This is a genomic window from Hymenobacter sp. UYCo722 (genome assembly GCF_040547115.1).
Lineage (GTDB): Bacteria > Bacteroidota > Bacteroidia > Cytophagales > Hymenobacteraceae > Hymenobacter.
The window spans coordinates 458490-906160 of sequence record NZ_JBEPPC010000002.1 but is presented as its reverse complement, the minus strand read 5'-3'; the positions used below and the strand labels follow the sequence as shown (position 1 = coordinate 906160).

General features: G+C 62.0%; 376 protein-coding genes, 4 tRNA genes, 2 pseudogenes and 1 riboswitch (1 of these 383 only partly in view). Of the genes and pseudogenes, 195 read left to right on the top strand and 187 right to left on the bottom strand.

What is annotated here, in order from left to right; genetic code table 11:
* Positions 1-334: 334 nt before the first annotated feature.
* The 4 genes from ABIB44_RS09600 to ABIB44_RS09585 all read right to left on the bottom strand — a co-directional run bounded on the left by ABIB44_RS09600 (position 335) and on the right by ABIB44_RS09585 (position 5090).
* Entirely contained in the window at positions 335-1531 is a 1197-nt protein-coding gene (locus ABIB44_RS09600) for a serine hydrolase (protein WP_354584425.1), read from the bottom strand.
* 218 nt (positions 1532-1749) lie between these two features.
* Positions 1750-3018, bottom strand: coding sequence for a hypothetical protein (locus tag ABIB44_RS09595; RefSeq protein WP_354584424.1), 1269 nt, complete (start codon positions 3016-3018; stop codon positions 1750-1752).
* Between the two features lie 143 nt (positions 3019-3161).
* Positions 3162-4505, bottom strand: a complete 1344-nt coding sequence (locus tag ABIB44_RS09590; RefSeq protein WP_354584423.1) for an APC family permease — start codon at positions 4503-4505, stop codon at positions 3162-3164.
* A 51-nt stretch (positions 4506-4556) separates the two neighbouring features.
* Positions 4557-5090, bottom strand: a complete 534-nt coding sequence (locus ABIB44_RS09585; RefSeq protein ID WP_354584422.1) for a DUF2480 family protein — start codon at positions 5088-5090, stop codon at positions 4557-4559.
* A 77-nt stretch (positions 5091-5167) separates the two neighbouring features.
* Here ABIB44_RS09585 and ABIB44_RS20520 point away from each other — a divergent pair, with 77 nt between their 5' ends.
* Positions 5168-5338, top strand: a complete 171-nt coding sequence (locus tag ABIB44_RS20520; RefSeq protein WP_502916488.1) for a DUF8622 domain-containing protein — start codon at positions 5168-5170, stop codon at positions 5336-5338.
* 9 nt (positions 5339-5347) lie between these two features.
* Here ABIB44_RS20520 and tsaB read toward each other — a convergent pair whose 3' ends face one another.
* From tsaB to rpmH, 6 genes are all read right to left on the bottom strand, one after another.
* On the bottom strand, positions 5348-6052 hold the full coding sequence (gene tsaB / locus ABIB44_RS09580) for a tRNA (adenosine(37)-N6)-threonylcarbamoyltransferase complex dimerization subunit type 1 TsaB (protein ID WP_354584421.1): 705 nt from the start codon (positions 6050-6052) through the stop codon (positions 5348-5350).
* A gap of 55 nt (positions 6053-6107) precedes the next feature.
* Complete coding sequence (locus ABIB44_RS09575; RefSeq protein ID WP_354584420.1) at positions 6108-6449, bottom strand: hypothetical protein; 342 nt, start codon at positions 6447-6449, stop codon at positions 6108-6110.
* 85 nt (positions 6450-6534) lie between these two features.
* Positions 6535-6864, bottom strand: coding sequence for a DUF6678 family protein (locus ABIB44_RS09570; RefSeq protein ID WP_354584419.1), 330 nt, complete (start codon positions 6862-6864; stop codon positions 6535-6537).
* A gap of 66 nt (positions 6865-6930) precedes the next feature.
* Entirely contained in the window at positions 6931-8625 is a 1695-nt protein-coding gene (locus tag ABIB44_RS09565; protein WP_354584418.1) for a S41 family peptidase, read from the bottom strand.
* A gap of 30 nt (positions 8626-8655) precedes the next feature.
* Positions 8656-9108 (bottom strand): ribonuclease P protein component, encoded by a 453-nt coding sequence (locus tag ABIB44_RS09560; protein ID WP_354584417.1) that lies wholly within the window; start codon positions 9106-9108, stop codon positions 8656-8658.
* Between the two features lie 136 nt (positions 9109-9244).
* The gene (rpmH, locus tag ABIB44_RS09555) at positions 9245-9403 is read right to left on the bottom strand and encodes a 50S ribosomal protein L34 (RefSeq protein WP_035563087.1); all 159 of its coding nucleotides are present in this window, start codon (positions 9401-9403) and stop codon (positions 9245-9247) included.
* Positions 9404-9533: 130 nt separating this feature from the next.
* Between rpmH and ABIB44_RS09550 the strand changes: the two genes are divergently transcribed.
* A complete protein-coding gene (locus ABIB44_RS09550; protein WP_354584416.1) occupies positions 9534-11267 on the top strand; it encodes a M61 family metallopeptidase in 1734 nt (577 codons plus the stop codon).
* 105 nt (positions 11268-11372) lie between these two features.
* On the opposite strand, the gene ABIB44_RS09545 is transcribed toward ABIB44_RS09550, so the two are convergent.
* The 3 genes from ABIB44_RS09545 to ABIB44_RS09535 all read right to left on the bottom strand — a co-directional run bounded on the left by ABIB44_RS09545 (position 11373) and on the right by ABIB44_RS09535 (position 12816).
* Complete coding sequence (locus tag ABIB44_RS09545) at positions 11373-11627, bottom strand: hypothetical protein (protein ID WP_354584415.1); 255 nt, start codon at positions 11625-11627, stop codon at positions 11373-11375.
* A gap of 69 nt (positions 11628-11696) precedes the next feature.
* A complete protein-coding gene (locus ABIB44_RS09540) occupies positions 11697-12632 on the bottom strand; it encodes a PfkB family carbohydrate kinase (RefSeq protein WP_354584414.1) in 936 nt (311 codons plus the stop codon).
* Positions 12633-12742: 110 nt separating this feature from the next.
* Positions 12743-12816, bottom strand: a tRNA-His gene (locus tag ABIB44_RS09535).
* A 224-nt stretch (positions 12817-13040) separates the two neighbouring features.
* On the opposite strand from ABIB44_RS09535, the gene ABIB44_RS09530 reads away from it, so the two are divergent.
* Positions 13041-14450 carry a DEAD/DEAH box helicase gene (locus ABIB44_RS09530; RefSeq protein ID WP_354584413.1) on the top strand — a complete coding sequence of 470 codons (1410 nt, stop codon included), beginning with the start codon at positions 13041-13043 and terminating at the stop codon, positions 14448-14450.
* Between the two features lie 84 nt (positions 14451-14534).
* Here the strand turns inward: ABIB44_RS09530 and ABIB44_RS09525 are convergent, their stop codons facing one another.
* Positions 14535-14987: a hypothetical protein gene (locus ABIB44_RS09525; RefSeq protein ID WP_354584412.1), complete on the bottom strand. Its 453-nt coding sequence runs from the start codon at positions 14985-14987 to the stop codon at positions 14535-14537.
* 175 nt (positions 14988-15162) lie between these two features.
* The gene (gene upp, locus ABIB44_RS09520; RefSeq protein ID WP_354584411.1) at positions 15163-15873 is read right to left on the bottom strand and encodes a uracil phosphoribosyltransferase; all 711 of its coding nucleotides are present in this window, start codon (positions 15871-15873) and stop codon (positions 15163-15165) included.
* Between the two features lie 268 nt (positions 15874-16141).
* Between upp and ABIB44_RS09515 the strand changes: the two genes are divergently transcribed.
* The 8 genes from ABIB44_RS09515 (at position 16142) to ABIB44_RS09480 (ending at position 24600) form a co-directional block, all read left to right on the top strand.
* Positions 16142-18154: a capsule assembly Wzi family protein gene (locus ABIB44_RS09515; protein ID WP_354584410.1), complete on the top strand. Its 2013-nt coding sequence runs from the start codon at positions 16142-16144 to the stop codon at positions 18152-18154.
* A gap of 3 nt (positions 18155-18157) precedes the next feature.
* Positions 18158-18508, top strand: a complete 351-nt coding sequence (locus ABIB44_RS09510) for a hypothetical protein (RefSeq protein WP_354584409.1) — start codon at positions 18158-18160, stop codon at positions 18506-18508.
* A gap of 20 nt (positions 18509-18528) precedes the next feature.
* On the top strand, positions 18529-20373 hold the full coding sequence (locus ABIB44_RS09505) for an ABC transporter ATP-binding protein (RefSeq protein ID WP_354584408.1): 1845 nt from the start codon (positions 18529-18531) through the stop codon (positions 20371-20373).
* 68 nt (positions 20374-20441) lie between these two features.
* Positions 20442-20675 carry a hypothetical protein gene (locus ABIB44_RS09500; RefSeq protein WP_354584407.1) on the top strand — a complete coding sequence of 78 codons (234 nt, stop codon included), beginning with the start codon at positions 20442-20444 and terminating at the stop codon, positions 20673-20675.
* An 88-nt stretch (positions 20676-20763) separates the two neighbouring features.
* A complete protein-coding gene (locus ABIB44_RS09495) occupies positions 20764-21252 on the top strand; it encodes a hypothetical protein (RefSeq protein ID WP_354584406.1) in 489 nt (162 codons plus the stop codon).
* A gap of 62 nt (positions 21253-21314) precedes the next feature.
* Positions 21315-21905 carry a D-sedoheptulose 7-phosphate isomerase gene (gene lpcA, locus ABIB44_RS09490; RefSeq protein ID WP_354584405.1) on the top strand — a complete coding sequence of 197 codons (591 nt, stop codon included), beginning with the start codon at positions 21315-21317 and terminating at the stop codon, positions 21903-21905.
* Between the two features lie 81 nt (positions 21906-21986).
* Entirely contained in the window at positions 21987-23522 is a 1536-nt protein-coding gene (locus ABIB44_RS09485; RefSeq protein ID WP_354584404.1) for a YifB family Mg chelatase-like AAA ATPase, read from the top strand.
* A 7-nt stretch (positions 23523-23529) separates the two neighbouring features.
* Entirely contained in the window at positions 23530-24600 is a 1071-nt protein-coding gene (locus ABIB44_RS09480; protein ID WP_354584403.1) for a quinone-dependent dihydroorotate dehydrogenase, read from the top strand.
* On the opposite strand, the gene ABIB44_RS09475 is transcribed toward ABIB44_RS09480, so the two are convergent.
* Both ABIB44_RS09475 and ABIB44_RS09470 read right to left on the bottom strand, forming a co-directional pair.
* Entirely contained in the window at positions 24506-25192 is a 687-nt protein-coding gene (locus tag ABIB44_RS09475) for a hypothetical protein (RefSeq protein WP_354584402.1), read from the bottom strand. The two genes, ABIB44_RS09480 and ABIB44_RS09475, sit on opposite strands and share 95 nt — an antisense overlap.
* 148 nt (positions 25193-25340) lie before the next feature.
* Positions 25341-26471, bottom strand: coding sequence for an acyloxyacyl hydrolase (locus ABIB44_RS09470; protein WP_354584401.1), 1131 nt, complete (start codon positions 26469-26471; stop codon positions 25341-25343).
* 197 nt (positions 26472-26668) lie between these two features.
* On the opposite strand from ABIB44_RS09470, the gene ABIB44_RS09465 reads away from it, so the two are divergent.
* The 4 genes from ABIB44_RS09465 (at position 26669) to ABIB44_RS09450 (ending at position 29733) form a co-directional block, all read left to right on the top strand.
* Entirely contained in the window at positions 26669-27442 is a 774-nt protein-coding gene (locus ABIB44_RS09465; protein WP_354584400.1) for a porin family protein, read from the top strand.
* Between the two features lie 154 nt (positions 27443-27596).
* Positions 27597-28199 carry a porin family protein gene (locus tag ABIB44_RS09460; protein WP_354584399.1) on the top strand — a complete coding sequence of 201 codons (603 nt, stop codon included), beginning with the start codon at positions 27597-27599 and terminating at the stop codon, positions 28197-28199.
* A gap of 169 nt (positions 28200-28368) precedes the next feature.
* A complete protein-coding gene (locus tag ABIB44_RS09455; protein WP_354584398.1) occupies positions 28369-28965 on the top strand; it encodes an outer membrane beta-barrel protein in 597 nt (198 codons plus the stop codon).
* 150 nt (positions 28966-29115) lie between these two features.
* The gene (locus tag ABIB44_RS09450; protein WP_354584397.1) at positions 29116-29733 is read left to right on the top strand and encodes a porin family protein; all 618 of its coding nucleotides are present in this window, start codon (positions 29116-29118) and stop codon (positions 29731-29733) included.
* Between the two features lie 238 nt (positions 29734-29971).
* Here ABIB44_RS09450 and ABIB44_RS09445 read toward each other — a convergent pair whose 3' ends face one another.
* Entirely contained in the window at positions 29972-31336 is a 1365-nt protein-coding gene (locus ABIB44_RS09445; RefSeq protein ID WP_354584396.1) for a dipeptidase, read from the bottom strand.
* A 101-nt stretch (positions 31337-31437) separates the two neighbouring features.
* Between ABIB44_RS09445 and ABIB44_RS09440 the strand changes: the two genes are divergently transcribed.
* On the top strand, positions 31438-32229 hold the full coding sequence (locus tag ABIB44_RS09440) for a TonB family protein (protein ID WP_354584395.1): 792 nt from the start codon (positions 31438-31440) through the stop codon (positions 32227-32229).
* A gap of 19 nt (positions 32230-32248) precedes the next feature.
* Here the strand turns inward: ABIB44_RS09440 and ABIB44_RS09435 are convergent, their stop codons facing one another.
* Positions 32249-32815 (bottom strand): hypothetical protein, encoded by a 567-nt coding sequence (locus tag ABIB44_RS09435; RefSeq protein ID WP_354584394.1) that lies wholly within the window; start codon positions 32813-32815, stop codon positions 32249-32251.
* A gap of 232 nt (positions 32816-33047) precedes the next feature.
* Between ABIB44_RS09435 and ABIB44_RS09430 the strand changes: the two genes are divergently transcribed.
* Positions 33048-33881 carry an alpha/beta fold hydrolase gene (locus ABIB44_RS09430; RefSeq protein WP_354584393.1) on the top strand — a complete coding sequence of 278 codons (834 nt, stop codon included), beginning with the start codon at positions 33048-33050 and terminating at the stop codon, positions 33879-33881.
* Positions 33882-34338: 457 nt separating this feature from the next.
* Positions 34339-35265 carry an alpha/beta fold hydrolase gene (locus ABIB44_RS09425; protein WP_354584392.1) on the top strand — a complete coding sequence of 309 codons (927 nt, stop codon included), beginning with the start codon at positions 34339-34341 and terminating at the stop codon, positions 35263-35265.
* On the opposite strand, the gene ABIB44_RS09420 is transcribed toward ABIB44_RS09425, so the two are convergent.
* A complete protein-coding gene (locus tag ABIB44_RS09420) occupies positions 35249-38131 on the bottom strand; it encodes a TolB family protein (RefSeq protein WP_354584391.1) in 2883 nt (960 codons plus the stop codon). The genes ABIB44_RS09425 and ABIB44_RS09420 overlap by 17 nt on opposite strands.
* A gap of 241 nt (positions 38132-38372) precedes the next feature.
* Between ABIB44_RS09420 and ABIB44_RS09415 the strand changes: the two genes are divergently transcribed.
* Positions 38373-38780: a hypothetical protein gene (locus ABIB44_RS09415; protein WP_354584390.1), complete on the top strand. Its 408-nt coding sequence runs from the start codon at positions 38373-38375 to the stop codon at positions 38778-38780.
* A gap of 25 nt (positions 38781-38805) precedes the next feature.
* Complete coding sequence (locus ABIB44_RS09410) at positions 38806-39207, top strand: hypothetical protein (protein WP_354584389.1); 402 nt, start codon at positions 38806-38808, stop codon at positions 39205-39207.
* A 64-nt stretch (positions 39208-39271) separates the two neighbouring features.
* Here the strand turns inward: ABIB44_RS09410 and ABIB44_RS09405 are convergent, their stop codons facing one another.
* From ABIB44_RS09405 to ABIB44_RS09395, 3 genes are all read right to left on the bottom strand, one after another.
* Positions 39272-40276, bottom strand: a complete 1005-nt coding sequence (locus ABIB44_RS09405) for a fatty acid desaturase (protein WP_354584388.1) — start codon at positions 40274-40276, stop codon at positions 39272-39274.
* A 91-nt stretch (positions 40277-40367) separates the two neighbouring features.
* The gene (locus ABIB44_RS09400; protein ID WP_354584387.1) at positions 40368-42875 is read right to left on the bottom strand and encodes a TonB-dependent receptor plug domain-containing protein; all 2508 of its coding nucleotides are present in this window, start codon (positions 42873-42875) and stop codon (positions 40368-40370) included.
* A 99-nt stretch (positions 42876-42974) separates the two neighbouring features.
* Positions 42975-43340, bottom strand: a complete 366-nt coding sequence (locus tag ABIB44_RS09395) for a hypothetical protein (protein ID WP_354584386.1) — start codon at positions 43338-43340, stop codon at positions 42975-42977.
* Positions 43341-43692: 352 nt separating this feature from the next.
* Here ABIB44_RS09395 and msrA point away from each other — a divergent pair, with 352 nt between their 5' ends.
* The 4 genes from msrA (at position 43693) to ABIB44_RS09375 (ending at position 50693) form a co-directional block, all read left to right on the top strand.
* Positions 43693-44367, top strand: coding sequence for a peptide-methionine (S)-S-oxide reductase MsrA (gene msrA / locus ABIB44_RS09390; protein ID WP_354584385.1), 675 nt, complete (start codon positions 43693-43695; stop codon positions 44365-44367).
* Between the two features lie 165 nt (positions 44368-44532).
* Entirely contained in the window at positions 44533-48387 is a 3855-nt protein-coding gene (locus ABIB44_RS09385; protein WP_354584384.1) for a PAS domain-containing protein, read from the top strand.
* Between the two features lie 168 nt (positions 48388-48555).
* On the top strand, positions 48556-49719 hold the full coding sequence (locus tag ABIB44_RS09380) for a methionine aminotransferase (protein ID WP_354584383.1): 1164 nt from the start codon (positions 48556-48558) through the stop codon (positions 49717-49719).
* A gap of 191 nt (positions 49720-49910) precedes the next feature.
* Entirely contained in the window at positions 49911-50693 is a 783-nt protein-coding gene (locus ABIB44_RS09375; protein ID WP_354584382.1) for an amidohydrolase, read from the top strand.
* A gap of 15 nt (positions 50694-50708) precedes the next feature.
* On the opposite strand, the gene ABIB44_RS09370 is transcribed toward ABIB44_RS09375, so the two are convergent.
* Positions 50709-53006, bottom strand: coding sequence for a T9SS type A sorting domain-containing protein (locus ABIB44_RS09370; protein ID WP_354584381.1), 2298 nt, complete (start codon positions 53004-53006; stop codon positions 50709-50711).
* Between the two features lie 102 nt (positions 53007-53108).
* On the opposite strand from ABIB44_RS09370, the gene ABIB44_RS09365 reads away from it, so the two are divergent.
* Positions 53109-54413, top strand: coding sequence for a UDP-N-acetylmuramoyl-tripeptide--D-alanyl-D-alanine ligase (locus ABIB44_RS09365; RefSeq protein ID WP_354584380.1), 1305 nt, complete (start codon positions 53109-53111; stop codon positions 54411-54413).
* Between the two features lie 94 nt (positions 54414-54507).
* Here the strand turns inward: ABIB44_RS09365 and rfbC are convergent, their stop codons facing one another.
* On the bottom strand, positions 54508-55053 hold the full coding sequence (gene rfbC / locus ABIB44_RS09360; protein ID WP_354584379.1) for a dTDP-4-dehydrorhamnose 3,5-epimerase: 546 nt from the start codon (positions 55051-55053) through the stop codon (positions 54508-54510).
* A gap of 196 nt (positions 55054-55249) precedes the next feature.
* The gene (locus tag ABIB44_RS09355; RefSeq protein ID WP_354584378.1) at positions 55250-56365 is read right to left on the bottom strand and encodes a glycosyltransferase family 4 protein; all 1116 of its coding nucleotides are present in this window, start codon (positions 56363-56365) and stop codon (positions 55250-55252) included.
* A gap of 171 nt (positions 56366-56536) precedes the next feature.
* Between ABIB44_RS09355 and ABIB44_RS09350 the strand changes: the two genes are divergently transcribed.
* The 4 genes from ABIB44_RS09350 to ABIB44_RS09335 all read left to right on the top strand — a co-directional run bounded on the left by ABIB44_RS09350 (position 56537) and on the right by ABIB44_RS09335 (position 62562).
* The gene (locus ABIB44_RS09350; protein ID WP_354584377.1) at positions 56537-56830 is read left to right on the top strand and encodes a c-type cytochrome; all 294 of its coding nucleotides are present in this window, start codon (positions 56537-56539) and stop codon (positions 56828-56830) included.
* A gap of 174 nt (positions 56831-57004) precedes the next feature.
* Entirely contained in the window at positions 57005-59782 is a 2778-nt protein-coding gene (locus tag ABIB44_RS09345; RefSeq protein ID WP_354584376.1) for a M16 family metallopeptidase, read from the top strand.
* A 233-nt stretch (positions 59783-60015) separates the two neighbouring features.
* Positions 60016-61347, top strand: a complete 1332-nt coding sequence (hflX, locus tag ABIB44_RS09340) for a GTPase HflX (RefSeq protein ID WP_354584375.1) — start codon at positions 60016-60018, stop codon at positions 61345-61347.
* Between the two features lie 117 nt (positions 61348-61464).
* Positions 61465-62562: a hypothetical protein gene (locus tag ABIB44_RS09335; protein ID WP_354584374.1), complete on the top strand. Its 1098-nt coding sequence runs from the start codon at positions 61465-61467 to the stop codon at positions 62560-62562.
* Positions 62563-62626: 64 nt separating this feature from the next.
* On the opposite strand, the gene ppk1 is transcribed toward ABIB44_RS09335, so the two are convergent.
* The 5 genes from ppk1 to mutS all read right to left on the bottom strand — a co-directional run bounded on the left by ppk1 (position 62627) and on the right by mutS (position 68388).
* Positions 62627-64690 carry a polyphosphate kinase 1 gene (gene ppk1, locus ABIB44_RS09330; RefSeq protein WP_354584373.1) on the bottom strand — a complete coding sequence of 688 codons (2064 nt, stop codon included), beginning with the start codon at positions 64688-64690 and terminating at the stop codon, positions 62627-62629.
* A 167-nt stretch (positions 64691-64857) separates the two neighbouring features.
* Positions 64858-64940: transfer RNA gene (locus ABIB44_RS09325), tRNA-Leu, on the bottom strand.
* Complete coding sequence (locus ABIB44_RS09320; RefSeq protein ID WP_354584372.1) at positions 64941-65438, bottom strand: HNH endonuclease; 498 nt, start codon at positions 65436-65438, stop codon at positions 64941-64943.
* 58 nt (positions 65439-65496) lie between these two features.
* Positions 65497-65572, bottom strand: a tRNA-Gly gene (locus ABIB44_RS09315).
* Between the two features lie 131 nt (positions 65573-65703).
* Entirely contained in the window at positions 65704-68388 is a 2685-nt protein-coding gene (mutS, locus tag ABIB44_RS09310; protein ID WP_354584435.1) for a DNA mismatch repair protein MutS, read from the bottom strand.
* Between the two features lie 250 nt (positions 68389-68638).
* Here mutS and ABIB44_RS09305 point away from each other — a divergent pair, with 250 nt between their 5' ends.
* Together ABIB44_RS09305 and ABIB44_RS09300 are read left to right on the top strand one after the other, a co-directional pair.
* On the top strand, positions 68639-69172 hold the full coding sequence (locus tag ABIB44_RS09305; RefSeq protein ID WP_354584371.1) for an RNA methyltransferase: 534 nt from the start codon (positions 68639-68641) through the stop codon (positions 69170-69172).
* A 47-nt stretch (positions 69173-69219) separates the two neighbouring features.
* Positions 69220-69633 (top strand): hypothetical protein, encoded by a 414-nt coding sequence (locus ABIB44_RS09300; protein WP_354584370.1) that lies wholly within the window; start codon positions 69220-69222, stop codon positions 69631-69633.
* A gap of 86 nt (positions 69634-69719) precedes the next feature.
* Here ABIB44_RS09300 and ABIB44_RS09295 read toward each other — a convergent pair whose 3' ends face one another.
* Together ABIB44_RS09295 and ABIB44_RS09290 are read right to left on the bottom strand one after the other, a co-directional pair.
* The gene (locus tag ABIB44_RS09295; RefSeq protein WP_354584369.1) at positions 69720-70487 is read right to left on the bottom strand and encodes a TerC family protein; all 768 of its coding nucleotides are present in this window, start codon (positions 70485-70487) and stop codon (positions 69720-69722) included.
* Between the two features lie 138 nt (positions 70488-70625).
* A complete protein-coding gene (locus tag ABIB44_RS09290) occupies positions 70626-71117 on the bottom strand; it encodes a YajQ family cyclic di-GMP-binding protein (protein ID WP_354584368.1) in 492 nt (163 codons plus the stop codon).
* A 103-nt stretch (positions 71118-71220) separates the two neighbouring features.
* Here ABIB44_RS09290 and ABIB44_RS09285 point away from each other — a divergent pair, with 103 nt between their 5' ends.
* Entirely contained in the window at positions 71221-71679 is a 459-nt protein-coding gene (locus tag ABIB44_RS09285; protein ID WP_354584367.1) for a GNAT family N-acetyltransferase, read from the top strand.
* Here the strand turns inward: ABIB44_RS09285 and ABIB44_RS09280 are convergent.
* The gene (locus ABIB44_RS09280) at positions 71676-71981 is read right to left on the bottom strand and encodes an Mpo1-like protein (protein ID WP_354584366.1); all 306 of its coding nucleotides are present in this window, start codon (positions 71979-71981) and stop codon (positions 71676-71678) included. The two genes, ABIB44_RS09285 and ABIB44_RS09280, sit on opposite strands and share 4 nt — an antisense overlap.
* Before the next feature lie 114 nt (positions 71982-72095).
* On the opposite strand from ABIB44_RS09280, the gene ABIB44_RS09275 reads away from it, so the two are divergent.
* Complete coding sequence (locus ABIB44_RS09275; protein ID WP_354584365.1) at positions 72096-72584, top strand: PaaI family thioesterase; 489 nt, start codon at positions 72096-72098, stop codon at positions 72582-72584.
* Positions 72585-72625: 41 nt separating this feature from the next.
* On the opposite strand, the gene ABIB44_RS09270 is transcribed toward ABIB44_RS09275, so the two are convergent.
* Positions 72626-73489, bottom strand: coding sequence for a carboxypeptidase-like regulatory domain-containing protein (locus ABIB44_RS09270; protein ID WP_354584364.1), 864 nt, complete (start codon positions 73487-73489; stop codon positions 72626-72628).
* 344 nt (positions 73490-73833) lie between these two features.
* Here ABIB44_RS09270 and ABIB44_RS09265 point away from each other — a divergent pair, with 344 nt between their 5' ends.
* Complete coding sequence (locus ABIB44_RS09265) at positions 73834-74331, top strand: hypothetical protein (RefSeq protein ID WP_354584363.1); 498 nt, start codon at positions 73834-73836, stop codon at positions 74329-74331.
* A 137-nt stretch (positions 74332-74468) separates the two neighbouring features.
* Here the strand turns inward: ABIB44_RS09265 and ABIB44_RS09260 are convergent, their stop codons facing one another.
* Together ABIB44_RS09260 and ABIB44_RS09255 are read right to left on the bottom strand one after the other, a co-directional pair.
* Positions 74469-75467, bottom strand: a complete 999-nt coding sequence (locus ABIB44_RS09260; RefSeq protein WP_354584362.1) for an NYN domain-containing protein — start codon at positions 75465-75467, stop codon at positions 74469-74471.
* Positions 75468-75851: 384 nt separating this feature from the next.
* Positions 75852-76595 (bottom strand): metal-dependent hydrolase, encoded by a 744-nt coding sequence (locus ABIB44_RS09255; RefSeq protein ID WP_354584361.1) that lies wholly within the window; start codon positions 76593-76595, stop codon positions 75852-75854.
* A 301-nt stretch (positions 76596-76896) separates the two neighbouring features.
* On the opposite strand from ABIB44_RS09255, the gene mfd reads away from it, so the two are divergent.
* The 3 genes from mfd (at position 76897) to ABIB44_RS09240 (ending at position 81635) form a co-directional block, all read left to right on the top strand.
* Positions 76897-80310, top strand: coding sequence for a transcription-repair coupling factor (gene mfd / locus ABIB44_RS09250; protein ID WP_354584360.1), 3414 nt, complete (start codon positions 76897-76899; stop codon positions 80308-80310).
* Positions 80311-80485: 175 nt separating this feature from the next.
* Positions 80486-81175, top strand: coding sequence for a DUF6624 domain-containing protein (locus ABIB44_RS09245; RefSeq protein WP_354584359.1), 690 nt, complete (start codon positions 80486-80488; stop codon positions 81173-81175).
* Between the two features lie 10 nt (positions 81176-81185).
* Positions 81186-81635, top strand: coding sequence for a GNAT family N-acetyltransferase (locus ABIB44_RS09240; protein ID WP_354584358.1), 450 nt, complete (start codon positions 81186-81188; stop codon positions 81633-81635).
* 103 nt (positions 81636-81738) lie between these two features.
* Here ABIB44_RS09240 and ABIB44_RS09235 read toward each other — a convergent pair whose 3' ends face one another.
* On the bottom strand, positions 81739-82443 hold the full coding sequence (locus ABIB44_RS09235) for a DsbA family oxidoreductase (protein WP_354584357.1): 705 nt from the start codon (positions 82441-82443) through the stop codon (positions 81739-81741).
* A 152-nt stretch (positions 82444-82595) separates the two neighbouring features.
* Here ABIB44_RS09235 and ABIB44_RS09230 point away from each other — a divergent pair, with 152 nt between their 5' ends.
* A complete protein-coding gene (locus tag ABIB44_RS09230) occupies positions 82596-83594 on the top strand; it encodes an aldo/keto reductase (protein ID WP_354584356.1) in 999 nt (332 codons plus the stop codon).
* Positions 83595-83721: 127 nt separating this feature from the next.
* Positions 83722-84207 (top strand): YdeI/OmpD-associated family protein, encoded by a 486-nt coding sequence (locus ABIB44_RS09225; RefSeq protein ID WP_354584355.1) that lies wholly within the window; start codon positions 83722-83724, stop codon positions 84205-84207.
* A gap of 9 nt (positions 84208-84216) precedes the next feature.
* On the opposite strand, the gene ABIB44_RS09220 is transcribed toward ABIB44_RS09225, so the two are convergent.
* From ABIB44_RS09220 to ABIB44_RS09210, 3 genes are all read right to left on the bottom strand, one after another.
* Complete coding sequence (locus tag ABIB44_RS09220) at positions 84217-84708, bottom strand: T9SS type A sorting domain-containing protein (protein ID WP_354584354.1); 492 nt, start codon at positions 84706-84708, stop codon at positions 84217-84219.
* Positions 84709-84768: 60 nt separating this feature from the next.
* Entirely contained in the window at positions 84769-85992 is a 1224-nt protein-coding gene (locus ABIB44_RS09215; RefSeq protein WP_354584353.1) for a hypothetical protein, read from the bottom strand.
* Between the two features lie 240 nt (positions 85993-86232).
* The gene (locus ABIB44_RS09210) at positions 86233-86670 is read right to left on the bottom strand and encodes a DUF2141 domain-containing protein (protein ID WP_354584352.1); all 438 of its coding nucleotides are present in this window, start codon (positions 86668-86670) and stop codon (positions 86233-86235) included.
* Between the two features lie 159 nt (positions 86671-86829).
* Here ABIB44_RS09210 and ABIB44_RS09205 point away from each other — a divergent pair, with 159 nt between their 5' ends.
* Complete coding sequence (locus tag ABIB44_RS09205; protein WP_354584351.1) at positions 86830-88164, top strand: NAD(P)/FAD-dependent oxidoreductase; 1335 nt, start codon at positions 86830-86832, stop codon at positions 88162-88164.
* Positions 88165-88295: 131 nt separating this feature from the next.
* Here the strand turns inward: ABIB44_RS09205 and ABIB44_RS09200 are convergent, their stop codons facing one another.
* From ABIB44_RS09200 to ABIB44_RS09190, 3 genes are all read right to left on the bottom strand, one after another.
* The gene (locus ABIB44_RS09200) at positions 88296-88571 is read right to left on the bottom strand and encodes a DUF7957 family protein (RefSeq protein WP_354584350.1); all 276 of its coding nucleotides are present in this window, start codon (positions 88569-88571) and stop codon (positions 88296-88298) included.
* Positions 88572-88578: 7 nt separating this feature from the next.
* Entirely contained in the window at positions 88579-89226 is a 648-nt protein-coding gene (gene plsY, locus ABIB44_RS09195) for a glycerol-3-phosphate 1-O-acyltransferase PlsY (protein ID WP_354584349.1), read from the bottom strand.
* A gap of 204 nt (positions 89227-89430) precedes the next feature.
* Entirely contained in the window at positions 89431-94971 is a 5541-nt protein-coding gene (locus tag ABIB44_RS09190; RefSeq protein ID WP_354584348.1) for a hypothetical protein, read from the bottom strand.
* 312 nt (positions 94972-95283) lie between these two features.
* On the opposite strand from ABIB44_RS09190, the gene ABIB44_RS09185 reads away from it, so the two are divergent.
* Both ABIB44_RS09185 and ABIB44_RS09180 read left to right on the top strand, forming a co-directional pair.
* Positions 95284-96312 (top strand): Gfo/Idh/MocA family oxidoreductase, encoded by a 1029-nt coding sequence (locus ABIB44_RS09185; RefSeq protein ID WP_354584347.1) that lies wholly within the window; start codon positions 95284-95286, stop codon positions 96310-96312.
* Positions 96313-96666: 354 nt separating this feature from the next.
* Positions 96667-103266: an FG-GAP-like repeat-containing protein gene (locus ABIB44_RS09180; RefSeq protein WP_354584346.1), complete on the top strand. Its 6600-nt coding sequence runs from the start codon at positions 96667-96669 to the stop codon at positions 103264-103266.
* Between the two features lie 118 nt (positions 103267-103384).
* Here ABIB44_RS09180 and ABIB44_RS09175 read toward each other — a convergent pair whose 3' ends face one another.
* The 8 genes from ABIB44_RS09175 to ABIB44_RS09140 form a co-directional block, all read right to left on the bottom strand.
* On the bottom strand, positions 103385-104239 hold the full coding sequence (locus ABIB44_RS09175) for a fumarylacetoacetate hydrolase family protein (protein ID WP_354584345.1): 855 nt from the start codon (positions 104237-104239) through the stop codon (positions 103385-103387).
* Between the two features lie 24 nt (positions 104240-104263).
* Positions 104264-105961, bottom strand: coding sequence for a sodium:solute symporter family transporter (locus ABIB44_RS09170; RefSeq protein WP_354584344.1), 1698 nt, complete (start codon positions 105959-105961; stop codon positions 104264-104266).
* A 21-nt stretch (positions 105962-105982) separates the two neighbouring features.
* Positions 105983-106249 carry a hypothetical protein gene (locus ABIB44_RS09165; RefSeq protein ID WP_354584343.1) on the bottom strand — a complete coding sequence of 89 codons (267 nt, stop codon included), beginning with the start codon at positions 106247-106249 and terminating at the stop codon, positions 105983-105985.
* Positions 106250-106330: 81 nt separating this feature from the next.
* Positions 106331-106984, bottom strand: coding sequence for a pyridoxal-phosphate dependent enzyme (locus ABIB44_RS09160; RefSeq protein ID WP_502916487.1), 654 nt, complete (start codon positions 106982-106984; stop codon positions 106331-106333).
* A gap of 277 nt (positions 106985-107261) precedes the next feature.
* Positions 107262-108380 (bottom strand): 3-isopropylmalate dehydrogenase, encoded by a 1119-nt coding sequence (leuB, locus tag ABIB44_RS09155; RefSeq protein WP_354584342.1) that lies wholly within the window; start codon positions 108378-108380, stop codon positions 107262-107264.
* Between the two features lie 16 nt (positions 108381-108396).
* Complete coding sequence (gene leuD / locus ABIB44_RS09150) at positions 108397-108993, bottom strand: 3-isopropylmalate dehydratase small subunit (RefSeq protein ID WP_354584341.1); 597 nt, start codon at positions 108991-108993, stop codon at positions 108397-108399.
* 152 nt (positions 108994-109145) lie between these two features.
* Positions 109146-110540 carry a 3-isopropylmalate dehydratase large subunit gene (gene leuC / locus ABIB44_RS09145; protein WP_354584340.1) on the bottom strand — a complete coding sequence of 465 codons (1395 nt, stop codon included), beginning with the start codon at positions 110538-110540 and terminating at the stop codon, positions 109146-109148.
* A 150-nt stretch (positions 110541-110690) separates the two neighbouring features.
* A complete protein-coding gene (locus ABIB44_RS09140) occupies positions 110691-111857 on the bottom strand; it encodes a 2-isopropylmalate synthase (RefSeq protein ID WP_354584339.1) in 1167 nt (388 codons plus the stop codon).
* Between the two features lie 165 nt (positions 111858-112022).
* On the opposite strand from ABIB44_RS09140, the gene ABIB44_RS09135 reads away from it, so the two are divergent.
* The 3 genes from ABIB44_RS09135 to ABIB44_RS09125 all read left to right on the top strand — a co-directional run bounded on the left by ABIB44_RS09135 (position 112023) and on the right by ABIB44_RS09125 (position 117580).
* Positions 112023-113567 (top strand): hypothetical protein, encoded by a 1545-nt coding sequence (locus ABIB44_RS09135; protein ID WP_354584338.1) that lies wholly within the window; start codon positions 112023-112025, stop codon positions 113565-113567.
* Between the two features lie 68 nt (positions 113568-113635).
* Positions 113636-114172: a DUF4833 domain-containing protein gene (locus ABIB44_RS09130; protein ID WP_354584337.1), complete on the top strand. Its 537-nt coding sequence runs from the start codon at positions 113636-113638 to the stop codon at positions 114170-114172.
* An 81-nt stretch (positions 114173-114253) separates the two neighbouring features.
* On the top strand, positions 114254-117580 hold the full coding sequence (locus tag ABIB44_RS09125; protein ID WP_354584336.1) for a cyclic nucleotide-binding domain-containing protein: 3327 nt from the start codon (positions 114254-114256) through the stop codon (positions 117578-117580).
* A gap of 77 nt (positions 117581-117657) precedes the next feature.
* On the opposite strand, the gene ABIB44_RS09120 is transcribed toward ABIB44_RS09125, so the two are convergent.
* From ABIB44_RS09120 to moeB, 10 genes are all read right to left on the bottom strand, one after another.
* On the bottom strand, positions 117658-118704 hold the full coding sequence (locus tag ABIB44_RS09120) for an adenylate/guanylate cyclase domain-containing protein (protein ID WP_354584335.1): 1047 nt from the start codon (positions 118702-118704) through the stop codon (positions 117658-117660).
* 82 nt (positions 118705-118786) lie between these two features.
* The gene (locus ABIB44_RS09115; RefSeq protein ID WP_354584334.1) at positions 118787-119164 is read right to left on the bottom strand and encodes a response regulator; all 378 of its coding nucleotides are present in this window, start codon (positions 119162-119164) and stop codon (positions 118787-118789) included.
* Between the two features lie 51 nt (positions 119165-119215).
* Positions 119216-121387: a sensor histidine kinase gene (locus tag ABIB44_RS09110; protein ID WP_354584333.1), complete on the bottom strand. Its 2172-nt coding sequence runs from the start codon at positions 121385-121387 to the stop codon at positions 119216-119218.
* A 14-nt stretch (positions 121388-121401) separates the two neighbouring features.
* Positions 121402-122838: a sensor histidine kinase gene (locus tag ABIB44_RS09105; protein ID WP_354584332.1), complete on the bottom strand. Its 1437-nt coding sequence runs from the start codon at positions 122836-122838 to the stop codon at positions 121402-121404.
* 137 nt (positions 122839-122975) lie between these two features.
* Positions 122976-125114 carry an ATP-binding protein gene (locus tag ABIB44_RS09100; protein WP_354584331.1) on the bottom strand — a complete coding sequence of 713 codons (2139 nt, stop codon included), beginning with the start codon at positions 125112-125114 and terminating at the stop codon, positions 122976-122978.
* A 97-nt stretch (positions 125115-125211) separates the two neighbouring features.
* On the bottom strand, positions 125212-127203 hold the full coding sequence (locus ABIB44_RS09095; protein WP_354584330.1) for a tetratricopeptide repeat-containing sensor histidine kinase: 1992 nt from the start codon (positions 127201-127203) through the stop codon (positions 125212-125214).
* A gap of 367 nt (positions 127204-127570) precedes the next feature.
* Positions 127571-128956 (bottom strand): ATP-binding protein, encoded by a 1386-nt coding sequence (locus ABIB44_RS09090; protein WP_354584329.1) that lies wholly within the window; start codon positions 128954-128956, stop codon positions 127571-127573.
* A gap of 174 nt (positions 128957-129130) precedes the next feature.
* On the bottom strand, positions 129131-131335 hold the full coding sequence (locus ABIB44_RS09085; protein ID WP_354584328.1) for a sensor histidine kinase: 2205 nt from the start codon (positions 131333-131335) through the stop codon (positions 129131-129133).
* On the bottom strand, positions 131335-133638 hold the full coding sequence (locus ABIB44_RS09080; RefSeq protein WP_354584326.1) for a sensor histidine kinase: 2304 nt from the start codon (positions 133636-133638) through the stop codon (positions 131335-131337). Before ABIB44_RS09080 ends, ABIB44_RS09085 begins: the two co-directional genes overlap by 1 nt.
* A gap of 220 nt (positions 133639-133858) precedes the next feature.
* On the bottom strand, positions 133859-134962 hold the full coding sequence (gene moeB / locus ABIB44_RS09075; protein WP_354584324.1) for a molybdopterin-synthase adenylyltransferase MoeB: 1104 nt from the start codon (positions 134960-134962) through the stop codon (positions 133859-133861).
* A 514-nt stretch (positions 134963-135476) separates the two neighbouring features.
* On the opposite strand from moeB, the gene ABIB44_RS09070 reads away from it, so the two are divergent.
* From ABIB44_RS09070 to ABIB44_RS09045, 6 genes are all read left to right on the top strand, one after another.
* Positions 135477-136532: an acetamidase/formamidase family protein gene (locus ABIB44_RS09070; RefSeq protein WP_354584323.1), complete on the top strand. Its 1056-nt coding sequence runs from the start codon at positions 135477-135479 to the stop codon at positions 136530-136532.
* Positions 136533-136714: 182 nt separating this feature from the next.
* Positions 136715-137785, top strand: coding sequence for a tetratricopeptide repeat protein (locus ABIB44_RS09065; protein ID WP_354584322.1), 1071 nt, complete (start codon positions 136715-136717; stop codon positions 137783-137785).
* 124 nt (positions 137786-137909) lie between these two features.
* Entirely contained in the window at positions 137910-139958 is a 2049-nt protein-coding gene (locus ABIB44_RS09060) for an OmpA family protein (RefSeq protein ID WP_354584321.1), read from the top strand.
* Between the two features lie 279 nt (positions 139959-140237).
* A complete protein-coding gene (locus ABIB44_RS09055; protein WP_354584320.1) occupies positions 140238-143930 on the top strand; it encodes a hybrid sensor histidine kinase/response regulator in 3693 nt (1230 codons plus the stop codon).
* 55 nt (positions 143931-143985) lie between these two features.
* Positions 143986-144729: a LytR/AlgR family response regulator transcription factor gene (locus ABIB44_RS09050; protein WP_354584319.1), complete on the top strand. Its 744-nt coding sequence runs from the start codon at positions 143986-143988 to the stop codon at positions 144727-144729.
* A 58-nt stretch (positions 144730-144787) separates the two neighbouring features.
* Positions 144788-145414, top strand: coding sequence for a PKD domain-containing protein (locus ABIB44_RS09045; protein ID WP_354584318.1), 627 nt, complete (start codon positions 144788-144790; stop codon positions 145412-145414).
* Between the two features lie 58 nt (positions 145415-145472).
* Here the strand turns inward: ABIB44_RS09045 and ABIB44_RS09040 are convergent, their stop codons facing one another.
* A complete protein-coding gene (locus tag ABIB44_RS09040; protein ID WP_354584317.1) occupies positions 145473-146957 on the bottom strand; it encodes a hypothetical protein in 1485 nt (494 codons plus the stop codon).
* 345 nt (positions 146958-147302) lie between these two features.
* Here ABIB44_RS09040 and ABIB44_RS09035 point away from each other — a divergent pair, with 345 nt between their 5' ends.
* The 5 genes from ABIB44_RS09035 to ABIB44_RS09015 all read left to right on the top strand — a co-directional run bounded on the left by ABIB44_RS09035 (position 147303) and on the right by ABIB44_RS09015 (position 152119).
* Positions 147303-147716, top strand: coding sequence for a hypothetical protein (locus ABIB44_RS09035; RefSeq protein WP_354584316.1), 414 nt, complete (start codon positions 147303-147305; stop codon positions 147714-147716).
* Positions 147717-147787: 71 nt separating this feature from the next.
* The gene (locus ABIB44_RS09030) at positions 147788-149533 is read left to right on the top strand and encodes an ABC transporter substrate-binding protein (protein ID WP_354584315.1); all 1746 of its coding nucleotides are present in this window, start codon (positions 147788-147790) and stop codon (positions 149531-149533) included.
* Between the two features lie 3 nt (positions 149534-149536).
* A complete protein-coding gene (locus ABIB44_RS09025) occupies positions 149537-150583 on the top strand; it encodes an ABC transporter permease (RefSeq protein WP_354584314.1) in 1047 nt (348 codons plus the stop codon).
* Entirely contained in the window at positions 150571-151551 is a 981-nt protein-coding gene (locus ABIB44_RS09020) for an ABC transporter permease (protein WP_354584313.1), read from the top strand. The genes ABIB44_RS09025 and ABIB44_RS09020 overlap by 13 nt, the downstream gene beginning before the upstream one ends.
* Positions 151552-151945: 394 nt before the next feature.
* On the top strand, positions 151946-152119 hold the full coding sequence (locus tag ABIB44_RS09015; protein ID WP_354584312.1) for a hypothetical protein: 174 nt from the start codon (positions 151946-151948) through the stop codon (positions 152117-152119).
* 221 nt (positions 152120-152340) lie between these two features.
* On the opposite strand, the gene ABIB44_RS09010 is transcribed toward ABIB44_RS09015, so the two are convergent.
* The 7 genes from ABIB44_RS09010 to ABIB44_RS08980 form a co-directional block, all read right to left on the bottom strand.
* Complete coding sequence (locus tag ABIB44_RS09010) at positions 152341-153249, bottom strand: SDR family oxidoreductase (RefSeq protein ID WP_354584311.1); 909 nt, start codon at positions 153247-153249, stop codon at positions 152341-152343.
* A gap of 96 nt (positions 153250-153345) precedes the next feature.
* Positions 153346-154008 carry a peptidylprolyl isomerase gene (locus tag ABIB44_RS09005; protein WP_354584310.1) on the bottom strand — a complete coding sequence of 221 codons (663 nt, stop codon included), beginning with the start codon at positions 154006-154008 and terminating at the stop codon, positions 153346-153348.
* A gap of 64 nt (positions 154009-154072) precedes the next feature.
* Entirely contained in the window at positions 154073-155002 is a 930-nt protein-coding gene (hemC, locus tag ABIB44_RS09000) for a hydroxymethylbilane synthase (RefSeq protein WP_354584309.1), read from the bottom strand.
* A 153-nt stretch (positions 155003-155155) separates the two neighbouring features.
* A complete protein-coding gene (locus ABIB44_RS08995; protein WP_354584308.1) occupies positions 155156-156286 on the bottom strand; it encodes a DNA polymerase III subunit in 1131 nt (376 codons plus the stop codon).
* On the bottom strand, positions 156286-156717 hold the full coding sequence (locus tag ABIB44_RS08990; protein ID WP_354584307.1) for a hypothetical protein: 432 nt from the start codon (positions 156715-156717) through the stop codon (positions 156286-156288). Before ABIB44_RS08990 ends, ABIB44_RS08995 begins: the two co-directional genes overlap by 1 nt.
* Before the next feature lie 7 nt (positions 156718-156724).
* Entirely contained in the window at positions 156725-157942 is a 1218-nt protein-coding gene (locus ABIB44_RS08985) for a GlmU family protein (RefSeq protein WP_354584306.1), read from the bottom strand.
* A gap of 172 nt (positions 157943-158114) precedes the next feature.
* Positions 158115-158384, bottom strand: coding sequence for a type B 50S ribosomal protein L31 (locus tag ABIB44_RS08980; RefSeq protein ID WP_196294405.1), 270 nt, complete (start codon positions 158382-158384; stop codon positions 158115-158117).
* A gap of 230 nt (positions 158385-158614) precedes the next feature.
* On the opposite strand from ABIB44_RS08980, the gene ABIB44_RS08975 reads away from it, so the two are divergent.
* From ABIB44_RS08975 to ABIB44_RS08920, 12 genes are all read left to right on the top strand, one after another.
* Positions 158615-159037, top strand: coding sequence for a hypothetical protein (locus ABIB44_RS08975; RefSeq protein ID WP_354584305.1), 423 nt, complete (start codon positions 158615-158617; stop codon positions 159035-159037).
* Positions 159038-159193: 156 nt separating this feature from the next.
* The gene (gene rdgB, locus ABIB44_RS08970) at positions 159194-159781 is read left to right on the top strand and encodes an RdgB/HAM1 family non-canonical purine NTP pyrophosphatase (RefSeq protein WP_354584304.1); all 588 of its coding nucleotides are present in this window, start codon (positions 159194-159196) and stop codon (positions 159779-159781) included.
* Between the two features lie 89 nt (positions 159782-159870).
* Positions 159871-160515 carry a uridine kinase family protein gene (locus tag ABIB44_RS08965; protein ID WP_354584303.1) on the top strand — a complete coding sequence of 215 codons (645 nt, stop codon included), beginning with the start codon at positions 159871-159873 and terminating at the stop codon, positions 160513-160515.
* Positions 160516-160689: 174 nt separating this feature from the next.
* Positions 160690-161085 (top strand): hypothetical protein, encoded by a 396-nt coding sequence (locus ABIB44_RS08960; RefSeq protein ID WP_354584302.1) that lies wholly within the window; start codon positions 160690-160692, stop codon positions 161083-161085.
* Positions 161086-161183: 98 nt separating this feature from the next.
* Positions 161184-161645 (top strand): DUF4268 domain-containing protein, encoded by a 462-nt coding sequence (locus ABIB44_RS08955; protein WP_354584301.1) that lies wholly within the window; start codon positions 161184-161186, stop codon positions 161643-161645.
* A 63-nt stretch (positions 161646-161708) separates the two neighbouring features.
* The gene (locus ABIB44_RS08950; RefSeq protein ID WP_354584300.1) at positions 161709-162062 is read left to right on the top strand and encodes a hypothetical protein; all 354 of its coding nucleotides are present in this window, start codon (positions 161709-161711) and stop codon (positions 162060-162062) included.
* Positions 162063-162197: 135 nt separating this feature from the next.
* A complete protein-coding gene (gene secDF, locus ABIB44_RS08945; RefSeq protein ID WP_354584299.1) occupies positions 162198-165191 on the top strand; it encodes a protein translocase subunit SecDF in 2994 nt (997 codons plus the stop codon).
* 272 nt (positions 165192-165463) lie between these two features.
* Positions 165464-166075 carry an RNA polymerase sigma factor gene (locus tag ABIB44_RS08940; RefSeq protein WP_354584298.1) on the top strand — a complete coding sequence of 204 codons (612 nt, stop codon included), beginning with the start codon at positions 165464-165466 and terminating at the stop codon, positions 166073-166075.
* On the top strand, positions 166065-167627 hold the full coding sequence (locus ABIB44_RS08935; RefSeq protein WP_354584297.1) for an outer membrane beta-barrel protein: 1563 nt from the start codon (positions 166065-166067) through the stop codon (positions 167625-167627). The genes ABIB44_RS08940 and ABIB44_RS08935 overlap by 11 nt, the downstream gene beginning before the upstream one ends.
* A 91-nt stretch (positions 167628-167718) precedes the next feature.
* Positions 167719-168117, top strand: coding sequence for a hypothetical protein (locus tag ABIB44_RS08930; RefSeq protein WP_354584296.1), 399 nt, complete (start codon positions 167719-167721; stop codon positions 168115-168117).
* Between the two features lie 43 nt (positions 168118-168160).
* Positions 168161-168745 (top strand): YceI family protein, encoded by a 585-nt coding sequence (locus ABIB44_RS08925; RefSeq protein WP_354584295.1) that lies wholly within the window; start codon positions 168161-168163, stop codon positions 168743-168745.
* Between the two features lie 41 nt (positions 168746-168786).
* Positions 168787-169695 (top strand): DUF5777 family beta-barrel protein, encoded by a 909-nt coding sequence (locus ABIB44_RS08920; RefSeq protein WP_354584294.1) that lies wholly within the window; start codon positions 168787-168789, stop codon positions 169693-169695.
* 242 nt (positions 169696-169937) lie between these two features.
* Here ABIB44_RS08920 and ABIB44_RS08915 read toward each other — a convergent pair whose 3' ends face one another.
* From ABIB44_RS08915 to ABIB44_RS08905, 3 genes are all read right to left on the bottom strand, one after another.
* A complete protein-coding gene (locus tag ABIB44_RS08915) occupies positions 169938-170540 on the bottom strand; it encodes a NifU family protein (protein ID WP_354584293.1) in 603 nt (200 codons plus the stop codon).
* Between the two features lie 181 nt (positions 170541-170721).
* Positions 170722-171801: a chorismate synthase gene (aroC, locus tag ABIB44_RS08910; RefSeq protein WP_354584292.1), complete on the bottom strand. Its 1080-nt coding sequence runs from the start codon at positions 171799-171801 to the stop codon at positions 170722-170724.
* Positions 171802-171905: 104 nt separating this feature from the next.
* The gene (locus tag ABIB44_RS08905; protein ID WP_354584291.1) at positions 171906-173417 is read right to left on the bottom strand and encodes a hypothetical protein; all 1512 of its coding nucleotides are present in this window, start codon (positions 173415-173417) and stop codon (positions 171906-171908) included.
* Positions 173418-173683: 266 nt separating this feature from the next.
* On the opposite strand from ABIB44_RS08905, the gene ABIB44_RS08900 reads away from it, so the two are divergent.
* From ABIB44_RS08900 to ABIB44_RS08880, 5 genes are all read left to right on the top strand, one after another.
* Entirely contained in the window at positions 173684-174445 is a 762-nt protein-coding gene (locus ABIB44_RS08900) for a ferritin-like domain-containing protein (protein ID WP_354584290.1), read from the top strand.
* A 34-nt stretch (positions 174446-174479) separates the two neighbouring features.
* On the top strand, positions 174480-175337 hold the full coding sequence (locus ABIB44_RS08895) for a ferritin-like domain-containing protein (RefSeq protein ID WP_354584289.1): 858 nt from the start codon (positions 174480-174482) through the stop codon (positions 175335-175337).
* A gap of 175 nt (positions 175338-175512) precedes the next feature.
* The gene (locus ABIB44_RS08890) at positions 175513-176241 is read left to right on the top strand and encodes a ferritin-like domain-containing protein (protein WP_354584288.1); all 729 of its coding nucleotides are present in this window, start codon (positions 175513-175515) and stop codon (positions 176239-176241) included.
* Positions 176238-177119: a ferritin-like domain-containing protein gene (locus tag ABIB44_RS08885; protein ID WP_354584287.1), complete on the top strand. Its 882-nt coding sequence runs from the start codon at positions 176238-176240 to the stop codon at positions 177117-177119. Before ABIB44_RS08890 ends, ABIB44_RS08885 begins: the two co-directional genes overlap by 4 nt.
* 217 nt (positions 177120-177336) lie before the next feature.
* A complete protein-coding gene (locus ABIB44_RS08880; RefSeq protein ID WP_502916486.1) occupies positions 177337-177525 on the top strand; it encodes a hypothetical protein in 189 nt (62 codons plus the stop codon).
* 70 nt (positions 177526-177595) lie between these two features.
* On the opposite strand, the gene queG is transcribed toward ABIB44_RS08880, so the two are convergent.
* The 5 genes from queG to ABIB44_RS08855 form a co-directional block, all read right to left on the bottom strand.
* Positions 177596-178528 (bottom strand): tRNA epoxyqueuosine(34) reductase QueG, encoded by a 933-nt coding sequence (gene queG / locus ABIB44_RS08875; protein WP_354584285.1) that lies wholly within the window; start codon positions 178526-178528, stop codon positions 177596-177598.
* Positions 178529-178671: 143 nt separating this feature from the next.
* The gene (ruvB, locus tag ABIB44_RS08870; RefSeq protein WP_354584284.1) at positions 178672-179727 is read right to left on the bottom strand and encodes a Holliday junction branch migration DNA helicase RuvB; all 1056 of its coding nucleotides are present in this window, start codon (positions 179725-179727) and stop codon (positions 178672-178674) included.
* A 224-nt stretch (positions 179728-179951) separates the two neighbouring features.
* A complete protein-coding gene (locus ABIB44_RS08865) occupies positions 179952-180299 on the bottom strand; it encodes an HIRAN domain-containing protein (protein ID WP_354584283.1) in 348 nt (115 codons plus the stop codon).
* A gap of 55 nt (positions 180300-180354) precedes the next feature.
* On the bottom strand, positions 180355-180996 hold the full coding sequence (locus ABIB44_RS08860; RefSeq protein WP_354584282.1) for a hypothetical protein: 642 nt from the start codon (positions 180994-180996) through the stop codon (positions 180355-180357).
* Positions 180997-181066: 70 nt separating this feature from the next.
* Positions 181067-182302 (bottom strand): acyl-CoA dehydrogenase family protein, encoded by a 1236-nt coding sequence (locus ABIB44_RS08855; protein ID WP_354584281.1) that lies wholly within the window; start codon positions 182300-182302, stop codon positions 181067-181069.
* A 204-nt stretch (positions 182303-182506) separates the two neighbouring features.
* Between ABIB44_RS08855 and prfA the strand changes: the two genes are divergently transcribed.
* Positions 182507-183580 (top strand): peptide chain release factor 1, encoded by a 1074-nt coding sequence (gene prfA, locus ABIB44_RS08850; RefSeq protein WP_354584280.1) that lies wholly within the window; start codon positions 182507-182509, stop codon positions 183578-183580.
* A gap of 103 nt (positions 183581-183683) precedes the next feature.
* On the top strand, positions 183684-185252 hold the full coding sequence (locus ABIB44_RS08845) for a hypothetical protein (protein ID WP_354584279.1): 1569 nt from the start codon (positions 183684-183686) through the stop codon (positions 185250-185252).
* A gap of 78 nt (positions 185253-185330) precedes the next feature.
* On the opposite strand, the gene ABIB44_RS08840 is transcribed toward ABIB44_RS08845, so the two are convergent.
* Entirely contained in the window at positions 185331-185876 is a 546-nt protein-coding gene (locus ABIB44_RS08840; RefSeq protein WP_354584278.1) for a hypothetical protein, read from the bottom strand.
* A 31-nt stretch (positions 185877-185907) separates the two neighbouring features.
* Positions 185908-187452, bottom strand: coding sequence for a 2,3-bisphosphoglycerate-independent phosphoglycerate mutase (gpmI, locus tag ABIB44_RS08835; protein ID WP_354584277.1), 1545 nt, complete (start codon positions 187450-187452; stop codon positions 185908-185910).
* 161 nt (positions 187453-187613) lie between these two features.
* On the opposite strand from gpmI, the gene ABIB44_RS08830 reads away from it, so the two are divergent.
* The gene (locus ABIB44_RS08830; protein ID WP_354584276.1) at positions 187614-188015 is read left to right on the top strand and encodes a DUF4783 domain-containing protein; all 402 of its coding nucleotides are present in this window, start codon (positions 187614-187616) and stop codon (positions 188013-188015) included.
* Positions 188016-188121: 106 nt separating this feature from the next.
* Here ABIB44_RS08830 and ABIB44_RS08825 read toward each other — a convergent pair whose 3' ends face one another.
* From ABIB44_RS08825 to glyA, 3 genes are all read right to left on the bottom strand, one after another.
* A complete protein-coding gene (locus ABIB44_RS08825) occupies positions 188122-190050 on the bottom strand; it encodes a sensor histidine kinase (protein ID WP_354584275.1) in 1929 nt (642 codons plus the stop codon).
* 356 nt (positions 190051-190406) lie between these two features.
* Positions 190407-191294: a twin-arginine translocase subunit TatC gene (gene tatC / locus ABIB44_RS08820; RefSeq protein WP_354584274.1), complete on the bottom strand. Its 888-nt coding sequence runs from the start codon at positions 191292-191294 to the stop codon at positions 190407-190409.
* A 185-nt stretch (positions 191295-191479) separates the two neighbouring features.
* Positions 191480-192772, bottom strand: a complete 1293-nt coding sequence (gene glyA, locus ABIB44_RS08815; protein WP_354584273.1) for a serine hydroxymethyltransferase — start codon at positions 192770-192772, stop codon at positions 191480-191482.
* Between the two features lie 221 nt (positions 192773-192993).
* Here glyA and ABIB44_RS08810 point away from each other — a divergent pair, with 221 nt between their 5' ends.
* Positions 192994-193515: an RNA polymerase sigma factor gene (locus ABIB44_RS08810; RefSeq protein ID WP_354584272.1), complete on the top strand. Its 522-nt coding sequence runs from the start codon at positions 192994-192996 to the stop codon at positions 193513-193515.
* 208 nt (positions 193516-193723) lie between these two features.
* Complete coding sequence (locus ABIB44_RS08805; RefSeq protein WP_354584271.1) at positions 193724-194518, top strand: hypothetical protein; 795 nt, start codon at positions 193724-193726, stop codon at positions 194516-194518.
* A gap of 269 nt (positions 194519-194787) precedes the next feature.
* Here the strand turns inward: ABIB44_RS08805 and ABIB44_RS08800 are convergent, their stop codons facing one another.
* A complete protein-coding gene (locus ABIB44_RS08800; protein WP_354584270.1) occupies positions 194788-195060 on the bottom strand; it encodes a hypothetical protein in 273 nt (90 codons plus the stop codon).
* A 150-nt stretch (positions 195061-195210) separates the two neighbouring features.
* Here ABIB44_RS08800 and ABIB44_RS08795 point away from each other — a divergent pair, with 150 nt between their 5' ends.
* The 3 genes from ABIB44_RS08795 to ABIB44_RS08785 all read left to right on the top strand — a co-directional run bounded on the left by ABIB44_RS08795 (position 195211) and on the right by ABIB44_RS08785 (position 199375).
* Complete coding sequence (locus ABIB44_RS08795) at positions 195211-195798, top strand: thioredoxin family protein (protein WP_354584269.1); 588 nt, start codon at positions 195211-195213, stop codon at positions 195796-195798.
* Positions 195799-196324: 526 nt separating this feature from the next.
* Positions 196325-196897, top strand: a complete 573-nt coding sequence (locus tag ABIB44_RS08790) for an AraC family transcriptional regulator (protein WP_354584268.1) — start codon at positions 196325-196327, stop codon at positions 196895-196897.
* Positions 196898-197041: 144 nt separating this feature from the next.
* Positions 197042-199375 carry a B12-binding domain-containing radical SAM protein gene (locus ABIB44_RS08785; RefSeq protein WP_354584267.1) on the top strand — a complete coding sequence of 778 codons (2334 nt, stop codon included), beginning with the start codon at positions 197042-197044 and terminating at the stop codon, positions 199373-199375.
* Between the two features lie 9 nt (positions 199376-199384).
* On the opposite strand, the gene ABIB44_RS08780 is transcribed toward ABIB44_RS08785, so the two are convergent.
* The 3 genes from ABIB44_RS08780 to ABIB44_RS08770 are packed head-to-tail and all read right to left on the bottom strand — an operon-like array spanning position 199385 to position 201280.
* A complete protein-coding gene (locus ABIB44_RS08780; protein WP_354584266.1) occupies positions 199385-200422 on the bottom strand; it encodes a dienelactone hydrolase family protein in 1038 nt (345 codons plus the stop codon).
* Positions 200423-200438: 16 nt separating this feature from the next.
* Complete coding sequence (locus tag ABIB44_RS08775; RefSeq protein ID WP_354584265.1) at positions 200439-200984, bottom strand: GNAT family N-acetyltransferase; 546 nt, start codon at positions 200982-200984, stop codon at positions 200439-200441.
* 29 nt (positions 200985-201013) lie between these two features.
* A complete protein-coding gene (locus tag ABIB44_RS08770) occupies positions 201014-201280 on the bottom strand; it encodes a hypothetical protein (RefSeq protein ID WP_354584264.1) in 267 nt (88 codons plus the stop codon).
* A gap of 99 nt (positions 201281-201379) precedes the next feature.
* Between ABIB44_RS08770 and ABIB44_RS08765 the strand changes: the two genes are divergently transcribed.
* The 3 genes from ABIB44_RS08765 to ABIB44_RS08755 all read left to right on the top strand — a co-directional run bounded on the left by ABIB44_RS08765 (position 201380) and on the right by ABIB44_RS08755 (position 202664).
* Positions 201380-201452, top strand: a tRNA-Gly gene (locus ABIB44_RS08765).
* 308 nt (positions 201453-201760) lie between these two features.
* The gene (locus ABIB44_RS08760; RefSeq protein WP_354584263.1) at positions 201761-202000 is read left to right on the top strand and encodes a helix-turn-helix domain-containing protein; all 240 of its coding nucleotides are present in this window, start codon (positions 201761-201763) and stop codon (positions 201998-202000) included.
* Positions 201966-202664, top strand: a complete 699-nt coding sequence (locus tag ABIB44_RS08755; RefSeq protein ID WP_354584262.1) for a hypothetical protein — start codon at positions 201966-201968, stop codon at positions 202662-202664. The genes ABIB44_RS08760 and ABIB44_RS08755 overlap by 35 nt, the downstream gene beginning before the upstream one ends.
* A 58-nt stretch (positions 202665-202722) precedes the next feature.
* Here ABIB44_RS08755 and ABIB44_RS08750 read toward each other — a convergent pair whose 3' ends face one another.
* The 8 genes from ABIB44_RS08750 to ABIB44_RS08715 all read right to left on the bottom strand — a co-directional run bounded on the left by ABIB44_RS08750 (position 202723) and on the right by ABIB44_RS08715 (position 211062).
* A complete protein-coding gene (locus ABIB44_RS08750; RefSeq protein WP_354584261.1) occupies positions 202723-204648 on the bottom strand; it encodes an N-6 DNA methylase in 1926 nt (641 codons plus the stop codon).
* A gap of 428 nt (positions 204649-205076) precedes the next feature.
* Positions 205077-205718 (bottom strand): hypothetical protein, encoded by a 642-nt coding sequence (locus ABIB44_RS08745; RefSeq protein ID WP_354584260.1) that lies wholly within the window; start codon positions 205716-205718, stop codon positions 205077-205079.
* 295 nt (positions 205719-206013) lie between these two features.
* Positions 206014-207171: an AAA family ATPase gene (locus ABIB44_RS08740; RefSeq protein ID WP_354584259.1), complete on the bottom strand. Its 1158-nt coding sequence runs from the start codon at positions 207169-207171 to the stop codon at positions 206014-206016.
* The gene (locus ABIB44_RS08735; RefSeq protein ID WP_354584258.1) at positions 207168-207551 is read right to left on the bottom strand and encodes a hypothetical protein; all 384 of its coding nucleotides are present in this window, start codon (positions 207549-207551) and stop codon (positions 207168-207170) included. Before ABIB44_RS08735 ends, ABIB44_RS08740 begins: the two co-directional genes overlap by 4 nt.
* On the bottom strand, positions 207551-207865 hold the full coding sequence (locus ABIB44_RS08730) for a helix-turn-helix domain-containing protein (RefSeq protein ID WP_354584257.1): 315 nt from the start codon (positions 207863-207865) through the stop codon (positions 207551-207553). Before ABIB44_RS08730 ends, ABIB44_RS08735 begins: the two co-directional genes overlap by 1 nt.
* Before the next feature lie 151 nt (positions 207866-208016).
* Entirely contained in the window at positions 208017-208952 is a 936-nt protein-coding gene (locus tag ABIB44_RS08725; RefSeq protein WP_354584256.1) for a hypothetical protein, read from the bottom strand.
* Complete coding sequence (locus ABIB44_RS08720; RefSeq protein WP_354584255.1) at positions 208949-210262, bottom strand: site-specific integrase; 1314 nt, start codon at positions 210260-210262, stop codon at positions 208949-208951. Before ABIB44_RS08720 ends, ABIB44_RS08725 begins: the two co-directional genes overlap by 4 nt.
* Positions 210263-210579: 317 nt before the next feature.
* Positions 210580-211062, bottom strand: coding sequence for a DUF305 domain-containing protein (locus ABIB44_RS08715; protein ID WP_354584254.1), 483 nt, complete (start codon positions 211060-211062; stop codon positions 210580-210582).
* Between the two features lie 178 nt (positions 211063-211240).
* On the opposite strand from ABIB44_RS08715, the gene ABIB44_RS08710 reads away from it, so the two are divergent.
* The 12 genes from ABIB44_RS08710 (at position 211241) to ABIB44_RS08655 (ending at position 223621) form a co-directional block, all read left to right on the top strand.
* On the top strand, positions 211241-212653 hold the full coding sequence (locus ABIB44_RS08710) for a chloride channel protein (RefSeq protein ID WP_354584253.1): 1413 nt from the start codon (positions 211241-211243) through the stop codon (positions 212651-212653).
* A 46-nt stretch (positions 212654-212699) separates the two neighbouring features.
* Positions 212700-213941, top strand: a complete 1242-nt coding sequence (locus tag ABIB44_RS08705) for a cation:proton antiporter (RefSeq protein ID WP_354584252.1) — start codon at positions 212700-212702, stop codon at positions 213939-213941.
* A 43-nt stretch (positions 213942-213984) separates the two neighbouring features.
* Positions 213985-214407 (top strand): hypothetical protein, encoded by a 423-nt coding sequence (locus tag ABIB44_RS08700; protein WP_354584251.1) that lies wholly within the window; start codon positions 213985-213987, stop codon positions 214405-214407.
* 42 nt (positions 214408-214449) lie between these two features.
* Entirely contained in the window at positions 214450-215358 is a 909-nt protein-coding gene (locus tag ABIB44_RS08695) for a mechanosensitive ion channel family protein (RefSeq protein ID WP_354584250.1), read from the top strand.
* Positions 215359-215404: 46 nt separating this feature from the next.
* Positions 215405-216811, top strand: a complete 1407-nt coding sequence (locus ABIB44_RS08690) for a DUF389 domain-containing protein (RefSeq protein ID WP_354584249.1) — start codon at positions 215405-215407, stop codon at positions 216809-216811.
* Between the two features lie 144 nt (positions 216812-216955).
* Positions 216956-217297: a hypothetical protein gene (locus tag ABIB44_RS08685; protein WP_354584248.1), complete on the top strand. Its 342-nt coding sequence runs from the start codon at positions 216956-216958 to the stop codon at positions 217295-217297.
* 101 nt (positions 217298-217398) lie between these two features.
* Positions 217399-218397, top strand: coding sequence for an endonuclease/exonuclease/phosphatase family protein (locus ABIB44_RS08680; RefSeq protein ID WP_354584247.1), 999 nt, complete (start codon positions 217399-217401; stop codon positions 218395-218397).
* 55 nt (positions 218398-218452) lie between these two features.
* Positions 218453-218734 (top strand): hypothetical protein, encoded by a 282-nt coding sequence (locus ABIB44_RS08675; RefSeq protein ID WP_354584246.1) that lies wholly within the window; start codon positions 218453-218455, stop codon positions 218732-218734.
* 69 nt (positions 218735-218803) lie between these two features.
* On the top strand, positions 218804-219781 hold the full coding sequence (locus ABIB44_RS08670; protein ID WP_354584245.1) for a mechanosensitive ion channel family protein: 978 nt from the start codon (positions 218804-218806) through the stop codon (positions 219779-219781).
* Positions 219782-219884: 103 nt separating this feature from the next.
* On the top strand, positions 219885-220775 hold the full coding sequence (locus tag ABIB44_RS08665; protein WP_354584244.1) for a mechanosensitive ion channel family protein: 891 nt from the start codon (positions 219885-219887) through the stop codon (positions 220773-220775).
* A 103-nt stretch (positions 220776-220878) separates the two neighbouring features.
* Positions 220879-222666 (top strand): glycoside hydrolase family 15 protein, encoded by a 1788-nt coding sequence (locus ABIB44_RS08660; protein WP_354584243.1) that lies wholly within the window; start codon positions 220879-220881, stop codon positions 222664-222666.
* Positions 222667-223024: 358 nt separating this feature from the next.
* On the top strand, positions 223025-223621 hold the full coding sequence (locus ABIB44_RS08655) for a carboxymuconolactone decarboxylase family protein (protein WP_354584242.1): 597 nt from the start codon (positions 223025-223027) through the stop codon (positions 223619-223621).
* 133 nt (positions 223622-223754) lie between these two features.
* Here ABIB44_RS08655 and ABIB44_RS08650 read toward each other — a convergent pair whose 3' ends face one another.
* The 11 genes from ABIB44_RS08650 to ABIB44_RS08600 all read right to left on the bottom strand — a co-directional run bounded on the left by ABIB44_RS08650 (position 223755) and on the right by ABIB44_RS08600 (position 237442).
* Complete coding sequence (locus ABIB44_RS08650; protein ID WP_354584241.1) at positions 223755-225935, bottom strand: bifunctional alpha,alpha-trehalose-phosphate synthase (UDP-forming)/trehalose-phosphatase; 2181 nt, start codon at positions 225933-225935, stop codon at positions 223755-223757.
* Positions 225936-226004: 69 nt separating this feature from the next.
* The gene (locus ABIB44_RS08645; protein ID WP_354584240.1) at positions 226005-226307 is read right to left on the bottom strand and encodes a DUF202 domain-containing protein; all 303 of its coding nucleotides are present in this window, start codon (positions 226305-226307) and stop codon (positions 226005-226007) included.
* A gap of 89 nt (positions 226308-226396) precedes the next feature.
* The gene (locus tag ABIB44_RS08640; protein ID WP_354584239.1) at positions 226397-227815 is read right to left on the bottom strand and encodes an efflux transporter outer membrane subunit; all 1419 of its coding nucleotides are present in this window, start codon (positions 227813-227815) and stop codon (positions 226397-226399) included.
* A 180-nt stretch (positions 227816-227995) separates the two neighbouring features.
* Positions 227996-231151 carry an efflux RND transporter permease subunit gene (locus tag ABIB44_RS08635; protein WP_354584238.1) on the bottom strand — a complete coding sequence of 1052 codons (3156 nt, stop codon included), beginning with the start codon at positions 231149-231151 and terminating at the stop codon, positions 227996-227998.
* Positions 231152-231321: 170 nt separating this feature from the next.
* The gene (locus ABIB44_RS08630) at positions 231322-232479 is read right to left on the bottom strand and encodes an efflux RND transporter periplasmic adaptor subunit (protein ID WP_354584237.1); all 1158 of its coding nucleotides are present in this window, start codon (positions 232477-232479) and stop codon (positions 231322-231324) included.
* 84 nt (positions 232480-232563) lie between these two features.
* Positions 232564-232860: a hypothetical protein gene (locus ABIB44_RS08625; protein WP_354584236.1), complete on the bottom strand. Its 297-nt coding sequence runs from the start codon at positions 232858-232860 to the stop codon at positions 232564-232566.
* A gap of 47 nt (positions 232861-232907) precedes the next feature.
* Positions 232908-233273 carry a four-helix bundle copper-binding protein gene (locus tag ABIB44_RS08620; protein WP_354584235.1) on the bottom strand — a complete coding sequence of 122 codons (366 nt, stop codon included), beginning with the start codon at positions 233271-233273 and terminating at the stop codon, positions 232908-232910.
* A 33-nt stretch (positions 233274-233306) separates the two neighbouring features.
* Positions 233307-233537, bottom strand: a complete 231-nt coding sequence (locus ABIB44_RS08615) for a hypothetical protein (RefSeq protein WP_354584234.1) — start codon at positions 233535-233537, stop codon at positions 233307-233309.
* 222 nt (positions 233538-233759) lie between these two features.
* Complete coding sequence (locus ABIB44_RS08610) at positions 233760-235136, bottom strand: sensor histidine kinase (protein ID WP_354584233.1); 1377 nt, start codon at positions 235134-235136, stop codon at positions 233760-233762.
* Between the two features lie 142 nt (positions 235137-235278).
* The gene (locus tag ABIB44_RS08605; RefSeq protein WP_354584232.1) at positions 235279-235959 is read right to left on the bottom strand and encodes a response regulator transcription factor; all 681 of its coding nucleotides are present in this window, start codon (positions 235957-235959) and stop codon (positions 235279-235281) included.
* Between the two features lie 142 nt (positions 235960-236101).
* A complete protein-coding gene (locus ABIB44_RS08600) occupies positions 236102-237442 on the bottom strand; it encodes a DUF2254 domain-containing protein (protein ID WP_354584231.1) in 1341 nt (446 codons plus the stop codon).
* Positions 237443-237738: 296 nt separating this feature from the next.
* Between ABIB44_RS08600 and thrA the strand changes: the two genes are divergently transcribed.
* The 6 genes from thrA (at position 237739) to ABIB44_RS08570 (ending at position 246116) form a co-directional block, all read left to right on the top strand.
* Entirely contained in the window at positions 237739-240183 is a 2445-nt protein-coding gene (thrA, locus tag ABIB44_RS08595; protein ID WP_354584230.1) for a bifunctional aspartate kinase/homoserine dehydrogenase I, read from the top strand.
* A 104-nt stretch (positions 240184-240287) separates the two neighbouring features.
* The gene (locus ABIB44_RS08590; protein WP_354584229.1) at positions 240288-241220 is read left to right on the top strand and encodes a homoserine kinase; all 933 of its coding nucleotides are present in this window, start codon (positions 240288-240290) and stop codon (positions 241218-241220) included.
* A 156-nt stretch (positions 241221-241376) separates the two neighbouring features.
* Positions 241377-242672 (top strand): threonine synthase, encoded by a 1296-nt coding sequence (gene thrC, locus ABIB44_RS08585; protein WP_354584228.1) that lies wholly within the window; start codon positions 241377-241379, stop codon positions 242670-242672.
* Between the two features lie 168 nt (positions 242673-242840).
* Positions 242841-243530 carry a c-type heme family protein gene (locus tag ABIB44_RS08580; RefSeq protein WP_354584227.1) on the top strand — a complete coding sequence of 230 codons (690 nt, stop codon included), beginning with the start codon at positions 242841-242843 and terminating at the stop codon, positions 243528-243530.
* A 45-nt stretch (positions 243531-243575) separates the two neighbouring features.
* Positions 243576-244769, top strand: a complete 1194-nt coding sequence (locus tag ABIB44_RS08575; RefSeq protein WP_354584226.1) for a toxin-antitoxin system YwqK family antitoxin — start codon at positions 243576-243578, stop codon at positions 244767-244769.
* A gap of 39 nt (positions 244770-244808) precedes the next feature.
* Complete coding sequence (locus tag ABIB44_RS08570) at positions 244809-246116, top strand: NAD(P)/FAD-dependent oxidoreductase (RefSeq protein ID WP_354584225.1); 1308 nt, start codon at positions 244809-244811, stop codon at positions 246114-246116.
* Positions 246117-246212: 96 nt separating this feature from the next.
* On the opposite strand, the gene ABIB44_RS08565 is transcribed toward ABIB44_RS08570, so the two are convergent.
* From ABIB44_RS08565 to ABIB44_RS08540, 6 genes are all read right to left on the bottom strand, one after another.
* A complete protein-coding gene (locus ABIB44_RS08565; protein WP_354584224.1) occupies positions 246213-247619 on the bottom strand; it encodes an MFS transporter in 1407 nt (468 codons plus the stop codon).
* Between the two features lie 95 nt (positions 247620-247714).
* Complete coding sequence (locus ABIB44_RS08560; protein WP_354584223.1) at positions 247715-249538, bottom strand: alpha-amylase family glycosyl hydrolase; 1824 nt, start codon at positions 249536-249538, stop codon at positions 247715-247717.
* Between the two features lie 112 nt (positions 249539-249650).
* Positions 249651-250358 carry an SDR family oxidoreductase gene (locus ABIB44_RS08555; protein WP_354584222.1) on the bottom strand — a complete coding sequence of 236 codons (708 nt, stop codon included), beginning with the start codon at positions 250356-250358 and terminating at the stop codon, positions 249651-249653.
* A gap of 14 nt (positions 250359-250372) precedes the next feature.
* Positions 250373-250738, bottom strand: a complete 366-nt coding sequence (locus ABIB44_RS08550; RefSeq protein ID WP_354584433.1) for a GxxExxY protein — start codon at positions 250736-250738, stop codon at positions 250373-250375.
* Between the two features lie 116 nt (positions 250739-250854).
* Positions 250855-252744 carry an alpha-amylase family glycosyl hydrolase gene (locus ABIB44_RS08545; protein ID WP_354584221.1) on the bottom strand — a complete coding sequence of 630 codons (1890 nt, stop codon included), beginning with the start codon at positions 252742-252744 and terminating at the stop codon, positions 250855-250857.
* A 171-nt stretch (positions 252745-252915) separates the two neighbouring features.
* Positions 252916-254358 (bottom strand): hydrolase, encoded by a 1443-nt coding sequence (locus ABIB44_RS08540; RefSeq protein WP_354584220.1) that lies wholly within the window; start codon positions 254356-254358, stop codon positions 252916-252918.
* Positions 254359-254899: 541 nt separating this feature from the next.
* Between ABIB44_RS08540 and glgP the strand changes: the two genes are divergently transcribed.
* From glgP to ABIB44_RS08525, 3 genes are all read left to right on the top strand, one after another.
* On the top strand, positions 254900-256552 hold the full coding sequence (gene glgP / locus ABIB44_RS08535; RefSeq protein ID WP_354584219.1) for an alpha-glucan family phosphorylase: 1653 nt from the start codon (positions 254900-254902) through the stop codon (positions 256550-256552).
* A gap of 180 nt (positions 256553-256732) precedes the next feature.
* Positions 256733-257401: an SOS response-associated peptidase gene (locus tag ABIB44_RS08530; protein WP_354584218.1), complete on the top strand. Its 669-nt coding sequence runs from the start codon at positions 256733-256735 to the stop codon at positions 257399-257401.
* A 44-nt stretch (positions 257402-257445) separates the two neighbouring features.
* Complete coding sequence (locus ABIB44_RS08525) at positions 257446-257853, top strand: hypothetical protein (RefSeq protein WP_354584217.1); 408 nt, start codon at positions 257446-257448, stop codon at positions 257851-257853.
* 21 nt (positions 257854-257874) lie between these two features.
* On the opposite strand, the gene ABIB44_RS08520 is transcribed toward ABIB44_RS08525, so the two are convergent.
* The 3 genes from ABIB44_RS08520 to ABIB44_RS08510 form a co-directional block, all read right to left on the bottom strand.
* Entirely contained in the window at positions 257875-259404 is a 1530-nt protein-coding gene (locus ABIB44_RS08520; protein WP_354584216.1) for an alpha/beta hydrolase, read from the bottom strand.
* 256 nt (positions 259405-259660) lie between these two features.
* The gene (locus tag ABIB44_RS08515; RefSeq protein ID WP_354584215.1) at positions 259661-259855 is read right to left on the bottom strand and encodes a hypothetical protein; all 195 of its coding nucleotides are present in this window, start codon (positions 259853-259855) and stop codon (positions 259661-259663) included.
* Between the two features lie 41 nt (positions 259856-259896).
* Positions 259897-260346 carry a septal ring lytic transglycosylase RlpA family protein gene (locus ABIB44_RS08510; protein ID WP_354584214.1) on the bottom strand — a complete coding sequence of 150 codons (450 nt, stop codon included), beginning with the start codon at positions 260344-260346 and terminating at the stop codon, positions 259897-259899.
* A gap of 63 nt (positions 260347-260409) precedes the next feature.
* Between ABIB44_RS08510 and ABIB44_RS08505 the strand changes: the two genes are divergently transcribed.
* Entirely contained in the window at positions 260410-260640 is a 231-nt protein-coding gene (locus ABIB44_RS08505) for a hypothetical protein (protein WP_354584213.1), read from the top strand.
* Positions 260641-260721: 81 nt separating this feature from the next.
* Here ABIB44_RS08505 and ABIB44_RS08500 read toward each other — a convergent pair whose 3' ends face one another.
* Positions 260722-261564 (bottom strand): glycoside hydrolase family 25 protein, encoded by an 843-nt coding sequence (locus tag ABIB44_RS08500; protein ID WP_354584212.1) that lies wholly within the window; start codon positions 261562-261564, stop codon positions 260722-260724.
* Between the two features lie 139 nt (positions 261565-261703).
* On the opposite strand from ABIB44_RS08500, the gene ABIB44_RS08495 reads away from it, so the two are divergent.
* Both ABIB44_RS08495 and ABIB44_RS08490 read left to right on the top strand, forming a co-directional pair.
* A complete protein-coding gene (locus ABIB44_RS08495; RefSeq protein WP_354584211.1) occupies positions 261704-261979 on the top strand; it encodes a VF530 family protein in 276 nt (91 codons plus the stop codon).
* 5 nt (positions 261980-261984) lie between these two features.
* Entirely contained in the window at positions 261985-262308 is a 324-nt protein-coding gene (locus ABIB44_RS08490; RefSeq protein ID WP_354584210.1) for a hypothetical protein, read from the top strand.
* 212 nt (positions 262309-262520) lie between these two features.
* On the opposite strand, the gene ABIB44_RS08485 is transcribed toward ABIB44_RS08490, so the two are convergent.
* From ABIB44_RS08485 to ABIB44_RS08475, 3 genes are all read right to left on the bottom strand, one after another.
* Positions 262521-262907: an Hsp20/alpha crystallin family protein gene (locus tag ABIB44_RS08485; RefSeq protein WP_354584209.1), complete on the bottom strand. Its 387-nt coding sequence runs from the start codon at positions 262905-262907 to the stop codon at positions 262521-262523.
* A 189-nt stretch (positions 262908-263096) separates the two neighbouring features.
* Positions 263097-264926: a BamA/OMP85 family outer membrane protein gene (locus ABIB44_RS08480; RefSeq protein ID WP_354584208.1), complete on the bottom strand. Its 1830-nt coding sequence runs from the start codon at positions 264924-264926 to the stop codon at positions 263097-263099.
* A gap of 106 nt (positions 264927-265032) precedes the next feature.
* Positions 265033-267549 carry a T9SS type A sorting domain-containing protein gene (locus ABIB44_RS08475; protein WP_354584207.1) on the bottom strand — a complete coding sequence of 839 codons (2517 nt, stop codon included), beginning with the start codon at positions 267547-267549 and terminating at the stop codon, positions 265033-265035.
* Positions 267550-267845: 296 nt separating this feature from the next.
* Here ABIB44_RS08475 and hemW point away from each other — a divergent pair, with 296 nt between their 5' ends.
* The 4 genes from hemW (at position 267846) to ABIB44_RS08455 (ending at position 271038) form a co-directional block, all read left to right on the top strand.
* Positions 267846-268994: a radical SAM family heme chaperone HemW gene (gene hemW, locus ABIB44_RS08470; RefSeq protein WP_354584206.1), complete on the top strand. Its 1149-nt coding sequence runs from the start codon at positions 267846-267848 to the stop codon at positions 268992-268994.
* On the top strand, positions 268991-269422 hold the full coding sequence (locus ABIB44_RS08465; RefSeq protein WP_354584205.1) for a hypothetical protein: 432 nt from the start codon (positions 268991-268993) through the stop codon (positions 269420-269422). The genes hemW and ABIB44_RS08465 overlap by 4 nt, the downstream gene beginning before the upstream one ends.
* A gap of 8 nt (positions 269423-269430) precedes the next feature.
* Complete coding sequence (locus ABIB44_RS08460) at positions 269431-270096, top strand: alpha/beta hydrolase (RefSeq protein WP_354584204.1); 666 nt, start codon at positions 269431-269433, stop codon at positions 270094-270096.
* A 141-nt stretch (positions 270097-270237) separates the two neighbouring features.
* Positions 270238-271038, top strand: a complete 801-nt coding sequence (locus tag ABIB44_RS08455) for a cyclase family protein (RefSeq protein WP_354584203.1) — start codon at positions 270238-270240, stop codon at positions 271036-271038.
* Positions 271039-271140: 102 nt separating this feature from the next.
* On the opposite strand, the gene rpmA is transcribed toward ABIB44_RS08455, so the two are convergent.
* Both rpmA and rplU read right to left on the bottom strand, forming a co-directional pair.
* Complete coding sequence (rpmA, locus tag ABIB44_RS08450; RefSeq protein WP_354584202.1) at positions 271141-271416, bottom strand: 50S ribosomal protein L27; 276 nt, start codon at positions 271414-271416, stop codon at positions 271141-271143.
* A gap of 101 nt (positions 271417-271517) precedes the next feature.
* Positions 271518-271823 carry a 50S ribosomal protein L21 gene (rplU, locus tag ABIB44_RS08445; protein ID WP_354584201.1) on the bottom strand — a complete coding sequence of 102 codons (306 nt, stop codon included), beginning with the start codon at positions 271821-271823 and terminating at the stop codon, positions 271518-271520.
* A 508-nt stretch (positions 271824-272331) separates the two neighbouring features.
* Between rplU and ABIB44_RS08440 the strand changes: the two genes are divergently transcribed.
* From ABIB44_RS08440 to ABIB44_RS08420, 5 genes are all read left to right on the top strand, one after another.
* Positions 272332-273291: a ribonucleoside-diphosphate reductase small subunit gene (locus ABIB44_RS08440; RefSeq protein WP_354584200.1), complete on the top strand. Its 960-nt coding sequence runs from the start codon at positions 272332-272334 to the stop codon at positions 273289-273291.
* 547 nt (positions 273292-273838) lie between these two features.
* Entirely contained in the window at positions 273839-276220 is a 2382-nt protein-coding gene (locus ABIB44_RS08435) for a ribonucleoside-diphosphate reductase subunit alpha (protein WP_354584199.1), read from the top strand.
* 70 nt (positions 276221-276290) lie between these two features.
* Entirely contained in the window at positions 276291-277124 is an 834-nt protein-coding gene (locus ABIB44_RS08430; protein ID WP_354584198.1) for a DUF3800 domain-containing protein, read from the top strand.
* A 683-nt stretch (positions 277125-277807) separates the two neighbouring features.
* On the top strand, positions 277808-278116 hold the full coding sequence (locus tag ABIB44_RS08425) for a DUF6883 domain-containing protein (RefSeq protein ID WP_354584197.1): 309 nt from the start codon (positions 277808-277810) through the stop codon (positions 278114-278116).
* A 25-nt stretch (positions 278117-278141) separates the two neighbouring features.
* Positions 278142-278363 carry a DUF4926 domain-containing protein gene (locus ABIB44_RS08420; protein ID WP_354584196.1) on the top strand — a complete coding sequence of 74 codons (222 nt, stop codon included), beginning with the start codon at positions 278142-278144 and terminating at the stop codon, positions 278361-278363.
* A 325-nt stretch (positions 278364-278688) separates the two neighbouring features.
* On the opposite strand, the gene ABIB44_RS08415 is transcribed toward ABIB44_RS08420, so the two are convergent.
* Entirely contained in the window at positions 278689-279348 is a 660-nt protein-coding gene (locus ABIB44_RS08415; protein WP_354584195.1) for a hypothetical protein, read from the bottom strand.
* Positions 279349-279486: 138 nt separating this feature from the next.
* On the opposite strand from ABIB44_RS08415, the gene ABIB44_RS08410 reads away from it, so the two are divergent.
* The 6 genes from ABIB44_RS08410 to ABIB44_RS08385 all read left to right on the top strand — a co-directional run bounded on the left by ABIB44_RS08410 (position 279487) and on the right by ABIB44_RS08385 (position 286505).
* On the top strand, positions 279487-280407 hold the full coding sequence (locus tag ABIB44_RS08410) for a bestrophin family protein (RefSeq protein ID WP_354584194.1): 921 nt from the start codon (positions 279487-279489) through the stop codon (positions 280405-280407).
* Positions 280408-280466: 59 nt separating this feature from the next.
* Positions 280467-280898 carry a dUTP diphosphatase gene (gene dut, locus ABIB44_RS08405; RefSeq protein ID WP_354584193.1) on the top strand — a complete coding sequence of 144 codons (432 nt, stop codon included), beginning with the start codon at positions 280467-280469 and terminating at the stop codon, positions 280896-280898.
* A 154-nt stretch (positions 280899-281052) separates the two neighbouring features.
* The gene (locus ABIB44_RS08400; RefSeq protein WP_354584192.1) at positions 281053-282063 is read left to right on the top strand and encodes a sugar phosphate nucleotidyltransferase; all 1011 of its coding nucleotides are present in this window, start codon (positions 281053-281055) and stop codon (positions 282061-282063) included.
* A 172-nt stretch (positions 282064-282235) separates the two neighbouring features.
* Positions 282236-284074 (top strand): tetratricopeptide repeat protein, encoded by a 1839-nt coding sequence (locus ABIB44_RS08395; protein WP_354584191.1) that lies wholly within the window; start codon positions 282236-282238, stop codon positions 284072-284074.
* Positions 284067-284858: a lipoprotein insertase outer membrane protein LolB1 gene (gene lolB1, locus ABIB44_RS08390; protein WP_354584190.1), complete on the top strand. Its 792-nt coding sequence runs from the start codon at positions 284067-284069 to the stop codon at positions 284856-284858. The genes ABIB44_RS08395 and lolB1 overlap by 8 nt, the downstream gene beginning before the upstream one ends.
* A gap of 84 nt (positions 284859-284942) precedes the next feature.
* Positions 284943-286505, top strand: a complete 1563-nt coding sequence (locus tag ABIB44_RS08385; RefSeq protein WP_354584189.1) for a murein hydrolase activator EnvC family protein — start codon at positions 284943-284945, stop codon at positions 286503-286505.
* A gap of 225 nt (positions 286506-286730) precedes the next feature.
* Here ABIB44_RS08385 and ABIB44_RS08380 read toward each other — a convergent pair whose 3' ends face one another.
* On the bottom strand, positions 286731-287666 hold the full coding sequence (locus ABIB44_RS08380; RefSeq protein ID WP_354584188.1) for a LytTR family transcriptional regulator DNA-binding domain-containing protein: 936 nt from the start codon (positions 287664-287666) through the stop codon (positions 286731-286733).
* Between the two features lie 262 nt (positions 287667-287928).
* Between ABIB44_RS08380 and ABIB44_RS08375 the strand changes: the two genes are divergently transcribed.
* Genes ABIB44_RS08375 through gatA form a run of 3 tightly spaced genes read left to right on the top strand, consistent with a single transcriptional unit; the run spans position 287929 to position 290272 of the window.
* On the top strand, positions 287929-288324 hold the full coding sequence (locus ABIB44_RS08375; RefSeq protein WP_354584187.1) for a Sec-independent protein translocase subunit TatA/TatB: 396 nt from the start codon (positions 287929-287931) through the stop codon (positions 288322-288324).
* 25 nt (positions 288325-288349) lie between these two features.
* Entirely contained in the window at positions 288350-288808 is a 459-nt protein-coding gene (locus ABIB44_RS08370) for a Sec-independent protein translocase subunit TatA/TatB (protein WP_354584186.1), read from the top strand.
* Positions 288809-288844: 36 nt separating this feature from the next.
* The gene (gene gatA / locus ABIB44_RS08365) at positions 288845-290272 is read left to right on the top strand and encodes an Asp-tRNA(Asn)/Glu-tRNA(Gln) amidotransferase subunit GatA (protein ID WP_354584185.1); all 1428 of its coding nucleotides are present in this window, start codon (positions 288845-288847) and stop codon (positions 290270-290272) included.
* An 87-nt stretch (positions 290273-290359) separates the two neighbouring features.
* On the opposite strand, the gene ABIB44_RS08360 is transcribed toward gatA, so the two are convergent.
* On the bottom strand, positions 290360-291871 hold the full coding sequence (locus ABIB44_RS08360; protein ID WP_354584184.1) for an oligosaccharide flippase family protein: 1512 nt from the start codon (positions 291869-291871) through the stop codon (positions 290360-290362).
* 107 nt (positions 291872-291978) lie between these two features.
* Positions 291979-292770 carry an enoyl-CoA hydratase/isomerase family protein gene (locus ABIB44_RS08355; protein WP_354584183.1) on the bottom strand — a complete coding sequence of 264 codons (792 nt, stop codon included), beginning with the start codon at positions 292768-292770 and terminating at the stop codon, positions 291979-291981.
* A gap of 234 nt (positions 292771-293004) precedes the next feature.
* Here ABIB44_RS08355 and mscL point away from each other — a divergent pair, with 234 nt between their 5' ends.
* The gene (mscL, locus tag ABIB44_RS08350; RefSeq protein ID WP_354584182.1) at positions 293005-293379 is read left to right on the top strand and encodes a large conductance mechanosensitive channel protein MscL; all 375 of its coding nucleotides are present in this window, start codon (positions 293005-293007) and stop codon (positions 293377-293379) included.
* Between the two features lie 237 nt (positions 293380-293616).
* Positions 293617-294066, top strand: coding sequence for a hypothetical protein (locus tag ABIB44_RS08345; RefSeq protein WP_354584181.1), 450 nt, complete (start codon positions 293617-293619; stop codon positions 294064-294066).
* Positions 294067-294208: 142 nt separating this feature from the next.
* On the opposite strand, the gene infB is transcribed toward ABIB44_RS08345, so the two are convergent.
* From infB to ABIB44_RS08330, 3 genes and pseudogenes are all read right to left on the bottom strand, one after another.
* On the bottom strand, positions 294209-297295 hold the full coding sequence (gene infB, locus ABIB44_RS08340; RefSeq protein WP_354584180.1) for a translation initiation factor IF-2: 3087 nt from the start codon (positions 297293-297295) through the stop codon (positions 294209-294211).
* Between the two features lie 346 nt (positions 297296-297641).
* Positions 297642-298874, bottom strand: a pseudogene (nusA, locus tag ABIB44_RS08335) (transcription termination factor NusA); the annotation flags it as partial.
* A 119-nt stretch (positions 298875-298993) separates the two neighbouring features.
* Entirely contained in the window at positions 298994-299479 is a 486-nt protein-coding gene (locus tag ABIB44_RS08330) for an LSm family protein (protein WP_354584179.1), read from the bottom strand.
* Between the two features lie 320 nt (positions 299480-299799).
* Between ABIB44_RS08330 and ABIB44_RS08325 the strand changes: the two genes are divergently transcribed.
* The 3 genes from ABIB44_RS08325 (at position 299800) to ABIB44_RS08315 (ending at position 302093) form a co-directional block, all read left to right on the top strand.
* Entirely contained in the window at positions 299800-300354 is a 555-nt protein-coding gene (locus ABIB44_RS08325) for a DUF2911 domain-containing protein (protein ID WP_502916485.1), read from the top strand.
* Between the two features lie 86 nt (positions 300355-300440).
* Positions 300441-301478, top strand: coding sequence for a selenide, water dikinase SelD (selD, locus tag ABIB44_RS08320; protein WP_354584178.1), 1038 nt, complete (start codon positions 300441-300443; stop codon positions 301476-301478).
* Between the two features lie 21 nt (positions 301479-301499).
* Positions 301500-302093: a PH domain-containing protein gene (locus ABIB44_RS08315; RefSeq protein ID WP_354584177.1), complete on the top strand. Its 594-nt coding sequence runs from the start codon at positions 301500-301502 to the stop codon at positions 302091-302093.
* A 177-nt stretch (positions 302094-302270) separates the two neighbouring features.
* Here ABIB44_RS08315 and ABIB44_RS08310 read toward each other — a convergent pair whose 3' ends face one another.
* Complete coding sequence (locus ABIB44_RS08310; protein ID WP_354584176.1) at positions 302271-303680, bottom strand: hypothetical protein; 1410 nt, start codon at positions 303678-303680, stop codon at positions 302271-302273.
* A gap of 188 nt (positions 303681-303868) precedes the next feature.
* On the opposite strand from ABIB44_RS08310, the gene ABIB44_RS08305 reads away from it, so the two are divergent.
* The 17 genes from ABIB44_RS08305 (at position 303869) to ABIB44_RS08225 (ending at position 322948) form a co-directional block, all read left to right on the top strand.
* Positions 303869-304294 carry a ribosome-binding factor A gene (locus ABIB44_RS08305; RefSeq protein ID WP_354584175.1) on the top strand — a complete coding sequence of 142 codons (426 nt, stop codon included), beginning with the start codon at positions 303869-303871 and terminating at the stop codon, positions 304292-304294.
* Between the two features lie 110 nt (positions 304295-304404).
* Entirely contained in the window at positions 304405-305214 is an 810-nt protein-coding gene (locus tag ABIB44_RS08300; protein WP_354584174.1) for a class I SAM-dependent methyltransferase, read from the top strand.
* Positions 305215-305393: 179 nt separating this feature from the next.
* On the top strand, positions 305394-306626 hold the full coding sequence (locus ABIB44_RS08295; protein ID WP_354584173.1) for an FtsX-like permease family protein: 1233 nt from the start codon (positions 305394-305396) through the stop codon (positions 306624-306626).
* A 194-nt stretch (positions 306627-306820) separates the two neighbouring features.
* Positions 306821-309799 (top strand): DEAD/DEAH box helicase, encoded by a 2979-nt coding sequence (locus ABIB44_RS08290; RefSeq protein WP_354584172.1) that lies wholly within the window; start codon positions 306821-306823, stop codon positions 309797-309799.
* A gap of 367 nt (positions 309800-310166) precedes the next feature.
* Entirely contained in the window at positions 310167-310739 is a 573-nt protein-coding gene (locus ABIB44_RS08285; RefSeq protein ID WP_354584171.1) for a CsgE family curli-type amyloid fiber assembly protein, read from the top strand.
* Positions 310740-310781: 42 nt separating this feature from the next.
* Complete coding sequence (locus ABIB44_RS08280; RefSeq protein ID WP_354584170.1) at positions 310782-311192, top strand: curli production assembly/transport component CsgF; 411 nt, start codon at positions 310782-310784, stop codon at positions 311190-311192.
* Positions 311193-311239: 47 nt separating this feature from the next.
* The gene (locus ABIB44_RS08275; RefSeq protein ID WP_354584169.1) at positions 311240-312706 is read left to right on the top strand and encodes a CsgG/HfaB family protein; all 1467 of its coding nucleotides are present in this window, start codon (positions 311240-311242) and stop codon (positions 312704-312706) included.
* Positions 312707-312913: 207 nt separating this feature from the next.
* Entirely contained in the window at positions 312914-313609 is a 696-nt protein-coding gene (locus ABIB44_RS08270; protein ID WP_354584168.1) for a hypothetical protein, read from the top strand.
* A 145-nt stretch (positions 313610-313754) separates the two neighbouring features.
* On the top strand, positions 313755-314372 hold the full coding sequence (locus ABIB44_RS08265) for a hypothetical protein (protein ID WP_354584167.1): 618 nt from the start codon (positions 313755-313757) through the stop codon (positions 314370-314372).
* Positions 314373-314421: 49 nt separating this feature from the next.
* Complete coding sequence (csgH, locus tag ABIB44_RS08260; RefSeq protein WP_354584166.1) at positions 314422-314805, top strand: curli-like amyloid fiber formation chaperone CsgH; 384 nt, start codon at positions 314422-314424, stop codon at positions 314803-314805.
* Between the two features lie 71 nt (positions 314806-314876).
* Positions 314877-316391 carry a carboxypeptidase-like regulatory domain-containing protein gene (locus ABIB44_RS08255; RefSeq protein ID WP_354584165.1) on the top strand — a complete coding sequence of 505 codons (1515 nt, stop codon included), beginning with the start codon at positions 314877-314879 and terminating at the stop codon, positions 316389-316391.
* A 39-nt stretch (positions 316392-316430) separates the two neighbouring features.
* Complete coding sequence (locus tag ABIB44_RS08250) at positions 316431-316871, top strand: SRPBCC family protein (RefSeq protein ID WP_354584164.1); 441 nt, start codon at positions 316431-316433, stop codon at positions 316869-316871.
* Positions 316872-316911: 40 nt separating this feature from the next.
* Positions 316912-318111, top strand: coding sequence for a class I SAM-dependent rRNA methyltransferase (locus tag ABIB44_RS08245; RefSeq protein ID WP_354584163.1), 1200 nt, complete (start codon positions 316912-316914; stop codon positions 318109-318111).
* Between the two features lie 119 nt (positions 318112-318230).
* Positions 318231-319739 (top strand): 1-hydroxycarotenoid 3,4-desaturase CrtD, encoded by a 1509-nt coding sequence (gene crtD, locus ABIB44_RS08240; protein ID WP_354584162.1) that lies wholly within the window; start codon positions 318231-318233, stop codon positions 319737-319739.
* An 83-nt stretch (positions 319740-319822) separates the two neighbouring features.
* Positions 319823-320503: a carotenoid biosynthesis protein gene (locus ABIB44_RS08235; protein ID WP_354584161.1), complete on the top strand. Its 681-nt coding sequence runs from the start codon at positions 319823-319825 to the stop codon at positions 320501-320503.
* A gap of 122 nt (positions 320504-320625) precedes the next feature.
* Positions 320626-321198, top strand: a complete 573-nt coding sequence (locus ABIB44_RS08230; RefSeq protein ID WP_354584160.1) for a hypothetical protein — start codon at positions 320626-320628, stop codon at positions 321196-321198.
* Positions 321199-321238: 40 nt separating this feature from the next.
* Complete coding sequence (locus ABIB44_RS08225) at positions 321239-322948, top strand: M28 family metallopeptidase (protein ID WP_354584159.1); 1710 nt, start codon at positions 321239-321241, stop codon at positions 322946-322948.
* Positions 322949-323069: 121 nt separating this feature from the next.
* Here the strand turns inward: ABIB44_RS08225 and ABIB44_RS08220 are convergent, their stop codons facing one another.
* Positions 323070-324539 (bottom strand): Rossmann-fold NAD(P)-binding domain-containing protein, encoded by a 1470-nt coding sequence (locus ABIB44_RS08220; RefSeq protein WP_354584158.1) that lies wholly within the window; start codon positions 324537-324539, stop codon positions 323070-323072.
* A 37-nt stretch (positions 324540-324576) separates the two neighbouring features.
* A complete protein-coding gene (locus ABIB44_RS08215; protein ID WP_354584157.1) occupies positions 324577-325005 on the bottom strand; it encodes a hypothetical protein in 429 nt (142 codons plus the stop codon).
* Positions 325006-325251: 246 nt separating this feature from the next.
* Here ABIB44_RS08215 and ABIB44_RS08210 point away from each other — a divergent pair, with 246 nt between their 5' ends.
* Positions 325252-326376 carry a flavin monoamine oxidase family protein gene (locus ABIB44_RS08210; RefSeq protein WP_354584156.1) on the top strand — a complete coding sequence of 375 codons (1125 nt, stop codon included), beginning with the start codon at positions 325252-325254 and terminating at the stop codon, positions 326374-326376.
* Between the two features lie 295 nt (positions 326377-326671).
* On the opposite strand, the gene ABIB44_RS08205 is transcribed toward ABIB44_RS08210, so the two are convergent.
* The 3 genes from ABIB44_RS08205 to ABIB44_RS08195 all read right to left on the bottom strand — a co-directional run bounded on the left by ABIB44_RS08205 (position 326672) and on the right by ABIB44_RS08195 (position 330031).
* Entirely contained in the window at positions 326672-328825 is a 2154-nt protein-coding gene (locus tag ABIB44_RS08205; protein WP_354584155.1) for an ATP-binding protein, read from the bottom strand.
* Between the two features lie 185 nt (positions 328826-329010).
* The gene (locus ABIB44_RS08200) at positions 329011-329556 is read right to left on the bottom strand and encodes a hypothetical protein (protein WP_354584154.1); all 546 of its coding nucleotides are present in this window, start codon (positions 329554-329556) and stop codon (positions 329011-329013) included.
* A 61-nt stretch (positions 329557-329617) separates the two neighbouring features.
* Positions 329618-330031 carry a VOC family protein gene (locus ABIB44_RS08195; RefSeq protein WP_354584153.1) on the bottom strand — a complete coding sequence of 138 codons (414 nt, stop codon included), beginning with the start codon at positions 330029-330031 and terminating at the stop codon, positions 329618-329620.
* 344 nt (positions 330032-330375) lie between these two features.
* On the opposite strand from ABIB44_RS08195, the gene ABIB44_RS08190 reads away from it, so the two are divergent.
* The 5 genes from ABIB44_RS08190 to ABIB44_RS08170 all read left to right on the top strand — a co-directional run bounded on the left by ABIB44_RS08190 (position 330376) and on the right by ABIB44_RS08170 (position 335591).
* Positions 330376-332424 carry a M13 family metallopeptidase gene (locus ABIB44_RS08190; RefSeq protein ID WP_354584152.1) on the top strand — a complete coding sequence of 683 codons (2049 nt, stop codon included), beginning with the start codon at positions 330376-330378 and terminating at the stop codon, positions 332422-332424.
* A gap of 223 nt (positions 332425-332647) precedes the next feature.
* Positions 332648-333514, top strand: a complete 867-nt coding sequence (nadC, locus tag ABIB44_RS08185) for a carboxylating nicotinate-nucleotide diphosphorylase (protein WP_354584151.1) — start codon at positions 332648-332650, stop codon at positions 333512-333514.
* A gap of 110 nt (positions 333515-333624) precedes the next feature.
* On the top strand, positions 333625-334257 hold the full coding sequence (locus ABIB44_RS08180) for a hypothetical protein (protein WP_354584150.1): 633 nt from the start codon (positions 333625-333627) through the stop codon (positions 334255-334257).
* A gap of 27 nt (positions 334258-334284) precedes the next feature.
* The gene (locus ABIB44_RS08175) at positions 334285-334656 is read left to right on the top strand and encodes a hypothetical protein (protein ID WP_354584149.1); all 372 of its coding nucleotides are present in this window, start codon (positions 334285-334287) and stop codon (positions 334654-334656) included.
* 185 nt (positions 334657-334841) lie between these two features.
* Positions 334842-335591, top strand: coding sequence for a ZIP family metal transporter (locus ABIB44_RS08170; protein ID WP_354584148.1), 750 nt, complete (start codon positions 334842-334844; stop codon positions 335589-335591).
* A gap of 349 nt (positions 335592-335940) precedes the next feature.
* Here ABIB44_RS08170 and ABIB44_RS08165 read toward each other — a convergent pair whose 3' ends face one another.
* From ABIB44_RS08165 to ABIB44_RS08155, 3 genes are all read right to left on the bottom strand, one after another.
* A complete protein-coding gene (locus ABIB44_RS08165; protein ID WP_354584147.1) occupies positions 335941-337218 on the bottom strand; it encodes a tetratricopeptide repeat protein in 1278 nt (425 codons plus the stop codon).
* A 659-nt stretch (positions 337219-337877) separates the two neighbouring features.
* Positions 337878-338195 (bottom strand): chaperone modulator CbpM, encoded by a 318-nt coding sequence (locus tag ABIB44_RS08160; protein ID WP_354584146.1) that lies wholly within the window; start codon positions 338193-338195, stop codon positions 337878-337880.
* 24 nt (positions 338196-338219) lie between these two features.
* Positions 338220-339149, bottom strand: coding sequence for a DnaJ C-terminal domain-containing protein (locus tag ABIB44_RS08155; protein WP_354584145.1), 930 nt, complete (start codon positions 339147-339149; stop codon positions 338220-338222).
* 297 nt (positions 339150-339446) lie between these two features.
* Here ABIB44_RS08155 and ABIB44_RS08150 point away from each other — a divergent pair, with 297 nt between their 5' ends.
* Positions 339447-339947 carry a DUF6799 domain-containing protein gene (locus ABIB44_RS08150; RefSeq protein ID WP_354584144.1) on the top strand — a complete coding sequence of 167 codons (501 nt, stop codon included), beginning with the start codon at positions 339447-339449 and terminating at the stop codon, positions 339945-339947.
* A 120-nt stretch (positions 339948-340067) separates the two neighbouring features.
* Positions 340068-341423: a lysophospholipid acyltransferase family protein gene (locus ABIB44_RS08145; RefSeq protein WP_354584143.1), complete on the top strand. Its 1356-nt coding sequence runs from the start codon at positions 340068-340070 to the stop codon at positions 341421-341423.
* 475 nt (positions 341424-341898) lie between these two features.
* Here ABIB44_RS08145 and chrA read toward each other — a convergent pair whose 3' ends face one another.
* Positions 341899-343212 carry a chromate efflux transporter gene (gene chrA / locus ABIB44_RS08140; protein ID WP_354584142.1) on the bottom strand — a complete coding sequence of 438 codons (1314 nt, stop codon included), beginning with the start codon at positions 343210-343212 and terminating at the stop codon, positions 341899-341901.
* Between the two features lie 136 nt (positions 343213-343348).
* Positions 343349-344323 carry an isopenicillin N synthase family dioxygenase gene (locus ABIB44_RS08135; RefSeq protein ID WP_354584141.1) on the bottom strand — a complete coding sequence of 325 codons (975 nt, stop codon included), beginning with the start codon at positions 344321-344323 and terminating at the stop codon, positions 343349-343351.
* Positions 344324-344477: 154 nt separating this feature from the next.
* Between ABIB44_RS08135 and ABIB44_RS08130 the strand changes: the two genes are divergently transcribed.
* The 4 genes from ABIB44_RS08130 to ABIB44_RS08115 all read left to right on the top strand — a co-directional run bounded on the left by ABIB44_RS08130 (position 344478) and on the right by ABIB44_RS08115 (position 348750).
* Positions 344478-345320 (top strand): hypothetical protein, encoded by an 843-nt coding sequence (locus ABIB44_RS08130; RefSeq protein ID WP_354584140.1) that lies wholly within the window; start codon positions 344478-344480, stop codon positions 345318-345320.
* A gap of 115 nt (positions 345321-345435) precedes the next feature.
* Entirely contained in the window at positions 345436-346740 is a 1305-nt protein-coding gene (locus ABIB44_RS08125; protein ID WP_354584139.1) for an AAA family ATPase, read from the top strand.
* A 430-nt stretch (positions 346741-347170) separates the two neighbouring features.
* A complete protein-coding gene (locus ABIB44_RS08120) occupies positions 347171-347581 on the top strand; it encodes a hypothetical protein (protein WP_354584138.1) in 411 nt (136 codons plus the stop codon).
* 119 nt (positions 347582-347700) lie between these two features.
* Positions 347701-348750 carry a 5-methylcytosine restriction system specificity protein McrC gene (locus ABIB44_RS08115; protein WP_354584137.1) on the top strand — a complete coding sequence of 350 codons (1050 nt, stop codon included), beginning with the start codon at positions 347701-347703 and terminating at the stop codon, positions 348748-348750.
* A 149-nt stretch (positions 348751-348899) separates the two neighbouring features.
* Here ABIB44_RS08115 and ABIB44_RS08110 read toward each other — a convergent pair whose 3' ends face one another.
* Positions 348900-349151, bottom strand: a complete 252-nt coding sequence (locus tag ABIB44_RS08110) for a hypothetical protein (protein ID WP_354584136.1) — start codon at positions 349149-349151, stop codon at positions 348900-348902.
* A gap of 168 nt (positions 349152-349319) precedes the next feature.
* On the opposite strand from ABIB44_RS08110, the gene ABIB44_RS08105 reads away from it, so the two are divergent.
* The 3 genes and pseudogenes from ABIB44_RS08105 to ABIB44_RS20515 form a co-directional block, all read left to right on the top strand.
* A complete protein-coding gene (locus ABIB44_RS08105) occupies positions 349320-349898 on the top strand; it encodes an RNA polymerase sigma factor (RefSeq protein ID WP_354584135.1) in 579 nt (192 codons plus the stop codon).
* A gap of 83 nt (positions 349899-349981) precedes the next feature.
* Positions 349982-351157, top strand: coding sequence for a trypsin-like peptidase domain-containing protein (locus ABIB44_RS08100; RefSeq protein WP_354584134.1), 1176 nt, complete (start codon positions 349982-349984; stop codon positions 351155-351157).
* A 438-nt stretch (positions 351158-351595) separates the two neighbouring features.
* Positions 351596-351757: pseudogene (locus tag ABIB44_RS20515) on the top strand (YkvA family protein); the annotation flags it as partial.
* 456 nt (positions 351758-352213) lie between these two features.
* On the opposite strand, the gene ABIB44_RS08090 reads toward ABIB44_RS20515, so the two are convergent.
* From ABIB44_RS08090 to ABIB44_RS08070, 5 genes are all read right to left on the bottom strand, one after another.
* The gene (locus ABIB44_RS08090) at positions 352214-352480 is read right to left on the bottom strand and encodes an acyl carrier protein (protein ID WP_354584133.1); all 267 of its coding nucleotides are present in this window, start codon (positions 352478-352480) and stop codon (positions 352214-352216) included.
* A gap of 117 nt (positions 352481-352597) precedes the next feature.
* The gene (locus tag ABIB44_RS08085) at positions 352598-356038 is read right to left on the bottom strand and encodes an efflux RND transporter permease subunit (RefSeq protein WP_354584132.1); all 3441 of its coding nucleotides are present in this window, start codon (positions 356036-356038) and stop codon (positions 352598-352600) included.
* Positions 356039-356169: 131 nt separating this feature from the next.
* The gene (locus ABIB44_RS08080) at positions 356170-357306 is read right to left on the bottom strand and encodes an efflux RND transporter periplasmic adaptor subunit (protein ID WP_354584131.1); all 1137 of its coding nucleotides are present in this window, start codon (positions 357304-357306) and stop codon (positions 356170-356172) included.
* 171 nt (positions 357307-357477) lie between these two features.
* Positions 357478-359142 carry a TolC family protein gene (locus ABIB44_RS08075; protein ID WP_354584130.1) on the bottom strand — a complete coding sequence of 555 codons (1665 nt, stop codon included), beginning with the start codon at positions 359140-359142 and terminating at the stop codon, positions 357478-357480.
* 34 nt (positions 359143-359176) lie between these two features.
* Positions 359177-359791 carry a TetR/AcrR family transcriptional regulator gene (locus ABIB44_RS08070; RefSeq protein WP_354584129.1) on the bottom strand — a complete coding sequence of 205 codons (615 nt, stop codon included), beginning with the start codon at positions 359789-359791 and terminating at the stop codon, positions 359177-359179.
* A gap of 327 nt (positions 359792-360118) precedes the next feature.
* Between ABIB44_RS08070 and ispF the strand changes: the two genes are divergently transcribed.
* The 6 genes from ispF (at position 360119) to ABIB44_RS08040 (ending at position 368057) form a co-directional block, all read left to right on the top strand.
* Positions 360119-360598, top strand: coding sequence for a 2-C-methyl-D-erythritol 2,4-cyclodiphosphate synthase (gene ispF, locus ABIB44_RS08065; protein ID WP_354584128.1), 480 nt, complete (start codon positions 360119-360121; stop codon positions 360596-360598).
* Between the two features lie 103 nt (positions 360599-360701).
* Positions 360702-362369, top strand: a complete 1668-nt coding sequence (locus tag ABIB44_RS08060; protein WP_354584127.1) for a M28 family peptidase — start codon at positions 360702-360704, stop codon at positions 362367-362369.
* A gap of 158 nt (positions 362370-362527) precedes the next feature.
* Positions 362528-364204 carry a M28 family peptidase gene (locus ABIB44_RS08055; protein WP_354584126.1) on the top strand — a complete coding sequence of 559 codons (1677 nt, stop codon included), beginning with the start codon at positions 362528-362530 and terminating at the stop codon, positions 364202-364204.
* Positions 364205-364210: 6 nt separating this feature from the next.
* Entirely contained in the window at positions 364211-365599 is a 1389-nt protein-coding gene (locus ABIB44_RS08050) for a LutB/LldF family L-lactate oxidation iron-sulfur protein (RefSeq protein WP_354584125.1), read from the top strand.
* A gap of 58 nt (positions 365600-365657) precedes the next feature.
* Positions 365658-366713, top strand: coding sequence for a hypothetical protein (locus tag ABIB44_RS08045; RefSeq protein ID WP_354584124.1), 1056 nt, complete (start codon positions 365658-365660; stop codon positions 366711-366713).
* Between the two features lie 219 nt (positions 366714-366932).
* Entirely contained in the window at positions 366933-368057 is a 1125-nt protein-coding gene (locus ABIB44_RS08040) for a redoxin domain-containing protein (RefSeq protein ID WP_354584123.1), read from the top strand.
* A gap of 5 nt (positions 368058-368062) precedes the next feature.
* Here ABIB44_RS08040 and sdaAA read toward each other — a convergent pair whose 3' ends face one another.
* From sdaAA to ABIB44_RS08020, 4 genes are all read right to left on the bottom strand, one after another.
* Complete coding sequence (sdaAA, locus tag ABIB44_RS08035; protein WP_354584122.1) at positions 368063-368971, bottom strand: L-serine ammonia-lyase, iron-sulfur-dependent, subunit alpha; 909 nt, start codon at positions 368969-368971, stop codon at positions 368063-368065.
* Positions 368972-369077: 106 nt separating this feature from the next.
* Positions 369078-370955, bottom strand: a complete 1878-nt coding sequence (locus ABIB44_RS08030) for a M48 family metallopeptidase (RefSeq protein ID WP_354584121.1) — start codon at positions 370953-370955, stop codon at positions 369078-369080.
* Positions 370956-371038: 83 nt separating this feature from the next.
* Positions 371039-371497: a peptide-methionine (R)-S-oxide reductase MsrB gene (msrB, locus tag ABIB44_RS08025; protein WP_354584120.1), complete on the bottom strand. Its 459-nt coding sequence runs from the start codon at positions 371495-371497 to the stop codon at positions 371039-371041.
* Between the two features lie 102 nt (positions 371498-371599).
* Positions 371600-372139: an RBBP9/YdeN family alpha/beta hydrolase gene (locus ABIB44_RS08020; RefSeq protein WP_354584119.1), complete on the bottom strand. Its 540-nt coding sequence runs from the start codon at positions 372137-372139 to the stop codon at positions 371600-371602.
* 36 nt (positions 372140-372175) lie between these two features.
* On the opposite strand from ABIB44_RS08020, the gene ABIB44_RS08015 reads away from it, so the two are divergent.
* Positions 372176-373702, top strand: coding sequence for an NAD(P)H-hydrate dehydratase (locus ABIB44_RS08015; RefSeq protein ID WP_354584118.1), 1527 nt, complete (start codon positions 372176-372178; stop codon positions 373700-373702).
* Positions 373703-373742: 40 nt separating this feature from the next.
* Here ABIB44_RS08015 and ABIB44_RS08010 read toward each other — a convergent pair whose 3' ends face one another.
* The 3 genes from ABIB44_RS08010 to ABIB44_RS08000 all read right to left on the bottom strand — a co-directional run bounded on the left by ABIB44_RS08010 (position 373743) and on the right by ABIB44_RS08000 (position 377211).
* Entirely contained in the window at positions 373743-374627 is an 885-nt protein-coding gene (locus ABIB44_RS08010; RefSeq protein ID WP_354584117.1) for a UbiA prenyltransferase family protein, read from the bottom strand.
* 147 nt (positions 374628-374774) lie between these two features.
* Complete coding sequence (locus tag ABIB44_RS08005) at positions 374775-375332, bottom strand: inorganic diphosphatase (RefSeq protein WP_354584116.1); 558 nt, start codon at positions 375330-375332, stop codon at positions 374775-374777.
* 73 nt (positions 375333-375405) lie between these two features.
* Complete coding sequence (locus ABIB44_RS08000; protein WP_354584115.1) at positions 375406-377211, bottom strand: alkaline phosphatase family protein; 1806 nt, start codon at positions 377209-377211, stop codon at positions 375406-375408.
* A gap of 173 nt (positions 377212-377384) precedes the next feature.
* Here ABIB44_RS08000 and ABIB44_RS07995 point away from each other — a divergent pair, with 173 nt between their 5' ends.
* Together ABIB44_RS07995 and ABIB44_RS07990 are read left to right on the top strand one after the other, a co-directional pair.
* Entirely contained in the window at positions 377385-378077 is a 693-nt protein-coding gene (locus ABIB44_RS07995; RefSeq protein WP_354584114.1) for an HAD family hydrolase, read from the top strand.
* A gap of 71 nt (positions 378078-378148) precedes the next feature.
* Positions 378149-380611 carry a S9 family peptidase gene (locus ABIB44_RS07990; protein WP_354584113.1) on the top strand — a complete coding sequence of 821 codons (2463 nt, stop codon included), beginning with the start codon at positions 378149-378151 and terminating at the stop codon, positions 380609-380611.
* Between the two features lie 106 nt (positions 380612-380717).
* Here the strand turns inward: ABIB44_RS07990 and ABIB44_RS07985 are convergent, their stop codons facing one another.
* From ABIB44_RS07985 to ABIB44_RS07950, 8 genes are all read right to left on the bottom strand, one after another.
* Complete coding sequence (locus ABIB44_RS07985; protein WP_354584112.1) at positions 380718-381473, bottom strand: hypothetical protein; 756 nt, start codon at positions 381471-381473, stop codon at positions 380718-380720.
* Positions 381474-381489: 16 nt separating this feature from the next.
* A complete protein-coding gene (locus ABIB44_RS07980; RefSeq protein WP_354584111.1) occupies positions 381490-383721 on the bottom strand; it encodes a prolyl oligopeptidase family serine peptidase in 2232 nt (743 codons plus the stop codon).
* A 149-nt stretch (positions 383722-383870) separates the two neighbouring features.
* Entirely contained in the window at positions 383871-384947 is a 1077-nt protein-coding gene (locus ABIB44_RS07975; protein WP_354584110.1) for a hypothetical protein, read from the bottom strand.
* Positions 384948-385218: 271 nt separating this feature from the next.
* Entirely contained in the window at positions 385219-385557 is a 339-nt protein-coding gene (locus ABIB44_RS07970) for a hypothetical protein (RefSeq protein WP_354584109.1), read from the bottom strand.
* Between the two features lie 334 nt (positions 385558-385891).
* The gene (locus ABIB44_RS07965; RefSeq protein WP_354584108.1) at positions 385892-387733 is read right to left on the bottom strand and encodes a serine hydrolase; all 1842 of its coding nucleotides are present in this window, start codon (positions 387731-387733) and stop codon (positions 385892-385894) included.
* A 57-nt stretch (positions 387734-387790) separates the two neighbouring features.
* Positions 387791-388870: a helix-turn-helix domain-containing protein gene (locus ABIB44_RS07960; RefSeq protein WP_354584107.1), complete on the bottom strand. Its 1080-nt coding sequence runs from the start codon at positions 388868-388870 to the stop codon at positions 387791-387793.
* Positions 388871-389186: 316 nt separating this feature from the next.
* Positions 389187-390434: an alpha/beta hydrolase-fold protein gene (locus ABIB44_RS07955; protein ID WP_354584106.1), complete on the bottom strand. Its 1248-nt coding sequence runs from the start codon at positions 390432-390434 to the stop codon at positions 389187-389189.
* 558 nt (positions 390435-390992) lie between these two features.
* Positions 390993-391994 carry a sugar phosphate nucleotidyltransferase gene (locus tag ABIB44_RS07950; protein ID WP_354584105.1) on the bottom strand — a complete coding sequence of 334 codons (1002 nt, stop codon included), beginning with the start codon at positions 391992-391994 and terminating at the stop codon, positions 390993-390995.
* A gap of 222 nt (positions 391995-392216) precedes the next feature.
* On the opposite strand from ABIB44_RS07950, the gene ABIB44_RS07945 reads away from it, so the two are divergent.
* From ABIB44_RS07945 to ABIB44_RS07930, 4 genes are all read left to right on the top strand, one after another.
* On the top strand, positions 392217-392798 hold the full coding sequence (locus tag ABIB44_RS07945; RefSeq protein ID WP_354584104.1) for a LemA family protein: 582 nt from the start codon (positions 392217-392219) through the stop codon (positions 392796-392798).
* 138 nt (positions 392799-392936) lie between these two features.
* The gene (locus tag ABIB44_RS07940) at positions 392937-393395 is read left to right on the top strand and encodes a TPM domain-containing protein (protein WP_354584103.1); all 459 of its coding nucleotides are present in this window, start codon (positions 392937-392939) and stop codon (positions 393393-393395) included.
* Entirely contained in the window at positions 393392-394240 is an 849-nt protein-coding gene (locus ABIB44_RS07935; protein WP_354584102.1) for a TPM domain-containing protein, read from the top strand. Before ABIB44_RS07940 ends, ABIB44_RS07935 begins: the two co-directional genes overlap by 4 nt.
* 170 nt (positions 394241-394410) lie before the next feature.
* The gene (locus tag ABIB44_RS07930) at positions 394411-394590 is read left to right on the top strand and encodes a hypothetical protein (RefSeq protein WP_354584101.1); all 180 of its coding nucleotides are present in this window, start codon (positions 394411-394413) and stop codon (positions 394588-394590) included.
* A gap of 75 nt (positions 394591-394665) precedes the next feature.
* On the opposite strand, the gene ABIB44_RS07925 is transcribed toward ABIB44_RS07930, so the two are convergent.
* The 5 genes from ABIB44_RS07925 to ABIB44_RS07905 all read right to left on the bottom strand — a co-directional run bounded on the left by ABIB44_RS07925 (position 394666) and on the right by ABIB44_RS07905 (position 399203).
* Positions 394666-395334, bottom strand: coding sequence for a sterol desaturase family protein (locus tag ABIB44_RS07925; RefSeq protein WP_354584100.1), 669 nt, complete (start codon positions 395332-395334; stop codon positions 394666-394668).
* 36 nt (positions 395335-395370) lie between these two features.
* Entirely contained in the window at positions 395371-395970 is a 600-nt protein-coding gene (locus ABIB44_RS07920) for a shikimate kinase (RefSeq protein WP_354584099.1), read from the bottom strand.
* Positions 395971-396079: 109 nt separating this feature from the next.
* The gene (locus ABIB44_RS07915) at positions 396080-397138 is read right to left on the bottom strand and encodes an ABC transporter permease (protein WP_354584098.1); all 1059 of its coding nucleotides are present in this window, start codon (positions 397136-397138) and stop codon (positions 396080-396082) included.
* A 157-nt stretch (positions 397139-397295) separates the two neighbouring features.
* A complete protein-coding gene (locus ABIB44_RS07910) occupies positions 397296-398453 on the bottom strand; it encodes a BT_3928 family protein (RefSeq protein ID WP_354584097.1) in 1158 nt (385 codons plus the stop codon).
* Positions 398454-398666: 213 nt separating this feature from the next.
* Positions 398667-399203: a DUF1599 domain-containing protein gene (locus ABIB44_RS07905; protein WP_354584096.1), complete on the bottom strand. Its 537-nt coding sequence runs from the start codon at positions 399201-399203 to the stop codon at positions 398667-398669.
* A 137-nt stretch (positions 399204-399340) separates the two neighbouring features.
* Between ABIB44_RS07905 and folP the strand changes: the two genes are divergently transcribed.
* The 3 genes from folP to ABIB44_RS07890 all read left to right on the top strand — a co-directional run bounded on the left by folP (position 399341) and on the right by ABIB44_RS07890 (position 405096).
* Positions 399341-400225: a dihydropteroate synthase gene (folP, locus tag ABIB44_RS07900; RefSeq protein WP_354584095.1), complete on the top strand. Its 885-nt coding sequence runs from the start codon at positions 399341-399343 to the stop codon at positions 400223-400225.
* Between the two features lie 173 nt (positions 400226-400398).
* The gene (gene cdaA / locus ABIB44_RS07895) at positions 400399-401229 is read left to right on the top strand and encodes a diadenylate cyclase CdaA (protein WP_354584094.1); all 831 of its coding nucleotides are present in this window, start codon (positions 400399-400401) and stop codon (positions 401227-401229) included.
* A 495-nt stretch (positions 401230-401724) separates the two neighbouring features.
* On the top strand, positions 401725-405096 hold the full coding sequence (locus tag ABIB44_RS07890) for an HYR domain-containing protein (protein WP_354584093.1): 3372 nt from the start codon (positions 401725-401727) through the stop codon (positions 405094-405096).
* 85 nt (positions 405097-405181) lie between these two features.
* On the opposite strand, the gene kbl is transcribed toward ABIB44_RS07890, so the two are convergent.
* Complete coding sequence (kbl, locus tag ABIB44_RS07885; protein ID WP_354584092.1) at positions 405182-406381, bottom strand: glycine C-acetyltransferase; 1200 nt, start codon at positions 406379-406381, stop codon at positions 405182-405184.
* A 175-nt stretch (positions 406382-406556) separates the two neighbouring features.
* Between kbl and ABIB44_RS07880 the strand changes: the two genes are divergently transcribed.
* Positions 406557-406919 carry a hypothetical protein gene (locus ABIB44_RS07880; RefSeq protein WP_354584091.1) on the top strand — a complete coding sequence of 121 codons (363 nt, stop codon included), beginning with the start codon at positions 406557-406559 and terminating at the stop codon, positions 406917-406919.
* Between the two features lie 75 nt (positions 406920-406994).
* Here ABIB44_RS07880 and ABIB44_RS07875 read toward each other — a convergent pair whose 3' ends face one another.
* Together ABIB44_RS07875 and ABIB44_RS07870 are read right to left on the bottom strand one after the other, a co-directional pair.
* Positions 406995-408083 carry a patatin-like phospholipase family protein gene (locus tag ABIB44_RS07875; RefSeq protein ID WP_354584090.1) on the bottom strand — a complete coding sequence of 363 codons (1089 nt, stop codon included), beginning with the start codon at positions 408081-408083 and terminating at the stop codon, positions 406995-406997.
* A gap of 42 nt (positions 408084-408125) precedes the next feature.
* A complete protein-coding gene (locus ABIB44_RS07870; RefSeq protein WP_354584089.1) occupies positions 408126-408548 on the bottom strand; it encodes a BLUF domain-containing protein in 423 nt (140 codons plus the stop codon).
* Positions 408549-408687: 139 nt separating this feature from the next.
* Here ABIB44_RS07870 and ABIB44_RS07865 point away from each other — a divergent pair, with 139 nt between their 5' ends.
* Positions 408688-409680 carry an NAD-dependent epimerase/dehydratase family protein gene (locus ABIB44_RS07865; RefSeq protein ID WP_354584088.1) on the top strand — a complete coding sequence of 331 codons (993 nt, stop codon included), beginning with the start codon at positions 408688-408690 and terminating at the stop codon, positions 409678-409680.
* 78 nt (positions 409681-409758) lie between these two features.
* On the opposite strand, the gene ABIB44_RS07860 is transcribed toward ABIB44_RS07865, so the two are convergent.
* The 3 genes from ABIB44_RS07860 to ABIB44_RS07850 form a co-directional block, all read right to left on the bottom strand.
* The gene (locus ABIB44_RS07860; protein ID WP_354584087.1) at positions 409759-409911 is read right to left on the bottom strand and encodes a hypothetical protein; all 153 of its coding nucleotides are present in this window, start codon (positions 409909-409911) and stop codon (positions 409759-409761) included.
* A gap of 27 nt (positions 409912-409938) precedes the next feature.
* On the bottom strand, positions 409939-410487 hold the full coding sequence (locus ABIB44_RS07855; RefSeq protein ID WP_354584086.1) for a hypothetical protein: 549 nt from the start codon (positions 410485-410487) through the stop codon (positions 409939-409941).
* A gap of 127 nt (positions 410488-410614) precedes the next feature.
* Positions 410615-411193 carry a DUF3575 domain-containing protein gene (locus ABIB44_RS07850; RefSeq protein WP_354584085.1) on the bottom strand — a complete coding sequence of 193 codons (579 nt, stop codon included), beginning with the start codon at positions 411191-411193 and terminating at the stop codon, positions 410615-410617.
* Between the two features lie 223 nt (positions 411194-411416).
* On the opposite strand from ABIB44_RS07850, the gene ABIB44_RS07845 reads away from it, so the two are divergent.
* Together ABIB44_RS07845 and ABIB44_RS07840 are read left to right on the top strand one after the other, a co-directional pair.
* Positions 411417-413426: an ATP-binding protein gene (locus ABIB44_RS07845; protein ID WP_354584084.1), complete on the top strand. Its 2010-nt coding sequence runs from the start codon at positions 411417-411419 to the stop codon at positions 413424-413426.
* A gap of 170 nt (positions 413427-413596) precedes the next feature.
* Positions 413597-414223 carry a response regulator gene (locus ABIB44_RS07840; RefSeq protein ID WP_354584083.1) on the top strand — a complete coding sequence of 209 codons (627 nt, stop codon included), beginning with the start codon at positions 413597-413599 and terminating at the stop codon, positions 414221-414223.
* 5 nt (positions 414224-414228) lie between these two features.
* Here the strand turns inward: ABIB44_RS07840 and ABIB44_RS07835 are convergent, their stop codons facing one another.
* The 3 genes from ABIB44_RS07835 to ABIB44_RS07825 all read right to left on the bottom strand — a co-directional run bounded on the left by ABIB44_RS07835 (position 414229) and on the right by ABIB44_RS07825 (position 416968).
* On the bottom strand, positions 414229-414903 hold the full coding sequence (locus tag ABIB44_RS07835; protein ID WP_354584082.1) for a hypothetical protein: 675 nt from the start codon (positions 414901-414903) through the stop codon (positions 414229-414231).
* 157 nt (positions 414904-415060) lie between these two features.
* Positions 415061-415879, bottom strand: coding sequence for a TerC family protein (locus ABIB44_RS07830; RefSeq protein WP_354584081.1), 819 nt, complete (start codon positions 415877-415879; stop codon positions 415061-415063).
* A gap of 150 nt (positions 415880-416029) precedes the next feature.
* On the bottom strand, positions 416030-416968 hold the full coding sequence (locus ABIB44_RS07825) for an alpha/beta fold hydrolase (protein ID WP_354584080.1): 939 nt from the start codon (positions 416966-416968) through the stop codon (positions 416030-416032).
* 101 nt (positions 416969-417069) lie between these two features.
* Here ABIB44_RS07825 and ABIB44_RS07820 point away from each other — a divergent pair, with 101 nt between their 5' ends.
* On the top strand, positions 417070-417810 hold the full coding sequence (locus ABIB44_RS07820; RefSeq protein ID WP_354584079.1) for a DUF3891 family protein: 741 nt from the start codon (positions 417070-417072) through the stop codon (positions 417808-417810).
* Positions 417811-417880: 70 nt separating this feature from the next.
* On the opposite strand, the gene ABIB44_RS07815 is transcribed toward ABIB44_RS07820, so the two are convergent.
* Positions 417881-418693, bottom strand: coding sequence for a DUF6503 family protein (locus ABIB44_RS07815; RefSeq protein ID WP_354584078.1), 813 nt, complete (start codon positions 418691-418693; stop codon positions 417881-417883).
* Between the two features lie 170 nt (positions 418694-418863).
* Here ABIB44_RS07815 and ABIB44_RS07810 point away from each other — a divergent pair, with 170 nt between their 5' ends.
* On the top strand, positions 418864-419835 hold the full coding sequence (locus ABIB44_RS07810) for a YihY/virulence factor BrkB family protein (protein WP_354584077.1): 972 nt from the start codon (positions 418864-418866) through the stop codon (positions 419833-419835).
* 56 nt (positions 419836-419891) lie between these two features.
* Complete coding sequence (locus ABIB44_RS07805) at positions 419892-420674, top strand: hypothetical protein (protein ID WP_354584076.1); 783 nt, start codon at positions 419892-419894, stop codon at positions 420672-420674.
* 92 nt (positions 420675-420766) lie between these two features.
* Here the strand turns inward: ABIB44_RS07805 and ABIB44_RS07800 are convergent, their stop codons facing one another.
* The 5 genes from ABIB44_RS07800 to ABIB44_RS07780 all read right to left on the bottom strand — a co-directional run bounded on the left by ABIB44_RS07800 (position 420767) and on the right by ABIB44_RS07780 (position 429375).
* Positions 420767-421837 (bottom strand): YncE family protein, encoded by a 1071-nt coding sequence (locus ABIB44_RS07800; RefSeq protein ID WP_354584075.1) that lies wholly within the window; start codon positions 421835-421837, stop codon positions 420767-420769.
* Positions 421838-421903: 66 nt separating this feature from the next.
* Positions 421904-423967, bottom strand: a complete 2064-nt coding sequence (locus ABIB44_RS07795; RefSeq protein WP_354584074.1) for a TonB-dependent receptor — start codon at positions 423965-423967, stop codon at positions 421904-421906.
* A 162-nt stretch (positions 423968-424129) separates the two neighbouring features.
* Positions 424130-424343, bottom strand: a riboswitch (cobalamin riboswitch).
* Between the two features lie 67 nt (positions 424344-424410).
* Positions 424411-425277 (bottom strand): transporter, encoded by an 867-nt coding sequence (locus ABIB44_RS07790; protein WP_354584073.1) that lies wholly within the window; start codon positions 425275-425277, stop codon positions 424411-424413.
* A gap of 105 nt (positions 425278-425382) precedes the next feature.
* Positions 425383-427845 carry a TonB-dependent receptor gene (locus ABIB44_RS07785; RefSeq protein WP_354584072.1) on the bottom strand — a complete coding sequence of 821 codons (2463 nt, stop codon included), beginning with the start codon at positions 427843-427845 and terminating at the stop codon, positions 425383-425385.
* Between the two features lie 171 nt (positions 427846-428016).
* On the bottom strand, positions 428017-429375 hold the full coding sequence (locus ABIB44_RS07780) for an Nramp family divalent metal transporter (protein ID WP_354584071.1): 1359 nt from the start codon (positions 429373-429375) through the stop codon (positions 428017-428019).
* 219 nt (positions 429376-429594) lie between these two features.
* Here ABIB44_RS07780 and ABIB44_RS07775 point away from each other — a divergent pair, with 219 nt between their 5' ends.
* A complete protein-coding gene (locus ABIB44_RS07775) occupies positions 429595-430581 on the top strand; it encodes a cation diffusion facilitator family transporter (protein WP_354584070.1) in 987 nt (328 codons plus the stop codon).
* 58 nt (positions 430582-430639) lie between these two features.
* Here ABIB44_RS07775 and ABIB44_RS07770 read toward each other — a convergent pair whose 3' ends face one another.
* A complete protein-coding gene (locus ABIB44_RS07770; protein WP_354584069.1) occupies positions 430640-432040 on the bottom strand; it encodes a PQQ-dependent sugar dehydrogenase in 1401 nt (466 codons plus the stop codon).
* Positions 432041-432181: 141 nt separating this feature from the next.
* On the opposite strand from ABIB44_RS07770, the gene ABIB44_RS07765 reads away from it, so the two are divergent.
* Positions 432182-432634 carry a GNAT family N-acetyltransferase gene (locus tag ABIB44_RS07765; protein ID WP_354584068.1) on the top strand — a complete coding sequence of 151 codons (453 nt, stop codon included), beginning with the start codon at positions 432182-432184 and terminating at the stop codon, positions 432632-432634.
* 127 nt (positions 432635-432761) lie between these two features.
* Here ABIB44_RS07765 and ABIB44_RS07760 read toward each other — a convergent pair whose 3' ends face one another.
* A complete protein-coding gene (locus ABIB44_RS07760) occupies positions 432762-433550 on the bottom strand; it encodes an alpha/beta hydrolase (RefSeq protein WP_354584067.1) in 789 nt (262 codons plus the stop codon).
* Positions 433551-433734: 184 nt separating this feature from the next.
* On the opposite strand from ABIB44_RS07760, the gene ABIB44_RS07755 reads away from it, so the two are divergent.
* From ABIB44_RS07755 to ABIB44_RS07740, 4 genes are all read left to right on the top strand, one after another.
* Entirely contained in the window at positions 433735-433980 is a 246-nt protein-coding gene (locus tag ABIB44_RS07755; protein ID WP_354584066.1) for a hypothetical protein, read from the top strand.
* A gap of 305 nt (positions 433981-434285) precedes the next feature.
* On the top strand, positions 434286-434741 hold the full coding sequence (locus tag ABIB44_RS07750; RefSeq protein ID WP_354584065.1) for a macro domain-containing protein: 456 nt from the start codon (positions 434286-434288) through the stop codon (positions 434739-434741).
* 112 nt (positions 434742-434853) lie between these two features.
* Entirely contained in the window at positions 434854-435297 is a 444-nt protein-coding gene (locus tag ABIB44_RS07745) for a hypothetical protein (RefSeq protein WP_354584064.1), read from the top strand.
* 99 nt (positions 435298-435396) lie between these two features.
* Positions 435397-435816 (top strand): hypothetical protein, encoded by a 420-nt coding sequence (locus tag ABIB44_RS07740; protein ID WP_354584063.1) that lies wholly within the window; start codon positions 435397-435399, stop codon positions 435814-435816.
* A gap of 204 nt (positions 435817-436020) precedes the next feature.
* On the opposite strand, the gene ABIB44_RS07735 is transcribed toward ABIB44_RS07740, so the two are convergent.
* Together ABIB44_RS07735 and ABIB44_RS07730 are read right to left on the bottom strand one after the other, a co-directional pair.
* Positions 436021-436629: a DNA-3-methyladenine glycosylase gene (locus ABIB44_RS07735; protein ID WP_354584062.1), complete on the bottom strand. Its 609-nt coding sequence runs from the start codon at positions 436627-436629 to the stop codon at positions 436021-436023.
* A gap of 90 nt (positions 436630-436719) precedes the next feature.
* Positions 436720-438699 (bottom strand): carboxypeptidase-like regulatory domain-containing protein, encoded by a 1980-nt coding sequence (locus ABIB44_RS07730; RefSeq protein WP_354584061.1) that lies wholly within the window; start codon positions 438697-438699, stop codon positions 436720-436722.
* Positions 438700-439577: 878 nt separating this feature from the next.
* On the opposite strand from ABIB44_RS07730, the gene ABIB44_RS07725 reads away from it, so the two are divergent.
* On the top strand, positions 439578-440231 hold the full coding sequence (locus tag ABIB44_RS07725) for a LuxR C-terminal-related transcriptional regulator (RefSeq protein WP_354584060.1): 654 nt from the start codon (positions 439578-439580) through the stop codon (positions 440229-440231).
* Positions 440232-440414: 183 nt separating this feature from the next.
* Positions 440415-443453: a sensor histidine kinase gene (locus tag ABIB44_RS07720; protein ID WP_354584059.1), complete on the top strand. Its 3039-nt coding sequence runs from the start codon at positions 440415-440417 to the stop codon at positions 443451-443453.
* Between the two features lie 710 nt (positions 443454-444163).
* On the opposite strand, the gene ABIB44_RS07715 is transcribed toward ABIB44_RS07720, so the two are convergent.
* From ABIB44_RS07715 to ABIB44_RS07705, 3 genes are all read right to left on the bottom strand, one after another.
* Positions 444164-444406: a transposase gene (locus ABIB44_RS07715; RefSeq protein ID WP_354584431.1), complete on the bottom strand. Its 243-nt coding sequence runs from the start codon at positions 444404-444406 to the stop codon at positions 444164-444166.
* A gap of 111 nt (positions 444407-444517) precedes the next feature.
* Positions 444518-445015, bottom strand: a complete 498-nt coding sequence (locus tag ABIB44_RS07710) for a hypothetical protein (RefSeq protein WP_354584058.1) — start codon at positions 445013-445015, stop codon at positions 444518-444520.
* A 209-nt stretch (positions 445016-445224) separates the two neighbouring features.
* Positions 445225-446226 carry a helix-turn-helix domain-containing protein gene (locus ABIB44_RS07705; RefSeq protein ID WP_354584057.1) on the bottom strand — a complete coding sequence of 334 codons (1002 nt, stop codon included), beginning with the start codon at positions 446224-446226 and terminating at the stop codon, positions 445225-445227.
* A gap of 291 nt (positions 446227-446517) precedes the next feature.
* Between ABIB44_RS07705 and ABIB44_RS07700 the strand changes: the two genes are divergently transcribed.
* Positions 446518-447671, top strand: the 5' portion of a protein-coding gene (locus ABIB44_RS07700; protein WP_354584056.1) for a T9SS type A sorting domain-containing protein. The gene runs 622 nt beyond the window's last position; 1154 of the gene's 1776 nt are visible here — the first part of the coding sequence; it begins with the start codon at positions 446518-446520; the stop codon falls past the right edge of the window.

Sequence of the window (447671 nt, the reverse complement as noted above, 5' to 3'; positions counted from 1 at the left end):
CTATCGAAGCGGGGTGCAAAGGTAAGGTGCTTTTTTCAACTTTCCCAAGCCCGCTCGAAAGTTAATTTTGGAGGACTTTGGGAAGCTGGCTCGGGGCACCATCCTAGGAGAGCGGCCGGGCAGTGCCTTGCTTTTTCAATTTCCTGCTGGAGCAGTCGCCCTGGCAGAACCCGTCGTCCGGTTGACGTTTTGGGACTGCAAAAGTAGCGGGACTTTCTCGGGTTACAAGGGGTAGCGGGAAGATTAGGGCTTGGTTGGGGTCGGGTGGGGGACTTTTGGGGAAATGGGCTTTTAGGAATCAGGGACTTAGCGGAAGGGGAAATTTTGAAGAAATTCAGCGAATTGGTTCGGGGGCGAAGAATTCGGTGAGGTTGGGGCGGTGTTGGCGGGGGCGCTGGGCTTCGTATTGCTGGATTTGGCGGCCTAATTGTACTAAGAAGGGCTGGCCGATGGTGTCGTATTCGTAGGTTCCGTCGTTGATGATGCCGTTTTTATTGACGTAGAGGACGGCGCTGAGCATGAATTCGGACTGGTGGAGGGAGTCGGCGAAGTACGCGACATCGGCGAGAAAGCCGTGAGACATGCCGACGATGTTGTAGATGCGGAGGGTGGATTGTTGGGGGGTATCGGGGTTGCGGCCGTAGTAGAGGTATTTTTTGTAGGCGTCGAAGTAGCGGGCGGGGGTGTAGAGTTGGAAGCCGGACTCGTGGGGAGTGGCGTGGAGGCAGCGACGGAGGAAGGCGTAGTCTGTCTGAGTGAGGCGGAGACGCTGGAGGGCGGGAACGGATTCGGGGAAGAGGATGCTTTGGAGGATGGCGGTGATGTCAGGCAGCGGGAGGTGGTTGGCGGTGGTAAAATCGTAGGGGGTGGGGATGATGCGGCCGCCGGCCTGGTGGGCGCGGCCTTTGAGGACGCGGCCGAGGGGGCTGCGGTAGGTAACGGGGTTGTATTGAGCGGGCTGTTTATATAGCGTGTCGCCTTGGGTGGTGTGGAAGCTGATGGGGTTGGTGTGGCGGTTGGCAGTGGTGTCGCAGGGGGCGAAGCGGCGGGTGATGCGGGCGTTAGGATAGCCGAGCTCTTGGAGGCGCTGGTTGAGAGAGCGCTGGCCAAGGAATTCGTAGAGGCGGTTGTAGGCGACGTTGTCGCTTACGAGGAGCATTCGTTTGATGTAGTTGCCGACGGTGGCGGTGCGGTCGGAGTCAGCGGGGGCGGCGAAGGGGACGGAGTTTTGGCAGCGGTAGGCGGTGCCGGTGGCCATGATGGTGCGGCGGGTGAGGGCGGGGTTGTGGAGGTCGTTGAGCTTTTCGAGGGAGAGGGCAACTACCGGGAGTTTAACCAGACTGGCGGGGTTGAAGTATTGCTGGGGGTTGAGGTGGTAGGTATGGGGGGTGAAGGTTGGGCGGTTTTGGGCGTCGCGGTTGATTTGGGTGTAGATGATTTGAAGCTCGTATTGGGGGTTGCTGGCGACTCGCTTTAATAGGGGATTAGCGCTTAATAGAGAGTCCAGGAGGGGGGAGTCTGCAGGCGTCAACCTCACCCCCCGGCCCCTGCCGGGCACGGCCCCTCTCCCGTGTAAAGGGGGAGCCAGACGAATTCCTTTGGCGGCTAGGGTTATTGTCAATAAAAAGGTCACTCCTATTATATAGTATAAGAAGGGGCGTGATTTCAGGAGCGTTTTCATAGGACATCGAAATAAAAAGGGCCGTGATGTTGCCACCACGGCCCTGTGGGGCTGGTTTTACACGAGGGTTAGTCGGCCAGGGGGACCAAGCGCTTGGCGAGGAGGAGGTTGGAGTCGGTTTGACGCCAGTTGTAGCCGGTGCCGAAGGGTAGGGCTTTCGGTTTGCGCAGGGTATCGCGGTAGGCGGCGGTGAGCTCGGGCTGGTATTGCTTGGCGAAGAGGTTGATGGGGCGGCGGTAGGTGCCGTAATAATCGAACTGCCAAGCGCCTTTCTGGAAGTACTTCATGGCGATGCCGGAATCGTCCTGCAAAATGTAGCGGCTGCGGCGGAGGACGGTGCGGCGGACCTGGTTGAAGTAGGATTTGTGCATGAGGTAGGTGGCCGACTTCACGTAGGTGGTGAGGGGGCCGAGGTGGCGCACGAATTCGAGGGGAGCTTTTTTGGCGTTGAGCTTCCAGTCGCTGAGGTCGGCGGAGAAGTAGTAGACGGTTTTGGGTTGGCCGTCGGGGCCGCGCAGCTTCATTTCGACGCCGGGAATAGCTTTAGGGTCGGGGGTTTGGGTGGTGTCGGCGGGAGCATCCTGAAGTTTGCCGGCGGCATCGAGCTGGACGGGGCGGATGGCGATGATTTGGTTGCCGGTGCGGGCAGCGAAGAGCATCATGAGCGGCAGGGCGCCATCGAGCTCGACGGATTTGAGGTCCACAGCCATGTCGTTGGTGCGGAAAAAGCTAAAATTGAGTACCGACCAGAGGGAAGCTTTGACGGCGGGAAATAATTTGGGGTTCTCGAGCGAAGTGCGGGCGGGAACGCTGCCGACGGGCTCCAACCCCATCAGGACGTAGGTTTGGCTGGTGGGGAACATCGTGAAGACGTTCAGAAAATCGGGGCCGCTGAAGGGGTAGAAGATGGTGGGGCTGTTGGCGTGCACGGAATCGAGCTCGGTGGCGGCCCATTTGGTCATGCGCGAGGTGTGGGTGGCGCGGTATTTATCCCAGCTTTTGTCCTGGTCTTGGGCGAAGGCTTGCCAGGCGGGCGTGGCGGCCAGGGAGGTGAGGTCGCTGTGTTGGCTGGGCTGCTGGCCGCCGAGGAACAGGGCCACGTCCTGGGCGTAAGCGGTGTCGGGGGCGGTGAGGCGGTTGGGGCGCGGGGGGGCAGCGGCAGTTTTGACCGGTGCGGGCGATGCTGATTTGGTGGAATCGAGGGCATCGGCCGTGGTGGCCATGGTTTCTTCCTTAGTGGAAGTCGCAGTTTCCGTTTTGGTGTTCGACTCGGAGCAAGCGGAAAGCAAGAGCAAGGCGGCGGGCAGAAGCCGAAGCGCGGCGGTGCGAAGGGACATTATATATAGGAGTGATTTAGGGCGCAAGTTACAGAGGCTCGTTCTGATGGGTCACCTCACCCCCCGACCCCTGCCGGGCACGGCCCCTCTCCCGCGGAAAGAGGGAGCCTTACCGAGGCGGAGCGTAGGTACATCAAAGCCTTTTAGTAGCTGCTACCGCTGGGGGATTCTGCGGGAACAGGGCGACTGGTGCGCACCGTTATGAAGTAAACCAGCGCACCGACGGCAAGCGTAGCCAATCCATAGAGCGACTCAATGGGTTTATCGCGCAGGATGAAGGCCAGCGTCCAGCCGCTCAGTCCCAAAAAAATGAGGGGCGTGATGGGGTAGCCCCAGGCGCGGTAAGGACGCGGCAAATCGGGCTGACGAAAGCGGAGCACGAACAGGCCCAACACGGTGAGGAAGGTAAACAGGTTCAATACAAAGCCGGCGTAGACCAGCACGCCTTGGAAAGAGGGCTTCAGGATAAAGGCCAGGGTGATGGCAGTTTGCAGCAAAAGGGCCCGTACGGGGATGCCGGCGCGGCTTTTGGGGGCGAGGAAGTGCAGGGCGGGGATGTCCTCCCCCATCGTCTGGACGATGCGGGGGCCGGCGAAAATCATCGAACTGATGGTGGAAACCAAGAGTCCGGCGATGACGCCACCCATGAGCCGGCCGCCGAGGGGGCCAAAAAGGGAGGTGGCCGCCACGAAACCGACTTCCAACTGGCCCTTTAAACCAGCTATTGGGGTGGAGCGGAGGAATACGTAATTAAGCCCTACATATAATAGGAGGACGATGGCGGTACCGACCAGCAGGATGCGCGAGAGGTTGTGCTTGGGGTTTTCGATTTCGCCGGTGACGTACACGGCGGCGTTCCAGCCGGAGTAGGCGTAGCTCACATACACGAGGCTTACGGCAAAGGCGGGGCTGAGCAGGGCCTGCCAGCCGGCAGCATCGGGCACGAAACTGATGGGCTGCCCCACCCCTACCACCATGCCCGCGCCGATGAATAGAACCAGTACGACTACTTTGAGGGCGGTGATGATAATTTGGAGACGGCTACCGACGCGGGTGCTACTGCCGTGCACCAGCGTGAGAGCCAGCACCACGGCCACCGAAAGCCACTGCGGATGCAGGCCGGGCCACACGCTCTTGGCGTATTGGCCGAGGGCCAGCGCGGCCAGCGCCGTGGGGGCCGCAAAGCCTATCGTGGCCGACACCCAACCCGAGAGGAAGCCCAGCGCGGGGTGGTAAATCTGGCTCAGGTAATGGTATTCGCCGCCCGAACGGGGCATGGCTGCCGCCAGCTCGGCGTAGCTAACGGCCCCACAGAGGGCAATGAGGCCACCCACCAGCCAAAGCATCAGCAGCGCGAAGCCGCTTTCGATGCCCATCACTTGGAAGCCCAGGCTGGTGAAAACGCCCGTGCCCACCATGTTGGCGATGACGATGGCCGCGCCGGTGAGGAAAGTGATTTTATAAGGTGTGCGGGTAAGCTCGGGCATGGTGCAAAGATGCGAACGAGTTGCCCGTCGGTTCCTGTCATGCTGCGCCGGTTATTCCACTACGCTGGCAGCTTTAGGCTTTTTGTAGAGCGGCACGGTGCTACACGGCTCGCCGTACATAATGCTGCTAGTCACGGGGAGCAGCTTTTGCATGATGGCCACGTAGGCGAAAGTGGGCACGGGCACGTTGCCGCAGCCTTTCACTACCACTTTGGCGTCGCGGTATTCTTCGGTATCAATCGCGGCGATGGCTTCTTCGAACAGCGACTGTTCCAGGGCATCGAGGTTGCCGAAGACGTAGCGGTGGGCGTGGTTCTGGAGCTTGGTGGCGAGCAGCATGTAGGCCCAGGTGGGCACAATGGCATCGGCGGAGCAGATGATGGCGACGTTTTGGCCGTCGTAGGGCGTCCAGTCGTTGGTTTTCACGAACTCGCGGAAGTCTTTTTCGCGCAGCATGAGCCCGTGGAAGAGGTTGTCCTTGATGTCGTACACCACCCGCTCGCCGGGGTGAATGAGCTCTTCCAGGTTGAGGGTGACGAGGCCGGAGTTGGCGACGCGGTTGACGAAGAGGGGTTCCGTTTCCATAAGAATTATTAGCAGAATGAGTTAGAACAGTGCTTCGCGGGGAACAGTTACAGCAGCAGTAAAGCTAGCCAGCAACCATGAAAAATAAGCTTTGCGCGCATTGCCAGCAGGAGGCTACCACGCTATATCGAATTCAAACAGCGGCCGGCGGCAAGGGCTGGTTTTTTGTCTGCGAGAGCTGTTGCATTAAAGCGAAACCCCGGCCGGGCTACCGCTACGGCGGCACCTGGCAAGGCTACCGGCACTAGGCCAAAGGCTCACAACGACTGTTTTTTCGGCGTGGTGGTGTACACTTCTTTCAGGTAAAACGGCTCGTAGTACGCCACGTCCTGAAATTCCTGCCGGTGGAATGCAGCTACGCCTAGTTGCCCCACTGAAATAGCCGAGGGCTCAATTTCCACCAGGAAACCAGCGTTAGAATGCTCACCTAGCACCGCCTGAAACTTCACCGCACCATTGCCAAAGAACAATATGGAATGCCGGGCCAATTGTTCGGCCAGCGTCTCGGCGTCGAGGATGAAGGGCGTGGGAGCCAACACTTCCTGCCCCTCAGGGGCATAGATGGCGGCGTATACTTCCTGCCGCCGGGCATCCAGCATGGGACAAAAAAGGAAGTTTTCGGGCCGGGCAGTACCGGCCGCTACCTGCGCCGCCAGCGCTTTGAGCGTGCTCACGGCCACCAGCGGAATATCCAGCGCAAAGCACAGGCCCTTGGCAGCGGCCGCCCCGATGCGCAGACCGGTGTAGGAACCGGGTCCGTCGCTCACGGCCACGGCGGCGAGGTCGGCCAACTGGTGGCCGGTGTTGGCGAGCAGCTGCTCGATGAGCACGGTGAGGTGGGTGGAGTGCGACTTATCCAGCCGCAGCTCGGATTGGCCGACCAGGGAGCCGTCGGCGAGGCGGTGCAGGGCCACCGAACAGACGGGGGACGAGGTTTCGAGAGAGAGGAGGAGCGTTTGCATAACGCAGGCAAATTTACGGCGGCTGGATTTGGCCGGGCCTGCTCGTTATGCCTTGCTACTTGCTTGCATCGAGCAATCCGAGAATGCGGTCAAGCTTTGTGTCCAAGCCCCCAAGGTTAGTACCCAAGCCACTGACATTAGCATCTACAACATCAAGACGCACATTTGTTGATTCCTGTAGTGCACCCATGCCTTGTTTCAGGTCCCCAACGTCCTGTTTCAATTCCCCAATACCCTGCTTCACTTCAACCATCTCGCGTAAAATGAATTGTAGGGTATCGCTATGTTGGCTCAAGACTCCATAAATCTGCTTGAGCTGCGCCGTGTGGCGGTCGGCCACGGCCAGCGTCTGAGAAACAAGCGGTTCGAGTTGGTCGAGGCGTTGGTCGGAAGTCATGGGATGAGTCGGATGAGAACGAATTGATTACGCACTTCGATACGCACAGTCAATTGGGTAGGTGAAGTTAGGGCTATGCAGGATATTATTCGAATTCGACAAACTGTACTCTTACCTTTTCTTCGACAATGGAATAGGGAATTGCCTCTAATTGAAGTAATGAGACAATACCACTCAAATGGTCGTGCCGTTTTGGTTTGATAAGCCTTCCTGTGTGTTCCATTACAATAGGGTTAATTTCAAGCCATTCGACCTCTCTAAATGGCCAAGGCCCTTGGACCTCAATGTAACCGCTTACTGGAATACAGATGCCCGTACTTCCCCAAGCTTCTGGTAATGCATCATGCTTAAGTTTGATTCTTGCATTACACCCAAGGCTATTCATTAAAGCGGCGACTTTCTCGATAGCAATCATAATTCAACACTCACAAAAAAGCAGGCACCTTTCAGCGCCTGCTTCTCTACTTAACGCGATTCAAAACTACTTCGTCCCCGCCGACTTTCGCGCACTCGCCGCCTGCCCGCTCGGCTTCAGCAGCGCGGCGTAGCGGTTCGGGTCGTTCAGCACGGCCACGGCGGCGATGATGTTGGGGTCGTCATCGAAGCCGGCTTCGGTTCGGCCCTTCTCGAAGTAGTAGCGCGACACGATTTCCTGCTCCAGCAACTCCTTGATTTCGGGCTTGAAGCGTTGCAGGTCGTTGGCCTTGTTCACGGTCACCTTCTTGCGGATGGCTTCGAGTTCCAGCTTCACGTCGTCGTAGTGCTTTTCCTCTTTTACCTTCTTGCTGAGGTCGGTGAGGGCCTTTTCGGCGTCGGTGCTGTAGCTGATGTTCTTGCCTTGCAGGTAAGCCACGAACTTCTGGTAGTCCACATCCGTGAGCTTAAACTGGCGGGCGGGCACGATGGTGGGGTGCTCGGCGCGGTAGCGGGTAGCGTAGTCGAAGAGGTAGCTCTTCTGGAGCAGGATGCGGGTGATGTCGGCGATTTCGCGGTCGTTCACCTCCACGTCGGGGGCTACGCCGCCGCCGTCGTACACAGTGCGGCCAGCAGTGGTTTTGAAGGCCGTGCGCAGCGAATCGGGGAATTTGCCCAGCGTGCCATCTTCGCTGCGGTGGGCGTAGTCGATTTCCTGGATGCAGCGGCCGCTCGGGATGTAGTATTTGGCAGTCGTCACCTTCAGCTGCGAGTTGTAGCTCAGGGGCCGGGTGGCCTGCACGAGGCCCTTGCCGAAGGTGCGCTCGCCCACCACCACGGCACGGTCATAGTCCTGCAGCACGCCCGACACGATTTCGGAGGCCGACGCCGAGCGGCTGCTCGTGATGATGGCCACCGGAATCTGGGTATCGAGCGGCACGTCGAGGGCCTTGTAGGTTTTGTTCCACTCCGTCACCTTGCCCTTAGTGCTCACCACGTCGAGGCCCTTGTCGATGAAAAGGTTGGAGATATTGACAGCCTCATTCAGCAAACCGCCGGGGTTGTCGCGAATGTCGAATACAATTTTTTTCGCGCCCTGTTCCTTGAGCTTGGTCACGGCGGCGCGCACTTCCTTGCCCGCATCCACCGTGAAACTGCCGAGCTGGAAATAGCCCACGTCGCCGGAAATCATGCCGGTGTAGGGCACGTTATCCACCTGAATTTTATCGCGGGTGATGTCGATTTGCACCGGCTTGTCCTGACCGTAGCGCGTCACGAGGAGCTTCACCACCGAATTGGCCTGCCCCTTGAGGAGCTTACTGATGTCGGCGTTCGACTTTTTCTCAACAATGACGCCGTTGATATCGAGGATTTCATCGCCGGGGAGCAGGCCGGCTTTTTGGGCCGGATAGCCTTCGTAGGCGCTTTGCACTACGGTTTTGCCGTTGCGCTTCACCACCGAGGCCCCGATGCCGCCGTACTGCCCGGTCGTCATGGTGCGGAAGTCCTCGATGTCGTCCTCCGGAATGTAGTTGGTGTAAGGGTCGAGCGAGCGCAGCATGGCGTCAATACCCGTTTTCACCAGCTTAGCGGGCGTTATCTCGTCGACGTAATAGGTGTTGACCTCCTTAAAGAGCGTAGCAAAAACGTCGAGGTTCTTGGCGATTTCGAAGTACCGCTCGTTGTCGGAAGCGGCGCGGAACGATACCAAACCCAGCGTGCTCAGGGCCAGCGTGGCGAGTAGCTTTTTGCGGATAGTCATACGGAATACGGGTAGCGGGTTATCACGAATCTACGGGACCGGCGGCGAAGCAGGGGCTGCTTCAGGAGTCGTGCCCAGCAAACGATGGAAAGCGGAAATTAATTTTCTTTCCACCAAAGTCAGCGGGCTTTTTTCCTTTCCCGTGAAGATAATACCCAGCAGAGCGATTTCGTGCCCATTGGGTTGCTCCGTGAGCCGATATTTATTGAGCCGGTACGCCTCGCGGATGAGCCGCTTGAGGCGGTTGCGGTCGACGGCCCGTTTAAAGGTGCGCTTGCTCACGCTAATGAGCACCTGCGGCGGGGCCGAGGTAGGCGCAGCCGCCTTTATCCACACAATGCGCAGCGGGTAAACGCCAAAAGAGGAACTCTGCTTGCTAAAAAGCTCCTCGATGAGCTTCTTGCGGCACAGGTGTTCCTCTTTCGGGAAGGTATATTTTCTCTTCCCCGTGGGCGGGGAATCGTCAGCGGTTAGCTCGTTCACGATACGTACTTGTCGGCTGCCGCTTCAGCAGCAAAAATCCCTTTGGAAAGGGCTAAAATAGCGAAGCCGCATTGCAGCGACAGAAATAAATCTGTCTCAGCAATGCGGCAATCGGCTAGCTATTGGCTAGCGAATACTAGCGCTTGTGCTTGCCTTCGTCGGATACGGTGAGGCGCTTGCGGCCTTTGGCACGACGACGGGCCAGCACGTTGCGGCCATTAGCGGATTCCATGCGGAGACGGAAGCCGTGCTTGTTCACGCGCTTGCGCTTCGAAGGTTGATAGGTGCGTTTCATCTTATGTGTAGTTTCAAGTTGGGCCGGCAAAGGTACGGGCTTTGTCTGGAAAAGGCAAGGCTCTCAGCCACATTTACGCGGGGGCCGTTAGCGGGCAGTAGCTTTAGTCCCGTTTAACCCCGTTTTGGCGATGATTCACTACCGCGTTTCCTACGAGAACCCCCTCACGTTCTACTTGCAAATCGAGCTCACACTGGAGGTAGCCGCCGATGCTACCGCCCCGCTAGAGTTGCAGCTACCCGCTTGGCGCCCCGGCCGCTACGAGCTGCAAAACTTTGCCCAAAAGCTGCAACGCGTGGTGGTTGAGGATGTTGCCACCAGCCACCCCCTCCCCTACCGCAAGCTCACTAAGGACCGGTGGGAGGTGCCCAACGCGGCCGGCCGCACCATCCGGGTGCGCTACAACTTCTACGCCCACCAGATGGACGCGGGCGGCTCTTGGCTCGATGAGACGCAGCTGTACCTGAACCCGGTGCAGGCGCTGATGTACGCCGAAGGCCGGCAACTGGAGGAATGCGAGCTAACGCTGAATATTCCCGAAGGCTGGCAGGTGGCGTGCGGCTTACCGCAAACCGCGCCGAATGTGCTTTCCGCGCAGAATTTTGACCAACTGGCCGACTCGCCGCTGATTGCCAGCCCCGCACTCACGCACCAGCAATACGAGGCGGGTGGGCTGCCTTTCCACGTCTGGGTGCAGGGCGAGGCGCTGGTAAACTGGCCGAAGCTGCTGGCCGATTTCAAGGCGTTTTCGGAGGAGCAGCTGACATTATTTGGCGGCTTTCCAGTGGCGGATTACCACTTTCTGAACCAGTTTCTGCCCTACAAGCACTACCACGGCGTGGAGCATAACAACTCGACGGTGATTACGCTGGGGCCGGCCGAGCTGATTATGAGCGAGGGCTTGTACAAGGAATTGCTGGGCGTGAGCTGCCACGAGCTGTTTCATACCTGGAACATCAAGAGCATCCGGCCGGCCGAGATGCAGCCCTACGACTACAGCCGCGAGAACTACTTCCGCACCTGCTTCATTGCCGAGGGCATCACGACGTACTACGGCGAGTACCTGCTGGCCCGCAGCCGCGTTCGGACGCCCGCGCAGTACTTTGAGGAGCTAAATACCGTACTCCGTAAGCATTATGACGATGCCGGCAGCGACAATCTTTCACTGGCCGATGCCAGCATGGACCTCTGGCTGGACGGCTACAAGCCCGGCGTACCCGACCGCAAGGTGTCGGTGTACCACAAAGGCGCGCTGGTGGCCATGCTGCTGGACCTCACCATCCGGCAGCTCTCCGGCCATGCGCGTAGCCTCGACGACGTGATGCGGCGGCTGTACGAGGAATTCGGCAAAACCGGCATCGGCTACACCGAGGACGACTATGCGCGCCTCGTGAATGAAGTGGCTGGGCGCGACATGCACGCCTATTTCGACAAGTTCATCTACGGCACCGCGCCGCTGCTGGAACCACTCGACCGCGTGCTGCACACCGTCGGCTGCCAACTGCTGGTGGGCGAAAACGCCTCGGCTTCGGAAGGCCACTTTGGCTTCCGCACGGTGGTGAAGAACGAACGGACGGAAGTAACGACCATCTGGCCCAACTCGCCCGCCGCCGCCGCCCTGACCGTGGACGATGAAATCGTGGCCGTGAATGGCCGCCGCGTCGATATGAACCTGCAGAGCCTGCTCAGCAGCGGCGCGCCGACCTATGAAGTGAGCGTGTTCCGCCAGAACCGGCTGCTGACGGTGATGTTGGCCGCCACGCCGGGCGTGCGCTTCGGGCAGCATTATGCGATTGATAAGCTGGAAACGGCCGATGCGGCCCAGCAGCGTGGGTTCCAGCAATGGCTGGGGTGGGCGTTTTGAATCGCTCTTTTAACGGAGGAACGCGAAGTACCGCGGTTATACAGCAACAGAGAGGCCCCGCTGAACGAATCCGGCGGGGCCTCTCTGTTGCTGTAGCGTTAGCTGCTAATGGTCTTTGCTATTGTCGGCACCCTTTTTCATCGGACCTTTGTTCACCGACATCGGCTTGTTGTTCTGCGGGTTGTTGCGGATGTTGTCGACGCCGTGGCCGGCGCTATTGCCATCGGTGGTGTTGCCGTGAGCGGAAACGTCCATCGTATTAGGGCTTTGTACCTGGGTGCTTTTGCGCTTCGAGTTAGCGACCGGATTCACGGACGTTTTCTCGTTTTGCAAGTCGGTGTCTTTCTTGGCGAGTCCCATGACGGTTTGATTTTGAGTGAGAGATGAGTAATTGTACCCATCCGCCGCCAAAAGGTTGCCTGTAAAAAACTACGCCGGCACGCTGGCTACGGCCGGCGTCACCTTCACCAACTCGGCAAACTGGGCTTCGCGGGCTTCCACTTCTTCGGTCGAGAGGTTCAGCAGGCGCTCGGTGCCGAATTTCTCGACGCAGAACGACGCCATGGCCGAGCCATGAATGACGGCGCGCTTCATGTTTTCGAAGCTGATGTCGTCCGTGGCAGCCAAGTGGCCGATAAAGCCGCCCGCGAAGGTATCGCCGGCACCGGTCGGGTCGAACACCTCTTCCAGCGGCAGGGCCGGGGCGTAGAAAATCTTGTTCTTATGGAAGAGCAGTGCGCCGTGCTCACCCTTTTTGATGATGAGGAATTTCGGCCCCATGGCCATAATTTTCTTGGCGGCCTTCACCAGCGAGTACTCACCGCTCAGCTGGCGGGCTTCCTCGTCGTTGATGCTGAGCACGTCGACCATTTCAATGGTAGCGATGAGCTCTTCGAGAGCGATGTCCATCCAGAAGTTCATCGTGTCCATTACAATCAGCTTGGGCCGATTCACGAGGCGCTGAATGACGAGGCGCTGCACCTGCGGGGCTAGGTTACCCAGCATCAGATACTTACAATCCTGGTAGGCATCAGGAATGATGGGGTCGAAGCTGCCTAGCACGTTAAGTTCGGTTGTAATGGTCTCGCGCGAGTTCAGGTCCTGCGAGTACTTGCCCGACCAGAAGAACGACTTCTCACCCTGCTTAATTTGCAGGCCTTCCACGTCCACACCGTGTTCTTCGAGCAGCAAAATGTCGGCTTGCGGGAAGTCGTCGCCCACCACGGCCACCAGTTTCACGGGCTTCAGCGAGTACGAAGCCGAGAGGCTGATGTAGGTGGCAGCGCCGCCGATGATTTTATCGGTTTTGCCGAAAGGCGTTTCCAGAGCGTCGAATGCGACGCTGCCGATGACGAGCAAGCTCATGTAGGTAAAATGTAGTGAATAAAAACGTTCAGATTAAAGCCGAATTAAAACGGATTCAAAGCAAGCAACAAAAAAGTCCCCGGATAATTCTCCGGGGACTTCATTTTGTGGGTAAATAATGGGGCTCGAACCCACGACCTCCGGAATCACAATCCGGCGCTCTAACCAGCTGAGCTATATCTACCAGGTTGGTTTTGGTGGTGCAAAGATAGAAAAAGAAGCGGGAAGTGGCAAAAAAAGTTCGGGCCTTCTGTCATCCTGAGCGCCGCAAGGGACCTTATCACCGCTGAACGGCTTGCCGCACCAGTGGTTAAAGGCCGGCGTGATAAGCTCCTTCGCGAGGCTCAGGATGACAGATACGCCATTCAAAAAATGATAAACGCGCACAAAAAGCCCGACCTTTGCCGGATGGAACCCAATACTGCCCCATCGTTCAACGATTTTAAGCTCAACAAACAATTCCTGACGGCCGTGGCCGATGCGGGCTTCACCGTGCCCACGCCGGTACAGATTCAGACCATCCCGCTACTCATGGCCGGGCACGACGTGCTGGGCATCGCCCAGACTGGTACCGGCAAAACTGCCGCCTTCGGCCTGCCGCTGCTCATGAAGGTGAAATATGCCCAGGGCACCAACCCGCGGGCCCTGGTGCTGGCCCCCACGCGAGAGCTGGCCATTCAGATTGAGAAGCACCTGAAGGCGCTGGCGGTGAATACGGACCTGCGTATTTTCGCCATTTACGGGGGCTTAGGGCCGAAAACCCAGATTGAAACCATCTCCGGCGGCCTCGATGTGCTGATTGCTACGCCGGGCCGGCTGCTCGAAATCTACCTGAAGGGCGCAGTGCGGTTGACCGACCTGAAAACGCTGGTAATGGACGAGGCCGACAAAATGATGGACATGGGCTTCATGCCCCAGATTCGGCGGATTCTGGAAATCATTCCGCGCAAGCGGCAGAATGCGCTGTTCTCGGCCACCATGCCGGAGCGAGTGACCACGCTGAGCGAGGAATTTCTGGAATTCCCGGTGCGGGTGGAAGTGAGCCCGCCGGCCAAAACAGCCTCCACGGTATCGCAGGTGATGTACGAGGCGCCTAACCTGCTCACCAAAATCAACCTGCTGCACTTCCTGCTGCACCGCGATATTGAGACCATGACGCGGGTGCTGCTCTTCTGCCGCACCAAGCAGCACGCCGACCAGGTGGCCCACTTCCTGGAGCGCAAAGCCCCGGCCGGCGAGGTGCGCGTGATTCACGGCAACAAAGGCCAGAATGCGCGCATGAACAGCATGGACTCTTTTAAAGCCGGCGAAGTGCGCTACATGGTGGCTACCGATGTGGCCGCGCGGGGCATCGACGTGCCGCAGGTGACGCACGTTATCAACTTCGACGTGCCGATTGTGCACGACGACTACGTGCACCGCATCGGGCGCACGGGCCGGGCGCTGCACACGGGTGCGGCCATCACCTTCGCCAACGAAGCGGAGATGGTGCATGTGGCCGAAATCGAGCTGCTCATCAACCAGAAAATTGAGTTGCTGCCGCTGCCCGAGGAAGTGGTGGTAGAAGAAACGCCGTTTGAGGAGCAGCAGAAAATGGGCCGCGAGCTCGACGACCGCCGCAAGAAGCTGGACCCCACCTTCAAAGGTGCTTTCCACGAGAAGAAGGAATGGATTAAGCCCGGCGTGACGATTGACAAGCGCACCGGCAAAGCATTCAAGGAAGGCCAGAAGAAGAGCACGAAGGGCTCGAAGGCTTTTGTAGGTAAAAAGGGCGGCTCGAACCCCGGCGTGAAGGCGCTGAAGCGGCGCGGGCGGTAGTTTTTAGTGGTTAATGATTAATGGTCAATGGTTAACGTTACTCTAAATGAGCAGCATTAACCATTGACCATTAATCATTAACCACTATTTGCCGTGGTGTATCAGGTGCCCGAAGCGGATGCTGGCAAACGTGAGCGCGCAGCCCCAGAACAGCGCGCTCCAGAGCATGTGCAGCAGGATGCGCGACCGCGGCACGCCCAGCAGCGTAGCGATAACGGTGCCACCGATGGGCGAGAGCAGAATGGGTGTGAGAAAGGCGATGCCACCCATCCCAAACTTGCGAAACACCTTAATAATGTTGCGTGATTTTTTGGAGAAAATGGGTTCGCGGCGCAGGCGGCGCTGCTTTTGGCGGTGTTGCATCCAAGCCCCGCCCACACCGGTAAAGATGAATACGCTGGTCATCATGCCGCCCACGGTGAGGGCCAGCGTGGTCCAGAAATGCAGGCCCATGGAGGCCCCGGCCAGCGGCCCGCCCAGAAATTTCACCGTGCTCAGCAGGAATACGGAGGCATATTTAACGGCAAGGTGGTGCACGATGGAAAGGGAAACGAGGGAAAGGCGGCAGCCGGATTAAAAATGGCCAGCGCTGTGGGCAATGATACCCGATTTCGGGGGCTTGGGTTCCCGGCACTAGCCCAGCCGCCGGCCGCAGGCCGCGAATAGCGGCCGCACGTCGGCGAGTGTGACTCGGAAAAAGTTGGGACGGCGGCTACAGCTTGCTGCCGTAGGAAAGGTCGCCGGCATCGCCGAGACCGGGGATGATGTAGGCTTGCTCGTTCAGCTTCTCATCAACAGCCGCGACCCAGAGCGTGGCTTCGGGGATTTCGCGAGCCACGTAGGCCAGGCCTTCGGGCGAGGCAATAACGGCCGCGATGTGCACCTGGCGCGGCGTACCGAAGCGCAGCATGGCGCGATAGGTTTGCACGAGGCTTTTGCCGGTGGCCAGCATGGGGTCGGCCAGAATGAGCACCCGCTCGTCGAGGCTCGGGGCCGAAAGGTAGTCGACCTGCACCTGCACCTGGGCCGTGCCCTCGATGCGGTAGGCGGCCACGAAGGCGCTGGGCGACTGGTCGAAATAATTGAGAAAACCTTGATGAAAGGGTAACCCGGCGCGCAGCACGGTGGCCAGAATGGGGAAGTCGTGCAGCAGCTTGCCGGTGGTTTCGGCCAGCGGCGTTTGGATGGTTTTGTCGGTGTAGCTGAGGTGGGCGCTGATGCGGTAGGCGATGATTTCGCCCAGACGCTGGAGGTTGCGGCGGAAGCGCAGGCTGTCTTTCTGCACGTCTTTGTCGCGCAGCTCGGCCAGGAAATGGTTGGCAATGCTGGGCTCGGCGCACACGACGTGGATGTTGGCCAGGGATTCGGCAGCATCGGGAGTGGCGGCGGCCGAAGCGGCGGGGGAAGAAAGCGGCGTGGCCATACGAACAGAATTTTGGTGAAGAGAGCCGGGCAACAGGCCCAGCCGGCACCCCGAAGTTGGCACAAAAACGGGCGGCAGGCAAGAAAGCAGGCCGGAATTCGTCCTCGCCATCCCGGTTCGGCGGCGAATTTCGGTAGGGGCCAGCGCATGGCAACGTCCCCCCTTTTCCACCCGCCAACGGCTTGCTGCGTAGGTTTGTTAAAAAATGGTGACGCCTGGCTTTCATTATGGTAGCAAGGCGTCCGTTTTATTCGAATTATCTGATTTTATGCATAAATCTCTGCTACTAACGGCCATTACGGCGCTGCTGACCGGCACGGCAGCGGCCCAAACGCCGGCGACCACTCCTACCAACCCGCCCACGCCCGCCGCCGCTACCGAAAAGTCGCCCTGGCTGATTTTCGACCAGCCGCTGGATACGGTAGCCAATCCGCGCAGCAAGCGTCAGCCCCGGGAGAAAGCGATGCGCGGTGATGCTGCGCCCCGCGCCCCGCGCTCCGCCGCCCCGCGTACCGCCCGGGTTTCGCACAGCGGTTTTGAAGCCACGCAGGGCGCGACCTACGTACCGCTCGACCAGGATATTTACCGGTTGATTGACCGCTACGCCATCAAGTTCGGTTCTGATTCGCTACGCGACCCGCACACCAGCGTGCGGCCCTACACCCGCGCCGGGGTGGCCCATCTCGGCGAGCGGATGCTGAGCCCGGACAGCGCCCAGGCCTACCGTGCCGGCAGCCTTTCGCGGGCCGACCGCTTTAACGCCCAATACCTGCTGAAAGACAACTGGGCTAACTCGGCCCAGGGTACCGATTTGAACCAGAGCGTCCGGCCGTTCCTCAATTATTTCTACCGCGACCAAACCGATTTTTACCACGTCGACAACCCCGACTTTACCCTGCGCGTGAACCCGGTGGCGCTGCTGGCCATCGGCAAAGACAACCAAAATACCGACGGGACGCGCTACGTGAACACCCGCGGCGTACAGATTGAGGGCACCATTGACCAGCGCCTGGGCTTTTATGCGTTTTTGGCCGACAACCAGCAGGGCGTGCCCCAGTACGTGCGCAACCGCGTGGAGCGCGATTCCATTGTGCCCCACGAAGGCTACTTCAAGCCTTACAAAGTGCCGCAGTACAGACAGGGAAGCCAATATGACTTCTTCTCGGCACGGGGCTACGTGACCTACGCGGCCACCAAGCACATCAACGTGCAGCTGGGGCACGACCGGAATTTCATCGGCAACGGCTACCGCTCGCTGATTTTGTCGGACTACAGCGCGCCGTACTTTTTCCTAAAGCTGAACACCCGCATTTGGAAGTTCAACTACCAGAACCTGTTCGCCGAGCTGGCCGCCCAGAGTCGCGAACGCGACCAAGTGTACCCCAAGAAATACCTGGCGCTGCACCATTTGAGCCTGGACGTGACCGATAATTTCAATATTGGCGTGTTTGAGTCGGTGGTGGCGGGCTCGGCCAACAACCGCTTCGAGCTGCAATACCTGAACCCGATTATCTTCTACCGGGCCGTCGAGCAGAACGTGGGCTCGCCCGATAACGCCATGCTGGGCCTCGATTTCAAGTGGAACATTCTGCACACCGCCCAGCTCTACGGGCAGGTGGTGCTGGATGAGTTTAAGCTGAGCGAAATCCGCGCGGGCAACGGCTGGTGGAGCAACAAGCAGGCCGTGCAGGTGGGGGCCAAGTACATCGATGTGGCCGGCATCCGCAACCTCGATTTGCAGGCCGAAGTCAACTACATCCGGCCCTATACCTACCAGCACGTTTCGTACTACACGGCCTACACCAACTACCAGCAGCCCCTCGCCCACCCCATGGGGGCCAACCTGACCGAGGTACTGGGCGTGCTCAGCTACCAGCCGCTGCCTCGCCTGCACCTGGTGGCCAAGGCCATTTACACCGAGCAGGGGCTGGATTTTGGCTACGATGCTTCCGGCAATGTCATCACCACCGGCCCGCTCAGCAACGATGCGCCCGGCACGGGCTTCACCACCGGCCGCATTGCCAACTACGGCGGCAACCCGCTGGTGCCCTACAACTCGCACCCCATGGACTTCGGCAATCGCACCGGCCAAGGCAACAAGAGCCGCCTGCTGCACACCGATTTCACGGCCACTTACCAGCCGCGCCTGAACCTGTTTCTGGATGCCAAGCTCATTGCCCGGCACCAGACCTACGCCCTCACCCCGGCGGCCAACGTGAACGAGGTGTACGCCTCGCTGGCCGTGCGCTGGAACATTGCCCAGCGGTTACATGAGTTTTAAATCATGCCCGATACGATGCTCTTGTACCGTCCTACCAACCAGCAGGAACTAGATTTAATAGCTGCCAGTGACTGGCGCAGCTTCCCGCCGCGCCTACCCGAACAGCCCATTTTTTACCCGGTGCTGAACAAAGAATACGCGGTGCAAATCAGCCGCGACTGGAATGTGCCCTACTATGGCGTGGGCTACGTGGTGCAGTTTGCGGTTGACACCGACTACCTCGCGCAATTTACCGTGGAGAATGTAGGCGACCCCCTGCACAACGAGCTTTGGGTACCCGCCGAACAGCTGGTTGAATTCAACCAGCACATCGATGGGCCGAATGAAGTAATTGCCGGGTTCCGGCGTTCTTAACGGCGGTCGCCCCCTTGTTTATGAAAACGTATTTAAGAATCCTCAGCTACGCCCGGCCCTACGCCGATTTCGTGCCGCTGTACCTGCTGTACACCGTGCTAGGCATCTTTTTCAGCATTGGCAATTTTGCGCTCATCATTCCCCTGCTGAACGTCTTGTTCGACAAGACCGGGCAAATGCAGGCCAAGGCCCCCACCGTGCTGCCGCCCTTCGCGGTATCGCTCGATTATGTGACCCAGGCTTTCAGCTACTACTTCTCCCAGATGATTACCGACCACGGCAAGCTGGGCGCGCTGCTCTTTGCGTGCATCGTGCTGGTGGCCTCGGTGTTTTTCAGCAACGTGTTTCGGTACCTGAGCCTGCGGCTGGTGGCGCGGGTGCGGGCCCGCGTTATTCGCAACATGCGGCGCGAGCTGTACCACCGCATCATCGGCCTGCAGCTGGGCTACTTTGCCAACGAGCGCAAGGGCGACCTCATGTCGCGCTTCACCAACGACGTGCAGGAAGTGGAAGCGTCGGTGGTGAACACGCTTCAGGCCGTAGTGCGCGAGCCGCTCACCATTGTGGGCTATTTCGCGGTGTTGTTTTATATGTCGGTGCCGCTCACGCTGTTCACGCTGGTGCTGCTACCGCTGTCGGGCGGCATTATTGCGACGCTGGCTAAGCGGCTGCGGCGGCAGGCCAAGCTGAGCCAGAGCACGCTGGGCTCCATGCTTTCGGTGATTGAAGAAACGCTGGGCGGCATTCGCGTCATCAAAGCGTTCAACGCGCAGGACTACATCAAGGGCAAGTTTGAGGAGCAGAATAACCAGTATGCCCGCACCGCCCGGCGCATCGACAACACGCGGGATTTGGCCTCGCCGTTTTCGGAATTTGCCGGCGTGTCGGTGGTAGCCGGGCTGCTGTATTTTGGTGGCTCCCTTATTTTGAGTGGACAGTCGACCCTGGAAGGGGCCTCGTTTATTACGTACATCGTGCTGTTTTCGCAGGTGCTTACGCCCGCCAAAGCGCTGTCCAACTCCTTCGGCAACATCCAGCGCGGGCTGGTGGCCGGCGAGCGGGTGCTGAGCATCATCGACACCGAGCCGGTCATCCGCGACCGGCCCGATGCCACGGTGCTGCCGCCCTTCGAGCGCGAAATTGAGTTCCACGACCTGAGCTTTAGCTACGACGAAACGCCGGTGCTCTACGACATCAACCTGACCATCAAAAAAGGCCAGACCGTGGCGCTGGTGGGCGGCAGCGGCGGCGGCAAAAGTACCCTGGCCGACCTGCTGCCCCGCTTCTACGACCCCAGCGCCGGCCAGATTCTCATCGATGGCCACGACCTGCGCACCTGCTCGCTGCACTCGGTGCGCGACCAGATGGGCATCGTGACCCAGGAGAGTATCCTGTTTAACGACACTATTTTCAACAACATTCGCTTCAACACCGCCGCCACCGAGGCCGAGGTGATGGAGGCCGCCCGCATCGCCAACGCCCACGAGTTCATCGTGGCCAGCCCCGAGGGCTACCAAACCGTCATCGGCGACCGGGGCAGCCGCCTGTCGGGTGGGCAGCGCCAGCGCCTGAGCATTGCCCGCGCCATCCTGCGCAACCCGCCCATCCTCATTCTCGACGAAGCCACCTCGGCCCTCGACACCGAAAGCGAGAAGCTGGTGCAGGAAGCCTTGCAGCGCCTGATGCAGAACCGCACCTCGCTCGTCATCGCCCACCGCCTGAGCACCGTGCAGCACGCCGACGAGATTGTGGTACTCCAGCACGGCCGCATCGTGGAGCGCGGTACCCACAACGAGCTGCTACGCCGCGAGGGCGGCGTGTACCAGCGCCTGAGCTCGATGCAGACCAACGCCGCGCTGGTGTAGTTGTCGCGCCCGGCAGAGCGGCGTTACGATGCCACCAACGGGCTTTATCCTTTTTTTGATTTGACTTTATGTTTGGTAAGAACCCCTTTCGCACCTTTCTCTACATCCTCGTTTCGATGGTACTGGTGAAGCTGTGCTACAATCTGGGCTATGGGGCCGCCAGCAAAAAGCTGAGCCCCGCGCAACAGAAAACGCGCCGCTCGCAGGCCTATGGCCTGCCGGGCATGAGCCCCGAAGATGCCGACACGACCAACGTTGCCGACACGGCCGAAGTGAGGTCGATGCCCACGCCAGGCCAATAGCTCCTGCAAATAAGCGCTATTTTGCGACCACATTCCCGTCGCTGTCGTTTCTAGCAGCAACTGCTGTTTTCACCTTACTTCCCCCTTTATGCTAGCCCTTAAACGCATTGTCACCGTCGCCGTCATGATTTACCTGCTGCTGGCGCTGCTGTTCATCCTTGTTCCCGCCGTGCGCACGTCGGTTGCGGATATGGGCGCGGGCCTGTCGGTACCGGAGAAGGAGCGGCAGTTTTTCTACGTCATGTTCGTGGTTGGAGCCGTGCTAATGGCTTTGCACCTGCTCACCGAAAACCTCGACAGCGTGCTGCTGCGTCGCACCGTGAACCAGCACGAAGGTAAAATCAATGAGCTGAAAGCCAAGCTCTACGACCAGCAGCAACGCACCAGCATTTCGTCTCCGGCCACTGGCCCGCGCACCATCGATGGCCGCAACCTCGATGCGCCCATGGTGCGCGAGCAGCCCACCGCCTACCCCGCCGAAAACCGCCCCGCCGACCCGCTGCCCCAGCCCACCTTCCCGCAGCCTGACCCCAGCCTGAGCAACACCCCGCCGGCCGACCGGCCGCCCTTGGCCTAAATCGCTCACTTATTGAGAGCTAGTCGGTCTGACTACTCAATACTTGATACTCAATACCAGCAGTGCCTGACGCTTCCCTCCCCGACCTCATCCGCGCCGAGCTCACCGAAGCCCGCGCCGTGCTCGACCGCTTCCTGGCCGACCCGGCCCACGTGGCCAGCATCGCCGCCGCCGCCGAGCTCATCGCCGCCAGCCTGCAAGCCGGCGGCAAAGTTCTCACCTGCGGCAACGGCGGCAGCCTCTGCGACGCCCAGCACTTCGCCGAGGAGCTCTCGGGCCGCTACCGCCAAAACCGCCGCGCTCTGGCCGCCATCGCCCTCACCGATGCCTCGCACATGACCTGCGTGGCCAATGATTTCGGCTTCGAATTCGTGTTTAGCCGCTTCGTGGAGGCCTTGGGCCGGCCCGGCGATGTGCTGCTCGCCATTAGCACCAGCGGCAACTCGCCCAACATCCTGCGCGCCGCCGAGGCCGCCCGCGAGCTGGGCATGACCGTGGTTTCCCTCACCGGCAAGGACGGCGGCCAGCTCGCGGGACTGAGCGACGTGGAGATTCGGGCACCGCACAGCGGTTACGCTGATAGGATTCAGGAAATCCACATCAAGGCCATTCACATCCTGATTATGCTGATTGAGAAGCTGGTGATTGGCTGAGAAAAATTTCACGCAGGGTTTCGCGGTGGTAAATCTTCCTAGCTTTACCGCCAATCTATTCTGCTTCAATCTGCCGCTACCATGCTTACCAAAACCTTCGGCTCGGCCGTGCAGGGCGTGAATGCCTACACCATTATTATTGAAGTGGTGGTTTCGGCGGGAACGGGATTCAACGTGGTGGGCTTGCCGGACAATGCCATTAAGGAGAGCCAGCAACGGATTGAGGCGGCGCTGAAGTTTCGCGGGTACCGCATGCCGCGCACCAAAACCGTGGTGAACATGGCTCCGGCTGACATTCGCAAGGAGGGCGCGGCCTACGACTTGCCCATTGCGCTGGGCATCCTACACGCCTCGCAGCAATTGCAAACGGAGCGCCTGCCGGAATACGTAATTATGGGCGAAATGGCGCTCGATGGCGAGCTGCGGCCCATTCGCGGCGTGCTGCCCATTGCCATTCAGGCCCGCAAGGAAGGCTTCAAAGGCATCATCCTGCCCAAGGAGAATGCTGAGGAAGCCGCCATCGTCAATAACCTCGACGTGATTGCCGTGAGCAGCATGCAGGAGGCCATCGACTTCTTCGAGGGCCGGCTGGAAATCGTGCCTACCACCGTGGACACCCGCGACCTGTTTCAGCACGCGGTGAACAAATACACGGCCGACTTTGCCGACGTGCAGGGCCAGGAAAACATCAAGCGGGCGCTGGAAATCGCGGCCGCCGGCGGCCACAACGTCATCATGATTGGGCCACCCGGCGCGGGCAAAACCATGCTGGCCAAGCGCCTGCCCAGCATTTTGCCACCCCTGAGCATGCAGGAGGCGCTGGAAACCACCAAAATCCACTCGGTGGCCGGCAAGCTGGCCGGCGGCGGCCTGCTGAGCACGCGGCCGTTCCGAAGTCCGCACCACACCATTTCGGACGTGGCGCTGGTGGGCGGCGGCAGCAACCCGCAGCCCGGCGAAATCTCGCTTTCGCACAACGGCGTACTTTTTCTGGACGAGCTGCCCGAGTTCAAGCGCACGGTGCTGGAGGTGATGCGCCAGCCGCTGGAAGAGCGCCGCGTGACCATTGCACGGGCCAAGCTCAGCATCGAGTTTCCGGCGAATTTTATGTTGATTGCCAGCATGAACCCCTGTCCGTGTGGCTACTACAACCACCCCGAGAAGGAATGCGTGTGCGGACCCGGCGTGGTGCAGAAGTATTTGAACAAAGTATCCGGCCCGCTACTTGACCGTATTGATTTGCACGTCGAAGTGACGCCCGTGACGTTTGACCAGATGACGGAATCGCGCAAATCGGAAACCAGCGCCGAAATTCAGGTGCGGGTGGACAATGCCCGCCAAGTGCAGGAAAAGCGGTTTACGGATTACACCGACATTCATTCCAACGCCATGATGCCCCCGCAGATGGTGAAGGACATCTGCCAAATCAGCGAAGACGGCCGCCAGCTGTTGAAAACGGCCATGGAGCGCCTCGGCCTGAGCGCCCGCGCCTACGACCGCATTTTGAAAGTAGCCCGCACCATCGCCGACCTGGCCGGCACCGACGCCATTGAGATTAACCATCTGGCCGAAGCCATTCAGTACCGCAGCCTCGATAGGGAGGGTTGGGCGGGGTAACCCTTTTATGTATAATTCCCTCGTCAAACCCCTCCTCTTCAACCTCGACGCCGAGCGCGCCCACCACCTCGTGTTCGACAATCTGCGCCGGGCGGCCCTACTACCGGGTACCAAGGCGCTGCTGCGGGCGCTGTATGATTTCCAGGACCCCAGCCTGGAGCGCGAGGTTTTCGGGCTGAAATTCCCGAACCCCGTGGGCCTGGCGGCGGGCTTCGACAAGAACGCGGCCCTGACCGATGAGATGGCCACGCTGGGCTTCGGCTTCGTGGAGATTGGAACGGTGACGCCCCGGCCGCAGCCCGGCAACCCTACGCCACGCCTATTCCGGCTGCCGCAGGACGAGGCGCTGGTGAACCGCATGGGCTTCAACAACGACGGGGCGGCCGTGGTGGCGGCCCGGCTGGCCCGGCGGCGCAATCGCCAGCTCATCATCGGCGGCAACATTGGCAAGAACAAGGACACGCCCAACGAGCGCGCCGCCGCCGACTACGTGGCCAGCTTCGAGGCGCTGGCCGAGGTCGTGGATTACTTTGTGGTGAACGTAAGCTCGCCCAACACGCCCAACCTGCGCCAGTTGCAGGAGAAAAAACCGCTTATTGAGCTGCTCCAACGGGTGCAGGCCCGCAACCTGGCTCGCGCCACCCCGCGCCCGCTACTCCTCAAAATCGCACCCGACCTAACGGATTTGCAGCTCGATGACATCCTGGAAATAGCCCGCGAAACCCAGCTCAATGGCCTGGTGGCGACAAACACCACCATCAGCCGCGACAACCTGAGTTCCGAGCCCAGCTACGTGGCCAGCCTGGGTGCGGGCGGCCTGAGTGGCAAACCGCTGCGGGCGCGGGCAACCGAAGTCATCCGCTACATACACCGGAAGTCCGACGGCGGGCTACCCATCATCGGCTCGGGCGGCATTCACTCGGCCGCCGATGCGCGGGAAAAGCTGGACGCGGGGGCCTCCCTTATTCAGCTCTACACCGGCTTTATTTACGAAGGGCCGGCGCTGGTGAGCCGGATAAATCGGAGCCTCGTGCGAGGGGAGCGCGCTGGCTGCGCACCCGCCGGTGCCACCACATGATGAGCGGCACGCCGATAAGCGTGGGCCACAGAAAATTGACAGGAAAGGGAATGAAGTGCAGGCTGGTGACTGAAAATGCCGATACGGCCGCGATGTAGGAGGCCAAAAAGCCCGAGATGTGATTCAGCAGCCACTGGTTTTTGGTCCAGTGGCCGGCGTTGGCGTAGCCGCGCAGCTGGCGAAGGGCTGTCATCGCGCCCAGCGCGCCGAATACGCCGACCGGAATATTACGGGCAAAAAACGCATACCCCACCGTGCCCGCAAACACGGCCAGCCCTACGCCCGCTACGGCCCAGTCAAAGCCCTCCACGCGGGCATCCCAGGCCAGCTGCTTCAGAAACAGCGAGCGGTAGCCGAAGCCGGCCATGTACAGGCTGAACACGGCCGTGAGCAGCAGAAACGTGCTGTGGATGTGCTGCGAGCCCACGATGGCCGTGCTGCCCGCCACCACCATCGCCCAGAAAAACACCAGACCCCAGCGCCGGTGCGCCACGCCGCCCTTGCGCACGGCCAGCGCCACGGGAGCCACGAAAAAACCAGTAAAGCCGGCCGCGATGTGCAGCCCACGGTTGAGGGCGAAGAAGGTTTCCATGCGGGCGGGCGCGGCTATTGTTGAACCACGGCCGAAAGATGAAAACCAGGGCGGCCCGCGCCAAAAAATACTTCCCGAAACACTGGTTGAAGCCCCTGAAACAGCGCCAGCTGCCGAAGAACCGGCGTGTACTCAGCCAGCACTGCCGCTACAGCTTCGCCCCTATTTTGAACTCAATCACGTCGGCTGCGCCACGGTGAACTTTCAAATCGACCGCCCCGAAGAGTAGGTTGGTGAAGTGGTATTTTAGGCCCAAACGCTCGTAGTAGGGCGTGCTCGATTTGTAGGGCGCGTACACGTAGAAGCCCAGGTGCGAGTCGAAAGCCAGGCGGCCGAACAGCAGCTCGTGACCCACGAAGATGCCGGCCTTTTTCACGTCGGGCCGGGGGCCGCCAGCGCGGCTGGTGTCGTTCAGAGTGGCTTGCAGGCTGCGGTCGTTGAAGCCTTCGAGGCCCAGCAGCAGGTTCGATTTGCGGTTGACCCGCCGGCCCACGGCCAGCGTCAGCGAGTGCACGAGGTACTTCTGCTTGTCGCCCTCGGTGCGCTGCTTAAAGCCCAGGCTGGTGCTCACGTTGAAAAACGTGCGGCCGACTTCGGGCGGCGCGGGCGCATTGGCGTTGGTGCGCGGGGCGGAGCGCTGCTGGTAGTAGTTGAGGCCCAGCACTACCGAGGGCAGGTTCACGCCGAAGTTGGGCTTGGTGGTGGCCCCGTTGGAATAATGGTTCAGCCCGGCCCCCACCAGCAGGCCCAGGTGCGGCGTGAGGGCGTAGTCGTACTCGAACCGGAACTGCAGCGTGGCATTCAGGGCCGAGCTGGCGATGGTGTTTTTATGGTTGGTTTCCTGGTTGTAGGGGTTGGTAAGATAGGCCAGCCCGGCCCCCAGCCGAAAGCTGAAGTCGTGCTTCGGACCGCGCGAAAACGACTTGCTGATGTAGGGGCTGGCCGAAACGACGTAGCCCAGCACGGGGTTGTGAAAGTCGTAGTAAGTCAGCGCCAGCCCAATTTTCGGAAACTTATACCAGCCGTGCCAGGGGGCCGCGCCGGTCGTTTGGCGCTGCAAATTCACCTCGAAGCCCGTGGGGTGCGAGGCCACCAGGTGCCGGATGGCATAGGTGTGCGCCAGGATAATGCTGCCCTGGGCGTAGGCCCCCACCACAAAAGGTGCCCGCGGAGCCGGCAAAGTTGAATCGGGGGGGAGCTGCCGGGCGGCGGCAGGCCGCCCCGGCAGCCCAATCGCCAGCACGCACAGCAGCAGCAAAAACAGATAACGGACGGGCATACACGGGTACAATCAATCTCAAAAATACGGGCAAACCCCCATGATACCGCCGCGCGGTGCCCCACTTTTAGCTTCCAAAAACTATCCGCGCCGCAAATGCGCAGGCAATAGGAAATCGCAATTGCCGTTTCAGCGCTTCCTGGCACATTTGCCCACTAGCTTTGCGCCCTGATTATCCCTCCCTCCTTTCCAATTTCATGAAAAAAACCCTCCTTTCCCTCGCGTTGGCCGCTGGCACTATGGCCACCGCCAATGCTCAAACCGGCATCCGAATCGGAGTTATCGGCGGGGCCAACCTCGCCAGCTTCACGGGCCCCGACAAAACGGATACAAAATCAAAATATGGCTTCAGCGCGGGTGCGGCTTTCAATTTTGGCCTGTCGGATTTGATTTCCATTCAGCCCGAAATTCGCTACTCGCAAAAGGGCATCAAACTGGGCTACAAGGGGCTAGACAACAGTGATGCAGGTGTACTAAAAAACGACATTAACGCTTCGGGCACCTTCGGGCAAACGCTGAGCTACATTGATGTGCCGGTGCTGGTGCGCGTGAATACCGGGGGTGGCGACCGCTCGGGACTCTTTTTTGAGTTCGGCCCACAGGGCAGCTTCCTCATCGCACAACGCGGCTTTATCGACAGCGGCGACAAGGCCACGGTGGTGCTGGCCGGCCCGCAGCGCAATAATCCTAACTCGACGGCTATTACTTCGCCGGCCGTGGCCGTCGGCAGCAGCACCGACGATTTCAACAAGGTGGTTATTGGCTACGCGGTGGGCCTCGGCTATCAGCTCACTAGCGGCCTGAGCCTGGGCATCCGTTACACGGGCGATGTATCGCAGGTGTATAAAGATGGCAAGGGCACGGCGGATGCTTTCAAGCCTTACCAAACTTTTGGCAACACATTTACCAATCCAAACGTGCACAACTCGGTCTTCCAGTTCAGCGCGGGCTACCTGTTCGGCGGCAAATAAGTAGCTGCTGCGGTTTGCACAAGCCCAATTTCGTACGAAATAGGGCTTATACTTGAATGTATTTTACAATCTAATTTTCTATATATTTATTTCAACAAAATTCATATTTTGTGTTAGCTTTGCGCCGCATTTAACCCTTCTTCATCTTACAAACATGAAAAAAGTAATCCTGTCCTTGGCCATTCTAGCTGGAGTAACCAGCGCGGCTCAGGCGCAAAGCGCCCGTTTCGGCGTAAAGGCCGGCGTAGGCCTAGCATCCGTCACCGGCGAATCGGTGAGTGGCACTAATAAAAAGAGCTTAGTGGTACCCCAGGTTGGCCTTATGGCCGATTTTGGCTTCAGCGACCTGCTTTCTTTTCACCCCGAATTGCTGTATTCGCAGAAAGGTCTGCGGTACGAGAGCGGCGGAGACTTTGCGCAAGCCCGCTTGTCGTATCTCGATGTTCCCCTGCTGTTGCGCGTTAATGCCGACGGCCTGTTTTTTGAAGCAGGCCCACAGGTTGGCTTCCTGATTGGCGAGAAAGACGAATTTCGCGCAGGTGGTCAAACGATTACTTCGACCAGCACCGACGGCACCCGCAAAGTAGACGCGGGCTACATCGCAGGCGTTGGTTACCAGCTCTCATCAGGCTTAGAGCTTGGTGTACGCTACAATGGCGGTATCTCCGACATCAACGACAAAAACACCTCCAACTCAAACAAAATTCGCAACTCGGTTTTTCAGTTTCAGCTGGGTTACCTGTTCGGCGGTAAATAAGCTTTTCCGCCGCATTTTTAAAAGCCTGGCTCCTTGCACGGAAGCCAGGCTTTTTTGTGCCCAAAAGCTATGTTCAACAACTTAATGGGGGAAGCGGCAGTATATGCCCCGGCTTCGAAATTCGAGCATATTTACCGTTGACTATCAATATCTTCATCTAATCTTCATCATGAAAAAGACCTTCCTCTCGCTCAGCCTTTTAGTGGCCGCCGCCGGGGCAGCCCAGGCCCAGACGCCCGCTACCACCGTGGGCATTTCGTTGGGCTATGGCCGCAGCCGCCTGCTCGACAACAACAACTATAAGTCGACCAGCCACTCGGCTTACCAGGCCGGCCTGAACGCCGATGTGTACCTGTCCGAAGTCATCTCGTTACACCCCGAGCTGCTGTACTCGCTGCGCTACTACGACACCAACAGCGCCGCCACCGCCGGCCTGAACCGCGACGTGTCGTCCATCAACGTGCCGCTGCTGCTGCGCTACCACGCCGATGGCCTGTACTTTGAGGCCGGCCCCGAGCTGGACGTGCCCGTGAAAGCCGTGAACGAGGATGGTAACGACATCAAAGGCCAGGTGAACAGCGTGGCCCTAAACTACCTCGTGGGCCTGGGCTACCAGCTAAACCACGGGCCCTCGCTGGGCGTGCGCTACGACGGCGGAGCCAGCAACGTGTTCAAGAGCGACGCCAATACGGTGCTAGGCACGGGCCAGTACAAGACCAGCAACATCTGGGTGGTCCTGGCCTATTCGTTTGGGGGCAAGAAATAACCTGGTTAGCAGGGGCAAAAAGCCCGGCCCCCGTTGCGGAGGCCGGGCTTTTGCGTGAGCGTGATTGAACGGCTCGCAAAAAGGCGCGGAGGCAATATTTGACGCCTGTTGGTAGTTTTGGGTATTGTTATCCCTCCTTTATTTCCCCGCATGCATAAATTTATGCTCTTGTTCGGCGCACTGGCCGGACTGGCTGGTCCGGCGCAGGCCCAAACAATTCGCTACGGCCTGAAAGCGGGCGTGAGCTTGGCGCGCTTGACCAACTACAACTTTGTGGGCGTGCGAAACCAGGTTGGGGCCACGGCCGGGTTGATGGCCGATGCGGCGCTGAACGAGAAGCTGTCGCTGCACCCGGAGCTGCTATTTTCGCAAAAGGGACTGCGCGTGGACGAGTCCGGCCCGGGCGGCTTCAGCAGCAGCTTCCAGATACGTTCCAACTACCTTGACCTGCCGGTGCTGCTACGCCTGAAATTCGGCACCTTCTTCGCCGAAGCCGGCCCGCAGGCAGGCTATCTGCTCACGCTGAAAAGAACTGAAACCAACAATTTCAGCAACGTTCCGGCTACCACCAGCAACAGCACTAATGGAGCCCGCCGGCTCGATTTGGGCTTCGTGGTGGGCTTGGGCTACCAGCTACTGGGGCGCTGGGAGCTGGGCGCACGCTACAACGGCGGCATTGTGGGCGTGAATAGTGGAAGCTTCGGCACCAGCCAGCCCCGCAACTCGGTCGTCCAGTTTCAGGCGGGCTACCTGTTCGGCGGCGCATAAACCACTTTGCAAGACCTAAAAAGGCCCGATTTCCGCGATGGAAGCCGGGCCTTTTTAGCTGTGCATTAAATAGACACGCACCAGTAACCGTAGCAAAAAGGCGGTCATGCTGAGCGCAGTCGAAGCACGCTACTGCGATGGTATTATTTACTTACGCGGTAGAGATGCTTCGACTGCGCTCAGCATGACGTTCTATTCGATATGCTTACTCATGCGTGGCTATTTAACGCTCGCTGCCTTACTCAGCGGCCGCGTAGTTGCGGTAGAAATACGGAATGGTTTCGATGCCTTTCAGGAAGTTGAAGACCCCATAATGCTCGTTGGGCGAGTGGATGGCATCCGAATCGAGGCCGAAGCCGAGCAGGACGGTATCGAGGCCGAGCTCCGACTTGAACATGGCCACGATGGGAATGGAGCCGCCGCCGCGCGTGGGCACCGGGCGCTTACCGAAAGTGGTTTCCATGGCATCGGCGGCGGCTTTGTAGGCCACCGAGTCGGTGGGCGTCACCACGGGCTCGCCGCCGTGGTGCGGGCGAACCTCGACGGTGACGCCGGCCGGCGCGATGCTGGCAAAGTGCTTTTGGAACAGGGCCGTGATTTCGGCCGACGTCTGGTGGGGCACCAGGCGCATCGAGATTTTGGCGTGGGCCTGCGAGGCGATGACGGTTTTGGCCCCCTCGCCGGTGTAGCCACCCCAGATGCCGTTCACGTCGAGCGTGGGCCGGATGCTGGTGCGCTCCATGCTGGAGTAGCCTTTTTCGCCGTAGGAGTCGGGCAAGCCGATGCTCTTCTGGAACTCGTCTTCCGAGAACGGGGCTTTGGCCATTTCGGCGCGCTCGGCGGCGCTCAGCTCCTCCACATTGTCGTAGAAGCCGGGGATGGTGATGTGGCCATCTTTGTCGTGCAGGCTGGCAATCATCTCGCACAGGGCGTTGATGGGGTTTTGCACCGCCCCGCCGTAGAGGCCGGAGTGCAGGTCGCGGTTGGGGCCGGTCACCGTTACTTCGTGGTAGCTCAGGCCGCGCAGGCCCACCTCGATGCTGGGCACGTCGTTGGCCAGCATGCCGGTGTCGGAGATAAGGATGACGTCGGCCTGCAGCTTCTCCTTGTTGGCCCGCACGAAGATTTCGAGGTTGTTAGAGCCGATTTCCTCCTCGCCCTCAAACATGAACTTGATGTTGCAGGGCACGCCGCCCTGGCCGTCGCGCATCATCATTTCGAACGCCTTGACGTGCATGTACACCTGGCCTTTGTCGTCGCAGGCTCCGCGGGCGTAGATTTTCTCGTCCTTAATCACCGGCTCGAAGGGCGGCGAAGTCCACAGCTCGTAGGGGTCGGCGGGTTGCACGTCGTAGTGGCCGTACACGAGCACGGTTTTGGCCTCGGGGCCCACCACGTATTCGCCATACACGATGGGATTGCCGGCCGTGGGGCAGATTTCGACGTTTTGCACGCCGGCATCTTCGAGGCGGGCTTTGAGGTAGTCGGCGGCCCGCAGCACATCGGCGTGGAACTTAGGGTCGGCCGACACGGACGGGATGCGGAGCCAGTCCATTAGCTCATTCAGGAAGCGGGTTTGGTTGTCGGCGAGGTACTGGGCCATGCGGAGCGGGGGTTTGAAGTAGGTTGGGAATGCCCCGGTAAAAGTAGCGGCCCGCGCCGGAACAAAGGCCCGCCCGCCCGCGCGGCGGCTATCTTCGGGCGATGAAAAACCTACTTGCGGTACTGCTTCTGGTTGGCGGGCTGGCGCGGCTGGCTCCGGCGGCCGCCCAAACCAAACCCCGCCCGGCCCCCCGGCCCACGGTAGCTAAAGCACCCGAAAGAGTGTATTCCGCCGATGAGGTCACGCCCTGCTCGTTCGACGTGCTCACCGCCACCGAACTCATCCAGAGCCGCGCCGTGTACCCCGCCGACTTCCTCAAAACCGACCCGCACGGTGAAGTGCACGTCGAATTTGTGGTCGATGCCAGCGGCAAAGCCCGCGACGCCGGTATCCGGCAATATGTCGGCTACGAGCCCGCGCCGGCGGCGGCCACCACGGCCGTGCTGGCGGTTATTCCGGGCCTCCCCCGCCTGCAGCCGGCCCTGCGCGAGGGCAAGCCGGTGGCGGTACGCATGGGTCTCACCATTCGCTACCCCAACCCACCGCCGTCCAAAATGTACACCACCGGCCCCACCCGCGTGTATGCTTATGCCGAGCAAATGCCCCAGCTGCTGACCGGCGGCGGCGGGGCAGCCATCGTCATGGCCATTCAGCAGCACATGGAGTACCCAGCGGCGGCCCGGGCGGCGGGCGTGGCGGGCCGGGTGTACGTGCGGTTTGTAGTAGGGGCCGATGGCAGGGTGCGTGACGCCCAGGTGATGCAGGGCCTCGGCCACGGCTGCGACGAAGCCGCCCTGGCCGCCGTGCGCCAGCTGCCCGAGTTCCGGCCCGGCCGGCAAAACGGCTGCCCGGTGGCCGTGGCCTACACCGCGCCGCTGTTGTTCGGGATGTAGCCGGCGCGCCGGGCCGGTATTACTGCCGCGAGTCGAGCACCAGTTCGCGCACCATTACCTCGCCCAGTGCCCAGGCGGCGGGCCAGTCTTTTTCGGGGCTTTCGAAGGTGAGCAGGTAGAGCGTGTCGGTTCGGGTATTAGCCAGGGCTAGTTGGTACACGATGCGCGGCTCGGCATCGGGAGCGGCTTCGCGGTAGCGCACCGTCCAGCGGTGCCACGCGCCTTCGGCGGACGAGGCCTTGTCCAGCCGCTGCTTGCCCGGGCCAAATCCGGTGCGCAGCAGCAGTAGCTCGGCGTATTCGGCGGCGGGGTGGCGGGTGCGGGCGGTGGCTTTGCGCACCACTTGCAGCGAAAGGCCCGTGGCAAACTCCCCGCTTTCGCCAACGGCCTCCTGGGTGAGGTAGTAGGTTGGTGCCGCTTTCAGGCCCTCGGCCTGGTAGTGCCAGCCGGTGGGCAGCAGCATGGCGGCTTTGGCGGCGGGCAGCGGCTGCCAGGCCAGGCCGGCGGGCGGCGAACCGAGTCGGGCATCAAAGCGCTGGGCAGCGGCGGGCAGGGCCAGCAGCAATAGGATAAGGAGGCGCAACATGTACCCGCAACAATACGGAATTCAGCTGGGTTGCTCCGGTCAGCAATTGGGCAGGCTGCGGCCCAATGCATGGCCAGCAGCTACGTAAGGCGCGAATAGCATACCGGTGATATATTGCAGAATCTTCCTTTTAATTTTACTTTTCCATTCATCCAATACAATTCTATACTTTAATCGTAGGTAGTTGGCGCAATTGACCCGCCACCTTATCAACCTTATTCATTTTTTCTATATGAGCCCTTCCACTACTTCTATTCTGGAGCGCAGCAACGTGACTATTTCCGGGGCCAGCGGCCCGGGCACTCCGGCCCTGGTATTCCTGCACGGCCTGGGGGCCGACCAAGCCACCTGGCGGCTGCTGGCACCACATTTCGAGTCCGACTACCAGGTAATCCAGCTCGATTTAGTGGGGAGCGGCGGCTCGAAGCTGGGCGATTATAGCCGCGAGCGCCACGGCAGCCTGGCCGGCCACGCCGACGACCTGCTCGACGTGCTACGCACCCTGGCCCTCTACGACGTGGTGTTCGTGGGCCATTCCGTCGGAGCGATGATTGGCGTGCTGGCTGCCGTGCGCGAGCCTCAGCGCTTCCAGAAAATGGTCCTGATTTCGCCTTCGCCCCGCTTTATCAATGAGCAGGGCTATGCCGGCGGTTTCGAGCAGCAGGACATTAATGAGCTGCTGGCGGCCATAGATGCGGACTACCACGGCTGGTCGCGGGGCATTTCGCCGGTGATGATGGGAGCCGACGAGTCGCCGGAGCTCGTGATGGAGCTCACCAACAGCTTCGTGCGCACCAACCCCGAGATTGCCCGGCATTTTGCCCGCGTTACCTTCCTTTCCGATACCCGCGCCGAGCTGGGTTTCCTCGTCACGCCCACGCTGGTGGTGCAGTCGGCTCACGACGTGATTGCCCCGCTGGCCGTGGGCCACTACATCAACGAGCAGCTGGCCGATAGCCGCATTGAGGTGATTGCAACCAGTGGGCACTGTCCTCACCTCAGCGCTCCCCAGCAAACCCTGGCCGCCATCGACGCCTTTCTGAAGCAGGAATCGCTGCCCGGCTAGGCGCAGCTTGTCGTTCTGGCCAAGGAGAAATCCGGGCGCAGCCGGCAAAGCGCCGTCCTCCGATTTTCCCCATCGGAGTAACAACTTCTTATCTATTCCCCTTCCGCGCCCCGCTTTTCGGTCGCCCGCTTTTGCGGGCCAGGCCGGAGAGCGGGGCGCACTGGCATTTGAGAGGTTGTGCCCCAGGGCTTTGGTGAGATTTTTGATTTTTTACACGGCTGGCTGACGTCGCTTACGCCACTCCTCCTTACCTGATTTGCTAATCCCCTTATTTCCTGATTCTTCGGATAAAAATGAAATTTGAAACTTGCTTAGCACACTTCCCGCTTCGGGAATCCCTTCCGAACTCCGGACGGTAAGCCACCCGGTTGCCGGGCTTCCCGCTCATCAGCCAGCTGGTTGAAACACCTTGTTTCTCCCGTCCGGAACACCTACCTCTCTACCTCCTTCTACTCCTATGAACAACGCTGGCTCCCTCATTCTATCGCGCAGCAATGTGCACGTATCGGGCCGGGGCCGGCAGGCCGTGGTGCTGCTGCACGGCCTGGGCTGCAACCAAACTGTCTGGCTGCCGCTGCTGCCGGCTTTTGAAGCCCGTTTCCGCGTGGTGCGGCTCGATTTGGTGGGTACCGGCGGCTCGCGGCTGGGCGAATACAGCCGCGAGCGCCACGGCAGCCTGGCCGGCCACGCCACCGACCTGCTCGACGTACTACGGACGCTGGACCTCACCGGCGTGGTATTCGTGGGCCATTCCATCGGGGCGATGATTGGCGTACTGGCTGCCGTGCGCGAGCCCGCCCGGTTTGCCAGCCTCTTGCTGCTGGCCCCCTCGCCCCGCTTCCTGAACGGCCGCGACTACGCGGGCGGCTTCGAGCCTGCTGACCTGGAAGAGCTGCTCCGCGGCCTCGAAACGAACCAGAGCGAGTGGGCCCAGTCCTTTGCTCCGATGGCCATGGGCGACTCCAGCCGGCCCGACCTGATAATGGCCCTGGCCAGCAGCTTTGCCAACACCAACCCCGGCGTGCTGCGCCACCTGGCCCGGGTGGCTTTCTTCAATGATAGCCGGGAGACACTGCCACTGCTGGGCACGCCCACGCTCGTCGTGCAGCCCGCCCGCGATGTGCTGGTGCCGATGGGCGTAGGCTATTACCTGCACGAACAGCTGCCCGACAGCCAGTTGGTCATCATCGACACCAACGGGCACTTTCCGCACCTCACCGCACCCGAGGCCACGCTGGCAGCCATTGGCCGGTTTCTGGGCTGCGCGTTGGTGCTGCCCGCCGGCACGGTGGTGAGCTGGGCCGCGCTGGGCTGTCCCCCAGCCGGCAGCAATTGGGCCTCGGCCCGGCCCGATTTTTCGTTTCGGCTCACAGCCGCAGGCTGAAGGCCAGGGGCTCAATCAGCCATTGCCCCACGGCCCCCCGGTACGTCACGCGCACGCCGCCTTCGAGCGGCGTGCGCAGGCGCAGCACGTTGAACAGGGCCAGCACATCGACGCCCGCGTTGCGGTAGGTGTAGGTGGCGGCCGCCCCCCGGAAACCGGTGCCCCGGGCCAAATCGCCAAACGCGGTGGCCCGCAACCGCTGCACGTACAGCACCCGCCCCAGCTCCCAGTGCACGAAGGCCAGCGGCAGGCTGTAGTCGAGACCGAGCACGGCCAGCTGGTCGAAGCTGGTGTAGCTCTCGCCGCGCGGAATATTGATGGTAGGCGCGAACTGGTACTGGAGCTGGCTTAGCCACTGGTAGCCGGCCCGCAGCCGCAGGGCATCGTGCGGGCGCAGGCCGGGCAGGTAAAGGCTGGCCTGGGTGCCCCACTGCCGCGCTTCCAGCCCGCCGCCGAAGGGCGTGATGCGCCCGGTACCTAGCACTGCAAAGCCGCCGCGCGGGGCCACGTCGCGGGCGCTTCGCTTAAGCTGGGAAGCGTAGCTGAAGGAAGTTTGCAGGGCGTTGAGGGGCCGGTTGGGGCCGGTCTCGGTGACTTTGCGCACGGGCAGGTCGTAGCCAAACACCTGCTCGTGCAACAGGTAGGCCCCCACGTTCAGGCCCTGGAAATACTTGGAATGCGTGAGGTTGAGCGGCAGCCGCACCCCGGCCGTGAAGCGGGCGTACTGCCACTGGTCGCGCAGCAGCCGGCCCTGGTACAGCACGGCCGCATCGCGCCCGCCGTAGGTAAAATCCGCGTCGAAAACGGGGTAACGGCCCTGGTAGCTCACGGCCGCCGTACCGCTGAAGGTGCGCTCCGTCTGGTCGTAGCCCAAGCCGGCGAACAGCTGCGTGGTACTCAACACATCCTGCGAACGCAGGCCCACGGCCACGGCGTTGCCGACCGGGCTCTGCACCACTCCGTAGCTGAACAGGTTGAAAGCGTGGGCCAGCGGCACGTAGCGCCGCACGCCGTAGCGCGCAGTGGCCGAGTCGGGCCGCAGCAGCAGGCGCGGCAGCAGCCGGCCAGCTGGCTCCTGGGCGGCCAGGGTGGCAGCGTAGGGCCCGGGCGGGTCAGTCTGGGCCAACGGCACGGCCGTCCAGGCCAGGGTATCGAGGGGCATTTCGACCACCCGGGCCCCGGTGGCGCGGTAGTCATGAAAGGCCAGCGTGCCGCCACCGAGCGATACGGCCGCGTGGTAGGCCCCCAGCGGCCGCGAGGTAATGCGGTAAGTCTGGCCGGTGCGGGTGCTCACGGCGTACAGGTTGTCGGAGCCCGCTTGGGCCGAGTTGTAGAGCACGAAATCGTGCCAGGGCTGGGGGTTGGCCAGGTTTAGGTTGGCCACCGGCAGCAGGTCGCGGCTGGGTCCGACTGGGTCGAGCAGCACCAGGGTTTTGCCGGCCGGGCGCAGGGCCACGGCCACGAGGCGGCGACCGTCGGGGTGCCAGCGGGGCTGCTGGTAGAAGTCGTTGGCGGGGTTGGGCAGGGTCTGAATTTCGGCCCCGGTCTGCGCATCCAGCACCACAAGGGCATGGTGGTAAGCGGCATCGGTGCGGGCGGCCACCAGGCGGCGGCCGTCGGGCGAGAGGGCGGCGGCCGAGTAGCGCTGGCCCCGGCCCAGGCGCGTGAGCTGGCCAGTGGCCAGGTCCAGCACCTTCAGCTCGGAGGCTATTTGCTGGCCCCAGCGGGCGTCTTGCTGGTACTCGGGCCACACCACTTTGCCGGCGCTCACCGACAGCATTTCGGGGATATTGAGCTGCCCCGGTACGAATACCGTCCGCTCGCCCCCGTGCCGGCTCAGCAGCACCAACTGCGCGATGTGGCCCAGGCCCGATTTCAGGGCCAGCACCGTGCTGTCGGTCACGTACTGCGGGTACTGGTACTGGGTGAAGACCTTTTCCGACGCCTTCACCACAAACGCGCTAACCGGCGTAATGGCCGGCTGCCTCACCTGCTGCGCTCGCCAGGTCGAGTCGACTTCGGCCATGCTGCGGTCGTAGAGCTGCTCGACGGTGAGGCCCGTGGTGCGGCGGATGCCGTTGGAAAACGAGAACGGGTAGAAGGGAAACCGGTAGTAGCGGTCCAGCACGCGGCTCCACACATCGGGGCCGTGGTGGGCTTTCAGGTACGACGTCATGAAGTAGCCCAGCACGTACCAGTTGGGTACGTTGTCGCGCAGCGAGCCATTCACGGCTTTTTGATACGAATACAGCCGGCCGCCGAGCAGGTTGGCCCGCAGGCCCACATTGAAGTACGGGATGCGCCCGCGCCCGCTGCGGGTGAGGGCCGTTTCGGTGCCCACGGCGTCGCCCTCGAAAAACCACTGCGGCACGCCCACGGCGGCCACGCCCAGGGCGCCATCGCCCAGCAGCGGGCCCAGCACCCGGCCCACGCCCTGCCGGGCCTTGTCAAACTGCCCGACGTGCCGGAACTCGTGCACCGCCAGCCCATCGAGCCAGTCGACGGTGCCCAGGCCCAGGCCCTGCTCGGGGGTAATGAAAAACTCGGCGTGCCGGGGCAAAAACGTCACGAAGCCGTTGCTGACCGTGGTCTGGCTTTGCAGCACCACCGTAATTGGGCGCGGGCGCACGCCCAGCGTGGCCACGCCCGGCCCGTGCAGCTGCTCCAGCCGCGCGGCCGTGCGCTGCGCCGCCGAGTCGAGCCCGACCGTGTACAGCACCCGGAAGTTGGGCGAGCGTACCTGCTGCCAGCGCAGGGCAGGCGGGTTTTGGGAGAGCACAGGCAGGCTTTGCGCCCGGGCCGGGCCCAGGCCGGTTAGGCCTAGCAGGCCATAGAGCAGCAAACGACGCGGATGATTCCTTGACATTGAAAAGACAGTACGAAACGGGAGCTAAAGAACGGCAGCCGGCCGCTATATCCCCGGCGTGTGCGCTTTCCGCACCAGCTACATCCATAATATGAGGTGCCAAATACGACGGCTAGCCGCGTAAGCGGGCGGCCATTCCGATTTGAACGGCCACTTTTTTGGGCGCGCATGCAACGCGGCAGGCCCCCTGGCGGTCAAGGCTGTGAACCTAATTGCTTCACCTTTCCTGCTTACCTGCCTCATGCTTCGTACTACATCATCCTGCTGCCTGGCCACCCTGATGGCCGGCGCGCTCCTCGGCTGCCACAAAGGCGATACTCCCCAACCCACCTGCTACAGCGGCACGGTGGTGGCCTACTCCTGCGTGCTGGGCCCTTTGGTTGATGTGGACCCGGCCTACCCAATCGGGGCACGGGCAGTGTCGGTAGTGGGCAATAGTTTCCTCGGCAACAACGTCATCGCAGTAGCCAATTCGTCGAGCTTTCGCTTCAATGCCCAGGTAGGACAGCGGCTGTACTTCACCTATACGAAGGCTTCTACACCCTCAGGCAATCCGTGTCTGGCGGCGGATGGCACCACGACCCCCGTTCCCAACCTAGCCCTCAGCAACGTATCGACCGTTAGCTGCGACTCGGTCCGCGTCAACTAACGTCTCACCCCCAATCTTCTCCGCGATGCTACGCAAATGCTGCTTTCTGGGCTTGGCCCTGGTCGGTGCCGGCTGCTTATCGGGCTGCGATAAAAACAGCTCGGCGCAGCCCACCTGCTACTCGGGGGTGGTGCTGCGCGACCGGTGCTGGGACGGTATCCTGCTTCAGGTAGACCGGCAGTTTCCCATCGGCACCTCCATTAGTTCGCTTACCGGGCCCGACAGCCTGGGCAATACTAACGTCATTGCGGCCGTCAATTCGCTGGGGACGCTGGGCGTGCGGGGCCAGCGCATTTCTTTCACCTTCACCAACGACCCCGCACAGCAAGCGCCGCTCCGTGCCTGCACCCACGACCAGATACCGCTTCCCATTCCGCATCTGGTACTGGCCAATATTTCGGCGACGCCGTGCGCGCAGCCTTGGTAGTAACCCGCACCACCACAAAAAAGGCGGCCCTGTGAGGCCGCCTTTTTTGTGGTGGTGCCGGGAGTTACGCCGACAGCATTTCCTTATCGGGCACACTCATATCCTTGAGCGTGGCTGCACCGCGCTCCTTGCGCATGATGCGCGAGTAAAGGCTGATTTCCTGGTCGAAGAGGAACATGAAAAACAGCTTGGTGTAGCTGCGGTGGGCCAGCAGCGGCTCGTAGAACTCGGGGGCCACGGTTTTGAGTTTGGGCAGGTTGTTCCACGGAATGCTGGGCATGTCGTGGTGCTCGTTGTGGAAGCCCACGTTGAGGTTGATGCCGTTCAGGCGGCCGTAGTAGGAATAGGTTTCCTGCGAGTCGCTCAGGGTGAGGTAGTGCTCCTGAATCCAGCGGGCTCCCAGCGGGTGCAGGCCCACCGAAAACCAGAAGCTGAGGAACAGATACAGCAGGGCCGTCCAGCCGAAGAAGTACACGATGGCCGCGTCGAAGGCTACCTGGGCCGCGATGTTGGCAAAAACATACTTGTCGACGGTCGCAATTTCGCGGCAGCGGATGGTGCGAATAAGCTGAAACACCGGGAAGAAAAACAGCCAGATGGCCTTGCCAATGCTGTAGTTCTGAATCAGCTTGGCCTCGTACCAGTCGGGCAGGTCGGCATCGAGCTCGTGCACGCCCTGAAAGACGTGGTGCTTGATGTGGAAATTCTTGAAGCTGATGGCCGTGGGGAAAATCGACGGGAAATTGGCCAGAATGCCGGTGGCCACGTTCTGCCACAGCTTGCGAAACACCAGGTTGTGAGCCGCCTCATGAATGATGACGAACAGCGTGTGCGAGAAAAACGCCCCCACCAGGTAGGCCACCGGAATAGTCCAGTACCAGGCCTGCTGGCGCAGGAAGTAGGCTATGGCCACCTGGGCCACCACGCAGCCCAGGCCAATGAGGAAGGTGGCGGGGTTGCGCGTCATCAGCTGCTTCACCTCGGGGTGGGCCTTGATGATTTGGCGGGTGCGGATGCGGTGCGGCTCGGGAGCCGTGGCCACGGTGAAAGCAGTAGGGGCTGAAACCATAAGTAGCGGGCAAACAGCGAAAGCCTGAGTGGGGTTCGCGGGTCTTCAACAAAACTACGGCATAGCCGGAGCGCTACCGCACCCCGCCAGCCTAGCGCACCAATAAACTGCCCGCACCCACGGCCGGCTGCCCGGCGGCCGACACGCCTTCTACCGCCAGCCGGAACGAGCCGGTGGCATCGGCCGTAAAAAACGTTACGTCGGCTTGCCCGGCGGCATTGGTACGCACCGCCGGGTTCCAGTAGAGGGTACTGCGCCGGGGGTCGGGGAAGTTGGTCCGGGCCGTGGCCGCGTCGTAGCGCGGCGCATAAAAGGCGCGGGCGCAAACGTAGCCGGGCACCCGCAAAGCAACGACCCCCGGCGCTCTTTCGACGCCCGGGTTGTAGCTGGGGCTGCCGCGCCGGGTATAAACGGCGATAACGCCCCCGGAGCCCCGGCTGCCAAAAAGGGCCGCTTGCCCGCCCTTCAAAATCTCAATCGTTTCAACGTCAGATGCCGGGAAGTAGGCCAGTGCATCAATCGTTACGGGCACGCCATCGAGCAGGAACAGTGGTTCAGAAGCCCCCGAAAGCGAGGTTACGCCCCGAATCTGCACCTGAATATTGGGGTCGGCCCCGGTAACGGATACGCCGGGCACCCGGCCCTGCAGCATTTGCAGGGCGGTGTTCGAGCCGTTGCGGGCCGAGGGGTAATCATCCATGCGCAGCACCGTGGCCGAGCCCGATGGGTAGAGCCGGCGCGGGTCGGCAGCTACGGCGCGGCGGGCATTCACCTGCACGTTGCCCAGCAATACGTTGTGCGTGGTATCGAACTGCAGCTTGATTTCGGCGGCGTGCTGTAGCTGGCTGCGCTGCACGGCATCGGCCAGGGCGGCGGGGGCTTGCAGGGGCAGCACCGGCAGCGGGCCCGCCGGCACCGGGGGGCCGGGGTCGAGGTTCAGCAGCAGGTTGCGCTTGCCCCGGTCGGTGCGGGCCTGCAGGGTGAGGCGGGTGGTATCGTTGCACTGGCCCAGACCCGTGAAGAGGAAGCGGCCTTCGGCATCGGTACGGGTACTGAGGTAAATTTTTTCGGGCTGGGCCTGCAGGTAGGTCACGGTGCCGCCAGCCACCGGCTTGCCGTTGGGCAGCGTCACCTGCCCCCGAATGCCAATGGCGCGCTCGAAGCCAAACTCGGGTGCCGCCGGCGGGCCCGCCAGCACCTGCTTCCACGAAAAGCGCCGCCAGCCCTGCGTCAGCAGCAGGGCATCGAGGTGCTGTGCGGTTTCCGAAGTGGGGTTCTGGAAATAATAGCCGGGGTTTTCGACGTAGCCGGCCAGGTCGGAGGTCAGCAGCAAATGCGCGGCAATGGTTTCGGCCCCGGCCTCCACGCCGCCGGCATCGGTAACGGCCAGCGACAGGGGCACGGCCACGGGTTGGCCGGCGGCATCGGCCACGGCCACGTGCACCCGCACCGGCTGGCGCGGCCCGTAGCTGGCGCGGTCGGGCGTGAGCGTCACGCGCAAGCCGGGGTCGCCGGCGGCAAAGGCCAGGCGCTCGGCCACCGGCAGGCCCTGCGCATCAAAGAGCGTGAACTGCACGATACCCGCCGGAAACTGACTGGCCGGAATGCGCGTCGTAAACATTTCGTGGCCAGCCGTGAGCTCGCCATGGGCCGAGTAGGCCACCCGCCCCCGCACCTGCCCCAGCAGCGACACCGTGCCGCTGGTACCGCCCTGGCGCTGAATCGTGACCAGAAATGCGCTGGCCAACGTCACGACGTGCAGCGTGTAGCCGGCTGGCTGCACGGTGGGCAGCGGCACCTGCAGCGCCACGCCGCCGGGCGCAACTACCGCGTGGTAGCGCTGCCCGGCAACCGGCTTAAACGAAAACGACCCCATGCCCAGGTGGCTGCTGCGCAGCGAAGCCACCGGCTTGTCCTGCTCGTCGAGCACCTGCCCCTGCACGTCGAGGCCGTTGCCCGCGTAGTCGATGGCCTTAAAGGCCACCACGTTTTCGAGGCCGGCCACCAACGCACCGCCTTCGGCGAAAAACTGCACGTCGGGCGGGCGGGCCAGCGTAGCGCTGAGCCGGCGTGCCGTGGCGGCTTTGGCGCGCAGCTGGGCCGGGCTGGCCGCGGCATCGGGCGCGGCCGCCGGCCAAATCTGGACCCGGCGACTGAAAAAGAACTCCGGGCCGGCGTTGCGCATCCAGCCGGTATAGGCCCGCAGCCGGTAGCTGTCGGGCGAGAGGGTATCGGGTAGGGCGAGGGAGCCGTGGCTCCGGCCGCCGTCGAGGCGCAGCTCGCGGCGGGCCACCACCCGGCCGCTACCGGCCAGCAGCTCTACGTGCAGCACCCGGCTCAGCGTATCGGGCCGGTGGGTATCGGCGGCCACCACGCAGGCGCTAAACCACAAGGTCTCGCCCACGGTGTACACCGATTTATCGAGGTGCAGGTAGGCTTTTTCGGGCCGGCTAAGCCGGTAAAAATCCTGCATCGCCAGCGCCGCTTTCTGGAGGGCCGGGGTGCCGGGCTGCTGCCAGGCCAGGCCCATCAGCGCCGTGAGGCCCACCAGGGCACCGCGTAGCCACGGGCGCTTCATCGAAAAGGATGATAATTTCATTGCTTGGCCGCCGGCAAGGGGTAGACTTCACTGCCCGGGCTGCCAAATATAATGGCTTCTGGCACTTGGCCCGAACGTGCTGCTACGGCCCGGTACCGCCTACATCTGCGCCAGCCAGGCACGGGCCGTATCCACGTCGTCGAAGGTGGCGATGACGACGCTGCCCTGCGTGAATTGCAGGGTGAGGTCGGTGGAGAGGCGGCTGTAGACGTCGGGCGAATACACCCAGGCGAAGTAGCGCAAGCCGGCCGCCATCATGGCCGGAAACCAGTCTTTGCCGGCCCATTCGGCTGCCTCGCTCCACATACCGGCCACGTGGCGGTTGTCGTTCAGCACTTTGTGGCAGTGCTGCTGCGAGAGTAGGCGTAGCAGGTCGTGGCCGCCCTGCTGCACACTGACCAGATTTTGGTCACCCTGCCAGTCAGCATACAGCCACTCGTTCAGGTGGTCGTAAGAAATGGCCAAGTGAGGTTCGTGCAGTAAAAGTTGGAGCGACATGGAGAAAGCTGACATGATGGGTCGGGCCAATACGCGAAATACGTACATTCAGTCGTTTATTCCTGGTCATTCAGGTTAAAATCTTCATTAATCATCGTTTTAACCAAACAAAGCCGTACTAATACGTAGTAAAACTATTAGCGAAACAGACGTGTTTCCCAGAGTGGTTGGCCGCTTCGGCGAGCAGTCGCATCCCCCCAAGGCCAGGAGCAAGTTCGTTGCGTATATCGGGGCGAAGCGGTGTAAGGCCGGGTCCCGGCCACCGTCTACCGCTGCAACGCCCGCCCGCCGGGCCTTCATTTTTGATTAATTCCCCTTTATGAAAACCCGCCTGAAATCCCTGGCCAGCCTGAGTGTCCTGGCCCTTTTATTTGCCTGCGGCACGCAGCCCACAGCCGAAGCCCAGAACCCGCCGCGCTCCACGGCGGGCTTCGCCCCGGCCAACCTCAATGGTTTGGCCATGGCCACGTTTGCCGGCGGTTGCTTCTGGGCCCAGGAGGAAGCTTTTGAACAGCTGAAAGGCGTGAAACAGGTGGTGAGCGGCTATGCCGGGGGCACCAAGGCCAACCCTACCTACGAGGAGGTAGCCGCCCAAAATACCGGCCACACCGAAACCGTGCAGATTTACTACGACCCCAAAGTGATAAGCTACCAGAAGCTGGCCGATATCTTCTTCACCGCTTCGCACGACCCTACCCAACTCAACCGCCAGGGGCCCGATACCGGCCCCGAGTACCGCTCGGCCGCCTTTTACCGCACTCCCGAGGAAAAGCAAACCCTCGAAGCCACCATTGCCCGCGTAAACGCCGCCAAGGAATACAGCGGTAAAATCGTGACTCAGGTGCTGCCACTCCAGAAATTCTGGCCTGCCGAGGGCTATCACCAGGGATACTACCGCCTGCACCCCGAAAACCCTTATATCACCAACGTATCGGCCCACAAGGTTGAGCACGTGCAGCAGGTATTTGCCAAAGACCTGAAAAACCCGCTGTAACCCTGGCAAAAGGCCCGTTCGCCGACACCTGCACTGCCCCGGCCGAAATTCGGCCGGGGCAGCTTGCATTCTACCCCTCCAGGCCGGCCGGTATTCTATCTTTGAGTACTTAAGCCGCCTGCCGCCACCTCTCCCACGTCGTGCGGGCCGGCCGTTCCCACCCGTATGCCCGCACTTTTCGCCCCCGACCTGGACTTCGAGCTGCTGTTCGGTGCGCTGCCCGCGCCGCACGCCGTGCTGGCTCCCACGGGCACCGTGCTGGGCCTGAACACGGCAGCCTGCGCGCTGCTGAATGATGACGTTCAGGCAGCGAGCCTGGCGGGGCAACCCCTGCGCGCCCTGCACGCGGCCCTGACGGCCGCCGGCCACGTGCTGGCCCCGGCCGAAAGCTGGCAGGCAGCCCTGTACGCGGCGCAGTCGGGCAGCCAGCAGGTGCTGGCACCCATGTGGCAGCCAGCGGCCGGTGGCCAGCTCACCCAGCGCTATTGGGAAGCCACCATGCAGCCCGTGGCGGCCGGCGGCATGGGCACGGCGGGGGCCATCCGGTACCTTCTGCTGCGGCTGGCCGACGTGAGTGCGAGCATCGGCAAGGCCGCGCCCAGCGCCGAGCGGCTGCAGCAGATTCTGGCCGGGGCCCCGGCCATCATTGCCACCGTAGAAGGGCCCGAGCACCGCTTCGCCTTCACCAATGCCGCCTACGATGCCATGACCGCCGGCCGGGCCCGGCTGGGCATGCCCGTGCTGGAGTGCTTTCCGGAGCTGCTCGAACAAAACCTCGTCGCGCTACTCGACCACGTATACCGTACCGGCCTGACGGTGACCGACCAGGGTACGGCCCTGCAATTGCGCGACCCGGCCACCGGCCAGCAGCGCACCTATTACCTCGACTACTCTTACCAGCCCCTGCGCGATGCCACGGGCGTGGTAACGGGCGTTATGAGCTTTGCCACCGACGTAACGGCCCAAGTGCGGGCCCGCCAGCACACCGAGGCGCAGCAAGTACGCACCAGCGTGGCCGACCTGCGCCTGCGCCGCCAGGCCGAGGTGCTGCCCATCATCACCTTCGTAACCGATGCGCTGGGCCGCACCACCTACATGAGCCCGCAGTGGTACCAGTACACGGGCCTGCCCATGGGCACGGGCTGGGCTGAAGTAGACGCGCAATGGCCCCACATTCTACACCCCGACGACCAGGTGCGGGCCGAGCGCGAGATTGCCGACAGCATCGAGTCGCCACGCTTGGGGCGGGTGGAGGTGCGCCTGCGCGGGGCCGATGGCCAGTACCGCTGGTTCATCACCGAAGCGGTACCGGAGCTGGATGCCGAGGGCCGCCTGCTGCGCCGCAATGGCTACATGCTCGACGTGCACGAGCTGCGCGAAACCCAGCGCCGCCTCGAAGTAAAGGACCGCTTGCTGAGCCAGATACTAGCCCAGGCCCCCGCCTACATTGCCGCCTTTGAAGGGCCCGAACACCGCTATACGTTCTTCAATAGCGGCTACGCCCGCGTGCTGGGCCACCGCCCGCACCTGGGTGAGGCACTGGCCCAGCTGCAGCCCGGCGCAGAAGCACAGGGCTACACGGCCCTGCTCGACGAGGTGTACCGCACCGGCAAGCCCTTCATAGGCCAGGAAATGCCGGCCCTGCTGAGTCCTGGCGATGCACCCGGCGGCGAACAGTACTTCAACTTTTCGTTCCTGCCCATGCACGATGCCGGCGGCAGCGTCAGCGGCATTCTCACGTTTGCCATTGATGTGAGTGAGCGGGTACTGGCCCGGCGGCAGGCGGCGGCGCTCGCCCGCGAAGTAGACCAGCGCGATGAGCAGTTGCGGGCCATTACGCAGGCCACGCCGGTATTCATTGCCAACTTCGACCAGCACGGGCTACTTACTTACCTCAACCCTTATTTCTACGAATACACCGGCTACGACCCGGCCAGGCCGCTGGCCGAAGCCTGGGAATGCCTGCTGCCCGAAGACCGGACCGCCGGGCAGGCCCTGGCGCTGGCCGCAGTGCGCGCCAGCGAGCCGTGGCAGGTAACGTTTCGCTGCCGCCGCCACGACGGCGAGCTGCGCTGGGTACACACTGTGGCCAAACCCTACTTCGGACCAGACGGCCAGCTGGCGGGTTTCAGCGCGGCCACTACCGAGGTGCACGAGTTGCACGAGCGCACCCAGGAGTTGGCCCGCAGCCGCGAGAACTTCGCCGCCCTGGCCGACAACATCGCCCAGCTGGCCTGGATGGCCGACCCGCGCGGCAAGGTGTTCTGGTACAACCAGCGCTGGCACGACTACACCGGCCTCACGCCCGAGCAGATGCGCGGCAATGGCTGGCAGCGGGTGCACGACCCGGCCCTGCGCGATGTGATAAATGCCCGTTACCTCGCCGCCCTGCGCTCCGAGCAGCCCTGGGAAGACACCTTCCCGCTGCGCCGGCACGACGGCGAGTTTCGCTGGTTTCTGAGCCGGGCCCGGCCCATTCGGAATGCCAGCGGCCAGGTGGTGCGCTGGTTTGGCACCAATACCGACGTCACGGCCCTGCGCCAGCTGCAACAAAAGCTGGCCAATAGCGAGCAAGAACAGCGCATTCAGGCCGAAAGCATTCCGCAGCAGGTGTGGACGGCCCGGCCCGATGGCACCGTGGACTACTACAACCACCGCACGGCCGCCTACCTGGGCGTGGCCTTGGCCGAGGGCAGCATCGCCGACATACCCAGCTTTGTGCACCCCGACGACCGCGCCCGCATTGAGGAGCGGTGGCAGGCCGCCATTGCCTCGCAGCGCTACTACGAGGCCGAGTTCCGCCTGCGCCGCTACGACGGGGAGTACCGCTGGTTTCTGGGCCAGGCGCAGGCCCGCCGCGATGCCGGCGGCCAGCTGCTGAAATGGTACGGCACCAACACCGACGTGCACCAGCTGCGCGTGCTGCAGGAGCAGGTGCTGCACAGCCAGGCCCGTTTCAAGCAGCTACTCGAAACCCTGCCCCAGCTGGCCTGGACGGCCCACCCCGACGGCCGCGTGAACTACTGCAACCAACGCTGGTACGACTACACGGGCCTGCACTTCGAGGACTTGAAAGACTGGGCCTGGGAAAGCGTCGTGCACCCCGATGACCTGCCCGAAGTACTGCGCCAGTGGCAGCATAGCCTGGCCACCGGGACCATGCTGGAGCACGAGATGCGCTGGCGGCGCCTCGATGGCGAGTACCGCTGGTTTCTGGTGCGGGCCGAGGCCCTGCGCGACGCGCAGGGGAACATCAGCACCTGGGTAGGGGCCAATACCGACGTGCACGACTTCCGGCAGGCGCGCCAGGAGCTGGAAGCGAACAACGCCCGCTTGCGCCGCACCAACGAAGACCTCGACAGCTTCGTGTACACGGCCTCGCACGACCTCAAGCAGCCCATTCATAACATGGCGGGCATTTTTACCGAGCTCACCCGCACGGCCAATTTCCACGACCCCGAGGCCGTGAAGCTCGTCGACTACTTTGAGCGGGCGCTGAATCGGATTTTCGCCACCATCGACGACCTGGGAGCCATCGTGCAGGTGCAGCGCCTCGGGCAGGAAGTGCCGCCCGGCCCCGTCGACCTGGCCCCGCTCGTGGAGGAAGTAATCGATGGCCTGCACGACCAAATCAAGCAGACCGGCGCGCTGATAGAATGCGACTTCGCCACTTACCCCGTAGTGAATTTCGTGCGAACCAACCTGCACAGCATTTTCCAGAACCTGCTCAGCAACTCGCTACGCTACGCCGCGCCGGCCCGCCCGCCGCGCATCCGGCTCAGCAGCGCCCCCGACCTCACCACCGGCCGCCCCGTGCTCACGGTGCAGGACAACGGCCTGGGCATCGACCTGAACCGCTTCGGGCCGCAGCTGTTTCAGCTGTTTCGCCGCTTCCACCCGCACGTTGAGGGCACGGGCATGGGCCTCTACCTCGTCAACCGCATTGTGCAGAACCACGGTGGCCGCATTGAAGTGAGTAGCACCGTGGATGAAGGCACCACGTTCCAGCTTTATTTGTAGGCAGTAATTCAGCGCCAAACACTGTCATCCGGAGCGTAGCGAAAGCCCTTATTACGTTTGCGCGGTTTGAGCTGCTGCAAACAGGTCAACGCAATAAGGTCCTTCGCTGCGCTCAGGCCGACAAATCCGTACACCCTTCTGCCCATCACCGCCATTCTTCTCGCCAACGTGCTCCAATCCAAGCTGCCCGACGTGGGCATTAGCATCTTCACCCAAATGACCCTGCTGGCCCAGGAAACGGGGGCCATCAACCTGGCCCAGGGCTTTCCGGACTACGACCCACCGCAGGCGCTGCTGGAAGCTTTGGCGCGGCACGCCCGCACGCCCGGCCACCACCAGTACGCGCCCATGCCGGGCCTGCCGCGCCTGCGCGAAGCCATTGCCACCCAGGTGGCCCGCCTGCAGCCCGATGCGCCCGCCCCCGACCCGGCCACCGAAATCACCGTCACGGCCGGGGCCACCGAGGCGCTGTATGGGGTGCTGGCCGCCGTGGTGCGCCCCGGCGATGAGGTGCTGGTGTTCGAGCCGGCCTACGATTTGTACGGGCCGGCCATCCGGCTGCAAGGGGGTATCCCGCGCTACGTGCGCCTGCCGGCCCCGCATTTCCGGCCCGACTGGGACGCAGTGCGCCGGGTGGTATCGCCCCGCACCCGGCTGGTACTCGTGAACACGCCCCACAACCCCAGCGGAGCCGTTTTCACGGCCGACGACTGGCACGAGCTGGCCCGCCTGCTCGACGGCACCGACGCCCTCGTGCTCAGCGACGAGGTGTATGAGCACCTGGTGTTCGATGGTGCGCCGCGCATAAGTGCCCGCCAGCATCCGGCCCTGCGCGAGCGCAGCTTCGTGCTGTCGTCGTTTGGCAAAACCTACCACGCCACCGGCTGGAAGGTGGGCTACTGCGTGGCCCCGCCCGCCCTCACGGCCGAGCTGCGCCGCGTGCACCAGTTCCTCACCTTCGCCGTGAACACGCCCACCCAGCACGCCTTCGCCGACGCCCTCGAACAGGACCCCGCCGATGCCCACGCCCGGGGCCTGACCACGTTCTACCAAGCCAAGCGCGACGAATTTCGCGCCCTGCTCGATGGCGCGGGCTACGAGTTGCTGCCCGTGCCCGGCGGCTACTTTCAGCTGGCCCGCTACGAGACTTTTTCGACGGCCGGCGACCTGGATTTTGCCCACTACCTGGCCCGCGAGAAGGGCGTGGCCGTGGTGCCGGTATCGGCGTTTTACCACGATGGGTTTGATGAAGGACTGATTCGGTTCTGCTTCGCCAAGGAAAGCGCCACGCTGCAAGCGGCGGCAGCCCGGCTGCGCAGCAATGAGCAATGAGCAATGAGCAATGAGCAATGAGCAATGAGCAATGAGCAATGAGCAATGAGCAAAAGGAACGTCATGCTGAGCGTAGCCGAAGCAGCTCTCCCGAAGTAGTAATTCTGACGATTGGATTACGTTGCGCGGGAGAGCTGCTTCGGCTGCGCTCAGCATGACGTTCCTTTGAATTGACATTTTCTCAAGCACTCATGTCCGACCTCACCGTTTCCTTCGTTCAGACCGCGCTGCACTGGCACGATGCGGCCGCCAACCGTGCCCACTTCGACCAGCTCCTGGCCGGCCTCGCCCAGCCAACCGATTTAATTGTGTTGCCCGAGATGTTCACCACCGGTTTCAGCATGGCAGCGGCCAGCCAGGCCGAAACCATGCGGGGCGATACCGTGGCCTGGCTACGCGCCACCGCTGCCCGCCACCAGGCCGTGGTCACGGGCAGCGTCATCATCGAAGAAAACGGCGGCTACTACAACCGCCTGCTCTGGGTACGGCCCGACGGCTCGCTGAGCTACTACGACAAGCGCCACCTTTTCACGCTGGCCGGCGAGCAGCACACCTACACGCCCGGCGGCACGCACCTGATGGAGGAATGGCGCGGTTGGCGCATCTGCCCGCTGGTGTGCTACGATTTGCGCTTCCCCGTCTGGAGCCGTAACCAGCCCGTTGAGCCCTACGACCTCATCCTGTACGTGGCCAACTGGCCCGCCGTGCGCCGCACCGCCTGGATGACCCTGCTCCGCGCCCGCGCCATCGAAAACGTAGCCTGCGCCCTGGGCGTGAACCGCGTGGGCCGCGACGAACCCGGCCACGAATACCGCGGCGACTCGGCCCTGCTCGATGCCCAGGGCAATTACCTGGTCGAAGCAAATTCGGAGGATGGCGTTTTCACCCACACGCTGCGGCGGGCCGATTTAGATGCTTTCCGCACCCGTTTCGCGGCGCTGAATGATGGCGACGCGTTTGAATTGCGGGGATAGGGCCTGCCCTCGCCCCTACTCTACTGCCAGGCGCTGCACGGCGGCCGTGCCATCGGCTCCCACGGCGCGCACCAGGTAAACGCCGGCCGCCAACCCACTCAACTCCAGCTCGTGCCGACGCTGCACAGCACCGGCCGGCCGCACTACGCGGCCAGCCAAATCGAGTACCGTTGTGCGGGTTGGCGCGGCGGTTTCGACGGTAACACGAGCCGTGGCGGGGTTGGGGTAGATACGGAGAGCCAGGGCGCGCACAGCTTCCGTTTTCGTGGGCGTGAGGGTGCGGTTGCGGGTGCCGTAGCTGATAACGCCACCGGCCTGGGTACCTGCGAACAGCTCGGGCGCGCCATCGCCGTTCACGTCGGCGGCGGCCAGGGCGCAGTGCGAGTAAAAATCGCGGCCCAGGCGGGTTTCCTCGTACTGGCCGGTGGCGGGGTTATAGAGCAGGTCGGTACGCTCCGAAAACTGGCGGCCCTGGCTGCGATAGTCGGAAAACAGCCGCAGCAGGCCGGTGGCGTCTGCGGTCAGCAGGTCGGGGCGGCCGTCGCCGTCGAAGTCGGCCACGGCCGGGCTTAGGTTGAGAGGTGCCGCGCCGCTGGCATCGCGTAGCTGGCCAAAGTCATTGGCCACCAGCACGAAGGCACTGTCGAGCGGCCCCTGGGCGCGGTTGCGGAAATAGCGCAGGCTTTTGCCCGGCTCGCGGATTTCGTTGGTCCCGATGAGCAGGTCGACGTAGCCATCCCCGTCCACGTCGGTGAAACAGGGCATGTCGCCGCTGGTGGAGGGCAGCACGCCGGTGCCGGCCGCCCCTCGCGGCTTGAAATACTGCGCGTTGGCGGCATTGAACGCGGCTGGCTGGCCCACCGGGGCATTGTTCAGCAGGTAGTGAAGCCGGTTGGTAGTGCCATTCCAGGCGCCGTAGGCGAGGTCGAGCGCACCGTCGCGGTTCAAATCGACGAGCACGGGCTTCAGGGCCGTCAGGTTCTGGGCCGACAGGCCGAGGTAGTCGCTGCTCATTAGCTTGAAGACGGGCCGCGCGCGGGTGCCCACGTTGCGGTAGTAGGCCAGGGCGGCGCGGTAGGCGGTGCCCACGCGGTCGGCGTAGTTGCCCACCAGCATGTCGGGCAGGCCATCGCCGTCGAGGTCACCGAAGGTGGGCGCGGCCCCTTCACTCACGTCAATCATGTCGTTTTGCAGGAAGCCCCCGGTACTGAGGCTGTAGCTGGGCGCGCCACTGGCGGCCGCGTTGGCAAACAGCTGAATCTGGCGGCTCATGTTCACCTGGTCTTCCAGGTTGTTCACCATGTTGGGGGCCACCACGAGGTCGGGGCGGCCGTCGAAGTTGGCATCGAAGGAGTAGCCCACCGGAAATACCGGTACCCGCACCGGCGCGGCCGCCGACGGAAAGCTGGCGCTGATGCCCGCCTGCGTGAGCACCGGGGCCGTAGTGGTGCCCTGGTTGAGCAGGCGCACCAGCTCGGGGCAGTTGTCGCGGCCGTCGAGCAGGTCCTGGTCGCCGTCGCCGTCGAGGTCCAGCAGCAGCAGGCCGTGGCCGCCGGTGTGCAGCGGCCGGGCCGCCGTGAAGCAGGGCTGGCCGTTGAACAGGTAGCCGGCGCAATTGCCGCACGCCTGAATACCGCCCCAGTTATCGGTCGTCAGCGTGAAGGTGAGGGCATTGCCGCAGGTGCCGGGGCTGTTGCTGAGATACTGCTCGATGAAGCTGGCGCTGGCGAAGTCGTACGTCATGATATCGAGCTTGCCGTCGCCGTTCACGTCCTGAATGGCGGGCAGGTTGTAGCCGCCAATGGTGAGGTTGGCCGAGCCGGTGAAGCTGCCGGTGAAGCGAATTTGATTGGTCGTGAGCTGGAAACTGGGCCGGCTGCCGCTCAGCACGTTGCGGAACACCCGAATGTCGCCGCCGCTGGTGAAGGTGAAGATATCGGCGCGGCCGTCGCAGTCGTAGTCGCGCAGCAGCACCCAGTTGCGCAGGTCGGCGGGGAACAGGCTTTCGTACTGCGGCGCGTACTGCCAGCGGCGGCCGTTGGCGGCGGCGGGGGCGGCCACACTCAGGAAGGTATAGCAGCGGCTGCTTTCATGGTCGAAGGCAAATAGGTCGGGCTGGCCGTCGTTATTCAGGTCGATAGTGCTGAACTGGGGCGTGTTCAGGCCGCCCATCCAGGCGTTGCGCAGAGTATCGGGACCCTGCACCACGGCCCCGGCCGGGCGGTATTCGAAGCCGAAAGCGGTGCCCGACTGGGCGCGGGCCTGGCCCGTAAACGCCAGCAGCACCAGCAGAAACAAGAGCGAACGAATCATCGGCAGGGAAGCTAGGGAGGAATGGCAGTGGGGCAGCAGCGCGCAAAATGGAAATCGCGCCCACCTTTGCAGCAAATTACATCCGGTTTGCCGTTCCAGCCCATGCCCACGCCACTCTATACTCATTACCTGGCCGCCGGTGGCCAGGTCAGCACCGATTCGCGCCAGCCCCAGCCCGGCACCCTGTTCTTCGCCCTGAACGGCCCGAGCTTTCGCGGGGCCGACTTCGCGCCGCAGGCGCTGGCCGCCGGGGCTCGCCACGCCGTGGTGGATGACGCGGTGCTGGCCGCCACCAACCCCATCGCCTACACCTACGCCCCCGACCCGCTGGCGGCCCTGCAGGCCCTGGCCCGCGAGCACCGCCGGCAGTTCCGCATTCCGGTGCTGGCCATCACGGGCTCGAACGGCAAAACCACCACCAAAGAGCTGCTCACGGCCGTGCTGGCCACCCAGTTCCGCGTGCTGGCTACCATTGGCAACCTCAACAACCACATTGGCGTGCCGCTCACGCTGCTGCGCCTGCGGGCGGGCGAGCACGATTTCGCCGTGATTGAGATGGGGGCTAACCACCGGGGCGAAATCGCCGCTTACTGCCAGTGGGCCGAGCCCACGCACGGCCTCATCACCAACATCGGCAAGGCCCACCTCGAAGGCTTTGGCGGAGCCGAAGGCGTGGCCCTGGGCAAAGGCGAGCTGTTCGACTACCTTACCCGCACCGGCGGCACAGCCTTCGTGAACACCCTGGATGCGCGCCTGCCCAGCCTGGCCGCGCAGGTGCCCGTCACCGTCAGCTACCCGCGCCTGATGGATACGTACCCGGCCACCCTGCTCTCGGCCGCGCCCGCCGTGGCCCTGCGCCTCGGCGACCAGACCGAAGTAGTGGCTCAGCTCACCGGCGACTACAACTTCCCCAACCTGGCCGCCGCCGCCGCCGTGGGCCAGTTTTTCGGGGTTTCCACGGCTAATATTGCCGCCGCGCTGGCCGGCTACAACCCGCAGAACAACCGCTCGCAGCTAGTACGCACCGCCGCCGGCAATGAGCTGGTGCTCGACGCCTACAACGCCAACCCCAGCAGCATGGCCGCCGCGCTGCACAGCTTCGCGAGCCGCCCCACGGCTGCCGGCCAGACCAAGCTGGTGCTGCTCGGCGACATGTTTGAGCTGGGCAAAGAAAGCGCCGCCGAACACCGCGCCCTAGGCCAGCTGCTGGCGGCGCTGCCGCTACCGCAGGTGTTGCTCATCGGCCCCGAAATGGCCGACGCGGCCGCGCTGGCCCCGGCGGCGCAGCACTTTGCCACCAAAGCCGCAGCCGCCGAGTGGCTGCGCGCCCACCCCGTACGCAACCGGCAGGTGCTGGTGAAAGGCAGCCGCGGTATGGCCCTGGAAACGCTGGTGGAGCTGCTGTGATTTCATTTATCAATTAACAGATAACAGCCGTTCGATGAGCCCCGAAAAGCCCCGTCGAACGGCTGTTATCTGTTAATTGATAAATGTGAAACGACTAAAACGGACTCACGAAATCGCGGAAGTTCGGCAGCTCATCGTCCTTGCCAGATACCAAGGGTTGCACCTCGGTGCCCCAGTTGATGTTTAGGTCGGCATCGTCCCAGCGCAGGCCGCCTTCGGTGGCGGGGGCGTAGTAATCCGAGCATTTGTAGAGGAAGATAGTGTTGTCTTCGAGGGCCATGAAGCCGTGGGCGAAGCCGGCCGGGATGTAGAGCAGGTTGGCGCTGGCCGCCGTGAGCTCGACCAGCTGGTGCTGGCCGTAGGTGGGCGAACCCTGGCGCAAATCCACGGCTACGTCGAGGGCGCGGCCCTGGCCCACGCGCACCAGCTTGGCCTGGGCGTGGGGCGGCCGCTGGAAATGCAGGCCGCGCAACACGCCTTTTTTCGAGTTTGACTGGTTGTCCTGCACCCACTGGGCATCGGCCCCAGCTTGGGCCATGAGGCGCGCGCTGAAGGTTTCGAAGAACACGCCCCGGTCGTCGGCAAATACGCGGGGAGTAAACTCAATCAGGCCGGCGATGGGGAATTTCTTTACTTCCATTGGGACAAAGGTAGAAGGTTGGGCAGGATGGTTTTGTGAGGTTGAGGAGGAATTAGGCGGAAAATGAGGAATGTCATGCCGAGCGCAGCGAAGCATCTTGCCCGCTGCCAGCAATCCTGACGATTGAATTAGTAATGGCACGCGAGATACCTCGGCTGCGCTCGGTATGACGGTCTTTTTCGCTCCGTTACTCCCCTTACTGCCGCTGCACTGCTGCTACGGCGGCCAGATACTTGTTCAGCACCAGCTGCTCGTCGAACTTGGTTTCGGCCAGGTAGCGGCTATTCTGGCCCATGCCGCGCAGGTCGGCATCGGGCAGGCGCAGCACTTGCAGCATTTTGGCGGCCAGGTCTTCGCCGCTGCGCACTTGGCAGAGGTAGCCGTTGCGGCCATCGACCACGGTTTCGCGGCAGCCGGGCACGTCGGTCGTCACGAGGGGTTTGCCCACGGCGGCGGCTTCGAGCAGGGTTTTGGGAGTGCCTTCGCGGTAGCTGGGCAGCACCACGCAGTCGGCGCGGTGCAGGTGGGCGGCCACGTCGTCGGAGCGGCCCAGGTATTCGATGTCGTCGGTTTTCAGCCACTCCTCGAAGGTGGCGCGGGGCACGCCCACGCCGCCGGCCTCATCGAGCCCGCCCAGCAGCTGGATACGGGTACCGGGCACGGCCTGCCGAATGATTTTGGCGGCTTCGAAGTATTCGACCACGCCTTTTTCGTAGAGCACCCGGGCCACCATCAGGAATACAAAGGGAGTTTGACGCGTGAACTCTGCCGCGGGCCGAAACCTGCTGGTATCGACGCCGGAACCGGGCAGCAGGTCGGTTATTTCGCGCTTCACCAGGCCGTTATCGAGGAACAGCTGCCGGTCGTCGCCGTTCTGAAAAAATACCTTGGCCGGGAAGCGGAAGGCCAAACGGTACAGCCCCAGCGCCACCTTGCTCACGAAGTTTTTGATGATGAACACCGTGCCCAGCCCGCTCACGTTGTTGATGCTGGGGATGCCCGCGATGCGCGCCGCGATGCTGCCGTAGATGTTGGGCTTGATGGTGTAATGCAGTACCACGTCGGGCCGCTCACGCTTGTAAATCTGGTAGAAACGGCGCGTCAGGGCGGCATCCTTGACGGGGTTGGTGCCCTTGTTTTCCATTAGGATGGGCACGAAGCGGCAGCCCAGCTCGGTTTCGAGGCGCGCCGAGTAGTCGTCGGGCGGGGCAATGGCCAGCACTTCGTGGCCGGCGCTTTGCAAAGCGCGCACGAGGCTGGCGCGGAAATTCCAGATATTCCAGCTGGTGTTGATGACGAGGGCGACGCGCACTTTTTTTAGGGTAAGAGGCTATGAGGGCAAGCGGGTACGAGGGGCAAAGGTCGAACCTACGGCTTCATCTTTGCTAGGTTACGGGCAATGGCCCTTCTCCCTTCCTACCCTCCTCCCCCCATTCCCTTCTTCTTCCGGTACTTTGTGGGCACTTTGCGTGTTATGCTGACTATGAATCTTCGATTTTCCGTTTTTTCGCTACTTGTGCTGCTGCCGCAACTGGCGTCGGCTACTCCGCCAACCCTGCCGGGGCAGCTGCTATTCCAAAAGAATTGCGTGCGCTGCCACGGAGCCAATGGCAAGCGCGGCCTCAATGGTGCCCACGACCTTACCAAGAGCAACCTCAACGAGTTTGGCCGCACCTACCTCGTCACCAATGGCATGGGCAAGATGCCCGCTTTTGGCAAGAAGCTTACCGCGGCTGAAGTGCAGCAGGTAGTCGCTTATTCACTGACGCTGAAGTAACCGGCGCGGAACATTAACCCTTGGCATTGAGCCGGCTTCTTCACTGGAGCCGGCTTTTTTGATGCGCCGCTAACCCGGCCTTCAACAATTAACCTTGCAACCAAGGCTATATACTTTTAATCTGCTTAATTCGTGTAGTATTCTGACTTCCATTTTCACTCATCTTCTTTTCCCATGCAAAAAAAGTTTTTATTCCGAATTAGACTTGCCGCGCTGGCGCTGCTGGGGCTAAGCGCCGGCCCGGCCCTGGCCCAGAGCTCGCCCGCCCTGCCCGCCGGCGTGACCCGCGTGACTTCCGTGGAAGGCATCACCGAATACCAGCTCCGGAACGGGCTGCGGGTGCTGCTCTTTCCCGACCAGTCGAAGCCCACGATGACGGTAAACATTACCTACCTGGTGGGCTCGCGGCACGAGGGCTACGGCGAAAGCGGCATGGCCCATTTGCTGGAGCACATGGTGTTTAAGGGCTCCACGAAACACCCCAACGTGCCGCAGGAGCTGACTGAACACGGGGCCCGCCCCAATGGCACCACCTGGTACGACCGCACCAACTACTTCGAAACCTTTGCTGCCACCGACGAGAACCTGAAGTGGGCGCTGGATTTGGAATCGGACCGGATGGTGAATTCCTTCATTAAGAAGGAAGACCTGGCTTCCGAGTTCAGCGTGGTACGCAACGAGTTTGAGAGCGGCGAAAACTCGCCCCAGCGCGTGCTGATGGAACGGGTGCTGAGCACGGCCTACCTGTGGCACAACTACGGCAAGTCCACCATTGGCTCGAAGGAGGACATTGAGCGCGTGCCCATCGACAACCTGAAGGCCTTCTACCAACGCTTCTACCAGCCCGACAACGCCGTGCTGCTCGTGGCCGGCAAAGTGGATGAAGCCAAAACCCTGGCCCTGGTGAACAGCTACTTCGGAGCCATTGCCAAACCCACGCGCGTGCTGCAGGCCACCTACACCACCGAGCCCGTGCAGGACGGCGAGCGCCAGGTGACCTTGCGCCGCACCGGCGACGTGCAGGGCATCGGCATGGCCTACCACACCCCCTCCGGCGCGCACCCCGACTACGCCGCCATGGACGTGCTGCTCGACGTGCTGACCAACGAGCCCTCCGGCCGCCTCTACAAAGCCTTGATTGAGAGCAAAAAAGCTTCTAGCCAATGGGGCTTCACGCCCACGCTGCACGATGCCGGCTTTGCCTACCTCTACGCCGAAGTACGGCAGGGCCGCTCCCTCGATTCGGCCCGCACCGTGATGCTGACCACCCTGGACAACGCCGCCGCGCAAGCCCCCACGGCCCAGGAGGTGGAACGCGCCAAAACCAAGTTGCTGAAGGAAGTGGAGCTGCTGTTTCAGAAGTCGGACCAGGTGGGACTGGCCATGAGCGAGTACATGGCCACCGGCGACTGGCGCTTGGTGTACCTCTACCGCGACCGGCTACGCGCCGTGACGCCCGCCGATGTGCAGCGCGTGGCGGCGGCCTACCTCAAACCCAGCAACCGCACCGTGGGCCTGTTTATGCCGGATGCCAAGCCCGACCGCGCCACCGTGCCCGCCGCGCCCGACGCGGCCCTGCAGGTGCGCGGCTATAAGGGCGAGGCGGCCGTGGCAGCCGGCGAAGCCTTCGACGCCACGCCCGCCAACATCGACGCCCGCACCAAGCGCAGCCAGGAGGGCGGCGTGAAGCTGGCCCTGCTGCCCAAGCAAACCCGCGGCAACGCGGTGAGCCTGCAAATGCGCCTGCGCTACGGCGACGAGGCCAGCCTAACCAACAAGCCCGGCCTGGCCGACCTGACCGCCGCCATGCTGGAGCGCGGCACCAAAACCCGCTCCTACTCGCAAATCCGCGACGCGTTTGACAAAGCCAAGGCGCAGGTGCGCATCTACGGTAGCGGCCAGACTGCTAATGTGACAGTGCAGGCGTCGAAGGAAAACCTGCCCGCGGTGCTGGCCGTGGTGCTCGACTGCCTGCGCAACCCCACTTTCCCGGCCGATGAGTTTGAGAAGCTGAAGCAGGAGCGCCTGGCCGGGCTGGAATCGCAGAAGCAGGACCCGCAGGGCCTGGCCTTCAACCTGGCCCAGCGCCTGACCGAGCCCTACCCTAAAGGCCACCCGTTTGAAACGCTGACCTACGACGACGAAATCGCGGCCCTCAAGGCGCTGAAGGTGGAGGACGTGCGCAATTTTTACAAGACGTTCTACGGGGCGCAAACCGCCACGCTGGCCGTGGTGGGGGCCTTCGACGAGGCGGCCCTGCGCAAGAGCGTGAAAAGCCAGTTGGGCTCCTGGAAAGCCAGCAAAGCCTACGTGCGCATTCCGCTGCGCCGCTTCGAGAATACGGCCACGATTAAAGCCCAGGCCATCCAAACCAACGACAAAGCCAACGCCATGTTTATATCGGGCCTGCGGATGCCGCTGCGCGACGACGCGCCCGACTACCCGGCCGTATATATGGCCAACTACATTCTGGGCGGCGGCTTCCTGAACTCGCGCTTGGCCACGCGCATCCGCCAAAAAGAAGGCGTGAGCTACGGCGTGGGCTCCTTCGTGAGCGCCGACGACAACGACCCGGTGGGCAACTTCACGTCCTACGCCATCTACAACCCCGAAAACTCGGCCCGGCTGGAAAAGGCCTACCGCGAAGAAATGGAGCGCCTGAGCAAAGATGGCGTGACCGCCGAGGAGCTGAAGGCCGCCAAGTCGGCCGCCCTGCAAAGCTTCCAGGTCACGCGCAGCCAGGACGAGGCCCTGGCGCGCAAATGGTCGCAGTACCTCACCAAAGCCGAAGGCCGCACCTTTACCTACGATGCCGAGCTGGAGCAGCGCATCGGTGCCCTTACGGCCGAGCAGGTGAGCGCCGCCGCCAAAAAGTACCTCGACTACAGCCAGATGACCATCGTGAAGGCCGGCGACTTTGAGAAAGCTGCCGCTGTTCAGCAGGTGAAGTAGAGCTCTTTATTGAGCAAGAAAAACGTCTGTCATCCTGAGCTTGCGAAGGACCTTATCACGCCCGAACAAGTCGCAGTTGGTCGCTGCAAACCATTCGGGCGTGGTTAGGTCCTTCGCTGCGCTCAGGATGACAGACGTTTTCTTTCCTCCGACAGAGCCCCGCCATCCCTTTTGGCCCGGTATCCGTTTACCCAATTCGTACCTTTACCGTCCGCTTACCGAATTCCCTCACTATGGCAAATACCCAATCCGGCGGCCGCAAGCCCGGCAACAGCACCCGCCACGTCGGCGCCGTCGATGGCGTAAAAGGTCGCGCCGGCCGCATTTTGCTGAAGGCCACCGACAACGGCACCTACGAAACCGCCAAAGAGCACGAAACTGCCGTCCTCATCTCCGTGCCGCCGCGCCGACAGTCCGAAGCCCAGACCACTGAATACCTCGACGAGTTGGCGTTTCTGATTGAAACGGCCGGCGCAACGGCCACCAAGCGCTTCGTGCAGCGCCTCGAAAAACCTGATATCCGCACCTACGTGGGCGAGGGCAAGCTGGCCGAAATCAAGGCCTACGTGCAGCACGAGGGCACTAGCATGGTCGTTTTTGACGATGACCTGTCGCCTTCCCAGCTGCGCAACCTGGAGGCCGAACTGCTGGTGAAAATCGTGGACCGCTCGCTGCTTATTCTCGACATTTTCGCGTTGCGGGCCAAGTCAGCAACTTCGCGCACACAGGTCGAGCTGGCGCAGTACCAGTACCTGCTGCCTCGCCTCACCGGCCTCTGGACTCACCTGGACAAGCAGCGCGGCGGCGTGGGCATGAAGGGCCCGGGCGAAACGGAAATCGAAACCGACCGCCGCATCGTGCGCGACCGCATTGCCTTTCTGAAGGAGAAGCTGGAGGACCTCGACAAGCAGAGCCACACCCAGCGCAAGGCCCGGGGCGGCACCATCCGGGTGGCGCTGGTGGGCTACACCAACGTGGGCAAAAGCACGCTGATGAACGTGCTCGGCAAAGCCGATGTGTTTGCCGAAAACAAGCTGTTTGCCACCGTGGATGCGACCACGCGCAAAGTGGTGCTCGAAAACACGCCGTTCCTGCTCTCCGACACGGTTGGGTTTATCCGCAAGCTGCCCACCAAGCTCATCGAGAGCTTCAAGAGCACGCTTGACGAGATTCGCGAAGCCGATTTGCTGCTGCACGTAGTAGATATCTCGCATCCCAATTTCGAGGAGCAGATTCAGGTGGTGAACGACACGCTGGTCGACATCGGCGCGGCCGACAAGCCCACGCTGCTGGTGTTCAACAAAATAGACCAGTACAAGCAGGACGACGCCGAACTCGACCCCTTCGGCGAAGTGCTGGATGCTGAAGATGACGGCACCGCCCCGCGCCCGCCGCTGGCGCAGCTGCAAGCCACCTACATGGCCAAGCTGCACGACCCGGTGGTATTCGTATCGGCCCAGGACCGCACCAACATGGAGGAGTTGCGCGAATTGCTGGGCAAGCGCGTGGTCGCCCTCAACCTAAAGCGCTACCCGCACCAGGCCAACACCTGGGCCAGCGAGTAAGCGCGGGCCAGCTCGGGCACATTAAAAAATTGTTGCCGGGCCACCTGCACGTGAACGTTGCATGAATATTCCCGTAACGGAAAAGGCCGGGCTTTATCAGGCCCGGCCTTTTCCGTTATGAATCAGCCGCGCTTTCTTGGTTTGGGCTGCCTGCTGCTACTGGGGTCGGGACGGGCCACCGCGCAGGATATCCCCGTGTATCCGCCACCCGCGCCGCTCGATACAACGGGCCTGGGCCGCACCGATGCCCAAACGTTTGCCAACTCGCAGGTGGTGGGTATGGGGCCGAGCAAGGGCCTGATTGTGAAATACGAGCGGATTCCGGGCAACTTCAGCCTGCGCAGCACGGCCGTGGGCGGCGGGGCCGACTACCGCACCGAGGTTAGCAAAAACGCCAACCTGATAGTGAAGGCCTACGCGCCGCTGCTCAACCATCCGCACCTGAAGCTGATTCTGGGCCTGAACTACGACCGGCAGGAATTTCAGTTCAGCACCCCAGCCGCCACCGACCAGTATGGGCTCTACAACAACATCGAAAACAAAGGGCTGACCGTGATTGGCGCGCAACTGGCCGTTATCCGGCCCGTGGACGCGGTGCACTGGTACCTCTTCCGTGTTAAAACCGAGCTCAACGGCGACTACACTTCCAACGAGCTCAACATCAGCGACTACCTGAAAGTCACCAGTGAGTTCATCTACGGCTGGAAACGCAGCGCCACCTTTGCCTGGGGCCTGGGCCTGCAGCTGGGCTACAACCTGGGCCGCCAAAGCATCTATCCGGTACTGGTGTATAACCGCACGTTCAATCCGCGCTGGGGCGTGGAGGCACTGTTTCCGGCGCGGGTACTGGTCCGGCGCAACTTATCGCCGATTTCACTGCTGTTTGCCGGCTACGAGGTGGCCAGCAACAACTACAACATCCACCTGCGCAATGCCTTCGCCTCGCCCAACAACCCCCGGGTTACGTCGCTCGAGCTGCGCCAGATTGACCTGAAACTTCGCTTTCGCTACGAGCACGAGCTACTCTCCTTTCTCTGGACGGGCGTGGAAGCCGGCTACCGCTACAACTACCAGCTCAACGCCTTCGACCGCACCAACAACACCCGCGACCGGCTCATCGACAGCCAGCTCGGCGGCACGCCCTACGCCAGCCTCGACCTGTTCATCGTGCCACCCAAAAAGCTGCTGCAAAAAGCGGAGCGCCGGCGGAAGTAGTGTAAGCGGAAACGTTGCGCGCCCGCGCCTTGTCGTTCTGGTACGCGCGGGCACACATAAGCCGCTACGGCTTTTGCTGCCGCCGCTTCACTCCTTTCAGCCACTTATAGGTTGCTTCCTGGGCTTGCAGGGGCTTTTCACCCGCGGTAGGTGGGATAAAGGCATTCTCGAAATCGCGGGCTTTCACGTTGTCGTGGCGCTGGAAATCGAGGAGTTGACGGACTTCGGCGCGCAACTCCTCATTCAGCATGGGAAAGGCGACTTCGACGCGGCGGTCGAGGTTGCGGGTCATCCAGTCGGCGGAAGAGACGTAAACTTTTTCCTCGCCACCGTGGGCGAAGACGTAAACGCGGCTGTGCTCCAGAAAGCGGTCGACGAGGCCGCGCTGACGAATATTTTCACTGATGCCGGGCTGGCCGGGCACCAGGCGGCCGATGCCGCGCACAATGAGCTCGACGCGCACGCCGGCGTGGCTGGCCGCGTAAAGCCTGGCAATCATGGCCTCATCCTCCACGGCGTTTACTTTGAGGATGATGTAGGCCTCGTTGCCTTTTTTAGCCTGTTTGATTTCGTAGTCAATGAGCGCATCGAGGCCGGGGCGCAGGCCGAAGGGCGCTACCAGCAGCTGGTGCAGCTCGGGCGCAGTGGACTGGTCGCGCAGGTAGTCGAACACCAGGGCGGCCTCGCTGGTCAGGCGCTCGTCGGCGGTGAACAGGCCGTGGTCGGTATAGAGGTCGGCGGTACTTTCGTTGAAGTTACCGGTGCTGAAGTAGGCGTATTGGCGGGTGGTTTCGTCCACTTCGCGGCGAGTTATGAGCAAAAGCTTGCTGTGGACTTTAAGCTCGGGCGGAGTAAAGACGACGTGGGCCCCGGCACGCTTCAGCTTATCGGCCCAGAAGAGGTTGGACTCTTCATCGAACCGGGCTTTTAGCTCGACTACGGCGGTGACCTGCTTGCCGTTTTTAGCGGCTTTGAGCAGGGCTTTCACCACTTCGCTCTTACTGGCGACGCGGTAGAGGGTGATGCTGATGGCGGACACGCGCGGGTCGGCGGCTGCTTCGCGCAGCAGGCGCGTCACGTAGTCGAACGACTGGTAGGGCGGGTGCAATAGGTGGTCGCGCTGGCCGATAGCGGCGAGTAGGCTGCCGGTGCGCGGCAGGCTGGGGTGCGGCAGCGCCGGCCGGGGCGGATAGTGGAAATCGGCCTCGCCGAAGTCGGGAAAGCCGAAGAAGTCGCGGAAGTTGTGGTAGCGGCTGCCCTCAACCAGGGCCTCGTCGGTGATGCCGGTTTTCTGCTTAAGGGCGCGCAGGGTCTCGGGCGGCATGGTGGGGTCGTAGAGCAGGCGGGCGGGGTAGCCGGTGGTGCGCTTGGCCAGGCTGCTGCGAATTTTCTCCATCAAATCACCCGACACTTCTTCCTCGATGTCCAGCTCGGCATCGCGCGAGAGCTTCACGGCGTTCACCACAATGTGCTGGTAGGCGGGAAAAAGCTCGGCCGCACCCACCCGAATAACGTCGTCGAGAAAGAGAACGTAACGCTCGTCGCCCTCGTCGGGCAGGCGCACGAAGCGGCCGCCGTGGCGCTTGGTGGGCAGCTCCATAATGAGCACCCGCTCGGCGTCGGCCTTCTTGCTCTTGGCTACGGGCTGGCTCAGAAAGAAGGTAAGGTAAACGGTCTGGTCCTTGAGGAAGAGGTGGTGCAAGGTATCATCGAGCACAACGGGCGAGAGCAGGTCGCGCACGTTGTCGCGGAAATACTTAGCCGTCCATTCGCGCTGCTTTTCGCTGAGCTCGGCTTCGCTGAGTAGGTGAATGTGGCGCTCATTGAGGGCCGGCAGCAACTGCTCGCGAAAAGTGGCCCCGAACTCCTGCTGCTGGCGGCCTACTTCGGCCAGCACTTCCTTCAGCACGCGCTTGGGGCTCTCGGCGAGGCGGGCGCGGGTCTTCTTTTTGAGCTTGGCGAGGCGGCGCAGGGTGGCCACGCGCACCTTGAAAAACTCGTCGAGGTTGCTGCTGAAAATAGCTAAGAACTTGAGCCGCTCCAGCAGCGGCACGGTGGGGCTCTGCGCTTCTTGCAGCACGCGGGCGTTGAAACGGAGCCAGCTCAGGTCGCGGGACAGGGTTTTCAAATCGGAGTCAGGTTGGGGTTCGGGCGTTCTACGCTGAATAGCGAACGCGGGCTGGAGATGGGGGGTTATTTTTTGCCCGGGCAGGGTGGGCATGCTGGGCCCCTAACAGTGCGAATGAGACCGCCGCAACAAAAAAATCCTGCCCGTAAGGGGCAGGATTTTTTTAGTACCAGAGACGGGACTCGAACCCGTACGTCCGTGAAGACAAGGGATTTTAAGTCCCTCGTGGCTACCATTACACCACTCTGGCTCAAGTAGTTAACTTTAGAATAGCCTGACTTTTACCTCGATAATTTTCTGTCAACGCATGACAGTTTGGACAAAGTAACTGCAAGTTTTCCAATCTATGGTCATTATTTACCCCGTTGCGATGGTGCAGTTCCAGCGGAATCGGCTGATGCTTCCATTCCGTCCGGCCACAATCCTCACAACGTCTGGCCTTCACGTTTTCTTTCAGCAGTCTTTTCCGTAAACCATGCGTGAAATTATAAGGAGAATTTTCTACCAGAATTTCGTTTAATGTGGCTTTGCGCCCGAAACTCTTGTAACGTGCCCCCACGTTCCAGCCAGCGCCCGTGAAATGGCTGGTGTCCAATCCCAGCTTGGCGATGCGGGCGTGCACGGTTTTGTAGTTACCGCCGGCCGGCACCAGCCCGATGCAGCTCAGCACCTGTCGCACCGAAAGACTGTCGACCACCGCCTGCCGGAATTCGTCGTCGGTGCTCAGGCACTTGCGGGTAGCTGCCATGCGGATGAGGTAGGGACAAACAAAAAACGCTGCCCGAAGACAGCGTTTTTTTAAATTTTGGAGCGGGAGACGAGGTTCGAACTCGCGACCTCGACCTTGGCAAGGTCGCGCTCTACCAACTGAGCTACTCTCGCAGGAGGTTCAGAACAATTTGCGTTGTGCTGAATGGTGCGACAAAGGTAAGGCGTTTTTTTAGGGAAGCAAGTAGCAGGTATGGAAATATTCATTTCAGCGGCCTTTCTGCTTCATTTTCAGGCTCAAAAAGTTAACTTTTCCCTAATGTCAGCTTCAATTCGTTCAGCTTCATCAGCGCTTCAATGGGCGTGAGGGTGTTCACATCCAGGTGCTGAAGCAACTCGCGAATGCGCTCTAGGGCCGGGTCGCTGGGCTCGAAAATACTGAGCTGGGCGCGCGGCGCGGTGGCCACGGCCGTAGTGGCGCGGGGCTTGGGCTGGGCGGGCTCGCGGGGCGGCGGCACGGCAACGCTGGCGCGGCCATTAGGCTCGATGCCTTCTAGCACATCGTCGAATTCAGTCAGCACGCTATCCTCGGCCCCGGCGCTGGCACGCTCCACTTCGAGGTGGTGCATGATTTCGTTGGCCCGCAACACTACGCTGGTGGGCATGCCGGCCAGCCGCGCCACGTGAATGCCGAAGCTGTGTTCGGAGCCGCCGGGCTGCAGCTTGCGCAGAAACAGGATGCGGCCGTCGGCCTCCTTCACGGCTACGTTGTAGTTGCGTACCCGGGGGCAGTCGTCGGCCAGTTGGTTGAGCTCGTGGTAATGGGTGGCGAACAGGGTTTTGGCCTTGGCGCGGGGGTTGTTGTGCAAGTGCTCCACAATGGCCCAGGCGATGCTGATGCCATCGTAGGTGCTGGTGCCGCGCCCAATTTCATCCATCAAGACCAGGCTTCTATCCGAGAGGTTGTTCAGAATGGAGGCCGTTTCGGTCATTTCCACCATGAAGGTGCTTTCGCCCTTGCTCAGGTTGTCGGAGGCACCCACACGGGTAAAAATCTTGTCGATGATGCCGATGGTGGCGGCATCGGCCGGCACGAACGACCCTATCTGGGCCAGCAGCACGATGAGGGCCGTTTGGCGCAGCAGGGCCGATTTGCCGGCCATGTTGGGGCCGGTTATCACCACAATCTGCTGGTCGTCCTGGTCGAGGCAGATGTCGTTGGGGATGTAGCTTTCGCCGGGCGGCAGCTGCCGCTCAATCACGGGGTGGCGGCCGGCGCGGATGTCGAGCACGGTGCCGTCGTTCACCACGGGCTGCACGTAGCGCTGCTGCCGCGCCGTGAGGGCGAAGCTGGCCAGGCAGTCGGTGACGCCAATGGCGCGGGCATTCTGCTGAATCTGGGGCACAAAATCGAGGGCGGCCAGCACAAGGTCATTGTAAATGCGCTGCTCAATTACAAAGAGCTTTTCCTCGGCGTTGAGGATTTTCTCCTCGTAGGTTTTCAGCTCCTCGGTCACGTAGCGCTCGGCATTCACCAGCGTTTGTTTGCGAATCCACTCGGCGGGCACCTTGTCTTTGTGGGCATTGGTGACTTCTAAGTAGTAGCCGAATACCCGGTTATAAGCCACCTTCAGCGACGAAATGCCGGTGTTGCGCTGCTCGCGCTGCTGCAACTGCAACAGGTAGTCCTTACCCGAAAAGGCCAGGGCCCGCAGCTCGTCCAGCTCGGCGTCAATGCCCATGTTCAACACGCCGCCCTGGTTGGTGAGGATGGGGGCGTCGGGCTTGATTTTGGCCAGGATTTCCTGGCGCAGGTTGGCGCAGGGGTTGAGCTGTTCGGCCAGCTTCACCAACGCTTTCACGCCGGAAGCGGCCAAACGCTCGCGCATGGGGGCCACGGCTTCGAGAGCGCGGGCCAGCTGCAGCAGCTCGCGGGGGTTCACGCGGCGCACGGCGACCTTGGAAATCAAACGCTCCAAATCGTTTATCTGGCGCAGGTGCTGAGTGAGGTCGCCGAGCAACTCTTCGTCGGCTACCAGCGCGGCCACGGTATCGAGGCGCCGCTGAATCTGGCTTACTTCCTTCAGGGGCAGCACTATCCACTTGCGCAGCAAGCGGGCACCCATGGGCGTCAGGGTCTGGTCGAGCACGTCGATAAGGGGCACGCCGCCGGGGTGCTGGGCGTGCACCAGCTCCAGGTTGCGCACCGTGAAGCGGTCGAGCCAGACGTACTTGTCCTCCTCCAGGCGGCCGAGGCTGGCGATGTGCTGGATGTCGGTGTGCTTGGTTTCGGCCAAGTAGTGCAGGATGCAGCCGGCCGCAATCACGCCTTCCCGCAGGTTATCCACCCCAAAGCCCTTGAGCGAGGTGGTGCGGAAGTGGCGGGTAAGGGTATCGTGGGCGTAGTCGGCCCCAAAAACCCACTCATCGAGGGCGTAGGTGCAGTGGTCGGGGCCGAAGTGCAGCTCGAACTCGCCCCGGCTTTTCTTGCAGAACAGCACCTCGGCGGGGCTGAAATTCTGCATCAGCTTGCCCAGGTAGTCGAGCGTACCCTGGGCGGCCAGGAATTCGCCGGTGCTGATATCGAGGAAGGAAATACCGGCCTCCGTTTTGCCGAAATGAATGGCGGCCAAGTAGTTATTCGAACGACGTTCGAGTACGTTGTCGTGCATGCTCACGCCGGGCGTCACCAGCTCGGTAATGCCGCGCTTCACGAGTCCCTTGGCTTCCTTGGGGTTTTCGAGCTGGTCGCAGATGGCCACGCGCTGGCCGGCGCGCACCAATTTGGGCAGGTAGTTGTCGAGCGAGTGGTGCGGAAAGCCCGCCAGGGCCACTTCGCTGCTGCTGCCCGCCCCGCGCTTGGTGAGGGTGATGTCGAGAATGCGGCTGGCCGTAACGGCATCCTCGCCAAACGTCTCGTAAAAATCGCCCACCCGAAACAGCAGCACCGCCCCCGGATGCTGCTGCTTGAGCTGGTAGTACTGCTTCATCAGCGGCGTTTCGGTCACGGCCGGGATGGGCACGGTGAAGTGGTCGGGGCCGACGGACTTGATAACGAATTCTTTTTTGGGTGCAGGCAAGGCAACGGCGCGCGACCTTTGTGGTGCGCAGATTTTTGACGTGAACGAGGAGGTGGCGGCGGCTTCCAAAGTTACCGACGGTACTTGGCGAAGCTCGCCCAACCATTCTGCCACCCTATTTTAAACCGACAAAGCGAACCGCAAAGTTCGCGCTATTTCGATGCGAAAACTCACAATGGCCGAGCTGAACCGGGCCTCGGTTGATGATTTCAAAAGTACGCCCAAAAGCCCCGTGGTTTTGGTGCTCGACAACGTGCGCAGCATGCACAACGTGGGGGCCATCTTCCGCACGGCCGATGCGTTTGCGCTGGAAAAAATATACCTCTGCGGCATTACGCCGCGCCCGCCGCACCGCGAAATCACTAAAACCGCGCTGGGCAGCGAGGAGTCGATGGCCTGGGAGTACGCGGCCGAAACCGTGACCGCCGTGGCCGCCCTCAAAGCCGCCGGCTACCAGGTGGCCGCCGTTGAACAAACTACCGGGAGCGTTTCGCTGCCCCAGTTTCGGCCCGCGCCCGGCCGGCCCCTGGCGCTGGTATTGGGCAACGAGGTATTCGGCGTCGATGATGCCGTGCTGGCCCTATGCGACGTGGCCGTCGAAATCCCGCAGTTCGGCACCAAGCACTCGCTGAACGTGGGCGTGGCCGCCGGCGTGGTGCTCTGGGACGCGCTGGTGAAGCTGGGCGTGGTGTAGCGGGGCCGGGCGCGGCAACCATTGGCCCGGCCGGCGGTTGGGCTTTCATGCTCCCCTCCCCCACTGCCGCCACCCGGCCCGATGCCGCCCTATTGGCCCTGCGCCCCCTCATCAATGCGGAAGCGACCGCTGCCGGCGATACCGTGGGGGCTTTCCTGCACGCCACGCTGCGCCCGGTCCTCAAGCTGCAAAACGAGCTGCTACTGGCCGTGGTGGCCGATTTCGTGCGCGACCACCACATCACCCTGCGCCCCACCGACCAGCACCACCAACTGACGGAATTACTCGGCCGCAACACCAAGCTGCGCTACACCGTGGTGGGCCTGATAACCGGCCAGTTCACGGCCGCTGAATACACCTTCTACCGCCAGCAACGCCCCGAACTGAACCGGCGCCTGCTGGAAATGGCCCTGCGCCGCGTGCTCGACCAGGTGGTAGCGGTGGTGGCTTTGGTGGCTTAAGCAACTATTGGCTCCATAGCCGCCCAAAGAAGAACGTCATGCTTCGGCTTCGCTCAGCATGACGTTCAGGGCTTGCTAGACACCCGTTAGTCGTACTGCGAATCGCGCAGCTGCACGGGCTTGTGCTTTTTGCGCAGGCGCAGGTTCAGCAGCTCCACAATCAGCGAAAAGGCCATGGCGAAGTAGAGGTAGCCCTTTTCAACCTCCTTGTGGGCGGCCTCCATCACCAGCATAAAGCCAATCATGATGAGGAACGAGAGGGCCAGCATCTTGATGGTGGGGTTATCATTCACGAAGTTGGCCACCACGCCGCTGAAGGCCAGCATGATGCCCATCGCGCAAATCACGGCCGCAATCATTACCAGCACGTTATCTACCAGGCCCACGGCCGTGAGGATGGAATCGAAGCTGAACACGATGTCAATAATCACGATTTGCAGGATGATGCTCATCATCGAAACGCCGGTGCCTTTCATGCCTTCCTCCTCTTCCTCGCCTTGCAGCTTGGTGTGAATTTCGGTGGTGCTCTTGTACATCAGAAACAAGCCGCCGGCCAGCAGAATCAAATCGCGGCCGGTAACACCGAAGTTGTTCACCATTTCCGGAATATTGATGGTGAACAGCGCTGTGCGCAGGCTCACAATCCAGGAAATACTCAGCAGCAGGCCGATGCGAAACAGCAGCGCCAGCAACAGGCCGATGGTGCGGCCGCGCCCCTGCTGCTCCCGGGGCAACCGGTTGACGACGATGGAGATAAAGATGATGTTATCAATTCCCAGCACGATTTCCATAAACGTGAGGGTGAGCAAGCTGACCCAGGTAGCGGGATGGGTAAAGGCCGAAAAATCGTACATAAATTAAAGGTGGAAATGGGCGAATGTGGAAAGGTAAAAATGATGCGAGCAAATAAGTATGGGGGATGAATCGCGGAAATCAATCCGGTATTACCGCCCCAATTCTCCCATTTTCACATCACCCTCATCACCACATTTTTAAGACTTCATGTTCACGAATTGCAGCGGCAGGCCGATATCGGCCTTACGAAGCACGGCAATGGCCGCCTGCAAATCGTCGATTTTCTTGGCTGTTACGCGCACCTGGTCGTCCTGCATCTGGGCTTCCACCTTCACCTTGGCATCCTTAATGGCCTTGATGATTTTGCGGCCGAACTCCTTATCGACGCCGGCGCGCACCTTAATGGTTTTCTTGATGAGCTGGCCGCTGGGCTGCTCGTCGGCCGAAAAGTCGAGGCTGGTACCATCGATGCCCTGCTTCACCACGCGGCCGAGCAGAATGTCTTCCAGCGCCTTCACGCGCATCGAATTTTCCGATGATAGCAGGATGGTACTGTCCTTTTTGTTGAGCTCGATACCGCCTTTGGTATCGCGCAGGTCGTAGCGGGTCTGAAGTTCTTTTTGGGCCGTGTTCACCGCATTTTCGAGGGTCTGCGGGTCAACTTTGCTCACGATGTCGAAGGATGCCATGGCGGGTGGGGCGTAGTTTTGAAAAGATAAACCGGCGTTGGCCGGGCCCCAAAGGTAACAACCCGCCCCGGCCCTGGTTGCGCTCCCGCTTCACGTTTCAATCATGCACACCGCTACCGCCATCCAGCCGCCCCGTACGCCCGCCGAGTGGGCTGCCTACTATGCCCTACGCTACGCCATGCTGCGCCAGCCCTGGCAGCAGCCCCCCGGCTCGGAGCGCGGGCCGGCCGACGACGAGCCCGGCACCATCCACGCGCTGCTGCTGGCCGAAACTGCCGGCGCGCCCGAGGCCCTGGCGGTGGGCATGTTGCAGCCTACCGGCCACGGACAGGGCCAGATTCGCTTCATGGCCGTTTCCCCGGCGGCCGCTGGCCAGGGCCTGGGCCGGCGCGTAGTGGCGTATCTGGAGGAACAGGCTCAGTTAGCTGGCATCCGCGAAATCGTGCTGCACTCCCGCGAAGCCGCCGTCGGATTTTACGAGAAGCTGGGCTATGCAGTAGTTGAGCCTTCGCACCTGCTGTTTGGTGAAATCCAGCATTTCCTGATGCGAAAGCAGCGCTAGAATTTTTCGCGGCCGCGCCATAGGTCGAAGTACATCCGAAAATCGCCCAGCAGCGAATACCACGGGTGCTGGAATGTGGCCGGCCGGTTGTGCTCCACAAAAAAGTGCCCCACCCAGGCGAAGCCATAGGCCGCTACCACGCCGGCCGCCAGCCAGTTCCAATTGCCGGTGCGCAGCAGCAGCGCTAGGCAGATGATGAACAACGTGGTGCCCACGAAGTGCAGCACCCGCGTGCCCCGCCGGCTGTGCTCGCGCAGATAGCGCGGATAGAATTCGACGAACGTGAGCGGCTGCGTAGACATAACAGGAACGTAAGAAGATGATAACCTGGCTTTTTACACCGAAAAGCGCTGCCTTCAGCAAATGAAGCAAATTTTCCGGCAAACTTGCCGAAGCAATTTCTTCCCGTCACCGCCATGTCCGACCAAAACCCTTCGCTTCCCGACCTCGCTACCATGGTGGCCGCCTACAACCAGATGAACCACTACGGCCGCACCAACGGCATGGAGCTAACGGTGAACACGCCCGGCCAAATCGAGTACCGCATGCGCATCCGCGACGAGCACCTTTCCTCGCCTAATACCTGCCACGGCGGGGTACTGGCCGGCCTGATGGACGCGGCCCTCGGCGCGGCCGCCCTCTCGCTGGCCTTCACCAAGATGGAGCTGGTATCTACCGTCGAGTTCAAGATGAACTACCTGCATTCCGTGCACCTGCACGACGAGCTGGTGGCGCGTGGCACGGTCGACCACGGCGGTAACTCGCTGGTAGTAAGCAGCTGCGTGGTGTACCGCGTGAAAGCTGGCCACGACGATGTGGCCGTGGCGCGCGGCCTGGGCACCTTCAACCGCTACCCGGCTTCCAAGCGCGACTTTGCGCAGCTGCTGATGGGTAAAGACGGTTAAACGGGTTCACAACTAACATTTTCAGCGATGAAAGCGGGCACTTATTCCGGAATTTCCCGAATAGTAGCATCAATACCCAAGCCGATGTTGGGGTACTTCGTCCACGGGCCATCGGGCTGTTTTCGCTTCAAATCAATCGTACTCATCGCATTTTTGGGTACTACATTCTTCGCATCATCAGGTCCGGGCGTTTGCTCCAATTTGTAGAAAGGACCACCGCCTGCGAACTGACACCCAAATTCTAGTGTGCCTTTGTCCAGCGCACGCACGAGTTCCACGGCAACCACCACATCTTCGGTTAAGTAGAGATGCTGGCGACGCAAATTCAAGTGAATCCGGTCTTTGGCCTGCTGTTTGGTGACTTTGAAGTAGATAGCGGCCGGCAGAATATTCTCTGCCGGGTAATCACGCCGCAACTTGTACACATTCAACCGGAAAGCTATGGTATCATACGTACAGTGGGTGATGCTGAAAGATACTTCATCCATAAAGGCAGGCCGCTTTATCGTGATACGCTGCCCTATCTGATTCCCTGCCTTATTCGACGCGAATTCATCAATTCTCATCGTTTTTTGAATGGTCGTATTGCCCAAAACGCGCCTTTTCAGGCCCACCGAGCTCACCTGGGCCTCGGCCAGCGGTATGGGTTGGGTCATGAGTTGCAAGGGGCCGCTGCGCACCAGCCGCCGCAGCGTGCCCACCTGCCAGGTGCGGCTGGCGTAGCCCACCAGCGAGAAACGCACCGAGTCGGCGTCGTAGCTAGCTGGCAGGTCCAGCGTGAAGCGGCCCTGCGCGTCAGCCACCGTGCCGTAGGGATGACCCAACACGCCCACGCTTACGAAGCCCAACGGGTTACTATTACCTTGGTCGATTACCTGCCCGGCCAGTGCATCGGCGGCAGCCAAGGCCTGGGCCGGAGAGCCAGCGACTACCCGAAAGCCCGCCAGGGCCAAGGCTAGCAGCAAAGCGTACTTCATCCGTGCCGCCAAACCAGCAGACTTTCCACGCATTTGCCTTTCGCACCGCGCTTGGGTAGAGGTAAGTGGAACGGTCCTAGCAGCCCGACATGTGGGCCCTTTCATCGGTGGTAGCTTTGGGCGCATAGCAGCTTTATGTAGGCTTGTAGCAATGTTTTCAAACACCTTCGCTTTGGGCAGTATTGCGTGGGTACTTTGTACAAATAAAGTGCTATTCGAAATATCAGACCCAAAATAGCGACCCATACAGGCCGTCATTTCCAATCATCTTCATGAATTCCTTTATCTCCACTAGGTTAGTGAAGTGTCGTTTTTCGCTGGTGGCAACGCTGCTTTTGTTACTCGTGCTACGGGTGCCACCTGCTGCCGCACAAAACGCCATTACTGCTACGCCCATACGTACCGCAGCCGATAGCCTGCTACAGGCAGCCCGAGAGGATACGACTTACGCCCTACAACGGCTGTTTCATGAAAGCCGGCGGCGATTTGCGATACAAGCCGTAATGCGCGGCGCGGCCCTGAGCTATTTTACTTACTTCACTTGGCATGTTTTGCAGACATCCGATAAAGCGGAGCAGAAAGTTGTGAATGTGCTGATGATGTCGGCTTCCGGCTATTTCTTTACCAAGAGTGCCATCAACCTTTACCGCTACCGTTCCGGCCGCGAGAAACGGGTACTTACAGCCTTCGAACAAGGGCACCCAATTCCGACTAAAATCCGCAAAAGTTTCAAAAAAAGCTATTTCGATACGCCAATTACCAGCCAGTAGGGATTCTTGCAGCCTTATCCCGATAGTAATTAACCGCAAAAAGCACCGATACTGCGCAGTATCGGTGCTTTTCACATCTCAGGAATTGCTGCATCAAGAGGACAGATTGCTTCGCCCTTCGTCCTCGCAACGACAACTTACAGTTCAACCGTCGAGTGCACGTCTACGGGCTCATACTCGTCCTCGCCGTCGGTCATTTGCGGGGCGGTTACTTTGCGTACGTTGCGGGCGCAGTCTTCGTCGCGGTGGTTGCGGCCCACCGTGAACTCGACCCAATCGCCTTCGCGCAGGTCGTTGAAGTCGCCTTCGGTGAGGTCGGCGTAGCTGAAGAACAGGTTGTTCGGGGGCATCACCACGAAGCCAAAGCCGTTTTTCAGGTTTTTGATGGTGCTCATGCCGAGCGTGCCCACGGGGCCGGCGGCGGTGGGGCCGGTGGGGCGGGCCAGCTTGGGCGCGGCCGCCGTGCTGGGCGCAAAAGCGGCGGGCTCCGACTGGTTTACGAACAACGCTTCCACTACTTCGTCCTGCTGGGCGAGGCCGCGGTCAATCACGTCGTGCATGGCCACCGGATAGGTCACCTGCTCCAATAGCTGCTGCGAGGCGCGCGTGACGCGGGTTTCGCCCTTGAAGTCTTCGTATTTGAAATCCCAGTTCAGCAGCATCACCCGGGTGCCCACGGTGTTGAGCTTGCGGATGAGGGGCACGTAGTCGCTGTCGCCGGCGATGAGCACCACCACGTCGAGGGTTTTGTGCAGGGATAGCTCGAGGGCTTCGAGGCTCAGCCACACGTCGATGCCTTTTTCCTGGAGGCGGCCGTCGCGGGTTTTCAGGGCCATGTAGTGCGTTTGCACGCCCAGGTTCATCAGAATGTCGTCGAGCAGGCGGTCGTGGAACAGGCGGTCCTTGTCGCGGGCTTCGGTAGCCGAGAGGCGACCTCGAAAAAAGTGAGCATCGGTGATGCGCGCTAGCCGCACGTCCACATCCTCTTCTTCGGCTACCTGGTGGCGGATGTATTCGTGGAGGCCTTCGAGGCTGATGCGCGCCTTACGCTCGTGCTGGAAATAATAATAGTCGCTAATTTTTAAGAAATAGTTGCCGTCATAAAAGACACCAACCCGAATCAAAGGGCTGTTCATCTGGTTCATGGTAATGGAATTACGTAAAGTTAGAGAAGTGTTTTGAGTGGGAGGTAGCGTGGTTATCGGGGGTAGTGAAACCGGCCTACCTCCTGGCAAAGTTGCCAGTCGGTAGCCAGAATAAAATGGCAACAGGGGCTAATGTGAGCCGGGCGCGACTGCCAGACAACGGGCAGGCACGAAACCAAAATGCTCAGAAAGTGAAATTTTAAAAGGGCCAAACTGGCGGAAACGATTGAAATCGCAGAATAACAACCCGAACCTATACCAGCACAGTCCTATTTTAACAAGATATCTGCTGCGAAGCTAGTGTTCTTAGCTGACTTATGCAATAGCGCAAGGTTGCGATATAAGCACACCTGCCCCTGTAGGCGGCTCCCGGGGCTACACCAGGTGCATAGAACCTACTACCAGCCCCAGCACCAGCAGCGCATAGCCCACACAAATGCCCACTTCCAGGATGTTGCCACTAGCCGAACCGGTACTAATAAGCGGGACCTTAAATGAGTACTCCCATATTGGCAGAAACCACCTTATGCCAGATTTGGTGAGCGTGTCGGCCACCAAATGGGAGGCATAACCGGTGCCCGCATACAGGGCCACGCCGCGCCAGCCCAGGTGCTGGTCGGCGAGGTGCCCGATGTAAGTCCAGAGGGCCGTGGCCCAGATGGTATGCGTCCAGGAGCGGTGCGAGGTGAAGGGGGCCAGCGCCACGAAGGTGCCCAACAGGCTTAGCCAAAGCTGCTCGGTGTAGAGGCCGGCCACCACCGTGCCCAGGCCCGTAAAGAGCAGCGCCAGCCGCCGGGCCGAGCCGCCCTGCATGCCCACGCCAATGAGCCCGAAGGCCAGCGCGGCCGTGTAGTAGAGGCGCTGCTCGGAGCCGGGGGCGCGCTGAAAGTAGGCGTAGGCCGCCAGCGCCAGCGCCCCGGCGGCAAAGGCCCAGCGCACGTAGTGCTGGGTGAAGCCGAGGCGCTTACTAAGGCGGCTTTCGGGGTGGTCGAGGTCGGGGGCGAGGCTGGAAAAGCCGGCCAGGGCAATGCCGGCCAACGAAAACGGGATGCCCGGCACCAGCCCGGCCACGGCCACGCCAGTGATGAGGCCGATGGCCAGATGGGAAGAGCCGCGCATTTAGTGTAGTTTCTGGGTTCTGGTTGCTGGTTGCTGGCGACGGCTGTCGTCCTGAGCTTGCGAAGGACCTTATCAGGCTAGCGTGACTTGCACTATTTAGTTACTGCTGTAGCTGTGCAGACGTGACAAGGTCCTTCGCAAGCTCAGGATGGCAGACGTCGCCAACTAATGCAACCTTTGCCCCGCGAAGCTACGGGCAGCCCCGGAAACCTTCGTCGCCTTTGCCGTGTATTTACCCCGCTGCCCGACCGGAAATCCTTCCGGCCGGGCTACTTCATTTGCCCCTCTAGCCTGATTCTTTGTGCAAGTAGCTGATTTTCTTCGCCTCTATCGTCTATCGCCCGAGCTCCAAGTGCTGGCCTCGCGGTTGCGCGAAGCCGCTAAGCCCAATCCCAATGGCCTGCGGCTGCACCTGCGCGGCCTGGTGGGCAGCCAGGATGCCGTGGTAGCCGCCGCCGTGGCCCATGCCCAGCACCCGCACGTGTTCATTATGCACGACAAGGAGGAAGCGGCGTATTTCCTGGCCGATTTGCAGCACCTGCTGCCCGAGGGGCCGGAAGTGCTGCTGTTTCCGAGCCCCTACAAGCGGCCGTACCAGTTCGATGAGACCGAAAATGCCAACGTGCTGATGCGCGCCGAGGCCCTGAACCGCATCAATACCACGCGGGCGGCCAGCACGGGCAACAGCGTATTTATCGTGACGTATCCGGAGGCGCTGACGGAGAAGGTGATTAACCGCCAAAGTCTGGTGAAGAACACCTTCAACGCGAAAACGGGCGACCGGCTGGACGTAAATTTCCTGGGTGAGCTGCTGGGCGAATACGATTTTGAGAAAACGGATTTCGTGTACGAAGCGGGGCAGTACGCTGTGCGCGGCGGCATTGTCGACGTGTTCAGCTACGCGAACGAATTACCGTTTCGCCTCGAATTATTCGGCGATGAGATTGAGAGTATTCGGACGTTTAATCCGGAAACGCAATTGTCGGTGGAGGCGCGGGCCAGCATCAGCATCATTCCCAATGTGCAGACCAAGATGCTAACCGAAACGCGGGAGGCTTTCTTTGATTTTCTGCCCCGCACGGCCTGTATCTGGGCGAAGGACGTGCGCCAGACGCTGGACGTGGTGACGGAATTATTCGAGAAAGCGGAGGCTAATTTTCAGCAGATGCTGAGCGAAAGCGGCGGCATGCAAATCGTGAGTAAGCCGGGCGATTTATTTGAATCAGGGAAAAATTTCAAGAAACTGCTTGATGAATTCGCGGTGGTGGAATTCGGCAAGCGCTTTCACTTTAAAAACGCCGATACGTTTCAGTTTTCCGCTAAGCCGCAGCCGAGTTTCAACAAGGAATTCGAGCGAATGGTGAAAAATATCAAGGAAAACCAGCACCGGAATTTTACGACGATAATTACCGCCGATACCGTGCGCCAGGCCGACCGGCTGCGGACGATATTTGACGAGCTGGACAATAACGTGCAGTTCCAGCACTTGCTGATGGCCTTGCGCGAAGGCTTTATCGATGAGCAGCTTGAGTTGGCCGTTTATACCGACCACCAATTATTCGAGCGCTACTATCGGGCGCAGGAAGCCCGGAAATTCTCGAAGAAAAAAGCGCTGACGCTACGCGAATTAAAAACGCTGCAGCCCGGCGACTACGTGACGCACCAGGACTACGGCATTGCCCGTTTCGCGGGCCTGACGCAGGTGGAAATCAACGGGCAGATTCAGGAGGCCATTCGGCTGGTTTATCGAGATGATGACCTGCTGACCGTGAGCATTCACTCGCTGCACAAAATTGCTAAGTACAGCGGCGCGGAGGGCTCGCCGCCTACCATGAGCAAGCTGGGCTCGCCGGAGTGGGAGAACAAGAAGAAGTCGGTAAAGAAGAAGGTAAAGGACATTGCGGCCGACCTGATTCGGCTGTATGCCAAGCGGAAAACCGCGCCGGGCTTTGCCTTTGCGCCCGACGATTTCATGCAGGCGGAGCTGGAGTCGAGCTTCATTTACGAGGACACGCCCGACCAGGCCAAGGCCACCGAGGACGTAAAAAACGACATGCAGCAGCCCCACCCGATGGACCGCCTCATTTGCGGCGACGTGGGCTTTGGCAAAACGGAAATAGCCATTCGGGCCGCCTTCAAGGCGGTGGCGAATGGCAAGCAGGCGGCGGTGCTCGTACCGACGACCATCCTGGCGATGCAGCACTACAAAACCTTCCGCGACCGGCTGGCCACGCTGCCCGTGACGGTGGAATACATTAACCGGTTTAAGTCGACGAAGCAGATAAAGGAAACCCTGGCGCGCGTGGCGGAGGGCAAAACCGACATTCTCATTGGCACGCACCGACTCACCAATAAGGACATCAAATTTAAAGACCTGGGCATCCTGATTATTGACGAAGAGCAGAAGTTCGGCGTTAAAACCAAGGATAAGCTGAAGGAGTTGAAGGTGAACGTGGACACGCTTACGCTTTCGGCTACGCCGATTCCGCGCACGCTGCATTTCTCGCTGATGGGTGCCCGCGATTTGAGCGTGATTGCCACGCCGCCGCCCAACCGGCAGCCGGTGAACACGGAGCTGCACGTGTATGACGAGATTCTGATTCGGGACGCGGTGGCGCGGGAGCTGAAGCGCGGCGGGCAGGTGTTTTTCGTGCACAACCGCGTGAAGGATATCGAGGAAATGGCCGGCACCATCCTGCGGCTGGTGCCGGATGCGAAAATCACTTTCGCCCATGGGCAGATGGACGGCGAGATGCTGGAAAAACGGATGATGAAATTCGTGGAGGGCGAATACGACGTGCTGGTTTCGACCAATATCATCGAGTCGGGCCTTGACATTCCCAACGCCAACACCATCATTATCAACCGCGCCCACTTGGCTGGCCTGAGCGACCTGCACCAGATGCGGGGCCGCGTGGGCCGCTCGAACCGCAAGGCGTATTGCTACCTGCTCACGCCGCCGGTGGCCCAGCTGCCGGCCGATGCCCGCAAGCGCCTGAGCACGCTGGAGGAGTTTTCGGACCTCGGCGCGGGCTTCAACGTGGCCATGCGCGACCTGGACATTCGTGGCGCGGGCAATTTGCTAGGCGGCGAGCAGTCGGGCTTTATCAACGACCTGGGCTACGAAACCTACCACCAGATTCTGGACGAGGCCGTGACGGAGCTGAAGGAAACGGAGTTCCGCGACTTGTTTATGGGCGACTCGAACCAGCGCCTGCAAATGGCCGCCGGCGCAGGCCGGGTGCAGGAGTGCAACGTGGAGACGGACCAGCAGGTGCTCATCCCCGAAAAGTACGTGAGCAACGTGTCGGAGCGGTTGCAGCTCTACGCCAAGCTCGACCGCGCCCAGAAGCCGGAGGAGTTGCGCAAGCTGCTGGCCAGCATGGTGGACCGCTTCGGGCCGCTGCCGTCCGAGGTGGAGCAGCTGGCCGACATCGTGCGGCTGCGCTGGCAGGCCTGCAAAGTGGGTTTCAGTAAAATCACGCTTAAGCGCGATACGCTGAAAGGCTACCTGCCCGCCGACGACGACCACAAGGCCTACTTCCAGGGCGAGCAGTTCGGCACCATCCTCAACTACGTGCAGACGCACCCGCGCACCGCCAAGCTGAAGGAGCACAAGGCGCAGCTGATTGTGACGTTTGAGGAGGTGCGCTCCATTCAGCAGGCCAAGCGCGTGCTGAGCGAGCTGGGCAGCGAGGAGGCGGTGGCGGCGTAGAAAAGCCTATTCGCGTCTCGTCGTTGAATAACTTGCGTTGTGCGGAAGGGATTAGCCGTTTCGGCCTGACTAAATAACATCAGCAACAATGAGACGCAAGATGTTGCGCCTCTCCCTCGTTCAGGCATTCCATTCAACGGTAAGACGCCATTATGCGTCCCTACGACGTGCTATCATGAAACTCCTCCTTTCCACACTACTTCTGGCGTTACTGCCGCAGCTGGCCGCGGCCCAAGCCCTCCTCAACCCTAGCCTGAAGCACGAATTGGACAGCATTTATGCCGTGGACCAAAAGTGGCGCAGCATGCTTTTCAATCCGCGTATTAACCGGCGGCCCGATTCGCTGGCGCGCTCCTTGGGCGTGACGCGTGAAAGCCTAAGCGACTACGTGATGCGCCGCATGATGCGAACTGATTCGGCCAACCAGGTGCGGGTGAAGGCCATTTTGAAGCAGTACGGCTACCCCGGCAAGTCGCTGGTGGGTACCCCCACGAACGAAGGCGCGTACTACGTCATCCAGCATTCGCCTGATATTAAATCCTCCCTGCCGCTCATCAAAAAAGCCGCCGAAAGGAACGAATTGTCCTTCTATCTCTACGCCCAGATGCTGGACCGCCAGCTCATGCGCGACGGCAAGGAGCAGCGCTACGGCACCCAGGCCATGAGCTACAACCCCGTGAACCCGCAAACCGGCCGCCGCGAACCGCAGCCGCCGTTTATGTGGCCCATCGAAGATGCGGCGCGGGTGAACGAGCGCCGCCGCAAGGCGGGCTTCCCCAACACCGTGGAGCAGAATGCGGCAGACCTCGGCATTAAGTACCGCGTGCTGACGCTGAAAGACGTTGAAAAAATGCCCAAAAACTAAGCCCTTACTTATGACTATTCGCTGGCACTGCCTGCCTTTCGAATCCCTGCCCAACCTGATTCTCTACGACCTGCTCCGCCTGCGCTCAGAAGTATTTGTCGTCGAACAGAACTGTGTTTTTCAGGACATTGACCGGCAGGATATGGATGCCCACCACTTGCTGGGCTACAACGAGGCCGGCGAGCTGGCGGCCTACGCCCGCCTCTTCGCCGCTGGCAAAAGCTACGAGCAGGCCAGTATTGGTCGCGTGATTGTGGCGCAGGCCTTCCGGCAGTATGGCCTGGGCCGCGAGCTGATGCGGCAGGCGCTGGTTTATTCCGAGGCCTTATTCGGCCCGCAGGCCAACAAAATCGGGGCGCAGCAGCACCTCGAACGGTTCTACAACGAGTTCGGCTACGAGCAGTGCGGGCCGATGTACCTGGAGGACGGCATTCCGCACATTCCGATGCTGCGGGCCTGAACGAAGGCTATTGGGCATGGGCTACCGCAGCAAAAAGCCCGTCATGCTGAGCTTATCGAAGCATGACGGGCTCTGACGCTGGGTCTGCGTTATGCTGAAGCGCTTACAATTCGCAGCCTTCCGGCCCGCAGGCATCGCCGTCGGCCACCATGGTTAGGGCCGGTTTGGCGGGCTTGAACTCGTCGTACACCTTTTCCAGTACCTCGGCAAACAGTTCGGGCTGTTGGGCACCGGACACGGCATACTTGTCTTCGAATACGAAGAAGGGCACCCCGCGCACGCCGATTTGCTGGGCCTGGTACTCGTCGAGGCGCACGGCTTCGGCGTAGGTGCCGGCCAGCAGGGCGGCGCGGCTTTCGGTGGCGTCGAGGCCGATTTCGGTGCCGAGCTTTACCAGCGTATCGAGGTCGCCGATGTTCTGGCCTTCGAGGTAGTAGGCGGCCATGAGGCGCTCCTTGGTGGCATCCTGCCGGCCGTGGTGCGCGCCGAGGTGGATGAGCTGATGGGCCAGGAATGTATTGGCCGGAATGGCGTTTTCGAGGTCGTAGTTCAGGCCAACTTCCTTGGCCACACCCGACATGTACTCGTTCATTCGGCGGCCTTCTTCGGGGGCCACGCCTTTTTTCTTGGCCAGCGACTCGTGCAGGCTCTCGCCGGGAATGGGCTGGAAATCGGGCGTGAGCTGGAAGCTGTGCCACACCACTTCTACCTCGTCGCGGTGGGCGAAACCGGCCAGGGCCTTTTCAAACTTACGCTTGCCAATGTAGCAGAATGGGCACACTACATCAGACCAGATTTCAACTTTCATATCGTTGTTATTTTGAAGCTACGGAAGCTGCTACAAGAAACGGCGACTGGGAAAAGTTTCGTCGGCGGTCAGGCCGCAACCTTCGCTCCCAAAGCCCGGTTAACCAGCCCGGCCCCTACGCGGCCAGGTGCTTTCACCCGACTTCAATCTCTATGGAATATCAAAAATTAGGTTCCTCCGACGTTTCCGTTTCGCGCATTACGTTTGGCAGCTGGGCGGCTGGTGGCTGGATGTGGGGCGGTACCGAGCAGAACGATGCCGTGGGGGCCATTCGCGCCAGCTACGACCTGGGCGTGACCAGCATAGACACCGCGCCGGTATATGGCATGGGCCTGAGCGAGCAAATCGTGGGCGAAGCCATTAAAAGCCTACCGCGCGACAAGGTGCAAATTCTCACCAAATTCGGCATGCGCTGGGATTTGGCTAAGGGAGACTTTGCCATGAAGACCAAGGACAACCAGGGTCGCGACCTCGACGTGTATAAGTACGCCGGCCGCGACAGCGTCATCCGGGAATGTGAGGCCAGCCTGCGCCGCCTCGGCACCGACTACATCGACCTCTACCAGCAGCACTGGCCCGACGTGACCACGCCGATTGACGAGACGATGGAGGCCGTATCCCGCCTCATCGAGCAGGGCAAAGTGCGAGCTGCCGGCGTGAGCAACTACTCGGCGGCCCAGATGCAGGAAGCCGAACAGACGCTCTACCTTGCCGCCAACCAAGTACCCTACAGCATGCTGCGCCGCGAAATCGAGGCCGACGTGGTGCCGTACTGCCTCGAAAACAACAAGGCTGTGCTGGTGTACAGCCCGCTGCAGCTGGGCCTGCTGACGGGCAAAATGAAGCCTGGCCAGGATTTCGGCGACGGAGATTTGCGCAACGGCAACCCGTTTTTCACGCCCGAAAACGTGAAGCGCGTAAACGCTGTGCTCAACAAAATCCGCCCGCTGGCTGAAACCAAAAACGCCACTCTCAGCCAGCTCGTGCTGCGCTGGACCTTGGCGCAGCCCGGCATTTCGGTGGCGCTGGTGGGGGCCCGCAACCCCGAGCAGGCCGTGCAGAATGCCCGGGCCATGAATTTTCAGCTCTCGTTTGAGGAAGTGGATTTCATCAATAAGCAACTGCGGGAGCTGGCGGCGGCGGCGGTGTAGAAGACGCAACATGCTGCGTCTCGTCGTTGAACGACTTGCGTTGAACGACGGGAATTGCGCGGTTATAACAACATCAGCACCGACGAGCCGCAAAGTATTGCGTTTCTACATTGTTCAACTGCTACTCATGCCCAACCCTATTCATTTCCGCGCCGTGCTGGAGCCGGGCGGCCCCAGTTTCATGCCCACTCAAATCCTCGTGGTGCCGGTGGCGGTGCTCGAAGCACTGGGCGGCAAGGCTACGAAGCGCGTTGTCGCCAACATTTGCGGCCACGCGCTGCGGCTGGGGCTACTGCCGCTGGAAGGCGGCGGGCGCTACCTCATGCTGAACAAGGACAGCTGCCAAGTCGTGGGCATCGCGCTGGGCCAGGAACTGGAAATTAGCATCGAAGCCGACCCTAACCCCGACCACGTAGACCTGCCCGACGAGCTGGCCGAAGCTCTCGCCGCCTGGCCCGAGGCCGAAATCGCCTTCAACAACTACAAGCCCGCCCACCGCCGTGCCATGGCCTGGCGCGTGGCCGAGGCCAAACAGCCCGAAACCCGCATCCGCCGCGCCGTGACGCTGACCGAGCGGCTGGCGCGCGGCCAGCACCCATTTCGGGCCGACTGAGCGCGCCGCTTAGCGCTTCTCGATGCGCTGCACCGTGCTACCCTGGGCGGTGCGCACTTGCAGCAGGTATAGCCCGGCTGGCAGGCCCGCCAGGGGCATTTCCTGCACACGGCCACCGGCCAGGGTTTCGGTGCGCACGACCTGGCCGGCGAGGCTGAGTACGCGCACGGCACAGGGCTCGGCGGGAGCGGCCGTGAGGTCGAGGGAAAGGTGGTTGGTGGCCGGGTTGGGGTAGGCCAGAATAGGCCGTGTGCTGAGCGCAACGCTCACTTTAACCACCGGCGAGTAGGCCACCGCCCCGTCGCGGTCGACCTGCCGCAGGCGGTAGTAGCTGGTACCGGGCAGCGGCCGCGCGTCGGTGGCGGCGTATACGGTTACCGCCGTGGAATTGCCCTGGGCGCTTACCTCGCGCACTGCCTCGTAGGACTCGCCCCCGGCGCTGCGCTCGATGACGAACACCGCACTGTTGTTTTCCGAGGCCGTGACCCAGCGTAGCTGCACCTCCCCTTTCAGTACTTCGGCAGTGAAGGCGGCCAGCTCGACGGGCAGCGGCCGGCTCGATCAGAAGGTTGTATTGGCCGTGCCCACGCTGCCGGTCTGCGAGTCGAAGCCCGAGGCATTGCCCGAATCACAGAAATCGAGCCGGCCCACCATGCCAAACGAGCCGGCATTGGCCGAGTAGCCGTTAGTGGTGAAGCTGCCGCGCAGCGGGGCGGCCGGGCCCGTGATGGTGCCGCTGCTGTTGTTCAGGAAGTTGCTGGTGCTCGACACCGTGCCCGCGTTGCTTACGGTGCCCGAGTTCACGAACTGGCCGATGACGCGGAACGTGGCCCCGCGGTTGTTGATGAGGCTGGAATTGGCGCTGATATCGCCCATGCCGTTGGTCATCGTCATCGCCCCGCTGTTGGTGATGGTGGTGGCCGAGCCCATGCCCAGGTAGGCATCGAGGGTAGCCGTGCCGGTGTTCACGAAGCTGTTGGGGCCGGTGGCAGGGAAGTTGAAGCCCTTGGTCCAGGTGCCGCTGTTGTTCAGGGCCAGCGCGCTGCCGGGGTTCAGGTTGGCCGCCCAGGTACCGCCGGTGTGGTTGATAGTGAGCTTACCCGCGTAATTCAGGTTGGCAGCGTTCCAGGTGCCGCTGTTGTTGATGATGCTGGTGCCGCTGGGCGTGAAGTAGGCCGACCACGTACCGGTGGCAAAGTTGTTGACGGTGCCGCTGGGCAGGTCATTCACCTGCGCGCTCCAGCCAGCATAGTTGTTGATGGTGACAGCGGCCGTAAAGTTGGTCCCGACATAGCCCGACCAGACGGACATGGTGTTGGCAGCACTGCCGTTATTGATAACGACCGGAGCGTTGAGCTTCACGTTTTGCGATGTGACGGTGCCCTGATTGTGCAGCACGGTGCCCGTGAAACCGCTTACGACCGTGATGTAGCCGCCGTTGCCGTTGCCCCCGTTGCCGTCGCTGATAACGCCCTCGTTGCGAATGATGGTGTTGTTGCCGCGCACCACAATGCTGCCGCCTTTGGTGATGCTGCCCAGGTTAATTACCGTCACATTATTACCCAGCACGTTGATAATGCCTTCGAAATTGACGTTGCTTTCAACGGTAATCGTTTCGCCACCGTGCATGTCGAACGTCCGGGATTTATTCGGATTATCGATGGAATAGGTGCAGGTGCTACACTGGCCCCGGGCTTGGCCCACAAAGCCGCTGCCCAGCAGCAAAAGCGTAACGCTCAGCAATGTCCGAACCGATGCAGAAAAGAAGGTAAAGCGTAGTTGCATATTATAGGTAAAAAAGAACGCGGAAAAGGTCAATTTCATGCAAAGCTACTCGGCCGTTCATTATTTATAATCACATCAAGAAACATTGATACTTTGCCAGCATCGGTTCAATTTGCACTGTGGCTGGCAGGCTCGCCCGACCAAGGTGGCGGCCAGCCCCAAAACCACGCTAAAAAGCCACCGCTGCCTGAGCAACGGTGGCTTTTTTTAATAATATATACTAACAAATATTCTTACCCTTTAATCTTTAAGTACAATACTCACCACACGCCCCGGGCCATCTACCATAAACTTGCACTCGTTGAAATCGGGAGCGGCCACGGTGGGACGGATGTTGTTGGAGAAGGCATAAGGCTCGGTTGGGATACCGAGAAAGTTCTTGTCGATTTTGTTGTTGTTGTTCAAATCCTGGGTGATGGCCACGGCCCACTCGCCCGGGGGTAGCTCGACGGGCAGCGTGAACTGGTTTTTGCCCTCGGGCTTCACCGCTTTCGAAAAAGCCCACTTGCCGCTTTTCAAAAAGCCCTCGCGCGTGTTGTAGAAAAACAGCTTCACGGTGGACGTATTGGATACCAGCGACGACACTACCACCGTAACCGACTGGGTTTCGGCGGCGGGCCGGGCAGCTCCCAGCAGACCGGCGCTGAGCAACAGGGAAGCAATGGGCAGCACTTTCATAAGCAAGCGGTTGGGTTGGTGAACGTAGGCCGCTAACGCGACTTTGACGGGCAGAGTTCGATGCGGCTCGCCTACCACTGGCCCGCCACACAACCTCACCGGCCCAAAACGGGTAAGTAAGCTCCGGGGGGTCGCCATCCGGCTTCGCATCTTTACCGCATGGAAGGGCTAACGAAAATTGATGACCTCGGCAAGCCGCGGGTGGTGATTGTGGGTGGCGGCTTTGGTGGCCTGGAGCTGGCCAAGGCCTTGGCCGATGCGCCGGTGCAGGTGGTGCTCATCGATAAGCAGAACTACCACACGTTTCAGCCCCTGCTCTACCAGGTGGCCACCGCCGGGCTCGACGAGGGCGACATTGTATCGCCGTTTCGCAAGATTCTCAGCCAACAGGAAAATTTTTACTTCCGCATGGCCGAGGTGAAGGCCGTGGATACCGAGAAGCAGGTGGTGGAAACTTCCATCGGGCTGCTGCGCTACGATTTTCTGGTGTTGGCCACCGGGGCCGAGCCCAACTACTTTGGCGATGAGGCGATGGAGAAAAACTCCATTGCCATCAAGAGCGTGGAGGAAGCCATTGAGCTGCGCAACACCGTGCTTTCCAACTTCGAGCAGGCCCTGCAGCTCGGCGACTACGAGAAAATCAACAGCCTGCTCGATTTCGTGATTGTGGGCGGCGGCCCCACCGGCGTCGAAATCGCGGGGGCCCTGAGCGAGCTGCGCACCCACGTGTTTCCGAAGGACTACCGCGAGCTCGACTTTCGGGAAATGGACATCCACCTAGTGCAAAGCGGGCCGGTGCTGCTGAAGGGCATGTCGGCTCATGCCTCGCAGAAGGCCTTGGAGTCGCTGCGCGAGTTTGGGGTGCAGGTGTGGCTGGAGGCGCGGGTGAAGTCGTACGACGGCTACACGGTCACGCTCAACACCGGGCAGCAGTTCATTTCACGCACCGTGATTTGGGCGGCGGGCGTGACGGGTGCCCCCATCGCGGGCCTGCGCCCCGACTGCCTGTTGCCCGGCAACCGCTACGCCGTGGATGAATACAGCCGCGTGCAGGGCTACGACAACGTGTTCGCCATCGGCGACATCGCGGCCATGAAATCGGCCGACTATCCCGAAGGCCACCCCATGGTGGCGCAGCCCGCCATTCAGCAGGGCCGCCTGCTGGGCGATAACATCAAGCGGTGGCTCGGCGGGCAGTTGGCCGAGCGGTTTCATTACCACGACAAAGGCTCGATGGCCACCATCGGTCGCAACCACGCCGTGGCCGACCTCAAGCTCTTCGGCAAAGAGTACCACCTCAGCGGCTTTCTGGCCTGGCTGGCCTGGGGCGTGGTGCACGTCATCTCGCTGGTGAGCTTCCGCAACCGCCTCATGGTGCTGCTGCAATGGACGTGGAGCTACATTAGCTACGACAAGGGCCTGCGCTACATCGTGGGCAAAACCAAAGCCCCGATTCTGGAGCAGGACATGGATGAGGGCAAGGCGATTGTGTGAGTAAGGTAATGTTGGATTTAGTTTGGACACTTCTAAATTCCTCTTCGCAGTGGCGCAGGGCTTTAAGCATCATACTATTATTCTACTGCTATCCCACCTTGAAGCATCATCCGTTAACGTGGCTTGGCAGGTCACTTGGTAAACGTCGCTTTTATCGTTTTTCCTGTTTCAGGGTCGACTAAGCAACTAAAGCAACTCCAAGTGGTAGCGATAAGCTGGCCATTATTTTCGGCCACGCCAACGAAGAAGTCCCCAGGATATTTGGCTTCAGCAATCCACAATCGCTCGCCTTCTAAATTATAGGCATATAAATTATTGATTGTAGTTGCATTTGGAAACGCCATCCAATCATATAGCACCAGCAGCAAACCACCGAATTGCAGCGTTTTGAGGACGTTAAATTCCATTGCACCTCTACTTCCGCTCCCACGGCATGGGCACGCGGCTTTCCGTACCGGCGCGCAGCCGGCCAATATTGGCGCTGTGGGTGTAAACCAGTAGCGCGGCCACCACGAAGCCCACGTATACCAGGAACGGCTGCGCCGGCCGGAACTGCGGCAGCAACTGCAGCAGCGCGAACGTGATGCCTGCCGTCATGCTGGCCAGGCTCACGAAGCGGAACAGCAGCAGCATCCCGATAAAGACGAGAATGCAGATGCCCACCGTGGCTGGGGCCACACCCAGCATCATACCCAGGATGGTGGCCACGCCCTTGCCGCCCCGGAACTGTGCAAACACCGGGTAGATATGGCCTACCACGGCCAGCGCACCGCAAGCCAGGCGGTAGTACAGCTCGTACTCGGGTGCGATGGCTCCCTGCGCTACCAGCCACTGCGGCAGGAAAAACGCGGCCACAAAGCCCTTCAGCGCATCCACGAACAGCACGAAGCTGCCCGCCTTCGGCCCCAGCACCCGGAAGGTGTTGGTGGCCCCGGCATTGCCCGAGCCATGCTCGCGGATATCGGCCAGGTTAAAAAAGCGGCGACCCACCCACAGGGCCGTCGGAATGGACCCAAGCAGGTAGGCGGCCAGCAGGGCCAGAACAATGTAGAGGATGGGCATTGGGAGAGTAATGGGTGGAGAAATAAAGGCGGGGAGGACTTTGGGGCAATAAAGAACGTCATGCTGAGCGAAGTCGAAGCAGCTCTCCCGCGAGCGTAACTGAATACTATGGCGGGAGAGCTGCTTCGACTTCGCTCAGCATGACGTTCGGGTTTCGTTCGGCTGGCGCTTTTCAAGCCGGAAGCAGTCGAACTACTTGGCGGCTTAGCTGTCGCCGAAGGGGTCGGAGCCGCCTTTTTTCTTCTGCTTTTCCGCGTCCTTCTTCTTTTTCTCTTCCTCCTTTTTCTGCTTCTCGGCCTCTTTGGCCAAGCGGGCGGCCTCCTTTTTATCGGGGGCGGTCGGAAAGTCGACCGGGGCTTCCGGGGTGGGCGGCTCGTTGGCCGGGGTGGCTTCCGTGGCCGGCTTGCCGGCGGCGGCTGCTTTGTCGGGCGCGGCCTTGCTGGCAGCGGCGGTGCTATCGGCCAGCGCCTTGACCGGTGCCTTGGCTACCGCTTTTTTCACAGGCGCGGGGGCGGGCTCGTCCAGCACGCCATCGCCGAAGGGGTCATTGGCCTTGGCCTTCTTCTTCTTTTTGGCGGAGGCAGCGGCTGCCTCGGGCGCGGGCGTGGCAGGGTCAGCCAAGGCCTCTTCTACAGCATCCTTCTTCTTTTTCTTCCTGTTGGCCATTTCGTCGAAAGCGGGCTGGGCGGCGGCCGGGCGGCTTGACTTCGCGGCCGCTTTGGGCTTGATGCCGAGGAAGTCCCGCTGGAAATGGTCACGGAAGTTGTCCGCGTCGGCAAAGTCGCCCAGGAAAGCTCCGTAGCTGGTCGCCGTTTCGTATTCGCCTTTGGCCTTGGCGGCAATTTCGGCATCGAAGTCCTCGTTTTGCGACTTCACCAGCAGCAGGTTGTTGGCAAACTTGAGGTAGTACCAGCTTTGCTTGTCGGCTTCGAGGTAGAGCTGCACCACGTCGCCCCCACTCTCGCGGCGGATTTCCACGTAGCCGTTTATCAGCGCGTTCAGTGGCTGCTTGCCCACGCCGGCCAGGCCAATGGGACCCACCGAGTACCAAGCCCGGCGTCTGTCGTTCCAGCGCAGGTTCACGCGGCTCAGCACGATGGTGTGAACCAGCTTGGGCGAGAGCTTCATGAGCGGGTCGGCAAAACCGCGGCGCTGCGAAGCGGCATCAACGCCCTTGTTGCCAATAAACTGGGCCAAGTTGTAGAATTCGTTGGTGGAGCCCGTCTGTGCTTCGGGGAGGTTCTTGGTGGTTTTGGCCAGCTCGTTGGCCATGATGTCGAGGGCCTTTGGGGGCAGGGTCACGTCGATGCCCAGCAGGGCCTCAACGGTGTAGCGGGCACTGTCGGGGTTGGCCGTACCAATGCCGGCCCCCACCATCCGGAAGTCCTTCACGGCATCGCCAATAAAACTCATCGGGCCGTGGAAACTCAGCGAGTTGGTCCCGTCGGTGTAGGTAAGCGACGAGCCTTCGTAAGCGTTGACATCGGCCGGGTCGTTGCGCGAGATGGTATATAGCTCTTTCTTGTTGTCGTAGTGCAGCTTACCGTCCACCTTGAACACGGTCAGGTCGGTCGAGTTCGGGATGGCCGCCGCGTAGAGCGGGTACAGCACGTTGGTCTGGTCCGAGAGAAAAATGCCGGTCACGAGCGCGGCACCGTCGCCGGCCTTCACGTCGTTCAGGTTCAGGCTGAAGTTTCGCGGGTCGATGGAGTCCTTCACGGCCACCCACTGGGCCAGGGCGCGGTTTTTGCCAAACTGCAGCTGCACCTCCCCGTTAAAGGCAAAGCCCCGGCGGCGCGAGTTCAGCTCCACGTTGCCCCGGTAGCCGATGCGCGGCGTGAGCTGAAACTTGCTGGTGTTGCTCACCACGGCCGTGGCTACGGTGGCCGGCCCCTGGGCATCCCCGTTCTCGGAGCCGATGGCCGCGCCCGTATCGTCGTGCTTGAACTTCTTGCCTTTGCCGGCCATCACGGCCGCTTGGTCGGGCCCGAAGCTGCCGAAGCGCAGGGCCACCGAGTCGTGCGCGGTTTTGAAGATGTACTCGGCGCTGCCCGCAAAGGCTTCCTTGGAGAGCACGTCGATATTGCCATTGTAGAGCTTGTGGAACTTGGCCAGCGAGTCGAGCACCACCCCCGCGTTGCGCAGGCGCTGCAGGCGGCCAGCGGCCAGAATATTTACGCGGCCCGAGTCGGGGATAATCCAGGCATCGGCGGCGGCGATGTAGGGCACGCCACCCACCTTCATCTGGTACTTGGCCAGGTCGTAGATGCCATTCGAGGCTTTAAACTTCAGGCCCAGCTGGCTGGCATTGGTGGCGTAGAAGTACGACTTGGTCGAGTCGTTGCCCGGGGCCACGCGCAAGCGCACCTCCTTCTTCTTGAAGTCCCAGTGCCCGCCACTGAGCGTGGTCCGGAATTTCGAATACGGCAAGTCGATACTGGCCTTACTGTCCTTCTCGCGCTTGAAATCGGCGTAGCCATTTTTCAGGTTGTAGTTGAATTCCACCTCGCTGGCCGACAAAGCCGGCTTGTTAGCCTCCGCCGATTTCACGTTGAGCGTGGCGTGCCGGCCCGAGTAGCTGTCGTTCTTAAAATTAAAATCGGGCGATTTAATGTATGACTGCGGCCCGTCGAGGCGGCCATCGCCGCCGGCCGAGGTCGGGGTCAGCAGGGCCGTGCCCTTGAAATTATAGGCCGTAATGGTTTTGGCCCGCGCATCGCCTTTGGCATACAGGCGAATGGGCGCGTCGGAGCCGGGCGGCGTGGTCAGGAACATCGAATCCTGCTTCACCTTCCAGTTCATGATGTAGCCCCGGGGCAGCGCCATCTTCGGGATATCGACCCCATCGGCGCGCTTGGCCGCCACGTTGCCCATGGTGCCAATGGCCACCACCGAGTCGCGGTAGAGCACGAAGCTGTCGGAATTGAACGTGCCCGACTGATAGGTTATCATGCCGTCGGCTTGCAGGCCGCGCCCGTCCATGCGCACCTTATCAAACACGCGGCCCTTGCCCTTGTAGAGCGGAAATCCTTCCCTGGGCACGTCGTAGGCAAAGCCCAGCGCCCCGTCTTCCTGGAGCGTGAGCTTGGTTTTGAGGTCGGGCACGATGCCACCGCTGCGGAAGGTGCCCTCGAAGCCGGCCGCCGACTTGCTCAACCCATTCAGCGAGTCGAGCTTAAAGGGCGGGATGTCGAACACCAGCGTCGAGTCGTAGGCCCCGCCCAGCACGTCCTGCTTGCGGAAGTACACGTTGGCTCCGCTCTTCGAGTCGAAAGCCGGGTACTGGCCCATCTTTTTGCGGCCCGACTTGTTTTTGGGGTCGTTCAAAAACAGGCGGCCGGTGCTTACCTTACCACGGTTGGTGAGGGCAAAATCAGCCTTTTTGCCGGTGGGGCGGCCCTTGCGGTCCTTGGTTTCGCTGCGAATGACGATGGAGTCAATCTTAGCCATGTCGACGTAAAAGCCTTTGTAGTCGAACTTAAAATCGCGCCCCTTGAAGCGCATGGCCGAAGCAACCACCGTACCGCCGAAGGTGATGTTGCGGTCCTGGCCGATGCGAATAATGGCACTGTCGGGCTTCACGTACACCGTGGCCGAGTCGTCGGAGAAGTTGAATCGCTGCACGCCGCGCACCGTCAGCTCGTTGGTATTCAGGTTAAGCGTCGCGTTTTTACCCGAGCCCGACAGCGACTTGATGGCAATGTGGTCGTAGTCCTTTTTGTCGCGGGCCGAGGCCACGTAGTGTGTGCCCTTGGGCAGAATGGTGACTTCGCCGGTCTGGGCATTCCAGGCCACGTAGCCGTCGCGGGCCAGGCCCGACATGGCGCTGCGCATGTTGGCCTCGCTGGTGCCCAGGTCGGTAGCCAAATTGCTCACGTTCACGGTTTTCAGATTGCCGTGGGCCTGGCTGTAGCCCACCAGCATCTGGAGCGGGTGCAGGCGGTTGATGCTTTTGAGCTGCTGGTACCGGTCGTTGGTGAAGAATTCCTTGCTCTCAAAATCGGCCGATTGCTGGTTTTTAGCCGAGAGCACCGCAAAGTCGAGCGCCGACTTGTGCAGGTCCCAGTTCAGGGCCTCGGTCCGGATTTCGAGCTGGTGGTAAGAGTCGCTGTAGGGCGTGGTTTTGTAGAGGCCTTCTTCACGGGCCAGCTTCAGCTGCTGCTGGTTTTTGAGGTATTTCAGCTGCACACCGGGATGAGTAATCGAGTCTTTCGCTCCCTCATAAATCGTGATGCCCGCCCGGCTGGCCGTGATAACCGAGTCGCCGAGCACATAAGCCCGCGACGAAGCCCGGAATTTGGGCTTGCCCTCCACGCTCACCGTCAGGTTCGAGAGCGAGCCATCCAGGGCCGCGCTCAGCACCTTGAAGCCCGCCATCGACAAGCCCCCCCGATACTGAATGTTCTGCCCCAGGTTCTTAATCTGGGCATCGTTGGTGAGCGAGATGAAGCGCGGATAGCCGGTATCGGCCTGCCCCGGCTTGCGGCGCACGCTCTTGTAGCTGAGCGCGCCCTTCACCGGCGCTTCGAGCAGATAGGGGTACGTCACCGTCACGGGCTGGGCCGTGAACTCGGGCTTGGTCATATCGAAGTCGAACGGCCCGAGGTCGGCCGTCACCAGATTGGTGCGGATGGACCACACGAACTGTCCGCCCGTGGCCACGAAGCGGTGGCTGCTGAACATGGCCGCGCCGCTCACCTTTTTAATGAACACCGAGTCGCCCCCGGTCGCCATAAATAGGTCGGCGTTTTCTACTTTCAGCACTGGCCCGCGCACGGGTGGCGGCGAGTAGGCATCGTAGGGAAGGGCCGAGGGCGTGAATGCCGCCGGCTGGTCAAAATCCGACGACTTGGCCACCGGGGCGGCCGGCGTAGCAGCGGGTTTGGCCCCGGCTTTGGCCACGGGCTTTTTGGCGGGCGCGGGCTTTTTCTTGGCGGGTGCCCCCCAGCCATCGTCGGAGGTGTCGCCCCAGCCGCCGTTGGACGGCGACGACCACAGGTCGGCCGTGTCCCAGCCGTTGCTGCTGGCTTTTTTCTTCTTGGGCGCGGGCTTGGCGGCGGCCCCGGGCTTTTTGGCCACCGCCTTGGGCGCAGCGGGCAGCGGTGCTTCTTTCGGAGCCGGCGCGGTGCTTCCAAACTCCAGGTTCGACTGCGGCACGGCCAGCGGCGTGTAGGCGAACGAAATGGTGCCGTTCACGGCGCGCAGCGTGTTGTAGCCGGTGCGGTAGAGGTAGCCGCCGTGGAAAAAGCGGTTGGTACTGGTCAGGAAACGGTCGGTTTCCATCGGGTCCTCGTTGTTGAGGCTTTGGGTCAGCACGTCGATAAACTGGTCCATCTGCCCATCGGTGAGCCGTGCCAGCGTAGTACCCGCCACGAAAACGTTGAACAGCGTTTCGAAGTGCGGACGGGCCCGGAAGTGTTTAGCCAGCATGGTTTGCGACAGCGCCACAATGTTGCGCTGCTGCGTGGTCGTGAGCCGGTTCGAGGCCCACAGCTCCTTGAAGCGGGCGGCGATAACGCGCGCGCCGGCGTTGTTGGTGCTAGCCATCATGGCTTGCACGTCGGCGATGTACTGGGCGGGGTCGGTCGAGAGCTTACCAGGCTGATAGCGCGACGCAGCCGTTGCCGTTGCCGGAGTGGTGGCCGCCGGGGTAGCCGGCGCGGGTTTGGTCTGAGCGTGCACGGTCCCGACGCTGCCGTTCAGCAGGCTCAGGAAAACGCACACCATCGTTGCAATTTGCTTCATAGAATGTCGATACACGGCAATAGGTCGGGCAGGGTAGTTAAGGATAGGCACCCGGGTTATTACCTCCCAAACGCCTAGCTCCGAGGATAGTGCCCCGGCCCACTGAAAATAAACCCGGTACAAGTTAGGCAGAATCAAAAAAGCAATTTAGCAATATGCCCGCCGCGCGGCCAATACCCTTTGATTATCAATAATTTTCCTGCTTACGTCCTTTTTGGCCACCCCCGCATTGTGCCACTTTAGTGGCGGCTGGCCCGGCGCAGCCGCTGGGGGCCGCGCCGGGCCAGACACCAACGGCCCTACCTTGCGAACATGGCTGCTATTCCCATTCGCACCGCGCTGCTGGCTTATGGCATGTCGGGCAAACTCTTTCAGGCTCCCTTTCTGGCGGCGCACCCGGGCTTCGAGCTTTACGCTGTAGTGGAGCGCACCGAGGCGCGCATGCAGCACGACTACCCCGGCATCCGGAGCTACCGCAGCGTGGCCGAGCTGCTGGCCGATGCCACCGTGGAGCTGGTGGTGGTGAACACGCCCAGCGCCACCCATTTCGAGCTGGCCAGCCAGGCCCTGCGCGCCGGCAAGCACGTGCTGATTGAGAAGCCGGTGGCTACTTCCGTGGCCCAGCTGCGGGCGCTGCTGGCCCTGGCCCGGCAGCAGGGCCGCCACCTGCTGGCCTACCAGAACCGGCGCTGGGACAGCGACTTCGACAGCATTCGGCGCGTGGTTGAGCGTGGCCAGCTGGGCCAGCTGCTCGAAGCGCACTTCCGGTTCGACCGCTACAAGCCAGCCCTCAACGTCAAGAAATTCAAGGAGGAGCCCAGGCCCGGCGCGGGCCTGCTCGCCGATTTGGGCCCGCACCTTATCGACCAGGCCATCAGCCTGTTTGGCCAGCCGCTGAACGCGCACAAAACCCTGGGTCGCAACCGCCCCAGCTCGCAGGTCGACGACTTTTTCAGCCTGCACCTGCACTACCCGCGCGGTCTGAACGTGTGGCTGACCTCGAGCCTGCTGGTAGCCGCACCCGGCCCGGCCTACGTGCTGCACGGCACCCTCGGCAGCTACCAGAAGCACCGCGCCGACCCGCAGGAAAAGCAGTTGCTGGCCGGCCTCGCGCCCACCGCGCCCAGCTACGGCCACGAGCAGCCGGGCCAGGAGGGCCACCTGACGCTGGCCCGGGCCGATGGCCAGCTAAGCACTACCCCCGATGCCGCCGCGCCGGGCAATTACATGGGCTTGTTCGAGGCCGTGCTCGCAACCATCCGGCACCAAGCACCTTATCCGATTACGGCCGAGCAGCTGCTGTGGCAGAACGAGTTGCTGGAGCTGCCAGCCAACGCCTGAGCGCGGGCAGTAAAAACCCAGTGAAGCGCTATTCCGACAAGCGGACGCTAGCCAGCGCATATCCCCGGGATTTACCGGCAAGCTTTGAGACATTTCGGCGTCGCTAGCTGCCGGCCCAGCCCACCCCATATCGAGGGCGCTATCCGGTTGCGACTCGCCGGGCGGCATCGCTACTAATGGCGGTGGGCTGAACCGGCTGGCTTTGGCAGGAAGCGCGGTACGCGTCTGCGCAATCGCCTTGGCGAGCCCCCTATTTATACCTCACAAAAACACTTGATAATCTGAAACTTATTGAGGATTTTTGCCTGGCCTATCCTGCTAACGGCCTTTTTTACACTCCTTTTTCCTTTCCATTTGCAACACAGCTCCTCCGCTCGCTTTTGCCTGTTTATTCGCTCGCTTAACCTGAGCCAACTTGCGTACCAGGCCCTGGTTTTAGCCCTCGCTACTACGCTGCTGGTGGGCCCGGCCCGGGCCCAGACGACCATCCTGAGCCGGCAACCGGGGCGCAACGCCGTGGCGGCTGGCCGCGCCGTTCCTGTCAGCATTGTTTTTTCGCAAGCCATCGCGCCCGGCACGGCGGCCGGCCTGCGCGTCTACGGCTCGGCCCTGCGCGGCCTGCGCCCCGGCACGCTCGCGGGCGGAGGCAGCAACACCCTCACGTTCAGCCCCGCGCAGGGTTTTGCGCCGGGCGAAAGCGTCAGCGTGAGCGTGCCATCCAGCCTGACCAGCACCGGGGGCGCGGCCGTGACGCGGCAGGTATACCAGTTCACGGCCGCTACCGGCGGCCCGGGCCGGGGCTTTTTTCTGGATACCGCCGTCGTGGGCAATACCACTTCCCGCGACCAGCTCCTGGCCGATATGGACAACGACGGCGACCTCGACCTGATAACGACCGGGGGCCTGTACGGCTGCCGCGTTTTTGCTAACGACGGTGCCGGCCACTTTTCCTTCCTGAGCGGCGTGGTGGCAGCGCAGGAGCCGGCTGGCGTCGCGCTGGCCGACGTGAACCAGGACGGTTTCCTCGATGCCCTGGTTGCCGACTTTGCCGGGGCCACGGTGGCCGTCTGCCTCAACGATGGCCACGGTACGCTCATTGGCATTACCGGCACGCTCACCAGCCCCATTCCCTCGCAGAACGTAGTGGTTGGTACGCAGCCCGTGGGGGTGGCCGCCGGCGACCTCGACGGCGACGGCGACCAGGATTTTGTGACGGCCAACGCCGGCGACAATACGGTTTCCATTTGGTTCAACAACGGTAGCTACCCCGCCTTTTACTCCAGCCGTGCTACCGTAGCCATGGGCAGCACGCCTTCGGACGTGGCCCTGGCCGATGTGGACAGCGACGGCGACCTTGACCTGCTGGTCACTAACTCGGGCTCCGTTGCTACGCCGGCCAGCAGCGTTAGCGTGCGGCTGAACGCGGGTAACGGCACATTTGGCCCGTTGGTAGCGGTGGCCGTCGGTCTGCGGCCGTCGGCCCTGGCCCTGGCCGACGTGGACAGCGACGGCGACCTCGACCTGCTGACGGCGAATGCCGGAGCAGCCTCGGTGAGCCTGCGCCTGAACAACGGCAGCGGCAGCTTCGCGGGCAGCACCACGCTAGCGCTGCCGGCCGGCAGCACGCCCTCGGGCCTGCGCACCGGCGATGTGGACGCCGATGGCGACCTCGACCTAGTGGTGGCGCAGGGCGTGGGCGGCCGGGTGTTCACCTACCTAAATACGGCGGGCACGTTTGCCGTGCAGCGGCGCGCGCTGCACCTGAGCCACTCCCCCAGCCCGACCGCTACTGCTACCGGAGTTACGCTGGGCGATATCGACGGCGACGGCGACCTCGACCTGGTCACCTACGACGACTTCCACACCGTGCTGCTGAGCCGCAACGAGGGGCCGCCGCCGGCCCTGGCCCCAGCGGCCGTTGCCAGCCTGCTGCCAGCCTTCGGCCCGGTGGGCACCAGCGTCATCATCGCCGGCACTGGGTTGGTCGATGTGGTGGCCGTACTCTTCAACAACACGCCAGCAACGGGGTTCACCGCCAATGCCGGCGGCACGAGCCTGACGGTAGCCGTGCCGGCGGGGGCCAGCAGTGGCCTCGTCACCGTCGTGACCGAGGATGCCGGCTCGGCGACCTCGCCGGCGCCTTTCACCGTGACAACTCCGGTAGAAGTGCTGCTGACGAGTATTAATCCGGCCCGCAACGCACCCAGTGCCGCGCGCAGTACGGCCGTCACGGCGACCTTCTCGGCCCCCATCACGGCCGCTACGGCCGGTAACCTGCGGGTGTTCGGCAGCCAGCGCGGCGGCCGGCGCACTGGTACGGTTACGGGGGGCGGCACGGCAACGCTGACGTTTACGCCGGACCAGGAATTCGCCCCCGGCGAGCTCGTGAGCGTGAGCCTGCCGGCGACAATGGCAAGCCCGGTGCTGGGCAACGTAGTGCGCCCGCAGGTGGTGCAATTCGTGGCCGCTACGGGGGGCACCGGCCGCCACGACTTTGCCCTGAACACCGCGCTGAGCGCCACCCTTGGGACCGGTACCGTGGCCAATGCCAAGGCCGGCGACTTCGACAACGACGGCGACCTCGACTTAGCGCTGCTCTACGGCACGTCCATCAGCATCCGCCTCAACAGCGGCACGGGCACCTTCGGGACCGGCCCTACACTGACGCTGCGCGGCAGTACGGCGGTGTTGGCTCTGGCCGACGTAGACGCCGACGGCGACCTCGATTTAGTCAGTGGCAGCACCGCAACCACCGTTTGGCTCAACGATGGGCACGCGGCGTTTACGGCGCTGGCCCAACCGGGCCTGGATGACGTTGCCCGGACGGGGATGGAGCTGGTTGATTTCGACGCCGACGGCCTACCCGACCTGCTTTCCATTGCTTCGAACTCGGTTAAAACCTACCGTAACCTGGGTGGCGGCAGCTTCAGCAGCACCAGCTCAACCATCAGCTACCTCGAGCGAACGGTGGCGACGGCGGGCGACGTGAACAACGACGGTCGCCCGGACGTCATCGTGGCCGGCACTAACAGCCCCCAAGGGCGGCAGGAGCTGCTGGTACTGCTCAACGACGGCCAGGGCCAGTTCACCAGCAGCCAGCAACTGCTGCTACGCGACATGCGCGACCTGGCCCTGGGCGACCTCGACGGCGACGGCGACCTGGACCTGGTCTACAATGCTTACCCGTCGTTTAGGAGCGAAATAACGATTCTGCGCAACGATGGTCGCGGCTCTTTTGGTCCGCCTTCCCCGTCCCTCTACCTCGATGGCCGCGGCCTGACGCTGGCCGACGCCGACGCCGATGGCGACCTCGACGTGCTAACTTATCATGGCCTGGGCGTGAACGATGGCGCGGGCAACTACACGCTGGTGGCCACGCCCAGCAGCCAGGCCTTCAGTGAGCGCCTGCTGGCCGTGGGCGACTTCGACGGCGACCTCGATGTGGACCTGCTCACCCGTTCGGACGCCGGCCTCGCCCAGCTTCTGCTGAACCGACCCGGCCCGCCCCCCGTCCTAAGCACCCTCACCCCCGATAACGGGCCGGTGGGCAGCCGGGTACTGCTGACGGGCCGTAACCTGACCCCGGCCACCGGCATCACCTTTAACGGGGTGGCGGCTACTGCTTTTGCCATCGTATCGCTCACCCAGCTGGCCGTGACGGTGCCAGCCGGGGCTACCAGCGGCCCGGTGGTGGTGACTTCGGTGGCCGGCACCGCCCAGGCCCCGACGCCGTTTATGGTAACGCGGCTACTGGGCGTGACGGGCCTCAACCCCGCCCGCAATGCGGCCAATGCGCCCGCCAACGGCGGCCTCGGCGTGCAGTTTGCCCGCGCGGTGAATGCCGGTACGGCCGATAGTCTGCGGGTTTTTGGGCGCTACTACCAGGGCCGCGTCGTTGGCACCGTAGCGGGCGGCGGCACGGCGGCGCTGGCTTTTACCCCAACGCAGGCCTTTGGGCCGGGCGAAACCGTGAGCGTGAGCATTCCGGCCACCATTGCCGGCACCGATGGCAGCCGGGCGGGCCGCCAAACGTACCAGTTCACGACGGCGGCGGCGGGCACGGGCACCGGCTTGCTGCTGCGCGCGCCCAACGGCCTGTCGGTGGCCGCTACTTACTCGCTGCATGGTTTTGCCGTGGGCGACCTCGATGATGACGGCACCCCCGACCTGCTGACGACCTACGGCAGCATTCGCTACAACAATACCGCCGGGGCTTTTCTCGATAGCCTGGACTCGCCGATTTTCTCGACGCTCGCGGCCAATAACGTAGCCCTGGCCGACCTCAACGGAGATGGACGGCTGGATGCGCTTTCGACCGATGGCACCGTCCAGCTCAACCTCGGCAATGCAACCTTCGACCCACAGTCCGACCTGCGCGGCTACGGGGATGACATTCACGACTTCGCGACGGGTGACCTCGACGGCGACGGCGACCTCGACCTGGTAGGCGTGAACTACGCCCGCGACAGTGTGTACGTGGACTTTAACGACGGCACCGGGCGCTTCCCCACCCGCCTGCGCGTGGCAGTTGGCGCGCAGCCCAACAGTGTAGTGCTGGGCGACGTGGACAACGACGGCGACCTCGACTTTGTGGTGGCCGGCACCGGCGGCACGGTCAGTATTGGCTTTAATGAGGGAACGGGCTGGTTTGCGCCGGTGCAGTCGCTGGCGGCGGGCGCGGGCTTGCGGCGGGCCGTGTTGGGCGACCTCGACGGCGACCACGACCTGGACCTGGCGACCAACAACGGGCGCGTGTACCGCAACGATGGCACCGGCACATTCGCCCTCTACCAGACCACATCCACCGGCAACGACCTCGCCCTGGCCGACGTGGATGCTGACGGCGACCTGGACCTGCTGGTGGCCGGCACCGGGGCCGTGCAGCTGCGCCGCAACGACGGCACCGGCCAGCTGGCCGGCACGGAAAGCATTTCCTTCGGCACCGGCAGCCAGAACACCTCCCCTATCCTGGTCGACCTCGACCACGATGGCGACCTCGACCTGCTGGTGGCCAACGCCACCGATGGGACGATAAACGTGGCGCTCAACCAACGAGTGGCGGCCCCGGCCCTGCTCAGCTTTGCGCCGGCGCTGGGGGCAGTGGGTTCGACGGTGGTACTCACGGGCACCGACCTGATTGGGACCACCAGCGTTACCTTCAATGGGGTAGCGGCCCCGATTTTTACGGTGGTGGCGGCCACGCGCCTGGAAGTTGTAGTGCCCGCCGGAGCAACCTCGGGCGTGGTGCGGGTGCAGAACCCGGTGGGCAGCAGCACCTCGGCCACGGCTTTTACGGTGGTCCAAACACTCGGCATTGCCAGCCTGAACCCCGCCCGCAACGCCACCGTGGCGCGCACGGCCCCTATTACCGTGAGCTTTGCCCAGGCCGTATCGACTAACACGGCCGCCAACCTGGTGGTGGTGGGGCAGTCGAGCGGTCGCCTGGCTGGCCGCCGCGCGGGCGCGGGCACCTCCACGCTGTCCTTCACCCCCACGCGGCCTTACGCGCCGGGCGAAATCCTCGATATCAGCGTGCCGCCCTACGTGGAGGCCAACCAGCTGCAGGTGCAGCCGCAGGTGTTTCAGCTGCGGGCGGCCGTGGGCGGTACGGGCCGGGGAGTATTCGACGCGCCCCGAATTGTGACGGACGAAGCCCGGAATAAGCCGGTGGTAGGCGATGTCGACGGCGATGGCGACCTGGATGAGATTCATCACGGCAGCCTGCACATTGAGTTGCTGCGCAACAACGGCAACGCCACTTTCGGCCCGCCCGAGCACCTGCTGGCCAGCGATGTTAACGCGTATCATGTACTGGCCCTGGGCGACGTGGATGGCGACGGCGACCTGGACCTGGCCATAGGCGACGTGCTTACCGGCACTGGCAAATCGGTGGTCTACATCCGCCTCAACGATGGCGCGGGCCATTTTGCCACGGCGCTGCCCGATGTGGCGGTAGGCGAATACGTCTTTCAACTCGCTTTCGGCGACCTTGATGCCGACGGCGACCTCGACTTAATAACGGGCAACGGCGGCCAGGCGGCTTCCACGATTAGCGTTCGCCTTAACGATGGCAGCGGCCACTTCCGCTACACCCGCGATGAACGGTTCGACTTCAGTGGCATATCGCCCAGCTTTAGCCTAGGCGACCTCGACAGCGATGGCGATTTAGATTTAGTCACCTACACAAATTTCGGCCAGGACCTGCGCTTCAACGACGGGCACGGTGGCTTTGCCACCGTTGGGCAGGCCCCGAATGCGGGCCTGCATCCCTCGGCCCAGGCCCTGGGCGACATGGATGGCGATGGCGACCTCGACTTGGTAGTGACGCTGCTTGACGGCGAGATTGAGACGTTCTTCAACAATGGCAATGGCACCTTCGCGGCCCCTATCGTGGGAGGAGTACCCAATGGAGCGGAGTACATGATGCTGGGCGACCTCGACGCCGACGGCGACCTCGACGCGGTGGTGATGGGCTACGACAGCAACTATCAGGTGGCGATGAACGACGGGAAGGGTGCGTTGCTGTATGCCTACGAAGTGTCGCTGCGCACCAATAGCACCATTCCCGCCTGCTCGCTCAACGACTTTGACGGCGACGGCGACCTCGACTTGCTATACTTCTACCGGCGGTCGAACACGCTGCGGTTGGCCCTCAACGCGTTTAGTCTGGCTACTGCGTCTGCCCGCCCTGCTACGGCCGCCGTAGCGCTTTATCCGAACCCCGCGCACGAACAGTTTCGGCTGGTGGTTCCGGCGGCCCTGCGGCCTGCCACCGCTACGGCCCTGCCGCTACGCCTCTACAATGCGCTCGGCCAGCTGGTCCGGACGCAGCCGGTTTCGCTTTCGGCCAGCGGGGAGGCGGTGGTGCACGTAGGCCAGCTGCCCGCCGGCCTCTACACGCTGCACGTTGGGCTGCAAAGCGGCCCCGTGGTGCTGCGGGTGGCCATCGAATAAACGAGCCGGCCCGGTGGCGCGGCCTTCGGGTTGGGCGGCCGGGCCGGCAATAGCCGGCCTACCTCAAGGCCGGCGTAATACCTGCGCTCTGGGCTGCTTATTGTGGGCTGCCGCCGGTTCAGCTGCCGTACGCCCGCAGTACCTGGCGGGCGCTCCCTAACTGGTCGATGCCCAGCTCCACTACGTCGCCGGGGCGCAGGTACTGCGGGGGTTTCAGGCCCATGCCCACGCCGGCGGGCGTGCCGGTCGAGAGTACGTCGCCGGGCAGCAGGGTCATAAACTGGCTCACGTAGGAAATCAGAAAGGGCAGCCCGAAAATAAGGTTGGCGGTGGTGCCATCCTGCCGGGGCTGGCCGTTCACCGTTAGCCAGAGGCGCAGGTTGGCGGGGTCGGGCACTTCGTCGGGCGTCACGAGCCAGGGGCCGAGGGGCGCGAACGTGTCGCAGCCCTTGCCCTTGTCCCAGGTGCCGCCGCGCTCCAGCTGGAAGGCGCGCTCCGACACATCGTGGTGCAGCACGTAGCCGGCCACATAGTCCAGGGCCTCGGCCTCGGTTACGTAGGCTGCACGCCGGCCGATGACCACGGCCAGCTCTACTTCCCAGTCGGTTTTCTCGGCACCGCGCGGGATGACAATGTCGTCGTTGGGGCCGGCCAGGGCGCTGGGGGCTTTCAGGAAGAACACCGGCTCGGCGGGCCGGGCCAGGCCCATTTCGGCGGCGTGGTCGGAGTAGTTGAGGCCGATGCACACGATTTTCGAGGGCCGGGCCACGGGTGGCCCCAGCCGCTCAGTACCCGGCACCGTCGGCAGCTGGCCGGCGTGGGCGCGCACAAAGGCGGCTAGCCGCGCCGGGCCGTCGGTGGCGAAGAACTGCTCGTTGTAGTCCTCGCCAAACGCGGCCACGTCGTACCGCTGCCCATCGAGCAAAATACCGGGCTTTTCGTGGCCGGCCGGGCCGTAGCGCAACAGTTTCATCAGCGAAAGCGAAAGAAGTTCAGCCTACCAGAACACCGTGTAAAGCACCGTCACCAGCGTCACCACCACGCTCGCGCCCAGCACGAAGCTGCGGTTGGGCCGGAACATGCTGCTGTCGATTTCCAGGCCGTGGGTGGTTACGCCGCGCCGGGTTTCGACCAGACTAATAAGCACCATCACGGCCACGCAGATAGCAAACACGATGGTCATGCGGTCCATGAACGGGATGACGAAGGCCCCATTGTCGGCCGGGTCCTGGCTCAGGGCCGCGAAGCCGAAGTTGGCCAGGCCCGACAGGTCGACGTAGCGCGGCAGGAACTTGAAGAACACCGACAGCACAAAGCCGCCCAGCGTGGCGAACAGGGCCGCGTTGGAAGTCGTTTTTTTCCAGAAGAAACCCAGAATGAACATGGCAAAAATGCCCGGCGAGAAGAAGCCCGTGTATTCCTGAATGAACTGGAAGCCGCCCTTTTTGTCGATGCCCAGGTTGGGGGCAATCAGCACGCCCAGCACCATGGCCACCACCACGGCAATTTTACCGGTGGCCACCAGCCGCTTTTCCGAGGCTTCGCGGTTGAAGAACTTGTGGTAGATGTCGAGGGTGAAAATGGTGGCAATGGAGTTGGCTTTGCCGGCCAGCGAGGCTACCACCGCCGCCGTGAGGGCCGCAAACGACAGCCCCTTGAGGCCCACCGGCAGGATGTTGAGCAGCACCGGGTAGGCGCGGTCAGGGTTCAGATTGGCCCCCGAGCCAAACTCGGCCGCCCCAAACACGTCCTGCTTGTAGAGCACGTAGGCCGCAATGCCGGGCAGCACCACAATCACGGGCATCAGCAGCTTGAGGAAGGCGGCGAACAGCAGGCCGCCGCGGGCCGTGGGCAGGTCGGCCCCGAGGGCGCGCTGGGTGATGTACTGGTTGCAGCCCCAGTAGTTGAGATTGGCAATCCACATGCCGCCCACGAGCACCGAGAGGCCCGGCAAATCGAGGTAGTTGGGGTTGTCGCGATTGAAAATCATGTGGAAATGGTCCGAAGCCTGGGTCGTGAGCAGGCTGAAGCCGTTGAACGCGCCGGTGGTGCCGTAGTGCTCCGATACCAGGTTCAGGGCCAGGTAGGTGGTGGCCAGGCCGCCCAGAATCAGGAAAAACACCTGAATCACGTCGGTGAAGCCAATCACCTTCATGCCGCCCAGGGTGATGACCACCGCGAAACCCGCCAGCATGTACATGCAGAAGCTCAGGTTCAGGCCCGACACGCTGCTCACGGCAATGGCCCCGAGGTAGAGAATGGCGGTCAGGTTCACCACCACGTAGAGCGCCAGCCAGAACAGGGCCATAATCAGGGCCACCGTGCCGTTGTAGCGCTGGCTCAGGAACTGCGGCATGGTGGCGATGCGGTTCTTGAGGTACACCGGAATAAAGAACACGGCCACCACGATGAGCGTGAGGGCCGCCATCCATTCGTAGGCCGCAATGGCCAGGCCCATTTTGAAGCCCGAGCCCGACATGCCCACGAACTGCTCGGCCGAGATGTTGGAGGCAATCAGCGACGAGCCGATGGCCCACCACGTGAGCGAGCCTTCAGCCAGGAAATAGTCTTTCGAGTCGCCTTCGAGGGTCCCGTCGTGCCCGGTTTTGCGCCGGTAAATCCAAACGCCGTAGCTGGCAACGATGATGAAATAGGTGAAGAAAACGATGTAGTCAATCGTTGCGAGCTTGTTCATTGAGCCAGGTTTGGGAGTTCGTTAGCGGCGCGTAGCCCAGGGCAGGTACCTGGCGAAGCGATGGGAAAGTAATGTTCCGGCAAAAAAACCGGTTCTGAAAGAAAAACCTGGGTTTTCTTTCCGTAATCGATTGTGGTAAGCTGAGCCGGCCAGGATACTTTGGCCCGGCATACCGCCTCCTTGCACCAGCAGCGCCAGGAAATCGGGTTGGCCATTCAGGTATTCAAATGAAAAACCCTCGGTGGTCACGCGGGCTTTGATGGCTTCCACATCGTGCGGCTGTTTCACTTCGAGGCCGACGAAAACACGATGCCTTCCTCGTGGTACATCTTCAGCAAGTCGAGGCAGACCTGGCCCTCGGGCACCACTTCATCGAGCAGCTCGCGGCACAGCTAATCCGTGAGCTAGCCGGGGCACTTCACCGCCGCGCCATCCACGAAGCTGTCGATGCTGGCCAGCGCCGCGTGCTGGTTGTTCCAGATAGCATCGTGCATTGGAGGGCGCGCCCAGCGGCTGCACGCCGGTGAGCTCCGTGGCTGGGCTCAGCAGGCGAAACACGCTGGCTACCCCCGGCCGCCAGCCCACCCCGCCGATGGGCAGGAAGCAGTAGTCAATCGGAACAGTAGCGGCTTTCAGAATCTCCTGCCCCGCGGTGGCCTGTCCTTCCACAATGGCCAGGCTATCGAAGGGGTGAATAAAGGTGCTGCCCCGCTCGTCGCTGAACGCCTTGGCGGCGCAGAACGAGTCATCAAAGCTGGCCCCGGTGAGGATAATTTCTACGTACTCTTTGCCGAAGAGGCGCACCTTACCCACCTTCTGGGCGGGCGTTTGGGCGGGCATGAAAATACAGCCTTTCAGGCTCAGCAGCTGGCAGGCGTAGGCCACGCCCTGCGCGTGGTTGCCGGTGCTGGCGTACACAATTTCGCGCTCCCCAGCAATGGGCGGTAGCGTGCTCATCTTGTGGTAGGCCCCGCGAATCTTGTGAAACCGCACCACCTGCAAATCCTCCCGCTTCAGCAGCACCGTGGCATCGAAGAGGCGGGAAAGGCCGTGGTTTTGCAGCAGCGGCGTTTTGTAGATGGCTTACTTGAGGTTGCGCGCCGCCCGCTCCACGTTGCGTAGCAGCACGGCGGGCGGCGCGGCGGTGGCGGAGAACATGTGGGTTCGGGAGTAATAAAGAACGTCATGCTAAGCGTAGCCGAAGCATCTCTACCGCTTCGTTGCTAACGATATTGATTACTGGCGCAGTAGCGTTGCTTCGGCTGCGCTCAGCATGACGTTCTTTTTCCTCTACTAACCGTCAAATAATCGTGCTCACGCCGATTTCCACGTTGTTCTTATTCCACTGCTTCTCGTTGGAATCGGCAATCCAGAAGGCGATGTAGTTGCCTACTTCCTCGGTGGTGTAGGGCGCATTTTGATTCAGTTCGGGCGTCAGAATCCCGTTGTTCAGGGCCTCGTCCACGGCCTCGCGCACCAAGGCGGCTTCGGCGTACAACTCCAGATGCTCCAGCAGCATGGCTACCGAGAGGATGGCGGCAATCGGATTGGCAATGCCCTTGCCCTTGGCCTGCGGATAGGAGCCGTGGATGGGCTCGAACAGCGCCACCGCCTCGCCGAGGGAGGCCGAGGATAGCAGCCCCATCGAGCCGGCAATGACCGAAGCCTCGTCGGAGATAATATCGCCGAACATGTTTTCGGTCAGGATTACATCGAACTGCGTGGGGTTGAGGATGACTTGCATGGCGGCGTTGTCCACGAGCAGGTAGTCCACCGTCACTTCGGGGTATTGGGCGGCCATGGCGCGCACCTCTTCGCGCCAGAGGCGAGAGGTTTCCAGCACGTTGGCCTTGTCGACCAGCGTGAGGTGCCGACGGCGACCGGCGGCGGCCTGAAACGCCAGGTGCGCGATGCGGCGGATTTCGTGGCGGCTGTAGACGCAGTGGTCGTAGGCACCTTCGCCATCTTCGGTGCGGCCCTTTTCGCCGAAGTAAATACCACCCGTCAGCTCGCGAAAGATGACCATATCGGTGCCCTGAATGCGCTCCTTTTTCAGGGGCGAATGGGCCAGAAGCACGTCGTAGGCCCGCACGGGACGGATGTTGGCAAACAGGCCCAGCTCTTTGCGCAGGCGCAGCAGGCCCTGCTCGGGGCGCACCTTGGCCGCAGGGTCGTGGTCGTACTTCGGGTCGCCAATGGCCCCGAGCAGTACGGCATCGGCGGCGCGGCAGGCGGCGAGGGTTTCATCGGGCAGGGGGTTGCCGGTCGCGTCGATGGCGCAGGCACCCATCAGGTAGGTCTGCAGGTTGAAGCGGTGGTCGAATCGTTCGGCCACGGCTTCGAGCACCTTCACGGCTTGCCGGCACACTTCGGGCCCGATGCCATCGCCGGGCAACACGGCTATTGTCTTGCTTACCATTGTTTTATTAATTTTTTTACCAGGTCCAGGTTCGGTTTTGTTCGTAGGCTTCGATGGCCGGCTTTTGGCTTACCAGGTAGTCGATGTCGTCATAGCCGTTAATCAGGCATTCCTTTTTGTAGGCGTCGATAGCGAAGTGGAAGCGCTCGCCGGTGGCGGGCACGTGCAGCGTTTGCTCGGGCAGGTTCACCACGAATTGAGTGTCGCCATCCTTTTCCGCCAGGGTGAACACGCGGGCCAACTCGGCATCGGTTACTTGCAGGGGCAGCAAGCCGGTGTTCAGCGCGTTGCCCCGGAAGATGTCGGCGAAGTAACTCGAAATCACCACCCGAAAACCGGCGTCGTACAGCGCCCAGGCGGCATGCTCGCGGCTCGAACCGCAGCCGAAATTCTTACCCGCCAGCAGAATCTGGCCGGCGTAGCAGGCATCGTTAAGAACAAAGCCGGGCTTCGGCGTTCCGTCGGCGTTGAAGCGCCAGTCGCAAAATAGATTTTCGCCGAAGCCCTCCCGCGTCGTCGCCTTCAGGAAACGGGCCGGGATAATCTGGTCCGTATCAATGTTTTCGAGCGGAAGCGGCACGGCGGCGGAATACAGGGTCTGGAATTTTTCCATTGGAGGGGGAAGGCGAAGGAGTGGAATGTCATGCTGAGCGCAGCCGAAGCATCTCTACCGCTTCGTTGTGTCAATCATTACTAATGAGGTAGAGATGCTTCGACTGCGCTCAGCATGACGTTCTATTTAGACGTTTCTTACGAACGGTTCAATCAATTCAAATACTGCGTGATATCCACAATTCGGCCCTGCACCGCCGTAATCGCCGCTACCAGCGGCGAGGCCAGCAGCGTGCGCGAGCCCGGCCCCTGCCGCCCCTCGAAGTTGCGGTTGGAAGTGGCCACGCAGTAAGCGCCGGCGGGGATTTTATCCTCGTTCATGGCCAGGCAGGCGCTGCAGCCGGGTTCGCGCAGCGTAAAGCCGGCGGCGGCCAGAATCTTGTCCAGGCCCTCGGTAATGGCTTGCTGCTCCACCTGCTTCGAGCCGGGCACGATGATGGCCTCCACGTGGCCGGCCTTCTGCTTGCCCTGCACGTAGGCCGCCACCGCCCGCAAATCTTCGATGCGCGAATTGGTGCAGCTGCCGATGAAAACGTAATTGATTTCCTTGCCCAGCAGCGACTCACCCCGCTGAAAACCCATGTATTGCAGCGACTTATCGAAGCTCTCCGCTTCGCTGGCCGGCACTTCGCTCGGGATGTGGCCGTTCAGCGCCATGCCCATGCCGGGGTTGGTGCCGTAGGTTATCATCGGCGGGATGGCGGCAGCATCGAAGTGGTGCTCGACGTCGAAAACCGCGTCGTCGTCGGAATACAGCATTTTCCAGTAAGCCACGGCTTGCTCCCAGGCGGCTCCTTTGGGGGCGTAGGGGCGGCCTTCCACATAAGCGAAAGTCGTTTCGTCGGGCGCAATCAGGCCGCCGCGGGCACCCATCTCAATGCTCATGTTGCAGACCGTCATGCGGCCCTCCATGCTGAGGGTGCGCACTGCGCTCCCGGCATATTCCACGAAGTAGCCGGTGGCCCCGCCCGTACCAAGCTGCGCGATTACATAGAGAATCAGGTCCTTGGCAGTCACGCCGGGCCGCAGGTCGCCGTCCACCGAAATACGCATGCGCTTGGGGCGACTGAGCAGCAGGCACTGCGTGGCCATTACCTGGGCCACCTGGCTGGTGCCGATGCCGAAGGCCACCGCGCCAAACGCGCCGTGCGTGGAGGTGTGGCTGTCGCCGCACACGATGGTGGTGCCGGGCAGCGTGAGGCCCAGCTCCGGCCCGATGACATGCACAATGCCCTGGCGGGCGTGGCCTAGGCCATAAAGCTCTACGCCGTACTTGGCGCAATTGGCAGTCAGCTTATCCACCTGCGAGCGGCCCAGCGGGTCGGCGATGGGCAGGTGCTGGTTGCGGGTGGGCACGTTGTGGTCGGCCGTGGCGAGGATGCGCGCCGGGCGGAACAGCGGCAGGTCGCGGGCGGCGAGCTCGTCGAACGCCTGCGGGCTGGTCACCTCGTGGATGAGGTGCCGGTCGATATACACGATATCCAGGCCGCCGGGCGAGGGTTGAACTACGTGCGCCTCCCAGATTTTATCGAATAAGGACTTAGGCATTTTGATTTTGGGTAACGTCATTAGAACGGTCATGCTGAGCCTGCCGAAGCATCTCTACCGCGTAAGTAATCCAATCATCACAACGAAGCGGTAGAGATGCTTCGACAGGCTCAGCATGACCGTTGGGTTGGATTTGGTCCATGTCATCAGTCAGTTAGCGGCAACGAGCTTCTCCTGCTCTACCAGCACGTGCAGGTCTTCGTCCACCACCTCGCGCTGGCGGTCGGCCAGCTCCATGAAGCGGGCGTAGGCTTTGTTCAGTTCGGGCTTTTCAAAATCGTAACCGATTTTCTGGAGGCGGTAGGCCAGGGCGGCGCGGCCGGACCGGGCCGTGAGCACGATGGATGAATCGGCCACACCGACTTCCCGGGGGTCGATGATTTCGTAGGTTTCGCGGTGCTTGATGATGCCGTCCTGGTGGATGCCGCTGGAGTGTGAGAAGGCATTTGCGCCCACAATGGCCTTGTTGGGCTGCACGGGCATCGTCATCAGGTGCGATACCAGGGCCGAGGTTTCGGCCAGCAAGCGGGTGTTGATGTTGGTGTGCAGGTTGAGGTAGGGGTGCTGGCGCAGAATCATGACGACTTCCTCCAGGGCCGTGTTGCCGGCGCGCTCGCCCACGCCGTTGATGGTGCATTCAATCTGGCGGGCCCCGCTCATCACGCCGGCGATGGAGTTGGCGGTGGCCAGGCCGAGGTCGTTGTGGCAGTGCGTGGACAGCCGCACGGTATGGATGCCGCGCACGTTTTCGTGCAGGAACTTGATTTTGGCGCCGTATTCCTGGGGCAGGCAGTAGCCGGTGGTGTCGGGAATGTTGAGGACGGTCGCGCCGGCCCGGATGGCGGCCTCGCACACCTGGGCCAGGAACAAGTTGTCGGTGCGGCCGGCGTCTTCGGCGTAGAATTCCACGTCTTCCACGAAGCTTTTGGCGAGCTTCACGGCGGCGATGGCGCGGGCCAGCACGTCGGCGCGGGTGGTGCAAAGCTTGTACTGAATATGGACATCCGAAGTACCGATGCCGGTGTGGATGCGCGGGTGGCGGGCGGGTCGCAGGGCTTCGGCGGCTACGCGGATGTCGTTTTCCACGGCCCGCGAGAGGCCGCAGACGGTGGCATTCAGGGTTTGGGCGGCGATGGCCTGCACGGCGGCAAAATCGCCGGGACTGGACACCGGGAAGCCGGCCTCGATGACGTCGACGCCGAGCTGTTCGAGCTGCTGGGCAATGAGAAGCTTCTCGTCGCGGTTTAGCTTGCAGCCCGGCACCTGTTCGCCGTCGCGGAGCGTGGTATCGAAAATTTGGATTTGCTGGGTTGCCATGCGCTAATCGTCCGGAGCGGGGGACGGTGATGATGAATAGGTTGGCAAGAACCGCCCCGCGTGCGCGCATCAAAACCACGCTTTTAGAAATTATACTATTTCCAAAAGCCGGTTTTAATTAATCAATCCTTTATTTATCAGTTACTTGCTTCATTATTCCATACAATGTCTACCAAAAGCCCGGAGCCTGTTTTTCAACTGATAAAGTCCCTGACGCGGACCGAAAAGCGCCACTTCCGACTATTTACCAACCGGCCGGGCGCAAGCGAAGACCTCAAGTTTCTGCTGCTTTTCGATGCCCTCGACGCACTGGATACCGCCGACGACGCGGCCGTGCTCGCCCAGGTGCCCAGCCTGAAGCGCGCCCAGTTGGCCAACCTCAAGGCCAACCTCTACCGGCAGCTACTGGCCAGCCTGCGCGTGTACCACGCCGGCCAGAACCCGGATATTCAGCTCCACGAACAGCTCGACTACGCCCGCGTGCTCTACAACAAGGGCTTCTACCAGCAGGCCCTGCGCATGCTGGAAAAGGTGAAGCAGGGCGCGCGCCAGACCGAAATGCCGCACATTGTGCTGCTGGCCCTCGATTTCGAGAAGCTCATCGAAAGCCAGTACATCACCCGCAGCCTGAAGGACCGCGCCGATACCCTCACCGCCGAGGCCACCGATACCGTGGCCCACCTGGCCAGCCAGCACGCGCTCAGCAACGCCTCGCTGCGCCTGTATGGGTTGTATCTGAAAGCCGGACACGCCCGCAACCGGGCCGACCATGAGCACGTGACGGCGTTTTTTCGGGAGCAGCTGCCGCCGCAAGTGCCCCGCGACGGCGGCTTTTTCGAGAAGCTCTATTTCTATCAGGCGCACGTGTGGTACCACACGCTCGACCAGGATTTCCGGGCCAGCTACCGTTACGCCCAGAAGTGGGTCGACTTGTTTGAGGCGGCCCCAGCCATGAAGGAGCTGCAAACCATGCTCTACATCAAGGGCCTGCATAATCTACTGGCCTCGCTCTACAACCTGTTGTATTACAGCAAATTCAAGCAAGTGCTGCAAACGCTGGAGGAATTCGCCGCCAACCAGACCCGGCGCAGCAGCCCCAACACGGAGATTTTGCTTTTCCAATACCTCTACACCAATCGCATCAACGCGTATTTTCTGGAAGGCCGCTTCACCGAAGGGCTGACCATTATTCCGGACCTGCTGGAGCAGCTGGAGCGCTACAAGCCGCAGCTCGATTTGCACCGCACGCTGGTGCTGTACTACAAAATCGCCAGCCTGTACTTCGGCAGCGGCGAATACACCCAGGCCATCGAATACTTGAATCTGATTATCCAGCACAAGGAGCTGAGCCTGCGCGAGGACCTGCAATGCTTCGCCCGCATCCTGAATTTGATTGCCCACTATGAGGCCGGCGACGACGCCAGCCTGGATTATCAGATTCGGTCGGTGTACCACTTTCTGGGCAAGATGGACGACCAGCAGCCCATGCAGGTCGAGATTTTCCGGTTTCTGCGCACGGTGGGCAGCATCGCGCCGCACCAGGTACGCGAGGCGTTCATCCGGCTGCGCGACAAGCTCATCGTCATCGCCGCCACGCCCTACGAGAGCCGGCCGTTCCTGTACCTGGACATCGTATCGTGGCTGGAAAGCAAGATTTCGAACGTGCCGGTGCAGGAGGTCATGCAGCGGAAATTCCGGCAGATGAAGTAGCGTGGACTCTGCGAGTACGCGCTACATGCAGGCGTACCTTTACGGGCCAATTCACTCCCCTAAAAACAATGTCGGCAACGACCCTCCTGCTGCTTTTCAATCTCCTTTTCGCCCTGCCGCCAGCCCCGAAGCCAGCCACTACCTTCCCGGTGCCGAGTGGGGTTACCAACCAGCTTTTCTACCTCCAGCGCGACCCGAATACCAACACCGTTATCTACCAGCTGAACGTTAACAACGCAGGCAAGCTAAATGAGGCTGAGCCGATTAATGTGTTCTGGCTGCGGTACGATGAGCACGGCGAGCGCAAGGATTTGAACTTCATCCAGCGCAAGTTTGCCTACGGCCTCACGGCCGAGAAGCTGGCGACCGATAAGTACGAGCTGAAATTCGCGGCCTATAGCAAGGTCCGGTTTTTTCTGCTGCGCTCGCCCACGGACAAGGCCTTTCACGTGTACACCACCATCGGCGGCAAGCAGATTCAGCTGGAGCGGGTGTTTCTGCGCATTGAGGGCGGCACGTTTTGGGTGCCGAATGTGAAGTACATCGAGTTCAAAGGGCTGAATACCGCTACCCGCGAGCCAGCAGCGGAGCGGATAATGCTGTAGCGCGAACTAGAAGTCCGCGCTACATGCCTTCGCCCTATCTTTGGCCAGAGCCGTGCCCGGTGGGGCCGGCCGCCTTTCTGCATGATTCCGGCCACCTCTCTGCAAAATCTGTTCGGCATCAAAGCCAGTGAAACCCGCACCGTGGGGCTGTTTTTGCTGCACAATTTCCTGCTCGGCATCGGCTCGGTGCTGGTGTACGTGGCGGCCAACGTGCTGCTGCTCGAGCACAACCCCGAGCACAGCCTGCCGCTGGGCTACCTCATGGGCGCGCTGGCCATGATGGCCGTGAGCAAGGTTTACACCCATTTCGAGCATCACTACCTGCTGAAAACGCTGGTCGTGCGCGTGCTGCTGGCCGTGGTGGCCCTCACCGGGGTGCTGGGCGTGCTGGTAGCGGTGGGGCATTCGGTGGCGGCGGCGGTGGCCATCATGGCGGGCTACCGGGTCATTTATCTACTGACGAACCTCGAATTCTGGGGTATCTCCGCAGTGGTGTTCGATGTGCGGCAGAGCAAGCGCCTGTTCAGCGTCATCAGCTCGGGCGACATGCCGGCCAAGGCGCTGGGCGCGGTGCTGGCCGCCCTCATCCACGGCGACGCGCAGCTGCCGGTGCTGCTGGGCGTGGCATTTATGGCCTATCTGGGGGCCTTGTTCACGCTGCGGGCCACCCTTAGCTCGCACGTGGTGGAGGCCATGGCGCGGCCGGTGCGGGCCGTGGCCCAGCCACCCAAGAAGCTGGTGCAGCAGCTGTTCGGCGGCAGCCAGCTGGTGCTGGCCATGTGCCTGAGCTTAGTGGCTATCGCGGCCGTGATTACGGGCGTGGAGTACATGTTTTTCCTGAACGTGAAGCACAAGTTTCACGAGGCGGAGGATGTGACGCAGTCGGTGGGCTGGCTGCTGGCGGCCACCTACCTGGCCGCCACGTTCTTCAAGCTGCTGGTGAGCCGGCAGGCCCTGGAGCGCTACGGTGTGCAATGGTCGCTGCGGCTGCTGCCGGTGGTGGCGCTGGTAGCGCTGGCCGTGTTTGGCGGCTACAAAGTGGCCAGCGGCTACTCGGCTACCGGGCAGCTGGCCTTCTACTGCGGGCTGTACCTGCTGCTCGAAGTGCTGCGCCGCACCGTGTTCGACCCCGTATTTCTGGTGCTGTTTCAGCCGCTGGCCCCACCGCAGCGCTTGGCGGCGCACACGCTGGCCAAGGGCTTCTACGAGCCGCTGGGCATGGCCCTCACGGGCGGGCTGTTCTTCGCCCTGCGCTCGTCGGGCCTGCTCGATAGCGGCCTGCCCTTGGTCTGGATGGGCGCGCTGCTGCTGTTGGCGCTGCTGTTTCTGCGCCGTACTTATCTGAATTATCTGGCCGAATTGAAGGAGGGCCTGGGCCGCCGCTTCGCCGAAACCGCCGAGCTGGCCCTGCCCGATGCGGCCCGCCACGTAGTGCTGGCTCACCTGCTTAGCCCCCACCCCACCGAGGTGCTGAACGCCGTGGCCTGGCTGCGCAGGCACGAACCCAAGGCGCTGGCCGAATACGTGCCGCGCCTGCTCGAACATCCCGACGAGCGCATTCGCCTAGCTCTGCTGGCCACCCCCGAAGTCCGCCCGCTACCCGTGGAAGCCCTTCAGGCGCTGGCCCTGCGCGACCCCGCGCCCACCGTGCGCGAAGCCGCCGCCCGCCAGCTGGCCGCCGCCATCCCCGACGCGCCGGCCGTGGCCGCGCTGCTGGCCGGCCCCGACCTGGCCGCCCGCCAGGGGGCCATCCGGGGCAGCCTCGAAGCCGCGCCACAGCACGCAGCTGCCCAGCACAGCCTCTATCTGCTGCTACCGAACGCGGAAAGCAACCCCGGCCCCACCGCCGACCTGGCCGCGCTGGCCCTGCTGCCGCTTTTCCCGCTCGACATTCAAAAGGAGCTGATTGAGCGCCAGCTGGCCAACCCGGAACCGGCAGTAGCACAGGCGGCCCTCCGGGCCATCGGCACGGTGGGCCACCTGGGGCTGGCCCACCATCTGCTGGCCGCTATCGCCGACAAGCACTGCTGGGCTGCGGCCGCCGACAGCCTGGTGGCCCTGGGCCCGGCCGTGGTACCCATGCTACGCGAAACGCTGTTGCACGAGGCCGAGCCCGCCCACCCGCAGCGCCTTTCCACCGTGCTCGAACGGCTGGATAATTCGGCCAGCCGCACGGTGCTGGTGGAGCTGGCCCGGCACCCGCATTTGTTTTCGCGTGGGGTGGCGCTACGGGCCCTGCGCCGCTTCCCGGCCCGCACCGCCGACCGGCCCACGTTCGAGCACTTGCTGCGCGAGGAGTTCAGCCTAGCCGCGCAGCTGCTACAAGGCGTGGTGGCCGACGGCCGGCCCGCTCTGGCCGCCACCGTCGACTACGAGCTGACGCTCCTGCACCAGCGCGTGTTCGGCCTGCTGGCCCAGCTCTACGATGCCGAGCTGGTGGCCACCGCCCAGCGCAACGTGGCCCACGCCGCCCGCGAGCGCCAGGCCAATGCCCTCGAAATCCTCGACAACCTCATTCCCAGGTCCGTTTACCAAGGCTTGCAGGCCTTGCTTGATGACTCACCCGTGGCCGACAAGGCCCGGCTGTTTGCCAGTCTCACGGCGGCTCCGGCCCCGGCCGTGCACCATGCCTTGGTCCCGATGAGCGCGGCGGCGGCGGCCGGCAGTGCCATGGCCCCGCCGCCGCACCCGCACCACTACGCACCGCTGCCCACACCCGAGCCATTGCCCGCGCTACTGCTACGCCACGGCCACACCGCCTTCACGTCCTGGACCCTCAGCACGGCTTTGCGCCACTGGCAGCCTACCGAGCCCGATGCGCTGGCCCTGCTGCGCCCTTACTTTACCTCGCCCTACCTGCTGCTGCGCGAAAGCGCCGGAGTAGCCGCCGGCGCGCTGGCCGCCCGGCAGGGGTTGCCATTATCCGCCCTCAACCTTCCCGCTATGAGCCATCCGCACGCTGCTACCGAGGCTAAAATCTCCGCCCTGGAACGGGTGGTGGTGCTCAAAAGCACTGCCTTGTTTGCCACCACGCCCGAAAACGTGCTCAGCAGCATTGTGCCCATTATGAAGGAAGTGACGTTCCGGGAGGGCGAGGAAATTTTCGCCAAGGGCGACATTGGAACCTCGCTGTTTATCGTGCACGATGGGCAGGTGGGTATTTTCAATGGTCCGCAGCAGCTGGCTACGTTCGGACCCGGCGACTTTTTCGGCGAGCTGGCCCTGCTCGATGCCGAGCCCCGCTCGGCCACGGCGGCGGCCCTGAGCGAGGTGCTGACCTTCCGCATCGACCAGGAAGATTTCTATGACGTGATGGAGGAGCGGGCCGAAGTGCTGCGCAACATTCTGCGGATGCTGTGCCAGCGCATTCGGGCCCAGAACGAGAAAATGCGGGCGCTGGCAGGATAAGTTTTTGAGGGAAAAGAACGTCATGCCGAGCGCAGCCGAGGTAGACGTTCCTTGTGCTCCAACCTTGGCCCTTTCGGCTACTCCATTACCTCGTAAATCTTCACCGGCTGGGCCTTATTCTTGAGCACGACCTCATCGACGTACCGGCACTGAAAGGATTCTTTTACCTTCAGGTACACGGCTTCGCTGATGATGACCTGGCCAGCTTTGGCGGCCGATTGCAGGCGTTGCGACATGTTCACCACGTCGCCGATAACGGTGTAGTCGAGGCGCTTGAGGGAGGCCGAGCCGATGTTGCCCGACACAACTTCGCCGGTGTTCACGCCGATGCTGACTTCGGGGCGGTAGTCGAAGCCGGCGGGTAGCGGGGTTTTGCTATCCTGCAGGGCGGTGCGGGCCGACAGGGCAGCATCGATGGCGCGGTCGAGGTGGTGCTCGCCCCGGAAAACGGCCATCACGGCATCGCCCATGAACTTATCGACGTGGCCGCCCTGGGCAATAAACTCCTTCACCACGAGGTCGAAATAGGTGTTGAGCAGGCCCACGACGTCGGTGGGCGGCATTTTTTCGGCCAGCGCCGTGAAGCCGCAAATATCGAGGAAAACGATGGTGGCCTGCACCATTTCGGAGGCCAGCAGGCGGTTTTCGAAGTCGGGCCGCGTCATGAAATTGAGCACGGTTTCGTCGACATACATCTTCAGAATGTTGTTTTCCTGGATGGCGCGGATGGTGTCGCGCAGCTGGCGCACCTGCTCGGCGGTTTTCTCGATGGTGAGCTCCAGGTCGGCGAAATCGACGGGCTTCACCACGAAATCGAAAGCGCCCCGGTTCATGGCGGTGCGCAGGTTACCGAGGTCGCCGTAGGCCGATACGATGACGGTTTTCATGTCCGGATGCTCGGCGTGGGTGTGCGAGAGCAGGGTCAGGCCGTCCATCACCGGCATGTTGATATCGGAGAGGATGACGTCGGTATCGGGGTTTTCGAGGATGCGCGTGAGGGCTTCCTGGCCATTGGCGGCAAATACGAATTCGTAGACATTCTCCCGGATTTTACGCCGAAACTTCTGCTTGATAAGCAGCTCAAGGTCGGTTTCGTCGTCGACAACCAGGATTTTGGTTTTCATAAAAGGTAGCACCAGGCAAATTAACAGGACGAAAATACGTTGAAAAAGGATGGAACGCAGGACCATGCCGCCGCGCCAACTCCTACGCCGGCAATTCCTGCAGCTTCTGGCGCAGCACGGCGAAGTCGAGTGGTTTGGTGAGGAAGTCGGTAGCACCCAGCCCCAGCGCCTGCTGGCGGCTCTGCTCGTCGCCGTAGGCCGTAATCATCATCATGGTGGTGGGGGGCATGTGGCCTTCGGCCTTCACGTGGCCCAGCAGCTCCAGCCCGCTCATGCCGGGCATGTTGATGTCGGAGAGAATGAGCAGCACCTCAGAGGGGCGGCCGCGCAGGAATTCCAGGGCTTCCTCGCCCGAAAAGGCGAAGTTGAAGCTCAGCTCGCCGCTGCGGATTTCACGGCGGAAACGCTGCTGAAACAGGTCGCGCACATCGGTTTCGTCGTCAACAACCAGAATTTGCATGGAGTGGATTTTGCAGAAGTTCGTGAGGTTCAAAGGTAGCCCGCCCCGGGCTTAGGCCGGCAGCGTGATGACAAATTCAGTGCCCTGGCCGGGCTGGCTCTCCACGGCCAGCGCGCCGCCGTGGGCTTTGGTAATGATGTCGTAGCTCAGCGAAAGGCCCAGACCCGTACCCTCGCCGGTGGGCTTGGTCGTGAAAAAAGGCTGGAAAATCTTGGCTCTGATGTCGTCCGGAATACCCATGCCGTTGTCGTGTACGCGGATTTCGACCTGATTGCCGACTTGTTTTGTGCGCACGCAGACCGTGGGCTTATACGCCACTTCGCCGGTCTGCTGGCGCTTTTGCACGGCATAAAAGGCGTTGCCGAACAGGTTGAGCAGCACCCGGCCCACGTCGGCCCCGGCGGCTTCAACCAAGGGCAGGCCGGGCGCGAAATCCGTGTTTAGCGTGGCGTTAAAGGTTTTGTCCTTGGCCCGCAGGCCCTGGTAGGCCAGGCGCAGGTACTCGTCGCAGAGCTGGTTGAGGTCGGTCGGGGCCCGCTCGCCGGTGCTCGTGCGCGAGTGCTCGAGCATGCCCTTGACGATGGCCGCCGCCCGCCGCCCGTGGTGGCTGATTTTGCCCAAGTTCTGCCGCAGGTCGCCCACCAGCTCGGCTTCCAGCCCGGCGTCCCGAATGAGTTTGGCCTGCTCTTCTTCCAATTCCTCCAGCAGCTCGGTGCTCACTTCGGAGAAGTTATTGACGAAGTTTAAGGGGTTCTGAATCTCGTGGGCGATGCCGGCCGTGAGCTCGCCCAGGCTGGCCATCTTCTCCCGCTGAATCAGCTGGGCTTGGGTAGCGCGCAGGTCGGTGAGCGAGCGTTGCAGCTCGCCCGTGCGCTCGTGTACCTGCGTTTCGAGGGTCTCGTTCTGGGCGGCCAGCAGGGCTTGTTTGTCTTGCTCCTGAGCCAGGGTTTGGGCCGAAAGCTGTTCCACCTCCCGGAGTTTGAGCAGCAGTTGCTGTGCGTCGAGGGCAAACTCGCGGGCCAGAAACAGCGAGATGCCCAGCGCTGGCGCCAGAATATATATAAATAATAAAGCGTTATTGAAGTAATACACCTTGGCCGCGCTTAACACAACCGTGGCCAGCAGGCTAAGCAGCCCGACGGCGAAGCCGGTGCCGATAATGCCGACGCCGCGCTGGCGCTCTCGCCCCGCTTTGACCGTCAGGCGCAGCAGTTCGATGATGGCCAGCCCCATAAATACGACCGCCGCGATTATAGAGGCCCCAGTGGTAAAAAGATAGAGGCTACCCCCGGCCAGGGTCAGGCCGCCGGCCCCCCACAGCCCGTAGTAGAGACGGCCGGGCCGGTAGCCAAAGAGCGCATACAGCGCTCGCACTGCCCACATATAACTTAGAAACTGCAACCCGGCCAGAGCCACCGGTGCCGTCAGGGCCTGCGCGTTTGACGAGAAATTGGTGTCGCCCCCCGCCAGGTAGGCACTCAGCCAGAAGGACAGGGCCGCCGACCCGGCGTAGAAGGCGAAATACAGGTTGGCGCGCCGGGCGGGGTTGTAGCGAAAGAACACCAGGTGCAGCAGCGTGAGCAGCCCAAAAAGGCTGGCCGGCACCATCAACCGGGTGGCATTCTGCGCGACTTCGGCGGTCTGCCGCCGAAACTGCGGCTCCGTGAACAGCCGGCAGAAGAGCGGCGGGAAGTTATCCGCCCCCAGCACCCACGCGGGGTACTGCATGGGAGCAAAGCGCACGGCCAGCACGTGCGGCGCGCGGCCCAGGCCGGGCAGGTCCAGCGACGCGAGCGTGTTGAAGTTGGGCTGTACCTGGGCGGGGTCGGGGTGCAGGCGGCCATCGCGGTGCAGCAGCTGCCCATCGAGGTACATCTCAAAGGCGGCGTTGGCGTTGGGCCGCAGCAGCAGCACCTGCCGGCTCAGGCTGTCGCCGAGGCGGAAGCGCAGCCGCAGCCAGCCCATGCCCGTGTGCAGGCGGGCGGGCAGCTCGCGCCGGGGCCGGACGGGGTTGAGGGTGTCCCAGCCGAGGTCATCGAAGCCGGGTCGGGCCCAGGCGGGGTCGTCGCCGGGGTGGTAGCGCCAGCCTTTGTTGAGCATCAGTCCCCCGGCGGGCAAGCGGTCGATGCGCAGGGCGGCCATATCGGCCGGTAAAGGCGCGGCGGCGGCAGCCCCAGAAAGCAGCCCCAGGGCCGCAAGCAGCGCCAGTAAAAAGTGTTTCATGAACATCGGCGCAATTAAGCTGGGAGGGTGATGCAAAAGGTGGTACCCTGGCCGGGCTGGCTCTCCACGGCCAGCGTACCGCCGTGGCCCTGGGCAATAATGTCGTGCGAGAGCGAGAGGCCCAGGCCGGTGCCCTCACCCACGGGCTTGGTCGTGAAGAAGGGCTGGAAAATTTTGGCCTGCACTTCGGCCGGCATGCCCGTGCCATTGTCGCCGATGCGGATTTCGACGCCGCCCGGCCCGAAGCTGGTCCGCACCGTTACCTCGGGGCGGTAGCTGGCTGGGGCGGGGTGATGGCGCTGGCGCTGCTGCACGGCGTAAAAGGCGTTGGTGAGCAGGTTGATGAGCACCCGGCTAAGGTCCTGCGGCACCACCGCCACCAAGGGCAGGGCCGGGTCGAACGCGGTGCTCAGTTCGGCGCGGAAGTCTCGGTCTTTGGCCCGCAGGCCCTGGTAGGCCAGGCGCAGGCTGTCTTCGACCAGCGCATTGAGTGGGGTGGGCACGCGCTGGCCTGTGCCGGCGCGCGCGTGCTCGAGCATGCCTTTGATGATGGCCGTGGCCCGCTGCCCGTGCTGGCTGATTTCGCGCAGGTTCTGCTTCAGCCCGGCCAGGATTTCGCCCTCCAGGCCGGTGGCGCGGGGGAGGCCGCCGGGGTGGGTACCGCCGATGTCGTCCACGAGGTCGGTGCTTACCTCGGCGAAGTTTTTCATGAAGGTGAGCGGGTTTTGCAGCTCGTGGGCGATGCCCGCCGTGAGCTCGCCCAGGAAGGCCATCTTCTCGCGCTGCACCAGCTGGGCCTGGGCCGCCTGCAGGTTGGCCAGCGACTGCTCGAGCTGGGCGGTGCGCTCCGAGAGCAGCACGTTCTGGGCCCCGACAACACCCAGCGTGTGGGTGTTGATGTTGTCGAAGACCAGCGCCACTACCAGCAAAATCAGCATCAGCCCGCCCAGAATGTCGAGGTGCCAGAACTGCGCCTTATCGGCCGGCACCAGGTTCGGAAACCCGTAGTGCCGCTGCTCCAGCCCCCAAAAAGCCAAGGCCGTAGCCAGGGCCACGCCAAAGGAAATCAGCCCTGCCCGGCGACCCAGCAGGAAGGTGCCCGTGACGCTGCACAACGACAGCCACCAGGTGGTGGGGGCGTAGTAGCCGCCCTGGTACGCCGAGTTCACCACCACCGTGAGGTAGCCCACGAACAGAAACGCATAGCCCAGCACCACGTGCGAATACCACCCGGCGCGGTAGCCAAACGGCAGCAGCACAAAGCTAACGACCCCGAACAGCAGCACGTAGAAGCCCGGCATTAGCTGGGCCCACCAGCACAGCAGCATAAAGTTGAGCGAGAACAAGCTCGTCAGCAGCACGGTGTTGATGATGATGCGCACCCGCCGCCGCAGGTCGGGGCTGCCGGCAAAGTCGGCCGGGATGAAATAGTCGGTGAAGGTGGCAAGCATGGCTACCCGGCAATGATGAAAGCAGCGAGAACGGCTAGCCACAGGGCCGCGAGCGGTAAAAAGTAGCGCATAGGCAAAGTGGGGCCACGCGGCACGTACGGCTCGCGGGTAGAATTAATTCGATTAAAAATTAGGGTTTAAACGGGCAAGCTAATCACGAATTCGGTGCCCTCACCCGCGCGGCTTTCCACGCGCAACGTACCCCCGTGGCCCTGGGTCACGATGTCATGGCTCAGGCTCAAACCCAAGCCCGTGCCCTCGCCCACGGGCTTGGTGGTGAAGAAGGGCTGGAACACCCTGGCCTGCACCTCGGCCGGCATGCCCGTACCGTTGTCGCGCACCCCGATTTCTACGGCCTGCCCGTGGGTCGCCCGCCGGGTGCTCACCACCACGCTGGGTTCATAGGGCGCAGCTTGCTCACCGGAGCCGGCGGCGGCGGCCAGTTGCTGGCGCTCGCGCACGGCGTAGAGGGCGTTGGTGCACAGGTTGAGCAGCACCCGGCCCAGGTCGGGGGCCACCACGCTCACCGGGCCCAGGTCGGGGTCAAGGTCCTGGCGCAGCGTGGCGGTGAAGTCGGGGTTGGCGGCCCGTGCGCCCTCGTAGGCCAAGCGCAGGTGCTCGGCCACCAGGGCATTGAGGTCGGTGGGCTGGCGCGGGGTAGCCCCGCTGCGCGAGTGGGCCAGCATGTCTTTGATAATGGACGAAGCCCGCTGCCCATGCTGGCTGATTTGCTGCAGATTCTGCTTTAGTCCAACCAGGATGTCCTGCCCCAGCCCCGCCCCGGAGCGCGCGCCATTAATCTCCTCGACCAGCCCGGTGCTCACGTCGGCAAAGCTTTTCATGAAGGTGAGCGGGTTTTGCAGCTCGTGGGCAATGCCCGCCGTGAGCTCGCCCAAAAAGGCCATTTTCTCAGACTGCACCAGCTGGGCCTGAGTGGCGCGCAGTTCGTCCTGCTGCTGCCGGAGCAGGGCATAAGCACTCCGCCGGCGGCAGATGTTGCGCCACAATCCCCAGCTCAGGCCGGCCACGGCCGCCAGCCCCAGCAGCGCGCCCAGCAGAAACCAGCGCTGCTGGCGGTTTTTGGCCCGCATGAGGCGTTCGTTGCGGGTAAGCAAGCTAATCTGAGCCTGTTTTCTGGCCAGTTCGCCCCGATACGTTACCACCGCCACCCGGCGCTGCTGGTCGCTGGTGTTGAGACTGTCGCGGTACGCGCCGAACAGCTGCTCGTAGCGGTAGGCGGCATCGAAGCGGCCCCGCCGAGCCGAGGCCCGGGCCAGCACCTGGCTGGCATCGCGGCTAATGCTTTTAGCCCCGCTGCGCTGTGCGGCGAGCAGGCTTGGCTGTCCGTACCAGAAGGCGCTATCGGGCTGGCCAGCGTGCAGATAAGCACGGGCCAGCAGCAGTTGGGCGCGCGTTATCTCGCCCAGTTTTTGCAGGCGCGAGGCCCGCGCCAGGCTGCGGCGGCCAACGGCCAGGGCCTGCGGCACCTGGCCCTGGCGCTCCAGCATGTCGCCGATGTTGATGTCCTCGTACAGAATACCGCCTTCATCGCGCATGCGCCGGTAGCTCGCGGCGTCCTTCTCATAGTTGCGCTGGGCTTCGGCCCACTGCCCCTGGGCGCGGTACAAGTCGCCGATGCCGGCGTAGGCGTGGCCTACGCTGGGCTGGTCGCCGGAGGCCACGGCCCAGCGCAGGCCCTCGCGCAGGTAGTGGCGGGCGCGGGCGTATTCGCCCAGATGGGTGCTCGTGGTGCCCAGCTGGGTATTGAGAAAAGCCTGCCACTTGCGGTCGTGCCCGGCATCGGCCAGGGCCAGGCCGGCGAGGTTGGTTTGCAAGGACTTGGCTAGCTGGCCCTGGTCGAGAAAAATACAGGTCAGGTTATAGAGGCTGCGGGTTTGGCCCTGGCGGTTGCCGGTTTGGGCAAAGTCCCTGTTGGCCTGTTCCGAATAGGCCTGCGCCAATCCATACTCGCTGCGGTGGCGGTGGTAGAAGCCCAGGCCGAGCCGCGCTTCGGCCATGCCGGCGGGGTAGCCCAGCTGCTGCGCCAGGGCCAGGGCGGCCCGGAACAAGCTTGCCGACTCCTCAGGCGCATTATTGCGCAGCACCAGGGCCAGGGCGCTGAGGCGTTTGACGCGGGCGGTATCGGGCCGGGCGTGGGCCTGCAACTCGGCCCGCAGCTGGTCGGCGGCCGGAAGCTGCACCGGCAAGCCGGCCGCGTTTCGCCACCCCAGCAACCACAGAATAACCGCGCCCCGGCGCCACCACAAACTTTTCAAGCGAGCAAGCACCCACTATGGGCGCGCTTAAAGATAAGCATATTGGCCGCGCTTTATCAAGATGTTTCACTATTGCGGCGGCCCCGCCGCCCCGCCACTACGCGGGCAGGCCGACCACAAACTCGGTGCCCTCGCCCGCGCGGCTTTCTACTCGCAAGGTACCGCCGTGGCCGGTCGTCACAATGTCGTAGCTCAGCGAGAGGCCCAGGCCGGTACCCTCACCCACGGGCTTGGTGGTGAAAAAGGGCTGGAAGATTTTGGCCTGCACCTCGGGCGGCATGCCCGTACCGTTGTCGCGGATGCGAACTTCGACGCCGCCCGGCACGGCCTGGGTACTCACCGTGAGTTCGGGGCGATAGGCGGGGCCGGCGGGCAGCTGGTGCTGGCGCTGCTGCAAAGCGTAAAAGGCGTTGGTGAACAGGTTGATGAATACCCGGCCCATGTCGAGCGCCACCACCGATACCGCAGGCAGCCCGGGAGCCAGCGCGGTGGTTATCTGCACCTCGCTTTCTTTATCCTTGATGCGCAGGCCCTGGTGGGCCAGGCGCAGGCTGTCGCTCACCAGCGTGTTCAGGCTCATGGTTTCGCGTTGGCCGGTGCCGGTGCGCGAGTGCTCGAGCATGCCCTTGATAATGGACGTGGCCCGCTGCCCGTGCTGGCTAATTTGCTGCAGGTTTTGCTTCAGGCCACTCAAAATCTCGGCTTCCAGGGCAGCATTGCGGGCGGGGCCCTGCCCAGTGGGGTCGTGCTGCTCCCCCCTGATTTCATCAACCAACCCGGTGCTCACCTCGGCAAAGTTTTTCACGAAGTTGAGCGGGTTTTGCAACTCGTGGGCAATGCCGGCCGTGAGCTCGCCCAAAAACGCCATCTTCTCGCGCTGCACCAGCTGCTCCTGAGTCGTTTTCAGCTCGGCCAGCGACTGCTCCAGGGCCTGGCGGGCGCGCTCTTGCTGGCGGCCGTGGCGGGCCAGCACAACCGCCAGCACCAGCAGCCCCACCAGCACCCCCACCAGCGCGAAAGTGCGGTAGCGGGCCCGTAGCGCGGCCTGGGCGGCGGCAGCCTGTTGGGCCCGCTGCTGCTCGCGGTAGTTCAGGCTTTGCAGGCGCATTACTTTTTCCTGGCCGAAGAGCGTGTCCTTCATCACCAGCATCAGGCTCTGGTACTTGAGGGCGCTGTCGGCCGGGCCGCGCCGCTTGAAATCCTGCGTGAGCAGGCTGCTGGCATTGAGCACGCCGCGCAAAAAGCCGTTGGTGCGGCCGGCCTCGCAGCCCAGCCGGGCGTAGTAAATACTCGAATCGAGCCGGCCCATCTGCTGGTAAAGTTCGGCCAGGCCCACGTAGGCAAAGTTGAGGCTGCGCAGGTGGCCCACCTTTTTCGACTCGGTGATGCTTTGGTGGTAGTAGGTGCGGGCCTGGGCCACCTCGCCGCGCCGGCGGGCAGCGTTGCCCAGGCCGTAGAGAATGTAGTTGGTGGGGGTGTGCAGGCGGCGGGCCAGCCCCAGGGCGCGCGCCTGGTAGAGCTGGGCCGAGTCGAGCTGCCCAAACACGTCGTAGGCCAAGCCAATGTTGCTGAGCTCGATAACCACCCGGCGCTCGTCGTGCAGCTGCTGCCCGATTTTCAGGGCCTGGAAGTAGTAGCTCAGCGCCTGCCGCCGGTCGCGCAGGTACACGTAAATGATGCCGATGCTGCGCAGGTTCTGGGCCGTGAGGGCCCGGTCGCGGGTGGCCCGGGCAATGCGCAGCGACTGCTGAAACAGCTCGAGCGAGCGGGCCAGGTTGCTTTCGCGCAGGGCCGCACCCAGGCGGTTCAGGGCTTCGCCCTCGCCGTGGCGGTAGCCCACGCGGCGGGCCAGCGCCAGCGCCTGCTGCGCATACACGGCGGCCGAGTCGGTGCGCTGCGTCCAGAGCTGGTCGCTCACCTGGCACAGCAGCAGCACGCGGTCGTAGTCGGTCTGGGGCAGCTTGAGGAGTTGACGCAAACTGTCGAGCACCACGTGCGACACGCCCGGAGGCGTGGGTGCCGCCGGGGCCGCCGCTGCCAGGCAAGGGGCAGCCAACAGCAGGCCCAGCCTCAGGGCCCACTGCCGCAACCAGCCTAAAAGAAAGAAAATATTCAACGAATCAAGCCTCAAGCAGGCGAATAATAAATGCGGTGCCGACGTCCCCAGCCCTACCAGCCGCTAAGATACCGCGCTGGCCCTCTGCGGCGCTACCGAAGCGTATCGAGCTAGCCCAACCGGTATTTCCGCGCATAAGTTTGGTGGGGTGGCGGACCCCGGCGCGGGCGGCCAATCCGCGCCGGTTATTCCGCCATTCCCCGCCGCTAGTACAGGCCTGAAGTCGGAGGAGGTGCATGGCCGGCATCGCCCGTATTCCGCACGGCTCAGAAGGGCAGAACGGCGCTCCCCTTTCTATCGCGGTTTCCGAGCGGACACAGCCTCCAGCGCGGGAACTGCTTTAGCTAACCGGTAGGCGGATGAGAAATTCGGTACCCTGGTCCTCGTGGCTTTCCACGGTAAGGGCACCGCCGTGGCCCTGCGTCACAATGTCGTAGCTCAGGCTCAGGCCCAGGCCAGTGCCCTCGCCCGTGGGCTTGGTGGTAAAAAACGGCTGAAAGATTTTTTGCTTCACACTTTCGGGGATGCCGCTGCCATTGTCGCGCACCCGGATTTCTACCTCGTCGCCCACGCGCCGGGTACTCACGCGCACGGTGGGCGCGTAGCCGGGCGCGCCGCGCTGCTGGCGCTGGCGCACGGCATAGAAGGCATTGCTGAGCAGGTTGAGCAGCACGCGGCCCAGGTCCTGCGCCAGCACGGGCACGGGCGGCAGGTTGGGGTCGAAATCGGGTTCCAGGGTGGCATTGAAGGTTTTATCCTTGGCGCGCAGGCCGTGGTAGGCCAGACGCAGGTACTCGTCGGCCAGCTGGTTGAGGTCGGTGAGGGTGCGCTCGCCCGAGCTCGTGCGCGAATGCTCGAGCATACCGCGCACAATGCTGGCCGCCCGGCCGCCGTGCTGGGTTATTTTCAGCAGGTTCTGCTTCAGGTCGGCCAGCAGCTCGTCTTCCAGGCCGGCATCGCGGGCAGGTCGGGCACGCTCTTCTTCGAGCTCGGTTACCAGCTCGGCGCTCACCTCGGCAAAATTGTTGACGAAGTTGAGCGGGTTCTGAATCTCGTGGGCAATACCGGCCGTGAGCTCGCCCAGGCTGGCCATTTTCTCGCTCTGCACCAGCTGGGCCTGGGTGGCGCGCAGCTCCGTGAGGGCCCCGCGCAACTCCTCGGCCTGGGTGGTGAGGGCGGCCGTACGCTCGCCCACCAGCCGCTCCAGCTCCACGTTCTGGGCCTCGATGAGGCGCTTGGCCTTTTCCTCTTCTTCGCGCAGCAGATGTTCTTTTTCGAGCTGTTTTTTCTGGCCGCGGGCAATGAACAAAAAGCAAAACAGCCACAGCATAGCGAAGTAATCGGCGTTATTGAAGCCGTCGTGGTAGGTTTTCAGCAGGCGGATGCTCACCGTGAGCAAGCCCGTGCTGAGCAGGTCGAGGAACCACAACGGAACCAGGCCCAGCAGCAGCGTGCGGGACGGCCGGTAGTAGCTCAGCAGCAGCAGCAATACCCCGAAGGTGGTTCCCACGGCCAGCCGATAGTATTCGGCCAGCACCGGCGAGCGAAGGCCCAGCAGCAGCGCCAGGACGTACGTTACCACGGCCGGCACCCAGATGTAGCGCAACAGGCGGTCCCAGCGCGGCAGGCGGCGGGGCAGGTCCAGAAACTTGCTGACGCCCCGCGCTAGGCCAAAGGCGATGGAGGCATACAGCAAAAGGTCGGTATTGCCAATACGTGGGGTCATTGCAGCAAAAGGCAGGTGGCGAAGGAGAGGCGCAAGTTAGGGCAGCGGGCCGCGGCAGAACGCCAGCAATGCCGCCGGCCGGCAGAAAGGCTACGCCGCATTTATACCTGGCTATGTAGCCATATGCCCGGGAAAGCTACTCAGAATCCTTGATTCCCGCACCGGTCCGGCGGGCTACGACACTGGCAGCGTGATGATGAACTCGGTACCGCTGCCCTCCACGCTCTCCACCGTAAGGGTGCCGCCGTGGCCTTTGGTAACAATATCGTGGCTCAAGGACAGGCCCAGGCCAGTGCCTTCACCGGCCGGCTTGGTCGTAAAAAAGGGCTCGAACACCCGCTCGCGCACGTGGGCCGGCATACCCGGGCCATTGTCGCGCACCCGGATTTCCAAGCCGGCGGGCCGGGTGCGGGTAGTCAGGCGCACGGCGGGCACGTAGTCCGGACCGGCCTGGCTGCGGTAGTGGTGCACGGCATGGAAGGCATTGGTACCCAGGTTGAGCAGCACCCGGCCCAGGTCGGCCGCCACCACGGCCAGCGGGGCCACGCGCGGGTCGAGGTCGGTAGTGAGCAGCGCCTCAAAGGCCTGCTCGCGGGTTTTAAAGCCCTCGTAAGCCAGACTCAGGTACTCCTCGGCCAGGGCGTTGAGGTCGGTGAGCGTGCGCTGGCCGTTGCCGCTGCGCGAGTGCTCGAGCATGTCTTTGATGATGGACGAGGCCCGCTGCCCATGCTGGCTGATTTGCTGCAGGTTCTGCTTCAGGCCAGCCAGAATCTCGTTTTTCAGGCCGGGGCCTACCGGGCCACTGCCGTCCATATCGTCGACGAGCTCGGTACTCACCTCGGCAAAGCTTTTCATAAAGGTGAGCGGGTTTTGCAGCTCGTGGGCAATGCCCGCCGTGAGCTCGCCCAGAAAGGCCATTTTCTCGGCCTGCACCAACTGGGCCTGGGCCTCCCGCAACCGGGCCAGCGCCTGCTCGGCGCGGTCGCGTTGGCCGGCTACTTCGGCGGTGCGGGCGGCCACCTGGGTTTCGAGGCGCTCGTTTTCGGTGGCCAGCAGGGCCTGCTTCTCGGCCTGCTGGGCCTGGGTCTGGGCCGATAGCTCCTGCACCTGGCGCAGCTTCACGAGCAGCAGTTCGCTGTTGGTGGCAAACTCGCGGGCCAGAAACAGCGAAATACCCAGCGCCGGCAGCACCGCCATGAGCGAGACCAGCGTGGCCGATAGCCGGAAGGTGATGGGCTGCTGCGTGATGATGAGCAGAGCGTAGGCGCAGGCGCACAGCAACGCCCCCGAGTAGCCGGCCGCAATCAGGCGGGCCCCGCGCTGCTGCTGGCGCAGGCCGCGCATGGTCAGGCGCAGCTGCTCGGCACTGGCCAGGGCCACGAAGGTGAAAAAGGCGAGCGAGTAAGTCGTTTTAACCGAAAATGACGTCAACTGGGTGAACTCGCTCAGCAGCAGGCACACCACCAGCGCCCCCCACAGCCCCGCATACAAGCGCCCCGGCCGGAAGCCAAACAGCTCGTACAGCGCCCGCACCGCCCACACGTAGCTCAGCAGCAAAAAGGTATCGGCCCCGATGCCCAGCACCAGCGAGGGCACCATGTCCTGCACCTGCCAGCCCCCATACAGCGCCCCAAAGCCCAGGGCGGCGGCCCCGGCGTAGTAGGCGAAGTACAGGTTGGCCCGCTGCGCCGGGTTGTAGCGCCGAAAAAACAGGTGCAGCAGGCTCAGCAGCAGAAACACGGCCCCGGCGGCGAAGTAGTCGGTGGGGGCCACGGCCCGCTCGGCATTGCGGCGCAGCAGCCCCGGCAGCCCCGTGATGCGCACCCGCAAAAAATTGATATTGTCTTTGAACCAGGCCAACGGTCCCCACGGCGCGAAGCGCACGGCCAGCACCTGCTCGCGCGGGCCGGCAAAATGCACCTCCAGCGGCGCGGCCGTGAACGGGCCGGGCCGCACTTGGGCGGGGTCGGCGCTCACGCGGCCGTAGCGGTGCAGCAGGTGGCCGTTGAGATACACCTCGCTGGCTCCGGTTTGCTGAAACAGCAGCACCAGCGCCCGGCCGCGCAGGCTGTCGGCCACCACCAGGCGCAGGCGCAGCCAGCCCACGCGCACGCCAGCGAGCTGCGGCAGCTGGCCCGGCAGCTGGTTGGGGTTGATGGGGGCCCAGCGGGCATCATCGTAGCCGGGGCCGGCATAGGCCGGGTCGTCGCCGGCCTGAAAACGCCAGCCCTTATCCAGCACCGAGCCCCCCAGCGGCACGGTACGCAGCACGGTGCCGGCCGTGTCGGGCAGCACGGCCTGGGCCGCCGCCCGGCGTGCGGGCAGCACGGCCTGGGCCAGCAACAGGCACAGCAGCAGCAAACGAAAAGGTATGCCCACTAGGCCGGAGAAAGGGTAATGATGAATTCGGTACCCTCGCCCTCGTGGGTATCGACGGCCAAGGTACCGCCGTGGCCCTTGGCAACAATATCGTGGCACAACGAAAGGCCTAAACCGGTGCCTTCGCCCACCGGCTTGGTCGTGAAAAAGGGCTGGAAGATTTTGTCGCGCACGTGGTCGGGCATCCCCGGGCCATTGTCAACCACCCGAATTTCGACCGTCCGGCCGGCCAGGCAGCGGGTACGCACCGTCACGGTGGGCTCGTAGTGCGGGGCAGCCAGGGCCGCGGGCGTGGGCAGCAGCGCCAGCTCGCGCTGGCGCTCGCGCACGGCGTACAGCGCATTGGCGCACAGGTTGAGCAGCACCCGGCCTAGGTCGGCGGACACGACGGCCACGGGGCTCAGCAGGGGGTCGAAGTCGCGCACGAGCTGGGCACTGAACTCGGGCGACAGGGTGCGCAGGGCCTGATAGGCCAGCAGCAAGTTCTCCTCGGCCAGGGCGTTGATGTCGGTGAGCGCGCGCTGGCTGGTGCCGCTGCGCGAGTGCTCGAGCATGTCTTTGATGATGGACGAGGCCCGCTGCCCGTGCTGGCTGATTTGCTGCAGATTTTGCTTCAGGCCGGCCATTATCTCGTCGCGCAGCTGGCTGCCGTTGGGGTGGGGCGCGGTGGGGCCGCTCATGTCATCAATCAGGCCGGTACTCACCTCGGCAAAGCCTTTCATGAAGGTGAGCGGGTTTTGCAGCTCGTGGGCAATGCCCGAAGTGAGCTCGCCCAGAAAGGCCATTTTTTCGGCCTGCACCAGCTGGGCCTGCGTGTCGCGCAGCTGGGCCAGCGTGCGGCGGTTGGTGCGCAGCTGCCGGTAGATGAATATGCCCAGTCCCGATACCAGCACCACCGCTAGCCCGGCCCCGAGCAGCAGCCACTGGCCCAGGTGCAGGCGCACGGCCTGCACGGCCTGCTGCTGGCGCAGGGCCCCAATCTGGGCATTTTTGGCCTGCTCTACCCGCTCACTTTCGTACTGGGCCACATGGAAAACGCTTTGGGCGGCGGTAAAATCGTCGTTGAAGCGGATGTACTCATTGGCGTAGCGCTGGGCCTGGGCCGGCTGCCCGCGCCGCGTGTAGAAACTCACCAGCTCCTTAAGATACTCCGGCTGCAAACGCTCGATATGGGCCGCAGCGGCTTTCCGGTAGGCCAGCAGCCAGTGCTGCTCGGCGCGGGCATCGTCGTGGCGCGCCACGTAGTAGCGGGCCCAGGCGGCATTCAGCTCAAACTCGCCCAGCTTGCCGGTCATGGGCACGTGCAGCGAGTCGTCGAGGTGCTGGGCGCGGGCCAGCAGGGGTGCGGCGGCCAGGGGCTGCTGCTGGTGCAGGTAGAGCGCACTTTTCTGTACCAGCCCATAGGCGCGGCTCAGCTGCTGCTCCAGCGGGTCGGGCACGCGGGCGGCCAGCACCGAATCGGCCATGGCCAGTGCCGCCACTAGATGACCGTTGCTGGCGTAGGACCGCGACAGGCTCAGGAAAGTATACTCGCGGGCCATGCCATCGATGCGCTGGAAGTCGGGCGTTCGCTGCGCCATTTTCAGGTATTGGGCGGCGCGGGCGTGGTTGCCCCACTGGGCATACACGTCGCCGGCCACCAGCAGCTCGCGCACGTACAGGCGCTGGTCGTAGTCTTTGAGCAGGTCGGCAGCCCGCAGAATGTTGTTGAGCGTGCGGTTATAGTCGCCCATGCGGCGGTAGTAGCCGCCCTGCGACACGTAGCAGGCGGCCACATTCTGCATTTGGCCGCGCACGCGGTAGTAGGCCAGCCGGTCTTCGTAGTAGCGGCGGCGGTCCTCCATGCGGTTCAGACGGTTGTAGAGGCCGGCCAGGTCAATCAGGACCCACGGAATGGGACGATTGGCGCGGTCGAAGGCGGCAATGGCGTGGTGCAGCGAGTCGAGGGCCGCGGCATCGGCCGAGCCCTGCTGCCACAGTGCCACGCCGGCCCGCAGGCTGCGGTAGGGTCGCTCGTCGAGCAGGCCCAGCTGCTGGTTCAGGGAGAGTAAGCGGTCGAGTAGCAGCAGCGCCTGGGGGCCGGTAGGCCGCAGGTCGAGCATATGCTGCAGGGTTTGCAGCCGGGCTTTGTTGGTAGGCTGCCGGGGCAGGGTGGCAGCCAGCGAATCGTAGCTCACGTCCCAGTAGGGGCGGGCGGCCTGCACCGGGCTGCCCAGGCACACCCATGCCAACAGCAGCCCAAGCAGCCACCAGGCCGGGCGGTCCGGCTGCAGAATCCGGCGTAGGGTGAGAAAGTGGGGCAAAGTGGGCAGAATGACGAAAAAATAACACTGCCGCTGGATTCGGCCAGTTGGGAAGGGCCACCTGTAAGGCAGGTGGCAGGCTCCCGCACCAAGTGTAAAGATGGGGTAATTCCCGCATATTAGCGTACAGCTATACCACATTCAGCCACTGGCCCCGCTACGGGCCGGGCAAACGTTTGGCCCACTCCAAGCGGTGCGGCGGCCCAAGGCGGCCAGCCACTTAATAATCGGCCAGCCCGTTGCGCAGCGAGTACACTTCCGCAAAGCCTTTTTCGAGCAGTAGCCGGGCGGCCTGCTGGCTGCGCACACCGCTGGCGCAATGCACCACCACCGGCAAACCGGGGGTAATTTCAGCCAGCCGCGCCGCCAGCTGCCCCAGCGGCAGCAGCTGCCCGCCAATGCTGCGCCGGGCGTGCTCGTGGGGCTCGCGCACGTCGAGTAGCACGAGCAGCCGGCCGGCCTGCTGCCATTCCTTCAACTCATCAGCGGTAATTTCGGGGGCCCGCGCCGGGGCAGCCTGTAGCGGGGCTTCGCCACAAAAAGCCGCGTAGTCGGGGACCAGGGCCGTAAGCTGCTGATTCGCCGCCACGGCCCGGAAGCGGATGGTCTGGAAGCGCATATCCAGGGCATCGACCAACAGCAGCCGGCCGCTGAGCACGTCGCCGATTTCCAGGATTATTTTCAGCGCCTCGGCGGCCTGCATGGTGCCCAGCAGGCCGGGCAGTACGCCCAGCACGCCAATCTGAGCGCAGTTGGGGGACTCGCCGGGGGCGGGCGGCACGGGGTGCAGGCAGCGGTAGGTGGGCCCGTTCTGGTAGTTGAACACCGTTACCTGCCCTTCAAACTTGAAAATGGCCCCGAACACCAGCGGCTTGCCCAGCACCACGCAGGCATCGTTCACGAGGTAGCGGGTGGCAAAGTTGTCGGAACAGTCCAGCACTAGGTCGTAGCCGGCAAACAGCGCCAGGGCGTTAGCAGCCGTCAGCAGCTCCTGGTGCACTTGTAAGTCGATGAACGGGTTTTGAGTGCGCAGCTTTTCGGCGGCCACTTCGGCCTTGGGGCGGCCCACGTCGGCGGGGCCGTAGAGCACCTGGCGGTGCAGGTTGCTTTCATCCACGGTATCAAAATCGAGCAGGCCCAGCGTGCCCACACCAGCGGCGGCCAGGTATTGCAGCACCGGGCAGCCCAAGCCCCCGCAGCCCACCACCAGCACCCGGGCGGCCTTGAGCTTGTGCTGACCGGCCAGGCCAATTTCGGGCAGCAGCAGATGGCGGCTGTAGCGGGTGGTTTCGGCGGCGGAAAGGGTTTGGGCAGGCGAGTTCATCAGGCAGCGAATAAGAAGAAGGATGTGAGCTTGAATAGTCGTGCAGAAGTAAGCGTATTAACGCTTAAACGGCATGCTTATCTGGCGGCCGCTTGTCGAAGCAGCTCTACTTAACAAATGGCCCGCCTCAGCGGCAGGCCGGCCGCGCAATTTCGCCCGGGCCGGGCATTGCTGAGCCAGACGGAATACGTCTCCCAACCGAGTGCCCCCCTATTCCGGCCACCAAGGCGCTCCAAAGACCTTGTAACTGTTCGCCATCGCGCTACTTTTGCCTAATTGCAGCGGGCACCGCTCTGGCGGCAAAGGGCACTTTAAATGCTCGCGACAGATTAACATAATAATAAAATGGGAGTTAGAAGCTCGTTTCCGCCCCGGAAACGCGCTCTTTTGTGGGGTCGGACTCCTCACTGGCAGTTAATCCCTGCCCTTCATCTGCCCCGGCCGTGGCCAGGCGCGCCAGCTGCAACCGACGGTGGCGACGGCCTAATAGCGCGCCCGGTGCGAACTTACCGGCATGAATCTCCGCTCCTCCCTATTTCTGCTGGCTGCCCCCTTGCTGGCGCTGGCTCCCTCCTTCCGCGCTCAGGCCCAGAAAGCGGCCACCCACGAGCTGCCCATTACGCCCGCCACGGCCGCGTGGGGCTATTATGATGCCGCCGCGCCACCCGTGTTGCGCATCAAATCGGGCGAAACCGTGCGGGTGCACACGCTCATCACGTCTACTCCCGAGCGGCTGGAGGGAGCCGGCCTGCCCGCCGCCGAGGTCGAGCCCAACCTGCGCGACATCGTTGCCCACGTAACCAACAAAGGCCCGGGCGGGCACATTCTCACCGGCCCCATTTTCGTGGAGGGGGCCGAGCCCGGCGACGTGCTGGAGGTCCGCATTCAAGCCGTCGACCTGGCCATTCCCTACGCCTACAATGCCTTCGGGGCCAAAAGCGGCTTTATTCCGGAAGATTTCGGCTACAGCAAAATGCGCATCATTCCGCTCGATAAAAAGCAGATGGTGGCCCACTTTCTGCCGGGCATCGACGTGCCGCTGCGACCGTTTTTTGGGAGCATGGGCGTGGCCCCGCCGGCAGCTTCGGGCCGCATCAACAGCGCGCCGCCCGGCATTCACGGCGGCAACCTTGATAATAAAGAGCTGGTGGCCGGCACCACGCTGTATTTGCCGGTGCACGCGGCGGGGGCCCTGTTTTTCGTGGGCGACGGCCACGCCGGGCAGGGCAACGGCGAAGTCGACATCACCGCGCTGGAAACCTCGCTCACCGGTACGCTGCAGTTCATCGTGCGCAAGGATATGCACCTAACCCTGCCCCGGGCCGAAACGCCCACTGCCTACATCAGCATGGGCCTGAACGAAGATTTGACCCTGGCCGCCAAAGACGCGGTGCGCGAAATGATTGCCTTTCTGGTGGCCGAAAAGCACCTCAGCCGCGATGATGCCTACATGCTGTGCAGCGTGGCCGGCGACCTCGACGTAACGCAGGTAGTGGACGGCACCCGCGGGGCGCATATGATATTGGCCAAGAGCCTGTTTGGCAAGGTGAAACAGGAGAAGGGAAAGTAGAACTGAACTAAACGGTCATGCTGAGCTTGTCGAAGCATCTCTACCGCCGCAGTAAATAATTACTTGTGCGGTAGAGATGCTTCGACAAGCTCAGCATGACCGTTCCCATCTATTAGTTGCCGCAAGCAAAAAAATCCAATACCTTAGCTGGCTGAGCGTTGCATTCAACCTTCCTTCCAGCTATGATGCAAAAATATCTGTTATTCTTGGTGTTGCTGGCCGCGCCGCTGGCGGCCCGCGCGCAGGTCGATACCGTGCGGGCCAGCACTCTGCCCGGCCCGCAGCGGGCCGAAAAGGCGTACAACAGCGGCCTGGCCAGCTTCGGCCAGCAGCGCTACCCGGCGGCGCTGGCCAGCTTCGACCAGGCTATTGCGGCCCGGCCCGACTTTGCCGCCGCCTACACCAACCGCGCCGCCACCCGCTTCGAGCTGAAGGATTACCCCGCCGCCCTCGCCGACTACGACCAGGCCCTGAAGCTGGAGCCCGGCAGCTACACCAGCTACTTCGGCCGGGCCCGCGCCCACGAGGCCCAAAAGCAGCTCGCCGAGGCAGAAACCGACTATTCCGAAGCCCTCAAAGCCAAGCCCGACTACGCGCTGGCCTGGTACAACCGGGGCGTGCTGCGCTTCGAAAAAGAGGATTTTCAGGCCGCGCTGGCTGACTTCAACGGCGCTATTCAGGCCGACTCCAAGCTGGCCTACGCCTATCACGACCGCGCCAGCACCCAGCAGAAGCTGGGCAACTATGCCGCCGCCGTGCTGGACTACACCCAGGCGCTAACCATCCAGCCCGACCTGCTCGCGGCCCTGCTTAACCGCGCCGCCGCCGCGCGCCGCGCCGGCCTGCTGCCCCAGGCCCTAAAAGACTACGACACCTACCTGGCCCAGAAACCCGACAACCCGCTGGCCTGGACCAACCGGGGCAGTGCCCGCTTCGAAAGCCAGGATTATAAGGGTGCCATCGCTGATTTCAGCCAGGCCTTGCAGCTTAATCCAAGCTACGCGTTTGCCTGGAACAACCGCGCCGCCGCCCAGCTCAAGCTGGAAAAATACGCCGATGCCGCCGCCGATGCCAGCCAGGCCATTAAACTCAAACCCGATTACGCCGAGGCCTACCTCAACCGGGGCCACGCTCGCGAAATGCTGCGCCAAGCCGACGAAGCCTGCCAGGACTGGCGCAAAGCCGCTGCCCTGGGCCTGCGCGTGGGCAACAGCTACGCCGCCGCCGCCGGCTGCACGGGCGAAGAGGAGTAGGGGCGGGGCTTGCCCCCGCCCGGGCGCTCGCACCCGTTCGAACAATCCCGTTCAACGGCGGGCGCGGACAAGCCCCGCCCCTACCTCGTTCTGCAACCCCACCTATCGCATTTCCCTTTCACCCATGCCTTTTTTCCCTCGTCTGTTCTTGGTGCTGCTCCTCGCCAGCCCCGCCGCCGCCCAGAGTGTCGAGTTCAGCAAAGACAATTTTGGCGACAACAAAGACGGCCTGCGCGAAGCCCAGCGCGAGCTGAAAGCCGGCGACCAGGAATACTTCGCCGACCCGCCGCGCTACGTGCAGGCCCTGCCGCACCTGCTGGCGGCCCAGGAGCTCAACCCCAACAACGCGGCCCTGAACGTTAAAATCGGCGACTGCTACCTGCATTCGGCCATCAAAACCGCCGCCCTGTCCTACCTGCAAAAAGCGGCCAAGCTTGATGCCACCGCCGATGCCCGCACCCACTACCTGCTGGCCCGCGCCCTGCACCTGAGCGCGAAGTGGCGCGAGGCCATGGCCGAATACCAGCTGGCCCCGCCCCTGCCCGCCGCCGACCGCCGCAGCGAGCCACCCTATACCGCCGCCGAAATTCAGCGCCACCTGCAGGAGTGCCGCACCGGCCAGCAGCTGATGGCCCACCCCGTGCGCGTGTTCATCGACAACGCCGGGCCGGAGCTGAACTCGCCGGGCTCCGATTATGGCCCGGTGGTGTCGGCCGACGAGGCGACCATCCTCATCACCTCGCGGCGCACGGGCTCGACGGGCGGCAAGAAAGACCCGGCTACCGACAGCTACTTCGAAGACATTTACCAGGCCAGCTGGCGCGGCAAAACCTGGAGCCCGGCCGAAAACCTGGGCCCGCCCGTGAACACCGACGACCACAACGCCACCGTGGGCCTTTCGCCCGACGGCCAGCGCATGCTCGTGTACGTGGGCAGCAACGGCGGCGACCTGCTCGAAACCACCCTCGGTGGCCGCACCTGGGAGAAGCCGCGCCGCCTGGGCTCGCGCATCAACACCAGCGCCCACGAAAGCTCGGCCAGCTACTCGCCGGATGGCCGCACGCTGTACTTCGTGAGCGACCGGCCGGGCGGGGCGGGCAGCTCCGACATCTATAAGGTGAGCCTGGAAGGCAACGCGCCGCCCGAAAATCTGGGCTCCGCTATCAACACGGTGGGTGGCGAGGAGGGCGCGTTTATGGCCCCGGATGGCAAAACGCTGTATTTTTCATCGGAAGGCCATAACTCGATGGGCGGCTACGACATCTTTAAATCGGTGCTGGAAAACGGCAAGTGGAGTACGCCCGAAAACCTGGGCTGGCCCATCAACACGCCCGATGATGACGTGTTTTTCGTAACGTCGGCCTCGGGCCGGCACGGCTACTACAGCAGCGAGCGGCCCGGCGGCCTCGGCGCGAAGGACATTTATCGCATCACCTTCCTGGGTCCCGAAAAGCCGCCCGTACTCAGCGAGGAAAACCAGCTGCTGGCCTCGCGCCTGGCCCCCATCAAGCAGACGGTGCTGGCCCCGGCGGTAGCGGTGGCCACGGCGCAGGTCACGATTCTGAAGGGCACCGTGACCGACGACGCGACCAAGCAGCCGCTCGACGCGGCCATCGACCTGGTCGACAACGCCAGTGGGCAGACCATTGCCACCTTCCGCAGCAACGCCGTTTCGGGCCGCTACCTCGTGAGCCTGCCCTCGGGCACTAACTACGGCATCGTGGTGCGGCAGGACGGCTACCTGTTTCACTCCGAAAACTTCGACCTGCCCGCCGGCGCGGCCTTCGCCGAAGTCACGAAGGACATTCCGCTCAAGCGGCTGGAAGTAGGTACGGTCATCGTGCTGCGCAACATTTTCTTCGATTCGGGCAAGGCCACGCTGCGGCCCGAAAGCACCGCCGAGCTGGAGCGCCTGCAAAAGCTCCTCACCGAAACGCCCGCCCTGAAGCTGGAAATGGCCGGCCACACCGACGACGTAGGCGAAGCCGCCAAAAACCAGGACCTGAGCCAGCGCCGCGCCCAGGCCGTGGTCGGCTACCTCACGCAGCACGGCATCGCCGCCACCCGCCTCAATGCCGCCGGCTACGGCGAAACCCAGCCCGTAGCCCCCAATACCACTAAGCTCGGCCGCCAACTAAACCGCCGCACCGAGTTCAAGGTGACGGCGAAGTAGAGAAGGTCGAGGGCTGAGGGGCTGAGGGGCTGAGGGGCTGAGGAAGAACGTCATGCCGAGCGTAGCTGAGGCATCTCGCGTGCAGTAGTAACTCAATTATTGAACGGAGCGAGCGAGATGCCTTGGCGGCGCTCGGCATGAGGCTCTTACCTATTTACCCCAACGAGGATTCCCCCGCTTTCAACCCGCCTTGCGCCCAACCAAACGGAAACCAGGCTGGCTCCGCCCTACCCGGCTCTACCTTGCGACTCCAATTTATTTCACTGGCCCCGGTCCGGTTTGAAACTTTTACTCCGCTTTTTTTACGTGCGCCGATTGGGCCTGCTATTGCTGGCGCTGCTGAGCGTGTTGCTAATACTGGCCCGCCCGGCGCGGGCGCAGCAGGTGTTTTTGCGGCAGTTTGGGCCCACGGAAGGTTTGCGCGCCCCGTTCATCTACGCGCTGGCGCAGGACCGGCAGGGCTACCTCTGGCTGGGCACCGGTGATGGCCTGGTGCGCTACGACGGCAGCCGCTTCGTGTCCTTCAACCAAAAAGACGGCCTAGCCGAAGACTTCGTGGTGAGCCTGCGCGAAGACCCCGCTACCGGCGCGCTCTGGGTGGGCCACTACCACGGCGGCATCTCGGTGAAGAAAACCGCCGGTGGTGCCTTCCAAAAAACCACCCGCGCCGCCGTGCCGCCCGGCCTGGCTCTGCCCGCCGACGGCCCGCCGCCCGCCGATACCACCGCCATCGGCCGCTACCAGCGCCGCTACCATCTGCGCCTGCCCGATGCCGCCGAAATCAGCTGCCTGCTCGAAGACCGCGAGGGCAATGCTTGGCTGGGCACCGCCGGCCAGGGCCTGTGGCGGCACTCGGACCGGCATTTGCGGCTGGAGCCGTACCCGGCTAGCGCGGCGGGGCAGTGGCCGTCCCTCACGACCACTCACCCCAACAAGGCTGCAGAAGCCTGGGCAGCTTTTGGCGGCAACCGCTTCTTTCAGCTACAACTCAATCGCCCCGCCAAGATTCAAAATGGCGACTTTACTGCACCTGAGCTGGCCGGGGAATCTGTGCAAGCCTTGTTGGCGCGTCCGGCGGCACTAGGCGGCGGGTTCTGGCTGGGCACGTTCGCAGGGTTGTTTACCGCGACTCGGCAGAACCTTATCCCTCAAGCCGTTTCCGGGCTATCGGGCAGCCTTGCGGTAAGCATCACCGCCCTCGCCTACGTGCCCAGTTCTGGGCTGTGGGTGGGTACTGCGGCCGACGGCCTCTACAACATCCCCACCGACCCGGCCCGGCCCCTGCGTCACTACACCACCGCCAACGGCCTGCTGCACAACACCGTGACGGCCCTGCTGGCCGACCGCACCGGCCGCGTCTGGGTGGGCAGCCACGACACCGGCCTGGCCGCCTTCGAGCCCAGCACCCAAAAGTTCGCCGCCTACCGCCTCACCCACACCGGCCTCGATATCACCAGCTTGGTCGAGGATGCCGACGGCCGCCTTTGGCTGGCTACCGAAGGCAATGGTCTGTTTTTTCGCGAACCCTCGAAAGCCTGGCAGCGGCTGGCCGCTGGCCCGGCGGCTGAATACACGTACAACCTATTGCTGCTGCCCGCTGGCCTGGCCGGCCCGCAGCTGCTGCTGGTGCATCGGCAGGGCCTGTCGCTGCTCGACTGCCGAACCCGCCGCCTCACGGCGCTGGCGGCCGAGGACGACCCGCTGGCCCGCGACCTGCTGGGGCCCGCCGCCCGCGCTACCGGCCCCCACGGGGCGGCCGTGGCCTGGCTCAGCACCCGCAACGGCCTGCTGCGGCTCGACTTGGCCGCCACCCGCCGCCAAACCGCTACTCCCGCGCCCGGCCTGGCCCTCACCAGCGCCGAAGTCGATGGCGAATACCGGCCCGCCAATGCCCTGGGCTGGCTTTCGGCCACCCGGCACCGCGTGGGCTTCACCTTCCAGGGCGTGAGTTTGAACCCGGGTGAACCTCTCGCCTACCAGCACCGCCTGCGCGGCCTGGCCAACGAGTGGAGCCGTCCCAGCCCCACCGCCGAAGCCCAGTTTCCGGGCCTCGATGCGGGCCAATATGTGTTCGAGGCCCGCGTGCGGCGCGGCGCGGCCGGCCCCTGGAGCCCGGTGGCCACGGCCGCTTTCGGCGTGGCTACGCCCATCTGGCGCACTTGGTGGTTCCGGCTGATGGCTGCGCTGGCGCTGGCCGGCTTCGCTTATGGCCTGCTGCGCTACCGCGAGCGCCAGCTGCGCCGCACCCAATACGTGCTGGAGCGCACCGTGCGCGAGCGGACCACCGAGCTGCGCCAGCAGAAGGCCCACATCGAGGACATCAACGCCGATTTGGTGGTGGCCCGCGACGCAGCCGAGGCTTCGCGCCGGGCCAAGGCGCAGTTTCTGGCCAACATGAGCCACGAAATCCGCACGCCGATGAACGCGGTTATCGGCCTCACCAACCTGCTGCAGGCCACCCGGCCCAGCACCGAGCAGGCCGAATACCTCACGGCCATCGAATCGTCGTCGCAGAACTTGCTGGTCATCATCAACGACATCCTCGACAGCTCGAAGATGGAGGCCGGCAAGCTCACGCTGGAGCAGGTACCCTTCCGGCTGCCCGAGGCCGTGCGCCGGCTCAGCGCCATGTTTAAGTTCGCCACCGAGAGCAAGGGCGTGTTTTTGAAAGTAGAAGTAGCTCCCGACGTGCCCGCCGCCGTGGTGGGCGACTCGGTGCGCCTGAACCAGATTCTGGTGAACCTGGTGGGCAACGCCATCAAATTCACCCGCACCGGCGGCGTCACGGTTTCGGCCGAGGTGGTGAAATCAGGCAATTCAGCCACTCATTCGCTCATTCGTTTCGCCGTGCGCGATACCGGCATTGGCATTGCGGCCGATAAGCTAGGGGCCATTTTCGAGGATTTCTCGCAGGCCAATACCTCCACCACGCGCGAGTTTGGCGGCACCGGCCTGGGCTTGAGCATTGCCCGCAACCTCGTGCAGCTGCACGGCGGCCAGCTTGGCGTGAGCAGCGAAGAAGGCGTAGGCTCGGTGTTTTTCTTCGAGCTGCCCTACGAGGTGGCCGATGCCCGCGCCGCCCAGCCCGAGGCCCACGCCGGCCTGCTCACGCCCTTCGAGCCGGCCCTGCGCGTGCTCGTGGCCGAAGACAATGCCCTCAACCAGCTCGTGGCCCGCAAAACCCTCGAAGCCTGGAACGTGCAGGTGGTCATCGCCGAAAACGGCCGCCTCGCCGTGGAAGCCGTGGCCGAAGCCGCCGAGCCCTACCACGCCGTGCTGATGGACGTGCAGATGCCCGAGCTCGACGGCTACGAGGCCACCCGCCGCATCCGGGAGTTATTCCCCGACACCACGCAGCTGCCCATCATCGGCCTCACGGCCTCGGTCCTGCCCGAAGACCGTGCGCTGGGCCTGGCCGCCGGCATGAACGACACCCTGGCCAAGCCCTTCGAGCCGGCCGTGCTTTATGCCCGCTTGGCGCATTTTACATTAGGGTACGCGGGTGGTTTGGGGTATGAGGGCAAGGGGGTAGGGGGGCAGGAATTGAAGCAGGTTGAAGGGCCTGGGGGCAAACCCAATGAACTGGCCGCAACTGCTCCTCCAACGCCCACCCTCCCACCCCCTTACCCGCCTACCCTCATCAAACCCGACTGGCACCTACTCGAAGAGCTGGCCGGCGGCAACGAGGGCTTCCTGCGGCAGATTGTCAATACCTTCCTCGCCGAAGCCCCGGCCCTCGAAGCCCTGCTGACCACCGCCTGCCCCCACGACCCCGATGCCCTGGCCCGCACCGCCCACAAGCTCAAGGGCCAGGTCGCCTACTTTGGGGTGCCGGTGCTGCACACCCAGCTCGACGAGTTGGAGCGCGCCGCCCGCCACCCCGACTGCCCTTATTGCCAGCCTCTGGTGGGCACCATTTGCCAGCAGCTGGCCGAGCTGTATCCGCAGTTGGAGGAGCGCGCCGGCATTTGAGAAGCGCGCCGCAGGCCCTACATTCGTCAGCCCAACGTCCCAATTCCGCGTGCCTATGCCTGGTTCTACTCCCCCTCTACGCTGCCTCGTGGTCGATGACGACCCCCTCTCGGTTCAGGTTGTGCTCAATTGCATCGCCAACACGCCGTTTCTCGTCGCCGCCGGCAGCTTTACCAGCCCCGTCGAAGCCGCTGAGTCGCTCCGCACCGACCCCGTCGACCTGCTCTTTCTCGACGTTGAAATGCCGCTGCTCTCCGGCATAGAGCTGCTGCGCACCCTGTATCAGCCGCCGCTGGTGGTGCTCATTACCAGCAGCAAGGACTACGCCGTCGAAGCCTTCGAGCAGGCCGTGGTCGACTACCTGGTGAAGCCCGTGAGCTACCCCCGTTTCCTGCAAGCTGCCCAAAAAGCCGCCGACACCGCCGAGCGCCGCGCCGCTGCTGCCGCCGCGCCCGACCCCGATGCCATTGCCGCCCCCGCCCCCGACGCCGACTACACCTTCGTGAAAGTCGATACCAAGCTGGTGCGCGTCAATTTCGACGATGTGCGCTACGTCGAAGCCCTCGGCGACTACGTGCACGTCGTCACGGGCCAAAGCAAGCTCATCGTGTACAGCACCATGAAGGCCGTGGAGGAGAAGTTTCCCACCAGCCGCTTCACGCGGGTGCACCGCTCGTTCATCGTCAACTTCGACCGCATTCAGGCCCTCGAAGACAATGCGGTCATTATCGAAGGCAAGCACATTCCCGTGGGCCAGACCTACCTGCGCGAAGTCATGCAGCGCCTCAACAAGTTTTAATGCCCGATGCCGCCGGCTCCAGCAGCCCGATGGTGGTGCCCGCTTTGCTTTTCTATATATGATGCGTCTTTTTCTCGCCCGCTTCGCAGCGAAATTCCCCTTACTGGCCAGCCTCTTGCTCCTCTCGGGCCTGGCCGCCCACGCCCAGCAGGCCGGCGACACCACCAGTGTGCGCTGCGGCCCGCCCCTGCCGCGCATGCTTTGCGTCGACCTCGATGGTCGCCCATCCATCGATGAGCCCGCCGGCCCCTTCACCTACGAGTGGCACATGGGCGACGGCACCACCCTCACCGGCCCCACCGTGAGCCACTGCTATAAGGAGCGCAAAAACTACGTGGTGCAGCTCGATGTCATCGTTGATAAAACCGGCGAGGTGCGCCGGGGCCAGAAATACATTCCCATCAACCTCCTGCAGCAGGACATCGTCGACTTCACCGCCAGCACCACCACCGTGCGCGTGGGCCAGCCCGTGTCGTTCGACTCGCCCGAAGCCCAGCTTCCAGAATGCCGCAACATGCAGTACGTCTGGGATTTTCGCGATGGCACCGTGGTGCAGGGACGCACCGCCCAGCACACCTTTCGCCGGGCCGGCACCTACTCGGTTCGCTTCAGCATGCGCGGCTACGGCTCCGAAGCCTGCGTGGCCAGCCACTGCGTCTCGCGCCAGATTGTGGTCGAGCCCTAGGCTCTAGGCAGAGGCCAGAGGTTGAAAGCAGAACGACCTACTCACTCCCGCCTAAAACTTACGCTGCTGTTACCGGTGGTCCTTCGCGCAGCAGGTCCAGCACAATACCCCATAGGTTCTCATAGGGAATGATTTCGACTTCGGCGAATGCCTCGCCGGGGGGCGGCGTGTCGCGCAGCTGCTGCAGCAGGCTTTGGCCCCGTTCGGCGGCCTTCAGCGGGTCGAAGTTTTTCTCCATAATCACCTGCAACAAGCGCAAAAACAGCCGGCTGCGCAGTGTCGAAGGCTCCGTGAGGTGGCGTTGCTGGTATTTGCGCAGGCGCTCGAGACGCAGCAATACGGGCTCCAGGTTCCGCTCGCGCAGAAAATGCAGCAGCTGCAACACCATAATAGCTACGTTGTGGCCCCGCTTGTCGCGGCTATACTCGGGCAGCAGCAGCATCTGCTGGGCCAACTGCCGCTGCCGGGCCGACAATGCCCGCGCCGCCGGTAGCACAAAATTCACGTAGGAGCGGTACAGGTCCCAGCGCTGCATGGCGGCCTCGCGCTGCCCCAGAATCGCCGGGTTCTTAGCTACCGTGTCCAGCAGCTGCTGGGCCAGCTCGTAGCGTCCGGCGTGCAAAGCCAGCAGCAGGTAGTGCTCCTGAAAATAAAACCAATTGTTTGATGAAGGATGAAAGTCGCGGATGTAGCGCTCGGCCAGCAGCAGCCCACGCACCGGCTGCCGACTGCGCAAGTACGCGTAGATGGTCACAAAATGGTTGAACCGCAGGTCGAAGCGGCGCGCGTTCAGCTTGCCATCCTGCAGATGGCGCTCGGCCGCCGCCGCCACCCGAATCATTTCCTTGAAATGCCCCTGCAGCTCTTCATGGGTTAGCCGGGCCCGGTACAGCGCGTTATAGGTGCTAAAACTGCGTCCCCGTCGGTACAGCGCCTCCAGCTGGGCTAAGCGCACGGGCATGGTCGCCAGCAGGTTGCGCCGGGCCGCCACGGTACTGCTGGCAGCCAGTTGGATGTCGGTTTGCAACTGCTCAGCCTCGTCTTCCCAGGCCAGCTGCTGCTGAACCCGCAGCAGGCTTTTGGTTACCTTTTTATAGGGTGTCGGTTTACGCTGCTCGCCATAAAGATTGCGCAACATGCGCGTGGCCTGCACCAGATACTGCGTAAACTCCCCCGTTTCGGCCAGTCGCACGCAACGCAGTAGCAACCGCTCGGACAGCTTAAAGTCCCGCTCCGCGTACAGGATGCTCACCTTGTGGAGCAAGTCCAGGCATTCCAGCTCGTAGCGCCGCGACACCAGGTGCCGCGGGTCGGAATGGTCGAGGAAGTAGAGTTGGTTCAGTAATTTGGTCTGCACCCGCGACTGGAGCTTTTGCAGGGCCTGCAGGTTGGCGGGCGTGGCTTTTCCATACACCCCCTTGGCCACCTGCAGCTGCGTGGCTTCGGGGGCATTGCGCAGTATCTCCACAAATGAGCGCTCCTTGCTGGCTTGCTTGCTGCGCAGGTCGAGCATCGGTAACGCGGCCGTCGTGCGCGATGTCACAATTCGCACCAAATTCGAGACTTCATTTACCATAAAAGTGGCTCTATTTTCTAATTTAAAACTTTTTTATCTCAGACCCACCTTAAAACCCACGTCATAAAATCACCCGTTCTTTCCTTTTTTCATTGCGGAAAGCTCCTGAGCTTTGCATAATGGATTTCTCAGTGCTTTTAAAACCGATGATGTCATAAATAAAGCTGTTTTAAATTTTCGGCACCTGCAAAAGCTTCTTCATACAAACACCAGCTAACTTTAATAGAACAATTAACTTAAATATTTTTATTTTTTATAAGTAAAATCAATGTCTGATTCAGAGCAATAGTGTCCTTTTAATCGGTATTCAACGTGGCCAACTTTGTGTCGTTCAATCATCTGACACACATTAACCGCCTGAATACCGTGCTCAACTTCCTCACCGTTGCCGTTTTCCAAGCCGCCACCATTTTTTTCGGCCCTGCTTCCCCAAAGGCTACTCTGGCTGCCCCAAAAGCGCCCGTCGATTTCTTCGCTGATGGCGGCACCAGTGGTTGGACCGGTGACATCGCAGCCCTTGATGGCGGCACCAGCGGTTGGACGGGTGACATTGCAGCCCTGGATGGCGGCACCAGTGGTTGGACGGGCGACATCGCAGCAGTAGATGGTGGTACTAGTGGCTGGACCGGCGACATTGCAGCATTAGATGGCGGCACCAGCGGCTGGACCGGTGACATCGCAGCCCTGGATGGTGGTACCAGCGGCTGGACCGGCGACATCGCCTAGCTGAACCGTGCGACGGCGGTTTTGCCTATCTTGCCTCCAACCCGAGCAATAGGGCAACTTCATTCCATCGCGTGAACACTGGTTTTTATGTCCGGATTCTGATGTGCCTTGGCCTGCTGTTAGCAGGCAGCTGCACAAGCCGGCACGCACCACCCGCAGCTATTCGCATTCGCTGGGCGCACGACCCCGAAACCCTGTCCCCCTTGGCTTTGCAGGGCCAGACGGCCATGGATGCCAGCAACCTGCTCCACCTCAGTCTTCTTCAAGCCAATAGCCAGCCCCTGGCCATGGAGCCGGCGCTGGCGGCACAAATGCCAACCGTGGGCCGGCGGGGCGATTCGCTCACCACGTTTCGCTACACCATCCGGCCCGCCGCCACCTGGGACGACGGCCATCCGGTGCTGGCGACCGACGTGGCCTGCACCCTCAAGCTGATGAGTTGCCCGGGTATCCCCAACGAAACGGCCCGCACCAATTTCAGCCGGATACGTCAAATCGAGGCCGACCCAGACAACCCCCGGCAGTTTACCCTGGTTTGCCGGGGTGAGGCACCGGAGCTACTGCTTGTTTCGGGCGACTTCTTTATCCTGCCCGAGGCCGCGCTCGACCCGCAGCACCTGTTGCGCCGCTATTCAATACCCAGCTTGCAGCGCTGGCCCCCCACCCGCCCGCCCGACCCGGCCCTGCGGGAAGTGGCCCGGCGTTACATAGCAGCCGACCTGGCCAATCATCCCGAACACGCCCCCGGCTGTGGCCCCTACCAGCTGGTGCGCTGGGAAAAAGACCGTTACTTATCGTTTCGCCGCAAAGCCGGCTGGTGGGGCAGCGCGGTAGCCAGGCTTCCACTCGCCCTGCACGCCAAAGCGCCCCAACTCGATTACCTCGTGATTCCCAACGCCAGCGCCGCCACGCTTGCCCTGCGGCGCGGCGACCTCGATGTATTTCCGCAGATGCCGGCGGCCGACTTTAACCGCCTGAGCACCAATCCTACGCCAGAGGTGCGCCTGTACCTGTCCGACTCGTACGACGTTGCCCTGGCCGGCTTTAATACCCGGCGGCCCGCCCTGGCCGATGCCCTCACCCGCCAGGCCCTGAGCCGGCTATTCGACACGCCGGGACTATTGCGGGGCACCCAGCACGGCCGCGGCCAGCGCACCGCCAGCCTGGTCTCTCCCTTCGAGCGCGCCAGCTACAACGACAGCCTTCGCCCCGTGCCCTACGACCCCGCGGGGGCGCGGGCGCTGCTGCTACGCGCGGGCTGGCAGCCGCCCACCGCTGGCCGGGCCGGCTGGCGGCGGGCAGGGGCCCAGGGCAACCAGCAACTGCGGCTGGCCGTGCGCTACCGGGCCGGTGATGAGTTGTTTACGACCGCCGCCCTGCAATTTCGGGCGGCGGCTACCAGCCTGGGCATCGTGGTCGACCTCCGCCCCACCGAGTCGGCCCTCTTTGATAAGGCGCTGGCCGAAGGCGACTTCGACGTCTTTCTGCGCACGATGCGCGGCAACCCTTTTGCCACCAACTTCGCTTCGCTCCTGCATTCGGGCAGCTCTACCGAAACCAACGCCACCCGGTTCAGCAACCCGGCCTGCGACCGGCTTATTGACACCATTGCCACCACCAACGACTCGCAACGACGGGTGCGCCAGCTGCGGCAGCTACAGGCGCTGCTGCAGCAGCAAGCGCCGCTGGTCCCTCTTTTTTTTCTATCCAACCGCGTTGCAGCCCGCCGCGACTGCCAGGGCCTGCACGTGAGCAGTCTCAAGCCCGGCTTTGTTGCGGCCACCATTGAACGCAGGGCCCCCGCTGCCGCTCGCTAGCACATGACCCGACTACTGCTGCGGCACCTGGGCCAAACCCTGCTGGCTACCTGGCTACTAGCCTCGACCGTATTTCTACTGAGCCGCAGCGGAGGCGAACAAGCCGTGCTGTTGGCCCTGCCCGATAATTTGGCCGGCCTTACGGCTGCTGCCAATTCTCCGGCCGAAGCGCGGGCTACCCGCGCGGTCATTCGCCACCGGCTGGGGCTCGACCAGCCCCTGTTCTACATCGGCCGGTCGGCCACGGGCTCGTGGCAGTGGCGGGGCTGGCATAACCAATACCACGAGTGGCTGCGGGCGTTGCGCCATGGCAATATGGGCACCTCTTTTCGCTCGGGCGAGCCGGTAGCGCAGCGCCTGGGCCGGGCGCTGGCGTTCACGCTGCCCCTCACGGGCACTGCGGCTGTGCTGGCCGCCGCCGCCGCGCTGGCGCTGGCTACATTTCTGGCGGCGGCCCCACGCTGGCAACGCCCGGTGCGAACGGCGTTGGTGGCGCTGCATTCGCTGCCGTTGTTTGTCATTGCGCTCGGGTTGCTGCTGCTACTCGCCAACCCGGAGCTGCTGGACTGGTTTCCGGCCTATGAGTTTACCTCCGGAGGCGATGCCGATACGCACTGGCTGAACGTCGCGGCACTACCCCGGCTGGTGCTGCCCGTGGTAGCACTGGTGCTGTCGGCGCTGCCCGAACTAACCCTGCAGCTCGATGTGGCCCTGGCCTACGAGTTGCGTCAGCCCTATATCATGACGGCGCGGGCGAAGGGCCTGCCCGCCGCCGCCGTTGTGCGCCGCCACGCGCTGCGCAACGCCTTGCTGCCAACCCTGGCGCAGGTGGCCGAACTCCTCCCAACCCTGGTTGCGGGGGCCGTGGTTGTGGAAGCAATTTTTGCGCTGCCGGGCATGGGCCAGCTCCTGGCCGAAGCCGCCGCCGCCCGCGACTACCCCGTGCTGGTAGGCGGTGTGCTGCTGGTGGGCACGGCGCGCCTGTTATCCCTGCTGCTCGCCGACTTGAGCTACTCCTGGGCCGACCCCCGCATTCGATGGCAGGCCTGAACCCGTTTTTCTCCCGGAGGCCCCTGGGCTGGTTACTGGCCTGGGCGTGGCTGGCTGGGCTGGTGTTGCTGGCAGTGCTGGCCCCTGCCTTGCCCCTGCCCTACGCGCCCGGCGTTCCCGACCTGGCACACGTGGCCGAAGCGCCCTCCGCCATCACCCAGCACTGGCTGGGCACCGACCCGCGGGGCTGCGATGTCCTTAGCGGCCTGGTATTTGGTACCCGCACGGCTTTGCTGCTCACCCTACCGGCGGCGCTATTGGCGGCTTTGCTGGGGGGGCTAACTGGTGGCGCAGCCGGCTTTTGGGGCAATCGGCTGCTGCTGGAAGGGGGCTTCTGGGGTTTGGGGGCCGTGGTGCTGGGCTGGAGCCTGGGTGTGCCTCCTATTGCCCTGGCCATTGGCGCGGGCGCGGTGGCCACTCTGTGGGCCTGGTGCCGGCTACGCCGGGTGCCCACGGCCATCCCCATCCCGCTCGATTCGCTGGTGCTGAGTGCCGCAACCGGCCTCGATACCGTGCCCAGGCTGGTGCTGGTACTGGTGCTGGTGGCACGCGGCGGCTTTTCACTCATCGGGCTTGGCCTGCTGCTGGGGCTCACTTCCTGGGCGGGGCCGGCGCGCCTGGTGCGGGCCCGCATGCTAGCCGTACGGGCACTGCCGTTTGTTGAAGCCGCCCGGGCAAGCGGGCTTTCCGAAGCCCGGGTGTGGTGGCATCATGCGCTGCCCCACGCACTACGCCCGCTCCAAACGGCCCTACCGCTCAGCCTGGCCGGGCTACTGGCGCTGGAAAGTACGCTTTCATTTCTGGGAGTGGGGCTGGCACCTGATGTGCCCAGTTGGGGCCAGCAACTTGCGGCGGCCCGGCAGCAACCCCAAGCGTGGTGGGCTTTTGTTTTTCCTGCTATAATTTTGTTTATCAGCATATTAAGCACGAACGCAATAACCCCAAATCGCACTTCACGCCCTACTTAACCCGGCAATAATGCCACCAAGGCTAACAGGCTGTTTTATTCATGAAACATTCAATAATAGCTACTTATTTGATGTCAGAATATTCAATATTTTTCAGAGCTATGGCATTTGCGTTACTCACTGTTGATAATTTTTAATGATTGGTTTTCAGATTTTTACAAAATAAAAATGATTTTCGTTTTTTATCAAGCGGTATTCATTTGATAAATATCTTGTTTGTAATATCCTTTTCCATTTATTATCAATGTCCTGTAATTTCACAAACTGTCCTTTTTTGAGTCTTTAGCTCGCTTGTAATATTGTATTGCCTTCCGGGAAGCACGCCGCTAGCGTCACCCCGGGCTGTCTACTTTATTACTATTGCTTCGCTATGTATTTATTAGTCTACCCTTCCGTGGCTACCCCTCCTCGCGCCAAAAGCGCCGCCCAACTGCTCCGGCAGACTGCGGTAGGTGTCGACTTTGTCACCCCCGATGGCATCATCGTACCCCGGGCGGCTGGCGAAGCCGCCCTGCTGGGGCATACGGCCGTGCTGATTGGCGGACTATTGGTCGGGTTCTGGTCTTAAATGCCGCTGGCATTCCTCGTCTTCTCTCCTTAATCTCACATTTCCTATTTCCCGAATTCAGTATAATAGCAATCTACCGCATTCAGTATCTACCCACTACCACTCTCTTCTACCCTTGCTGCCTACTCCAGCAGAGCAAAACCCGCCGTCTGCCCCGGTGGGTTTTTTTATGCGCTTTGGCTTAGCGCACGTCACCCATGAGCCAGCCCGGCGGCTTGCCGCTAACCCGCCTCATCGCGCTGATGGCTCACCAGCGCAATGCCCTCCGCCAGCGAATGGGGCCGATAGCCCAGCTCTTGCCGGGCCTTCTCGATGCGAAAGCCGGTGCGGGCGGGGCGGCGGGCCGGTTGCGAAAAAGTACTGGCATCGACGCGCTCGATGAGGGCGGCATCGAGGTTGAACTGGGCGGCCACGCGCAAGGCCAAGTCATAAGGCGTGAGGAAGTCGTCGCCACTGAGGTGGTAAATGCCCTGGGCCGCCTGCCGGGCCAGCAGCCAGCAGCCTTCGGCCAGGTCCTCGGCCAGCGTGGGCGTGCGCCACTGGTCGGCCACTACTTTAATGCGTTGGCCAGCTCGCAGCGAATCGCGCACCCAGAGCACGAGGTTGGTGCGGCCGTAGTCGTGGGCCACACCGTACACCAGCACAGTGCGGGCAATGGCCCAGCGGCCGGTGCTGGCCTGCACCACGTGCTCGGCGGCCAGCTTGCTTTCGCCGTAGAAATTGACCGGGGCCGGCACCGCGTCTTCAGCCAGCGGGCCAGCCTCCCCGCTGAACACGAAATCGGTGCTGAGGTGGGTAAGGTGGGTGTCGAGGGCGGCGCAGGCGGCGGCCAGGTGCTGCACGGCACTCACGTTGTGCTGCCAGCAGGCGGCGCGGTTCAGCTCGCACTCGTCGGCGTTGGTCATGGCCGCCGTGTGGATGACGTGCGTGGGCCGCTCGTGGGCCAGCACCTGCTGCACCTGGGCCGCGCTGCTCACGTCGAGGGGCACGAACCGCACGGCGGGAAAATGCGCAGCCAGCTTATTGGGACCGCGCGAGGTGGCCACCAGCTCTACGCCGGGCTCCTGCTGCAAACGCGCCACGAGCTTCTGCCCCAGCAGGCCATTGGAACCGGTGAGCAGGATTTTCATGCAGAATAACTGGGGTTTCAGACTCGCAGTCAGCCGTCGTTTAGGTGGCGGGCTGCGCTGGCGCGTTCAGTTGGAAATGCGGGGCACTCCGGGCCGCTACTCGTACTTATAGCCGTATAGCTGGCTGATTTTCTTGCGCTTGAGCTTCGCTACCTTCATCGTCATCCGGGCATCGACGGTGGGGTGGTCGCGTGGGTCTTTGGGTAGCTTGGCGATTTTGTCGATGACATCGAGACCCTGAATGACCTGGCCGAATACGGTGTACTGGCCATCGAGAAAGTGCGCGCCGCCGTGGTTTTCAACCAGGTAAAACTGACTGATGCTGCTGGGCGTGCCGGCCGGGCCGCCCATGCGGGCAGCGGCTACCGAGCCGTAGAGGTGCGGGTGGCCGGGGCCAAGCTCAGCCGGAATAGTGCCTTCGTTGGCCCGGCCCAGGCCGTCGTCGCTCGGGTCCACATCTTTGGAATTAATGTCGCCGCCCTGAATCATAAAATTATCGATGATGCGGTGGAAGCTGGTGCCATCGTAGAAACCGCTTTTAGCCTTTTTCAGGAAGTTGGCTTTGTGCAGGGGCGTGTCATCAAACAGCACGAGGCGGATGACGCCCTGCGTGGTAGTGACGGTAACGACCTCATCTTTCTTGCTTTTGTGCGGGCGCTTGCCGGATTTATCGGCAGCCAGCGCGGGGCCGGCCAGCCACAACAGAGCCAGCAGCAGGCTTGAGAAACGAATAAAACGGAATTTCAGAAAACTCGGCATGAGCATAAATAGCGGTGAGGTAACGTAAAACTACACGGCCCCGGGCGTTGCCGCGGTGGGGCCACTAGCCCCGGTGCTCGCGGATGCTGGCCAGGATTTCGCGGCCGCCGCGCGCCAGCACGGTATCGGCCACGCGCACCCCCAACGCTACCGCCTCCGCGGCCGTTGCGGCGGTCTGGATTTCCTCCACGTACTCCTCCCCACTCAGGCTGATAATGCCGGCGTGCAGGCGCAGGCGGCCGCCTTCCAGCGTGGCCAACGCGAACGATGGGATGCTGCACCCGCCTTCCATGGTGTGCAGAAAGGCGCGCTCGGCGGCCAGGCAGATGTGCGTATCCGCGTGGTCGAGGGCCACTTTGAGGCGGGCTTTTAAGTCTTCGTCCAGGTTGGCGGCGCACTCGATGGCGATGCTGCCCTGGCCGGTGGCGGGTACGAACTGCGCCGTGGGCAGCGTGTGGCGCACCAGGTGCTCGTAGCCCATGCGGTGCACGCCGGCGAAGGCCAGCACCAGGGCATCGAACTGGCCTTCCTCCAGCTTGCGCAGCCGGGTTTGGAGGTTGCCGCGGGCTTCGGCGGTTTCGGCGTGGGGGTAGTAGCGGCGCAGTTGGGCCTTGCGGCGGGTGCTGCTGGTACCGAGCACGATGCCGAGCTTATCAAGCGAAAAGCTCTCGTTGAAGCTCAGCACCACGTCGTTTACTTTTTCGCGCTCCAGAAAGGCCAGCAGCTCCAGCTCGCGCGGAATGCTGCTTTGCACGTCTTTGGCCGAGTGCACGGCCAAATGCGTGTCGCCGCGCAGCAGGCTTTCTTCCAGCTCCTGGGTGAATACGCCCTTGGCCCCGATTTTGGCCAGGCTGCGGTCCTGCACAGCGTCGCCGGTGGTTTGCATGGGCACGATTTCAGTTTCGAGACCAGCTTTTTGCAGCAGCGCGGCCACGTGTTCAGTTTGCCAAAGGGCAAGGCGGCTGGCGCGGGTGGCAAGGCGGATAAGAGTCATATCAATTGGACAGTTGCCGATTCAGAACGTCATGCTGAGCGAAGCCAAAACTTCTCTGCCGCACAACTAATTTATTCGATTGGTTTACTTACACGGTAGAGATGCTTCGACTTCGCGGACGCCAGATGAGCATGACCGTGCTTTTCTTCTCGTTTAAACCTTTAAAAAGCCCCCCAATCGCAGCGAGCTATCTACAAACACCATTTTGGCGTTGGCGTTGCGCTCGATGTGGTAGTGGGCGTCGGTCAGTTCTTTGGTTAACAGGTCGGCGTTGCGCGGCGTTACGAATCGGGCAAAGCCGGCCACGAACTGCTGCTCGCCGGTGGCGAGGTGGGGCACAAACTTCGGGTCGATGCCGAACAGCAGCACCTTGCGCAGCAGGCCCAGCGAGTAGCTCAGCAGTTCCTTTTGGTTTTCGCGGCCCAGCTTTTGAAACTCCTCGCTTTGCTTGAGAATATCGGCGGCTTTCAGGCTGTAGCACTGGCGCATCCACTTCGCGAAGAACTCGAAGTAGTCGTGGTCGGCGTTGGCGTCGCGGCTGGCGATGGCGGCCCCGAGGCTGCCTTCGGCCAACTGGGCCACTTGGCGGGCTTTCACCTCGGGCACTTGGTAGCGGTCGCGCAAAAATGCCGTGATGTCGTCCTCCGAAAACGGGCGCACCACCACCGGCTGCACCCGGCTGATGATAGTGGGCAGCAGCTGCTCGGGGGCATGGCTGACCAGCAGGAAAATGGTGGCGGGCGGCGGCTCCTCCAGCAATTTCAGCACGGCGTTGGCGGCGGCGGGGTGCATGAGCTCGGGCAGCCAGAGAATCACGATTTTGAAGCGCGCCTCAAAGGCTTTCAGGCTCACCAGCTTCAGAATCTGCACCGCCTCGTCCTTGCTGATGTTGCCCTGCTTGTTCTCGGCCCCGATGTGCTGCATCCAGTCGTTGAGGCCCTGGTAGGGGTTGTCGAGCACGAAGGCCCGCCACTCGGCCATGAACTTGCTGCTCACTGCGTCCTTGGCCACCGCTTTGGTAGTCGTCACGGGCATGATGAAGTTCAGGTCGGGATGGGCCAGCTTGGCGATTTTAGTACAGGCCGGGCAGTGGCCGCAGCTGTCTTCGGCATCGATGGCGCGGGCTTCGCAGTTCAGAAACTGGGCGTAGGCGAGGGCCAACGCCAGCGCCGCGCCGCCCTCCTTCCCACGGAACAGCTGGGCGTGCGCCACGTGCTGCCGGGCCACGGACTGGCGTAGCAGGGCTTTCACGGCGGTTTGGTTAGGGATGTTGGCGAAGGTCATTATTCAGGCAATAAATCTAGGTGCCATGTCTTATCAGGTCGAATATTTCGCCAGTCCCAATACGTTTCGAAAAATTCATCATGTAGAAATTCCCGAAGCGTTTCATCATCCTTGGGTTTGTCAACCAGTATTACTTCGTTCCACTCACCTTGCATAGGCTCCGTGGTTCCGTCTATTAGGTTAAGCAAGTCAAACAAAACGCCGGCAGCGCAGTCAGCCAGCACCTTGCGTACTGCAGAGGCCATGACAGCATTATTTTGCAGCAACTTCAGAGCCTCGGTTTCTTCGGGAGTAAAGCCGCCATTGGGCGGATATGCCAGCTCATTGTCCTGGCTCTGCAACAATGCATTGGCGTGATAGGACGCATATTCTTCGACCGCCTTATTGGCTGCAATCGGCAGGGTGCGACGGTTTTCTTCCGAGAGCTGCATACTGCCTTTACTTCCCCTTATCCCAAACTCTATCTTCAGCAGTGGCCTCAAATATCTTCGCCATAATCCCCTGCTCCACCGCATCATACGGCAGGCTGCGGCGGGCCATCACGCGCTCGGCCACCTCGTTCACTTTGGGCAGCTTGAAGGTTTCGAAGCCTGCCGGGCCGCCCCAGCTGAAGCTCGGGATGAAGGTGCGCGGGAAGCCGGCCCCAAAGATGTTGGCCCCCACGCCCACCACCGTGCCGGTGTTGAACATGGTGTTGATGCCGCACTTGCTGTGGTCGCCCATCATCAGGCCGCAAAAGGTCTGGCCGGTATCCACGAAGCGTTTCTCGACGTGGCTCCAGATTTTGACGGGCGCGTAGTTGTTCTTCAGGTTCGAGGTATTGGTATCGGCCCCCAGGTTGCACCACTCGCCGATAACCGAGTTGCCCAGGTAGCCGTCGTGGCCCTTGTTGCTGTAGCCCAGCAGAATGCTGTTGCCTACTTCTCCACCCACTTTCGAGAACGGGCCCACGGTGTTGTCGCCGCGCATTTTGGCCCCGGCGTTGATGTGCGAACCCTCACACAAGGCCAGCGGGCCCTTGATGATGGCTCCCTCGTGCACCTGCGAGTTCTTGCCCAGGTAAATGGGGCCGTCCTCGGCGTTTAGAATAGCAGCGCGGATTTTCACACCCTCCTCAATAAAGATATTCTCCGCGCCATACACAATGGTGTGCGCATCGCCCACGGGCTGCGAGGTGCGGCCGGCAGTGAGCAGGGCAAAGTCGCGGCGGATTTCCACGCCGTTGCGCAGAAACAGCTGCCACGGCCGGTCAATCACCGTCACGGGCTCGCTGACCTGCCTTTCCTCGCGCAGGCCGTCCTGCACCAGCTCGGCAATGAGCGAAGCATCGGCCAGATGCGCCGCCACCAGCAGCTCGTCGTAATACAGGCCCTGGCCCGGCTGCAGAGCCTGTACCTGGCGCACCAGCACCGCATCGGGGCACACCGCACCGTTGATAACCAGCGCCGGGCCGGTCACCACCCCATCGGCGCACACCGGAAACTTAGCTTGCAGGTAGGGCTGCGTGAGGTAGCCCACGGTGGGCGCGGCCAGGTGCCGCTGCCACTTCTCGGCAATGGTGAGGATGCCGCAGCGCAGGGCCCCCACCGGCCGCGTGAACGTAAAGGGCAGCAGGTGCGGCCGAATGGCCGGGTCGTCGAAGAGGAGAACGCGCATTTTTTTCAAGCTAATCAGCTACTAGCTGTTAGCCGTTAGCCTTATGTATGAGAAGCAAATTTACGGCTGCTGCCTTCGCCGCCGGCAATAAAAAAACTCCTTCCGGCGAAACCGAAAGGAGTTTTCAAAAAGCTAACGGCTAGTAGCTACAGGCCAACAGCTCAAAAAGAAGCTATTCTTTGTTGGCGCTGTTCTGCTCTTTCTTGGCGTAGCGGCTGCGGAATTTCTCCACGCGACCGGCCGTGTCGATGAACATGTTTTTGCCGGTGTAGAAGGGGTGCGAAGCGGAGCTCACTTCGATTTTCACCAGCGGGTACGTTTTGCCGTCTTCCATCGTGATGGTGTCGGTCGGCTTCATCGTCGAGCGCGTGATGAACTTAAAATCCGAAGAAGAGTCCTGGAATACGACTTCCTGGTACTCGGGGTGGGTGTCCTTTTTCATATCGAGAGGTCGGTTTAACCGGTTGAACCCTGCCGATTTTGCGGAAGGGACTGCAAAAGTACGGCTTAGCTCCTAAATACCCAACCCCGGCGCTAAACTTTTCGGCGCGCACCGCGTCAATACTACCGCCTGGGCGGCTTGTTGCCCCTGCAAAAAGGTTGTACATTTGAATCCGGCTCTCTTTCGGGGCTGGTCCGTTGCGCGTGCTAAAACTTGTACTCGGTCATCGTGTGCGCCTCCGTGCGGGGCTTCTGGCTTTACTGCTCGTGCTGGGCAGTGTGGCGGCGGTGTACGCGGCCACGCTAACCCTTTTTACGGCCGCCTACTCGGGCACCGTCGTAAAGGTAGACTGGGAAGTGAGCAACGAAGTCGATGTTACGGGCTTCGAACTGGCCCGCAAGTCGGTTACCGAGACCGGCTACTCCCTGGTCAGTACCACGGCCGCCACCGGCCAGCGCCGCTACCTCTACCTCGATACCAACGTGTTCCGCGGCACCGCCACCACGGGCACTACGGGTACCCTAGGCGGCCCCTACACCTACCGCCTCACCGTGCGCAGCCCCGCCGGCGACCAGAGCTACCTCACCGCGCTGGTTGGCACGCCCAGCGCCGTGCAGCGCTCCTGGGGCACCATCAAGTCGATGTTCCGGTAAGTGGTGGGTTGGCGGACTAGTTGAACGTCATGCGGAGCTTGCCGCAGCAGCTCTACCGCAGCAGTAGTTATTTACTTGCGCGATAGAGCTGCTGCGGCAAGCTCCGCATGACGTTTTCGCTCGTGCTCAACTACTACATCAGCTAAATCCACGACCATGCGCCTCTGCTTTGCCTCCAACAACGCCCACAAGCTTGATGAAATCCGGCCACTGCTGCCCGCCGGCTTCGAGCTGCTGAGCCTGGCCGACATCGGCTGCCACGAAGAGCTGCCCGAAACTCAGGATACTCTCGAAGGCAACGCCCGCCAAAAGGCCGAATACGTGCGCGAGCACTACGGCGTGGGCTGCTTCGCCGACGACACCGGCCTGGAGGTAACCGCCCTGGGCGGCGAACCCGGCGTGTATTCGGCCCGCTACGCCGGTCCCCAGCGCCTGGCCGAAGACAACGTGGCCAAGCTGCTGCGCGAGCTGGCCGGCCAGCCCGACCGCTCGGCCCGCTTCCGCACGGTGGTGGCCCTGGCCGGGGCCGACGGCGCGGTGCACGAGTTTGCCGGTGAGGTGGCCGGCCGAATCACGGACGCACCCCAGGGTACCGGCGGCTTCGGCTACGACCCGGTATTTGCACCCACCGAGGCCGACGGCCGCACGTTTGCCGAGATGAGCGGGACCGAGAAAAACCGCATCAGCCACCGGGCTCGGGCCGTGGCGGGACTACTGGCGTTTCTTTCAATGAGCAGTGATTAATTATCAATGAGCGATTTGCGTGTAGCACCACGCCAATTGCTCATCAATAATTATTCATTGCTGATTGAACCCCATTACCTTTGCCCGTTATGCAGACCCCCTACTTAATTGGTATTACCGGCGGCAGTGCTTCGGGCAAAACCACCTTCCTGCGCCGGCTGCTGGAAGCTTTTCCGGAAGAGCAGATTTGCCTCATCTCGCAAGACAACTACTACCATCCGCGCGAAAAGCAGCTGCGCGACGACCAGGGCGTCGAAAACTTCGACCTGCCAGCCAGCATCGACGCGGCGGCGTACGCCAACGATGTGCTGCGCATCAGCCAGGGCCACGAGGTGCGGCGCCAGGAATACACCTTCAACAACGCCACCGCTACGCCCCGGGAGCTGGTGTTCCGGCCCGCGCCCATTGTGGTGGTAGAGGGAATTTTTGTGTTTCACTTCGAGGAAATTGCCCGGCTGCTCAACCTCAAGGTTTACATCGATGCGCAGGAGCACGTAAAACTGCACCGCCGCATTATCCGCGACCGCGACGAGCGCGGCTACGACCTGGCCGACGTGCTTTACCGCTACACGCACCACGTGGCACCTACCTACGAGCAGTTTATCGCTCCGTATAAGCATTACGCCGACATCGTCATCCCCAACAACCGCCACTTCGAGCGCGGCCTGGAGGTGCTGGTCGGCTACCTGAAAGCCCGCATTGGGGCCCCGGCGGGCGAGCAGCCCGCGCAGTAGCCACCCGACTAAATTGTGAGGCGATTTGACGACGTGGAATTTTTTAAGAAATTTCAGTACTCTATCGGCCGAAAGGAATTATCTTGTGCCTGATTTTAGTTGCTAACGCGGCTTCCCTTGGCGGAAAGCATCAGCCGAAGGTCTTGATTTTGCCATTTGCCATTCCTCATTGCTATGAAACGCTCCATTGCTCGCGGCTTCGCGCTCGCCCTGCTCCCCGGCCTGCTGGCACTGGCCAGCTGCGATAAAAACGGCCAGACCGGCGTGCTGCAACATCCGGCCAGCAATGCCGCCCTGCGCGCCGTGGTAACGCCCGACAAGGCCTACGATGCCACCCTCGACGCGACTCTCAATAAGCTGAACCCGGAAAGCTACCTCATCATCACCAAGGCCGAGCGCGGCAGCGTGTTCACGGTGCACACCGGCCCGCTGCCCGCCGCCGACCACGCCGTATGCTTCGCCAGCATCAATAATGAGGGCTTTAAGGAGTGCGTGGAAGAGTACTACCACAACGCTGGCGGCGTGGCCATTCAGAACAACGAAGCCGGCTGGTGGGCCACTCCCTTGTAGTCTTTTAGAGTAGGAGTATATGGGGATAGGAGGGCTGGAGTCGTTACTATTGCAGCAACAACTCTTACCCCCATACCCTCCTACCTTCCTACCCTAAGATGTATAGCAAAGCGGAAGTTACCCAGCTGCGCCAGGCTTTCTGGACGGCTTTTGGGCAGTACATGGCCCCGGTACCCTCGGCCGAGGGCGACACCACCAACTGGATAAACTATAAAACGGGGCTCAAAAACGTGTATTTCCGGATGCAGGCCGACAAGGCGCGGGCCAGCATCGCCATCGAGCTCACGCACTCCGATGCGGGCATTCGCGAACTGTTCTGGGAGCAGTTTCTGGAATTGAAAACTCTGCTGCACGAAACCCTGGGCCAGGAATGGACCTGGGACGCGGACGCCACGGATAGCAACGGCGAGCGGCTGAGCCGGATTTATACCGAGCTGGCCCCGGTGAACCTGTTCAGTCGCGACGACTGGCCCCAGCTGATTTCGTTTTTTAAGCCGCGCATCATGGCCCTGGACGCGTTCTGGGCCGACGCACAGTGGTCGTTTGAGGCGTTGAAGTAAGCCCTTGCCCCCGTTCCCGGCAAAATGGTATCTTTGCAGACCACGTACCTACCCATGTTGGCTTTGCTTTCCCGTTTTTGGTTCTCGCTCCGCTTTGCCCTGCTCGCCGCCACGGTGCTGCTGGTGCTGGGCCTGAACCAGCGCGCCGTGAGCGTATTGCGGCCCGTGGGCAAGAGTGAGGCGCGGTTTAGCCGCGTCACGGTAGTAAAGCAAAAAGTGCTGCTCGAAGCCACGGCGTCCCTGCATCATTTCGTGGCTCCGCCGCTGGTGGCCTGGCTGCCCCCGGCCGTGCCGGGCCTGTGGCTCCCCACGCTGCGCCAGGCGCTGGCCGTGCCGCGCCTGCGGGCGGGCATTGGCGCGGGCCAGGTGTTTCGGGCGCGGCTGCTGGCCGTGGCCCTGTCGCCGCAGGCCCCGTAAGGTCAGTTATCAGTGAGCAGTTACTAGTGAACAGTTGGTGGATATTATCCGCACCTTTCTCACTAGTGGCTACTCATTTGCCATTTCCCCGTTTGACTGCTCACTATTAATTGTTAACTGATAACTGCTTTTACAATGCGTAATAAAGGATTAATCATTGCCCTCACGCTCGTCGTGACGGCGCTGTGCGCCTACTTTCTGTTCTTCACCTACGTCTCGCGCGGGGTGCAGCAGAAAGCCGTGGCCTACGCTACCCGCAACGGCAAGGTCGACGAAGGCCAGCGCCAGCACTACCTCGACTCGGTGTGGCGCGCGCCGGTGTACGGCCCCTTCACTTACCGCGAGGTGCGCCAGAGTGAGCTCGGCCTTGGCCTCGACCTGAAAGGCGGCATGCACGTGACGCTGGAAGTATCGCCGGTGGAAATTGTGCGCGCCATGAGCGGCAACAGCAAGGATGCTGCTTTCAACAAAGCCCTTGAGAATGCCCAGACGGCCCAGAAGGCCACCCCGACCACGCCCTTCACTACGCTGTTTGCTCAGGCTTACCAGCAGACGTCGAACGGCCAGCCGCTGGCCCGCATCTTCGCCAACACCACCAACAAGAGCCGCAACATCACCATCAACTCCTCGAACGAGAAGGTGCTGGCCGCGATTGACAAGGAAGTAGAAGAGGCTATAGACCGCTCGTTCAACATCCTGCGCACCCGCGTCGACAAGTTTGGCGTGAACCAGCCCACCATTCAGCGCGTGAAAGGCACCGGCCGCCTCCAGATTGAGCTGCCCGGCGTGGACAACCCCGACCGCGTGCGCAAGCTGCTGCAGGGCCAGGCCAAGCTGGAGTTCTGGGAAGTATGGAACCAGAACGAAATCGGCCCTTACCTGGTCGCCCTCGACAAGCAGCTGCAGGCCAAGAGCACCGTGGCTAAAACCGCTCCGGTTGCTACCCTGAACATGGCCGACACCACGGCCGCCGCCGCCAAAGGCGACACGACCTCGCTGGCCGCCCAGCTCGCCAAAAAAGCCAAGCTCGGCAAAGGTGCCGCCGATTCATCGGCTACCGCCAACCAGGGCGGCATGCTAGCCAAGCTCTTCACCATGCCCGGCCGCCTGGGCGTGAACCTGCGCGACACCGCCCGCATGAACACCATTCTGCGCTCGCCCGAAGCCAAGGCTACCCTGCCCCCCACTTTGGCCCTGCTCTGGAACCTGAAGCCGACGACCATCGACAAGCAGGAGTACCTGGAGCTGATTCCGGTGCGCAAAACCCGCGACGGCGTGGCTCCCATGAGCGGCGAAGTAGTGAGCGACGCCCGCGCCGACATCGGCCAGAACGGCCAGCCCGAAGTACTGATGAGCATGTCCCCCGCCGGCTCGCGCAAGTGGGCGAAGATGACGGCCGCCAACATCGGCAAGCAGGTAGCCATGGTGCTCGACGACTACGTGGTGTCGGCCCCGGTGGTGCAAAGTGAAATCACCGGCGGCGGCACCAGCATCACGGGCAGCTTCCAGATTGAAGACACCCAGGACCTCGCCAACCAGCTGAAAGCCGGTAAGCTGCCCGCCCCCACGCGCATTGTGGAAGAAGCGGTAGTTGGTCCGTCGCTCGGCCGCGAGGCCATCAACCAGGGCCTGTACTCGTCGCTGGCCGGCGTGGTAATTATCATGCTGTTTATGGCCTTCTATTACGGCCGCGCCGGTATCGTAGCCGACATCGCCCTGCTCTTCAACATCTTCCTGATTCTGGGCGTGTTGGCGCAGTTCGGCACCGCCCTCACCCTGCCCGGCATCGCCGGTCTGATTCTGGTGATGGGTACTTCGGTAGATGCCAACGTGCTGATTTTTGAGCGGGTCCGGGAAGAACTCGACCACGGGCTGGGCCTCAGCGATGCCATCAACAAAGGCTACTCGCGGGCGTTCTCGGCCATTTTCGACTCCAACGTGACCACCATGCTGATTGCCGTGATTCTCGGCTTCTTCGGCACGGGCCCGGTGCAAAGCTTCGCCATCACGCTGGGCATTGGCGTGCTCACCTCGTTCCTGTCGGCGGTGTACGTGTCGCGCCTCATCATCGAGTGGATGGTGAAGGGCAACGAGAACCACCCGATGACCTTCAGCACCTCGATTTCGCGCAACCTGTTCAAGAACCTGAACTTCGACATCGTGGGCAAGCGCAAAATTGCCTACACGTTCTCGAGCGTATTCATCATCATCGGCTTCGTCCTGATGTACATTCAGGGCGGCCCCAACCTGGGCGTTGACTTTAAAGGCGGCCGCGCCTACGTAGTCGACTTCAACAAAGCCATGGTTGCCTCCGACGTGGCCGATAAAATCCGTCCCTCGTTCCAGGATGCCGGCCTCGAAGTGAAGCAGTTTGGCTCGCCCGACCGCCTGCGCATTACCACCGGCTACCTGGCCGAAGATGAGAGCGCCACGGCCGATGCCAAAGTTGCCGCAGCTCTCAACCAGGGCCTGCAACAGTACAGCGCCGATGCCCCGCAAATCAAGTCGACTTCGAAAGTAGGTGCCACCATCGCCGACGATATCAAGCGTACCTCGGTGTTGTCGTTGGGCCTCACGCTGCTCGGCATCTTCATCTACGTACTGTTCCGCTTCGATAAGTGGCAGTATTCGATGGCGGCCGTGGTCGCGCTGTTCCACGATGCGCTGCTGGTCATCGCGGCCTTCCCGATTGCCCGCCTCTTCGGCGCGAACTACGAGATGGACCAGATTTTCGTGGCCGCCGTGCTCACGGTTATCGGCTTCTCGATGAACGACACGGTAGTTATCTACGACCGGATTCGTGAGTACCTGCGCGAAAACCCCAAGCTGACCTTCGCCCAGGTGGTGAACCCGGCCCTGAACTCGACCTTCTCGCGCACGATGATTACGTTCACCACCGTATTCCTGGTGGTGCTGGTGATGTACATCTTCGGCGGCGAAACGCTGCGTTCGTTCTCGTTCGCCATGATTATCGGCGTGATTTTCGGCACTTATTCGTCGCTGTTCATCGCCACCCCTATTATCCTCGACACCTACGGCAAGAAGGAGGAGCGTGAGCGCCTCGCCGCCGGCGAGGACGTATCGGGCCTGCCCGGCGACGCTCCCAAGCTGAGCACCACAACCGTCTAAACCACGGACTTAATCATTGATTACGCAGATTTAAGCGGATTTCACGGATTTCGTAGTCGATTAAATTCTGCTGTAGGTTTGATTTATTAAAAAAAAGGCCGCCCATTGGGCGGCCTTTTTTGTGCCTTGTAGCGCTGTTTTAAAAGAAAAGGCCGGTAGAAAGTCAGCTACGAAATCCGTGAAATCCGCTTAAATCCGTGTAATCAGTGATTAAGGCAACCCTTTTGGGGTATCTTCCGAGTGGTGAACAGAAGCCGCTGCCCCGCCTGACTATGCTGCACCTTTCCCCACCTGATTCTGCATCGGTCCGGTTCGCCGAGCTGCTGGCGGCCTGCCGTCGGCAGGAGCGGGTGGCCCAGCGCCGGCTCTACGGCCAGTTTCATGGCCTGGCCCTGAGCGTGTGCCAGCGCTATGCCCGCGACCGCGACCAGGCCCTGGAAGCGGTCAACGACGGCTTTTTGAAAGTATTCCGCGACCTCGGCCGCTTCGACGACACCCGCCATCCCAACGACGTTCCGGGCTCGTTCCGGGGCTGGCTCAAGCGCATCATGGTGCACACGGCCATCGACTACTATCGCGCCAACGAGCGGCACCAGCACCAGCAGGAGCTCGACGACGCCACCCTGAACCAGGCCGCCCACGATGCCACGCCGCTCGACACCCTGAGCTACGACGAGCTGCTGGCCCTGGTGCAGCGCCTGCCCCCGGCCTACCGCACGGTATTCAATCTGAGCGTAATTGACGGCTTCAGCCACGAAGAAATTGCCGACCGGCTGCACATTTCGGCAGGCACTTCCAAATCCAATCTATTTAAGGCCCGGGCGCATTTGCGCACCATGCTGGCCCAGTGTTCGATGCTAGAGAAAATCCGCTATGTGGTCTGATAAAGATATTGATAACGCGTTCCATCGCCTCGACCCCGCCGAGCCCGAGCCCACGCCCTTCCCGCTCGATGCCTGGCTGAAGCTGGAGGCTGGGCTGGACCAGGCCGTGATTGACCGGGCCGTGCGGCACCGGCTAAGGCAGTTTTTCGCGGCCGAATTGGCCGTGGTGGCCTTGGCCGGCCTGGGCTGGTCGCTGTGGCCGACGGCGGTGCCGGCTCCGACGATTTCCAAGGCCCGAATCGTGGATTACGCTACTTCGCCAGGGGGCAACACGACCGTTACCAGACGGCGGGCAAGTGCGGGGGCTTCGGTGGCAATTGCACCGGCCCCACGGCCCAACACTGGGCGCGCGGCAACAGGATTGACGCCCCCGGCAACTCCACTTCCTGCTACCGCCACCGCCCCAACGGCGGCCCCGGCAGTTGCTGGCGCAGTCGTTTTCGTTGTTCCGCCCGTGCGGGGAGCCGTTGGACGCGAGCGGCCCTCATTCCTAGGCGTAGTTTCGGCTTCTGGTCGTTATCCGAACCGAGTCACTCGTTTCCACTCGGCCGATGGCCGGATAACCGCGCCGGGCAATAGCATTGCCAGGTCCGGCGGGCCGATTACCAGGCATTCGCTAAGCAGCTCGATGGCCCGGGTAGCCAGGTACCATCCGGAAGCCCGCTCGCTGGCCGATGCTGCTTCGGCCGCTGAAGCGGGAGCGTACCCTGAAAAAGGCAGTAGTACGGATGCAGCCAGCCGTATAGCAACTACCTCAAAGCCAGCAACAGCGGCCGTGACAACGAGCTTGGACGAAGCCGCAATTGCCAGAGCCGCCCCTTCGAGCCTAGCCGCCGTGAGCAGCTTGGCCCCGGTTGCCACTTTCGCAGCAGAACCCACCCGCCCGGCAGCAGAAACAATACCGGTGGCGCTGGCCCTCAATGAGGTGGCTCCTACCTCACTGCCCGCCGTGGTGCGCCAGCAGCGCTTCTACGTGGGCCTTGTGGCGGCACCCGACGTGAGCACCGTGAAGTTTGCCGACGTACAGGCCCCGCACCTGAACGTGGGCCTGACGCTGGAATACCGCCTGGGCCAGCGCTGGCGCGTGGCGACTGGCCTGCAACGCGCTACCAAAGAATACTACGCCCGCCGCGAGGACTACGACTGGACCAGCTACCCCCGGGCCTACACCCGCGATTTCAGCTGGGTAGACGGCACCTGCACGGTGGTAGACATCCCGCTGAACCTGCGCTACGATGCCGTGGTGGGGCCGCGCTACCGGATATTTGGCACGGCCGGCCTCTCGTCGTTTTTCATGCAGCGCGAGCGCTACACCTACGATTACTACGACAACACCAGCAACGCGCCCGCCGTGTGGGACCGCAGCTTCGTGAACGACAACCAGCACTGGTTTAAGGTCCTCAATGTCTCGGCCGGCTACGAGTACGGCTTGGGCACCCACTGGCGGCTGCAGGCCGAGCCCTACGTGAAAGTGCCGCTGGCCGGCGTGGGCGCGGGCAAGGTAAAGCTGCTCAGCGCCGGCGTTTTCTTCGGGCTGAAATACGGCTTTTAAGAACGGCCGGGCTTTTTTTAATAAAGCAGTGCCGGCGCATTCGTACGGCTTAGCTACAATAGTTCTGCTCATCGACTCCTCCTCCTTTATAATGGCAAATTCCTCCCTTTTCAGTCCGGTACAGCGACGACGAGCGCTACTTGGCGTGGCACTAGCGCTGTTCGGGGCGGTGGCCGGCTGCACCTACTCGCACGGCGACCCCGCCCCGGCCTGCGACGTGGCTCACGAAACCGTTACCTACACGGCGGTGGTCGCGCCTATTTTCGTCGCCAATTGCCTGCGCTGCCACGACACCAGCGTGGCTTTCACGCTGGGTGGCAACAACGATTTCGGCAGCTATGCCGCCCTCAGCCGCTACCCCCAGAATAGCTTGCTGGGCTGCGTCCGCCACGAGCCGGGCTACCCCTTGATGCCCCAAGGGAGCAGCAAGCTGTCCGACTGCGACATCAAGCGCCTCGAAGCCTGGTACGCACTGGGCAAGCCCCAATAATGCGGTTAGGCAGCCCGCCCACTCAACTTCGCCTTCCCTCGCTATGCAAACTCTGCTGCTACTGCTGCTAGTACTATTGTTGCGCGGGGTGCCCTCGGCTCACGCGCAAGGCCGCTACCTCACCAAAACCGGATTAATCAGTTTCTTCTCGGCCACCCCCATTGAGGACATTGAAGCCCGCAACCAGCAGGTGGCGGCGGTGCTCGATTTCGGTACCGGCCAACTGGCTTTCAGCTTACTTATCAAAGGCTTCGTGTTCAAGCGCACGCTCATGCAGGAGCACTTCAACGAAAATTATCTGGAGTCGGACAAATACCCTAAGGCCACATTCACGGGCCATTTTTTGGAGTTTGAGGCCAGCCAGCTAGCCACCGCCGGGGCCCACCCGGCGCAGGTGGAAGGCGACCTGACGCTGCACGGCGTCACGCGCCACATCCGGGTGCCGGCTACCGTGGAGCTGCGTGGCGGGCAGCTGCTGGCGCAGGCCACGTTTCCGGTGGCCTCGGCCGATTACAACATCGAGATTCCGCTGCTTGTGCGCAACAGCATTGCCAAAATCATCAGCGTGCACGTCGATTTGGCTTGCTTGCCCGTGGCTGGGGCCGTGGGCATAGCCCCGGGCCGCTAGGCGCGCGGCCCTCCTTTCATCCATTATTTCTGCTCCTGCTTATGTTTTCTCCTCTACGCTCGCTGGGCTTGCTGGTAGCCGCGCTGGGCCTCGCCCCGGCCGCCCATGCCCAAACCGATTTGCTGGGCGAGCTCGAAAAGCAAACCACCGATTCGACCCGGCGCGAAGTGGTGTCGGCCACTTTCAAAGGCACGCACATTATCAACGCGCAATCGGTCGAAACGCCGGGCGCGGGCACGCTGGCCTTTCTTATCCAGCATCGCTTCGGCACGCTGAACAGCGGGGCTTACGAGTTTTTCGGGCTCGACCAGGCCGTGCTGCGCCTGAGCTTCGAGTACGGCCTCACCAACCGGCTGGCTGTGGGCGTGGGCCGCACCAACATCGAGAAGACGTTCGACGGCTTCGTGAAATACAAGGCCCTGCAGCAAACCACCGGCGCGCACGCCCTGCCGGTATCGGTAACGCTGCTGGCTTCGTCGGCCATCACCACGCTCAAATTCAACCAGGCCCCCAACGAGCCCGAGCGTAGCACGGGCTCGCGGGTCGACTATGCGTATCAGGTGCTCATCGCCCGCAAGTTCAGCCCCGGCCTGTCGGGGCAGCTGATGCCTACACTCATTCACCGCAACTATGTGGCCCTGGCGGGCAGGCAAAACGACGTATACGCCCTGGGCGCGGGCCTGCGCCAGAAGCTCACCAAGCGCCTGGCCCTCACGGCCGACTATTTTTACCTGCTGCCCGGCTACGTGGCCGACAACTTCCACAACGCCCTCGGCGTGGGGGTCGACATCGAAACCGGCGGCCACGTCTTCCAGCTGCATCTCACCAACGCCAAGGGCATGTCGGAGAAATTCTTCGTACCCCAGACCACCGGCAATTTCTTCGATGGCGACATTTATTTCGGCTTCACCGTGGCGAGGAATTTCACGGTGAAATCGCAGCTAAAGTAAGTCAAGTACTTGTGCATAAGTAATCGTATTGAAGAAAGGACGTCATGCTGAGCGCAGTCGAAGCATCTCGCGTGTGGTAGTAATTCAATCGTTTGGTTTACTTGAGCACGGAAGATGCTTCGACTGCGCTCAGCATGACGTTCAGATTTGTTCGGTTACTTAGGCACGGCCACTTAAAAGTTGAGAATTAAAAAGGCCCGCTGAACGATTCCAGCGGGCCTTTTTAATTCTCAACTTTTAACTTACACCGTAATGCCTTCGGCCACCACGCTCTGCACCTCGGGCACCATGCGCTTGAGCAGGTTCTCGATACCCGATTTCAGGGTAACCGTAGCCGAGGGGCAGCCGGAGCACGAGCCTTGCAGGTTCACGGTCACGATGCCTTCGTGGTAGCTTTTGAAGGTGATGTTGCCACCGTCCTGCTCCACGGCGGGGCGCACGTAGTTGTCGAGCAGGTCGATAACTTTCTGGGCAATCTGGCCTTCCTGCTGGGTGGGGTCGCCGGCGGTGGCGGCCTGGGCCGCTTTCTGCTCGGCGGCGGGGTCCACGGTGAACAGGGGGCCGCCGGCCTCCACGTAGCTCTTTAGGAACTGGCGCAGCTCGGGGATAATCTGCGTCCAGGCCAGCTCGGGCTGGGCTTTGGTCACGGTCACGAAGTTCTGGGCGATGAACACGCGGCTCACGTAGTCGAACCCGAACAGCTCCTGCGCCACGGGCGAATTGGCGGCGGCTTCGAGGTTGGGGTAATCCACGCTCACGCCATCTACCAGCAGGTTTTGGTTGAGGACGAACTTCATGCTCTCGGGGTTGGGCGAGGCTTCGGCGTAAATGGAAACGGCGGACATATGGCTAGGTGGTTAGTTGCTGATTAGTAGTTGCCGGGGACAGCCGCGGGCGGGCTTTTTCCGACGGGCAAAGATACAACCGCGCCGGGAGCGCGGAGGTTGCAAATGTACCTACATCATTTCAGGGAGCGAGGCCTCCGCGAATTCGCATATTAGCGGGCAGCGTCAAAACGCGGCGGCGCTACAGCTTATTGACCCGGGCCCGCAGCAGCAAATCGGCCAGCACCAGCTGGGTCATCGCTTCCACGATGGGCACGGCGCGGGGCAGCACGCAGGGGTCGTGCCGGCCGCGGCCCACCAGCGTCACGGCCTCGCCCTGGTCGTTGATAGTTTGCTGCGGCTGAAGCAGCGTGGCCACGGGCTTGAAGGCCACGCGGAAGTAGATATCCTGCCCGTTGCTGATGCCGCCCTGGCTGCCGCCGCTGTGGTTGGTGCGGGTGCGCACGGCCCCGGCTTCATCGGTGTAGAATTCGTCGTTGTGCACCGAGCCCGGCAATTTTGTCCCTTCAAAACCAGACCCGAACTCAAAGCCCTTCACCGCATTGATGCTGAGCAGCGCGTGCCCCAGCACCGCCGGCAGCTTATCGAACACGGGCTCGCCCAGCCCAGCCGGCACGTGGCGGGCCACGCCCGTAATCACGCCGCCTACCGTGTCGTGCGCCGCCTGCGCCGCCCGGATGCGGGCTTCCATGCGGACGGCCGTTTCGGGGTGTGGGCAGCGTACCGGGTTGCTGTCGATGAGGCTCAAATCAAGCTCCTGGTAGCCCAGTGGCACTTCTACTTCGCCCACGGCCGAAACGTAGGCCACGGTGTCGATGCCGAAATGGGCCAGCACCCTGGCCGCCACGGCCCCAGCGGCCACGCGGGCGGCGGTTTCACGGGCCGAGCTGCGGCCTCCGCCCCGGTAGTCGCGGCGGCCATATTTCACGTCGTAGGTGTAGTCGGCGTGACTGGCGCGGTAGGCGTGGGCAATGTGCGAGTAGTCGTCGGAGCGCTGGTCGGCGTTGGGGATGAATAGGCTGATGGGCGTACCGGTAGTTACGCCCTCAAACAGGCCCGACTGAATGTGCACGGTATCCGCCTCCTTGCGCGGGGTGGTGAGGTCGGACTGGCCGGGCCGCCGCCGGTCGAGCGCCGCTTGAATGTGGGCCACATCCACGGCCACGCCTGCTGGGCAGCCGTCGATAATCACGCCGATGCCCGCCCCGTGCGACTCGCCAAAGGTGGTGATGCGAAAGAGGGAGCCGAAAGTGTTGGACATGAATCAATGGTTAATAATTAATGATTAGTGGTTAATTATAAGTAATTTACGGAGAACCATCTACGCATTGACCACTCACCATTAACCACTAATCATTAACAAAACTACGCCCGCCGCCCGGCCCGCCACCAGCCGAAGGCTGCCACGCCGGCCAGGGCCAGCAACATCCAGTCGGCATAGCGGCGCACGTCGGCGTACACGTCGAGAGGTTGCAGCGTGGCATCGGCACCCGCCAAAGCCGGGCCATAAAAGGGGTCTTCGCCGGGTTTGGGCAGCGGGTCGGGGGCCAGGCTGGTACCGCGCACCACCGGGTGCAGGCTGGGCCGCAGGGTATCGTAACGGCCCGTGGCGGGGTCGAATACCACTAGCCGCAACAAGCTGTCGAGGTATAAGGGGCCGGGCCGCCGGGCCACCAGCCGGTATCGAAACAGCTTGCGCCCGCCACCCGGCGCGGGCTCTTCGCGGGCTTCGGGGCCGTACACGTCGAGGCCCGGCCGCGTGGCCAGCGTTGGGGCCAGCACGGCCGCCAGGTTGCCCTGCCCCTGCACCCCAAATGCCAGCGTAAACGACTCGCCCACCCGGGGGTGCGAGGTGCTCAGGGCCTCTACCTGCCGAAAATCGCCCACGGCCACGGTGCCCGCCCGGCCGCCCGGCAGCGGCAGCACCGGCACCGTGAGGCCCGGCGACAGGTAGGTTTTGTAGCCGGCCAAGCGGTTGTCCTGGCCGGGTTCGGGCTTTTTCAGCAGCTTAAACTTCACCATCGTCAGGGCCAGCGGCGGAAAGCGCAGGGGCTGGGGCGTGAGCGGGTAGTACAGGTTTTCGGCCAGCCGGAAGCGCAGGTATTTTTCGCCCCGGTGGCGCACGGTATCGGGGGTTACGCTGGGCTCGGGGCCGGGCTCCTGCCAGGCCGTGGCCTGGTGCAGCTCGTGCAGCAGCGGCGGCAGCTGGTCGTCGAAATCATGAAACGAGAGCAGCGCCTGGTCTTCGGGCTTGAGGTAGAAATACAGCCCCACGCGCACCCCCTGGCCCTGGTACACGCGGGGCCGGTCGGCCAGCACGGCCAGAAAAGCATGGTCGGGCACGTCCTGGTACAGGGCTGGCCTGGGCTTACCAAACATCTTGTCGAGGTCGGCCACGGCTTGTAGCGGAGCCGTGGGGCTGGCTGGTTTGGTCATGCTGCCCGGGTTGGGCGGCAGGGCCGGCCCCACGTGCACGGTAGTACCACTGGCACGCAGTAGCACCCCATTCACCGTTAGCTGAAAGGGTTTAATAACGATATCGCCTTCGCCATAGGGCACGTAATTCTGGGTAATGGTGAGGTCGGTGAACCGGCGACCCTGCACGATGCTCGTCGTGATGGTCTTGGTTTTTTTAGTTTTTTTGAAGCCTTCCAGCTCTGGGAAGTCCGAATACTTATCCAGCTGCCCGCCGCGCAGCCGGAAAGCCACCGTGTAAGTACCCGTCACGGGCAGCGCCGCGGGGCCGGGCAGCAGCCGCACCTCGGCCGGCAGCGCCACCGGCTTAGTGGCCTCCCCCGGTTGCGCGCCGGCCCTCAGCGGCCCCAGCAGCCCTAGCAGCCCGAGCAACAGCAGCAGCTGGCCCAAAAATCGTTGCATAGTTTTCTGGGCCGTTATCACCGCCTAAAAGTAGCGGCCAGCAGCTGAAGTGGTGTTTTGGCCGGTGGTAGCCCGTACCGTTCTGCTTCGGGAAAACGAAAAATAAGAAGCTTTTGAATCCTTTTGGGTAACAGTTGCCGTATCTGCTCCCAAATCACTTCCCAATCCTGGATTACTGTTGCTGATAATTCAGGTTGGTTTGCCTGCCGCACTACCCCGTTACCCTTTTTATCCGAATTTCATCTCTCACTCAACTCATCACGCTCATGTCTGACATCATTCAGTCCCGCGGCTCCGACGATAACACGCTCGTTCAGCCGATTTTCACCCCTATTAAGCGCCGCTCGTTCTTCATGTATGCTGGTGCTACGGCGGGTGCTTCGGCACTCGTGCTGGCTGGCTGCTCGAAAGATTCGCCCACGCCCACGCCCAACTTGCCCGCTGGCAACAGCACTACGGCCGACGGCTCCATCAGCCTGGGCTCGGGCGATGTAGGCGTGTTGAACTACGCTTATGCCCTTGAGCAGTTGGAAGCCGACTTCTACAGCAAAGTAGTAGCCCAGTCGCAGGGTGTGCTGAGCGCCACCGAGTACGCTTACTTTAAGCAGGTAGCTGCCCACGAAGCCATTCACCGCGATTTCTTCAAGGCGGCCCTCACCCGCGACGCTGGCACCCAGGTGCTGCGTGGCCTGACGCCCAAGTACCCAGCCGGCACTTTTAGCGACAAAGCGACGCTGCTGGCTACGGCTAAAGCGTTCGAAGACCTCGGTGTATCGGCCTACAACGGTGCTGGCAAACTGCTCCGTTCCCCCGACTACCTGCTGCTCGCCGGCAAAATTGTTTCGGTTGAAGCCCGCCACGCCGCTTACATCCGCGACCTGATTAGCCCCGGCTCTTTTGCCGCCGACGACCAAGTAGATGCTACCTCCGGCCTGGACATGAAAAGGACGCCGACGGAAGTTCTCACTATCGCTCAGGCATTCATCACCGAGAAATTGAGTGGCAGCGCCGTAGGCGTTAACGCTTAATTCCCTTCCTCTTCAATCGTAATCAATCCTCGCCATGAATTTCTTCAATATCATTAGTCAGCTGGCCGAAGTTGACTCCGACGTAATGGGCCGCCTCGATTCGCGTCGCGCCGTGTTCAGCTCGCTCACCACCGTGGGCAAGCGCGCTGGCCAGGCCGCTGTGCCAGCCTTGCTCGCCTCGTTTTTCTCGAAAGCTTACGCTGGCACCACCGCCGGCGACCCAAAAGAAGTCTTCAACTATGCGCTCACGCTAGAGTTGCTGGAGGCTGACTTTTACAAGAAAGTTGTCGCTTCGCCCCTGTTCCTTACGGCTACGCCGGCTGACCAGGCAGCCGTCCGTCAGATTCTGAAGCACGAAAACTCGCACGTAGCCTTGCTGCAAGCAGTAGTGAGTGGCATCGGTGGAACCCCCGTGACCAACATCACCTTCAAGCAGGCTACCTTCAACTCGCTGGCGACCTTCTATGGCGGCGGCGGCAGCATCCTGGGCGTAGCTCAGCTGCTGGAAGACACCGGCGTGCGGGCTTACAAAGGCCGGGCAGGCGACCTGCTGGGCATCGGCGATGTAACCATCGGCGGCAAAGTGTACAACCCGCTTGAGACGGCCCTGCAGATTCACTCGGTAGAAGCTCGTCACGCCTCGCACATCCGTTACATGCGCCAGCAGTCGCCCTGGATTACCGGCAACGGTGACCTCGACGGCCAGCCTCACTACACGGGTGCTATCCCCGAGAGCAACGTCACGCAGTCGGGTGTTAACCTGATTGCTGCCAATGCCATCACCCCTGGCACCACGTATACTCAAGCGGAAGCCGCGGCCTCGTTCGACGAGCCGCTGACCGTAGCCGAAGTAACCGACGCTTCGCGCGCCGGTGGCCTCATTGGGGCTTAATAAAGTCCTGATAGCCTTCGCTGGCCGTTAAAAAAGACAACGCCGGTTCCGCATCACGCGGAACCGGCGTTGTTTTTTAGGCCTTTGCAACCATTGCAGGGGCAGTGAGTACCTTTGTGATGGTCCCCATCCCAACGTTTTGGGCTGGCCGCCCGATTGAAGCCTTAGCATTAGCATGTCTGAACACTCTTTTTCGCCCGCCTGGCGGGCGCAGCCCCTGGGGCGGCGCAACTTTTTGCGGGTTTCGGCGGCTTCGGCGGCCACAGTAGCCCTGGTAGCCACCACGGGCTGCTCAACCACAACTCCCGAGCCCATTCTGGTTGACCCTTATAAGCTGGCCCTGCCGGCTGGCGACCCAGGCTTGTTTTATTATGCCTACGTGCTGGCGCTGGCCTTGTATACTACCTACGACAAGGTGATAACCAGCCCGCCCTCCGACCTGACGATGGCCGAGCGGAGCGTCATCTCGAACATGCGCGACCATCAACTCATCTATCGGGAGCTGCTCCACTACTACATCGACCCTACTCTGCAGGTCATGCTGTTTCCGACCGACTTCGCATTCAATACCAGTACGCTCACGCTCACCACCCGGGCGGGCGTGCTGGCAGCGGTGCAACAGCTCGCCGACCTGGCGGCCGCGGCCTACCCGGTACTGCTGCCGCTCATCAGCCCGGCCAGTGCCTACCAGCGCGCCCTGTTGCTAAAAACGGTATCGGTGCAGGCCCGGCACGCGGCCACCATCCGCGACCTGCGCACCCCCGGCTCGTTTGCCGATTCCACCGTGGTGGACACTGCCACGGGCCTGCTGCGCCTCGAGACCCCTACCCAGGTAATCACTGAGCTGGCCCCTTATTTTGCGCCCTACGTTATTTCTGTGGCTAATCTGGCCGTTACTCTATGAAGCTGCTTCCGTTTCTCGACCGTTTAGCTGCTGGCGCAGCGGCTACCGATAGTGCCCCGCGTCGGGCGGTAATCCAACAGGCTGGCCGCACGGCCCTTGCGGCGCTGCCGCTGGCCCTTGGTGCCGTGCAGCCCGTGGCGGCGCGCACCATAGCCACCGCCTACGATGCGATTGTGCAGCTGTTGCTGCTCGAGCGGCTGCAAATGAACTACTACTCGCGGGCCCTGACCACAACCGGGCTTATTCCGGCCGCGCAGGTCGCCGATTTCCAGCGGCTCTACGACCACCAGCTGCAGCACGTAGCCTTTTTGCAGAACGTGCTGCAAAGTGCCGGTACCATTGTGCCCGCCGCACCGACGTTCGATTTCAGCGGCCGCAAGAACGTAGCGACCAACCCGGTGCTGTTTCCCAACGTGCTGAGCAACTACGACGACTTCTTGGCGCTGGCCCAGCAGCTAGAAGACCTGAGCGTGCGGCTATACATCACCAATGCCTTTGCCAACACCAACGATGCGCAGCTGGCGAAAGTGTTGCTGCGCATGCTGGCGGTGGAGGGCGAGCATTCGGCCCACGTGCGGGGCCTTCGCCGCGACCGTGGCGTAAGCGTGAAAACGTGGCCCAGTAGTTCCGATGCGCCCATTGCGCGGCCCGCAGCCGCCCAGGCGCTCACGGCCGCCGCCTCGGCTGGCGAAGACAGCATTACCCAGCTGGCTTCGGCTGGCGTGCCGCTGGCTTTTAGCAATTTCCTCAGCGTGTTTAAGCTCTCGTTCGTGCCCGATACTTCCCTGGCCGAAGCCTTTGATGAGCCCGTGCTAACCAGCACCAACCAGCCCAATCCGCAAGCCACTGCGCAAGCGGCACTGGACCTGTTCAGCTAGCCTGAACTCGTATAAAATTCTGTCTTTTTAAAGCGAAAGAGCGGCCCTGGCCGCTCTTTTTGCGTATCCGGCAACCCGGGGCACTGGCTTTGGCCTGCGCCCCGCGCAATGGTTTGCATTTTTTCCTTTCCTTTACTCTTTACTGACCGGCTGATGGTGATATCGCGGGCCGGCCTTCCCCATTTTCACCTTCCTCTACTCGCTGATGTTAGACTACGTGAAAATAATTTTGCTGAAAGTAAGCTTTAGCAAAGTCTTGTTCGAAAAGGAGTTGCGCAAAGCCCTCAAAATGCTGGTGCCAGCCGAAATGCCAGACTTTCGCCGCTGGTGCTATCAGCAGTTTTCGCGCATTTACCGCCGCGTACTGAAGCGCGTATTCGGTGAATTCAGCCTGGGAGCCCAGTAGCATGTGCGTTAGCTTGTTCGTCGTTGAAATACCCTGGAGCGGCACCGAGCGCAAGCAGCGCAAGCAGGCGCTACACATCCGCTACAAACTGAATATTACGTTTAAGCCCTTCGTAGCCCGTACGCTTCACGGCCGACTGCCGGAATAGCTCCGTGAATAATTCGTGGGTGATTTCGCGCCAGTCGCCGGGCGTCAGGTCTTTCAGGCCGGGCGCGGGGTTGAACTGGGGCTCGTTGTGCGGCTTCGAGAAGCGGTTCCACGGGCACACGTCCTGGCAGATGTCGCAGCCGAAAATCCAGTTGCCGAACTGCCCGGCTACCTCGGTCGGAATCTGGTCCTTGAGTTCGATGGTGAAGTAGCTGATGCACTTGCTGCCGTCCACCACGTAGGGCTCGGTGATGGCCTGGGTGGGGCAGGCATCCACGCACTTAGTGCAAGTACCGCAGTAGTCGCGGATGGGCCCGTCGGCGGGCAATTCCACGTCCACAATCAGCTCGGCGATGAAGTAGAACGAGCCGGTGCCCGGCGTAATCAGGTTAGCGTTTTTGCCTACCCAACCGAGGCCCGACTTTTTCGCCCAGGCCTTGTCCAGCACCGGGGCCGAATCCACGAAGCAGCGACCGCCAATCTGCCCAATTTCGGCCTCCATGTCGGCTAGCAGCGTCTTCAGCTTGTCCTTGATGACGAAGTGGTAGTCGCGCCCATAAGCATACTTGCTGATTTGCATCGTGTCGTCGGGCTGCTGGGTTTCGGGCGCGGGGTAGTAGTTGAGCAGCAGCGAAATCACCGATTTGGCCCCATCCACGAGCAGGCGCGGGTCGAGGCGCTTGTCGAAGTGGTTTTCCATGTAGCCCATCTTGCCGTTCATCCGGCGCGTGAGCCAGGTTTCGAGGCGCGGGGCTTCTTCCTCCAGAAATTCCGCCTTCGAAATACCGCAGGCCATGAAGCCGAGCTCCGCCGCGCGGCGCTTGATAAAAGGAGCCCACTGGGATTGGGAAAGCATAATGATAGCGCAAAGCATCAAAAATACGTCATCCTGAGCGTAGCAAGGACCTTATCACGCTGGCTCGATTAGCTATACCAATCGTTCTGGCGTGGTAAGGTCCTTCGCTACGCTCAGGATGACGGGCAGTGTTCCGGCGAATCCTAGCCCTGCGTTATCTCATCGAACAGGCTGCCGTTGTTGCCGCGCATATTCTGTGGCAGCAACCGCCCGAGGTGCTGGTACGCCGCCTCCGTAGCCTCCCGGCCCCGCGAGGTGCGCTTGATGTAGCCCTCCTGAATCAGGAACGGCTCGTACACTTCCTCGATGGTTTCGCCCTCCTCGCCACAAGCCGTGGCGATGGTGCTGATGCCCACCGGGCCACCCTTAAACTTGTCAATAATCGTGGTGAGGATGCGCTTGTCCATGTCGTCGAGGCCACGGGCGTCCACATCCAGGGCATTCAGCGCAAACTGCGCGATTTCGACCGTGATGGTACCGTCGCCCTTAATCTGGGCGAAGTCGCGGGTGCGGCGCAACAGGTTGTTGGCAATGCGGGGCGTACCGCGCGAGCGGCGGGCAATTTCGTAAGCCGCGTCGGCGTGGATGGGCGTACCCAAAATTTCGGCCGACCGCTTCACAATCGTCGTCAGCAGCTTCGAGTCGTAGTATTCGAGGCGGGCCGAGATGCCAAAGCGGGCCCGCAGCGGAGCCGTGAGCATGCCCGAGCGCGTGGTAGCCCCCACCAACGTGAAGGGTGACAGCGAAATCTGCACCGAGCGGGCGTTGGGGCCCGAGTCGAGCATAATATCGATGCGGTAGTCCTCCATCGCCGAGTACAAGTATTCTTCCACCACCGGGTTCAGGCGGTGGATTTCGTCGATGAACAGCACGTCGTGCGGCTCCAGGTTGGTGAGCAGGCCGGCCAGGTCGCTGGGCTTGTCCAGCACCGGGCCGCTGGTCATCTTGATGCCCGAGCCCAGCTCGTTGGCGATGATGTGCGAGAGCGTGGTTTTACCCAGGCCGGGAGGGCCGTGCAGCAGCACGTGGTCGAGGGCATCGCCGCGCATTTTGGCGGCGGCCACGAAGACTTTCAGGTTCTCCAGAATCTTGTCCTGGCCCGTGAAATCGTCGAACGACAGCGGCCGCAGGGCCTTGTCGATGTCCTTGTCGGTAGCGTCGAAATGTTCGTTGTCGCCGGTGAGAAAGGCTTCGCGCATAATGATATTACTAAAATGATTGGTCGCTTGTTGCTAAGCAGATGAGTAACTGATTTGCGGGCAAAAAAGCTCCTTTACTACTCAAAAAAACCGCTATACACAAAGAACGTCATGCTGAGCTTGCCGAAGCATCTCTACTGCAATAGTAAATCTGGTTACTCTCGCGGTAGAGATGCTTCAGCAAGCTCAGCATGACGTTCTTTTTTCTGATAGAGCCCGTTCTGCTACTCATGCAGCAGCACCTCAATATCGAGGTGCAGCCAGTCGGTTTCCCAGGATTTGTGGTTGAGGCGGGCCGAGAGGTGCTTGCCGGCGTCGAGCATGCGGGCCACGGTTTCGTTGCGGCCCTCGGGCAGGTAGCCAAGCCACACGTTGGCCGGGTCGGTGGCGGGGGCGGTGTGCACCTGCACGGCCCAGTCGTCGTAGTGGTTATCGGCTTCGCGGCTGAGCTGTAGGGCTTGGCCGACTTTCAGCTTGGGCTCGTACTTCTCCAGGTTGGGGCGGTGCGAGGTGCCGGCCACGAGGCATTCGAGCAGCACGAGGGGTTCGGAAGCAGGGACGACTTTCATCATGGGGCCAAATTACGGCATGGGCGGCGGGTTTAACTTATTCCCGGCTTGTGCAGCGTTAGTACACGCCATTTTGCAACGTAGCCTTTCTGTACCAAGCAGGACCGGTATTTTCGTACAAATACACGTTCCAACCATCATCAGTGCTCACTACTGCTAACGCCTTTCGGTGGTCTAACGAAAACAATAATCCCCCAATTCCATAGACGCGGCGGCTACCGTAGCGCTGCTGCAAAGTATCGGCGGCTCGCCAATCAAGTCGCTTGTTCAATGCTACGAGGGTATCCAACATGACTATTTTAACCCCTGCCTGCTTGATGCCCTTTTGGTTAAAAACGAACTGTTTGGCCATCGAAACCTGGCTCCGCATATAGTTTATATCGGCTTTGGTAAAGTATTTCAACATTGCATCCCTCGCGGGCGTGCCGCTGCAAGCTGATACCATTTCTTCGACGGCCCTGGCCCCTACGGAACTGGACTGATTTACCAAGAGCAACGAATTATCTCCACTGACAGGCCTGGACCGTTGCACCTGATAATTCCCGTAACTACCGCGTATTATCACTGGGTTTGTTTGCGGATGCAAATCCATCAGCATATCATTGGCTAACTGATACGTCAGCTTATCGAGTATCTGCTGCGCAATGCATTGCTGAAAGCCACAAACCAGCAATAATAGTAAGAAGACACGATTTTGCATGGATGAAATATCATAAAAAAACCGCTGTCCCAATCAATAGAACAGCGGTTTTTTAACAGGTTAGCAAACCCTACTTAAACGCCTGAATTCCGGTAATATCCGCGCCCGTAATCAGCAGGTGAATGTCGTGCGTGCCCTCGTATGTAATCACCGATTCCAGGTTCATCATGTGGCGCATGATGGGGTACTCGCCGGTGATGCCCATGCCGCCGTGAATCTGGCGGGCTTCGCGGGCCACGTGCAGAGCCATGTCGACCGAGTTACGCTTGGCCATGGAGATTTGGGCGCTGGTGGCTTTGCCTTCATTTTTGAGCACACCCAAGCGCCAGGCCATGAGCTGAGCTTTGGTGATTTCGGTAATCATCTCGGCCAGTTTTTTCTGCTGGAGCTGAAAGCCGCCGATGGGCTGGCCGAACTGCTCGCGCTGGAGCGAGTATTTCAGGGCCGACTCGTAGCAGTCGATGGCCGCGCCGATGGCACCCCAGGCAATGCCGAAACGGGCCGAATCGAGGCAGGAGAGCGGACCTTTCAGACCGTCGATGTTGGGCAGGATGTTCTCCTTGGGAATTTTCACGTCCTCAAACACCAGCTCGCCGGTGGTGCTGGCGCGCAGGCTCCACTTGTTGTGGATTTCCGGGGTGCTGAAGCCTTCCATGCCGCGCTCCACGATAACGCCTTTGATGCGGCCCTGCTCATTTTTGGCCCACACCACGGCCACCTGGCACTCGGGCGAATTCGAAATCCAGAGCTTGGCCCCGTTCAGCAGGTAATGGTCGCCCATGTCCTTGATGTTGGTGGTCATGCCGCCGGGGTTCGAGCCGTGGTCGGGCTCCGTCAGGCCGAAGCAGCCGAGCCACTCGCCGCTGGCCAGCTTGGGCAGGAACTTGCGGCGCTGCTCCTCCGAGCCGTAGGCGTAGATGGGAAACATCACCAGCGAGCCCTGCACCGAGGCGGTGGAGCGCATGCCCGAGTCGCCGCGCTCAATCTCCTGCATAATCAGGCCGTAGCTGATGTAGTCCAGGCCGCCCCCGCCGTATTCTTCCGGAACGGTGGGGCCAAATGCGCCCACGTCGCCAAACTTGCGCACGATTTCGCTCGGGAAGTGCGCGTCCTGCGCCCACTTCTCGATGTTGGGGCTGATTTCCTTTTTAACAAAGTCGCGGATAGACTGGCGGATGAGCAGGTGCTCCTCGGTCAGCAGGCCGTCGAGGTCGAAATAATCGGTGAAGCCGTTGGCATTGGTGCTGCCTTTCTGGGCGGTGTGGGCTTTGGCTTCGGGGGAGAGGACGTCGGCTTCGGATGACATGGGGCGGGACTTGGGTGGTGAGGTGGGAATTTTAACAAAGATAACAGGCGCGCCGAAGGTGGGCGGACCCGGCTGGTAGCCGAGTATAACCGCGTTCTGCCGAGCGTGTTCCCAGACCAACGTCCTTCCGCGAACCAACCCACTGAATAGCGGTGTTTAGATTCAGTATCTTTGCCCCCTATCTGATTATTTCCCGAACACCCGATGCTCGATAAACTAGAAGCCATCAACCAGCGCTACGAAAACGTCAACGAGGAGTTGATGCAGCCCGACGTGATGTCGGACCTGAAGCGCTACAAGTCCCTGAACAAGGAATACAAGGACCTGGGCAAGATTGTGACCCAGTACCGCAACTACCAGGGCGTGCTCAGCAACATCGAAAACGCCCGCGAAGTCGTGGCCACCGAGAAGGACCAGGACTTCCGCGAAATGGCCAAGGCCGAGCTCGACGAGCTGTTGCCCGAGCAGGAGCGCCTCGAAGAGCTCATCAAGGACCTGCTGCTGCCCAAGGACCCGAACGACTCGAAAGACGTCATCATGGAAATCCGGGCCGGCGCGGGCGGCGACGAAGCCGCCATTTTTGCCGGCGACCTGCAGCGCATGTACATGCGCTTCGCCGAAAAGCAGGGCTGGAAAATGGAGCTCATTGACGCCATGGACGGCACCGCCGGCGGCTACAAGGAAATCATCGTGGCTGTGCGCGGCGAGGACGTGTACGGCAAGCTCAAGTTTGAAAGCGGCGTACACCGCGTGCAGCGTGTGCCGGCCACCGAAACCCAGGGCCGGATTCACACCAGCGTGGCGTCCATCGTGGTCATTCCCGAAGTGGAAGAATTCGACGTGGAGCTGAACATGGGTGATATTCGCAAGGACTACTTCTGCTCGAGCGGCCCCGGCGGCCAGTCGGTGAACACCACCTACTCGGCCGTGCGCCTTACCCACCTGCCCTCGGGCCTGGTGGCCCAGTGCCAGGACCAAAAATCGCAGCTCAAAAACTTCGACAAGGCCCTGGCCGTGCTCCGCTCCCGCGTGTACGACATGGAGCTGGCCAAGAAGAACGAGGCCGATGGCATCGTGCGCAAAAGCATGATTGGCGGCGGCGACCGCAGCGATAAAATCCGGACCTACAACTACCCGCAGGGCCGCGTCACGGACCACCGCATCGGCTACACGGTGTACAACCTGGCCAGCGTGATGGAAGGCAACGTCGACGACTTCGTAGAGCAGCTGCGCATCGCCGAAAGCGCGGAGCGCCTGCAGGAGGGCGTCACGAAATAAGCGGGGGGCGGGGCTGGCTGGGCCGGTTCCGCCGCTGCGGCTGCAATACTATTCCGGCTTTACCGTTTTCCGGGGGCGCTGCCCCTCCCCTGCGCCCCTGCTTATGCGCCACCTCTTCCCGCTATTTCTGGTGTTGAGCTGCTTGCTCACCTTTCTGCCCGGCTGCGAGCCGAAGGAAGATTTGGTGCAGACCACCGGTCGCCTCGAATTCGCCCAGGACACGGTGTTATTCGACACGGTCTTTACCACCATCAAAACCGTAACGAAGCGCTTGTGGGTGTATAACCGCAACCGCGGCGCGGTGAAAACGGATATCAGCCTGGCGGGCACGGCCAGCGCCACGTATTCGCTGATTATCAACGGCGACGCGGGCGCGGCCAAGAGCGACGTGCTGGTGCGGGGCAACGACAGTGTGCAGGTGCTGGTGCGGGCCGTGCTCGGCGACAACGGCCAGGCCACCGCGCCGAAGCAGTTTGTGGTCACGGACCAGATTAACTTCCGCACCAACGGCAACGAGCAAAATGTGAAGCTGGTGGCCTACGGCCAGAATGCCTACTTCCACCGGGCCGAACTAATTGATAAGAACACCACCTGGGCCACCGATAAACCTCACGTTATCATTCCGGCGAGTAAGGTGCTGGTGCCGGGGCAGCCGGCCGTGGTATTCGGGGTATTGGTCAGGCAGGGAATCACGCTCACTATTCCAAAAGGGGCGCGCATCTACAACCACGCCGGGGCTTATTTGCAGGTGGATGGGACGCTGCGGGTGAACGACGACTTCATGCCGGGCACCGGCGCGACCGATACCATAAAGGCCACTAACGCCAACATCGTGCGCATTCAGGGCGACCGGCTGGAAGCGGACTACGCCGACATTCCCGGGCAGTGGGGCGGCATCGTGTTCACGGCTACGAGCCGCAACAACAGCATCCGCTACGCCGAAATCAAGAACGCCACGTTCGGCGCGCTGCTCCTGAACCCGGACGCCCTGCTTCCACACCCGGACCTGACGCTGAACAACACGGTCATCCGCAACATTTCGGGCTCTAACCTATCGTTCGCCAATGCCACGGCCAGCACCGGCGGCGGCGTCTTCAGCATCTCCGGCGACGTGGCGGCGAGCAACTGCTTATTCACCAACTGCGGCGAATACGCCGTGGTCGGCGTGGGCGGTGGCACGTACGATTTTAGTTTCTGCACCTTCGCCAACTACACGCCGGCTTTCCGGCGCGAAACGGCTTCGCTGACATTCACCAACGAGAAGTACACGGACGCCACCATTAAGCTGCCCACCAGCATCACGTTGCGCAACTCCATCGTGTGGGGCTCCAACCTGGGTGCGGGCACCATTGACGACGAGCTTTACCTGAAAAATTACACGGAGTACGCCAGCACCATCAGCATCCGCAACTCGCTGCTGCGCACCAAGGCCTACGACGGTACGCCCGCCGTGGTGGGCGCACCGGGCATCAACTTGCTGAACGTGGACCCGCTGTTCGTCCGCTCGGCTCTCACCAGCAGCCGGCCCGATTACACGCTGCAGGCCACCTCACCGGCCAACGCGCCGCGCCGCGCACCCGCCGGCAACGTACCCGACCGCGACCTGCGTAATCTGCGCCGCCCCGCCGCCGGCCAAACCCAGCCCGCACTAGGAGCCTACGAGCGCAAATAATGTGGCTCGAACGCTGAGAGCCCAGGTTTTACACTACCTTCCCCAGCCTATTATCCGCTCGGACGCGTAACGTCCGCGCTACTGCTCTACTACGCCGGCCGCCGAATAGCGCAGCGTATCGAACAACACCAGCTTCTGGGTTCCCACCACCTCGTAGCGGCGCAGCTGGCCGTGCTGCAGCTGCATTAGCAGCTGCTTTTGGGCCGAGAACAGCACATTGCGCTGAATAATAGTGGCCGCGATTTCCAGCGGCTCCGCCCCCTGCTGCACCACCACGAGGCGGGCCACCGGCGCGTTGGGCTGGCCGGGCTGCCGCGTGTAGGTGCGGCGCAATGCTCCGCTGGGCAGCAGCACCGAATCGACGGCGTAGGCCCCGCGCAAAGCGGCTTTATTGATATCGGCCTGAAAGAAAATCTGAAGCTCGTCGCTCCACTTCACGGTGGGCACGCGCACGGTTTCGGGCGCTTCGGCGCGCAGGCGCACGTGCTTGGTCACGGCGGCGTGGCGCTGCGCCAACTGCGCCACCTGCTGCGTCAGCAGGCCTTTCACATCAAAATACAGCGGGCGGCGGGCCACTGGCGCGGCCGAACCAGCCTCGCCGCAGCCCGCCAGCAGTAGAGCCAACAGGCTACTTGCCCACGCTGCCGTACCACCGCTACGCATTCGGCACGAGGCTGGGGCGAAGCAGGCTCAGGCCCGTCATTTCGGCCGGCTTGGGCACGCCCATCAATTCCAGAATGGTGGCGGCCAGGTCGCCGAGCTTGCCATCGGCCAGGGAGCCGTGGTAGTCGTTATCGGCCAGAATGCACGGCACCAGGTTGGTGGTGTGCGCCGTGTTGGGCGAGCCGTCGGCATTGCGCATGAACTCGGCATTGCCGTGGTCGGCGATGATGATGCTGGCGTAGCCGGCGGCCAGGGCCGCTTCTACCACAGCCCGGGCGCAGGCATCGGTGGTTTCCACGGCCTTCACCACGGCCTCGAACACGCCGGTGTGGCCCACCATGTCGGGGTTGGCAAAGTTCAGCACGATGAAATCGGCCGATTTAGCTTGCAACTCCGGAATGAGGGCATCGCGCAGGTCGGCGGCGCTCATTTCGGGCTGCAGGTCGTAGGTAGCTACCTTGGGCGAGGGGCGTAGGATGCGGCGCTCGCCTTCAAACTCATTCTCCCGGCCGCCCGAGAAAAAAAACGTGACGTGCGGATATTTTTCGGTTTCGGCAATGCGAATCTGGGTTTTGCCGTTGGCCGCCAGCACCTCGCCGAGGGTATTATTAAGATTGTCCTTCTCGAAAATGGGGGTTACGCCCACGAAGGTGTCGTCGTAGTTAGTCAGCGTGAGATAGTGCAGGTTCAGGCGCTGCATCTGGAAGGCGTGCATATCCTGCTGCGTGAGCACCTCCGTGATTTCACGGCCGCGGTCGGTGCGGAAGTTGAAGCACAGCACCACATCGCCCTCCTCGATGGTGGCCAGCGGCTGGCCATCGGGGCCGGTTTTCACAATGGGCTTCATGAATTCGTCCGTCACGCCCTCCTTGTACTGCTCCTGAATGGTCTGAATCAGGTTCTGCGAAGGCGTGCCGATGCCGTGCACCAGCAGGTCGTAGGCAATTTTCACGCGCTCCCAGCGGCGGTCGCGGTCCATGGCGTAGTAGCGGCCCACCACCGAGGCAATTTTGGCCCCGCTACGCACCATAGATTCTTCCAGCTCATTGATGAAGCGCACACCGCTCTTAGGGTCGGTATCGCGGCCATCGGTGAAGGCGTGCACGAATACGCGGCGCACGCCGGCCTCGTGGGCAATGGTGCACAGGGCTTTGACGTGGTCGATGTGCGAGTGCACGCCGCCATCGCTGAGCAGGCCGATGAGGTGCAGGGGCTTGTCGTTGGCCAGGGCGTATTCCAGGGCTTTGGCCAGAGCGGGCACCTGGGCCAGCTTGCGCTCGCGGATGGCTTTGCCGATGCGCACCAGCTCCTGGTCGACCACCCGGCCGGCCCCGATGTTCATGTGGCCCACTTCGGAGTTGCCCATCTGGCCCTCGGGTAGGCCCACGGCCTCGCCCGAAGCCTGGAGCGTACTGTTCGGAAAGCGCTGTAACAGTTCATGGAAGAACGGCGTACGGGCCGTGTCAACGGCCGAAACCGTGGTATTCTGGGCAATGCCCCAGCCATCCAGAATCACCAATAAAACCTGCTTACTCATGCGGCAAAGATACGGCAGCCTCGTGCGAAGGGCGGCGTTTTTCTACCTTCGCAGTAACTTTCGCTGGCCGGGCCCACCCCCACCCCAACAACGCGCTGATTCATCCTGGCACCATTTTAGCTTTAATTTACGCTGCGTATGACGCACTTATTACCCCACCAATGAAACGCTATCTAATTCGAACACTATTACTCGGGTGGCTATTCCTTCTCGGGGCCGGAGCCGCACAGGCTCAGGCCGATAACCTCGGGGCCGTGCGCGCAGCCCTTCGTAATGGGTCTTCGCGCGAGCTCTCGCAGTATTTTGCCGCTACCGTTGAAGTCAGCTTCGACGGGGACAAGCAAAGCTATAATTCGACTCAGGCCGAACTGATACTGAAGGATTATTTCGCTAAAAACGCCCCCAGCAGCTTTGAATTTATCCACCAGGGCGAAAGCCAGGAGCACATTCAGTACGCCATCGGGCGCTACGTGGGCCGCACCGGTACCTACCGGGTCTACGTCAAGCTCAAGCCCTCGCGCGGCGCGCCGGTGATTGACACGCTGGACTTCACAAAAGAATAATCTGGAAATACCTCACAAAAAATCCCCGGCTGCGAGTCGGGGATTTTTTTGTGGGTTTGAACCGGAGACCAAAATCGGAACCGCTTGCGCCAAACCGGCGACGGCCTCACTTCGCCATGGGCAGGCTGACGGTGACGCTGGTACCGGCCCCGGGGCGACTCTGAATCACGAGGGTGCCGCCGTGGCGATGCACGAAGGCCCGACACAGCACCAGCCCCAGGCCGAAGCCCGTGGACCGCAGGTTGGGGCCGGGTGTGGGTTCGGGCAGGGCGGGGCCGCTCATCAGCGCGCTCACAGTGGTGGCACTCATGCCCGAGCCGGTGTCGGTGCAGGTGAGGAGCACCATGCCCGCATCGTCGGGGTCGGGAGCGGCATCGAGGTGCACATGGCCTCCGGCGGGCATGAACTTGAGAGCGTTGCCCACCAGGTTGCGCAGGATGGTACGCGTCATGTTGCGGTCGGCCAGCAGCGCCAGACCCTCGGGCGCGGTGGCGGTGATGTGCTGCCAATTGGCGGCGGCCGTGGTCTGGTAAAGGGCCTGGCATTCGGCAAACATATCGGCCACGGGCAGCGGCACCGGGCGGCATTCGAGCTCGCCGGTCTGGCTCACGGCCCAGTTCAGCACATTGTCGAGCAAGTGGTTGAGGCTGTCGGAGGCCTGGCGTACCATGGCGGGTAGGCGGGCCAGGCCAGCCTGGTCGTTTTGAGCAATGTAGGAGTCAATCAGGCTCGTGACCCCGGCAAAGGCCGTGACGGGGCCGCGCAAGTCGTGCGCCACAATGGCGTAGAGCTTATCCTTGAACACGGCCACGGCCCGCAGCTCGGCAGAGGCTGCTTCGAGGGCGTGGTTGTTGGCGGCTACGGCGGCGCGGCTGCGACGCAGGTTGCGGTAGAGCTGTGTCATCACCCCCAGTATCAGAGCCATAATCGCGATAACGCCCACCAGCAGGCGGGTACGCTGGACCTGGGTAACCTGCTCGGCCGTGAGCTGGCGCAGGCGGCGCGCGCGCTCCTGGGCTTCGTAGTTCACTTGGGCCACCGCGAGGGTTTGCATGGTCTGGCGGCTATTCAGCGAGTCGTTCAGGGCCACGTAATGCGTGTTCCAGTCATAAGCGGCGCGGTAGTCGCCCTCGCCGGCAGCCAGGGCCCCCAGCTGGCCATAGGCCGAGAGGACACACTCCAGGTAGTGGCTTTGGCGAGCCAGGCGCAGAGCTTCCCGGGCGGCCAGAATGGCTTGGTCAGGGTCGCTGGTTTTGGTGTAGTACTGGGCCAACTGGGACTGGAGCTCGGCCTGGGCGCGCACGGTGTGCTGGCGCTGGCTGATGGCCAGCGACTGCAACAGCAGCCGCCGCACGCGGGGCAGCTGGCCACTCTGCATCAGATAGGTGGCCAGGCTGGAGAGGTAAGTAGCTTCGGCCGTTACGTCGCGGCTGCGGCGGGCCAGGGCCAGGGCCAGCGAGTCGTAGTGCAAGGCCAGCGGATGCTGGTTGCGCAGGTAGGCCAGGCTGCCCAGGTTGCCCAGCAGCTTCATGCGGGTGCGCTGGCTCACACTTTCGCTAGCCGGGGTAGCCAGCAGGCGCAGGGCGTGGCGGTAGTGCTGGCCGGCCGTGGCGGTGTCGCCCCGCGAGTGGTAGATGCTGCCCTGATTGGAATAGGTGCGCACCAGCGCATCGTAGTTGTGCTGCTGACGGGCCAGGGTCTGGGCTTCGGCCAGCAGCCGCAACGCCTCCGAGCTGTTCGACAGATTGGCGTAGCACGACGAGAGGCTGAGTAGCGCGGGCAGCAGCAGCGGCCCCCGCTGCTTGGCTGGCAGGGCGCGTGCCAGCGCCGTAGCCGACTCCCCATAACTGATGCCCCGGGCCGATTGCTCCTCGCGCAGCGCGTAGCTGATGACCGTGAGCAGCCGGACGCGGGTAGTATCGGGCAGCTGGCCGGCCAATTGGCGACGCAAGGGCTCGATGGCGGCGGGCAACGGCACGGGGGCCGGCGCGGCCCGCAGGCCCACCGGTACCAGCAGCAGCGCAACCGCTACCACCCTCCGCACAACTAACACAGGCCGCATCATCAATTAGTCGCCGATTAACACTTTTTCAAAGATACGCAGCCAACGGCAATATTCACGCTTTAGTACTATTTCAACTACACTCCTTTTTCACGCGCTGCCACTAAGGTCATATCGGAACCGCGTTTAAATATCGTTGCAACGGGAATTGATTCACAAGTTCGTTGGCTATAATTCGTTTTTTTTCGCATCGTGGTTACTTCGGATGCAATTTACTCATCAGCTTATCCGGTACTGCGGGCCCACCGGAATTAGCCGGGCCCCGGTGGGCTGCTCGCGGGAAGCAGCCCACCGGGGCCCGGGCAAAAATTCAGCTACCGCCGCCGCTCCTATTGCAGGGGCTGGCTGGCTGCCCGTGCCTGCTCGCGGGCTAGCTTGGCATTGAGACGGGCGGCGTCGCCGCGGCGCACCACGCGGGCAATGTGAATGCTGAGCTCATAGAGCAGCATTATGGGGATGGTAACGATAATCTGGGCCGAAATGTCGGGCGGAGTGATGATGGCCGCAATAACCAGGATAACCACGATGGCGTGCTTGCGGTACATCTGCATGATTTCGGCCGACACGACACCGGCCTTGGCCAGGAAAAAAACAATCATGGGCAGCTCGAACACGAACGCACACGACAGGCTCATCGTCGTGAGCGTGCTCAGGTAGCTCTGCATGTCAATCTGGTTTTCGATGCTGGCATCGACCACGTAGCCAGCCAGAAAATTGATGCTGAGCGGCGCGGCGATGTAGTAGCCAAACAGCAGCCCCATGATGAACAGGATGGAGACGAAGAACACCGCGCCCTGCGAGTTTTGCCGCTCGTGCGGATACAGACCCGGCTTCACGAAGCGCCAGATTTCCCAGAACAGATACGGAAACGCCAGCACGATGCCCACGATGAATGAGGTGCTGATGTGCATGGTCAGCTGCCCGCTCATCTCGCGGTTCTGAATAACGAAGCCGACATCGTTAATGCACAAATCGGGTGCGTGCACCCACTGCCCAAACTTGCAGAACATGCGGTAGGTCCAGAAATCGGGCCGCGAGGGGCCCAAAATCAGGTCATGAAACAGGAAATCCTTGGCAAAGAAGGCACCGGTAGCAAACACCACCACCGAAATAGCCGCCCGGATGATGTGCCAGCGCAGGGCCTCCAGGTGGTCGATAAAAGACATTTCGTGCTGGTCGCCCAGCGCGGTAGGTTGTTGAGGGGATTGCGGTTGCACGGAGGAAATCGGAGGTATAATACGAGGAAACAAATTAAAACAGAACGTCATGCTGAGCTTGCCGAAGCAGCTCTACCGCCAGAGTAAAATCAATTTACTGACGCGGTAGGGCTGCTTCGGTAAGCTCAGCATGACCGTCCGGTTTGGCTGCATCGCCAAAGGTGCCGCCCTACCTACGTAAAAACTTACGCGAACAGTGGGTAATCCTGTAGCCAGGCATTCACCTGCTGGCGCACCTGACCCACGCGGGTGTCGTTGTCGTGGTTCATCAGCGTCTCGTCAATCAGCTCTACGATGCGGTGCATGTCGGTTTCGCCCAGGCCGCGCGTGGTGATAGCGGCCGAGCCGATACGGATGCCGCTGGTAACAAAGGGCGACTTATCGTCGAAGGGCACCATGTTTTTGTTGATGGTGATATCGGCGCGCACCAGGGCATTTTCGGCCAGCTTGCCGGTCAGCCCTTTCGAGCGCAGGTCAATCAGCATGAGGTGGTTGTCGGTGCCGCCCGAGATAATATCGTAGCCCAGGCCAGTGAAGGCCTTTGCCAGGACCTGCGCGTTGCGCGCCACCTGCTGGGTGTAGGTTTTGAAATCGTCGCTGAGCGCCTCGCCGAAGGCCACGGCCTTGGCGGCAATAACGTGCTCGAGGGGCCCGCCCTGGGTGCCGGGAAACACCCCCGAGTCGAGCAGCGCCGACATGGGACGGATTTCACCTTTCGGGGTTTTCAGACCAAAGGGATTGTCGAAATCCTGGCCCAGCATAATGAGGCCACCGCGCGGGCCGCGCAGGGTTTTGTGAGTCGTGGTCGTCACGATGTGGCAGTGCTCGAACGGCGAGTTCAGCAGGCCCGTGGCGATGAGGCCACTGGGGTGCGAAATATCGGCGAGCAGCAGGGCTCCTACTTCGTCGGCGGCTTCGCGCAGGGCGGCGTAGTTCCAGTCGCGCGAGTAGGCCGAGGCCCCGCAGATAATCATTTTGGGGCGCTCGCGGCGGGCAATTTCTTTCACCTTGTCCCAATCAATGAGGCCAGTTTCGCGCTCCACGCCGTAGAAGCTGGGCACGAAATATTTGCCCGAAAAGTTAACCGACGAACCGTGGGTGAGGTGGCCGCCGTGGCTCAGGTCGAACCCCAGGATTTTATCGCCGGGCTTGAGGCACGCCAAAAACACGGCGGCGTTGGCTTGGGCTCCGGAGTGGGGCTGCACGTTGGCCCAGGCCACACCAAACAGCTCTTTCACGCGGTCGATGGCCAGCTGCTCGACCTGGTCGACGATTTCGCAGCCGCCGTAGTAGCGCTTGCCGGGCAGGCCCTCGGCGTATTTGTTGGTGAGCACGGAGCCCTGGGCGGCCATCACCTGCTCCGAAACGTAGTTTTCGGAGGCGATGAGTTCGAGGCCGTGGGTCTGGCGGGTTTTCTCCTGCGCAATGAGGTCGAAAACGGCGGTATCGAGAAGGCGGGCGGGGGCGGCTGTTTGCATGGATGTAAAGGTAAGGGGGGATGGGCGAGAACGGAGAATAGGGAGCGTCATGCCCAACGCCGCCGAGGCAGCTTGCGTGCTACTATTAATCCAAACAATAAGCAAGCTGATTGCTACTGTACGCGAGATGCCTCGGCTGCGCTCGGCATGATGTTCTTCCCTACCCCAGGCCCCAACTTCGCCATTTCCGTTGTTACTTGCTGCCGCCGTAAATTGCTGCCATGACCACGCCCCTCGCCGAAACCCTGACTCAGCTGCGCGTCGGCAACCAGAAGTTTCTGATTGATTTTTACCAGCGCAGCCGGCACCTGTTTGCCCGCTGGGCGCAGCGCAAGCACCACCTGAGCGCGCCCCAGGCCCACGAGCTGCTTCAGGATACGCTACTCGATTTCTACGACCAGGTGGCCGATGGCCGCATCACCAAGCTGCCGGACGATTTACGGGCTTTTATTTACGGCATGGCTCAGCAGCGCCTCGAAGCCCAGGTGCCCGCCCACGTGCCGCTGCCCGCCGCCGAAGCTCGCCGCCGCCAGAGCCTGCTGGCCCAATTTAACCAGCTCGGGGCCGACTGCCAGCAGGTGCTCACCTACTTCTATTTTCACGGCTACCAGTTCGAGAAGATGGGCGTGAAAATGGGTTTCCCCAACGCCACCGTGGCCCGCCGCCAGAAAAGCAGCTGCCTGCGCAAGCTATACGAGCTGGTGCGTGGCGGCTACGAGCCCGCCGCCGCGGATGTGGGGTGAGGGCTGAACGAAGCCCGGCAGTTCCTCATGCTGCGCATGTGGCGCATTAAGCCAGGGACGAGGCAGCGCTACCGGGCCGCTAATCCTGTCGATTGAATTACTATTGCGGTAGAGATGCTTGGCTACGCCGACCTTCGGTTCGATTGCGCTCAGCACGACGGTTTTTTGCCTGCTCTTCCTACTCTCCGCTTCTCACCTCCCGCCTCCCATGGACCTTCGCCCCTACTTTGACGAGCTCGAACGCTTTGCCGATGGCCAGATGAGCCTGGCCGAGCAGGAGGCGTTTGAGCTGCGGCTGGAGCAGGAAGACGCTTTGGCCGACGCCCACGCCGCCTACGAGCAGCTCACCGCCGACCTGCGCTGGGCCGCCGGCCACGATACGCTGCGCCTGCGCCTGCAAGCCCTCGACGAGCGCATGAATGAGCGGGGCACTGCCCTCGACCGGGCCCAGCACCTGGCCAGCCGCCGCCAGCGCCGCCAAGTGGTGCTGGTAGCCCTGGCCGGGGTGCTGCTGCTGGCCACCGGCGTGGCCGCCTGGTACTTCAGCCGCCCCGAGCGCGCGCGCCCCGCCAGCAGCTGGCAGGCCTACTATCGGCCCGACCCGGGCCCGGCCGTAACTGCAGCCCTGCTCACCACCAACCCCCTGTTTGCCGAAGCCCTCGACCAGTACCAGTCGGGCCACTACCCGGCGGCGCTGCACTCGCTCGGGCGCGTGTCGCCCGCTACGGTGGGGGCCGACACCTTGCTGTATCTGCGCGGCCTGATGCTGCTGCGCCAGGGCCAGGGTAACGCCGCCCAGCTGTACCTGCGCCGCGTGGGGGCCGGAAGCAGCCCCGGCGAGCTGGCCCGCCGTGCCCGCTACCACCTGGGGATGGCCTACTGGCAGGCCCAGGAGCTGGCCCCGGCCCTGACGGAGCTGCGCGCCGTGGCCGCCGACTCGCTAAATCCCTACCGCGCTTCGGCCCAGCAGGCCGTGGCCGCCGGCGTGCTCGAAGCCCGCTAAGCCTTTTGCGTTAGCTGGCAGAGGGGCCCGGGTTAGGCCAGGAGGCCCGCGTACCAGCGGCGGCGCACCTTGCCCGGATTGTTCTGCCAAAGCGCGGCGGCGCTCCTGGCCGCGACTCAGCGAAGTGCAGCGAAATGGGCCCATCCGCGAGCTACCGCTGAGAACCAAAAAAAGCGCCGACCTGCTGGCCGGCGCTTTTTGAGCGTATTTAATTGGGCACAGGTTGGGTGGCCGGATGTTGCCGGGTACAACTGGCGCAGGCCGGGCTACTAGTCGGCCAGGCCGTCGTGGTTGCGGTCTTTGGCGTCGCCGGCGGCTTTGTACAGGTCTTTGCCGGTGACGCGGTGGATGGTGTCGCGGGCGAGGCCGGCCGTGACCGAGTCGCCGCCCGCCACGCCATCCTGGCCGGCGGCGGGGCCTTTTTTAGTATAGCCGCGCTCGACATTGGTGTCGCCTTCTTTGGTGCCGGAGCTACAGGCACTGGCCGTGGCCAGCAGCACGCCGGCAACAGCCAGCAAACGGAGAAATTGTTGGGGAAGCATGAAGAATAAAATGGGGATGTAGTGCGGGAGTAATGGTGCAAGGTAAAGAAATAACCTGCCGCCACGCAACCCGTACCCTCATCGGCGGTTGTGCAGGGTACCGGCACGCACCGCCTCCGCATCGCCCTCCTTCCCTCCCCGACCCCATACATGCCCAACGCTCCCCTACCCACCCCCGCCTACACGTATCCCGAGTTTCGCGCCCTGCTGAGCCAGTTGGCCGCCGAGCACCGCACTACCGGCCCCGACCAGACGCCCGGCCTCGTGCGCTACACCGACCAGAACCAGGCCCACCTCGACCAGGGCTCGACCCTGCCCCTCCTGCCGGCGCTGCTGGAGCGCCTGCGCCAGTTCCCCCGCCCCGAGCAGTGGCTGGTGCTAGGCGAAGCCTGGTGCGGCGACACGGCTCACTCCCTACCCATTCTGGCCCACCTGGCCGCCCAGAGCCAAGGCCGCGTGAGCCTGCACGTGGTGTTGCGCTCCGACCACCCCGAGCTGATGGCGGCTTACCAGACCAATGGCAAAAACAGCATCCCCAAGCTCATCCGCCGTGATGCCGAAACCGGGGCCGACCTCGGCACCTGGGGCCCTCGCCCCGCCGCCGCGCAGGTTCTCAGCCAGCAGCTGCACGGCGATGCCAGCCTGCATACCAACCAGGTAGTGAAGGGGATGAATGAATGGTACGCGGCCGATGCCGGCCAGTCGGTGCAGCAGGAGCTGCTGGCGAACCTGGGCTAGCGGCACGCCCCAAGGCTCGCAGCCCGTTGCGCAGCGCACAGCAACGCCCGACACTCCCGCGGTAATGGGCGGCGAACAGCCACCCCACCGGAAAAGTCCAGGACTTGTGGTGCGGGAAATTTCCCTTATTTTCACCCTCCCAATTATCAGCGTTTATGCTCAAACCGTTGCGTCGTCGTTTTCAACAGCACGTGGCCCGGTGGCCCTGGCGGCGGGTGGGGTTGCTGGCCGGAATAAGTTTTTTGCTGGCACTAATACTGATAGTCTACCTGTTTGGGGTGAGTGACCATTTTGGTGGTCGACTTTTTTTCGCGTTTCTCGTATTCGTCTGGCTGCTCTCGGTCACCTTCCTGGCCGTAGTTCCGTTCGTGACCTGGGCTACGGCCAATTGGTTCGGGCGGGGCTGGGCCGAAGTATCGACGCCCGTGCCGCGCCCGCGGCGGGCGGCAGCTTCGGCCGGTAACCCAGCAGCGCGTACTGTTTCCTCACCGGCTTCCTCACGGCGGCCTCAAACACGTTAAAGCCCTTGAAAACTAACCTATTGCACATTAAGAATATGGTGTGCCCCCGGTGCGTCGAAGCAGTGCACAGCCTGTTGGAGCGCGCCGGCTACCGGACCAAAACCGTTTCGCTCGGCGTAGCGGAGCTCGATGAGGCCACCCCCGCCGACCCCGAAGCCCTGGCCCCGCTGCTGCAGGAAGCCGGCTTCGAGCTGCTGCGCGGCCGCGCCGAACAGCTCACTGAGCAAATTAAAGGCACGTTGGCCGAATACCTGGAGCACCTGCGTACCGCACGCTCGCCGCTTACCACTTCGGCCTTTCTCACCGACCGTTTCGCGGCAACTTACTCGCACCTGAGCAAAGTATTTTCGCGCACCGCGCACCTCACCATCGAGAAGTACCTTATTCGTCTCAAAATCGAGCGCGTGAAGGAGCTCCTCAGCTACGGCGAGCTGACGCTGAACCAGATTGCCGACCAGATGCGCTACAGCTCGGGCCAGCACCTGAGCAACCAGTTTCGGCAGGTGACGGGCTACTCGGTGAGCGAATTCCGCCGCCTGATGCTACCCGAGCGCCTGTCGCTGGACACGCTGGCGTAGGAAGTAAGTTTGATAAAAAAGCGCCGTTCTGATTCAGGACGGCGCTTTTTTTGTGGCATATGATGAAGCGTATGCTACGCGTTCAGTTCCGACCTTTGCTGCTCAAAATGAACCCTGCCCCCGGCGGCCGGGTTGTTTGCTGCCGTGCCCAACCAATCCCCCCGCATCCTGCTCATTACGCCGCCGCTCACGCAGCTCAACACGCCGTACCCGGCCACGGCCTATATCAAGGGGTTTCTGGGGGGGCGCGGCTATGCCGTGACGCAAGCCGATATGGGCCTGCAACTGGTGCTGCGGCTGTTTTCGGCGGCGGGCCTGAAACGGGTTTTTCAGGAGATTGAGGCTGGCAACTTTACGCTCAGCGATAATGCCGGGCGCATGCTGCGCCTGCAAAGCCGCTACGTGGCGACCATCGAGCCAGTCATTCGGTTTTTGCAGAACAAAGATTTGACCCTGGCCCCACGCATCTGCCACGGCCGGTTTTTGCCCGAAGCCAGCCGCTTCGACAACGTGGCCGACCTCGAAACGGCCTTTGGCACCATGGGCCTGACCGACCAGGCCCGCCACCTGGCCACGCTCTACCTCGAAGACCTCGCCGACCTCATCAAGGAAACCGTGGGCCCGCACTTTGGCTTTTCGCGCTACGCCGAGAAGCTGGCCCTATCAGCCACCAGCTTCGAGCCCCTGCACGAGGCGCTGACGGCCGCCCCCAACCTGCTCGACCAGCTACTGCTGGAGGAGTTGGAGCCGCTTTTGGAACGGACGAAGCCAGATATGGTGGGCTTCACGGTGCCCTTCCCTGGCAACCTGTACGGGGCCCTGCGTCTGGCCAAGCATATCAAAAAAATCAGCCCCGCGACCGTGACGGTAATGGGCGGCGGCTACCCCAACACGGAGCTGCGCGACATCAAAGAGCCGCGCTTTTTTGATTACATCGACTACCTGACGCTGGACGACGGCGAGGGCCCGTGGCTGCGCCTGCTGGAGTACCTGAGTAGTTCGAGTGAGAAAAAAGAACGTCGTGCTGAGCGCAGTCGAAGCACCCTTACCGCAACAGTAAGTAATATTGCTGGCAACGAAGCGGTAGAGGTGCTTCAGCAAAGCGGACACTGGATGGAGCATGACGTTCTGGAATCCAAGCCCGACCGTACTCAATTGCAGCGCACTTTTCTGCGCGACGAAACCGGCCAGATTCAGTACGTTAACCACCCGCACCCCGACGTGCCGCACGCCGAAGTAGGCACGCCCGACTACTCCGATTTGCCCCTGACCGAGTACCTCTCGGTGCTGGAAGTACTGAACCCCATGCACCGCCTCTGGAGCGACGGCCGCTGGAACAAGCTGACGGTGGCACACGGCTGCTATTGGAAGCGCTGCTCGTTCTGCGACGTGACGCTGGACTACATCTCGCGCTACGAAACGGCCCCCAGTACCCTGCTGGTGGACCGAATTGAGCAGATTATCCGGCAAACCGGCCAGACCGGGTTTCACTTCGTGGACGAGGCCGCGCCGCCGCTTGCCCTGCGCGACTTGGCGGTGGAGCTGCTCAAGCGCCGCGTTCCCATCACGTGGTGGGGCAACATTCGATTCGAAAAAACCTTCTCGGCCGACCTGTGCCGGCTGCTGGCCGCCTCGGGCTGCATTGCCGTGAGCGGCGGGCTGGAAGTGGCCTCGGACCGGTTGTTGGCGCTGATGGAAAAGGGCGTGACCATCGCACAAGTGGCCCGCGTGGCCGACGGCTTCACCCAGGCCGGTATCATGGTGCACGCTTACCTGATGTACGGCTTCCCCACCGAAACCGCGCAGGAAACCGTGGACAGCCTCGAAGTGGTGCGGCAGCTGTTCGCGGCCGGCGTGGTGCAGAGCGGCTACTGGCACCGCTTTTCGATGACGGCGCACTCGCCGGTGGGCAAGAACCCGGCGAAGTATCAGGTGGCCGCCATTGGCCCCGAGCCCGCCGGCTTTGCCTGGAACGACCTGTGGCACGACGACCCGCTGGGCACCGACCACGAGGCCTTTGGGCCGGGCCTGGCCAAGTCGCTGTACAACTACCTGCACGGCGTGGCCCTCGATGAGCCGCTGGCTCGCTGGTTCGATTTCAAAACCCCGCGCCCCAGCACCCCGCGCCAACTCGTGCAGCAGGCCCTGCAAGCGCCCGAAAAACCCGATTTTGCCCGGCAAAACCAGCGCCTGTTCTGGCTCGGCAACGTCCCCGAAATCCGCCTCGAAACCGGCAAAAAAGCTTCACGGGCCGTGCTCACCTGCTACGAGCAGGCGGAGGATTTCGAAGTAAAAACCACCGAGGCCGCCGGCCAGTGGCTGCATCAGCTCCTCAGCCGGCTCACCCAGGATTTCGACACGAAGGTGCTGCTGCGCGACGCGGCAGCCAGCTTCCCACGCACGGAAGGCACTTTTGAAGCCTTTTTGCAAACGTCCGCCTGGCTGCTGCTGCGCGAAAAGGGCCTGTTGCTTATCTGATTCGTTGCGTTAGCGGCTCCGAATCCAATTCACCACCTCGCCTGGCAGGCCCGGGCCAAACTGCACGTTCAGTCCCTCGCCACTAAGCAGCGTGGCTCCGGTGCCGCGGTAGCTGCGCACGAGGTTGCTCCGGCGGCTGCCCAAAGCAGCCCGCAGCTGGGCGGCACGTGGAGCAACGTCGGGGCCACCGTAGAGGCCCAACACCGGCAGCTTGCGACGGCGCAACTCACGAAAAAGCAGGCGGGTCGTCGCATCCAGCACGGCATTCTGCGTGATGAAAAAGGCTAGGCGTGGGCTGGCGGCCAGCGCAGTTGCCTGGCTTCCAGCGGCCCACAAGCCCAGGCTGGCGGTATCGACTCCGGGCATGGCACGTAGCTGGTGCAGGGCGGCCAGCAGGTGCGGGAGTTCGGGGGTGATGGTATCCGGGTCGGCCGGTGGTGGCAGCAGTAGCACAACAATACCAGCCCGGGCCAGGGCATCGGCCCAGATAGCTGCCGTGGGTGCGGTAGCAGCATCGGGCAGCAGCACCAGGGCTGCACCGGGCGTATCGGTATCGGCGGGAGCAAACAGCCAACTATCTTTCTCTACCTGCGGTATCGATGCCACGCGGTAGCCGCTGGGGTCGGGCACGCCACGCTTGAGCAAAATGAGCGGCACCGCCGTGGAGTCAACAGTGAGCGAGCCGCGCCAGAAGTCGCCATCCAGCGTCAGCGCGAGGGTTTGGCCGGGCCGGGCTGGCCGCTCGAGGCGCAGCTGGCCGCCCGTGAGCAGCAGCGTATCGGCCACAAAGCTGAGCGCGGGTGCGCCGGGCACGGTCAGCTCGGCCTCGTAGTGGCCTTCGCGCGGGTGGCGAATATCGAGCGCCGCCCGCAACTGCGGGGTACCAACGGCCCCGATGCTGCCTTGGTAATGGCCTACGGGCGGGGGCGTGGCGGTGTCGGCGGGCGAGTGCTGGGGCTGGCAGGCAGCGAGGCCCACCAGGGCCAGCAGCAGGGCCGGCCAGGTATTTTGGCCAAAGAATGAACGCAACCGGGTGGGTATCGGCATGGCCAAATGTACGGGCTTAGCGGCCGGCCATGCCCTTGCGCAGAATCAGGTCGTTTTGCACATCCTGCCCCAGGTGGAATTCGTGCTGCCCGATTTCGCGGAAGCCGAAGCGTTGGTAGAAAGCCCGGGCTTTGTCGTTTTTCTCCCACACGCCCAGTACCACGGCCGGGCAGTGCAGCTGCTCGGCCAGGGCCAGAATGCCGCGCATCAGGGCGGCACCGAGGCCGGTGCCCTGCCAGTCGTCGCGCACGTAAAGACGCTCAATCTCGAGGCGGCCAACTGGGTTTTGACCTTCGGGCAGGCCCAGAACCGAGTTGTCGCGCAGCTTGGCGTAGCCCACCAGCTCGTTTTGCATGTGGGCCAGCAGGAAAGTATTTTCGCGGTCCTGCAGCTCGGCCAATTGAAACTCAGGTCCAAAATTCTCGGCCAGATAAGTGGCCATGTCGGCTGGCGTATTGGTCGCGCCGAAGGTATCCTGAAACGTTTGGCGGCCCAGGTCGGCCAGCTGCGCGGCGGTGGGCGCATTGGCCTTGGCCAGTGAGATGCGAAGGGGTGATGACATGGGGCAAAGGTCGGGTGCGGGCACCCGATTTACAGTATTTCGTCGGCGTGGGGGTCGCGCTGGGTGCTGGTACCGCGCCGCATGCGCAGGCCCCAGCGCATGAGCAGCCCACCGGCCAGCAGGCCCAGTAGGTTGACAGCCAGCAGGCCCACCGGCAAATCGGTTGCACCGGTATTCCAGCGGAAGAGCATCACGCCAATTTTAAGGAGCAGGCCCAGCCCCAGCAGAAAGCCGCTGAACAGCAGCAGCAATCCCACGAGGCGATGAGTAGTAGGTGGAAGTGAAGGTGTAGCCATAGTGCCCTTGATACGCGCCGGCCCGGAAATGGGTTAAGTAGCCACCCGGGGTTGCGATTCCGGTTCTTTGGCGTAATTTCGTGGCACCAAAGTATTTCCGCGAGAGTAGCTCAGTTGGTAGAGCATCAGCTTCCCAAGCTGAGGGTCGCGAGTTCGAACCTCGTTTCTCGCTCATTGATTAACAGCCATTTAGCTTCGTTGCTAGGTGGCTGTTTTGGTTTTCAATTACACGGCAGATTACACAGTTTGCATTTCGCGGCACGTCGCTCAGGGATTTTAGAGGTTCTAATTTCAATAGTTGAGTCATTAACGGAGTCTGTAAGTCGCAACTCAGATTGGTACATACTGGAATAGTTTAAGAAAACTATCAAATACAGCATATTACCAAGAGTAAAGTAGGTATTAGTTGTCCATATACCAGTTGCTACTCATAGTCTGTAGACTTATAGTCTGTACATGCGTTGATTGCGCCAAAAATTGATGACAACCTCAGTATTGTTTGGTGTGGTTCTTCGCAACTACCGATTAGCGGCGGGCATATCTCAGGAACAGCTTGCTTTTAAAGCCGAACTACATCGAACCTATATCGGGAGCATCGAGAGAGGGGAAAGGAATATTTCCCTCTTAAATATTATTGGCATATGCAAAGCTTTGAATATAAAGCCTAGCGATTTCTTTCAAAACTTTGACGACTCTTTCCATGACATCATACTGCGGTAAAGTAATTAAAAGCAAGTCTAAATATCATGAAGTCATCATAAACCTATGTCACCTTCCTGCAGGCCATGAGGGAAAATGCGATGAATTGTGGTTCCTTAATCATCTAAGTGTGGTAAGCCAACGTGTAGCTGAGAAGATTAAGCGAGACGCTTTTTTCACAACAGGAGCATCCTGGAAGAGTGCTGTGGCAGGGCCTAATCGCATTTTGCGTCCAGTTATGTTACTGGATGATGAGGCGCTACTGAAGCACGGAATCAACATGGCTGACATGAAGCCCCATGTGATTCGTAAGCTTAGAGACAAGGCAGCAGACTATCAATCATGCATTCAGGTAGCCATGAAGCTGGCCTGGCTTACCTATCAAGTACCTGGTGCTCCGCAAGCCCCTGAAGAAATACAGACCTTTCTTGAAGCCCATTTCGGTGCGTTTACGCCTCCTGCTTGTTGCCCTATCTGTTTATTGCCTCTAGACTATGCACTTTTTGAGCAGGCTCAAAGGGGAACAGCTTTGATAGAGACTTGCCACATGGACCCACGGTCTCATAATGCAGCCAATGTCGGCTTTGGGCATAGAGACTGTAATATCGCTCAAGGGACAAAGAGCTTAGATGAGTTCTATTTCTGGATTTCTGGGATTATAGAGAGGGCAAATCAAAGAGTGTAAGTGCCGCCTATAGGCCTGAATTAGTCATAAGCGGCACTACACTTTGTATTGGAGGCATCTACATCACATCCTCCAATTGCATGTTTTTTATCTTATAAAGCAGCGCATTACGAGTCCTCAATGTTGCTTCAAAGTCTGTAATCTTCTCAAGCCATTCTTCACTTCGCTTTGGAATGGGTATTTGAAGTTCATTAATACGGCTACCCAGGCTGCCTAATGTGGATTGAATGAATATTAGGTTCCGTATCTGCTTTGCTACATAGTGTTGATTCATCATGTATAGTAGCTCAAAGGCAGTAAAGGGGGCGTTCGGCAGAACTCGTATAATCTTAACGTGGCTTTGAACTACGCATTTTGTGTTTTCTCCAAGCACCATTGCTGTCTTACCTATCCTGTATCGGCCATCTGATACCATTAAGATGTCATGTTCTTGAATGCCTTGCGTTTTATTGTATTTTACAAAGTATTCCTCACCAACCGATTTGGTTGGGTCATTAGTTACTTCAAGATTGGATATATCTGATGTTCTGATGAATGGAATGTCTCCGGTCCCATATGCTTCTGAACCAACCTCGTTGCCTTTCTTAACTGAGATATACTTAAGTTTTATAAGGTCAGCGAAGCTATAGATGTCCTCGTAGTCGGTAGTTGCTCTTATAGCAGTCTCAACGGCTTCTTCTTGGCAATACCGTGGGACCATATAGTATCTGTCCTTGACCTTTGCTCTCTTCCAAAACGAAGAGTCCTTTGCTCGATATTCAGCTGAAATCACCGGAAAATCATCCGGATAACTGAGGCCACCTGTTGTATAAAACTTGCCTCGTTTATCATGCCCACAGTTTGTTGCGACTGCGACTTTAAAATCGGGCTGTTCTGCATTCGTAGCTAATCCTTTTCTGAAAAAAAGGATGTTCGTCTTTACGTCTGTGCTTGGTTGAAAAGCTGTTCTAGGGCAATCAATCATAGCAAGGACATAGCCCTTTGTGTTAAGGTAATCCCAGATATACCCTTCCCCTTTGTTGCCGAATAATCCTTCAGGCAGCACAACCGCAAGAGTGCCTCCTTCCTTCAGTAAGTTAATACAAAGCTCTACGAACAGTACTTGCGGAGACTCTTCGCTTTTTACTTGGTTAGTTTTAACCCACTTGTTCCCATCTTTTGGTAGGACCCAGTTATGTCCGAGGTCATACTGTTTTAAGATGAGCTTATCGTTTACCCCAATCTTAGCTCCAAAAGGGGGGTTAGTCAGAACAATATCAGCGTCAAACAGATTGGGAGCCGACTGCTTCAGATTTGTTATATCTAAAGAATTGGCATTGTGAATCTCATATTTATTCTCCGAATAGATTTCGCATATTGCTTTTGCTGTGTTAGCGAGGAAGGTGTCTTTATCAATGCCAAGGACTGCACCATTGAAGCCTCCGTTGTTCCTTATAGAATAGTTATATGATTCAATCAGGAACCCACCTGTTCCGCAAGCAGGGTCAACTATTTTATCATTTAAACCTGGAGCTACGATTTCTACCATAGCTGAAACAATGCTCTTTGGAGTAAAAAACTGGCCTTTATCCCCCCTAAGCGTGGGTCCAATAAGTGACTGAAAAGCATCACCAATGATGTGCGAGGGGGCATTATTGATATTGACGCTCTCTAGTTCTTTAAAGCATAATCTTATTGAGGCTGATGATAGTCTGAACTCATTAAGGCTATCGGCAATTTTGGGATACAGTTTTATAAATGAAGGCAATAGAAGCTCATTGGCTTCTTGTTCTGATGAAACAAATTCCTGGATTAGGCTTGCTACCTTTTTGGCCTTGGATGCAAGTTTTATCAATAGAATTTTAGAGAGGTCCTCTATGATTGTCTCGGCTCGGCTAGATTGGCTGTTTGTATACAGGTTGAAATACATTCTCTTAAAGAGAGATGTATAACTTTCTTTAGGTTCCGTTTCAAAGGCTAGTTGTGGTTGCTGAGGCTTCTTCATCTGATGAATACTATGTGTGACATGACACGATGTGTCACAAATGTATGTTAAAACAAATTGCATTCAAGCATAATTTATATAAATCATTGATAAACATAGGGTATATGTATCAATTGGGTCTACTAAAGGTACATTGGCTCCATAGTGCCCAAGCATACATCAGAGGTAATGTGTTGTCGGGAGCAAATTGAGCTAAATGGCGGCAACGTATGGTTAAGCCAATAAAATGGAGCCACAGATATGAGTCAAGCCGACCTGCTATTTAGTAGTAGAACTCCTCATTGTTTACTTAGCCCGGTTCTTAGGTAGGTGTATACGTTTCGCCTCACCCCCGGCTCCTCTCGGGCGGCGAGGGACCAGGGGTGAGGCGAACGTAGCAACGGTGCCGTAGAGCAATTTGAAAACCGTTCGGCAACTCAAATATGGAACTACCGCTTTAGCAAGTGTTCTCGCAAATGCAATCTGCGCTTATCAGATATGTCAAGGTAGACAGGCTCATTTGCGCTTAACCACGAAGTAGGTTGTTTTTGCCATTTCACCAACATGCGACGGAACTTGTCGCTCAGCCAGTGAAGGTCATCAAGCCTGCCATTCGTTAGCTCATTTGACACGCGCAATCCGGAATGAGCCCTATAATCTACGATAAGCTCGTCCACTTCATCCAGCCATGTTTGAAGCTCGTCGTCGTCCTCATCATTAAAGGGCATTTTGTCAGCCTTCAAACACTCATTCACAAATTTGCAAAACCGCTGGTCTAGCTTGCCATTCTCTTTTTCCACCGCCTCAATTTCTCGTTCGCGTGCAAGTCGAGCGAATACATCCGCCAGGGTGTCTTGGCGCTCGACATATTCTGGTACGTGCCTTTGTGGGATGGCCATTGTATACGGCGTACTTGACCTGGGCTCATTTTGCAGGTAAACCTCAGGCTCTTCCTCCTGAGTCCAATTCTCGGACTCTGCTAGGGCGTCACGCCGATGCTGGGCACGGCACGCATCGGAACATGTTTTCTTATCTGCGCGGCCAATAAAAGGTTCACCGCATTGGATGCAAACTCGGTTGGTAGATTTCATAAGTTAAAAGAATATGTGTTTGTAACCGGATTCGACCGGCTATTGACGGGTTTTCGACCAGTTCGACCGGTTCGACCGGTTAATGAGTGTTAAAAGCTTAGGTGGGATGTCGCGGGTCGTAGTCTTTAGAACGTGTGAGCAAATTGGGCAATCAATCAAGATTTAGCCATTAGGTCATCTTGTTATTATCTCATCAGTTCACTTCACTTTATATGACGAGCAGTAGGGTGGTGTGGTAAGGTGGTGTCCTATTTCAAAGTATTATACTTAAACACTTCACCTCACCTCGCCCTCCTTATAGGCCCTCATGGAGTGAGGTGGAGGAAAACGTCGGTGTGTGGGGCAGGGGCATTTCTCCTTGAAAACCGGGGCTCGGTAAGGGACATTGCGCAAGGGGCTCCGGCAAGGTGTAATCCTGTTCGGCGTCACGTTTGATGACCACACAGCACGCAAGCATTTTCTTTAGCCAATTACCTGCCGCTGTGTCCTGCACATTCATACAGTCCTTGATACGCTTGATTAACTGCCCGTAGGAAAGTGAATCGGTTCCTGCCGGGAAACACTGACGAGCCAAGTCGCGCTCTTTCTTATTTTTTTCTGCGCTGGCAATTAACGCAGCTCGTCCATCAGTTTCGAAGAACTGACGCCCTTCTGACCATGAAAAATAAACAGGCTCAAAATCGGGGCCGTTGCGCAAAATCTTGCTTTTGATGATATGGCATCCCCCTTCTTTATCCTTAACGACGGTTATGACACCCCCGCCTTTTCGTTCGGCTTCGCTGCCTAAGTGGCCCCGCATTTTGTCGCTACCGGGGTTTTCATGCACCACTAGGACGATGGTTGTGTTGAGCAAAGAAGCCTGAATCATGAACCAGTCCACAATTTTGCCGCTCTCGGTCGCTCCATTAACGTCGTCAATTAAGTCGGCCAGTCCGTCAATTATCCACAGATGGGCATTGGGATAAGCTGCAAAAGCTTCTTTTACTCGGAGTAACTTTTCAGCCTTGGTGTAGCTCCGAAAGTTGAAAATGTGTAGATTTTCAGGCTGGTCATAAGGTGCCACACCTATTATGCGACAGATGTAACGGGCCATTTTCTTGGTGTTGGCCTTGGGCTGTTCCGTGTCAATAATCATCACCGGCAGGCCGTTGGCTGGCATTACCCTGATTTGGAGTGTATCCGCCGGGTGGCCAGCAGGCAGCAAGGCACTGGCTGCCATGCACACGCTAACGGCACTTTTTCCAGCTTTCGGTTTGCCTGACGTAAAGGAAATGTCGCCACGGACGGCGAAGGTTTCCTTATTAATGCTGATGACGGTCACCAAGTCAGGAACCTGAGAGTCTGCCCGTACCTCGTCGGATGCCAAGGCGCTGGAGGGAGCGGATACAGGTTCGTTATTCGGTTTGAAAGGCCGCGGCTGCGCATACGCAGCGAATTTTTCAAGGTAGTTCATGACGGAGTTCCCTCCTTCTTCAGTTGTTCTGGCTTTAAGTCTAGAAGCAGTCCTAAAAGTGTTTTATTCTGCTTGGACTGCTGGTCAAATTCTCCTTCTTTATGGGCTAGAGACAGCTCCAAGGCCGTTATTTGAAGGCAAAGATGTTTATGCACTTGCCTAGACTTCGCATCCATCATTTGCCCCATGACTGTTTGGGTAACCAGCCATTCATATAGGTCGTAGATTTCAGCAACCATATAGGTAAATAATGCTTGCTTGGATTCGCGGTTAATCCGCCCTCGCTCTAGTTCGCTGAGCTGGTCATCTAGGCCTAGGCGGAAATCTGCGAGTTTTTTCCGATGAAGTTGCTCATCGAAGTATGATGGGTCCTTTTCCATTACCGGGCGCTGTTGCGGCCACGACGACCCGGTTTCGAGGTGTAGATGCTCGGGCCAGCTTCCTCTTGGCGGCGGCCGTTATTTATCCACGCCAGTAAGTCAGCCCGGTTAAAATAAAGCTTATTACCGCGCTTCGCATGAGGAATACCTCGCTGAGAAACCAGCGCATAAATGCGGGCCTTGCTCAGGCGCGTCACTTCTTGGGCCAGTTCAATACCGCCTACTTCTGAGAGGGTAGAACTTAGCCAAGGCGCTTGGCTTATGACTGTTTGAACGATGTCTCTTACATCATTCAATACTTGAGCGTAATCCACGCCCGAGATTATTACGGTTGCCATTTTGCTAATCGCTCACTGGGGAAGTAGACCAGCGAAGCGAAAGCGAAATAAGCCTCCGCGTGAACCCCAAAATTGCGTTTTTGCGGTACGCAGAAAAAACGCAGAAACGCAGAAACGCAGAGGGCAATTATAAGGTCTTGGTCAATGCCTTAGCCAACTCTTGTACGCTCACGAAAATCTTAAACATTTTCTCATTGTCAGCCTTGTAGCCGTTCTGAAGTTGATTTACAGAAGCAACTTTACCAAATACTGATACTATATTTCTATGCAGGGCAGCATTATTCGGATAAATTATTTTTCTACTATCGCGAAGAGCTGCAATCGCTGCGGCCCATGAACCGGGCTTACTATCGGGGGTAACATTTCCTGAGGTGTCGAGCATAGGGGGCACCAGTTCGCTCAAAAGCTTTTTTAGCGTTACAACTGTCAGCCCCCCTTGCAGCAGATTACCCCAAGTGTCCCGGCTAGGGTCCTCCTTAGTCTCTGTTTGTCCTTCTACTTGGATTAGGAGAGAATCTTGGTGAATAGTTTTCGGCAACGGAGAATGTCCAATTGTCGCAAGTTGGCTACGTATTTCACCAACAGCTAACTGCCAGTAATAACTCGTGCCTGTCGCGACTGTATAAAGGACCCCAAGTCTTTTTCTCGATGCGTCATCAAGTGTAGGAAAATCACCAGATAACCTGATTTGGATTTTTTTCCAAGCTAAAGTTTGATAATTCGCGCCATCGTTGATGCTCCGTGCCTCTTTGTCTAAATCTGATAAAACGATAGACTGTAAAGCCTCGATACGTTCTTGCTGTGGCTGCTTTAATAGAAAAAGACTATATAATTCCTTAAAATACGCTGGCACTGCTTCATCAGAAATATGTTTTAGATTCAAGTTAATCTCTAGCTTAAACCTTTCATATATAGATGCCACCTGATTTTGTCGGTGCTTCAGTCCACCCCCAATTTTGCAGTGCTGAATCAATTCTTCACGAGACTGAGAAAGCCACCACCCATAAGAGGTGATGGATAATCGCGATAAAGCAGAAGCTTCTTTATAAAGCACTCTTTTCATAATAATTGCTCGAAAGCTGCATCCAAAGTTTCGGAAGCGAACGAATCTAAATAGTCCCTAGTAGTTTGTTCTGATGCATGGTCCATCATGTCACTAATGATGGCGATAGCTACGCCGCTACGCTTTAAACTCGTCGCAAATGAGTGGCGCGCTACATAAGTAGTGAGCGGGGTACTGATACCCGCTAGGGGAGCAAGCACCTTCAGGTCGTGATTCACTTGCCCAAGAACTTTGTGTAGACGATTCTTTATCTGAGTAAGAGTCGTATGCTTTGTTCCATCGAGTACGGGGAAGATGTAGCTGTCTGGACCAGCGTAAGTGAATGGCCGAAACGAAGCTACGATTGCGGCGGCTGGTGCTAATAGCTTTAAATCAAACTTCCCGCCCGTTTTTTGACGCACGTAGCTCAAGCGGAAGACAATTCCTTCTGAATCAATCGGCGTCAAGTCCTTCCAGCGAAGCTGCGCCAAGTCCACAAAGTTGATACCGCCGCAATAGAAGGAAAAGAGAAACACGTTTTTTGCCAATTGTAAACGCGCAGTTTCAGGGGTCAAGGCCTCTAATAACCGAATCGCATCTCGGCTTATAGCCCGTTTCGTAGTGCTCACATCAAATTTACCGACGCTGAATTTGTGGCGTTCAGCTGCGGTTCGAGCGAAGGGGTAGTGTTCGACTTTCGCTAAGCCGTTGGCAATAGCTTTATTAAGGACAGCCCTTAGAGTGCGAAACCGTAAGGAAAGGGTGATTTCCTTAGCCCCAGTCAAACGCAGGTAATGTTCCCATTTGTCGCAAAATGACAAGTTTACCCGTTCCAAGGGCAGGTCCTCTATCCTGTACTCAGCCGCAATAAATTTGGCCAGTTGATTGCGCAGGTCCTTGTAAATACCGGCATTGCCCACCTTGCCCACAGCACGGTATGAATCGCTAAGTTCATCGCAATAGGCCAATAGTCTCCCGCTTCGGGTTTTACTTCGATTTTCAGCCACGCGGGTTGCTACCGAGCGTGCGTCGTGCTGCTCATCAGCCTTGGCGAGTTCATTGGCGACCTCTTTGTACTTGTCATGCCATTCACGCAGAGCGCCAATTAACTCTTCCCGGTCAGCTGGGTTGGGAAAGTTGTTGCGCGGTTCTTTGTTTCCCGCGTGCCAGTGCTTAGGATTCAAGCTCAAGCCAGTGGCTATGTATTTACGCTTGCGGTCTTTAGTAATGCGGACGAAAAAAGGGTGTGAGCCATCGGCTAGCGTGTTGCTGGTATAGTATACCACCTTCACGGTAGCCTTGCCTTCCTTATGCTCCGTTGTCTTACTCATGGGTGTGTAATTGGTCGTTTGTCAATTACACGACGAATTACACAAATGTAATAAAAAGAACGATATTGTCGATAATTAGCAAGACAATTTATGCAAAAAATAGGCTTTAATGGCACTTAAAGGCACTATTGATAATCGTTGTTATCTATAGTGCCTAAGCTTCCCAAGCTGAGGGTCGCGAGTTCGAACCTCGTTTCTCGCTCATTGATGAACAGCTATTTAGCTTTGTTGCTAGGTAGCTGTTTTGCTTTTGGGGTATGCAATAAGTTACCCTACCGGTGGGCGGGATGCTGGCCGGCCCGGGCAATTGCGCTTTGTTACTGCTCCAAGCGCTTAATCATGGCCTGCATCTCACCGATTTCCCGCTTCTGGGCGGTGATGATGTCATCGGCCAGCTTGCGCACTTCGGGGTCTTTGATGGTGGCCCGCTCGCTGGTAAGAATGGCGATGGAGTGGTGCGGAATCATGGCCCGCATCCAGCGGGTATCGTCCACGAAGGTCTGGCTGCGCACCAGTATCAGCGCACCCACGAAAAGGGTGAGGCTGGCCCCCATGATGAGGCCATTCGTGGTTTTGTTGGGGTACATCATGGGCATCATCAGCAGCATGACCACGGCCATGGCCGTTACCATCAGCACCGTCATGTAGAAGCGGGTTAGGCTGAAGTAGACGTGGTCCAGCTCGTAGGTATTGAGGTACATCACCACGTACATGACGACGAAGGAGATGGCCAGCGTCAGCAGAAACTTGCGGTAGTGGCCCTGGGACATGGGGGCGGCAGTGGTTGTCGGATGCATCATCGAAAAAGGGAATAATTGACAGACGCGCGCAGATTTCAGCTCTTGAAACGGCGGCCTTTACTGTCCAAACGGACGATGAATGGCGTTGGTTGTGTTACCATTCGTCCCCCAAATCGGTTGGTAAGTAAGCCGCCGCCGCAGTGGCCCCGTTTAAATTACCCGCACCTTTGCCCCCTCTATGCCCGATTCTCCCTCCCGCTATGCCCGTACACTGGCCTGGTTCGACCATGTTTTTATCCAACCGCTGTATACGGCCCGGGTGCGGCGTCTCATCCTGCAAAGCTTCCCTTTCTGGATTGCCTCGCTGCTAACCGGCCTGATGGCCGTGGGCTACGAAAAGGTTTTCGTCTGGGCCGAAGAAGTGAGCTTCGGCTGGCTGCGCCGCGAGCCGCTGCTGGCCTTCGGGCTCACGCCGCTGGCCTTCCTGGTGTCGTGGGCGCTGGTGAAACGCTTTGCCCCGGCGGCGCGGGGCAGCGGCATCCCGCAGGTAATGGCCGGCATCGAGCTCTCGAACCCCGCGCAGCACCGGCACACCGCTTATCTGCTGAGTCTGCGGGTGGCCGGCGTCAAGGTCCTGAGCAGCGTAGTGCTGCTGCTCGGCGGCGGCGTTATTGGCCGCGAGGGGCCGACCATTCAGGTTTCGGCCGCCATTTTCCGAGCCATCAACCGCCTGCAGCCGCCGGGCTGGCCGCAGCTCTCGCGCCAGATTGCCCTGGTGGCGGGCGGGGCGGCGGGCCTGGCAGCGGCCTTCAATACCCCGCTGGGCGGCATCGTTTTCGTGGTGGAGGAGCTGACCCGGATTCACCTCTCGCGCTTTCGCATGGCCGTGTTCAGCGCCGTCATTATCGCCGGCCTCACGGCCCAGCAGTTTCTGGGTTCTTACCTGTACCTGGGCTTTCCCAAAGTTACCTCGCCGGCCGGTTGGTACCAGGTGCTGGTGATGATGGCGGCCGTAGCCTGCGGCCTGGCGGGAGCTTATTTTGCTAAAACCCTGCTCTGGCTCAACGGCTTCCGCCGGCGTTTTGCCACGCCGCTGGCGCAGGCGGGCTGGGTGGTGAGCTGCGGGCTGGTGCTGGCCGGGCTGGCCTACTTGGTGGGCCCCGATGGCGTGGGCACGGGCAAGCCCATCATCAACCGGCTGCTGTTTCAAAATAGTGGCGCGACACCGGGCTATCTGTTTCCGGTGCGCTTCGCGGGCATGGCCCTGAGCTACAGCAGCGGCGGGGCGGGCGGCGTGTTTGCCACTTCGCTGAGCGCGGGCGCGCTGCTCGGCGACGGCATTGCGCAGCTGGCGCACGTGGCCGTGGCCGACCGCAACCTACTGATTCTGGTGAGCATGGTGGGCTTCCTCACGGGGGTGGTGCGCTCGCCGTTCACGGCCGCTATTCTGGTGCTGGAAATGACGGACCGGCACTCAGCCATCTTCCAGCTGCTGATTGGGGCCATGCTGGCCCAGGCCGTGGCCGCGCTCGTCGACCCGCACTCGCTCTATGAGCACCTGCGCCAGAGCTTCATCCGCGAAACACTGAGCCAGGAAGCTACGGCGGTACTGCCCGAAGCAAGGGCCGACCACGCCGGCCGGCCTTCCTAAGGCGGGGGACAATAACCTCTGCATTCATTAGCCGTTCATCATACCCATGAGCTTATTTACCTTTTCGGCCTCGCTGCTGACCCTGGCGGCGCTGTTTTCTTACTTAAATGCCCGGTTTTTCCGTCAGCCGGCAGGGATAATGTTTTTGCTGCTGGGCGTGGTGGCGGCGGCGGGCGTGCTGGCGGGCGGGCGCATCGTGCCGGGCTTCACGGCTATCGTGCGGGGGGCGCTGCTGCAGTTCGATTTCACGAGGTTTCTGATGGGGTCGGTGCTGAGCTTTCTGCTCTTTGCCGGCTCGCTGCACGTGCGGGTAGATGCCCTGAAAGCGGTGTGGCAGAGCATTGCGGCCTACTCCACGCTTGGAGTGCTGCTGGCTACGGCCCTGGTGGGCGTGGGCACCTTCGGCCTGCTGCACCTGGCTGGCGTGGACCTGCCGCTGCTGCCCTGCCTGCTGTTCGGGGCCCTCATCGCCCCCACCGACCCCATTGCCGTGCTGGGTATTCTCAAAACCACCGACCTGGACAAGAACATCGAAACCAACCTGGCCGGCGAGTCGCTCTTCAACGACGGCTTTGGGGTGGTGGTATTCGTGACGCTGCTGGAGCTGGCCACGCCCGGCCAAACGCCCAGCGCGGGCTCGGCGGCCCTGCTGCTGTTGCGCGAGGCGGGGGGCGGCCTGCTGGCCGGGGCGGTGCTGGGCTACGTGGGCTACCGCCTTATCAAAACCGTGGACCACTTCCAGACTGAAGTCATTCTGACCCTGGCCCTGGTGATGGGCGGCTACGCGCTGTGTAGCGCCCTGCACGTTTCGGGGCCGCTGGCCATGGTGGTGGCGGGCCTGGCCATCGGTAACGTGAGCCGCAGCGAAGCCGTGTCGGACACCACCCGCGAATATCTGGAGAAGTTCTGGGAGGCCCTGGATGAGGTGCTCAATGCCGTGCTCTTCGTGCTGATGGGCCTGGAATTGGTTGTGATTGGGTTCAGCCCATTTTATCTGGGGCTGGGCGTGGCGGCGGCGGTGCTGGCCCTGCTGGTGCGCTACGTGGCCCTGGCCATGAACACCCGGATGCTGGGCCTCTCGAAGAGGCTGCCGCCGCGCACGCTGGTTATTTTGAGCTGGGGCGGGCTGCGCGGGGGCATCTCGCTGGCGCTGGCGCTGGGCCTGCCCGACAGCCTGCACCCGGAGGTATTTGTGCCGATGACGTTTGCCGTGGTGCTGTTTTCAGCCGTGGTGCAGGGGCTTACGTTAAAGCGACTGTTGAGCTGGCTTACTCCGCGCTCCGCCTAACCGGGTCATTGGCCTGCCCGTAGCTTCTTGCCCCCCTTTTTTAATGTTTCCCACCCAAAACTATTTTTCCAACGCCGTCGGCTCAGTCGATTTTTCGCCCGAAGACGGGTACCTGCACCTGTATTGGTCGGGTGCGCCCATGACCGGGCCCGAGTTTCGGGCGCTTTACGTGCACGCCCATAACCTATTACGGCGCCACCACCTGCGGGGCATTCTGGCCGACCACCGGGCCATGCCCGCCGCCCCCGATGCGGCCGAGCGCGAGTGGCTGCTCACCACCTGGCTGCCCGCCGTGCTGAAAGACACCGACTTCGAGCGCTACGCCGTGGTGCCCACCCTTGCGCCCGAGCACCGCCTGCACACGCCCGCCGTGGCCGAGCAGCTGCGCCGCCTGGTAACGACGGCCTTTTTTGAGGAAATTTCGCCCGCCGCCGAGTGGCTGCGGGACGATACGCCAGTGGCCTAGCCGGCACTGGGTTTTCAGTTGCTTTAATCCCCGTTTGCGCCCATGCTGCAGGAGTTCACCACCGTTGCCCACACGTATTGGACGCAGTTTTTGTTTGTGCTGCCACGCCTGCTGGTGGCGGCCGTGCTGCTGGCCGTGGTGTGGCTGGCTTCGGGGCGGCTGCGCCGCTTTCTCACAGTCAAGCTGGCGGCGCACTCCGCCGACCCGCTGCTCACCAACTTCCTCACGCAGGTGGGGCGCTGGCTGCTGGTGCTGGGCGGGCTGTTGCTGGGGCTGCAAATCATCGGGCTGTCGGGCGTGGTGGGTGGGCTATTGGGCGGGCTGGGCTTGTCGGCCTTTCTGGTGGGCTTTGCCTTCAAGGACATTGCCGAAAACTTCCTGGCCGGTGTCATCCTGGCCTTCAACCGGCCCTTCGACGTGCACGACAGCATTCAGGTGAAGGACCTGCTGGGCCGGGTGATGGAGCTGAACCTGCGCACCACGCGCATCAAAACCTACGACGGCAAGGATATTTACGTGCCCAATGCGCTGGTGCTGAAGGAGCCCGTCACCAACTTCACCCGCGACGGCCACATCCGCCAGGAGTTTCTCATCGGCATCGACTACGACGCCGACGCGCAGGCCGTTATCGACACCATTATGGCGCAGGTGAAGCTGGAGCCGCTGGTGCTGCAGGAGCTCCCGCACCAGCCCTTCGCCGTGATTGACGAGCTGGCCACCAGCACCGTCAACATCCGGGTGTATTTCTGGGCCGAGGCCGAGGAGTACCGGCGCGGCGTGCTGGAGCTGCGCTCGCGCCTGATGAACCGCGTGAAAACCACCTTGCTGGCCGCCGACAACGTATCGATGCCCTCCGATATCGTGGAGGTGCAGTTCCCCAAGAAAATGCCCGAGCTGCTCGTGCGCCTGATGGACGCGGAGAAAGGCCCGGCCGCGCCCCCGGCGGCCTAAACCAACCGGCCCGCCCCGGGTCCTTCTTCCGCGCCTATCTTTCCGCATGCTTGACGTTCTGCGCCGCTTCCTAAGCACCCGCTTTCTGCTCACCGATGACATGGCCGACCCGGCCGAGATTCAGGCTGACGTGGAGGCGGGCATTGCGTTTCGGGGTACCAACCTGTGGGTATTGATTTTCGCCATTCTGGTGGCCTCGGTGGGACTGAATGTGAATTCCACGGCCGTAATCATCGGGGCCATGTTGATTTCGCCGCTGATGGGGCCCATCGTGGGCATGGGCTACGGAGCGGCCACGCTGGAGCTGGGCCTGATTGAGCGTGGGCTCAAAAGCCTGCTCACGGCTTCGGTGTTCAGCCTGCTGGTGTCGGCGCTCTACTTCCGCCTCACGCCCCTCACCGACGCGGGCTCCGAGCTGCTGAGCCGCACCCAGCCCAGCACCTGGGACGTGCTGGTGGCCCTGTTTGGCGGGGCGGCCGGGGCAGTGGCCCTCACCCGCAAGGGCCACACCAATGCCGTGCCGGGCGTAGCCATTGCCACTGCCCTCATGCCGCCGCTGTGCACGGCCGGCTACGGGCTGGCCACGGCGCACTGGTCGTTTCTGTTCGGGGCGCTGTACCTGTTTTCGATTAACTGCGTGTTCATTGCGCTGGCCACGTTTCTGGTGTGCCGGGTGCTGCCGCTGCCCAAGCACACCTTCGTGAGCGTGAAACGGGCGCGGCGGGTGCAGCTCAGCATTTGGGCGGTGGCGCTGCTCACGGCCGCGCCCAGCGTATACCTGGCCGTGGGCATCGTGCGCGACGGCACCTTCACGCACAACGCCCAGCGCTTCGTGGATGAGCAGCTGAACCTGCCCGGCACCTTCGTCGTCACCAGCCGCATTCTGCCCCGGCCGCGCACCCTCAACGTGCTGCTGGCCGGCCAGCGGCTCACGCCGGCCCTGCTGCAAAAGGCCCGCACCCAGCTGCCGCGCTACCGCTTGCAAGGGGCCGTGCTAACCGTGCGCCAGGGCCTGGCCCGTCTCGACTCGACCGACACGCAGGCCCTGCGCAGCAGCGTGCTCGAAGATGTGCGCAACCGCCAGGAGCAAACCCTGGTGGGCTACGAAACCCGTTTGGCGCAGCTCCAGAAGCTGCTGGTGAACCCCGACAGTGCCACCGCCGGCCTGCCCGGCGCAAGCGCACTGCTGCGCGAAGTGCAGGTGGAGCACCCCGCCGTGCGCCAGCTGGGCCTGAGCCGCCTGGTGCGCCCCGCCGCCGACTCGCTCCGGGCCGATACCACCGTGCTGGTGGCCGTGCGCACCCGCCGCCCGCTACCCGCCGCCGAGGAGCGCCGCCTGGCCGCCTGGCTGCGCCTGCGGGCCGGTGGCCGCCAACCGGTAAAGCTGCTGGTTGAGACGCAGAATGAGCCGGCACCCCGGCCGGCCCGCCGCAATTCTTCGCGCCGCAGGTAGTCGCGAAGCCATCGATGGGAGGAGGAGCATCAGGAGCATCGCGTCCTCGCTTACTGGTCCCAAAATAAACTTGCCGGCCCCAGCCCCGTAAAACCGAAGAGCCTTACGGGCGTTCATTCTCATTTTCAAGAACAAAAACTGCACATGATGAAGTATTTTCCCACAGGCCTCAACTGCTTATTTGCGTTGGTTTGCCTCGCCGGGAGCGGCTGTTCGTTGGGTCATTCCGTCAGCGACGACCTAAAATCGACTAACCCCGCCGTGGTCCTGCAGGCCCAGAAGGTGATTGACCTCCAGCAGCAGGTAGATGCGCAGGAGAAATCGTACAATAACCAGAAAGACGCCGTGAAAGACCGGGAGCGCGCGGTCGAGAAACAGAAAGACGAGGCCGATATCGAGAAGAAGCGGCTCGAAGCCCTGCAGAACCAGCTCGATGGGGCCAAGCAGAATCTGAAGGGCGTGAAAACCCAGGCTAAAACGCAGTAGCGTGCGGCGTATCCATTGCCAGTTGGGTAGCGGTTGGTTGTCAGGAGAAATTTAACACGGAGACAATCGACGACGAATAACTGACAATCAAATTTTTATCGATGACGTATTTCCTGACCGGGCTGCGCTACCTGCTGGCCACGCTGGGCGCGTTGGCGCTGCTGCTGACCCTGGTTTCGGTGGTGCCGTCCGATGAATGGTGGGTGCAGGTGCTGGGCTTTCCCCGGCTGCAGCTGCTGGTGGTGCTGGCCGGGTTGCTGCTGGGTTGGCTGGCGCTAAGCTGGCCGGCGCACCGGCGGGTGCGGCGGGGGCTGCTGCTGGCCCTGGGGGTAGGGATGGGCGTACAGGCCTTTTTTCTGTGGCCCTACCTGCCCTTCGCCCCGAAAGCCGTGCCCACTGCCCCGGCGGGTGCTACCGCCCGGCTGCGCATCCTGGTCATCAACGTACTGATAACAAACCGGCAGGACGCCCGCCTGCGGCAGTTGGTTGATGCCGCGCGGCCCGACGTGCTGCTGGTGCTGGAGCCCGATGCCTGGTGGGCGCGGGCGCTGCGGCCCTTGGAGCCCGATTATCCCTACCGCGTCGAGCTGCCCCGCGCCAACGCCTACGGCATGATACTCTACTCGCGCCTGCCGCTGGCCCACACCCAGGTGCAGTACCCGCTGCAACCCGGCGTGCCGTCCATCCGCACGCACCTGCGGCTGCCCGATGGCCGCCAGGTCACGTTTTTCGGCATTCACCCCACGCCGCCCATTCCCGACGATGCCTATCCCGATGGCGTGGGCCTGCGCGGCAAGGCTTTGCAACAAGTGACCGACGGGGTGCAGCAGAGCGAGCGGCCTACCATCGTGGCCGGCGATTTCAACGACGTGAGCTGGTCGAGCACCATCCACCAGCTCACCCGCGAGGGCGAGCTGCACGACGTGAGCCTGGGGCGCGGCCTCTACAATACGTTCAGCGCCCGTTCCACGCTCATGAGCTGGCCGCTCGACCACTTTTTTGTCAGCGAGCCGTTTCAGGTAGTGGAGCTGAAGCGCCTGCCCGACGTGGGCTCCGACCATTTTCCGCTGTACATCGAGCTGGCGCTACCCAATAAGTAAGTATTTGGCTGATAAACACCCAGTTACTCAGCTTCAACTTTTAACCCCCAAACCTATGCCTACGTTTCCTTCCACCGCAGCCTGGCTATTGGCCAGCACCCTGGCTTTTTCCAGTTGCCAATCGGGAGCCGAAGCGCCCGTGGCGGCCGACCTGAACTCTGCTAACCCCGCCGTGGCCGAGCAGGCCCGCAAAGTGCAGGAGCTAACCACCCAGATAGCCCAGCAAAAGGCCGTTATCGAAACCGAAAAAAACAAGCTCACCGCTATGGAGCAGCAGCTGGCGGGGTCGCAGCAGAACCTGGAAGGCCTCAAAAAAGAAGTGCAGGCCACGCCCTAAAACTTACCTGGCCGACGCGGGAATAATCTCCGCGCTTTCTCCTTCTCCCGCACCTCCTGTTTTAGCTTCATGGATTTTTCAATTGCCTGGCAGAAAATCAACCAGATGGGCCGCGACTTTATGGCCCTGCTGCCCAACCTGCTCTTCGGGGTGGTGGTGTTCGTGGTATTCATTTTTATAGCCCGTGGGGTGCAGTCGCTGGTGGAGCGGCTGGTGCAGAACCGGGGCCAGAGCCAAAGCCTGAAGCTGCTGCTGAGCCGCTTGTCCTACGTGGCCGCGCTCATACTGGGCATTTTGGTTACGGTCACTATTATGGTGCCTAGCTTCACGCCAGCCAGCCTGCTCAGCGCGCTGGGCGTGGGGGGCGTGGCCATTGGCTTTGCCTTCAAGGATATTTTTCAGAACTTTCTGGCCGGCGTCCTGCTGCTCGTCACCGAGCCCTTTAGAATCGACGACCAGATTAAGTATAAGGACTTTGAGGGCACCGTCGAATCAATTCAGACGCGGGCCACGACCATCAAAACTTACGATGGCCGGCGGGTAGTTATTCCCAACGCCGAGCTGTTTATCAACGCCGTGACGGTGAATACGGCTTACGATAAGCGCCGTCTGCAATACGACATTGGTATTGGCTACGGCGATGATATCGGCCGAGCCCGCCAGCTGATTGTCGAAGCCATGAAGGGTGTGGATGGCGTGCTGGCCGACCCCGCGCCCGAGGCGCTGGTAGTAGATTTGGCCGGCAGCAGCGTCAACATCCGCGCCCGCTGGTGGATTAATCCGCCGCGCCGCGCCGACATCATGGACGCCCAGGACCAAGTGCTCGAAGCCATCAAAAACACGCTCACTGCCCACGGCATCGACCTGCCCTTCCCCACCCAGCAAATTCTGTGGCACGACCAGACCGAAGCCACCGATGGCGACCGCAAAAGCCAGCGCGAAGGCTGGCCCGCCGGCAAGGGCGACGTGCCCCCGTCGCGGGCCGCGGTGCAGCAGCAAGCCGCTGCCGCCGCGCCACCCGAGCAGGCGGAAAAGGCCGCCGGCTGAAGCCCGCCCCCCGCCCGTAGCCGGCCGGCGTAGGCAATCCGAATAAGCCGGGACCGGGTGCCGCCCCGTATCAGCGGGGACATCACGCTGCTATTTTTACTACATGCTAGAGATTCACCGCACGTTTGACTTACTTTCCAATAAGCTCGTGAACTGGGTGCAGCAGTTTGTGCTGCTGCTGCCCAACCTGCTCATTACCCTGCTGGTGCTCACGGCCACGGTGTTTGCCGCCCGGCTCACGCGGCGGGCCCTGGCCAGCGTGTTGCCGCGGGTGTCGCCGGGAGCCGTTACGCTGCACAGCCTCATCAGCACGTTGGCGTACGTGGCGGTGCTGCTGGTGGGTACTTTTTTCGGGCTCGAAGTGCTGGGGCTGGACAAGACGGTCACGTCGCTGCTGGCTGGGGTGGGTATTATCGGGTTGGCCTTGGGCTTTGCCTTTCAGGATATTGCGGCCAATTTTATCAGCGGCATCATCATCGCCGTGCAGCGGCCCTTCACGGTGGGCGACGTGATTGAAACCGACAAGTTTTTTGGCACCATCGAGCGCATCAACCTGCGCACGCTGGACCTGCGCCAGGTAACCGGCGAGCTGGTGCGGGTGCCCAACCGCAAGGTGTTCGAAAGTGCCGTAACCAACTATAGCGTCACCACCCGCCGCCGCGTGGATATAGAATGCGGCGTGGCCTACAGCTCCGACCTGGCCCAGGTGCGCGACGTGGTGCTGGCCGCCATGGCCGACTTTCCGGAGCTGCTCACCGACCAGCCGCCGCAGGTGATGTTCACCGGCTTTGCCGACAGCTCCATCACCTTCAGCCTGCGCTTCTGGATTCCGTATCGCCGGCAGGTCGACTACGTGGGGGCCAAAAGCGAGGCCATCATGCGCATCAAGCAGGCGTTTGATGCGGCCGGCATCGTCATTCCCTTCCCCATGCGCACCCTGGAATTGCCGGCCGAGGTGCTGGCGCGCCTGGGCGGCGAGAAACTGCAGGACTGAGCTTTTGTGGTCTTCCGGCCACAACCCCAGCCCCCCGAACGGGGTACCCTATTGGGAACCCACCCCGCGCGCCGGGGCTAATTCGAACCAATTCCGAAACCTGATGACGAAACATACCTATGACATGGGCCTGATTGGCAACTGCGCCTTTCTGGGCCTCATTGGCACCGACACCGCCGTGCGCTGGCTCTGCTGGCCACGCTTCGACAGCAGCTTTGTGTTTGGCAGCCTGCTCGATGAGGACAAGGGCGGCGAGTACAGCATCCGGCCCGCCGCCGGCATCACCGGCCCGGGCCGCCAGTACTACCAGGACAATACCAACGTGCTGTGCACCGAAATCGAAACCGAGGACGGCCGCTACCGCGTCACCGACTTTGCGCCCCGCTTTCCGCAGTACGAACGCTACTACAAGCCGCTGATGTTTATCCGGAAGGTGGAGCCGCTGAGTGGTGCGCCGCGTATTCGGGTGGCCTGCCGGCCGGTGGGGCAGTACGGCGAGCAGGCCCTCACGCGCCGCCGTAGCTCGAATCACATCGCGTTTCTGGGCCTGGAAGAGGAAATCCGTCTCACCACCAACATCCCGCTCACCTACATTTTCGACGAGGAAGATTTCGTGCTTAACGAAACCAAATACCTCGTGCTCACCTACGGCGCACCGCTGGAGGCCCCGCTGGAAAGCACCGCCGAGCGGTTTTTGCTGGCCACCGCCGCCTACTGGCGCGGCTGGGTGAAGAGCACCAGCATCGGCAGCTTCCACCAGGAACAGGTCATTCGCTCGGCCCTGGCCCTGAAAATCCACCAGTACGAAGACACTGGGGCCGTGATTGCGGCCAGCACCACCAGCCTGCCCGAAGCCCCCGGCAGCACCCGCAACTGGGACTACCGCTTCTGCTGGATGCGCGATACGTACTACATCCTCACGGCCTTCAACAACATCGGCCACTTCGAGGAGCTGGAGCGCTACTTCCACTTCATTGCCAACATCAGCACCAAGGTTGAGGGCAAGCTGCAGCCGCTCTACGGCATCGGCGGGGCCGCCACGCTCACCGAAACGGAGTTGCCCCTGGCCGGCTACCTCGGCAACCAGCCGGTGCGGATTGGCAACGATGCCTACACCCACATTCAGAACGACGTGTACGGGCAGGTGCTGGTGGCGCTGCTGCCGCTGTACGTGGACAGCCGTTTCCGCGACCCCGAGCGCGTGGCCCCGCTGGGCTTGGTGGAGGAGTGCCTGCGCCTCATTGAAGCCACCATGGACCAGCCCGACGCCGGCCTCTGGGAGTTCCGCCACATTGCCCAGAAGCACTGCTACACCTACCTCTTTCACTGGGCCGGCAGCCACGCCGCCCGCCGCGTAGCCCAAAGCCTGGGCGACACCAAAATGGAAGCCCGCGCCACCCGCCTGCTCAATATGGCCCAGGAGCGCCTCGAAGAGTGCTTCAACGCTGAGCGCGGCGTGTACACGAACGCCATCGGCTCGCCGCACCTCGATGCCAGCACCATTCAGCTCATCACCATGGGCTACCTCGACCCGTCGTCGGAACGCGCCAAGCACCACCTCGCCGAGCTGGAAAAGGAGCTGATGACCCCCGAAGGCCTCTTCTACCGCTACCGCCACCCGGACGATTTCGGCACGCCCGAAACCACCTTCCTCATCTGCTCCTTCTGGTACGTGGAGGCCTTGGCCTGTGTCGGCCGCGTGGATGAAGCAGTGGCCGAGTTCGAGAAGCTGACCAAGTACGCCAACCACCTCGGCCTGCTGAGCGAGGACGTAGATGCTAAAACCGGCTCGCAGTGGGGCAATTTCCCGCAGGCCTACAGCCACGTCGGGCTGGTGAATGCCGCTTACCGCATCGCGCAGCGGTTGGACAAGCCGAGCTTCGTGGAGTAAAAGGCCGTCATAATGTTTTGCTAAAACGTCATGCTGAGCGCAGTCGAAGCATCTCTACCGCGTCGTTCACGCACTCGCCTCACCCCCTGACCCCTGCCGGGCACGGCCCCTCTCCGAAAAGTAGAGGGGACACCGGAAATGCTCCTCACCGGAATCGTCAGGCTCTCCTCTCCTTTTCGGAGAGGGGCCGGGGGTGAGGCGAACGTTATGCGGCGCGTTAGAACTGCTCCAATGGGCTCCGTCAAGTAAAACGTTTTTTTCGGCTCACTCTTCATGGCCCTGTAGAGCCTTATTTGGAGAGGGCCGGTTATTTCGACGCAGCTTTGCGCGGCCATTCGTCGCCCATTTTCCTCCTCCCATGTCCCTCCCCCTCGTAGCGCCGCTGCCTCCCGATGCCAACCCCGAAGTGGCGCAGCTGGCCACTTTCTTCAACGAAACGCTGGGCTTCTGCCCCAACAGTGTGCTCACCATGCAGCACCGGCCGGCCATTGCCACGGCGTTTATTGAGTTGAACAAGGCCGTGATGGCCAACCACGGCCGCGTGAGCAGCGCCCTCAAGCGCCTCATCGGCTACGTGAGCAGCCTGGCGGCGGGCTGCCAGTACTGCCAGGCCCACACCATGCTGGCCGCCGGCCGTTACGGGGCCGAGCAGGAGCAGATGGACCACATCTGGGAATACGCCACGCACGCTGCCTTTTCGCCGGCCGAGCGGGCGGCCCTGGACTTTGCCGTGGCCGCCTCGGCCGTGCCCAACGCCGTGAACGACACTATTGCCAACAACCTGCGCCAGCACTGGAACGAGGGCGAAATCGTGGAAATGCTGGGCGTCATCAGCCTCTTCGGCTACCTCAACCGCTGGAACGACTCGATGGGTACGCACCTGGAGCCCGGGGCCGTAGCCTTGGGCGAGCAGCAGCTGGCCGGCCACGGCTGGTCGCCCGGCAAGCACGCCTGAAGAGGGGTTTATGCAAAAAGGAACGTCATGCTGAACGCAGTGAAGCATCTCTACCGCGCAAGTAATTCATTTTACTATTGCGGTAGAGATGCTTCGACTGCGCTCAGCATGACGTTCAATTACTCCTCCGACTTCACCCAATCAATTGGCGCAGCAGCTGCCGCACGTCCGCAGGCGAGGCGATGTGGAAGCGGGCGGCCGAGTGCTGGGCCTGGCCCACGCGCACGGTGTAGGCCTCGGGCGGCAGGGCGCGGAAGGTGTCCTCGTCGGTGCGGTCGTCGCCGAGAGCCAGCATGAAGCTGGGCGCATACTGGCCTAGCCAGCGCACGGCCGCCGTGCCCTTGTTGATGCCGGCATTCTTGATTTCGAGCACTTTATTGCCTTCCAGCACCTGTAAATCGGTGTTGGCGGTGATGAAGCTGAGGTGGCTGAGCAGCTCGCGGGCGCGCACGGGGCCCAGCTCGGCATCGGCGCGGCGGTAGTGCCACACCAGCGAGTAGTCCTTCTCCTCGATGAAGGAGCCGGCGGTGCGCGCCACGTACACTTCCAGCACCGGGCGCAATTCCCGCTTCCAGTCGTTGCGCAGGGGCTGGAAGAGCTGCCATTCTTCCGATTCGGCCCCGCGCAGCCACACGCCGTGCTCGGCAATGAAGTGCAGCGGCAGGTGGCCCAGCCACTGCTGCAGCGTGGTGCGGTCGCGGCCCGAGATGATGACCACGCGGTTCTGCGGGTTGTCGGTGAGGGCGCGCAGCAACATCAGCAGCTCCGGGTCGGGGGCAGCACGGGTGGGGTCGGGGTGGAAGGGCACGAGCGTGCCGTCGTAGTCGAGCAGTAGCAGGCGCTGCTCGGCGGCGTGATAGTTGGCCAGCAGCGTGGCGGTGGCGGCTTCGTCGAGGTTGGCCGTGGCCAGGGTTTCTTGTTTCATCTTGGTATAGGCCAGCTGGTTCATAAAGAGTTTGGTCCAGGAAAACACGTTGTAGCGCTGCACCAGGGCCTGCATGGTGTGCATGCGGCGCTCCTGTTCCTCGCCGGGCATCACCAGGGCCTCGTGCAGGGCCTCGGCCAGGGCGCGGGTGTCGGTGGGATTGATGATGAGGGCATCGGACAGCTCGCGGGCCGCGCCGGCCCGCTCGCTCAGGATGAGCACGCCGCGGTGGTCGAGCCGGCTGGCCACGTACTCCTTGGCTACCAGGTTCATGCCGTCGCGCAGGGGTGTTACGAGGCCCACATCGGCCATGGCGTAGAGCGCGGCCAGCTCGGGCAACGGAAACGAGCGGTAGAAGTAGTGCACCGGGCTCCAGCTGATGGTGCGGTACTGGGCATTGATGCGGCCCACCAGCTCATCTACCTCCTCTTTCAGCGACGCATACTGCGCCACCTGGTCGCGCGAGGGTACCACTACCATAATCAGGCTCACCTGCCCGCGCCATTCTGGGTAGCGCTCCAGCAGTTCATTAAAGGCCCGCAGGCGCTGCGGAATGCCCTTGGTGTAGTCGAGCCGGTCGATGCTAAGGATGATGCGGGTGTCGCCTAGGGCCTGCCGGTACTCGGCCGTGTGGGCCTTCGCTTCTTCCGACGCGGCAGCCGTGGCGTAGCGCTCGTAGTCGATGCCCATTGGAAAGGCATCGACGCGCACGGTGTGGCTCGGCGTCTCAATCTGGCCGTTCTGGTTGGGCAAGCCCAGCTGCTGCGACACCGCGCTGAGGAAGTGCCGCATGTAGCCGAAAGTGTGAAAACCCAGCAAATCAGCCCCCAGCATGCCGCGCAGCAGCTCCGTGCGCCAGGGCAGCACCCGAATCAGCTCGTAGGACGGAAACGGGATGTGCAGGAAGAAGCCGATGGTGGCCCGGGGCCGGGCGCGGCGCAGCAGCTCGGGCAGCAGCAGCAGCTGGTAGTCATGCACCCAGATGACGTCGTCGGGGCCGGACTGGGCCAGCACGGCCTGGCAAAATTTCTCGTTCACGGCCACGTAAGCGGCCCAGTGGGCATCGACGTAGGTAGCAAACTCGGTGAAATAATGAAAAGTGGGCCAGAGCGTGGAGTTGCTGAAGCCTTCGTAATAGTCCCGGATTTCATCCTCGGTGAGGAAAACCGGGGCCATGTTGTCGGCGTGCAGCTCCTGGGTGATGAGGCTTTCCTCGGCTTCATTGTGCACAAACAGGCCGGGCCAGCCCACCCACACGTTGTCGCCCTGGCGGTAGATGGAGCCCAGGCCAGTGGCCAGGCCGCCCTCGCTGGGCTGAAAAGTAAGGCTGTCGTCGGTGCGCTGAACTTTGGTGGGCAGGCGGTTAGAAACAATAATCGTTTTTGACATAAGTATGTTGGCTTGCGAAGCCGCGCGCGCAGAAAGCCCCGAAGGGTTAGAGAGGGTGAGCAAGTAAAATCAGGTAGTGGAACGGGCGGCATGCCGCCGCTGCCGGGCCGCCACGGCCGCCGCGATACGGCGGCCCTTGGCCCGAAACCGCACCCAGCCCAGGCCGATTACGCCCAGGCCAAAGGGAATGAAGAAGGCCCCAATCCAGATGAATACGTCATCGCGGAAGAAATTGATGAGCGAGAGCCCGGCAATGACCAGGGCCAGACCCGTGCGCAGGTAGGCCAGGTTGGTGCGCTCGTTGGCCAGGCGGGTGCGCTCCAGGGCCAGTTCGTCGGTGAGGCTAAGATGAAAATGGTCGGCGTCGGGCATAAAAGGGAAGAGAGAATGAGCAACTAATTGAACGTCATGCTTCGACTGCGCTCAGCATGACGTTCAATTAGCCACTTACGCTTCTAACGCTACTGCGCCGTCCAGCCGCCGCCGAGGGCGCGGTAGAGGTCAATAAGCAGCAGAAACTGCTGCCGGCGGGCGGCCGTCAGGTTCAGCTCGGCCTCGAGCACGCTGCGTTGGGCGGTGATGACTTCGATGTAGGTGGCGTAGTTGGCGCGGTAGAGGTCGTTGGCCGTGGCCACGGCTTGGGTGAGGGCGTTGACCTCCTGCTGGCGCAGGTCGGCCACTTCGCGGTAGTTTTCGAGGCCGCGCAGATTGGTAGTCACCTCCTCAAAACCGGTCTGAATGGTTTTCTGGTAGCCCAGGTAGGCGGCGCGCTGCTCAGCGGCGTTGCGGGCGTAGCTGGCCCGTACGGCGCTGCGGTTGAGCACCGGGGCGGCCACGCCGGCCAGCAGGCCGTAGGCCAGCGAGCCGGGCGCGCTCAGCAGCAGCGCCGGGGTGTAGGCATTCAAGCCGAGGTAAGGGGCCAACGTGAGCGAGGGCAGGAAGGCGGCGCGGGCGGCGGCCACATCGGCACGGGCCGCGGTGAGCTGCAGCTCGGCCTGTTGCACATCGGGCCGGCGCAGCAGCATAGTGGCGGGCAGCCCAGCCGACACGGCGGCGGGCAGCTGCTGGAGGGCCAGTGCCCGGCCCCGCCGGATGGGCTGCGGGTAGCGCCCCAGCAGGCGGTTGAGGGTGTTTTCGGAAGCCGCGATGCGCTGCCGGGCTTCGGCGGCCAGGCTGCGGGTGCGCAGCAGCTGGGCGGCAAACTGCTGCACGGCCAGCTCGGTGGCGCGCCCGCCCAGCTTCTGGATTTTCACCACTTCGAGGGCGCGCTCCTGGTAGGCGCGGTTTTTTTCGAGCACGGCCAACTGGTTGTCGTAGGTCAGCAGCTCGTAGTAGCCGCTGGCGACCTGGGCCACTAGCTGCGTTTGCACGAGGCGGCGGCCCTGCTCGGTAGCCAGCAGGCGAGCGTACGCGGCTTTGCGGCGGCTGCGCAATTTGCCCCAGAGGTCAATTTCCCAGGTGCTGCGGAAGCCTACGAACAGGTCGGGCACGAGGTTGGGCAGGCGGCGGCCGTCGTTGGTGTCGGTGTTGCCCACGCCGCTGTAGTCGGCAAATTTGTCGAGGCTGCCCACGCCGCCGGCGCTCACCTGCGGGTATAGCGCACCCTTAGCGGCCAATAGGCCGGCGCGGGCCTGCTCCACCCGTTGCAGGGCAATGCCGAGGTCGGGGTTGGCGCGCAGGGCGGTGTCAATCAACGAAACCAGAGCCGAATCGGCAAAGAATTGCTGCCAGTCGAGCCGGGCGATGGTAACGGTGTCGGCGGCCTGCGTTTGGAAGGCGGTGGGAACGGCCGTGGCCCGGGGCTGGGTGACGAGTGGGAGGGAGGCGGTGCAGCTAGCGAGGGAGAGGGCCAGGAGTAGTCCGCCTAACGTGCGCCTCACCCCCCGGCCCCCTCTCCCGCGGAGAGGGGGAGCCAGACGGCTTTGGGTTAGAGTTTTATAAAAGGGAAAAGAATGAATCAAAGACATAAATCAGTTTGAAATTCCTATGCACAAGCTGAAGCATGTGCTACAATCGTCTGGCTCCCCCCTCTCCGCGGGAGAGGGGGCCGGGGGGTGAGGTTACGCGTGAACGGCCACTTCCTGCTCCGAAAGTGGCTCCTCCACCCCTTCATCCTTCTTCCGCCGCATAAACAGCACGTACAGCCCCGGAATCAGCACCACCCCGAACACCGTTCCAATCAGCATGCCGCCGGCCGCCGCCGTGCCGATGGAGCGGTTGCCCATCGCGCCCGCGCCATCGGCAATGCACAGCGGAATCAGGCCGGCTACGAAGGCGAACGAAGTCATCAGGATAGGGCGCAGGCGGGAGCGGGCTCCTTCCACCGCCGCGTCGAGGACGGACGCGCCTTCCTTGCGGCGCAGCACCGCGAACTCGATGATGAGAATGGCGTTTTTGCCCAGCAGGCCCACCAGCATCACCAGTGCCACCTGGGCGTAGATGTTGTTTTCGAGGCCCAGGAGCTTGAGTGCCAGGAAGGCCCCGAAGATGCCGGTGGGCAAACTCAGCAGCACCGGTAGGGGCAGCAGGAAGCTTTCGTACTGCGCCGCCAGCAGCAGGTACACGAAGATGAGCACCACGCCAAACACGTAGAGCGCCTGATTGCCCGAGATGATTTGCTCGCGGGTCATGCCACTCCATTCGTAGCTGTAGCCACGCGGCAGCTCCTTGGCGGCCACGGTTTCAATGGTCTTCACGGCATCGCCCGAGGAGTAGCCGGGGGCGGCGTCGCCGTTCACCTGGGCCGAGAGATACATGTTGTAGCGGGTGAGCTGCTCGGGGCCGTACACGCGCTCCAGGCGCAGGAACGTGGCGAAGGGCACCATCTCGCCCCGGTCGTTTTTCACGTACAGCTTCAGCACGTCTTCGGGCTGGGTGCGGGCGCTGGGCAGGGCCTGCACCATCACCTTATACATCTGGCCGAAGCGGATGAAATTAGAGGCATAGTTCGCGCCCATCAGGGTTTGCAGCGTGCTCATGGCCCGCGCTACGGTCACACCTTTTTTGGCGGCCAGGTCGGCATCGAGGTGGATGAGGTACTGCGGAAAGCTGGGGTCGAAGCCGGAGAAGGTGCCCTCGATGGCCGGCGTGGCGTTCAGGGCCTTCACGAAGCGCTGCGTGACGGCGGCCGTGGCTTGCAAATCGCCGCGCCCGGTGCGGTCCAGCACCCGGAAATCGAAGCCGCCGGCGTTGCCGAAACCCGGCACAGTGGGCGGCGTGAAGAACTGAATCTGGGCATCGGTGATGCCGCGGGTTTTGGCTTTCAGCTCGGTAATCAGCTCGGTGGTCGACTGCTTGCGCTTGTCCCAGGCGGCCAGGTTAATCATGCCCATGCCGTAGCTGGCCCCCGACACGTCGTTCAGCAAACTGTAGCCGGCCAGGGTCGAAACCGATTCCACCGGCCCCATTTTGCTGGCCACGCGCTGCACTTGGTCGAGTACGCGCTGGGTGCGCTCCACGGTGGCACCGGGCGGCGTGGTCACGTTGATATACACCATGCCCTGGTCCTCGCTCGGGATGAAGCCGGTGGGCAGAATCCGGCTCACGCCCCAGGTGGCGGCGAAGAAAAACAGCAGCATGGCCACCGTAATCAGGCGGCGCGAGGCCACCGTGCGCACCAGCCCCTGGTAGCGGTCGGCAAACGCTTCGTAGCGGCGGTTGAAGCCGGCGAAGAAGCGGCCCATCAGGCCCGTACGCTCGCTGTCCTGCTTCGGCTCTTTCAGCAGCAGCGCACAGAGCGCGGGCGTAAGCGTGAGCGCATTCACGCCCGAAATCACAATGGCAATGGCCAGTGTGAGCGAAAACTGCCGGTAGAACACGCCCACCGGCCCGCTCATAAACGACACCGGAATAAACACCGCCGACATCACCAACGTGATGGCGATAATGGCCCCGCCGATTTCGCCCATTGCCGCCAGCGTGGCGTCCATGGCGCTCAGGTGTTCCTCGTGCATTTTAGCGTGCACGGCCTCGACCACCACGATGGCGTTATCGACCACAATACCAATGGCCAGCACCAGCGCAAACAGCGTGAGCAGGTTGATGCTGAACCCCATTATTTTCATGAAAAACAGCGTGCCCACCAGCGCCACCGGCACTGCCAGCGCCGGAATCAGGGTCGAGCGCCAGTCCTGCAAAAACAGGAACACAATCACGAACACCAGCAAAAATGCCTCGGCCAGCGTGCGCAGCACTTCGTGAATACTGGCGTCGAGGAAGCGCGACACGTCGTAGCTGATGCTGTAGCGCATGCCGGGCGGGAAGTTGGTTTTTTGCAGCTCGGCCATGCGGGTTTTCACGGCCGCAATCACGTCCGAGGCGTTGGAGCCGGGCAGCTGCTTGAGCATGATGGCGGCCGAGGCCTGGCCATCCGACTTTGAGGTCATGCGGTAGGTCTGCACGCCGAACTCCACGTCGGCCACGTCTTCCAGGCGCAGCACCGAGCCGTCGGGGTTGGCACGCACCACCAGCTTCTTGTACTGCTCGGGCTCGAATAATTTACCCGTGTAGCGCAGCACGTATTGCAGCGCCTGGGCCTTTTGGCCCGAGCTTTCGCCCGAGCGGCCGGGCGCGGCCTCAATGTTCTGGGCCTGAATGGCGGTCACAATCTCATCGGCCCCCAGCCGGTAGGCCAGCATGCGGTCGGGCTTGAGCCACACGCGCATGGCGTATTCCCGCGAGCCCATAATCTCGGCCAAGCCCACGCCCTTGATTCGCTTGAGCTCCTGCAAAACGTTGATGTCGGCGAAGTTGTAGATAAACTTCTCGCCCACGGTTTTATCGTCGCTCACCACGTTCAGGTAGAGCAGCATAGAATTTACCTCCTTTTCGGTGGTCACGCCAGCCTTTATGACTTCCTCCGGCAATTCGTCGATGATGGTGGTCACGCGGTTCTGCACGGCCACGGCGGCCAGGTCGGGGTCGGTGCCCACTTCGAAGAACACCTCTACCAGGGTGGTGCCGTTGTTAGTCGTCACCGTGTTCATGTAGGTCATGCCCGGCACGCCGTTGATGGCGCGCTCCAAGGGCGTAGCCACGGCCTTGGCGCATACTTCGGCATTGGCCCCGTTGTACTTGGCCCGCACCGTCACCGACGGCGGCACGATGTCGGGGAACTGCGTCACCGGCAGCACGAACAGCGCACCCAGCCCCAGCAGCGTGATGAAAAGAGAAATAACGAGCGATAAAACCGGCCGCCGAATGAAGATATTGAACATGGAATCGTGGGGTTTTTAGTCGTTCAGCCCGTCATGCTTGTCTGACGTCCGCGCAGCCGAAGCATCTCTACCGCAGTAGTAATCCTGGAAAACCGACCGTCATCGCAGCGAAGCGGTAGAGATGCTTCACTGCGTTCAGCATGACGTTCTTTTATTGCGGGGCGGAGCGCTTAGTCGTTCAGCGCCACGCTTTTCAGCGTCACCGCGCGCCCGGCGATGTGGGCGCCGTCGCGCAGGTCCTGGATGCCTTCGCACACCACCTGCTCGCCCGGCTTTAGGCCCGATTTCACGACGTAGTAGGCCGCCAGCCGGCTTTTGGGCAGGAAGCTCTGTTGGTGCACAATGCCCTGCTTGTTCAGCACATACACGTAATACTTGTCCTGCTGCTCAAAAACGGCTTTTTGCGGCACCAGCACGGCATCGGATACGGTGTTGGCGAGGCGCACCTTGCCGGTGGCCCCATGCTTGAGGATGCGCTTGGGGTTCTCGAAGCGGGCGCGGAAGGCGATGGCCCCGGTGTTGGGCTCAAACTCGCTTTCCACGGTCTCAATCTTGCCGGGCGGGCTGTAGAGCGAGCCGTCGGCCAGCACCAGCCGCACCTTGTTGGTGCTGCGGGCCGAGTCCTGGGCGCGGGTCCGAACGAACTCCATGTAGTCGGCCTCCGACACGTTGAAATAGGCAAATACCTGCCCGGCATCGGATACCGTCGTGAGCAGGGTGCCGTCGTCCACGAGGCTGCCTACTTTCAGCAGCTCGCGGTTCACGACGCCATCAAAAGGGGCGCGGACCAGCGTGTAGCTGAGCATGAGGGCGGCATTGCTTTCGGCCGAGCGGGCCTGGGCCACGTTGGCTTCGGCAGCGTTCAGCTGGGCCCGGGCCACGTCGAGCTCCGAGGCGGTGATGACGTTTTTGGCGGTGAGCATCTTTACGCGGCCGAGCTGCAGGGCGGCCACGCGGGCCTGGGCGGTGGCGCTGCTGCTGGCGGCGTGCATCCGGGCCAGCTTGGTGCGGTATTCGGCGGCCGAAATCTGGAACAGCGGCTGGCCCTTCTTCACCTTGTAGCCCTCATCGACGAATATTTTTTCGATATACCCTTTCACCCGGGCCCGCAGCTCCACGTTGCGCACGGCCTGAATCTCAGCCACGTATTCGCGGGTGAGCACCGTGTCGTGGGCGGCGAGGCGCACCACGGGCAGCTCCAGCGGCTGGTCGTCTTTATTGGGCGTGTTGGCTTCGCCGCTGCCGCAGCCGGGGAGGGCGGCCCCGCCCAGCACGGGCAGCAGCAGAAACAGCACGGGGCGCAGGCGGCGAAAAAGAGTAATCGGCATATAGAAAAAACAGAAAGAGTAGCGTGGGGGCCGGGACAACCGGGTTTAGAGCAACGGGGAGATACAGGCGGGCATCGTTCCTGGCTAGGGCAGCAGCGCCAGCAGCTCCTCGTCCACGGCATCGGGCGTAGCGGCCGAGGCGCGGGGCGTGACCAGGTAGCAGCGGGCCATGAAATCGAGCAGTGTCTGGCCCCGACGCACGATGGCCGTGTGCTGGTCGGCCGACCAGTCCAGCACCGGGTCGGCGGCCAGAATGGCACGGTGCCACCACGAAAGCGAAGCCGCCGAACGGCCCAGCCGGCGCACCATGTCGCAGCGCAGCTGAATAACGGCCTGCCACTGAGCGGCGGGCGAAAGGGCGGAGAAGCTGGTGGTCGTCATGGCAAAGGCGAGAATAGCGTGAATGAGAAGGGAGAAAAAGGGAAGCGCTAATAGCTGGTGCGGCAGGCGTCTTCGGCCATGCGGCAGGCCTCGGTGCAGCGGCGGCTGAAGTCGCCGGGGTGCTGGGTCGTTTCGTCGGCGCAAGCGCGGCACAGCTCGGCGCACTCGCGCAGGATGTAGCGGAAGTGCTCGGAGCCCCGGGCCACGAACACGCCGGCCAGCTGGCACAAATCGGCACAGTCGCGGCCCAGACGCATGCTACGGGCGCGGGCCTGGAGGTCGGGCTCGCTCCAGCTGTAGGCAATGAATTCGTTGCAGGCCGTGACGCAGGTAAAGAGGGCATCGAGAAGCACTTGCTGGCGGGGCAGCATTTGGGCAGTTGCCGGTGCGTTCGAGTAAGAGGGGGAAAACATGGTGGCGGGCTCAGTAAGAAATAGGGTGAGGCATCAGGGTTGGGCGGCCAGCAGCGAATCGGCCCGGGCGGTGGCGGGCGGCGGCAGCGAATCGAGCGGCAGCAACAGGGCGGTGGGCACGCGCAGCTGGGCCGCCAGCTCCTGGTCGAGGGCGTGTGTTTCGAGCCGCAGCAAGCAGTAGAAGTTGAAGGCCGTCGATAGCACCAGTGCCCCCACCAACAGGTAAAGCAGCATGTGCGGACGGATTTGAGCGGTTCTCTTCATAGCAACGCCAGCGGCAGTGTTGGCTACAAAGGACCCGAACCGGTATTAACCTAGCCTGAATGCGAGATTAAAAAACATTAAAATGCGGGCGGGAAAAAGCCGGTCATCCTGTGCGTAGCGAAGGACCTTCTCGTGCTGGAACGGCTTGCCGTAATTCTGTCGGCGCGGGCGTGACAAGGTCCTTCACTGTGCTCAGGATGACCGGTGTTTCCCGCTACTCCCCTACCCCACCACCGGCAGCCGCAGCGTAGCCGTGGTGCCCCGGCCCGGCTCCGAGGCCAGCACCAGCGTGCCGCCGTGGCGCTGCGCAATCTTCTGCGTCACGGCCAGGCCGATACCGTAGCCGGGCTGCTGCCGGCCGTTTTCGGCCCGGTACAGCGGCTCGAACACCCGCGCCAAATCGGCGGGGGCGATGCCGATGCCGGTATCGGCCACGGCTACCTGCACGGTTTCGGGGTCAGTGTAGCCCAGGGTGGCGCGCACCTCGGCGGCCGAGTACTTGCAGGCGTTATCGAGCAGGTTAAGCAGGGCGGTGGTGAGCAGCTGGGCATTGCCGGCCACGGCAAAAGGCGTATCCAGCTGGTCGGGCACGTCGCCGAAAGCTACCTGCACCAGCCGGCCGGGGTGGCGGGCCTGGCACTGGGCCACGGCCTGCGTCAGGCACTCGTCGAGGCGCACGGGCTCGCGGCGGCCGCCCATCTCGCCGGCCTGGGCCAGGGATAATAGGCCGTTGGTGATGCCCACAAGCTGGCGCAAGTCTTCCACGGCCGAGGCCATGCTTTCCTGGGCGTCGGGCAGGGTCTGGTCGTAGGCCAGGGCGGTTTGCAGGGTGCCCAGGGCCACGGTGAGGGGCGTGCGCAGCTCGTGCGAGGCGTGGCTTACGAAGCTGCGCTGGGCCTCAAACGCCTGCTCCAGCCCGCCCAGCATCTGGTTGAAGGTGATGGCCAGCTGCGCGATTTCGTCGGTGCCGTTGCCTTCGTCCACCCGGCGGCTCAGCTCGCGGGCGGTTATTTTCTTCACTTGCTTTACCACCCGGGCAATGGGTTTCAGCGACTCGTCGGCGAAGTACCAGCCGGCCAGAATGATGAGCACCAGCGCGCCCACGTTGCCGGCCAGCAAAATCAGCCGCAGACTGGCCAGCTGGGCCCGGCCCAGCTCGTCGTAGCCGGCCGCAAACAGCCGGTAGGGCTGCCCCGCCGGCCCGTAGGTGAAGCCCACGGCTTCGAGCGGCCCGGTGCGGAAGCGCACCAGCGGCCCGCCCGTCGTCAGGCGCGGCAGCTGGCGCTGGTTAGCCTGCTGTGGCACGGTGTCGGCGCTCACGTAAATCAGCCGGTTATTGGGCGCATAGATGCTGATTTCCTCCTGCTCGATGGTCAGCAAGTCACTGCGGCTGAAGGTCCGGCGCACGGCCCCGGCCGAATCCGCCGGCGTAGTGCGCAGGTGCAGGCGGGCCGTCATAATAGCCTTGCCCGCCAGCCGCCGCGTGAAGCGCTGCTCCCGCGCCGCCGCGTGGAAGTAGTACACGAACGCCGAAAACCCGAGCTGAATGGCCAGCACGAGCAGCGTAAAGCGCAGAATCAGCTTGTTGCGAATCAGCATGAGGCAATTTGCAATAAAGAACGGTCATGCTGAGCTTGTCGAAGCATCTCTACCGCTTCGTTGCATCCATTGATTTACTACTGCGGTAGAGATGCTTCGGCTGCGCTCAGCATGACCGTTGTTTTGCAGCCCTTATTTGCCCTCAACCGCCCTCCCTCGCCACGTAGCCCATGCCCACTACGGTATGAATCAGCTTCATCCCAAATCCTTTGTCCATCTTCTTGCGCAGGTGGCTCACGTACACGTCGATGATGTTGGTGTTGGTGTCGAAGTTCAAATCCCAGACTTTCTCGGCGATGTCGACCCGCGAAATCACCCGGTTGCGGTTTAGGAGAAGGTATTCGAGCAGGCCGTATTCCTTGGTGGTGAGCTCGATGCGCTGCCCGGCGCGGGTCACGGCTTTGGTGTCGAGGTTCAGCTCTAAATCGGCCAGGCGCAGCACTTGCTTCACGGTGGTGGCCTCGGTGCCGCGCCGGGTGAGCACCCGCGCCCGCAGCAGCAATTCCTTGAATTCGAAGGGTTTGACGAGGTAGTCGTCGGCCCCGGCCTCGAAGCCGGTCACCTTATCGTCGAGGCTGTCGAGGGCGGTGAGCAGCAGCACCGGCAGGCGCGGATAGTCGGCCCGAATGAGCCGGCACAGCTCAAAGCCGTTGATGTGGGGCAGGTTCACGTCCAGAATCACCAAATCGTAAGGCTGCTGCCGCACCATCGAGAGGCCCATGCGGCCGTCGTAGGCCACGTCCAGCTCATAGCCTTCGTGCCGAAAGCCCTTGCCGACGAACGTGGCCAGCTTGGGCTCATCCTCAACGAGTAGTAGTTTCATGGAATGGAAATATGCGATTTCGAAGATACCTAGAACGTCATGCTGAGCTTGCCGCAGCATCCCTACCGCAATAGTAAATGATTACTGCTGCGGCAGGGATGCTGCGGCAAGCTCAGCATGACGTTCCAGATTACTGCCCATCCTACAAAGCCGCCGCCGACAAACCCATCAAATCGTCGCGCAACTCCCGGTAGCGGGCCTGCACCTGGTCGAGGTCGTAGCGGGTGGTGAGCGTAGCTTCGGCTGTTGCCAGCGTGAGGTCGGCCTGCTGGCGCAGGGCGCCGCGGCCGGCCGGTGTGGCGCACGCGGCCACAATAACGCGCAGCGCCGCTAGCTGGCGCAGGTAAATAGCCACCGAGCTCGCCGCGTTAGCCCGAATCTGGTCGAAAGCCGTACCCAGGTAGCTGGTGAAATCGGGTTCCAACGTTAGCACGCGCACCTGCCCTTCTGTCGCTCGCAGTGGGCTGGCCAGGTTGCGGTCGGCCAGCAGCCGCAGCAGCGCGCCCAGCCGGTCCACGCACATCACGGCCGTGGTGGTATCGTTGATGCCCGGGGAAAGGGCCTTCATGGCAATATCCACCAGCTGGCGCAGGCCGAAGCCCACATCCTGGTCGAGGGTGCGCTGGTCGCCGAAGCGGTAGCTGTCGTTCAGGCTGTCGGCGAGTTCATCGGCCGGGGGCAGGGCGTGGCCGTCGGGGCTGGCTACCGCTACCAGCGGCGCGCCCTTCACCGTGAAGCTGCCAATGGCCTGCTCCATGCGCACCACCACCTTGGCCTGCTCGGCAAAGGCTAGCAGCGCATCATAATCCACGCCCTGAATGTAGCCCGTGACCGGGGCCGGCACCGGCTGCCAGCGCAGGTCCGGGCCGGCGGCCAGCTCGGCGCGCTCGGTGGAGGTAGCGGGCTCGCCCAGCCGGGCCGGAAACACCTTGTCGAGCAGCTTCTCGGTTTCGGCCGCCACGCCCGCCACAATGTTGGCCGCCTGAATGGAGGTGGCAATGTGATGGATAAAGAAAATCAGCATCCCAATGCTTACCAGGGCCAGCACCAGCCCGAAGGCCACCGCCAGGGGCGGCACAAACGAGCCTTCGTCGCCCCCGCGAATGGTGCGCAGCACCACCAGGCAGTACACGAAAATGCTCACGAAGAAGCCCATCACCACCTGGTTGGTGCGGTCGCGCATGAAATTGCGCAGCAGGCGCGAAGTGTACTGGCTGGCCACCTGGGCCAGCGTGGCCAGCGTGAGGGAGAAGGTGAGGCCCGCCACCGTAATCATGGAGCCGGCAATGGCGGCGAGCATGCCGCGCGCGCCCGCGGCCCCCGCCCCAAACAGCAGCGGAAACCGGGCCGTCCACTTCGCCCCGATGTACACATCGAGCCGCACCAGCCAATAAGCCGCAAACAGCGAGGCCACGACCATCATGGTCGGCACAAACCAGAGGCTGGAATCCAGCTTCAGCCACAGGGCTTTCAGTTTATTCATATGCTCCAGTTTACTACCACGCCGGCCTTACGGTTGTGCGGCCGGCCCGCTGCCCGGCACTGGCAGTATTTCCTGCAGAAAAAGTGCGATAAAACGAGCATAGCGCGCTACATTGCGCCGGTCTGCCCATGGTGGCCACGGTTGGGCGAAAGTGCTGCGCAAGGGCATTCGCGGGGCTGCGGCGGCCTCCGGCTACTTTTTTTACGCCCTTGGGCAATCTTCGCCCGCTTTTATATATTCTGGTTTCGCAACTCCCACCCAGGCGGCACCGCTCCCTCAACTAACCAGAACCCGCGATGCAAGTGTTGAAATTCGGAGGCACGTCGGTGGCCTCCGCCGAGAATATCCGCAAGTCGCTGGCCATCGTGGCCACGGCTACCTTCAACAGCCCCGTGGTTATGGTGGTGTCGGCGCTGGGCGGCACGACCGATTTGCTGATTGGGGCCGGCCGGGCCGCGGCTTCCGGCAACGAAGCCTACCGCGATACCCTAATCCATTTGGCCGAGCGCCACCGCACCGCCGCCCAGGAGCTGCTGGCCGGCGCGGCCCAGCACGAGAAGCTGGCGGCCATCGCGGCGCAATTCGCCGAAATTCAAACCCTGTGCGACGGTATTTTTGCCCTCGGCGAGCTCTCCCCCCGCACCCTCGACCGGCTGATGAGCTACGGCGAGCTGCTCTCGTCGCGCCTAATCGCGGCGGCCGCCAAGGCCCAGGGCCTGGCGGCCGGCTGGGCCGATGCCCGGCAGCTGATTCGGACCAACTCGCGCTTCGGCTCGGCCGAGGTCGACATGGCCACCACCACCCAACAGGTGGCCGAGCTGCGCGACAGCGCCGACCACCACGTCTGGGTGGTGCCGGGCTTTATCGGGGCCGATGCCCACGGCGTGACGACCACGCTGGGCCGGGGCGGCTCCGACTACACGGGCGCTTTGCTGGCGGCGGCACTCGGGGCCGAAGTACTCGAAATCTGGACCGACGTAAGCGGCATGATGACCGCCGACCCGCGCCTGGTGCGCAGCGCCCGGCCCATTGCCCGCATCAGCTATCAGGAAGCCATGGAGTTGTCGCACTTCGGGGCCAAGGTGCTGTACCCGCCCACCATTCAGCCGGTGATGCAGCGCGGTATTCCGCTCTGGATTAAAAACACGTTCGCACCCCACGACTACGGCACGCTGGTAGAGGTGGAGCCGCCGCGCACGACCGCCGTGGTGCAGGGCATTTCCAGCATCGGCAACCTGGCGCTGCTGAACCTGGAGGGCAGCGGCATGGTGGGCGTACCGGGCTTCTCGCAGCGGCTGTTCGCGGCGCTGGCCCGCGAGCGCATCAACGTGGTGCTCATCACCCAAAGCTCGTCGGAACACTCGATTTGTGTGGGCGTGAACGAGCAGGACACCACCCCGGCCCAGGCCGTGGTGGACGAGGAGTTTGCCACCGAAATCGCGGCCGGGCGCATCGAGCCCCTGCGGCCCGAGCGCGGGCTGGCTATTGTGGCCCTGGTGGGCGAAAACATGAAGGACCACCCCGGCATCAGCGGCAAGCTGTTTGGGGCGCTGGGGCAAAACGGGGTGAACATCCGGGCCATCGCGCAGGGCGCTTCGGAGAAGAATATTTCGACCGTGATTCGGGCCGCCGACGTGCGCAAGGCCATTAACGTGCTGCACGAGGCTTTTTTCGAGGCCACCGTAAAGCAGGTGAACCTGTTCATTCTCGGGCCGGGCAACGTGGGCAGCAAGCTGCTGGAGCAGCTGGCACGGCAGCAGGCACACCTGCTCGAAAAGCTGGGCCTGCAGGTGCGCGTGGTGGCCATTGCCAACAGCCGCCACTGCCTGGTGAACGAAAACGGCCTCGACCTCACGGCCTGGCCCGACGAGCTGGCCACCGCCCCGGCCCTGAGCCTGGACGAATTCGCCCGCCTCATCATCGACCGCAACCTGCGCAACTCCATTTTTGTGGACGTGACGGCCAACCCCGCCGCAGCCGGCATTTACGCCGGGCTGCTGGAAAAGAGCGTGGCCGTGGTGGCCTGCAACAAGGTGGCCGCGTCGTCGGCCTACGCCCACTACGCCCGCCTCAAAAGTTTGTCGAAAGAATTCAACGCCAGCTATTTGTTTGAAACCAACGTGGGCGCAGCCCTGCCCATCATCGGCACGCTGAACGACCTGACGCGCAGCGGCGACGTGGTGCAACGCATGGAGGCCGTGCTCTCGGGCACGCTCAACTTCGTGTTCAACCACTACGACGGCACCCGGCCCTTTGCCGAGGTGGTGCGCCAGGCCCAGGCCGAAGGCTATACCGAGCCCGACCCGCGCCTCGACCTGAGCGGCTCGGACGTGGCCCGCAAAATCCTGATTCTGGCCCGCGAGGCTGGCCAGGTGATGGAAATGAGCGACATCAAAATCAACGGCTTCCTGCCCCCGGCCTGCCTCGAAGGCGACGTGGAAGCCTTTTATACGCAGATGACCGCCCACGAAAGCCAGTTCCGCGCCCTCTACGACGCTGCTACGACCGCCGGCAAACGGCTGAAGTTTGTGGCCCGCTACGCCGACGGCGAAGCTACCGTAGGCCTGCAGCAGGTAGCGCCCGGCCACGACCTCTACGACCTGCGCGGCAAAGACAACGTGGTGCTCTTCTACACCGACCGCTACCTCGACCAGCCGCTGGTGGTGAAGGGAGCCGGCGCGGGCGCGGAAGTCACCGCCTCGGGGGTATTTGCCGATATTATCCGCGCCGCAAGGTTGTAAAATCAATTAAAAATTAAAAATGAAGAATTAAAATTTGGGCGATGAAGGAGGATGACCAAGGTCGTTTTTAATTCTTCATTTTTAATTTTTAATTCAAATCTTTCATGCTCCATTCCGTTCTCGTTCATTCGCCCGCCACGCTCTCCAATTTGGGCTGCGGCTTCGATGTATTTGGCCTGGCCCTGGCCGCACCCTACGACACCATTCGCCTCACCCGCCGCACCGCGCCGGGCATCAGCATCCGCCACCTCGACGCCTACCACCTGCCCACCGACCCGGTCCGCAACGTGGCCGGCGTGGCCCTGCGCGCCCTGCTGCAAGCCGTGCCGGAGGAGATGGGCTTTGACCTGGAAATTACCAAGGGCATCAAGCCCGGCAGCGGGGTGGGCAGCAGCGCGGCCAGCGCGGTGGGCGCGGTAGTGGCCGCCAATGCCCTGCTGGGCAACCGCTTCACCAAAATGCAGCTGGTAGAATTTGCCATGGAAGGCGAAGCTGCGGCCTCGGGCGCGCGCCACGCCGATAACATTGCGCCGGCCGTGTTCGGCGGCTTCACGGTGGTGCGGGCCCTGGAGCCGGCCCTCGACATCATCGCCCTGCCCGCCCCGCCCCTGTGGGTGGCCGTGGTGCACCCCCAGATTGAATTAAAAACCAGCGACTCGCGCCAGGTGCTGCCCGTTACCGTGCCGCTGGGCCTGGCCGTGCGGCAGTGGGCCAACGTGGCCGGCCTCACCGCCGGCTTCCTCACCGCCGACTACGACCTCATTGGCCGCTCGCTGGCCGACTACATCGTGGAGCCGGCGCGGCTGCCGCTCATCCCTGGTTTGGCAGAAGCGCGCACCCGGGCGCTGGCGGCCGGGGCCATCGGCGGGGGCATCTCGGGCTCAGGGCCATCCATCTTCATGCTGAACCGGTCGGAGGAAACGGCGCAGGCCGTGGGCGCGGCCCTGAGCAGCGTGTTCGCGGAGCTGGATATTGAATTTAACGTGTACGTAGGACCGGTAGGGACCAAGGGGGCGTATGTGGTTTCGGAGGAGTAGGCAGAATAACAGCTAAAAAGAACGTCATGCTGAGCTTGTCGAAGCATCTCTACTGCTTCGTTGGACCAATTGGGTTACTTGCGCGGTAGAGATGCTTCACTGCGTTCAGCATGACGTTCTTTTGCTCATTGATACCTGTTAATTGATACCTGTTAAATGAAATACTACAGCCTCCGCCACCAGTCGCCGCCGGTCGATTTCCGGCAGGCTACCATCACCGGGCAGGCACCCGATGGCGGCCTGTACTTCCCCGAAACCATCCCGAAATTTTCGGCTGGTTTTCTGCGCGAGCTGCGCGGCCTGAGCAAGGCCACCGTGGCCCTCAACGTGATGCGGCCCTACGTGGGCAGCACCATTCCAGAAGCCGATTTGCAGCACATCTGCGCCGAAGCAGTGGATTTTGAATTCCCCCTGGTGCCGGTGCACGAGGACGTGGCGGCGCTGGAGCTTTTTCATGGGCCGACGCTGGCCTTTAAGGACGTAGGGGCGCGGTTTATGAGCCGCTGCCTGGGCTACTTCGCCAAGGCCGGCGACACGCCACCCGTGACCGTGCTGGTGGCCACCTCGGGCGATACCGGCGGGGCCGTGGCCAGCGGCTTTCTGGGCGTGCCGGGCGTGGAGGTGGTCATCCTCTACCCCTCCGGCAAGGTAAGCCCGGTGCAGGAGCAGCAGCTCACCACGCTGGGCCAGAACATCACGGCCCTGGAAGTAGCCGGCACCTTCGACGACTGCCAGGCGCTGGTGAAGCAGGCTTTCCTCGACCCTGAGCTGACCAAACAGCGGTTTCTGACTTCGGCCAATTCCATCAACGTGGCGCGCTGGCTGCCGCAGCAGCTCTACTACTGCTTCGCCATGCAGCAGTGGCCGGCCGGCGCGCCCGCGCCGGTGGTGGCGGTGCCGAGCGGCAACTTCGGCAACATCTGCGCCGGGCTGCTGGCGCGGGCTTCGGGGCTGGGGCTGGGCCATTTTATCGCGGCCTGCAATGCCAACGAGCCCGTGCCGGCCTACCTGCGCACGGGCACCTACGCGCCGCGCCCGGCCGTGCCCACCTTCTCCAACGCCATGGACGTGGGCAACCCCAGCAACTTCGTACGCATTCTGGAGCTATTTGGCAACGACATTACCCGGCTGCGCGCCGCCCTCAGCGCCGATACCGTGAGCGATGCCGACACGGTGGCCGCCATCCGGCAGGTGTGGGAGCAGCACGGCTACCTGCTCGACCCGCACGGCGCGGTGGCCTACGCGGCCCTGCGCCGCTACCAGGCCCGGCCCGGGGCGGCGGCCGGCTTCCTGCTGGCCACGGCTCACCCCGTAAAATTCCCCGGCGTGGTAGAACCCATCCTGGGCCGGGCCATCGAGCTGCCGGCCGTGGTGCAGGCGTTGCAGGGCCGCCCTAAACGAAGCGTGCCGCTGGCGGTTAACTACGAGGATTTGAAAGCTTTTCTGATGTAGTAGTGGTTTTATTAAGGAACGTCATGCCGGGCGCAGCCGAGGCATCTCGCGTATGGTAGCAAACCAATCAATGGAGTTTGTGGTAGCAAGCACGATGCCTCGGCTACGCTCGGCATGACGTTTTTTTGTCGTTTGCTCAGCGTCGTGTTCAAAAAATATTCTTCACCCGTGAAATTCCCGCTTTCCCAACTCGCCCTGCCCCTACTCGCGCTGGCCTTCGCCGCCTGCCGCCCCGACCAGGTCGAGCACCTGAAAGACAGCAAGCGCATTGGCATCGAGGCCGAGAACTGGGAGGTGAAGCGCATTATGCCCAAGGACCTGCTGCGCGCCACCCGCTGGGCCGGCGATTCCCTCACGGCCAACGCCGACTCGCTGCTGCGCCGCACGCTGGCCCGCGAGCTGGCGGCCGGTGGCGTGGCCCGCGCCATGCGCTTCTGCCGGCCTGAAACCTACCACGCCGTCGATTCGCTGGCCGGGGTGCTGAAGGCTACGGCCCGGCGCGTGAGCGAGCACCCGCGCAACCCCGCCAGCCTGGCCCCGCTGCTGGCCGCCGAAATGCGACCCGACACGGTGCGCACCATTCGGCGACTGTCGCAGGAGGTGTTTTTCTACCAGCGGCCCATTGTGCTCAACAACCAGCTGTGCCTGCGCTGCCACGGCGAAATCGGGAAGGATATCTCGCAAGCCGATTACGCTCTCCTCCAGCAGAAATTCCCACGGGACCAGGCCACCGGCTACCGCCTGGGCCAGCCCATGGGAGCCTGGATGGTAAGCCTGCAACGCCCCGGCGTAGCCGAATTCTGGACGATGAAAACGCGCAAGAAATGGAAAGAGCACAAGATGCCCAAGCTGTTTTAAGCCTTGAACGGTAGATTTGCGGCCAACTATTCAAGCTGTTTTGGGATGAGCAAATCACACATTCTTCGATTTTTGGTGGCGGCTACCCTGCTGCTGGCTGCCGCCCGGCATAGCCAGGCCCAGGGCCCCGCCGCTTCGGCAGCGGGGCAGGCTACCCTCGACCAATGCGTGCGCGTAATCAAAGGCGACAGCGTGGTGCTGTTTTACGATGCCAACTATGTGCTGACCCCGCCGACGTGCGCGCCCATTCGGCGGTTCACCCGTATCACGGCGACTGGCGATTTCAACGGCGAAGCGCGCGACTACGACGCCCGCACCCAAAAGCTGCGCGCCCGCCTGCACTACCGCGAAGGCAAGCGTGAAGGGCGCTACGAAACGTACTTTCCCAACGGCCAGCTCGCCGTGCAGGGCACCTTTGCGCAGGGAAACCCCACCGGCACCTGGCAGTTTTGGTATGCCAACGGCCAGCAGCGCCAAACCTTGGAATGGACCGGCTTACCGGCTCCGCGCCTGCGCATTCTGGCGTACTGGGACTCGACGGGCCAGCAGGGCGTGGCCAATGGCAACGGCATGTGGCACGACGTGATGCCCATGCTGCACAGCCGCATCGGTGGCCCCGTAATAGGGGGGCTGGCCCAGGGCGTGTGGGAAAACCGCGCCGCTGCTACCAACAAGCTACTAACCACCGAGGTGTACGAGCAGGGTCGCTTCAAGGAAGGCAAGGCGTTCGATGGCCTCGGGGGCCGCTACAAGGACCGGCCGCTGCTGGAGCCGCAAGTCGGCGACCCCCTAGCGGCGGCCGAAGGCTTCCGCCTGGGCACCACCTGCGAAGCGCGCCAGGCTGCTTACCAGGCAGATGTCGAACGCGCCGCGCAGATGCGCAACGCCCAGCCGCCCCGCCCCGCCGGCGACCCCAGCAGTTTCGTGCAGACGGTGCTGGGCAAGCTAAGCGAATCGAACCAAACCCACGACTGGGAAATCATCGCCGACGGCCGCGAGTTTGTGGTAGAAGCCATGACCGACGAAAAAGGCTACCTGCACCTGCTGAGCGGGCAGTCGGGCGGCGGCATCATCACGGCCCTCACGGAGGTGGTGGGTGGGCTGCCCGCTTGGCGGCCGGCCACGTACAACAGCAAGCCCGTACCCGGAGTGGTGCAGCTCGTCATCAGCAAGCGCGGGACGGTGCTTAGCATGTCGTACCGAACCCGGGTAGACCCCGTAGCCCTGATGACGCGTTGACCCGTTGGCGCGGGGCCGTCACTTCTTTGTTTCTTCTTCATGAGCTTCCCTGTCCCTTCTGAACCCATTATCATCATCGGCGCGGGTATGGCCGGGCTGGCCTGCGCCACGTGGCTGCACCGGGCCGGCCGCCCGGTACTGGTGCTTGAAGCCGCCGACGCCGTGGGCGGCCGCGTGCGCACCGACGTTACCCCCGAAGGTTTCCGGCTCGACCGGGGCTTCCAGGTGCTGCAAACCAACTACCCCGAAGCCCGACGCATCTTCGATTACAAGGCCCTAAAGCTGAAAGCTTTCAGTTCCGGGGCCGTCATTCGTTTGCCCACTGGCCGCGAGACCACTGTCCAGAGCCCGCTGCAAAAGCCATTGGCCGCTTTCTCAGCGCTGGCTTCGCCCATCGGCACGCTGTCCGACAAGCTGCGCATCCTCAGCCTGGTGCGGCACGTGCTGAAGCACACACCCGAGCAGCTGCTGGCCCGCCCCGCTACCGATACGCTCACCTTCCTGCGGCGCTACGGTTGGAGCGAGCAGATGATTAACTCGTTCTTCAAGCCCTTCTTCGGCGGCGTGTTTCTAGACCGTGAGCTTACCACGGCCAGCAATTTTTTCGAGTTCATCTTCCAGCAGTTCGTCACCGGCACTGCTTCTATCCCGGCCTTGGGCATCCAGGAATTGCCCGACCAGCTGGCCGGCCGCCTGCCCGCCGGCACCGTGCGCCTGAACACGCCCGTGGCCGGCATCGTCGATGGCCGCCAGGTGCGCCTTACTACCGGGCAGGTGCTCCCGGCGTCGGCCATCGTGCTGGCCACCGATGGCCTGGCGACGCTACGGTTGCTGGCCGGCCGCAGTGGCAACCCCAACGATGCTCCCACTGCCGAGGCCGGCAGCTATCCCACGGCGGCCCGCATCACCACCTGCACCTACTTTGCCACCCCCGGCGGCCACTCGCCCGGCCGCAACGACAAGCTGCTGCGCCTAAACGCTACGCCCGGCGCGCTGGCTCACAACGTGGCCTTTCCGGCCGACGTGAGCGGTGCCTATGCGCCGGCCGGCCGTTCGCTCATCTCCGTCAGCACCCACGGCGAGCGCAGCCTCGAAGAAGCGGAGCTGGTCCCGCTCCTGCGCCAGGAGCTGGCCGCCTGGTTTGGCCCGGCCGCCCGCGACTGGGAGCATTTGCGCACCTACCGCATCGCGGCGGCCCTGCCGGTGTACCTGGCCGGCCAACCCCCGCGCCAACCGCTTATGCTGGCCGAAAACCTCTACCGTTGCGGCGACTGGACCTCCTATCCTTCGCTAAACGGCGCGCTGGGTACCGGCCGCGAGGTAGCGGAGCTGATTATTAAAGCATAACCGGCGATAAGCCCCTTCTTGGCTGCACTCAATGGCATCAACGAAAAGCCCGATTCTATTTAGGAATCGGGCTTTCTATACGCAGCATGTTGCGAACTAAACTTCGGGGTTGGCGGGAGCCAGGGCATCGTAGCCCAGCGTCATGGCCGGCTCCTCGGTGGGCAGGTTGATGTCGTCGGCATCGCTCACGCGCAACGTAAGCAGGCCCGAGATTATCATCGATACCCCGCCGAGCACGAGGGTTAGTATCGATTCGCCGTGAAAGAAATGGGTGGTAAAAAAGCCCAGGATAAGGCCGGCTACTACCTGCGGAATCACGATAAAAAAGTTAAACACGCCCATATAGTACCCCATCTTGTTGCTGGGCAGTGCACCGGCCAGCATAGCGTAAGGCACGCTCAGGATACTAGCCCACGCCACGCCCACGCCCACCATCGAAAGGAGCAGCATTTTGGGGTCTTGAACGAAATAAATCGAAATCAGCCCCAGGCCACCAGCCATGAGGCACAGCATGTGCGTGAAGCGGCGGCTGGTAGCGCGGGCAATGGTCGGCAGCAGCAACGCGGCCAGCGCCGATACCCCGTTGTACACGGCGAAGCAGATGCCTACCCAGTCGGCCCCCTCGTTGTATATCTTCGAGGTAGCGTCGGTGGTATGATAAATGTGGCTGGTGATGGCGGGCGTGGTATAAATCCACATCGAAAACAGCGCCAGCCACGAGAAAAACTGTACCACGGCCAGCTGACGCATGGTTTTGGGCATCTCGAAGATGCCTTGAAACGATTCGCGCACCCCGTTCATAAAACCAGCGCTGCGCGCTTTTTCAGCCTCAAACTCGGCCATGTTTTCGGGAGGATACTCCTTGGTGCGTAGCACCGTCCAGAGCACGGCCAGGAAAAAAACAACTCCGCCAACGGTGAACGAATACCGAACCGACGGTGGAATATGACCTGCGGCCGCCGTGTTGGCCACGTGAAACCAGTTGGTGAGCATCCAGGGCAGCGAAGACGCGACCACGGCCCCCACGCCGATAAAAAACGTTTGGGCGGCAAAGCCGGTGGTGCGCTGCTCCGAGGGCAGCAAGTCGCCCACCAGCGCCCGGAAGGGTTCCATCGAAATATTGATGCTTGAATCCATTATCCAGAGCATGCCCACGGCCATCCACAGCGCCGTTACGTTGGGCATCACCAGCAGGGCGAGCGAGGCCAGAATGGCCCCAACCAGAAAAAATGGCCGGCGGCGGCCCCAGCGCGGGCTCCAGGTACGGTCCGACAAGTAGCCGATAATGGGCTGGACCAGCAGGCCGGTGAGTGGCGCGGCCAGCCAATAGAGGGCAATTTCGGTACCGCCCAGGGTTTCGAAAATCCGGCTTACGTTGGCGTTTTGCAGCGCAAAGCCGAACTGAATGCCCAGAAAGCCGAAACTCATGTTCCAGATTTGCCAGAAGCTGAGGCGGGGCTTTTCGCGGGTATCAGCTGAAGAAGCTACGGTGGGAGCAGCCATTGGGAAGGGGAAGAAAGTAGTGAAGGACGGGGGCCGCTAAAACGATTGCGGCGTAGTTTTCAAATTTAACAGGTTGGCCGGGCAGTGTGGCCATGCTATTTCGGTTTTATCTCGAAAACGTAGGCCGACAGGGGGGGCAGCGTGAGGTTGAGCGCGTTGCGCGGCTCGTCGTCGGTGAGCAGGTTGGTGTAGGTGTAGAATTTCTTGTTGCTCAGGCCCATTTTCGTCATCACATCGGCCGGAATAGTGATGACGGGCCGGTAGGTTTTCTCCGCGCTAAAGTTCACCACCACCAGCACCTGCTGCTTGTCGGTGTAGCGCAGGTAGGTATACAGGTGTTTCTGGTTGTACTCCTTGCCCAGGTTGTTGGCATCCTGCAGCTCGTAGAAGCGGCCCCGGCGAATGGCTTCGCTCTGGCTCGTGGCATTGAGGAGGCGGCTGTAGAACTCGCGCAGCTGTTTCTGCTCGTACACCAGCTTGCCGCCGTCGAACTTGCCCTGGTTCAACCACTTCTGGTGCTCGGGCACGCCCCAGTAGTCGAAAATAGAGGTGCGGCCGTCTTCGCTGCTGAAGCCTTCGGTGCCGTGGGCGGGCTCGCCCACTTCCTGCCCGAAATACAGCATCACGGGGCCGCTGCCCAGGGTGGCGGTGACGGCCATGGCCGGAATGGCCCGCTTAGGGTCGTCGGCAAAGTCCTTGCTGGCAATGCGCTGCTCGTCGTGGTTTTCCAGAAAGCGCAGCATGTGCGACGAGAACCCGTTGCTTTCCTCTTTCCACACGCGGGTAATGTCCTCAGTGGTGCCTTCCTGGCGCATCAGCTTGCGCAGGTTGTCATACAGCCCCACCTTGTCGTAGAGGAAGTCGAAATGGCCCTTGTCGAGGTAGGTTCGGTACTCCTTCGGGTTGTAGGCTTCGCCGATGAAGACCAAGCCGGGCTTCACCTTTTTCAGCTCCGGAATCACCCAGGCCCAGAACTCGACGGGCACCATTTCGACCATGTCGCAGCGGAAGCCGTCGACGTTTTTACCCGCCCAGAACACGAGAATGTCGCGCATCTTCTTCCAGGTGTCGGGCACGGTTTCGAAGTGGGTGGCCCGGCCGTTCTCGTAGTCCACGCCGTAGTTCAGCTTCACGGTCTCGAACCAGTCGTTCACGCTCGGCGCTTCCGTGAACACGTCGTTGCCGGTGGCTTTGGCGGGTATCTCGAAATACTTACCATCCTCGCGCGGGCCCTTCAGCGGGCCCAGCGGGTTGTAGCTGGCGGGCACCACAAAGGCCTTGCCGGGCAGGTAGTAGAAGTTGTTGTCGGGCACGAAGGCCTTGGTTTTGTCGTCGGTCGCGCCCAGGTCGAGCACGCCCAGCGGCTTGGCATCCGACTTATAGGAGCGGGCCACGTGGTTGGGAATGAAGTCCATCAGCACTTTAAGGCCGTGGTCGTGAGTGCGCGTGATGAGTGCTTCGTACTCGGCCATGCGGTTTTTCACCGTCACGGCCAGGTCGGGGGCCACGTCGTAGTAATCCTTGATGGCGTAGGGCGAGCCGGCGCGGCCCTTCACCACGTCGGCGTCGTCGGGCGGGATACCGGCGGCGGTGTAGTCGGTCATGGTGGCGTGCTCAATCACGCCGGTGTACCACACGTGGCTCACCCCCAAGGCCTTAATTTCGTCGAGCGCCTTGTCGTTGATGTCGTTAAACTTCCCGCAGCCGTTCTCGGCAATGGTGCCGTAGGGCTTGTTCAGGGCCACCTTGTTGCCAAACAGGCGCGTCATCAACTGGTAGATGACGAGCTTATTATCCTTCGGGATTTCGGCCGTGGTGTTAGGGTCGGTTGCTTGGGAGTAATTTTTATTCACGGGCGGGTTAGGCAACGAGAAAGCAGCTAAAGAGAGGAGGCCGCCGGCCAGCAACAGTTTTTTCATGATGCGGCAAGATAACGCTTCGTGGTAATGATTAAAGGGCAAAGGTCAAGGGTTAGTGATTTAAGGCGTTGAGGGAAGCGTACTAACCATTGACCGTTAACTATTAGCTGGCCTACCATTCCTGCGTCAGCGGGTGCAGCATCAGCTCATCGACTACCACGTGGGTGGGAGCTTCGAGCACGTAGCGCACGGCCTGGGCCACGTCGGCGGGGCGCAGGTGGGTTTTCTCAGCATCCGCGCTGCCGGGCGTGGTGTCGTTGAAGTAGGTATCGACCAAACCCGGGTAAATGGTGCTCACCTTGATGCCGTGGGGGCGCACCTCCTTGCGCAGGCTGGCCAGCACGGCATCCTGGGCAAACTTGCTGGCCCCGTAGGCGGTGCCGTGGGCAAACGTTCGCCGGGCCACATCCGAAGTAATGCCCACGATGTGGCCTTTTTTCTGGGCTTTGAAGTGGGGCACGGCGGCCTTGCACAGCAGGAAAGTACCCTTCACGTTGGTATCAAAAATCCGGTCCCACTCGGCGGCGCTGAAGTTTTCCAGCTCGGCGAACGAGCCCACGCCGGCGTTGCAGATAAGGATGTCGAGCCGGCCGTAGTGGCGCAGGGTTTCGTCGATGATGCGCTGGGCATCGGCTTCCTCCGAAACGTCGGCTACGATGCCCAAGCCCTGGGTTTGCTGGCCGAGTTCCAGGAGCTCCTCTTCACTGCGGGCTACCGCTACTACGGTGGCTCCCTGCTGGGCCAGGAGCAGCGCGATGGCTTTGCCGATGCCGCGGCTTGCGCCGGTGACGATGGCAACTTGGTGGGTGAGGTCGGTCATTGTTCTTACTGTTTTTAGCCCGCGGAAGGCGCAGAAGTTAGCGCAGATGACGCAGATTGTTCTTCCAGGCCGTTCACTTTGCGGAAAATGCCACTTTTAATGAAAGGCACGTTGAAATTGATAAGTAAGCCAAGCTTATGAGCTGAGAGCTTCAGATAAGTAAGCAGTTGAATGTGATGCACCTCAAGTAGTGTTCCGACTGATTTCAGTTCAACCACTACTTTGTTTTCGACCAGAAGGTCGATGCGAAATCCATTTTCCAGCTTCAGCCCATCGTACACAACCGGTAATGCTACCTGAGTCTGAACTTCCAGTCCGAATTTTCGCAGTTCGTGCGCCAATAACATTTCGTATACCGATTCCAATAGCCCTGGCCCCAGTGCCTAGTGAATATTGAAAGCGCCCTTTCTAATCAAGTAGGAAATATCATTCTCGTGCTTCTGCGTCATCTGCGTAAACTTCAGCGCCCTCTGCGGGCTAAAAGTCAAAGGACGAATTATTTCCGCAACTCCACTACCCAGGCCGTGTGCGCCGGCACCCGCAACGTCTGCAAATCCGAAACCACCGCCCCGCTCACCACCTCCACGCCCGACGAAAACCCGGCAAACCGCTCCGCAAACCGCGTTCCGTCCACTTTCTTTTCGTCCTTGGTGTTGTTGGCAATCACCATCACGCACGCGCCATCGTCGTACCGGAAGTAGGTGTACACCCCATCCTGCGGGATAAACTGCATGAGCTTGCCGGAACTCAGCACGGGATGCGATTTTCGGTAGTTCGCCAGCTTGCTCACATAGTCGAAGGCTTCGCCGGCCTGTCCTGGCCGGGCAGTGAAGTAGTTGGTTTTGTCCCCCGCGAACCCGCCGGGAAAATCCTCGCGCACCTTGCCATCGGGGTCCGAGAAGTTCTTCATCAGCACCTCGGTGCCGTAGTAGAGCTGGGGCGTGCCGCGCAAGGTGAGCAGCCAGGCGATGCCGGTCTTGAATTTGCCGAAATCCTCGCCAATCACCGAGTAGAAGCGGCTCATGTCGTGGTTGTCGAGGAAGGGCACGTTGCGGGTGGCATCCACGTACAGCCAGTCGCCCTGCAGGGCGTGGTAAAGCTTGCTCAGGTCGCCGTTTTCAGTTTTCAACGCGTCCGAAATCGCGAAGCAAATTTGAAAATCCAGCACCCCGGGCAGGTTCGACTTGAAGCCGTTCACGGGCGGCAGAATGTTCTGGGCGAAGAAGGCTTGCTCGGCTTCGGTGCCCTCCCAGGCCTCGCCGAACTGGGCCAGCTTGGGATATTCCTCGGCAATGGCTTTGCCCCACTGCATCAGGAACTGCGGGTTGGAATACGGGTAGGTATCAATGCGATACCCGTCAATGCCCGTCGACTCCACCCACCACAAAAAGTTCTGAATAATGTAGGTGGCCACCAGCGGGTTGCCCTGGTTCACGTCGGGCATTGTCGTATCAAACCAGCCGTCGTTGAACAGCGTGTAGTCGCGCTTCGAGCCGTAGGGGTCGTTCAGGGCAAAGGCGTTGTAGTTGCTGCGCGTGAAGCTGGGGAAGGCGTGAAACCAGTCGGCCGCCGGCTTATCGAGGAACAAGTGGTGGTAGCTGCCCCAGTGGTTGAGCACGATGTCCTGCACCACTTTCAGGCCGTCGGCGTGGGCGGCTTTCACGAATTGCTGGTACTCGGCGTTGGTGCCGTAGCGCGGGTCAATCTTGTAGCAGTCCGTGACGGCGTAGCCGTGGTAGCTGGCCTTGGGCATGTCGTTTTCAATCACCGGCGTGGGCCAGATAGCCGTGGTCCCCAGCTTTTTGAAGTAGTCGAAGTGGTTTTCAATCCCCTTCAGGTCGCCGCCGTGGCGGGCATACATCGAGTCGCGGGCCACGTGGTTCACGCGGGTACCCTTCACCACGTCGTTCTTCGGGTCGCCGTTGGCAAACCGGTCGGGCATCAGCATGTAGATGAAGTCAGCCTGCGTGAGGCCCTGCGTGCGCTGCGGGTCGAGGTTGCGGGCGCGCAGCTTGTAGGTGTAGGGGCGATAGGTGTTGCCGCTTTTCAGCCCCAGCTTCAACAGGCCGGGCTTGGCAGCGGGGTCGATAACCAGGTTAATGATGAGATAATTGGCACTCTCCAGCTTCTGTTGGCTCTCAATCGTCACGCCCGGGTAAGCGGCCAGAATAGCCATAGTGTTGCCGATGCCGGGCGCGTTCACCAGCAATTGCAGCTTGGGGTTTTTCATGCCCACCCACCAATAGGTCGGGTCGATGCGGATGGTGGGCGCGGCTTTAGCAACTGCTTCAGTAACGACAGCCGGCCCTGAAAAGCCGGGCGTAGCCGACGATGCGAACGAGAGCAGCAGCCCGGCGGCAGCCAGCAAAATTTGTGGGAATTTCATAGTAAAAGAGCGCAAAATCAACCTTACGACCAAAAGTACGGCATTCCCGCAAGGCCTCTCATGCGCAACCGTTTCCACTTTCCGAATATATTTTTCGGGCGCAGTGGCCCGCAAAAAAGCCCGCCCCCAAATCTGGGAGCGGGCTTTTTCTAATCAGGAACTGCGAAGCGATTATTGCTGCTTGGCGAGCCAGAGCGAGGCGTTCAGGTGCAACTTGGCGTGGCTGGCAATTTCAGTCCAGCCGGGGTACACGGTGTTGCCGGGGCTGCCGGTGCCGTCGTCGGCCGGCGACGAGTCGGCTACCACCACCACGCGGCCCGTGCCGAAGGTGCTGCTGGCGCACATGATGTTGGTGTTGCCCTGCGTCGAGGTGGTGCGCCAGATGAGCGGCGTCGCCACCGAACCCGTGGTTTTAGTGATGGTAGCGCCGTTGCTGTACTTCAGCTGCGTGACGGCCCCCTGCGAGCCGTTGAGAATAACATTGGTGGGGCTGGCCAGCACGTTGCCGGTAGTTTCCGAAATGTTGGTCAGGTCGATGCTGAAGCCGAAGGGGTTGGCCTGCACGGTGTTGTTCGTCATCAAATCGTTCCAGATGGCGGGCGAGTCGTAACCGTCGTTGTTGCGGTCCGAAATGGTGTGGTCCGAAATCATGAACAGACCGCCGCCGTTTTTCACGAAGTTGACGATAGCCGCTTTCTCGGTGGCGCTGAAAAGCGTGTTGGGCTCATCCACCACAAACACGTTGTAGTTGGCCAAATCCTGAGGGTTCGCCGCGTTGCCGTAGGTGATGGCCGTGCCCGTCGGCAGGTTCTCTACCGAGTTGCCCAGCTTCACCAGCGAAACGCCCCAGGCCGACACCGCGCCGGCCCAATAGGTTTCGGGCGTGCTGCTCGTAATGCCCGAAGCGGCCGGGGTGGGGAAGCGCGGCACTACGCCGGCGTCCACGTCCAGCACCCAGTCGGCGTTGCCGGCCGTTTCGGCGTGGCTGGCGTCAAACAGGAATTTCTTGCCGCCCGTGGAAGGGGGTGGGGTGGTACCGCCGGCATAGCTTTCCACCGTGATGTTGTCGAAGTTGAGGCGGTTGGTGCTGGCGTCGGTTTTGCGCACCTGCAGGCGCACGGTGCCGGCCAGGTTCACGGTGAAAGAGGCCGTGCTCAGGGCCGTGCTGCTGGTGGTGATGGTGCTGCCGACTTTGGCGTAGGAGCTGCCGCTGTTGGTGCTGGCCCAGAGCTCCCAGGTAGTGGCCGCGTCGGTGCCATATTTGGCGTGGGCTACGGTTACCACGCCGGCCCCGCCGGTCAGGTCGAAGTTCATGCTGAGCGAGCCGCTGTTGCGCACCCGGGCCGACCAGGTACCGGTGTGCGGGTCGGAAGTGGTGTTGCCGATGAGGGCGTCGTTCAGCGTCCAGGAGCCCGAACCGAGCGTGACGCTGCCAGTAGTATAAGCCGTTTTGGTGCCCGTTTCAAACCCTTCGGGAAAGCCCGGTGCCGACACATTCTGAGAAACGACGGCGGCCGTGGGGGTGGCGGGCGTCGGCTCCGACTTCGAGCAGCCAGCAAATAACGCAGCAGCCCCCAGCAAAGGAGCTACCAGATAACGAGCGGTCAAATTCATGCGCATTGGGTTGAAAAAGGTTTTTTGAGAGGTGCAACAGGAAAGCAAAAGTAGAGGATTAAAACAATGGAATTATTAACACATGTATTAAAAAATTATGTCCTTTTCAAAAATAGGACTAAAAATAGTAACTTTTTTATGAAAATGCTTGTTCGATTGCATTAATCCTTAAATTAAAATAATTATCGTTGGACGCGTTTTTCAGTCGTCGGCTGGCTGGTTGCGTCGCTCTAGACGCAGAGGCGAGCTACTTGAATAGCTAGTTTCCGGTCCCCGCAAAAAGGGGCGCGTTGCCCGGTAATACGCCCGCCGCATAAATTATTAGCACTAACCGGCTGGCTGATATTGGCTTGACACTGTTAGGGTTGGCTATGATGCTAACGTTTGCTTAATTCAGCTCTCTATATCAAGGGGTTGCGATTTTTCCAGAATGATTCGGACCTTGCGCCGACAACGAAGGCCGCGTGCTACCCGCTACTCCGTATTCATCAACCGGCAATTCTCATTCTGGCGTGCCCCCGGCGCGCATTTGCTTCAGCTTATGGCATTTACCTTTAAACCCTATGCACCGGCCGCCAAATACAAAACGGCCGCCGCGTACTTCTCGATGGAATTCGCCATCGACCAGGCCCTAAAAACCTATTCGGGCGGCCTGGGCTTCCTGGCCGGCTCGCACATGCGCTCCGGTTTCGAGCTCAAGCAGAACCTGGTGGGCATCAGTATTCTCTGGACGTTCGGCTATTACGACCAGGACCGCGACCCCGAACAGGCCATGCGCGCCGAGTTCCGCCACAAGCACTACTCCTTTCTGGAGGACACCGGCCTGCTGTTTCCCATCACCATTCACGGGGCCGACGTTTACGTGAAGGCGATGTACCTGGCCCCCGAGGTATTTGGCACGGTGCCCATGTTTTTTCTCACTACGGATATTGCTGAAAACGACCATCTTTCGCGCACTATTTCGCATCACCTCTACGACCCGGACTCGGCGGCCCGCGTGGCGCAAAGCATCCTGCTGGGCGTGGGAGGCGGCAAGTTGCTCGACGAGCTCGGCCGCAAAACCGACGTGTACCACCTCAACGAGGGCCACGGCCTGCCGCTGGCCTTCTATCTCTACGAAAAGCACGGCCGCGACCTGGCCGAGGTGCAGAAGCGCCTCGTGTTCACGACGCACACGCCCGAGCTGGCCGGCAACGAGGAGCGCCCCATGAAGCTGCTGACCGACATGACCTTCTTCGGCAGCGTGCCCGAGGCGGAAGTGCGCCGCGTAGCCCGCATCGACCACGGCGACCAGCTCAACTACACCCTCACGGCGCTGCGCTTTGCGCGCAAGGCCAACGCCGTGAGCAAGGTGCACGGCACGGTGGCCAACGAAATGTGGGGCCACTACGAGGGCATCTGCCCCATTATTCCCATCACCAACAGCCAGAACGGCAGCTACTGGCGCGACCCGCAGCTGGCCGCCGCCCTCAAGAGTAAGGACGACGCGGCCCTGCTCGCCCGCAAGCAGGAGCTGAAGCAGGACCTGTTCAAAATCGTGGCCGACCAGACCGGCAACGTGTTCGACCCCAACGTTATCACCATTGTGTGGGCCCGCCGGTTTGCTGCCTACAAGCGCGCCGACCTCATTCTGCGCCATTTCGACCGCTTCGTAGAGCTGGCCGCCAATGCCAAGCACCCCATCCAGGTGATTTGGGCCGGCAAGCCCTATCCGAAGGATTTCGGCGCAGTGGCTTTGTTCAACGACATCATTAAGCGCACGGCCCACCTGAAAAATTGCGCTGTTCTCACGGGCTACGAGTTGGGCTTGTCGGCGGCCCTCAAAAAGGGTTCCGATATCTGGCTGAACACGCCGCGCTTCCCGCGCGAGGCCAGCGGCACCAGTGGCATGACCGCCGCCATGAACGCCAGCGTGAACCTGAGCATTGCCGACGGCTGGATTCCGGAGTTTTGCCGCGATGGTGAAAACGGCTTCCTCATTCCGATTGTCGACGTGACCCTCCCCGACAACGTGAAGGACGATGCCGAGGCCACCGCCCTGCTCGACGTGCTCGAAAACACCGTGCTGCCGCTGTACTACGACCAGCCAAAGAGCTTCCTGAAAGTAGTAAAAACCGCCATGAAGGACGTAGAGCCCGAGTTTGAAAGTGCCCGCATGGCCCGCGAATACTACGAGTTACTGTATAAAATCTAACCTCAGGTTTTACGAACTTTAACGGATTAAAACAGATTTTTCGTGGTTCCGTATGAATGCCTCCTTGTGGTTAGCCCCGCAGGGAGGCATTGTTGTTTTACTGCAACTATTAATTTTCATCCGGGACGGCGACCACAAAAATCTGTTTCGTCCGTTAAAATTCGTTAAATCTGAGGTCTTATGTGCGGTCGATATTCATTTGTGGTACCAGCGCCAGCCGTCGAGCAGCGCTTTCAAGCTGAATTCAGCGAACCCACCCCGCCAACCTATAACGCGGCCCCTTCGCAACGCCTGCCCGTTATCACGAATGCGGCCCCCGGCCAGATTCAGCTGCTGCGCTGGGGGCTGGTACCGGCCTGGAGCCGCGACCCCACCGGCGGCCCCAAGCCTATCAATGCCCGGGCCGAAACGCTGGCCGACAAGCCCAGCTTCCGGATGCTGCTGGCGCGGCGGCGCTGCCTGGTGCTGGCCGACGGCTTTTATGAGTGGCAGGCCACGCCGGCGGGCAAAGTGCCGCACCGCATTTTGTTGCGCGATGCGCAGCCCTTCGCCTTCGCCGGCCTCTGGGACGAGTGGCTGGACCGTGCCACCGGTGAGCTGCACCCCACCTTCACCATCATCACCACCGAACCCAACGAACTGATGGCCGGCATCCACAACCGCATGCCCGTCATCCTGCGCGACCGCGCCGCCGAGCAAGCCTGGCTCGCCGATGGCCATCGGCTACCCGACTACCAGCAGCTTCTGCAGCCGTACGAGGCGGCCGCCATGCGCGAGTACGTGGTGGGCAAGCGCGTGAACTCCCCGGCGAATAACGACGCCGAGGTGCTGATGCCCGCCATGGGCTGAGACCACCCACAACGAAGTAGGAACCGGCCTATTACCTTGCCGGCATGAATCCTGCCGCTCCTGCTTCTCCTACCTTGCTTTCCGTACGCAATTCTTGGGTGCTGGCCCTGCTGCTGGCACTTTTTGCCGCTGTTTTGCAATTGGGGCTACCGTGGTGGAGTGCCGTGGCGCTGGCTTTCGCCACATGCTTCGGGCTGGCACAGTCGGGGCGGGCTGGTTTCTTGGCGGGCTTCGTGGGGCTGGGGCTAAGCTGGCTGGTGCCGGCCGCGTGGCTGGCTTTTCAGAACAATGGCCTGCTGGCGCACCGCGTGGCCCAGCTGCTGCCGCTGGGCGGCTCGGTGCCCATGCTGGTACTGGTCACGACGCTGGTTATGGGCCTGGCCGGGGGGCTAGCCGGGCTGGCGGGCCGCTGGCTGCGCGAGGCCATAGCGCCGGCTCGCCGGGTGCGTTAGTCTCCCGGCTGCTTTCGGAAGTTATTTCAAGCGTTTGGCAACCCATTCACCCACGGCTTCCAGTGCATCGGTCGACGTAGTGGTGGGAGTCGTGGTTCCGGCCAGTAGGGCGCGCTCGCCCACAGCCGTCTGAAAATCGTGCGTTACGCCATCCAGCTGCTGAGTGGTGGCCAGCTTGCTCCCTTTAAACCCTTTTTCGAGGGCCGTTAGGTTAGTGGCGGCCGGCACTTGGGCGTCGGCCGCACCGTGCAACAGCAACGTCGGGCAGCCCACTTTGGCCAGTTCGGCCTGCGGGTTGAAAGCCAGTAGCGAACGATACCAAGTGTTGGTAAGCTGCCCGGCCCGGGCCTGGGCCGTGGCCGGGGCCAGGCCCGGGTAAATCTGGCGAAACATATTGGCCACGATGGCCTGGGCCTGCGCATTATCAGCCGTTTGCCGAATAATTTCGAGCAGCGCGAATTGGCGCTTATACAGCGTTTCGTTGCGTTTGCGGGCTTCAGTAGTCAGGCGCAGCTGCTCCTGGGCCACGCGCACCTGCACTTGCTCGGGCGTAGCGCCGGCCGCCAGCTGCTGCTTGGCCTCGCGCCGGGCTTGGGCCATGCGCTGGGCGCAGCGGGTTTGCCAGGTCCACTGGGCGGTATCCGGCTCGCCTGGGCGGTTTACCAAAGAAGTTTGGCGGGCCAGCAGCTCCTGGCCACTCACGCCGGCCGCAGCCAGGGCCACCACAAAGGCAGGTGCCGGAGCGTAGGTGGCAGTCAGAAGCGCAACGTTGGCACCTTCGCCGTGGCCCAGCACCCCCACGCGCATTGGGTCGATGCCCGGCCGCGAGCGCAGAAAATTGAGCGCCGATTGCGCATCGGCGGCCAGCTCGGCACTGGCCGTAGCAGCGGGCAGCGCCGAAGAGCGGCCCACCCCACGGTCATCGAGGCGCAGCACGGCTAGGCCCTGGCCCAACAGGTAGTCGGCTAGGTTGTCGAGCAGGCGATAGCTGCCCGCTTCCGAACTGCTGGCGCTGGCCGGCACCGCGTCGGGCAACAGCAGCACGGCCGCAAAAGGGCCGGCACCGGCGGGGCGGCGCAACACCCCACCCAGGCCCAACTCAGGATTGGGGCTACTGGGGCTGCTCACGTGCACTTCTTCGGTGGCGAAGGTGGCGGTTGCTACCGACTCCGAGCCAGTACCCGCCACGTGTTCGAGCACCAGCACCGTACGAAAACCCGGCTGCTGCCAGGTGCCGCGCAGGCGCTGGCCATTGGCCACGGGCAGGGCGGCAAAGCGGCAGCCAGCCTGGTCAGCCATAAACGTGACGCTGTCGGGGCCGCTCCGCACGCGCATTGGGCTGTTGTTAAGGCGCTGCGCATCAATGTGCAATAGCGCCGTTGGTGTTCCATCGGCCTGTTGGCTGACGAGGATGCTGACCTGGCGGCTACCACCCGGCACTGCCAGCACCCCGGCCCATTGGCCCAGCAAGGGCGGCGTGACGGACGGCGCAGCCCACAGCGCGCTACTGAACAAGAACAGAATTGCCAGCAGACCGATAAGCTTGTTCATGGCGAAGAAATGGGCTGAGCCATTAATAAAACAATAACCTGTTTAAATCATCTTGATATTATTAAAAATACAATTACAAATCAAATAAGTCATTATCAAACCCGTGAATGATTAAATTTTCTGGGTGAATAGTGCTATCTGCTGGGCGATAGTGGTTCGGAGGACTGCGCGCAGCTGTGCTGCCTGCCCATTGGGCGGTCGAAAACTCTCCGTTATGTGCAACTTAATGCTTGGCCTAACTGGGCCGGAGCCGCGCTTAAGAGCGCGAATACCAGGTTAATACGGCCAGGCCGGCAGCATCATCTTCAGCTTCCACTACTTCGTCGATGACGAATTGAATTTCGGCTTCCGACCAGTCCTCATCCTCCGCGGCAGCCACCCAGCTATCGAGGGCGGCATAGCGGTTGAGGCCGACGGGCAGCGTCCAGGTTACTTTTTTACGAATGTTCATGGCGGGGAGAGCGGCGGGCAACGGAAAATGAGTGGGCAAATTTAGCGGTTTCCCGGGGCGGGGCGCACTACACTTACTTCAACGGGCACTACACCGGCCTCGATAATATCGAGCTGCACGGCCGCGCGGTGCGACACATCCACGATGTAGCCCTTGGTGTGCGGGCCGCGGTCGGTGACGGTCACTTCGACGGAGCGGCCATTGCGGGTATTGGTCACGCGGATGAGCGTGCCGAAAGGCAGCGTGTTGTGGGCGGCCGTCAGGCCGCCGGGGCGGTAGGTGGTGCCGCTGGCCGTGGCCCGGCCATTGAACTTGCTGGCGTAGTACGAGCCCAGGCCCTTTTGCACGGCCCCACGCGCGGCCGCATGCCCCCGGCCGGGGGCCGCGTCGCGGCTGCCCCGGCACGAGGCTGCCCCCAGCAGCACCGTCAGCAGTAAGAACCGCGACCACTGCCTGATATACAGAATTTTGGCTTGTTGTGTCAACTTCATCTCAACTTCAAAGTTAGGCCCAAACTTTCGGCATATTTCAACCAACCCATTTCAACCATTACCATGAAAAATGCCCTGAAAGTCGCTGCTGCCATTGCCCTGACCGGTTTTTGCTTCGCCGCCAACGCTCAAACCACCAAGCCGATGAAGAACGGTAAAATGGAATCCAAAACCGAAGAGAAGATGGAAACCAAGAAAATGGAAATGAAGGAGGACAAAATGGAAGCCAAAGGCGGCCGGATGCACCACGGCAAAATGCACAGCACCAAAATGACGACGAAGACCAAAATGTAGGCTTCGCCGTAGCCGCTAGGCTGGCCGCCCGGTTTCGGGGCCCCGCGGGGGCCGCGAAGCCGGGCGGTTTTTTGGGACCGGCTACCGCGTGCGTGCGGCCGGGCGGGGGCTGCTGCGCCCGGCCGGAGCGGCTGGTATAGCGGGCACCCGCAGGGCCTGCAACGCTTCAAAATTACCCTGGAACACGTTGAAATCGACTACTCCCCGAATGCCGGGCACGTAGGCTTCGTCGGAATGCTGCCAAATTATCCACTTGCTGCGGGCCAGCTTGGGGCTGGCCACTTCGTAGTGGGCCAGCCACAGCGGGTAGTCGTCGAAGTGCCCGGCCAGGTGCTGCTGATAGAAGCTGTGGTTGGAATAGAGGATGGGCCGCACACCATAGTGCGCCTCCACGAGGCGCAGCCAGCGGGCTACTTCGCGGCGCATCACGGCCACGTCGTGGAAATTGGCGGCTTCCACGTCGAGTACCGGGGGTAGGTCGCCGGGGGCCAGCGGCACGGTGCGGGCAAACAGGTCGGCCTGAGTTTGGCCGTCGCGGTTGGGCTGGAAGTAGTGGTAGGCCCCGCAAAGCACGCCGGCCTTGCGGGCCTCGCGCCAGTTGCGGGCAAAGCGCGGGTCGCGCAGCGTGGCTCCCTCACTGGCCTTGATGAAGGCGAAGCTCACCTTATTGCGCGCCACCTCTGGCCAGTCGATGCGGCCCTGGTAGGCCGACACATCGATGCCGTGTACTGAGTAGCCAGCCAGAAGCGGTGTTTTTTCGCGCCCGGTGAGGCCGTTTTTCGTGAACGTGGCCCAGGCCCGGCGGGCGTAGCGGTTCAGCTGCACCTGGTGCCGAACGTAATAGTAGCCAGCCAGTAACGTTGCCAGCAGCGCCGCCGCCAACAGCCCGCGCCACCAAAGCCGACGCGGGGCAGCGCGGCGCACGGAGCGGGAGGCGGAAGGGGCGAGCGGAGACGATGGCATAAACGAACGGCGGTCAAAAATAACGACCGGCCCGCGCTCATCGTGCCCACGGCCCCCGGCTTTTCGCCAACTTTGCACTTTCCGTCGACCAATTTCGCCCATGTCCTTCCTCCGCGCCGCCGATGCCCGCGACGAATCCGGCCACCTAATCAGCGAGCTGCACGGCGTCAAGCTCGCCCAGATTCTCGAATATCTCGTGGCCGCCTACGGCTGGCCCGAGCTCGATGCCCGCCTGCGCATGAACTGCTTCGCCGATAACCCGAGCATCAAATCCAGCCTCACGTTTTTGCGGCGCACGCCCTGGGCCCGCACCAAGGTTGAGGAACTGTACATCAAGGCCCGCAGCGCCGAAGTGCAGGGCCGCCCCCGCCCCTAACCGCCATGGCCGACATCTCCGAAAAATCGTCCGGACGGGCGCTGCTGGCAGGTTTCTGCTGGTTTTTGGCCTTCGAAGTAGTGGCCTTCTATGGGCTGCGCTATCTTACCTCGGGCCTGGGCGAAAGCAACCAGGACCAGCCCGAAAATACCATCGTGAGCAACTGGGTAAAAACCATGGTGTTCTTCGTGGCGCACCTCGTGCTCGTGATTGCGGCCATGCTGGTACTCAGCAACCGCCTGCCGCGCCGCTACCGGGGCCAAGTGATGGGCTGGTTTTACCTGGCCCTAGCCATGAGCTTCGTGCTGATTATTCCCTTGTTCGGGTAAAAAACAAAACCACCGCTGCGGGCGGTGGCTCAAGAGTGAAAATCCAGATGAATTCGGTAAGCAGCCGGTCGGTCCCGGCGATATCAGTGGACTGCGGGTGCCGGTCGGTCCCGGCGTTATATAGTTGGTAGCTAACGATATTGAGCAAGCAGTAGTGAGTAGTTAGATGGAAACCTTGCGCTACTTTCTCACTACCCACTACTGCTTGTCCACTACTCTTCGCGCTTGATGTCGATTTCGCGCTGCTGGCTGTTGGGGTTTATAAAAGGAATGCGCACGCGCAGCTCCTGGCCTTCGTGAATGGCATCGATGCGGGCGGCGTCGAGGTTGGCCGGAAGCTCCAGCGTTTGCACGAACAAGGGAGCGGCGAGCTCGTCGTCGGGCTCGTGGCGGTACTCGCTGAAGACGGTGAGCTTGTTTTGGTTGAGTACTACGCGAAAGCTGTCGGCCGAGACGGTGGGCATGGCCACCCGCACAATCACCCCCTTCGGGTGCTGGTCGATGCGCAGCTGGGGCTGGGCCACGCCGCCACCGATGGTGTTGAGCAGGTCGAGCTGGGGGGCAATGCTGTGGATAAATTTCGAGCTAATAAGTTTCATGGCAGGGAGTCGCAAATAGGGGCGGCTTCGAGTCGACAATTGCAAATGATGTACCAATCTGAATCAGGGCTTATCTGCATTGAATATCAGTCGAATTGACGGATTGCAAGGGGCACTTTTTCTACTTCCCGCCACTGTGGCGGGAAACCATTTTAGTTCCCAAAAAACCCAGACGATATGGCGGCAGGCCTAAAACCGGCTGGTCAGGCCGAAGTGAATCTTCGACGATTTCACGTCGAACCCCTGCCCGTTGGCCCGGCCCACCGAGTACACGAATTGGAACAGCCCCGCCGGCGTGCGAAAGCTGAGGCCGGCACCCAGGCCGGTGGGTTGGTTGGCGGTGGGGTTGGCCAGGTCGCGGCGCAGATACGCCTGGTCGGCAAACAGGAAGGCGTACGAATCGGGCCCGATAAACTGCCGGAATTCGGCCGTGGCCACGGCGTAGGTGCTGGTGTAGAACTGGTTTTCGTTGAAGCCACGCAGCGAGTTCAGCCCGCCCAGCCGGTATAAGTCGTTGATGAAAAGCTGCGGATTTTGCAGGCTTTCGCCCCGCAGGCGCAACAGCAGCACGCCCGCCCGCTGCACCGGGAAGTAGCGCTCGGCCCGCAGGATGAAGGCGTATTGCGTGGAGCGCAGGCCAATGCCGCCATAGAATTCGTCCTTAATGCTGGAGTTACGGGCGATGGTTTTGGTGCCCACCGCCCCCTGGCCACTCAGCAGGTAGCCCCGGTGCGGAAAGAACAAGTCGTCGAGGCTGTTCCAGGTGTAGTTCAGGCCGTAGGAGTTGAACTGGGAGTCGATGTTTTCGGGCAGCTGGCGCAGGTTGGCGTAGGCAGTGCTGTCATAGAGCAGGTAGGAGCTGCGCTGCTCAAAGAAGAAGCTTATGCGGCCGGCCCGGGCGGTGGGGTAGCTCACCTGCACGCGGGGCCGCAGGGTGAGAAAGGCATCGGTTTGCTTGTAGAGGTTGAAGCTGGCGGACACCTCGAAGGGCGTGCCGAAGAAGTTGGGGTGCACGTACTGCACATCGAGCAACTGCGAGAGGGCATCGGTTTTGCGCCATTGCAGCCCCACCTGCTTGCCGCCGCCCTTGATGTTGCGCAGGTTGATGGTGACATCGCCGGTGAACTGCACGCCGGTCTGCCGGGCGTTGGCATTGGGCAGAATGCCCACAATGGCGTCGAACTGGTTGCTGGGTCGCTCGTCAAGCAGCAGGTACACCCGGGCCCGGCCCAGGGCAAAGCGCACTTCGGGCTCGGCGCGCAGCTTCACGTAGGGCAGCTGGCGCAGCAGCTGGGCGGCGGCATCCACGCGCTGCTGGCTGAAGGGCTGGCCCGGAAACAGCTGCAGGTACTTGGTGAGAAAGCGCTTCTTGGTTTTGGTGTTGCCCACGATTTGCAGCGAGTCGAACACCACGGCCCGGCCCCGCTTCAGCACCACGCGCCCGGCAATGGCATTTCCATCAAGATGAATGGAATCGAGGCCGACGGTGGCAAACGGGAAACCCTGGTTCTCGGCCTCAGTGAGGATGCGCTCCTGCAGCCGTACCCAGTCGGCGGGCACGAAGGGCGTACCCCGGAAAAACTTCTCGCGGTAGCCGGCCCGGGTCAGCAGGCCGTCGCCGAGGTTGCCGTTGCGCAGGTAGGCCCAGCGGAACTGCTCGCCCACGTACAGGCGTACCCGCACCGTGTCGCGGGTCCAGTGCAGCTCATCGGCCGAAGCCGTGAGGTAGGCATCGCCCTGCAGGCCCAGCACCAGCTCACGGATGGTGCGCAGGGCGCTCAGCGAGTCGGGCACGGTACCGCGCAGCTTGTAGCGGCGCAGCAAGGGCCGGTCGGCGGCTTCGGCTTCGAGCAGCAGCACGCGCGGGTGGGCCGGGGCGCGCGGGCCGGCGGCCGAGGCAGCGGGTGCCGCCGGGCGCGGCGGCAGCGGCGGGCTGGCGAGGCTGGGTTGGTTAGGATTGGCAGGGTTGAGGCTGGGCGTTTGGGCGCGGGCGGCCGGGCCGGCCAGCAGCAAGAGCATTCCCCACAAATACAACAAAACCCTAGTCATCGGAAGGCACAACGCGAAAGCGGGTATTTAATTTCCCGAAGGTAGAAGCTGAGGTATGGGCCCGCCCGCAGGCGCTTCAGCGACGCACTACAATTTTTCGGTATACGGTGCCCTGGTTGGAGGCAATGCGCACAACGTAGGCCGCCGCCGCCAAGTGGGCCACCGATACCTGCAGCACGTTGCTGGCGGCATTGGCCGCTTGTATTCGCCGGCCAAGCATGTCATAAACGGTTACCTGCAGTTGGGTAGTAGTTGAGGCGGCCTGCACCGTAAAACCATCGCTGGTTATGCTCGGAAACAGCGTGATGCCAGCATTAATACTGGGAGCCGCCGCTGCGAGCGGCCCGGCGGGGGCTGCGCCGGTAAGGCCAGGAACGAGCAGGCAGGTGAGGCCCAGCGTACGCAACGGGTTAGCTTGTTGTGGGATGAAGGCGCTAGCGCCCACCAGTAACCGACCGCCCGGGTGAATCGCCAGGAAAGCAACATCGGGCGTTACGGGGGCCGTGTTAGCGAAGGTATTATCCAGCTGCCCGCTGGCAAGCAGGCGGGCCAGCGACTGGTGAGGCTGGCCGTTGATACTGGTGAAAAAGCCCCCGCACAAAATGCGGCCATCGTCCTGCACAGCCAGCGCCGTAACGCGCGCAATGTTGTTCTGCATAAAAATAGTGCCGGCTTCGAAGGTATTATCCAACTCGCCCGTCGGCAATAGGCGGGCAATCGAGTTGCGGGCCGACCCCGCAAACGACGAGAATTCGCCCCCAATCAAAATGCGCCCATCGGGCTGCACCGCAATGGCATGCAGGTAGCGCGGCACACTATTGGCGCGGCCGGTGGTGGTACCGTTCGCACTCATTTGCCAGGCAGTCGTACTGGTGAGTAGCGCCAGGTTTTCGTCGCGCTCCAGCACCAGAGCGGTGGTGGAGTACACGAAGGTGCCGAAGCCTGCTTTAAAGCTGGGGTCGAGGGCATGTTGCGCGGTGAGCCGAAACAACACGGGCCGCTGGCCATTGAAAGTGCCGCCTACCAACAACCGGCCATCGGGGTAGGCAGCCAGGACCGAAACGGCCCCGGTTGAGGTTGGAATGAGCGAGCTGCCGTCCTGCGTGCCATCGGCATTAAGCCGCAGCAGCAGACGATGCGCCGGATTAGCGATTTCGTAAAAGCTGCCGCCTACGTACACAGTATTTTGCGGGCCTTGAGCCAGGGTTTGCACATCGCCGTTGAGCGCGGGCAGGCGCTGGGTATAAGCCTGGTCGACGCTACCATCCGCATTCAGCAAGGCCAGATTGGTTACTGCCACGCCATTGATATTATTGAAGCTGCCCCCCACCAGAATTTTGCCCGTAGGCAAGCGTAGTGAAGTCAGCGCCCGGCCATTGGTGCCGACGCGCAGGCTGAAGGAAGGGTCAATCTGTCCGGTGGGCAACAGCTTGACCAGGCCCGTCGGGCGGTTGTTGAACGAGGTGAACGAGCCACACACCAGCGCGCTGCCATCCTGAAGCAAGCAAATGGCATCGGGCACCCCAGTCATATCAGCCCCCAGGGCGGCGGCCGGGTCGCGCACGCCGGAAGGCAACACCCGCACCAGACCCGGGCTGGGCTGCCCGTTGAATTGCGTAAAATTGCCGGCTAGCAAAATTCCTCCATCGGGCTGGACCGTTAATGCAGGGGCATAGCCCACCAGACCCAGCGTGCCGACCGCAAAAGCATTATCGACGGCCCCATCAGGCAGCAGGCGATGCAGGCTGCCCACCAACTGGCCGGTGCTATTGCTGGTGTTGGTATAAATGATTTTGCCATCGGGCTGCACCCCGAAGGTGTTGAATGAATCGGTGCCCGTCAGGTGGGCATTGAAGCTGGGGTCGAGGCTGCCGTTGGCCAGCAGGCGGGCTAGGTGCACCGCGGGCGTGTTGCCATAGGCAGTGAAGTTGCCGCTCACCAGCATGCGCCCATCGGCCAGAATCCGAATGGTTTTCACGGCCCCGTTGAAGCCCGATGGCACAAAGCTGGGGTCGGGCTGGCCATTAGCCAGCAGGCGAACCATGCGCCCGGTGGCGACGCCGCTGTAAACGGTAAAATCACCCCCTATCACCACCTTGCCATCGGGTTGCACTTCGCCCGTGAGGGCACTGCCATTGCCATTGAAATAGTAGTTACGGTCGAGGTCGCCGTTGGCTTGCAGCACGAGCACCGAATTCTGGCTTATCAAATCCAGCCCGCCCAGCGACTCGGTAACGCCAATGCTGGGGCCCACGAGCAGCACCTTGCCGTTCGGAAACATCCGCATCGATTGCATTGCCCCGCCTATGCCGCCGAGCCAATGCGTACCGAACGAGGCATCGCGGGTACCGTCCAGGTTCAGACGAACAATGTGGGATACTGGCTCCCCGTTGTAAAACGGGGAGCCGATGACGGAAACTATTAGCCGGCCGTCGGCCTGTTGCACCGCGTTGTCCGACATGATGGGAGCCGTGAGCTGCGTGCGCACAAAAGCCGGGTCGAGCTGCTGGGCATTACCAGGCGGGCAGAAATGGAAGAAGAGCACCAGCGCAAACAGGGTGCTGGCAGCAGGCATGCGGAAAGGAAATTTCATAAGTAGGCAGGTAGTACCCGTGAAAGATTCGATAACGGCAATAGTAAGCAAATATGATTGAAGCACAATTCGATAACCAATCAATAAGTAGCCACTATCGTTGCGACAAGCCGTTGTCAGGCAGCGCATACAGGCAAGACCGGACTGTCCCTCCAAAGGTTGCTCACTATCCATTCACCAGCTATCGAAGCCGGGTCTTTTACCTTTGTAATCGGCATTCCCCGTATTGCGCGCCGACCTGCTGCTTTGCCCAATCTCACTTTAGTGGGGCCTGTTTTCACGGGCTTCCGTTTCATATGGCCGGCCTCTACCTCCACATCCCCTTCTGCAAGCAGGCCTGCCACTACTGCGATTTCCACTTCAGCACTTCGCTGGGGTTGAAAAGCCGGCTGGTCGATGCCATTGTGCGCGAGCTGGAGCTGCGCCGTGCCTACCTGCCCGCCGATACCACGCTCGAAACCATTTATTTTGGCGGCGGCACCCCGTCGCTGCTCACGGCCGCCGAGCTGAGCCAGATTTTCGCCGCCATTCACCGCCATTTTGCGGTTTCGCCGCAGGCCGAAATCACCCTCGAAGCTAACCCCGATGACCTTAGCCCCGAAAAGCTAGCGGAGTTCAAGGCTGCTGGCATCAACCGCCTCAGCATCGGCCTGCAAAGCTTCTACGAGCCCCACCTGCGGCTGATGAACCGCGCCCATACCGCCGAAGAATCCACCACGGCCGTACGCCGGGCGCAGGATGCGGGCTTCGAGAACATTTCCATTGACCTGATTTACGGCGTGCCCGCGCCGGGCCACCACATCTGGGAAGCCGACCTGGCCAACGCTTTTGCGCTAGGCGTGCCGCACGTATCGGCCTACGCCCTCACCATCGAGCCCGGCACGGCTTTCGGCCATCGCCTGCAAAAAGGCACCTTCAAGGCCGCGCCCGATGAGTTCGTGGCCACGCAGTTTGAGATGCTGCTGGCCGCCATGCGCGCCCACGGCTACACGCAGTACGAAATCAGCAACTTCTGCCAGCCCGGCCGCGAGAGCCGCCACAACAGCAACTATTGGCGCGGGGTGCCCTACCTCGGCCTCGGCCCCAGCGCCCACAGCTACGACGGCCGCAACCGCCAGTTTACCGTGGCCAACAACCCGCAGTACGTGGCGGCCGTGCTCGAGCGCGGCGAAGTGCCCGTGACCGTGGACCAGCTCAGCGCTACCGACCGGGCCAACGAGTACCTGCTCACCACCCTGCGCACCGCGCGCGGCTGCGACCTAGCCCACCTGCGCACCCACCATGGCCTCGACCTGCCGTCCTCCCGGGCCGCCTACCTCGCCGAGCTGCAAACCAATGGCTGGGCCCGCATTCAGAACGAAGTGCTTACCTTGACCGATGCCGGCAAGCTGCTGGCCGACCACATTACGCTGGAGCTGTTCCAAACCCCTGCCGTAGCCGAATGAAACTTCTGAGCGACTGCATTGCCGACGACGCCGACTTTTTCGTCGAGCAGATTCACCTGGTGGCCATCGTCTTCGACAATACCGACGATGTGACCGTGTGGGCTACTGCCTTCTTCGATAACGAGCCGCATTTCTTTCACCTCGCGCTACCCTTCAAGTCCCTCGATACGCTGCTCTCACTGGCCCATACCCGTGCCGAAGCCCTGCAGGAAGAAGTAGCCGATGCCCTGGCTGCCGCCGACTGGCCCGCGCTGCTCGAATATAATTCCGACGACCGCCCGCCCGTGCCCCTGCCCAGCGTGGCCCTGAAGCTATCCGTGACCTACCCCGCCACGGAGGATGGTGAGTTGGAAGCCGACGACCCCGACGACCCGCAGCCGCACAACATCTTCTACCTCGAAGGCGTGTTCGTGCGCCTCGATACCTAGCGCCCACCGTGGCCGCGCCATCCGTCTTCTACCTCATTCCCGGCCTGGGGGCCGATGAGCGGGTCTTCCAGTTCCTGCGCCTGCCCGGCACCACCCACGTTCTCCGCTGGCTGCCCCCGCAAACGCCCACCGAACCCCTGCCCCACTATGCGGCCCGCCTCGCCGGAGCCGTGCCCGCCGGGCAACCCTGCTGGCTGGTGGGCGTGTCGTTCGGCGGCGTGCTGGCCCTGGAAATTGCCCAGCTGCGCCCGCTGGCCCGCATCGTCCTCATTTCCAGCTTCGCCCACCCGCGCGAGCTGCCCTGGTTGGGCCGCCTGGCCCGCGCCACCGGCCTCTACCGGCTGTTGCCGCCGCAGCTGCTGCCGCACTTACCCGGGTTGGCCAGCTGGTTTTTTGGGGTGAAAACCACCCGCGACCGCCAGTTGCTCCATCAGATTCTTCGCGACACCGACCCTCATTTTACCCGTTGGGCCCTGGCCCGCCTGCTGCAATGGCCCGGCCGCCCCGATTCGCCCACCATTCGCATCCACGGCACCGACGACCGCCTGCTGCCCCACGGCGCGGCCCACAGCCAGTACCGACTGCCTGGCGGCCACCTCATCATCATCAGCCGCGCCGCCGAAATCAGCCGGATTCTGGACCAGCTGGCATTGGAAGCGGAAAGAGTCGCGTGATTTGCACATCATGCTGAGCGCAGCCGGAGCACTTCTACTCCTCAAGCAATTCATGTAGTATGGCGGTAGCGATGCTTCGGCTGCGCTCAGCATGACGTTCTTTTGCTCATTGCCCACCGTTCACTGCTCATTGCTTTGCCCATGCTTCCCACCTATCCTTTCGCTGGCCGCTCCTACTCCTACGACCCTGCCGCGCCCCTCGATATCTCATTGCCGCTGGCCCCCGGCCCCGACCAAGTGAACTGCTTCTGGGCCGAGCCGGTGCAGTTCGATACCATCCGGGTGGGCAGCTTCGTGGGCAGCGTGGCCCTGGGTGGCAGCACCAATTACCAGCGTATTCACGTCACCCCCCACGGCAATGGCACGCACACTGAGTGCTACGGCCACATTTCGCCCGACCCGACCATCACGCTTAATCAGTGCCTGCGCCGTTTCCTGTTCGTGGCCCGCGTGGTGAGCGTGGCCCCACGCCCGCAGCCTAACGGCGACCTCGTGGTGCACTTAGCCGACGTGCAGGCTGCGCTGATGAGCCCGCCCGACCGGGCCCTACCCGAAGCGTTGGTGCTGCGCACGCTGCCCAACGGGGCTGCCAAGCGCCACCACCAGTATTCCGGCACCAATCCCACCTACGTCGAGCCCGCGCTGGCCGAATACCTGGCCGAAAACAACATCCGGCATTTCCTGCTCGACTTGCCCAGCGTCGACCGCGAGGAGGATGCCGGCCAGCTGCTGGCCCATCACGCCTTCTGGCAATATCCCGCCCAGCCCCGCCGCGAAGCCACCATCACCGAGCTCATCTTCGTGCCCGACGAAGTCGGGGATGGCCTCTACCTGCTTAACCTTCAGATTACCAGCCTCGAGCTCGATGCCAGCCCCAGCAAGCCCATCCTCTACCACCTCCATGCGCAACCTGGCGCGGGCAGCGGCGGACTGGCCCGATAAGTACTCGCCCCCCGAGCAGCTCTGGCAACTCATTAAACCAAGCCAAACGCGAAAAGGGCTGCCCCGTAGGAGCAGCCCTTTTTACTTGTAATCGGCTGGCAATTAAGCCGGCATCGATACTACTTCGCGGGGCACAACCGTTACGAGCGAACGGTCTTTGCGGCCCTTGCGGAACTGCACTTCCCCGTCAACGAGAGCGAACAGCGTGTGGTCCTTGCCCATGCCCACGTTAGCGCCGGGGTGGTGCTTGGTGCCGCGCTGACGCACGATGATGTTGCCAGCTACCAGAGCCTGGCCGCCGAAGATTTTTACGCCGAGACGTTTCGAATGCGATTCGCGGCCGTTGTTGGACGAGCCGACACCTTTCTTGTGAGCCATTTTGCTTAGTGCTTAGTTATTGGTGCATTGTGCTTGGCTTTTTGTTTGCGCCGGGCTTGTTCGATGAACCAAGCACCATGCGCTAACAACCAAGCACCAAATTAACCGATGCTGTTAATCATTACTTTGGTGAACGACTGACGGTGGCCGTTCATTTTCTGGTAGCCTTTACGACGCTTCTTCTTGAAGACCAACACTTTGTCGCCTTTTACATGGGCAACGATGGTGCCGGTTACGGCGAGGCTCAGCTCGGGCGCGCCGATGGTCAGGGTGCCGTTGTCATCGGTCAGCAGGGCGTTGCCCAGCGTTACGACGTCGCCAACGTTGCCGGCCAGTTTGTGAGCGTAAACGAATTTGTTGGCCTCAACCTTGGTCTGCTGGCCAGCTATGTTAACAATTGCGTACATCAGCTTTCGCGGGTTTTTCTGAAATGGGAAGGCAAAAGTACGGATTTGATTCGGAAAATCCAAACCCTAAGTTGTTAATCGTCATTGGCTGGCCACCCCTGAGCCGCATTTATGCACCTGCCGGTAAGTGAAGGCCAGATTAAGGCTGGATTAAAAAATTGGCTGAATCGGCCGGAAAAGCAGGTCATTTGGGGACAAGTGGGTTTATCCACAGCCCGAATGTGGATAAACAGCTCAAAAGCATTGATTTTGAGCCCGCTTTACTCATCCGAATCAGGGCCGGATTCAAGGAGTAATTACCGGTTTCAGCACATTAAAAAAAGGGGCTTAGCTAAAAAATACTGAACAAAAAAGCTAAGTCCGGTAGCAATTGGCTTTCCCGCGGGGGCTATATTTGAGGTTGAAACGCAACCCTATTTTCCTCGGTCTGCGCCAAACATCTGCCGGCGCGTCGAGGTTAGCTCGTCACCTTTTCCGCTCCAACCCGCCATCAATTCCCTGCACTCCTATGGAACCGCTCCTCGCCGAAAACCCCAACCGCTTCGTGCTTTTCCCCATCCAGAACGATGAGGTGTGGCAGTACTACAAAAAGTCGCAGGCCTCGTTCTGGACGGCCGAGGAAATCGACCTGAGCCAGGACCAGAAGGACTGGAACAACCTGAACGACAACGAGCGCCACTTCATCAAGCACGTGCTGGCCTTCTTCGCCGCCTCCGATGGCATCGTGAACGAGAACCTGGCCGTGAACTTCATGCAGGAGGTGCAGATGCCCGAAGCACGCTGCTTCTACGGCTTCCAGATTATGATGGAAAACATCCACAGCGAGACCTATTCGCTGCTGATTGACACTTACATCAAGGACCCCAAGGAGAAGGACTACCTCTTCAACGCCCTCGAAACGGTACCCGCCGTGCAGAAAAAAGGCGAGTGGGCCCTGAAATGGATTAACTCGGAAAATTTCGCCGAGCGCCTCATCGCCTTCGCGGCCGTGGAGGGCATTTTCTTCTCCGGCTCGTTCTGCAGCATCTTCTGGCTGAAGAAGCGCGGCCTGATGCCCGGCCTGACGTTCTCGAACGAACTGATTTCGCGCGACGAGGGTCTGCACTGCGACTTCGCCTGCCTGCTCTACGGCTACCTCCAGAACAAGCTGGCTCCCGAGCGGGTGCAGAGCATCATCGCCGACGCCGTACGCATCGAGCAGGAGTTTGTGACCGACGCTCTGCCGGTGAGCCTCATTGGCATGAACGCCAAGAACATGGCGAACTACATCGAGTTTGTGGCCGACCGCCTGCTGGTGTCGCTCGGCTGCGCCAAAATATACAACACAGCCAACCCCTTCGACTTCATGGAGATGATTTCGGTGCAGGGCAAAACCAACTTCTTCGAGAAGCGCGTGGCTGAGTACCAGAAAGCCGGCGTAATGAGTGAGCGGACGGAAAACGCCTTCTCGCTGGACGAGGACTTCTAAGCCAACCCAGCTTGTTATGCTGAGGAACGAAGCATCTTATCCCCGCCGAACAAGTTGTTCGAGGGGATAGGATGCTTCGTTTTTTGTGAGTACCTCGGCTATAATCGTCTGTCTTGCTGAGCCTGCGAAGCATTCCCTCACCGCTGAACGAATCAGGCGAACGTAAGAGGATGCTTCGTTCCTCAGCATGACAGGGTATTGTGTTGGCGTGAGAGGATGCTTCGCAAGCTCAGCACGACAGGGGATTGTGACGAATTCGGGCAACGGTCAGACGATGCTTTGCAAGCTCAGCACGACAGACTATTTCTGGGTTTCAGTGAGAAAAGTGGCTGAATGAGGTATTTAAAGCCCTATGTGGAAAACTTCTGTATTTTTCCCTTGCCCTCCCGAAAGAGAAGCGGTAATTTCCGGGATTGAATGAAACGAGGCATCCACTTTCCAGTGCCTTCGACGCTACCCTTTCACATCTGCGCTAACAAGTTGCGGCTACGGGGCCATCCGGCGGCTGCTTTTTATACGAAAAAACCCACACCAAAACACCACTGGTATGCTAGTAATTAAACGCGACGGCCGCCGCGAATCCGTCAAGTTCGACAAAGTAACCGCCCGCATTGAGAAGCTCTGCTACGGGCTGAACATGGATTTCGTGTCGCCCATTGCGGTGGCCATGAAGGTGATTGACGGCATCTACGACGGCGTGACCACCGTGGAGCTGGACAACCTCGCCGCTGAAACGGCCGCCTCGCTCACCACCAAGCACCCGGACTACGCCATTCTGGCGGCCCGCATTGCGGTGAGCAACCTGCACAAGGTGACATCGAAGTCGTTTTCGAGCACCATGAAGCGGCTGTACACCTACGAGGACCCGAAGAATGGCGACAACGCCTCGCTACTGGCCACCGATGTGTGGGAGGTGATTCATAAGAATGCCCACACCCTGGACTCGGCCATTATCTACGACCGGGACTACAACTACGACTTCTTCGGCTTCAAGACGCTGGAGCGCTCGTACTTGCTGCGCCTGGAGGGCAAGGTGGTGGAGCGGCCGCAGCACATGCTGATGCGCGTGTCGGTGGGCATCCACAAGGACGACATTGACTCGGTTATCAAGACCTACAATCTGCTGAGCGAGCGGTGGTTTACGCACGCCACGCCGACGCTGTTCAACGCCGGCACGCCGAAGCCGCAGATGTCGAGCTGCTTCCTGCTGACGATGAAGGACGACTCGATTGATGGCATTTACGACACGCTGAAGAACTGCGCGCTGATTTCGCAGTCGGCCGGTGGCATTGGCCTTTCGGTGAGCAATGTGCGGGCCACGGGCTCCTACATCAAGGGCACCAACGGGCAGTCGAACGGGCTGGTGCCCATGCTGAAGGTGTTCAACGACACGGCCCGCTACGTGGACCAGGGCGGCGGGAAGCGCAAAGGTGCCTTCGCCATTTACCTGGAGCCCTGGCACGCCGACATTTTCGAGTTCCTGGACCTGAAGAAGAACCACGGCAAGGAGGAAATGCGCGCCCGCGACCTGTTTTACGCCCTCTGGACGCCCGACCTGTTTATGAAGCGCGTGGAGGAAAACGGCGACTGGACGCTGATGTGCCCCCACGAATGCCCCGGTATGGACAACAGCTGGGGTGCGGAGTTCGAGAAGCTGTACCTGAAGTACGAGCGCGAAGGCCGCGGCCGCCGCACCATCAAGGCGCAGGAGCTGTGGTTTGCCATCCTGGAAAGCCAGACGGAGACGGGCACGCCCTATATGCTGTTCAAGGACGCGGCCAACGGCAAATCGAACCAGCAAAACCTGGGTACGATTAAGTCGAGCAACCTCTGCACCGAGATTATTGAGTACACCGACAAGGACGAAATTGCGGTGTGCAACCTGGCCTCGCTGGCGCTGCCCCGCTACCTGGTGACGGATGCCAAGGGCAACACCACCTTCGACCACGACAAGCTGTACGAGGTGACCTACCAGGCCACGCTGAACCTGAACAAGGTGATTGACGTGAACTACTACCCGGTGCCCGAAACGCAGAAGTCGAACTTCCGCCACCGGCCCATCGGGCTGGGCGTGCAGGGGCTGGCCGATACGTTCATTGCCCTGCGCATGCCCTTCGAGAGCGACGAGGCCTGCGGCCTGAACAAGGACATCTTCGAAACCATCTACTTCGCGGCCATGACGGCCTCGAAGGACCTCGCCATCAAGGACGGGCACTACGAAACCTTCCCCGGCTCGCCCCTGAGCCAGGGCAAGTTCCAGTTCGACCTCTGGGGCGTGACGCCGGACTCGGGCCGCTGGGACTGGGAAAGCCTGCGCGCCGAGGTAGTGAAGTACGGCGCCCGCAACTCGCTGCTGGTGGCCCCCATGCCCACGGCCAGCACCGCCCAGATTCTGGGCAACAACGAGTCGTTTGAGCCCTACACGAGCAATATTTACGTGCGCCGCGTGCTCTCAGGCGAGTTTATGGTGGTGAACAAGCACCTGCTGAAGGACCTGGTGGCCCTGGGCCTCTGGAACGACGGCATGAAGCAGGAAATCATCGCGGCCAACGGCTCGGTGCAGGGCATTGCCCGCATCCCGCAGCACATCAAGGACCTGTACAAGACGGTGTGGGAGATTTCGCAGCGCCGCATCATCGACCAGGCCGCCGACCGCGGGGCCTACATCTGCCAGAGCCAGAGCCTGAACCTGCACGTGCAAAACGTGAACTTCGGCAAGCTCACCAGCATGCACTTCCACAGCTGGAAGCGCGGCCTGAAAACGGGCATGTACTACCTGCGCACCAAAGCCGCCGCCGACGCCATCAAGTTCACGGTGGAAAAGCAAGCCGCCGAAACCCTGGAGCCCATGGCCCTGGTGGAGCAGAACCAATCCGACATGAGCTGCTCGCTGGACAACCCGGACGGCTGCGAGGCCTGCGGGTCGTAAGCTGATTCGATATATTCTTTAATTCAAAAAAGGAGGACTTTAAGGCCTCCTTTTTTGCTTTTTCTACCTGATGGAATATCGAATTTACTGCGACGAATCAGTCAAGGATGGCAAGTTCTTTTCGAATTTTTACGGAGGGGTTCTAGTCCGCTCAAGCGACCTACGGCGCGTGGAGAAAGCGATAAATGCAGTCTGCGATGAGCATCATTTCAACAATGAAATCAAATGGCAGAAAGTCACCGCAAACTACCTTAACAAGTACATTGCTCTGATGGACACCTTCTTCGACCTGATGGACGCCGGTTTGTTGAAGGTGCGAATCATGTTCACCCAGAATGCAAACAGGCCACTCAACTTGTCGGATGAGCAGTTACAGAATGAGTATTTCATTCTGTATTACCACTTCTTCCAGCATGCCTTTGGCTTGCCTTACAGCAATGATTCTGGCCGTCCGGTATATGTAAGGGCGTATTTTGACTATTTGCCCGACACCTTGCCTAAGCGGCAGGCGTTCAAGGAATACATCAAAGGATTGCAGACGAAGCCGGAGTTTAGGCTAGCACATATCAAGTTCAGGAAAGATGATATCACTGAAATTGATTCCAAAGCTCACCGTTTGCTTCAGTTATTGGATGTAGTGCTTGGTAGTATGGCTTTTCGCCTTAACGATAAGCATCTCGAAAAGCCTGATGGTGCCCGGTACCGTGGGAAGAGGACTATCGCAAAGGAGAAGCTATACAAGCACATCAACGCGCGAATCCAGCGACTGCTTCCCGCTTTCAATTGTGGCTGTTCTACCGGCTTGCGTGGCGGTGGTTTGGAGAACCGCTGGCTCCACGCTTATAGACATTGGCTTTTTGTGCCCAATGCTAAGGAAGTAGATACCACGAAGTATAAGAAATAGAAAAAGCTCCGTTCTCCCTACATTAACTTCCCAAGTGGAACTTGGGCGTTCGGGAGCTACAGAGCTTTTCTATAGAGCAAAGGTGGGAAGATTCCGCTGGAATTCCACAAAGTATTTTGTAAAAACGCAAATAGCCCTCGGCGAGTTTCCAAGTATTTACCATTTGCTCAGTAGCGTCAAACTAAAAAGGACGGCGATGGTGCCGTCCTTTTTTATATAGCCTAAAGAGGCTTAAGCCACCACAGAAACCTTGTCCTTACTAACAATTCCCTGATACAAATCCTCTGCACTGTTGTGAGTAGCGCTAGTTGTTTGTTCCATTTTAACCTCCTTTTTAAATGTTGTGTCTGCGTTTATTGTCAAGTTCAAGTTTATCCAGCAAATGCTTGCGTTAAAGAGCAGGATAAGTAAGTATGAACCAATCTTGCTCTTGGTTGTCGTTGAAAATTTTGGTGCAGAGGAGGGGGATATGCTGTTCTTGGGTTTGGTGTCTGGGTACCAACGAGGTGGTCAAATCCAGTAACTCTTCAAAGATAGTAACCTAAGCTTCCCCCGCCGCTGCCGCCCCCGGTCGCGGCGGGTTTGGTTTTGAAACCTAAGCTTCTTCAGCCGCTGCCGCCCCGAGGGCGGCGGGTGGGCGGTTGGGGCCGGGGCCGCGTTAGGGCAGGCATTAGCTTTGCCGGATGACGCTTCACGACAAGCCGCTGTTTGTGGCAGCCAACAAGGTGCAGGATTATCTGCTCAACCCTGACCACCCGATTGGCGGGGCCAAAGCGCGGTTCTTTCTGGGCATCGGCTATTCACGGGAGCATTACGAGCAGCTGATTGCCGATTTGATTGCGCATGGCCACACGCGCACTGTCACGGAAGAGAAAGAATCGCCCTACGGCGTTAAATTTGTGGTGATGGCCCGTTGCTGGCTCCTAATGGCCGGGAGTACCCGTTGCGCACCGTGTGGATGGAACAATCGCCCGGTACGTTCGTTTTGTTAATCACCGCTCACTTACTCGACCGCTCATGAAACCCTTCGCCGAATTAGACATCGTGCAATTGCAGCAGGCGCATCCGGAATGTGGCTTGCCCACCGGAGCCGTGGGTACCATTGTATTGGTGTACCGGCAGGGCGAAGCCTATGAAGTAGAATTTGTACGCTCCGACGGTACCACGCAAGCGGTATTGACCTTGCCCGCCGCCGAGGTAGTCGCGCCAACTGCTCACGCGGTTCGGCAGGCGGCTTAACTGCTCTGTAGCTCTTGTATCGCCCAGCCGCTGCCGCCCCGGTCGCGGCTGGTTTGTTTTTAGGGGAGCTCACGCGTCGTTAGAGAGAAACACTAAGCATCGTTCAGCCGCTGCTGCCCCCGGTCGCGGCGGCTGGTGGGCGGCTGGGGGCCGGGGCCGGGTGTCATGCTGAGCGCAGTGAAGCATCCTCTCACCGCTGTACGAATCGCTGTAGCGTGAGAGGATGCTTCACTGCGCTCAGCATGACAAACCCAGCCGCTGCCGCCCCGGTCGCAGCGGTTGGGACTGGGCACGTTGATGAAGCGGGTACCTCCGCGAATCGGCTTTACCGGAAATTGCAACTGGTGCCGCTCCATAGACTGGTAATCACGGCTTCTTTGCCGGGGCCATCCAAGATGCCGTAGAGGCCGGAAGTAGTGCAAAACTCCTGCCCCAGCGTTGATTTAGCCACCTTAACGACGTAGGCTCCTTCCAGCTCAGCCCGGGTCGAGCCGATGCCGACCCCAGCCATGGTAGTTGGTTTGGGCGTTGCGCCGCTGGCTACCCCTGCGTACCAGCCCACAAATTGCCATTCCCTGGCGGCCCCGGCTTTCTTCTCCTGCAACACCAGGGTCAGCCCGTTGCTCCACGAAGCCATTTTCAGGGGGCCAGCCCCGCATTCGCTGTTGATGCCGACGCTTTTGGGTTCAGTTTGCAGCACCTTGCTCACGATGCCAACCAACTCATCCTGCGGCATGCCAAAGGGTATTTCCCGGGTCGAGCCCGTCGGCTGGCTCACCAGCTGCAGCGCATTCGAGGTCAGGGCCAGCAGCTGCGGGCGGGCCGCAACGCTGTCCGGAGTTGCGGCGCTGGACGTTGGCTGGACCGGGCCCGGCGCGGTACCCGGTGCCGCGGCTGCCGTCGGGGCGCTTTGCGCGGTATCCGGACTATGCTGACAGCCAGCGAGGAGCGAAATGAACAGCGGGACGAGCACGAGTTGTTTCATAGAGTAGCGTATACTGCTTTTGTCGGGCGCAGGGTTGGCCCCCGCCGCCGCGGGTGGGCGGTTGGGACCTTGGAAACAGTAGATTTACCACAATGCGGCGCGAATAGCCACCCACCGGCCGCATCCGTAGGGCAGCTTATGATTATTCGTGAGAAAGACAACTGGTTTCGCCTGCTCTTCGCCTGGCACGGGTCGGTGCTGCCCCAGATTCTGCCGCGCCTGCTGGTGTTATTGGTATTGTCCGGGGCTGTGTTGGCAGCCCACGTAGAGCTGCCCTACTACAAAGTGCCGCTCAGTGCGGCACCCTTCACCCTGTTCGGTTTCACGCTGGCCATCTTTCTGGGCTTCTACAACAATGCCAGCTACGACCGTTTCTGGGAGGGCCGCAAGCAGTGGGGCGCGCTGCTGAACACCAGCCGCTCGCTGGCCCGGCAGGCCCTCACTTTGGGCGGGCAGCCGGCGGGCGAGGCCGGCCCCCAACAGTTCGTGCGGCTCCTCATCGCCTTCACCTACGCCCTCAAGCACCAGCTGCGGCGCACCGAGGCCGGCCCCGACCTGGCCCGCCTACTGCCCGCGCCCCTGGCCGAGGCCACCCGGGCGGCCAGCTTCCAGCCCGTGCACCTGCTGCTCGCCATGAGCCGTTGGGTGCAGCGGAGCCGCGAAGCCGGCCAGTTCGATACCACCACCCAGCTGGCTTTCGACCACAATTTCAACCAGCTCTCCGATATTCTGGGCAGCTGCGAGCGGCTGGCCAACACGCCCATCCCGTACACCTACAGCGTGTTGCTGCACCGCACGGTGTACCTCTATTGCTTCCTGCTGCCGTTTGGCCTCGTGGATAGCACCGGCTGGATTACGCCACTCATCGTGGCCTTCGTGGGTTACACGTTTATGGCCCTGGATGCCATTATGCGCGAAATTGAGGAGCCCTTCGGATTGGAAGACAATGATTTGGCCCTGAATACCATAAGCCACACCATCGAAGCCAGCCTGCTGGAAATGGCCGGCGAGCCCGTGCCCCCGGCCCCGGCGCGCTCCCACCGCTACGTGTTCGATTGAGCCGGACGCCACCCCGCAACGGGCCGCTTCTCTATATTTGCCCACCCCTACCCTATCGCATGCGCATCCCCGTCATCAACCAATCCAGCCACCCGCTGCCCGAATACCAGACGCCCCACGCCGCCGGCCTCGACCTGCGCGCCTACCTGGCCGCGCCCGTCACGCTTGGTCCACTCGAGCGGGCGCTCATTCCCACGGGCCTGAGCCTGGAAATACCCGTTGGCTACGAGGCTCAGGTTCGGCCCCGCAGCGGCCTGGCCTACAAGCACGGCATCGGGCTGGTGAACAGTCCCGGCACCATCGACGCCGACTACCGGGGCGAAATCAAAGTGCTGCTCGTGAATTTATCGAACGAGCCCTTTGTGGTGAACGACGGCGAACGCATTGCCCAGCTGATAGTTGCCAAACACGAAACCATTGCCTGGCAGCCCACCGACGCCCTGAGCGAAACCCAACGCGGCGCGGGCGGGTATGGAAGTACGGGGAAATAGCAATGATGAATGGTGAATGATGAATGGTTAGCGGTTAGTGCTTGGTGGTAAATGCGGCCTAATTACAGGTCAACCAGCAGCTGGCCATTAATCACTTACCATTGGCTCTCCAATCATTGACCACTGACCATTAACCATTAATAACTGACTACTGATGAAGATTATCGTCCCGATGGCCGGCATGGGCAAGCGCATGCGCCCCCACACCCTCACCGTTCCCAAGCCGCTAGTGCCCATTGCGGGCAAGCCCATTGTGCAGCGCCTCGTGGAGGACATTGCCAAAGTGTGCGGCGAGCCCGTGGACGAAGTGGCATTCATCATCGGCCGCTTCGGGGCCGAGGTGGAGAAAAGCCTGGTGAAAATTGCCGAATCGGTAGGAGCTAAGGGCACCATCGTGTACCAGGATGAGCCCCTGGGCACGGCCCACGCCATTCTCTGCGCCCAGGACAGCCTCACTGGCCCGCTGGTAGTGGCCTTTGCCGATACGCTCTTCAAGGCCGATTTTACCCTCGATTCGAGCGTGCCCGGCACCATCTGGGTGCAGCAGGTAGCCGACCCTAAGCCCTTCGGCGTGGTGAAGCTCAACGAGCAGGGCGAGATTACGGAGTTCGTAGAAAAGCCTCAGGAATTCGTGTCGGACCTGGCCATCATTGGCATCTATTACTTCCAGGACGGCGCGTACCTGCGCAGTGAGCTGCAATATTTGCTCGACAACGATATCAAGGACAAAGGCGAGTACCAGCTCACCAACGCCCTCGAAAACATGAAGAACAAGGGCACCGTGTTTGTGCCCGGCCGCGTAACCGAGTGGCTCGACTGCGGCAACAAGGATGCCACCGTATTCACCAACCAGCGCTACCTCGAGTACCTGAAGGAGCGCGGCGAGTCGCTGGTGCACGAGTCGGCCAAAATCACCAACTCGGTGCTGATTGAGCCGGTGTACGTGGGCGAGAATGCCATCATTACCGACTCGGTAGTGGGCCCGCACGTGAGCCTGGGTGCCCACTCGAACGTGCGCGACTCGCGCCTGAGCAATTCCATCGTGCAGCAGTCGGCCTCGCTGCTGAACGTGGTTATCACCAATTCCATGGTGGGCAACTTCGCCACCGTCACCGGCACCCCCGACGACCTGAGCCTCGGCGATTACAACCAGCTGCGGGTGTGAGGAGTGGAAGTGGGGAGCCGGGGGCGGGAAGTGGCGAATGCCATGAAATTAATTGGCCCCTGCTGCCGTTAGGCGGCGGGGCGGCCACTTCCCGTTCCCCGCTTCCCACTTCCTTTTTATTCCCCTTAATTTTGGGAGCCGGGCCCTGCGCCCGGCTTTGTTGTATGCTGCTATGATGCGTCGAGTTGTGCTGAGCGTAGTGTTGTGGGCCGGCCTGTTGGGCGGCGTGGTGGCCCAAGTGCCCGCAGGCGGCACCGTGCCCGAAAAACCCCTGAGCCGCCGCCAGCAGCGCGCTCTCGAAAAAGAGCAGCAAGAGTTGGAAAAGAAGCTGGCCGAAGCTCGCGCCAAGCGCGCCACCCTGCGCGCCCAGATGTCGTCGCTGATGACCGAGCGCGAGCGCGAGCGCAGCGAAGCCCTGTTCGTGGACGGCGTGAAGTATTCGCTGCTCGAAGACTACAACAAGGCCCTCGAAAGCCTGCTCAAGGCCTACGCCATCGACCCCGATAACGCGGCCATCAACTACAAGATTGCCGAGGCCAACATGCTGAGCGGCAACATGCGCGATGCGGCCAACTACGCCGAATCGGCTACCCGCATTGCGCCCAAGAATGCCTACTACTACCTGCTGCTGGCCCAGATTCAGGCCAGCCAGAAGCAGTACGACTCGGCTATTAAAACCTACGCCACGCTCATCAAAGAGGTGCCCAACTCGGGCGGCTACCTATTCAATCTGGCCGACCTGTACCTGGCCCAGGGCAAGCTGCCCGAAGCCCTGACCACCTTGGAGCAGGCTGAGAAGGAGTTTGGGCAGGTCGATGAGATTTCATTCAAGAAGCAGCAGATTTACCTCAAGCAAAACAAGCTGGACCTGGCCCTGGCCGAGGGCGAAAAACTCATCAAGGCCAATCCCAACGAGGTGCGCTTTGTGATGGCTCAGGCCGAGCTGTATGCCAACAACAACCGCCTGCCCGACGCCCTTCGCATTGCCCAGCAGGCCCTGCGCCTCGACCCTAGCGCCGCCCAGGCCCACCTGATTCTGGCCGACGTGTACCGCCAGCAGAACCTGGCCACCGAATCGGCCCAGGAGTTGCGCCTGGCCCTAAGCAGCCCGTCGCTCGATATCGACGTGGCCGTGCGCATTCTCGTTGGCTACCTCAAGCAGCTGCCCAGTCCGCAGGAATCCATCAACCAGCTGGCCCGCGACCTGGCCGCCGCGACCGTAACGGCCCACCCGCGCGAGGCCAAGGCCTACGCCATCAGCGGCGACGTATTAGTGCAGACCGACCGCAAGGCCGAGGCCCGCAACGCCTACTCGCGCGCCCTGCGCTACGACAACTCCAAGTTTGAGGTGTGGCAGCAGGTGATTGGGCTCGATGGGGAGCTGAACCAGACCGATTCGCTACTGCTGCACAGCAACCGCGCCCTGGAGATTTTTCCGAACCAGGCGCAGTTCTGGTTCTACAACGGCATCGGCTACCAACTGAAAAAGCAGCCGGCCCGCGCCGCCAAGTCGCTGGAGCACGGCCGCAAGCTGGCGGCCAACAATGCCGCGCTGCTGGCCCAGTTCGATGCCCAGCTGGGCGAGGCCTACCACGAGCTGCACGAGGACGACAAGTCGGACGCCGCCTACGAAGCCTCGCTGGCCAGCGACCCCAGCAACATTCTGGTGCTGAACAACTACAGCTACTACCTGTCGTTGCGCGGGGTGAAGCTCGACAAGGCCAAAACCATGGCCGGCAAGGTGGTGAAGCAGTTCCCCGACAACGAGACCTACCTCGACACCTATGCCTGGGTATTGTATAAGCAGAAGGACTACGCCGGGGCGAAGGACGCGCTCGACAAAATCATTTCGAAATCGACCGACGGCTCCATCATCGAGCACTACGGCGACATTGTTTATCAGCTCGGCGATAAGGAGAAAGCGGCGGCTGAATGGCAGCGCGCCCGCAAAGCCGGCGGCACCTCCGACCTGCTGGAGCGCAAACTGAAGGAACACAAGCTTTATGAATAAATTCTCGCTGCTGCTGGCCCTGGGCCTTGGGCTGGCCGGCTGCGCCCGCAAGGCCTTGCCCACCAAATCGATGGCCGGGCCCGGCACCTCCACCCCCGTGACCGAGCCAACGCTGCCTTCGGTGAAAGCCCAGAATACCGACTTCGACTTCCTGAGCATGAAAGGCAAGGCGCAGGTGACCATGAAAGGAGATAAGAAAGGTGCCAACATCGCGGTGCGGATGCGGCGCGACAGCATTATCTGGGTATCGGCCGGGCTGGCGGGTTTCGAGGGGGTGCGGGCCGTGCTCACACGCGACTCGGTCCACGTCATCAACCGCCTCGAAAAAACCTACTTCAGCGGGGGCTACGACTACCTGAGCAAGCTGCTGAACGTGCCCGTGAGCTTTGAGCAGATGCAAACGCTGCTGCTCGGCGACTACCTGCCCGCGCCCACCGGCACCCAGCCCACGGTCGCCACCGAGGAAGCCGGCCGCCAGCGCGTGAGCTACGCGCTGCGCGGCGTGCTGGTCGAACACCTGCTGCAGGCTGGCAACACCGGCCGCGTGCAGCAGCTGCACGTGAGCGACAATGCCACCAAGCGCAACCTCACCGTCGACTACACCGATTTCCAGCCCCTCGACCCCGCCCAGCCGCTGCCGTTTGCCCACGCTGCCTTCATTCAGGCGCAGCAGGCGGCAGCCGGAGCCGTCACGGCGGCCATCAACTACACCAAGGTGGAAGTGAGCCGGGCGCGGCTCTCGTTTCCGTTCGATACACCCAAAGGCTACCGCCGCATGCGCTAGGCCGGGCCGGTAATTTCCGGAATCAGCCCGCGACTGCCTAATTTCGCCTTTCTACCAGACTGGTAGGTTTTTGAACACCCTCCCTTGAATAAGCAGGTACCCCAGGCCAACCGCACAGCACTTTTATCCGCGTCGGGCGCGCACTTGCGCCGGCGCTGTTGGTGGCTGCTGCTGCTGGGTGGATGGCTGCTGGCTGGCCCGGCGCTGGCCCAGCAAAAGCGCCCGCAGCCGGCGCGCCGGGGCAAAGCGCCCAAGCAGGCGGCTCGCCCCGCGCCCACCCGCCGGGCTCCGGCTCCGCGCCGCGCCGCTGCCCCCCGCGCCAAAAGCAAGTCTCAGCTCGAGCGCGAGCGCCTGAGCAACCTGCGCCAGATTGAGCGCACCAGCCAGGCCCTCGACCAAACCCAGGCCAAAAAGAAGGTAAGCCTGGGCCAGCTGCACGTCATCAGCGAGAAGCTGACGGTAAAAAAGCAGGTGATTCGCGGCATCTCAACGCAATTGCAGGGCATCGAAACCAACGTGCACCAGACGGTGCAGCAGGTAGTGCAAACCCAGCAGACGCTGGCCCAGCTGAAGGCCGAGTATGCGCGACTACTCTACACGGCCTCGAAGACGGCCAATGGCTTCAACCGGCTCATGTTTTTGTTTGCCTCGGAGTCGTTTAATCAGTTTGCGCTGCGCCTGCGCTACATCCGGCAGTACACCGAAGAGCGGCAGCGGCAGGCGGCCCGCATTGTGGGCACGCAGTACCGGCTGCACGAGCAGCTCACGGGCCTCACGCGGCAGCAGCAGCGCAAGAGCAGCCTACTTAATAGCCAGCTCAACGAAAACCGCAGTCTGCTCAGCCTGAAATCGAAAGAGGATGAGATGGTGCAGCAGCTCAGCCAGCAGGAACAGGGCCTGCGCCAGGAGCTGGAAGAGCGCCGCCAGGCCGTGAACCGCCTCGATAACCTGATTGCTGAGCGCGTGCGCGAAGAAATTGTGCGGGCTGCCCGGGCCGCCCGCCTCGCCGCCCGGCGCGAAGCCGCCCGCGCCGCCGAGCGCGAAGCCCGCGCCGCCCGCACGCGCAGCAACAACGCCAGCGCCGCTCGCCGCGACGAGGCCACTGCCACCACCGAAAGCCGCAGCGACGACCCCACCGCCGCCCCCGAAAGCGACGCGCCTGAAACGGCTGCCGAAGCCGCCGCCGACCGCCGCGCCGTGCGCATTGCCCTCACGCCCGAAACGGCGCTGGCTTCGTCGTCGTTTGCCGGCAACCGGGGCCACCTGCCCTGGCCCGTGAGCCGGGGCTTTATCAGCCAGCGCTTTGGCCGCCACCCCCACCCGGTACTACGCAACGTAACCGTGGAAAACCGGGGCGTCGATATTCAGACCGATGCCGGCGAATCGGTACGCTCGAGCTTCGATGGCAAGGTCCTCACCATCACCAGCATCGCCGGTATGAACACCATTGTGATGATTCAGCACGGCGACTTCTTTACCGTATATGCCAAGCTGCGCTCGGTGAACGTGCAGGAAGGCCAGCGCGTGCGGGCCCGCGAGGTCATTGGCACGGTGGCAACCGACAGCGAGGGTACCTCCGAGGTGCAATTTCAGGTATGGCACAATTCGTCCAACCTGAATCCGGAAAGCTGGCTTGGGCACCGTTAAACAAAGGCGCAAAAAAAAACCCGAACCAAAGGTGCGGGTCTTTCCGAGCTATGAAAACAAACTTAGCTGTCGGTTGAAGGGTTTTTCAACTGCTTCTGCCGATAACCGTATCAAAGATGCACGGCCGGGCACCCTGTAGCTGGCGCATTTCGTTGAAATATCCAATTTAGCCGACGAACGGCCGGTTTCGCCGTGTTGGGTGGCGCAACCGGGGCGGCGGCGGGCCTAAATCACCGTTAGCCGGGCCAGCAGGCCGGCTTTGTAGGAGCTGCCAATCGATACGCGCAAAGGCAGGCGGCCCGGTCCGGTCGCCGGGCCACCATCCAGGGATAGCGTGTCGCCTTCAATGGCCACAATACGGTCCAGCCGCACGATGTACTTGCGGTGAACGCGCGCAAACTCGGCACTGGGCAGCTTGGTTTCGAGGTCCTTCATCGTGCCGTACACCGTGAGGCGCTCGCGGCTCAGATGCAGGTTTACGTAGTCGCCCAGGGCTTCCACATACAGCAGGTCGGCGGTGGGCACGCGCAGCAGGCGCTGCTCCTGCTTCACGAAAATATCGGGGCGGCTACTGGCCGGAGCCAGCCCGTCGGTGCGCCCGGCCAGCCGAATCACGCCTTCCAGCTTCTGGCGCTCGCTGTCGAGTAGCAAACGGGTACGCCGCAGTTCTAGGTGGGCCATTACCTGCCGGGCCAGCAGGCGCAGGGCCTCGCGCTGGTCGGTGCGCAAGGCCCGGGGTATCGTATCGAAGGCGCACAATGTGCCCAGCGGGTAGCCTTCGGGCGTGAGCAGTGGAGCCCCGGCATAGAACCGAATGTGGGGAGTGCCAGTCACCAGCGCATTAGTTGCAAAGCGGGTATCGTTTATCGTGTCGGGCACTTCGAATACGCCAGTGGTGCCAACCGCCCGAATGGCCGTATCGCAGAAAGTCTGCTCACGCGGCATTGTTCGCGCATCAAAGCCAACCATTGCCTTGGACCACTGCCGGTCTTCATCAAGCAGCGATACCAGCGACATCGGCGTACCGCACACGAAAGCTGCCAACAAGGCAAGGTCGTTAAACACAGGGTCGGCCTCGGTATCGAGAATTTCGTAGCTGTGCAACGCTGCGAGGCGTTCAAGTTCGTGGGAAGCCAGAAAAGAAGCAGGAGAAAGTTTCATGGCAGATGAAAAACAAGCGTGGAGGGCGAATAAGTCACCGTTGGCTCAGCAAGTACCGACAAAGCTAGAGCTGTCTTTTACGCTGGGTTAGCACCTTCCGGCCAATCTGGCTGTTATGACGGTCAATCACCTCGCCCGGCCCACCAATGGCGGGTTCATCGGCAAAACATCTACTAAGCGGTATCTTTGAGACGCCAAAACCCGTTTAGCTGCGTATATCCGTTTTTCTCACCATCCACCGGGCCCAGGCGCCCACCCTCTGATGCTTCATTCCCTGTTCCTCATCGGCAGCTTCGGCACCACCGAAATGCTGCTTATCCTGTTCGTTGTCATTCTGCTGTTCGGAGCTAAGCGTATTCCCGAGTTATTTAAGGGCATGGGCCAAGGCGTGCGCGAGTTCAAAGACGCTAGCACCAAGCCCGAAGACCAGCAGCCCCAGTACCGCGACCAGCCCGGCCAGCCGCCCTACCAGCAGCAGTTCCCTTCGCAGCAGCCCGGCTATGGCCAGCCCCAGCAGCCTAATTATCCTCAGCAGCCCGGCTACGGCCAGCAGCCTGACTATAACCAACAGCCCAACAGCTACCCCCAGCAAACCGGCTATCAGCAGCCTACCCCGCCGGCCTATAATCCCAACGACCCTAATAACCAGCCGCGCTAACCCGCGCTTTTAGCTTTCAATAATCATGCATACTCCCTTCGTATTATTTCTGGGCGATATCGGCGGCTCTGAGCTCATGCTCATCATGGTCGTCATCCTGATTTTCTTCGGGGCTAATAAAATCCCCGAGCTGGCACGCGGCCTCGGCAAGGGCATCCGCGAGTTTAAGGATGCCAGCACCGAAATCCGCCGCGAGTTCGAGCAGGCCGGCCAGCCCGCCGCCCCGAACCAGCCGTACCAGCAGCCCAATCCCTACGCGCCCCAGCCGCAACAGCACAACACCCCGCTGCCTCTGACGGCTGAAGCCAGCTCTGGCTCCGGCTTCGACCCTTGGGCTGCCCCCGCCGCGCACGCCGCATCGGCTATGCCCACGGCCGACCAGTACGACCCGGCCCCGCCCGTAGCTACCGTGCTGCCCCCCAACCTGGCCCCCGAGGGCACGCAGCCCCGCCAGCCCTACCTGCCCGCCGATTCCGGCGCATAATCCTTCTGCTATCGGCCACCTAACTCTGCATCAAGTTTGAAGCGTTTTCAGTCATTATCCGAAGTTCGCAACGAGCTGGCGGCGGGCAACACGTCCTGCCGCCAGCTCGTCGATTATTACCTCGATAGCATCGAGCGTCAGCAGCACCTCAACGCCTTTCTGGAAGTGTGGCCCGACGAGGCCCGCACCCAGGCCGATGCCGTGGATGCCAAGCTGGCTGCCGGCACTGCCGGCCCGCTCGCCGGTATGGTCATCGGTATTAAAGACGTGCTGGCCTATGCCGGGCACTCACTGCAAAGCAGCAGCCGCATGCTCGACGGCTTTAAGTCGCTCTTCACCGGCACGGCCGTGCAGCGCTTGCTCGATGCCGATGCCATCATCATCGGCCGCCAAAACTGCGACGAGTTTGCCATGGGCGGCTCGAACGAAACGTCCTATTTCGGTCCGGCTCGCAACGCGGCCGACCCCAACCGCGTTCCCGGCGGCTCGTCGGGCGGTTCAGCTGTAGCGGTACAGGCCGATATGTGCCTGGCATCCATCGGCTCCGACACGGGTGGCTCGGTGCGCCAGCCAGCCGCGTTTTGTGGCGTGGTGGGCTTTAAGCCCACGTACTCGCGCATTTCGCGCTACGGGCTGGTCGCCTTCGCGTCGTCGTTCGACCAGATTGGTCCTATCACCCGCTCGGTGGCCGATGCGGCGCTGCTCACGGAAATAATGGCTGGCCCCGATGGCATGGACAGTACCGCCAGCCAGCGCGAGGTGCCCGCCTTCAGCCAGCTGCTCACGCCCGCGCCGCACTACCGCATTGGTTACATCGCCGATGCCGTGAACAATGAGGGCCTGAACCCCGAAATCAAGGCGGCGATGGAGACCCAGCTCGACGTGCTGCGCGGCCAGGGCCACGTGGTGGAAGCCGTGGACTTCCCCTACCTCGATTTCATGATTCCGACCTACTACATCCTCACCACCGCCGAAGCCAGCTCCAATTTGGGCCGGTTCGATGGCGTGAAGTATGGCTACCGCGCCCCGGATGCCACGGATTTGGAGTCGATGTACAAAAAGAGCCGCGCGCAGGGTTTTGGGCCCGAGGTGCAGCGTCGCATTCTGCTAGGCACCTTCGTGCTCAGCGCCAGCTATTACGACGCGTACTATACCAAGGCCCAGCGCGTGCGCCGACTCATCAAAGACAAAACCGACGAGTTGCTGCGCCAGTATGATTTCCTGGTGCTGCCCACTACCCCCACCACGGCCTTCAATATTGGCGAAAAGCAGGACCCGGTGAGCATGTACCTGGCCGATATCTTCACGGTGCAGGCCTCGCTGGCCGGCGTACCCGCTATTTCGGTACCCGTGGGCGAAGATGCCGCCGGCCTGCCCATCGGCCTGCAGGTGATGGCTGGCGCTTTCCGCGAAGCTGATTTGCTGGCCTTTGCCAGCACCATCACTGAGGAAGTACTGGCCTAATAGGCTACGCTCAACGACCGTCCAGAGAAACGCCCGGCCAAATTGGTCGGGCGTTTTTTATTGTGGCTCCAAATAATTTCTCTCCGGCTATCTGGCCGCAGCCGCCACGGCCCGGCGCGGCTGCTCCACGAGGTACAGCGCCAGCAGGAAAGCAACCGTCAGGCCCGCGTGCCAGGCGTGGCGCACCCACCAGTTTGCTGGTTGCAACCACCAGCCCAGCGCCACCAGCCCCGAAGCAAACAGCAGCCACCCCCCCAGCCGCAGCGCCGGATACGGCACCGGGAAATGCCGCTCGCCCAGTCGCCAGCACAACATCGCCATCATAAAATAGCAGGCCAGCGTGGCAATGGCGCTGCCCAGGTAGCCTAGCAGCGGTATCAGCACGAAGTTGAGCACAATGGTGAGCACTGCGCCACCCGCCCCGATATAGGTACCATAGTACGTCTTATCGGTGAGCTTAAACCAGACCGACAGGTTGTAGTATACCCCCAAAAACAGGTTGGCCAGCAGCAAAACGGGTACCACCACCAGCCCCTGCAGGTATTCCGGCCGCCGCAGAAACAGCCGTCCGAAGTCTTCCACGTTCAGGCTGATGCCCACGAAGATGACCGCGCAGCACAGCGTGAACCACTTCAAAATCATAGCAAACGTGGCGGGCGAATTCTTCTCGGTACTCTGGGCGAAGAAAAACGGCTCGGCCGCATAGCGGAAAGCCTGAATGACCAGCGACATGAAAATGCTCAGCTTGTAGCACGCCCCATAAATCCCCACCGCCGTGAGGCTGCTCTGGCCGGGATAAAAATTAGTGGGCAGCCATTTGGGCAGCAGAATGCGGTCCAACGTCTCGTTCACCATGCCGGCCAGCCCCATCAGCATCAGGGGGTAGGCGTATTGCAGCAGCGGCTTCAAAAACGCCAGACTCAATCGAAAGCGAAAATCCAGCAGCTCACGGGCCAGCAGCAGCAGGGTGACGCTGCTAGCAAATAGGTTGCTCAGGAACACGTAGCCTACGCCCACTTCGGAGTTGTACACCTGCGCCACCAGCGGCTGCAGCCCCGGCAGCCACTTTCCACTCAGCACGGCCGGGCACAGCACGATAAAGAACAGGTTCAGCACCACGTTAGCGACAATGCCAGCCAGCTTAATGCTGGCAAACCGGCGCGCCTTGTTCTCCAACCGCAGCCGGGCAAATGGAATGGCCGTCAGCGCATCCAGCCCCAGAATCAGGGCCACCCAAATAGCATATTGCTTGTTCTCGTAGGGTATTTCCAGCAGGCTCAGCAGCGGACGGGCCAGCAGCATCAGGCCCACCGTGAGCACGATTGTGCTTATCAGTATCAAGCTCAGCACCCGGTCGTAGAGCTCCTTGCGGTCGGTACCCGGCCGGTTGGCGAAGCGGAAAAACGTAGTTTCCATGCCGTAGGTAAACACCACGTTCAGAAACGATACGTAGGCGTACAGCCCTGTCACCACGCCATACTCGGCCGCCGCGAATGCCCCGGTGTATATCGGCACCAACAGGTACGTAAGCACCCGCCCCACAATGCTGCTCACGCCGTACACGGCCGTTTGCGAGGCTAATTTCTTGGCTACACTCATCCGAAACAAATTAAAAATTGAGAATTAAAAATTAAAAGTTGGCCCGGATGCTGGGTTATTGGCAGTTACTCTGCTGATTTTTAATTTTTAATTATTCATTTTTAATTTCACTTGCCCTGAAATACCGCCGGTCGCTTCTCCACGAAAGCCGTGGTGCCTTCCTTGAAATCGTCGGTTTCAAACGCCTGCCCAAAGGCGTGCGCCTCGGCGGCGTAGCCGTCGGTTTCCTTGTCGTAGTGGGCGTTCACGCACTCCAGCACCAGGCCCACCGCCACTGGGGCCTTACCCAGGATTTTGCCCAGCAGCTGCCGGCAGAAACTCAGCAGTTCGGCCTGCGGCACCACATGGTTCACCAGGCCCAGGCGCAGGGCCTCGTCGGCCTTTACTTGGTCGGCCGTAAGCAGCAGTTCGATGGCCTTGCCCTTGCCAATAAGCTGGGGCAGGCGCTGGGTGCCGCCGTAGCCGGGCAGCAGGCCCAGGTTCACCTCGGGCTGGCCGAAACGGGCATTTTCCGACGCTACGCGCATGTGGCAGGCCATAGCCAGCTCGCAGCCGCCGCCCAAAGCAAAGCCATTAACGGCCGCAATCACTGGCTTGGTGCTTTCCTCGATGCGCATGAAAGCCTCCTGGCCACGCTCGGCGGCGCGGGCAGCCTGCGCGGGCGTTAGGGCTGCCAGCTCGGCAATGTCGGCCCCGGCCACAAAGGCCTTCTCCCCGCTGCCCGTAAGGATAATGCCGCGCACCTGCGGCTCATCCAGCGCCTGCTCCACGGCCGCGTCGATTTCGGCGATAGTAGCTGCGTTCAGCGCGTTGAGCTTGGTAGGACGGTTTAAGGTAATGGTGAGGATACCACTGGCGGCATCGAGGTCGTACAGCAGGTTTTCGAAGGTGGTGGACATAAGAGTCAGGCTGGGGTTACAATCGGGCCCGCCAAAGATACAGCCCGGGCCGGGCCGGGGCCGAACGAGCCAACGGCCCGGTTCGTCCGGCCCCAAGCGTTGCCGGGCGAAACCCGCGCATTGTCCTACAACCGGCTACCCACCTTTGCATGGCAGTCTGGGTATTAAGCATTTGAATTTTAATACATAGCTTTAACCCAACCAAATAATTCCAATCCTTTAGCAATCAATGCAATGGCAATCATTTCTGAATTCAAAGAGTTCATCGCGAAAGGCAACGTACTCGACCTGGCGGTCGGCGTTATCATTGGTGCAGCGTTCGGCAAAATCGTTACCTCGCTCACCGATGACGTCATCATGCCGCTGGTGGGAGCCATCGGCGGCCAGCCCGATTTCTCCACCATTCACCTGGGACCGATGAAAATTGGCTTGTTCCTGAATGCCTTGGTGAGCTTCCTGATTCTGGCTTTCATCATCTTCCTGATTGTGAAAGGTGCCAACACCATGAAAAAGAAACCCGTTGAAGTGGTGACAGTGCCCGCCGGCCCTACCACCGACCAGCAGCTACTCATGGAAATCCGCGATTCGCTGCGCGCCGGCCGCGTGTAAGCGCCGAATCATTCAGCCAGAAAAAACCACTGTTTGTCGTGCAACAGACAGTGGTTTTTGCATTTCAGGTTAAAGCTGTCGTTTTATTTAAGGCAGGTAAGCAACCGAATCAAAATAAGTTGCGAACTTCGTTTAGAATTTAATCGGGCCGATATCTTTCACTTTCCGAATGGAACCACCCAGATTTTTCATTCGTTAGGCCAAAACGCCACCACTCCACTCTCTCTCCTCGCTGACATGAACAAGTTGATTGCCGCCGCCCTACTGGGCGTTTTGAGTATTGGTACCGCCGCCGTGGCACAAGCACAAACTGGGCCCGCCTTCCCCGAACCCGGCCAGAGCAGAAATCCAGAAGCCGCCCGTACCAACGGCACCAACGCGCAGGAACTGGCCCGCAACCAGCGCCGCGCCGCCATGACGCCCGACGAAATCAAGAAAGACCAGCAACTGGCATTGCTCGAAGCCCGCACCGGCAATACCAGCTTCGGCACCAAAGGGCCCGACCGCCAGTTTGACTCGAATCGCTCGGGTGGCGGTTTCATGGTGCGTAAGTTCCGGGCCCAAGCTGGTAAGCCCGGCTATGCCGAAGGCAAGCGTGGCCAAAGCCACTTCATCGGTGGCTCCAACCCCGATGGCAAGCCGCTGGTACACAAGCACACCCGCAAGCACAGGTTCCTGTTCTTTTAGGAATTCGATACTGTTTTAAAGCCCCAGCTACTCAATAGCTGGGGCTTTTTCGTTTGGCATGAGACAAGCATTCGGAATAAAAACAAAGCCCCGGCAGCACAATGCAGCCGGGGCTTTTTTACCTTTGCAGGTTGCGCTTGCCTTACAGCGTGCGCTTGATTTCCTTTTCTTCGAAGCCTTCGATGTTGTCACCTTCAATCAGCTCGTTGAAGCCTTTGATGGAGATACCACATTCGTAGCCCTGGCGCACTTCGCTCACGTCGTCCTTGAAACGCTTGAGGTCCTGAATGTCGCCGGTATACATCACGATGCCGTTGCGAACCACGCGAACCTTGGTTTTGCGGGTCAGCGTACCTTCCGTCATCATACAGCCGGCAATGGTGCCCACTTTGGTGATGTTGAACACCATCCGCACTTCGGCGTTGGCCGTCACCACTTCCTGCACCGTCGGGGCCAGCATGCCTTCCATGGCATCCTTCACCTCATTGATGGCGTTGTAAATGATGGAGTACAGACGGATGTCAATCTGCTCGTTCTCGGCCAGCTTGCGGGCACTCTGCGAGGGCCGCACCTGGAAGCCGATGATGATGGCGTCGGAAGCCGAAGCCAGCAGCACGTCGCTTTCCGAGATGGCACCCACCCCTTTCGAAAGGATGTTCACCTTCACTTCCGGCGTGCTCAGCTTGAGCAGCGAGTCGGAAAGGGCTTCCACCGAACCGTCCACGTCGCCCTTCACCAGGATGTTGAGTTCCTTGAAAGAACCGATGGCCAAGCGGCGACCGATTTCGTCCAGCGTGATGTGTTTCTTGGTCCGGATGGTTTGCTCACGGGCCAGCTGCAGGCGCTGGGTAGCGATTTCGCGGGCTTCGCGCTCCGTCTCCATTACCTGGATGCGGTCGCCGGCCTGCGGGGCCCCGGTCAGGCCGAGCACCTGTACTGGCGTGGCAGGCGGCGCCGTTTTCATTTTTTTGCCGCGGTGGTCGGTCATGGCCTTCACGCGGCCAAAGTGCGGGCCGGCGAGGATGATGTCGCCCACGTTCAGGGTGCCGGTTTGCACCAGCACGGTGGTTACGTAGCCCCGGCCTTTGTCCAGCGAAGCTTCAATAACAGTGCCGATGGCACCACGGTCAGGGTTGGCTTTCAGGTCGAGCAATTCGGCTTCCAGCAGCACCTTTTCCAGCAACTCCTCAATACCAATGCCCGATTTGGCCGAAACCTCCTGGCTCTGGTATTTGCCCCCCCATTCTTCCACCAAAATATTAATCTGGGAAAGCTCCTCGCGGATTTTCTCGGGGTTGGCCGACTGCTTATCAATCTTATTGAGAGCGATGATAATCGGCACCCCAGCCGCTTGCGCGTGGTTAATAGCTTCCTTCGTCTGCGGCATCACCGAGTCGTCGGCAGCTACCACGATGATGGCGATGTCCGTCACCTTGGCACCACGGGCACGCATGGCCGTAAAGGCTTCGTGACCCGGCGTATCCAGGAACGTGATGGCCTGGCCCGACTTGGTCCGCACCTCGTAGGCACCGATGTGCTGCGTGATGCCACCGGCCTCGCCTTTGGCCACACTCGCATCGCGGATGTAGTCAAGCAGCGACGTTTTACCGTGGTCGACGTGGCCCATGATGGTCACGATGGGGGCGCGGGGGCGCAGGTCCTCCTCGGTATCGCCTGCATCTACATCAATCTCTTCTTCTTCAGCCGACAGGAATTCCACGTCGAAGCCGAATTCGTCGGCAATCACGGTAATGGCTTCCGCATCGAGGCGCTGGTTGATGGACACAAACATGCCCATGCCCAAACACACCTTAATCACCTCGTTCACGTTCACGTCCATCAGCGAAGCCAAATCATTGGCCGAGATGAATTCGGTAAGCTTGAGGATTTTGGCGTCGAGCTCGTTCTGCGCACGCAGGGCCTCGCGGTCCTCGGCGAGCATGCTGCGCTTGTCGCGGCGGTACTTGGCGCGGTTCTGATTATTGCCGCCCTTGTTGCCGCCGAGCTTGGCCAGCGTGGCCTTAATCTGCTCCTGAATCTGCTTTTCAGCCTGCTCAGGCGTGAGGGCGGGAGCATTCGGCTTGGGAGCCGCGTTCTGACCGGGGCGCTGGCCGGGACCGCCGGGGCGGTTGCCACCTTGGCCGGGGCCGCCACCGGGGCGGTTGCCCTGGTAGCCGCCACCCGTGCCACCGCCAGCGGGGCGGTTGCCTTGGTAGCCAGGGCTGGGAGGCGAGGTAGTGCTGCCGGCCGGGCCGGGCAGGCGGGCGCGCTTCTTCTGGCCGGGACCAGCGGGCAGGCCGCGCTTGCTCACATCCGACGAAGCGATGGGGCGGGGGCCACGGCCACCCGGTCCACGCCGGTCATTGTTGATGGACGACAAATCGATTTTACCAAGTACGGTCAGGCCTTTCAGCGTGTCGGACTTAGCTACGATGGTGCTGGTATCCTCAGGCGTTGCAACAGGCTCGGCTGGGGCGGCCGGAGCAGCAGCAATAGCAGCAGACGGAGGAGTTACCGGTGCAACGGGTGCAGCCGGCATCGCAGCCACGGGAGCCGGGGCCACCGGTTCGGGTTTCGCTGCAGGTTGGGCTACGGGAGCCGGAGTGGCAACTTGAGGCGGAGCAACCGGAGCTTCTACTTTCGGAGTAACGGCAGGGGCTTCTGCTTTCGGAGCCGCTGCTTTTGGCGCTGCGGGGGCCGGCGCAGGCGCAGGCGTAGGAGCCGGAGCTGCTGCTGCCGGAACGGGAGCAGCTGGCCGGGGAGGAACCACGCGGCCTTTGCTATCCAGCTCAATTTTACCCAGCACTTTCAGACCGGGCACGCTCGGTGCTTCGGGTGCTGGCGTAGGAACTGGCGCAACGGGTGCCGCAGCAGCTACCGGTGCAGCGGCCACTGGCACGGCCATTGCGGGCGCAGCCGGCGCGGCCGGCTTGGGAGCCGGAGCAGGCGTTGCCACCGGCGCGGGGCGTGGGGCTGGGGCAGACGGTTTCGGAGCCGCGTCGAGGTCGCTCTGGCGCTTGGCCTGAATGACTTTCTGGGCTTCCTGACGGTCGTGGGCAGAGGCGGCGAATTCCTTCTCCAGCGAAGCCACTTGCTCACCGGTGAGCTTTGTGGTCGGCTTGTTCTCTACTTGTATACCTTTTTTGGCCAGGGCTTCTACCACCCGGTCCATTCCAATATTCAGGTCTTTGGCTGCCTGTTGTAGCCGTTTCGGGGTTGCTTCCGCCATTCTATCTTTTCTCGCGTACGATACGCTTCTAATTGCAAAGGTATTACATTAAATCTTGCCAGCAGGGCACAAACCGCACCTGCTGGCACGATTTGTTACCCTTGCCGTACCGGCCGCGCGGCCGTCATTGGGCTGGCTCGGCGGGAGAGCTTGCGCCCGCTTCCTCAGTTGGAGTTGTGGTAGTGTCCTCAGCCTCGGTGGCCAGGGGGGTATGTTCAGCCGCCGTTTCGGTGGCTGAGGCGTGCGTTACAGCTAATTCTCCGTCGGCAGGACCAGCGGTTTTGCCTGCGGCAACGCGGTTTTTAGCAGTTTCGAGCGAAGTATCGTCGAGGTCCTCGTCATCGGCAAATTCCTGGCGGATAATGCGGTACACATCGTCCACCATTTCTTCTTCGAGCTCCGTGCGGCGCACGATGTCGTCCTTCTTCACGGCCAGCACGGCGCGGCCGGTATCGAGGCCGATTTTTTTCAGCTCGGCCAGTACCCAAGGCTCGATTTCGTCCTGGAACTCGTCCAGCGAAATGTCTTCCTCGTAGTCGATGGCTTCGCGGAATACGTCGATTTCCATGCCCACCAACCGGCTGGCCAGCTTAATGTTGGCACCGCCACGGCCAATGGCCAGGCTCACCTGGTCGGGCTTCATGAACACGGAAACGCGCCCGTTCTCCTGGTTTATCTTCATAGAACCCACCTTGGCCGGCGATAGTGCCCGCGCAATATAGAGTTCCAGGTTATCGGTGTAGTTGATGATGTCGATGTTCTCGTTTTCGAGCTCGCGCACTACCGGGTGGATGCGGCTGCCCTTCATGCCTACGCAAGCCCCTACGGGGTCGATGCGCTCGTCGTAGCTCTCCACAGCTACTTTGGCGCGCTCGCCGGGCTCGCGCACCACGTTCTTGATAACGATGAGACCGTCGTAAATCTCGGGCACTTCCAGCTCGAACAACCGCTCGAGGAAAGCCGGGGCAGCGCGGGAGAGGATGATTTTCGGCGTGCCATTAATTACTTCCACGCGGTGCACCACGGCACGCACGGTGTCGCCTTTGCGGAACCGGTCCTTAGGGATTTGCTCGCCTTTGGGCATTACCAGCTCATTGTCGTCCTTGTCCATGATGAGGGCCTCGCGGCTCCACACCTGGTAGACCTCGCCGGTCACGATTTCGCCCACCTGGTCCTTGTACTTCTGGTACAGGTTGTCGCGCTCGAGGTCCTTCACGCGCTGAATCAGCGTTTGGCGGGCCATGAGCACGGCGCGGCGGCCGAAATCCTCCAGCTTCACGCCTTCGGCTACGGATTCGCCAATCTCGAAGTCGGGCTCGATTTTCTGGGCCTCGGTGAGGGTAATTTTGTCGTGGTCCCAGATGTCCTCGGAGTTATCGTCCACGATTTCGCGGTTGCGGTAAATCTCCAAATCGCCGTTATCGGGGTTGATGATAACGTCGAAGTTTTCGTCCTGGTCGTACTTCTTCCGAATCATGGTGCGAAACACGTCGTCCAGGATGCTCATCATCGTGGGCCGGTCGATGTTCTTGCTCCGGGCAAATTCGCCGAAGGATTCGATTAGTTCGTGGCTGTTCATATTAATAATGTCATCCTGAGCGCAGCGAAGGACCTTATCACGTCCGGGCTACAATGGGTTAGTAAATCTGACGAAAGCAGCGGTGATAAGATGCTTCCTTCGTCAGCATGACAAGAGACTTACTTAAAAGAGATAACAACCTTGGCCTCCGTTATATCCCCGAAGGGATAGAAAGCGGCGGGCAGGGTGGTTTTCTTGGTTTTTTGCTTGATTACTTCTTCGATTTCCACACCCTCGGCGGTGGCGGCGGTGAGGGTACCGGTTTTTTCGGTGCCGTCAGTCAGCTTCAGGGCCAGCGAGCGGCCGATGTGGCGGGCATACTGGCGCGGGTCGGTGAGGGGCTGGTCGGCCCCGGGGCTGGTAACTTCCAGGGAATACGCCGCCTCTTCGCCGTAGTGCTCGTCGATGCGGCGAGCCAGGCGGCGGCTGATGGTGGCGCAGGCCTGGATAGCGAGACCGTTGGGGCCGTCGAGGGTGACGGTGACCTTGGGTAGCACCGAATCGGACAAGGTGAGGCTCACGATGAACAGCTCCTCTTCGCCGATGGCGTCGTGGAGCATTTCAAGCAGCAGGTTGCGGTCGAAGTGCATAGGGTTTTGAAACAAGCGGGCAAAAAAAGAGGGGACTGCGCGTCCCCTCTTTATCAGATTGAATACCAACTTCGGGGCAAAGATACGACAACCGAGGGCCGAAAGCAAGATGGGACAGGCCCAGCCGCAGCAACGGTGCAAATAACGGGACCTCCCCCCCGGCTCCTCTCCAAAAGAGAGGGGAGCCTGACAGTTTCGGATACTGGCGAACGAAACCGAGGCAACTTCCGTGGCAATCCGTGTCTTTGGCAAACCTCGACGGCTGATGTGGTGTTTGCGCATCGAATGCCGAACTTTATATCTGCCTTCACCCTCATTTTCAGCTTTTAATGCCCATGAAATCATTCCTGAATCTTCGCACGGCCGCTTTTGGCCTGACGCTAGCGCTGGCCGGCACGGCCGCCCACGCTCAAACGATGCCGGCCACCATGCCCGCTCCCGCCAAGGGTGCGGCCAAGCCCAGCCCGGCGGCCACCGCGACCGGCAAAGTTGGCACGGCCGATGTGACGGTGAACTACAGCAGCCCCGGCGTGAAAGGCCGCAAGATTTTCGGTGGGCTGGAGACGTACGGCAAAGTGTGGCGCGCCGGGGCCAACGAGGCGACCACGGTAGAATTCAGCAAGGCGGTGATGGTGGAGGGCAAGGCATTGCCAGCGGGCAAGTATGGCTTCTTCGTGATTCCGGCCGAGAGCGGCCAGTGGACGGCTATTTTTAATAAAGTGCCGAATCAGTGGGGGGCATTTAAGTACGACGAGAAGCAGGATGCGCTGCGCGTGATGGTGACGCCCCGCAAAACGGCAGCCGTGACCGAGCGGCTGGCGTATGAGGTGACCCCCAAAGCGCTGGTGTTGCGCTGGGAGAATATAGAATTGCCCGTGGCTATTAAATAGCCGCTATTTACTGACTGCAATGGAAGCGGGCGGCCCACGATGGGCCGCCCGCTTACTTTTGTGCCTTCGCTCGATTTTAGCAACTCATGGAATACAAACTCACCCAATACAGCCACGGCGCGGGCTGCGGCTGCAAAATCGCGCCGGCCGTACTCGACCAGATGCTGCACACCAGCATTGCCCAGCCGCAGTACCCCAACCTGCTGGTAGGCAACGCCAGCCGCGACGATGCGGCGGTGTATGACATCGGCGGGGGGCAGGCAATCATTTCGACCACCGACTTCTTTATGCCCATCGTGGACGACGCCTACGATTTCGGGCGCATTGCCTCGGCCAATGCCATTTCGGATGTGTATGCCATGGGTGGGCGGCCGCTGCTGGCCATTGCCGTGCTGGGCTGGCCCGTAGATAAGCTGCCGCCCGAGGTAGCCGCCCGCGTGCTGGAAGGGGCCCGCAGTATCTGCGCCGAAGCGGGGATTCCGCTGGCCGGCGGGCACAGCATCGACTCGCCGGAGCCTATTTTCGGGCTGGCCGTAACGGGCATGGTCGACATTAAGGACCTGAAGCAGAACGACACGGCCACGGCTGGCTCGGAGCTGTTTCTGACCAAGCCGCTGGGGGTGGGTATTATGACCACCGCCCAGAAAAAAGGCATTTTGCGGGAGGAGGACGCCAGCATTGCGCCGGCCCAGATGATGCAGCTGAACAAGATTGGCGCGGACCTAAGCAAGCTGCCCGCTGTGACGGCCCTGACGGATGTGACCGGCTTCGGCCTGCTCGGCCACCTGGCCGAAGTATGCGAAGGCAGCCACCTGACGGCCGAAATCGACTTCGCCAAGGTGCCCCGCTTGGCGGCGGCCGAATCGTATTTGAAGAAGGGGAGTGTGCCCGGCGGCACCGGCCGCAACTGGGCTAGCTACGGCCATAAAATCGGGCCGGTGAGTGATGAGCAGCGGGCGTGGCTCTGCGACCCGCAGACTTCGGGCGGCCTGCTGGTATGCGTGGACCCGGCCGGCCTTGCGGCCGTGGAAGAAGTGTTTGCCCGATTTGGGCTGGCGCTGGAAAGCTTCGGCCACCTGCGCGCGCACACCGATAACGAGGCCTGGGTACAGGTGCGGGCGTAGCGCCGGCCAGTTATTTCAGCCATGAAATCGACTTTTTTCCGCCCGCTGATTGAAGCGGCCGTGGTGCTGTTTCTGGTGCTGGGCGCGGCGCGCTGGCTCACGGGGCTGTTCTCGAAGCGCACCCATGTGTACCAGACCACGGCGGCGCGGCAAATGCGGCTGTTGTTCTGGCCGCTGCTGGCACTGGGTGCGGGGCTGAGCGTGCTGCCGGCCGTGGCCATGAGCGGGCCGCCCGTGAGTGGGTTTGAATGGGCGCTCACGCTAGGCTTCATCGCCTTTACATTGGTGCTGAGCGGGCCGGCGCTACTACTGCACCTGCGCTACTGGACCCTGAACCACGACACCACGCTCGCGTTTCAGCCCACCGAAAACCGCTTTGAAGTGTACGAAGCCGGCCAGCGACTGCCGTTTGACCGGCGCGATTTGGCCCGGGTGGTGCGCGTGACGTGCCGCGCCCGCCGCAGTTTTTGGGCCCGCTACGATTACCTACGCCTGCACTTGCACGATGGCCGCGTTATCACCCTCACCTCGCTGCTGACGGAGCTGGAGCCGCTGGCCGTTTTCTTGCGCAGCGTACCTGCGGAGCGTCGCAGCCGGTATTGGTGCTGGGCATGAGTAATGGGCACTATTGAAGACTAAACAACTTCGACAGCACTTGTTAGCTGTTAAGTAGCTTATAACCAATATAACCAAGCAGTATAAATCTGTTTGCATCTACTAACCGGTTATGCTTCGCTGCGCGCTGCATGACGTTTTTTAGCGCAAACTAATTTACCCGGCTTGTTTGGCTGCTCATTTTCGCTTGTACAGGCCCGGCATTTCCGTGGGCTCATAATCACCGAATATGCCGGGCAGCAGCTGCTTCAGACGCGGTACAAGACGAACTTTATCGAGCAGATAGCTGGGCGGGGCAGGGCCCATTTTCTGGGCTACGCGCACCACGGCGGCATACTCGTTGAGGTGACCGAAGTCGACCTGCGAAAGCGTCCAGTCGAGGTAGGGCGTGGCGGGGTGGTTGTGGAAGTAGGGCCGGTCGTCGGGGCCGAGTACCAGCAGCGTCTGGCCGCGCAGCGCGGCGTAGCGCGGGTCGGGCACGAGGCCGAAGCGGCTTTCGGCGGGCATGTGCAGGATGGCTTCGAGGCGAGGCACGTAGGCGCGGTAGCGCAGCACGACGGCCGCGTTCAGCAGCAATAGCAGCACCAGTTCCAGCCACCAATACTGGCGGTCGCGCTGCCACAGAAACAGGCTGAAATAAGCCATCGGGGCCAGCAGCAGCACCAGCACCCCGGGTGCCGCGCCGTGCTCCACGGCCGCCGCCGCCGCCGCCACGGCCAGCCACACCAGCATCAGCTGCCGGAACTTGACCTGGAACACCAGGCCCAGCGAAGTGCTCAGGGCGCGCACCAGCCCGGCAGCCAGCACCAAAGTGGGCACCACCAGCAGCCGCAGTTGCAGCCCGGCGGGCAGGCCACTCGAAATCAGGTCATTCAGCCCCTCTTGCAGGTGCAGCCGCCAGAAATCGGGCAATGCTTCCTTGTAAAAGAGAAACGTGGCTACCAGCGCGTACGGAAACAGGAAGCCGCACAACAGCAGCAACGAGCTGCGGAAGGAGCTGGCCGCGAAAATGACCACCGCAAACAGGCCCACCAGTACAAACAGGCCCAGCGGCAGGTAGCACAGTGCCCCGAGCCCAATCAGAAACCCGGCCCGGAACAGGCGGCGGTTGTCGTAGCCTTCGCGCGAGGTGGGCAGCAGCGCGCTCAGGGCAAACACGATGAAGGTGTGACCGAGCAGCAGTGGCGAGAGCGCATCTAAATCGGTACTGATGCTGCCCACCAGCAGGTAAGTTAGGGCGGTGATGTAGCCGCGGTCGGGGTGCACGTCGTAGCGGGCAAACACCAAGTTCAGGCGCAGCGCCTGAATGAGCAGCAGGCCCAGCGCCGTAATGCGGTAGAGCCACACGGGCCGGGCTAGCATGGCATCGAGGCCAGCAAAGAAGGCCGCCGCCAGCGGCGCGGTGCCGTCGTACAGGTCGCGGTACGGCAGGGCTCCGCCGTGCAGGCGCTCGCCCACCAGCAGCGCCCGCAGCTCGGCCGCCGTGAGGGGCAGGCCCAGCCACAGCAGTGGCAGGCGCAGGGCCAGTACCAGCAGCAGCAGCGCCGCCAGCTGGGCGGGCAAGGAGCTTTTGAAGAAGCGGAGCACTGCTTGAGGATATGAGAGTAGGAGGGTGAGGGGGTAGGAGCTGTTGGGCTGGGGCAAAGGTATTGAGTCGGCCTAAGGCGCGGCCTCATTCTTTTTCTCACCTCATTACCCTCCGGCACTTAAAACCCCTACCCTCCTACCCGCTTGCCCGCATACCCTAAAAACCCCTCGTACCTTTGCCAGTCATTATGGAAAGCAAACGACAACAGAAAATGGCCAGCCTGCTGCAACAGGAGCTGGCCGCCGTGCTCCAGCGCGATTTGCCGCACCTGTTCGGGGGCGGCATGGCCCCGGGCATCAGCACCGTGAAAGTGACGCCCGACCTGGGCCAGGCCCGCGTGTACCTGAGCCTGCTGCTAGGCGGCGACACCGAAACGCGCCTGGCCATCATCAAGGACAACGCCAAGGAAATTCGCCACGCGCTGGCCAAGCGCATCCGCCAGACGGCCCGCGTAGTGCCCGAGCTTATTTTCTTCCACGACGACAGCGCCGCTTACGCCGCCCACATGGACGAGGTGCTCGGCACGCTCGTCATTCCGCCCGCGCCGAAAGACGAGGCACCGGACGAGAATAGCGACAAGCCCGCCCGCCCGCGTTTATTCAAGGGCGAATAAATTTTTTAGGGCAGGAGGGTGCGAGGATAAAAAGTGGATTCAGCTTTTCTGCTTACTAACCGCTACCCATCCCTCCTGCCCTCCTACCCCCCATACCCTCCTGCCCTCCCTTGTACTACGACCCGATTAAAAAGACGCTCGGCCAGGTATTCAACCGCACGCCGTGGCTGCGCCGGCTGTTTTATCACCTGCTCGATTTGCTGCTGCTACGCACCTGGCACGTGCACCGCGAGCTGCGCCGCTGGGCCAAAGGCCGCACCCAAGAGCCGCTAAACATCCTCGACGCGGGCTCGGGCTACGGCCAGTACACTTACTGGCTGAGCGGGTTGAGTGCGAAGTGGAACATCCTGGCCGTGGACGTGAAGGACGACCAGGTAGCCGACTCCAACCAGTTTTTTCGGCAGATTGGCCGCCGCAACGTGCAGTTTGCCGTGCAGGACCTGGTGCTGTATCAGGAGCCCAACACCTTTGATTTGGCGTTGTCGGTTGACGTGATGGAGCACATTCTGGAAGACGTGGAGGTGTTTCGCAACATTCACGCATCGCTGAAGGACGGCGGCATGCTGCTGATTTCAACCCCCAGCGACCAGGGCGGCTCCGATGTGCACGACGACGGTGAAACCAGCTTTATTGAGGAGCACGTGCGCGACGGCTACAACATCCGCGAGATTCAGCAGAAGTTGAGCACCGCCGGTTTCGAGCGCATCGAGGCCCGCTACAGCTACGGCGAGCCGGGCCAGATTTCGTGGCGCCTCAGCATGAAATACCCCATCCTGATGCTGGGCAAGTCGCGCGCATTCTTCCTGCTGCTGCCGTTTTACTACCTCATCACGTTCCCCTTCTGCCTGCTATTGAACTGGCTCGATGCCCGCACTACCCACGACTCGGGCACCGGCCTCATCGTGAAGGCCTGGAAGTAAGTCCTGCTTGGGGCAGAACCTGCAGCCGTTATCCGGCGGGCCTTGTGCTGCTAACTTTCCTTTTACGTCTGCGTTAGCGTAGCTTTCCGCTCAAAGTTCCCACCCTGCCACCCTGCTGCCCCGAGGAATCGTCCACGAAATCCGTGTAATCCGTGCGAAATCCGACGAATCCGTGATTTATGAATGTCCCCTTTCTCATTGCCCGGCGCTACTTCCGCTCCAAGAACAAGCGCAACATCATCACCATCATCTCCAACATTTCGATGATTGGAGTGGCGGTGGGCACGGCCGCGCTCATCATTGTGCTGTCGGTGTTCAATGGGCTGGAGGATTTGGTGCGCACGCTTTATGGTAAGTCCGACCCCAATCTGGTGATTTCGGCGGCCAAAGGCAAGGCTTTCGACGTGGACCGCACTTTTCTGGTGAAGCTGGAGAACACGCCCGGCGTGGCCCTGCTCACCCAGGTAATTGAGGACAACGCCCTGCTGCAATACCACGACCGCCAGATGGTGGTGAAGATGCGCGGCCTGAGCGATAACTACTTCGGCCAGAGTCAGATTGACGCCAACATTCGCGAGGGTGACCACCGCCTGCACCGCGACAGCCTCGACATTGCCCTGGTGGGCGCGGGCGTGCAGCACGAGCTCAGCATCACGCTCAACAACCGCCTCTCGCCCCTGCGCCTGCTGTACCCGCGCAACACGGCCGGCCGCAAAACCCTGAGCATGAACCCCGACGAGGCCTTCAACCAGGAAAGCCTGATTGCCGGCGGCGTGTTCCTCATCGAGCAGCACATCGACGACAGCTACATTTTCGTGCCCATTTCGTTTGCCCAGCGCCTGCTCGGCTACACTACCCGCCGCACTGCCCTCTACGTGAAAGTGGGCCAGAGCTTCGAGGTTGACCAGGTGAAGGAACAGCTGCGCAAGCAGTTGGGCCCGGAGTTCAAGGTGCAGGATTCGGATGAGCAGCACGTAAGCCTGTTCAAAGCCATCAAGGTCGAGAAGCTGTTTGTGTTCATCACCTTCACGCTGATTCTGCTCATCGCCTCGCTCAATATTTTCTTCTCCTTGTCGATGCTGGTTATTGACAAGAAGAAGGACATTTCGGTGCTGCTGGCCATGGGGGCCAACCAGCAGGCCGTGCGCCGTACGTTCCTCTACGTGGGGGCTATTGTGGCGCTGGTAGGGGCGGCGGTGGGGCTGCTCACGGGCGTAACGCTGTGCTGGCTGCAACAGCGGTTCGGGTTGGTAAGCATGGGCATGGCCACGAGCGTAGTTGAGTCGTACCCGGTGAAAATGCAGGTCTCGGACATTGTGTTCACCTGCGTTTCTATTATTGTCATCACGCTGGCCGTCAGCATCCGGCCCGCCCTCAATGCGGGCAATCTGGATTTGCGCGAGAACCTGTAGTCATCGCCGCTACTGCAGTGGCCACAACTGGCTGTTTATATGGCAGTAATCGGTTTTTATCGGGAAGGCCGGCCTAAAACGGGCCGGCCTTTTCTGGTTTTAGCACCACCAGCCCTCGTCAAAATCACAAAAAGTTATCGGTGCGTATTTCCATTTTCGGCCCTACCTTGCGCATTCCGCGAGCGTGCCCGGCTATGAAAGTATCTACTGCAGAACCTTTTCAAATCATTTACTCGCTGTTCGAACACGAGTGTCTGGGGCACCTGTTCGCGGCCTACGTGGTGCAGCTGGGCCCGCGCGGGCAGCTCACGCTTCAGCACCAAACGGTTTCGGGCAAAAACGTGCACGAGTTTGCCGCTGGCCTCGATGCGATTGATTTTGAGCTGGTTGCCCTTTGCGACCAGTTGCAGCAGGAAGCCGTGGTGAAGGAATTCTGGCCCCGCAAGATTGCCACGGCCGAGTTCTTCCTCAAAACCTATAACCCCGAAAAAGGCGACAAGCCTTTGCAGGAAGCCATTGCCCGCCACGTGCAAACTCGCATGGGGGCCGTACTGGCCCGCCTAGCCGGCAAGCAGGTGTTCATTATGGGCCGCGACGGCGAGCCGACGTGGAAGGAAATCGGCATGGCCCCGGCCAAGGCCTCCATCCTGTTCCACTTCCGGCGTAATGAGGAAGGCACGCACTACTTTCCCACTATTCAGTACCAGGGCCAGAAGCTCGATTTCCAGTACAAGGATGCCGTGCTAGTGTGCCTGCAGCCGGCCTGGCTGCTGCTCGGCGACTTGCTCTACACCTTCCGCACCGAGGTGGATGGGCGCAAGCTGCTGCCGTTTCTCAAGAAGAAATTTATTGTGGTACCCCGGCAGGTGGAGGAAAGCTATTTCCAAAAATTCGTGGCGCCGCTCATGGAGTCGTTCGAGGTGCATGCCCGGGGTTTTGATATTCGCTCGGAGCGTTTTGTGGCCCGGCCGCGCCTCACCTACACCGACGCCTTGCCCGCTGCCCCCCCGCCCGAAGCCCCCGTGCGCCCGCCCGGGCCGCCGCGCCGGGGCCGCATTCCGCAGCCCAAGCTGGCCGCGCCATTGCTTTCCGGAGCCGAAGCCGAGCAGATTCACTTCGAGCTTAGCTTTCGCTATGGGCCGCACCTCATGCCGCTGGGTACAAACAAGCCAGTGAGTGTGCACCTCGAAAAAACCCCCGAGAGCTATGTATTCCATCGCCTGCTGCGTAGTCCCGAGCAGGAGCAGGCAACCGTCGAAGCATTACACGCCCGCCGGCTGCTGGTCGAAAATGGCCAGGTGACCCTGCCAAAAAGCGAAGCCTTTAAGTGGCTGCACGACCATACCCCCGAGCTCACCGAGCTGGGCTACACCGTAGAAGCGGCTACCACGGCTACTAAAAACTACTTCATCGGGCCAACCAGCGTGCAAGTGGGCATTCAGGAAGCCGGCGACTGGTTCGATGTGCGCGGCACCGTGCACTTTGGCGATATTGAGGTACCGTTTATCCGGTTGCGCGGCCACATTTTGCAGCGGCGCCGCGAGTTCAAGCTGCCTAACGGCCAGATTGCCATTATCCCGGAGGAGTGGTTTACGGACTACCTCGAGCTGTTTGCCTTTGGCGAAGAAACCGCCGAGGGCCTGAACCTGCGCCGCCACCACCTGGCCCTGGTGGCCGACCTGCAGAGCAACGAGCTGGCCACCGTGCGCATGGGCCGCAAGCTGGCCAAGCTGCGCGACTTCGCCGAGGTGGAAGACCACCCCCTGCCCGTTGGGTTCCTGGGCGAGCTGCGGCCTTACCAAAAGGCCGGCTACAACTGGCTGCGCTTCGTGCAGGACTACCAGTTCGGCGGCTGCCTGGCCGACGACATGGGACTGGGCAAGACGATTCAGACGCTGGCCATGCTCCAGCATCGCCACGAAAGCGCCGACAACCACGGGGCCGCCTCGCTGCTGGTGCTCCCTACCTCGCTGGTGTACAACTGGCAGAGCGAGGCCGCTAAGTTCACGCCCGGCCTGCGTGTGCTGGCCTACACCGGCACCTACCGCGACAAAAACCCCGACCGCTTCGCCGATTACGACGTGGTGCTCACCAGCTATGGCATCGTGCGCCTCGATACCGAGCTGCTGGCCAGCTACAAGTTCGACTACGTGATTCTGGACGAGTCGCAGGCCATCAAAAATCCGTCGAGTACGACTTCGCAGGCGGTGCGGCAGCTGCGCTCGCGGCACCGGCTCATCCTTACGGGCACGCCGGTCGAGAACAGCACCATGGATTTATGGTCGCAGATGTCCTTCATCAACCCCGGACTGCTGGGCACGCAGGCGTTTTTTCGCAAGGAATTCCTCAAGCCCATCGAGAAAAACCAGGACGAAGGCCGCACCCGCCGCCTGCACGCGCTCATCAAGCCGTTCATTCTGCGCCGGCATAAGTCGCAGGTAGCCAAGGAGCTGCCGGCCAAAACCGAGCAGCTCAGCTACTGCCCAATGACGGAGGAGCAGGCCCATGCCTACGAGGAAACCAAGAGCTTCTACCGCAACAAGATTCTGCAGAATCTGGATGAGCACGGCACGGCCAGCACGCAGTTCCTGCTGCTGCAGGGCCTGACCCGGCTGCGACAGATTGCCAACCACCCCCGCCTGGCCGACGAGCACTACACCGGCGAGTCGGGCAAGCTGCGCGAGGTGCTGCGCATGTTGCGCAATGTGGTGGCCGAGGGCCACAAAGTTTTAGTTTTCAGTCAGTTTGTGCAGCACTTGGCCTTGGTGCGCGCCGCCCTCGATGAGCGCCAGATGCCCTACGCCTACCTCGACGGTGCCACCCGCGACCGCCCCGCCGAAGTAGCGCGCTTCCAGGAAGACGAAGAGCTGAAAATATTCCTTATCAGCCTGAAGGCCGGCGGCGTGGGCCTGAACCTGACCGCCGCCGACTACGTGTTCCTGCTCGACCCCTGGTGGAACCCCGCCGTGGAAGCCCAGGCCGTGGACCGGGCCCACCGCATCGGGCAGCAGCGGCCGGTGTTCACATACAAGTTCATCACCCAGAATACGGTTGAGGAAAAGATTCTGGCCCTGCAACGCCGCAAGCTCGCGCTGGTAAGCGAGCTCATCGCCACCGACGAAGCCGTAATGAAGCACCTCACCCGGGCCGATATTGAGGAACTGCTGAGCTAGCCCGAGTTTAAGGCTCAGGTAACTGCTACAGCCGAATGGCGAAAAGCTACTTGTCCATCGCGACCCATAGGCTGCCATCTGCGTACTTTGTTCGCCACCGTCCGGCTTAGTTGCGATGGTGTGCCGGCGCGCTCCTGTTTCTTTCGACGCTACCAGCCACCGCCAACCCTTGACAATTACGCACGAGCAGGCAGTGCTATTTTTTTCGGATTGAACAAAGATATAATTTAATTATTCTTGCATTTAATTTAAATAAACTATACGTTTGCTGTCCGCACTATGCCCTGCTGCTAACTCGGCTTAGTTTCCACCCTTTTTGGCCGGTACCACGATGACTAGTTGCCAAGCTGCTTTGCAACAATTGCCCGTGTCCTCTCGCAGGGCCACTTGGGCCGCCGTGGGCCGATTAAGCGTGTTGTTGGGGCTGGGCTGGCTCCTGGCCTGCCCGGCCCACGCCCAAAACCGGGGCCAGCAGGCCCTCCCCCGCCAAGCCACGGCTGCACCCGTTAGTACGCCCGCACCGCTTGCCCCGGCCAAACTAGAAGAGGCCCTGCGCCTTTTTCTGAAAGCCGACTCGGTAGCCAACCAGCAAAACTTACAACAGGGGGGCAGCGAGTCGCAGGGCCTGGTACTCGACCAAGCGGTAAGCAAACTGGGCCACGACTTCTACGACCAGTTTTACAGCACCTTCGAGGCCCCGATGGGTGTGGCCGACTACAATATCATCATCATTGAGCGGCCGTCGCGGGCCAATTCGTCGCTGGTAGCGGTCAGCGTCAACGATTCCGAGCTGCTGGAGCTGCCGCTGCCCACCCGCGCCGACCAGATGGAAGAAGTGGTAGCGGCTGCCGTGGAGGCAGCGCGGGGCTTTCTGCTCGAAGCCCTAAGCAACAGCCGCCAGCTCGAATCGGGCCACCGGGCCCCTCCCGAACGATTCTGACATGCTTAATACCTATTCCCCCATCCTTTTTTCTGCAATCCGATGAAACACATTTTCGCTCTGGTGCTGCTGTTTGCGCTAACTCATTCAGCTCATTCCCAAGATTTTACCTACCAAGCCAAAAATCCGGCTTTTGGGGGTGGCAACCCCTTCAACTATTCTTGGCTGCAAGCGTCAGCCACGGCCCAGAACAGCATCGCCGACCCGGTAAAACCCACCACTAGTCGCGACCCGCTGGCGGAGTTCGCCTCCAACCTTAACCAGCAGGTGCTGTCGCAGCTTACCAGCCGGCTCATCGGCTCGCAGTTTGGCACCGGGGCTATCAAGCCGGGCTCCTACAACGTGGGTGGCTACCAAGTTCAGGTGTCGCAGGGCTCGAGCGGCGTCGTCATTGTCGTCACCGACACCGGAACGGGCAATCAGACCACCGTCACTATTCCCAACGGGCTGTAGAACAAGTCATTATCTGGCTTATTCTCCCTCTTATTCCTTTTTCTGCAATGCTTTTCTCTCGACTGTTCCGGCTGGGCACCGCTTTGAGCTTGGCCGCGCTGGCTGGCTGCACGCCTTACCTGCACCAACACCTGCTGGCCACCCAGCCCGCCCGCCTGGGGGCCGAAGTAACTGCCAACTCGATGTGGCGCGGGCTACCAGCGCCCAAAACCAAGTCGGTAGTGGCTGTATACAAATTCCGCGACCAAACCGGCCAGTACAAGCCCACCGAAACCGGGGCCAGCTTCTCGACGGCCGTTACGCAGGGGGCTACCACTATTCTGTTGCGCGCGCTGGAAGAGTCGGGCTGGTTTGAGCCCATCGAGCGCGAAAACCTGGGCAACCTGCTTAACGAACGCAAAATCATCCGCTCGACCCGGGAGGAGTACGCGGCCCAGACCGGGAAGAAGCAACCTGCGCTGGCTCCGTTGCTGTTCGCTGGCATTATTCTGGAAGGCGGTATCGTTTCCTACGATTCCAACATTCTGACCGGCGGCGCGGGCCTGCGCTATTTCGGGGCCGGTGCCTCGGGCCAGTACCGGCAGGACCGGGTGACGGTGTACCTGCGGGCAATCAGTACCAACTCGGGCAAGATTTTCAAAACGGTTTACACCTCCAAAACCATTCTTTCGCAGCAGGTCGATGCCAGCCTGTTTCGCTTTGTGGACTTCAAGCGCCTGCTCGAAACGGAGACGGGCTTCACCTACAACGAACCCAGCGAGATGGCCGTGAAGGAGGCCATCGAGAAGGCCGTGGTAGCACTCATCTTCGAGGGCTTCGCCGAAAAACTCTGGACCCCGCGCGACTCAGCCGAGTACAACGGCTTGCCCATTCAGAACTACTTCTACGAGAAGAATAAAAACCTCGGCATTGATGTGCTGGGCCGCGAAACCCAGTTGCGCCGCTCGTCGCTGGCCGTGGGGGCCGATGCCTCAATTCAGCAGTATTCGGGCGACTACGCGCAGCCGTTGCGCCGCCCAGGGGCAGAGTTCACCCTGCACTACCAAGCTAATGCGTCCACCTCCTTATTCGTAAATGTTGGGGGCCTGCAATTGGCCGCAGGCCTAGGTGGGGCCTCTTTCAACCAAAAATTTGGTTACGCCGAGGCCGGACTACTATACCGGCTACTTCCCTATGACCGGTTTACGCCTTATGCCTTGCTGGGTGGCGGGGTCACGGGCCGTAACCAGTTGCGCGGGGCCTCACCGTTGCTGCCACATATAGTTGTGGGCGTGGGGGGCGAAATGCTTCTAACCCCGCACTTGGGCATCATCGCGGGCATCGATAACCACTATTATCTGACTGACCAACTCGACCAAGTGAGCACCGGCCGCTACAACGACTCTTACTTCTCGGGGCGGGCGGGGCTGGTGCTGTACCTAGGCAAAACGGCCCAAGAAAAGGCCTACGAGCAGATGGTTAAAGCCAGCACCCCTGTTACTGATAAAAGTTCAAACGCCAAGGGAGAGAAATAGATGAACACTATATTTAAAAAATTATTCATACTAAATATCCGTTAAACAACGTAAAAACACGATTTTATCACTTTGTGATTAATTATTTTAAATATAATCTTAGCTTACTATTGACATTTTGATTTTTAATAGTATCTTTGACATGTTCTTCCGGAGAGAGCAAGCTGCCAATTCAACCTTTACCTCACTTTTTTCTCATTCCTCATCATGAAAGCTCTGCAAAAACTTACCCTGATTGCCTTCGCCGTACTGTCGGCAGGCGTAGCTCAGGCCCAGAACCCCTGCGTCAACTGTGCACCGCCCGCTCGGCCCACTCCTCCCGCTCTCCGCGACCCCGGCTGCCTCACCTGCGGCGCTACGGCCAACAACTTTATTACCGTGGCCGGCCAGGCCACCCGCGCGCTGGGAGCTACCGACAACTTCTCGAACGTTTTTCAGAACGGTGAGCTGCAGTATGCCTGCGTAGACCAGGCCGGTCCTGGTAACTCCGCTGTTATCAACCAGAACGCCCAGAATGACCCCTCCGACTTCGGCAACAACGCCTGGACGACGCAGGTGAACAACGGCGTAGGTAGCGCCGGCCGCAACATGGCTTACTCCGAGCAGACCGGCGACCGCAACATCATTGTGCAGAACCAGACCGGCACCGGCAACCAGGCCCGCGCTCGTCAGGGAGACCAGGACTTCGACGTGTCGTACCAGGACCAGACTGGTTACCGCAACCAGGCTTACTCGGACCAGGATGGTGCCTTCAGCCAGTATTCGCTGCAGATTCAGAAAGGCAGCGGAGCCTACCCCGTGGGCCACGACAACTACTCGACCGTTACGCAGCGTTCGTTCGGTGCCTACAGCACCACGGTGCAGGAAGGCATAAACAATACGGTGGCTGTATACCAGCACTAAGCAGGAGCTGAAAGCCCACGGCCGTAGCCGTGGGCCAACCTGAACCAATGCTGCCGGGCTGCGGACGGACCTCCGGGCCGCTCACAGCCCGGCAGCATTGGTTCAGACTCTCCGGCAAGTCTTATTCTTCTTAGCCCTTTCGACCATGAAACACTTCCTCATTCTGTGCATCAGCGGCTTAAGTGTCGCCTTGGTACCGCAGCTGGCTCAGGCCCAAGCGGCAACCAGTACGGCTCAGCAGCTGGTGGAAGAAATCGGTCTCGAACGCCTAACGCGCACGACCAACGCATTGTCGCCCGCCGCCGCCCGCACGCTGAGCGTGCTGCGGCAAACCGGCAACGATAACCTGGCCAACATTGAGCAGGTGACGCTGGGCACGGTGCCCAACCAAGCGCTCATTGTACAGGCCGGCAGCGCCAACATCGCCGATTTCAAGCAGTACGGCAACGGTAACTCGGCCACGCTCATCCTCAACGGCGACCGCAACACCGGCAACGTAGACCAGCGCCAGACGAGCAATTCATTCGAAAGCGACATTCTGGGCAACCGCAACACCGTGAACCTGCTGCAGGATGGCAGCAACAACCGCTCGGTGCTGAACGCTGAGGGTAACAACCGCACCTACGGCGTTACGCAGGTAGGCAACAACAACAACCTGGTGCAGCAGGAAGGGCTCAGCTCATCGGCTCCCCGGGGCTATAACATAGAGATGCGCGGCAGCGGCATTAACATGACCATCACGCAGGGCCGGGTGCAACCCTGATTCGCAACGAACTCACCAACGGCAGTTTACTGCCTTTTTTTTCCGAGCTATGAAACGCGTCCCGCTGGTGCTGGCAACTTTGTTGATGCCAACCGGCGGGACGTTTGCGCAGGCTCCGGTCCCATGTCAGGCCCGCATCGAGCTGATGCAGCACGACCAGCTGCTCACCGTGACCGGGCACTGCCGTAGCCTGCTGCCCACTGCGGCCCGCTACCGCTACCAGCTGCTGGTAGTACGCCAAAGCCCAAGTGGCCGCTCGCAAAGCACTCAGGGCGGCGAGTTCGACCTGGCTCCACAGCAGGAAGTCCGGCTGTCGGAAGTACGGGTAAGCGTGCTGGGTCGCGACCAGTACCGAGCCCTGCTCCTCGTTATCGACCAGCAGGGGCGAGTAGTAGCGCGCGATTCGGCGGAACAAAAAACGACTTCGCATTAACGAATCACTCATTTTTTCCATAATTTTCCTATCTTTCCCCCTTATTTACCCCGCCCTTTTTTTCTGCTATCATGAGAGTCGGTTTACTGCTAATGGCGGCCTGGGCCGTGCTACTGGGTGCGCTGAGTAGCTGCGAAGACGTTTCCGTTCAGCCCACAACCTTCGGCAAAGTTGCTGTAACGGTGCTCGATGCGCGCACCAATCAGCCATTACCAAATACGGGCATCAGCACCAATCCGGCCACCGGCTCGTACGTTACCGATGCCCAGGGCAAGCTAACCATCAGCGACCTGCCGGCCGGGCTGGTCGCCATTACGGCACGGCGCACGGGCTACACCCAACTGACCACCAATGTTAACATCACCAGCGACCAGACTCAGTCCATTGTCCTTCAGCTGGAAAAGCCGACCAATGCGGCCGCGCCCAACGCCCCGGTGCGCCCCGGCCCCGCCAGCGGGGCTACCGGCCAGCCCAGCGATGTGGCCCTGAGCTGGCACCCCAGCGGTGCGAACAAGGCCGACTCGCTGCGCTACGACGTTATTCTTTTTGAGAGCAATAACCTGAACCAGCGCACGCTACTCACCAACTCGAAGGATACGGTGGTGGTGGCCACGGGCCTGCTTTATAACACAACTTACTACTGGCAGGTAACGGTCCGCAACCCCGCCGGGGCCAGCGCCCGCAGTCCGGTCTGGAGCTTCCAAACTGGGCCGCTGCCCGACAACCGCTACCTGTTTGCGCGTACTTCGGCCGGCAATACCGACGTTTATTCGTCGGATAACATGGGTGGCGGCCTAGTGCGACTAACTACCTCGTCGGCCGTGGAAACGGCCCCGCAGCTGAGCCCGCTGCGCGACATTGTGGCCTACACTTCGAATGCCACGGGCCAGTACCAGCTGTACACCATGAACCGCGACGGCTCGAACCAGCGCCAGATTACGGCGTTGTCGGTGGAAGGCTACAGCAACGCGGGCGTGGGCTACCGCTGGTCGCCGGACGGGGCGCAGCTGATTTACGCGCACTACGACCAGTTGTACCGCATCAACCGCGACGGTTCAGGGCTGATGCTGCTGGCCACCGCCCCGGCCGGCCGCCACTTTCGCGAGTGCGACTGGACATCGCAGGGCAACCGGCTGGTCGTGCAGACCATTGGGTCTAATCCCTTTGACTCTGAGCTTTACCTCTACAACGTGGACGGCACCAACCCGGTACTGTTCGTGAGCAACCTGCCCGGCCGCGTCGACTCGCCCAGCTTCAGCATCGACGGTACCCGCATCGTGTATACGCGCGACGTGGCGGGCTTCAATAGCCCGGCGGGCCGGCAGCTCGATTCGCACATCTTCATTCAGCGCGTGGACGGCACGGGCACTCCGGTCGATGTGTCGGCTGGCACTGGAGTAAATAATAATAATAAGATTACCGGCACCAACGACCTGACGCCTCGCTACTCGCCCGATGGCTTCCGGCTGATTTTCGTAAACCGCGTTAACGATGACCTCAGCCCACCCGAGCTTTGGACGGCCACCCTTGACGGGACCAGCCGCGCAAAGATTATCACCAACGCTTTTTTGCCCGACTGGAAATAAGCCGCTGAACCAACATCACCCGGCCGGGTTATCAGGGCTATGCGCGTAGTACTTGGCACCTCCGTTTCACAAGCGCCCGCCCAGGTGATGGCCGGCTTCACCCGGGCGCTGTTTGTGGCGCTGGCCCCGCCGTTCCCGAAGCTGCGGGTGCTGCGCTTCGATGGCTGCCGGACCGGCGACAAGGTGGAAATTGAGCTGGATACCGTGGTGAAGCGCCTGCCCTGGACTTCGCTGATAACGGACGATGGTGTACGGCCCGACGGCACCCACTTCTTCATCGACGAAGGCCAGGTGCTGCCACCGCCTCTGCGCTTCTGGCGGCACCACCACCGCATCGAGCCCGGCCCGGCCGGTGGCAGCGTTATTGTGGACGACCTGGAGTACCGCACCGCCTCGCGCCTGCTCGATGTGCTGCTGTACCCGGCCATGTGGGCACAGTTTGCCTGGCGAAAGCCCATTTACCGGCGCTGGTTTAAGTAGGGTGGGCAGCCCCGGCGCGGAGCCGTACCTTTGCTGGCCTATGCCGAACGCCACCACCATCGTCCTCAAAAACGGAAAAGACCACAGCCTGCGCCGCCGCCACCCTTGGGTGTTTTCGGGCGCTATCGCCCGCGTGCTGGGCGAGCCCAGCGAGGGCGAACCCGTGCGCGTCGAAGCCATCAACGGTGAGCTGCTGGGCGTGGGCCACTTCTCGGGCGGCGGCTCCATTGCCGTGCGCATGCTGGACTTTGGTCCCGAGGCCGAGCTGCCCACCGCCAAGTATTGGGAAGACAAGCTGGGCAATGCCTTCCGCCTGCGCCAGCGGCTGGGCCTGACGGGCACCGCCGACACCAACGTATTCCGCCTCGTACACGCCGAGGGCGACGGCCTACCCGGCCTCATCATCGACGTGTATGGCGATACGGCCGTGGTGCAGGCCCACAGTGTGGGCATGTACCGCGCCCGCCCCGAAATCGCGGCCGCGCTGCAGGTAGTATTTGGTGATAAGCTGCGGGCTATTTATGACAAGAGCGCCGAAACCGTGCCCGGCAACGCCGTGCCCGATGCCAAAAACGGCTACCTGTTTGGCGAAAGCTCGGGCACCGAGCACGTGGTGATGGAAAACGGCCACCAGTTTGCCGTGGACTGGGAAACCGGCCAAAAAACCGGTTTCTTCATCGACCAGCGCGACAACCGGGCGCTGCTGGCCCGCTACTCGCCGGGCCGCAAGGTGCTTAACACCTTCTGCTATACCGGCGGTTTTTCGGTATACGCGCTGGAGGCCGGGGCCGAGCTGGTGCATTCCGTTGATTCGAGCAAAAAAGCCATCGCCCTGACCGAGCGCAACGCCGAGCTGAGCCAGCACGCCGACCGCCACGCCGCCTACCCCGACGACGTGCTGGGCTTCCTGAAAAACCACTCGGCCCAGTATGATTTGCTGGTGCTCGACCCACCGGCATTTGCCAAGCACATGGGCGCACGCCACGCCGCCCTGATGGGCTACAAGCGCCTGAATATGGCCGGCATTGCGCACCTCGCGCCGGGCGGGCTGCTGTTCACGTTCAGCTGCTCACAGGTGGTGAGCCCCGAGCTGTTTGAGGGCGCGGTACTGGCGGCGGCCATCGAGGCCGGGCGGCCGGCGCGCATCCTGCACCGCCTCACCCAGCCGGCCGACCATCCGGTAAGTCTGTTCCACCCGGAAGGCGCATACCTGAAAGGGCTGGTGCTGGCCGTGGAATAAGCTGCTTGAGCGATAAAGCGGCGCTTCGGGGCAGACCAAAAACGTCTGCTCCGGAGCGCCGCTTTATTTTTGGCAGCTTCGGCTAAACTTCTCCCCCCGCTACAACGGTTAGCAGTGCAGTGTTTAAGAAAAAGACAACCAAAATCGCGTCCTCCCGGCAGCCCGTGGCCATCATCGGGGCGGGCATTGCGGGGCTGGCCACGGCGGCGCGGCTGGCCGTGGCCGGGCACCCGGTCACGGTTTTCGAGGCCGGGCCCACATTCGGGGGTAAGATGCACCAGTTTGCGCTGCCCGGCGGGTACCGGTTCGATGCCGGGCCGTCGCTGTTCACGCTGCCGCAGCTGGTGGACGATATTTTCCGGCTGGCCCACCGCGAGCCAAGCGACTACTTCCGGTACGAGCGGCTCGACCCCATCACCAACTACTTTTTTGCCGACGGCACCCGCCTCACGGCCTGGGCCGACGCGGCAAAATTCGCGGCGGAAGTAGAAGCGAAGCTGGGCACGCCGGCGGCCGCCGTTACCGATTTTCTGACGCGCGCCGGGAAGGCTTACGACGCCACGGCGGGCACGTTCCTGCACAAGTCGCTGCACAAGGCCGGCACTTATTTCAGCCCCGAAACGCTGAAGGCCGTAGCCGCCCTGCCACAGCTGGGCCTGCTGGGCACCATGCACCAGCGCCACGAGCAGGCCTTTGGCCGCGACCCGCGTCTCGTGCAGCTCTTCGACCGCTATGCCACCTACAACGGCTCGGACCCGTACCAGGCCCCCGCCACGCTGAGCATGATTCCGCACCTGGAGCACGGTATTGGCGCTTTCTACCCCGAGGGCGGCATATATGCTATTGCCGCGAGCCTGCACCGGCTGGCCGAGGAGTTCGGCGTGAAGTTCCGCTACAACGAGGCGGTGGAGGAAATTACCGTGGCCGATGGCCGCGTGACGGGCCTGCGCACGGCGCAGGACGTGTACGACTTCGGCCGGGTGGTGAGCAACATGGACGTAGTGCCCACCTACCGCCGCCTGCTGCCCCACGAGCCCGCCCCCGAGCGCACCCTGAGCCAGCCCCGCTCCTCCTCGGCGCTGCTTTTTTATTGGGGCATCGCCCGGGAGTTTCCCGAGCTGGACCTACATAATATCTTCTTTTCGGAAGATTACCGTCGCGAGTTCCAGGCTATTTTCGAGGAGCAGACCGTGGCCGATGATGTGACGGTGTACGTAAACGTCACCTCGAAAAAAACGCCCGCTGATGCCCCGCCCGGCCACGAAAACTGGTTTGTGATGGTGAACGTGCCCCACGACCAGGGCCAGGACTGGGCGACCCTGGCGCAGCAAACCCGGGCCGCTGTGGTCCGTAAGCTGAGCCAGGCGCTGGGCACTGCCATTGAGCCGCTCATCGTGGCCGAAAAAATCTGGACGCCGCCCGGCATCGCGGCCGACACGTCGTCGTTTGGCGGGGCGCTCTACGGCAGCTCCAGCAACAACGCGCTGGCGGCATTTTTGCGGCACCCAAATTTTTCGGGGCGGCTCGATGGGCTGTACTTTTGCGGCGGCTCGGTGCACCCGGGCGGCGGCATTCCGCTGTGCCTGCTATCGGCCAAAATCGTTTCGTCTCTTATCAATGAGCAATGAGCAATGAACAATGAGCAAGAACCGGGTAGCTACTGATGCCACCTCATTGCTCACCGTTCATTGTTCGTCGTTCATTCCTTCATATGCTTGATTACACCGAGCCGCTCGCGGCCGCCAGTACCCGCCGGCTGCGCGTGGCCCAGGGATTGGTACTGCTGTTCCACGTCACGGGCTTCGTGGGGCTGGCCTTTTCCCACGACCCGGGCTTCTACCTGCGGTTCACCCCCCTCACGCTCGGGCTCACGGCGCTGCTGCTGCTGTGGTTTCAGCCGGGCCGCGACGCCAGCTTCTGGGGCTTTTGCCTTACGGTAGTGCTGCTGGGTTTCGGGGCCGAGTTCGTGGGCGTGAACACGGGCAAGCTGTTCGGGCACTATACCTACGGCGACACCCTGGGCTTCAAGCTTTTCAACCAGCAGCCCTTTAGCGGAGTGCCGCCCATGATTGGCCTGAACTGGCTGGTGCTCACCTACCTGTGCGGCATGCTAGTACGCTACCTGCCGCTGGGCGAGCTAGTCCGCACGCTGCTGGCCGCCGCCCTCATGGTGGGCTTCGATGCCTGCCTGGAGCCCGTGGCCGGGCAGTTCGACTTCTGGCACTGGTCGGCGGGCGTGATACCGTTTCAGAACTTCCGCGATTGGTTTATCTTCGCCTGCATTCTGCAAATGCTGTTCAACCGCACCACCTTTGCCAAGCGCAACCCACTGGTGCCGGTAGTATACCTCACGCAGCTGCTATTCTTCTTTTTACTGGGCGTGCTGAAATAAATTCGGGCGTTGAACCACGACTGCGCCAAAATTGTCTGGCAGCCGCACCCCGTAGCGCTATTATTTCCATTACAGTACCTATGCCCGATTTTACGCCTTTGCCAGCCTCATTAGAAGGTGCCATGCCCGTTTTTTATCTGCATGGTCTGGCTGCCGCCACCGATACCAAGCTGGCGGCTGCCCTGGGCATGACTTCCGCTGCCCTGCTGGCCCAGTTTCCGAGCCGGGAGTTGCTGGTGCACCACGCCATGCTGGCCGACCTTGAGCGGCAAAAGCGGGAGCACACGGAGCTGTACGCGGAGTTTACCACGGCCGTTGAGCGACTTTATGGCCTATTGCGCCTGGGTCTGCGCGATTTGATGAAGGTATCAGGCACCTTCTATGGCGAGTTACAGACCGGCTACTCCCAAACCTGGGAGGCGGTGCTCGACCACCTCAATACGTACTCGGCTCCGCAGCTGCAACAGCTGCTCAACGACGGCATCCGGGCCAAGCTGTTCCGCTCCGATATCAACATTCAGCTCGTGACCAAGATTATTCTGGAGCAGCTGAACATGATGCTGAACCCGCTGACTTTCCCGCCCGAGCGGTTTAGCCCAGCCGAAGTTTTCCGTAGCATCTTCCTGTACTACATTCGCGGCATCTGCACCGATGAAGGCGCGCGGATTGCGGCCGAGCATTTTGCCCGGCTGTAGGCAGCTCCGGCGTCGCGGCCGGGGGTAACTCTCTGTACGGATGCGATTATCAATAGTACGTGGCTGGCTGGTGCCGGCCGCCATGGGCCTGCTGCTGGCAGCCTGCCAAGGCAAAAGGTCGGAAACGGCTAAAACTACCGCCGATACCGAAGCGGCCCCCACCGACACGGCCAGCGTAGCGGCCCCCAACGACGGCATCACGCCCGCGCTCATCGCGCAGCACATCAAGGTGCTGGCTTCGGATGAGTACCAGGGCCGGCGGCCGTTCACGGCGGGCGAGGAGAAAGCCACGGCTTATCTGGCTTCGGAATTTAAGAAGCTGGGCCTGCAGCCCGGCGCGAATGGCTCGTACTTCCAGGCAGTGCCGCTGGTAGAAATCGCGGGCAAGCCCGACTCGATTGCCACGGTGACGGGCAACGGCAAAACCCTGCGCCTGAAATACCGCGATGACTTTATGTTCCTGACCGAGCAGGAAAAGCCGGTGGTCGACATCAAGAATTCGCCGCTGGTGTTTGCCGGCTACGGCGTGACGGCCCCCGAGTACCAATGGGACGACTACGCCGGCCTCGACGTGAAGGGTAAGACGGTGGTAGTGCTCATCAACGACCCCGGCAACGCGGGCAACGACACCACGATGTTCAAGGGCAAGGCCATGACGTACTACGGCCGCTGGGGCTACAAGTACGAGGAGGCCGCGCGCCACGGTGCCACCGGCCTGCTCATCATTCACGACACCAAACCGGCCTCCTACCCCTGGACGGTGGTGCAGAGCAGCAACGGCGGGGCCAAGCTGCACCCCCAAACGCCCGACCACGGGGCCAGCAAAGTGGCCCTGGAGGGCTGGATGACGCTGGATGCGGCCAAGCGCCTCTTCACGGCCGCTGGCCAGAATTACAACGAAGCCTACACCGCTGCCAATCAGCGCGGCTTTAAAGGCAAGGCGCTGGGCCTGAGCATTAGCACCACCATCCACAACAAAATCACGCGCAAGACTTCGAAAAACGTGGTAGCCGTGCTGCCCGGCACTACCCGCCCGAAGGAGTACATCATCTATTCGGCGCACTGGGACCACCTGGGCGTGGGCAAAGCCATTGCCGGCGACTCGATTTACAACGGCGCGCTCGACAACGCCAGCGGCTGCGCTGGCCTGCTGGCCATTGCCACGGCCTTCAAGCAGGCGCAGGAGAAGCCGCAGCGCAGCATCGTGTTTCTGGCCGTGACCGGCGAGGAGCAGGGCCTGCTGGGCTCCGACTACTACGCCCAGCACCCGCTGTTCCCGGTGAAAAACACGGTGGCCGACATCAACATGGACGAGCTGCTGGCCTTCGGGCCGATGCGCGATGTGACCATCGTGGGCTATGGCCAGTCGGAGCTGGACGACTACGCCCGTGCCGCCGCCAAGGAGCAGAACCGCTACGTCATCCCCTTCCAGCACTCCGAAACGGGCAGCTTCTATCGCTCCGACCACTTCAGCTTCGCCAAAGTGGGCATTCCGGCGCTCTACGCCAGCGGGCAGTTCGACAGCCGACTGCACGGCAAGGCCTTCGCCGAAAAGCAGCGCAAGGACTTCGAGGAGAAAGCCTACCACCAGCCCGCCGACCAATACGACCCCGCCTGGGACCTGCGCGGCGCGGCCGAAGATGCCCGCCTGATGTTCCGCGTGGGCCAGAAACTGGCCGGCGAAACCACCTTTCCGAAGTGGAAAGACGGTTCGGAGTTCAAGGCCACACGGGAGAAGAGCGGGCGGTGATGTAGCGCGGGCGGCCTGTCACGCTGAATACAAGGAAGCACCTTATTACGCTTGAACAAATCGTTCGACCGTGATAAGGTGCTTCCCTGCGTGTACGCCAGATGAGCGTGCCTGTTTACAACTATTTCAGCAGCACCAGCGGCTGCTTCAGGTTCATGTGCCCTTGCTTTTCCAGCACCTGCGCAGCAACGGTGAGTTGCGTTAGGTCGTGCACGTTTACCAGGATAACCGGCCCATTTGGCCCCGTGGTGCTCAACATGAAACTATGCTCGGGACGCAGCCGGAACCCGTGGAGCGCCGGCAAGTGCTGGCGCAAGTACTCCAGCGTAGCCGCGTGCCGCTGCGTGACGAGGATGACCGGCAGCTGTTCGCCGCTGATGGCCGCCGCCAGCGCCTGAGTCGAATGAGTAATCGGTGACGCCACGATGTAGATGGTGCTGTTGAACCGGTCGCGAAACGGCTGCGCGGCGTGGTCCGCATCCTCGGCATCGGTCCAGTATAAGGCGTTGCGGAAGAGGTTGCCGTAGTCGGTCGCGGCCTGCGGAAAGGCGGTATCGAAGCTGCGGATGGCCCGCGCCACGAAGGCACTGTCGATGGCTTGGCCACGCCTGGTGTAGCTGGCCACCAGGGGGTAGAGCGCCTTGGCGTAGCGGTCGATGTATTCGTCTTCGTACCACTTGCCGATTGGGGGATGGCCGGTTTGGCAGGCGTGCATCCACTCGCCGGCGGCCGTCGCCAGTGCTTCTTCCATCAGGTTGTAGGCGTAGCGGCGGTTGGGGGAGGCGCTATTCAGGTACCAGCCTTCGAGCTGCTGCTGCAGGCCCAGTCGCTGCTGCACCGAAAGCGAGTGGCACATCTCGTGAAACATCACGGTGCTGCCGCTGATAAAATCGCGCGAGTCCGGCGAACAGTTCAGCAGCACCACGTTGCCACTCACCGAGGCTTTGTTGCTGAAGCCGATACCGGGCGTCAGCTGCGGGTTGAGCAGCACCCTGTACGGTAGCGCATCGGGCCATACGCTGCCGTAGAAGATGCGCAGCTGTCCAAACTCCCGCATCAGCTGGCGCTCGGCCAAAAACTGCGCGTAGGCCGTTTGCGCACGAACCAGGCCGGCGGCGTGCGGCTGCCAGGCCAGCGTATCGAAAGCCGGCTCGAAGTAGCGGTACACGCTGTCGAGGCTCATCAGTACTTCGTTGGGCAGCAGCCCCCCGGTGCGGCGCAGCAGGTCGGGCAGGTCGCGGGCATCGGCGCTGGCGGCCAGGTAGCCGGGCGCGGTAGAGCCGCTAGCGCCCACGCGGCCAGCCGGGTAGCCGGCACGCTCGAACGCGGGCTCGTGGTCGAGGGCGCGGTAGCGCCGGAGCCAGCGCCGGGCTTCCGGCGTGTTGAAGCGGCTGTGTTCAAAGGCCCAGCGCGAGCCAACGTGGCTGCGGCCATTGCCAGCAACCGTTTCCACGAATCGCACCAGGCAGTGCGTGCGGCTGACTTCGACGGTAACGGCTGGCCCTGGGCTGCCGGCAGGGTCGTACCCGGCAGGGCCTTGGGCCCAACCCGGGAAGCTTAGCAGCAGCAGACACAGGAGCAGTGGCTTCATGCGGCTAAAGCTACCACCCGGCAGCCCGCCTGGGAGGCTACACCAGCAGCCAGCCCAGCAGCGCCGCCCGGGCCGTCCAGGCCAGCGTGCGCAGCCAGTTGGTGCGGGTCAGGCCGTCGATGGCGATGTAGTCGAACCCGGTTTCGAGGCGGTTGTGGAAGGGCACCGAGATGAAGAACGTGACGGCCCAAATCAGGCCTACTAAGGCTAGGCTCCACCAGCCGGCTCCGCCGGGCAGCGCCGTGCGCCCGGCCCAGGCCAGCCAGACGGCGAGGCCCAGCTCCAGCACCATGGGAGCCAGCACCACGTAGCTCATGCGCCTGGTGTGGGCCGCGTGGTAGGCCGCCCACGCCGCCTTCGGTACCAGCCCAAAGCTGGGGTAGTGCACCACCTGTACCGTCCAGATGAGACCAGTGAGGTAAGCAGCAGCGGCGAAATTGAGCAAAATCAGTAAACGGAGCGTCATGGGAGTGGGAAATGATAACGGCCTGAACATACATCGACGCGCAGGTAGCCAACTGGACAATCTTTGAAGTTATTTTTCGGCTGACTTTGTCCAGCCCGCAAAATATACTGTCGCTACTTATGACCATATCCCTTGCTCAACAGCACTAAGCTGCTTTCATTGATAAGGCTCTCGGTAGCAGACCCGGTGGCCGGCTGGCCGGCCACCGGGTCTGGTTAGCGACCTTTGCAAATAAAACAGACTCCCTTGGAAGAAGAATCGTTGACAGCCCCGGCACCAGCGCTCCCGGTCATTATCATTGGTGCCGGCCTGGCGGGCCTCACGGCGGCCCATGCCCTGCTCGCGGCCGGCCGCCCGGTGCTGGTAGTCGAAGCCCGCGACCGGGTGGGCGGGCGCACCCTGGCCGTGCCCGCGCTGCCCGGCTCGCCAGACGGGGAAGGACTGGACCTGGGTGCCACCTGGGGGTGGTCGCACCACCCCTACCTCATGGATTTATACCGGGAATTGGGACTGCAGCCCTTCGCGCAGCCCAGCACCGGTGCCACGGCGTACGAGACGGCTACCGAAACGCACCGTCTGCCGAATCATCCTTCGGGCTCAACGGGCTACCTGCGCCTGCCGGGTGGGGCGGCCGCCCTTTGCCGCACGCTGGCCCGGCAGTTGCCGGCGGGCAGTTTGCTGCTCAATGCGCGGGTAACGCAGCTATGCGCCCCGGCCGGCCATACCGATGTTACGGTAGCGCTTTTGCAGGAGGATGCCCCGCGCACCTACCGGGGTTCGGCTGTTATCGTGGCGCTGCCCCCGCGCCTGGCGGCGCACAGCCTGCGCTTCACGCCGGATTTGCCGCCGGCCCTGCAGCAGGTAATGCGGGCAGTACCCACCTGGATGGCTTACTCGATGAAGGTGGTGGCCGTGTATGCCACGCCCTTTTGGCGGGCAGACGGCTGGTCCGGGTTTGGGGCCAGCCAGGTGGGGCCACTGGGCGAAATCCACGATGCCTCCCCGGCAACCGGCCCGCTGGGGGCCTTATTCGGCTTTCTTGCGCCGATGCACCCGCTGCGCAATGCGCCACTCGCGCAACGACAGGCGGCCGTGGTACAGCAGCTGGGCCGGTTGTTCGGCCCGGCCGCCCTCAAGCCGCTGGCCTATCACGAGCTGGACTGGAGCCAGGAGCCGCTGACCAGTATTCCCGGCGATGAACAGTTCCCCGACCAGATTCCCCTGCGGGGGCCCGACCAGCTGCGCCAGCCTTACTGGGAGGGCCGGCTCTATTGGGCCGGGGCCGAAACATCCACCAGCGAATGGGGCCGGCTGGATGGGGCCATCGAGTCTGGGCAATGGGCGGCTACGCAGGTGCTGGACTACTTGTAGCGGCGGCGGGATAACGCGGTTTCGTCCCTGCTCTCCCCCTCCTGGCGTCTTGTTATTCAAGCCGCCGACCTGGCCAGTGGCATACTTTGCCCGGCATCTTGCTCCAAACGACCGGCTACCAGCTGAACGTCGGCCCAGCCGGTAGCTGACATATATTCTTGCTTAAAAGATTGGTTTAAGAGTCGCCTCTGACCACAAAATAGCCGTAGCAGAGCAGTTGCGAAGCCCCTGCATGCGGGCGCGGTGTCGTACCTGGACAGGCATACCGCCACAACCGGGGTCCGCCTCGTTCAACTTAATCCCCTTCCGCCTCGGCCAGCTCCGACGCCTCCACCGGCACGCGCTGGTCCTGGGGCAGCGTCACAACGAACTCGGTGAAGGCTCCGATTTCGGAGCGTACCGTGAGGGAACCGCCGTAGCCCTTGGTTACAATATCGTAGGTGAGCCACAGGCCCAGGCCGGTGCCTTCGCCGGGCGGCTTAGTGGTGAAGAAAGGGTCGAAAATCTTGTCCATCACCCCCGGGGGAATGCCCGGGCCGTTGTCGCGCACGTGCAGCTCCACCGCCCCGCTGACGCGCCGGGTGCGTACCCTCACCGAGGGCGTGTACTCCGGTCCCAGCAGCGCCGCCTTCTCGTGCACCGCATAAAAGGCGTTGCTGAACAGGTTGAGCAGCACCCGGCCCAGCTCCTGCGGCACCACCTGCAGCAGCCCCAGGGCCGGGTCGAGGTCGAAGCGGCGGGCTACTTCGAAATTTTGATGCTTGGCTTGCAGCGTGTGATAAGCCAGGCGCAGGTATTCCTGGGCCATGCTGTTGAGGTTCACGGGCTGGCACTGGCCGGGGTCGGCGTGGGCGTGTTCGAGCATTCCCTTCACGATGCCCGAGGCCCGGTCGCCGTGCTGGTTTATTTTGAGCAGGTTCTGCCGCAAGTCGGCCAGCAGCTCGGTGGTGAGACCGGCATTGGGGACGGGCTGTTGGTGCTCTTCTTCGAGCTCATTCACCAGCTCCAGGCTCACCTCGGCGAAGTTGTTCACGAAGTTGAGCGGGTTCTGCATCTCGTGGGCTACGCCGGAGGTAAGGGCCGCCAGCGCCACCATTTTCTCGCTCTGCACCAACTGGTTCTGAGTGGTCTTCAGTTTCGTCAGGGTCTGGTTGAGGCGGTCGCGCTGCATAGCGATTTCCTCATTTTTCTCATTCAGATTGCGATTAGCGCGCTGTTTCAGGAAAATGTTGCGGGCCAGCAAACCGGCCAGCAGCAGCAGCCCAGCCAGCCCGGCCAGCAGGGCGTGCATCTCCTGGCGCTGGCGGTAAGCTTTTTGGGCCTGCAACTCGCGGGTTTGCGTGAGCAGCGCAATCTGGTCCTGCTTCTTGTCGAGTTCGTAGCCGTAGCGGAGCGCGCTGGTTCGCTGCTGGGTGAGCTCACCCGACACCGAGTCGCGGTAGGCGGCCCACAGTGCCTGGTAATGGTAAGCGTTGGCATACTGGCCCTGCTGGGCGAAGGCCCGGGCCAGAATGTCGCTGGCGTTGCGCATGTTCTCGTTGCTGCGGGTACCATGGCTCAGGGCGAAGGCGTGGCGCGCCAGCAGCAGGGCGCTGTCGGGGTAACCCAGTAGCAGGTAGGCCCGGGCCACGGCGAGCTCGGCCGGGGGCTGGTTAAAAATGTCGTGGGTGGTCAGGGCTTCGCTGCGCGCGCGCTGGGCGTAGGCCATGGCCAGCGGCAGCTGGTGCTGCGCGGCATACAGTTCCGACAGGTTGATTTCGTCGATGAGGGCACTTTGATTGTCGCCGATTTTGCGGTTCAGCACTACCGAGCGGCGCAGGTATTGCTGGGCTTTGGGCCAGTCGTGCAGCTTATGGTAGGCGTTGCCCAATAGGTTCGACGCCGCCGCTCGCATGTATTTATCATCCAGACTATTCGCGCTCCGCAAAGCGGGATGCAGCACCTGAATGGCCTCATGATAGTTGCCCATCTGGACATACACTCCACCCAGCGCCACCTGTAGGTAGGTCTGGGCCACACGGTCGCCAGCCCGCTCAGCGTAGGGCAGTCCTTGCAGGGCCGCCCGCAACGACTCCAGCGGCTTTTCCTGCTCGGTGGCAATAAAGCTCCACTGCACGAAGGTTTTGGCCAGGCCGGCGTTGTCGTGGCGGCGCATGAACAGCGCCTGTGCTTCTTTGGTGTAGCGCCCAGCCCCGGCGTAGTCGGCCCGGCGGCGGTAGCGCGTGCCGGGTCCCAGCAGTTCTTGCCCCAGACTTATAGAATCGCGCAACTGCCGGCTCAGCGCTAGCGCCCGCTCCAGAATGAGCGTTGATTGTGGAGCATCAATCAACAGTAACTCGCCACTCAGGGCCTGTAGGCGACGTACGCGGGTGGTATCGGGGGTTGGATGGGCAGCAAGTAACGCGCGCAGGCTATCGGCCAGGCGCGTTTGGGCAGTAGCAGACGGCATCAGCCCACATCCCGATATCAGTAACAATGTCAATAATCCTCGCTTCATATCAGGCTCGTGGCAACGCCTCTAGCTATTTAAGCGCCATTCTGGATGCCCATGTTGGCTATCTCACGGGTAAGGAGGGTTGATAATTAGCCCGAACGTGTCTGGCAGGGCCAACTTTTTCGCGCCTACTGGTTTCGTCAAACTAAGCACCACACGCCATGATTTTTTCCATTTACGGATTCATTATCCGATTTTATCGGCTCGGTCGCAACTGCACCATCGTTTTCCAATTCTTTAATCACATCTTTCAATTCCTTTTCATTGGTAATGTCCGTAGGCAGAAAAGCCTTTTTTTTCACCTCACAATAATCTATCTCCTGAAACGCCGAGCCGATGACGGTAAATCGAACTTCTTTTGCCGCTATCAACCCACTGCTGGGCTTGCGAAAAGAGTATGTGAGCGGCGAGTTCAATAGTCGTGTTGGAGTCCCAGAGTTGCCGAGCCCCAGATAATAATTAGCGGCTGCAAGCTTGCAGGTAACCGAGTCAGGGTATCGGTATTCTATCAAGGCTATGCGGTTGGTAATAGCGTTTGCGGCGATGCTGTTTGCTGCAATACCGCTTGCTGCGGTACGAACAGAGCTGGATTCCTGCGTAAATTCTGCATAGCGGTGACAGGACCATGTGAGGCAGCTTATCGCCAGCATAAATCCGGCAATCGATACTTTATTTATTTTTATCATGTATCACTTTATTACAAGCATTTGAGAACGTTATCCGGTGCGATTACAGCTCAGCACATTTTCATCGCACAAAGGGGTACGACGGGTTTATCATCAGCCCGAACACATTCCCTGCGGCATCGGCCAGCGTGGCAAGTTCGAGGTCCCCTTTAATCATCATTTCCTTGGGTGGCTTGTGCGGCGGCTTCACTCCACCGCAGCCGTGGTACTCAATCAGGTCGTCGTACACGCTCTTTAGTTCGACCCCATTGCCCGGCACCTCCCAATAGATGGTGGTATGGGTGCTCCCATCGGCCGTTACCACGCATAGCAGGGACATGTCCGTCAGGAGAGGGTACGGATACTTCTTTTCGCTCAGCAGCGCCTCGTAAAAGGTTTTGGTTTTGGTGAGCTGCGCGGCATCGGCCACGCCCAGCTCAATCATGGCAGGACGCGAAACTTTCCCTTTGAGAATCGATGGGGTGGACGCTTGCATGGCATTGGAATAAAGAGTGAGCAGCAACCTATTGCCGCTACAGCCTCTGCAATGGCGAAACCCGGTTAAAAGACCAGGCAAACCTATTAGAAACTAAATATACAACTTATTTGCAATCATACACAATTTTTTATCCGCATTATTATATCAAATGATTCCCCGGTCGGCTTCCCTCCGACAATTTCGGCCCCGGTGCGTAATTGGCTGCGCACTGCTTGCCCAAATCAGGCTTCGGCTTGAGGCTTCTCACCCGGCCGCTGGGCAACCATTGGTGCAAGCGCTGGTCTATGCCAGATACCCAGTGCCGATATTCGCCCCATGCTACACTCTTTCCCCCTCTCCGCATGAAAAAACATTTTCTGCTGCTGCCCCTGCTGGGCGCGGCCCTCACCGGCTGCCCTTCCAATTCCCTGAAAACGGCCGGTACTACCGACGGCCAGCCCGACATTCTGCATGCCGCCCTCGATACGACGGTAGCCCCCGGCGACGATTTTTTCTCCTATGCCAACGGCACCTGGATTAAGAACAATCCCATTCCGGCCTCCGAAAGCAATATGGGCATTGGCAAAAAGGTGCAGGATGAGGTGTACGCACGCTTGCGCCAGACCAGCATCGAGGCGGCGGCAGCCCAAGCCACCGCCGGCAGTAACCAGCAGAAAATCGGCGATTTCTGGGCCGTAGCCATGGATTCGGTGAAGGCTGATAAGCTGGGCTACTCCCCCATTAAGCCCGTGCTCGACCGCATCGCGGCGATGAAAACCGTGGCCGAAGTACCCGGGATTGTTGCGCAGGAAATCAAGCTGGAATTAAATGCGCTGATTGGCCTCCGGGTAGGACAAGATGATAAGAACAGCGATAAAATGGCCCTTTATCTGCACCAGGCGGGGCTGGGCCTACCCAACCGCGACTATTACTTCAACACCGATACCCGCACCAAGAACATTCGTCGTGCTTACGTGCGCCACATCGCCAACACGTTTGAGCTGCTGGGCGAGGACTCGACTACCGCTAACACGAATGCGGCGCGCGTGATGGCGCTCGAAACCACCTTGGCCAAGTCGTCGCGAAAGCTGGAAGACTTGCGCGACCCTTATAAAAATTATCACAAGATGACCATTGCGCAGCTCGATAGGCTGACGCCGGGCATCGACTGGAAAACCTGGTTTGGCCAGATGGGCATTGCCCACATCGACACCGTCATCGTACGCCAGCCCGAGTTTTATCAGACGGTTGGGCAGCTGCTGAAAACGAAGCCCCTGCCCGATTGGAAAGCCTACCTCACCTGGAAGATGGCGCAGTTCGCCCCCGTGCTCAGCCAGCCATTCGTGGCCGAGAACTTCCATTTCTACAGCACGGTGCTGCGCGGGGCTACTGCGATACGCCCCCGCTGGAAGCGGATGCTTGACATGCAGGAAAGTGCCCTTGGCGACGCGCTGGGCCAGCTGTTCGTGAAGGAATATTTCAAGCCCGAAGCCAAAGCCCGCTACGACACGCTGGTGAAAAACGTGGTGGCTGCCTTCGCCGACCACATTCAGAAAGTAGACTGGATGAGCGCGCCCACCAAAGTAGTGGCCCTGGATAAGCTCCACAAAATCACCCCCAAAGTGGGCTACCCCGATAAGTGGAAAGACTACTCGGCCCTGACCATCGACCGCAGCTCGCTGGCCGCCAACGTGATGCGCGCCAACGAGTGGCAGTATAACTACGAGCTCAACAAGCTGGGCAAACCCGTGGACCGCACCGAGTGGGGCATGACGCCCCAAACCTATAACGCCTACTACAACGGCTCGAACAATGAGATTGTGCTGCCAGCGGCGGCCTTCGCCATTCCCGGCCTGCTCGATGCCGACGCCGACGACGCGCTGGTGTACGGCTACGCCGGGGCCAGCACCATCGGCCACGAGCTCACCCATGGCTTCGACGACGAGGGCAGCCAGTACGACGCCCACGGCAACCTGCACGAGTGGTGGAGCAAGGACGACCGCAAGCGCTTCAACGAGCGGGTGAATGGCATCGTGAAGCAGTTCAACGGCTACACCCTGCTCGATTCGCTGCACATTAACGGCAAGGCCACCGCCGGCGAAAACATTGCCGACCTCGGCGGCATCGTTATTGGCCTCGATGCTTTCAAGAAAACCAAGCAGTACCAGGAAGGCAAAAAAATCAACGGCCTCACGCCCGTGCAGCGCTACTTCCTGGGCTACGCCCTGGGCTGGCAGATGCATGTGCGCGACCAGAGCCTGGCCAACCAGCTGCTCACCGATGTGCACTCGCCCGCCCAGTACCGCGTGAACGGCCCCATGGCCGACGTGCCGGCCTTCTACGAAGCCTTCGGCATCAAGCCCGGCCAGAAGCTTTACCGCCCCGATTCGACACGGGTGGTGATTTGGTAGCGCCTTGCTAACCGGAAGAACAAGTAACGTCAGGCCGAGCGTAGCCGAGGCATCTCGCGTGCAGCAGTAATTCAATCGACAGGATTGCGTTGCGCGGCAGAGATGCTTCGGCTGCGCTCAGCATGACGTTCTTTTTGGGTGCCCTTTTCTTATTCCGCTAATTCCCCTACGGCCCCGGCCGGCCCGGCTTTCGCCGCCGCCGCAGGGGCCGTACCTTTGCGCCGTGCAAACTCCTCCTGCTCCCTACCTCACCCCCGAGGCGCTGACAACCTTCATCCGCACGGCCTTGGCCGAGGACGTGGGCGACGGCGACCATTCGGCCCTGGCTGCTATTCCGGCCGCGGCCCGCAACCGCGCCCACCTGCTGGTGAAGGGCAATGGCGTGCTAGCCGGCATGGCCCTGGCCCCGCTCATCTTCGCCGAAGTGGACTCGGCCCTGACCATGACCCCGCTGCTGACCGACGGCACCCGCGTGAAGCACGGCGACATCGCCTTCACCGTAGAGGGCCCGGCCCGCAGCATCCTCACGGCCGAGCGGCTGGTGCTCAACTGCATGCAGCGCATGAGCGGCATTGCCACCTACACCGCCCACCTGAACACGCTGCTGGCCGGCACCCGCGCCAAGCTGCTCGACACCCGCAAAACCACGCCCAACTTCCGCCTCTGTGAGAAGTGGGCCGTGCTGATTGGCGGTGGCGTGAACCACCGCTACGGGCTGTTCGACATGATTATTCTCAAGGATAACCACGTTGACTATGCCGGCAGCATTGGGGCGGCCATTGCCGCAACCCACGCCTACCTGCAGGAGAAAGGCCTGCAGCTGCCCATCGAAATCGAAACCCGCTCGCTGGCCGAAGTGCAGCAGGCCCTCGATGCCGGCGGCATCGACCGCATTATGCTCGACAACATGCCGCCCGAGCAGCTGCGCGAAGCCGTGGCGCTCATTGCCGGCCGCTTTTCCACCGAAGCCAGCGGCGGCATCACCGAGCAAACCATCGGCGAAGTGGCCCGCACCGGCGTCGATTACATCTCGGTAGGCGCACTCACGCACTCCGTCAAAAGCCTCGATTTAAGCTTGAAAGCATTTTAATCAATGGTTAATTATTAATGGTTAATGGTTGGCTGTCAGCACAACTTCAACGGTTGTTCCCAAGTCCCCTTTTTCATTAATCGTTAACCATTAACCATTAATCCCTAAAGATGAACCAACCCAACCAACGCGGCGGCGGCGGCGGCTTCCGCCAGAGCCAGCAGGCTCCGTCGCTGGCCATCCGCACCAAAAAATCGCAGCTCACCACCGATGCCTACACCAAGATGGTGATGGGCGAAGTTTGGAAAAAAGATTGGGTGTACGCCCTCATCCCGTTTGCGCTGGGGCTGCTTCCGGCCATTTTCGTGCCTTCGTGGTGGTGGATTGCGCTGGCCGTGGTGCTCACCATTCTGTTCGTGCTGTTCCGCTCGGCGCAGGTAACGGGCGTGACGCAGATGGAGCAGAGCAAGCCGCTGTTTGAGCGCATGGCGTTCGAGATGGACAACAAGCAGATTTTGCTGCGCGTGGGTCCCGACAAGGAGGGCAAGGCCATGCAGCTGACCTGGGACATGATTGGCCGCGCCCGCCGCGACCTCGATGCCTACGTTCTGTACCTGAAGCCCGGCACGCCTCCCGAGAACACAGCCGCCTGGCGCTTGTGGCTGGCGCGCACGTTCGACGTGCCGGTGTTTCTACATTTGCCGTATAAAATCTTCAGCGCCGACAACGACCGCCGTTTGTTTGAGGCCATGCTGCGCCGCAAAAACCTGCTGCCCGCCGAAGCCGGCGCGCCTACTGCCTAAATTTTAACCTCTGCTAATTTTACATCGATGAAATCGACCTCCACCCTATTGCTAGCCCTTGCCGCCGCTACGCTGGCCCTGACCTCGTGCAGCAGTGAGCCTTCCGACTGGCGCCCCGACGAAAAAGTATCGGTTGACCTGGTGGCCCCCGGCACCCGCGACAGCCAAGACTACGACCACGAAATACCGAACGGCTCCGTCGAGAACATCAACTCTCCGGTGATGCAGGAGGCCATTGCCGAGACCCAGGGCCAGGCCACCAGTAAAGTAGCGCCCACCGCCGAGTCGGCCATTTCGGCCAATGCTGAGGAAGGCATGCGCAAGCGCGGCAAGCTGAACGACGCGGGCAAGTCGGCCCAGGCCGACACGGCTGAAAACGGCCACCAGATTCAGCGCTAACCGGCGCATTTTTCCCGGCTGGTTTCCCTCGTAAGTGGCAGCTTTGCCCGCCGGTTGGCGGTCGCAGAGCTGCCGCTTTGCTTCATTCTGGAATGAGGGAAGAGGGCTGAAGCACTTGAAATGGACGCATATCCGAACCATTTGTCATTCTTCATCTCTCGTTCCTCATTCCCCTTTCCTTCTGTATGGGTTTTGCCATCTTTTTGCTGCTGCTGACAGTGCTGGGTGCGGGCGCGGCGGCGGCCTGGGTGCCCGTGGCACGAGGCGGGCAGTGGCTGAAGCCGCTGCTGGCGTTTAGCGGGGCGTATCTGTTCACCCTCACGGTTACGCACATCCTGCCCGAGGCGCTCCAGCTGCTGCCCGAACACCCCGCGCGCGTGGGCTACTGGGTGCTGGCGGGCTTTTTCGGCCAGCTGCTGCTGGAAGTGCTTTCGCAGGGCATCGAGCACGGCCACGTGCACCACGAGGCGGCCCACAACCCGCACGAGGGCGTGGGCCGGGTACCGTTTCTGCTGTTGGCGGCGCTGGTCGTGCATTCGTTTCTGGAAGGCAGCATTTTGGTGCACAGCCCCGAGGTGGGCCAGGTCAGCCAGAATTTTTACGCCATTGTGGTGGGCGTGGCGCTGCACCACATGCCGGCGGCGTTTGCGCTGGCTACACTGCTGCGGCTGCGGCTGGGCAGCTTCCGGCGGGTGTGGCCGGGCCTGCTGATTTTCGCGCTGGCCTCGCCGGTGGGCATCGTCATCAGCAACTACGTGGTGCTGAGCCAGCTGCTGAGCAGCGGCTGGTACGCGGCCCTATTGGGGCTGGTGGCCGGCAACTTCCTGCACGTATCCACCACCATTCTGTTCGAAACCAGCCCCGAGCACCGCCTCAACTGGCCCAAGCTGGCCGCCACGTTGGCGGGCCTGCTGCTGGCGCTGGCCGTAGCGTAAGCACCTTAATACACTGGGTTCACTGGCAAATAGGAGCCCGTTTGAAGGGCAGCTATAGTCCCGCTTTTCACGCGATGCTTTGTGAGTTGCATTATGTAAAAAGGAACGGTGCTTTTTTAACCACCCTTTTGCTAAAAGGGGTTCTTTAATAAAATGAACGCGTTTACACGATACATAGAGTAGTACTCCATGTGGCCGTGCCGGGCTCCCGGGCTAGATAAGCCGCCCGGTCGGGCTGCGAAGCGGATAACTCGTGCAGGATTGCGGGTGGTCTACCGCCCGCGCCGCCGCTGCTACAAAAGAAGCCCGGGCAGTAATGCTGGTACTACTTCTGTGGTTGGGGAAGCAGTTACAGGCTGCTCAACGCCAAGTGACTGGCCGGAATGATGGCGGCCGTTGCCGGGTGTTTGCTCAGGTAGGTGCGGGCCTCCTTATACAACTCGGACTTGCGCTCCGCCTGGCCGAGCACCTGTTCAAAGTAGCGGCGGGCCTCGGTCACGTCGCGGTTGGCCGCGGCCAGGCGGCCCAGGTTGGACAGCGAAAACAGGTAGTAACCCCCCTTGGTCTGCTGCACCGACTCGCAGAACACCAGGCAGCGCTGGTAGAAGTCCTTGGCCTTGGCGTAGTCGCGGTAGCGGTTCTGCATCACATAGCCCAGGTAGTAGGCCGCCACGCGGCCGCTAAAGCCCTCGTAGCCGGGCAGGCCCTGGCCCAGCTTGGTGAGAATGTCGCGGCTGGCCTGCTCGCACTCGGCCATCTGGCCCTCGATAAAAGCATGGTTGGCGAAGGAGCGGGCAAAACAGGCGTTGTCGGGAAACTCCCGCACCAGGTCCCGGGAGGTCAGGATGGCTTCCTCCGTTTTATTCTCCCGCTCGCTGGCCATAATCCGCATCTGGAAAAAGCGGGCCTCGGTGCCGGTGTAAAAGCCCTGGCGGGCCACGGTTTGGAGTTGCGCCAGGCCCTTTTGTTTGTCGCCCTTGGGGAAGAACAGCAGGATGGGGCGCAGGAACGGGTACTCTTCGGCAATCCAGACCGAGTAGTAATTAAACAGGCCTTCTCCGAACGCAAACTCGGGGCTCAGGCCGTTGGCTTCGCGGCTCTTTTTCAGGTAGGTCAGCGAGCGTTTGCTGCTCACCGTGGCCTTGCGCCAGTCCTTGCGCTCGGCGTGCAGGCGGGCATCAAAGCCATAGGCAGCGGCCAAAAAGAAGCTCGCCTCGTAGTTGTGCTCGTCAGCATCGTACATCCGCTGGGCCTTCACGATGGCCGTGTCCAGGTAGGCGTAAAAGGTCTGGTCATACTGCTCGTTGTGCGTGTTGGAGGGCATGATTTTCCACCACGTGCTTAGCCCCATCAAGAAGTATGGCATCGGGTGCTCGGGGTAGCGGCGGCGCAGCGAGCGAAACTGGCGCTCGGCCTTGTCAAACTTGAAATTGTAGAGGTTGTGCACCGCCCCATCCAGTTCGGTTTGGATGTCCTTGTTGAGCAACAGCCACTCTTTGGTGTCCACGGCCACGGGAGCGACCAGGACGCTGTCGAGCGCGACTTGCTGCATGAGGCGCACGCTATCGGGACCGGGGGAACCGAGCCCCTGGGCCTGCGCAGCACCTATAGTAAGAAGCGAGACCAAGCCGATGAACGGAAGCAGTCGGCGAAAAAAGTAGCAGTCATTCATGGGGCGGGACCGGTGGAGTGGAATAAGGGTTTAGTGCAACTGAAGCAGCGGCAGAACGCGGGCCGAATCGAAACAAAAAAAGGCAATTCGACGATAATCGGCTGATAAAACACCTCTTAACCCGACGAATATAGTCAGCGCCGCCGTCCCGTTAGTCCTATCCCGGGCCTGGTGGGGCAAGGCCAAGAAAGATTCTTCTATTGCTTCAATTCTACCCGCTTTTTATCTGGTTTTTTCGGCGGTGTGCCCCATGAACACGTCAACCCCCACGGCCATTTGGCACGCCGGCTCTTCCTCCTCCAAAGCTCTCGTTTGTCTAAACTACTAGCAACAACTTACCTGATACCAAAACCCAAAAAGGCACTGCACGGACGAAGAAGTTTAAAAAACCAGTTTACCATTGCTCGTTCACGAAAAGCAATGTTGGGATGAGTTTCGTGAACACCACTACTGCGGCTTTGGCTCCGCCAAATCACCACGCCGGCCACTGGCCCTGTGGTCTGCGCAAGTCCGTCGCCATTCCAGCCCCCGGCATCTAAACCCCTGTTTTTCAATCGTGAATGGTTCGTCCAGGTCTTCGGCATCTTACGAGTGAAGCGGGTTCCCTTTGCTATTCATACTTCCAGCACTTCTCCCCCTCCCAGCAGAAAGTTTTCCAGCTGGCGGGCGCGGGCAGTTTCGCGGGCCAGGTTGGCTTGCAGGCGCACCAGCCGCTGGCGCATGGCCAGGATGATGTCGAGCGCCTCGGGGGCCAGCCCCAGCTCGTGATGCAGGCGGGCCAGGCGCGGCAGGTCGTCGGGCTCATCAACGATAACGGTTTCGGGCGCGGGCGCGGGGCGCAGCAAGCCGGCCTGCAGAAATTCGTGCAGCGCGGCCGGGGCCAGCCCATAGCGGGCCGAGCATTCCTGAAACGTGAGGGTAAGGACGTGCATCTCCATGGGTAGCGGATTTATTGGTTAGGCTTCGGCCCGCAACGCGGCTAGCTGCTGAATCAATTCTTTTTCCTGGTCGGTCAGGTTTTGGGGCAGCGCCAGGGTCAGGCGCAGATAGAGGTCGCCGAACTGGCCGTCTTTCTTATACACCGGGAAGCCTTTGCCGCGCAGGCGCAGGCGGGTGCCATTGGCCGTTTCGGGCTTGAGCTTGATTTTAACCGGGCCGCTGAGCGTTTTTACGGTTTGTTCGCCGCCGAGCAGGGCTTTGTACATACTCACGGGCACGTCCTGCGTCAGGTCGTCGCCGGTGCGCACGTAGCGGGCATCGGGCCGGATGCGGAAGCTGATGAGCAGCGCGCCGTTGGGCCCTCCGTTGCGGCCGGGGCCACCCTGGTCGCGCAGCCGAATTGTCTGGCCGTCGGCCACGCCGGGTGCGATGGTCAGGCGCAGGTTCTTGCCATTTACCGTGATGGTGCGCGGGCCGCCCTGGTAGGCTTCCTCCAGGCTCAGGTCCAGCTCGGCCTGGTAGTCGGAGCCCGCGCCGGGGCGGCTGGTGCGCCCGCCGCCGCCCGTATTGCCGAAGAGCGAGCCGAAGAAATCTGAAAAGTCCTCGCCTTCGCCAAACGGGTTGCCGCCGCCGCCGCCCTGCCCCTGGGTGTACTGGCTCCAGTCGAAGCCGCCGCCGGGCTGGCCGGCGCGCCCTGCACTGCTGCCGGGCTGCTGCTGGTAGCGCTGCCAGTCGGCCCCAAACTGGTCGTACTTCTTCCGCTTCTCGGGGTCGCTCAGGACCTCATTGGCCTCGTTAATTTCCTTAAATTTCTGCTCCGCCCCCTTGTCATCGGGGTTCACGTCGGGATGGTGCTGGCGGGCCAGCTTGCGGTAGGCTTTTTTGATTTGCTCGGGCGTAGCGTTTTTCTCCAGGCCCAGCAATTTGTAGTAGTCTTTGTAGTCCACTTGATACAGAAATTTATAGATAAGAATGCGACTATACGCAAACGGACTATTTTTACGCCAACCGATAGCGGGTTGGCCTACGTACGCATCCGTCACCTTGTGGTATCTGCCACGACGCTTACTGCTTGGTTGAACGGAACTAACTGCGCAAAAGTTGATTTCAAAGCCCGGATAAGTATGGCCCCGATTTTGCACTACCATGTTTTCGGCAGCAGTGGCAATATGCAACCAAAGCCTTAACTTGCTCTTTCAAAGCTCATAGCACTGTTATTTTCGATTTCTGTTTTAGACTTTTCCATGAAACCCACCCTCATCATACGCGCCTCACTCCTCCTGCTGCTGCTTGGCAGCTTTGCCGCCCAGGCCCAGGCCCCGCGCCCCGGCCGGGTACTACCCAAGCCCCGCGTAGCAGCGGCAAAAGCTGAAGGTGTAAAAGACGGCCTCTCCATGCAAAAGGGCCGCGTGGTCCTCACCGAGCTGGGCATCAGTAACCCGCTCGTAACCGATAAAAAACTGATTAATGGCACGGTTATCACCCCGGCCGGCGTGGTAACGGCCACCGATGGCACGACTGCCCAGATGAAGGAGGGCGACCTGGTGTCACTCACCGGCCGTGTCACTTCGCGAACCGATATTATGGCCGCCGACAGCATCGCCAAAATTCAGCTCTTCGATGCCCTGCACCCCGGCAAGCGCAAGAAGATGGAAGCCGAAGCGGAAAGAAAGGTCAAAGCCAAAGAAAAAATCGCCGAAGCCAAGGCTAAAGCGAAGGAAAAAGCCGAAAAACGCAGGAAATAAGCGCCCCCATTATCAGTCATCCCGCCGCCGCCGCCCCTCTGCCAGGGGCGGCGGCTTGCTTTTCGGGGGTGGCGGCGCGGCCGGTTCGGCCTATCTTCGGGGCCTTACGTATGCCGCCCCATGCTCTTTTATACTGTGATGAAGCCGCTGGTGCAGGTGGCGTTACGCGTGTTTTTCCGCCGCATTGAGGTGCGGCACCCCGAACGGATGCACCTGCCCGGCCCGCTGCTACTGGCCGGCAACCACCCCAACACCCTGATGGACCCGCTGCTGGCCGCCGTGAACCGCCGCCAGCCCATCGCCTTTCTGGCGAAGAGCACGTTTTTTGGCAATCCCGTCGTGCGCGCCATCATGCAGTCGGGCAACTCCATTCCCATTTATCGGGCGCAGGATACCGGCACCGGCGGCGTAGCCACGCCCGAGGAGCGCGCCGCTCAGAATGAGGCCAGCTTCGGCCGCTGCTACGACTACCTGGGCCAGGGCGGCACCATCATGATTTTCCCAGAAGGCACCAGCGTGAGCGAGCGCCGCCTGCGGCCGCTCAAAACCGGCGCGGCCCGCATTGCGCTCGGGGCCGAAGCCCGCCACGGCTTCAAGCTGGGCCTGAAAGTGGTGCCGGTAGCCACCAATTACTTCGACCCCAGCAAGTTTCGCTCGGATGTGCTGCTGAACGTGGCCCCGCCCATCAACGTGGCCGACTACGCCGCCGCCTACGCCCGCGACCCCGACGAAGCCGCCGACCAGCTCACCGAAGCCATTCGGGTGGCCCTGGAGCGCCGGCTCGTCATCAGCCGCGACGCGGCCGATGATGCCTTCGTGCAGCAGATTGAGCGCACCTTCGGCGACCATCTCAACCCCGACGACGACCCCGACACGCTCTACGACAACTTTCAGCTTAGCCGCACGCTGCTCCAGGCGCTGTCCTGGGCCGAGCAGCAGTTTCCCGAGCGGCTGGCCGAGGCCCGGGGCCGCTTCGAAAGCTACCTGACCGAGCTACGCCGCCACGGCCTCAACGACGAAGCCCTCGACGACCAGCGACGCGGCTCCATCGCGGGCCTGCTAAATCTGGTGCTGGGCGCGCCGGTGTGGCTTTATGGCGTGCTGAACAACTATTTGCCCTACATCCTGCCTTCGGCCGTGGCCAAGCGCGCCACCAAAGAGGCGGAGTTTGTGGCCCCCATCATGCTGGTAGTGGGCATGATTACCTTCCCGCTGGCCTACGCCCTGCAAATTGCCGCCGTGCAGCACTGGCTCACGCACGACTGGCGCCTTACGCTGTTCTACGGCCTGAGCCTGCCCGTCACCGGCTTCTACGCCCTGAGCTATTGGAGCACGCTTTCGGCGCGGCTGCGGCGGCTGCGGGCGGCGCGGCTGTTCCGCCGGGCACCGGCTGTGGGCAAGGCCCTGCTGGCCCAGCGCGCCGGGCTGGTGGCCGAGCTGCAGCAGGCGCGGGAGGCATACCTGGCGGCGCGGTAAAGGCATGCTCATTTGGCGTCCGCGCAGGCGAAGCATCGCTACCGCGCAAGTAAGCGACGAGTAATCAGTGGTTGAAATCCATACAACATAATTACTGACAAACTATTACATATCAGGTAGTTGTACATAAATAAGCATATTGATTTTAGAACGTCATGCTGAGCGAAGTCGAAGCATCTCTACCGTGTAACTAACTCATCTGCCTGGATTACTACTGCGGTAGAGATGATTCGACAAGTGGACGCCAGATGAAGCATGGCCGCCTTTATTGCTACGGTTACTTTTGCGCGACTACTTAGCGATGAAGCACTGTCAATCATAATTTAAGCCTCGCATAGACAGCGCTCAGCTGTCATTCAAGCGAGTGTCGCTCCTACGGGGCTTTTGTTACTATTTACCGGGCACTTACTACCGATGTGCCGCCCCTCTGGAGCTGGTAAGCTATACGTTTGCGCAAGAAATAAATTATTAATTATCAATTGATTAAAGCCCCCGCCAGCAGCGCGGCCGCAACAATGGCCACGCTCGGCACCTTTTCCCAGAGGAGCAGCAGAAACGTGACGCCCACCAGCAGCGGGTTCAGCGGCAGGCTATGGATGGGGCCCAGGTGAAAGGGCAGCGCCAGCAGCCGGTCGGGCAGCGGGTGATAGAGCAGGAACGTGGCCGCGCACACCAGCCCCGCGCTCACGGCGTTGATGCCCTCCAGTGAAGCCTGCACCACGCGGTACTGCCGCAGCCGGTCCCAGAAGCGGATGACGAAAAAGATAAGGAACGTACCGGGCAGGAAAATACCCGCCGCGCCCACCAGCGCCCCCAGTATCTGCAGGCCGGTACCGCCCGCAGGCCGCATGGCCAGTGCCCCGATGTAGGCTGCAATCGAAAAATTGGGCCCCGGCATGGCCTGCACCAGCCCGAGCCCCGACAGAAACTCGGGCCCCGTGAGGTAATGCTTAAACTGCACGAACTCGGTGTAGAGCAACGGGGCCAGCACCTGCCCGCCACCAAACACCAGCGAGCCGTTGCGGTAGAAATTCTCGAACAGCCGCACCGGCAGCCACTGCGTGAAATGGCCCAGCGCCGCCGCCCCGGCCAGCGTGCCAAACCACAGAAAAAAATTGGCCCACTCCACGCGCAGCGGCTTTTTTTCCTGCACAATGGCGTGTTTGCGGTAGCGCACCGTGGTCACGGCCCCGCCGGCCAGCAGCAGCAGCGGCAGCATCCAGGGCAGCTGAAAGAAGTAGGCCAGCATGGCCGCCGCCACCAGCAGCGCCACCGAAGTTTTGGTATGAATAACCTTCTCCGAAATTTTGTAGGCCGAAAACGCCACGAAGCCCACCGCCACCGGCTGCACGAATTGCACCAGCGCCGCTACCCGCGCAGGGTCGAGGCGACTGAGGGTGAGGGCGGCCAGCGTCATCAGCGTCACGGCGGGCAGCATCCATACCAGCAGCGTGAGGTAGGCCAGGTTGGGCCCGCCCAGCCGAAAACCGATAACGGTAATGGTTTGCGTGGAAGTAGGGCCCGGCAGCAGCGCGCACAGCGCCTGCAGCTCCAGCAGCTCGGCAGCCGTAATGTAGCGCCGCTTCTCTACCAGGAGCCGGAAAAACATGGCCAGGTGCGCCTGCGGGCCGCCAAAGGCCGTGAGCGAAAGCCCGGCCACATCCTTCAAAAAAATAATACCCCGCACCCGCCGCGTCCGCTTGCCCGAGCGCCGTGGGGGGGGCGCGAGCGAAATGGGAGGAACGGCGGGATGCGGGGCAGAATCGGGAACGGAAGCCGGAACAGTCATGCGGAACAAGAAAGAACGTCATGCTGAGCCTGTCGAAGCATCTCTACCGCTTCGTTGCAAAAGCATTGATTAGGTGCACGGTAGAGATGCTTCGACAGGCTCAGCACGACGTTCAGCTAGCAGCAGGTTCGCCAGATTACTTCTTCTTCAACCCCAGCTCAATCAGGCGCTCGTTCAGGAACTCGCCGGCCGTGATATCGGCCTCCTTCTTGGGGTTGTCGGGCGTCACGCAGTGCTCCAGGGCAGCCAGGCTCATTTCGGAGCGCGGGTGCATGAAGAACGGGATGCTGAAGCGCGAGGTGTTCATTTTTTCGCGGGCCGGGTTCACTACGCGGTGAATGGTGCTTTTCAGCACGCCGTTGGTGAGGCGCTGAAGCATGTCGCCCACGTTCACCACAATCTGGTCGGGCAGGGCCGTAATGGGAATCCACTTGCCATCGCGGCGCTTCACCTGCAGGCCGTCGGCGCTGGCACCCATCAGCAGGGTAATCAGGTTGATATCGCCGTGCTCGGCGGCGCGTACGGCGTCGGCCGGCACCGCGTCGGGGTCCTCGATGGGGAAGTAGTGAATGGGCCGCAGGATGCTGTTGCCGTGCTTCACCTTGTCGTCGAAATAATTTTCGGGCAGGTGCAGGTACAGCGCAATGGCGCGTAGCACGTCCTGGCCGGCGCTTTCCAGCGTGCGGTAGGCCGTGAAGGTGCTCTGCTGGAAGCCGGGTACTTCGGCGGGCCAGATATTATCGGGGTATTCGTTTTTGATGGGGTCTTCTTCTTCCACTTCCTGGCCCACGTGGTAGAATTCCTTCAGGTCGCCGGTGTTGCGGCCCTTGGCGTGCTCCTTGCCCTTGCTGATATAGCCGCGCTGGCCGGCCAGCTCGGGGTTTTCGTAGCGCTGCTTGGCGGCGTCGGGCAGCTGGAAAAAGGCCTGTACATCGGCGTACAATTGCTTGGTCTGCTCGTCGTTGAGGCCGTGGTTTTTCAGGGCTACGAAGCCGATGCTCTGGTAGGCCTCGCCGAGCTGCTGCACGAAGCGGGCCTTCCGCGCGGCATCGCCCGAACGGAAGTCGGCGAGGTCGAGCGAGGGAATCTGGTCGAGAAGTTGGTCTTGCATAACAATTTTTGGATTTACTTTGAGGCCGGTAGACCCCATTGATGGGCAACGACGCAAGTTAAGCAAAACCCCGCACCGGGCCCACTACGTAAGTGGGCTAAGTATCCCCTTGCTTTCCTAATCCGACTAACTTTCTCTTTTTGACCTTTTACATATGAAACGTTCTCTGTGGCTGCTTTGCAGCACTACCCTAACACTTGGCGCTTTGGCGAGCTGCGAATCGAGCAAGACCGCCACCGACGTTAGCGCCACGGCCGGCACTACCAGCCCCGCGGCCACTACCGTCGCCAGCAACGAGGCCATGGAATCGAACGGCATCCGCCTGACACCGTTCAGCGACTCGCCCAAATTTCCCGAAGCCCAAATGAAGCTGCAGTCGCCAATCAGTGGCTCTACTGTAGCCAGCGGCGAGGTTGCTTTCGACTATCAAACCACCAACTTTCAGCTCACCAAAATGAGCGGCGGCCCTCATATGGCCCAGATGGCCAACTCGATGAAGGGCCAGCACATCCACAACATCGTGGACAACGAGCCCTACACGGCCCACTACGAAACCAAGTTCAGCAAGCCCATGGCCGACGGTCAGCACGTGGTGCTCTCCTTCCTGTCGCGCTCCTACCACGAAAGCCTCAAGCACCGCGGTGCCTACGACCTGCGCGTAATTAATGTCGGCTCGGCCCCCATCACGGCCGCCCCCATCGATGCCAAGGCCCCGCACCTGTTTTACAGCCGTCCGAAAGACACCTACGCCGGGGCCGACGCCCGCCGTATCATGCTCGACTTCTACCTGGTGAACACTACGCTGGAAGCCGGTGGCAATCGCGTGCGCGCCACCATCAATGGCACCGAGTTCATGCTCGACAAGTGGCTGCCCTACATGATGGAAGGCCTGCCCGCTGGCGAAAACACCGTGAAGCTGGAGCTGGTAAATGCCAGCGGCACCATGATTCCCGGCCCGTTCAACTCCGTTACCCGCACCTTCACGGTAACGCCCTAACCGTTTTGGCCGTTATCATTTGATGACGTTTTTAGTTGTTTGCAAAGTCTCCCGGCCCGGCCGGGAGACTTTTTTTGTACCCCGCGTTTGGTGCGCGGGCGCTACCTTGTCCACCATGTCTACCGCGTCCCCTGCTCTCACTTCTGCTACTCCCGCCCCGGCCCTGCTCACCCGCGAGCACGTGCTGCGGGCCCTGAAGCAGCTGGCCCGCGAAGGCCGCCCGCTGCCGCCCGGCACCGTGTACGAGCTGGTGTACCGGGGCCGCCGCTACCCGCCTCGGGCCGTGGCCGAGCGCGCCTACCGCCTGGCCACTGGCAACGCCGAGGCCCGCTGGCCCCGGCCGGCCGGCACGCCCACCAACGCCGTACTCGAACGGCTCGACTTCACCATCAGTACCCGGCGGCCGGTGCTCACGCCCGGCTCGGCCACCGACGGCGAGGAAGCCGACCAGCAGCAGGCAGAAGACCTGTACACCGGCTTGCCGCCAGCCGCCGAAACCCGGCTGAAGCCCAGCCGCGCGGCCGAGCCCGTCGTGGCTTACGCGGCCCCAGCCTATTCGGGGGAAGAGGCCCTAGCCGAGCTTTTTATTAGCGAAGCCGATTTGGATGCCGCCCTGGCCGGCCTGCAGCGGCGGCGCAACCTGCTGCTGCAAGGGCCGCCCGGCACCGGCAAAACGTTTCTGGCGCGGCGGCTGGCCTGGTTGCGGCTGGGCGCGCGCGACGAAAGCCGCATCGAGCTGGTGCAGTTTCATCCCAGCTACGGCTACGAGGATTTTATGCTGGGCTTTCGGCCCGATGCGCAGGGGCGCTTTCACCTGGTGCCCGGCGTGCTGCCGCTGCTCTGCCAGCGGGCGGCCGCCGACCCTACCCGGCCCTACTTCCTGCTGATTGATGAGGTGAACCGGGGCAACGTGCCGCGCATTTTCGGTGAGCTGCTGCTGCTGCTGGAGGCCGATAAGCGCGGCCCCGCCCACGCCCTGCGCCTGCCCTACGCCCCGGCCGAAGCCCCGCGCTTCTTCGTGCCCGAGAACCTGTACGTTATCGGCACCCTCAACCTGGCCGACCGCTCCCTGAGCCCGCTCGACTACGCCCTGCGCCGCCGCTTCGCCTTCGTGGCGCTGGGGCCGCAGTTTGGCCCGCCGCTGCGGCAGTTTCTGGCGGCCCGGCAGGTGCCGGCCGCCCTCAGTGAGCAGCTGTGTACCCGCATGGCCGCCCTCAACCAGACCATTGCCGACGACCCGGAGCTGGGACCAGATTTCGAAATCGGCCACAGCTACTTCTGCCAGCCGCCCGCCCAGCCGGAACAAGCCGCTGCCTGGCTGCGCCTGATTTTCGAGCAGGAAATTGGCCCGCTGCTGGCCGACTACTGGCGCGAGCAGCCCGCCACGGCCGCCGCCCAGCTGCGCAAGCTGCTGGCCTAGTGCTGCAATTTTAAGCAACGCCAGCAGAATTTGTGCTTTGACCCGAGTTTACGAAACTCATCGCCTTATGCAGTTTTGTAAACGTTGATTGATAAACGAGTTTTTTAAACCCGACACTGGCAATGGAAGGCTTTTTTAAACGTTTACGAAACCGCTAAACTGTCCAAACTAATGGTTTAGCGAAAAGAGCTTTTCAGTAGCCGGCGGATGCGGCAAGTACTTTAGGCGCATGAAACACCTGCAGGCGCTCTTATTAGGAATCGTCTTATTGCTCACGGCCTGCTCCGGCCCGCAAGAGTCGAAAACGGCTACCCAGGCGCCGGCTTCGTCCAGTCCGCCACCTGTTCGCCCAAAGCAAGCGCCTGCAGCGACCGTGCGGGCCTTTTTGACGTGGTACCTGCAGCACCAATCCCCGCTCAACTCCTTGCCCGTGGTACCAGCCGCCATAGACGCGGACACGACCCGGGTGTATGCGGTCGATTTTCAAGCGGTCGACCGCTACGTGCGCCTGTTGCAGAGCAGCGGCACGGTGTCGCCAACCTATCTGCAAGCGCACCGGCGTTATTTTCAGAACTGTGCGGATTCGTTGCGCGCCCACCCGCAGACCGATGGCCTCATCGAGGGCCTGAATTTTGACCGCGTACTCTATACCCAGGCAGGGGACATCCAGACCCAACTGGTCCTACACAGCCAACCCACCCGCGTGACGGTGGGCACCGATACGGCCCAAGTGGTGTACCGCTTCAGCGAACAGCAGATGAGCGAGGGGCCCAACCTGGCCTTTAGCTTGGCCCTGGAACAAGGCCGGTGGATGATTACCGCCATTCGTCCGCATGAGTAAATCAGTCCACAAAAACAGTAATATGAGCAAACGAAACTACATTATTGCCCCAACAATAACCCCGTTGCAGCCCACTCCTGGGCTGCGCGCATAACTCTGCTGCTACGGCCTGACAAATTGTGATTCCGCTCCCCACCCTCTACTACTTCCTGTGCTACGCCTGGAACCGGCTGCCCGAGCCGGCCGTGCTGCAAGCCAGCGAAAGCGCCCCGTTTGCCATGCCCTTGGCGCTGCTGGCCCAGGTGCTGCTGCACGGCACCCGCCGCCTGCTGCGCACTGGGCTCCCGCGCACCTTTCAGGCCCAGGAAGCGGAGCTGGCCAACCTGCGTGGCCGCGTCGAGCTGGCACCCTCGCTGGGGCGCGGCTTGCTGGGCCAGGGCCGGGCCGTGTGCACCTTCGATGAGTTGGGCGTGGACTCGGCCCTGCACCGGCTGCTGGCCCACACGTTATCAGCCCTGGCCCACGCGGCCGACGTGCCCGCGCCCCTGCGCCGCGAGCTGCGGCAGGTACGGCAGCGGTTTCCGGTGGGAGCTGGGCCGGAGGCGGCCCCTACGGCTGCCAGCTTCCGCGAGCTGCGGCGGCAACGGCCCGATAGCGCGGCCCGGTTTCTGGCCCACGTGTGCGAGCTGGTGTGGCAAGTGGCACTGCCTGAGCCCGCCGCCGATGGCCGCCGGCGCTTCACCGATTTCCGGCGCGACGAAGGGCTGATGGCGCGCATCTTCGAGCAGTTTGTGCGCAACTTCTACCGCCGCGAGCAGCGCCGCTACCGCGTGTACACCGAAACCATTACCTGGCAGGCCGAGGCCGCCGCGCCCGCCGACCTGGCCCTGCTACCCACCATGCTAACGGACACCACGCTCGAAGCACCCGAGCGCAAAATTATTCTCGACACCAAATACTACGCCGCCGCTCTGCGCCCGCGCTACAACCAGCAGCGCCTCATTGCGCCGCACCTCTACCAGCTCTATGCCTACCTGCAAAACCAGCGGCCCGCCCCGGGCCAGGCGTTGGAAGGCATCCTGCTCTACCCAACCGGACCCGGCCCGACCAACGCGCCGGCGGTCGATTTGCGCTACACGCTGGGCGGGCACCCAGTACGCGTCGTCACGCTGAACCTGCACCAGCCGTGGGCCGGCATTGCCGCCGATTTACTACGGCTGGTGGAGTAAAAGATAGCACGCCATGCCGAGCGCCGCAAAGCATGACAGCCTTTCCCTCAATCCCTAAAACGCAAAACAGCCCGGGCTTTCCTGATGGAAAACCCGGGCTGTCGGCGAATGCCAAAATATTGGAGCTGGCCACGGGGACCAGCGGCCAATTACTTCTTCTCTTCGGTGGTGGTGGTGGTGGTGGTGGTAGCGGCAGGAGCCATTGCGCCATCGGCAGCAGGAGCCATTGCGCCATCAGCAGCGGGAGCCATTGCGGTGGTGTCGGTGGTTACGGTCGTGGAGCTCTCGGTGGTAGCAGCAGGAGTCTCAACAACGGTCGACTCGGTCGACTTCGACTCGCACGACGACAGACCAGCGGTGAGGGCCAGGCCCAGGGCAGCAACTTTGAACAGGTTGTTCATTTTGAGGGTAATTTTGAAAATGGGTTAACTAAAAAACGCCCTTTATGCCGGCATTGGGGAAAGGTAACCCGGGCCAGAAATATATTTTTTCGACGGGTTACTTAGGCCCTTCGTTTGTATTAAAGACCAAAGTGAATGAGCAGGGGCAATCCCACTACTTCCTCTTCGTTGACTCCCACTGACGACGCGCTGATTGCCGCCATTCGCGGCGGCGATGAGCGGGCCCTGGCCCACCTCTACCGGCTGCACTGGCCCATGGTGTCGCACTTCGTGCTGCAAAACAGCGGCTCGGAGGACGATGCCCAGGACGTGTACCAGGAGGGCGTGATGGTGTTTTATGAAAAGGTGCGCGATGGTTCTCTGGAACTCAGCTGCCAGATTAAAACCTACCTCTACGCCGTCTGCCGCCGCCTGTGGCTAAAGCGCCTGACCAGCAAAAGCCGCTTCGGCGTGCGCTTGCTCGACGATGAGGAGCACGGCCCGTACCTGAACACCGGTGCGGAAGATGACGTGCTGGCCGCCGAAGAGCAGGACCGGCGCTTCGCCACCATGAGCGACGCGCTGAACAGCCTCGGCGAACCCTGCAAGTCGCTTTTAGAAGGCTTTTACCTGCTCGACAAGTCGATGCAGGACCTGACGGCAGAATTCGGCTACACCAACGCCGACAACGCCAAAAACCAGAAATACAAATGCCTCGTGCGCCTCAAGAAATTGTTTTTTACCCACTATAAGGAAGAGCCTATTTAATTGATTCGTTAGCCGTCGGCCCTTCGCCGACGGGATTCCCACGTGTTTTACCGCTGCCGCCCACCCCTCCGGCAGCTAACGCCATGATGACTGAAGCAGACTATTACGCCTTATTTGAAGCCTACTCGGCTGGCGAGCTGGCCAGCCCGGCACGCGCCGACCTTGAAGCGCGCCTGAGCGCCGACTCCTCGCTGGCTCTGCGCTACGCCGACTTCACCCAGCTCACCGATACGCTACGCGGCCTTGGCCAGCAGCAGCAGGCCCGGCAGCAGCTGCACGGCATCCACGCCGCTATGCTGGCCGCCGACGCCCCTGTTGAAATGGAGGCACCCGCCGGCAAGCTCACCCACACGGTGCACCCCATTCTGCGCATTTCGCGCACCGAGCGCCGGCTTCGCGAGTTCTGGAGCGGGCACCGCGCCACGGTGGGTGTGGCTGCCTCGGTAGCCGTGATGGCCGTGTTCGCAACATTGCTAGGGCTCGATTTGTGGAAGACGGCCCAAACGCGGCCTTCACTCTATGGCTATCAGGCCCTGAAGCGAGAAGTTGAGCGCATTAAAAAGAGCCAGAAGGCCCTCAGCACAACGCTCAATCAATTTGGCAAGCCTGGCATTGCGCCGGAAGTGGTACAGGGCAAATTCAGCGGCACCGGGTTTGCGCTCACTTCGGAAGGATACCTGGTTACCAGCTATCACGTTATCGAGGGCGCTGATTCGTTGCTGATTGAGGGCCGTGACCGGCAGCGCTTTCACGCCGAGGCAGTGTATTCGGACGTGAAGCACGACTTGGCCATTCTGCGCATCACCGACAAGAAATTCAATGGTTTTGGGCGGCTGCCCTACGCCATCAAGTCGGGGCAGGCCGAGTTGGGCGAGCGGGTCTTCACGCTGGGCTACCCGCGCGAAGACGTGGTGTACGGCGAAGGTGCCCTGAGCGCCCGCTCGGGCTTCGAAGGCGATACGGCCTTCTACCAAATCAGTATTCCGGTGAACCCCGGCAACTCGGGCGGCCCCCTGCTTGATGAGCGTGGCAACCTGATTGGCGTGGTGAGCGGCCGCCAGAACGATGCGCAGAGCGCCGCCTTTGCCACCAAATCGTCGTACCTGGTGCGGCTGGTCGACTCGCTGGCCGCCACCGCCAAGCCCGATGCGCCCTACCACCTGCCTCGCTACGGCCAGCTGGCCGGCGCGGGCCGCCCCCAGCAACTAAAGAAGCTGCGCGACTACGTTTTCGTAGTGAAAGTGTACGAGAAAGAATAGGGCCGGCGAGCGCCCCGCAACGCGTATTCCAACGCCCTGTTCTTACCGGAACAGGGCGTTTTTGCGTTTGGCCGGCCCGTCGGTATTTATATCTTTGTTTCACAATATTTTCGTACCCGCTTCTGTAATGGATTGCGCCGGGCCGCGAATAACCTTACGGGCCGAAACCTAGTATCTAAGCCCAGCTGCGCGGCCCGTGCCGCCCTCCTTTCTGTTACTTATTAACTCCCGAATTCCGTGGCTCAAAACCAACAAACCCCGCCCAATGGCAACGACGTTGCCGGCTCGGCTATCTTCAAAAAATTCATCGGCGTGGCCGAGGGCTACATCCGTCAGCCCACCCGTCTGAAATCGCTGCTGACCGATGCTTACAAAAAAGCCAGCGAGAAAAACGACGTGGGCACCCTTGCCCACGAGGCCTGGGAGACGCTCCAGACCATGTTCCGGCTCATTAAGGCCTCGGTTTCGGGCGAGTACACGGGTGTGCCGACCAGTACCGTGGCGGCAGCCGTAGCCGTGCTCATCTATTTTATCAGCCCGATTGACTTGATTCCGGATTTTATTCCGGTGCTGGGCCTGCTCGACGATGTGGCCCTGGTAGCCTGGTTCTCGACTACGCTCAAGCACGAGATGGACCGCTTTCACGAGTGGGAGCTTACCCGCCCGACCGAAGTTGCGACGGCCGGAGCTTACGCCCCTTCCGACAAAGAGCCCCCCGCCTCGGCCGCCAGCGCCGCCGCTTCGGCCACGGCTTCGGCCAGCAACCAGACCAAGCACGCGGCCGATGCCCTGGATGAGCAAGCTGCAATGGCCCCCGCCGCTGCCAAGCCTTCGCACTTCAACGACCCAGCGGCTACTACGCCGCAGCCCGCCGAAGAATCGGCCAAGCACGCCGGCACCAATAGCGTGGCTGCCAACACCACCGACAGCAGCCGCGAGCCCGGCACCACGGCCACCGATACCGGCGGCAACGTGCGCTAAGCCGTTTGCCTGAACACAAAGAAGCCCTCGCAACAGCTGTTGCGAGGGCTTCTTTGTGGCTAATAGTACCGGTGATTATGCTGCGACAGCGTGGTCGCGCACGAAGCGCACGAAATCGCCCACGGTGTAGAGCGGCACCTCATCGGGAATGGTGATGCTGAAGTTGCGCTCCAGCTCGAGAATAATGTCGACCACGTCGAGGGTTTCGAAGCGCAGGTCGCGGGCGAGGCTGGCAGTTTTGCGCACGCGGCTGGCCCGAATGGCCTTGCGCTTGCTGATAATGCGGAATACCTGCTGCTCGATGGTGGCGGTATGGGCTAGGCTAGTAGTGGATACGTACATAATGAAGCAGTAAAAAAAGATGGTGAGTGAGGTGCGGCAGCGGCGCGGGCCTGGTGCCCGCCGGCGGCAGCTGCTGCAACAGCTGCCGGCCGGCGGACACCGACAACGCCTTAAGCGCTATGCCAGTACCGGCGGCGTAGCCGCCTGTATTTCTTCAGAGTCCACCTCCTCGGAAATGGTTGCAACGTCGTCGGGGTTTTTTCCGGAAATTTTTGCTTTGAGGGTTTCGCTCAGCAGGTACATCACCGGCACGACCAGCAGGGTGATGCCGGTGGCGAACGTGAGGCCGTAGATGATGGTCCAGGCCAGGGGACCCCAGAAGGTGACCGACTCGCCGCCAATGAAGAAGTGCGGGTTGCCGGAGGCGAACAGCTCGTAGAAGTCGATGTTGAGACCGATGGCCAGCGGGATAAGGCCCAGCGTGGCGGCCGTGGCCGTGAGGATAACCGGGTTGAGGCGGGTGCGGCCGGCTAGCACGATGGCCTCGCGCAACGGCATACCCTGCGAACGCAGCATGTCGGTGAACTCGACCAGCAGAATGCCGTTTTTCACTACAATACCGGCCAGGGCGATGATGCCCACGCCCGTCATCACGATGCTCACGTTCTGGCCCGTGATGGCGAGGCCCCAGAACACGCCCGCAATCGAAAACAGCACTTCGGAGAGGATGATGACCGGCTTGCTGAACGAGTTGAACTGCGTAACCAAAATCAGGAAGATGAGGCCCAGGGCCCCGATGCCGGCCAGGGGCAGGAAGTCGGTGGTTTCCTTCTGGCTCTCTTGCGCCCCACCCATGTCGATGGTGTAGCCGGGCGGCGTGGGGAAGGACTTGAGGGCCTTTTGCACGGCGTTGGCCACGTCGGGGCCGGAGTAGCCGTTGAGCACGTTGGAAGAAACGGTGATGACGCGGTGCGTGTCTTTGCGCTTGATACCGCCGTAGGTGGAGCCGTAGGTAACGTCGGCCACCGACGAGATGGGCACCTGGCGCACGGCCCCCGTAGCGTCGCGGAAGGTGAGCGGGGCATTTACCACGGCGTCCACGTCGGAGCGGTAGGGCTCGGCGTAGCGCACCTGGATGGGGTACTCGTCGTCGACGGTTTTGAATTTGCTGGCCTCGGTGCCGTAGATGGCCGTGCGTACTTCCAGGCCAATCTGGCCGGTGCTGATGCCCTCGCGGTTGGCGCGGGTGCGGTCGATGTTGACGGCGATTTCGGGGTTGCGGTCCTGCAGGTTGGAGCGCAGGGCCTCGACGCCGCTAATGTGCAGCGAATCGACGTAACGGGTCACGCGCTTCGAGAGGGCAGCCAGCGTGGGGTAGTCGTCGCCGGCTATTTCGATGGCAATGGGCTTGGCCTGGGGCGGGCCGCTGGCTTCCTGGTCGACCGAGATTTCGGCCCCCGGAATGCCCTTCACCACTTCCCGTATTTTATCCATGTAGACACTGGTTTTCGGGCCCTTGCGCTCGCTGAGCTCCTTGAAAGCCACGGCTACTTTGCCCATTTGCGACTGCGACGTGCCCGAGTTCGACGAGGCATCGCCGGGGTCGTTGGCACCGATGGCCACGTTGGTAATCACCGATTCCACGTCGGGGTTATCGCGCCCGATGACGCCGTAGATGCGGTCTTCGAGAACGTGGGTAATCGAGTCCGTGACGGCCACGCGGGTGCCCACGGGCATGTTCAGGTAGGTGTAGATGAACTTAGGGTCGCCCTTGGGGAAGAAGTCGACGTGCGGCTTGCGGATGCCCACGGCCACGAACGAGCCGATGAACAGCACCAGCACGCCCACCATCACCAGCGCCGGGTGGCCGATGGACCAGCGCACGAGGTTGGCATAGCCGTTTTGAAACTTGGGCAGGGCGCGGGTCTGGAACCAGCCAATCATGCGCACGAACACGAACTTATCGAGGAAGCAGAACAGGATGAGCGTGATGGCCAGGTTGCCCACGAAGGTGGAATGCGCCACGTAGCCGATAATGGCAACGACCAGCAGCACGCCCATCGCAATCAGAAAATTGCGCGTCAGCTTGGGACGGCGGTGCATATCCTCCTCGAAATGCTCCTCGCGCTCCATGAAGCTCACGGCAAATACCGGGTTCATGATGAAGGCTACGATGAGCGAGGCCATGAGCGTGATAATGAGCGTGACCGGCAGGTAGAACATGAATGAGCCCACGATGCCCGGCCAGAACATGAGCGGCACGAACGGCGCGACCGTGGTGAGCGTGCCGGCCAGTACCGGAACAAATACCTCACCGGCGGCAAATTTGGCGGCTTTCGGGGTGGTCAGGTTGGGGTGCTCGTGCAGCAGGCGGTGGGTGTTTTCGATGACCACGATGGCGTCATCGACCACGATGCCCAGGGCCAGCAGGAAGGCAAAGAGCACAATGGTGTTCAGGGTGAAGCCGAAGATGGGGATGACCAGGAAGGCCAGGAACATCGAAATCGGCACGGACAGGCCCACGAACAGCGCGTTGGTGGTGCCCATGAAGAACATCAGAATCAGGGTTACCAGCAGGAAGCCGATGACGATGGTGTTGAGCAGGTCGTGCAGCGTCACGCGGGTATCGTTCGAGGTGTCGCCAGTCACGGTGATGTTCAGGTCCTTAGGCAGGTTAGCTTTCGAATCCTTGATGATGGCCTTGATTTTATCAGAGGCGTCGAGCAGGTTTTCGCCGGCGCGCTTCACCACGTTCAGCGTGATGGCGGGCTTGCCGTCGAGGCGGGCGTAGCTTTCGCGGTCCTTGAAGCCGTCCGTCACGGTGGCGATGTCGCCGAGGCGCACCGGCGCGCCGTTCAGGTTCTTCACCTGGATGTCGGCAATGTCGCCGGCCCGCACGTACTGGCCGGCCACGCGCACGGCGCGCTTCTGCCCGCCCACGTCGATGCTGCCGCCCGAGACGGTCACGTTTTCCGCACCGATGGCGCGGGAAATATCGGTGAAGCTCAGGCGCGAGGCGCGCAGCTTGTTCAGGTCCACGTCCACGTTCACCTGCTGGTCGAGGGCACCCACAATGTCGACGCGGGTGATTTCGGGCAGGGCCTCAATCTTGTCCTGGAAGTCGTCGGCGAACTTTTTGAGCTGGGCGGTGGGCAGGTTGCCGCTCAGGTTCACGAACATGATGGGCTGCTCGGAGATGTTGATTTCCTTCACCGTGGGGTCGGCGGGCAGGTCGTTGGGCAGCTCGGCGCGGGCCTTGTCCACGGCATCTTTGATGAGTTGCTTGGCCTCGGGCACCTTCACGCTGGAGTTGAACTCCACGTCGACGATGCAATAGTCCTGGTTCGAGGTGGAGTTGATGTGCTTCACCCCGTTGATGCCCTTGATTTCCTTTTCGAGCTGGCGGGTCACCAGGTTTTCAATGTCCGTCGGCGACGTGCCGGGGTACACCGTGGCCACGATGATGCGCGGAATCACGATGTCGGGGAATTTCTCCTTGCCCAGCTTGATGTAGGCAAAAATGCCCATCACGCACAGAATCACCGTGATGATGTAAATGCTGGTTTTGTTATTGATGGACCAACTGGTCGGGCCAAATTCTTTCTCTATATCCTGCATAGATGTAGGGGCGGGTTGCACCCGCCCGTTTTGTGGCATGGAATGGTAATGGGCATTCTGGTAATGGGCCGTTCAACCACAGTCAGCGAAGCCAACGGTACCGTTCAACGGAGGGCGGCTGCAAGCCGCCCCTACACCTTTTGCACGGCCACTTTTTGGCCTTCGTTCAGGTTTTGGTAGCCGCCCGAAATAATCTGGTCGGCAGCGGTGAGGCCGCTGGTTACTTCCACTTTACCGTTGTAAGTGTTGCCGGTTTTGATGATGCGCTTCTTGGCCACGGCTTTGCCGGCCTCCTGGGCCACCACGTACACGTAGCTGTTCTCTTCGTCGTGCTGCACGAGGTCGACCGGAATAACGGTGGCGTTGGCCTGGGCGTAGTTCTGGATGCGCACCGTGGCCACCATGTTGGGGCGCAGGTCGGCGGCTTTGGGGTTTTTCAGACGCAGCTCTACCGTGAAGGTGCGGCTGGTGGCGTTGATGCTGCGGCTGACCACGCGCACGGTGGCGGGCAGCTCTTTGTCGCCCAGGTCGGGAATGGTGACTACGGCGTTGTCGCCGGCCTTGATGCTGTTGCCGTAGGCTTCCGACACATCGGCCAGGATTTTGCCACCCGTGCCGCTATTCAGGCGCACCACCGGCGCGCCGGGCGCGGTGATTTCCCCCAGCTTGGGCAGCACCTCATCCACAGTCCCGCTAAACGGGGCCACCACGCTGTACAGGGCGCGCTGCTGGTTGAGCGTGGCCAGGTTGCGCTGCAGGGCCTGGTAGTTGTTCTTGGCCGTGAGGTACTGGATTTCGGTACCAATCTGCTGGTCCCAGAGGCTCTTCTGCTTCTGGTACACGATGCGGGCCAGGTCCAGGCGGGTGCGCAGCTCGGCGGCGCTGGCATCCAGAATGCTGGCATCCACGGTGGCCAGCACCTGGCCCTTGCTCACGCGGTCGCCCCGCTGCACGCGGATGCTGGTGAGCGAGCCGGCGGCGCGGCTGCCCACGGTGGCATTCTGGTCGAAATCGACGCGGCCCTGCACTTCGAGGTAGCTCTTGAAGCTCTCGGGCTTGGCGTTCATCACCGATACGGGCGTGGCGGCGGCCACCACCGGGCCGCCGGTTTTTGCTTCGAGCTCGGCAATTTTGGCCTGGTTGGCGGCCTGCTCGCTCTTCAGCTTTTCGAGCTGGGCTTTGGGGTCTTTGCTGTCGCCACCGCAGGAAGCGAGCAGCAAGGTGCCGGCGAGAAACAGCGCGGCGGGTTGGGTTGAGGAGAAACGCATGGGTAAGCGGGGTATTGTCGAAGTTTTAGTAGGGAGTTGAGAGCCACTAGTCAGTCCGTCATGCTGAGCGAAGCGGAGCGGAGTCGAAGCATCTCTACCGCAGTAGTAACTGATATGCTTGCGCGGTAGAGATGCTTCGGCAAGCTCAGCATGACGTTCTCGTTGGACGTTCTATTTTTTGACCTGATTAAACAGCTCGCCGGTCGCTTTGTCCCGGTCCACCTTTGCCACCAGCACATCGTAAATCGCACCGTAGTAATTAGTCTGGGCCGAGCGCAAATCCGTCTCAGCCGTAATCACCTCCAGGTTGGAGCCCACGCCGGCGTTGAACTTGATGCGCGTGACGCGGGCCACATCGGTGGCCAAGGCTAGGTTGGCCTGCTGGTTGTCCAGCACGTCCAGCGCGTTCACCAGCGTGGTGCGGCTCTGGGCATCCTGCAGGTCAATGCTCTGCTTCAGCGTCTCAAAACCACGCTCGATGGTTTGCTGCTGAATACGCGTCTGCTGCACCAGGTATTTGCGGCGGAAGCCGTCGAACACCGGCACCTGCAGGCTCAGGCCCACGTTGCCAAACCCGAACCAGTTCTGGTTGGAAAAGCCCGCCGAGTTACGTGAGGTCGGCCCGCGGAAAGCGAACAGCTCGCTGCCCGTTTTGGCCGAGCCCGTGAAACCGTAAGCGCCCGTGAGCACGAGGCGCGGGTACGCGCCGGCCTGACGGTTGCGCAGGTCCAGCCCGGCCAGGGCCTGCTGGGTTTCCAGGGTCGAGAATTCGATGCGGTTATTGTAGTTGATGGCCCCGCGCGCCGCAACCGACTGGCCACCGGACAGCGCATTCTGCTGGTCGAGGCGGTTTTGCGCGGCGGTATTGTCGCCACCGGGCGCTACCGGGGCGGTGGGCACGCTGCCCAGGCCGTCCACGCCACCGCCATTGGCCATGCTGGCCGCGCCGAGGCGCTGACGCAGCGCGCCGGCATCGACCACGGCCGCGCCGAGCGAGTCGGTGAGCTGCACACGCTGCGCCTGCGGCAGGCCCATCTGAAATTTGAGCAGACCCACGCTCAGCTCCGTTAGGCGCTGGGCTTTCTGCTGCTCTACCACCAGGTTGTTGCGCTGCACGCGCAGGCGGTCCACGTCGAGCTTCTCGGCGAAACCAGCCTTAAAAATCTTCTGGGTCTGGTAGAGTACCGTGTCGAGGCGCTGCACATTGCGGGCCAGCAGGCTCAGGCGCGAGCGGGCCACCAGGGTGCTGTAGTAGGCCTTGCTCACCTGCTCCACCACGTCGATTTCGGCCTGCTGGGTTTGCTTCTTGGCCAATTCGGTGTACACCTTGGCCGCCTTCAAACCAATCAGATAGGAGCCATCGAACAGCAGCTGCGACACCGAGGCGCTGGCATTGCCGGCGTACTGCAGGCCGAAGGCGAACGGCTGCGGCGGCAGGGCCAACTGCTGGGTGCCCAACACCTGCTGCTGCCCGCCCTGGGCCGCAGTCAGGTCGCTTTGCGTGAGCACCGTTTGCGAGAGCGGGAAGCTCACCAGGCTCTTTTGCAGCTTAAAGTTGTCGGATACCGTGCTGCCGATGTTCACCTGCGGAAAGCCGGCGCTTTTGATTTCGCCGACTTTGGCGGCCGCCGTGGCCTCGCCCAGGCGGGTGGCCAGCAGCGACGACTTGTTCTGCACGGCGTAGCTGATGGCCTGTTGCAGGCTCAGGGGCATGGTACCCGTGGTGGGCGGCGCGGCCGGCAGCGCCTGGGGTGAGGTTTGGGCAAGCAGCGCCTGCGGCACGGCCGCGCTCAGGGCGGCCACCAGCAGGAATCTGGTTCGAAACAGCGTGTTCATAAAAACAGCAAAAAGGAAAACGGGTAAGCGAAGACTATTCTTCTTCGATGACGTGCCGGTACTGGTTGATGAGCTTGTGGCCCTTGAGGGTAGCCACGCCCAGCATAAAGTGCTCTAGCAGAGCCACCGAAACGCGCTCGTTGGCGAACTCGCGGGGCGGAAACAGGTCAGGGTCGAACTGCAGCTCAATCTGGGCGAGGCGCAGGCGGGCCAGCACGTCCACGTCGAGGTCGGCCCGGAACAGGCCTTCGGTGATGCCCCGGCGCAGGTTCACGACGATTTGGGTGAGGATGAACTCGTTTTTGTGGGCCTGCCAGAGCTGCCAGGTGCCGGCGTGAAACTTCTTCAGGTCGTAGAAAATGCTGGGGTGCACGTTGCCAAACTCCTGCTTAATCCAAGTCAGCATCTGAAACAGCTCGTCGATGGCCGAGGTCGCGTCCTCTATCATCGATTTGCATTCGTGCTGGGTGCTGTCGAGGTGGCGGCTCATGGAAGCTTCCACAATCTGGTCCTTGTTCTCGAACCATTTGTAGAGGGTCTTTTTCGACATGGCCAAGTCGGCGGCGATGTCGTCCATGCTCACGCTTTTGATGCCGTTGCGCATGAAAAGCTGCTGGGCGTGGTTCAGGATTCGGTCTTTGATTTCCATAACTAACGCTGCAAAGATACAACGGAAACTTTTATCGTGCTCAAAGTTTCCATTTTATTTTGCCGTTCCCGCTGTGGACAGGCACTTTTCGCCTCTACCTGACGCACACCAACCGAAAATACTTTACCAGCCCCCGGAAAAAAGTGAGCTGCCGACAGCACATTCAACTAATTTAAGTAGCATTACAAAGCTAATAAATTTAGTTGAATTGTATTCAATAATCGAATTATTAATTTGTGAATAGGTCCGCTTGGGCCAAACGGCCGAAGAACTTGCCGTCGGGTACTTTTGCGTTGGCCGCACCGGCCTCCCCTTATTTTGCCCTCTATGAAAATCCGGACCGGCTTTGGCTACGACGTTCACCAATTGCAGGAAGGCCTGCCCTTCTGGCTCGGCGGCCTGGTAGTACCGCACACCCATGGTGCCCTCGGCCACTCCGATGCCGACGTGCTCATCCACGTTATCTGCGATGCGCTGCTGGGTGCCGCCAACCTGCGCGACATCGGCTTTCACTTCCCCGACACCGACCCGCAGTACAAGGGCATCGACTCGAAAAAGCTGCTCGCCGGCGTGGTGCGCCTGCTGCGCGAGCGCGGCTACGAGGTGGGCAACATCGACTCGACCATTTGCCTGGAGCGCCCTAAAATCAACCCTCACATTCCGGAAATGCAGCGCGTGCTGGCTGCCGTGATGGGCATTGCCGAAGAGGACATTTCCATCAAAGCAACCACCACCGAAAAATTGGGTTTTGTGGGCCGGCAGGAAGGCGTAGCCGCCTACGCCAGCGTGCTGATTGTAAAGCCGTAGCCCGCCCGCCGGGTGTCATTCTATCACGCCTTGTTTTCATCAATTAGTCTAAGCCAATCCAAATCAACGGCGGGCGGGTGCAACCCGCCCCTACTTTTCAAAAATGAACAAAACCCCTCTCCTGCTGGCCTTTCTCGCGTTGGCCAGCGCTGTCCCGGCCCACGCCCAGGGCAAGGTTAAAGTAAAATCCAAGAGCGCGGCCGGCAAACCCGCCACTAAAATCAAAACCACCACCGGCAAAGCCGCCGGCAACGACTGGAGCGTAAAATACGCCGACCAGGTAACCGCCGAGCGCCTGCGCACCCACCTAGCGGTGCTGGCTTCGGATGAGTACGAGGGCCGCGAAACCGGCCAGAAAGGCCAGCACATGGCGGCCGATTACGTGGCCAAACAGTTTAAAACCGCCGGCCTGACGGGCCCGGTTACCACCGGCACCGACCCCTACCAGCAGCATTTCGACGTGGAGCAGGTGACCTGGGCCGAGGGCAACACCCTGAAAGTGGGCAGCACCAGCTACGATTGGCTCACGGATTTCTACGGCCTCGGCGACTCGCCTTTTGGCCAGGAAACCAGCGTGAAGCCGGTGTTTGTGGGCTACGGCATCGAGCAGGACGGCTACTCCGACTACGCGGGCGTGGACGTGAAGGGCAAGGATATTCTGGTGCTGCTGGGCGAGCCCACCGGCGACGGCGGCAAAGCCCTGCTCAGCGCCGATGGCGCGCCCACGAAATGGGGAACGGACTACCGCGGCAAAGCCCAGCTGGCCACACAGAAGGGAGCCCGCACGGTGTTTTTCGTGAGCTTCAACCCGACCAGCAACTTCGCCAAGCAAACGGGGCGCATAGCCTCGTACATCGCGCGGCCCTCGATGGTGATGGTGGGCAACGACAAGCCGAGCCGGGTGCCGTCGTTCTTTATTTCGCCGGCCGTGGGACTGGCCGTGCTGGGCACCACCGATGCGGCCATGCAGGCCTACCTGGGCAAAATAAACTCGACCAAGCAGCCGGTGGCGGCCACCTTCACGGTGGTGCCCATGCTGATTAAGGCCGAGCGCAAGCGCGAAAAGCTGGATACTCAGAACGTGCTCGGCTTCATCGAGGGTACGGATAAGAAGGCGGATGTTATCGTGATTTCGGCCCACCACGACCACCTCGGCAAGCACGACGGGCAGATATTCAACGGGGCCGATGACGACGGCTCGGGCACATCGGCCATCATCACGATGGCCGAGGCGTTTGCCAGGGCCAAGAAGGAAGGCCACGGGCCGCGCCGCAGCCTGCTGTTTCTGAGCGTGACGGGCGAGGAAAAGGGCCTGTTCGGCTCGGAATATTATTCGAAGCACCCCATTTTTCCGCTGGCCAGCACCGAGCTCGACCTGAATGTGGACATGATTGGCCGCACCGACGTAGAACACGAGGGCAAGCCCGACTACGTGTACGTTATCGGCTCCGACAAGCTGGCTTCGCAGCTGAAGGTGATTCTGGAAGCGGAGAACAAGCAGTACGGCCCCATCGACCTCGACTACCGTTTCGACGACCCCAACGACCCCAACCGCTTCTACTACCGCTCCGACCACTACAACTTCGCGGTAAACAAGGTGCCGGTGGCCTTTTTCTTCAACGGCGTGCACGCTGATTACCACCAGCAGAGCGACGAAATCGAGAAAATTGAGTTTGCCAAGATGGAGAAGCGGGCCCGGCTGGTATTTCATACCGCCTGGGAGCTGGCCAACCGCGACGGACGCATCGTGGTTGACTCAAACAAGCCGTAAACGGAGCGTCGTTTGCTTCGTTGAACGTCATGCTGAGCGTTGCCGAAGCATCTCTCCCGCGCAAGTAATTCATTTACTATGGCGGGAGAGATGCTTCGGCTGCGCTCAGCATGACGTTCATTTTTAGTCGTTTTCTATACCCTTCGCGGCCCTTTTCCATGCTGAAACCCCTCGTGCTGGCGGCCCTGCTGCTGGCCGGCGCTCTACCCGCCGCCGCCCAGAACGCTCCTACCAAAATCAAAGTCAAAACCAAGGGCGGAGCCGGACCAACGGCGGCACCGGACCTGTCGCAGACCTACGCCGCCCTCATCCAGCCCGCCGACCTGCGCGCGAACCTGACCGTGGTCGCATCGGATGCGTTTCGGGGCCGCGAGACGGGCCAGCCGGGGCAGAAGCTGGCGGCGGATTACCTGGTGCAGCAGTTTGCCGAAATTGGCCTGCAAGGGCCAGTTACGGGCAGCGACAATCCGTATTTGCAGCACTTTCAGCTGGGCCACAGCACGTACGCGCCGGGCGGCTACCTCCAGGTGAATAACCGGCGCTACGACTACCTCAACGAGTGGTTCAGTTACGGGCCGATGCCTTCGCCTTTCCTCACCGAAACGGCCTTGCAGCCGGTTTTTGCGGGCTTTGGGGTGGAGCAGGGCGCGTATTCGGACTACGCGGGGCTCGATGTGAAGGGCCGCGACGTGGTGGTAATCATGGGGGAGCCGCAGGACGAGCGCGGCCGCAAGCTGCTGAAGCCCCTGGGCCGCAAGGCCGACTATTGGGACTCGGGCCTGCGCAAGGCGGCGCTGGCCAAGGCCCACGGGGCCCGCAGCATTTTCCTGATGACGTTTGCCCCGGCCGATGCTTTCCGGAAGCAGACGACCGAGTTGGGCGAGTCGCTGCGCGAGCCGGCGTTTTCACTGCCCGACCCCGGTCCGGAAATCATCGACACGGTGGCCGAGAATATTCCGCCGGGCATTGGCGTGTACTTCACCTCGCAGGATTTGGGGCTGGCCCTGGCCGGCACCACCCTGAACGGGCTAATTGACTACGTGCGCGCCCTGGGCCGCGCCGGGCGGCCGGTGCCGGCGGGTTTTCAGGCCCCAATGGCCACGGTCTTTCTGCCGCAAAACCAACAGCCGCTTACGACTGAAAACGTGCTGGGCTTGCTGGAAGGCAGCGACAAAAAGGACGAGGTGCTGGTGGTTTCGGCCCATTACGACCACCTGGGCGTGAAGCACGACACGATTTATAACGGGGCCGACGACGACGGTTCGGGCACGGTGGGCGTGTTGGCGCTGGCCCGGGCATTTACCCAGGCGAAGAAGGATGGCCACGGCCCCCGCCGCAGCATCCTGTTCGTGCTGATGACGGGGGAGGAAGAAGGCCTGTTCGGCTCGGAATATTACACGGCGCACCCGGTACTGCCGCTGGCCAGCACCATCGCCGACCTCAACATCGACATGGTGGGCCGCACCGACCGCAAGCACAGCGCCAAGCGGCATTTTGTGTGCCTCGTGGGGTCGGATAAGCTGTCGTCGGAGCTGCACGCCATCAGCGAGGCAGCCAACCGCGACTATACCCACCTGGAGCTCGACTACCGCTACAACGTGCCCGGCGAGCCCGAGCACATTTACTACCGCTCGGACCACTACAACTTCGCGCGTCGGAAAATCCCGGTCATCTTCTACACCACCGGCGAGCACGCCGACTACCACCGCGCCACCGACGACGTGGAGAAGATTGAATTCGATAAATTAGCAGAACGTGCCCAACTCGTGTTCCACACGGCCTGGGTGCTGGCCAACCGCGAGCAGCGCATCGTGGTTGACTCCAATAAGCCCTGACCTGCCATGACCACCGCCACCAAAGCCGCCCAGTTTCAGCTCGACGCCGAAACCAAAGCCTTCGACCGCGAGCACCGCCGCAAAATCCGCTTCAACATCGGCAAGTACGACGTGGCCGTGAGCGCCGGCCTCAAGCTCTACGACGAGCACGAGCTGGCCCGCGACCGCGGGGCCTACCTCAAAGCCACTGTGCTGGAGAAGCTCGACGAGTACCTGCTGCAGTTCGAGGCGGCCTTCACGGCGCGGGGCGGGCGCGTGGTTTGGGCGCGCGACGCGGCCGAGGCCTTGGCCGAAATCGGCCGGCTGACCAAGGCCCTCAACACCAAAACGGTGGTGAAGGCCAAGAGCATGACCACCGAGGAAATTCACCTCAACCAGTACCTCGCCACCCAGGGAATCGAGTCGGTAGAGACGGACCTGGGCGAGTACATCGTGCAGCTGAACGGCGAGCGCCCCTACCACATCGTGACGCCCGCCATGCACCTGAGCAAGGCCGACATCAACGACATTTTTGTGAAGCACCTGGGCACCGAAAGCACCGACGACGCCCAACAGCTCGTGCTCACGGCCCGCCACCTGCTGCGCGGCAAATACACTGCCGCCGAAGTGGGAGTGACCGGCGGCAACTTCCTCGTGGCCAAAGAAGGAGCCGTGGCCGTGACCGAGAACGAAGGCAACGCTCGCCTCTCGGCGACGTTCCCGAAGCTGCATATTGCGGTGGTGGGCATTGAGAAAGTCATTCCGCAGCTGACGGATTTGGACCTGTTCTGGCCCCTGCTCAGCACCAGCGGCACGGGGCAGCAGGTGACGGTGTACAACACGGTGTACTTCGGCCCGCGCCAGCCCGGCGAGCCGGATGGACCGGAGGAGATGGTCGTGATTCTACTCGATAACGGCCGCACCAACCTGCTGGCCCAACCCGACAAGCGCGCCGCCCTGCGCTGCATCCGCTGCGGGGCCTGCCTGAACGTGTGCCCGGTGTACAAGAACATCGGCGGCCACACCTACGAAACCACGTATTCCGGCCCCATCGGCTCGGTCATCAGCCCGCACCTTTCGGGCCTGCCCGAGCACAAGCACCTGAGCTACGCCAGTAGCCTGTGCGGGGCCTGCACCACGGTATGCCCCGTGCGCATTCCGCTGCACAGCCTGCTGCTGCTCAACCGCAAGCAGAGCGTAGAGGAAGGCTACGCGCCCACCGAGGAACGCGCCGCCATTGGCCTGTGGCGCTGGAGCATGCAGCACCGCTGGGTGCTCGACCTGCTGCCCGTGAAGCTGAAGGACTGGAGCCTGGGCCAGCTGCTGGGCCAGGTGGGCTGGAGCAAGCGCCGGGCGAGCCTGCACATCGGCGGGCCCTCGTTCCGGCAGCTGTGGCAGGCCCGGCAGCAGCACTAGGCGGCCGGCTGGTTCGGCGGTTTGCGGGTGGCGTGCGTATCAGGCATTTTCCCTGACCATGCACCCGTACCTGCTGCTGGCCCTGCGCATCGTTACCGGCCTGGGCGGGATGGTGTTGGTTATTACCACTCTGTCGGCAGCCATTCGTTCGTTTGTACTGCCCCGCAACGAAGTGGTGCGCATGAACGTGTGGGCCTTCCTAGCCATCCGCAAGGTGTTTGATGGCGCGGCGCGGCTGGCCAACTCCTACGAGCGGCGCGATAAAATAATGGCCCACTACGCGCCAGTGGCGTTGGTGGCGCTGCCCGTATTCTGGGAAGCGCTCGTGAGCCTGGGCTACACCTGCCTGTACTGGGCGCTGGGCGAAGGAAACTGGCGCCACTGCTTCGAGCTTAGCGGCAGCTCGCTGCTCACACTGGGCAACGCGCGCACCCACCAGTTGCCCATCAGTATACTCAGCTACTCGGAGGCCACCCTCGGGCTGCTGCTGCTCACGCTGCTCATCTCCTACCTGCCCACCATCTACCAGGCATTTTCGCGGCGGGAGGTGACGGTGGCCCTGCTGGAGCTGCGGGCCGGCACGCCCCCCACGGCCGCCTGCCTGCTGGCCTGGCTCAACCACGACGGCTCGGTGCAGAACGACGACCAGCAATGGGCCGAGTGGGAGCGCTGGTTTGTCGAGATTGAGGAAAGCCATACTTCGCTGCCCGTTCTCTCATTTTTTCGGTCGCCGCAGCCGGGCCGCTCCTGGGTGAGTTCGGGAGAGCTGATTCTGGACACCGCCGCCCTGCTCTTCGCCGCCGTCGATGGTCCTCAGCCGCGCCAGGCGCAGCTTACCTTCAAGGCCGGCTGCCTGGCCCTGAACCGGGTGTACCGCTTTTTCGATACGAAGGCCCGCGCCGAGCCCACCAACGTACAGTCCGAAGACGAGAAAGCCGAATCCGGCCGCCTCGAATTCGACCAGGCCTGCCAGCTGCTGGCCGATAAAGGCCTGAGAATTTACGAAGACCGGGCCGCGGCTTGGCAGCAATACCGCGAGCTGCGCGGCCGCTACGCCGGAGCCGTGCAGTTTTTGAGCCGCCTGCTAATGGCCCCGCGCACGGCCACTACTTAGCCGGAATACCCCGGCGGGCAGCCGCGACGGCCAGCACGTAACCGGCCCGCGGCACGCCTCTTTCGACGCTTGCGCAGGCCGCCGCCACCGGCTACGCCTTTCGCTTTGGGGCCGCGCCAATAATCCGGGCCGGGTAGCGTTAGTGCTGGAATCCGAGAGACTAGAAGCCAGTGCCCGGCTCTACTTTTCGGGAGCTGTTTCTTCCAAAACCCTACCGCTATGCTTAGGCAACTACCTGCCCTCCTGCTGCTTATTCCCAGCCTGGCGGCGGCCCAAGCGTCTTCGCCGTTCGCGGTGAAAGGCCGGATTGGCCAGCTCAACGCACCGGCTAAAGTGTATCTGGTACGCGACTTTGAGGTGCTGGATTCGGCTACGCTCCGGAACGGGACTTTTGAGATGAATGGCCGCACCGAAATGCCCGGCCGGGCGCAGCTGGTGCTCGTGCGTAACGGCCGCCGGCCCGACCTGCGACAGCTGCCGGGCAACAAACTGCAGTTCTTTCTGGAACCCGGCCCGGTAGTGGTGGCGGGCTCCGACTCGCTCCCCCTGGCCAAGATGACGGGCGGGCCGCTAACCCGCGATTACCTACGCCTGGATGCCGCGCTGCAACCGGCCATCAGTCGAATGAAGGCCTCGGGGAACGAATACCAGCGTGCTACCGAAGCGCAACGCAAAGAGCCGGCTTTCGCCGAGCGCATGCAGCAGCAGTTTAAATCGACGAACAAGGAAATGCACCAGCAGCAAGCCGCCTTTGTGAAGGCGAACCCGGCCTCTTGGGTGAGCCTGGACGCGCTGCAGACGATGCAGTTTATGCAGACACCCCAGTACGCCATCGAAGGCCGGCTATATGAAGCCCTGAGCCTGGAGCTGAAGGCCAGCAGGCCGGGCCGCTTCTACGGTGAAATGGTGCAGGGGCTGAAAAAAGTGCGTATTGGTGCCGTAGCCCCGGCCTTCACCCAGCCCACGCCGGAGGGCCGGCAGGTGGCGCTGGCCGGCTACCGGGGCCGGTACGTGCTGGTCGATTTCTGGGCCAGCTGGTGCAAGCCCTGCCGGGAAGAAAACCCCACCCTGCTCAAAGCATACAACGCCTTCAAAAGCCGCAACTTCGACGTGCTGAGTGTGTCGATTGACGACAACCGCGACAAGTGGCTGAAAGCCATTGCCGATAAGCACCTGCCCTGGACGCAGGTTTCCGACCTGCACGGCGACGGGGGCGAGGTAGCCCGTCTCTACGGGATACATTCCATTCCGCAGAATTTCCTACTCGACCCGCAGGGCAAAATCCTCGCCGTGAACCTGCACGGAACCGAGTTGGAAGCCGCGCTGGCCCGCTTCGTCAAGTAGCCAGGCTACATTTCGTCCGCTTCGTCGGGCAGGATATTCACGTCCTGCACCAGCACCATCCGCTCGATTTCCTTGCCGCGCTTGGTGGCGGCCAGGCCGCCGAGGGCGGTTTCTTTGTAGCGGGTTTCCATGGCCTGGCCTACTTCGCCGAGGGCCGCCACGCACTGGTCGACCGGAATCACGGGGTCGATGCCGGCGATGGCAATTTGAGCCGACGAGAAGGCAATAGCCGCCGCCGAGGCATTGCGCACCACGCAGGGCACCTCCACGAGGCCAGCCACCGGGTCGCACACCAGCCCCAGCATGCACTGGATGGTGACGGCTACGGCGGCAAACACCTGCTCGACGGGCCCGCCCAGGCAGTACACGATGGCCCCGCTGCCCATGGCGGCGGCCGAGCCGGTTTCGGCCTGGCAGCCGCCCACGGCCCCGGCCAGCGAGGCATTCTGCTCGATGATGAGGGCAATGCCGGCCGCCACGAGCAGGCCCTCCAGAATCTGGCGGTCGCTCAGCTGGTGGATGTCCTGGATGGTGACGAGCACGCCGGGCAGAATGCCCGAGGCCCCGGCCGTGGGCGCGGCCACCACGCGGCCCATGCAGGAGTTCACCTCCTTGGCCCCCAAAGCGCGGGTGATGAGCTGCTTGAACTCGGGAGAGAGGACGGTGACGGGCGAGGCGGCAATTTTCTTGGCCCCGTTGTTTATCATGCCCGAGCGCGAGGTCATGTCGCCGGTCAGGCCCTCGTGCACGGCGTCGCGCATTACGTCGTAGGCGCGTTGCAGGCCGGACCATATTTCATCTTCGGTGCGGCCCTTCTGCTCAATTTCGTAGGTGAGCACGGGCTGGTAGAGGGGCTCGCCGGTTTGGGCGCAGTGCGCGCCCCAGGAGGCAAAATCATTAAATAGCAAAGACATGGCGGGTGGGATTGAGGCGGGTGTAGGCTCTAAACGCAAAGCCCCGCCCGAAGGTGTCTTCGGCCGGGGCGCAAAGCTACGCGGCGGGGGGCGCGGGGGGAAAGTGCTAGCCGGCCACCGAGGAGTAAAGCAGCGTTTCGGGGTGGCGGCGCACGGGCGCATCGAGCCAGTCGGTGGCCCGGGTGAGGGGAATGATGAAGCCCTGGCCGGGCATCTTCACCGCTTCCACCACCCTGTTTATCAGCAATGTGCTGGTGTTTTCGACTACGCTGCGACCCGACTTATGCTCGACGACCAGCACGTAGAGCGGGTGCTCGACAAACTGCGTGAGCTCTTTGCGCAGCAGCCAGGCACGTTTGATTTGGTTGCCGAAAGTAGCCAGGCTCGTGCGCAGGCCGGCCAGTTCCTCCTCGCCCAAGCCGTGGGGCAGGAAATTATCGGTCCGGCTGATGCTAGTGCGTTCGGCCTCAGCGGCATCGCTGCGGTCGGCGTGGCGCAGGGTTTCGGCCTGTAGGCGGCGGGCGGCTTCTTTGTCGCCGCGCCGCTGGAAGTAGGCCTGCTGCAGCACCAGGCCCGTGGCGCGGGCAGCGGGCAGGCGCGCCATCACCTCCTCAAGCAGGGGCAGGCCGGCGGCATCGTCTTGCGTCGTCAGGATACGGCCGACGGCAAACTTGGCCGCGAGCCCATTATCCACGTCGTCGAAAAGGCTGCGGAACAGCGGCAGGGCCTCGGCTGCGCTCGCATGGTCTTCGGTGAGGTCAGCGTACTCCCAGGCTTCGGCGGGGGACAGTGTTGCGCTGGTTTCGTGGCGGGCAGCCAACTCGCGCAAGCGCTTCTGCTGCGTGCTGAGCAGCCGGTGGCGCTCGTGCCACCAGGCGGAGCGCTCGGCGGCCCAGGTGGCGTCGAGGTCGGCGGCCAGGGCCGGCAGATGAGCACCAAACCAGCTTTCCGCCGCCGTAATCGCCGGCGACACGGGAACTTCGGCCACCTGGCCCAGCGCCGCCAGCCGCTCGGGCAGCGTAGGGTGGGTGTCGAACGGGTCGGGGTCGGCGGCCAGGGCGGTGGTGAGCAGCGCGGTTTCGGCCGCGTAGTCGAGGCGGGCACTTTTGGCCACCGGCAGCAGGCGGCTGATGGCATCGGACGGCGGGGCAGGCAGGGCCACCAGATTGGTGGTGAGCACGTCCCAATGCAGCTTGTCGAGGGCCGAGTCGCGCACGACCAGCGCGCACAGCGCTTGCGCCAATGCTTGTGGGCTGGTTACGCGCCCGGCGGCGGCATCGGCTTCAAACTCATCGGCCCGCCGCATGGGGTGCGACCAGGCATTGAAGCGCGGCACGTACCAGTTGGCAAACTTACTGAGCCAGGTACCGGCCCCGTGGCTTTCGAGCTGGCCCAGTAGCTGGCCCCACGACTGACTCACGCGATATACCCAGGCGCTGAATTTGCCGTGCCCGCCGCGCAGGTGGCCCAGCTCGTGCGCTACCACGGCGGCGGCTTGCTCAGGGCTCAGGGCCTGGAGCAGCGGCAGGCCCACCATCAGGTAGTTGCGGGGCCAGCCCAATACCCCCAGACGCGGCAGCTGCACGATGGCAGCGTTGAAATCGGTGGTGAGCAGCACGCGGTGCACCGGCGGGGCAGCCATCGCCCGCGACTGCTCCCGCAGCTCGGCAAACAGCGGCGCGGCCTCGGCCGGCGTGAGCGCGCGGCCCTGGGGCGGGTCGAACTGCACCCACAGCGAGCGGATGATTTTCCAGGCAAAAAAGCCTACCAGCAGGCCCACTTTTAGCAGCACCACCACCGCCGTGCCAAAGGCCAGCAGCGCCAGCACACCCAGCAGGGTACCCACCGTGCCCAGCAGCAGCAGCAGAATAAAGCCGTAGCCCAGCAGCGCCCAGCCCCGCACCCGCCAGCGGTAGGCCTGCGGGTTGGCCTGCGCCAATGGATGAAGGTGTTCGAGGCGGGCAACGAAAGCTTCGCGGGTCATCGGGGTAGCAACGAAAAGGGCCTGACTGGCGATATGCCAATCAGGCCCTAAGCTACGGCGAGCAAGGCATTTGCCCGAGCTCTTTAGGCCGGCTGGCCTTCGCCCTGTACCAGCTTGATGCTGGCCGAGTTGATGCACAGGCGCAGGCCGCTGGGCGCGGGGCCGTCGGGAAATACGTGGCCCTGGTGGGCATCGCACACGTTGCAGAGCACTTCCACGCGGGTCATGCCGTAGCTGGTGTCCTTGTGGTAGCGAATGGCGCTTTCATCAACCGGCGCGGTGAAAGAGGGCCAGCCGGTGCCCGACTCGAACTTGGTGCGCGAGTCGTAGAGCGGGGTGCCGCAGCACACGCAGGCGTAAAGGCCGGCTTCGTGGGCCTCGCAGTACTCGCCGGTGAAGGCCCGCTCGGTGCCGTGCTCGCGGGTGACGTGGAACTGCTCGGCCGTGAGCTGAGCGCGCCACTCAGCGGGCGTTTTCTCGACGCGGCGCGGCGAGGGGGTGGGGTGGTTGGCAAGGCGGATAACGTCGTTCCAGGTTTGCATATCAGCGGGGATTGTTGAGGAAAAGGGGCAGCAATAAGGTAAACGCGGCCGGGGCCGGGAGGTTTTCGGCCGCCCCGGGCAGACGCTGCAGCCGCCCCTTCCTTACACCAGCGACTCCAGCAGTGCCAGCCCGGCCGGCCAGTCGCCGTAGCCGCTGGCCGTGTTGATGTGGCCGGCCACGCCAATATCCACCAGCTCGCTGCCCCAGGCTTCGGCAAACTGCCGGGCGCGGGCGGGCGTCGCCCATTCATCGTTCTGGCTGAACACGACTTTGCTCGGGAAGGGCAGCCGGGCCAGCGGCATGGGGGCGAAGCCAGTGGTGGGAAAGGCGGCGTAGCGGGCCGTTTCGACATCGCTGGGCGCTACCAGCAGCGCACCTTTGATGCGGTGGCCGTACTTGCCGGCCCAGTGCGCGATGGTGGCACAGCCCAGGCTGTGGGCTACCAGCACCACCTGGCTCAGGTCTTCGCCATCGAGGGCATCTTCGAGCCGCTCGACCCACTCGGCGCGGTCGGGCACGTCCCACTCGCGCTGCTCGATGCGCGTAAAATCCGGCTGCGTGCGCTCAAAATACGTTTGCCAATGGTCGGGGCCCGAGCTGCCGAGGCCGGGCACGATGAAGACGCGGGTGGTTTCTTGCATACCCAAAAGTAGCCTGCTAATTCTTTTCCAAGTGCGATGAAAATCCTGTCCGCCGCCCAAACCCGCCAGCTCGACCAGGCCACCATCCAGGAGCAGCACCTGCTGTCGGTGGAGCTGATGGAGCGCGCCGCCACGGCCTTCGTGCGGTGGTTCACCAGCCGCTACACGCCCGCCGAAGCCGGTGAAATCCTGCTGCTCTGCGGCCCGGGCAACAACGGGGGCGACGGCCTCGCGGCGGCACGCCTGCTGCGGCGCGCCGGCTACCACCCGCGCGTGGCCCTGCTGCCCGCCGACAAGCAGTCGGATGACTGGCAGCACAACCGCCGGCTCCTGCCCCACGCGGTGCCCGTGGCCGAAATCAACCCGGCCCACCTACCGCCTATTGGGCCCAACACGTTGGTGATTGACGCCCTGTTCGGTACCGGTCTGAGCCGGCCGCTGACCGGCCTGGCGGCTCAAGTGGTGCTGCACCTCAACCAAGCCCAGGCCCGCGTGGTGGCCCTCGACCTGCCCAGCGGCCTCTTCGCCGATGCGCCCCAACCCGCCGACAGCGCCGTGGTGCGGGCCCGGTACACCGTGGGCTTTGGCCTGCCCAAGCTGGCTTTTCTGCTGCCGCAGAATGCGGGTTTTGTGGGCGAGTGGCAGGTGGAGGACATTGGCCTGAGCGAGAAATTTATTGCCGACACTGCCACACCCTGGCACTACACCGACGCGGCGGCCGTGGCCAACCAGCTGCCGGCGCGCCCCAAATTCAGCCACAAGGGCACCTTTGGGCACGCGCTGCTACTGGCTGGCAGCTGGGGAAAAATGGGGGCGGCCGTGCTCGCGGCGGGGGCCTGCCTGCGCGGCGGCGTGGGCTTGCTCACGGCCCACATCCCGGGTTGCGGCTACGACATCTTCCAAATCAGCCAGCCCGAGGCCATGTGCCTGACGGATGCGCAGGCCGACTTCATCAGCGAACTGCCGGCGCTGCAGCCCTACCAGGCGGTGGGCATCGGCCCGGGCCTGGGGCAAGAGGCGGGCAGCCTCGCCGTGCTGCGCCAGCTGCTGGAAGCGGCCACTAAGCCCCTGGGCAAAACCGGCCAGCCCCTGCCCCTCGTTATCGACGCCGACGCGCTGAACCTCCTCGGCCGCCACCGCGCGCTGCTGAAGCGGCTGCCCGAAAACACCGTGCTCACCCCCCATCCCAAGGAATTCGAGCGCCTCACCGGCCCGGCCCGCGACGACTACCACCGCCTGGAGCTGCTGCGCGACTTCGCCACCCACCACCGCTGCCTGGTGGTATTGAAAGGTGCTTACACCTGCCTGGCCACGCCCACCGGCGAGTTGCACTTCAACAGCACCGGCAACGCCGGCATGGCCACCGGCGGCAGCGGCGACGTACTCACGGGCCTGCTGCTGGCCCTGCGCGCCCACGCCCAGCTCCCCGCATTTGAAGCGGTGCGGCTGGGCGTGTACGCCCACGGCCGGGCTGGCGATTTGGCCGCCGCGCAAACCGGCCAGGCCGGACTGGTGGCCGGGGATATCGTGCGGCACATTGGCCCGGCGCTGGCGGAGGTGTAGCACCTGGTTTGGTCGTACAACGCTAGATGAATTAATTGCCCTACTTCCCGATGAGGTACAGCACGGCCGGCACCAGCAGCACGCCATCGGCCAGCAGGGCATAGAAATAGTCGGAGCGCCGCTCCTCAGCCAGCAGAATAACGGCGGCCGCCGCCAGGCCCGTGAGCCCCAGCCCCAGCGGCGGTGCGCCGCGCTCGAAGCCCAGCAGCATGGCCCCCGCCAGGAAGCCCAGCGCCACAGCCCGGGCTCCGCCCACGCCCAGCACCACCGGAAACGTGCGGGTGCCGGCCGCCCGGTCGCGGCTCAGGTCGCGGATGTCGAACACGATGGTGATGGCCAGCACCAGGCAAAAACGCTGGCCCAGCAGCTCCAGCGCCTCGGCTAGCGGGCGGTGCTGAGCCAGCGCGGGCAGTCCCACCGTGATGGCCGACCACACGCCCGCAATCAGAAAGCCCTTGAGGAGCGGCACTTCGCGCAGGGCCCGGCGCTGCCCCTGCCAGCGCACCAGCGGCCACGAGTACACCAGCGCCAGCAGCGTGAGGGGCAGCAGCGCCGACAGGTAGCGCCACCAGCCATCGGCCAGAAAAAAGTACCCCGCCACCAGGGCCGCCACGCCGGCCAGCCCCGCCAGCACCCGGCGGTGCCGCTGCTGCCAGGCCTTGCGCCCCGAGCCGGCTGCCGGCTGCCGGTGCTTGAAGGGCAGCACCGCATCGAGGTTGTAGACCATGAGCGTGGCGGCAAACACCAGCGCCACTACCCGGCCGTTCACGCCGCCATCGGCCGCCGGCCAGCGCCGGAACGAGGCTGCCGTTTGGGCGGCCGCCGCGCCGGCCAGCCACACGCTGCTGAATAGCACGGCGTCGAGGACGCGCTGCCACCAGCGGCGGCCGGCCCCGGGGATAGCGACGGAAAGGGAAGAATCCACGCGGCGAAGGTAGAAGGCAGGGGCCGTTGGGGGCCTAAAAAAAGCACCCCGAAATCTTCCTACGGGCCGGCAGAACGAAATCGGGTGAATCGTTCTGCCGGCCCGTAGGAAGATTTCGGGGTGCTCGGAGCTACCGGGAGCGGCGGCCTACACTTTGCGGTCGCCGAAAGTCTCTTCGTAGAGCTTGATGCTGGCATCGATGATGCGGTAGGCATCTTCCTTGCCCAAAAATTGCTCCACTACTACGTGCTTGTTGTGCTCCAGGGCCTTATAGTCCTCGAAGAAGCGCTGCATTTCGAGCAGCGTGTGCGGCGGCAGGTCGCTGATGTCGTTGTAGTGGTTGACGGAAATGTCGTGGGCGGCCACGGCGATGATTTTATCGTCCTCCTCGTCCTGGTCCACCATCTGCATCACACCGATGACTTTGGCCTCCACGAGGCACATGGGCACGATATCGACCGAGCAGAGCACCAGAATATCGAGCGGGTCGTTATCGTCGCAATACGTACGCGGGATGAAGCCGTAGGCTGCCGGATAGTGCACGGCCGAGAACAGCACGCGGTCGAGTTTCAGCAGGCCGCTCTCTTTGTCGAGCTCGTATTTGCCCTTGCTGCCCTTCGGAATTTCGATGATAGACTGAACGACAGTCGGGGTTTCGTCGCCGCGCGACACGTCGTGCCAGGGATTGAAATGGGTATTGGCCATGGGTTGATGCGCCCGGCTCGTGCCGGGCGATTGGTAAAGCAAACGATTGAAGTAAAAGTTAGATTGTCAACTATTAGCGCAGCACCTCAGCCAGCGGCACGCCGCTACAGCCGCTGGGCTCCTGCAGGTGCAGGAAGCGCGCCAGGGTAGCGGCAATGTCCACGACGCGGGCCGGGGCCACCGACTCGCCGTGCTTTACGTGCCAGCCCCAGAAAAGTAGCGGCACGTGGGTGTCGTAGGCCCACGACTCGCCGTGGGTGGTGCCTTTGGCCGGGAAGCTGTAGGCCTCGTACCAGCCGGGCTCCAGCACCACCAGCACGTCGCCGCAGCGCTTGGGGTAGTAGCCGTTTTCGAGGTACATGAGCGTGCCGCTCTCCCAGTGCGACTTTTGAATGTCTTCGGCCGTAAGGGCGCGGCTCACGCCGGGCAGCTGCACCATCGTCTGCACCACCTCTTCGGACAGCTCGTGGAAGTCGATTTTTTTCTGGCTGGCCAGCGTGCGGTTCAGGTACACCTGCTGGTTTTCGTAGCTCAGTACCCAGTTGCCGGGGCCGTGGCGGCGCACGAGGCGGTTCTGGAGCGTGTCGCGCATGATGCTGGCACCCACGGCCCCGGCCGGCAGGTGGTGGGCCTGCAAAAAGGCGGGCGAGTGGGCCGCGCCGTGGTCGGCCGTCAGGAACACCAGGGCCTGGCCTTTGCCCACGGTCTTATCGAGGGTTTCGAACAGCCGGGTCAGCTCCTGGTCGAGGCGCAGGTAGGTGTCCTCCACTTCAATGGAGTTGGGTCCGAACTGGTGGCCCACGTAGTCGGTGCTGCTGTAGCTAAGGGCCAGGAAATCGGTGAAGCCGCGCTGGCCCAGCTGCTCGGCCTGAATGGCGGCCAGGGCCATTTCGGTCGTGATAGTATTGCCGAAGGGCGTGCTCGGCAGCAGGCCCAGGTTGGGGGTGGCAGCGTTGGCGGCGGTAGCGCCGGCCTTGGGCGTGGTGGAGGTGTTTTTGCCGTCGGCGGCCGTCTGGCTGGCGGGACCGGGCAGGTTGTCTTTGCCTGCAATGGCGGCCGGCACGCCGCTGATGGCGGGCAAGTCGTGCGGAAACACGGGGTTTGCTTCGCCCTTGAAAGCGGCTTCCCAGGGCGAGTTATCGGGTGAGCTTTCGGTGTACTCGGCGAGGGGTCGCAGGGTGTTCCAGGGCTGCGAGAGATACCGGGTAGCCAGCCCGCGCTGATTGAATTTCACCACCCAGTCGGGCAGCGTTTTCTGGTAAAACGTACTGCTGATAAAGGAGCCGTTGCCGCCGTCGTACCAGTACGCGGCGTTGGCGGCGTGGCCGGCCGGCAGAATGCTACCCCGGTCCTTGATGCACACGCCAATCACCTTGCTCTGGAAATTGGTGGCCAGCCGCAGCTCGTCGGTGATGGTGGTGGTGAGCATGTGGCGGGGGCTCTGCTGGCCGGCCGCGCCGGTGCCGCCCACGCTTTCCACGGTCTTGTCCTCGGTGACGTAGGTGGCGCGGCCGGTTTCGCGCTCAAACCAGTTGTTGCCCACAATGCCGTTGGCCGAGGGCGTAGCGCCGGTGTAGATGCAGGCGTGGCCCGGGCCGGTATAGGTGGGCACGTAGGTGTAGTGGCAGTCTTCGAAGCTGAAGCCCTCGCCCAGCAGCCGCCGGAAGCCGCCGCTGCCAAACTTGCTCCAGTAGCGGTAGAGGTAGTCGTAGCGCATCTGGTCGACCACAATGCCCACCACCAGCTTGGGCCGGGCCGGGCCGGTAGCCGGAGCCGCTTTAGTGGCGGGAGTTACTTTAGCGGCGCTCCGCTTCGGGGACTGGGCAAACGATGGGCTGGCCACGAGGGCGGCCAAGGCAAGGGGAAATATCTTTTTCAAGCGAAATCAGGTAAGACTACGTCCCGGCAAAGATACCGCCCGCCGGTCTGACCGCCCTAGGCGGTCTGACCGGTTATCGCTGGGCCGGTCGCGCGCCGTCAACAGCCGGCTTTGTTCTCACTTCAACCGGTCGGACCGCCTAGGGCGGTCGGACCGGCCCGATACCGCTTTTTATGCTTCCCGCGCTCATTTTCGATATGGACGGCGTACTCGTCGACAACACCACCGCCCACGCCCGCTCCTTCCAATTGCTGTTTCGCGACCTGGGCCTGACCACTAACGCCCTGCGCCTTCTCAAGCGCCTCAACGGCATGCCCGCGCCCGAGATTCTGACCCACGTTTTCCGCCACCCAGTGCCACTCAAACAGCGCGAGGCCTACGTGGCCCAGCGCGAATTCCTCTACCGAGTGCTGTTCTGGAACAAGCGCCGCGAGGTGGCCGGCCTCACCGCGTTTCTGAAAGCTGCGCGGGCCGCCGGGCACCCCATCGGGCTGGGCACCGGCTCGGGCGAGGAGGCCATTCACTACATCGTCGACCACCTGGGCCTGCGCCCCTACTTCGACGTCATTGTGGGCTCGGACGACGTGAAGCGCGGCAAGCCCCATCCCGATACCTGGCTGGTAACCGCCAAAAAGCTAGGCGTGTCCCCGGCCGACTGCATCGTGTTTGAAGACGGGTTGCTGGGCGAGCAGGCCGCCTACCGCGCCGGCATGCGCTGCATCGGCGTAGCCACCACCCTCAAGGCAAAGGACTTCCAGGCCCCGCTCACCGTCATCAAAGACTTCACCGAGCTTAACCCCGTCCAACTGCCGGCGCTACTGGCCCAGCAGCCCCAGGTGCCCAAGCCGCAGAAGCCGCGCGGGTAGCCAGCGCGGCCCCGGGCGCTTGGGCTGCCTCCGGGTTGCGGCAATGCCCGCGCACCGGAGTAAGTTTGTTGATGCGCAATTTGTACCTTCTTGGGCTGCTGCTGGCGGCCACCGCCGCGCCGGCCCTGGCCCAGGCTCCCGCTCCCGGCCCGCTGGCCCCGCTCACCGTCGACAAAATTATGCGCGACCCAGCGCAGTGGCTGGGCACCTCGCCCTCCAACGTGTACTGGGGCGAGGATGGCCGACACATCTACTTCAGCTGGAACCCGACCAAAGACCGGCGCGACTCGCTGTACCAGGTTGCGCCCACCGGCACCGTTGCGCCGCGCAAGGTGCCCCAGCGCGAGCAACGCACGCTGCCCGCCAGCAGCGGCACCTACGACAACAAGTACACCCGCAAAGTGTACGAGCGCGACGGCGACATCTACCTGCTGGACCTGAAAACGCAGAAGACCCGGCGCGTAACCAATACCGCCGAGCGCGAAACCAACCCCGATTTTGCCCGGCTGGACAAGCTGGTGAGCTACGTGCGCACCCAGAACCTGTACACCTGGGACCCCGCCACCGGCGAAACCACCCAACGCACCGACTTCCGTAAGGGCACTAAGCCCGCCAGCACCACACCAACCGACAAAGCCGAACGCTACCTGCGGGCCCAGCAATTGGCTTTGTTCGACGTGGTGCGCCTGCGCGACCAAGACCGCCAGGCCCGCGAGCGCCAGCAGAAAACCCTGGCCCGGCTGCGCCCCAAGGCCATTTACCTGGGCCTACAAACCGTAGATAACCTGCAATTGAGCCCCGATGGCCGCTATGTGACCTACACGCTGGGGCTGGAAGCCACGGCTACCAAAGTCGCCATAGTTCCCAGCTTTGTCACGGCCTCGGGCTTTACCGAAGATATTTCGAGCCGGCCCAAAGTAGGCGCGCCCCAAACGGCCTATGAGCTGGGCATTTATGATATTGCCCGCGACACCACCTTCGTGCTGGGCTACGCCGAGCTGAAGGGCCTCGACGAGCAGCCGGCCTACCGCAAGGAGTACCAACTGCCCGCCAAAGCACCCCTGCCCGCCGACTCGGCCAAAGCTGCTGCGGCCATCAAAACCAAGAAAAAGACGGCCGAGCTGCGCCGCGTGCAGCCCTTCGGTCCGTACTGGTCGGAAGATGGGCAGCGGGCGTTTCTGGTGATGCGCACCGCCGACAACAAGGACCGTTGGATTGTGGGGCTGGACCCAGCCACCCAGAAAATCAAGCTGCTCGACCGGCAGCACGACGATGCCTGGGTGAACGGCCCGGGCATTGGCTACGGGGCCGGCAACGTGGGCTGGCTGCCCGACAACCGCCGCGTGTGGTTCCAAAGCGAGGAAACCAGCTACAGCCACCTCTACACCGTGGACGCCAGCACTGGTCAGAAACAGGCCCTGACCAGCGGCAAGTTCGAAATTCAGAGCGCCCAACTTAGCCGCGACCGCCAGACGTGGTACCTCATCGCCAACGCCACCCACCCCGGCGAGCAGCACTTCTACCACCTGCCCCTGAACGGCGGCAAGCTCCAGCAGATTACGACCAAGCCCGGCGCGCACGAGGTCACGGTATCGCCCGATGGCCGCACGCTGGCCGTGCGCTACAGCTACACCAACAAGCCCTGGGAGCTGTTTGTGATGGACAACAAGGCCGGCGCAAAGATGCGCCAGCTCACCCACAGCACCACGCCGGAGTTCGAAAGTTACGCGTGGCGCGACCCCGAAATCATTACCATCAAGGCCCGCGACGGGGCCGACGTGTACGCCCGCCTCTACCGCCCGGCCCAGCCCGTGGCCCAGGGCCCGGCCGTGATATTTGTGCACGGGGCCGGCTACCTCCAGAACGCCCACAAGTGGTGGAGCACCTACTTCCGCGAGTACATGTTCCACAACCTATTGGTGGACAAGGGCTACACGGTGCTCGACATCGACTACCGCGGCTCGGCCGGCTACGGGCGCGACGTGCGCACGGGCATCTACCGCTACATGGGCGGCAAGGACCTCACCGACCAGGTGGACGGGGCCAAGCTACTGACCGACAAGTACGGCGTGAGCCCGCAGCGCCTGGGCATCTACGGCGGCTCGTACGGCGGCTTCATCACCCTCATGGCCATGTTCACGCAGCCCGACGTGTTCAAAGCTGGGGCGGCCCTGCGCTCCGTAACGGACTGGGCGCACTACAACCACGGCTACACCGACAACATCCTCAACGAGCCCTACAACGACTCCATCGCCTACGCCCGCTCGTCGCCCATTTACCACGCTGCCGGCCTCAAAGGGGCCTTGCTCATGTGCCACGGCATGGTCGACACCAACGTGCATTTCCAGGACATCGTGCGCCTCTCGCAGCGCCTTATCGAGCTCAAAAAGGAGAACTGGGAGCTGGCCGTGTACCCCGTCGAGGACCACGGCTTCATCGAGCCCTCGTCGTGGACCGATGAATACAAGCGCATCCTCAAGCTCTTCGAAACCAACCTAAAACCAGCTGGGGAGAAGGGTGGGGTTGGGCAATAGGCAACCCATTAATTGAATTGCAATCGGGCATTAAAAAAAGCGCATCCGAAAAGCGGTGCGCTCTTTTTAATGCCCGATTGTTCTACACGACCATATCGGTGGCTAATTAGGGTTTGACGGTGGACGCAGTGGGCAGGCGGGCCAGGTACGATAGCACGTATTGATTGTGAGGGAAAAATTTCAACGTGCGCTGCCCATAGTGGCGGCACAGCTTGACATCGCCCAATTCGGCGAAGCACTCGGTCTGGTATTGAAGAGCTGATTCGTAGATGTCGTTTGTTTTCCAAGCGGCCACCGTGTTGAGAGTGTATAGGAAGCGAGAGAAGTTGTACGCCGCAGACCGCCATTTGGCGTTATCCATTTGAAGAGTTGCCAGCTTATAATATGACTCTCTGAAAGTCAGATAAATCGCACATGTAGCAGCATCTTCGCGGCCGTAGGCATCCAGCAAGACAATCAGTCGTTGGTAGGCAGCATAGCTCTGAGGCTTACCTCCCGGAAGCCGATATAAGGCCCGGGCATACTGGTTGAGCACCTGCGGCGCAACCAGTTGCTGGCTAATAAATGGTTTCAAATGCGCGGCGGCCTCTGCAAACCGGCCCGCATCATAATCCTGTTCCGCTTGTGCTACCGCTGCGGCATGAGGCGGGGGCACCGGGAACTTGGCTTTAGACGGGGTTTTAGGCGGGTGGTCCAGGTCGGCGTCCGTTACCGGCTTTTCATCAGCTACCACATTAAAATAGTGCTTACCAGCAGGGAAGGCACAGTCGCCAGCTGTTTTCCACTGCGCATAACCTGGCTTTGAGAACAGCAGCAGCAGCAACAGCGCGATGGCGGGGCATTGATTTTTGAAGAAAGACATCAAGAAATATGAAGGATTATTTCACTTCCGGCACCACGCCCATGTTGGCGTAGCAGAAGCTCCACACGTCGGCCCACTCGTCAATCTGCAGCTTGGTGCTTTTGCCCGCGCCGTGGCCGGCGTTTACGTCCACCCGGATGAGGGTGGGGTTGGGGCCGGTGTTGGCGGCCTGCAGGGCGGCAGCGAATTTGAAGGAGTGCGCGGGTACCACGCGGTCGTCGTGGTCGGCGGTGGTAATCATCGTGGCGGGGTAGGCGGCGGGCTTCAGGTTGTGCAGGGGCGAGAAACTGCGCAGGTTCTCGAACTGCTTCTGGTCGGCCGAGGTGCCGTATTCGGGGGCCCAGTTCCAGCCGATGGTAAAGGTCTGGTAGCGCAGCATGTCCATCACGCCCACGGCGGGTAGGGCCACTTTGCACAGGTCGGGGCGCTGCGTCATGGTCGCGCCCACCAGCAGGCCGCCGTTCGAGCCGCCCGCGATGGCGAGGTGGTCGTAGTCGGTGTACTTGTTGGTTTTGAGGTACTCGGCGGCGGCAATGAAGTCGTCGAACACGTTCTGCTTGCGGGGCGTCATGCCGGCTTTGTGCCAGGCCTCGCCGTACTCGCCGCCGCCGCGTAGGTTGGGAATGGCCAGCACGCCGCCGTTTTCCAGCCACAGCATGCGCGCCACCGAAAAGGCCGGCGTGAGCGAAATGTTGAACCCGCCATAGGCATACAGGTAGGTCGGGTTCTTGCCGTTCAACTCCACCCCTTTTTTGTGGATGATGAACATGGGAATCTTCGTGCCGTCCTTGCTGGGGTAAAATACCTGCGTCGTCACGTAGTCCTGCGGGTTCACATCCACCTTCGGCGCGCGGAAGACCGTGCTGGTGTTGGTGGCTAGGTCGTACTTGTAAATCGTGGTCGGGTAGGTGAACGAGGTGAAAGCATAGTACACCGATTTGGCATCGCGCCGGCCGCCGAAGCCGCTGGCCGTGCCGATGGCGGGCAACTTCACGTCGTGCTCAAACTTGCCCAGCTCCGAATACACTTTCACCTGCGAGCTGGCATCGTTCAGGTAGTCGGCAATCAGCTTGCCGCCCACTTGGGTCACGCTTTCGAGCTTGTTCTTGCTTTCGGGCAGCACGTCGTGCCAGTTGGCTTCGGCGGGCTTTTTGGGGTCGATGCGGACCACGCGGTAGTTGGGGGCCTTATAGTTGGTGTACACCAGCACCTCGCCTCCCACGTTGCCAATCACGCTATTATTGTCCTCGTAGCTCGTAATCAGCGTGGTCCAGGTGCTGGCCTGCTTGGGGTCGGTCAGGTCGCGCACCCACAGCTGGTTGCCGTCGGCCTTGCCATCGGTTAGGCTTAGCACGAGGAACCGCTCGTCTTCCGTCGCGCCGGCGAAGCGGAAGCCCAGGGCCATTTTGGGGTTCTCATACACCAGCTTGTCGGCGCTCTGCGGCGTATTCAGCTGGTGGAAATACACCTTGTGAAACTCATTTTTGCCCGACAGGCCATTCTGGCCGGCTTTGGGCGCGTCGTAGCGGCCGTAGTAGAAGCCGTTCTTCGTCCACGATGTGCCCGACACCTTCACCCATTCCAGAGTTTCGGGCAGCAGCTTGTTGGTTTTCAGGTCCATAATCTGCACCTTGTGCCAGTCGGAGCCGCCGCTGCTGGTGGCGTAGGCCAGGTAGCGGTGGTCGTTGCTGAACTCGGTGCCGGCCAGAGCGGTGGTGCCATCGGCCGAGAACTTGTTGGGGTCGAGCAGCACCTGCGGCTCACCGGTACTGCGCTGGCGGTACAGCACGGCCTGGTTCTGCAAGCCGTCGTTCTTGCTGAACACCAGCTCCTCCCCCACCTGTTCGGGCACGCCAAACCGCTCGTAGTTCCAGATTTTGGTCAGCCGCTCCCGAATCTTATCCCGGAACGGAATCTGGTCCAGGTAGCCAAACGTCACCTTATTTTCGGCCGTCACCCAGTCCTTGGTTTCGGGCGCGTCGAGGGCTTCGAGCCAACGGTAGGGGTCGGCTACCTTGGTGCCGAAGTAGGTGTCGGTGAAGTCGGTTTTGCGGGTGGCGGGGTATTTCACGGGCGGCAGGGGTTCGGGCAGGGCCAGGCCCGCCTTGCGGCTGGGCTCGGCCGTTTCGGGAATGGTGGTTTCGGTAATGGGCCGGTTGTTCGGCAGGGAATTGCGGTCGGGGGGCGACGTGGCGCGGCAGGCGGTGGCCGTCGCCAGCAGCAGCACAACAGGTAAGGCAGCTTTCATGGGATGGACAAGGGAAGTTGAAACAGATTAACGAACGTCATGCCGAGCGCAGCCGAGGCATCTCGCATATGGCAGTAATTCAATCGTGTGCGGTTTTTGGTTGGTCATGCCCCGCGAGATGCCTCGGCTGCGCTCGGCATGACGTTTTGTTAATCCATCTGCACGTCGTCGGCTACCGCCTTGGTCGCGGGCGCGTCCGGCAAAGGCTCCGGCTCAGCTACCAGGGTTGCAGCCGATGCCCGCGCCTCGGCCACCAGCTCGGGCAGGTTGGCGCGCAGCCAGCGCAGCTCCTCGTCCACGCGCTGGCTCACCAGCCGCTCCACTTCCAGCCGCTGGGCGGGGCTGAGGCGGTCGGGCACCGGCGCAGCATCGGCGGCGGGTGCGCCGGCCAGCACCAGCGCTTCGGCGCGCTTGAGGCGGGCGGTGGAGTCGGCCACGGCGGCGCTGGTTTCGGCGGCGGCGGCCTGGGCGGCGGTGGCGGCCTGCTTGGCTTCCAGCGTTTCGCGGCGCTGCTGGCGGCGCCACTGGCCCAGTGTCACGCGCAGCATCACATACAGCACCAGGCTCAGAATACCCAGAATCAGGGCCAGCGGCGCGGCAAAGCGATTAAGCAGGCTCTCGGGGCCGGCAATGGGGCTGGCGGCGGAGTTCGAGCCGGCAGCGTCGCGCTCGGCGGCGGCTTGCGCTTCGGCGGCTTCGGCGGGGCCGGGCGCGCCGGGCGCGGTGGCGGCCACGGCGGTATCGGCCCGCTCGGGGGCCATCGCGGCCGACACTTCGCCCATCGGCGTGCCCGAGGTGACGTAGTTGGTTAGGGCCGTTTCGAGGGCGGCCACGCGGGCCATGCGGGCGGGGTCGCGGCGGCGGGCGGGCGAGCCTTTCAGCTTGCTTACAATGGCCTTGGCCAGCGCCGCGAGCCGGGCTGGGTTGTCCTTCTTGCCCTGGTAAATAGCGCCCCGGCCCTCAATGGGCTGATACAGCAGGCTATACACCCGCAGGCTATCGGGCCGGATGCTGGCGGCCAGCGCGTCGAGGTTGCCGGCCTCGCAGCGCACGGTGCTTTTCAGGTTGGGCCGGCCGGCGTCGTCGTACACGAAGCGCACGGTGGCGCACCACATCTGCACCTTCGACTCATCAAGCGAGGGCTGGCCGAGGGGCGTTTGGGCCGCAGCCGAACCGGTGAGCAGCAACAGGGCCAGCAGAACGGCCAAAGCGGGGCGGAAAGTCATAAGCAGCGCGATTTTACCGGAAAAGTACGGGTTTGGGCGCTATTTATTATGAGTTGGATGATATGGGTGTACACCCCACCCCCGGCCCCTCTCCCCAGGAGAGGGGAGTCACGGCGGCACCAACTACGGCGTGCACCACTTCGAGGGGACAGGCGCTGCGGTTGCCAAAGCAGCTAGAATGGTGGCCGGGGGTGTAAAATTTATTAACCCAAATGGGTTACGGACCTGCTGTTTATTATTTTGAACGTTTCACTGAACGTCTTTTCGGGGCTTACCGGGATTTGCGCAGCAAAAAGGTACTGCCCACGGTGGTGCCGTAGCTGTTGGTGTAGCCCACCTGGTTGGTGGCGTACACCTCGTATCCCCGGGCCTCGAATTCGTTCACCAACTTGAACAGCTGCCCTTGGTTGTGGACGTCTTTGATTTCTTCCTTGAGCTTACGTTCCTCAAATTTGGTGTTCCCCTCGGTGATGTAGAGGCGGTTCGCGGTTTTTTCAATCAGCACGTACTCGTAGGACTTGCCCTCGGTGGGGGCTTTGGCCGCGAGGATGCCGGCGGTGACAACCAATCCGAGCAGCAGGGCGAGCAGGTGGCGGGAGGGCGTTAGCATGGGGGTTGGGGAAGGGAAAGGGTGGACTTTCGATGGAGGCAGCGAAGTGGGCGGGACAGCAGCGCGACCGCCGGGGACAACAGGCAGAAGGCGGCAGAACAAGGGCCGGCAGGAATAGCAGCGCCCGTTAAAAGTAGTGCCCGCTGCCCACTCAGCCCAAGCCTACCAGCGAGGCGGCACTTTCGCGCCTTTGCCTTTCCGACCATTTAAGTGAACAATAGGGAGGGGTAGGAAAGGTGCTAGCGGGTTGGCGGTTGAGTTCTGCCCGTTCATTCCAGGCCCCAAACTTCTCGCGTTCCACACCCTAGGCCCGCCCCAACCGCCACGCGAGCCGCTATTCTTTCGTCAGTGCCACGAGCTTTTCGCGTAACTCCTTGTCGTCGGGATTTAGCTGCAGACTGGTTTGGTAAGCAGTGATTCCGGCTACCTTATCGCCCTGTCGCAGGCGCAAATCACCTAAGCGGGCAAACACGATGGCCGACCGCGGAAATTGCTCCCGGGCCAAGTTCAGTAGGCCCTCGGCCGCGGCCAGATTGGCCGGGCGGCCGTTGAGCAGGTCGTAGGCCATATACGTCAGCTGGTACTCGTTCAGCTTCATTGCGCGGTAACCGGCTACGGCTTCGGGAATTCGCCCGGCCCGCAGCCACTCGCCGGGCAACCGCTCCTCCGGCTTCAGGCGGGGCATGGGGGCCACGTCTCCCAGCCCCAGCATCCACAAGCCGGTTATCTGGCCGCTCGCGTCCCGCTCAAATTTGCCTTGGAAGGGAAAATCGGTGAAGGCCACCGTGTCGCGGCCCACGGGGTAGGTGAGAATGCCGTTGCCCACGTTAATGGTTTCCACCAAATGGTCGCCTTGCCGCTGTAAGACGAGTACCTCATCGGGCCCCCGCTGGTAGCGGCCGGCATACGCCTCCAGGTCCTGGCGCGGCACGGCGGCCGGACGAATGGGCTCTGGAAGAAAACCGGCCCAGCCGTACACCCGGGCCACCGCCCGGCGCACCTCCTTGCCCAATTCGTCGGCGCCGTTGTTGTTGTTCATCATGACGACGACCCCGTTGCCGCCCGTGACGCTGCCCAGGGCATAGGCCAGAAAGCCGGCGTTCACGCCCGTGTGCTCGAAATAGCGGTTGTTCTCGTCCGTCTTGTCGGCGCGCTGCAACAAGAAGGCCCCCAGCCCCATTTGCTCCCGGTAGGTGCCGGTCGATACGTCCGCCTGGGGCGTGAGCATGGCCCGCGCCGACGCTTGCGTTAACACTCGCCCCTGGCCCCGGTAGGCCTGCTGCACCTCGATGAGCAAGCGGGCCAGGTCCGTCGGCGTGGCGTAGAGCCCCGCCGGTGCTTGTTGCGGGTACACGTAGGGCATGCCCTTGAACCAGCTGTTCTCCGAGTACGCCCACGCAGCCCGGGCGGCCAACGCTGGCGGCAGTGGCTGCGCAAACGTCGTACTCCGCATATTAAGCGGTCGAAACAGCACCGCGTCGGCAAGTGGCGCGAAGGCTTGCCCCGTTGCATCCATCAGGGCCAGCTGCGCGACCAGGTAACCCCCGCCCGAATACTGAAAACCCGTGCCGGGTTCCCGGTTCACGACCACGGGCCGGGTTTCCGCTTGCGGCTGCCCGCTGAGGATGTCGACCACGGAAGGCAGTGGCATGGTGCCCGGCACAAAGCCAAAGTAGGCCGACTGGCTGGTACCGCCTTGGTGCGCGAGCAGCAAGCGCAGGCTCACGGGCCGCTTGCGCGTGAAGTCGTTGTCGGCCAGGTGCCACGATTTGAGGTACGTGCTAATGGGAGCGTCCAGACTCAGCTTGCCTTGCTGCACCAGTGCCAGCGCCGCCGCGGCCGTGGCCAGCTTCGAAATGGAGCCCGCCGAAAACAGCGTGTTCGTCGTGACCAGGGTGCGGGCCGTGGTGTCGGCCCAGCCGTACGCCTTGGCCCATTCGACTTGGTAGTTGCGGATAACGGCGATGCTCAGCCCCGGCACCCGGTGGTGCTTCATCCGTTGCTGCAGATTCCAGCCCGGCAGGCCGTGCACGGGCACATAGGGCAGCAAGCCGTTTTCCACCGACCGGATGCGCGCCGCTACGACAGCGGAGGGGCGCTTGGCCGGCGGTTGCGCCCCGGTGGGCAGCGAACAAAATCCAACCCAGAGGAGCGGCAGAACGGACAAGGAGCGCATCGGTCAAGTTTCATTAGTGATGCTACAAACCTAGCCGCCGGGTGGCGCTGAAGCGTCTCAGTTCGTGATTTGGGACTTCTTTTGGTACTCTTTGGGCGTTATTCCCAGCTTTTCCTTAAAGACCCGGTTGAATGTGGACTTGGAATTGAACCCGGCGTCGAAGGCCAGGGCTAGCAGGGTCAGCCGCTGCGCATCCGCGGTAAGCAGGCGGCGTTTCACTTCGTCCAGCCGGTAGCCGTTCACCACGTCGGAGAAGGATTGACCCAAGCCGGCATTCAGGAGTTGGGACACCGCATTGGGGGCCAAGTCGAGGTGCTGCGCGAGCCGGGCCAGGGTCAAGTCGGGGTCTTTGTAGAGGCTCTCCTGTTCCAACGCGGCGACCACGCGGCGGAGTTGGTCGGCGTCCACGGGCCCGGCCGGCTTTTTGGCGGTGACGTCCACCCTCAGTCCCGCCAAGAGGCGCGTTCCCACGGACCGATTTTTGAGCCAGCCCACCAGGGATACGCCGTACGCCACCACGGGCAGCACCACACCGGTCAGGTAGAATTTGGGTGCACCAGCCGGCAGGTACCAGCGGTTTATCAGCGGGTCCAACGCCGCCAACCCAAAAAACAAGCCCACCACCAGCAGCCCCCGCAACAGCCACGGGGCCGGGTGCGCCTGCTGCCGGACCAGTCGGTAGGCCAACGCCAGGTAAACGCCCATCGACAGCACCGCGCCGTAATGCTCCACGTACCGGGTCCACGGCTTATGCACCGTGAGCCAAAACCTGGTTTTAGTATCAAAGGACTGCGCGCAGACCACCGCATAAAAGAGGGCCTGCCCCATCCCCGGCAGAAAGTGTACCCAGCGCAACGGCCGGGCTCCAAAGCGAACCCGCAGGTACGTCAGCAGCAAGGGCCCAAAGCTCCAGGAGAAGAACAACGGGGTGAAGTACAGCCACCGGTTGCGAAAGTAGATGCCGGACCGCCCCAGGAAATAATCCACGACCTGCAGGGTCAGGCCTACCAGCAACCACCCCAACCACTTATTTGCAGGTTGGCGAACCGAAGTCGCCAGCAAGTAGACGGCAGTGGTCAGCCCCTGCGCAATGCAGAACAGCTGAAAGGCAACGGCTAAGTCTAAACGAACGAGCATGCAGCAGGCGCGGGGGCGAAGCGAAACCAAATTACGCGTTTAGCGGATGCAATTCCCAACCCCATGCCCAGCGAACAGCTACTTTCCCTGATTCCCTCTGCTACGCACGCAAAAATGCCTATCATTTCAATACGCTACAGGTACCGCTTTTGTAAACCGCCCGTTTCATTTCCAGCAGGTGTTTCGGAGGCAAGCGGATGGTCGGTCATAAGGCAAGGGTGCCCACAATACGGAGCGCGTTTCGGCCATCCTACGAGCGGTAGGGGATAGCAAACTGAAAAATGCGCCCGGCGGGCCAGGAGTTGTCAGCCGGCGCTTATTTTTTTGCTCGGAGCTTGCTAAGTTTCTGTCGGGTAGCGGCCGTGTCTTTTAGCTGCAAGGCCTTGGTGTAGGCGGTGGCCGCCAGGGCGGGCTGGCCCTGGGCGCTGTAGTAGTCGCCCAAGCTGTCGTGCACGCTGAAGCTGTCCGGGTAATTACGCGCATTCAGCTGAAACATGGCCAGGGCCTGCGCCGGCTGCTTGCGCTGAAGCAGGTAGTCGGCGAGGTCGTGCACCATCGGCTCGGGCGGCAGCACCGGGTAGCCCATCGCCGCGGAGGCGCGCTTGTAGTGCGCCTCCACAAAGGCGGCGGGGTTGGGCATATAGCCGGGCTCATAAAAATCAACCAGGGCCGCCGGCGAGGGGGCGTAGGCTTGGAACAGGAAGCGGAGCGCATCGTAGGTGGCCGGTAGCGGCACCGAGCTGTGGCTATCGTTCGGATAGTAATGGGCCACGACGCGCAAGCCATTGGTAGGGTGGCGGGCCAGCTCATCGCGCAACGTCAGCTTGGAGCGCATAAAATCAGTGGCTTCGGAAGTGTCTTTTCTTACCCGCACGGTATCGAAGCCCGTCGGCATCGTGTTGGCAATGCCCACGAACAGCGCCCGGCCGGCCAACTGGGGCTGGGCCAGCAGGCCAGGGGCCTCCCGGAGCAGCTTTTGCCCATCCCACCACATACTCGGGTCCAGGGCCACGTAGTTGTCGAATAAGCTGGGGTGGTGCAGCAGCGTATTCATCACCAGCAGGCCGCCGAGCGAGTGGCCGATAAAGGTGCGGTGGGGCGTGGTGGGGTAGTGGGCATCCACGTAAGGAATCAGCTCCTTTTCCAAAAACGCGGTGAAATTTTCGCCGCCTCCCGAGGTTTTCAGCTCGCCAGCCGACATGCCTGCGGCGCCGGACATCTGCGTGGGCGTAAGGTCGCGGGAGCGGTCGGTGTTGGGGATGCCTACCACAATCATCTCGGGGCATACCATATTGCCGTTGACCGTGCTGAGCTGCTGCACCATGCCCATGACGGAGACGAAATGCGCATCGCCATCGAGCAGGTACAGCACCGGGTAGCGCTGCGGCAGATAGGTCGGGTCGTGGGCGCTGGCCGGCACATACACCCAGATTTTGCGCTTTTCTTTTAATATCGCCGAAGTCACGCTATCAACCCGGCCGATTATAACGACGTTATTTTTAATGGTTTGCGCCTGCACCAGCGCACTCCCGGCCAACAGCCACAAAAGCAGAAGTTGTTTCATGAAAAACAGAGAGATAGAAGATGAAACACGAAAGCGGCTGCGCGGGAGTAAGCTACGGTTTCGTGGTCGTGAGCACGCGCCTGCCGTGGGCCAGCACCGCCAGGGTAGGGGTTCTTGTTGCAAAAGGGCGGATTTACACGCTAAGCAAGCAAAAGACTGATTATTAGCAGTCTGACAGAAGGCTTTTTTTGGTGAACCGCTAAACGACACGGCCCGTAAGTTCCGCGCCGGCTTGAGTTAATTTTCCTGCGCGTGCCGAGTTTAAGAAACCCGCTTACCAATCAAAGTTTACGAAACTCCGTTAGGAGATGCGTTTCGTAAACTCACACCATCAAGCAAACTGACATTTCCCAGATGGTTTTTGGTATGCCCAAACGGCTCGGCGATATAGGAGGCCTACTTGTTGAGAAATGTTGGTTCAACCACCATTGTCAGGACAAATGCAGCGAGTACGATGGCAGATTTTAGCCAACGTTTTTTCATTTCCTACGCGCAACCTGCCGTGCATAGAGAAGCCCCAGCCGCTCACGCCGCCGGGGCTTCTGTCATCTCTGGCTTCTAGCTATAATCAATTTCCGTGTTGTCGCCGATATTCAGCGAGTGGTTCATGCCCCGGAACGAAGCGTCGGAACCCACGATGCAGTTGTTCATCACGGCTGCGCGCAACTCCGAGTAGCTGCCAATGATGGAATCGCTTAGAATGCAGTTTTTGATGATAGTTTTGTCGCCGATGGCCACGTTGGGGCCGATGATAGAGTGTGAAATCTGGCAGCCGCGCCCGATGCTGACCGGCGGAATAATGACGGCATCCGGAAACTCGGAGTAGTCGCGGCCATCCAGAAACTCGGGGCGGTTCAGCAGGCGGGCGTTGGCTTCGAGCAGGGTTTCCTTGCGGCCGCAGTCGAACCAGTTGTCCACGGGGCAGGTCGTCATCACTTCGCCTTCCTCAATAAGGTGCATCAGCGCGTCGGTGAGCTGCAGCTCGCCGTGGGTGCGCACGTCCGAGTCGTGCAGCCATTCCAGGGCCTGGGCCAGCTTTTCGGGGTAAGCCAGCTTGTAGAGGCCCACCATGGCGTAGTTCGACTTGGGAATTTTAGGCTTTTCGACCACCTTGCTCACCCGGCCGCCGGTCCCGATTTCGACGATGCCGAAGCGGCTGGGGTCCTTCACTTCCTTCACGGCCAGCACGGTGCCGGGCGTGGCCATCAGGGCGGGCAGGTCCACGTCCACGATGGTATCGCCGAGCAGGATGAGTACGCCGTCGGGCTCGTGCCGAAACTCCTCGCGGGCCAGCCACAAGGCGTGGCCGATGCCCTCGCGGGGTTCCTGCACCACAAAGGTGGCTTGCAGGCCGGGGTAGCTGCGGCGCACGTAGCGCACGATTTTATCACCCAGGTAGCCCACGATAAACACGAATTCGGTGATGCCCGCGGCCGTGAGCCGGTCGATAAGGTGGCCCAGAATGGTGTTGCCGGCCACCGGCACCAGGCTTTTGGGCTGGGTGTGGGTGTGTGGGCGCAGGCGCGAGCCAATGCCGGCCACGGGAATTACGGCTTTCATTTGTAATGCAGCGGAATAAGAGGCGATTCAGGAAGGGCCAGCGGGGCTGCCGGCACCCGGCTCCGCAGCAAGCTACAACTACTGCGGCTAAGCTGCGTACTTTGGCGCACCGGGCTCAACCGTAAGCGGGGCCGCCGGGTTTTAAACCCCGCTGCGTACCGGCTGAGGGGCCCGCTCATCTTTCTCCCCAACCAAACAACTAACCCCTTCCCCTCTTTCAACATGAAACGTTTTCTCCTCTATTTCGCGGGCCTGGCCCTGTTGCTCACTCAGTCGTCGTGCGGCTACAACGGCATGGTGCAGCGCGACCAGGCCGTGAAGGCCCAGGCCGGCAACGTGTCCAGCGCCTACCAGCGCCGCAACGACCTTATTCCGAACCTGGTTTCGACCGTGAAGGGAGCCGCTAAAAACGAGCAGTCCATCCTCACCGGGGTGATGGAGGCCCGCGCCAAAGCCACCAGCGTGCAACTGAACACCAACGACCTCTCGGCCGAAAACATCAAGAAGTATCAGGATGCCCAGAACCAGGTTTCGGCCGGCCTGGGCCGCCTGCTAGCCGTGTCGGAAGCCTACCCCGACATCAAATCCAACTCAAACTTCCAGGAGCTGCAGGCCCAGATTGAGGGCACCGAAAACCGCATCAACGTGGAGCGCAACAAGTACAATGCCGTCACCAACGACTACAATACGTTCACGCGCTCCTTCCCCAACAACCTGTTTGCCGGCATATTCGGCTTTCCTCCCAAGCCTTATTTCGAAACCCTGACCCCGGGGGCAGATAAGGCACCGGCGGTCACTTTTTAGCTTTGATAGCACGTCATGCTGAGCGCAGTCGAAGCATCTTTACCGCACAAGTAATTAATTGCTAATGCAGTAAAGATGCTTCGACTGCGCTCAGCATGACGTGCAATTAACACTTTTTGCTCCCCCACCATCCCACCCATGACTTCTCCCCTTACACCAGCCGAGGATGCGGCGCTAGTGGCCGCCATCCGCGCGGCTGAGGTGCAGACCTCGGGCGAAATCCGGGTGCACCTGGAGGACACCTGCCCTACCCCCGAACCCCTCGACCGCGCCGCCCAGGTTTTCGGCGAGTTGAACATGCACAAGACCGCCGCTCGCAATGGCGTGCTGTTTTACCTGGCCTGGCAAAGCCGGCAGTTTGCCGTGGTGGGCGATTCCGCCATCAATGCCGCCGTGCCCGACGACTTCTGGGAAACCACCAAGGAAGCCGTGCTGGAGCAATTCCGGGGCGAAAAGTACGTGGTGGGCCTCGAGCGCGGCATTCGCATGGTGGGTGAGCAGCTCAAACGCTACTTTCCCTACAACGCCGCCACCGACGAGAATGAGCTCGACGACGCCATTTCTTTCGGCGGCGACAAACCGTCTTCCGACGCATGAAAACGCCCGTGGCTGATGCCGCTAACCTAACGCGGCCCGCCGTGAACCCGCACACGCAGACCGGGCGCGCCCCGCAGTGGTGGCCCCGGCTGCTGCTGCTGCTGGCGCTGCTAGGCAGCCTGGGCACGGCGGCCCAAACGCTGCCCCCGCGCCCCAACCCGCCGCGCCTCGTCAACGACTTGGCCCACCTGATGCAACCGGCCGAAGCCGAGGCCCTAGAGCGTAAGCTGGTGGCCTACGACGACAGCACCTCGTCGCAGCTGGCCGTGGTAACCGTGGCCAACCTCGATGGCGACGACATCGCCGACTACGCCCAAAAGCTGTACGAAGCCTGGGGCATCGGCCGCAAGGGCAAAAACAACGGTATTCTGATTCTGGTGGCTCAGCAGGAGCACCAGGCTCGCATCCAGACCGGCTATGGCCTCGAAGGGGCCGTGCCCGATGCCTTGGCCAAGCGCATCATCAGCAACACGCTGGTACCCGCCTTCCGCCAGAACCAGTACTACGCCGGCCTCGACAAGGGAACCGATGAGCTCATTGCCCTGGCCAAGGGCGAGTACCAGGCCGACCCGGCCGATGCCCGGCCCCAGGGCCGCCGCGACGGTTCAGGCTCGGGCTTTCCGTTCTGGGCCGTTATTATTCTGCTCGTGGTGGTGTTCACCATGCTCCGCAATCGGGGCGGTGGGGGCGGGCGCGGCAATCGGGGCTTCGGCGGCGGCTTCATCCCACCCATCATTTTCGGCGGTGGCGGCTTTGGCGGCGGCGGGTTCGGAGGCGGTGGCGGGGGCTTTGGGGGCTTCGGGGGCGGCAGCAGCGGGGGCGGCGGAGCCAGCGGCAGCTGGTAGAATTTAATGGTCAATGGTTAGGGGTTAATGCTTAATGTTGAATCATTAACCGTTGACCATTAAGCGTTAAGCACTGCTTCCTAACCTTTTGGTAGCTGTCACAGTATGAGGGCTGCCGCGGCAGCTCCGCTACCCGGTTGTTCTTTCATCACCTTACTTTCTTTCACGCCATGAGTACTTCCCGGTTATCCCTGTTTCTGTTTCTGGCCGCGTTGGCCACCACCCTCACCGGTTGCGATGCCATTGGCAGTATCTTCAAGGCGGGTGCCTACACGGGTATTATCGCCGTTTTTATCGTGGTAGCGCTGTTGTTTTTCATCGTGAACAAGATGCGCGGCCCGCGCCCGTAGCTTGCACTTGCGCCAAAAGCAAAAGGCGCGGCTCCCACTGGGGAGCCGCGCCTTTTTTGTGCGCCGATGAGCCGCTTATTTCTTGTTGGGCATGGTGCCGATGATGTGGTCCCAGAGGGTGCTGCTCACACCGAAAGCCACCTCGTCCTGGCGGTAATGGTGCTGGCTGTGGTGCGTCCACCATACTTTCAGGAAGTTCTTGGGCGGCGAGTAAGCGTGAATGGCATAGTGCACGAACAGGTACATGGCGTAGCCAAACGTGAAGCCCGACAGCAGCCCGAATGCATAGGACTGGAACGCGAGCCGGAAAATAAAGAACAGCAGCGACGCCACAAACACCGTGATGATGGGTGGCATAGCCAGCCGGGTCTTGTCCTTGGGGTACTCGTGGTGCACGCCGTGCATGGTGTACTGGAACTTGGCCCGGCCCGCCGTAGTGGCCGGAATGTGGTACACGTAGCGATGCACCACGTACTCGATTAGGGTGAAGGCCAGCAGCCCCAGCACAAACAGCCCCAGCGCCGACACACCCGACATGAAGCCGTGGGTGAGGCCATAATACATGCTGAGAACGCCGGTAGCGGCAAAAATGCTTACCGGCAGGGCAATGTGGGTGTGCGATAAACTCTCCAACACCGGGTTTTTGAACAGCTGCGCCGAGCCTTTGTGCTTGGGCCGCATGGGGGCGGCTTCGGAGGCCGGGGCCGGCGTTGCGAGGGGCTTTTCGGTGGATACTGATTGCATAAGGCTAACGAACAACGTACTAATCTAAGGACAAATTTACGCGGCGGGGGGCAATGTGCCGGGCCGGGCAAAACCGATGCCCGCCAGCTGGGCCACTACCGCCGGCAGCGTGCAGGCCACCGAGCAGCGCACCCGCGCTTGGGTATAAAACCGTTTTCGGGCCAAGAGGGTTTCGCGCAGCCATGCTTCCGCGCCCCCGGCGGCGGCCATCAGGGGCCGTTTGGCTACTTCTGCGGCCGATAAACGGGCGGCCAGCTCCATTACCGGCACATCGAGCCAAAGCGTGGGGCCGGCCTGGTTGAGCAAGGCCATATTGCCATGAAAGCAGGGCGTGCCGCCGCCCGTGGCCAGCACCAGCGGCGGCCCGCCGGCCGCCAGCGCCGCCCGGAGCACTGCCGCTTCAATATCCCGGAATGCCGCTTCGCCATCTTCGGCAAATAGTTCGCGCACGCCGCGCCCGGTGCGGGCCTCAATGGCGTGGTCGAGGTCGAGAAACGGGCGGTTGAAATGGGCGGCCAGCTGGCGGCCCAGCGTGGTTTTACCCGCGCCGGGCAGGCCTACTAGGCTGAGGTGGCCGGAGCCGACGGGCAGCAGGGTTTCGCGGGCTGAAAAAGGTCGTTCTGTATCGTCTGTCATCCTGAGCTTGCGAAGGACCTTACCACGTCCCAGCCGTTTGATTTACTGCAATCTATTCTGACGTGACAAGGTCCTTCGCAAGCTCAAGATGACACAATAGCGACAGCTATTACCCCAGCTTCACGCGCGGGTCGAGCACGGCGTAGAGCACGTCGACCACAATGTTGATGAGCACGAACAGCGCGGCCACGAACAGCGTGGCCCCCATCACCACCGGGAAATCAAGGTTTTCGACGGCCCGCAGCGTCACCGTGCCCAGGCCTTTCCAGTTGAAGATGTATTCGATGAAGAACGCGCCCGCCATCAGCGAAGCCAGCCAGCCCGACACGGCCGTGACGACCGGGTTCAGGGCGTTGCGCAGGGCGTGGTGCAGCACAGTGGCGCGGCGGCTCAGGCCCTTGGCCCGCGCCGTGCGGATGTAGTCCTGGCTCAGCACGTCGAGCATGCTGGAGCGGGTAAGCTGCGTGATAATGGCCAGCGGCCGGATGCCCAGCGCCACGGCCGGCAGCAGCAGGTTGCGCAGCACCAGGTGCCGCGCGCCCGTGAACGGGTCGGTTTCGTAGAGCTGCCCGGTGAGGCTCAGGCCCGTGAAATGGCTCCAGTAGAAGCCGAACGTAACGGCAATCAGGATGGCGGCCACGAACGAGGGCACCGAAATGCCCAGCACCGAAGTACTCACCAGCATCCTATCCAGCCACGACTGGGGCCGCAGCGCGGCCGCCACGCCAAAGGCCACGCCGCCCACGCTGGCAATGAGCATGGCCGCCAGCGCCAGCCACATGGTGCCGGGGAAATAATCGAGCAGAATCCGCAGCACGTCTTTATTGCTCTGAAAGGAGCGACGCAGGTAGGGCGTTTTCAGCACCAGAGCTTTGCTGCCCAGTGGCAGCAGCGCGAAGCCGCCGTAGCGGGCGCGGCCAGCCGAGTCGGCGGGGTGCAGGCCGAGCGGCGAAATATCGTTGAGGTAGCCCACCAGGCGGGCGGGCAGGGGCTGGTCGAGGCCCAGGTCGGCGGTGATGGCGGCCTTGGTGGCCAGGTCGCTGCGCTGGCCGGCCAGCAGCGCGGCGGGGTCGCCGGGCAGCACGTTGAAGAGCAAGAACACCGTGCACGCCACGCCCACCAGCACGAGCAGGCCCTGCGCTAAGCGACGGAGGATGAAGGGAAGCATGGGATTAGGGAAGCGCAAATGTGTAAGAAGAACGTCATGCTTTATCTAGCGTCCGCGTAGCCGAAGCATCTCTACCGCAATAGTAATTGATTTACTTACGCGGTAGAGATGCTTCGGCTATGCTCAGCATGACGGGCTGCTGTCGTTCTTCGATACCCTACTGCAGCTTCTCCTCCACCTTGCCGATGCTCGGGATGTCGTGGTAGTGGTACTTGCCCTTCACCACGCCGTCCTTCAGCAGCACGAAGCCGGGGTTGGAGCGGATGAGGGATTTAAGCACCGTGGCATCGGCGTAGTAAAAGGGCACGGCCAGGTTGGCGGTATGGCGAAACACGTCGAACTCGGCCGGGCTGCTGCTGGTGATAACCAGGGGCGTGATGCCCCGGTGCGAGGTCTTGGCATCATCGAGCAGCTTATTGATGAGGGCATAACGGTCGCGGTCGGCCTTGTCGACGTCCTGAATGATGAGCGCCAGCTTATTGCCGCGTAGCAGCTCGGGGGTGTAGTCGCCCTCGTCGTTCCAAACCTTGAAATCGGTGATTTTAGGGCCATCCTCGGGGTTGAGGGATTCCATGCTCTGGTAAGTCCAGGTCGAGTCGGGATAGGTGGTAAAGTCCTGCGTTTTGCCGTCCTTTTCCATGATGTACTTATAGCGCATCGGGGCGCGGGCCTTCATCAGCTGGCCAATGTTGTTGCCCACCTTGTAGGGCAGAAAGTCGAAATAAGGCAGGTGGCCCAGCGCCCGCATGCCAATGCCCACGGCAATGGCCGTCACAAACGTCATGGTCATCACCCCAAACGTACCCTGCACAAACGAGTGGCGCAGAAACCGCTGGTGCGTAAACACCACTGCCCACAGCACCAGCAGAAACAGGTCTTTAAAGAAAGACGTCCAGGGCTTGAGCTTGATAAAATCGCCGAAGCAGCCGCAATCCGTCACCTTATTGAAGGCCGCCGAATAGAAGGTGAGGAAGGTGAAAAACACCAGCAGCCCCAGCAGCGTCCACAGCGTGATGCGCAGGTGCCAGCGCAGCAGCAGCGCCGCCCCCAGAATTACCTCGGCCGAGCTCATGAGGATGGACAGCGTACGGGCAATATCCTTAAACCACAGGAAAAAGCCCGCCAGACCGGGCAGCGCCGCGGCGAAGACCTCGAAATATTCTTCGAACTTGTAGGCCGTGCCCACCGGGTCGTTCAGCTTGATGAGGCCGGAGAAAATGAACAATGCTCCCAGCAAAAACCAGCACACCCGCGTGAGGGTGCGCAGCGGATGGGAAGCGGGAGCAACAGCGGTAACGGAGCTGGGGATGGACATAGGGAGCAAAGGTAAGCTGCGGCCAAAACGCGCAGATGGGGCGCGGGGTTACCGGCTAACAGGGCTTGAGCACGTTAAGCTTGGAACGCTATGCCGAGCGTAGCCGAAGCATTTCGCGTGCAATAGTAACGCAATCGGTGAACGATAGTGATTAGTGGTGGCCCGCAAGATGCCTCGGCTACGCTCGGCATGACGTTCTTCTCACTTGCTCCCTCACCCCTCGCCTTTCAAAATCAGTGCAAACACCGCGTAGTTGAGCATGTCGCGGTAGCTGCCTTCCACGCTTTCGCTCACCAGGGCCGCGCCGCCAATATCTTCGAGCTGCTTCACGCGGTGCAGCTTCATCAGAATCAGGTCGGTGATGCTGGCCACGCGCATTTGGCGCCAGGCTTCGCCGTAGTCGTGGTTTTTGGCCAGCAGCAGGCGGCGGTTTTCGGCGGCTTCGTGGTCGTAGGCCGTGGCCACGGCGGCGGCGGCCATATCCAGCGGCGTTTCCGGAGGCAGATGCAGCTGCATCAGGGCAATGAGGCAGTAGTTGATGATGGCCACGAACTCCTCGTTCACGTCATCGGCCACGAGCTGCACGCCGGTTTCCTGAATGGTCCGGATGCGGTTGGCTTTGATGAAAATCTGGTCCGTTACCGAAGGCAGGCGCAAAATGCGCCAGGCCGTGCCATAGTCGTGGGTTTTGGCCAGAAACAGGGTGCGGCAGCGGGCCAGCAGCAGGTCGTAGTGTTCGGGAGTAGTCAAGCGGTGCGCGACAACTTAATATTGTCATCTTGAGCGGAGCGAAAGACCTTATCATGTCTGCTCTGCTTAAGTGAATGATTATAAAAACACGCAGCCGTGATAAGATGCTTCGTGCCTCAGCATGACAAAGTAAATCCATGCACTCTCAGTATTCCCCTCCCACCCGCCTGCCCGCCTGCCCCCTCACCCTGCTGAGCCCCCACGGCCGCCTGCTCGACCTGCGCCGGCCGCAGGTGATGGGTATTCTGAATATCACCCCCGACTCGTTCTTCGCCGGCAGCCGGGTCGCGTCGGAGAAAGACTTGCTGGCCCGGGCCGAAACCATGCTCGCCGCCGGCGCGGCCGTGCTCGACCTCGGGGCCTACAGCACCCGCCCCGGGGCCGACGATATTCCCGAGCCGGAAGAAACCCGCCGCCTGCTGCCCGCCATCGCGGCCCTGCGCCGGGAATTCCCGGCTGCCTTTCTCTCCGCCGATACCTTCCGGGCCCGCGTGGCCGAGGCCGCCGTGCAGGCCGGGGCCGACCTGGTGAACGACGTGGGCGGCGGCACCCTCGATGCCAACATGTTTGCCACTGTGGGCCGCCTGCGCGTTCCCTACGTGCTGATGCACCTGCGCGGCACCCCCCAAACCATGGCCCAACTCACCGACTACGAGGGCGATATCGTGCTGGAGCTGCTGCGCTATTTCCGCGACCGACGGGCGGCCCTGCGCGCGGCCGGCGTGGTCGACGTGCTGCTCGACCCCGGCTTCGGCTTTGCCAAAACCGCCGCCCAAAGCCACGAGCTGCTGCGCCGCCTGCCCGAGCTGCACCTGCTGGGCCTGCCGCTGCTGGCCGGCCTCTCGCGCAAGCGCATGGTGTATGGCCCGCTGGGCCTCGGCCCCGAAGCCGCCCTCAACGGCACCACGGCCCTGCACATGGTGGCGCTGCAGGGCGGGGCCCGTTTGTTGCGGGCCCACGACGTGGCCGAAGCCCGGCAAACCATCGATTTATTCGCCAACACCTTTCCGGTAGCCGAATAAAGGCCGTAATTTGAAGGCGGCGTTAGGCATTGGACCTGTCATCCTGAACTTGCGAAGGACCTTATCACTGCTGAGTAAGTTGCAGTAGTGTAATCGGCGCAACTGTGATAAGGTCCTTCGCTACGCTCAGGATGACAGGCGTTTTCCGTATTTTTTCCTCATCTCCCACCGCCATGAACGGCCCTTTTCCCATCAATTTCCTGCATTTCGGCTGGATTGACGCGGCCGACGTGTTGCTGGTGACGGTGCTGCTGTACCAGCTGTATAAACTTTTGCGCGGCTCGGTGGCGCTCAATGTGGCGCTGGGTTTGGTGTCGTTCTATCTGCTCTATCTGGTGGTGAAGGCGACGGGCATGGAGTTGCTCACCAAGATTCTGGGGCAGTTTATGAGCGTGGGCGTGTTGGCCAGCATCATTCTGTTTCAGCAGGAAATCCGACGGTTTTTGCTGAACGTGGGCAAGGCCACCGCCATCGAGCGCATGCGCTCCTGGACCTGGGGCCGCTCTATCGAGGCCACGCCGCTGGCCGTGGGTCCGTTTGTGGAAGCCGCCAAGAGCCTGTCGAACAAGCTCACCGGCGCGCTCATCTGCTTCACCCAAGCCTCCGACCTCACGCCCTTTGCCGAATCGGGCGACCGGCTCAATGCCGAAATCAGCAAGCGCCTGCTGCTGGCCATCTTCAACAAAACCTCGCCCCTGCACGACGGGGCCGTGATTGTGGCCAACGGCCGCCTGCAGGCGGCCCGCTGCATTCTGCCGGTGAGCGAGAACCCCGACGTGCCCGCTTCGCTGGGCCTGCGCCACCGCGCCGCCATCGGCCTGAGCGAAGTGACCGATGCCGTGGTGCTGGTGGTGAGCGAGGAAACCGGGGCCATGAGCCTCGTGCGCCACGGTGAGGTGCACCGCAACCTGCCCACCGCCGAGCTGCGCGCCCTGCTGAACGAGTGGCTGCAAACCGGCGTGCGCAAAGCCGAACCCGCCGATAGCCCGGCGCTGTCGGCTTAGGTTTCGCGGGCCGGCACTGCGGCAGTGCCCGCAGCCCTGACGCGTAGTCGACGAAGCAATACCTGCCTTGGAAAATAGCCCGCTAGTTCACCCGCCCTGAAGCAGTTCTTCAAGACGAGTGAACTGGTTCGTTTGGGCAGATAACGCCACCGGCTACGGCGAAAAACACCTCCCGAAAAAAGGTTGCCGGGCCTCGCCGAAAAAGAATTGAGCAGGCGTAGCACGCTGGCAACCATGCGCTACCGCAGCGGCTGGCTACTGTTTGCTGCAGGGCGTTGGCTGGGCGCGGAGGGCCACCGGACTAGTCGGCAGGCTTTTCAACGTAGTTACGTCTGAATTTATAAATCTTTTAATATTATAAAGTTTTTTACTTGACTATTGCTAATTATTCCAAATAAAATAAATAGTTTTGCACGATTGTTAAATTTCAAGATTCAATTGATACTTTGATTTTAACACGTCTTCTCATTCTTAACTATTTACAAACCCTTTTTCATGCAAAAACCTTTTTACTCATCTACTTTGCAGACTACCACTTCGCGTCGGGCCGTGGCCGGACTGCGGCTGTTGCTGCTCACCTGCCTGCTGGGCCTGGGGTCGCTGTCGTCGACCTGGGCTTCTCACTTTCGCTACGGCGACATTTCGTGGCGGGTGGTGCAATCCGATGTTTCCGGCCGCACCATTGAATTCAAAGTGAATGCCGGCTGGCGGCTGAGCGCTGCTAATTCCATCTACCTCAACTTTGGCGACGGTAGCGGAGCCGATGCCAACGTTGTTTACACCAACATCAACAATGCCTACGATTACGGCACCGGCACGGTGCAGCATCGGTACAACGGCAACGGCAACTTCACTGCCTACTACTCGGGGGGCAACAAAATCGGCGACCTGCAGAACAACGCCAATGGCAGCTGGTACGTGAGCTCGGTCGTGAACGTGGGGGCGGGCAACAGCTCCCCCGTATCCACGGTGCCCGCGGTAGTCAATATGCCCATCGGGCTGGCCAATGCGCGTTTCATCGTGCCGGCAGCCGACCCCGACGGCCGGGCGCTTTCGTTCCGGCTGGCCGCCGGCACCGGCGACTGGTACGGGGTACAGCCCAGTGGCCTGAGCATTAATGCGCAAACCGGCGAAATCACGTTCAACACGGTGGGCAAATCGGCGGGGTTGCTCTACAATGCGGGCGTCATCATCTCGAACGGCCGCACCGAAGTGCTGGTCGATTTCATCATCCAGACGGTGCAGCAGTCAAACCCACCCCAGTTCGACTACGCCGTGACGCCTGCCAACCAGCAGGTGATAAACGTGTCGCCGGGCCAGCCCGTGAACTTTAGCGTGAAGGCCACCTGCGTCGACGCGGGCAGCACCGTGCGCCTGAGCGCCGTGGGCATTCCTGCGGGCGCAGTGGTGAGCCCCGCGTTTGGCGTGTATGCCAACCCCGTGCAGCACTCGTTTTCGTGGACGCCGGCAGCCAATCAGTTCGGCACGTTCGTGGTCAATTTTGTGGCTGAAAGCAACGTGGGCGCGCAAACATCCACGTCCGTCTCCATCCTCGTGAGCCTGAAGCCCCGCTTTGACGTGCCGCCCACGCCGCCCACCGGCGTTGCGCAGGTGTTTGCCCCCGGCCAGCTCATCTCGCAGACCATTCAGGCCTCCAACGGGGACCCTACCGACCTGGTGCGCATCATCGGAGCCCAAGAGAAAATCGCCGGTGGTGCCCTGGTAGCCCTGCCCGCCGGTGCCGGCTTGTCGCCGCTGCCCACCATGGCCGCCAACCCCACCAGCGGCACGTTTACCTGGACACCGGCCGCCAGCAGCTGGGGCGAGCACACCGTGATGTTCACCGCTGCCGAAAGCCGCAACGAGCAGGCCACCCACGAGGTGAGCTACCTCATCAACACCGTGCCCGCGTTCACCTCTGCCCCTGTTACCCGGGCCGATGTGGGCCAGCCCTACACGTACAACGTGACCGTGAACGACCCGGACCTGACCTACGGCGACGCCGTAAACTTCGTGCCGACCTTCCCGCTGCCCGCCTGGCTGACGCTGACCAGCAGCCCCGCCACCGGCACGGCCGTGCTTTCGGGCACGCCGCCCGCTTCGGCCGCCGGCACGCTTACCGTGTACCTGCAGGCCGAAGACATTAACCACCACGCCTACGCCACCACGCCGGAGCAGGTGTTCACCATTACCATCAACAACTGCACGGTGCAGGCCGTGGCCCAGAACGTGACCGTGCTGCTGGATGCCAGCGGCGCGGCTACTGTAACGGCAGCCCAGGTCGACAACGGCTCGACGGCTTCGTGCGGCGTGGCCTCGGTGCAGGTGTCGCCCTCGGCTTTCACCTGCGCTAACCAGGGTACCAACCCCGTGACCCTGACCGTGACCGATGCCAACGGCAACGTGAGCACGGCCTCGGCCAACGTAACGGTCGTGGACAACATCCTGCCCACGATTTCGGCCCCGGCTCCCGTAGTTGCTTCGACGGATGCCGGCCAGTGCAGGGCCACGGGCGTGGCCCTAGGCAATGCCACCGCCGCTGACAACTGCAGCGCCACGGTAACCAACGACGCCCCGGCCACTTTCGCCAAAGGCACCACCACCGTGACCTGGACGGCGACCGATGCCGCCGGCAACGTAGCCACCGCCACCCAGACCGTGACGGTGAACGACACCGAGAAGCCTGTACTGACGGTGCCGGCCAACCTCGTGGCCAATGCGCCGGCCACTCAGTGCGGGGCAGTAGTCAACTTCACCCCCACCGCTACCGATAACTGCGCCGGCGCTACGGTAATGGCCAGCCCGGCTTCGGGCAGCACCTTCCCCGTGGGCACCAGCACCGTGACCGTAACGGCCACCGACGCCAGCGGCAACACCAGCACCGGCAGCTTCACGGTAACTGTGAAGGACGTGACCGCCCCGGCCGTCACCGTACGCACGGTGACCGTGACGCTGGTGAACGGGGCCGCCTCGGTATCCGCCGCCGACGTGAACAACGGCAGCAGCGATGCCTGCGGCATTGCCAGCTACAGCCTGAACCGTTCGGCTTTTGACTGCAACAACATTGGCAACAACGCGGTGGTACTGACGGTAACCGACATTCACGGCAATGTGGCCAGCGCCCCGGCTACCGTAACGGTGGTGGGCAGCATTCCAACGCCAACCATTTCGGTTACGCCCACCAGCAACGTGTACACGGGCGGCGTGGCCACCAACCTGTACCTGGGCTACGGCTCGCAGAGCGCTACGCTAACCGCCAAGGGCGGCGTGAGCTACGCCTGGAGCCCCGCCAGTGGCCTGAGCAGCACCACGGTCGCCAACCCCGTATTCACGGCCACCACGGCCGGCACTTTCACCTACACCGTGACGGCAACCAGCCAGTACGGCTGCACCGCCACCAAAACGGTGACGCTTCGCGTAGTTGATGCCCGCTGCGACAAGAACAAGGTGGTGGTGTGCCACAACGGCCACGAAATCTGCATCTCGCCCAACGCGGTGCCGGCTCACCTCGGCGGCCACCCCGACGACCAGCTCGGTGCCTGCGGCACGGCCAGCCGCCCGGCGGCTCCTGCTCCTGCTCCTGCTCCTACGGCCGAGCTGGCTACCGAGCTGGTGTTCGAAGCCTACCCCAACCCTTTCGGGGCCAGCACCACGGTGCACTTCCGCCCCACGGTGTCGGCAGCAGCCCAGATTCGGGTGTTTGACGCGGTGGGCCGCGTAGTGGGCACGCTCTTCTCGGGCACCACCGAGGCGGGCCACGACTACGCCCTCACGCTCGACGGCACGAAGCTGGCTACCGGCCTCTACCTGTGCCGCTACGAAAGCCAGGGCCAGGTTCACACCCAACGCCTGTCGGTGGTGAAGTAAGCGACCGCTGCCCTTGGGGCAGGTTCACGAAAAAGCCCCTTGCCAGTAAATGGCAAGGGGCTTTTTCGTTGGGATTTCGGGGCAGCTAGCCTTTCAGCACGCCCAGCGCGTGGCCTACTTTGGTGAAGGCGGCAATGGCTTTGTCCAGGTGCGCGCGGGTATGGGCCGCGCTCAGCTGCACCCGGATGCGGGCTTTGCCCTGCGGCACCACGGGGTAGTAGAAACCCACCACGTAAATGCCCTCGGCCAGCATTTTGGCGGCGAATTCCTGGGCCAGCTTAGCATCATACAGCATCACGGGTACGATGGGGTGCTCGCCAGCGGGGATGTCGAAGCCGGCGGCGGTCATCTGCTCGCGGAAGTATTTGGTGTTTTCCTCGAGCTGGTCGCGCAGCTCGGTGCTTTCCGTCAGGAGCTCCAGCACGCGCAGCGAGGCCCCCACGATAGCGGGCGCGAGCGTGTTCGAGAATAGGTACGGGCGGCTGCGCTGGCGCAGCATGTCGATAATTTCCTTGCGGCCCGAGGTGAAGCCCCCCATGGCCCCGCCCAGCGCCTTGCCCAGCGTGCCGGTGATGATGTCGACGCGGCCCATTACGCCGCGCATTTCGTGGGTGCCGCGGCCAGTTTTGCCCAGAAAGCCACTGCTGTGGCACTCGTCCACCATCACCAGGGCCTGGTATTTATCGGCGAGGTCGCAGATTTTGTCGAGCTGCGCGATGGTGCCGTCCATTGAGAACGAGCCGTCGGTGACGATGATGCGGTGGCGCGTACCCTTGGCCTGGGCATCCTGCAGCTGCTTTTCGAGGTCGGCCATGTCGTTGTGGGCGTAGCGGTAGCGCTGGGCCTTGCACAGGCGCACGCCATCGATGATGCTGGCGTGGTTCAGGGAGTCGGAAATGATGGCGTCCTGCTCATTAAAGAGCGGCTCGAAAACCCCGCCGTTGGCGTCGAAAGCGGCCGCGTAGAGAATGGTGTCCTCCGTGCCCAGAAACTCGGCCAGCTTGGCTTCCAGCTCCTTGTGAATGTCCTGGGTGCCGCAGATGAAGCGCACCGACGACATGCCGAAACCGTGCGAATCGATGGCTTCCTTGGCGGCCTTGATGACCTCGGGGTGCGAGCTCAGGCCTAGGTAGTTGTTGGCGCAAAAGTTCAGCACTTCGCCGGCTTCCTCAGTTTCAATCTCGGCCCCCTGGGGCGAGGTGATGACGCGTTCCTTTTTGAAAAGGCCGGCGTCTTTTATTTCCTGAAGCTGCTGGGTGAGGTCGGGCTGGAGCGTAGTGTACATAGGGTGCGGGGTGGATTGAATGGAGAGCCCAAAGATACCGGGTCGCGCCGGCCGGTGCCGCGGTGGGCCCCTTCGCCCATCAACAACCGCCCCGCTGGCTTGTTGCCGCAACCTTCCGTCGGCAACCCCGTTAGGCTAATTAGATTAGTTTGTTTTTCCCAATAAAATTAGTGATATGAAAATTTCAGTTGACCAGGGCCAGGACAAAGGCTTCCTGCCCGACGGCCGCCACACGGTCGAAATCACCGCCATTGAAGAAGGTGTGAGCGAACACCAGAACGTGCCGTTCTTCGCGGCCCGCATGGAAAGTGAGGCTGGGTTTGTGTCGCAACGCTTCTACAATTCCGAAGCTGGCCACCCCATCATTCTGCAGCTTTATTCGGCCGTGGGCATCAAGCCCGAAGCAGGCAAAGACCTCGACACGAAGCAGCTCGTAGGCAAGCACTTATCGGTGGAAGTAAGCGACCATTCCTACGCCGACCCGGCCACGGGCAACGAGCGTAGCGTGCGCCAGGCCACCGGGTTCCGAACCGCCTAAGCAGGCCATCATATTTCAAAAAGCCGCTGCTCGACCAAGGTTGGGCAGCGGCTTTTTTATGCCGGCTCGGTCGGGTTATTTGCGGGCGGGCTGCCGCGCCAGAAATGCCTGCGCGCCCTGCCGGCCGCTGTCCATCAGCTGCTTTTTCTGGGCATCCGAAATGCGCTTGATTTTGGGGCTGAAATTTAGAAAATCGATGCTGATGGTACGCTGCCAGTCGTTGGGCTGCACGGGGTTGAGGTTTTCGAGGGCCACGGTGTAGAGCGCGCCCATGTAGGTGTTGAAATCGGTGATGTCGTAGGGGGCGAGCTGCTGGCGGCCGGCGGTTGCGCCATCGAGCGGAATCTGCTCGGCGCGGTCGAGGCGCAGGCCCAGCGTTTCGGGGTTGAAGACGTGGCCGTGGGCATCGGGCGCGGCAGGTGCGCCGGCGGGCAGGTAACGCGGGTAGTCGAACAAATCGACGGGGTAATTGGCCAGCAGGCCGCCATCGACGAGCACCTGCACGGGCTGGCCGGGGGCGGGCGTGCCGGTTATCACCCGGTTGTCGGCATCGAGCAGCACAGCCCGGAAATAGAGCGGAATGCTCATGCTGATGCGCACGGCATCGGCTACGCGCATGGTGGGGTTGGTTTCGTGGCTGAACACCTGCACTCGCTGCCGGGTGAGGTTGGTGCCCGTGGTGTAGAGGTCGCGGAAGCGCGTGGGTTCTTGAAGGGCCAGCGCGTGCAGCTCGCCCAAGGTCAGGTGGGCGTTGCGGGTTTTGCGGGCCACCAGCTCGCCGAGGTAGGTGCTGAACTCGTCGCCCCGGTACCAGCCGTACTCCTTCACCAGCCGGTGGGTGCCGCCGAAAAAGATGAATCGGCCGTCATTCAGCCGCTGCACGGGCGTGGCGTTCACCACGTCGATTATTTCCTGGGCCGAGTAGCCCACCGCCAGCAGCGCCGCCTGAATGGCCCCGGCCGAGGTGCCGCCCACCCGCGTGAGGCCGGCCAGCACGCCGCGCTGCTCCAGCTCGAGCAGCGCCCCACCGTAAGCAATGCCCCGGATGCCGCCGCCTTCCATCACCAGGTTGCGGTAGGGCGGCGGGGTGGCCGGCTGGGCGCGGGCCGCAAAACTCACTGGCACCCCGATTCCGACCCACAATAGCAGCGCGCGTATTTTCATGCCGCCGAAGATACCGCCGGGCTGGAGCCGGGCCGCCGGATGCTATTCGTCGTGCGCGCGGCCCTGAACAAAATCGTGCAGCCGCTGGGCCAAATCTTCGGCCGGGTGGGCAACGAGGCCGGGAATATCCTTGAACGGCGAAAAGCCAACAATTTTTTCCAGGGCCCGGGCATCGGCCGGGGCGTAGGCCATGCGCCAGTCGGGGAAGGCCCGCCCGGCGATGGGACCGTAGGCCAGGGTGCGCACGGCGAAGTGGCGTGGGTCGGCCTGAATGCGGGCGTAGAGCTGGCTCAGGGCGGGCTCGGGGCCTTCGAGCACCTGCATAAATTCGCCGTTGGCATACAGCAGCAGGCCCCCGAGGCGGGTGCGCTCGTTGTGCAGGCGAGCTTTGCGCAGCAGGGGCGGCAGGGTTACTTCGTGCATCGCGCGCGAAGCCCGGCTGCGGTAAATGAGGGAGTAGAGCATGGTAAAATAGAGCATCGGCGGGCCGCCAATGGTGCAACTAAGGCGCCCCAACACCGTTGGGAGGCAAAGGGTGCCCGCGACGGCCAAGGTCCCGGTATCTTTGTGCCCGTCCCACCACTCACTCATTTCTAATTTTCGCATGGCCCCCACTTCCGGCGACCCTGAAACTTCTGTATTACCCGGCTCGGTGCTGGTGATTGGTGCCTGCGGCCAGCTTGGGCTGGAGCTGGTAGCCGCCCTGCGCCAGCGCTACGAGCCCCACCTGGTAGTGGCCGCCGACGTGCGCCCGCCCAAAAACCCGGATTTGCTGGCCGGCGGCCCCTTCGAGCTACTCGACGTGCTCGACCGCTCGCGCCTCGACAAGCTCATCCGCCAGTATCGTCCCAAGCAGATTTACCACCTCGCCGCGCTGCTTTCGGCCACCGCCGAGAAAAACCCACTTTTCGGCTGGCAGCTGAACATGGACGGCCTGCTGATTGTGCTCGAAGCGGCCGTAGCCCACGGCGTGGCCCAGGTGTACTGGCCCAGCAGCATTGCCGTGTTCGGGCCCGATACCCCGCGCGATAACACGCCGCAGGTCAGCATCATGAACCCCAACACGGTGTACGGCATCAGCAAGCTGGCCGGCGAGCAATGGTGCGAATGGTACCACCGCAAGCACGGCCTCGACGTGCGCAGCCTGCGCTACCCCGGCCTCATCGGCTACAAGAGCCTGCCCGGCGGCGGCACCACCGACTACGCCGTGGACATCTACCACCGGGCCGTGGCCGGCGAAGACTACGAGTGCTTCCTCGCAGAAGACACGTATTTGCCCATGATGTACATGCCCGACGCCCTCAAGGCCACGCTGGACCTCATGCACGCCCCGGCCGAGCAAATCAAGGTGCGCACCTCGTATAATCTGGGGGCTATGAGCTTCTCGCCGGCCGAAATCACGGCCAGCATCCAGCAGCACGAGCCCGGCTTTGCAGTCACCTATAAGCCCGACGGCCGCCAGCAGATTGCCAATTCCTGGCCCGCCAGCATCGACGACACCAAGGCCCGGCAGGATTGGGGCTGGCAGCCCGATTTTGATTTGGACAAGATGACTGCCGACATGCTGCTGCACCTGAAGGAGATGAAGCAGGCCTAGCTGAACAGTTTGCTTATAAAAAAGCCTCCCGGCACAACCGGGAGGCTTTTTTATGCGTGCACAATTAGCATAAGCCGGCTACAGCCGCACCCCAATACCAAGCTGCAGCTCGCTGATGCGGTACTCGTTGCGCACGACGGAAGGGCTGCTGTCGTTGCGCCGGGCAATAGTCTCCACGTCGGGGATGGTGGTGTTGTAGGGCATGATGGAGGCGCGGGCCGACAGCAGCACCCTGCCTATGGCGTAGGCCAGCTCGCCCTAGGCATAGGAGTAGCTGAAGCCGTTTTTCGACACGTTCAGCATCTGGCCCAGCGACACGCCGGGGCGCAGCTCGCCGGCCCGGCCCAGGCCAATGGCCGCGTGCAGGCCGGCATCGACCCGCACCCGGGCGAGCAGCCGCACCACCCGCTCGCCGGAGGAGTACGACCGGTAGCCCGGCACCGTAGCGCGCCACGACGTGCTGAAGTCGAGCTGCTGCATGTCGAGGCCCGTGGAAGCCCCGAACAGCAGGTGCCGCGTAATCGGCCGGAAGGCTTTTACATCGGCAAAGGCCGACACGGTATTATCAACCGTGAACTCGGGAGAATAGGGGTCGAGCGCGCCGCCCAGGCGGGGGTCGAGCACCGTGGTGCTGTGCTGCACGTTGCGGAAAATGCTGGCCTTGGGGCCAGCTTCGAAATAGAGCTCCCACTTGGGGGCGGCTTCGGTGGCCGGGGCCGGGGTGGTTTGGGCAAAAGCGGCGGGAGCCAGCGCCAGCGCCGTACCGGTCAGCAGGCTTTTTTGGGCGAAATAATTGGCGAAACGCATGGGTCAGCAATAAAAGAGGATGATGGAAGTGCCCGTCCGAGGCACGGGCCGCTGCGGGCAGCGGCCCGGCCGGGGCAGAAAAAGGGCTGGAGGGAAGTGGAAAGTGGAAGGTTAGAATTGAAAGCGGCTAGAACGCCACGCCCACCGCGATGCCCGTGCGCAGGCCGAAGCCGCTGAACCCGCCCAGGTCGGCCTGGTCGATGGCCTGGGTATCGCCGATGGCGAAGTGGGCCACGTTGCGACTGTAGGAGGGCCCGAGGAAGGTATCGAGCGTGACGCAGCCGCCGTAGCGCCACTGGTGGCCCACTACCAGGCCCGCGCCCAGCGTTTGCAGGGTCACGGTGCCGGTGTAGGGGATATCGGTTTCATCGGTGACGGCCATGCTGAGGGCCATTTTCTGGTAGCGTAGAAATGGGGCTGCGTAGAAGCCGTTCAGGGCCTGCTCGCTACCGGAGAAGTAGCGCCGAAACTCGGGCGTGAAGGCGAAGCCGCGGAGCGTGGTGTTGCCGTCGGGGCTCCAGTAGGTTGCCAGCGCGCCTAGCTGCAGGCTGCTTTTGGCCCCGAGCTGCTGCTCGTAGAAGAAGGACCCCGTTTTCACGAACGGGCTAAGCAGGTTCACTTTGAAGGCACGGGTTTGGGCGGCGGCGGGGCGGGCGGCCAGCAGCACGGCAGCGGCGGCAAAAACGGAAGCGGCGAGCGTTTTCATGAGAACCGGGGCGGATAAGGGAGGTGAAAAAATGATGCTGATTGGCACTGACTTTCGGACCGTTGCGATGAGGCAAAGTTGGCAGTGGCCCACCCCACCGGACTTCATTGAAAAGCAGTAATTCCGGCTACCGGAAAACCAGTAGTTTTGGCCGCCGCCCCGGTTTTTCGCCGATTCCTGCCCAATTTTGAAGCCTATGGCAGCATGGTGCTCCTCTGTTTCTGTGCAACCGGCGGGGCGCGGGCTCCGGCCGGGGCCGGCGCGGCGGTGGCGGCTGGCGCTCGTCGGGCTGTTGCTGGCGAATCCCCTGGCCGCGCAGGTGCCACCCTCCCCACCCGACAGCCTGCTGCGCGCCCTGCAAACCGCTGCTACCGACACCACCCGCGCCAAAACCGCCCTGCGCCTTTCGGCCGCGCTGGCTGCTACCGACACCGCCCAGGCCCGCCGCTACGCCCGCCAAGCCTTGGCCCTGAGCCAGGCCAACGGCTACGGCTACGGCCAGGCCCACAGCTGGCTGCAGCTGAGCGCACTGGCCATCATTCGCAACGACAATGCCCGGGCCGCGCGCTACGGCACCTTGGCTCAGGCCGCTGCCATGCCCCTCTACCGCCAGCGACCGGCCCCGCGCCTGGCCCGGCTGCTGGCTGCTATTGCCAACAACCGGGGCACCGTGGCCGACCGCCAGGGCCAGTACGCCGCCGCCGTGCGCAGCTACCTGCAGGCAGCTACTTACCTGGCCGCGCTACCCGAGGCTGGCCGCACCCTACTCACCGTGTACGCCAACCTCGGCAACTGCCTGCTGACGGCCAACCAGCCCGCCCAGGCGGCCCACTACTGGCGGCTGGCCGCCGCCCTGGCCCTCCGCACCGGCCCCGTGCCCGAGCTGCTGCCGGTGTACCTGCAGCTGGCCCGCCTGCACCTGCAGCTGGCGCACCCCGATAGCGCCGAACGGGTGCTCCGCGCCGCGCGCCCGCTGCTGGCAGCCGGCCAGCTCTACGCCGATGAGTATTACGGCACGCTGGGCCAGTACTACCGCAGCATTCGGCAGCCCACGGCGGCCCGGCAGGCGTTCGGGCGGGCCGTGGCGTATGCCCAACGGAAAGGGGCGGCCGGCTACGAAGCCAAGCTCCTGTTCGAGCTGGGCCAGCTGGCACGGCAGGCCGGCGACCTGCCCGCGGCCCGCGCCAGCCTGGAGCGCAGCCTGGCCCTCACCGAGCAGCTCGGCGACTCGCGCCAGCTCATTGACAACCTCGAAGGGCTGGCCCGGCTGGCCGAGCAGGCCGGCCAGTGGCCCGAGGCCCTGCGCTACTACCGCCGCGGCCACGAGTTGCGCGACTCGCTGGCCGGCACCGCCGTGCGGGCCCAGGTGGCCCAGCTCGAAACCCGCTACCGCACCCGGCAACAGGCTGGGCAGCTGCGCGCCCTGCGCCAGACCCAGGCCGCCGAGCAGCTGGTGCTGCGCCAGCAGCGCCGCCTCAACGCGGTGTACCTGGTGCTGCTGCTGACGCTGATAGCGGCCGGCGGGCTGGCTGCGGCGCTGCTGCGCTACCGCCAACGGCAGGCCGCCCGGCAGCGCGAGCAGGAGAAGGCCCTGCTCACGGCCCAGGCCGTGTTGCAGGGCCAGGAAGAGGAGCGCCGCCGCCTGGCCCGCGACCTGCACGATGGCCTCGGCGGCATGCTTTCCACGGTGAAGCACTACCTGGCGGCGGCCCGCAGCCGCGCCGCCTTGCCCGAAGAGGCCACTACCCTGGTCACCCAATCCATCGAGCACCTCGACAGCTCTATTGGCGAGCTCCGGCGCGTTGCCCGCAACCTCATGCCCGAAGCGCTGCTGGCCTTTGGGCTGGCCCAGGCCCTGCAGGACTTGTGCGCTACCACGCAGCAGGCCGGCGACTTGCGCGTGCAACTGCACCTCCACGGCCTGGAAACCCGCCTGCCCCAAACCCTGGAAGTGGAGCTTTACCGCCTGGTACAGGAGCTGCTGAACAACGTGCTGAAGCACGCCCAAGCGCAGGAGGTGCTAGTGCAGCTGATGCGCCACGGCCCCGAGCTGCACCTGGTGGTGGAGGACGACGGCCGCGGCTTCGACCCTACCGTGGCTGGTACCGGCGTGGGCATGCGCAGCGTGCAGGCCCGCGCCCGCTACCTCGGCGGCACGCTGGAAGTGCAGTCGGCCCCCGGCCAGGGCACATCCATCGGCCTGGAATTGCGCGTGCCGGTGGAAGGCGGATAATGAGAGGTGGTGCAGGTAGTCGTCAAACCAGCCGGTCATGCCGAGCGCAGCCGAGGCATGACAGCCTTCCGGCTACGCCTAATTTCGAACTAACAGGTAACCCACCCCAGGCTCCTGTCCGCTGCCCGCGCCGCATCTTTGCGCCCATCCATTTCCCTTTCTTTTCTGCTATGAATCCGACCCGCGTGCTGCTCGTTGATGACCACCCCATGGTACTGGCCGGGCTACGGGCGCTGCTCGCGCCGCTACCCGGGCTGGAGGTAGTGGCCACGGCCGCCACTGCTACCGAAGCCTACGCTGCCGTAGCCACCCACCGCCCCGATGTGGTGCTGCTCGACATCAACCTGCCCGACCAGAGTGGCCTCGACGTGTGCCGCCGGCTGGCCGACGACTACCCCGGCCTGAAAATCCTGGCCCTCACCACCCTCAACGAGCGAAGCTACGTGACGCGCATGATGGCCCAGGGCGCAGCCGGCTACGTGCTCAAAAACGCCTCGCCCGACGAGCTGGCCGAAGCCATTGCCCGCGTGCGGGCCGGCAAAAAATACTTCAGCGAGGAAGTGCAGGAGCTGCTGCTGCAGCCCGAGCCGGCCGTGGCGGCGGTGCCCCCGCTCACGCGCCGCGAAAAGGAAATCCTGGGCCTCATCGCCCAGGGGCTCACCAGCCAGGACATGGCCGACCGGCTGTTTCTGAGTGTGCTCACCGTTGAAACCCACCGCCGCAACCTGCTGGCCAAGTTTGAAGTCAACAACACGGCCGCGCTTATCCGGCTGGCGGCGCAGCACCAGCTGCTGTAGGCCAGCTAGTGGTGGGCACGCTGGTTGTATTGCCGAATAATGCTTTCCAGCTCCTCGTAGCGGTAGCCAAGCTGGCTGGTGGCTACCCGGCGGGCCAGTTCGGGGTCGTCGTGCAGGAAACCAGCAACCTGATTGGCAAAATTAGTTGGCGCTACCAGCACTGGCGGCCCCGCCGCCCGCCGCAAATACCAGCTGGCGGGCGCGGGCCCCAGCTGAGGTAGGGTGGCCCCGGCGGGCGAGCTCATCACCGGGTTGGGGCCCAGGGCGGTGAGAATAAGCGTGGCCGAGGCCTGCACCAAAAACAGCTCGACGGCCCCGGCCTCCCGGCGCTGGGCCAGGCTGCCATCGTCGTGCTTGCCGCTGCGCAGCACCTCCCAGTACTGGCCGGCCACCCGTAGCCACTGCACGTTGGGGGCTGCCACCGACTTGGGCCGGGCGGCCTTGCCGGTGGCGCTGCCGGGGGCCTGCGAGTAGTACATCACCACGCCTTCGAGGCCGCGGGTGGTGGCGGTGGGCAGGTAGGCCCGCACCACCTGGCCGTTGCGCAGCAGCATGGTGCCCCAGGCAAAAGGCAGTTCGGCGAAGCCCCTGAACTGGCGCGTGGTGTCCGGCGGGGCCGTTTGGGTGGGGGCGGCGGGCCCGGCCCACAAGGCCGCGTAAAGCGTGAGGATAGAAAGCATTGGCCGGCTTTGGGCAGGAAAGCGGCCCCGCTAAAAGCTGACCTAAACTAGCGCCGAATCAACTCCCATCGGCCAAAGCAACTACCCAATGCACCGTACAAAGCAAAAAATACTGGTTTTCCGGTAGTCGCCGCACTCGGCCGGCGGCCGGCAACGACTAGCCTTTGTGCTGCCGCTGCTGCGGGGTTTCGGCCGGGTTGGCTCCGGCGGCACGGTTGCCGCCGGTGTGGCGGGGCACGTTGAATAGCACCGAGGTAGCCCACGGCACGACAAACGCGGCCACCGTGAGCACGGTAATCATCACATCAGTCGTTTCGCTCTCGAGCGCCTCGCTGACGGGGTGGCCGGGCAGGAAGTGTACGAGCAGCGAGAGCACCAGCTTCAGGCCCAGCAGGCCGATAACGCCGAACGCGGCCGTTTCCAGAAATGGGTACTTGCCCATCAGCAGCACGAAGCCCTGCGCCACCAGCCGCATGGCCAGAATGCCGATGAATACGCCCACGCATATCAGAATCAGGTTATCGGTGAAGGCGACGACGGCAAACACGTTATCGATGGAAAAAGCCAGGTCCATGAGCTCAATCAGGGCCACGGTAGCCCAAAATTTGCCGAACAAGCCCAGCGTGTTGCGGTAAATCCAGCTTTTTTCCTTTTCAATCTTCTCCTCGTCGTGCGCCGGGCCAGCCTTGAAATGGTCGTACACCAAATACAGCAGGTAGAGCCCGCCCAGCGGCTTCAAAAACCAGAACCGGATGAGAAAAGAAGCGAACAGAATGCACAGCCCCCGGAAAATGTAGGCTCCGATGATGCCATAGCGCAGGGCCTTGTGGCGTTGCTCCTTGGGCAGGTCGCCCACCATGGTGGCGAGCACGGCGGCGTTGTCCACCGAGAGCAGGCTTTCGATGATGACCAGGTTGCCCACGATGGCCGCCGAGGCCAACGGATTATGCAGAATTTGCTCGATGTATTGATTCACGCGGGTAAAGCTAGGGTAGCGGGATAACGAAGCCGGGCGGGGAAAGATGCCATTGGCAGGCCGTAGGGCGGGCCTCAAAGCCTGCGGGGCAGCAGCCAAAGAACGTCATGCGGCGCGCGGGGAAGCATCGTTACCGCCGCAGCGAATCAATTACTGCTCCGGTAGCGATACCTCTCCGCGCGCCGCACGGCGTTCTTTCCCATCCAGCAGCCCCGCCAGCTCTTCCAGAATGACCGCCCAGTTCTCCAGATACAGCATGTGGCCCTGGGCGGGCAGCAGGTGCACCGGCGCACCACCCAGCCGCCGGGCCAGGTACGGGATGTTGCCGGGAGCCCACACGCCATCGGCCTGGCCGTGCCAGAGGCGCACGGGCGCGCGCACGTCCTCGATGCGGAAGCCGGGCGGACGGCACCACGCCTGCGCATCGTCGTACACGCCCCGGCCGGCGTGGGCAAAACCCGGCACCGCCGCATCGCGCAGCAGCGCGCTAAAACGGGCCGTGACGCGGGCCTCGGCCGAGCGCATCAGGCGGATAAACCAGCCGATGGTGCGGTCGGGGTGGCGGGCCCACTGCCGGCTGAGCCAGAGAAAAGTCGTGCGGTTCAGCCACGGAAAGCCCAGCTGGCCCCACCGCAGCAGCTTCCACACCCACGACAGGTGGCGATAAACGGCCCGCTCGCCCAGCGGCAGGCAGGTGCTGAGCAGCTGCACCGCCGCTACCCGCGCCGGGTGCCGCGCCGCCAGCGCCAGCGCGTGCACCCCGCCCACCGACCAGCCCAGCACGCCCACCGGCCCCGGTATTTCGAGCGCGTCGAGCATGGCCACCACGTCATCGGCGAACGAGGGAAAGGTGAGCGCGCGGAAAACGCTTGACTGGCCTACGCCGGGCCGGTCGGGGGCGAGAATATGGAGCCGCAGCCGGGCCAGCAGCGCCGCATCATCGGGCAGCTCGAGGCCGGAGGAGCCGAACCCGTGGTGGAATACCACCGGCCGGTGCGCCGGGTCGCCGTAGCGGGTAAGGCCCAGGGTACGGCCGTCGGGCAGGCGGACGGTGAGCGGTGTGGGGCTGGCGGAAGCGGGCGGGGGCATGGCCGAAAGTACGGCCGGGGCGGCGGGTGGTTGGGCGGCAACCCTGCCAAGGGGTTTGTAGTTGAATAAGGGCAGCCATTCCGGCCCTCCACCCGCTCCTTATGATAGTCAACTACACCGCCGCCGGCTGGGAAATCATCTACCAGCAGGCCCATGCCCTGCTGGCCACCCAGCTCGCCTACGCCTGGCTCCCCACCCTGCCGCCCGACCGCTGGGTGGGCCTGCTGGCCGCCATCACGCAGCACGACGACGAGCAGGCCGCCTGGCGCGGGCGCGGCGGCCACTACGGCCTCACGGCCGCCGGGGCCCCGGCCAACTTCACGCAAAAAGAGTTTTCGCTGGAGCAGGCCACCGGGGTGCTGGCCGCCGCCCGCTTCCAGGGGCGCTGGCGCAGCCTGCTCACCAGCCTGCACCTGAGCTGCCTGTACGAGGGGCTGCGGGGCCAGAAAAAGGAACTTGACGGCTTTCTGGATGAACTGCGCACCCGGCAGCAGCAGTGGCGGCGCGAGCTCAAGCTCTCAAAAAAGGAGGCCGACCAAGCCTACACCCTGCTGCACTGGTGCGATAGGCTCTCGCTCATTCTCTGCCGCCACGAAATCCCGGAAATGGCCCGCGCCGTGGAAATCCATCGCGGGCCCGATGGCACGATGTACACCCTGGCCCAGCCCGAGGCCGACGGGCCGGTTGTGGTGAGCCCCTGGCCGTTTCAGGCGGCCGAAATAGAGGTGAGCGTGGAGGCCAGTGTACTCACGCAATTGCAGTTCGCAGACGATGCCGCGCTGGCCGAAGCGCTACGCACCGCGCCGATTGAAACGCGGCGCTGGGTGCTGCGGCGGGGATAGTTTTTATAAAAAAAACACGTCATGCCGAGCGCTACGCTCGGCATGACGTGTTGCTTTATTGCGGCCCCTCCTACTCCTTCGGCTTCGCAACCGGCACTTTACTCATCATCACGCCCTCGGGCAGAGTTTGGGCCTGAAAGACGTTGTCGAGGCGGGCGGGCTTGGCGGCGTCGCTGCGGTCGGCGGCGAGCAGCAGCTGGCCGTGGCGGGCGTAGTCGGCCCAGCGGCGGCGGAAAGCGGGCTGGGCATCGTCGGCCTTGGCGAAGTAGGCCCATTCATCGACGAGGCCGGTGGCGCGGTTCACCAAAATTTCGTAGCGGTTCTGAGGTGTTACGCCCACGTTTTTGAAGGTCATCTGGAGCAGGTCGGCTGGCGCGCCGGCCAGGGTTTTGCCCTCGCCCTTGTAGGTCAGCGTCACGCCCGAGTCCTTCAGCTTAAAGGGCATGAGCAGCCAGTACATGTTGTTTATCCAGATGGGCGTAAGGTTATTGAGCACCTTCTGGCCGGTCGGGGTGGCCGACACGTCCTGGCCCTTACTGAATACCTGGCCGCGCTTGGTGTTCAGGTTGTAGTTGGCCACCAGCGTGTCTTTTTCCCAGTGGAAATCGCCGGTGTACTTGTCCCACACCTGGTACTGGCCGCCAAAGAAGCTCCAGCCGAAGTAGCGGGCATTTTGCCAGGCCTCATAGCCGCCCATCTCCCGCATGGCGCGGTCGGCGATGGCCACGGCTTTGGCATCGGAGCCGGCCGCGTCGAAGCCCTCGGCGGCCGGGTACGAGGCCGACCCCTTTTTCATTTTCTGGGCCCGGGCCGGCGCGGTCAGCAGGGCGCACAGCCCCATCATCAACAGCAACGGGCGGGCAACTCGAACAAGCTTAAACATAAGATACAGGGGAATATGCGGGTTGCGGGGATACGGTAAACCAGCCGTCAGGTTTGGCCGGGCTGCAAGGTAAGCCCGGCCCGGCACAGGCGGGCGCAGCCAACGCGAGCCCGTGCCGTGCGTATTACAATAAGACTGCCACTATTTCGGCACTCCCTTTACCGCACTACATGCCTACTACTTATAAGTTTTCCGACATTCTCGCCGTCATGAAGTCATCGGCGGGTGAGTTCAACAATAACAACTCGTTCCGGCACGCGGCGGCGCTGTCGTACTACACCATTTTTTCATTGCCTCCACTGCTGCTCATTGTCATCACCGTGGCCAGCTCGGTGTATGGCGGCGAGGCTATTTCGGGGCAGGTATACGGCCAGCTGAAGGGCCTCGTGGGCCCCGATTCGGCCAAGTTCCTGCAGGACAGCATTGCCAAGTTCACGCTGCAGCAGCGCGGGCCGGTGGCCACCACCATTGGCGTTGCCACGCTCCTGTTTGCCGCCACCACTTTTTTCGTTACCCTCCAGGAAAGCATCAACGACATCTGGAATCTGAAGGTAAAAACCAACGGCATCGGCATTGGCGCGTTTATCAAGCAGCGCTTTCTCTCGTTCGGGCTGATTCTGAGCGTGGCCCTGCTGCTGCTCATCTCCTTTGTCATTAGCGCCGTGCTCAGCGCCTTCACCGGCTGGCTGCAGCAGCTGCTGCCCGAGATAGGCATCATTGCCATCAAGGTAGTCGATTTCGTACTGTCGCTGGGTGTTACCACGCTGTTATTTGCGCTGATTTATCGCTTTCTGCCCGATGCCATTATCCGCTGGCGCGATGTGTTGGTGGGGGCTTTCATCACGTCCCTGCTTTTCGTGATTGGCAAGTTTCTCATCGCCTTCTACATTGCCAAGTCCGACCCGGGCTCGGCCTTCGGGGCGGCGGGCTCGGCCATTGTGCTGCTGCTGTGGGTCAACTACTCGTCGCTCATCATCTTCTTCGGGGCCGAGTTCACCCAGGAGTTTGCCGATGCCTTCGGCCAGAAGGTACACCCCAAGGCCCACGCCGTGCGCGTGCGCGTGGAGGAAGTCGCCCCCGGCGAGTCGGACGAGGAACAGGCCACCGGCCGGCCCCACGCCACGGGCAGCTGGCGCAAGTAGCCGGGCAGCAGAGCCGGCCCCGCTGTTGCATCTTTGGGCCACACTTTCCCCGATTAATGTTCATCCGCTTACGCTCCGCACCCGCCCGGCTGGGCCGCCTCGCGTTGCTGGGGGCCGCCCTGGCCGCCGCGCCGGCCCGCGCGCAGCTGGCCCCGGCCCCGGCCGACACCACGGCAAAGAACCAAGCCCGCCCCGACGCCGGCAACGGCAGCCGCCTGTTTGTGGGGCCCACGGCCCGCAACCTGCGCCGGGGCGAAGGCACCGTGCAAAACATCGCCGTATTTGCCCTCACCGCCGACTACGGCCTCAGCGACAATTTTTCGGTGGGCGTGCTGGGTACGTTCGCCCCCGGGTTCGGCGAATACAACCTGGTGGGCATTACGCCGAATTTTAGCGTGCCGGTGGGCCAGCGGCTGCACGTGGGCGTGGGTGCGTTTGGCCTCTACGTGGCGGGCACGGCCGTGGGCCTCACCTACGCCAACGCCACCCTGGGCACCGCCGACCATCAGCTCACGGCCGGCGTGGGCTTCGGCTTCAGCGGCAGCGGGGGCTTTGGCAGCACGCCGCTGCTCATGCTGGGCGGGGCCACGCGCCTGGGCCGCCGCCTCTTTCTGGTCGATGAAACTTACCTGCTGCACACCAGCAGCGGGCGGCGCATCACGGCGCTGGCGGGCGTGGTGGGCGGGCGGGCCGTGTGGCCGCGCCTGAGCGCCAGCCTGGGCCTGGCCTACCTGGCCTACGACTACCGCGAGCAATCGAGCAGCAGCACCATCAGCAACCGCAACGGGGCCGTCGGGCCCTACGCCGACGTCACGTTCCGCTTCGGCCGGGCGAAGTAGCCCCGGTTCAGGACGGCACAAAAAAGCCCCTGCTACTCAGCAGAGGCCTTTTTTTGTGCAATATAGCTCGGAAAGTGGAAAAGGAAGAAGGCTTAATTGAACACAAACCCGTTCGGTCCCACCTTCACGGTGAAAGAGTCGATGGGCGTACCGCTGGCCTGGTAGCGCACGAAGCGGCCGTTGCTGCTGAAGCTGGGCGCAATGGCCCCGTAAATGGTGTTGTCGCGCGGGTCGATGGCGAAGCCCGAGAAGTCGCGCCGCAAAAACGGCGTGGTGGGCCGGCTCGTGGCGCTGGTGCTCATCTGGTACTCGGCCCCGCCGAAGCTGTAGTACAGCTGGTCTTTGGCCGGGCTGATGCGCAGCTGGCCAGGGCTGGCCGTACCGGGGAAGGCCAGCTTAAGCTGAGTGGTCGGGCTGGCCGGGTTGAAGCGCACCAGCGTACCGTTCGAGACGCGGGTAAGCGTGAAGGGCGGCACCGACAGGTAGGTGACGAAACCCGAGCACAGCACCCACACATTGCCATCCTTATCGGCCACCATGCTGCCGGGGCCGTCGGCCACCGTGATGGTGCTGGCGAGCATGCCCGTGGCCTCGTCAATCACCGAAATGGTGTTGTCCAGGCTATTAGGCACGTATATTTTGCCGCCCAGGGCCAGCAGCTGCTCGGGGTTGCGGCCCACCGTTACGCGGCTGCTCACGGTGTTGGTGCTCAGGTCCAGAATGCTGAGCACGCCGGGCAGGTAGTTGGTAAAGGGCCCACGCCATTCCGTGACGTAGCCGCGCGTGGCCGAAGTCGAGGTGAAGTAGCGGGGCTGTTCGAGCCCGGCAATGGTGCCGGCCGTTTTGAAGTCGGGCAGGTTCACCACCTCAATTTTGTTGGAAGCGTTGACCACAATGTACCCCTTGCTGCCCTGCACGCCCATGCTCTGCACCACATCGCCGAGCTTGGCCCCGTTGTTGGCGCTGCCGAAGGCGTCCACGGTCAGGGTTTTGGCCGTGCGGTCGAACACGCTCACCGCGCCGTCGCCGGCCCCAAACTGGCCTTCACTCAGCACGTACACGGCGGTAGTAGCTGGTACCGACGGGGTAATTATTTCCTTTTGGGGGTCGCAGGCCGCGAGCAGCACCAAGGCCGCCAGGCCCAGAGGAGTCAGGTTTTTCATAACAAAAGAGGGTGAAAACAGCGCCGGCTGCAGCCGGCAGTTGGGGTGTTAGGTGGAAAATCGAAATCAGAAATCGACCCGCAGGCTGCCGCTCACGCTGCGGGGCGGGGCCGGCCGGCCGGGGTGGCTCTCGTAGGCCTGGCCCAGCAGGTTATGAGCCTGGGCCAGCAGCAGCAGCCGGGTGCCGGCCGGGCCGGGCAGCGTGCGCCCCAGCGTGGCCCCCAGCAGCACGGTGCCGGGCAGGTAGGTATCGGCCGAGGCATTGGTGTAGCGGTAGCTGCTGAATGCCAGCGTGCTGCTAGCCAGCCAACCACGCCAGCGGTGGTCGGTACTGAAGCTGGCCTGGTGCCGGGGCACGAAAGCCAGCTGCACGCCCACGGGGTCGGGGTCGTCGGGCGTGCCCTGAGTTTTGCGGGTATCGGTGAGGTGGTAGGCCAGCTGCGCGCTGCCCACGTAGCGCCCCCGGCGCACCCGCAGCGCCGTGCTGATTTCCAGCCCCTGGCTGCGCACGCGGCGCAGGTTGCGCGGGCTCCAGATGCCGGTGCGGGTGCTGGGCAGCCACTGCACCCAGTCGTCTACGTCCTGCCGGAAGGCGGTGAGCTCGGTTTCGAGCATAGCCCCTGCCGGCATGTTCAGCCGGTGGCGCAGGCCGGCTTCGTAGCCAAAGCCCGACTCGGGCCGCAGGTCGGGGTTGCCGCCCGGCCGCCAGTACCGCTCATTCAGCGTGGGGGCGCGGTAGCTGCGGGCCGCGCTGGCGCGGAAAGTGAGTAATTGAATGGCTGAGTGAGTAGGGAGCCGGGGAACGAGCTGATTCCTCGCTGCCGAAAACGCTGCCGAATCGGACGGGGTGGCCGCTGCTACGGCAGACAGCAGGTCCCACTCCACGCCCACGGTGGGCGTGAGGGGGGCCAGGCCGGCGGGCAATGCCGCCTGCCGCAGGTTGGCCGACAGGCGCAAGGCCGGGCGCGGGTCGTAGCGCAGCAGGGCAAAAGCGGCGGCCCGGTTTTCGGTTACCGGAATCGCGCCATAGCCATCCACCACGGCCGCGAAATGCTGGGCCTCGGCCCCCAGGCGCAGGCTGCCGCGCGCGCCCAGGGCGGCAGTGTGCTCGGCCTGGGCCTGGGTAGTGCGGGCGCGCGAGTTGCTGGCCGCGCCGCCGTCGCGGTAGTTCAGCACGTCTTCGAACCAGGCGGCGCGGCCGCTCCACTGGCCGCGGGCGGCTACGTGGCGGTAGCCCACCGTCAGGCGACGGCTCTGGTCGCGCTCGCGGGCCTGGCCACCCACGATGCCGGTACCAAACTGAATTTCGCGGTTGGTATCCGTCAGCCAGGCAGCGGCGGTGAGCTCGCCGGCCCGGCCCACGCGCCAGGCCAGGTCGGGGCTGAAGCTCCACTGGTGGCGCAAGGCGGCGTTTTGCAGGTTGTAGCGCACGGGGCCCCGCGCCTCTTGCACCACGTAGGAGTAGTTGTTCTGGGCCTCGCGGTAGCTGGCCGCCACCCGTACGGCTACTGCCGCCGAGGCCACCCGGGCTTCGAGGTTGCCCCCAACCATCCCGGAGCTACCGGCATCGAGCTGCACGCTGCCGCGCTGCCCCACGCGCCAGTCGGGCGCGGCATCGAGCAGGATGGCCCCGCCCACGGCCCCGCTGCCGTAGAGCGCCGCCGCCGGCCCGGGCTGAATGCTGACGCGGGTGTTGGCCCCCACCGGCAGCAGGGCAAAATCGGTCTGGCCCAGGGTGGGCAGCATGATGTTCAGCCCGTTCCAGAGCACGGCCGTGTGCTGGGCCGAGGTGCCGCGCAGGGCAATGGTGGCCAGCTGGCCGGGGCCGTAGTATTTGAGAGCCAGCGGGGTGCGGGCCTGCAGCACTTCGGCCAGGCTGCTGCCCCGGTACTGGGCCAGCACCGCCGAATCGAGCACGGTGCGGGTGCTGCCCACGGCAAACCGCTCGGGGCCCACGGCGCGCACGCGCACCTCGCCCAGGCGGTGCGCCCGCCGGCTCAGGCGGGCCGAGTCGGTGGGCGCGGAGCGACCGGCGGGGCGGGCCGGGGCCTGCGCCCACGCGCCGCCCGCGGCGGGCAGGGCCAGCAGCACACCGGCCAAGGCCCGGCGGAAAAAGAAGTCAAGATGCAACCGAATCAAATTCTCAGTGAAGAAAATTCGATTCAAAATCTGCCTTCCAACCCCTTCAAAAAGAAGAAGCCGGCTGCCAGACTGAGGCCGAAAAACAGGGGGTAAGGTGGCCACCCGGGGGCAACCGCTGCTCTCTTTCTCCATTCGTCCTCCGCGAATGCTGAACCTGTGAATGTCCGGGCAGGTCTCCTGGCTTGCTTCGCCGAGCGGGCCGCCTTCCCAGCTTTCGGTTGCTAATCAACCGGTAACCAGTGGCTTGTGTGGCCCGCCCCGATATGAAGCGTACAGTTGCGGGGACAGCTCCGGCGTTGAACCGGATTCCCTTTTCAGCCGCGCCCCGCGATGGGGGTTTGGCACCTTGACGGGGCAAAGGTACGATGGTTAATGATAAATGGTTAGTAGGCCCCCCCTCACTAACAGTTTACCATTAACCATCAAATAACTCAGCGCCGGAAGCTCAGGCCGAAGAAATATTCGTGGTCCACGGAATTGGTAATGGGTTGGTGGGTCCCGAGGTCGAATTGAACGTTGTCGCTCACCGCCAGCTGCAGGCCGGTATTTATGGAACTGCCCCATTGCGACTGCCGCACATCTTTGTACCCCACCAACTCCGCGAATACCTGGAGGCGTTTCACCACTTCGTAGGAGGTGGTGAAGGTGGGCGTGAGCTGCAGGTAGCGGCTCCGGGTTTCGCGGTCCCAGTACACCTGGGTAGCCACCTGCCCGCCAATGTTCCAGGGTTTGGTGATTTGGAACACGACGGGCAGCACCGCGCCGTATTCCACGGCCCCGTCGCCGCGTGGGCCGCCGGTGGGCAGCGTGGCGTAGCCAATCAGGCCCAGGGCCCAGCGGCTGTTATCATCGCCCACCAGGGTGTGCTTCAGGCGCAGGGTGAGGTCGCCGACGCCCCGGTACACGGCATTCTGGCTGGGGTCGGCATCGTCGTAGTTGCGGGTGTCGGTATAGGAATCGAGGCCAACCTGCAGGTCGGTGCGGTTGCTGAGGCCGATTTTGCCCAGCGCATGGTTGATGTACCAGTCGCGGCCGTGGGTGGTGCCATCGCGGCGCGTGAGCAGGCGCACGACATCGGTTTCGTACTGAAAATGGCCGGCGTCGACGGAGTACGGGCTTTCGGTGATGCCGGGGCGGTCGGGCACCATGGGCCGCATGTATTTGCGCGGCGTCGGATGAAACAGGTCGTACTGCTCCTTATCGACTTTAATGGTGTCGTTTTTCACGCCCGTCTGGGCAGTGGCCGCCAGTACCGGCAGGAGTAGCAGCAGGCAGGCCGTACCGAATCGAAACATCATACTCAATAGTAACAAAGCCCCGCATACGCAGACGGCCAGCCCGCGGCCAAACGGTCGTGCCAATCAAGCCCGAGCTGCCGCCAGCGGTCCCAGCTGGCTTACCCGCTAAAATGGCACCACCACCTTCACCGCCACGTTGCGGCCGGGGTTGTAGATGCCCGCGCGGCCGGTGGGCGAGGCGGCGTAATACTCGAAGTATTTCAGCCGGTTGAGGTGGGCCTGGTAGGCGGTATCGAACACGTTGTCGACCTGCAGCACCAACTGTGCCACCGGCCGGCCAGCCCGGCTGGCGAACGTGGTGCCCGCGCCCAGCCCCAACAGCGCGTAGCCGGCGGTGGCAGTTTCGCTGTTGTCGAGGGCCAGGAAGCGGTTTTGGCGGCCGCTGCCGTCGAGGCTGGCGCGGAAGTAGGTGGCCGTGAGGCGGAGGCCTTCGCGGGCGGGCAGGGTGGCGCGCAGCTCGGTGCGGCCCCGCAGCGGCGGAATCAGGGGCAGGTAGCGGGCGGCGGGGCCGTCGCGCTGGAGCCGGGCGGCATCGGCGTTTTCGCCGTTTACGAAGGCGATGCTGCTGGTGCTGGCCAGCCAGGGCAGGGCGGCAGGGCGCAGGCTCAGGCTGGCTTCGAGGCCGTAGAGGCGGGCGGCGGCCTGCTGAAACTGGTAGGTGGTGTTGCCCGGCACGATGACCACCGGCTGGCCGGCCGCGCTCAACAGGCGGGCCTGGTAGATGAAATTCTGCACGTAGTTGTGGAAGATTTCCACGCTTACATCAAGTGTGGGCTGGTGCCAGAGCACGCCCACGTCCTGCTGCCAGCTGAACTCGGGCCGAAACTCGCGGTTGCCCAGGTACACGATGTGCGCGCCGGGGTCGAGGCCGTTCGAGCCGATTTCGGGGATGTTGGGGGCGCGGTAGCCGCGGGCCAGGTTAGCGCGCAGCGTGAGCCGCTCGGTAGCCAGAAAGCTGCCGCCCACGCTGGCCGACACGCCCCGATACTGCTGCCGAAACGCCGGAAACTGGAGCTGCGCTCCCGCTGCGCCGGCCCGGCTTTCGGCACCGAAACCGGTGGCGGGGTTGGGCGCGACGTAGAAATCCGACCAAGTTATCAACCGCGTGTCGTAGCGCAGGCCGCCGCTCAGCTCCAGCTTGCCCAGCGGCTTTTTCAGGAGCAGGAAGCTGCCGGCATCGAGCAGGTCGTAATTGGGAATGGGGAAATCGGTGGCCTGCTGGTGGCGGTTGAGCTGGCCCATGCCGTTGCTGCCAACGCTGATTTGCAGGCCCTGCCACTCGGGCAGGTGGTAGCGCACATCGTAGCTGTAGGTGGTGAGCTGCAGGGCCAGCCCGGCCTGGCTGGGCACGGTGGGGTGGTTGAATTCCTCGCGGTTGTTTTGCTGCGCGCCCAGCAGCAGGTGCAGCTCGCCGCCGCCCAGGTGCACCTGCGTTTTGGTGAACACCCGGTAGTGCCGGATGCGCTGGTGCAGCGGACTGATGGCGTAGGATTCCAACTCCGCCTCCCCTACTAAAGGCCGGTTTTTAATATCATCCCTTCCACTCTCAAACACCTGCCGGGTGAAGCGGCGGCTGAGCGAGTCGCGGCTGCCGTCCGGAATTTCCTGGCGGTTGTCGTACAGCGTGAGGTAGGCGTGGGTGCTGCCCCAGGCCTTATTCAGGCCCACCATTCCGGTCAAGGTCAGCTCGCGGAAGCCGGTGTTGTACACCGCGCCATCCACGCTATTGCGGTAGTCGCGCGCCAACCGGTGGCTGGCCCGGAAGCTGGTCTGCAAGCCGTGGTTCTGATAGTTCAGCCCCAGCGAGTTGCCCACCAAGCCGTTGTTCGACTGGTACTCGCTCAGCACCTCGCCGCGCAGGCGGCCGTCGGGGCCGTCGGGCAGGGCGGGCAGCAGGTTCACTACCCCGGCCACGGCGTCGGAGCCGTAGAGCAGGCTGGCGGGGCCCTTCACTACTTCCACCCGCTCGATGTCGTAGCCATCCACTTCCACCCCGTGCTCGTCGCCCCACTGCTGGCCTTCCTGCCGCAGCCCGTTGTACAGCGTCAGCACGCGGTTGTAGCCCAGCCCCCGAATGAAGGGTTTCGACACGTTGGGGCCGGTGGTAACGGCGCTCAGGCCCGGAATGCCGCGCACGGCCGCATCAATGACGTTGGTGTTGGCATTGAGGGTGATTTCGCGGCGGCTGAGGGTAGCGATGGGCACGGGGCTGCGGCGCAACTCGGTGGCCCGGCTCACGCCCGTTACCACCACTTCGCCCAGGCCGGCGGCGGCCGTTTCCAGCCCGAAATCAATGGTCAGCAGCTGAGTGGCCACCGTCACGCGCCGCTCGGCCGGCGCGAAGCCCACGGCGCTGGCCCGCAGCCGCTGCACGCCGGTCGGCACGCCGCGCAGCTCGAAGCGGCCGGTGGCATCAGCCGTAGCGCCCACGGTGGTGCCCACCACGCCCACGCTGGCAAACGGCACCGGCTGGCGCTGCTGGTCGCGCACGGTGCCGGTTATTTCGGCGGCCTGCGCCAGGGCCAGCCGGGGCAGCCAGCACAGCAGGATGAGTAGGAGGGTTTTCATGGACATTTTAGCAGTTGGCGAAGGGCAACAGGGAGCCGGCCCGCTAAAAAGCAGGTGCACAGCGTGCGCCATTTGGGGTGTGGGGGCGGGGCTTGCCCCCGCCCGTCGTTGGGTCGAATCGTTGCAATAGTGCGAACGTCCGGGCGGGGCAAGCCCCGCCCGGACCGCTACTTAGCCGAAAAACGTCTGCCAGAGCAGAAAAAGGTTGAGCACAATGATGATGCCCGACACCACCCAAGCCAGCACCTGCACCGCCGGGCGGTTCACAAACACGCCCATTTTGGCGCGGCTGCTGGTGAACAGCACCAGCGGCACCACCGCGAAGCTGAGCTGCAGCGACAGAATAACCTGACTGAAAACCAGCAGCTGGCCGGTGCCCTTTTCGCCGTACCAAATGGCCACAATCAGGGCGGGTACCACGGCGATGAGGCGGGTGATGAGCCGGCGCAGCCAGGGCTTCAGCTTGAGGTCGAGGAAGCCTTCCATCACAATCTGGCCGGCGAGGGTGCCGGTCAGGGTCGAGTTCTGGCCCGAGGCCAGCAGAGCCACGGCGAAGAGCACGCTGGCCGCGCCCGCGCCCAGCACCGGCGTGAGCAGCTTGTGGGCGTCGGCAATGTCGGCCACCCCTTCGTGGCCCTTGCCGTGGAAGGCGGCAGCGGCCGTGACGAGAATAGCCGCGTTCACGAAAAATGCCAGAAACAGCGCCAGCGTCGAGTCGATGGTGGCGAACTTGATGGCCGAGCGTTTGCCGGGCTCGTCCTGCGGAAAGGCTCGCGTTTGCACGATGCTGGAGTGCAGGTAGAGGTTGTGGGGCATCACGGTGGCCCCCAGAATGCCAATGGCCACGTAGAGCATCAGCGGGTTGGTCACGATTTCGGGGCGCGGCACCAGGCCCTTGCTCAGCGCCAGCCAGTCGGGGTGCGAGGCGATGATTTCATACAGGAAGCACCCGAAAATGAGTACGATAAGCCCAGCCACCAGGCTTTCGATAATGCGAAAGCCCTTGTTCTGAAAAAACAGCACCACCAGCACATCGAGCGTGGTGAGCACCACGCCCCAAGCCAGCGGCAGCCCAAACAGTAGGTTGAGGGCAATGGCCGAGCCAATGACTTCGGCCAGGTCGCAGGCGGCAATGGCGATTTCGCACAGCACCCACAGCGCCAGGCTCACGGGGCGCGAGTAGTGGTCGCGGCAGGCCTGGGCCAGGTCGCGGCCGGTCACGATGCCGAGTTTGGCCGCCAGATGCTGCAGCAGCATGGCAAACAGGTTGGAAATCAGCACGACGCTGAGCAGGGTGTAGCCGTAGCGCGCGCCGCCGGCCAGGTCGGTGGCCCAGTTGCCGGGGTCCATGTAGCCCACGGCCACCAGTAAGCCCGGCCCCCAATATGCCATCAGCTTGCGCCAGAATGGGGCATCGGCGGGCGGCACCTTGATGCTGGCGTACACCTCGCTGAGCGAGTTGCCCCGCCGGGGGTGGCGCCAGCCGGTTTCGGCCGGAGGAGTGGTTTCAGTTAGTAATGAGGGAGGCACGGGCAAATTGGAATAGCTAAAGGTAGTGATTTTTAGACGAACCTAAAAATAATTTTTGACTGGCTTAAATACCGCTCTGAGGCCAAAAGGTTGCGCCCGTTCGCCACAGATTATCAAGGACCCGGCTTCGAGTGACTGCCGGGCCGCCCCACCGCGGCTTTGGGCCCGGCGCGCGGCGCGGCATTCGTGGCCGACCTTTGCAGCCGCAATCGCCGCTTCATGACGCCCACAAAAATTAAAAACCGCCTCGGCCTGCTCTCCCTCGTGGTCAGTATCGGCCTGGTGGCCATCAAGTTCTACGCCTACCACCTCACCCGGTCGCAGGCCGTGCTCACCGACGCGCTGGAGAGCATCATCAACGTATTCACCAGCGGCTTTGCCCTCTACAGCCTGTACTTGGCCAGCCTGCCCAAGGACGAAAACCACCCCTACGGCCACGGCAAAATTGAGAACCTGTCGCTGGGCTTCGAGGGCGGCCTGATTTTCATGGCCGGGGCCTTTATTCTCTACAGCGCCTCGCGCCACCTGCTGCACCCCGAGCCCGTGGCCAAGCCCGACTGGGGTGTGCTGCTGCTGGCCAGCACCGCCGTGGTGAACCTGGCCGTGGGCCTGCTGCTGGTGCGCAACGGCCAGCGGCTGAAATCGGTGGCGCTGGTGGGCGACGGCCAGCATCTGTACATCGATGCCATCACGTCCATCGTGTCGTCGGGGGCGCTGCTGCTGGTGCAGGCTACCGGCATCATGCAGTTCGACAGCGGCGCGGCGCTGCTGCTGGGCGGCTTCATTCTGGTGAACGGGGGCCGGATGCTGCGCCGGGCCGTGTCGGGCCTGATGGACGAAACCGACACCGCCGTGGTGGCCGAAGTGATTGCCGAGCTGCAGGCCCAACGCCGCCCGTCGTGGATTGACGTGCACAACCTGCGCGTGCAGCGCTACGGGGCCAACCTGCACATCGACTGCCACATGCAGATGCCTTACTACTTCACGCTGGAGCAAATACACACGCAGCTGCACGACATCGAGGAGCTGATTCGGGCCCGCTTCGCCGTCGAAGTCGAGATGTTCGTGCACGCCGACCCCTGCACCCCCGCCGCCTGCTCGCTCTGCCTGATGCCCGCGTGCCCCGTACGCCAGCACCCGCTGCTGCACGAAGTACCCTGGACGGTGCACAACGCCATCAAAGACGAGCGCCACCACCTGGGCTAGCGGCAAGCGCCGGCCGGTGGCCAATGCCTGCTTTCGCAGCCAAGATTCTGATAGCCAATTATTCCACTACCAGCCGGCGGGTGCCACGTCCGGTTGGGCCAATGGCTTCTACGCAGTAGATACCAGCGGGCAGGCCGTTGAGGTCGAGCTCGGCAAGCAACCCAACCGGGAGCACGCTCCGCACCGGCCGGCCCAGCAGGTCGAGCAGGCGCACCTGCTGGGCGGGAGCAGCCAGGCGCACGGTGGCCTGCCGCCGGGCCGGGTTCGGAAACACGCTCAAGGCCAGGTCGGCCGCCGGGCGGGTAGCCGTGGCCACGAAAGCACGGTTTTCGAGCACGAGAATCCGGTCGTCGGTGGCGGCGGGGCTGCCGCGGCCGTCGCGGTTGCTGGTGCCCACGTACACCCGCCCCTGCGGCGACACGCAGATGGCCCGCAATCGACCAAACCCGGTAAGAAAGTCGGTACGCGCCGGGATGGCGAGGCCCGCCGCGTCGAGGGTGAGCTGGGTGAGCTTGCTGCCCTTGAGCACGGCCAGCAGCAGGCTGCCGCGCCAGCCCGGAATGGCCGGGTGGTCGTAGTAGGTGAGGCCGGCCGGCGCGATGGTGGGCGTCCAGGTGGTGAGGGGCTCGCGCACGTTGTTGGCCGCGCAGAAGGCCACTTCGGCGGGCAGGTCGCAGTAGCCTTCCACGGTGGGCCAGCCGTAGTTGCGGCCGGCTTCAATGCGGTTGATTTCGTCGTCGTTGTTGGGGCCGTGCTCCGAGCTGTAGACGCGGCCGTTGGGCAGCTGCACCAGGCCCTGGGGGTTGCGGTGGCCGAAGGTGTACACGAGGCTACCGGGCGTGGGGTTGTTGGCCGGCACGGTACCGTCGAGATTGAGCCGCAGGATTTTGCCATTGAGCGAAGCGCGGTTCTGGGCCTGGGGCTGCTGCTGGGCATCGCCGGTGCTCATCAGCAGGGTGCCATCGGCCAGCACCAGCAGGCGCGAGCCGCTGTGGGTGGTAGTGGCCACAATGTTGCCCAGCAGCACCTGCGGGCTGGCGAGCGCGCCGTTGGCGTAGGTGTAGCGCACCAGCTTTTCCTTCAGCACCCCCTGGTCGGTATAGTTGTACACTACAAACACCCAATAAGTGGCCAGCGGCGGCGCGGTGGGCGGTACCACCACGGCCATGCCCAGCAGGCCGCTTTCGTTATTCTCGGTCACGTCGGCGATGGTGAGCAGCGGCAGCACCTGCCCGGTGGCCGGGTTCACGCGGCTGATGCGCCCGCCGCGCTCGGTCATCCAGATGAAATTATCGGGACCCCAGGTCAACTCCCAAATAGTGTTCAGGTTAGTGGCCAACGCCGAGGCCGTAACCGTGGTGGGGCCCACCGGGAAAGTCGTGAGGGCCGGAGCTTGGGCGATGGCCACCTGGGGCAGCACGGCAACCAGGGCCAGCAGGGCATTGCGTAGAAATTTCATGGCAAACGGGCTAAAATTTAGAGCGATTACGCCTACGTTTTCAACAAGATAGCAAACGAAACCCACCCGCCCGCGCCTAGTGGGGACTACGCCCATTCCCGACCGGCAGCCGTAGCTTGCCGTCGCATTCCCCGTTGCCTTATGTCCGACTTCTTTACCGCCGCCCACCCTTCGGGCTACACCCTCAGCACCGACCCTGCCCGGCTCGACATCCCGGCCGTGCACCGCTGGCTGAGCGAGGACTCGTACTGGGCGAAGCACATTACGCGCGCCACCGTGGAGCGGGCCATTGCCAACTCGCTGTGTTTCGGCATCTATGCCCCCGACGGGCAGCAGGCCGCCTTCTGCCGGGTGGTAACCGACCGGGCCACCTTCGCCTGGCTCTGCGACGTGTTCGTGCTGCCCGCCCACCGCGGCCATGGCCTCTCGAAGTGGCTGGTGAAGCAAATGCTGACCCACCCCGACCTGCAAAACCTGCGCCGCCACCTGCTGGCCACTTTCGACGCGCATACGCTCTACCAACGCTTCGGCTACGAGCCCCTCGACCGCCCCGACCGCTGGCTGGAGATGAAGTTGGCAAACCCGTATGGATAGTCGAATACTTGGTGTGGGTTAGTTATTCCACTGTTTACGTGAACGCCTTTCCGGGTTACAGCATGGTGTATTCGCTCCCCAGCCGGGGCTGCGGGCGCGGTGCGTACGACAATGGCAATTGCTAGGCTTATGACAGCGCGGCCAGCCATCGTTGCACGAAGGCCGCATCTTCGCGCCAAGTAGATTGGCCGAGCAGGGCATGGCTGCGGCCGGGCAGCTCCTGGTAGTCAGTCACGGAGCCGGCGTGCTGGTAGCGCCGGTGGTTGGCACGGTTGAGGGCGGCGGGCATGATGCGGTCGGCCCCGCCGGCCAGAAACAGCAGCGGCGCGTGCGGCCGGCGAAAGTCGATGCGAGCATCCAAGCTGAGGGCGCCGCGAATGGTCTTTTTCGATTCGGGCGCGGCCAACTCGTCGTAGTACTTCTGCTGGTCGGCTAGGGGCAGGCCGTTGGCAATGGCGTACTGCCACTGCGCGAAGGTGGGCAGAAACGTCGTTTTCAGGGAAGAAAAAAGGCCCAGCATGGGCAGGACAGACCGGACGAGCGACCAGTTGGCCACGACCACGCCCAGGGGCGGCGCTGACTCGATGGCCACGCCGGCTGCCACGGCATCCTGTTGGAGCAGCAGTTGCACGATGAGCCCGCCGAAGGAGTGCCCGATGACAATGGGCTTGACGGGAAGCTGCGCGATGAAATCGGTGTACACCTGCACCACATCGGCCAAGCCATTTTGGGCGATGGGCGAGTGCGGGTGTTGGCGACGGAGTTCTGCGGCCGGGGCCTCCTTGTGGGGCCAGGCGGGGGCGTAGCAGGTGTAGCCCTCCGCCTCAAAGAATGACTTCCAGTTATCCCAACTCGCCGACGTGACGACAGCACCCGTAATAAAAACGATAGTGGAACAAATAGGGGTTGAACTCATAGAATAAACATAACGCTCAAATCTTTGAACGGGCCCCGTTTACCCTACTACCATTTTCCTGACCGCAAGTTGTGCCAGGCTGACCAACGGTGGGCACGGTCATCCGCCTGGGTGCTGGCCTATTTTTCTTCCATATCTTCGCCTGCCGGAAGGACGCACCTTTCTGCTTTTGCCGCCCCGCACCATGCCCCTGCTCCAATTCTACGCCCAGTTGTTGTTCCAAGCGGCCGCGCTGCTTGCGGCGGGGCTCACGCTGGCCTGCCTTGCGGTCCTCGTGGTGCTGGGTGGCGCCATGCCGGGCGTGGAAATGAGCGAGCAGGTGGCCCGCGCGGCTGCAGCGTTGCACCGTAAGGCCGGCCGGCTGCTGGCTTCGGCCCGGCCCTGCAACGCCCCGGAGCCCACCGTTTCCGGGTCCGGCGACGCCGGGTAAGCCCCGGGGATTACCTCCCTCGAACAGCCGCTGCACCGGCCGGGTCGTAGCGACCTGTTGATAGTTATTTATTTTTAGAAAACCACCAAAAAAGGGCACTGAGGCTCGTTTATCCCCAGAAAAGGACTTGTTCGCCCCCCCGTTGAGGTCAGCGCGAAGGTAGCAGTAGCGCGACCAGTCGGCTGGCATATTCCTCGTAATTCTGTACAGCGCACGTTTACCTTGCCACCCTTTGGCTGAACGGAAGTTCGGCGAGTTTTACTAGGTTCACTACCTTGAAGCTTTTCCATCCCTACTGACGCAGCATGCAAACGGAAAAAGGCGACTTGGTACAGAAGGCAAAAGTCGGCGAATTCGATGTCATCGTACACGGCTGCAACTGTTTTTGCACGATGGGCGCCGGCATCGCCAAAACCGTCAAGCAGGTTTTCCCCGCTGCCTATGAAGCGGATGCCGCCACTGTTGTCGGCGATAAAATCAAGCTGGGACAATACACCGTGGCCACCGTCGAAGCCGGGGGCAAGCCCTTGGCCATTGTCAACGCCTACACCCAATACCAGTGGAAGGGACCGGGTCGCAAAGCCGACTACGCGGCGCTGCGTCAGGTTTTTCGGCGCGTAAAGCAGGAATACGCGGGCCAACGCATCGGTTATCCCGCCATTGGGGCAGGGTTGGCTGGGGGAGAGTGGTCAGTGATTGCGGCTATTATAGAGGAAGAGTTAGCGGGCGAGGACCACGTTTTTGTGGAATGGCAGAAGTGAAAAGTCTTTTATTCCGACCGTTTTGCTAAACGTCCGAAGTCAAGAATTTCAATGGTATTCGGCCGGTTAGCAAGACAACAGCGCCGTGCGGCCAAGCACTACTTTCACCTGCATGAACAAACATTGGTTTCTCTTCGCGTGCGGCTGGGGGGTGCTGGCGGCGTGCAAGTTCCGGGGCGTGCCCCCCACGGCCGCGTTGGAAGGCCGCTGGAAGCTGCGGGGCATCACCGATTCCACCTTTACGCGGGAAGGGCATTTGCGCGCCCGGAAGGAATTGCCCGTGACACCGAATAGCTACACGCACCTGGTCATCACCCCGCACCACATCGTCTACCACAAGCGCGGCGACCGTTTCTTCAACTCCGCACAGCCCTACACCCGCCAAGGCGACACCCTGCGCATCGTGACGGCCGCCGACGCCACGCCCGCCGACGGCCCGCTGCTGGTGACCGTTGCGCTCCTCGATGCCCACTGGTTGGTAGTGCGGCTGGTGCAGCCTCATCCGCCGGGTTGGCGGTACGATTACTCGACGTACACCTCTTACTACACCAGGTAAGTCAAAGAGAAAGCTCCTAACTTTAAACACTGCGCGTTCAAGCCAGTACCGTTTTTGTAAACCCTTTTTTTGCCAGTTGGACGCTGTACTTTGCTAGCCATGACAATCTTGAACACAAGCAAATGGCTGTTAAAGAAAGTGCATAGGGCCTTCTTCTTATTGTTTCTTTCGTTTTATGCGCTGGTTAAGCCTTTGGATAAAAGAGGAAATGGAGCGGTGGTCGCCATTGCTTTTTTAAGCACCGCCTTGGCCCTGTACTCAACCCTTTTGTGCAACGTAACGCTAGCGCATATTGCTTTGAAAACAGGCACACTGCTCACGCATGACATCGCGTTGTATTATGCGCTCTACACGTCTGCGGCCATTGGATTTGCTGCGTTTTATTATGCGTACCTCACTAAAATTGTTTCCACATCAGTCCTGCCAACGGTGAAGTTCGGAAGGTGGATGACCGCATTCCTGACGCTGTTCTCTCTGGTTTTCTATTTCACTTCCTTTTTCGTGATTATTGTTTATTAATTGCTTCGCTGTCAAACGCTCCTTTCCGTGAACCACTCGCAGTTCCTCGGTACCAAGTGCCAGTGAGCCACTGCAACACGCGGCGAGTTTAATAAACCCGTCTACGAATCAACGTTTACGAAATGCCCAAAGGGGATGAGTTTCGTAAACCAGGGTTACGCTGAAAAACGCGCTTTTCTGCCCCTACAAATCCAGCGTGGGCTCTCACTTCGCCGGGCTCGTCCATTTGCTCTCTTCCACCCGAAACCGCCACGGCAGCCCGGCCGCTTCGGCCCCCGCGTAGGCCAGCCCCACCCGGGCACTGGCTACCACCTCGGTTTCGGCCACGATTTCGCCGTGGTCCTCGAACCAAATTTCCGGCCCCGTCACCAGCGCGCCACTGAGCGTCGGCGTGATGCCCAGCGCCTGCGAGAGCACGCCCGGGCCGGCCGTGAGGTTGCGGCCAGGCTTTTCCAAACCGCGCCGCCGCATCATCTCCGCCACGCCCACCAGCGGCTCGATGGCCCGGATGAGCACCGTATCGGGATGGTCGGCATCGTGACAGGCGATGTTGAAAAGGGCGTGGCGGCTATACACGGTGTAGATGTAGGCGTGGCCGCCGGGCACATACAGGCCCTGCGCTTGGTGGCCCTTGCGCTGCAAATGCATGGTCATCGACTGGTCGCCTTCGTGTCGGTAGGCCTCGGTTTCGACAATGCGGCCGGCGGTGACTACGCCGTCGATGCGCGTGTAGAGGTGCTTACCCAGCAGCTCGCGGGCAATGGTCAGCACGTCGGGGCGCTGGAAGAAGGCGGTGGGCAGCTTAGCGGGCATGGGCAAAAAGAATGGAGCGTGAACGCGGCGAGTCCGCGCGGGGCGGCCTCGGCATCCACATACGTATCCTGCCCCGCCGCCGCCGCCCCGCTACGGCCGCAACCGGTAGTGCAGCCCCAGGCTTAGTAGCCAGTGCTGCGGCTGCCAGGGCAGCGTGACGGCAGGTTGCCCGTTCACGCGCAGGTCCACGTCGGCGTTGGGCAGGTTGAGGGTGGCCGAGCTGCGCGCGAGGAAAAATCCGCTTTCCTCGTCGAGCTGCAGCTGGGCGCGGGTACGCAGCGGCAGCAGGTAGCTCACATCGGCCACCAGCTCCAGCTGGTGCGTCAGTTCCAGGCCCAGGCCGAGGGTGGGCAGCACGGCTTCGGTGAGGGTTTGGAGGCGGGCACTGAGGCGGTCGGCCCCGAGGTGGGTGCCGGCCACGCGCAGGCTGGCATCGGGGTTGTTGAATGTGCCCACGGGGCGGGCCACCGACTGGCGGACATACGCCAGGCCGGCGCAGCCGTAGAGCGGGCGGTGGCCCGGCCGCAGGTTGCGCTGGTAGCGCAGGCCATACTGCCAGCCTTTCCCTTCAAACTGCCCATACAGCTGGGTTGATGCCACGCGCAACGTTAGCGCTTTCGTGAGGGCAAACTGATAGTCGAAACTGGTAGTCAGCGCCGCCCCCGGGCCCGCCACGCTGGCCGCGCCCCGCAGCGCGAAGCCGGAACCCGCCGGCGCGTAGCCCACGGCCAGCTCGCCGCCCGCCCCGGCCAGCGGAAACGGACCCACCGCCGCCCCGGAAATCAAGCGACTCACGAAGCGCACCAGCCCCGACTCCCGGGCCGGAGGCGAATTGGCCGGGCCATTTGCGCTGGTATCCGCGCCGGGCCGGGGTGCCCGGAAGAGCGAGTCGGCCCGCTGCTGGCGGGGCTGGTCGAGCAGGGCCTGGCGCAGGGCGGCCGACGGCAGCAGCGTCGTTTGCCCGGCCCAGAAAACCGAATCGTAAGCCACCGTGGTGCGCAGAAAAACGTCGCGTTCCTGGGCCCGGTCCACGTAGCCGGGGCGCACCAGGCCGGCGGTATCGATGGCCGTAGCCAGAAACTCGCCGAAGTAGTTCAGCGGCGGGCCAATGGGCAGTTGGGCACGGGTTTGCCACCACACGGTTTTCAGGTGCCAGCGGCCGGCGTAGGGCTGGTAGGCCACGCGCAGCCGGCGGGCGCTGGCCCCGTGCCCGCTTCGGCGCAATCCGGCAGCGGTGTAGTGCCACTCGGCCCCCAAAAAGACATAGCTGGCCTGGTCGATGTAGAGCCGGCCTTCGCAGTCGGCCCGGCGGTTATTGGCTCGCGGCCCGAAGTCCACCACGTACACGGGCTGGCCGGCGTAGCTGCTGCCGGGGGCCAGCCGGTAGGCATAGTCGCGGAAGTGTTTCGGGCTGATGAACTGGGCCCGCCGGTGCACAAAATCGCCAAACTGCGCAATGAATGGCCCACCCGCCCAGTCGATGCGCACGGTCTGCCCGGCGGGCCGCAAATCGACCTTGCGGGCCTGCCGAATCTGCACGTCGCCATCGTCGGCCGGCTGGCGGTAATCGGGCTTATACACGGTCAGCAGCCCCTCCACCAAATAGCGCGGCCGGCCGATACTGTCCTGGTCCGACTCGCGGTAGAAGCCCGTGAGCTGAGTGGCCCGCGCCGGGTAGTTGCGCGGAATGCGCGCCACTGCCTCGCGCACAATGCCTTCGACCGAGCCCATTACCTGCACCTCGCCCAGCGCGGCCGGATTTATTCGCAGCTCAATCAGCAGCTCCGGCCCGGGCAGCGGCGGCAGCGGCTGGCCGTAGCTGCGGTAGCCCAGCAGCGCCACCGTGAGCCGGGCGCTCTGGTAAGTGGGCGGCACGCTTAGCACGAACCGTCCAGCGTCGTTGGTGCTGGTGCCGAGGCGGTTGTCGGCCACGCCCACCTGCGCGTTCGGGATGGGCTGGTGGGTCTCGGCATCGAGCACACGGCCCCGCAGCACGGTATTTTGCGCCTTGGCCGGGAGAACGCCCAGCAGCATTAAAAGCCAGAAACCACGCAGCACAGCAGTCCTCATTTCAGATTGGGTTCGGTGCCTGCGGTACGCAAAACTGCCCCGTTTAGGCTGTTTGCATACGGGGCTGACCAAATACAAAACAGAAAAGACAGCACAGTGACTATTACAACCTTGATATTACGTGTTGCCGACGACCATTTGCAAGGTGCAGAACCCCTTAGCACCTAATTCAAGTCGTCATCTTCTAAATGAAGCTGTTCAGGAAGTCGCCCCAAACAACCAGCCCGTCATGCCGTGCTTTTGACTTCCCAGACAGCTTCAATAAGTAACTGGCAAGCGCAGTCGCCAACTATCGTTTACAATCAAATCGCCCGTTGGGATGAGTCTCAATTGCATTCGTTGCTTGCGCCTAGCCGAGCCCACTTACCTGCGCACCGTTCAGAGCGATTTCCAGGTTTGTGCACAGTTTTCATAAACGGCAGAAAGACGCAAAATATTGCGTCTCCTCGTGGAACGGCTCGCCGTAGCGCCGGGCGATTTCGCTCAACGACGAGATGTGCTATTTTGCGTCTCGTCGTTGTGTACACTGTATTGGAAACCGCTCTAAGCAAACTTTAGCATGGCTTTTTCACGGATTGTGCCTATACGACGTTTCCTGCACTGCGTAACCGTGAAAGCTACGGCCGGACCTACCCGGCAAGGCCCTGTATTGTCTAAAGTCCTGATTGGCTAAGCCTACTACCCAGCCGGTGCGCCCTCTGGGCTGGCCAGTTGAGCTGAATTCCCAACCGCGCCGCCTTGCATCCGCGGCAACTCCTGCGGGCCGGGACAGCGCGGGCAACGGCTGGGGTGCCGGCGGCCAAGGCCCGGCGGCTTACGCCGCCATCTCCCCCTTTCGTGTCATAGCGCCGCGCGGCAAAGGCCGCTACTTTTGCTCCATGCAAACTCGGCTCCCCCTGGCCATCATCGAAGACCAGACCCCCATCCGGGAAATGCTGCACCAGTACTTGGGTGCCCAGCCCGAATTTGAGTGCGTGCTAGTTGCCGTTTCAATGGAGGACTTTTTCCAGCAGCTACCCGCCCTGGGCACGCTGCCGGCGCTGGTACTCTCCGACATTGGCCTTCCCGGCCGCTCGGGCATCGAAGGGCTGCCGCTCATTCTGGCGCGGCTGCCGGAGGCGCAGGTACTCATGCTGAGCGTATTCACCGATGCGCCCCGCGTGTTCGAAGCCATTTGCGCCGGGGCCGTGGGCTATTTGGTGAAAAACACGCCGCTGCCGCTTATCAAAGCCAACCTGCTGGAAGTAGCCGTCGGCGGCTCGCCCATGTCGCCGGCCGTGGCGCGGCACGTGCTGCAGGCATTTCGGCGGCAGCCGCCGGTGGCGGTAGCAGCTACGGCCTCGGCCCGCCTCACGGCCCGCGAGCAGGAAGTGGTGACGGCCGTGGAGGAGGGACTGAGCTACAAGCTTATTGCCGACACCTTCGGCATCAGCCACGAAACGGTGAAAAACCACCTGCGGGCGGTGTACCGCAAGCTGCACATCAACTCGAAGGGGGAACTGCTGGCGATGGCCCTGAAGCGGCGCGGGTAGGCACCGGCCCACCCACCACCGGCGCCGCTGCCGGGCCAGGCACAGAGCAGCCACCCAAACGAGGACAGGCCGCGCGTTCCGTCGCGGAAGGGGGATGAAATGCCTCCCCTGGCTCTCCGGCGCGAAAGCCGTGTCATATTTGCAGCCAACTTCCAACGCCCGCCCCGCATGCTATGTAAGCTAATGAGAATTTCGCGCTGGCTGGTGGGCGGCTGGCTACTGATGGCCGGGCCGGTGGCGCAAGCCCAGCAGCTGGAGCAGCAGCCCGACCGCGTGTTGAGCACGGTGGGCATCCGCGACGTGAGCAGCGACCCGACGGGCTTTGCCTGGGTGGCCGCCCGGCCGTGCCTGTTTCGCTACGACGGCCGGCAGCTGGTGCCCCTCGGGCAGTTGATACGGAAAGGGCCGCACCCGAGCGGCGAGGCCAGCCGGGTCGCCGTCGACTCGACCGGCACGGTGTGGATAGGCATGTATAGCGGGCTGTATGCGTTTGTGCCCGCCACCGGCGAGCTGCGCCAGGTGCCGCTGCCCCCGCGTGGCGGCCAATTCAGCGCCCTGCTGGTCTACCGGGGGGCGCTGTGGATTGGCCGGGGGATAGACCCGTGCCAGCTGTTCCGGCTGTCGTTGCGGCATCCCCGGCAGCCCCCGCAGCTGGTGTGGCAGCACCCGCACGAGCTGATACGAGGCATCGAGCCCGACTCGGCCGGGCGGCTGCTGGTGGCTACTGAGCAGCATCGCTGGCTGCTGCTGCCCAGTGGCCGCGTACAGCCCGTGGCCGGCAACAGCCACCGCTACCGGGTGCAGCAGGCCGATGGGCAGCGCTACACGCAATGGGCCGACCACCCGCTTCGTCTTCCTCATGGCTCTTACTACTTGACCGACAGCACCCTGCTGGAGCATCGGCCACCGCAGCCGCCGCGGGTGCTGGCCCGCTGGCTCCGCAACATCTCCTCGGCCGCCGTACCGCGCCTGAACGTGCTGGAGCTGGACAGCACCTGGTACTGGCTGGGCACCGGCGAGGTACTGGCCCTGTCCATCCGGCGGCAGCGGCGGACGCCAGCGCTGCAACACTACCCGGTGCCCCTGGCCCCCGAGTGGAATGGGTTGCTGTGCTTCAACCGTGACCGGACGGGGCTGTGGGCCTTTGCCGAAGGCATGCCGGGCGTGTTTAGTTTGCGGCCCCGGCGGGCCCCCGTTCAGGCGCTGCCCGTGGCCGGGGGGCCGCGCCTCAGCACCCGCGCCATCAACCGGCTGGCCGATGGGCGGCTAGTGGTGGGCAGCTACTCGGGCACGTTTGCGCAGGCGGCCGACAGCCCGGTAGCCCCCTTGCGCCCCTGGCCGGGCCTGGCGCTGGGACCCGTGTGGTTCTGCAGCCTGCGCCTGCCCGATGCGCGCCTGGTGGTAGGGTTTGAAAACGTGGGCATCGGGCTGCTGACGGGGGGGCAGTTTCAGAAAATCGACTGGGCCGGGCCTCACCCCGAACCCACGGGCCGCACCACCTTCTGCCTGCTGCGCGACCGGGCGGGGCGGGTGTGGGCGGGCGGGCAAGAGGGCCTGTTTCAGCTCGACCTGGCCCACCGCACGCGCCGCCGCTACCGCGAACGCGACCCCACCTGGCCGCTGCATCACTGCGAGATTGAGGCCCTGAGCGAAGGTGCAGACGGCGCGCTGTGGCTGGCCACCAACCGGGGGCTGTACTGCCTGCAGCCCGCCACCGGCACCCTGCGCCACTACGGCCCCGACGAGCCGGCACCCTACCACCTGCCCACCAACCTGTTGCGTTGCGTGCTGCCCACCCACCCCGACAGCGTGTGGGTGGGCACCCTCGATGCCGGCCTGCTGCTGCTGCACCCCCGGCGGGGCGTGCAGCAGCAGCTCACCCTGGGCCGCGGGCTGCCCAGCGAGGCGGTAGCCTTCGTGCTGGCCCCCCGGCCGGGCCGGGTGCTGTGGGTGGGCACCCACAACGGTCTGGTGCGCTACGAGCCCCGCACCGGCCGGCGCAGCGACCTGACCACCGCCGAAGGCTTGGCCACCAACGAGCTGAACCGTCAGTCAGGCTGGTACGACTCGGTGCGGCAGCGCCTGTACGTGGGCGGGGTGGGCGGGCTGAGCGTGCTCGCGCCCCAGGACCTGGCCACCGCCCAGTACCGGCCCCGGCTGCTGCTCACCAGCCTCACCCAGCACCACGCCCAGCCCGACACCATTCGCACCGATTACCTGGCCGGCACCCTGCCCCAGGGGCTGGAGCTAGCCCCCGGCGACGCCTTCGCCGACCTGGCCTTGAGCCTGAGCGACGACGTGGGACCCGAGCCAGGCCGCTTCGCATACCGCTTGCTGGGCACCGGGCCCGCGCCCTGGCAGGAGCTGGGCACCGGCAACCGCCTGCGCCTGCAAGGATTGGAGCCGGGCGATTACATGCTCGAAATCCGGGGCGAAACCGCGTTGGGCACCTCCACCCGCAACGGGCTGCGCGTACCGGTGCGGGCGCGCACCTACTGGTGGCGCCGCCCCGGCGTGTGGGCCGCCCTCACGGGCCTGCTGGTGGCGGCGGCGGTTGGCGGGGTGTACTGGTGGCAGCGGCGCCGCGGCCAGCGGCGGGAGCGACACTGGCAGGCCGAACACGCCCTGCGCCAACGCATTGCCGCCGACCTGCACGACGACGTGGGCAACTTGCTCACCCAAATCAGCATGCACAGCGACCTGCTGCGCGAAACGCCGCACAGCCCGGCCCAGACCCGGGACCGGCTCGACGCCCTGGCCATCGCCTCGCGCCAAGCCGCCCAGCAGATGAGCGACGTGGTGTGGAGCCTCGATGCCGGCCCGTTGCGCCTGGGCCAGCTGCTAGACCGCATGCGCGACCACGCCCAGGAGGTGCTGCCCCCCGCCGGCCTCGACGTGCGCTTCCGCGTGCCCGCCGACTTGCCCGACCCTACCCTGGCTCCGGCGCTGCTCCATAACTTTTACCTCATCTACAAGGAGGCCTTGCACAACGTGGTGAAGCACGCCCACGCCACTACGGTCACGGTGCAGCTGGCGGCGGCGGCGGCCGGCCTCACCCTTACCGTGGCCGATGATGGCCGCGGCCACGACGGTAGCCCCCGCCCCGGCGGCCGCGGCTTGGCCAACATGCAGGCCCGCGCCCGGACGGTGGGCGGCACCGTGCGCTACGAGCCGTTGGCGAGGGGCTTCGCGGTGGTGGTGACGGTGCCGTTGGACGGGTAGCAGTTCTGCATCCGCCGCCTCAGCGCCGCGCGCCTGCCCCACGCCGCAGCCCTAAGTTGTTCTCCCTTACTCACGTTCAGCCCGGCCCAAGTGGCGTGGCACGCCGGGTTGTTGCGCATCGGTAGCATCCTCGTTAGCCCCTGCCTGTCGAGCGGGGGCACCGCATGTTGGACGGTGTTGCCGGGGCTTCATGGCTGCATTATTTCCCAGTAATGGGGTGCCGCGTGCTGCCGCAGAATACCGCTTTTTCAGGTGTTGCGTTCAGTTTGCGTCCGGCCACCCCAAGGGGCGACCGGATTTTTTTAGGTGGCCGGGTGCTGACTTCCCGGCAAAGTACCACGTCGTCCTGCGTTTTCGCATGACACTAACGTGTCATACCGCGGGATTGCCCTGGCCGGTAACTTTGCATAGTTATCAGATGAAATTGCATTTGCCGGTCGCTGCTTCGAAGGAAGGAGCGGAATGTTCTTAATCTCCCGTTTTTCTTAAGCGCATGCGTACATGTTTCTCTTCGGACAGTACCCGTCCTGCCACCGTGTCGGCAACCACTCCAGCCCGCCTTCCCCGCTCGGCACGTCATCAGCTCTGGCATCTGAATACCCCCCTGCTAAGGGCGCTGCTGCTGTTGAGCGACTGGCCGCAACGGACCTCCCTCGGCACCGGCGGAGATTCCCCCCTTATCGGGCGGTCGGCCTAGGCTGTACGGACAACTACCGAAGCCAGAACAAGGCTGAAATGAAATGCAGCAGTCCCAGAAAGCTGCTGGCTAGTTTGTCGTAGCGAATGGCCAGGTGGTGGGACTGCCTGAGCCGGCTAAAGAACCGTTCGACTTTAGTGCGGTCGCGGTGCAAATCCCGGTCAATACGGCGTTGGGGGCGGTTTTTACTTGCTGAGAATGACGACTCTGGTGCCGAGGGCTGCCCGGAGCCCGTATCATAGCCGTTGTCTGCCAGTACGTTTTCCGAGCCAACAGGCGCAACGCATTACCCAAAGCATCGACCGGGGCGTGAAGTCTGATAGTAAGCCTGCGGCGGCGGCGGTTGAGGGCCGCACGTTCTGTCGATTTATTCCCTGCGGCTCTCGTACCAGTCCCCGCCTTTTGCAACGTACTTTTCCCCGGGCCGCGTAGCAGTCTTGATGTCCCGCGTCTTGAGGAGTATAATTTGAGGACTGTATGCTTGCACCACCGCGGTAACCGTGCCCTGCGGGCCGACCTCTAAGCTCGTCACATTCAAACGCATGAATTGCTGCACCAAGGAATTGTCCGTGGATGCAAGCTGTGAATACGGGTTTCCCTGCGAGGCGAATTTGAGGAAGTGGCTGCGCTGGAGCGCGTAGTTATAGGAATACAGGGCAAACCCGGTGGCAGGCGGTTTGTAAATAAAGACCCTGGCCTCCCCTGCGCGCCGGTCGATACTCCGGACGAACAAGTAGGTGCGAGCGAAGGCCGAAAAATCGTCGCCGCCGTGCTGACGAAGAAAGGCCGTGGCCGGGGGTTGCTCGCGGCAGGCCCCCAGGGCCAGGAGCACCAGCGGGAGCATTCGGGCGAAAGGATTCGTCATGCGCAAGGGCAGATAAAGAATGAAGCGACCAAGCGCACCCAGCCCAGCATGACTCACGGCTCACCAAAGCCAGGAAAAAGCAGGCATAATCAAACGGTTAGGCAGCCATGTCTGCTGCAATAATCACCTTACCCCGCTCGTGGAGGCTGGCTTTACAAATAAGCAAGTCGTGCGTTGTCAACTTGCTTGCGCCTGCAGCCGCCGGGGCATTAGCCAAGCACCCGGCACTGCGCCTGCAGGGTAACGCGCAGGCGATTGAAAAACTGCGTCCGCTCCTTCTCGCCGGTTCCGCTGATAAGAGTTGATTTCTTCATCAGGTTGGCGAGGTTAGCAAACATGAAGTCGTTGAATCCTTTATCGCGGGTGCCCACGAAGTAGAGCACGCTGTGGTTGAGAAAGGTGATGCGCTCCGCGCCCAGGTCCGCGGCAAACGTATTGTCGCCCAGCATCAATTCGTTGACAAACAGCCGGTAGCTGGGGCCATTGGGCACGGGCAGCTGCCCCAGGGTCGATTTGGTGCCTGATTCGGCCTGCGCCTCCATAAAGTCGATGAGCTCCCCCACCTTGGCATACAGCAGGCCTACGTCGCCATCGTTGGCAAAGGCTCCGGATTCGTGGTAGAAATTGATTTGGCGCAGGGTGCTGTTCAGGCTCTCCACGTTCCAGATTTCGGTGGTGGGCACGCGGTTGTACAGCGCGACGATGCGCTGGCTGGCCACGTGCAGGTGGCGATACCGGGGGTCGCCGAGCTGGAATTTCACCCCTCGCAGGGCGTCGTCGTGCAGGATGGATTTCATCCAGAAGAAGAATTTGAATTCGGCGAGCTCGGGTATCTGGAAGTGATAAAAGAGGGGAATGTCTTTGATAACAAAGTAGATGTGCGACGCCGGAAACTGGTTCACCAGCAGCAGCTGCCGCTCCACGTCCTGCAGCCACCGCTCCAGGGGGTGTTCCTGGTGCAGCTCCTGCCGCCCGGTGAACAGAATGGCCTCGGTTTGCGGAAATAGAAACTGGTCGAGCGACACCCGAAAATGCGTTCCGATTTTTTCCACTTCGGGCAAATCAAGCGGCTTTTCGCCCCGAATGCGCCGGTAGGCACTGTCGGTGCTTAGGCCCAGCACGTCGGCCACTTCCTCTACCAGCGACTGGTGGGGCAGTAGCTGAGATTTGACGTGTTGAAAAAGTCGGACCTGCGCCGTAGGGTGTTCCATAAAAAGCGGAAGTAGCAGAAATTACTAAACCTGGTCAAAAAGGTAGTAAAAAATGCTCCTAATTCAATAGCGGTACGCGGATGTAGTAGCCCGCGCGGTGGGGCTGGCAACAGCTGCGGCACCCGGCGCATGGCGTGCGGAAATAAAGCAGGGGGGTATGAAAGACCAATTAGGGGCTGACGCAGCGGGCTGGTAGCTTTCCAATGTGGTGCACCCGTCTTGCGCAGCTGTGCAGAAAAAGCATTTTATGGCCTCTGCGTGGCATTTCTTCACCTTCTTCATTTTTCAGCTATGTCCAGCACTTACCGTTTTGCTGCGTTCTGCCGCAGCGCGAGAACAATGATTGGGCTCGGCCTGCTGCTGCTCGGGCTCACAGGCCCGGCCGTGCGGGGCCAGTCCCTAACCTGGCAGGCGGTAGTGGCCGCAGGCCAGACCAGCAGCAGCAATTCGGCAGTCGGGGCCATGGCCACCGATGCCAGCGGCAACGTGTACGTGGCCGGTTACTTTTTCGGAAATCTGAGTCTGGGAGCCACCACCCTGGTCAATGTCAGCCAAATAACTTCCGACGTGTTCGTGGCCAAGTGGAGCCCGGCCACCAGCAGCTTCGTGTGGGCCCTGCGCGCCGGCGGCCAGGGCAACGACTACGGCAATGGCCTGGCCGTGAACGGCAGCAGCGTGTACCTGTCGGGCTCGTTCGACAGCCCCACCATGAGCTTTGGCTCCGTGGTGCTCACCAACACCGGGGCCTACGATGCCTACGTGGTCAAGCTCACCGATGCGGGCCCCACCGCGAGCTTCGTCTGGGCGCAGCGGGCCGATGCCGAGCGCGCCGATGCGCTGGCCGTGAGCGGGGCCAACGTGTACGTAGCGGGCGGATTCCTGGGGGCCACCGCCCAATTTGGGCCCCTGACTCTGGCCAACGCTGACCCCAGCGGCAGCACCGCCGACCTGTACATTGCCAAACTGACGGATGCAGGCCCCACGGGCAGTTTTGTCTGGGCCCAACGGGCCGGTGGCCTGGACTACGAAAGCGCCAGCGCCCTGGCCGTGAATGGGGCCAACGTGTACCTGGCCGGGTTCTTTGCGAGTTCGACCATGGCCCTTGGCGCTATCACCCTTACCAATGCCAGCCAGCCGGCGGGCGGCTTCAATTCCGATGCGTTCGTGGCCAAGTTCGTAGATGCGGGCGCGTCGGCCAGCGTTGCCTGGGCGCAGCGAGCGGGCGGCCTGGGTTCCGAGGGTGCCAGCGCCCTAGCTGTGAATGGCTCCAACGTGTACGTAGCGGGAAGCTTTTCGAGCCCAACCCTGGTCCTTGGCTCCGCGACCCTGACTAATGCCAACCCCGGCCCCGGTACCGGCCCAGCCTTAACCGACGCGTTCGTGGCGAAACTGACCGACGCGGGCACGAGCAGCAGCTTCATCTGGGCTCAACGCGCCGGGGGCAC

Excerpts from the sequence above, each read along its gene's own strand:
- ABIB44_RS09595 (WP_354584424.1), bottom strand. The coding sequence starts at position 3,018 with ATGTCCCTTCGCACCGCCGCGCTTCGGCTTCTGCCCGCCGCCTTGCTC.
- ABIB44_RS09590 (WP_354584423.1), bottom strand. The coding sequence starts at position 4,505 with ATGCCCGAGCTTACCCGCACACCTTATAAAATCACTTTCCTCACCGGC.
- ABIB44_RS09585 (WP_354584422.1), bottom strand. The coding sequence starts at position 5,090 with ATGGAAACGGAACCCCTCTTCGTCAACCGCGTCGCCAACTCCGGCCTC.
- ABIB44_RS20520 (WP_502916488.1), top strand. The coding sequence starts at position 5,168 with ATGAAAAATAAGCTTTGCGCGCATTGCCAGCAGGAGGCTACCACGCTA.
- tsaB (WP_354584421.1), bottom strand. The coding sequence starts at position 6,052 with ATGCAAACGCTCCTCCTCTCTCTCGAAACCTCGTCCCCCGTCTGTTCG.
- ABIB44_RS09575 (WP_354584420.1), bottom strand. The coding sequence starts at position 6,449 with ATGACTTCCGACCAACGCCTCGACCAACTCGAACCGCTTGTTTCTCAG.
- ABIB44_RS09570 (WP_354584419.1), bottom strand. The coding sequence starts at position 6,864 with ATGATTGCTATCGAGAAAGTCGCCGCTTTAATGAATAGCCTTGGGTGT.
- ABIB44_RS09565 (WP_354584418.1), bottom strand. The coding sequence starts at position 8,625 with ATGACTATCCGCAAAAAGCTACTCGCCACGCTGGCCCTGAGCACGCTG.
- rpmH (WP_035563087.1), bottom strand. The coding sequence starts at position 9,403 with ATGAAACGCACCTATCAACCTTCGAAGCGCAAGCGCGTGAACAAGCAC.
- ABIB44_RS09550 (WP_354584416.1), top strand. The coding sequence starts at position 9,534 with ATGATTCACTACCGCGTTTCCTACGAGAACCCCCTCACGTTCTACTTG.
- ABIB44_RS09545 (WP_354584415.1), bottom strand. The coding sequence starts at position 11,627 with ATGGGACTCGCCAAGAAAGACACCGACTTGCAAAACGAGAAAACGTCC.
- ABIB44_RS09540 (WP_354584414.1), bottom strand. The coding sequence starts at position 12,632 with ATGAGCTTGCTCGTCATCGGCAGCGTCGCATTCGACGCTCTGGAAACG.
- ABIB44_RS09530 (WP_354584413.1), top strand. The coding sequence starts at position 13,041 with ATGGAACCCAATACTGCCCCATCGTTCAACGATTTTAAGCTCAACAAA.
- upp (WP_354584411.1), bottom strand. The coding sequence starts at position 15,873 with ATGGCCACGCCGCTTTCTTCCCCCGCCGCTTCGGCCGCCGCCACTCCC.
- ABIB44_RS09515 (WP_354584410.1), top strand. The coding sequence starts at position 16,142 with ATGCATAAATCTCTGCTACTAACGGCCATTACGGCGCTGCTGACCGGC.
- ABIB44_RS09510 (WP_354584409.1), top strand. The coding sequence starts at position 18,158 with ATGCCCGATACGATGCTCTTGTACCGTCCTACCAACCAGCAGGAACTA.
- ABIB44_RS09505 (WP_354584408.1), top strand. The coding sequence starts at position 18,529 with ATGAAAACGTATTTAAGAATCCTCAGCTACGCCCGGCCCTACGCCGAT.
- ABIB44_RS09500 (WP_354584407.1), top strand. The coding sequence starts at position 20,442 with ATGTTTGGTAAGAACCCCTTTCGCACCTTTCTCTACATCCTCGTTTCG.
- ABIB44_RS09495 (WP_354584406.1), top strand. The coding sequence starts at position 20,764 with ATGCTAGCCCTTAAACGCATTGTCACCGTCGCCGTCATGATTTACCTG.
- ABIB44_RS09485 (WP_354584404.1), top strand. The coding sequence starts at position 21,987 with ATGCTTACCAAAACCTTCGGCTCGGCCGTGCAGGGCGTGAATGCCTAC.
- ABIB44_RS09480 (WP_354584403.1), top strand. The coding sequence starts at position 23,530 with ATGTATAATTCCCTCGTCAAACCCCTCCTCTTCAACCTCGACGCCGAG.
- ABIB44_RS09475 (WP_354584402.1), bottom strand. The coding sequence starts at position 25,192 with ATGGAAACCTTCTTCGCCCTCAACCGTGGGCTGCACATCGCGGCCGGC.
- ABIB44_RS09470 (WP_354584401.1), bottom strand. The coding sequence starts at position 26,471 with ATGCCCGTCCGTTATCTGTTTTTGCTGCTGCTGTGCGTGCTGGCGATT.
- ABIB44_RS09465 (WP_354584400.1), top strand. The coding sequence starts at position 26,669 with ATGAAAAAAACCCTCCTTTCCCTCGCGTTGGCCGCTGGCACTATGGCC.
- ABIB44_RS09460 (WP_354584399.1), top strand. The coding sequence starts at position 27,597 with ATGAAAAAAGTAATCCTGTCCTTGGCCATTCTAGCTGGAGTAACCAGC.
- ABIB44_RS09455 (WP_354584398.1), top strand. The coding sequence starts at position 28,369 with ATGAAAAAGACCTTCCTCTCGCTCAGCCTTTTAGTGGCCGCCGCCGGG.
- ABIB44_RS09450 (WP_354584397.1), top strand. The coding sequence starts at position 29,116 with ATGCATAAATTTATGCTCTTGTTCGGCGCACTGGCCGGACTGGCTGGT.
- ABIB44_RS09445 (WP_354584396.1), bottom strand. The coding sequence starts at position 31,336 with ATGGCCCAGTACCTCGCCGACAACCAAACCCGCTTCCTGAATGAGCTA.
- ABIB44_RS09440 (WP_354584395.1), top strand. The coding sequence starts at position 31,438 with ATGAAAAACCTACTTGCGGTACTGCTTCTGGTTGGCGGGCTGGCGCGG.
- ABIB44_RS09435 (WP_354584394.1), bottom strand. The coding sequence starts at position 32,815 with ATGTTGCGCCTCCTTATCCTATTGCTGCTGGCCCTGCCCGCCGCTGCC.
- ABIB44_RS09430 (WP_354584393.1), top strand. The coding sequence starts at position 33,048 with ATGAGCCCTTCCACTACTTCTATTCTGGAGCGCAGCAACGTGACTATT.
- ABIB44_RS09425 (WP_354584392.1), top strand. The coding sequence starts at position 34,339 with ATGAACAACGCTGGCTCCCTCATTCTATCGCGCAGCAATGTGCACGTA.
- ABIB44_RS09420 (WP_354584391.1), bottom strand. The coding sequence starts at position 38,131 with ATGTCAAGGAATCATCCGCGTCGTTTGCTGCTCTATGGCCTGCTAGGC.
- ABIB44_RS09415 (WP_354584390.1), top strand. The coding sequence starts at position 38,373 with ATGCTTCGTACTACATCATCCTGCTGCCTGGCCACCCTGATGGCCGGC.
- ABIB44_RS09410 (WP_354584389.1), top strand. The coding sequence starts at position 38,806 with ATGCTACGCAAATGCTGCTTTCTGGGCTTGGCCCTGGTCGGTGCCGGC.
- ABIB44_RS09405 (WP_354584388.1), bottom strand. The coding sequence starts at position 40,276 with ATGGTTTCAGCCCCTACTGCTTTCACCGTGGCCACGGCTCCCGAGCCG.
- ABIB44_RS09400 (WP_354584387.1), bottom strand. The coding sequence starts at position 42,875 with ATGAAATTATCATCCTTTTCGATGAAGCGCCCGTGGCTACGCGGTGCC.
- msrA (WP_354584385.1), top strand. The coding sequence starts at position 43,693 with ATGAAAACCCGCCTGAAATCCCTGGCCAGCCTGAGTGTCCTGGCCCTT.
- ABIB44_RS09385 (WP_354584384.1), top strand. The coding sequence starts at position 44,533 with ATGCCCGCACTTTTCGCCCCCGACCTGGACTTCGAGCTGCTGTTCGGT.
- ABIB44_RS09375 (WP_354584382.1), top strand. The coding sequence starts at position 49,911 with ATGTCCGACCTCACCGTTTCCTTCGTTCAGACCGCGCTGCACTGGCAC.
- ABIB44_RS09370 (WP_354584381.1), bottom strand. The coding sequence starts at position 53,006 with ATGATTCGTTCGCTCTTGTTTCTGCTGGTGCTGCTGGCGTTTACGGGC.
- ABIB44_RS09365 (WP_354584380.1), top strand. The coding sequence starts at position 53,109 with ATGCCCACGCCACTCTATACTCATTACCTGGCCGCCGGTGGCCAGGTC.
- rfbC (WP_354584379.1), bottom strand. The coding sequence starts at position 55,053 with ATGGAAGTAAAGAAATTCCCCATCGCCGGCCTGATTGAGTTTACTCCC.
- ABIB44_RS09350 (WP_354584377.1), top strand. The coding sequence starts at position 56,537 with ATGAATCTTCGATTTTCCGTTTTTTCGCTACTTGTGCTGCTGCCGCAA.
- ABIB44_RS09345 (WP_354584376.1), top strand. The coding sequence starts at position 57,005 with ATGCAAAAAAAGTTTTTATTCCGAATTAGACTTGCCGCGCTGGCGCTG.
- hflX (WP_354584375.1), top strand. The coding sequence starts at position 60,016 with ATGGCAAATACCCAATCCGGCGGCCGCAAGCCCGGCAACAGCACCCGC.
- ABIB44_RS09335 (WP_354584374.1), top strand. The coding sequence starts at position 61,465 with ATGAATCAGCCGCGCTTTCTTGGTTTGGGCTGCCTGCTGCTACTGGGG.
- ABIB44_RS09320 (WP_354584372.1), bottom strand. The coding sequence starts at position 65,438 with ATGGCAGCTACCCGCAAGTGCCTGAGCACCGACGACGAATTCCGGCAG.
- mutS (WP_354584435.1), bottom strand. The coding sequence starts at position 68,388 with ATGAAGCAGTACTACCAGCTCAAGCAGCAGCATCCGGGGGCGGTGCTG.
- ABIB44_RS09305 (WP_354584371.1), top strand. The coding sequence starts at position 68,639 with ATGCGAAAACTCACAATGGCCGAGCTGAACCGGGCCTCGGTTGATGAT.
- ABIB44_RS09300 (WP_354584370.1), top strand. The coding sequence starts at position 69,220 with ATGCTCCCCTCCCCCACTGCCGCCACCCGGCCCGATGCCGCCCTATTG.
- ABIB44_RS09295 (WP_354584369.1), bottom strand. The coding sequence starts at position 70,487 with ATGTACGATTTTTCGGCCTTTACCCATCCCGCTACCTGGGTCAGCTTG.
- ABIB44_RS09290 (WP_354584368.1), bottom strand. The coding sequence starts at position 71,117 with ATGGCATCCTTCGACATCGTGAGCAAAGTTGACCCGCAGACCCTCGAA.
- ABIB44_RS09285 (WP_354584367.1), top strand. The coding sequence starts at position 71,221 with ATGCACACCGCTACCGCCATCCAGCCGCCCCGTACGCCCGCCGAGTGG.
- ABIB44_RS09280 (WP_354584366.1), bottom strand. The coding sequence starts at position 71,981 with ATGTCTACGCAGCCGCTCACGTTCGTCGAATTCTATCCGCGCTATCTG.
- ABIB44_RS09275 (WP_354584365.1), top strand. The coding sequence starts at position 72,096 with ATGTCCGACCAAAACCCTTCGCTTCCCGACCTCGCTACCATGGTGGCC.
- ABIB44_RS09265 (WP_354584363.1), top strand. The coding sequence starts at position 73,834 with ATGAATTCCTTTATCTCCACTAGGTTAGTGAAGTGTCGTTTTTCGCTG.
- ABIB44_RS09260 (WP_354584362.1), bottom strand. The coding sequence starts at position 75,467 with ATGAACAGCCCTTTGATTCGGGTTGGTGTCTTTTATGACGGCAACTAT.
- ABIB44_RS09255 (WP_354584361.1), bottom strand. The coding sequence starts at position 76,595 with ATGCGCGGCTCTTCCCATCTGGCCATCGGCCTCATCACTGGCGTGGCC.
- ABIB44_RS09245 (WP_354584359.1), top strand. The coding sequence starts at position 80,486 with ATGAAACTCCTCCTTTCCACACTACTTCTGGCGTTACTGCCGCAGCTG.
- ABIB44_RS09240 (WP_354584358.1), top strand. The coding sequence starts at position 81,186 with ATGACTATTCGCTGGCACTGCCTGCCTTTCGAATCCCTGCCCAACCTG.
- ABIB44_RS09235 (WP_354584357.1), bottom strand. The coding sequence starts at position 82,443 with ATGAAAGTTGAAATCTGGTCTGATGTAGTGTGCCCATTCTGCTACATT.
- ABIB44_RS09230 (WP_354584356.1), top strand. The coding sequence starts at position 82,596 with ATGGAATATCAAAAATTAGGTTCCTCCGACGTTTCCGTTTCGCGCATT.
- ABIB44_RS09225 (WP_354584355.1), top strand. The coding sequence starts at position 83,722 with ATGCCCAACCCTATTCATTTCCGCGCCGTGCTGGAGCCGGGCGGCCCC.
- ABIB44_RS09215 (WP_354584353.1), bottom strand. The coding sequence starts at position 85,992 with ATGCAACTACGCTTTACCTTCTTTTCTGCATCGGTTCGGACATTGCTG.
- ABIB44_RS09210 (WP_354584352.1), bottom strand. The coding sequence starts at position 86,670 with ATGAAAGTGCTGCCCATTGCTTCCCTGTTGCTCAGCGCCGGTCTGCTG.
- ABIB44_RS09205 (WP_354584351.1), top strand. The coding sequence starts at position 86,830 with ATGGAAGGGCTAACGAAAATTGATGACCTCGGCAAGCCGCGGGTGGTG.
- ABIB44_RS09200 (WP_354584350.1), bottom strand. The coding sequence starts at position 88,571 with ATGGAATTTAACGTCCTCAAAACGCTGCAATTCGGTGGTTTGCTGCTG.
- plsY (WP_354584349.1), bottom strand. The coding sequence starts at position 89,226 with ATGCCCATCCTCTACATTGTTCTGGCCCTGCTGGCCGCCTACCTGCTT.
- ABIB44_RS09190 (WP_354584348.1), bottom strand. The coding sequence starts at position 94,971 with ATGAAGCAAATTGCAACGATGGTGTGCGTTTTCCTGAGCCTGCTGAAC.
- ABIB44_RS09185 (WP_354584347.1), top strand. The coding sequence starts at position 95,284 with ATGGCTGCTATTCCCATTCGCACCGCGCTGCTGGCTTATGGCATGTCG.
- ABIB44_RS09175 (WP_354584345.1), bottom strand. The coding sequence starts at position 104,239 with ATGAAACTGTTGCGCTACGGCCCGGCCGGCCACGAAAAGCCCGGTATT.
- ABIB44_RS09170 (WP_354584344.1), bottom strand. The coding sequence starts at position 105,961 with ATGAACAAGCTCGCAACGATTGACTACATCGTTTTCTTCACCTATTTC.
- leuB (WP_354584342.1), bottom strand. The coding sequence starts at position 108,380 with ATGGTAAGCAAGACAATAGCCGTGTTGCCCGGCGATGGCATCGGGCCC.
- leuD (WP_354584341.1), bottom strand. The coding sequence starts at position 108,993 with ATGGAAAAATTCCAGACCCTGTATTCCGCCGCCGTGCCGCTTCCGCTC.
- leuC (WP_354584340.1), bottom strand. The coding sequence starts at position 110,540 with ATGCCTAAGTCCTTATTCGATAAAATCTGGGAGGCGCACGTAGTTCAA.
- ABIB44_RS09140 (WP_354584339.1), bottom strand. The coding sequence starts at position 111,857 with ATGGCAACCCAGCAAATCCAAATTTTCGATACCACGCTCCGCGACGGC.
- ABIB44_RS09135 (WP_354584338.1), top strand. The coding sequence starts at position 112,023 with ATGTCTACCAAAAGCCCGGAGCCTGTTTTTCAACTGATAAAGTCCCTG.
- ABIB44_RS09130 (WP_354584337.1), top strand. The coding sequence starts at position 113,636 with ATGTCGGCAACGACCCTCCTGCTGCTTTTCAATCTCCTTTTCGCCCTG.
- ABIB44_RS09125 (WP_354584336.1), top strand. The coding sequence starts at position 114,254 with ATGATTCCGGCCACCTCTCTGCAAAATCTGTTCGGCATCAAAGCCAGT.
- ABIB44_RS09120 (WP_354584335.1), bottom strand. The coding sequence starts at position 118,704 with ATGAAAACCAAAATCCTGGTTGTCGACGACGAAACCGACCTTGAGCTG.
- ABIB44_RS09115 (WP_354584334.1), bottom strand. The coding sequence starts at position 119,164 with ATGCAAATTCTGGTTGTTGACGACGAAACCGATGTGCGCGACCTGTTT.
- ABIB44_RS09110 (WP_354584333.1), bottom strand. The coding sequence starts at position 121,387 with ATGAAACACTTTTTACTGGCGCTGCTTGCGGCCCTGGGGCTGCTTTCT.
- ABIB44_RS09105 (WP_354584332.1), bottom strand. The coding sequence starts at position 122,838 with ATGCTTGCCACCTTCACCGACTATTTCATCCCGGCCGACTTTGCCGGC.
- ABIB44_RS09090 (WP_354584329.1), bottom strand. The coding sequence starts at position 128,956 with ATGACCCCACGTATTGGCAATACCGACCTTTTGCTGTATGCCTCCATC.
- moeB (WP_354584324.1), bottom strand. The coding sequence starts at position 134,962 with ATGAACTCGCCTGCCCAAACCCTTTCCGCCGCCGAAACCACCCGCTAC.
- ABIB44_RS09070 (WP_354584323.1), top strand. The coding sequence starts at position 135,477 with ATGAATCTCCGCTCCTCCCTATTTCTGCTGGCTGCCCCCTTGCTGGCG.
- ABIB44_RS09065 (WP_354584322.1), top strand. The coding sequence starts at position 136,715 with ATGATGCAAAAATATCTGTTATTCTTGGTGTTGCTGGCCGCGCCGCTG.
- ABIB44_RS09060 (WP_354584321.1), top strand. The coding sequence starts at position 137,910 with ATGCCTTTTTTCCCTCGTCTGTTCTTGGTGCTGCTCCTCGCCAGCCCC.
- ABIB44_RS09050 (WP_354584319.1), top strand. The coding sequence starts at position 143,986 with ATGCCTGGTTCTACTCCCCCTCTACGCTGCCTCGTGGTCGATGACGAC.
- ABIB44_RS09045 (WP_354584318.1), top strand. The coding sequence starts at position 144,788 with ATGATGCGTCTTTTTCTCGCCCGCTTCGCAGCGAAATTCCCCTTACTG.
- ABIB44_RS09025 (WP_354584314.1), top strand. The coding sequence starts at position 149,537 with ATGACCCGACTACTGCTGCGGCACCTGGGCCAAACCCTGCTGGCTACC.
- ABIB44_RS09020 (WP_354584313.1), top strand. The coding sequence starts at position 150,571 with ATGGCAGGCCTGAACCCGTTTTTCTCCCGGAGGCCCCTGGGCTGGTTA.
- ABIB44_RS09010 (WP_354584311.1), bottom strand. The coding sequence starts at position 153,249 with ATGAAAATCCTGCTCACCGGTTCCAATGGCCTGCTGGGGCAGAAGCTC.
- ABIB44_RS09005 (WP_354584310.1), bottom strand. The coding sequence starts at position 154,008 with ATGCCGAGTTTTCTGAAATTCCGTTTTATTCGTTTCTCAAGCCTGCTG.
- hemC (WP_354584309.1), bottom strand. The coding sequence starts at position 155,002 with ATGACTCTTATCCGCCTTGCCACCCGCGCCAGCCGCCTTGCCCTTTGG.
- ABIB44_RS08995 (WP_354584308.1), bottom strand. The coding sequence starts at position 156,286 with ATGACCTTCGCCAACATCCCTAACCAAACCGCCGTGAAAGCCCTGCTA.
- ABIB44_RS08990 (WP_354584307.1), bottom strand. The coding sequence starts at position 156,717 with ATGCAGCTCTCGGAAGAAAACCGTCGCACCCTGCCGATTGCAGCCAAT.
- ABIB44_RS08985 (WP_354584306.1), bottom strand. The coding sequence starts at position 157,942 with ATGCGCGTTCTCCTCTTCGACGACCCGGCCATTCGGCCGCACCTGCTG.
- ABIB44_RS08980 (WP_196294405.1), bottom strand. The coding sequence starts at position 158,384 with ATGAAAAAGGACACCCACCCCGAGTACCAGGAAGTCGTATTCCAGGAC.
- rdgB (WP_354584304.1), top strand. The coding sequence starts at position 159,194 with ATGCGCCTCTGCTTTGCCTCCAACAACGCCCACAAGCTTGATGAAATC.
- ABIB44_RS08965 (WP_354584303.1), top strand. The coding sequence starts at position 159,871 with ATGCAGACCCCCTACTTAATTGGTATTACCGGCGGCAGTGCTTCGGGC.
- ABIB44_RS08960 (WP_354584302.1), top strand. The coding sequence starts at position 160,690 with ATGAAACGCTCCATTGCTCGCGGCTTCGCGCTCGCCCTGCTCCCCGGC.
- ABIB44_RS08955 (WP_354584301.1), top strand. The coding sequence starts at position 161,184 with ATGTATAGCAAAGCGGAAGTTACCCAGCTGCGCCAGGCTTTCTGGACG.
- secDF (WP_354584299.1), top strand. The coding sequence starts at position 162,198 with ATGCGTAATAAAGGATTAATCATTGCCCTCACGCTCGTCGTGACGGCG.
- ABIB44_RS08940 (WP_354584298.1), top strand. The coding sequence starts at position 165,464 with ATGCTGCACCTTTCCCCACCTGATTCTGCATCGGTCCGGTTCGCCGAG.
- ABIB44_RS08935 (WP_354584297.1), top strand. The coding sequence starts at position 166,065 with ATGTGGTCTGATAAAGATATTGATAACGCGTTCCATCGCCTCGACCCC.
- ABIB44_RS08930 (WP_354584296.1), top strand. The coding sequence starts at position 167,719 with ATGGCAAATTCCTCCCTTTTCAGTCCGGTACAGCGACGACGAGCGCTA.
- ABIB44_RS08925 (WP_354584295.1), top strand. The coding sequence starts at position 168,161 with ATGCAAACTCTGCTGCTACTGCTGCTAGTACTATTGTTGCGCGGGGTG.
- ABIB44_RS08920 (WP_354584294.1), top strand. The coding sequence starts at position 168,787 with ATGTTTTCTCCTCTACGCTCGCTGGGCTTGCTGGTAGCCGCGCTGGGC.
- ABIB44_RS08915 (WP_354584293.1), bottom strand. The coding sequence starts at position 170,540 with ATGTCCGCCGTTTCCATTTACGCCGAAGCCTCGCCCAACCCCGAGAGC.
- aroC (WP_354584292.1), bottom strand. The coding sequence starts at position 171,801 with ATGTCCAACACTTTCGGCTCCCTCTTTCGCATCACCACCTTTGGCGAG.
- ABIB44_RS08905 (WP_354584291.1), bottom strand. The coding sequence starts at position 173,417 with ATGCAACGATTTTTGGGCCAGCTGCTGCTGTTGCTCGGGCTGCTAGGG.
- ABIB44_RS08900 (WP_354584290.1), top strand. The coding sequence starts at position 173,684 with ATGTCTGACATCATTCAGTCCCGCGGCTCCGACGATAACACGCTCGTT.
- ABIB44_RS08895 (WP_354584289.1), top strand. The coding sequence starts at position 174,480 with ATGAATTTCTTCAATATCATTAGTCAGCTGGCCGAAGTTGACTCCGAC.
- ABIB44_RS08890 (WP_354584288.1), top strand. The coding sequence starts at position 175,513 with ATGTCTGAACACTCTTTTTCGCCCGCCTGGCGGGCGCAGCCCCTGGGG.
- ABIB44_RS08885 (WP_354584287.1), top strand. The coding sequence starts at position 176,238 with ATGAAGCTGCTTCCGTTTCTCGACCGTTTAGCTGCTGGCGCAGCGGCT.
- queG (WP_354584285.1), bottom strand. The coding sequence starts at position 178,528 with ATGCTTTCCCAATCCCAGTGGGCTCCTTTTATCAAGCGCCGCGCGGCG.
- ruvB (WP_354584284.1), bottom strand. The coding sequence starts at position 179,727 with ATGCGCGAAGCCTTTCTCACCGGCGACAACGAACATTTCGACGCTACC.
- ABIB44_RS08865 (WP_354584283.1), bottom strand. The coding sequence starts at position 180,299 with ATGATGAAAGTCGTCCCTGCTTCCGAACCCCTCGTGCTGCTCGAATGC.
- ABIB44_RS08860 (WP_354584282.1), bottom strand. The coding sequence starts at position 180,996 with ATGCAAAATCGTGTCTTCTTACTATTATTGCTGGTTTGTGGCTTTCAG.
- ABIB44_RS08855 (WP_354584281.1), bottom strand. The coding sequence starts at position 182,302 with ATGTCATCCGAAGCCGACGTCCTCTCCCCCGAAGCCAAAGCCCACACC.
- prfA (WP_354584280.1), top strand. The coding sequence starts at position 182,507 with ATGCTCGATAAACTAGAAGCCATCAACCAGCGCTACGAAAACGTCAAC.
- ABIB44_RS08845 (WP_354584279.1), top strand. The coding sequence starts at position 183,684 with ATGCGCCACCTCTTCCCGCTATTTCTGGTGTTGAGCTGCTTGCTCACC.
- gpmI (WP_354584277.1), bottom strand. The coding sequence starts at position 187,452 with ATGAGTAAGCAGGTTTTATTGGTGATTCTGGATGGCTGGGGCATTGCC.
- ABIB44_RS08830 (WP_354584276.1), top strand. The coding sequence starts at position 187,614 with ATGAAACGCTATCTAATTCGAACACTATTACTCGGGTGGCTATTCCTT.
- glyA (WP_354584273.1), bottom strand. The coding sequence starts at position 192,772 with ATGCAAACAGCCGCCCCCGCCCGCCTTCTCGATACCGCCGTTTTCGAC.
- ABIB44_RS08810 (WP_354584272.1), top strand. The coding sequence starts at position 192,994 with ATGACCACGCCCCTCGCCGAAACCCTGACTCAGCTGCGCGTCGGCAAC.
- ABIB44_RS08805 (WP_354584271.1), top strand. The coding sequence starts at position 193,724 with ATGGACCTTCGCCCCTACTTTGACGAGCTCGAACGCTTTGCCGATGGC.
- ABIB44_RS08800 (WP_354584270.1), bottom strand. The coding sequence starts at position 195,060 with ATGCTTCCCCAACAATTTCTCCGTTTGCTGGCTGTTGCCGGCGTGCTG.
- ABIB44_RS08795 (WP_354584269.1), top strand. The coding sequence starts at position 195,211 with ATGCCCAACGCTCCCCTACCCACCCCCGCCTACACGTATCCCGAGTTT.
- ABIB44_RS08780 (WP_354584266.1), bottom strand. The coding sequence starts at position 200,422 with ATGCCGATACCCACCCGGTTGCGTTCATTCTTTGGCCAAAATACCTGG.
- ABIB44_RS08775 (WP_354584265.1), bottom strand. The coding sequence starts at position 200,984 with ATGTCATCACCCCTTCGCATCTCACTGGCCAAGGCCAATGCGCCCACC.
- ABIB44_RS08770 (WP_354584264.1), bottom strand. The coding sequence starts at position 201,280 with ATGGCTACACCTTCACTTCCACCTACTACTCATCGCCTCGTGGGATTG.
- ABIB44_RS08760 (WP_354584263.1), top strand. The coding sequence starts at position 201,761 with ATGACAACCTCAGTATTGTTTGGTGTGGTTCTTCGCAACTACCGATTA.
- ABIB44_RS08750 (WP_354584261.1), bottom strand. The coding sequence starts at position 204,648 with ATGAAGAAGCCTCAGCAACCACAACTAGCCTTTGAAACGGAACCTAAA.
- ABIB44_RS08745 (WP_354584260.1), bottom strand. The coding sequence starts at position 205,718 with ATGAAATCTACCAACCGAGTTTGCATCCAATGCGGTGAACCTTTTATT.
- ABIB44_RS08740 (WP_354584259.1), bottom strand. The coding sequence starts at position 207,171 with ATGAACTACCTTGAAAAATTCGCTGCGTATGCGCAGCCGCGGCCTTTC.
- ABIB44_RS08735 (WP_354584258.1), bottom strand. The coding sequence starts at position 207,551 with ATGGAAAAGGACCCATCATACTTCGATGAGCAACTTCATCGGAAAAAA.
- ABIB44_RS08725 (WP_354584256.1), bottom strand. The coding sequence starts at position 208,952 with ATGAAAAGAGTGCTTTATAAAGAAGCTTCTGCTTTATCGCGATTATCC.
- ABIB44_RS08720 (WP_354584255.1), bottom strand. The coding sequence starts at position 210,262 with ATGAGTAAGACAACGGAGCATAAGGAAGGCAAGGCTACCGTGAAGGTG.
- ABIB44_RS08715 (WP_354584254.1), bottom strand. The coding sequence starts at position 211,062 with ATGATGCATCCGACAACCACTGCCGCCCCCATGTCCCAGGGCCACTAC.
- ABIB44_RS08710 (WP_354584253.1), top strand. The coding sequence starts at position 211,241 with ATGCCCGATTCTCCCTCCCGCTATGCCCGTACACTGGCCTGGTTCGAC.
- ABIB44_RS08705 (WP_354584252.1), top strand. The coding sequence starts at position 212,700 with ATGAGCTTATTTACCTTTTCGGCCTCGCTGCTGACCCTGGCGGCGCTG.
- ABIB44_RS08700 (WP_354584251.1), top strand. The coding sequence starts at position 213,985 with ATGTTTCCCACCCAAAACTATTTTTCCAACGCCGTCGGCTCAGTCGAT.
- ABIB44_RS08695 (WP_354584250.1), top strand. The coding sequence starts at position 214,450 with ATGCTGCAGGAGTTCACCACCGTTGCCCACACGTATTGGACGCAGTTT.
- ABIB44_RS08690 (WP_354584249.1), top strand. The coding sequence starts at position 215,405 with ATGCTTGACGTTCTGCGCCGCTTCCTAAGCACCCGCTTTCTGCTCACC.
- ABIB44_RS08685 (WP_354584248.1), top strand. The coding sequence starts at position 216,956 with ATGATGAAGTATTTTCCCACAGGCCTCAACTGCTTATTTGCGTTGGTT.
- ABIB44_RS08680 (WP_354584247.1), top strand. The coding sequence starts at position 217,399 with ATGACGTATTTCCTGACCGGGCTGCGCTACCTGCTGGCCACGCTGGGC.
- ABIB44_RS08675 (WP_354584246.1), top strand. The coding sequence starts at position 218,453 with ATGCCTACGTTTCCTTCCACCGCAGCCTGGCTATTGGCCAGCACCCTG.
- ABIB44_RS08670 (WP_354584245.1), top strand. The coding sequence starts at position 218,804 with ATGGATTTTTCAATTGCCTGGCAGAAAATCAACCAGATGGGCCGCGAC.
- ABIB44_RS08665 (WP_354584244.1), top strand. The coding sequence starts at position 219,885 with ATGCTAGAGATTCACCGCACGTTTGACTTACTTTCCAATAAGCTCGTG.
- ABIB44_RS08660 (WP_354584243.1), top strand. The coding sequence starts at position 220,879 with ATGACGAAACATACCTATGACATGGGCCTGATTGGCAACTGCGCCTTT.
- ABIB44_RS08655 (WP_354584242.1), top strand. The coding sequence starts at position 223,025 with ATGTCCCTCCCCCTCGTAGCGCCGCTGCCTCCCGATGCCAACCCCGAA.
- ABIB44_RS08650 (WP_354584241.1), bottom strand. The coding sequence starts at position 225,935 with ATGTCAAAAACGATTATTGTTTCTAACCGCCTGCCCACCAAAGTTCAG.
- ABIB44_RS08645 (WP_354584240.1), bottom strand. The coding sequence starts at position 226,307 with ATGCCCGACGCCGACCATTTTCATCTTAGCCTCACCGACGAACTGGCC.
- ABIB44_RS08635 (WP_354584238.1), bottom strand. The coding sequence starts at position 231,151 with ATGTTCAATATCTTCATTCGGCGGCCGGTTTTATCGCTCGTTATTTCT.
- ABIB44_RS08630 (WP_354584237.1), bottom strand. The coding sequence starts at position 232,479 with ATGCCGATTACTCTTTTTCGCCGCCTGCGCCCCGTGCTGTTTCTGCTG.
- ABIB44_RS08625 (WP_354584236.1), bottom strand. The coding sequence starts at position 232,860 with ATGACGACCACCAGCTTCTCCGCCCTTTCGCCCGCCGCTCAGTGGCAG.
- ABIB44_RS08620 (WP_354584235.1), bottom strand. The coding sequence starts at position 233,273 with ATGTTTTCCCCCTCTTACTCGAACGCACCGGCAACTGCCCAAATGCTG.
- ABIB44_RS08615 (WP_354584234.1), bottom strand. The coding sequence starts at position 233,537 with ATGAAGAGAACCGCTCAAATCCGTCCGCACATGCTGCTTTACCTGTTG.
- ABIB44_RS08610 (WP_354584233.1), bottom strand. The coding sequence starts at position 235,136 with ATGCTGATTCGCAACAAGCTGATTCTGCGCTTTACGCTGCTCGTGCTG.
- ABIB44_RS08605 (WP_354584232.1), bottom strand. The coding sequence starts at position 235,959 with ATGAAACTACTACTCGTTGAGGATGAGCCCAAGCTGGCCACGTTCGTC.
- ABIB44_RS08600 (WP_354584231.1), bottom strand. The coding sequence starts at position 237,442 with ATGAATAAACTGAAAGCCCTGTGGCTGAAGCTGGATTCCAGCCTCTGG.
- thrA (WP_354584230.1), top strand. The coding sequence starts at position 237,739 with ATGCAAGTGTTGAAATTCGGAGGCACGTCGGTGGCCTCCGCCGAGAAT.
- ABIB44_RS08590 (WP_354584229.1), top strand. The coding sequence starts at position 240,288 with ATGCTCCATTCCGTTCTCGTTCATTCGCCCGCCACGCTCTCCAATTTG.
- thrC (WP_354584228.1), top strand. The coding sequence starts at position 241,377 with ATGAAATACTACAGCCTCCGCCACCAGTCGCCGCCGGTCGATTTCCGG.
- ABIB44_RS08575 (WP_354584226.1), top strand. The coding sequence starts at position 243,576 with ATGAGCAAATCACACATTCTTCGATTTTTGGTGGCGGCTACCCTGCTG.
- ABIB44_RS08570 (WP_354584225.1), top strand. The coding sequence starts at position 244,809 with ATGAGCTTCCCTGTCCCTTCTGAACCCATTATCATCATCGGCGCGGGT.
- ABIB44_RS08565 (WP_354584224.1), bottom strand. The coding sequence starts at position 247,619 with ATGGCTGCTCCCACCGTAGCTTCTTCAGCTGATACCCGCGAAAAGCCC.
- ABIB44_RS08560 (WP_354584223.1), bottom strand. The coding sequence starts at position 249,538 with ATGAAAAAACTGTTGCTGGCCGGCGGCCTCCTCTCTTTAGCTGCTTTC.
- ABIB44_RS08555 (WP_354584222.1), bottom strand. The coding sequence starts at position 250,358 with ATGACCGACCTCACCCACCAAGTTGCCATCGTCACCGGCGCAAGCCGC.
- ABIB44_RS08545 (WP_354584221.1), bottom strand. The coding sequence starts at position 252,744 with ATGAAATTCCCACAAATTTTGCTGGCTGCCGCCGGGCTGCTGCTCTCG.
- ABIB44_RS08540 (WP_354584220.1), bottom strand. The coding sequence starts at position 254,358 with ATGAATTTGACCGCTCGTTATCTGGTAGCTCCTTTGCTGGGGGCTGCT.
- glgP (WP_354584219.1), top strand. The coding sequence starts at position 254,900 with ATGGCATTTACCTTTAAACCCTATGCACCGGCCGCCAAATACAAAACG.
- ABIB44_RS08530 (WP_354584218.1), top strand. The coding sequence starts at position 256,733 with ATGTGCGGTCGATATTCATTTGTGGTACCAGCGCCAGCCGTCGAGCAG.
- ABIB44_RS08525 (WP_354584217.1), top strand. The coding sequence starts at position 257,446 with ATGAATCCTGCCGCTCCTGCTTCTCCTACCTTGCTTTCCGTACGCAAT.
- ABIB44_RS08520 (WP_354584216.1), bottom strand. The coding sequence starts at position 259,404 with ATGAACAAGCTTATCGGTCTGCTGGCAATTCTGTTCTTGTTCAGTAGC.
- ABIB44_RS08515 (WP_354584215.1), bottom strand. The coding sequence starts at position 259,855 with ATGAACATTCGTAAAAAAGTAACCTGGACGCTGCCCGTCGGCCTCAAC.
- ABIB44_RS08510 (WP_354584214.1), bottom strand. The coding sequence starts at position 260,346 with ATGAAGTTGACACAACAAGCCAAAATTCTGTATATCAGGCAGTGGTCG.
- ABIB44_RS08505 (WP_354584213.1), top strand. The coding sequence starts at position 260,410 with ATGAAAAATGCCCTGAAAGTCGCTGCTGCCATTGCCCTGACCGGTTTT.
- ABIB44_RS08495 (WP_354584211.1), top strand. The coding sequence starts at position 261,704 with ATGTCCTTCCTCCGCGCCGCCGATGCCCGCGACGAATCCGGCCACCTA.
- ABIB44_RS08490 (WP_354584210.1), top strand. The coding sequence starts at position 261,985 with ATGGCCGACATCTCCGAAAAATCGTCCGGACGGGCGCTGCTGGCAGGT.
- ABIB44_RS08485 (WP_354584209.1), bottom strand. The coding sequence starts at position 262,907 with ATGAAACTTATTAGCTCGAAATTTATCCACAGCATTGCCCCCCAGCTC.
- ABIB44_RS08480 (WP_354584208.1), bottom strand. The coding sequence starts at position 264,926 with ATGCTCTTGCTGCTGGCCGGCCCGGCCGCCCGCGCCCAAACGCCCAGC.
- ABIB44_RS08475 (WP_354584207.1), bottom strand. The coding sequence starts at position 267,549 with ATGAAATTTCCTTTCCGCATGCCTGCTGCCAGCACCCTGTTTGCGCTG.
- hemW (WP_354584206.1), top strand. The coding sequence starts at position 267,846 with ATGGCCGGCCTCTACCTCCACATCCCCTTCTGCAAGCAGGCCTGCCAC.
- ABIB44_RS08465 (WP_354584205.1), top strand. The coding sequence starts at position 268,991 with ATGAAACTTCTGAGCGACTGCATTGCCGACGACGCCGACTTTTTCGTC.
- ABIB44_RS08455 (WP_354584203.1), top strand. The coding sequence starts at position 270,238 with ATGCTTCCCACCTATCCTTTCGCTGGCCGCTCCTACTCCTACGACCCT.
- rpmA (WP_354584202.1), bottom strand. The coding sequence starts at position 271,416 with ATGGCTCACAAGAAAGGTGTCGGCTCGTCCAACAACGGCCGCGAATCG.
- rplU (WP_354584201.1), bottom strand. The coding sequence starts at position 271,823 with ATGTACGCAATTGTTAACATAGCTGGCCAGCAGACCAAGGTTGAGGCC.
- ABIB44_RS08440 (WP_354584200.1), top strand. The coding sequence starts at position 272,332 with ATGGAACCGCTCCTCGCCGAAAACCCCAACCGCTTCGTGCTTTTCCCC.
- ABIB44_RS08435 (WP_354584199.1), top strand. The coding sequence starts at position 273,839 with ATGCTAGTAATTAAACGCGACGGCCGCCGCGAATCCGTCAAGTTCGAC.
- ABIB44_RS08430 (WP_354584198.1), top strand. The coding sequence starts at position 276,291 with ATGGAATATCGAATTTACTGCGACGAATCAGTCAAGGATGGCAAGTTC.
- ABIB44_RS08425 (WP_354584197.1), top strand. The coding sequence starts at position 277,808 with ATGACGCTTCACGACAAGCCGCTGTTTGTGGCAGCCAACAAGGTGCAG.
- ABIB44_RS08420 (WP_354584196.1), top strand. The coding sequence starts at position 278,142 with ATGAAACCCTTCGCCGAATTAGACATCGTGCAATTGCAGCAGGCGCAT.
- ABIB44_RS08415 (WP_354584195.1), bottom strand. The coding sequence starts at position 279,348 with ATGAAACAACTCGTGCTCGTCCCGCTGTTCATTTCGCTCCTCGCTGGC.
- ABIB44_RS08410 (WP_354584194.1), top strand. The coding sequence starts at position 279,487 with ATGATTATTCGTGAGAAAGACAACTGGTTTCGCCTGCTCTTCGCCTGG.
- dut (WP_354584193.1), top strand. The coding sequence starts at position 280,467 with ATGCGCATCCCCGTCATCAACCAATCCAGCCACCCGCTGCCCGAATAC.
- ABIB44_RS08400 (WP_354584192.1), top strand. The coding sequence starts at position 281,053 with ATGAAGATTATCGTCCCGATGGCCGGCATGGGCAAGCGCATGCGCCCC.
- ABIB44_RS08395 (WP_354584191.1), top strand. The coding sequence starts at position 282,236 with ATGATGCGTCGAGTTGTGCTGAGCGTAGTGTTGTGGGCCGGCCTGTTG.
- lolB1 (WP_354584190.1), top strand. The coding sequence starts at position 284,067 with ATGAATAAATTCTCGCTGCTGCTGGCCCTGGGCCTTGGGCTGGCCGGC.
- ABIB44_RS08380 (WP_354584188.1), bottom strand. The coding sequence starts at position 287,666 with ATGAAACTTTCTCCTGCTTCTTTTCTGGCTTCCCACGAACTTGAACGC.
- ABIB44_RS08375 (WP_354584187.1), top strand. The coding sequence starts at position 287,929 with ATGCTTCATTCCCTGTTCCTCATCGGCAGCTTCGGCACCACCGAAATG.
- ABIB44_RS08370 (WP_354584186.1), top strand. The coding sequence starts at position 288,350 with ATGCATACTCCCTTCGTATTATTTCTGGGCGATATCGGCGGCTCTGAG.
- ABIB44_RS08360 (WP_354584184.1), bottom strand. The coding sequence starts at position 291,871 with ATGAGTGTAGCCAAGAAATTAGCCTCGCAAACGGCCGTGTACGGCGTG.
- ABIB44_RS08355 (WP_354584183.1), bottom strand. The coding sequence starts at position 292,770 with ATGTCCACCACCTTCGAAAACCTGCTGTACGACCTCGATGCCGCCAGT.
- mscL (WP_354584182.1), top strand. The coding sequence starts at position 293,005 with ATGGCAATCATTTCTGAATTCAAAGAGTTCATCGCGAAAGGCAACGTA.
- ABIB44_RS08345 (WP_354584181.1), top strand. The coding sequence starts at position 293,617 with ATGAACAAGTTGATTGCCGCCGCCCTACTGGGCGTTTTGAGTATTGGT.
- infB (WP_354584180.1), bottom strand. The coding sequence starts at position 297,295 with ATGGCGGAAGCAACCCCGAAACGGCTACAACAGGCAGCCAAAGACCTG.
- ABIB44_RS08325 (WP_502916485.1), top strand. The coding sequence starts at position 299,800 with ATGAAATCATTCCTGAATCTTCGCACGGCCGCTTTTGGCCTGACGCTA.
- selD (WP_354584178.1), top strand. The coding sequence starts at position 300,441 with ATGGAATACAAACTCACCCAATACAGCCACGGCGCGGGCTGCGGCTGC.
- ABIB44_RS08315 (WP_354584177.1), top strand. The coding sequence starts at position 301,500 with ATGAAATCGACTTTTTTCCGCCCGCTGATTGAAGCGGCCGTGGTGCTG.
- ABIB44_RS08305 (WP_354584175.1), top strand. The coding sequence starts at position 303,869 with ATGGAAAGCAAACGACAACAGAAAATGGCCAGCCTGCTGCAACAGGAG.
- ABIB44_RS08295 (WP_354584173.1), top strand. The coding sequence starts at position 305,394 with ATGAATGTCCCCTTTCTCATTGCCCGGCGCTACTTCCGCTCCAAGAAC.
- ABIB44_RS08290 (WP_354584172.1), top strand. The coding sequence starts at position 306,821 with ATGAAAGTATCTACTGCAGAACCTTTTCAAATCATTTACTCGCTGTTC.
- ABIB44_RS08280 (WP_354584170.1), top strand. The coding sequence starts at position 310,782 with ATGAAACACATTTTCGCTCTGGTGCTGCTGTTTGCGCTAACTCATTCA.
- ABIB44_RS08275 (WP_354584169.1), top strand. The coding sequence starts at position 311,240 with ATGCTTTTCTCTCGACTGTTCCGGCTGGGCACCGCTTTGAGCTTGGCC.
- ABIB44_RS08270 (WP_354584168.1), top strand. The coding sequence starts at position 312,914 with ATGAAAGCTCTGCAAAAACTTACCCTGATTGCCTTCGCCGTACTGTCG.
- ABIB44_RS08265 (WP_354584167.1), top strand. The coding sequence starts at position 313,755 with ATGAAACACTTCCTCATTCTGTGCATCAGCGGCTTAAGTGTCGCCTTG.
- csgH (WP_354584166.1), top strand. The coding sequence starts at position 314,422 with ATGAAACGCGTCCCGCTGGTGCTGGCAACTTTGTTGATGCCAACCGGC.
- ABIB44_RS08255 (WP_354584165.1), top strand. The coding sequence starts at position 314,877 with ATGAGAGTCGGTTTACTGCTAATGGCGGCCTGGGCCGTGCTACTGGGT.
- ABIB44_RS08250 (WP_354584164.1), top strand. The coding sequence starts at position 316,431 with ATGCGCGTAGTACTTGGCACCTCCGTTTCACAAGCGCCCGCCCAGGTG.
- ABIB44_RS08245 (WP_354584163.1), top strand. The coding sequence starts at position 316,912 with ATGCCGAACGCCACCACCATCGTCCTCAAAAACGGAAAAGACCACAGC.
- ABIB44_RS08235 (WP_354584161.1), top strand. The coding sequence starts at position 319,823 with ATGCTTGATTACACCGAGCCGCTCGCGGCCGCCAGTACCCGCCGGCTG.
- ABIB44_RS08230 (WP_354584160.1), top strand. The coding sequence starts at position 320,626 with ATGCCCGTTTTTTATCTGCATGGTCTGGCTGCCGCCACCGATACCAAG.
- ABIB44_RS08225 (WP_354584159.1), top strand. The coding sequence starts at position 321,239 with ATGCGATTATCAATAGTACGTGGCTGGCTGGTGCCGGCCGCCATGGGC.
- ABIB44_RS08220 (WP_354584158.1), bottom strand. The coding sequence starts at position 324,539 with ATGAAGCCACTGCTCCTGTGTCTGCTGCTGCTAAGCTTCCCGGGTTGG.
- ABIB44_RS08215 (WP_354584157.1), bottom strand. The coding sequence starts at position 325,005 with ATGACGCTCCGTTTACTGATTTTGCTCAATTTCGCCGCTGCTGCTTAC.
- ABIB44_RS08205 (WP_354584155.1), bottom strand. The coding sequence starts at position 328,825 with ATGCCGTCTGCTACTGCCCAAACGCGCCTGGCCGATAGCCTGCGCGCG.
- ABIB44_RS08200 (WP_354584154.1), bottom strand. The coding sequence starts at position 329,556 with ATGATAAAAATAAATAAAGTATCGATTGCCGGATTTATGCTGGCGATA.
- ABIB44_RS08195 (WP_354584153.1), bottom strand. The coding sequence starts at position 330,031 with ATGCAAGCGTCCACCCCATCGATTCTCAAAGGGAAAGTTTCGCGTCCT.
- ABIB44_RS08190 (WP_354584152.1), top strand. The coding sequence starts at position 330,376 with ATGAAAAAACATTTTCTGCTGCTGCCCCTGCTGGGCGCGGCCCTCACC.
- ABIB44_RS08180 (WP_354584150.1), top strand. The coding sequence starts at position 333,625 with ATGAACCAACCCAACCAACGCGGCGGCGGCGGCGGCTTCCGCCAGAGC.
- ABIB44_RS08175 (WP_354584149.1), top strand. The coding sequence starts at position 334,285 with ATGAAATCGACCTCCACCCTATTGCTAGCCCTTGCCGCCGCTACGCTG.
- ABIB44_RS08170 (WP_354584148.1), top strand. The coding sequence starts at position 334,842 with ATGGGTTTTGCCATCTTTTTGCTGCTGCTGACAGTGCTGGGTGCGGGC.
- ABIB44_RS08160 (WP_354584146.1), bottom strand. The coding sequence starts at position 338,195 with ATGCACGTCCTTACCCTCACGTTTCAGGAATGCTCGGCCCGCTATGGG.
- ABIB44_RS08150 (WP_354584144.1), top strand. The coding sequence starts at position 339,447 with ATGAAACCCACCCTCATCATACGCGCCTCACTCCTCCTGCTGCTGCTT.
- ABIB44_RS08145 (WP_354584143.1), top strand. The coding sequence starts at position 340,068 with ATGCTCTTTTATACTGTGATGAAGCCGCTGGTGCAGGTGGCGTTACGC.
- chrA (WP_354584142.1), bottom strand. The coding sequence starts at position 343,212 with ATGACTGTTCCGGCTTCCGTTCCCGATTCTGCCCCGCATCCCGCCGTT.
- ABIB44_RS08135 (WP_354584141.1), bottom strand. The coding sequence starts at position 344,323 with ATGCAAGACCAACTTCTCGACCAGATTCCCTCGCTCGACCTCGCCGAC.
- ABIB44_RS08130 (WP_354584140.1), top strand. The coding sequence starts at position 344,478 with ATGAAACGTTCTCTGTGGCTGCTTTGCAGCACTACCCTAACACTTGGC.
- ABIB44_RS08125 (WP_354584139.1), top strand. The coding sequence starts at position 345,436 with ATGTCTACCGCGTCCCCTGCTCTCACTTCTGCTACTCCCGCCCCGGCC.
- ABIB44_RS08110 (WP_354584136.1), bottom strand. The coding sequence starts at position 349,151 with ATGAACAACCTGTTCAAAGTTGCTGCCCTGGGCCTGGCCCTCACCGCT.
- ABIB44_RS08100 (WP_354584134.1), top strand. The coding sequence starts at position 349,982 with ATGATGACTGAAGCAGACTATTACGCCTTATTTGAAGCCTACTCGGCT.
- ABIB44_RS08090 (WP_354584133.1), bottom strand. The coding sequence starts at position 352,480 with ATGTACGTATCCACTACTAGCCTAGCCCATACCGCCACCATCGAGCAG.
- ABIB44_RS08085 (WP_354584132.1), bottom strand. The coding sequence starts at position 356,038 with ATGCAGGATATAGAGAAAGAATTTGGCCCGACCAGTTGGTCCATCAAT.
- ABIB44_RS08080 (WP_354584131.1), bottom strand. The coding sequence starts at position 357,306 with ATGCGTTTCTCCTCAACCCAACCCGCCGCGCTGTTTCTCGCCGGCACC.
- ABIB44_RS08075 (WP_354584130.1), bottom strand. The coding sequence starts at position 359,142 with ATGAACACGCTGTTTCGAACCAGATTCCTGCTGGTGGCCGCCCTGAGC.
- ABIB44_RS08070 (WP_354584129.1), bottom strand. The coding sequence starts at position 359,791 with ATGGAAATCAAAGACCGAATCCTGAACCACGCCCAGCAGCTTTTCATG.
- ispF (WP_354584128.1), top strand. The coding sequence starts at position 360,119 with ATGAAAATCCGGACCGGCTTTGGCTACGACGTTCACCAATTGCAGGAA.
- ABIB44_RS08060 (WP_354584127.1), top strand. The coding sequence starts at position 360,702 with ATGAACAAAACCCCTCTCCTGCTGGCCTTTCTCGCGTTGGCCAGCGCT.
- ABIB44_RS08055 (WP_354584126.1), top strand. The coding sequence starts at position 362,528 with ATGCTGAAACCCCTCGTGCTGGCGGCCCTGCTGCTGGCCGGCGCTCTA.
- ABIB44_RS08050 (WP_354584125.1), top strand. The coding sequence starts at position 364,211 with ATGACCACCGCCACCAAAGCCGCCCAGTTTCAGCTCGACGCCGAAACC.
- ABIB44_RS08045 (WP_354584124.1), top strand. The coding sequence starts at position 365,658 with ATGCACCCGTACCTGCTGCTGGCCCTGCGCATCGTTACCGGCCTGGGC.
- ABIB44_RS08040 (WP_354584123.1), top strand. The coding sequence starts at position 366,933 with ATGCTTAGGCAACTACCTGCCCTCCTGCTGCTTATTCCCAGCCTGGCG.
- sdaAA (WP_354584122.1), bottom strand. The coding sequence starts at position 368,971 with ATGTCTTTGCTATTTAATGATTTTGCCTCCTGGGGCGCGCACTGCGCC.
- ABIB44_RS08030 (WP_354584121.1), bottom strand. The coding sequence starts at position 370,955 with ATGACCCGCGAAGCTTTCGTTGCCCGCCTCGAACACCTTCATCCATTG.
- msrB (WP_354584120.1), bottom strand. The coding sequence starts at position 371,497 with ATGCAAACCTGGAACGACGTTATCCGCCTTGCCAACCACCCCACCCCC.
- ABIB44_RS08020 (WP_354584119.1), bottom strand. The coding sequence starts at position 372,139 with ATGCAAGAAACCACCCGCGTCTTCATCGTGCCCGGCCTCGGCAGCTCG.
- ABIB44_RS08015 (WP_354584118.1), top strand. The coding sequence starts at position 372,176 with ATGAAAATCCTGTCCGCCGCCCAAACCCGCCAGCTCGACCAGGCCACC.
- ABIB44_RS08005 (WP_354584116.1), bottom strand. The coding sequence starts at position 375,332 with ATGGCCAATACCCATTTCAATCCCTGGCACGACGTGTCGCGCGGCGAC.
- ABIB44_RS07995 (WP_354584114.1), top strand. The coding sequence starts at position 377,385 with ATGCTTCCCGCGCTCATTTTCGATATGGACGGCGTACTCGTCGACAAC.
- ABIB44_RS07990 (WP_354584113.1), top strand. The coding sequence starts at position 378,149 with ATGCGCAATTTGTACCTTCTTGGGCTGCTGCTGGCGGCCACCGCCGCG.
- ABIB44_RS07985 (WP_354584112.1), bottom strand. The coding sequence starts at position 381,473 with ATGTCTTTCTTCAAAAATCAATGCCCCGCCATCGCGCTGTTGCTGCTG.
- ABIB44_RS07980 (WP_354584111.1), bottom strand. The coding sequence starts at position 383,721 with ATGAAAGCTGCCTTACCTGTTGTGCTGCTGCTGGCGACGGCCACCGCC.
- ABIB44_RS07975 (WP_354584110.1), bottom strand. The coding sequence starts at position 384,947 with ATGACTTTCCGCCCCGCTTTGGCCGTTCTGCTGGCCCTGTTGCTGCTC.
- ABIB44_RS07970 (WP_354584109.1), bottom strand. The coding sequence starts at position 385,557 with ATGCTAACGCCCTCCCGCCACCTGCTCGCCCTGCTGCTCGGATTGGTT.
- ABIB44_RS07965 (WP_354584108.1), bottom strand. The coding sequence starts at position 387,733 with ATGCGCTCCTTGTCCGTTCTGCCGCTCCTCTGGGTTGGATTTTGTTCG.
- ABIB44_RS07960 (WP_354584107.1), bottom strand. The coding sequence starts at position 388,870 with ATGCTCGTTCGTTTAGACTTAGCCGTTGCCTTTCAGCTGTTCTGCATT.
- ABIB44_RS07955 (WP_354584106.1), bottom strand. The coding sequence starts at position 390,434 with ATGAAACAACTTCTGCTTTTGTGGCTGTTGGCCGGGAGTGCGCTGGTG.
- ABIB44_RS07950 (WP_354584105.1), bottom strand. The coding sequence starts at position 391,994 with ATGAAAGCCGTAATTCCCGTGGCCGGCATTGGCTCGCGCCTGCGCCCA.
- ABIB44_RS07945 (WP_354584104.1), top strand. The coding sequence starts at position 392,217 with ATGAAACGTTTTCTCCTCTATTTCGCGGGCCTGGCCCTGTTGCTCACT.
- ABIB44_RS07940 (WP_354584103.1), top strand. The coding sequence starts at position 392,937 with ATGACTTCTCCCCTTACACCAGCCGAGGATGCGGCGCTAGTGGCCGCC.
- ABIB44_RS07935 (WP_354584102.1), top strand. The coding sequence starts at position 393,392 with ATGAAAACGCCCGTGGCTGATGCCGCTAACCTAACGCGGCCCGCCGTG.
- ABIB44_RS07930 (WP_354584101.1), top strand. The coding sequence starts at position 394,411 with ATGAGTACTTCCCGGTTATCCCTGTTTCTGTTTCTGGCCGCGTTGGCC.
- ABIB44_RS07925 (WP_354584100.1), bottom strand. The coding sequence starts at position 395,334 with ATGCAATCAGTATCCACCGAAAAGCCCCTCGCAACGCCGGCCCCGGCC.
- ABIB44_RS07920 (WP_354584099.1), bottom strand. The coding sequence starts at position 395,970 with ATGACAGACGATACAGAACGACCTTTTTCAGCCCGCGAAACCCTGCTG.
- ABIB44_RS07915 (WP_354584098.1), bottom strand. The coding sequence starts at position 397,138 with ATGCTTCCCTTCATCCTCCGTCGCTTAGCGCAGGGCCTGCTCGTGCTG.
- ABIB44_RS07910 (WP_354584097.1), bottom strand. The coding sequence starts at position 398,453 with ATGTCCATCCCCAGCTCCGTTACCGCTGTTGCTCCCGCTTCCCATCCG.
- folP (WP_354584095.1), top strand. The coding sequence starts at position 399,341 with ATGCACTCTCAGTATTCCCCTCCCACCCGCCTGCCCGCCTGCCCCCTC.
- cdaA (WP_354584094.1), top strand. The coding sequence starts at position 400,399 with ATGAACGGCCCTTTTCCCATCAATTTCCTGCATTTCGGCTGGATTGAC.
- ABIB44_RS07890 (WP_354584093.1), top strand. The coding sequence starts at position 401,725 with ATGCAAAAACCTTTTTACTCATCTACTTTGCAGACTACCACTTCGCGT.
- kbl (WP_354584092.1), bottom strand. The coding sequence starts at position 406,381 with ATGTACACTACGCTCCAGCCCGACCTCACCCAGCAGCTTCAGGAAATA.
- ABIB44_RS07880 (WP_354584091.1), top strand. The coding sequence starts at position 406,557 with ATGAAAATTTCAGTTGACCAGGGCCAGGACAAAGGCTTCCTGCCCGAC.
- ABIB44_RS07875 (WP_354584090.1), bottom strand. The coding sequence starts at position 408,083 with ATGAAAATACGCGCGCTGCTATTGTGGGTCGGAATCGGGGTGCCAGTG.
- ABIB44_RS07870 (WP_354584089.1), bottom strand. The coding sequence starts at position 408,548 with ATGCTCTACTCCCTCATTTACCGCAGCCGGGCTTCGCGCGCGATGCAC.
- ABIB44_RS07865 (WP_354584088.1), top strand. The coding sequence starts at position 408,688 with ATGGCCCCCACTTCCGGCGACCCTGAAACTTCTGTATTACCCGGCTCG.
- ABIB44_RS07855 (WP_354584086.1), bottom strand. The coding sequence starts at position 410,487 with ATGCGTTTCGCCAATTATTTCGCCCAAAAAAGCCTGCTGACCGGTACG.
- ABIB44_RS07850 (WP_354584085.1), bottom strand. The coding sequence starts at position 411,193 with ATGAAAACGCTCGCCGCTTCCGTTTTTGCCGCCGCTGCCGTGCTGCTG.
- ABIB44_RS07840 (WP_354584083.1), top strand. The coding sequence starts at position 413,597 with ATGAATCCGACCCGCGTGCTGCTCGTTGATGACCACCCCATGGTACTG.
- ABIB44_RS07835 (WP_354584082.1), bottom strand. The coding sequence starts at position 414,903 with ATGCTTTCTATCCTCACGCTTTACGCGGCCTTGTGGGCCGGGCCCGCC.
- ABIB44_RS07825 (WP_354584080.1), bottom strand. The coding sequence starts at position 416,968 with ATGCCCCCGCCCGCTTCCGCCAGCCCCACACCGCTCACCGTCCGCCTG.
- ABIB44_RS07820 (WP_354584079.1), top strand. The coding sequence starts at position 417,070 with ATGATAGTCAACTACACCGCCGCCGGCTGGGAAATCATCTACCAGCAG.
- ABIB44_RS07815 (WP_354584078.1), bottom strand. The coding sequence starts at position 418,693 with ATGTTTAAGCTTGTTCGAGTTGCCCGCCCGTTGCTGTTGATGATGGGG.
- ABIB44_RS07810 (WP_354584077.1), top strand. The coding sequence starts at position 418,864 with ATGCCTACTACTTATAAGTTTTCCGACATTCTCGCCGTCATGAAGTCA.
- ABIB44_RS07805 (WP_354584076.1), top strand. The coding sequence starts at position 419,892 with ATGTTCATCCGCTTACGCTCCGCACCCGCCCGGCTGGGCCGCCTCGCG.
- ABIB44_RS07800 (WP_354584075.1), bottom strand. The coding sequence starts at position 421,837 with ATGAAAAACCTGACTCCTCTGGGCCTGGCGGCCTTGGTGCTGCTCGCG.
- ABIB44_RS07790 (WP_354584073.1), bottom strand. The coding sequence starts at position 425,277 with ATGATGTTTCGATTCGGTACGGCCTGCCTGCTGCTACTCCTGCCGGTA.
- ABIB44_RS07785 (WP_354584072.1), bottom strand. The coding sequence starts at position 427,845 with ATGAAAACCCTCCTACTCATCCTGCTGTGCTGGCTGCCCCGGCTGGCC.
- ABIB44_RS07775 (WP_354584070.1), top strand. The coding sequence starts at position 429,595 with ATGACGCCCACAAAAATTAAAAACCGCCTCGGCCTGCTCTCCCTCGTG.
- ABIB44_RS07770 (WP_354584069.1), bottom strand. The coding sequence starts at position 432,040 with ATGAAATTTCTACGCAATGCCCTGCTGGCCCTGGTTGCCGTGCTGCCC.
- ABIB44_RS07765 (WP_354584068.1), top strand. The coding sequence starts at position 432,182 with ATGTCCGACTTCTTTACCGCCGCCCACCCTTCGGGCTACACCCTCAGC.
- ABIB44_RS07760 (WP_354584067.1), bottom strand. The coding sequence starts at position 433,550 with ATGAGTTCAACCCCTATTTGTTCCACTATCGTTTTTATTACGGGTGCT.
- ABIB44_RS07755 (WP_354584066.1), top strand. The coding sequence starts at position 433,735 with ATGCCCCTGCTCCAATTCTACGCCCAGTTGTTGTTCCAAGCGGCCGCG.
- ABIB44_RS07750 (WP_354584065.1), top strand. The coding sequence starts at position 434,286 with ATGCAAACGGAAAAAGGCGACTTGGTACAGAAGGCAAAAGTCGGCGAA.
- ABIB44_RS07745 (WP_354584064.1), top strand. The coding sequence starts at position 434,854 with ATGAACAAACATTGGTTTCTCTTCGCGTGCGGCTGGGGGGTGCTGGCG.
- ABIB44_RS07740 (WP_354584063.1), top strand. The coding sequence starts at position 435,397 with ATGACAATCTTGAACACAAGCAAATGGCTGTTAAAGAAAGTGCATAGG.
- ABIB44_RS07735 (WP_354584062.1), bottom strand. The coding sequence starts at position 436,629 with ATGCCCGCTAAGCTGCCCACCGCCTTCTTCCAGCGCCCCGACGTGCTG.
- ABIB44_RS07730 (WP_354584061.1), bottom strand. The coding sequence starts at position 438,699 with ATGAGGACTGCTGTGCTGCGTGGTTTCTGGCTTTTAATGCTGCTGGGC.
- ABIB44_RS07725 (WP_354584060.1), top strand. The coding sequence starts at position 439,578 with ATGCAAACTCGGCTCCCCCTGGCCATCATCGAAGACCAGACCCCCATC.
- ABIB44_RS07720 (WP_354584059.1), top strand. The coding sequence starts at position 440,415 with ATGAGAATTTCGCGCTGGCTGGTGGGCGGCTGGCTACTGATGGCCGGG.
- ABIB44_RS07710 (WP_354584058.1), bottom strand. The coding sequence starts at position 445,015 with ATGACGAATCCTTTCGCCCGAATGCTCCCGCTGGTGCTCCTGGCCCTG.
- ABIB44_RS07705 (WP_354584057.1), bottom strand. The coding sequence starts at position 446,226 with ATGGAACACCCTACGGCGCAGGTCCGACTTTTTCAACACGTCAAATCT.